The following is a 461373-nucleotide window of genomic DNA, read 5'->3' on the forward strand; positions in this document are numbered from 1 at the left end:
TGTTTTTCAACAATTTCTTTTTCTTCATTATTTCGTTTATGAAGAAGTACATTTCTTTCTTTCCTAGCGCGAGGTGAAATCGAAAAATACTTATTTACAAGCTCCACAGCATCTTCTGAAATGTCACCAATGATATATAAATCCATTTCATCTTCAGCTAACACTTTTTGATAATATTGATACAAACTTTCATTTGTAATAGAAGCAACACTCTCTTTTTTCCCATTTGCACTTAAGCGATATGGTTCTACTTTGCACATTTCTTCAATTAAACGCTCGTTTGCATAACGCATTTTATCATCATAAGTAGCTTCAATTCGTTGCAAGAGTGCTCGTTTCTCACTTTCTACAATAGAAGATAGAAAACCGTCCCCTTCTGTTGCTGGATTTAAAACAATATCAGATAACATAGAAAGCGCCTTTTCAAATAACGGTGGTGCATCGCGTAAATATGTTTCATTTGCAATGTCTACATAAATAGAGATGATATGGTCTTCCCCTTTTTTACTTACATCTACCGCTAAAGAAGATCCATATAATTCTTCTAAATATTGACGAAGACGAATTACAGAAGGCAGTTTTTCTGTCGCACTTTGCAATACGTACGGCAATAGAGCACGCTCTGTCACCGTCTCCTCATTTAAAGGTGCTTTAAAACGAAATACAAAGGTATTTGTTTTAAATTTATCAGTCGGAATAATATGTACTCGCAAGCCACCTAATTCATGCAGTTGCTGTTCCATTAGTTTCATTAATAGCCCTCCTTTACGTATGTAGGAATATTCCTCTTCAATATACAGTTTTTAGAAATAAAAAATCAACTTTTCTTCCTTATTATGCTTACATTTGATTCTTTCTAAAAACTTTAATATGTAAGGAACATAGTAAAATTCCGTATTAAATATATTCTATGTAAAAAAGCCCGCACTAATGTGCGAGCTTTTCTTATACTTTCTAAATACTCATCGTTTTCCTTTTTCATAAGGCGTTCCTAATGCTTTCGGAGCTTCAGATCGTCCTACAAAACCAACAAGTGCTAATATTGTAAATACATATGGTAATATCGTTAAGAATACACTCGGAATCTCTTTTAATACAGGAATGGTACCACCTGTTATCCCAAGTGATTGAGCAAATCCGAAGAACAGCGCCGCTCCAAGAGCACCAAGTGGATTCCATTTACCAAAGATCATAGCTGCTAGCGCCAAGAAACCTTGTCCAGTAATTGTAGCACCTGAGAAGTTACCAGAAATCGACATTGCGAAGACCGCACCGCCCACTCCTGCAAACATTCCAGATATACAAACTGCAATATAACGCATTTTATATACATTAATCCCCATCGTATCTGCTGCCATTGGATGTTCACCAACAGCACGAAGACGAAGACCGAACGGCGTTTTATAAATAATGTACCAAACAACAAAAGCTAAAATAATAGCAATATACGATGTTAACGGTACATTTGAGAAAAAGATTTTCCCGATTACCGGAATATCCGAAAGTCCTGGAACATCGATTTTTTCAATTCGGTATTGAATAAAATCAGTCTGTCCTTTACCAAAGATTTTCTTAATCGCAAATACTGTTAAACCGAGGGCCAAAAAGTTAATCGCTACCCCGCTTACTACTTGATCCGCGCGGAATGTAATGGATGCTACTGCGTGAAGAAGTGCAAATAACCCACTACCAATAGCTGCAAATAATAGTGCAATCCAAGGAGTCATTGCTCCCCACGTATCACCCATTAATAACGTTGTAACGATACCAGTAAATGCACCAAATAACATTAAACCTTCTAATGCTATATTTACAACTCCAGAACGTTCACTGAACACTCCACCTAACGCCGTAAAAATAAGTGGCGCTGCCGTATATAACGTACCAGTCACAAGAATGGCTAAAACATCTAAAAAGCTCATTTATTTTCCCTCCTTGCTCATGCGTGTAAGTGCCCAGCGTAAAACATAACTGCAAGCAACAAAGAAAATAATACATGCGATAATAACATTAATTAACTCAGAAGGTACATCTGCTTCAAAATTCATTTGTGGGGCTGCACTTTTCAAACCACCGAACAGTAAAGCCGATAATAATATACCAAATGGATTATTCCCTCCAAGAAGAGCTACCGCAATCCCATCAAATCCAATACCTGTAAACGAAGACATCGCTGTCATGTTTTGGAATGTACCAAGCCCTTCCATAGCACCACCAATCCCTGCAAACGCACCCGCAATCGTCATAGATAGCACAACATTTCGAGAAACTTTCATCCCCGCATACTGAGAAGCATGTTGATTAAATCCAACAGATTTCAATTCGTATCCCAATGTCGTTCTATCCAATAAGAACCACATAATAATCGCAATTAAAATCGCTACGATAATTCCCCAGTGCAAACGAGAACCATCCGTTAAAGAAGATAACCATTCAGAAGATAATGAAGCACTAGATTTTATGTCATACGATTTCTCATTCGCCTCATGTAAAAAGCGCTTAATTAAATCATACGTCACATAAAGTGCAATATAATTCATCATGATTGTTACGATTACTTCATTTACTTTAAATTTCCCTTTCAAATATCCCGGGATAAATCCCCACAAACCACCAGCTATCGCCGCTACTAAAATTGACAACGGAATATGTAAAATTGCCGGTAATGATACTGCATATCCAAACCAAACAGCAGCAAGCCAACCAACTAATAATTGCCCCTCTACTCCGATGTTAAAAAGACCTGTACGGAATGCAAATGCCACAGAAAGTCCTGCTAACACAAGCGGAATCATCGTACGTAATGTCTCACCAATTGCTTGCGGATTTCCAACCATTCCTTCCCAAAGCGCTGCATACCCAACAATTGGATCATATCCACTAACTAACATTACAATGGCACCAACAAGTAAACCAAAAATAACGGATAATACAGGAACTAAAATGTTAATTGTTCGCTCCGTTAAAAATTTTTTAGCCATTTGTATTCACCTTCTCTTTCTCCGTTCCGCCAGCCATCAACAAACCAAGCTGTTGTTCATTTGTTTCTTTCGCATCGACAATTGCTACAATTTTCCCTTCATATATAACAGCAACTCGATCACTTACATTCAAAATTTCATCCAGTTCTAGCGATAGAAGTAATACTGCTTTCCCATTATCTCTCTGCTCGATTAATTTTTTATGAATAAATTCAATCGCACCTACATCTAAACCACGTGTTGGCTGTGCCGCAATTAATAAATCCGGATTACGATCCACTTCACGTGCGATAATTGCCTTTTGCTGGTTTCCACCAGATAGTGCGCGAGTTAAGGTTTGTTCACTAGGTGTACGTACATCAAACTGTTCAATAAGCTCTTTTGCTTTTTGTGTGATTTTACTAAAGTTTAAAATCCCTTTCTTTGAGAATGGGTTTTTATAGTACGTTTGCAAAACTATATTATCTCTAACAGAAAAATCAAGCACAAGCCCGTGTTTATGACGGTCTTCTGGAATATGACCAATTCCTTCCTCTGTAATTCTTCGAACAGGCCAATTCGTTATTTCTTTTCCTTTAATTGCAATAGAACCTGACTCAACTTTTCGTAAACCAGTAATTGCCTCTATTAATTCACTTTGTCCATTTCCATCAATCCCTGCAATACCAACGATTTCTCCTGCACGAACAGTTAAGTCAAGGCCTTTTACAGCAGGTAATTGGCGTGCATCATGAACGACAAGATTCGCAACAGACAGAACCTCCGCTTTCGGTTTGGCCCCTATTTTTTCTGTTTTAAAATTCACTTGACGTCCGACCATTAATTCTGCAAGTTTATGTTCATCCATTTTCGCAACGTCAACTGTACCAATTCCTTTACCTTTACGAATAATTGTGCAACGATCGCAAACTTCCATAATTTCTTTTAATTTATGTGTAATAAGAATGATAGATTTTCCTTCTTGCACAAGCTTTTTCATAATTTGAATCAACTCATGAATTTCTTGAGGAGTTAACACTGCAGTCGGTTCATCGAATATTAAAATCTCCGCACCACGATAAAGCGTCTTTAATATTTCAACCCTTTGCTGCATCCCAACCGAAATATCTTCAATCTTTGCATTTGGATCAACAGCTAAACCGTACTGTTCAGATAATTGTTTAATTTCTTTTGCAGCCTCTTCAACAGCTATTTTCCCTTTTCTCTTCGGCTCATTTCCAAGAATGATATTCTCTGTAACTGTAAAATTATGAACAAGCATAAAGTGCTGATGGACCATCCCAATTCCAAGGTCATTTGCTATATTCGGATTTGTAATTTTTACAGGGTTTCCTTTAATTTTAATTTCGCCCTGTTCTGGTTGATACAAACCGAACAGTACATTCATCAACGTTGATTTCCCTGCACCATTTTCTCCAAGTAAAGCGTGTATCTCTCCCTGTTTTACTTGCAGCGTAATATCATCATTCGCTACAATGCCTGGGAATACTTTTGTAATATTGTTCATCTCAATTACGTATTCCATTTTGTTCCTCCTTCTAGCAGGGAACACTCCCTAATTACACTCTATTAAAAGTATTTTTATATATACAAAGGTTAGTTCTAAGAACTAACCTTTGCTATTGCTCTATCATTATTTCTTTAGAGCAGCTTCGTATGCTTTATATTCATCATCAGTCGCAGGTACTTTAATTTCACCAGCAGTGATTTTCTTCTCAAACTCTTCTACTTTTGTTAAAATTTCTGGGTTTACTTTTTTCACATTATCAGTTGATTTCGAGATACCAACACCATCATCTTTTAAACCAAACTCTTCTACTTTACCGCCTTTTAACTTACCATCTTTCGCTTCTTGTGCTACTTTTGCAACTGCAATATCAACACGTTTCACCATAGAAGTTAAAGTTACGTTTTCAGGCATACCTTCTTGATTTTGGTCACGGTCAACACCGATTACCCAAACATTTTCACCTTTTTTCTTACGGTTTTTCGCTTCTGTGAATACACCGTTACCAGTTGCACCTGAAGCATGGTAAATTACGTCAACGCCTCCACCGTACATTGCTGAAGCTAATATAGATCCTTTTTCTGGCTTATCAAATGCATCAGCATATTGTGATACGATTTCGATATTTGGGTTTACTGCTTTTGCACCAGCTTTGAAACCTGATTCAAATTTTGTAATTAATGGACTCTTCACGCCACCAACAAATCCAACTTTATTTGATTTTGTTGTCATTGCTGCTACAGCACCAACTAGGAATGAACCTTCATGGTCTTTAAATGTAATACTTGTTACATTCGGTTCTTTCACAACAGTATCCACAATTGCAAATTGCTCTTTCGGATATTGTTTTGCAACCTTTTCAATCGAGTCTTGCATTAAAAATCCAATACCAAACGTTGTATTATAATTATCTTTCGCAAATTTCGTTAAATTCGGAATGTAATCAGCATCTTTACTTGATTGAAGGTAACGATATCCTTCATTTTTCTTTAAATCGTTGTCTTTACCAAATTTCGTTAAACCTTCCCAAGCTGATTGGTTGAATGATTTATCATCAACGCCCCCAACATCTGTAACCATACCAACCTTAAACTCTTTATCCCCTTTTTTGTCACTATCCGCTTTATCCGAGTTACCACATGCACCTAACACCGTACTTGCTGCTAACGTTAACGATAATAAAAGACCTGTTTTTTTCTTCATACTAGAAACCCCTCCTGAAATGTTTTGTCTAATGATTCATACGCTGCTGTCCCTTACTTCTTGCTGTCACCTCCCTAAAAAGGAACTTCCCTACATACGTTTTCTTAATACGTGGAAGCTAAACTTATCAGCTCTAAAGTAATTAATAGAATATAAGATTGGCTCATCATTTTGATCATAGTGCATTTGTTTTAAAACTAGCAGTGCCGTTTCAGGTTCACATTCTAAAATCGGTGAAATTTTCGAGTGATAACCAATCGGTTCAATGTGAGCAACTGCGTATGTGATACGCTTGTGCGTATTATTATGTATTACTGTAAGCAGCGATTCCTCATTGTATCCCGATAAATCTGGTAATATCTCTTTTGCTAGTTTATCAATGCAATATACAACTGGTTCCCCATCCGCTGTACGAACACGTTCAATCATTACTGCGCTAAAACCATCTTCACAATTAAATTTCTCTTTTTCTTCTTCTGTTAAAGTTGTTGTAGATGATGATAAAAAGATTGTTCCTGGTGTTTTCCCCACACTAGAAATCATATCTGTAATACTAGAAAGTTGCTCTATTCCAGAAGAAAATAACGGCTTCGCATTTACAAATGTCCCTACACCATGTCTACGAATAACAACATTTTCTTCTTCTAAAATACGTAGTGCTTCCCTTAAAGTTGCCCTACTTACACCAAGTTCTTTCGCTAGATCAAACTCTGAAGGTAACTTTTGTTTTTCTTTGTAAGCCCCATCTTTAATTTTTCCTTTGATGTGATCAATCACCCGCAAATATAGGTGACGACTATCGGATTTTACTGACATAAGACTCCCCCGCATTTCAATTATTCGACCTCTGATGTAAGACTTCTTTTCTCTTTTTTCAACTTACAACATAGTATAAATTACTAAATACTAAAAATAAGCGTAATTATCGAATAAATATTAATAATTTTTCAAGATGAAATTTTCACACTTTATTCCATAAAAAAAACTTTGCACCATAAACATTCCTCATATCGAGAAAAAGTTCGGCACAAAGATTCCTTACATCCTTTGTTACACACTTTTCCCCTCATAGTCTAGCAATTCATGGTTGCCAGGTAGAAACTTATGGACCTTATCTCCAAGATTATATGAGGTAGTGGTTCTTTTCGAAGTAATCTTACCACTTGCTCCCATATGTGTCAACAGAATTCAACATTTTTCTACATTAAATATCGAACGTTCCGAAAATCAAAACGATAAGCATTCGTATTCTAAAGAGCCCTCCGTTATGTAAGCACTTTCTTTTCTATTGACTATAGTATATAACAAAAACAGCATATAAAAAAGCCTAATTGTAAAAACAATTAGGCTTTTTTTAAGAACTTTTTTCTTGCACATCTTTAATGAGTACTCCCCTTGGTTTACTACCTTCATAAGGACCTACTACACCATTCATTTCCATGGCATCAATTAAACGAGCTGCTCGCGTATATCCTACTCTAAATCTACGTTGTAACATAGAAACAGATGCTGTTTGCATTTCTACTACAAGCTGAACCGCTTCATCGTATAATTCATCTTCTACTTCCTGCTTTGTTTCAGGAACATCTTGTGGAATCATGTCCTCTTGATATTGCGCTTTTTGCTGCGCAATAACAGATTCTACGACTCTCTCAACTTCATCATCTGATAAAAACGCCCCCTGTACACGAACAGGTTTCGATGCACCAATTGGTATGAACAACATATCTCCACGACCTAGCAACTTCTCTGCACCACCACCGTCAAGAATCGTTCGAGAGTCTATTTGGGAAGATACAGCAAATGCAATACGCGATGGAATATTCGCTTTAATAACACCCGTAATAACATCAACTGACGGACGCTGAGTCGCAATAATTAAATGAATACCAGCAGCACGTGCCATTTGTGCTAAACGCATAATCGCATCTTCTACATCCGAAGAAGCAACCATCATTAAATCAGCTAACTCGTCCACAATTACCACAATATATGGTAATTCAGGTTGTTTCGCTTCCGATTGGCTATTATGTTCTTTAATATAATCGTTATACCCTTCAATGTTACGCGTACCGCTATGCGCAAATAATTCATAACGACGCTCCATTTCACTCACAACTTTCTTCAAAGCCTGTGACGCTTTTTTCGGATCAGTTACAACTGGTGTTAATAAGTGCGGAACACCGTTATATACATTTAACTCTACCATTTTCGGATCAATCATCATTAATTTTACTTCATGCGGTTTCGCACGCATTAAAATACTTACAATAATTCCATTAATACATACACTCTTTCCACTACCAGTCGCACCAGCTACTAATAAATGGGGCATTTTATTTAAACGTGCCAATACAGCCTCTCCTGTAACATCACGTCCAAGACCGATTAATAACTTCTCTTCTGGGTGGTTATTCGCCTTTGAATCAAGAACTTCTCTCAGCGTTACCATAGAAACTTCTGAATTCGGAACCTCGATCCCTACAGCTGATTTCCCGGGAATAGGTGCTTCAATACGAATGTCTTTCGCTGCTAAAGCAAGCGCCAAATCATCACTTAAACTAACAATTTTACTTACCTTTACTCCCATATCAGGATACACTTCATACTTCGTAACTGCAGGACCTCTATGTACTTTTGTTACTTTCGCTTTCACACCAAAACTTTGGAATGTACGTTCCAATTTACGAGCATTTTCATAAATTTCCGCATTTTCATTTGTAACTTGCTTATTTTGGGGAAACTTTAATATATCAAGCGAAGGAAGCTTATAATCTTTATTTTCCACATTAGAAAATTGCATAGGAGGTGCTTTCGTTTCACCTTCTAGCGATTCAACGATTTTTTCTCCTCGTTTCTTTTGAAGTTGTTCTTCTGGCGCAGGCGGAACTGCCTCTTCAATAAACGGGGGAGTGATTAACTCATTTTCTTCTATCTGCTTTTCCGTCTCTTCACGTACTGGATAATTCTCAGTAAAATTCGAAATAATTGGTGGACCAATTTCTATTTCTTCTACTGGCTCAATAGCTTCTTCTTGTTCAGCAACACGTTCATGCCTCTTGCTTCTTGTTGTTTTTTTCTTTTCAGTTTGCTCCGCGACCCTTTGAGATTTCCAATCTTTATAATCCCCTTGCATTACTTGAAATTGACTTCTAAGAATTCTCCCTACCGGAGCAAGTACTTCTCCAATATGTTTATTTGTTATACAAAGTATTCCAAGAATAACTAAAATAATTCCAATGATATATGCCCCTACTTCGTCAAATAAGAAGTAGCACGTTGCGAACATCAGTGCACCGAACATACCACCACCTAAATGGACACTATCCGGGCCCTTTTTCATTTCAAGGAAGAAGTAATCTTTTGTACTAACAATTACAGAAGTATTTTGCACAGCTCCATCTTTCGTAAGAAGGTTAAATAATGTAATATGACTAAACATTAATATTGCTAGTACAATTAAATAAACACCTATTAACCGTTTATTTAAAAGGTTTGGCCATCCACGCTTTATTACAAATGCAACAGATAAAGCTATTACACCTAACACACCAATTATGTACCACTCACCAAAGAAGAAGCGAAAAAATAACACAAACGATTTACCTACAACACCTAGCTGTAAAATCGTAATAATTGAAAGTGCAAAAAGAGTCAACCCGACGATTTCATAATACAAAGTTGGCTTTATCGTACGTCTTGCCTTTGCCTTCGTCCCTCTTTGCTTTTGTTTTGCCATTTCTTCACCTCGTGTTCTAAAAATTAAGTACAACTTCCTTATAAAAAAGTTCTACTTATATGTCTTTCTCTCTATTTTTCAGGTCTTTATATCTTCTATTTTTACACTTCTTGTAAAATGTTAAATAAACAGAAGAAAGCAGCCTACTCATGGCTGCTCAACCGTCTTGTTTTGTATATTATACCATAGCTCCTAAACAAAATCCTTCTTTTTGCTAAAAGGTAATTTTCTGTCCAGGCTCAAAATCTAGGTAGTGAGACGGATTCGTACTTAATACACGTACAATAGAGTAACATTGATTATCCTCCTCAGAAACCACTAATTCCACGCCATTTATATTCACAACTTTTTGGCTTTCGCATTGTGAATAATCAGCCGGATACACAAGTTGCTCTGGCATAATTGTATATAAAATCATTGTAGCATTGTCCCCTCTGCACTATTATCCGTGCTTTCATCAATTAATTCGTTTAATTTTCGAAGTGCGCTACCAATACCACCGACATTATCTATAAGACCATACTTCACTGCATCCCCACCTATTACATTCGTCCCAATATCTCGCGTCAAATTTCCTTTTGCAAACATAAGCTCTTTAAAACGATCTTCCGTTACTTTCGAATGCTTTGTCACAAATCGAATGACTCTTTCTTGCATTTTATCCAAATACTCAAATGTTTGCGGCACACCTATAACAAGACCTGTTAAACGAATCGGATGAATTGTCATCGTCGCTGTTTCGGCAATAAATGAATAATTAGTCGAGACCGCAATCGGTACACCGATTGAATGCCCTCCTCCTAAAACAAGAGATACAGTTGGTTTTGAAAGCGAAGCCACCATTTCAGAAATCGCTAACCCAGCTTCAACGTCACCTCCAACTGTATTTAATATTAACAGTAAACCTTCAATTTTTGGATTTTGTTCAATCGCGACAATTTGCGGAATGATGTGTTCATATTTTGTTGTTTTATTTTGTGGTGGCAACTGAATATGACCTTCCACCTGCCCAACAATTGTTAAGCAATGAATACGCGATTCATTCATTTGTGGTACATTCGTCTGTCCAAGTTGCTGAATTTTCTCCACTATAGAAGCCTCTTTTGGAACTTCTTTCGGCTCAGCTTCTTTTTCTTCATTTGTATAACGATCACGTTCTGTCATATCGCATCCCCTTTCACTCGTATATAACTATTATTTCTTAAGTTATAAATTTCATTCGATAGGGTTAAAAAAGAAAAAGATCACCTGTAAAGGTGACCTTCTTTATACTTCCATAATAATCGGTAAAATCATTGGCTTTCTCTTCGTTTCTTCGTACAAGAACTGCCCTAATAATTCACGAATATTTTGTTTCAACATAGACCATTCAATTGTATACTCTTTAATTGATTGTTCAACAATCATACGTACAATATCTGTGGATCGTTCGATTAATGCTTCTGATTCACGAACATATACAAAGCCGCGTGAAATAATTTCTGGACCAGAGATTATTTTCTTTTCATCCTTACCTAGTGTTACAACAACAACTAAAATTCCATCTTGAGATAACATCTTTCTATCTCGAAGAACGATGTTACCGACGTCACCTACACCTAATCCATCAATTAAAACATTGCCAGCTTGCACTTTACCAACTAATTTTGCTTCATCGTCACCAAAAGCAATTACATCACCTTTTTCTACGATAAAGATATTCTCTCTCGTAATACCTACATCTTCCGCTAAATATGCATGTGCTTTTTGCATACGGAACTCACCATGTACGGGTACAAAATACTTTGGCTTCATTAAATTCATCATCAGCTTTAATTCTTCTTGGCTACCGTGACCTGAAACGTGGACTTTTCTTTCACCGTAATAAATAACCTCAGCCCCAGATCTAAATAACAAGTCAATAATTTTTGATACAGATATTTCATTTCCTGGAATTGGAGAAGCTGCAATAATAACAGTATCACCTTTACGAATTGAAATTTGTTTGTGAGCTTGCTTCGCCATTCTAGAAAGGGCTGCCATCGGTTCCCCTTGACTACCAGTCGTTAAAATAGCTACCTTTTTTTCCGGGAAATTGTCTATTTCTTGTAATGAAATAACCATACCTTCTGGAACATCTAAATAACCAAGACGTCTTGCAATATCTACCACTTTTACCATGCTACGTCCTACTACTGCTACCTTCCTTCCAGTTTCAGCAGCTGCATCAAACACTTGTTGAATACGATGTACATTGGAGGCAAATGAAGCAACAATAATACGTCCTTCTGAACTATAGAATACTTTAGAAATCTCTATACCAACTTCTTTTTCCGAACCTGTATAACCAGGACGTTCAGCGTTTGTACTATCAGATAACAAGCAAAGCACGCCTTCATTTCCAATTTGCGCCATTTTCCCAATATCTGCTCCACTATTTCCGATTGGAGTTTGATCAAATTTAAAGTCTCCTGTATATACTACAGCACCTTTTGATGTATGGAAACAAACACCCACAGAATCCGGAATACTATGTGTCGTTCCGAAGAATGACACAGTTGTTGAATTAAACTCTACTGTTGAATTCGAGTCAATTGTTTTTAAGTCTACACGGCCTAACATTCCTGCTTCGCCAAGCTTTTCTTGTATAAGTCCTACCGTTAATTTCGTCGCATATACTGGAATAGATAATTTACGAAGCACATAAACAATTCCACCAATATGATCTTCATGACCATGGGTAATAAATAGTCCTTTTACTCGCTCTTGATTTTCTACTAAATATGTAATGTCAGGAATAACAATATCAATCCCAAACATTTCATCTCCCGGGAACATCAATCCTGCATCTACAATAAAGATTTCAGAATCAATTTCAACACAGTACATGTTTTTTCCGATTTCACCTACTCCGCCAAGCGCAAATACTTTAACAGACTCATTCTCTTTTCTCTTCATGTTGTTGCCTGGTTTAAAAATCTTGCAAACACTGATTTCACTAAAATTGCAGAGACACCAGGGGAAACTCTACAACCACCATATATTCACCGTCCAAGACGAATGTCCTTACCGTTATGCGATATCATGTCCTTGTTAATTTTTTAAACCAGGTTTCACCTCTCTTTCATTATATAAATCAAATATCTTATTCGATATGATATGAAAATTTCATTGAATCGTAATTTTTACCAATTTTGCTAAGCATACCCGTACTAAGCTACTTAGCCATATTATACCTGATACAAGAAATAGAACACAAGTTAAATTATGCGAAAGACAAGAGAAGACGCTAAAGTGAGGCTGTAATTTTCGGGGGGGATTTTCATATCATACTCACTATTTTCCCTACGTAATAGGAGTTTAATGGAAAAATATTCATGTGAGTTCTTTACATAAACATGAAACGATATTCACTAAAAAAGTCTTATCTCTGTAATCCGTTTCTAACTAATCCTACACTCTGCCATCTCCTTCTTATTACAGCCTATTAACTATAGCTATTTTTCACCACTTACATATAGTTAGTCAAAATAAAAATGACCTAGTTTCACACTAGGTCATTTTTATTAACGAGGAATAGATTGCATTACAGATTGTAACGTTACTCTTTCTTCTTCCGTTAATGGAAGAAGTGGTAAACGTACAGAACCTACATCTAATCCAACCATTTGTAATGCTGTTTTTACTGGTGTTGGGCTTGGCGCCATAAATAGTGCATCCGTTACTTTTACTAGTAATTGATGTAATTTCTGCGCTTTTTTGAACTCTCCAGCTTGGAATGCAGCAATCATTTCTTGCATTTCATTCCCGATAACATGAGATGCTACAGAAACAATACCTTTTGCTCCAATTGCCATAGCTGGTAATGTTAAACCATCATCACCGCTGTATACTGCAAAGTCGTCCGCTGTTTTTTCAATGATTTCTGTCATTGTTAATACATCGCCGCCTGCATCTTTAATCGCAACAATGTTTTCTATTTTTGATAAACGAACAACTGTATCAACGGAGATTTGTACAATAGATCGTCCTGGAACATTATATAGCATTACCGGAAGCGGAGTGCTTTCAGCGATTGTTTTAAAGTGCTGGTACATTCCTTCTTGACTCGGTTTGTTATAATACGGTGCCACTAGCATAACTGCATCAACACCAGCTTCAGTTGCCTTTTTTGTTAAATCAACAGAAGCGTGCGTATTATTGCTACCTGTTCCAGCGATTACGGGCACCCTTTTATCGACAACAGATACAACATGGCGATATAACGCTACTTTTTCTTCTGATGTTAATGTAGGAGATTCTCCAGTCGTTCCTCCTACCACGATTGCTGTTGTACCGTTATCAATTAAATAATTTACCAATTTCGTTGTCTTTGCAAAATCGATATTACCGTTTTTATCAAACGGTGTTACCATCGCGGTTGCAATTGTCCCAAAATCTATCATGATCTCACTCCTTATTGTTCCAGTTGCTTTTCTTTTGAAAGCTCAAATGCACTATGTAATGCATTCACAGCCTCCACTAAATCGGCTTCTTTTACAAGAACCCAAATTGTCGTATGACTATCTGCTGATTGCAGAATTTGAATACCTTTTTCCGCTAAAGCTGTGACAATTTTCGCTGTAACCCCTGGAATACCTGCCATTCCAGCACCAACGATAGAAACCTTCGCACAATGCTCTGTCACAACTGGATCATATCCAAGTTGCTTTAAAACCTCAACTGCACGCGCTGATACACTATCCTTTACTGTGTAAGCTACACCGGTAGGAGAAATGTTAATTAAGTCCACACTAATCCCTTCATTAGCCATTTCTTTAAACACGTGTTGTTGTAAATCATATGCAGTTTTTTTTGCAAGCACTTTAATTTGCGTTACATTTGACACATGGGCAATCCCTGTAACAGGACGTTCTTCTACATCCTGCCCTTTTGTAGCACCATCATATGCCGCAATAAGCGTACCTTCACTATCAGAATACGTAGAACGTACACGAAGTGGTACTTTTGCATGCATCGCAATTTCAACCGCACGCGGATGAACAACTTTCGCACCTTGATAAGCCATGTTACAAATCTCGTTATATGTTACAGTTTGAAGATGACGCGCATCTTTTACGATACGAGGATCCGCAGTCATAACACCTTCAACATCTGTGAAGATATCGATATATTCAGCATGAAGCGCAACACCTAATGCTGAAGCTGAAGTATCACTACCTCCGCGACCAAGTGTTGTCGTATCTCCATTTTTCGTTTGACCTTGGAATCCAGTAACGACGATAACATCTACATTTACTAACTCTTCATGTATACGATCGCAATTCATTTCAATAATCTTAGCATTCGTAAAATCACCATTCGTTACAAAACCAGCCTGTGCACCATTTAATGCTGCTGCTTTTATACCATTCTCATTCAACATGTTAGAGAAAACAATTGCTGAGATTAATTCTCCGCATGATAATAATAAATCTTGCTCACGTTTAGAAATATTAGATTCCTCTTGATTTACAAGACTTAATAACGTATCAGTTGCATACGGTTCACCTTTACGGCCCATTGCTGATACGACAGTAACTACTTTATAACCAGCAGCTAACGATTTTTTTATATGGTGAAGCGCATGCTTACGCCCATTGTCATCACGTACTGATGTTCCACCAAATTTTTGAACAATAATTTTCATATTTTGCACCTTCTCTTAGCCGTTTACACTAATTGTAATTTTACTAAGCGCTCTGCAATTTGAACAGAATTCCATGCAGCGCCTTTTAATAAGTTATCAGATACGACCCAAAGATGGAATCCTTTATCATTATTTAAATCTTTACGGATTCTTCCAACGAATACTTCGTTTTTACCTACTGCAGTAGCTGGCATTGGATATAACTGCTCTGCTGGATTATCTTGCAGTACAATACCTTCTGCATTTGCAAGTAAGTTTTTCATTTCTTCTACTGTTACGCCTTCTTTATCTACTTCAATGTACACAGACTCGGAATGACCCGATACAACTGGTAAACGTACACATGTCGCAGCTACTTCTAATTCAGGCATATGCATAATTTTTTTCGTTTCATTAATCATTTTCATTTCTTCAAATGTAAATCCATTATCTTGGAATTTATCAATCTGTGGAATAGCATTAAAAGCGATTTGGAAATGCTTTTCGTCACCTGATACAGGTAAAACATTCGCCTTTACTTCTTCGCCATTTAAGATTGCTTGTGATTGTTCATGAAGTTCTTCAATAGCTGCCGCACCAGCACCTGATACAGCTTGATATGTGGAAACGATTACTCGTTTTAAACCATATTGCTGGCGAACTGGCTCAAGAGCTACTACCATTTGAATTGTAGAACAGTTTGGATTTGCAATAATACCATTATGTTCTTTTAAATCATTTTCATTTACTTCAGGTACAACAAGTGGCACGTTTTCTGTCATACGGAATGCACTTGTATTATCAACAACAATTGCACCGCGCTTTGCTGCTTCTGGCGCTAATTGTTTCGATACAGATCCACCTGCACTAAATAGTGCAATATCTACTCCTTCAAAACTTTCAGGAGTTGCCTCTTGAACTGTAAATTCTTCGCCTTTAAATACAAGTTTCTTACCTGCAGATCGTTTAGATGAAAGTAACGTTAACTTCCCAATTGGAAATTCTCGTTTCTCTAAAGTATTTAACATTTGTTCACCAACTGCGCCGGTTGCTCCAACTACAGCGACATGAAAAGTTTTTTGCTTTTCCATCACTATGCCCCTTTCTAGATACCAATCCTTCTATAACTTAGAATTAGAAGGAGCTTACAATGCCCCTTCTAATCTTAATAACGTTAATTTTATCATATTCTACAGTAAGAATGATGGTTTCATCAAAAATTGTCCGTTTTTTTTCGTTTTTTAATTCATATATCTGAATTTTTCTACAACAACAGGTTGTAATTGTTTTCCTTGTAGCGCTTCTAATACTGTATCTTCAAGTAACTCCATACGAGCTACCATTGAGTTCGGTTTTTTCTCTGGTGCATCTTGGCCGAATGGTACGAAGTAGATGTCTTTTGTAGCCATTAGGCGCATGAGATTTACCCCATTAAGCCCCAACGCATCATTCGTCGAAACAGCTAACACGACAGGCTTTCCATTTCTAAGCGTCGCTTTTGCTGCCATTAATACTGGAGAATCTGTCATCGCATTCGCAAATTTACTCATCGAATTTCCAGTTAAAGGAGCAATTACCATACAATCTAGTGGGATTTTTGGTCCGAGTGGTTCTGCTCCGACAATTGAATTAATTGCTTTAAACCCTGTTATTTCTTCGATCTTTTTAATCCACTCTTCCCCTTCGCCAAATCTAGTATTTGTTGATTGGACAGTATAAGAAACAACGGGACGTACTTCTGCACCTTCTGCAATTAACTTCTCTAAATGTGGCATAACTTCTTCATACGTACAATGTGAGCCTGTAAATCCGAAACCAATTCGTTTCCCCTTCAAACTCATTTCTCATCCTCCTCCTTTGCGATTGCATCTGCTATTAATAACTGAGAAAGAACATTCGCTAATATTTGTCCTGCTGTTTTCGGTGCAACAATCCCAGGAAGACCAGGTGCTAATAGTGCCTTAACTCCACGCTTCTCCGCATAGCGAAAGTCCGTGCCACCTGGCTTAGAAGCTAAATCAATAACTAACGTGTGAGCTGGCATCCGCGAAATTACACTTGCTGTTACAACGAGATGTGGAATTGTGTTAATAACAATATCGATATTACCTACTTCTTTCTCTATGTCTTGCATATGAAAAGGAGAAAACATCATTTCTGTAATACGAGCAATATGTTCCGAACGTCTCGCTCCAACTTTGACATGTGCTCCTAATGATTGAAAGGCTCTTGCAACACTCATACCAGTTCTACCAAATCCTAAAACCATTACATTCGATCCATGAATTGTGTAATCAGTATGTTGAATAACCATCATTAGTGTACCTTCTACGGTCGGAATGGAGTTATAGATTGCAACATCATCACGATCAAATAATTTTACAAGTTTGCGATTTGTAGTAGATACGAGATTTTCCAAGTAAGGTGTACCAATACCTGAATATATAGTAAAGTTTTCTGGCGTCTTTTCAATTTGTTCTTTCGTTATGGAAACTTTTTCATTTGAAAAAATAGTATCTACTTCTCCTTTGGCATTCGTCCCTGCAACCGGCAAAATAATCGCATCTAAAGAAGTGAAATTTAAATCTTGTATACTTTCTTTTGCTGCCCCTGTGAAGCCATGATCTAACTGTTCAAACCCTATTAATGAAAGTTTCGCGTCCAGTTCGACTAGCTTGCGAATTACTTCTAGCTGCCGTGCATCTCCTCCTATGACAGCAATATGCATCTCAGTCAACATTCTCTAATTCACCTTCTTTTTCTTTCATTTATAAGAAAAATGCCTACTTTTTCTTTTTCCTCCACATCATATGTAATGTACGAGTTTGAGGTGATTGAAAAACAAAAAGCACACATGATTTATCTTCTTTATATAAAGATAAAAAAAGACAACCAAAATGGTCATCTTTCACTCCGATCTTGAATGGTTCGTAAGATCACAAAGTATCATATCATTTCCCATCTTCTTAATTTTGCTCCATTCTACTCTCACTTCTTGCTGTTCTCTTTTAAAACCTCCCCATTTCCCAGTAGGTATAATAAGCGCTTGTATTTGTCCATCTCTCTCATCAATTTCTAAATCTGCATGACCTAAAACTCCCATTTTTTCTGCTCTTTCTAAATCCACAATCTCTTTGCCACTTAATTCACTTAAACGCATTAAATCTCCCCCTATCCTACTTTTCATGAAGGTTATCCTATAATAAGTACCTATTCTGCATGTATAAAAAAAATAACCGTATCTCATATAAAAGAGATACGGTTATTTCCGAAAGCGAATGAATTACACAATCGATTAAAGTTTCATTCCTTTTGGCAGTTTTCCATCTGGACTAATAAGTGCCGCAGAGAATTCATCGGTAAACATATTGCGAATTAACTCGTCTACATTTTGCTTTGTTACAGTGTTTACACTTTCAATAATCTCATCAAGAGAACGATGTTTACGAAGAAGCAATTCGTTTTTACCATTACGGCTCATACGACTATTCGTACTTTCTAAACTTAACATCAAGTTTCCTTTTAATTGTTCTTTACTGTTAACAAGCTCTTTTTCTGTAATACCTGTATTTTTCAACGTATTTAACGTTTCTTGCATTGTTTCATACAGTGTATCTAACTGTTTGCTACCTGTTCCACCGTAAAGTGTTAACATTCCTGTATCTTCATAAGAAGAGTGATAAGAAAATACTGAGTACGCCAATCCACGTTGCTCACGTACTTCTTGGAATAAACGGCTACTCATACTACCGCCTAAAACATTATTTAATACAATTAAGTTATAAATATCTTCGTGTCCCATTTGCAAGCCTTTATATCCTAAACATAAATGAGCTTGTTCTGTTTCTTTCTTACGTGCTACTTTATTGAAATGGAAGATTGGGCTATGTACTTGTTCACGATTTGTTGTTCCTTCGTAATTACCAAAATATTGCTCTACAGTTTGTAAAAATGCTTCATCAATATTTCCTGCAATTGATACAACAACATTTTCAGGTGTGTAATGATCTTTCATATATTGACGTAACGTATCACCTGTAAATGTTTCAAGCGTTTCTTCTGTTCCTAAAATAGGATATCCAAGCGGATGCGTTTCATATGTTGCTTTCGTTAACATATCATGCACAATATCATCTGGCGCATCTTCGTACATTTTTATTTCTTCACATACAACATTCTTCTCTTTTTTCAGTTCTTCCTCATCAAATGTTGAATTAAAGAACATATCTGCTAAAACATCTAACGCGTATTTAGCATGCTCATCTAGCACTTTCGCGTAGTAACATGTATATTCTTTTGAAGTAAAAGCATTTACTTGTCCACCAATGCTATCAAATGATTCTGCAATCTCTCTTGCACTTCGCGTTTCTGTCCCTTTAAAGAACATATGTTCCAAAAAGTGTGAAACCCCATTATTTTTTTCATTTTCATTTCTTGAACCTGCGTGGATCCATATACCAATCGCAACCGAGCGTACAGTTGGTATATTCTCCATAACAATTCTTACACCATTTTTACACGTATATTTTTTAATCAAAAACTTTCCTCCTAATGCCAGTTTCTCTAAATAATTGCTATTATTTAATGATAACAAGTTTAGAGATGAATGTCATGCAAATGTATTTAATCCACACGTTTTTCATCTAGTAATTCTGTAATATTCCCCACTTTATATCCTTGTTCCTTTAAATTTTTAATCATAGTATCTAGCGCTTCTGTTGTAGATGAAGTAGGATGCATTAGCACAATAGCACCTGGATGTATTTTTCGCATTACTCTCTGCAATAACACACCCGGTTCTGGCCGCTTCCAATCAATTGTATCTACAGTCCACATAATCGTCCCCATTTGGAAATCATCCGCTATTTTTACTACCTCATCCCGAAAGCTTCCGCTTGGCGGAGCAAACCATCTCACTTTCTGATTTGTAGCTGCTTCTATCATTCGATTCGTTTTTTGTAATTGATCTCGTATTTCATCTGTAGACAGCGTTTTCATATCAGGGTGTGTGTAAGAATGATTTCCTACTTCTTGATTTGCATCGACAATCATTTTGGCAAATCGTAAGTTTTCTTTCACCCAGCGTCCTTCTAAAAAGAAAGTCGCCTTCACATCATGTTTTTTCAATACCTCTAATATACGTGGCAAATACTCATTACCCCAGGCCACATTAATTGTTAATCCCACCATTTTTTTATTTGGATGTCCTCGATAAATGGGAGCTGGTGGTAAATCTTCTAAGTGAACACTCGGTGATACTTCCTTAAATTCAAGTTGTTTTTGATCAAACTTCTTGATTTTCTTCATATTATTATAGGACGCTTCTATATCCACTTGTTTTCCATTATACCCAGGCGTCGCCTTCCAAATCTTATCAATCATCGCATTTTGCGGCATAATCTCGTACTGTTTTACATGCTTTTGAATTTCTTCATGCAAGTTATCCTGCGCAAAAACGGAATAAGAGCCAAAACCCACATATAAAGAAAATATAAATATGTACGCTAATATACGAGCTTTCATATAAACCCTCCCATTAACTATAAAAAAGAAACCATTTTCTTCTTATCTTTGTTAATTTGAGCGTTATGATGAAAACTATACCTATACTCACATAAAAATCTAAATGAATCACATTTTTTACATAACAAAAAAAGCCAGCTAAACTGGCTTTCACTTATTGTTGCTCTTGTGCGTTTTCTTCTTTAGCCGCTTCTTCTTTAGCAGCTTCTTTTTCTTGCTCTTCTTTTAGCAATACTTTTCTAGATAAGTTTACACGACCTTGTTTGTCAATCTCGATAACTTTAACTGAAATCTCATCACCGATTTTCACAACGTCTTCTACCTTACCTACACGCTCAAGTGCAAGTTCAGAGATGTGAACAAGTCCATCTTTACCGCTAAATAATTCAACGAACGCACCGAATTTTTCAACACGTTTAACTTTTCCTAAGTAGATTTCGCCTACTTGTACTTCGCGAACGATATCTTCGATAATTTTCTGCGCTTTTTCATTCATCTCTTGATTAATTGATGAAATGAATACTGTACCATCTTGCTCGATGTCAATTTTAACGCCAGTTTCTTCAATGATTTTATTAATCTGTTTACCACTTGGTCCAATAACATCACGAATTTTATCTGGGTTAATTGCCATTGTAATAATCTTCGGAGCATACGCAGATAACTCAATGCGAGGTTCAGCGATAACAGATAACATGTGATTTAGAATGTGCATACGACCAACTTTCGCTTGTTGTAATGCTTCTTCTAAAATCTCACGAGATAAACCATCGATTTTAATGTCCATTTGTAGTGCAGTTACACCTTTTGCAGTACCTGCTACTTTAAAGTCCATATCACCTAAATGATCTTCCATTCCTTGAATATCTGTTAAAATTGTGTAATGCTCACCAGATTTCACTAGACCCATTGCAATACCAGCAACTGGCGCTTTAAGTGGTACACCCGCATCCATCATCGCTAATGTACTACCGCAAATACTCGCTTGTGAAGTTGAACCATTTGATTCTAATACTTCAGATACAAGACGAACTGTATATGGGAAATCCTTTTCAGATGGAAGTACAGGTTCAAGAGCACGTTCTCCTAGTGCACCGTGACCAATTTCACGACGACCTGGTCCACGCATTGGTCTTGTTTCACCAACACTAAATGAAGGGAAATTATAATGGTGCATAAAGCGTTTTGACTCTTCTACACCTAGACCATCTAAAATTTGCACATCGCCTAATGCACCTAATGTACAAATACTTAATGCTTGCGTTTGTCCACGTGTGAATAGACCAGAACCATGTGTACGAGATAAAATGCCAACCTCTGATGCTAAAGGACGAATTTCGTCACCTTTACGACCATCTGGGCGGATTTTTTCAACTGTAATAAGACGACGTACTTCTTCTTTTACAATTTTATATAAAATCTCACTTACTTGTCCTAATGTATCAGCATCAGCTTCCTCAGCTTCGTAATGCTCAATTACACGCTTTTTCACTACGCTAATTGCATCTTCACGTGCATGTTTTTCGTGCACTTGAATTGCAGAATGCATATCTGTCTCAGCCATTTCACGTACAGCTTGGTTCAAATCAGCATCCACTTCATAAAGTTTCACTGCTGTTTTCTCTTTACCGACAGCTTGTACAATCTCTTCTTGGAATGCAATTAGACGTTTAATTTCATCGTGTCCAAACATAATTGCTTCTAACATTGTTTCTTCAGGTACTTGATCCGCTCCTGCTTCAACCATGTTAATTGCATCTTTCGTACCAGCTACAACAAGGTGCATATCACTTTGTTCTTGCTGTTCTACTGTTGGATTAATAACGAACTCGCCATTAATACGACCAACTGTCGCGCCTGCGATTGGACCTTCAAATGGAATATCTGAAATAGATAATGCTAATGAAGAACCAAGCATAGCTGCCATCTCAGAAGAACAGTCTTGATCAACACTCATTACGATGCTGACAACTTGTACTTCATTACGGAAACCATCTGCGAAAAGTGGACGGATTGGACGGTCAATTAAACGACTTGCTAAAATTGCTTTTTCACTTGGACGGCCTTCGCGCTTAATAAAACCGCCTGGGATTTTTCCGACTGCATATAAACGCTCTTCATAGTTTACTGTAAGCGGGAAGAAATCTACATTTTTTGGCTCTTTTGATGCAGTTGCTGTAGATAGAACTGCTGTGTCGCCATATCTTACTAATACTGCTCCGTTTGCTTGTTTTGCAAGCTGACTTGTTTCAATTGTTAGCTGACGACCAGCTAAATCTATCGAGAAGACTTGCTTTTCCTGACTCATTTAAGTACCCCTCTCAATTTAAAATATTCAATTCTTCTATGTAAATGGATAGTATATCACAATATTCTTTCCTCTAGTATTGCCGAAAATTAAGTAAGCTATAAAGAGTAGAAGATATATTTTTACCTAACAAAAAAGCGGGAATATTCCCGCTTCTTTGACTATCGACGTAAGCCAAGCTTTGTGATTAATTCACGGTAACGTGTGATATCGCTATTACGAAGGTAAGTAAGTAAGTTACGACGTTTACCAACCATCTTTAATAGACCACGACGTGAATGATGATCCTTCTTGTGAGTACGTAAGTGCTCGTTTAGAGTGTTAATTTGCTCCGTTAGGACAGCAATTTGAACCTCTGGAGAACCAGTATCAGTCTCATGAGTTCTAAATTGTGCAATGATTTCATTTTTACGCTCTTGTGTTAAAGCCATCCTATTTCACCTCCTAATAATTAAACCCCCAGTTACCTAGCAAGCATCGGTGAGTCGCAATGCCAAGTAATGGTTGTCATAAAGTACATAACATAGAATACTACTTTTCATTTGAAAAAGCAAGTATATTCTTTACGCTCGCAAAATATTCTTGGGCGACCTTTTTATCTTGAGCGATTTGCGTAACTAACTCATCAATTCCATTAAACTTTTTTTCTTCTCTTATACGCATGTGCCACTCCACTGTAACACTTTGATCGTATATGTCTTTATTAAATTCAAATAGATGCACTTCAATAGATAATTGACGCTCATTCTCTTTGAAAGTTGGTTTATATCCGATATTACATACACCATCATGCCATTCATCATGAACCTTCAACCTTACCGCATATACACCTACAGATGGCAACAGGTATTCATCACTTAAACCTACATTTGCAGTTGGAAAACCAATTTGACGTCCACGCTTATCACCGTGTACAACTGTTCCTTCTACCGTGTAAGCTCTCCCTAAAATAGATGGAATTTGTTCCATTTCACCGTTTCGAATTAACTTTCGTAATGAAGTAGAACTTACTTTTTCTTCTTGATATTCAACTTTTTCGATCACGGTTTGTGTAAACTCCCCTCTTGCATGAAATGGTAAAGTCTCCATCTTCCCTTTTCCTAAACGTCCATATGAATAATCAAAGCCTGCTACTACATGCTTTACATTTAAACCGATAATATACTCATCGACAAACTGTTGTGGCAATAATCCAGCAAATGGCTCATCGAATTTCACCACATATAAGATATCAATTCCTAAACTTGCGATGATTTCTTCTTTAAGACGCATCGGTGTAATATACTCCACATGCGCTTCTTTTTTCCCTAATACAACAGATGGGTGTGGATGGAACGTCATGACAGCACTTTTACATCCTCTTTCATCCGCTATTTTTTTCGCTGTTCGAATCACACGTTGATGTCCTAAATGAATGCCATCAAAATATCCTAATGCCATTACAGTAGGTGGTAATTCTATTTTATTTTGTTCATGTGGATGAGTTAAATGAATAAGTTTCACGCTTGAATTCACCTTTTTCTGTAATAATCCTTCCAATAATTCATTATAGCTTTAGTTCTTGATTATTCACAAGTACTTTCATTGGCTTTAGCATGCCAGGGTGTTTTGGGTGATGCTCATAAATTGCTAAGCAACGATCATTTTTATCAAATACTGTAATAAATGGTGCTGTTGTTTCTAATTCATTCTTTAAGAACATACCGTTCTTTATTTTTTCAGCTTGCTTTTCATCTACAACCATTTTTGGAAACTTACTTAGTGCCTCATCAATTGAGATGAAAATAGACTCTACTGTTCCATTTTGCACGTTTTCTTCAATTTCTTCAAATGATATGCAATCTTCTAGTAAAAATTCACCAGATGCTGTTCTTACAAGGTGAGACATATGTGATGGAAATCCAAGTTTTTCACCAATCATTACTGCTAGTGTTCTTACATATGTTCCTTTACTACACGTTACACGGAAACGAAATGAAATGTTTTCTCCTTCAAAAACTTCACGTTCATCAAGTAATACAAATTCATGAATTGTAATTGTACGAACTGGACGTTCAACTTCTTGTCCTGCCCTTGCATATTCGTATAGTTTTTTTCCGTTAACTTTTACAGCTGAGAACATCGGTGGCATTTGTTCAATTGTCCCTGTTAGTTCCGCTAGTACCTCTTCTACTTCTTTACGTGTAATGACACGATTTACATCTTGTTTCTCCACAACTTCACCAGAAGCATCTTCTGTTGTTGTTGAAAACCCTAATGTCACTTCACCTTCGTATGTTTTTGTTTCACTTGTTAAAAATTGCGCAATTTTTGTTGCACGCCCAACGCAAATAGGTAATACTCCTGTTACATCTGGATCCAGTGTCCCTGTATGACCAATTCGTTTCTCACGTAATATCTTTCTTAATTTGAACACACAATCATGTGATGTCATTCCTTTTGGCTTATGTAATAATACTACACCTTCCATATATTCACCTCATCGTTATTCTTTTATAGTAATTGCAATTATGCAAAACTTATTTTACATTGAAAAAATGGATAGACAAATGTCTATCCATTATTCTTCACGTTTACCGTCTTTATTAATTTCATGTAAAAGTGTATCAATTCGATGACCATATCCGATAGACTCATCAAACTCAAAGGTAATTTCTGGTGTTTTACGAAGACGAATACGTTGGCCAATTTCTGAACGAATAAAGCCTTTTGCCTTCGCTAAACCTTTTAATGTATTTTCTTTCTGTTCTTCGTCACCTAAAACAGAAATGTATACTTTAGCAATTTGCAAATCTCCACTTACTTGTACATCTGTTACTGTAACAAATCCAATACGTGGGTCTTTAATTTTACGACTGATAATGTCGCCTAATTCTTTTTTCATTTGCTCGCCCACACGGTTCGCACGTAATTTCATAACTCTTCACCTCATTCAATACCATTCCAAATGTGTTATCGTACGTTCAATTTCAGGAAATGAATCGATATACTCAAGTACACGATTCATTTCTTTTTCACAGACAACACGATTTGAGGATACGGAAACAATTGCAATTTCTGTACGTTGCCATACATCTTGATGCCCAACTTCAGAAACAGCTACATTATAGCGCTGTTTCACACGAGTTAACACACGTTGCAAAATTGCTCGTTTCTCTTTTAAAGAATGCACATCGTAAATCATACACTCGAATGATAGTGAAGCGATAATCATCGCTTCACTTCTTCCATAACGTATGCTTCAATGATGTCCCCTTCTTTAAGATCATTATATCTCTCAATTGTAATACCACACTCATAGTTTTGTGCAACTTCTTTTACGTCGTCTTTGAAACGTTTTAACGTATCAAGTTTTCCTTCGAAGACTACTACGCCATCACGGATAATACGAACGCCACTATCACGTGTAATTTTACCGTCTATTACGTAACAACCTGCGATTGTTCCAACTTTTGTTACTTTGAATGTTTGACGAACTTCCGCTTGACCGATTACTTTTTCTTCGAATTCTGGATCCAGCATACCTTGCATTGCTGATTCAATTTCTTCGATTACTTTATAGATAATACGGTGTAAACGAACATCAACTTTCTCTAATTCAGCTGTACGCTTCGCATTCACATCAGGGCGTACGTTAAATCCAATTACAATTGCATTAGATGCAGAAGCTAAAATAACATCAGATTCTGTAATCGCACCTACGCCTGTATGAATAATTTTCACTTTTACGCCTTCAACATCAATTTTACGAAGTGATGCTGCCATTGCTTCTACAGAACCTTGTACGTCTGCTTTCACAATTAAGTTAATTTCTTTTACATCGCCCTCTTGGATTTGTTGGAATAAATCTTCTAGGCTGAATTTAGATTTCTCACCACGTTGTGCAACTAACGCTTCTTGTGCACGTGATTCACCGATTTGACGAGCTTTCTTCTCATCAGCGAATGCCATGAAACGATCTCCCGCTTGTGGCACTTCATTTAAACCTGTAATTTCAACAGGAGTTGATGGACCAGCAACTTTTACACGACGACCAATATCACTTACCATTGCACGAACACGACCGAATGATGTTCCAACAACAATTGGATCTCCAACTCGAAGTGTACCGTTTTGAACAAGTAATGTCGCGATAGTTCCTTTACCTTTATCAAGCTGTGCTTCAATTACAGTACCAGCTGCATAGCGATTTGGATTTGCTTTATATTCTTCTACTTCACTCACAAGAAGGATCATTTCTAGTAAGTTGTCAATTCCCTCGCCTTGAATCGCAGAAATTGGTACGAAAATCGTGTCTCCGCCCCAAGCTTCTGGAACTAATTCATATTCTGTTAATTCTTGCATTACACGATCAGGATTTGCCGCTGGTTTATCCATTTTATTCACAGCAACAATAATTGGTACTCCAGCTGCTTTCGCATGGCTAATCGCTTCAACTGTTTGTGGCATGACACCGTCATCAGCTGCAACAACAAGAATTGTAATATCTGTTACTTGTGCACCACGAGCACGCATTGTTGTAAATGCCGCGTGACCTGGTGTATCTAAGAACGTAATTTTCTTATCATTTACATCAACTTGGTATGCACCGATATGCTGAGTAATTCCACCAGCTTCGCCAGCAGTTACTTTTGAATTACGGATAGAGTCAAGCAATGTTGTTTTACCATGGTCAACGTGTCCCATAATTGTAACAACAGCTGGACGTTCTTTTAAGTTTTCTTCATCATCTTGCTCATCGATGAATGTTTCAAATTCAGTTTCACTTACAACTACTTCTTCTTCTACTTCAATACCGTAATCAGTTGCAATTAACTCAATTGTATCTTTATCTAAGTCTTGGTTAATTGTTGCCATAATTCCTAGCATGAAGAGCTTTTTAATAATTTCAGATGGCTCTTTGCTTAACTTTTTAGCAAGGTCACCTACTGTAAGGCTTCCAGAGAAAGTGATTTTATCTGGCGTTTCCACTATTTGTGTTTGTTGTCTTCCAGCAAAGTTATCTTGACGTTTGTCTTCATTTGCTTTGCCTTTTTTCTTATTCTTATTGCTGTTCTTTTTACTGCGAACAACTTTCTCTTCTACTTCAAACTCATCTGCAACAGAAGGTTTTTCCGCTCCAGTGTTATATTGATTATCTAATTTGTTTACTACTTCATCTTCTAACATTGTCATATGATTCGAAACCTCGATATTCATCTCTTTTAGTTTTGTCATAAGATCTTTACTTGAGATATTATTTTTTTTTGCATATTCATGTACTCGAATTTTACTCATACCTTCACCCCCGGTAATTTGTATCGAGCATGCTACGTAGCTTTTTCGCAAAGCCTTCATCTAAAATAGCTACAACGACTCGCTCGTCTCTCCCAATCGCATGCCCTAATTGTTGTCGATTTTCGACTTTTCTCATTGGTATGTTGTAGTACGTGGTTTTATCAATGATGCGTTTTGTAGTGTTCGCTGACGCATCTTCAGAAAGCAATACTAGCTTTGCTTTGCCACTTCGTACTTCTTTTAAAACGAGTTCTTCACCCGAAATAATTTTTCGAGCGCGGTTTGCTAGTCCTAAAAATGATTTCCAATCAGACACTTATTTCGACTCCTTCTCAACAAGCTCAAGAAGCTCTTCGTACAGAGAACTGTCGATTTTCGCTTTTAGATGATGTTCCAAAATGTTTTTCTTTTGGGCTTGAATAATGCTTTCTTTATCTTTTGATAAATATGCACCTCGTCCTGATTTTTTTCCTGATAAATCAATAGACACTTCGCCCTCTTTGGAACGAACAATGCGAACTAGCTCTCGTTTTGATTTCATCTCTTGCGTCGCAATACATTTTCGTAACGGAACTTTTCGATTGCTCATACTCATCACCTCTATTCGATTTCGTCTTCAGCTGAATCGAATCCGAATGCGATTACGTTATCTTCTTCTGTCACAATACCAAGTTGTTTCGCATCAGACTCACTTTTAATATCAATTTTCCAGCCTGTTAATTTAGCTGCAAGACGCGCATTTTGTCCACGCTTACCAATCGCTAATGAAAGCTGGTGATCTGGAACAACAACAGTTGTTGCTTTCTCTGCTTCATCTACAAGTACTTTAACAACCTGTGATGGACTTAAAGCATTTGCAACATATTCAACTGGGTCATTCGACCAGCGAACGATGTCAATCTTTTCACCTTTTAGTTCATCTACAACGCGTTGTACACGTTGTCCTTTCGGTCCTACACAAGAACCTACTGGATCAACATCGATATTCTCTGCATATACAGAAATTTTAGAACGGTCGCCTGCTTCACGTGCTACAGAGCGAATTTCTACAGTTCCATCATAAATTTCTGGAACTTCCATTTCGAATAAACGTTTTAAAAGACCAGGATGTGTACGTGATACGTAAATTTGTGGTCCTTTTGTTGTCTTTTCTACTTTTGTAATAAATACGCGAATACGATCATGTGGTTTATATTGCTCATTTGGCATTTGCTCACTTACAGGTAATAAAGCTTCTACTTTACCTAAGCTTACATAGATGAAACGAGCATCTTGGCGCTGTACAATACCAACCATAATGTCTTCTTCACGATCACTAAATTCTGAATAAATAACACCACGTTCCGCCTCACGAACTCGCTGTGTTACAACTTGTTTTGCAGTTTGCGCTGCAATACGACCAAAATCTTTTGGCGTTACTTCAATTTCTAGTACATCGCCATCTTGGTAGTTTGGATTAATTTGTCTTGCCTCTTCTACAGAGATTTCAAGACGTGGATCAAATACATTATCCACAACGTCCTTACGTGCTAAAACTTGAATTGTTCCCACTTCTGGGTTAAAGCTCACACGAACGTTTTGTGCTTGGTTGAAATTGCGTTTATAAGCAGAGATTAATGCTGCTTCAATCGCATCAATAATAATATCTTTACTAATACCTTTTTCTGACTCTAATACGAGCAAAGCATCTAACAACTCAGTGCTCATGAAGATCCCCCTTCTTACTAAAACGTAACAGCAAGTCGCGCATTCGCAACTTTATCCATTGGAATTTGGATTTCTTTTTTACGTGTTTTAATTGTTAATAGTAGTGTAATTGTAGTACCGTCGTAGGAAAGTAGCTTTCCTTCAAACATCTTCTCACCATCAATCGGCTCATATGTTTTAATTGCCACTTGTTTTCCTATCGCTTGCTGGAAGTCTTTCTCTTTCTTTAATGGGCGTTCCGCTCCAGGAGATGATACATCCAAAAAGTAAAGATGAGGAATTGGATCCTCTTTATCTAAAGCTTCGCTTAAACGTTCACTTACCGCACCGCATTCTTCAATGTCGACTCCCTTTTCAGAATCGATGAATACGCGTAAGAACCAGTCTTGTCCTTCTTGCACATACTCTACATCTACAAGTTCAAGATTTAACTCTTCAACGATTGGCTGCGCAAATGCTTCTACAACTTCTGTGACTTTCTTATCCATAAACAGCCTCCTTCCTGCCGCCATGTACCATTTACAAGAAAAGATCCCGTTCATAAAGACGGTCTATCTTATTCTTTCTCGTTAGCTAACAAAAGCCCCTGCCGTTAAGCAGGGAATATCTGTCTTAGTATTACCAAATTTAAGAAGTAAAACTTGTAACAAAATATGTATATACGACAGAAATATCTTTACTATCTACATGAACAAAATGTAGATAGTAACACGAAAGAGTGGGTTTCCCCACTCTCTTTTTCACAAAATATACATGACATGGTTATCTCGATTTACAGTATACCATAGCAAATGTTGATTTGCAAAGACTTTTCCTACCTATTAGAACAGTGACAATTGGTTTTGATCCGGTAAATCTCCTAGACAACCTTGACCATCTAAATACTCAATAATTGTTTTAGAAACCTTACTGCGCTGCTGTAAGTCTTCTTTTGATAAGAAATCACCATTTTTACGAGCTTCAACAATACTGAAAGCTGCGTTTGTACCAAGACCAGGCACTGCATTAAATGGAGGAATTAAAGTATCCCCATCAATTATAAATTCAGTTGCATGCGAGCGGTATAAATCAACCTTTTGGAATGAATAACCACGCTCACACATTTCAAGTGTCATTTCTAGTACCGTTAATAAACTCTTCTCTTTCGGTGCTGCATCCAATCCTTTTTGTGCAATTTCATCAATTTTTACACGTATGGATGCTGAACCTTTCGCCATCGCCTCTACATCAAAGTCATCTGCACGAACTGTAAAATATGCCGCATAGAATAAAAGCGCGAAATGTACTTTAAAGTATGCGATACGTACAGCCATAAGTACGTAAGCAGCCGCATGGGCTTTAGGGAACATGTACTTAATCTTCTTACATGAATCAATATACCAACCTGGTACATTGTTATTTCTCATTTCCTCTTCCCATTCTTCTGGTACCCCTTTACCTTTACGCACCGACTCCATGATTTTGAAGGCTAATGATGGATCCAAGCCTTGATAAATTAAATATACCATGATGTCATCACGACAACCGATAACTTCACTCAGTGTACACGTACCGTTATAAATTAATTCATTCGCATTACCTAACCATACATCTGTACCATGGGACAGTCCAGAAATTTGGACAAGCTCTGAAAACGTCGTTGGTTTCGTTTCTTCTAACATTTGTCTTACGAATTTCGTACCAAACTCTGGTATACCAAGTGTACCTGTTTTACAGTTAATTTGTTCTTCCGTTACCCCTAAAGATTCTGGACCAGAGAAAATCTTCATTACTTCTGGATCATCCGTTGGGATTGTTTTCGGGTCAATACCACTTAAATCTTGAAGCATACGAATAACAGTCGGATCATCGTGTCCTAATATATCAAGTTTCAATAAATTATCATGAATTGAGTGGAAGTCAAAGTGCGTTGTTCTCCACTCAGCACCTATTGAATCAGCAGGAAACTGAATTGGTGAAAAGTCAAAAATATCCATGTAATCTGGTACAACGATAATACCACCTGGATGCTGTCCGGTTGTACGCTTTACACCTGTACATCCCGCAACTAAGCGATCAATCTCTGCATTTCGAATTGTTAAGTTATGATCATTAGCATAACCTTTCACATACCCATAAGCGGTTTTTTCCGCAACCGTACCAATTGTTCCTGCGCGGTATACATAATCTTCACCGAACAATACTTTCGTATAGTTATGGGCGCGTGGTTGGTATTCTCCGGAGAAATTCAAATCGATATCGGGTACCTTATCCCCTTTAAATCCAAGGAACGTTTCGAAAGGAATGTCATGTCCATCTTTCACATATGGCACATTACATTTTGGGCATTCTTTATCTGGCAAATCAAAACCAGAACCTACAGAACCGTCATTAAAGAACTCTGATTGTTTACACTCTGGACATACATAGTGCGGTGGTAATGGGTTTACTTCTGTAATTTCCATCATCGTTGCAACAAATGATGAACCTACCGATCCACGCGAACCTACTAAATAACCGTCTACTAACGATTTTTTCACAAGCTTATGTGAAATTAAATAAATAACGGCGAATCCATGTCCAATAATACTTTTCAATTCTTTTTCCAAACGAGCTTCTACAATTTCCGGTAGTTCATCTCCATAGATACTTCGTGCCATTACATAGCTCATATCACGTGTTTCATCATCGGCACCTTCAATTTTCGGTGTATATAAATCATCTTTTACTGGATGAACATCACCAATTAATGATGCAATCTTGTGTGTATTTGTCACAACAATTTCTTTTGCTTTGTCTTCACCTAAAAATGAAAAACAATCTAGCATTTCATTTGTTGTACGGAAATGTACAGGCGGTAATGAATGGCGATTTAACGGATTAGCTCCGCCCTGCGAACTGACTAAAATTTTCCGATATATCGCGTCCTCTGGATCTAAATAATGCACATTCCCAGTAGCAACAACTGGCTTATCTAACGTCTCACCTAGTTTTACTAGGTTAGAAATTATTGTTTTTAACTGTCCTTCATCTCGAACAAGTTCACGTTCTACTAAATGACGTAACACTTCTGGAGGCATGACCTCAATATAATCGTAGAACTGCGCAATTTCTTCTACTTCTTCAGGCGCTTTTTGCATCATAGCTTCAAACACTTCACCTTTGTCACAAGCTGTTCCTACTATAATGCCTTCACGATATTTTTTTAATAGTGATCGTGGTACACGTGGTACACGATAAAAGTAATTCAAGTGAGAATATGAAACAAGTTTATATAAATTTTTCAACCCAACATCTGATGTGGCAAGTAATGTCATATGACTTGGACGCCCACGTTTATATGCATCCCCTTGTCCCATACTATCGTTTAGTTGATCGTGATATTCAAATCCCTTTTCAATCACATCTTTTAACATCTTCACAAGTAAATATCCCGTTGCTTCTGTATCATAAATCGCACGGTGATGTTGCGTTAATTCAATATCAAGCTTTTTACACATCGTATTTAATCGATGATTTTTCATTTCTGGGAATAAGAACCGTGCAAGTTCTAACGTATCAATAACTGGATTTTTCGTTTTTTCTATCCCAGCCTTTTTAAAGCCTACGTTAATAAAGCCCATATCGAAGCTTGCGTTATGAGCAACAAGCGTATGGTCACCCATCCATTCCTCAAACTTTTTAAGCACTTCGTCCACTTCTGGTGCATCAGTTAACATATCATCTGTAATACCTGTTAGTTCAATAATCGTTGCCGATAATGGTTGATGAGGATTTGCGAAAGATTCAAAGCGATCAATAATTTCGCCACCTTTTATCTTTACAGCAGCTAACTCAATGACTGTATCATATACAGCAGATAGCCCTGTTGTCTCAACGTCAAAGACAACATATGTTTCTTCTGCAAGTAGACGATGTGCTTCGTTATACGCTATTGGCACACCATCATTAACTAAATTCGCTTCTACACCATATAGAACTTTAACTCCAGCCTTTTTACCAGCAGAATATGCTTCTGGGAATGACTGTGCAACAGCATGGTCTGTAACTGCAATAGCCTCATGCCCCCATTTTCCTGCTTGGGCAACGAGCTTAGAAACAGAAGTAACAGCATCCATTTGACTCATTGGAGTATGAAGATGAAGTTCTACTCTTTTTTCCCCTTCTTTTGCTTTATCTTTACGAGAAGGCCCCGTTATTTCATTTATATCATTTGCGATCATAACTAAATCACGTACGAATGTATCATTTTGAACTGAACCACGCGCTTTTACCCACGTTCCTTTTTTCAAGGATTGTAACATCGGGATGTCTTCTTTATCACGTGAGAACATCTTAATCATAATAGAGTTCGTATAGTCCGTTATCTTTAAAGTTAATAACGTACGTCCACTACGAAGTTCTTTCGTCTCTACATGGAAAACATACCCTTGAACGGTTTTTCTTCTTTCTTCATCTTGAATTTCACGCAGCGGCGTAATCTCTTCATCTGGCTTAATAAGATAACCAAGCACAACTGGTCCTTCATGAACAACATCACTTTCTTCAGCTTGCTTTTTAGCCATCTCTTCCATAGCCTGTATAACTCGTTGACGATCTTCTTCCTGTGTTTGCTCACGAAACTTTTGCATTTCTTCTGCATTTTGCTTTATATGTGTGTCTAACTGAAAACGTGGGAATCCAAAAGCTTCGTATTGATCACCTACTGGTTTCGCAACGTTTTTCTTTAAAGCAGTAGATTCCAGCTCATTATTCACATTTACTAGCAACTTCACGCCATTGACCTGCGGAAGTTGCTTCTTTAAGTACGCGAACATAGGTGAAAATGTAATTCGTTCTGTACAAAGCGGCCAATATGCCTTCACTTCTTCTTCTGTAAATTGTTTATTCTCTGTTTCTAATGCAAATGTTGTTCTTGCAATATGAGAAAATGATTGCTTAAGCTTTGTTTCTAGCAACTCATATAATTCTGTCGGCAAAATACGTGGCACTTGTAAGTCAAAATGCCAACTTTTATTCGCTTTATCAATAACTAGCTTTTCAATACCACCGCCATGTAAATATTGATTTATAAGGTCTTCTGGTATTTGCAACTGTTGGAGCAAAATTTGAAATCGCTCTTGTTGTTCATTTGTTAATGACATAAGCACTCTCCTTCCATTTGCTATTATAAATTGAAACGTACTACAAAGAAAGATTTCTCCCTTCTTCTTTTACAAAATACGTTTACAAAGAAAGAGAAGGTACCTCATTACGAGGTACCTCTTCTTATTTTAAAATATTAGCAATATATGTTTGAAGTTCTTCTACTTTCACTTCTTCAGACTCGCCTGTAGCACGTACTTTCACTTCTACAATACCTTCATCTGCTTTTTTACCAACTGTAACACGAACTGGAAGACCGAATAAATCTGCATCTGCAAATTTAACACCTGCACGTTCTGCACGATCATCTAGTAATACTTCGTATCCTTGCTCTTGTAATGAGTTGTAGATATTTTCACCCATTTCACGTTGTGCATCAGATTTCATATTTACTGGAATTACATGCACATGGAACGGTGCAACAGCTTTTGGCCAAACTAAACCGTTCTCATCATTAAACTGCTCTGCAATTGCTGCCACTGTACGAGATACACCGATACCGTAACAACCCATAATAAGTGGTTTTGTTTTTCCGTTTTCATCTAGGAACGTTGCGTTCATTGCTTCACTATAACGAGTTCCTAATTTGAATACATGACCAACTTCAATTCCACGTGCGAAAAGAATTGTTCCATTTCCATCTGGAGATTGGTCTCCTTCTTGGATGAAGCGTAAATCTGTATATTGACTTACTTTAAAGTCACGTTCTGGATTTACATTTACATAATGGAATCCTTCTTCGTTCGCTCCTGAACATCCATTGACAATTGATGCTACAGCATGGTCAGCGATAATTTCGATATCTCCTGTAACACCAATCGGTCCTAAAGAACCCACTTCACAGTTTAATAACTCTTTTATTTCTTCATGTGAAGCAAGCTCAACGACTGAAGCTCCGTATACATTCTTCACTTTTACATCATTGACTTCATGATCGCCACGAACAAGTACTACTACTAATTTCTCATCTACTTTAAACACCATAGATTTAATGCATTTTTCCGCTGCAACATTTAAGAATGCAGATACTTCTTCAATAGCTTTTTGATCTGGAGTTGCTACTTTTTCAAGTGCTTTTTCGGCTTCATCACTCTTCGTATACGTAGCAACAACAGGAGCCATTTCAATATTTGCCGCATAATCAGATGTATCAGAATACGCAATTGTATCTTCACCTACATCAGATAACACCATAAATTCGTGTGTATCTTTTCCACCCATTGCTCCAGAATCAGCGATAACTGCACGGAAATTCAAACCACAACGAGCAAAGATATTAGAATACGCTTTGTATAAACCGCTATATACTTCATCCAAACTTTCTTGTGTTGCATGGAAAGAATACGCATCTTTCATTAAAAATTCTCTTCCGCGTAATAAACCGAAACGTGGTCTTTGCTCATCACGGAATTTTGTTTGAATTTGATATAATGTTAATGGTAGTTTTTTGTATGATTTAATTTCATCACGTACAAGATCTGTAATTACTTCCTCATGAGTTGCCCCTAGCGCAAACTCGCGTGCATTACGATCTTTCATACGCATTAATTCTGATCCGTAAGAATACCAACGGCCTGATTCTTGCCATAATTCAGAAGCTTGCATAGCTGGCATTAATAGTTCTACTGCCCCTGCGCGCTCCATTTCTTCACGAACAATACGTTCTACTTTGTGTAACACTTTTAAACCAAATGGTAGAAAACTATAAATACCAGAAGCATTTTGACGCATAAACCCTGCGCGAAGTAATAATTGATGACTCTTAATTTCAGCATCTGCTGGAACTTCACGTAATGTAGGACTGAATACCATACTTTGTTTCATTTATTCGCACCTCTTCATTTTACTCTTACACGCAATAAAATCCCTCACCTCGAGTTAGGTGAGGGATTTTATTCTACGAGCTCTATTTCATTATAAACTTCTTCTTATTTTACAAGAAAAACTTACGGATGTCATTCCATGTTACAACTAACATAAGCAACATTAATAATGCAAACCCAATAAAGTGAACCATTCCTTCTTTTTGACGATCAATTGGTTTTCCTCGTAACGCTTCAATTAAGAAGAAGAACAAACGTCCACCGTCTAAAGCTGGGACTGGTAATAAATTAAATAAACCAAGGTTAATACTTAAAACTGCCGCTAAACTTAGTACACGCGTAAATCCATAATCTACAACTTGATCTGTTAGATTATAAATTCCTACTGGACCTGACAACTCATTAATAGAAAATTGACCCGTTACTAATTTCACAAGAGAATCAAAAATTAGTTTCGTCCATTCGTATGTTTGTTCAAATCCTGATTTAATAGAACCCATCACTGTTTTCTCTACAGGAGAATAAACACCAATTCTACCAACTTCGTCTTTTCCTTCTTTATCAAGCGTTGGTGTTACTTTCACATTAAATTGCTCACTATCACGCTTTACATGTAACGTAATCTCTTTATTTGGATTTTCACGTACAATCGTTACAACATCTTTCCATGTACTAGTGTTCTTACCATTGATTGCTTGAATTGTATCGTTTTCTTTTAATCCAGCTTGTTCTGCAGCACTATTCCCCATTACTTTTCCAACCATCGGTTTGTCAACAGGAACTCCTTGTACAAATCCAAGAATCACAAAAATAACAAATGCTAGAATAAAGTTCATTGCAGGACCTGCAAAGATTGTTAGAGCGCGTTGGCCCAATTTTTTAGAGCCAAATTGTCTATTGTACGGAGCGATTTGAATTTCTTCTCCCGCAGAAATGATACGAGCTTTTTCATTCACTCGGAATGTTTGCAGCTCTTCCTCGTACTCTTCATAACCCGAAATTGTAAGATTATGCTCTAAATCAGCTTGTTCGACTTCAATGACACGAACATTTGGATATTTTTCATGTCCGTCAAAAACTAATTTAACAACTTCGTCTTTTTCATTTAATACAAGCCCAACCTTTTTTCCAGGTTTTAACTCAACTGTGTCCGCATCCTCGCCAGCCATTCTTACATAGCCACCAAGGGGCAGTAATCGAATCGTATACACCGTTTCATTCTTTTCAAATGAGAATATTTTCGGACCAAAACCAATCGCAAACTCGCGGCACAAAATACCTGCTCTTTTTGCGAAATATAGATGCCCTAGCTCATGGAAAAATACGAGTGCACCGAAAATTAATATAAAGGCAATCGCTGTATTCAATTCCATAACCACCTTTGCTAAATTTGTTCCATCACAAACCGTCTTGTGGCTGCGTCAATTTCCTGAATTTCCTCTAAGCTCGGACGTGCAATGACAGTGTGATGGTGCATTGCTTTTTCAATGAGGTCTTCCACTGTTAAGAAACCAATTCTCTTTTGTAAAAAAGCTTCAACAGCTACTTCATTTGCCGCATTCATTACAGCCGGCATACTTCCACCTGTCTTTCCAGCTTCATACGCAAAACGTAGACAACGGAAACGCTCTTGATTCATTTTCTCAAAATGCAATGTTCCCATTTCCCATAAATTTAACTGTTTCGTGTCTGAAAGAGGTAATCTATCAGGATATGTAAGCGCGTATTGAATCGGTACTCGCATATCAGGGGAGCCAAGCTGTGCCATTACACTACGATCTTCAAATTCAACCATAGAATGAATAATACTTTCTTTATGTAGAACAACATCGATTTGCTCATAAGGGATACCAAAAAGCCAGTGTGCTTCAATTACTTCTAGCCCCTTATTCATCATTGTAGCAGAATCAATTGTAATTTTCGAACCCATTGACCAGTTTGGATGACGAAGTGCATCTTCTACGGTCACTTGATGCAATTCATCTCTCGTTTTATCACGAAAACTTCCGCCTGAAGCAGTTATAATTAAGCGAGAGATTCTTTTTTCATTTTCACCATTCAAGCATTGAAAAATAGCTGAATGTTCACTGTCTACTGGAAGTAACGATACATTATGTTTTCGTGCTGCTTCCATTACAAGATGCCCTGCAGTTACTAACGTTTCTTTGTTTGCAATTCCAATTGTTTTTTTCGCCTCAATTGCACGGAGTGTCGGTAATAACCCTACGCTACCTACAACAGCATTCACTACAATTTCTGTATCGGGATGTAGCGCTACTTCTAATAAGCCTTCGCTACCATATACGACTTTTGTATTCCCAGAAACAGCTTGTAATTTTAAAACATCTTCCTCTCTTTGCACAGAGACAATTTGCGGAGAAAATTCTTGAATTACCTTTACTGCATAATCAACATTTTTCCCTACAGAAAAAGCAACGAGACGGAATTGGTCTGGGTGCGAGCGTAACACATCTAATGTTTGTGTACCGATTGATCCGCTTGCACCTAGTAAACTAATGTTTTTCATGACTCCAACCCCTCGTTCATTTATTAATTGTATTGTAATAAGAAGTATAGAATTGGTAATACAAATAACCAACTATCTGTTCGATCTAAAATACCACCATGTCCAGGTAAGATTGTACCGGAATCCTTTACACCATAATGGCGTTTAAAGGCAGATTGCACTAAATCACCAATTTGTCCAAAAATAGAAATGATAATCGTCAGAACGATTAAAATTCCTACATTCGCTTCTACTGGGAAGAACATGTTATAAACAAGTGCAACAACAATTCCACAAACAATACCGCCTAATGAACCTTCAATCGTTTTATTCGGACTAATTTCTGGCCACAATTTTCTTTTTCCAAATGCTTTTCCTATGAAATAGGCACCTGAATCAGTTGCCCATATGACAAATAGTGCACAGAACACATATTTGATTCCTAATATTCTCGTTTCATTTAAATATAAGAATCCCATTCCAACATATGTCGTTGCCATAAGTAAAAATGAAGCATTGTCAAAAGTAAATGTATTCTTAGAAAGGACTGTATATGATAAAAGTAATAAAACAATCACAAATGTGATTTCTAATTTACCTAATCCAATCCACGTAAACAGTTCTGATGCACTACTCGGAACTAAAATAATCCACAATAATACTGCAGCTAAAACTGTTGGTACCGAAATAAGCGTAAGCTTGTTCATACGAATTAATTCATATAAACCTATAGAAGCAAGTGCATACACTAAAACTGTAAAAGGCACGCCACCGTAAATTACGATGGGAATGAATAGCGCGGCAGCAATCACTCCAGTAATAATTCTCTGTTTCACTACCAAACCCTCTCTTTCTACACGCCTCCGAATCTGCGCCCTCTATGTTGAAAGTCTGTAATCGCATTTAGCAAATGTTCCTCGGTAAAATCTGGCCAATACACATCTGTAAACCAAAATTCCGAATAAGCAATTTGCCATAACATGAAATTACTAATACGTAGCTCTCCGCTTGTACGGATTAACAACTCTGGATCAGGTAAAGAACTCGTCATTAAGTAAGAAGAAATCATTTCTTCACTTATTTCTTCCGAACGAATTTTTCCTTCCTCACTATCTTTCATCATATGTTGCACAGCAGAAACGATTTCATCTCGACTTCCATAGTTTAACGCGAAATTAAGAATTAATCCCGTATTCTCTTTCGTATCTTCCATGGCTTTTTCCATCGCTCTGCGCGTATGCGTAGGAAGACGATCTTTTTGCCCTATTACTCGGACTTGTACGTTTTCTTCAATCAACTCTGGTAAAAATGCACCTAAAAATTCTTCTGGAAGCTTCATCAAATAATCAACTTCTTTTTTCGGTCTTTTCCAGTTCTCAGTCGAAAAAGCATAAAGAGTTAATACTTTCACATCAAGCTTACTTGCAAATTTTGTGATTTTCTTCACAACTTGCATACCTTCATGATGACCAGCAATGCGAGGCATGGCTCTTCTCTTTGCCCATCTTCCATTACCATCCATAATAATAGCAATATGTTCTGGGATATATCCTTTTTTCACTTTTTCAATGAGATGATCAAACGATGTGACCTTTTTACTTTTAAAAAAAGGAAACTTTTTAAACATCATTCATACCCTCCAACAAGCAGACGTATGCCTAAAAGTGTAAAAAGACCCCCTTAAGAAGAGGGTCATATTTGCGAAATTATCGCTATTACACTTCCATAATTTCTTTTTCTTTGTTTTTTGCGATTTCGTCAACTTTTGCAATATATTTATCTGTTTCTTTTTGGATATCTTCAGTATATCCTCTTAAATCATCTTCTGTAATGTCGCCAGCTTTTTCAAGCTTCTTAAGGTCATCATTACTGTCACGACGTACGTTACGAACAGCAACTTTTGCTTCCTCAGCATATTTTTTCACAACTTTTACAAGATCACGACGACGCTCTTCTGTTAATGCAGGGAATGCAATACGAATTACAGTTCCATCATTAGAAGGGTTTAAGCCTAAATCTGCTTTTAAAATTGCTTTTTCAATATCACCGATAGAAGTTTTATCATAAGGTTGAATTACAAGCAAACGTGCTTCTGGAACTGTAATGTTCGCTAATTGCACAACTGGTGTTGGTGCACCATAGTAATCAACTTGTACCTTATCTAATACAGACGAGCTTGCACGACCAGCGCGAACTGTTGCTAATTCACGAGAATAAGCAGCAACTGCTTTTTCCATTTTTTCATTTGAAGACTTCAATACTTGTTGTCCCATAATTTATTTCCCCCTTACAACTGTTCCAATATTTTCGCCTAAAACGGCACGTTTAATGTTACCTTTTTCCATAACCGAGAATACAATTAATGGAATATCATTATCCATACATAAAGAAGAAGCTGTAGAATCCATTACACCTAAACCTGCTTTTAATACATCTAAGTAAGTAAGTGTTTCGTATTTCGTAGCTGTTGGGTCAATAGATGGATCTGCACTATATACGCCATCCACATTATTTTTCGCCATTAAAATAACGTCCGCTTCGATTTCAGCTGCACGTAATGCTGCTGTTGTATCTGTAGAGAAGTATGGGTTACCAGTACCTGCAGCAAAGATAACAACACGTTTTTTCTCTAAGTGACGAATTGCTTTACGACGAATGTAAGGCTCTGCCACTTGACGCATCTCAATTGAAGTTTGTACGCGAGTTTGAATTCCAATATTCTCTAAGCTATCTTGAAGAGCTAATGAATTCATAACTGTTGCCAACATGCCCATGTAATCTGCTCCTGCACGATCCATACCCATTTCGCTTCCAATTTTCCCACGCCAAATGTTACCGCCACCAACAACAACAGCAACCTCTACATCAAGTTCTGCAATTTCTTTCACTTGTTCCGCAACTGACTTAATAACAGCTGGGTTAATTCCAAATCCTTGCTCGCCAGCTAAAGCTTCTCCGCTCAGCTTTAAAACGACACGATTATATTTCGGTTTACTCATAATGAACCTCCAATTGCTTACATCTTTATTTTAAAAAAGGGAACACAATGTGTTCCCTAATCTGTATTAGTTGTTACCTTTTACTTGGTTCATTACTTCTTCAGCAAAGTTGTCTTCGCGTTTTTCGATACCTTCACCAACAGCGTAGCGAACGAATCCTTTTAATGTTCCGCCTTTAGACTCAACGAATTGACGAACTTTCATGTCAGGATTCTTAACGAATGTTTGGTCAAGTAAGCAAATCTCTTCAAAGAATTTGCCAAGACGGCCTTCTACCATTTTCGCAACGATTTTTTCAGGCTTGCCTTCGTTTAAAGCTTGTTGTGTTAATACTTGACGCTCATGCTCAACTTCTTCAGCTGTTACAGCATCGCGGTCGATGTATTTAGGGTTAACTGCTGCAATGTGCATTGCTACATCTTTAGCAGCTGCTTCATCAGTAGAACCTTCAAGAACTGTTAATACACCAATACGTCCACCCATGTGTAGGTAAGCGCCGAATGCATCTGCATCAGTTTTTGATACGATTTCGAAACGACGAAGTGTAAGTTTTTCACCAATTTTAGCGATTGCTTCATTGATGTGCTCTTCTACTGTTTTGCCGCCTTCAATTGTTTGAGCCATAGCTTCTTCAACGTTAGCAGGTTTGTTAGCTAATAAGTGAGCAGCTAGTTCTTTAATTAATGCTTGGAAACCTTCGTTTTTCGCAACGAAATCAGTTTCAGAGTTTAATTCTAAGATTAAACCTTCGTTACCGTTTGTTTCGATGAAAGTTAAACCTTCAGCAGCGATGCGGTCTGCTTTTTTAGCAGCTTTCGCAATACCTTTTTCACGTAAGAAGTCAATTGCTTTCTCCATGTCGCCGTTAGTTTCTGTTAAAGCTTTTTTGCAGTCCATCATACCTGCGCCAGTTTTTTCACGAAGTTCTTTTACCATTTGTGCAGTGATTGCCATGTTTTTCATCCTCCTAAAATATGTATTTATACCTTAAAAAAGGTGATAAAAGGCCGAACCCCTTATCACCTTTCCAAATTTGTTACGCAGTAACAGTTTCTTCACCTTGTTTTGCTTCAAGGATCGCGTCTGCCATTTTAGATGTAAGAAGTTTTACAGCACGAATTGCATCATCGTTTGCTGGGATAACGTGATCGATTTCGTCTGGATCACAGTTTGTATCAACGATACCGATGATTGGAATGTGTAATTTGCGTGCTTCAGCAACTGCAATACGCTCTTTACGAGGGTCTACTACGAATAATGCACTTGGAAGACCTTTCATATCTTTAATACCGCCTAAGAATTTCTCAAGACGCTCTAACTCTTTTTTAAGTTGAACAACTTCTTTCTTAGGAAGTACTTCGAAAGTACCATCTTCTTGCATTCTTTCGATATCTTTAAGACGCTTGATACGCTTTTGGATTGTTTGGAAGTTTGTTAAAGTTCCACCTAACCAACGTTGGTTAACGAAGTACATACCAGCACGAGTTGCTTCTTCTTTAATAGCTTCTTGTGCTTGCTTTTTAGTACCTACGAATAAGATGTCTCCGCCTTCAGCAGCGATGTCACGCATCGTTCTGTAAGCTTCCTCAACTTTTTTCACAGTTTTTTGTAAGTCGATGATGTAGATACCGTTACGCTCTGTGAAAATGTAACGCTTCATTTTTGGGTTCCAACGACGAGTTTGATGTCCGAAATGAACACCAGCTTCAAGCAATTGCTTCATAGAAATTACTGACATAATTTAGTTCCTCCTAAATGGTTTTTTGATATCCTCCGTTTACTTCATCTCTAAGCGAAACTACGAACGTAGCACCAACACTTAAATCAGTAAACGTGTGTACTTTGTACTGACACCACTGCTTACTATATCATACTGAAATATTACAATCAAGTCGAAAATGCGAACAATGTAAAACTTTCTTTTTTTCACGCTCAAATTCTAGTATTACCAACCTTCAATTCCTTTAAGCAAGGAATTGAAGGTTAATTAATAGTTTTCTAATGAACGTTGTCATGACGCCTTACGTAAGCAAAATCATTCTCTTAAAAAAAACAAAAAACTCTCCTCAACCGAGGAGAGTTTTTTTATAAATTAGTTTGTTTTTAATTTAGCAAGTTCCTGTAGAAACTTGTCGTTTAGCACTTTAATGTATGTTCCTTTCATACCTAAAGAGCGAGACTCAATAACACCAGCACTTTCTAATTTACGTAGTGCATTTACGATTACAGAACGAGTAATTCCTACGCGATCAGCAATTTTACTTGCAACAAGTAAACCTTCTGTTCCGTTTAATTCTTCGAAGATATGCTCGATTGCTTCTAACTCACTGTAAGATAATGAGCTAATCGCCATTTGAACAACAGCTTTACTACGTGCTTCCTCTTCGATTTCTTCTGCTTTTTCACGTAAGATTTCCATACCTACAACAGTTGAGCTGTATTCAGCAAGAATTAAATCATCGTCTAAGAACTCTTGACCAAGACGAGCTAATACTAGTGTACCTAGACGCTCACCGCCACCAACGATTGGTACGATTGTAGTTAAACCTTGACCGAATAATTCTCTATTTTCTACTGGGAATGCTGTGTAGTCACTATCCACACCTAAATTTGAAGATGTTTCTGTAACATTGAATAAGCTTTGCGTATACTCTTCTGGGAATTGACGCTCTGCAAGCATGTGTTTCATACGTTCGTTCTCGATTTGTTGGTGAATCGCATATCCTAATAATTTACCGCGACGACTTACAACGAACACGTTTGCTTCAATTACTTCACACATTGTGTCAGACATCTCTCTAAAGTTTACAGGCTTTCCTGCTGCGCTCTGTAATAACGCATTTAATTTTCTCGTTTTTGCTAATAATTCCATTTCAAAATTTCCTCCTACATGTTACTTACATATTTTTTCATCACTTGGAAACTAGGGCGAGTCACCTGATGACACTATTACAAAATAAACTGGCTCACATCTTTATTTTTAGCTATTGTCGCTAATTTTTCCTCAACATATTGAGGTGTTATCGTTATTTTCTCTAACGTAATTTCAGATGCCTCAAACGATAAATCTTCAAGGAGCTTCTCCATAACAGTATGAAGTCTTCTCGCTCCAATATTATCTGTATCCTGATTAACTTGATAAGCAATCTCAGCAATCTTACGAATAGCTTCGTCTGAAAATTCAATTTCTATACCTTCAGTCGCTAATAACGCCATGTACTGTTTAATTAGCGCATTGTCAGGTTCGATTAGTATTTTAACAAAATCATCCGCCGATAATTTTGTTAATTCTACTCGAATCGGAAATCTCCCTTGCAATTCCGGAATTAAATCCGACGGTTTAGACATATGGAACGCTCCAGCTGCAACAAATAAAATATAATCCGTTTTTACTGATCCGTATTTTGTCGCTACATTCGATCCTTCTACAATCGGTAAAATGTCACGTTGCACACCTTCACGCGATACATCTACGCTATTCGACTGCTTACCAGCAATTTTGTCAATTTCATCGATAAAAATAATCCCGAGCTGTTCAGCACGATAAACAGCCTCTTGTGTAACTTCATCCATATCAATTAAGCGCTGTGCCTCTTCATTTGTCAAGAGTTTTCTTGCTTCTTTTACAGAAAGTTTACGTTTTTTCGTTTTTTTCGGCATGATACTTCCTAGTGCATCTTGGAAATTCATTCCCATTTGCTCCATGCCAGTTCCTTGCAACATATCAAACATAGAAGACTGTTGTTCCGTCACTTCGATCGATATCACTTCATCTTCAAGAAGGCCTGCCGCAAGCTTTCTTTCCACATCTTGACGTTTCTTTTCGATTTCATCATCTTCCTCTACATCAGATGTTTGGTTTGAATTTTGATTACCACCAAAAAGCATTTCTAATGGATTTTTAAATCCAGATTGTTTCTCCGGACTCGGCACTAAAATTTCAACAAGACGTTGATTCGCTTGCTCTTCTGCTTTATCTTGAACTTTAACTACCATTTCCTCTTTCACAATGCGAACGGACGTTTCAACAAGATCGCGGACCATCGACTCTACATCTCGACCCACATATCCAACTTCTGTGAATTTCGTCGCTTCAACCTTAATAAAAGGTGCTCCAACGAGTTTCGCCATTCGCCGTGCTACCTCTGTTTTACCAACACCTGTCGGTCCAATCATTAAAATATTTTTAGGTGCAATTTCATCACGTAAATTTTCAACTAATTTACTGCGACGGTATCGATTTCGTAGAGCTACAGCAACCGCTTTCTTTGCATCTTTTTGACCGATGATGTATTGATCTAATTTTTCCACAATTTGACGCGGAGTAAAATGTAAATGCATATAAAATGCCTCCCTTACGATTCTACAATTCTTCAACAATTATATTATGGTTCGTATAAACACAAATATCGCCTGCAATTTCTAAACTGGCCTTCGCAATTTGTTTCGCTGTTAAATGTTCACTTGCATGTTGCTTTAAAGCACGACCAGCAGCAAGTGCATAATGTCCGCCTGAACCAATTGCTAAAATACCATCATCTGGTTCAATCACTTCTCCTGTACCTGAAACAAGGAGCATCGTTGTTTTATCCATGACAATGAGCATTGCTTCTAGCTGACGTAGCATTTTATCACCACGCCATTGTTTCGCCATCTCAACTGCAGCGCGCTGCAAGTTGCCATTATACTCTTCTAATTTCCCTTCAAACATTTCAAAAAGAGTAAATGCATCAGCAACTGATCCTGCAAAACCAGCTAAAACTTTCCCTTGGAAAAGTTTGCGAACTTTGCGAGCTGTATGTTTCATTACAACAGCATTCCCCATCGTTACCTGACCATCTCCAGCCATTGCACATTCTCCATTATGATGAACTGCAAATATCGTTGTAGCGTGGAAATTTCCCATAGAAAAAACTCCTTTATATGTTTTTATGGCTTTAAAAGCAATTTATGCCCGCGGGTGATGCTTCATGTACACAGAACGCAATCTTTCTTTAGAGACATGCGTATAAATTTGTGTCGTTGACAAATTCTCATGACCTAATAGCTCCTGCACAGTACGTAAATCCGCTCCTTCATCCAACATATGTGTAGCAAATGTATGCCTTAACATATGGGGACTTATCCGCATTGTAAGTGAAGCTTTCTTAATGAGTTCGTTCAAAACATAACGTACACCCTGATCAGTTAACGGCTTACCTTTCGCATTTAAAAATACCATATGAGATTGTTCTTCAGTCTTTTGAGCTAACTGTTTTCTCCCGTTCTCTATATAAGTAATTAAAGCATCTTGTGCATAGCTTCCGAACGGAATATATCTTTGTTTTTTCCCTTTTCCCATCACTAAAATTGTTCCCACTGCAAAGTCAATGTCGGTAAGTTGCAAATTAACGCATTCGCTTACACGAATCCCAGTTGCATACATCAACTCTAATAAAGCTTGATTTCTTTGACCTAATGGCGCCCCTGTATCAGAAACTTCAAACAATTCCTCTAACTCTTCAGCATATAAAAACTTTGGGATTGACAATTCTTTCTTGGGAAGTGACGCAAGTGCAAACGGATTATCTTTTTGATAACCTTCACGCATCAAAAAACGATATAAACTTCGTAAGCTTGATACTTTCCTTGCGACAGATTTACGGGCTAACTTCTGATCGTGCAACGTCGTCAAGTATAAACGAACATCCGCGTATGTAACATCTAAAAAAGAGGATATGCCTTCTCGCTCCATAAATTGCACAAAATGTTCTAAATCATTTTGATAACTTGCAATTGTATATTTTGAATAATTTCTTTCAATTTGTAAATATCCAACGAATAATTGTAACAATTTCTTCACATTCACATCCATATAACTCACCTCAATAAAGGCTACTAAATCGTATCACAACTTAGTAGCCTTTGCAAGAAATTTAATTAAATATTTACAAAATTTTGAATTGTTTCCAAAGCGCGTGTAGCATATGCTTCATTTCGCTCTTGTTTCTTTTTAATTTTCTTCTCTAACGGTGTAAATAAACCGAAGTTTGCATTCATTGGCTGGAAGTTTTTCGCATTTGTCGCAGTAATATAATTTGCCATACTTCCCATTGCAGTTACAGGTGGTAATACAACTGGCTCTTCACCTTGTACAAGTCTAGCAGCGTTAATACCCGCTAATAATCCTGATGCTGCTGATTCAACATAACCCTCTACCCCAGTCATTTGACCAGCGAAGAATAAATCATCACGTTGTTTATATTGATATGTTGGACGAAGCAGATTAGGCGAATTAATAAACGTATTACGATGCATTACACCATAACGTACAATCTCTGCGTTTTCTAGTCCTGGAATTAGCTGTAACACTTCTTTTTGTGGTCCCCACTTTAAATGTGTTTGGAAGCCTACAATATTGTATAATGTTCCTGCTGCATCATCTTGACGTAACTGAACAACCGCATACGGTGTTTTCCCTGTTTTCGGATCTTCTAACCCAACAGGCTTCATCGGTCCAAATACTAACGTCTGTCTTCCTCTACTTGCCATAACTTCTACTGGCATACAACCTTCAAAGAAAATTTCTTTTTCAAATTCTTTTAAAGGCACTGTCTCAGCAGCAATTAAAGCCTCATAAAAGCGATCAAACTCTTCTTCTGTCATTGGACAGTTTAAATATGCCGCTTCACCTTTATCATAACGAGATTTTAAATATACTTTATTCATGTCAATGCTGTCTTTCTCAACGATTGGTGCTGCAGCATCATAGAAATAAAAATAATCTTCACCTGTTAGTTTTTTTAATTGTGCAGAAAGATCCGGAGACGTAAGTGGACCTGTCGCAATAACAGTTGGCCCCTCTGGAATTTCAGTGATTTCCTCATTCATTACAGTTACGTTCGGATGATTTTTCACATATTCAGTCACTTTCGCCGCGAATTCATGACGATCTACAGCTAAAGCACCTCCTGCTGGTACAGAGCACTCATCAGCTGCACGAATAATGACAGAATCCATTAGGCGCATTTCTTCTTTAATAACACCGACAGCATTTGTTAATGTGTTTGCGCGAAGTGAGTTACTACATACTAATTCAGCAAATTTATCTGTATGATGAGCTGGTGTTTGCCTTACTGGTCTCATTTCATATAATTTTACTTGGACACCACGTTTTGCAATTTGGTAAGCTGCTTCGCTTCCTGCAAGACCTGCGCCAATGACGTTTACTACTTGTGTTGTCATATATATATCACCTTTCCTTTTCTTCCCGAAAAAAATGTGAGCAGTTACGCTCACATTTGTTGTTCTTCTTCATAATCACACGAAACACATTGTACTTGCACGCCTTTTTTCAACTTTTTCTCTACGAGCATACCTTCACACTTCGGACATTTACGACCAATCGGCTTATCCCAAGATACAAAGTCACATTCTGGATACGTACCGCATCCATAGAAAAGGCGTTTCTTTTTATTACTACGGCGTTCAATAATTTGCCCTTTATCACACTTCGGACAAGTAACACCGATTTCTTTTACAATCGGTTTTGTATTACGACATTCCGGGAAATTCGAACAAGCCATAAACTTCCCATATTTACCCATCTTAAAGACCATAGGGTGACTACATAATTCACAGTCTTCCCCAGCTGGTTCATCTTTAATTTCCACTTCACGCATTTCTTTTTCCGCTTTTTCTAAGCGCGGTTCAAATCCTACGTAGAAATCATCAACAATTTTCACCCAATTTGCATTTCCTTCTTCTACTTCATCAAGGCTTTGCTCCATATTGGCAGTAAATTCAATGTTAATAATTTCTGGGAAAAACTCTAAAATAAGTTCGATTACTATTCCACCAAGCTCAGTCGGAACGAAGCGTTTATTATCTAAAGCAACGTATCCTCGTTTTTGGATTGTTTCAAGTGTCGGTACATAAGTAGACGGTCTCCCAATTCCAAGCTCTTCAAGTGTTCTTACTAGACGAGCCTCTGTATAACGCGGCGGAGGCTGTGTGTAATGTTGCTTCGGTTCTATATCTTTTGAAAATACAGTTTCACCTACTTCTAAAGGTGGCAACATCTTATCCTTTTCTTCCGCACCATCATCTTTCGACTCTACGTACACTTTCATAAATCCTGGGAACTTTACAACTGATCCACTTGCACGGAACTGAACATTGTTATTAATGAGTTTCGCTGTAACAGTATCCATTATAGCAGATGCCATTTGACTTGCAACAAATCGCTCCCAAATCAGTTTATACAAACGGAGTTGATCACGACTTAAGAAACTTTTTAGTTCCTCTGGCTTTCTCATTACCGAAGTAGGACGAATCGCCTCATGCGCATCTTGTGCTTTCGACTTTTTCGTTTCTTTCTTCTTCTCTGTTCCTATGTATTCCGCACCAAACGCCTCAGTAATGTAATCACGAGCCTCTGTTTGAGCTGTTTCTGAGATACGTGTTGAATCAGTTCTCATATACGTAATAAGACCTACAGTCCCTTGTTTTCCAAGATCCATCCCTTCATACAGCTGCTGTGCAAGCATCATTGTTTTCTTTGCTCGCATATTTAACTTACGCGCTGCCTCTTGTTGCAAGGAAGATGTTGTAAACGGTAATGCAGGGTTACGCTTTCGCTCTTTTCGCGTTACATTTTCAACCGAAAACGCATTGTCTTTCATCTTTTCGATTATTTCGTTCACTTGTGCTTCGTTCGTTAATTGAACTTTTTCACCATCTACGCCGTAAAAGCTTGCTTCAAATGTGTCTTTCCCTTTCACAAATTCTGTTTTAATTGTCCAGAATTCTTCAGGTTCAAAACTTTGAATTTCTCTTTCACGTTCGATGATTAAACGAACTGCTACAGATTGTACGCGTCCTGCACTTAATCCTTTTTTTACTTTCTTCCATAATAAAGGACTAATATTGTAGCCAACAAGACGATCGAGTATACGCCTTGCCTGTTGTGCATCTACTAAATCCATATTAATTGCACGAGGATATTTAAATGATTCTTTTATTGCATCTTTTGTAATCTCATTAAATACAACTCGGCAATCTGATTCAACGTCCACATTTAACGTATTTGCTAAATGCCAAGCAATTGCTTCTCCTTCACGATCCGGATCGGCCGCGAGATAGACTTTCTTTGCTTTTTTTGCCGCTGATTTTAAATCTTTTAAAACGGGACCCTTACCACGAATGGTAATATACTTCGGGGTGAAGTTATTCTTTACTTCTATCCCCATTTGGCTTTTAGGTAAATCGCGGACATGTCCCATGGACGCGACGACTTTGTATTTTTTCCCTAAATATTTTTCAATGGTCTTCGCCTTAGAAGGCGACTCCACGATTACGAGGTAATCTGACATGCTAGTGCCTCCTTAAGAGGTGGATTCAAGTCTTCATCAATCTTATTGATTTCTCTTGTTTTTGTCAATCAAGAATGAATATACCATACAGCGACAATCTACCATTTGTCAATAATTGTTTAATAAAAACATAAAAATATATGGTTAATTTAAAATTTCTTCAAGGATATCCCCCGCATTTCGTACTAGCTTTGCGCCTTGTTGAATTAGATGATTCGTTCCCGTTGCACTCTCTATAAATATAGGTCCAGGAAGCGCAAACACCTCTCTATTTTGTTCTAACGCAAGGTCTGCAGTAATAAGGGATCCACTTCTCGTTTTTGCTTCTACAACTAAAACACCTTTACTTATACCGCTAATAATTCGATTTCTTTTTGGGAAATACCATTTTTTCGGCACATAATGCGGTGGATACTCTGTCAATAACAATATATAATCTTTCCACTTGTCATATAAACCGCTATTCTCCTTTGGATACATATAAGATAATCCATGTCCTAATATTGCAATAGTCGGGCAATGCTGCCTTACTGTAACTTCATGAGCAATTGTATCTATCCCTCTTGCAAACCCACTAACAATAAGCCATTCTTTTTCAAGTAAAGGTTGTAAAATAAACTTCACACTCTCCTTTCCATATAAAGACGGTTCTCTCGTTCCAACAATTGCTAATTTATTTATCTTGCCAAGAAAATCTCTCTCTCCTTTTCCGTATAAAACAAAAGGGGGATCTTGTATTTCCTGCAATAGTTGCGGATAATCCTCATCCCATATGGTTATATAAAATATTCGATTTTTTTCTAAATAGGATACATATTGCTTTAGATTTGAAGTCTGAAGGAAATTTACTAGTTCTGAAGATTTTTTCGGGGATATTCCAGCGTAATATTCAAATTGTTTCGGACTAAAAGTGTATACTCCCTTCAGTTCTGGATCAACATATAGTAGTCTCTCCATCGCCTTCCAATGATCCGCCAACATGTAATGAAGGTGCAATAAACGTTCTCTTTTCATCTCAATTCTCCTTACCCATAATTTTTATTATGTAAACAAAAAATGTGTAAAAAGACACCCTCTAATAAGAAGGTGTCTTTCAAAAAGATTAGTAGTTTTTGCAAGTCTCAAATAATCCCTTTTCTTTTAAAACAGAGATTAATGTTTCACCCATAACAGCTGGTGTTTCCGCTACTTTAATACCACAAGCTTCCATTGTTTTAATCTTTTCAGCAGCAGTTCCTTTGCCGCCAGAAATGATCGCCCCAGCATGACCCATACGTTTGCCTTCAGGCGCAGTTTGACCACCAATGAAACCTACAACTGGTTTTGTCATATTAGCTTTTACCCATTCAGCTGCTTCTTCTTCTGCCGTACCGCCGATTTCACCAATCATAATTACAGCATGTGTTTCTTCATCTTCATTAAATGCTTTTAACGCATCAATAAAGTCTGTACCGTTAACAGGGTCCCCGCCGATACCTACAGCAGTAGATTGGCCAATACCTTCTTGTGTTAACTGATGTACAGCTTCATACGTTAATGTACCAGAGCGAGACACGATACCAACATGACCTTTTTTGTGAATATATCCTGGCATAATACCAATTTTACATTCGTCAGGTGTAATCACACCAGGGCAGTTTGGTCCAAGTAAACGTGTATGTTTACCCGCCATATATCTCTTTACTTTTACCATATCTAATACAGGGATTCCTTCAGTAATACATACTACTAAATCAATCTTTGCATCAACTGCTTCCATAATTGCATCAGCCGCAAAAGCGGGTGGAACGTATACAACTGAAGCGTTTGCGCCTGTTGCTTTCACAGCATCTTCTACTGTATCAAATACTGGTACACCTTCAATATCAGTGCCACCTTTACCTGGTGTTACACCACCTACAATTTTCGTACCGTATTCAATCATTTGCTTTGTATGGAATAATCCTTGAGAACCTGTAATACCTTGAACAATAACTTTTGTATCTTTATTAACTAATACGCTCATTTTTCTCCCCCGCTTTCTATTAGCCCACTAGTGAAACAATTTTTTGTGCACCGTCTGCCATAGATTCTGCTGCAACAATATTTAAACCAGACTCATTTAAAATTTTCTTTCCTAACTCTACGTTTGTACCTTCAAGACGTACAACTAAAGGCAACTCAAGACCTACCTGCTTAGTTGCTTCAATAACACCTTCTGCGATAACATCACACTTCATAATGCCACCAAAAATGTTAACGAAGATACCTTTTACATTTTTGTCAGAAAGGATAATTTTGAATGCTTCTGTAACTTTTTCAGCTGTTGCGCCGCCACCAACATCTAAGAAGTTAGCCGGGTCACCATGGTAATGTTTAATGATATCCATTGTAGCCATTGCTAAACCTGCACCATTAACCATACAACCGATATTTCCATCTAAAGGAATGTAGTTTAAGTCATATTTAGAAGCTTCAATTTCTTTTGAATCTTCTTCTTCAAGATCACGAAGTTCTAAAATGTCTTTATTGCGATATAACGCATTAGAATCAAAGTTTAATTTTGCATCTAACGCCATAACTTTACCGTCACCTGTTGTAACAAGTGGATTAATCTCAGCGATAGAGCAATCTTTTTCGATAAACGCACTGTATAAGCCCATCATAAACTTCACAGCTTGTCCTACAAGTTCTTTTGGAATATTGATGTTAAACGCGATTCTACGCGCTTGGAAACCTTGTAAACCTACTGCTGGATCAATATATTCTTTAAAGATTTTTTCAGGCGTTTTTTCTGCTACTTCTTCAATTTCTGTTCCACCTTCTTCAGATGCCATTAAAACAACTTGAGAAGTTGCACGATCTAATACAAGACCTACATAATATTCTTTTTTAATATCGCAACCTTCTTCGATAAGTAAGCGTTTTACTTCCTTACCTTCAGGACCTGTTTGATGCGTCACAAGTGTAGTTCCTAAAATGCTTTCTGCATATGTACGAACTTCTTCTAAATTTTTCGCAACTTTTACACCGCCAGCTTTGCCGCGTCCACCAGCGTGAATTTGCGCTTTAACTACACATACTTCCGTTCCTAGTTCTTTCGCTGCTTCTACAGCTTCTTCTACTGTAAATGCAACCTTCCCGTTTGGAACGCTAACCCCATAGCTTCTAAGGACTGCCTTACCTTGGTACTCATGGATATTCATAGTCCCATCCTCCCCTGTTTTCCTGTTTTACTCAAAAAGTTTTTTAATGTTTAAAAAACATTACATTGCCATTGTATAAGATGATTGGCACGCTGTCTACAATAAAGTGTCAGAAAACTGAAATCGCTTTATTCTTTTTCAAAAATAATAATGTTTATATACCAAAATAAAAAATAAGCTGTGAATATACAGCTTATTTTTGAATCATATCTTTAATTGGCGCGAATGATTTTCGATGTTCCTCTAATACTCCATGTACTTCAATCGCTTCTAAATGCTGTTTCGTCCCATATCCCATGTGTTGTTCAAATCCATATGCAGGATACTTTCCTCCTAACTCTTTCATCATGCGATCTCTCGTGACTTTCGCAATAATAGATGCAGCTGAAATAGAGACACTTTTCGCATCACCTTTAATGATTGATGTTTGCGGAATTGATGTAGGAAGCTTCATCGCATCGATTAATAGATATTCTGGTGTACATGATAAATTAGCAACGGCATCTAACATCGCTTGCTTCGTCGCTTGATAAATATTTATTTCATCAATAACTTGTGGTGATACAATTCCCACTCCAATCGCAATTGCATGCTCTTTAATTTCATCATAAAAACGCTCACGTTTCGCTTCACTTAATTTTTTCGAGTCATTTAATCCTGGAATATAAAAATCTTCTGGAAGGACGACAGCCGCCGTCACAACAGGTCCTGCTAACGGCCCACGGCCCACTTCATCAATGCCAGCAATGTACGTGAGCCCTTTTTCACGTAACTCATTTTCGTACTTTGACATTTCTAGAAATTTTTCTCTTTCTTTTTGTGCTAACTCTTTTTGTTTATACCACTTCAAAATTAGTTTTTGAACACCTTTTCGCTCATCTTTCACTAACATTTGAAAATGCTCGTCTTCTTCACTCATAATTTCTTGCAGCAAACATTCCGCTTCTTGAATAGTCATTTTTTGCATTCATTTACACTCCTTTAAACGTAACCAAAAAGAAAAGACGTACAAACGCACGTCTTATACTTCTTCTACTTTTTCCACATCTTCTACCTGCTCTGCAAACTCTTCTGGTGTTTCAAATGTCATTTTCCCAAATCTTCCACCACGAAGCTCACGAAGTATAAGCTCAGATGTTTTATCATAATCAATCATTCCGCCGCCCATTAAGCAACCTCTGTTTTTTCCAATTGCATCAAATAACTCCACAATCTCTTCTGGAATGTCATTTAAATTATATCGCTCTTTTAAACGTTCTGGATAATGTTTTTCCATAAAGCGTAACGCATAAATAGCTACATCCTGTAAATTTAATATAGAATCTTTAATTGCACCCGTCGTCGCTAAACGAAGACCAACTAATTCATCTTCAAATTTAGGCCACAAAATACCTGGTGTATCTAATAATTCCATTTCTTTCCCAACTTTAATCCACTGCTGGGCCGTTGTCACACCAGGACGATCTCCTGTTTTTGCTATATTCTTCTTCGCTAATTTATTAATCAGTGTAGATTTACCAACGTTTGGAATACCTACAATTAAAGCACGAATTGCTCTTGGTCTAATGCCTTTAGCAACCATTTTATCGAATTTTTCTTTGACAAGTACTTTACAAGCTGCTGCAATTTCTTTCATACCTTGTCCAGCTTGTGCATTAATTGAAATTGCCTTTTGACCTCTTTCATCAAAATATGCAATCCACTGCTTTGTAAGACGATCATCCGCCATATCGGCTTTATTTAAAACAACAAGCCTTGGTTTATGCGTAATAATTTCATCAATCATTGGATTACGAGAAGATAAAGGTAATCGAGCATCTACAAGCTCAATTACAACATCAATTAACTTTAATTTTTCTGTTACTTGGCGTCTAGCCTTTGCCATATGTCCCGGGAACCATTGGATTACCATGTTGCCACCTTCTTTTTCTTTTATTTCACAATACGTGCATCTTTTAACGGCCAATATAGCATATTTGCTTTACCAATCACTTGGTCCATTGAAATTGTACCAATCGAACGGCTATCTTTACTAAAACGACGATTATCGCCTAAAACAAATAATTGACCTTCTGGAACAGTTTTCTTTCCTGTCATTTCTTCAAGAGTAAAATCATATGTAAGCGGTCCGTCAGCAAGTTGTTTTTTCTGCTTATCTAAATACGGCTCCTCATAAGGTTTCCCGTTAACATATAGTTTATCATTACGGTATTCGATTTCGTCGCCTGGCAGGCCAATAATACGCTTAATATAATCTTTTTCTTCCGTCGCTCGGAATACAATAATATCAAAGCGTTTCGGATCACCTATGTGATAGCCAATTTTATTAACAATCATTCGATCACGGTCATGTAAAGTCGGCGACATCGATACACCATCTACGAGAATTGGGGCAAAGAAAAACTGTCTAATTACGCCCGCTAATACAACAGCAATCAAAATTGCTTTGATCCATTCCCAAAGTGAGCTCTTCTCTTTCTTCATGCTTTCCCCTCCACAGTTATGTAAGCTGCTCGTATTATACCAAAATTTCATATAGATTGGAAAAAGGGAGCTTGTGTATTTACAAGCTCCCATACATGTCTTATCGAATTTCTTTAATACGTGCTTTTTTACCGCGAAGGTTACGTAAGTAGTATAACTTAGCACGACGTACTTTACCACGGCGAAGTACTTCGATGTTCGCGATTCTTGGCGTGTGAACTGGGAATGTACGCTCAACACCTACACCGTAAGAAATCTTACGAACTGTGAATGTTTCACTGATTCCGCCACCACGACGTTTAATTACAACACCTTCGAAAAGCTGAATTCTTTCACGAGTTCCCTCAACTACTTTTACGTGTACACGTAAAGTGTCTCCAGGACGGAATGAAGGAAGGTCAGTTTTTAATTGGCCTTTTGTGATTTCTGTGATTAATTGTTGCATATTAAATTCTCTCCTTTAAACAGATGCTCTTATAAAGTCTTATTAAATTACAGCGGAACATCGTTAATACGGCTACTGATTTCAGTAGCACAAATGTTATAATAGCATATTGCTAGGACTGTTGCAATAGAAAATATATCAAGCCCTTATCGGTCTTCTTTAATCTGTTCCAGCCATTTCTCTTCTTGCTTGGATAATTCTCGTTCTTCCAGTAAATCCGGTCTACGTGTGTACGTACGACGTAGTGACTCTTTATGGCGCCATTCATCAATGTTTTTATGATTTCCTGACATTAGTACATCCGGTACCTTCATACCACGAAAATCAGCAGGACGTGTATAATGTGGGTGCTCTAACAAACCTGTGCTAAAAGAGTCTTCCACTTGCGACGTTTGATTCCCAAGCACTCCTGGCAAAAGACGTACAACACTGTCAGTGACTACCATAGAAGCCAATTCTCCACCCGTTAATACGTAATCCCCAATAGAAATCTCATCTGTTACAAGATGCTCACGAATTCGTTCATCGTATCCTTCATAATGGCCACATACAAAAATAACATGCTCTTCTCCAGCAAGCTCTTCTGCCTTCTTCTGCGTGAAACGCTCTCCTTGTGGACACATTAAGACGATTCTCGGCTTACGGTCTGTTTCCTTCGTTAACTCTTCTACTGCGTCAAAGATAGGCTGCGGGGTTAATACCATACCAGCGCCCCCACCATACGGATAATCATCTACACTATTATGCTTACTAGTTGTATACTCACGGAAATTGACAACACGAAGCTCTACCGCTTCTTTTTCTTGTGCTTTCTTTAAAATTGAAGACCCAAATACTCCCGTAAACATATCTGGAAACAATGTTAAAATGTCAATTTTCATTATAGTAGCCCTTCCATTACATGAATGGTTACTAATTTATTTTCAATGTTAACTTGAAGTACAACGTCATCAATATAAGGAATTAACAGATCTTGACCCTTTGGACGTTTAATCACCCAAACGTCATTCGCACCAGGAGATAGAATCTCTTTGATTGTCCCTAACGCTTCTCCTTCTTCCGTTACAACGTTGCAACCAATAATTTCATGGTAGTAGTATTCACCTTCAGCTAGTTCGCCTAACTGCTCTTCTGGTACTTTTATTAAAGAACCTTTAAACTTCTCTGCTTCATCTACATTGTTGTATCCTTCAAATGTTAATAAATCAAATGTCTTATGTTGACGATGAGCAGTTACCTTCACTGTAAGATAGTCTGTACCTTTCTCATCCCATATGTATAACGTGTTCCCTACTTTATATCGCTCTTCTGGAAAATCAGTACGAGAAATAACACGAATTTCTCCTTTTACGCCATGAGTATTTACAATTTTCCCTACGTTAAACCATTTTGTCATAAATAGTATGTCACCCCTGGTTTCTATATAAATTAAGCATTTCCATTTCATATATGGAACATGCAATTTCTCTTTAAATGTTAAAAAAGGGAGAGGAAATAACTCCTCGCCCTTTTTACGTTTATTGAATTTCCAGTGTGACGTTCTCATCATTATGATGTCCCACTGAATACAAGAGCATTCGAATCGCTTTCGCAACTTTCCCTTGCTTTCCAATGACTTTTCCAACATCCTCAGGATGTACAGTTAATCGATACTTTATTTCTCCGTTGCAAAGTTCCTGTGTAACTTTTACATCTCCAGGATGATCCACAAGAGGTTTAACAATTGTCTCGACTAACATTTTCATTGTCATTGCCTCAATTACTTACCTTGTTTAGATAAGTGGAATTTCTCCATGATACCTTGGTTAGAGAAAAGGTTACGAACTGTATCAGATGGTTTAGCACCATTTCCTAACCATTTTAATGCTGCTTCTTCGTTGATCTTAACTTCCGCTGGTTGAGCAACCGGATTGTAAGTACCGATTTCCTCAATGAAACGTCCGTCACGAGGAGAACGAGAATCTGCAACAACTACACGATAGAAAGGAGTTTTTTTAGCTCCCATACGTTTTAAACGAATTTTAACTGCCATTTATAAAGCACCTCCGAATTTATTTCACACAGATAATTATATTAGCAAAAAGACTATTGCTTTGTAAAGTATTTTTTCTTAACAGAGCCATCTTTTTTCCTTACATGAATGGAAACTTCAATCCACCTAGTCCTTTTTTCTTACCTTTTTGCATTCCCGTCATCGTCTTCATCATTTTTTTCATATCATCAAATTGCTTGATTAGACGATTGATTTCTTGTACCGTTGTACCGCTACCTTTGGCAATGCGCTTTTTACGACTAGCATTGATTATCTCCGGTTGTTCTCGTTCTACTTTAGTCATAGAACGAATAATTGCCTCAATATGCCCAATTTGTTTTTCATCAACTTGTGCATTTTTCAGCCCTTTAATTTTATTTGCACCAGGAAGCATTCCTAACAATTCGTCAAGCGGTCCAAGTTGACGCACTTGTCCAAGTTGTTCTAGGAAATCGTCAAGCGTAAACGAAAGCGTACGCATTTTTTGCTCAAGTTCTTTTGCTTTCTCTTCATCAACTGTAGCTTGCGCTTTTTCAATTAATGTTAAGACGTCACCCATCCCTAAAATACGGGATGCCATACGTTCTGGATGGAACGCTTCAATTGCATCTAGTTTTTCACCCATACCAGCAAATTTAATTGGTGTATTTGTTACAGCCTTAATAGATAATGCCGCACCACCGCGCGTATCACCATCTAATTTCGTTAATACAACACCTGTTAAACCTAACTGTTCATGGAAACTTTGTGCTACATTTACCGCGTCTTGTCCTGTCATCGCATCGACAACAAGGAAAATTTCATCCGGTTTCGCAACTTCTTTGACTTTCGCTAATTCATCCATTAGTTCTTCATCAATATGCAGGCGACCCGCTGTATCGATTAAAACATAATCGTGATGATCTTCTTTTGCTTTCGCAATCGCTTGTTTCGCAATTTCAACCGGACTTACTTGATCTCCTAAAGAGAAAACAGGCATGTCCAATTGCTTCCCTAATGTTTCAAGCTGTTTAATCGCTGCTGGACGGTAAATATCCGCTGCAACAAGCATCGGTTTACGATTATGCTTTTTACGAAGCAAATTCGCAAGCTTACCTGTCGTCGTTGTTTTACCCGCACCTTGCAGACCAACCATCATTATAACAGTAGGTGGCTTATTAGCAACAGCAATTTTGCTTTGCTCTCCGCCCATAAGTTCTGTAAGTTCTTCCTGTACGATTTTAATTACTTGTTGTCCAGGTGTCAAACTTTTCATTACATCTTGTCCGACAGCACGCTCAGACACACGCTTTATAAAATCTTTTACTACTTTAAAGTTAACATCCGCTTCTAAAAGAGCTAGACGAACTTCTCTCATCATTTCTTTCACATCGGCTTCAGAAACTTTTCCTTTGCCGCGGATTTTTTGCATTGTCTGTTGAAGTCGGTCGGCTAATCCTTCAAATGCCATATTGCCGCCCTCCTAATCTAATTTTTCGATAGCTTCAACAACTTGTTTCATTTCTTCATTCACATGCTCTTCTTCGCTGATTAGCTGTTTTAGCTTTGCAACAAGTCGCTGTCGCTCTTGAAACTTTTGAAGTAATACTAATTTATCTTCATATTCTTCAAGCATCGCTTCAGTCCGTTTAATGTTATCATACACGGCTTGGCGACTTACATCAAATTCTTCCGCAATTTCACCAAGAGATAAATCATCTAAATAATAAAGCGACATATAACTTCTTTGTTTTTGCGTTAACAACGATTGATAAAAATCAAATAAATAGTTCATTCTCGTTGTTTTCTCGAGCATGTTGGATCATCCTTTGTTAAGTGATTTCCCTTTACATGATTTAGTTTACATGGAGTACAAAAGAGTGTCAAGTTTTTTTCTTAACATCACATATTTTTATAGAAAAAGAAGCGGAAATACCGCTTCTTTCACTTACACTTCTTCTGTTTCTACTAAGTTCGCAAACAAACCATAAACATATTGTTCTGGATCAAACTGCTGCAGATCATCCATTTGCTCTCCTAGCCCAACAAATTTCACCGGAACATCCATTTCGTTACGAATCGCTAAGACGATACCACCTTTAGCAGTTCCATCTAACTTCGTTAAAACAATACCAGTAACATTTGTTGCTTCACGGAATGTTTTCGCTTGGCTTAAACCATTTTGTCCTGTCGTTGCATCAATAACTAGTAATACTTCATGAGGAGCTCCTGGTACTTCACGCTCAATTACGCGCTTCACTTTCTCTAACTCTTTCATTAAGTTTACTTTATTTTGTAAGCGTCCTGCTGTATCACATAGCAATACATCCACTTTACGGGCCTTTGCCGCTTGTACAGCATCATACATAACCGCCGCTGGGTCAGATCCTGATTCTTGTTTAATTACTTCTACACCAACACGATCGCCCCATACTTCTAATTGTTCAATCGCCCCAGCACGGAATGTATCTCCTGCCGCCAATAGGACAGACTTACCTTCTAATTTAAATTTATGTGCAAGCTTACCAATCGTCGTTGTTTTCCCCACACCATTAACACCAACAAATAAAACTACTGTTAATTGATCCTCTTGTATATTAACTTCATTACTAAAGTCGCTGTCACCTTTGTAAATTCCCACTAGCTTTTCAGAAATAACAGCCTGTACTTCTTTCGGATCTTGAATGTTACGACGTTGCACTTCTTCTTTCAACTGATCAATTAGTTCCATCACTGTCGAAACTCCGACATCCGCACTAATTAAAATTTCTTCTAATTCCTCAAAGAAATCTTCGTCTATTTTACGGTAACGGTACACTAAGTCATTTACTTTATCAGCAAATGAATTTCTCGTTTTTTCTAATCCTTGTTTAAACTTCTCTGTTACCGTATCCGTTTGTTTTGAAATTTTTTCTTTTAATTTTTTAAAAAAACTCATACTTCCCATCCTTCCTATCTACTTGCAACAAGTTCTTCGCCATCATCTAAACGAACAGAAACAAGCTTCGATACCCCTGATTCTTGCATTGTGACACCGTACAATACATCAGACTCTTCCATTGTACCTTTTCGGTGTGTAATTACAATAAACTGTGTTTCATCACTAAATTTCTTTAAATACTGCGCAAAACGAGCAACGTTTGCCTCATCAAGAGCTGCTTCTACTTCATCTAACACACAGAATGGAACTGGGCGTACTTTTAAAATACCAAATAAGAGCGCAATTGCTGTTAAAGCACGCTCTCCCCCTGAAAGTAAACCTAAGTTTTGTAGTTTCTTTCCTGGTGGTTGCGCTACAATGTCAATACCAGTATTTAGTAAATTTTCTGGATTTGTCATTACTAAATCCGCTCTACCGCCCCCGAATAATTCAGAGAATACAGATTGAAACTCTGTTCGAATCCCTTCGAACGTAGTAGAAAAGCGTTTTTTCATCTCTTCATCCATTTCCGTAATAAGTTGATGCAATGTCGATTTCGCTTCTTCTAGGTCATCTCTTTGCTCTAATAAGAATGTATGGCGCTCTGCTACACGTTCATATTCATCAATTGCCCCTAAATTTACTGCACCTAACTCTTCGATCGATAGCTTAATTAGTTTCACCCTTTTACGTGCATCTTCTGCAGGCATCATCATTGTATACTTAAGTTTTGCTGCTTCAAATGAAATAGTATATGTTTCACGTAAATGTTGCAATCTATTTTCCAGCTCTACATCAAGTCGGTTAATTTTCACTTCTTGCTCTTTCAGCATCTCAAGAATATATTTATGTTTACCTATTGTTTCTTTCGCACCGCGCTCTAAATGCTCGACTCTTTCTTGCAATGATACGCGTTGTTCACGACGAGAACGAATTAACTCCGAAGTTTGATTACGATCATACGCTTTCTTCTCAATCATATTCGTAATTTGTTCTTCGCCACTTGAATTAGATGTCATCTCTTGCTTTAAGAACGCTAAATCTTCCTTCGTTTTTACAAGCGTCGCATCAGTCTCTTCTTTTTCCTTCGTCAATCGTTCGACTTTTTCTTTTTGATTAGACAAACGTTGTTGTTGTTCAGCAGCTTGTACTTTTAACTCCGTCATTTCCTTCTGAACTTTTTCTTTTGAAGAATGTTGTTCACTTTTTTGTTCCGTTAAAACGACGATTTTGCTATCTAATTCCCCAATCTCCGCTTGAAGAGTCGCTAAAATCTTTTCTAACTCTTCTTTACGCCCTTGCATTTTTACTTGATCTTGTAAAAATCCTTCAATCTCTAAATCGTAAATCGATAAACGATCATTAATACGATGTTCATCTAATTCTAAACGATTAATTTCTTCTCTTAGCTTCTGTTCATCTACACGTTCGGTCTCTACACCTTGGCGTAGCTCTCGTATTTGCACTTCTTTTTCTTGAATCTCTTGCTTTACTGCTTTAACAAAGTTTTCTAGCTTCGTTGTTTTTTCTTCCATGTCAGTTAGTTTTTTAGTCCACTCTTCAAGTTCACGTTGACGTCCCAATAAAGAGGATTTCGCCTGTTTTACAGCTCCACCCGTCATAGAACCACCCGGATTCACTACGTCACCTTCGAGTGTTACAATGCGATAGCGGTATTGCAGTTGTTTCGCTAACTCATTTGCTCCGCGTAAATCTTTCGCAACCACAACAGTACCTAATAAACTGGAAACTACATTCTCATATTTATTATTGTACTGCACAAGTTCTGCCGCTACACCGACAAACGATGGATGCTGATTCACAATGCGTAATTGATCAAATGATAGCGATCGGCTTTTAATAACAGCTTGAGGTAAAAACGTTGCACGACCATGTTTATTTTGCTTTAAAAATGCAATTGCATTACGAGCATGTTCTTCTGTTTGTACTACGATATGTTGCATCGCTGCCCCAAGGGCGATTTCCATTGCGATTTCATATTCTTTCGGCACAGTCAGAAGTTCTGCAACAGCTCCCTCAATACCTTGTAGACTATTTTCTCTAGCCTTTAATACTTCACGTACCCCTTGATAGAAGCCAGAATAGTCCTCTTGCATCTCTTCTAACATTTCTTTCCGAGAGCGCGCCTGTTGCACAAATTGATACGCTTGATACAGTTTCGTTTCATTTTCACTATACTGTGACTTACATTTCCCAAGTGCCGTTTCTGTCTTCTGTATGTTAGAAATAATGCCAGCTATTTTCTCTCTCGCTTGCTCATAACTGTCTACAAGTTTCGCCTTTTTCGCTGTAATTCCCACACGCATCTGTACATACTTTTCATTTTCTTCATCAAGTCGTTCGTTTTTAGAGTTTTGCTGTTTTGATTGTTCTTCAATCATAGATAATTCATTACGAAGACTTGCTTGTTGATTTAAAAGTTCAATATAGTCACCTTTTAAATTCTCAATTTGTTCCTCTAAATTCTCAGCAAAAGTCGCAAGTAATTGCTCGTTATCATGCAATTTCTTCTCCAATTCTTTTACTTGATTCACAAATTGCATTAAAGCTTCTGTACTTGTTTCAATTTCGTCATCATAACTTGTAGCTTTCTCTGTTAACTCAACAATTAGCTTTTCAAGCTGCGCACAATGCGTCGTTGCATTTTGCTTTCTTTCCTTTAACAGCTCGCGTTGCCCTTCTAGTTTTTCTAGTTCTTTACTAGACAGAAGGAGAACTTCTTGTAAGGAATTCACAGATTCATCAACGGCTTGTAATTGCCCGCGTAATTCCTCAAGCTCTTCTTCACTTTTTTGTAAGTTCGCCGATATTTTAGCTTCTTCATCTTTATTATGCCCAAATTGATTTCGAAGCGCTTCCCACTTTTCATGTAATTCTTCAATTTCATGTACAATAAGCGCAGCTTCTACTTTCTCTAATTCTTCTTTTTTCTCAAGATAATCTTTCGCAATAGAAGCTTGTCTTTCTAGTGGTTCTACTTGACTACTTAATTCGTGAATAATATCTTGTACACGATTTAAGTTTTCTTGTGTTTCCGCCAATTTCCCTTCAGCTTTCTTTTTACGAAGTTTGTATTTCAGCACACCCGCAGCTTCTTCAAATACACCACGACGTTCTTCTGATTTACTACTCAAAATCTCTTCTACTTTCCCCTGGCTAATAATTGAAAAAGCTTCTCTTCCCATACCAGAGTCCATAAATAAATCAATAATATCTTTCAATCTACAAGATTGTTTATTAATATAAAAATCACTATCACCCGAACGAGATACACGACGCGTTACACACACCTCGTTATACTCAATCGGTAAGCGTTGGTCTTCATTATTTAAAGTTAATGTAACTTCAGCAACATTAACCGCTCTTCTCGTATCACTGCCGGCAAAAATAATATCCTCCATCTTTGCACCGCGTAATGACTTTGCAGATTGTTCACCAAGTACCCAGCGAATTGCATCAGTAATATTACTTTTCCCGCTCCCGTTAGGTCCTACTACAGAAGTTACACCTGGAACAAAATCGACAGATACACGCTCAGCAAAAGATTTAAATCCTGCTATTTCTAATCTTTTTAAAAACACGAAAGGCCTTCCTCCTATTCTCCGTTGTTGTAAACGTTGTCTGTACGAAAACAAGCTACTATACGGATTTCCCACTCCTTTTATTTATAAATAAAAGGAAAGTTTCATTCTATGCATAAGGAATCCCCCTCATTCAAAGGGGGATTCCTTATGATTGTTCTTTTAATTTTTTCAATGCTTCTGCAGCAGCTTGTTGCTCTGCCTCTTTTTTTGACTTACCACTGCCAAGACCTAATGACTCATTATTTAAAGTTACACGGGACACAAATTCTCGGTTGTGGGCCGGTCCTTTTTCTTGCAAAATTTGATACTCAATATTGCCACTACCATCACGCTGAATCAATTCTTGCAATTGACTCTTATAATCCATCACATGAGAAAAAGCACCTTCATTAATTTTTGGATATACAACTTCTTTTAAGTATCCCCAAACTGTTTCTAGCCCTTGATCAAGATAAAGGGCACCAATAAACGCTTCAAAGACATCCGCTAATAAAGCTGGTCGTTCACGTCCACCCGTCATTTCCTCACCTTTTCCTAATAAAACAAGGCTACCAAATGACATTTCGTTTGCAAAACGAACAAGAGATGGCTCACATACAATAGCTGCACGTAGTTTTGTTAACTCTCCTTCGCTCATTGTCGGATATTTTTGAAACAGATACTGTGATACAGTGAGTTCCAATACAGCATCGCCAAGAAATTCAAGACGCTCATTGTCCTCATGCGGTTTTTTTCGATGCTCATTCACATACGATGAATGCGTAAATGCTTGAATCAATAATTTTTCATCTGTAAACGTAATACCTATCTTTTCTTGAAATACTTTAAAAGCTTCACGATATTTTGTTTCGTATTTTTTTTCTCTATGTTTTCGGTACGGCATAGGTCCCTCCAGATATAAGCCGAGAAGCCCCGTTAAAAAACGGGACTTCACTTAAGCATTATAGATGACTCTCTATGTAAGTCACAGCATCGCCAACAGTAGCAATCTTTTCAGCATCTTCATCAGAAATTTCCATTTCGAATTCATCTTCTAATTGCATTACAAGTTCTACTACATCTAGGGAGTCTGCGCCTAAATCTTCTTTGAAGCTTGCAGCTGGTACTACTTCAGTTTCTTCTACTCCTAAACGATCAACGACAATTTTTGTTACACGCTCTAAAACATCTGCCATTTTATTCACCTCCCCTCAAATATTATATAAAATATTGTCCAAAAAAACTAGGTGAAATCGATTCTTTTATTACATTACCATACCGCCGTCAACATTTAACGTTTGACCTGTAACATATTTACTTTGATCAGAAGCGAAAAACGTTACAGTATTTGCGATATCTTGTGCTTCTCCAAACTGAGCCGCAGGAATTAATTTTAACATTTCTGCTTTAATATTTTCATCTAATACATCCGTCATATCAGTCGCAATAAACCCCGGAGCAATTGCATTTACAGTAATATTTCGGCTCGCCAATTCTTTTGCTGATGTTTTTGTTAATCCAATTACACCAGCTTTAGCAGCAACATAATTTGCTTGTCCTGGGTTTCCTGTTACACCAACAACAGAAGCGATATTAATAATACGTCCATGACGTTGACGCATCATATAGCGCGATACTGCTTTCGTACATAAGAAAACACCTTTTAAGTTTGTATTAATAACTGTATCCCATTCTTCTTCTTTCATACGCATTAATAAATTATCTTTTGTTACACCAGCGTTATTTACAAGAATATCAACTTGTCCAAACGTATCTACAGTTTGTTTCACCATTGCAGTAACATCATCAGCATTTGCAACATCTGCTCTTACTGCAATGGCATCTGAACCTAATTTCTTTATTTCATCAACTACTTCATTCGCCTTTTGCTCATTACCAGCATAATTTACTACAACATTTGCCCCTTGTTTCGCTAAATCAATGGCAATCGCACGACCAATCCCACGTGAAGCACCAGTTACTAATGCTACTTTCCCTTTTAACATCAGCTTTCTCCTCTCAAATTTGAAATGGTATCTTTTAATGTCTCTTCATCATATATCGCATATGCTTTCACTGAAGAATCAATGGACTTCATAAGACCAGCAAGTACTTTTCCAGGTCCGATTTCAATAAATGTATCTACCCCTTGATTCACCATATACTCAATAGATGGGTACCATAATACAGGCGAATAGAGCTGTTCAATTAGCTTTTCTTGAATATCTGTACCACGTGTAATAACATCTGCCGTAACATTTGCAATAATAGGAATATTCGTGTCTTGAATTGTAATTTCATTTAAAACACTTTGGAATTTCTCAGCAGCTGGTTTCATAAGAGAGGAATGAAACGGTCCACTTACTTTGAGCGGAATTGCTCTTTTAGCACCATTTTCTTTCGCTCTTTGAGAAGCAAGTTCTACTCCTTGCTTTGTTCCAGAAATAACAATTTGCTTCGTACTATTCATATTAGCAATTTGTACTGCGTATCCTTCACTTGTTACTTCTTCTGTAACTCGTTTCAGCATATCTGGATCTGCACCTAGAATAGCTGCCATTGCACCTTCCCCGCCTGGAACAGCTTCTTCCATATATTCCCCACGTTTCCTTACAGCATATACAGCGTCTTCGAATGTTAATGCACCAGCAGCTACAAGAGCGCTATATTCACCTAAACTATGTCCTGCGACAAAATCAGGTGTAATATCATACTCCTTCAAAGCTGTTAAAATTGCAAAGCTCGTTGTTAATAGTGCCGGCTGCGCATTTGTCGTTAATGTCAACTTTTCCTGCGGTCCTTCAAAAATCACTTCTGAAAGAGAATCATGCAAAACCTCATCCGCTTTTGCAAACACTTTCGCAACCTCTTTATTATTCTCCGCTAACTGTCTACCCATTCCAACTGCCTGTGAACCTTGGCCCGGAAAAAGAAATGCTATTTTTCCCATTTCAAATCCTCCTCTTATTGAAGCGGCTCCTTCTCCATTACACTTGAAATTGTAGGAATTACTTCTTTCGCTACCATTTCTCTCGTTTGACGAATCGCACTAAATATCGATTGGTCATTAGAAGAACCGTGAGCCTTAATGACAGGAGCTTTCAATCCAAACAACGCCGCTCCTCCATACTCCGAATAATCCATTTTATCTTTCAATACCATAAGTTTTGGTTTTAATACCGCTGCTGCTAATTTGCTCGTAAACGAACTCATTAATTGTTCTTTTAACATAGAGAATAACGCAAGTGCTGTTCCTTCTAATGATTTTAGCGCTACATTACCCGTAAAACCATCACATACAACAACGTCTGCTACACCTTGCAATAAATCTCTTGATTCAACGTTTCCAACGAAATTAATTGGTGCATCCTTGAGCATAGCAAAGACCTGTTTTGAAAGCTCGTTTCCTTTACCATCCTCTGTTCCAACGTTTAAAAGTCCAACGCGTGGATTTTTAATTCCTCTTACCTTCTCTGCGTAAACAGAGCCCATTACTGCATATTGATATAAATGAATTGGTTTTGCATCAACGTTGGCTCCAACATCTAACATAACAAAACCTGCTCCATCAACAGTTGGCATTGTAGGTGATAAAGCTGGTCGTTCAATTCCTTCCATACGACCAACAACAAACAATCCAGCTGCCATCAAAGCTCCTGTACTACCTGCTGATATACAAGCATCCGCTACGCCGTCTTTTACTTGCTGCGCCGCTAGTACCATTGAAGCTTGTTTTTTTCGACGAACCGCTCTTACTGGTTCGTCTGTCGATTCAATTTTTTCGTCCGTATGAAGTATAGTAATTCGCTCTTCACTCGTTAAATATTGACGAATTCCCTCTTCTTTCCCTACTAACGTAATATGTAAATCTGAGTATTCCTTAATAGCTTTCATTGCTCCTAATACTACAGCCTTTGGTGCATGATCGCCGCCCATTGCATCTATTGCGATTTTCATAAGTTGTTACCTTCCTCACTATAATTACTAGATCGATACATTTCAAAAGTGCCTGTAAAAACAAGTTCTTCTCCAACAAAGCTACGCACTTTGACAACCGTCCGTCCTTTATCATTCTCTACATCTTCAACACGTGCTTTTGCAACAACACGCTCTCCTAATTTTACAGGACGAATATATCGAATGGTGGACTTTGCAGTTAAAGCTAATTCTTCATCAATAACCGCAACAGCTAGTGAGTTTGCTTGCGCAAACAAATGATGCCCACGAGCAATTTGATTTCTTTTAAATACATGTTCTACCTTTACTTCAAAGATAGAAATCGCATGTCTATCTAATTCTATATCGATAATTTCTCCGACAACCTCTTCTAACGGTAAAGATTTCACGTCTTCTTCATGTTGTTTTGTAGCCACATGCTTAATTCGTTCTCTTAATTCAGGAATAGATAATTCCATACGATCAAGACGAACAGTTTGTATGCTCACTTGAAATTTTTCTGCTAAATCTTCATCCGTTATAAAAGGATTCGTTTCTATTGTTTGTTGTAATAATTCTTGTCTTTCTTTTTTACTTCTTCTTTTTTTCATACCGCACCATCCATTTTTATGACTAGGTACTAAAAGTAGTATATAATCATTAAAAGTAGAATGCAACAAAAACTTTTGCAGACTACTTTTAATCGAGCTTCTCTCCCTGGAACACACCTGTCCCATCAAGATAAGTACGCAGCGAAGCATACTGATCATTATGCCAAAATGCTTCTGAATCAACTAGTATCGCCGCATCTTGTCTCGCTGTTTCTAACGCCCGATAATCATGCACCATATCAGCAACCTTAAATTCTGGTAGACCACTTTGCTTACTTCCAAAGAAATCCCCAGGACCTCGTAACTCTAAATCTTTTTCTGACAATACAAATCCATCATTTGTTTCAGTCATAATACGCATTCTTTCTTTTCCCGTTTCTGATTTTGGATCCGCAATTAATAAACAATATGATTGTTCACTACCACGCCCAACACGCCCCCTCAGCTGATGGAGCTGTGATAAACCGAAACGTTCCGCATCATAAATAACCATAACAGTCGCATTTGGTACGTTCACACCTACTTCAACAACCGTTGTCGACACAAGAATTTGCACTTTATTTTCACTAAACTGTCCCATTATCTCTTCTTTTTCTTGGGATGATAGTCTCCCATGCATTAATCCAACTTGGCATTTCCCTTGATAATGATGAGTCAGCATACTATGTAAGTCGATAGCATTTTGTACATCAAGCTTCTCAGACTCTTCAATAAGAGGGCAAATAACATATGCCTGTCTTCCTTTTTTTATCTCTTTCTCCACAAAGCCGAGAACACGATCTAACATATCATGTTTTGCCCAGTACGTTTCGATTACCTTTCTACCAGCTGGCATTTCATCGATAATAGAAACGTCCATCTCTCCAAATGCAGTGATAGCTAACGTACGCGGGATTGGGGTCGCCGTCATAAACAACACATCTGGACTTTCACCTTTCTCACGTAAAACCCGGCGCTGCGCCACACCAAATCGATGCTGCTCATCGGTAATAACGAGACCTAACCTATGAAATATAACTTCGTCTTGAATTAAAGCGTGCGTCCCAACAAGGATGTCTACTTCTCCTTGTTCTAATCTCGACAAAATTTCTCGACGTCTCGCCCCTTTAACAGAACTTGTTAGCAATTCTACCTTCATACCGAAATGTGAAAACGTCTCCGCGAGCGACTGATAATGTTGTTCGGCTAAAATTTCTGTAGGAACCATCAAAGCACCTTGATAATGAGCCAATTTCGCCGCATAAAGAGCAATCGCAGCAACAACTGTTTTCCCAGAACCTACATCCCCTTGCAATAATCGATTCATTCGGTACGGAGATATCATATCTTTCATTATTTCATCTACAACCCGGCGTTGTGCACCAGTTAACGGAAACGGAAGTGCATCAGTAAACTCTTGCAATTCTACTAATGAAATTTCTTTTTTCGTCCCTTTCGAGTTTTCCCTTTCCATTTTCCGTAATGTTTGCATTTTCAACTGAAACAAGAAAAACTCCTCATATACAAAACGGCGACGCGCTTGCTTTAAGTCTTCCTGTCCCACTGGAAAATGTAACCCTCTGAGCGCTTCATAGCGTGATAATAATTTATATCGACTTAACAAACCATCTGGTAACACTTCGACTATAGAATCTCCATACTCCTTAAATGCTTGTGCAACAAAACGGCGCATCTGTTTTACTGTCAGTTTTCCTTTCACTGAATATACAGGTTCTACTTCTTGTTGTCGTACAACCGGTCCAAAATTCAGTTCTGATACAGCAATTGTTTGGCGATGCTGATCCCATTTACCAGTAATCGTTACCGTTTCATCTAAATTTAACTTTTGTTTATAGTATGGTCTATTAAAACATACAGCTGTAATTAAATAACGACCGACGAGAACACGAACTGTAAGACGTGACTTCTTCTTCCCATAATATTGCAGTAAAGGAGCACTATGAACTTTCCCCTCAACTGTTACACGCTCGTCATGCTTTACTTCAGCAAGATCTTTCATCGCATAGTCTTCATAGCGGTACGGAAAATGTTCTAATAGATGAGAAACTGTATAAATTCCCATCTCGTGTAACAACTCAGATGTTTCTCCTCCGATTCCCTTTACATCCGTAACAGGAACTTGTACAACTTCATTCAAGATTCTCACGCTCCGTCACATTATTTTCTTTGATTCATTCTATTGATTATCCATTAATATCATTGACATCTGTAATCGCTCTCTTTCACCTTATATATTCTATCATAGGCATTCTAAGAGAAACTACTCTAATCCCTCTATATAAAGTGAAACTATAATCAGTGGGGGTTTTGTTCATCCCCCACTGATTATTAGCCTTCACCAATCGGGCGTTTACGGGCAGTTAATCTCCCCCCTAACTTCTTTGCTCCAGCCGAATTTAGGGGTGGGAGTTTTACTGCCCACAAATAGCTTGATAAAACAAAGTTGTACAATACGTAAGAAAAGAGCCTCACTATTAGCAGCAAGGCTCTTTTCCATCATCAATATGCTAGCCTTTTGAATAAAAACTAGTAATAAATTTCATATCACTATTTCTTATCCATTAGCAAGTAAGTAACCCATTTATTTTCAAATCGAATCTTTTCTTATTCTACAGAGAAGATGAAAGAATACACCGGTTGGTTCCCTGCATGTACTTCTACTTCAGCATCTTCAAAGTTCTCTTCTACAAACGCAACTAATTCAGCCACTTCTTCATCTGTTGCATCTTCACCTTGCAGGATCGTTACGATTTCAGAATCCTCATCAATTAGCGCTTCTAGTAATTGCTTTGCAGCTCCTACTTTCTCAGCATTTGTAGATACAATTTTCCCATCTGCAAGACACATGAAATCATCTTTTTGAATCGCTACACCGTCAATTTCCGTATCACGAACAGCATACGTAATCTGACCTGTTTTCACATGAGCTAAAGCTTCTTTCATGTTTTCTTCATTCTCTTCTAGCGTTCCAACTGGATTAAATGCTAACATTGCAGCCATACCTTGAGGAACTGTTTTTGAACGAATAACAATAACTTCTTGTTCTACAACTGACGCTGCTTGTTCTGCTGCCATCACGATATTCCCGTTATTTGGTAAGATGATGATTTTTTCAGCATTCGCCTCTTCAATCGCCTTCACAATATCCTCCGTACTCGGATTCATCGTTTGGCCACCTTCGATAACTTTCGTTGCGCCAATGCTCTCAAATAAAGTTTTAATACCCGATCCCATAGCTACAGTTACAATACCATACGGTTGTTTCTCTATTGGCTGATTCGTTTGTTCAGGCACCATGGTAGGTTCATCTAATAAAGCAGTATGCTGTTCACGCATATTTTCTACTTTGATCTTAATTAGACTACCGTAACGTTGTCCATAGTTCATAGGTTCTCCAGGATATTCCGCATGAATATGAACCTTTACAACCTCATCATCCGATACAACAAGTAGTGAATCTCCGTACACACTAATATCTTCACGGAATTTTTGTTCAGAGAAATTATGTTCCTTCATTTTTTCAGGCTCTAATTTCACCATGAATTCCGTACAATATCCATACTTAATATCTTCTGTACTCAATTGGCTTTGTACACTACGGTGATGTTCTGCGCGTACCATGTCATTCATAGATGGTTGGGCAGGCACATTAGAAGAAATCGTTTCTCCTTTTAAGTCAGCTAAAAATCCTTCATATACAACAACAAGACCTTTACCACCGCTATCTACAACGCCAACTTGTTTTAATACAGGTAATAAATCTGGCGTACGATTTAACGATGCGTTTGCTTCTTTTACAACGTCTTCCATAAACAAAACAAAGTCGCGCTGTTTTTTCGCAACTGTCACTGCATATTTACCCGTTTCTCTTGCAACCGTTAAAATCGTTCCTTCAATTGGTTTCATAACCGCTTTGTAAGCTGCCTCTACTCCAGCTTCTAAAGCTGCAGCAAAATCAACTGTCGTTAACTCTTCTTTTTGTTCAATGGATTTAGAGAAACCACGGAATAACTGAGATAAAATAACCCCAGAGTTACCACGAGCTCCCATTAATAATCCTTTGGCTAAACTTACGCCGACTTTACCAGCATGCTGTGAAGGATTTGCTTTCACTTCACTTGCGCCTGAAGTCATTGATAAGTTCATGTTTGTACCGGTATCGCCATCTGGAACTGGAAATACGTTTAATGCATCAACAAGCTGAACATTATTTGTTAAATTATTGGCTCCTTGAATGATCATTTGTGATAAACGTTTTCCATCAATTTTTTGAATTGACACAGATTTTCCTCCTTAATGCACATTACAAGTTTATTACTTTAACTCCTTGTACGTAGATGTTTACAGAATCTACTGCTAGTCCTACAGTTTGATCTAATGTATATTTCACTTTAGTCTGCACGTTATGTGCTACTTCTGAAATTTTCGTACCATAGCTCACAATAATATACATATCAATATGTACTTCATCTTCATCTTTACGAACAATAACGCCTCTAGTGAAGTTTTCTTTTCGTAAAATGTCTGTTAATCCATCTTTTAACTGATTTTTTGATGCCATACCTACGATACCGTAGCAATCTACTGCGGCACCTCCAGCAATTGTTGCAATTACATCTGTACTAATATCAATTTGACCGTACTTCGTTTTAATTTCAATTGACATCTCGTTTCCCCCTTCATAAATGGTGAAAGTGAGCTAGACTACTTTAGTTACTATCATATAATCTTTTTAAAGAAAATTCCATCGTTCTTTCTTTTTCACTCTCATATTTTATGTTTTAAATTACATTTTTTTATGATGAGCAAAATAGTCCATTGTTATTATACAACATGTACCACTATAATATGTCAAGCAATTTTTCTTGATTTCACCTTTTCTTCATTGACATATAGTGTCAAGTATTTTTTCTTGATTTCTTTTTCCTACGGTGTTGCATTCTCTTTTTAGTTGTGTTAAATTATAGTAGTGTTTTTAGCATCGCATAAAAGGCTAACATTGAAAAATTACGTATGTTACGGTAGTTAAGGGAGGGAAATATAAATGGCTCGTGTTTGTGCTATCACTGGAAGAAAAGCTCGTTCTGGTAACTCTCGTTCTCACGCAATGAACGCTACAAAACGTAAATGGGGCGCTAACCTTCAAAAAGTTCGCGTACGCATCGACGGAAAAGTTCAACGTGTTTACGTTTCTGCTAGAGCATTAAAATCTGGCAAAATCGAACGTGTTTAATAATAAAAAAAAGAGCCGCTAGGCTCTTTTTTTATTATACCAATGGAAAAAGCACCGGTAATAGGTGCTTTTTTTAGTCTTTTTTGAAGGTATTTAACATCGCACGAACAATTCCACCAAGAAATTTAGGTAACTTAATTGTATAAAATCTCATGGTTTCCCTCCTAATCCCCATTACTCCACTTGTTCACTATATGATGCAAGGAGCAAAATTGTTTCTTCAATCAGTGCTTCTTATCATCATTAATATGCCAGAAGTAAATGAAAAATTACCTTTTTCCTCAATGAGTTCATTACTAATACAAAGTGTCGATCCCCACTCTATTGTTTTATTAGTAAGAGGGTACTTAAAACCGTGAAGTGTAATACCTTCTACCCTTTCAGTAACTGGTACAAATGATACGTATGGAAAATGTTCGTTTCCTTCAATTATATACATACCAAACTTTTTCACCATTATTTCATTTTTATTGTCCACAATACACATTTCTATGTTTACTTCTAATCCCTTTAAAAGCATCTGAATATTTGCTAAACCATGATCAAGTCTTCCACCAGTAGCACCAAAAATACGAATTAACTTTGGTTTCTGTTCTAAAGCCCAGCTAATTGCAATTTCTAAATCTGTTTGATCTTTTTCTCGCGGGACAATATGTAATTCATTTGTCTGCTGTCCCATCCATGCTAATTCCTCATCAGTAACTGAATCATAATCCCCAAAAGCAACAGCCGGAGTGATTCCTCTTTTCAACAAACGGTACACTCCTCTATCAACGGCCGCCCAAACTACTTCTTCATTTTCATACCGAGAAAAATCTGCGCAGTATTCTGCAGGTCCTCCCGCTAAAATATGAATAATCATTTTTCCTTCCCCTTCTATTGTAAAAAGGCAATCTGCCATTCGGTAGATTGCCTTTCTCCTTATTTGCCACTCTAACATGTATAAATAGTGAAGTCTTAATGAACTAGAAGCTTCACTATGATAACGGTTCATTCTTTATCCGCGAATTACACGAATTGCTTCACCGCGGTCTTTTTGATTGTATACTGCTGATCCCGCTACAAGAACATTCGCTCCTGCTTCAATACAAAGTCTTGCCGTTTCAGCGTTGACACCACCATCAACTTCAATTTCCACTTGTAGATTTCGCTCTTTAACCATTTCTGCAACTTGTTTGATTTTCGGTAATACAGAATGAATAAATTTCTGTCCGCCAAATCCAGGATTTACTGTCATAAGTAATACCATGTCTATATCTTCTAATACATGCTCAATCGTTGAAACTGGAGTATGTGGATTTAATACAACTCCCGCTTTAATGTCATGAGATTTAATTAACTGAATTGTACGATGTAGATGTGGACAAGCTTCTACATGGACAGTAATAATATCAGCTCCCGCTTTTGCGAAAGTTGGGATATAGTTATCAGGATTTTCAATCATTAAATGTACATCTAACGGTAATGATGTAATCGGACGGATTGCTTCTACAATTAATGGTCCAATCGTAATATTTGGTACGAAATGTCCATCCATTACATCGACGTGAATGTAGTCAGCTCCACCTTTTTCTACATCTTTAATCTCTTCCCCTAATCTTGAAAAATCTGCTGATAAAATCGATGGTGCAATTTTAATCATGACTAATACCTCGGCTTTCTCTCTCTAATTTCTTCTACGAATTGTTTGTAATTCTTATAACGATATTCGGTAATCTTGCCTTCTTCAACCGCAGCTTTCACCGCGCATTTCGGTTCAGCAAGGTGTGTACACCCTCTAAATTTACAGTATTGGCTCGCTTCTTTCAACTCTGGAAAACAATATGTAAGATCTTCTACCTCTATATCTATGAAATCAAGCGAACTAAAACCAGGTGTATCCGCAACAAGCCCGCTTCCAACTGTAATTAATTCCACGTGTCTTGTCGTATGCTTTCCACGTCCTAAATGTGAAGAAATATCATTAGTTTTCAATTCTAAATCTGGACGTAATACGTTTAGCATTGAAGATTTCCCAACACCAGATTGGCCTGCAACGACGGAAATACAACCTTCTAAGAATGGTTTCAGAATATCAATACTTTCCGATGTATTTATAGAAGTAAACAACACATCATAACCCATTTCACGATAATCATTTGCATAAGATTCAACAGTTTCTCTCATTTTTTCATCTACTAAATCCATCTTACTAATACAAATAATCGGTTTAATGTTATGATATTCAATCAATACTAAAAATCGATCTAACAGTCCTGGATTAAAATCTGGTTCTACTGCAGAGAAAACAAGAATAGCTTGATCAACATTAGCAATAGGAGGTCTAACAAGTTCATTTTTTCGATCAAATACTTCTAACACATAACCTTCATTCGGATTATCCGCTTGAAAAACAACTTGGTCTCCTACAAGTGGTGTAATTTTATTCTTTCTAAATACACCACGCCCGCGACATTGTGTAATCCCTTCCTCATTCTGCACATAATAAAACCCACTTAGAGCTTTTACAATTTTTCCTTCTGGCATATAATTCTCCTTTATTTTGTATAAAATGAAACTGCAATTAAATATGAATAGACTAGAGTTCTTTAAACAATTATTTCAAAGCCCACCAAATATATATCCAGGTTCATATATTTAATCTACCATCAAATTTGAAATATTATTTACAACAGTATCACTTTTACAGCTTTTTGAATCATATATTTTTGCCTGTTATACAGTCCACGATGTAGACAGCATAACAGGCAAGAGTAATGAATTCCATCTTCTATATAAGGACGATGGAATTCACTATTATTGAGCTGGATATGGTACTTCCTTGTCCATAATTGTTACTCCATCTCGGACAATCTTATAGTGTCCCTTTGCACCTTCTTGAATTACAAATTCTAAAGAAATAATCGCTGACTCAGTAATTGTTCTCGTTTCAACTGGTTTATCCATTTTTTGCTGCATATCTTCTTTATAAATTTCTATTGTTTGCGGCTTTTTATCACCTGTTGCAGAAGCTTCATATGGGATAGAAATGTTATCCACTTTTACCGTTTTCGTCACTTTAGGCTTCGGACCATCAGAGATAACAATCGATACTTTATCTCCTTCTTTTAAAGGTGTCCCAGGCTTTGGTAACTGTGAAATAACAAGGCCTTTATCAACCGTATCTGAATACTCTCTTTTTATATCAGAAACGAGCTTTCTTTCATTTAAATAACCTTTTACACTATTTTCAGTCCACCCTGAAAAATCACCTGGTCTTATTTGATAAGGTCCTTTACTTACCCAAACTTTCAGTTCTTGTTCAGCTTCTATAACCATTTGATCAGGCGTTGGTATTTGCTCTACAATTTCACCTTTCGGCTTATCATTTTCAATATAATTTATTGTAACTTGTTTATATTTTTCTTCTAACTCAGCTCTTATACTATCGAAATCTTTTCCTGTCAAATCACGCATCTTACTTTTCTTTTTCCCACCTGATTGATAGATAGTAATTTTAGAGTTTTCTTTCACTACTCTTCCTGCTATAGGATCTGTTTTTATCACTTTTCCGGCTTCAACATCATCTGTATATACAAGATTAGGTTCAGTAACTTCAAACCCTTTCTCAACTAATGTATTTACAGCTGTCGTATATTTCATTCCAGCCACATCAGGAACCTTCACATCTTTCGGAATAAAGAAGCCTGGAATAACAGTAAGTGCTAAGGTTATCCCTATTGCTAAAAGTAAAAATGTTGTAATTAAAACTTTCAGCCATTTATTACTTCGTTTTTTCTTCTTACCTGATTCAGTCTCTTCTTTTCTTACTTGTTCATCCACTTTACTTCCTTTTAATACAATCGTTTCATCACTTACATTTTGAAATAGTTGTTCTTGTTGAATAATTGGAATCGCTTTCGTCGCTTCCATATCTTCTGGTATGTAAAATGGTTGTTCATTTATTCGTTCTGGGTATAGTGCTGTTTCAATATCTCGTTTCATCGCGTTAGCAGATTGATATCGATGAAATGGATCTTTCGCAGTCGCCTTTAATATAATATTTTCAACACTTTGTGGAATATTTTCATTCCATCTTTTTGGAGATGGCATTTCATTTTGTAAATGTTTTAACGCAATTGCAACAGCAGATTCACCAGAAAACGGTTGTCTTCCTGTTAACAATTCAAACATAACAATCCCAAGTGAATAAATATCTGATTGTTTATTCGCTATACCGCCGCGCGCTTGTTCTGGTGATAAATAATGCACCGAACCGAGCACCGAATTTGTATGTGTAATCGTTGCTGCACTTGTAGCTGTCGCAATTCCAAAGTCTGTTACTTTTATCACTCCGTCATCTCGAATCAAAATATTATGTGGTTTAATATCGCGATGTACAATCTCAAAATGATGGGCGTGTGCCATAGCGGACGTTAACTGCTCCATTATATCAAGAGCTTCTCCTGTCGGTAACATCCCTCGATCAATTATGTATTGCTTCAATGTTCGTCCAGGTACATATTCCATTACAAGATAATATATACCATCCTCTTCCCCAACATCATACATATTCACAATATTTGGATGCGACAACGTTGTAACAGATTGCGCTTCTCGATGGAAACGTTTAATAAACTCTTCATTATTTGAATAGTCGAGTCTTAATATTTTTACCGCTACATCTCGGCCAAGTATATCATCATGAGCTAAATATACATTGGCCATTCCTCCACCGCCAATCATTTTCAGCAGCTTATAACGGTCATTTAAGCGTTTTCCAATCAGCACGTTGCACTTCACCTACTTTCGTTTGTCGAATCCGCATAATCAATAATAACGAGGGTGATATTATCTTCTCCACCACGATCATTTGCTAATTGAATGAGATGCTCTCCCTTCGCCTCGAGCTGTTCATTCAATTGTAAAATTTGTTGCATATCAGCCATAGGGACTTTGTTAGACAATCCATCAGAGCAAAGAAGCAATTGATCGTCTTCTTCGAGCACCAATGTTTTAACATCTAGTCCGACTTTTTCTTCTGTTCCTAACGCTCTTAACAGAACATTCTTTTTCGGGTGATATTCTGCATCTTCTTTTGAAATTTCACCGTGCCTAACAAGTTCATTTACAAGTGAGTGATCTTCCGTTACAAGCGATATTTCTCCCTCTGATACCATATAACAACGACTATCTCCTATATGACCTATTGTTACAAAACTAGGTGTACAAATCGCCACGATAACCGTTGTTCCCATGCCATTACATTCTACATGCTGCTGAGAGTAAGCATATATGCGCTCATTAATAATTCCAACGTTAGTATGTAACCACTTTTCTACCTTTTTAGGCTCATTCATATTATGCGTTTGCTTCCAATAATCATGGAATAATTGAATAGCCATCGAGCTAGCTACATCGCCAGCTCGATGACCTCCCATTCCATCTGCTACTACCGCTAAAATATTTCCATCTAAATTGCGAAAAACTCCTGCACTATCTTCATTATGTTGACGAACTTTCCCTTTATCCGATAGAAACACGGCTTTCATCTCGTCACCTCGTCTCTTCTTTGCGCTCCTTTGCACGCAACTGACCGCAGGCTGCATCAATATCATGACCTTGTTCACGGCGAATTGTTACATTCACTCCACGATCTTTTAGCGTCTTTTCAAATAAGAAAATTTGCTCTCGTGGCGTACGTACATAATCACGTTCTGGCACGTAGTTTACCGGAATTAAGTTTACATGACATTTTACACCTTTTAAGAGTGCAGCAAGTTCTTCAGCGTGCTCAACTTGGTCATTTTCTCCTCCAAATAAGCCATATTCAAATGTAATACGACGCCCTGTTCTATTTACATAGTATTTAACAGCTTCCATTAAATCAGGTAGCTTATAAGCACGGTTAATCGGCATTAATTTTGAACGTATCTCTGTATTTGCAGCATGCAATGAAATCGCAAAATTGATTTGCATATCTTCTTCAGCGAACTTATAAATTTTTGGAACAATTCCACTTGTTGAAACTGTCATATGTCTTGCACCAATATGAATTCCTTTTTCATGATTTACAATGCGTAAGAATGACATTAAGTTATCATAATTATCAAACGGTTCTCCAATTCCCATAACAACAAGAGAACTTACACGTTCTTCTGTTTCATCAAGCGCACGCTGAACTTCTACTACTTGCGCTACAATTTCTCCAGCCTCTAAGTTTCGTTTTAACCCACCAAGTGTAGATGCACAGAACGTACAGCCAATGCGGCAACCCACCTGTGTTGTTACACAAATGGAATTTCCATACTCATGTCGCATTAGTACAGTTTCAATAGAGTACCCATCGTATAACTGGAATAGGAATTTAATCGTTCCATCCGAAGACGTTTGTTTTACTAAAGTGTTTAAAGTAGTAATATCAAAGGAATTCGACAATTTATCGCGCAATCCTTTAGCAAGGTTTGACATATCCTCATAATTTTTTACACGTTTTTTATATAGCCAATCAAAAATTTGTCCTGCACGGAACTTAGGTTCTCCTTGTTCCTTTAACCAATCTTGCATTTCATGAAGTTGTAAAGAATAAATTGATGGTTTCTTTGTCTCTAGATTTTTCTTTTGTTTTTTTACAGTCGTTTCCATGATGCTACACCTTCTTTCTTAAACAAGCAATATAAAAGCCATCTGTTGCAAAATAATGCGGTAAAATTCGTACTTGACCTTCATCAATATACGGATTTAACTTTTCTGGCATACGATCTTTTATCGTAGTATCCCATTCAAATTCAGGATGCTCTTGTAAAAATTGCTTTATTACTTGTTCATTTTCTATTTTTTCAATTGTGCACGTACTATAAACAAGGCGACCACCTTGTTTTAACAATGGTGCTATTTTTTCTAGTATCGCAAGTTGAATCGTTGATAACCTTTCACTATCGCCCTTATCTTTACCTAACTTAATATCAGGTTTACGTCTAATAACACCAAAACCAGAACATGGTGCATCTACTAATATTTTGTCAAAAGATTCATTTGTAAAATGCTCTTGAACTTTTCTAGCATCTAAAGCCATCGTTTCTACATTTTCTAAACCAAGTCTCTTCGCCTGTTGTTCAATTAAACGTACTTTATGTGCGTGTAAATCAAGCGACATTACCTTACCAGTTCCGTCCAAACGCTCTGCAATATGAGTTGTTTTTCCGCCAGGAGCAGCACAACTATCTAGAACTGCATCTCCTTTATTCGGTTCTAAAGCACGTGCTACAAGCATTGAGCTTTCATCTTGAATAGAAAGGAAACCTTTTTTGAACGCTTCTGTATGTGCGACATTTCCTCTTTCAATTTGAATTGCATCCTCTGACAATTCGCCACGTTTTGCTTCTATACCCTCATCAGCTAATAACGCAACCGCTTCTTCTACCGTTACTTTATCAACATTTACACGTGCTGTTGGTACAGGTGGCAACATATTTACTTCACACATTTTCTCTGCTGTCTCTAAACCATATTCGGATGCCCATTCTTGTACAAGCCACATTGGATGACTCGTTGCAATTGCAAGACGTTCTACTGGATTTTCGATTTCTTCTAACGAAGGTACACCTTCTCGCTGAATTGAACGCAATACTCCGTTCACCATACCTGAAATCCCTTTATGCCCACGACGCTTTGCAATCTCAACAGCTTCATGAATAGCCGCTCTTTCGGGAACTCGGTCTAAATATAACATTTGATATAAAGATAGGCGAAGCAACACTCTTACCCACGCTTCAACCTTTTTTCTTAAAAATGGTTGTAAATAATAATCTAGTGTGTCACGACGTTGAATTGTTCCATATACCATTTCAGTTAATAAACCAATATCTTTTCTGTCAATTGTATTTTTTTCAATCAGATTATTTAAAAGTAAGTTGCTATATGCACCACTTTTTTCTACTTGAATTAAGCCATCCAGAGCTAACTCACGAACATTTTGTCTCATGCATTTTCTCCTAACTTCGTACCAATTTCAGGTTTTGTTCCACGTAAAAATTGTGAACAACTCATACGCTTTTTACCAGACGGTTGCAATTCAGTGATTTTAACACCTGTCTCATTCCCTGTTGCAACAACAAATCCATCTTCTTCAAGAGCTACTATTGTACCTGGTTCAGCTTTCTCTGTAATAGAGATCTTCTCTCCCCACCATACTTTAATAACCTGTCCTGCCAAAGTCGTATAAGCAACTGGCCATGGATTCAATCCGCGAATGTGATTGTATACTTCTTCACCTGTTTTTGTCCAATCAATTATCTCTTGCTCACGTTTAATATTATATGCAAACGTCACTTCAGCTTCACTTTGTTTAATTGGTTCTAGTTTACCCTGAATTAGTAAAGGAACCGTTTTAGATAAAAGGTGTGCTCCTGCTTCGCTTAACTTATCAAATAATGAACCTGTTGTTTCACGCTCTTCAATTTCTACTTCTACTTGTGTTAATATATCGCCAGCATCTAATTTTTCTACCATATACATAATTGTAATACCTGTTTTCTCTTTACCTTCCATGATCGCATAATGAATTGGTGCACCACCGCGAAGTTCTGGAAGTAATGACGCGTGGACATTAATACATCTATACTTTGGCGCTTCTAAAATTTCATTCGGTACGATTTGTCCAAATGCCGCTGTTACAATTAAGTCTGGCTCTAGTGCTAATACTTTTTCATATTCGTCTTTTTCACGAATTTTTAACGGTTGTAATACTGGAATACCATGTTTCTCCGCTTCTACTTTAACAGGAGTAGGTGTTAAAACCTTTTTTCTCCCAACTGGACGATCAGGTTGCGTTACAACACCAACTACGTCATATCCGTCCTCGATAAGACGACGAAGCACCGGCACAGAAAAGTCCGGTGTCCCCATAAATACTACTTTCATCATTCAAAAACCGCTCCTTTTAAACCTATTCTAATTCGCCTGCTTCATAATATCTTTTCACTTTAGATGTAAATAAAACACCGTGTAAATGATCGATTTCATGCTGAATTGCACGCGCTAAGAAGTCATCCGCTTCTAATAAAAATATTTTACCGCGACGATTTTGCGCACGTACTTTAATGTAATCTGCACGCTCCACTTCACCATAAAGTCCCGGAAAGCTTAAGCAGCCTTCGGGACCTACTTGTTCACCACGTTTTTCTAAAATAACAGGATTAATTAATTCAATTTTACCCGTATCATCACCTATATCAACAACAGCAACTTGTAAGCTTACACCTACTTGTGGCGCAGCTAGACCAACTCCGTCTGCAATTAACATTGTTTCATGCATATCTTTTAACAATTTCACTAACTTTTTATCAAAGTTAATTACTCTTTCGCATGATGTTTCTAACACTTCATTTGGATGCTTTACAATTTCTAAAACTGCCATATTTCCCTCCGCTACATTAACATTGTTGGATTAAAATCAATTGAGATTTGTAGCTCTTTTTGCATTTCTGCTTGATAATGTTCATTTACCATTTTGAGCACGTTCTTTAAGTTTGGTTCCCGTTTGTATTTTATCATGCATTGGTAACGATATCTATCTTTTATCCTTGGAATTGCTGAAGCAACCGGCCCTAACACCATTGTTTGCCTTGAACAATGCGTTCGTAAATGACCGACAATTTTTTCCGTCACTTGGACTGCCTTTAATAATTCCGGATGAGATACAGTTACAAGTACAACGTAGTAATATGGCGGATATTGTCTCATTCGCCTCATTTGCATTTCGTGCTCATAAAATACATCATATTGTTGATTCTTTGCTAATTCTACACTGTAATGTTCCGGCGTATACGTTTGAATTACAACTTCCCCTGGCAATTCATGTCTTCCTGCACGTCCACTCACTTGTGTCAATAGCTGATACGTCTTTTCACTCGCCCGAAAATCAGGTAGATGAAGCATCGTATCCGCCGTTAAAACGCCAACAAGCGTCACCTTCGGAAAATCAAGCCCTTTTGCAATCATTTGTGTTCCAAGTAATATATCTGCTTTCTCTTCACCAAACGCCTTTAATAATTTTTCATGCATTCCTTTACGGCTTGTTGTATCCACATCCATTCGAATGACCCGCGCCTCAGGGAATAGTTTTGTGATTTCTTCTTCAACCTTTTGCGTCCCTGTACCAAAGAAACGAATATACGTACTATTACAAGCAGGACACTCAGTTGGCATATTTTCCTCATGACTACAATAATGACATTTTAAACGATGGTTCATTTTGTGATATGTCAACGAAATATCACAATGCGGACATTGTACGACATACCCACAATCACGGCACATCACAAACGTAGAATGACCCCTTCTATTTAAAAAGAGAACCATTTGTTCTTTCTTGTCTAATCGATCTGCTATTTTTTCATGCAGTGCCTTTGAAAACATTGAGCGATTTCCATCACGAAGCTCTTCACGCATATCAACAATTTCTACAGTCGGCAAAGCTTGTTGGTTCATACGTTTTCCCATTGTAAGCAACCCATAGACACCTTTTTTCGCTCTAGCAAACGATTCAAGTGTCGGCGTTGCACTTCCGAGAACGATTGGACACTTATGATATTGTCCTCTCCACACTGCTACATCTCTCGCATGATACTTCGGGTTATCTTCTTGCTTATAACTCGATTCATGTTCCTCATCAATAATAATGATTCCTAAATTTTCAAAGGGAGCAAAAATAGCTGAACGCGCACCAACTACCACTTTCACTTCTTTTCTTAAAATTTTGCGCCATTCATCATACTTTTCTCCAACAGAAAGCGCACTGTGAAGAACTGCAACTTGCGAACCGAACCTACCTTTAAAGCGATCTACCATCTGGGGCGTTAGCGCAATTTCAGGAACAAGCACAATTGCTTCTTTTCCTTTCTCGAGCACCGCTGCTATAGATTGTAAATACACTTCAGTCTTACCACTTCCTGTAACACCATATAGTAAAAATGGATTGTAAGTTTCATTTGTAATTGATGACAAAATCGGTGTAATTACTTGTTTTTGTTCCTCAGTAAGCGGAAATGGTTTCGTTTGTTCAAAATCATCATCGTCATACGGATTCCGGTATACTTCTACATACTTTTCTGAGATTAGACCCTTTTTAACAAGTGATTTTATTGGAGCATCTGTTATTTGTAATTCTTCTGTTAAATTTTTTAACGGTACACTTTTGTAGTTTTCTACAAAATAATAGAGTACGTCTTGTTGTTTTTTACTTTTCAGTTCAAATGCTGCTAATTCCAATTTATCTGCCGGTAACTCCGGTTGAACTACTCTTTGTTTCTTCTTCTGCACTTTATCCTTTACTTGATAAACCACTTCAGTCGTACCATTTTTAATTTCTTGTTGAATAGTGCGATATAGGTGCGGCTGCGTTTCGATAGCTTCCCAATCTATCGTTTCTTTCCCTTGAAATAAAGAAAGAATTTCTGGCGCAACTTCTTCTTGGTTACGAAGTTGCAGACGCTTTTTATATGTTGCTTTTATCGCCGTCGGAAGCATCACCTGAAAAGCTGAAATCATATAACATAACGTTTCACTTGTAAGCCAATACCCAAGCTTTAATAATTCATCATTTAAAACCGGAGTGACATCTAATATTTCATACAACGCTTTTAACTTTTTACTTTCTAGATCAACCGAATCCTTTATGCCAATAATAAAACCTTGCAATTTCCTCGGACCGAATGGGACTACTACACGCATTCCTGTTTGCACAATATCTTCCCATTTTTTAGGGATAATATAATCAAACGGTCGATCTGTTTGACGTGCAGGTACATCAACAATTACACTTGCAAACTTCATACACGATCATCTTCTAACATCATTTCTATTTGCTTTAATATTTCACGAGCTACTTCTTTCTTCGTTAAAAGTGGCAGCTCAATAATTTCTCCATCTTTTCTATACATTGTCACAATATTTGTATCTGTACCAAACCCAGCTCCTTGCGCTTTCACGTCATTCGCAACAATCATATTTGCATTTTTCTCACGTAATTTTCTCGTTGCGTATTCTTCTATGTTTGTCGTTTCAGCTGCAAAACCGATAAGTAACTGTTGGTCCTTCTTCTCACCTAACGTTTTTAAAATATCCACTGTTCTTTCTAATTCAATTACAGCATCGCCATTTTTCTTTTTCATTTTATTATCATGCACATATTTTGGGCGGTAATCTGCAACTGCTGCTGTTTTGATGACAACATCCACATTCTGATAATGTTGAAGGACTGCCTCTAACATATCTTGTGCAGATTCTACTTGTATTGTTGTTACATGTAATGGTGACTCTAATGCTGTCGGTCCTGACACAAGTATGACATCAGCACCTAAGCCTGCTGCAACTTCTGCGATCGCATACCCCATCTTTCCAGAAGAAAAATTCGTCATAAAACGAACCGGATCAATCTTTTCACGTGTCGGTCCAGCTGTTATTAATATTCGCTTTCCTTGTAATGGTTTTTGTTCTGAGAAAGCCTCTTCTAGCCGTCCAATAATCGCTTCAGGTTCTTCCAGTCTTCCTTTTGCTACATAACCACATGCTAAAAAACCTTCCCCAGGCTCAATAAATGTATATCCTAATGTTTTTAACGTCATCATGTTTTTTTGAACAATTTTATTTTCATACATATGCACATTCATAGCCGGTGCAATCCACACTGGAGCTGTAGTAGCTAACAAAGTAGTTGTAATCATATCATCAGCAATACCGCCTGCTAACTTTCCAATGCAATTAGCTGTAGCCGGTGCAACAAGTACAACATCTGCCCAATCCGCTAAATCAATATGAGCGATAACAGCCGAGTCTCTCTCATCAAACGTATCCGTATATACATCATGGCGAGAAAGTGCTTGAAATGTAAGAGGCGTAACAAACTTCATTGCCGACTCACTCATCATTACTTTTACAAGAGCGCCAGCTTGTGTTAATTTACTTGTTAACGCAGCCGCTTTAAAAACTGCAATGCCTCCTGTTACACATAGAAGTATCTTTTTCCCTTTTAGCATATGACTCGTCCTCTTTCTTTTTCAAACTTATTCTACTGAAATAGAATTTTCAGCTCGTCAGTACCAGTATTTCGTTCCGTCTTTTTCGATTCCTTTTCATCCCTATCGTAAAAAAATAACAACCTACTTGTAAATAGGTTGTTACCGTTACATAGAAAATTATAAAGTCTATGTTTTAATTTGTCGAAAAGAATGTCTTAATCGATTATTTTATCATCGCATGGTACATATTTTAATACTTCTGCATCGATTTCTTCTAATGATTTGCCTACACATTTATGAGAAACAGGCTTTTCAATAACACAATTGTCAGCAATTTGCATTTCACGTGCACGCTTTGCAGCTACTGTTACAAGTGTATATTTAGAATCGATTTTTGTTAATAATGAGTCAATTGATGGATTTAACATAATTATAGACCCTCCGTCATTTCTTTATAGTATTTTGCCACTCTTTCGCGGCGGCAATGTTCACCAACCACAATTGCTTTAATTCGGTCGCAAGCTAATTCAACTTGATCGTTTTCTACAACATAGTCATAAGCGTCCATCATTTCGATTTCTTCCTTCGCTACAGTTAAACGATTTTCAATAACATCTTCAGTTTCTGTACCACGGCCAACAATTCGGTTCTTTAGTTCAGATAAACTTGGAGGTGCTAAGAAAATAAATACACCTTCAGGGAAGGCTTTCTTAACTTGAATTGCTCCTTGCACTTCAATTTCTAAGAACACATCTTTTCCTTCTTGTAACGTTTTTTCAACATAATCAATCGGTGTTCCGTAATAATTACCAACGAACTCAGCCCATTCAAGTAACTTTTCATTACGAATCATTTCTTCAAATTCTTCTCTCTCTTTAAAGAAATAATCCACACCATCTACTTCACCTTCACGCGGTTTACGTGTCGTTACTGAAATAGAGTACTGAAAACGTGTGTCTTCATGGCTAAACAGCTCTTTTCGAACCGTTCCTTTCCCGACACCAGAAGGTCCCGAAAGAACGATGAGCAATCCTCTTCTACTTCTCATAAATATGTAAAACCTACCCTTCCTCACTTAAATCTTCTTTATTATTCAAACGATGTGCAATCGTCTCTGGCTGAATTGGACTTAATACTACATGCCCATCATCCATAACAATAACCGCCCTTGTTTTTCTCCCATACGTAGCATCAAGCAAAGCATTATGTTCACGCGCTTCCTGTACTGTTCGTTTAATAGGAGCTGACTCCGGACTTACAATAGCAATAATTCGATGAGCAGATACAATATTTCCGTATCCAATATTTAAAAACCGCATGGCCATAGTTTGCGCCTCCTAGTAAGTCTATCCGATTTCTCCACCACGTATAACTTTATATATTTTTTGAAAGCTACTCAATATTTTGTACTTGTTCACGAATTTTTTCAAGGTTATTTTTCATTTCTACGACATATTTTGAAATTGTTAAGTCATTTGCCTTAGAACCTATCGTATTTACTTCCCTATGCATCTCTTGCACAATGAAGTCCATTTTCCTTCCAACAGGCTCTGTAATTTGCAGCGCTTCACGAAATTGATCTAAATGACTTTGTAATCGAACTAATTCTTCGTGAATATCTGAACGCTCTGCAAATATTGCTACTTCTGTCAACAATCGTTGTTCATCTAAATCTTGGTTATGTAATTCTTTTAAGCGATTTTCTAATCTTTCACGATATTTTTGTGTAACAATTGGTGCATGTGGAATAATTGCATTTACACAATTATGAATCTCTTGCAAACGATATGCTATATCTTTATGTAATCGTTCTCCTTCACCATCTCTCATCGTTTTCAACATATGAGCAGCTTGGCGAACAGCCTCATATAAACCGGTTTCAAATTGTTCATTTACATTTTCTATTTCTTCAACTGCCGTTACTTCTGGCATTCCCATTAGTTGCCCGAGTGTAATAGAATCTTGTAATTGAAATTTCCCTTTTATATCTTCCATAATGGATTGGTACTGTTCAAGAAGTTCCCAATTCACAGTTAATTTTCTTTCAACAAGCCCTTCACCTGTTATACTAATAGACACTTCAATACGTCCACGGCGAACTTGCTTTGCAATTATTTTACGAATCTTGTCTTCAAACACCATCATTTGCTTCGGAAGCCGAATACTCATTTCTAAAAAACGATGGTTCACCGACTTCATTTCTACTGTTATTTGAAAAGTATCGTTTTCTACCTTCGACCTTCCAAATCCTGTCATACTACAAATCATCTTTATCACATCCAAGCCATGAAATAACTCAATGAAAAAGGTAATAGAGATGCAACTCTACTACCTTCTGTAAATTATATCATATTTTCATATCATTGACTATTTCAAGTTTAATCCCTTCTTATATAACAGTGGCTTTTTCTTTTTCTCCTTTTTTCTTGTTAATAAGGATCCTACTAATAAGAAGGTCGGAATAGATGATAATCCCCCAATTAACAACCAATCTCGTGCTTGTATCGGCATTGTGCTAAAAATCGGCTGTAATGGTGGATAATATATAACTACAAGCATTAACAGTAAAGAAATAATAACCGCCCCTACTAAATATATATTTCCAAACGGGTTGCGGTGAAATATAGAATGTTCACTACGACAATCAAATACATGAATAAGCTGAGCAAGTACTAATGTTGCAAAGGCTACCGTTTGTGCATACTTCAATTCATTTGGATGCTGGTTAAATGCAATAATAAACGCTACTAATGTCACTGCTCCGATTAGAAAACCACGACTTATAATTTTCCACGCAAGCCCTCTAGCGAACACCCCTTCTTTCGGATGGCGTGGCGTTCTCTTCATCACATCTCCTTCAGCCTTATCCAAACCTAATGCCATCGCTGGTAAACCGTCAGTAACTAAGTTCACCCATAAAATTTGAATTGGAACCATCGGCAATGGCAGTGCCAGTAACATCGCAAATAACATAACTAAAATTTCACCAACGTTAGATGCTAACAAATACCGAATAAACTTCCGAATATTTTCATATATGTTTCTACCTTCTTTAATCGCCGATTTAATCGTAGCAAAGTTATCATCTAACAACACAAGTGAAGAAGCTTCTTTTGCAACATCTGTCCCTGTAATTCCCATCGCAATCCCTATATCAGCTGTTTTAATAGCTGGAGCATCGTTCACTCCATCACCTGTCATAGCTACTATATGCCCCTTATTTTGCAGCGCCTTAACGATTTTCAATTTATGCTCAGGGGACACACGAGCGAATACATACGTATCTTCTACAATATCTTCTAATGCCTCTACATCCATATTCGCAAGTTCTACACCTTCAACAACGCGTCCACCCGCTGGTAAAACCCCTAACTGTTCCGCAATTGCCATTGCTGTCACTTTATGATCTCCCGTAATCATTACCGTTCTAATACCAGCTTCTTTACACTCTTTCACCGCTTGCGCCACTTCTTGTCTTGGCGGATCTATCATTCCTTGTATTCCAACAAGCATAAAATCCTGCTCGACTTCTCTTTCATGTTCAATTGAATCTGTAGCTTTTAACGGTTTAAATGCCACCGCAATCGTTCGTAAAGCTTGACTTCCTAAACTATGAATCGCTGCCTGCACTTCTTTTCGATACATTTCACTTAAAGGCTGCTGCTTATTTCCCCACAAAATTGTTTGACTCATTTGCAAAAGAACATCTGGTGCTCCTTTTGTAATAACAAATTTTTTGCCTTCACGATCACGAACGATAACACTCATCATTTTTCTAGTTGAATCAAAAGGAAATTCACGAATGATTTCAAACTTTCCTTTAAGAGCTTCACGTGATATTCCCGCCTTCATTGCAGCAGCAACGAGAGCTCCCTCTGTTGGATCCCCATCTAACACATACGTCTTTTTCTTTTGAATAACATTCGCATTATTACATAAACAGCCAAATGTAAGTAGTTGATACAGTGATTTCGTCTTAGTAGGGTCAATTACTTCTTCACCTTTCATAAACGAACCTGCCGGCTCATAGCCTTGACCTGTTACTTTCCACAATTCTCCGCCTGACCACATATGTGTTACCATCATTTTATTTTGTGTCATTGTTCCTGTTTTATCTGAGCAAATAACAGAAGCACAGCCTAACGTTTCTACAGCTGGCAACTTTCGCACAATTGCCCTCTTTTTAATCATACGCTGTACGCCAAGTGATAGCGCAACCGTAACGATAGCTGGCAATCCTTCTGGAATAGCCGCAACAGCAAGCGAAACCCCAGCCAAAAACATGTGATACACTTCATTCCCTTGATATACACCAGCTAGTACAACAAGAGCCGTCAAAATAAGAGCAACAATAATTAAAATTTTTCCAAGCTGTTCTAATCTTCTTTGTAATGGCGTTTCCATTTGCTCAGCATTTTGCAACATATTTGCAATTTGCCCCATAGCTGTATTCATTCCAGTCGCTACGACTACCCCTGTTCCAGCACCTCTCGTTATCATCGTCCCCATAAATGCCATGTTTTTTTGATCACCAATTGAAACATCTTGGCCTTGTAACGCCTCTACCTTCTTTTGTACAGGCAATGATTCTCCTGTAAGAGCCGATTCTTCAATATATAAACTTGAAGATTCCACAAGGCGAACATCCGCGCCAATACGGTCACCACTAGAAAACTTAATAATATCACCTAGTACAAGCGCTTTTGACGGCGCTTTTATCCACTTCCCATTTCTTAGTACAGTAACTTGAGGGGCTGCCAATTCTTTTAAAGCTTCCAACGATTTTTCAGCTTTCCTCTCTTGAAAGAAACCGAGGACACCATTGATAATAACAATTGCAACAATTGCAATCGAATCAATATACTCTCCTAAAAAAGCTGAAATAATTGTAGCACCAAATAAAACAAGTACCATAAAATCTTTAAATTGCGCTAAAAACACCATAAGCGCAGAAGGCCGCTTTGCTTCTTGCAATTCATTTGTACCAAATTTCTTTAATCGGCCCTCTGCTTCTTGCTCTGTAAGACCTACCTCCACATTCGTATTCGTTCTTTCCTCCACTTCATGTGCTCGCATTTCATACCAGTTCATCCTGCCATCGACCTCCTGATTCCAGACATACTCTAATGAAAGCTTATTCAGCCTCGTCCAAAAAAATGCTATAATTAACTTTTAGTTAGAAAGGAGTGTTCATTCATGGCATTCGATGGATTATTTACAAGAGCAATTACACATGAAATTGCAAATTCTCTTCAAACAGGAAGAATTTCAAAAATATATCAACCCTCAAAATATGAAGTTTTATTACATATTCGAGCAAACGGAAAAAACCAAAAGCTGATTCTTTCATCTCACCCTACATATGCGCGTATGCACTTAACAAATCAAAACTACGATTCACCAGCGCAACCGCCGATGTTTTGTATGCTTCTTCGCAAACATTTAGAAGGTGGATTTATTGAAAAAATTGAACAAATTGACTTAGAACGTATTATTCAAATTACAGTCCGCAGTCGCAATGAAATCGGTGACGAATCAGTAAAAACATTAGTAATCGAAATAATGGGACGACACAGTAATATTATCTTAGTAGATACGAAAACAAATATTATTTTAGATAGCTTAAAACACGTTTCTTTAGCGGTAAACCGACATCGTACTGTATATGCTGGAGCTGAATATGTTGCCCCACCAGCACAACATAAAGTTAATCCGCTTCTTATCGAAACAGAAGATGATTTTATTAAACCGCTAGACTTTTTATCTGGCAACATGGACAAACAACTTGTCGGAGCATTCATGGGAATTTCCCCATTATTTGCAAAAGAAGTTGTAAAAAAAGCAGGTATGGCAAATGAAAAAGCATTATCTGAAGCTTTCTTCAGCTTACAAAAACCATTGCTAACACATCAGTACGTGCCAGCAATGATAACAGCAAATGGAAAAGAGTTCTTTTATCTATTCCCTCTTTCTCACTTACAAGGAAACGAAAAAACATTTTCATCTGTTAGTGAATTGTTAGACCGTTTCTTTTTCGGAAAAGCAGAGCGAGACCGTGTAAAACAACAAGCTCACGATTTAGAACGCTTTATGCAAAACGAAAAAAACAAAAATGAGAAAAAACTTATTAAACTTGAAAAAACATTACAAGATGCTGGAAAAGCAGATAAATATCAACTATTTGGAGAGCTGCTTACAGCCAATATGTACACTTTGAAAAAAGGTGATAAAGATATTGAGGTCATTAATTATTACGATGAAAATGGCGGAACTGTAAAAATCACATTAGATCCTTTAAAAACACCATCTGACAATGCACAACGCTATTTCCAAAAGTACCAAAAAGCAAAAAATTCAGTTGTTATTGTAGAAGAACAAATCGAAAAAACCAATGAAGAAATTCTTTATTTCGATAGCTTACTTCAACAAATGGAAGCTGCTTCTTCAAAAGATATTGAAGAAATTCGTGAGGAGCTAGCTGAAGAAGGATATGTGCGCAATCGTAAGAAGAAAAACGCAAAGAAAAAACCTACAAAACCAGTATTGGATAAATATTTAGCTAGTGACGGTACAGAGATTTTCGTTGGTAAAAACAATAAGCAAAATGATTATTTAACAACGAAATTTGCCCGTCGTGATGAAATTTGGTTACATACGAAAGACATACCTGGCTCTCATGTTGTCATTCGTTCTTTAGAACCTGCTGAAGAAACTTTACTGGAAGCTGCAAAAATCGCCGCTTATTACAGTAAAGCAAAAGAGTCTAGCTCTGTACCTGTTGATTTCACTAAAATACGTCACGTTAAAAAACCGAGTGGTGCAAAACTTGGATTCGTTACGTATGATAACCAACAAACAGTATATGTAACACCAGATGCTGACATCGTAATGAAATTAAAAGCGTAAATAAAAAATGCGTTGCTAGCAAGCAACGCATTTTTTATTTTTCCAGCTTAGTTCATATATCCATTAACTAATTCATAACATCTTTCTTTTGTCATCTTATATTTCTCTTCTGAAGCTTCTATACGTCTCATCGTTCCATTGTTTGGATCAGTACCAATTGCTGTAACTTTACTTTCTTTTTCTTTAACCCACGCAATTTGTTTCGTTTTTAACGACTGAAATGCATCAGGTGACATCGTATTTTTTAATGCGCTGTAAATTTCATTTAATTTACTATCCCACAATTGATAATTTCCTTCTATTTCATTAACTATATCGTTTGTTGTCATAACATTTGTATGTTTTTCTTGATTTTCTAGCGCGGCTAACTCATTTAGAACCTTAGTTTTACCTAATACTGAAGAAGATTCTTTTTTAGGCTGCTTCTCTTCTTTCGAACTAGTATACGTACTGGAATCATTTCCCTTAGCTGTTTCTTGCTCTTGAATAAAATCTTCTTTCGTTACCTTTTCTTGTTCTTTGTCATCTACATTGTGAGTAATAACAGATGTTTGGGCGTCCACAGCAACTACTCCGTTACTTTCTTTAAAAATATATTTCTTATTTCCACTATTCTCTTCTCTAACAAAAGAGACATTCTTGAAACCTTGAACTCTAAGAAGCTCGTTAGCTTCTTCTTTCGTTAACTTTAAATTTGCTAGCGTATTTGATGACCATCTATCCATTAACCATTTTCCATCTTTATAAACTAAAATAAATTCCCATGTCTCCGCTTCATTCCCCATGTCATTTGCAAGGGTAAGTGTCTCAATCTTTAAAACATCATTTTTCTGTGAATAAGTTATCCTCACGTCGGGCTCAATATGAATTGGGAATGGCAACATATCAGTTTCCCTTGACCTATTAAATGTATCAAGCAAACCTGGAAGCTGTTTCTCCACAAACTTATCTGAAACTAATCCCTTAACTCCTTTTTTAGCTGTACCCAAATCTCCAGGATTATTTCGACTCCATCCATTCTCTTTTTCCATTTCACTAAAAGAGTTTGCTATTCCATCTACGCTCTTTCTTACAATCTTTTTCGCTTCTTTTCCTGTCACTTCTGGTGCTTCATCAAGCTGTTCAATTGTTTTATTTACTTGAACTTTGTTTTCACTTTTTTCACAACCTGCTAGAACAACCATACTAGCTACCAAGCAAAATGACATTACTTTACTTAATTTTTTCATATACTCACAATCCTTATCCCTTCATATTTGTTACGTATCCCTATCTTCGAGAGAAATCCAACAATTCCCTATTATATCAATAATAATCGTTAATTTATATATTAAAATTTGTATTAAAATAAAACGTAAGCATAATGTTTTTCCAAATATATACTCTAAAAATCACTTATCCTTTCCTCACTTCGATATTTTCAAAAAATTTGACAGTGCTATTTCTTATTTGTATAAATTTTTTTACAGTGTGTAAAGAAAGTGAATCTTGAGTTGATGTTTTTTTCATTCTCCCACTGTTAATTGAAGTAATCTGTATTTCACGAGCAGCCCACCGCCCACAAATAATGGGCTAAATTTCTTATCTTCTCTAAAACATATGTAATTCCCACTATCTTTTTCTCTAAAGATATTTTTTGGCACGCTATTTGCTTTATTCAATACTGTGAAAAGGGGGAATTAACATGACTTTAAGAATTAATAAAATCCAAAATCAACTAAAAAACTATGAAATTGACGGATTACTTATTACAAAAAAAGAAAATCGCCAATATGCAACAGGCTTTACAGGTAGCGCTGGCGTCGTCTTAATCTCTGCGGATAACGCTGTTTTTATAACTGATTTTCGCTATGTAGATCAAGCGAAATCACAAATAAAAGACGCAGAAATCATTATGCATAAAGGAAATTTAGAAAAAGAAGTTGCAAATCAAGTATCCAAATTAAACATTCAAAAACTTGGAATTGAAGAAAATAACATGACATTGCAACAATATAAGAGCTTACAAAAATATATGAAGGCAGAAATGGTTCAGGTGTGTGAAATCATCGAAGATATTCGTATTATTAAAGACACACCCGAAATAGAAACAATGAAAATTGCCGCTACTATTGCTGACGAAGCTTTCCAACACATTCTCAGCTTTCTAAAACCGGGAATAAGCGAAACTGAAGTCCGAGATGAATTAGAATTTTTCATGCGAAAAAAAGGAGCTACGTCCTCATCGTTTCAAATCATTGTAGCTTCTGGTGTTCGTTCTTCTCTTCCTCATGGCGTTGCATCAAATAAAATCATTGAACGAGGCGATATGATTACATTAGATTTCGGTGCACTTTACAACGGCTATTGTTCCGATATAACACGTACTGTAGCAATCGGCGAACCATCAGAAGAATTCAAAAAAATATATAATGTTGTATTAGAAGCATTGAAGCGTGGAACTGAAGCGATTAAACCTGGGGAAACTGCGAAAAGTATCGATGATGTAACGAGAAATCACATTACAGAACATGGATATGGTCAATATTTTGGTCACTCTACAGGGCACGGTCTTGGCTTAGAAATACATGAACCTCTTCGCCTATCCCAAGAAAGTAAAGCTACTTTAGAAGAAGGTATGGTTGTTACAGTTGAACCAGGTATTTACATACCAAACTGGGGCGGTTGTAGAATTGAAGACGATATCGTAATTACAAAAGACGGATATGAAGTTATTACAAAATCAAATAGAGAGCTAATTGTTATTCCTTGTTAATATTATAAAATTTTTAACAGGATTTTTTCCCTGCACATAGAATTCTTTCTCTGGAGTATTCGTTTAAAGAGGGGGAATTTTAATTGAATTTTGTAATTGATAAAATAGATGGTTTACAAGTTGAATTTTCAAAACTTGTTTCCATGATGAATTACGCTCGTTACACAACGATGCAAGCGGTGGAAGGTTTAACAATTGAAGAACTTGATTATTTATATGATGATGAAGCAAATTCAATTGGCATGCTATTATATCACATGGCTGCTATTGAATTTTACTACCAAATTCATACCTTTGAAGATCGTGAACCGACAGATGCTGAATTAGAGCGGTGGTTACCTGCTGTTGAACTAGGGAATCTTGGACGTGAGAAAATAAAAGGAAACTCTATAGAATTTTACATCAATACATTACAAGAAGTACGCTCTAAAACAATTGAAACTTTTCAATCGTTACCCGATGAATGGTTATTTAAAACGACAGATTTTTGGTATGACAAACCAGCTAACAATTATTTCAAATGGTTTCACGTATTTGAAGATGAGATCAACCACCGCGGACAAATTCGTTTGATTAAGAAGATGCAAAAAGCTCATGCAGTGAAATAAGAAAGTGCCACCTTATCCGGTGGCACTTTCTTCTACCCATTCGCAAATATTTTTCCGTTTACTTTTTTAGCGACCACTGTTACCGCTATTAAAATGAATATTAAATATAACCATTTTGTCAAAAGTAACCACCCTTGAAAAATCGCTATTTCATTTATTTGTTCATAACCTTTTATTAGCAAAAACGGGATCATACTAATTATAATGACAAACTCGATACTAAAAATAATTTTCTTTTTTCGACTATACGTTTTCCACTCTTTCCAACGATACAAGGGAGCGAAAATGAATACGCCTATACATAATATAACTGGTGTCCATTCACTGTTAAGGAGTTGTCCTGAAATGATAGATAATAGTAAACAAGCGAGTACACCGTAATACCCTATTTTTTCTCTCATTCGTACTACCTCCATTCTACCCTCTCTTTAATATGTAATTCCCTATTCTTATCATGACTCTTAAAAAAATAACGACTACAATTACAAGATAAAGACCTTTCGCAGACGACATCCATTCTTGAAAAATAGGCATTTCCTCCATTTGCTTTTGCCCCTCTATTAAAATAAACCCTACGACAAATGAACAAACAACAATGATACCTATCATAATCCCAATACTTTTCTTACTATATTGTTTCATGTCATCCCAGCGATATAAAAACAAAAAGACAAACCCGAGAACAGGTATAATACTTATCCATTCATTCTTTGTAAATAGATTTAAAATGATTAATAGACTACAAGAGACGACGAATCCCCAAAAACCAATTTTTTTGTACATAGGTCCTCCTAGAATTCCATTTTTAGGATTAATTGTATTATAACATCCATTTTCCATTCTTACCATTACAGTACATGAAATTTCACTTTTTTTCTTTTTCCTATACTCACATACTTTCACTGCTTTCATACAATAAACTACACGAACGCCTAAAGGATGTGAATGTTATGGGAGTTGAATTAACGCTGTTGCACGCTCTCTATGTTCTTTGTTTACTGACTATCATTACCTTTTTTATTCTGCGAAAAGATACGACGATCATTTGTATCGTTTTTATCTTTTTGTTAGCACTTACCGCAACAAGTTCTATTCCTCTTGCCATTAGTGGTATTTTCCAAAGCTTCATTTACGCCATTACCGAACTATTACCAACTATATTAATCATCTCTATTATCGTATCGATGAGCAATCTACTCGTTCATACTGGCATAAATGATACGATGGTTTCACCATTTACAAAGATGATTCGTACACCTACACTCGCCTACTGGATTATCGGTCTATTAATGATGACAATTTCCTTCTTCTTTTGGCCCTCTCCTGCTGTCGCCTTAATGGGAGCTATTTTATTACCAGTCGCTGTACGTGTCGGCCTTCCTCCAATTGGAGTCGCAATTGCTATGAACTTATTTGGACACGGCATCGCCTTATCTGGCGACTTCGTTATTCAAGGTGCACCGAAATTAACAGCGGACGCTGCTGGTCTCCCTGTTTCCAGCGTCGTATCTGCAAGTGTTCCCCTCGTTATCGTCATGGGCGTTGTTACAACTTCTGTTGCTTTTTTCTTCTTACGAAAAGAATTTCATACAGGATTATCGTTGCAAGACTCTTCTTCATCAACTGAACCATCTAAAACTACTATTTTATTATCTCCTCGCATAAAGAAATGGCTCGCTATATGTATCCCTATCGTATATCTCATTGATATACTTTGTATGATGCAGTTTAAACTGCAAGGAAGCGGTGCTACAGCGCTAATCGGCGGCACGACAGTTATTATGATTATTATCATTTCTCTCATCGCCTACAAAGGAAATGGACTGAATAAAACGACCGATTATTTTATAGAGGGGCTCCAATTTGGATTTAAAATTTTTGGTCCAGTTATTCCAATTGCTGCACTTTTTTATTTAGGGGATAGTGGCTTTGTAAAAATTATTGGAGACTATTTACCGAAAGGTTCACATGGAATCATTAACGACTTAGGAATCGCCTTATCTCAAACTGTTCCTTTAAATCAATACGTATCCGCTGGTACATTAACTATCGTCGGTGTTATAACAGGATTAGATGGATCTGGTTTTTCAGGTATTTCACTCGCTGGTTCAATTGCCAATCTTTTCGGAACAGCACTTGGTCATGGAACAGCTACCCTAACAGCACTCGGGCAAATCGCTGCAATTTGGACCGGGGGCGGAACCTTAATTCCTTGGGCGCTTATTCCTGCCGCTGCGATTTGTAAAGTAGATCCTTTTGAACTCGCACGCCGCAATTTTTTACCAGTTGTGATTGGTTTAATTGTCACCACGATCGTTGCGATGTTTATCCTATAACGTAAGCAAATATTCTCTTGCTTACGTTTTTTCATTGTAAAATTCATCATGAATTATTGGTTTTCAAAAGGGATTCGTTATCACTTAGCGAAATTATATTAGGAGAGTATTTCTTTCAAAACGTTTACGAAAAACAGATTACTGCAATTAGAAAAGGGGACATAACTATGAATGAATTGATTTTCGTCTTATTAATTTGTCCATTACTTATCTTTATCGTTTCTGTTATTGGGACACGTAGAACGAAAACGTATTACGTAATGCCGATTGTAACGTTTGCTAGTTTTTTAATAGTAGGTGTTATCGCCTTCCATCCAAAATTTTTCTTTTGGGTTGGCATGTACAGTATCTTCTCATTTATTGTTTCTTATATGACTCTCTTGTTTGTGAGAGGGTATGAAGCTTTAGAAAGTACTAGGTAGTTATTAGTAAGGAGATTTTAATATGGTTTTCTTTGATATTGATGGGACTTTACTTGATTATGATACCGCTGAGAGTAAGGGTGTTATAGATTTCTTTCAAATATATAACACCATTTTTTCAGGTAATGAATTAAAAGCCACAAAAGTCTGGAATGCATTATCAGAAAAATATTTCAACAAATTTTTATCCAAGGAATTATCTTTTCAAGAACAACAAGGGATGCGAATGTATCATTTATTTAAAACATACGGAGTAAACTTATCACTCGAGGAATCTCAGCACAGATTCAATCAATATATAGAACTATATAAGAACAACTGGATCGCGTTTGAAGATGTACTCTGTACATTAAAAACCTTGCAGCAAAGAGGACACTCATTAGGTATCATTAGTAATGGTGACTATGAACAACAAATCGAAAAATTAACAGCTCTAAACATTCTACAATATTTCAAATATATTTTTACTTCTAGTGAAATTGGTCAAAACCAGACCCTGAAATTTTTCACAGAGCCGTATTACAATCGAATCTTGAAATGAAAGATTGCTATTATATTGGTGATCGATTAGAAACAGATGCAATTAGTAGTACAACGGCTGGAATGCATGGGATATGGTTAAACCGGAACAACTCACTGCAAAAATACGATGTGCCCATAATACGGTCTTTACGTGAATTTTTGACAATTATATAAAAAAGACGACCGCGTTCCCCCGCAGTCGTCTTTTTTCGTGTTACGCTGTGATCCAAGCTTCATTAGCTGGATTTTTACGCCACTCTTGTAATTTTTTCGTTTCAGCTTGTCCGATCATACCTTTTTCTGCTGCAACTTCAGTTAATGCACTGTAATCACTTAAAGAATATGATGCTACGTTTGCTGCTTCTAGTTTCTCTTTTCCTGACTCAAGCTCGTACGTGAAGATTGATACGATTCCTAATACTTCACAGCCAGCTTCGCGAAGTGCTTCTACACATGTAATTGCACTACCGCCAGTTGAAATTAAGTCTTCTACTACTACTACTTTTTGACCTTTTTCAGCTTTTCCTTCGATTTGGTTCCCTTTACCGTGACCTTTTGCCTTACTACGTACGTAGCACATTGGTAAATCCATACGATCGCTTACCCATGCAGCGTGCGCAATACCAGCAGTTGCTGTTCCTGCAATAACTTCTACAGTTGGGAAGTGCTCTTTAATTAACTCTTCTAATCCAGCTGCAATCGCTTGGCGTACTTTTGGATAAGATAAAGTTAAACGATTATCACAATAAATTGGTGATTTCATACCAGAAGACCAAGTGAATGGATCATTCGGTTGTAAAAATACTGCTCCAATTTCTAATAAATGCGATGCGATTTCTTTTTTCATACTGTTACACCTTCCCACTGTTGTTTTACTATTTTATACGCTTCAAGCGGATTTTCTGCTTTTGTAATACTACGTCCAACTACGATGTAGCTTGAACCAAGTTCCCTCGCACGTTTCGGTGTTGCTACGCGCACCTGGTCATTTACATCATCGCTTGCAAGACGAATCCCTGGTGTTACTGTTACCAATTCATTTCCGCATACTTCACGTAATTTTGGTACTTCAAGTGTTGAACAAACAACGCCATCAAGTCCACTTTCTTTCGTTAATTTTGCATAATGAGCAACCGCTTCTTCTAACGTTTTCTCAATACCAATCTCTTTTTTCATCATAGCTTCCGAAGTGCTTGTTAGTTGTGTAACTGCAATACAAATCGGTCTCTCTTTTCCTTCTTGCTTACCTTCCTCTAATCCCTCAATCGCAGCTTTCATCATACTACTTCCCCCAGCAGCATGAACATTTACCATATCTACATCTAGACTAGCTAGGCTACGCATAGCGCTTTTTACCGTATTCGGAATATCATGAAGTTTTAAATCTAGAAAAATCTTATGTCCTTTTTCTTTTAAGTACGTAATAATTGCAGGACCCTCTTTGTAAAATAACTCCATACCCACTTTGACAAATAACTCTTCCCCTTCAAAGTGATGTAAGAATTGTTCTACCTCTTGTTTCCCTGGAAAATCTAGTGCAACAATTAGCGACTGTGACATACTTACTTCCAGCTCCTTCCTTGACATTCCGAAATGTGATCAAATCCTAATTCATCTAGTAATGCTGGTAATTCTTCAATAATTGTCGGACATACGAACGGATCAATAAAGTTTGCCGTTCCAACTGCAACCGCGCTTGCACCAGCATAGAAGAATTCAATTACATCTTCCGCTGTTTCAATACCACCCATTCCGATAATCGGAATGTTAACCGCTTGACTTACTTCATGTACCATACGAATTGCTACTGGCTTAATCGCAGGCCCTGATAGTCCGCCCGTACGGTTTGCTAAAATTGGTTTTGCAGTTTTTAAATCTAGACGCATACCAAGCAATGTATTAATCATCGTTAAACCGTCCGCACCCGCATTTTCAATTGCTTTTGCAATTTCCACAATGTTTGCCACGTTCGGTGACAATTTCACATATACCGGTACTTCAGAAACCTCTTTTACTCGCTTCGTTAAATCAGCAGCAATTTCAGGATTTGTACCAAAAGCGATACCACCCGTTTTTACGTTTGGACAAGAAATATTTAATTCTAGCGCATGAACATTAGGTGCCTTTGAAATTGCCTTCGCAACCGCTACGTAATCCTCAGCTTGTGAACCCGCAACGTTTGCAATAATCGGAAGATCAAATTGCTCGAGAAAAGGTAATTCAGAATTCATTACTTTTTCTAATCCAGGATTTTGAAGCCCGATTGCATTTAGCATTCCGCCTGGTGTTTCAGCAACACGAGGCGTTGGGTTTCCATAACGAGGTTGTTCTGTTGTCGCTTTAATCATAATTGATCCAAGTACACTTAAATCATAGAACTGTGCATACTCACGACCAAATCCGAAGCAACCAGATGCTGGGATGATTGGATTTTTTAATGATAACCCTGGTAATTCAACTTGCAATCTGTTCATAGTACAACCTCCCCGATTGGAAATACTGGTCCGTCGCTACACACCTTCTTGTAAGAATGTCCACTCGGATCTGCTTGTAAATGGCATACACACGCGAAACATGCTCCGATGCCACAGCCCATACGTTCTTCTAATGAAATGTAGGCTTTTCTCTCCTTATAGCGTCCTTCTAATGCACGAAGCATCGCTAAAGGTCCACATGAGTAGAGAATGTCAAAGTCAATTCCATAGCTATCAATTACATCTGTTACAAACCCTTTTGTACCCTGTGTACCATCAACTGTTGCAACATACGTATCACCAAGCTCTGCGAATTTCGCTTCATAGAAGACAACATCTTTCGTTTGGAAACCTAAGATGTGAATAACACGTACCCCTTTTGCTACAAGACGCTGTGACAATTCATAGAGTGGTGGTACACCAATTCCCCCACCAACTAATAGAGCCGTTTGTCCAGATTCCGCTTCTTCTACAGGAAATCCATGCCCAAGTGGTCCTAACACATCTACAAGTTCACCTTGTTTTCTTTTCGCTAATGTTTTTGTTCCTTGTCCTTCCGCACGATATAGCATTGTAAATTCGTTCTTGTCTTGATCGACATTACAAATACTAATTGGGCGGCGCAGAAGGGGCGTAATGCCCTCTGCCACCTTAATGTGTACAAACTGCCCTGGATTGTTCATTTGCTGCACTAAATCCCCTTGAAGCACTAATTCGTAAATGTTTTTTGCAATTTCTTTTTGGTTAACGACGATCATATTTTGCTTTTGCATCATGCATGTACCACCTCGTGACGCTTCGTTTGCGTAATTTCTTTCATTGAATGAGCTGAGAATGTCATAGATTCTAATACTCTCAAGATTGCTCTCGTTGTATCAAGTGATGTTAAGCAAGCCACACCATTTTCTACTGATTCACGGCGAATGCGGAAACCATCACGCGCTGGTTGTTTTCCTTTTGTTAATGTATTGATTACAAACTGTGCTTTCCCTTGACGGATAATATCAAGTAAGTTGTAGTCTTCAGAATCAATTTTGTTTACAACTTGCACCGGAATGTTTTGTTCTGTTAGCGATTGTGCTGTTCCTGCTGTTGCTAATAAGTTATAGCCGATTTCATGGAAGCGTTTTGCAATTTCCAGCGCTTCTTCTTTATCTTTGTCCGCTACAGTGATGATTACTGATCCGTGCGTTGGAATGTTAATTCCTGAAGCAACAAGTCCTTTATATAATGCTTTTTCAAGCGTTAAATCTTTCCCCATTACTTCCCCTGTTGACTTCATTTCAGGTCCTAATGTTGTATCAACTGAGCGTAGTTTCGCAAATGAGAATACCGGTGCTTTTACATACACTTCTTTCTCTTCTGGGTGATAGCCTGTTCCATATCCTTGTTCTACAAGGTTTTGCCCTAAAATAACTTTCGTTGCGACATTCGCCATTGGTACGCCTGTAATTTTACTTAAGAATGGTACTGTACGGCTCGCACGTGGGTTTACTTCAATTACATACACTTCATCTTTGAATACTACAAACTGAATGTTTAGTAATCCAACAATGTTTAAACCTTTTCCAAGCGCAATTGTATGTTCAATAATTTGTTCTTTTAGTTTTTCAGATAAGCTCTGTGGTGGATATACTCCAATTGAATCCCCAGAGTGAACTCCAGCGCGTTCGATATGTTCCATAATACCTGGAATGAATACATTCTCACCGTCTGAAATTGCATCTACTTCAATTTCTTTACCAACCATATAACGGTCGATTAATACTGGGTGATCTGCGTGAACTTTAACCGCATTTTTCATGTAGTGCAGTAATTCTTCTTGACGATATACGATTTCCATCGCACGTCCACCTAGTACGTAAGATGGTCTTACTAATACTGGGTAACCAATTTTGTCAGCGATCGCTACTGCTTGCTCTACAGTCGTTGCTGTTTTACCAACTGGCTGCGGGATACCAAGCTTTGTTAAAGCTGCTTCAAACTTATCACGATCTTCTGCACGGTCTAAATCTTCAAGTGATGTTCCTAAGATTTTCACACCGTGTGCTTCTAATTTAGCTGCTAAGTTAATTGCCGTTTGTCCACCGAATTGGACGATAACACCTTCTGGCTTTTCTAAATCGATAATGTGCATTACATCTTCGATTGTTAATGGTTCAAAGTATAATTTGTCAGAAATACTGAAGTCTGTTGAAACTGTTTCTGGGTTGTTATTAACAATGATTGCCTCATATCCAGCTTCTTTTATTGCCCATACAGAGTGAACTGTTGCATAATCAAACTCAACACCTTGACCAATACGGATTGGACCAGATCCTAGTACAACTACACTCTTACGATCTGTTACAATCGATTCATTCTCGTCACCATATGTGCTGTAGTAGTATGGTGTTGCTGATTCAAACTCTGCCGCACAAGTATCTACCATCTTATAAACAGGCGTCATATTGCTTTCTTTACGCATATCGTAAATTTCACGCTCTGTTTTGTTCCAAGCATTGGCGATGTAATGGTCACTGAAGCCCATTTCTTTCGCAGATTGTAACACTTCCATATTTCCTACATTCGCTTTTACTTCGCGTTCCATGTTTACGATATTTTCAACTTTTTGTAAGAAGAAGAAGTCCATTTCACACCATTCGTTGATTTCTTCTTTCGTTACACCTTGACGGATCGCTTCTGCTACAACGAACAGACGCTCGTCATCAGCTTTTATAATACGCTTTTTCATCGTTTCTTTATCAAGCTCTTTTAAGTGGTCTAACTCTAGGTGATAAACGCCAAGCTCTAAAGAACGGATCGCTTTTAATAATGATTGTTCTAAGTTACGTCCGATTGACATAACTTCACCAGTTGCCTTCATTTGTGTACCAAGTGTTCTGTTTGCTGATTCAAACTTATCAAATGGCCAACGTGGAATTTTTGAAACAACATAGTCTAATGCTGGCTCGAAGCAAGCGTATGTTTTTTGTGTTACTGGGTTTACAATTTCATCTAATGTTAAACCAACTGCAATTTTCGCCGCTAGCTTCGCAATTGGATATCCAGTTGCTTTAGATGCTAGTGCAGACGAACGACTCACACGCGGGTTTACTTCGATTACATAGTATTGGAAGCTATGTGGATCAAGTGCAAGCTGAACGTTACATCCACCTTCAATTCCTAATGCACGAATAATTCTTAATGAAGTGTTTCGTAACATTTGATACTCACGGTCACTTAATGTTTGGCTCGGTGCTACAACGATAGAATCACCTGTGTGAACCCCAACCGGATCGATATTTTCCATGTTACATACTACAATCGCGTTATCATTCGAATCACGCATTACTTCATATTCAATTTCCTTACAACCAGCAATACTCTTTTCTAATAGACATTGTGTTACTGGACTATGTTTTAATCCACCTGATACGATTTCAATTAGTTCCTCTTCATTATTACAGATTCCGCCACCTGTTCCCCCCATTGTAAATGCTGGGCGAACAATAACTGGATAACCAATTTCTTTTACAAATTCATGTGCTTCTTCCAGCGTATGAATAATCGTACTAGATGGAATTGGTTCATTTAATTCCTGCATTAATGTACGGAATAAGTCACGATCCTCGGCTTGCTCGATTGCTGATAATTTTGTTCCTAAAATTTCAACTCCGCACTCTTCAAGTATGCCTGATTTCGCAAGTTCAACAGCCATATTCAGACCTGTTTGACCACCTAATGTTGGCAAGATGGCATCTGGACGTTCTTTACGAATAATACGGCTTACGAATTCTAGTGTTAATGGTTCTATATATACTTTATCTGCTGTTGCAGTATCTGTCATAATTGTTGCTGGGTTAGAGTTAACAAGGATTACTTTGTAACCTTCTTCTCTAAGAGATTGACAAGCTTGTGTACCAGAGTAATCAAACTCTGCTGCTTGCCCAATTACAATTGGTCCTGATCCGATTACTAAAATTGTGTTAATATCTAGGCGTTTTGGCATAACTCTTCCCCTTCTTTCTTGAAGTTTTCAATCATTGCTAAGAAATCTTCGAATAAATCATTTGCATCTTCTGGTCCTGCAGAAGCTTCTGGATGGTATTGCACTGTAAATGCTGGGAACTTCGTATGACGAAGACCTTCTACTGTTCCATCATTTAAAGCAACATGTGTAATTTCAAGTTCTGTATTTCCAACTGATTCTTCTTCTACTGCGTAACCATGGTTTTGAGAAGTAATTGCTACTTTTCCAGTTGCAAGATTTTTTACTGGATGATTTAAACCACGGTGACCGAATTTTAACTTACTTGTATTCGCACCAGATGCTAGCGCGAATAATTGATGTCCTAGGCAAATCCCGAATAAAGGAACTTTACCAATAATGTCTTTTAACATTTCAATTGCTTCTGGTACATCTTTTGGGTCCCCTGGTCCATTACTTAACATAATTCCATCTGGGCTAAGACGTAAAATTTCTTCTGCTGTTGTATTGTAAGGTACAACAATTACATCACAGTCACGCTTATTTAATTCTCGTAAAATACCATGTTTCATTCCGAAGTCTACAAGTACAACGCGATGACCACGGCCTGGACTTGGATATGGATCTTTTGTTGATACGCGTTTCACATGATCTGTAAAGACAGTTGCTTTCAATTGGCTAACAATGTCCTCTACATCCACATCCATATTGCAAAGACGTCCGCGTAAAGTTCCATATTGACGAATTTTTCTTGTTAATTTTCTCGTATCAATTCCTGCTAATCCTGGGATATTTCTTTCTTTCAAGTAATCATTTAACGAAATTTCATTACGGAAGTTTGATGGGTGATCACAAATTTCGTTTACGATTAAACCATTTACAGATGGGTGAATTGATTCAAAATCATCACGGTTAATGCCGTAGTTTCCGATTAATGGATACGTAAATGTTACGATTTGACCGCAGTATGATGGATCAGATAAAGTTTCTTGATATCCAGTCATCCCAGTTGTAAATACAACCTCACCTGACTTTTCGATATCTCCTCCGAAACCTTTTCCAATTAATACTGTTCCATCTTCTAAGATAAGTTGTCTTTTCATACTAATGCACTCTCCTTTTGCCATGCGATCTTACCACCAACGATTGTCATAACCGGCCAACCTTGGCATTTCCAACCTGCGAATGGTGTATTTTTTCCTTTTGATAAGAATGTTGTTGGATCAATTTCTTCTTCTTGTTCTAAATCGATAATTGTAATATCAGCTGTTCTACCTTCTGTTAGGCGCCCTGCTTCTAAACCGAATGTGTCAGCTGGTTTTTCTGTTAAGAATTGAATTAGTTGCTCTAATGTAATGATTCCTTTTTTCACAAGGTTCGTATATAAAAGCGGGAATGCTGTTTCAAAACCAGTAATTCCGAACGGTGCTCTTTCAATCCCTTGCGCTTTCTCTTCTGCAGTATGCGGTGCATGGTCAGTTGCGATCATATCAATTGTTCCATCTAATAGTCCTTCAATTAACGCTGCATGATCTTCTTTTCCTCGAAGCGGTGGATTCATTTTAAAATTAGGATCAGCCGATGGGATATCATCTTCACATAATACTAAGTGATGCGGTGTTACTTCTGCTGTCACCTTAATTCCAGCACGTTTTGCATCACGGATTACACGTACAGATCCTTTTGTGCTTACGTGACATACGTGGTAGTGACAATTTGCAGCCTCCGCAAGTAAGATGTCCCGGGCAATATGTACGGATTCACATACTGATGGGATACCGTTTAATCCGTGTTTCTCAGAAAACTTCCCTTCATGTACACATCCTTTATTAATAAGTGTGTTCTCTTCACAGTGTGCAACAACTGCCATATTTAATTTCGATGCACGCTTCATAGCAGCTAACATCATGCTTGCATCTTGCACGCCTACGCCATCATCAGTGAAAGCAAACGCTCCAAGTTCTTTTAACGTTTCAAAATCAGTCATTTCAGAACCTGCTTGACGTACTGTAATTGCTCCATATGGTAATACATTTACATGTGCTTTTTCTTTAATACGCTTTTGCAGGTCTTCCATATGTTCTTTACAATCTGGTACTGGGCGTGTGTTTGGCATTGCGCAAATTGTAGTAAATCCACCTTTTGCTGCTGCAAGTGTTCCTGTTTCAATTGTTTCTTTATGTTCACCACCTGGTTCACGAAGATGAACGTGTACATCTACTAATCCAGGTGCGATTAACTTTCCATTTACATCGATTACTTCAGCATTATCTGCCGTAATATTTTCTGCTACCTTCGCAATTTTACCGTCTTGTACGAGAAGATCTGTTGCCACGATTTTTCCTTCTTCATTCATATAACGACCATTTTTAAACAAATAATTCATGTTTCATTCCTCCTAATACATTTGGTAAGGCGCGTTTTAGTACAGCCATTCTTACGTAAACTCCATTTTCCATTTGTTTAAATATGCGTGAACGCTCACACTCAACAAGTTCACTTGCAATTTCCACATCACGGTTGAAAGGAGCTGGATGCATAATAATGCTTCCTTCTTTCATACGTTTTTCTCTTTCAACTGTTAACCCATGTTGCTCGTGATACTCTTTCATAATGTCTGTTTCATAATGGTCATGACGCTCATGTTGTACACGAAGTAACATCATCACATCCACTTCTGGAACAAGTTCATCTAAACTCTTGTACGTTCCAAATGTGTTCTCTTCATCTTTCCACTCTTCTGGGCTTGCAAAGTAAATTGTCGCGCCCAGTTTCGTTAATGCTTCTGCATTAGAACGTGCTACTCGGCTATGACGAACATCCCCAACTATTGCAATCTTCAAACCTTCAAATCTTCCAAACTCTTGTTTAATTGTTAGAAGATCGAGTAGACATTGCGTTGGATGATTTCCACATCCATCTCCAGCGTTCAAGATTGGGATATTCACCTGATCCTTTAATTCATCGAAGTAACGATCTTGCTCATGGCGGATGACTACCGCTTTTGTTCCGATTGATTCTAGTGTTCTTATCGTGTCGTATAAAGTTTCTCCTTTTTGTACGCTAGATGAATCTGCCGAAAAGTTTAACACGTCAAGTCCTAATCTCTTCTCAGCAACTTCGAAGCTAAATCTCGTTCTCGTACTATTCTCAAAGAACAAGTTCGCAACAAAAGTTTGCTCTGTTGTTTTTCTCTCTTTTCCATTCGCGAAATCTTCTGCGTCTTTTAGGATTTCTGAAATTTCTTGATCCGATAATTCACTCATCGTTAACAAATGGCTCATCGTCATCCCTCATCTTTCTGTTTTTTATGATAACATCACTGCATTTATATAACAATAACTGCATAAAAATACCCTAGCCTTTGAGACTAGGGTGCGTTAAAGTAGCCACCCTTTTCTATCTCACAGGACTGAATTAAAAGGTTATTTTTATGAAGCAATCTGCTTAGATTGTTTTGTTTTATTTGTTTGTTTTGTCTCTGGTAGTAGTAGATTTAATAGTACACCTACAATTGCTGCTAGTGCCATTCCTTCTACTTGGAACGATTCACCTACGTGTAGTACCGCCCCGCCAATACCGATGACTAGTATAACTGATGCAATCATTAAGTTTCTTTTGTCGCCTAAGTCTGTTTTATCGTCTACCATCATGCGTAAACCACTTGATGCGATTACACCGAAGAGTAAGATTGATACACCACCCATCACCGGTGTTGGAATCGAATGAATCAGTGCTGAAATCTTCCCGATAAATCCAAACATGATTGCGAACACTGCTGAACCGATGAATAAGTATACACTGTATGCTCTCGTAATTGCTAGCACACCGATGTTTTCACCGTACGTTGTATTCGGTGGTCCTCCTATTAGTGATGCGATCAATGTCGCTACCCCATCACCGAAGATTGAACGATGTAAACCTGGTTTTTCAATTAAATCTCTTTTAATAACATTTCCAAGTACAATTTGATGTCCGATATGTTCTGAAATTGTTACAAGTGCAACTGGTACCATTAAGAGTACGATTTTCCATGAAAACTCCGGAGTATATGTTACAAACGGTACTGTGAAGTCTGGTATGACAAACCATTTCGCCTCAGCTACTGGCTTTAAATCTACTAGCCCTTGGAAGTAAGCGAATATATACCCGCCGATGATTCCAAGTAGCACTGGTATGATACTGAAAAAGCCTCTCCCGAATATGGAGCAAATGATTGTAATTGCTAATGTTACTAATGCTACTGAAAAGTGTGTAATGCTATACTTACCATCCGCACCGTTCATCGCCATGTTCACCGCTGTATGTGCTAAAGCTAAACCGATTACCATTACGACTGGCCCAACTACGATTGGCGGAAGTAATTTCATAATCCATTCTGACCCAGATTTCTTAATTCCGAGTGAGATTAAGATGTACACAAGTCCCGCAAGCATTCCTCCAAGCATCGCTGCTCCAGGTCCACCTGCTGTTTTCGCTGTAATAATTGGTGCAATAAAGGCGAATGATGATCCTAAATATGCTGGTACTTGACCTTTCGTTATTAGAAGAAACGCTAGCGTTCCTAATCCACTTGATATTAAAGCTACTGATGGATTCAGTCCTGTTAAAAACGGAACAAGCACTGTTGATCCAAACATCGCGAACAAATGTTGTATACTTAATAATAACCATTTTCCCGGTTTCGGTACTTCATGAATGTCTAACACTGGCTTTTGCTCCATTGTTACATCCTCCTTCAGTTTTGATTTTTGCAATAAAAAAACTCTTTGTGCCTGTGCACAAAGAGTCCTACACTTTCGTATGCCAAATTTGACATATGAAAGCCAAGACCCTTTGGCAGCCTCACAGGACTACATTTAAAAGGGCTTTACTTATCGTATATGCTTACTCGATCTTGTTGATCTGTCTCTTGCAAATCAACTTCGATACGCTCTTCACTAGATGTTGGAATGTTCTTTCCTACATAATCAGCGCGAATTGGTAATTCACGATGACCTCTATCAACAAGAACAGCCAATTGGATTTGTGATGGTCTACCTAAATCCATAAGAGCATCCATTGCTGCTCGAACTGTTCTTCCTGTATATAACACATCATCCACAAGGATAACTTTTTTCTTCGTAATATCTACAGGAATATCAGAACCTTTTACAAGTGGTTCTTTATGTTTCGATTGTAGTGTTAAATCATCACGATATAACGTAATATCTAACTCTCCTACTTCCATCTCTTTTCCTTCAATTTGACCAATTCGTTCTGCCAAACGTTGTGCAATAAAAATTCCACGTGTTTTTATTCCGACAAGAACACAATTATCGACACCTTTATTTCGTTCCACGATTTCATGACTAATTCGTGTTAAAGCGCGGCGAATCATTTGGTCATCTAAAACTACAGCTTTCTCTTGCATGCTCTACACCTCCAAGCTTTTTTTCTTGCGTGAGAGTAATGGTATAAAAAAAGTCCTCTCAGCGTGTGCGAGAGGACTTTTGAAAAAAGGGTACAACATACCCTAAGTATTTCAAACCGTTACCTTCTCAACCTCACGGGGCTGTGTTAAAGGATCATTATTTAACTGTTGTCAGTATCTCAGTTTTCTTATGATTTGTCAATACTATTTCCGTAAAATATTTAGCGCTTCTTCAAACACTTCTGGAATCGGTGCCTCAAACTCAATATATTCACCAGTACGAGGGTGATCGAAACCTAAAATCCCTGCATGAAGTGCTTGTCCATTCATATCTAATGTTTTCTTCGGACCATACTTTGGATCCCCTGCAAGTGGATAACCAATATATTTCATATGAACACGAATTTGGTGTGTACGTCCCGTTTCTAAGCGACATTCTACAAGTGTGAAATCCTTAAATCGCTCTAACACTTGGAAATGTGTAACAGCATTCTTACCATTTTCATCAACGGTCATACTTTGACGTTCTTTTTTATCACGACCAATTGGAGCATCAATTGTTCCTTTATCATGTGGAATTACACCATGTACAATCGCTTTGTAGCGTCTTGTTACCGTTTTTGCTACAAGTTGATTTACAAGTGATTCGTGCGCCACATCATTTTTAGCAACCATTAATAATCCAGATGTATCCTTATCAATACGGTGTACTATACCAGGACGCATTACACCGTTAATACCTGATAGGTCTGTACAATGATGCATAAGTCCGTTTACAAGCGTACCTTTCGTATGCCCTGGTGCTGGATGTACTACCATGCCACGCGGCTTATTTACAACTAGTACATCGGCATCTTCATAATAAACTTCTAAATTCATATCTTCCGGTTGAATATCTAACTCTTCTGGCTCGGGAATTGTTACTGTAATTTCATCATTTCCTTTTACTTTATAATTCCCTTTAACTGATTTCCCATTTACTGTCACAACAGCATCTTTAATCCATTGCTGCACTTGTGAACGTGACCATTCACTGTTTATTTCTGCAACGAATTTATCAATTCGCTCGCTTTTTTGTTCTTCTGCAACTGTTACTTGTACTACTTCACTCATTCAATTACTCCTTCGTTTTCTTTCCTTCTAATACTGTTTGAATAATAATTAATACAACTCCAATACATAATGCTGAGTCAGCTATATTGAATACTGGATAGTTGTACGAGAAAATATACACGTGAATGAAATCCACTACTTCTTGTCTAAATACACGATCAATAAAATTGCCAATTGCTCCGCCTAAAATTAGACCTAATGAAATACCTAGAAGCTTGTCCGTTTTCGCATATTTTTTCATATAAAATACGATAAATACTACGAAAATGACTGTAATAATGTAGAAAAACCACATTTTATTTTCTAAAATACCCCAGGCAGCTCCTCTATTTCGATGTGATGTTATGTATAATACATTATCGATAATCGGAATGCTCGTACCCAATTCCATGTTCTTTACAATTAGCCACTTCGATATTTGATCGATGGCAATGACAAATAACGCTATTACATAATATATCATTTTCATTTCCCCCACAAAGACAGTGTACCTCAAAATTTTAGCATAGCTGCTATCTTTTCACAATGAACCTTTACGGAAGAATAAAATAAATTGAAAAAAGGTAACATAATATCGTTGTGCGCACTCATACATTTACCTTTTCATAGAAAAATTCATGAATAGTACGAGCAGTCGGCATTGTTTTCATTTGTTTTGTAGGAATCGCTCTCCCAGTTTCTTCACAAATACCGTACATGTCTATTTCCATTTTAAACAATGCACGTTCTACATCTTTTAAATCCTCTTTTATATCATGTAATAGCAATTTTTTCTTTGTCTCTTCCTTTATTTCGTATCCAAGTTCTTGCCCAAATTCCATATAGTATGTGTGCATTACTTCTTTCGCCAGTCTATCTTGCAACTCTTTTCTCATCAATTGCAATTCTTCTTTTATTTCCATATAAATTTCATTCACGTGTACATTCCTCCCAGCTGCAATGTACAATTAGTGTGTCCGAAATTTCCACGCTTACCTCACACACATTTTTCCTTCATAGGAAAGAGAGTGAAAGTTATTTCGATATATCATCAACAAAAAACTGACTGCTATTATGAGCAGTCAGTTTTTCTATTATTTTACATAATTTTCTTTAACAACCGTTGCACAACGCTCACATAATGTTTCATGTTCCGCATCTTTACCAATTGTTTCTGAAACAACCCAACAACGTTCACATGTGTCACCCGTTGCCTGAGCTACAACAACCGCTGTATGCTCATACTTAGGCGCATCTGCTGGCGCTTCTTCTATCATACCACCAAGTTTATACTCAGAAACGATAAATAGTTGCTTTAAGTCTTCACTAATAGACTCTAACATAGCTTTCATTTCTGCAGTCGGATATAGTGTAATACTTGCATTTAATGACTTACCAATTACTTTTTCATTACGAGCGACTTCTAACGCTTTTAATACGTCATCACGTAACGTCATAAATGCATCCCATTTTGTTTTTAACGCTTCAGCACCATCTACTTCTACAACTTCTGGCATATTAGTTAACTGTACGCTCTCTTCTTCTGCACCAGGAACATAAGGCCATACTTCATCAGCTGTATGAGGTAAGATTGGTGTTACAAGTTTTGTTAATGCAACAAGAACATCATATAATACTGTTTGAATTGCGCGGCGATCTTGGTGATTTGCACCTTCAATATATAAAATGTCTTTCGCAAAGTCTAAATAGAATGAACTTAAATCAATTGTACAGAAGTTATGGATTGCATGATATACTGCTGCAAAGTCATATGCTTCATATGCTTCTTTCACTTTTGTAATTAAGTCATTTAATTTTACTAACATGTAACGGTCCACTTCACGAAGCTCAGCTGCCGCCACTTTATTTTCACCTGGATTAAAGTCATCTAAGTTTCCTAATAAGAAACGGAATGTATTACGGATTTTACGATATACTTCTGCTACTTGTTTTAAAATATCATCTGAAATACGTACATCAGATTGATAGTCAACAGAAGAAACCCATAAGCGTAAAATATCTCCGCCTAATTGATCCATAATTTTCTTCGGTACGACGATGTTTCCAATCGACTTACTCATTTTACGTCCGTCACCATCTAGTACGAAACCGTGGCTTAGAACACCTTTATACGGTGCTTTACCTGTTACAGCAACTGCTGTTGATAATGAAGAGTTAAACCAACCACGATATTGGTCAGATCCTTCTAAATATAAATCTGCTGGACGTTGTAAATCATCACGCTCTTCTAATACCGCTTGGTGAGAAGAACCTGAATCAAACCATACATCCATAATGTCTGTTTCTTTACGGAATTCACCATTTGGGCTACCTGGATGTGTAAATCCTTCTGGTAATAGATCTTTCGCTTCACGCTCGAACCATACGTTAGAACCGTGTTCACGGAATAAATCTGCTACATTGCTAATTGTTTCATCTGTAATAATTGGGTCTCCATTTTCCGCATAAAATACTGGAATTGGTACACCCCATGCACGTTGACGAGAAATACACCAATCACCACGGTCACGAACCATATTATGAAGACGAGTCTCACCCCATGCTGGCACCCATTTCGTTTCTTCAACAGCTTGTAATAATTCTTTACGGAACGCTTCAATAGATGCAAACCACTGTGCTGTTGCACGGAAAATAATTGGTTTTTTCGTTCTCCAATCATGTGGGTATGAATGCGTAATAAATGTTAATTTTAGTAACGCGCCTACCTCTTCTAATTTTTCCGTAATTGGTTTATTAGCTTTATCATAGAATAGACCTTCAAATCCAGGTGCTTCATTTGTTAACACACCTTTGTCATCAACTGGACAAAGAACTTCTAAACCATATTTCTTACCAACAAGGAAATCGTCTTCCCCGTGTCCTGGTGCTGTATGAACACAACCTGTACCAGCATCTGTTGTAACGTGGTCACCTAGCATAACTAAAGAATCACGATCGTAGAATGGGTGTTTTGCAACTGTATACTCAAGTTCGCTACCTTTTACCGTTTTCACAACTTCAGCATTTTCCCACTCTAACGTTTTTTCAACTGTCTCAAATAGTTCAGAAGCAATAATATATTTCTCATCATTTACGTTCACAATAGCATATTCAAGTTCTGGATGAACAGAAATACCTAAGTTTGCAGGTAACGTCCAAGGTGTTGTTGTCCAAATAATGAACTTCTCATCACCTTCTAATACGTTCTTTCCGTCTTTTACAGGGAATGCTACGTAAATAGACGCTGATTTTTTATCTTGGTATTCAATTTCAGCTTCTGCTAAAGCAGATTCACTTGTTGGAGACCAATAAACAGGTTTCTGACCTTTATAGATATAACCTTTTTTCGCCATGTCACCAAACACTTTAATTTGCTGTGCTTCATAAGCAGGCTCTAAAGTAATGTATGGATTATCCCAATCTGCACGTACACCTAAACGCTTAAATTGTTCACGTTGACGTTCTACTTGTTCATATGCATACTCTGCGCATAACTTACGGAACTCAGCAACTGTCATTTCTTTACGTTTTACACCTTTATTAGTTAAAGCTTGTTCAATCGGTAAACCGTGTGTATCCCAACCTGGTACATATGGTGCACAGTATCCAGTCATTGATTTATAGCGAACAATAAAGTCCTTTAATACTTTATTTAATGCATGTCCCATATGAATGTCACCATTTGCATATGGAGGTCCATCATGTAGTACAAATAAAGGACGACCTTTCGTATGTTCTTGTACCTTTTCATAAATATTCACTTCAGCCCATTTTTCTTGCATTGCAGGCTCACGTTTCGGTAAATTCCCACGCATCGGGAATTCTGTTTTTGGCATTAGTAATGTATTTTTGTACTCCATGCTCAATTCCTCCTTAAATATATAAACGACAGACCTTAAAAAAGGGAATAAAAAAGAGACCTCTCATCCCCAAAAAGGGACGAGAAAGTCTCCCGCGGTACCACCCTAGTAGACCATATACAAATGCATAAGGTCCTCTTTATATTCTTAACGCGAATATACGCCTACGCTTACTAAATTTGTTCAGCGCGGAACTCCAGGGTGATATTCCCATTATCTCCTTATCCTGAGCTTACACTATCCTCAGTTCGCTATATAAGGTATGAAAAAGGTACTTATCCCTATCTTCGTTTTTCTTAATAAATATGCTGTTTAAAATTATATGTAATAATGAGAAAAACGTCAAGCTTACACTGTTTCTTCTTTTTTCAACAGTTCGTCCACTTCGTCTTCTAACTCAATTAATTTGTCCCAATCATCGTTGCTTAACATTTCAAGCTGTGTTTCTAACAACATACGGAAACGAGTGCGGAATACTTTCGCTTGTTTCTTTAACTCTTCAATATCAAATGCAACTTTTCTTGATTTTACTAATGCTTCGTTAATGATACGATCTGCATTTTTTTCTGCTTCACGTACAATTAATTTTGCTTCTTTTTGTGCATTACGCTTCACTTCTTCAGCAGCTTCTTGTGCGACAATGATAGATTTGTTCAGTGTATCTTCAATATTAGAAAAATGATCTAACTTTCCTTCTAATTGTGCAACCTTTTCTTCTAAAGCTTTTTTCTCACGAATGACTAATTCATAATCTTTGATGATTTGATCAAGAAACTCATTTACTTGATCTTCATCGTAGCCACGAAATCCGCGACCAAATTCTTTGTTATGAATATCTAATGGTGTTAACGGCACAACGCCACCTCCAAGTAATTATCTAAATTTCCTCTTTCAATTATATCTTTTCTTCGACAAAATAAGAGAATTTCCTTCTAAAAAACCAATCATTTTAGTATACCATACAAAACTCTCCATTTGTCGCGCTTCGTTTTACCTTCTACAGAAAATAATTTACTTCGTCCATACCCTCTAACCGAGAAAACATCCCCCGGAAAACATTCATACGAAGTTTGCTCTACTGTTTTCCAATTGACTTTTACTAGGCCACCTTTTATAAGAGGCTGTACTTTCTGCCTAGATATATGCAGCATTTCAGCTAATAAAACATCTAGACGAAGTGACGAAACTGTTCCAGATTTTTCTCCCCACTTTTCACCTACACGCAAAACTTTCTCTACTTGTATAGGAGAGAGTGTGACTTTCATTTTCCCTATTGATTGTAAGTTCATTTCAATATAGGATACAACTTCTTTCGCAACTGCAATTTGGGCACGATCTTCTTGAAGCAAAATATCACCACATTTGTCCCTTGTTAAACCAAGTGACATGAATGCACCTAATATTTGCCTATGTTCTAGCGTGAAAAACTTGGAAGGATAGTCAATTTCTAATACTTCTACTTGAAATTCCTCTTCATTTAATTCTAGATAATCTGGATAAATTAGTGCTCTTTTTCGTTCGGCTTCAGGCATCGCACCATCAAACCGTACAGCTACATCTCCTTGCCCTATTACCATAGAAACAATTTGTTGCTGTCTTGGATCAAGAAAATCTGTTAACTTGACTTGATGGTACTCAGCAGCCTGTTTCCACTCTATTACTTTATCCACAAAGACCTCTTCATCAGGTCTAAAATGCTCGTAGATGCTCATGTATGTAGCCTTTCGCTAAACAAAATAAAAAAACAAACTTGTCAATCCTCTACTAGCGAGATTCAATGTGAAAATCGCAACAAGTGGAGAAATATCAATCATACCAAGCGGTGGAATAAATTTCCTAAAAGGCTCTAAATAAGGTTCGCAAATGCGTGCAAGAAAATCACCAAATTTTGATTCTCTTGCACCTGGGAACCAAGACAAAAGAATATAAATGATAAGCGCATAGGAATAAATTTGAATAGCAGACTGCAATACTTGTACAACTGTTGTCATGGCGTATTACCACCTCTTTATATTTGTCTCTTCTTCTTCACCGAATAACTCTGAAATCGCACCAACGATATCAACATTTTCAGGTGTACACATAAATGTTTTCGGGCCTATTTTTTGAATATCCCCGCCTATAGCGTATACAGTACCACTTAAAAAGTCAACGATACGTACAGCTTGATCTGTAGACATTCTTTGCAAATTAATTACAACAGCTCGTCTACCTTTTAAGTGATCCGAAATGCCTTGCGCTTCCGAATATGTGCGTGGTTCTAGTAAAACAACTTTTGAAGATTGCTTCGCTGTTTCAATACTCACTACATTTTGCTTCGGTTGCACTTTCGCAAACGGAACATCTTGTTGTTCTGGGGGATCTTGTTGTTTTTTCATGTCTGTTTGCTCCTTTTCATAACTATATTGAGCTGCTTCTTTTTCTTCTGGTGTGTCAAAAAAGAAGTATTTTACTTTTGACCAACTCATAATAACTTTCTCCTTCCTCTTACGCTTTTCCTACTAAAACCGTTCCCAAACGAATATATGTAGCGCCTTCCTCAATTGCAATCGTGTAATCATTTGACATTCCCATTGATAATTCTTTACATGGTGCATGTAATAATTCTAGCTCCTGCACCTCTGTTTGTAGCATGCGTAATTCCTTAAAGCAGCGACGAATCTCTTCCTCTTCTCCTGTAAACGGGGCCATTGTCATTAATCCTACCACTTCAATCTTATCCAATTCTTGCAAACTTTGAATAAAAGAAATTGTTTCTTCTATCGCCAATCCTTGCTTTGATTCTTCAGATGATGTTTTCACTTGAATAAAGCATTTAACTTTCTTATCAGCACGTTTTTGAATTTCTTTTGCAAGCGAAAGACGATCTAATGAATGTAAATAATCAATCTCATTAATGATTTCTTTTACTTTTCTCGTTTGCAATGAGCCAATAAAATGCCAATTCACTTTTGAACCGAAATGCTCGTATTTTTGTAAGAAACCTTCATTTCTATTTTCACCTAAGTCAATAATTCCTGCTTCAATTACTTCGCTTGTTTTTTCAATTCCTACAGTTTTTGTAACTGCAACGAGCTTAATATCTTTCGTCGAACGTCCAGCTCGTGCACAAGATTCTTTAATTGCTTCGTTTACATCTGCTAAATTCCCTTGCACTGTCACTTGCTTCACTCCTCCTTAAAACCTATGAAACTCAACATTCTCCCCGTCTTACCTTGATCACGACGATGAGAGAAAAATAATTGTTCTTCACAGCTTGTACAAAGAGATGACATTACAATATGTTCTTCTTTTATACCTGCTTGTACACATAATATACGATTAACTTCTTTTAAATTAATTGCATACTGACCATCAGAAATTACTTTATAGGGAACAGATCCGTTTACTACTTGCTGTGCTGCTGTTAATACACGATCATCAACAACATAACAACATGATCCGATTGCAGGACCAATTGCGACATGAATTTCATCACTTGAAACACCTTCTGCATTCCACTTTTGAATCATTTCTTTCGCAATCTCTGTTACAGTCCCTTTCCACCCAGCATGCGCAAGTCCTATCATATCATGTGATGGTGCATAAAAATAGAGCGGAACACAATCAGCGTAACAAGATGTTAAGAGAACATCTTTGTTAGTCGTATAAATGCCATCCGTTTTTGGAATACCGTCTTCATATGAATAAACGCCTTTCCCTTTTTCTTGCAGTCCTACTTTCTCAACATGATGGTCATGAACTTGTTCAGAGCAAATCCATTTTTCTAATGGTTTTTGTAACTTATTCGCTAAAATGCGTCTGTTTTCATGAACATTCTCCACGATATCATTCACATGTAATCCTAAATTCATCGCATGAAAGGAGCCTGTACTTACTCCACCATCTTTTGTCGTAAATCCAACAGTAATGTTTCCAAGTTCTTTCCACGCTTGTAAATACAGTATACCGTCCACATATTTAAATGGTTCTCTCATAAAGCGGCTCCTTTTAATTAAAATAACAGAAAAAAGCATGGTACTTCCTGTCTATTTTACCATACTTTTATTTTTTCATAATGACAACTGAAAAAAAAGGGGAATTTGTAATATTCTTTATGAAATTGTCGGTGTTTGTATTGATTCTGTTACAGAATTAATATTATCTACTCTGACAAGTATGACATCTTCCCCAATTTTCATAATTTGCTCCCAAGGAATCACAAATTCTACTTCCTTTCCAAAGAGTCCTAGCATACGTGTCTGCTTGGAAATAATAACTGCCCTAATCTTCCCTGTGTCTATATCAAAATCAATATCTCCAATATTTCCAAGCCTTTTTCCATCTAAAATATTTACAACATCCTTCATTTGAAACTCCGAAATTCGTATCATATTCATCCTCTCCCTTATATCATGAATCATAAGTACGATCTCAAATAAAGTGAAACCTTAATCAGTGGGATTTTTCCCATCCCTACTGATTATTAGCCCATGCTAATCGGACTTTTTCGGTTAGCTCCGCTTCCATCTAACTTCTTACTTCAGCCGAATTTTGAAGCGGGTAAACAGTATATAACCGCTACTAATAGAACATCTATTTTATTTTCATTATATGAACCTACCCACTCTACTATGAGAGCAAAATATTATATATAAAAAAGGCCTCACCATAACTGGTGAGGACCTTATCCTTGAATCGTCTTATTCATTTGCTTAATAGCAGACTTCTCCAAACGTGATACTTGTGCTTGAGAAATCCCGATTTCTTCGGCAACTTCCATCTGTGTCTTTCCTTGGAAGAACCGTTTTCGAATAATCATTTTCTCACGATCATTCAAACGCTTCATCCCTTCTTTCAACGCTAGTTCTTCAACCCACTGCTCGTCCTTTTGTTTTTCATCACTTAACTGATCCATAACAAAGATAGGATCTCCTCCATCATTATAAATCGGTTCAAATAATGAAACTGGATCTTGAATAGCATCTAACGCAAAGACAATTTCTTCATGTGTCACTTCAAGAACTTTGGCAATATCCATTGCTGTTGGTTCTTTGGAATTTTCAGCAATCAATTTTTCTCTTACTTGCAACGCTTTATACGCAATATCTCGTAATGAGCGAGATACGCGAATTGGATTGTTATCACGCAAATATCTGCGTATTTCCCCAATAATCATCGGCACAGCATACGTTGAAAATTTTACATTTTGGCCTAAATCAAAGTTATCAATGGATTTCATAAGTCCAATGCAACCAACTTGAAATAAATCATCAACATATTCTCCTCTGTTATTAAATCTTTGGATGACGCTCAGTACAAGACGTAAGTTTCCATTCACTAATTTCTCTCTGGCGCTTATCTCTCCACTTTGCATTTCACGAAATAATTTACGCATCTCTTCATTTTTTAGTACTGGAAGTTTAGCTGTATCAACACCGCAAATTTCTACTTTGTTTCTCGTCAAAGTGTTCCCTCCTATCGGGAGTTGCTGTACAGTGTAAAGTATTTCCTTTGAAGGGGATTTTATGCATACGGTTTTCCCATCGTTTTTCACAAACATCATATTTCCTAATGCACAAAAAGAGAATAAGACCAGTCTAGATACCGACTGGTCTTATTCTTCACACCATTTTATTAAATTCTTTTCGTAATCTTTTTATAATTCTTTTTTCCAAACGAGAAATATATGACTGTGAAATTCCAAGCATATCAGCCACATCTTTTTGTGTCTTCTCTTCGCCACCAGCGAGTCCAAACCGAAGCTCCATAATTTGTTTTTCACGATCATTTAATTGATGCAATGCTTTCATTAAAAGATGACGATCTACAGTAGCTTCTAAATCTTTTGTAATAATGTCATCATCTGTACCTAACACATCTGATAATAACAGTTCATTTCCGTCCCAATCAATGTTAAGCGGTTCATCAAAAGAAACTTCCGAACGATTTTTATTATTTCGACGCAAATGCATTAAAATTTCATTTTCTATACAACGAGATGCATATGTTGCTAATTTAATTTTCTTTTCTGGATTAAATGTATTCACTGCCTTAATAAGACCAATTGTTCCTATACTAATCAAATCCTCAATATTTATCCCTGTATTTTCAAATTTTCTTGCTATATATACAACAAGCCGTAGATTACGTTCAATAAGCATCGACCTGGCAGCTTGATCTCCATTTGGTAATTTATTCAAAAGAACTGCCTCTTCGTCTTTCGTTAACGGCGGTGGCAACGCTTCACTTCCGCCAATATAATAAATTTCATCGGTCTTAATTCCTAATTTCAGCAATACTTTATACCAAAGGTATACCAAATAAAATTTAAATTTCACCATATTATCCCGCCTCTCATAATTAAGCAATTACCATCTTTTGCGAAATCAACATTTTCGGATGTACAATGCATTGATACTCTCCATTGGTAGATAATTGTTGTGTATTTAATCCAATCAGTACTTTGTTTACAACAACCAAACCTTCATGATAAACTTGCACACAATCTGGCTTAATTGCCCATAAAAATTGATTCTCTACTCCTACTGCTCGGAAAGGAATTAAACGTAGTTTCGTCGCCCACCCAGAATCATTTTCTGGTATTTGAGGAATTTCTGTTTTGGAATAAATTTGTTCTGTTAACCAAGCTGGCAAACAATGTTCTAATGATGAAATATGCATAATCATAACGGGTGTTTTTGTTAACGGGTCATAAAGTTGGTTCCCACTATCAATTAGACCTGCTAGTTCTAGTTCCTCTCCAGCTAATTGAATTTTCACTTTCACGATTTGATCATAGTGTATCTTTGTGACCTCTACGCTTTCTATACGCTTTTTAGAAAAATAATAAATTACTGGAAAACCAAAAATAACAAACAACCAACTAATTGGATCACCGTAAGAAACTGATTTAGATTGAACTAACCCATTTACCATTTCGTTCGTTTGCAAAAAGTAATGCGTTCCAATTAATCCTCCACCAACCATAAAGGTTACAAAATAGAAAGTAAAAACAGTTTGTGCATAATTTCTAAATGTTGAAAACCCAAATGCTGTATACACAATAAGTAACGAATACAATAGTTTCATAATTGGATGTGTCATCATAGAAGCAAAAGGCGTAAAGGCGAAAATAACAATAGTTGAACCTATAAATGCCCCTAACACAAGCCTCCATCTTTTGATTCTCTTTTTTAACACGGTGGCTGTTAATAAAAGTAAAAGAAAATCAATGCAGGCGTTTAACAACCAAACAATGTCGGCGTAAACAACCAAACAATTCACCTCTTTTTTTAAGTTGAGACTAGTATAATGCATATCCAATAGGAAAGTGTGTCAATTGGTGGAGGGGTTTTTTTTGTTATTTTGTGATTTCTAGACATAATCTGTCGGTAAAAAATAAAAGTGTATTTTTCATAGAATAATATAAATTTCTTACCTGTATACATAATAATTGAATTATATATATACAAAGTTTATCTTGCTATTTGCGTGCAGTAACACCCCTGCCTCAAAATTCAGCTACAAAAAAGTACAGAAGTTAAGCGGGAGTCGGGCTAACAATCATTTTGGATGAACAATCCCTACTAATTAAAGTTTCACTTTATTTATCACAGCTTATAGCTTAAAAATAGGACTGGGCTCTCCATATGCAAAATAATAAAAAAAGATCTGCTAAGCAGATCTTTTCCATTTAGACAACAAAAAAAGGAGCATGAAAGCTCCTTTTTTTTTATCGTCTACGACGGTTACGTAAGAATGCTGGAATATCGATGTCATCTGAATCTGTATGACGATCATGCACAACCGGCTCTTCACGTTTCATTTCACGCTTAACTTCACGTTGTTTTGAAGGTTGAGCTACTTGTTGTTGTTGCTGTTGCGTGTGATTCGCAGTCGGACGGATAATTGGTTTTGGTGGCTGCGTCGAAGCACTATCATCAAAACCAGTTGCAATTACAGTGACAACGATATCATCTTTTAATCCTTCATTAATAACAGAACCGAAGATCATATTTACTTCTGGATCCGAAGCTGAAGCTACAATGTCTGCTGCTTCTTGTACTTCATATAAACTTAAGTTTGCGCCGCCCGTAATGTTCATAATAACACCTTGAGCTCCATCAATAGATGTTTCTAGTAATGGACTAGAAATCGCTTTTTTCGCAGCTTCAGCTGCACGATTTTCACCATTACCAGAACCGATACCCATTAAAGCAGAACCTCTATTAGACATAATTGTTTTTACGTCTGCAAAGTCTAAGTTGATTAGACCTGGTGTAGCAATTAAATCAGAAATACCTTGAACACCTTGACGTAATACGTTATCTGCTTCACGGAACGCTTCTAACATTGGCGTATTTTTATCAACAATCTCTAATAAGCGATCATTTGGAATTACAATAAGTGTATCTACATTTTCTTTAAATGACGCAATACCGGATGCAGCTTGAGTTGCACGTTTACGTCCTTCAAATGTAAATGGGCGTGTTACAACACCAACTGTTAACGCACCTAGTTCTTTTGCAACTTGAGCAACAACTGGAGCTGCACCAGTTCCAGTTCCGCCGCCCATACCAGCAGTTACGAAGACCATATCCGCGCCACGAAGCGCTTCTTGAATCTGTTCTTTACTTTCTTCTGCAGCTTTTTTCCCTACTTCAGGGTTTGCGCCTGCACCAAGTCCACGCGTTAATTTTCCACCAATTTGCATTTTCGTTTCAGCTTTTGATAGATTTAATGCTTGTGCATCAGTATTCACAGCGATAAAGTCTACACCTTGTACACCGTGTTCAATCATACGGTTTACAGCATTGTTTCCGCCACCGCCGACACCGATAACTTTTATATTCGCTAATTGATCTTGAGTAGTATCAAACTCTAACATGTCGAAATCCCCCTAGAACCTCATTTTTCGTGTCCAATTTTAATCCCATAAATAACGGAATACACGTTTTACTTTTGACATCATGCGGTCATCATTTTGATTAGTATTGTTTTGATTACGATTTTTCTGTTTCGCAGGTTGCTGTTGTACCGGCATTGGTGCTGGTACTGGTTCAAAATGTTCTTGCTTTTCCTGCACATTTTTCCCACGTAATTTAGCTTTTTGATAAGAATGTTTAATTAATCCAACTCCACTTGTATATTGGGGCTCACGAACACCAATATAATCAGGCGTTGCTATACGAACATTTTCATGTAAAATATCGTATGCAAGATCAAGAACACCTGGCATAGAAGCTATCCCACCAGTTAGTACATATCCAGAAGCTACTTGCTTTACTCCTAACTTACGCACTTCATCTTGAACAAACATTAAAATTTCCTCTACACGAGCCTCTATTATATCCGATAATTCCAACTGAGAATATTGTTCTGTTTGATCGCTTCCCATAATAGGAACCGTAAACATCTCTTCTTCAGATGCTGTATCATAAAAAGCATGTCCATATTTCAGCTTAATTTGATCTGCATTTTCTGTTGAAGTTTTCAGCCCAATCGCTATATCCTTCGTTATATGATCTCCACCTAATGGCAATACGCTCGTTGCTTGCAACTCTCCATCTTTAAAAATAGATAAGGTTGTAGATCCTCCACCCATATCAACAAGGGCTACCCCTCTATGTCTTTCATCCGAAGATAACGCAACTGTCGCTGCCGCTAAAGGTTGCAGACAAATATCAACAATTTCAAGACCTGATTTTTCTACACAACGAAGTAGGTTATGTAGTAAAGTTCTCGAGCCTGTAATAAGTGTACCTTCCATTTCTAATCTTACACCGATCATCCCGCGTGGATCGTTAATCTCGTCAAGACCGTCTACAATGAACTGTCGAGGTACCACATCAATAAATTCACGTTCAGGAGCAATTGACACAACTTGCGCTGCATCTAGAACGCGTAAGACATCTTCATTCCCGATTTCACGATCTTCATTTGAAACAGCGACTACTCCGTGACACGGAAGCAACTGTACCTGGTTTGCATTGACACCGACTACAACTTGCTCAATGTGGATACCCACCATGCGCTCAGCCTGTTCAATTGCTTTTTTAATTGATCGAACAGTTTCATCTATATCAACTATCGATCCCTTCTTCAAACCATTTGATTTTACGTTTCCAACACCAATAATGTTTAAGCTATCATTAACCATTTCACCAATGATGACTTTAACATTGGATGTACCGATGTCAAGACTAACATATATTTCATTGCTGTTCATTCTTTGGCACCTCCTTCTTTATTTATACCATACAACTCAATATATGGAACAACAATCGCAACTTTACTATTTATAAGAAAAATATTCAACGTCTTTATACGTTTCCCTTTTTTAACCCTATATTTTTCTTATTTTTATTTAACATTCATTTAAGAATATCTCAGTAACCTGTGAATAACTGCTTTATCTTGAAATAATTATATTTCAAGTGTAAAGATTACCGCCAAGTATAAGTCTACACTAAGATGTACTTGTAGAAAAGTGAAACTTGTACCAATCCTAGTATGAATCTAAGAAAATTTACATTTTCTTCATCAAATTAAGCATTCTTGCAAATTACCATCCATATAAAAGAACGTTTGTTTCATTTCACACGTAATAACGTAGTACAAACTATCATTCTATTCTTTCTTTTCTTCAGCACCTAGTTCCTTCGTATATGCACCCACTTCTAAGTCAATTAAAACCTTCTTACCAGGTTCAATTGTTTTTAAAATAAGGGGATAAGCTTCCATTCGCTTTGCGAAATTTTGAATAGTGGTGCTCACTTCATATCCTTCATTCATATATAAAGTAAGATGATCTTCATTTGCGTTCGTTGGTGTATAACGAATTTCAGAAATAGACCTTAAAATAGTCGGCGTTAATTTTTCTAGTTCTGCAATTAATTCCTTCATTTTTTCCTCTTTAAACGGTTCAAAAATTGGTGCTGCAACTGGAAGTTTTCCGTTCGGAAGTACATCGAGTGTTTTCCCATTTTCTAATAACGGTTGTAATTTCCCATCTTTGTTTATATACCCAATTGTTAAATATTCTTCGATATGAACATCAATTTTGTTTGGGAAACGTTTTTTTACATTTACCGCTTTAATTTCTTTTCGTTTCGTTAAGTTTTCTTCTGCTTTATGTGCTGTTACTCGGAAATAACTCGTATCATATGTCACACCTGATTCCTTCATAACTTGTTCATCTGTCATATAATGATTTCCAAACACACTTATCTTTTTTATATTACTAAGCGGAGACCGAAAATAAATTAAAAAGAGTACTAATAAAAATAAAATCGATATGTATAAAATTAACCGATGATTAACAGGTTTCTTATTCTTTTTCTTTTGATTCTTTAATTTTGGTACACGATCTTGTAGTTTAATCACTTTACTATTTTTCATGTACGATCCCCCTATGTAACATAAAGAACGGCATGTTCCTCATGCCGTTCTTATCTTCTTATTATAACATAAATGATAATGAGCGGAACGAACAACCGTTATCTTCCAATTATTTCTACTTCTGTATGCATATCGACACCAAATTTATCCTTAATTGTATGCTTTATCAATGCGATCAAGTCTAATACATCTTGTGCTGAAGCCACACCAGTATTAACAATAAAATTTCCATGCATTTCAGAAATTTGAGCTCCACCTATCTTATAGCCACGAAGCCCTGCTTTTTCTATTAAATCTCCTGCAAAATATGGGACTGGATTTCGAAATATACTTCCTGCACAAGGGTGATTCCAAGGTTGCGTTTCACGGCGATACTCTTTATTCTTTTGCATGCTTCTTACAATTTCCTCGCGTTCGCCTACCTCCAATTGGAATTCAGCTTCTAAAACAATACCAGGGCGTTTCATTTGCAATACAGATGTGCGATAAGAAAATCCCATTTCGGTATTCGTCAACCAATTAATTGTTCCATTTTCAAACAAAATACGAGCTTTCGTTAATACACTCGATATGTCGGACTTATGAGCACCTGCATTCATATACACTGCACCGCCAACACTTCCTGGAATACCACTTGCAAATTCCAAGCCAGCTAATCCCTGTCGACTAAGTAAAGTTGACAATTTAATAAGGGGGTATCCAGCACCAACTCTTACTCTATGTTTTTCGACTTCTAAGTGATCTAATCCTTCTCCTAAACGAATAACCACACCTTCTATACCTTGATCAGATACGAGAAGGTTTGAACCACGACCAATTGCAGTCCACCCTGTCTTGTACTTCTTTACTAACTCTAACGTCTTCTCAATACCAGCAACATGCTTTGGCACAATTAAAATATCAGCTGGTCCGCCTATTTTCATAGTCGTGTAACGCGCTAACGGTTCATTAACTAACACATGGCCAACATTTGCTTCTAAAAGCTCTTTTACTAATTGTTCCATAGACAATCTCCCCCATATTAAGTCTCCTTATGACAGTAATATGCAGGGCGTTCACCTAATGTTATTTTTTAATAAGCTTGTTCATTACTTCATATAGCTTATTTGCTGCATCTGGAATACCAAGTTGCTTAGTAGCCAGTTTCATATTTTGTAATGTTTGTGTATCCAATAAAATCTCATCAATGTCACGAATAAGCGTTTCAGATGTTAAATCTTTTTCAAGTAGCATTTTAGCTGCTCCTTTATCAACAACTGATCGTGCATTTTTTTCTTGATGGTTATTTGTTACATACGGACTTGGAATTAATACACTTGGCTTTCCTAACGCTGTTAATTCTGCAAGCGTTGTAGCCCCTGCTCTTGAAACAACAAGATCTACACCAGTCAGTACCTCTGGCATATTATGAATAAAAGGTTTAATAATAACATTATTCGGATTCCCTTTTTGTTTCACGGCTTCCATAACTTTATCATAATGTACTTCGCCTGTTACATATAATACTTCGTAACTTTTATTCCCAAATTGTTCAATCGCTTCTACAAAAGCATCGTTAATCGGTCTAGCACCGCGACTCCCACCAAAAATAAGCACGGATTTTTTAGAAAGGGATAGTCCTACCGAACGTTTTCCTTTCATTCCATTTTGGTCCATTACTTCTGATGCACGTGGATTACCTGTCATAACCACTTTTGACTGTGGGAAATGTTCTGCAGCTGCTTCAAAGCAAACTGCAACTTTATCGACATAACGACTTAAAAATTTATTCGTTACACCAGGTACACTATTTTGTTCATGTACAATAGTCGGAATACCTAATTTAGCCGCAGCATATACAACTGGCCCACATACGTATCCACCCGTACCAATCACAATATCAGGGTTAAAACGACGAATATATCGTTTACTATCTTGAACACCTTTTAGGAAACGCATCACTGTTTTTACATTATCAAGAGATATTTTTCGTTTAAATCCACTTATAACAATAGATTGGAACGGAATACCCGCTTTCGGTACGATGGTACTCTCTAATCCATTCTCTGTACCAATGTATAAAAATCTTGCTTCCGGATTTAGTTTTTTTATTTCTCTAATTAAAGCAAGAGCTGGATAAATATGTCCTCCAGTACCCCCACCACTTACTAATACTCGCACTACTGATTCCTCCACTTCCCTGTTCTTATTCAATCGTATTTATTTCTATATACATATTGTATTTTCACACACACACGAAAAACCCTGTCTTTTAAACAGGGTTTAATAGCGAGAATGGCGACTTATATTCAATAATACACCTACTGCCATTAACATTAAGGTCAAACTTGATCCACCATAACTTAAAAACGGCAAAGTAATACCCGTAACAGGCATCAGTCCTGTTACAACACCTACATTAATCATTACTTGAATCGCAATCATCGCCACAATACCTACTGCTAAAAACGTACCATATAAATCTGGCGCTCCTAATGCTATACGAATCCCGCGCCATAATAATAGACTAAATAATAATAACACAAATGAACCACCAATAAAACCTAATTCCTCGGATAAGATTGCAAATATAAAGTCTGTTTGTGGTTCAGGTAAATAAAGAAATTTTTGTCTACTTTGTCCAAGTCCAAGCCCAAATAAACCACCAGGTCCAATTGCGAGTAACGATTGGATAATTTGAAATCCACTTCCGAGCGGATCCGACCACGGATCTAAATATGATGTAATGCGTTTCATTCGATATGGTGCTGATGCAATTAACCCTACAAATCCCGCTGCACCAAGCAAACCAAACATTGCAAAGTGAAAAACCCTTGCTCCCGAAATGAATATCATAATAATACATGTCCCAACCATTACCGTTCCCGTACCAAGATCTGGTTGTAACATAATCATCCCAAAAGCAAGAAATACAAAACTAAGAGCCGGTAGCAAACCTCGTTTAAACGATGTAATTAATTTTTGTCGTTCCGCTAAAAATTTTGCTAAGAAAATAATCATCGCGAATTTCATAAACTCTGACGGTTGGATAGAAAATGCTCCGATTCCAATCCAACTTCGCGCTCCCCCACGAACGAGGCCTACTCCAGGAATAAGAACGAGAATAAGAAGAACGAAACAAACTAGTAAAATTACTTTTGAATACGTACGCCACACCCAATAATCAATTTTCATGAGAGAAAACATAGCTACTACCCCAAGACTTGCAAATAACAATTGTCTTTTTGCAAAAAAGAATGAATCCCCCATTTTATAAGAGGCCCAAACCGCACTCGCACTATAAACCATAATCATTCCGATTGTTAACAACGCAAGTGTAACGATGATGAGAATAAAATCAGGCGTTTTCTTCATTACCCATGTACACCACCTCTTTGGGCAGAACCTTTGCCCTATGTAACAAAACATCAGTAGGTGTTAGCCTACTGATGTTTTGATTTACTTTATATAAGTTTATGCACAGCTTGTATAAAAATGTCTCCTCTTTCTTCAAATGTTTTAAATTGATCCCAGCTTGCACATGCTGGTGAAAGAAGTATAACATCACCATCAGTAGAATGAGCATAAGCCTTCACTACTGCATCATCTAAAGTATCGACACTTTCAATTACATCTAATCCTGCTTTTTCTGCCGCTCTTACTAATTTTGGGGCAGTTTGTCCAAATGTTACAATCGCTTTGACATGTTTAAAGTATGGAATTAAATCATCAAATTCATTACCACGATCAAGTCCACCAGCCAATAATACAATCGGTTGTGTAAATGCAGATAATGCTTTTTCTGTCGCTAGCATATTCGTCGCTTTTGAATCATTATAAAATTTACGATTATTAATCGTTGTTACATATTCTAAGCGATGTTTTACACCTGTAAAACTTTTTAACACAGCAGTAATTGCTTCATTAGAAACACCTAGTAATTTAGCAATACTCATTGCTGCTAAAATATTTTCTAAATTGTGCTTACCAGGTAAAACAATATCGCTTACTTTAACTACTTTTTCGCCTTTAAAATAAAGAGCGTTATCTTTTATATATGCACCATCTTCGATTTCTTTCGTAGTCGAGAATAGTACTTTTTGCCCTTTACTATAAGCAGATAAAGCCATCACATCTGCATCATCTGCATTTATTACACTATAATCGTTTTCTTTTTGGTTTTTGAAAATATTCGCTTTCGCCAAACCATACTCTTTCTTCGTCCCGTGATAATCTAAATGCGCTTCAAATAAATTTAAAAAGGCTGCAATTTTAGGCTGGAAGGATTCTACTCCCATCAATTGAAACGATGAAAGTTCCGTAACGACAACTTCATTTTCTTTCGCCAATTGTGCAACTTCACAAGCTACAGTACCTATATTCCCCGCAATAACTGGGTACTTTTGTCCTTCTTTTAACATTTCAAACGTTAACATTGTCGTTGTTGTTTTGCCGTTAGATCCCGTAATCCCAACAAACGGTGCTGCTGAAATGCGATATGCTAATTCAACCTCAGTTACAATTGGAATTTGCTTTTCCTTCGCCGCCACTAAGAGTGGATTAGAATATGGAATTCCTGGGTTTTTTACGACAAGTGAAATGTTTCTCTCCAGCAATTCTAACGGATGCCCACCACATATAACATCCATTCCTTCCGCTTGTAACTCAGCAGCAAGCACATTACCCACTAATGGTTTCCCATCATTTACAATGACGTTTGCCCCTAATTTTTTTAATAAAGTAGCTGCTGCATAACCACTTTTAGCAATACCTAATACAAGAACATTTTTATTTTGATATTCAGTTACAGTTTTCAATTACATCCACACCCCGATATAAATTCCTAGCACAGCTAATAAAAATCCTACAGACCAAAACGTTACAACAACGCGCCACTCTGACCAACCACATAATTCATAATGATGATGTAATGGACTCATTTTAAAGACACGCTTTCCTGTTGTTTTGAACGAAATAACTTGGATAATAACAGATAAAGTTTCCGCTACGAATACACCGCCAATAATAACGAGTAACAATTCTTGTTTTAACAAAATCGCTACAGCTGCGATAGCACCACCTAAAGCTAGAGAACCTGTATCCCCCATAAATACTTTCGCTGGATTCGCATTGAATACTAAAAAGCCAAGTACAGCTCCTACAACTGCCATACAGAAAATAGCTACCCCAAATTGTTCTTGAGCTACAGCAATAATACTAAATGCTCCGAATGCAATAGCAGCTGTTCCTGATAATAAACCATCTAAACCATCTGTTAAATTAACCGCATTTGATCCACCAATAAGCATAAATAATACAAGAACAAAATATGCCCAGCCTAATTCAAATTTAACATCAGTTCCCGGAATCATGATATAAGTGTGAAACGCTTGCCCTTTTCCAATTAAAAAGAACGCAATAGCAATTACAAGCTGACCAATCAATTTTTGTTTTGATGTTAAACCAAGATTTCTTTTCTTTACTACTTTTATGTAGTCATCTAAAAATCCGATTAATCCGTACCCAAATGTAACTAATAATAACAATGATACTTCTGCACCTAAATTGTTAAATTTAATCGCCATAATAAGCGTAGTCACCATCATAGATACATATATGACAATACCACCCATCGTTGGTGTCCCTGATTTCTTTTGGTGTGACTTCGGTCCTTCGTCACGAATACTCTGTCCGAACTTTAACTTTCTTAAAAATGGAATAAATAATGGCGAAAGGGCAACAGAAATTAAGAATGCTACCCCAGCCGTTACTAATAAACCTTGTTCAAGCACATGTAGTCCTCCTCTCATGCTGTTACACTTCGTTGTTTAAACGCTCTGTGATTGCTTCTTTAGCGACTTCACGATCGTCAAAATGATGAACTTCTTTACCAATAATTTGATACGTTTCATGCCCTTTACCAGCAATAATAATAATATCTTCAGCTTTCACTTTCGAGATAGCTGAACGTATCGCTTCTTTTCGATCGACAATTACTTCATAATTATTCCCATTTGCATCATTTACCATATCATCTAAAATAGCCTTCGGATCTTCACTTCTTGGATTATCTGATGTATAAATCGCATGAGTTGCATATTCGGTTGCAACACTTGCCATTATTGGTCTTTTCGTTCTATCTCTATCACCACCGCAACCAACGATACAATATACATCACCTTTTGCAAACTGTTTTGCTGTTTTTAGTACGTTCTCTAAGCTATCAGGTGTATGTGCATAGTCAACAATAACTGTGTAATTTTGTCCACCATCAACAACTTCAAAACGTCCAGGAACGCCAGCAAGCTCTTTAATTACATCAATAATTGTTTGTAAGCTCACTCCTGAAACAAGACCTGCTGCTGTAGCAGCTAACACGTTGTATACATTAAACTTACCAATTAATTTCATCGTAACATTTACAGTTTCATACGGTGTTACAAGTGTAAATGTTGTACCTCCACTCGTCATCACGATATCTCGTGCCATAATGTCGCTTGCAAAATCTATACCGTATGTTACAACAGTAGCTGCTGTACTTCTCATATACTCTTCTGCTACTGGATCATCGCTGTTTAATATAGCGTATTTTTCACGATTATGATGATAACTATTGCCAAGCTGTGCAAAAAGCAACCCTTTCGCATGTTTATATTCTTCCATCGTTTTATGATAGTCTAAATGATCTTGTGTTAAATTCGTAAATACTGCAACATCGTAATCGCACCCGTGTACACGGCCAAGATCTAAAGCATGAGACGAAACTTCCATTACTGTACTATCCACACCTTGTTCAACCATTTTTGAAAATGTCTGTTGAAGTGTTAGTGCATCTGGTGTTGTATTTTTCACCTCAAATGTTTCATCACCGATTTTCATATTAATCGTTCCAATTAGCCCTGTTTTATGACCATGTGCGCGCATAATTTCATCCATAATATGCGATGTTGTTGTCTTTCCATTTGTACCTGTAATACCGATTAAATGTAACTTGTGTGTTGGTTGGCCATAAAAATAATCAGCTAAAACCGCTAGCGAACGAAAAGTATTTTTCACAAGTACAACTGGAACGTCAACATCAATTGGTCTTTCCGCAACAATAGCAGCCGCTCCTTGTGCGGCTGCTTGCTTAGCAAAGTCATGGCTATCAACCGTATATCCTTTCATACATATAAATAAGCTTCCCTCTTTCACTTTACGTGAATCCGCTTCAATAGATGTTATTTCTGGATTTTCTGTTGGAACAACTGGAAAATCATGCAAACATGATACAAGTGTATGCAACTTCATTTCACTAAACCCTCTCTACATTGTTTATTTATCTCTTATTTTAGCAAGTAACACGTTACCTCCTAGTTATATAAAAATAGGAGGTAAGTGCTACTATAGTCTAATCAATAGATTTATTTATTAATGAGACACTTATCGTCTCAAATAAAGCAATTTTTCTATAAAGAACTCACTTCCACCAATTGTACCATAAAACACAATCAGTTACCTTTAATTCCCGAAGTAAATTCTAACTTTTGAACCCTCTTTTACTTTAGCTCCTGCTTCTGGTGATTGTTTAATTACTTTCCCACCATCACCACTTATATCAAGCTTCAAGTCTACAAGTTGCGTTTGTAAATCTTTCTTTTTCATACCAATTAAATTCGGAACTTCCACAGTTGGTGTATCGCCCCATTTATATTCTTTCTCAACTTGCTCTTTTCTCGGTTCCACTCCCATTACAGGAAGTGCGTCACGAAGAATATTCCCAACAATAGGTGCTGCTACCACTCCACCAAATTGAGTGACTCCTTTTGGGTTATCCACTGCTACATAAACAACAATTTGCGGATCGTCAGCTGGAGCAAAACCGATAAATGATACAATATAATTATTATCTAAATATTTTCCATCTTTCACCTTTTGAGCAGTTCCAGTTTTTCCACCTACACGATATCCATCAATATAAGCCCCTTTACCAGAACCTTTCGCTACAACATTCTCTAATGCGTAACGAACTTTCTCTGAAGTTTCCTTGGAAATAACTTCCCTTTTCGCAACAGGTGTCTTTTTGCTAACAACTTGATTATTCTTCGGATCAATAAATTCCTTCGCTATATATGGCTGATACAAAGTTCCACCATTTACAGCGGCCGCTACAGCTGCTACTTGTTGAATCGGTGTAACAGAAACACCTTGCCCAAATGAAGTCGTCGCTTGCTCGACTGGACCAACTTTATCTAAATTAAATAAAATCCCGCTACCTTCACCTTGTAAGTCAATTCCAGTCTTCTGTCCAAAACCGAAATTGCGAATGTATTTAAACAATCGATCTTTACCAAGACGATCACCGAGTTCAATAAATCCTGGGTTACAAGAGTTTTGAACTACCTCTAAAAACGTTTGGCTACCATGGCCTCCAGCTTTCCAACACCGCAATCTAGCTCCACCAACTTCAGCTGCCCCATCATCATAAAATGTATCTTTCTCTAAGTCTACCAAATTTTCATTCAAGGCTGCAGCTAATGTAATAATCTTAAATGTTGACCCCGGCTCATACGTACTCCATACAGGTAAGTTTCTGTTATATACTTCCGGAGAAACACTTTGGAAATCTGCTGGATCAAAACTTGGTCGACTTGACATACCTAAAATTTCACCATTTTTCGGATTCATTGCAATTGCTATCATACCGTCAGGATTATACGTTGATTCCGCAATATTCATTTCTCTTTCCATAATCCTCGTAATGCGTGAATCAATTGTTAATCCTAAATTCAAGCCGGCTTCTGGTTTTTTGAAATCATCTCCTACGTTAGGCATTCTCTGTCCTTTCGCGTCTGCAAAAAATCGCACATGACCTTTATCACCATTTAGCTCTTTATCATAATATTTCTCTAGTCCCATAAGCCCTTGATTATCACTGCCCGCAAATCCTAATACGTGTGATAAAAAATTTCCGAATGGATAGTACCGGATAGAATCCTCTGCGATGTACACACCCTTTAAACTTAATCCGCGTACTTCTTTCGCTTTGTCATGCGATATTTTCCTTCCGCCTTTATCAAGCCTTACAATCGATTCTTTTTTTGTAATCCGCTTATAAACATCATCTTTTTCCACACCTAATACTGCAGCTAACTTCTCTGCAGTCTCTGCTGGTTTTTCAATTTGTCTCGGCACAACAAAGACGGTCGGTGCACTTTTATTCGTAGCAAGCTCCACACCATTTCGATCTAAAATTTTCCCTCGCTCTGGTTCAAAAGTAATATTACGACTCCATGAATCCTTCGCACGATCCGTTAACATATTTCCAAGAAAAAATTGCACATATCCAAGACGAATATCGATGATGGTGAAAATGAGTATACCCGATATAAGTATAAAAATAAGTCGTTTCCTAACCGTTACATTTGATACACGCATATTGGAACAAGCCTCCCTTACGCCTAGCTTGTTCCAATATATGCTTGTACTTATTTAATTAGAACTTCTTCCCTATTACCATTATGGCTTTTCTGCTTCTTGCTGCGGCTCAAGTGGTGGTACGAGTGTTACACCTAATTCTGTACCGGGTTGCAACAATGTTCCTTCCGCCACACTTTGTTCCGTTACATATCCTGTACCAGAAGGTTTTAAGTTAAGCTTTAATGTTTTTGCTAAATTCATAACATCACGCAGTGCCCATCCCTGTATATTTGGCATTGTAGGCTTATCTCCTACTAAGAAGACTCGATCACCTTTTAATGTTTGTTCAGTTGCTTTTGGAACTTGCTGCTGCACTTTCCCTTCACCTAATACGATTGGACGCAGTTTTGCTTTATCAATTGCTTTTTTCGCTTCATCCATCGTTTTTCCGGTTACATCTGGAACGACAGTTTGTTGCTCTTTCACATATTTTTTCGGGTCTTTTACTTCATTTGGCTTAATCTTTAAATACTCTAAACTATTTTTCGTTACATATTTAAAGATATCAGCTAAAGGTTTAGCCCCGTTTTCATCATCTTTTAATTTCGGCTGTTTAACGGCCACATACACAACAAGTTGTGGATCGTCCATCGGTGCCATACCTAAGAATGAGAATATATAATTCTCTCTTCCCGTCATATAGCCACCTTTCCCGTCAGGAATTTGTGCTGTACCTGTTTTACCCCCGACTGAGTACCCATCAATTTTATATGCAGTTCCTGTTCCTTTCGGTGATGTAACAACACGTTCTAGTAATTGTCTTACTTGCGCGGCTGTCTCTTTGGTAACAGGTTTTCCTACTTCTTCTGGTTTATGCTCTAGCTGTACTTTACCTGTTATTGGATCCACAATTTTATCAATTGTATAAGGTTTCATCATTTTACCATCATTTGCAATCGCTGTTGCAGCTTGTACAAGTTGAATTGGTGTAACTGTAGAACCTTGTCCAAATGCCGTTGTTACTTGTTGGATTTGTTGATCAAATAAAATTGTATTTGACCCTTCACCAGGTAAATCAATGTTTGTTTTTTCATCTAATCCAAAACTGTGAATATATTTTCGAAAACGCTCTGGACCAAGTTTTTGATCCCCTAAAATCGCAAACGCTACGTTTGAAGATCGCTCTACCCCTTCATCAAAAGTAATAGAACCCCATCCAGCGCCGCCGTTATGATCTTTTATTTTGCGATTACCAACTTGATATGTACCAGACTGATAGAAGTCTTGTCCATTGTATACACCTTCATTAATGGCCGCCGCTAATGTAAAAATCTTCATTGTTGATCCCGGTTCAAACGCATTTGCAATGGCGTCGTTGAAGAAATATTCAATTTGACGATCATTAGGGTCATAACTAGGTTTACTAGACATCGCTAATATTTTTCCTGTCTTCGGATCCGCAACAATCCCTATTAAATTTTCTGGTTCATAATGTTTAGTCGCTTCTTTCATTGCGTCTTCTAAATAACTTTGAATACGTTGGTCAAGTGTTAAATACACATTATCTCCATTTTTAGGTGCCTTTACATTCACTTTCCCACCGTCAAGAGATACTCCTTTACGGTCACCTGTATATGCTACCTCTCCATTAGAAGCACCTAAATATTTATCCAAACTCTTCTCTAAGCCAAATTGACCTACTGAGATTCCCTGTTCATCCGGTTTTGCATGTCCTATGACGTAAGATGCGAAATCACCGTTTGGATAAACTCTCGCATTTTCAGTAATAAAAGATATTCCCGGCAATTTCAATGCTTCTATTTGTTCTTTCTTTTCTTTCGTCAAGTCCTTACCCAATGTTCCAAATTCCACTTGACTTTTGCCTTCTTTATTTAAAGTAGCTAAAATTTTATCTTCATCTTTTCCGAGTACTCCTGCGATTTTCTTTGCAGTATCCTCTTTATCCTTAACGGCGTTGGCTCCTTTTAACTCGGCCACAAGTTTATAAGAATTTGCATCTTGCGCTAGGACATGACCATTTTGATCATAAATTGTTCCTCGATTCGCTTCGAGAACTCCTGTTTTACTATGTTTCTGTTCAGCAAGTTTCTTTAAATCATGATTGTCCACTGTTCCTGTTACTTGTATGTAAAAAAATCGGGCTAATAACAGCAAAAAGAGCAGGAGGAAAAATATCATAAAATAACCTGCTCCCTTATTGGTATGAAATTTGGTCATATTTCTCTTCATCTTTTCTTCACACCTATTTGCCTTATTTTAGGCCTTTCACATTATTCGCATTAATTTCTAGCCCATGTTTTTTTGCAACTTCAGCGATACGCTCATAACGACTTAACTTCTCTACTTCAGCCTGCAATTCTTGATTTTCCTTTTGTTTTTTCACAATTTCTTCTTCTATCGTCGCTGCTTCTACATTAACTTGATATAGACCCGCTTTATTCCCAATAAAAGCTACACAGGCATATAATAAAAACCCAATAAACGTTACGTACAATAGCTTTTCAATTCTTGTAATTTTCGTTTTAACTTTTGGCTTAACCATCTGCTGTGGCGGCGCTTGAATTTGTACCTCTTCTTGCGCCTGTTGTTTATACTTTACAGCTAAATTAGTCATACCTCTCTCTCCTTTTTATCGTTTTTCAGCGATTCTCAACTTCGCAGAACGCGCTCGATTATTTTCTTCTAATTCAATGTCAGAAGGTAAAATCGGCTTCCTTGTAATAAGCTTTAATTTCGGCTTAAATTCATCCGGAATAATCGGTAGTCCCTGTGGTAATTGCGGCGTTGTGCTATTTCGCTTAAACGTCGTTTTACAAATACGATCTTCTAAAGAATGGAATGTTATAACGCTAACTCTTCCACCAGGCTTGACCATATCAATTGCAGATTCCAACGCTTCTTCAAATACTTTTAATTCATCATTTACAGCAATACGAATCGCTTGGAATACTCGCTTCGCAGGATGTCCACCTGTTCTACGTGCCGGAGCTGGAATACCTTCTTTAATTAATTCCACTAATTCTCCTGTCGTTTCAATAGCCTTATTCTCGCGATAAGCTTCAATTTTCCTTGTTATTTGCTTTGAAAATTTTTCTTCTCCGTATTGGAAGAAAATTCTTACGAGTTGTTCATATGACCAGCTGTTCACAACATCATATGCTGTTAATGGGGCATCTTGATCCATCCGCATATCTAACGGTGCATCATGATGATAACTAAAGCCACGCTCTGGTGTATCTAATTGTGGGGATGAAACACCTAAATCGAATAAAATCCCGTCTACTTCTGTGATACCTAATTCATGTAGTTTTTCAGATAAATAACGGAAGTTGCTCTTCACTGTTATAAATTGTTCACCATAAGAAGAAAATTTTTCCTTCGCATTTTGAATCGCTATTTCATCTTGATCAAATGCTATTAATTTTCCACCATCTGTTAGCTGAGATAATAAATAAGAACTATGTCCTCCTCCACCCAGTGTACAATCTACATATGTACCACTCGGTTTTATATCTAAGCCATCTACTGTTTCTTTCAAAAGTACTGTTACGTGTTTGAACATTGCTGCACCTACTCTTTTTCCAATTAATTATGTTAAATACATTTCTCACTCTACAAACACAATTTACTACTAGAGGATGAAATGCTACTAAAGAACGACTCATTTAACTTCCAACAAGGTAGTACGCTATACAAATCGCTATTTTATTTTATTATATACTAAATTTTATCATTTTTTGCGGGAATTTAAACAAAAACCTGTCGAAAAAGATAATAATCCGTTTACATTTTGTGCTATTTTGTCATATATATATACCTGATACATAGCGATTCATTACAATAACATAAGATGAATAATTCAGAAATATTTCACTTCACAGTTAATTCAACAGAATAAAAATAAAATCCTGCTCAAAAGAGCAAGATTCTATAGTTTTATTACATGATGTTTTCCGTCCCACGAAAAAGATTGTTCCATTACCCGGTCAACAAAATCAAGGCCGAACTGATTTAAATAATAACACACATTCCACACACGTTCTTGCGGTGCTCCTAATGGACGAAGCGCAAATTGTAAACGGCGGAATTTATTCAGTTGAACCTCATGTTTCTTCTCAACATTTCTTTTCAACATTCTTTCTAACAGTTCAATTTGCTCATTAATTTTCAGTTCATTTTTCCCAGCAAACTCATGTAACCCTGGATCTATTTTTTTCACGAATTGTTGTAATGATGTATGAATATCCATTATTTCTTTTTTCGCTTCTATAAATCGCTCGTCTATCGGTTCCTCTATTTGATTAGAAAGCCAATTGTCACGCAGATTATCTATATTATTTAGAAATGGATCAATTTCTTGCAAATCTAAATCATATAAATCTGTCGCTATATCTCGCTCCATATAAGTAATTGTAAGGCGCGGAACAACAGGTGGCATTTGGAAACCGGCCGTATGAAACACTTGTTGCAATTCACTCCAATAAGCTAATTCCCCTGGACCGCCAATAAACGCTAACGTAGGAAACACATATTCTTGCATAAGAGGGCGCGTTACAACATTATTACTAAAACGTTCTGGACTTCTTTCCATCTCTTCCATCAATTCTTCATACGAAAATGAATGCACTCCATCTTTTCCAATAAACTTCCCTTGATTCTCTTCAAGCAATACTCGCTCATTATCAATTTCCATAAATATATGCACCGCATTTGTCTTCGTTTCAATAATCGGTTTAAATCCTAATTCCTTAATTACTTCCTGTTGATTATGAAGTGCTACTTGAATTTCTTTATATTTACTTATAATTTGTTGTAAAAACGGCACTTCTAATTTTCTCAATGCAGGATGATGTGAATCTACAAGAATTAAACCAGAATTTGCGAACATTTTCGTAATAAGGCGCGCAAAGAAATCTACATATGTATGCGATTGACCTAAAGCATCATCAACAAATTGTAATACATCCTTTGTAAAATTCGTTTCCGGATATGTTTTAAAAATCTCTTCGACCCATTTTCTACAGTCTTCAATAGAAAGTTCAGACTCAGAAGCACTCGCCTTTTTTGGATAACGATCATGAAAAATGGTCTTTTTTATTTTTTTATTTTTCGTTACAAATGTATGATTAATTTCATCCATATCATGGTCTTCACCAGCAATCCAAAAGACAGGAACAATCCGAACCCCTAAGCTCTCTTCTTTTTCTTTTGCAAGCTGTAAAATTGAAATGATCTTATGCACTGTATAAAGCGGACCTGTTAATAATCCCGCTTGTTGTCCAGCTATAACTACATATGTATTTTCATCTTCAAGCGCTTTTATATTTTGAATTGTAAATTCTCCCGCTTGCAATTGTATATTATATTCTAATAAATGCGTTACTAAATCTTGTCGGAAGAACTCTCTCTCACGCAAATCATGTAAACGCTGTTTAAAAGCATCCTCTGTTAACAGATAATCAAAACATGACTGTATCTCTTTTTTAACGTTCATATAGTCCGCTACAACACCTTGTAGTGGAACAGAGATCTCTTTTATCTCCATATAATTCTTCCTTTCGTATCCTGTTCTCTCACCAACCCACATTGTAGTCAATGTTTCACGTAAAAGCAAAGAAAAACACTTATAATTCCATTCCTTTTATTGCATTGAACAAAAATCGAAGTGTCGGAACAGATTGTTGTTGTTCCTTAGCTTCTTCTAATACATATCCCACAATCGCATTAACTTCTGTTTGTCTATTCGCTCTTACGTCCGCTAACATAGATGAAGTATTATGAGATGTTTTTTCACATACTTGGCATACCATTTGCCATAGCATTTCCCTATCTTCTTCTTTAACAAGAAATGCAACTTCCTGAAATACTTGCTCCATCATTTGATAAAAAAACGGGTTTGAAATTAACTCCCCGTTCTCAACCCGCAATAATGCCGTCAATGGATTAATACATACATTGACTACTAATTTATTACGCATAATCCCCTTCCAATCATCTTCTATCTGAATCGGAAAATAATCAAAAGGAAAACAATTAAATACCTTTTTAAAACAACTAGATTGACCACGCACTACACCAAACTTTGTAACACCTATTCCAGTATGACGAACTGTATGTCCATCCTCTTTTTTTGCACCATGCTCCACAATCCCGACTGCTATACGTTCATTTCCTATTTTTTGCATAACGTGAAGATGCGACATTCCATTTTGCAAAAAGATTAATGACGATTCTCCCTGCACAAAAGGTAATATATCAGTTACATGATATTGCTTTACAGCAATAAACGTATAATCTAACTGTTTATCCAGCATACTTTCTATCGGTAAAATAGATGGAAATACTGTTTCACGTTCTCCATTCCTAATACAACTTACACCCGTTAAGTTTAATTCTTCTGCTTGCTTAGCGTTTCTTGTAAACAACGTAACATCTTGATTGCTTTTTTGTAAATAAAATGTATATAGGAGACCAATAGCTCCCGGTCCAACAATTCCAATTTTCATCTTCACACAAAGAACTCATATTAACAAGTGATATAAGTTCCCTTGCCCTTCCCCCTTTACATCTTATTAAATTACAATTACATAGTTGAGGATTCAATTATCTTTTAACAAATGCAACCTCTTCTTTCACTATGTATATACTACCTATATACATAGTTCTATTCTTAGTTTAGCAAATCCTCAAAAAAATAATGAAAGAAATATTCTATCTTCTTCATAAAAATTAAAAAATGAGTTATAATATTATTATAAATATTTTAACTTTTCTGCATTCAACAAGATAAGAAAAGGACGTGATGTAATGGGATTCCCAAAAGTTGAACGCTTGCTCATCAATTATAAAACATTAGATGAATTTAAAAAATTTAAAGGGTGCGGAGCTCAAGAACTATCCATGTTGGAAGAATTACAAGCAAACATTATTGAAAATGATAGTGAGTCTCCATTTTACGGTATTTATTATGGAGGATCGCTAATCGCACGTATGAGTCTATATATGAAAAGGAACGGTGGAGAACCATTTGAAATTACAGGTACTTACCTAGAACTTTATAAACTTGAAGTATTGCCGACTTTTCAAAAACAAGGATTCGGACAAATGCTTGTTAATTATGCGCAACAACTACAATTCCCAATTAAAACGATAGCACGTATCCAATCAGCTGGTTTTTGGGATAAATTAAGTTTCCAGCCAGTATCAGTAACTGATGGTGATTTTTATATTTGGCATCCAGAAACAAATTTGAATGCGATTACAAACGAAGAATCTGCATAAGAAACAAAAAAAACAGCTGTTACGCAGCTGTTTTTATTTCTTTAATTTTTCTAATTCTCCATTCGAGCGAGCGCCATTTCTTTCAGCTACCATTACACTTCTTTTTTGATCGATATAATCAAGTAATGTTCTATATTCTTCCTCATATACTGATAATCGCTCCAGAAGACGTTCTTTCTCTGTTTGTAACGATTCAATTTGTTGTTGCAACACCATTAAAGAGCTTTCATCTTTATAATTTCGCAAGAATTCAATAACATCATTCAACGTAATAGATTTTGGCTCTAATACCATTGTCTCTTTCACTTCATAATTTTCTACCTTACGAAGTTGCTTCGCTTCTTCAATACGTTCTTTATACTGCTTTCTAACGTAAGAATTCCACCTAAATCCACAAGCTGCAGGTGTACGAGACAAATGCCTCCCCACTTCTTTAAAAGCGGAAAGTTGCGTTCCACCTTCACGAATATGCCGGAGTACTACTTCTGCCAGAAGCAAATCTTCATCATCAGTCCAAGCATCTTGTCTTGTTGTCGCCATCTCTCTAGTCCTCCCTATGCATTTTTTATTAAGCATATGCAGTTACTAGAAAAGATAGAATACAACAAATAAAGAATAAGACAAAAAAAATAAACGTAGAAGATATCTTCTACGTTTATTTTTCGCAATTACTTGCTGATTACTTCTTTACCTTTGTAAGTACCGCATGCTTTACATACACGGTGAGCTAATTTCGCTTCACCACAGCTTGGGCACTCTACCATACCAGGTACTGATAATTTGAAATGCGTACGACGCTTTCTTTTTACTGTTTTAGAAGTTCTTCTAAAAGGTACAGCCATTCTTCCCACCTCCTTAAAAGAAATAGTTATTTTCATATGAAGGCCTAAACCAGTCTTCCGATTATTTGTCAAAAAACTTTGCAAGTCCTGCTAATCTTGGATCAACAGTCTTTTCTTTGTTTTCTTCCGAAATCACTTGCCAGTCTTGACCTTGCATCGGTGCTCCACCAGAAACATCATCACTGAAAATTTGCATTGGAATCTCCAAAAGTATATTTTCCTTGATTACGGGCAGTAAGTCAAGTACTTCTCCTTCTAAACAATGAATTTCAGCTTCTGTTTCAAATTCTTCTTCTGAAGTTTGGAACACCTCAGTTGTTTTAATGTCAAATGGTAATGTCACATCTACTAAAGAGCGAGAACATGGTAAAACCATGCTTCCAGTTATATGTAGATGAAACGTAAACTTACCGGAGCCAAAATCAACTCTTCCTGTTACTTGAACAGGATTAATTTCACGAATATCTTTCTCGACCTCTTTTAGCTCACTTACATCTACCATTTCATTTAATGTCAATCCTTTATTTCTCAATTTATTCAATTGATGGATGGACCATTTCATATCATATCACCTCAAGGCAACAAACAAAATTATAGCTAGCCATTTTATATTTGTCAATGTTTTTTCTTTACACTATAATGAAGTCATCATAGGAAATAATATATAGATTATCACGTTTTCCAAAAAGATGCTACATCGAAAGGAGAGATTACCATAAAATCCAGTGGTATTGTTGTTGAATATAACCCTTTTCATAACGGTCATGCTTATCATGTGCAACAAACAAAAAAGTTAACACAGTCTGATATTATTATCGCCGTTATGAGTGGTCCTTTTTTGCAGCGTGGTGAGCCCGCACTCATCTCCAAATGGTATCGTACTAAAATGGCCTTAACAAACGGCGTAGACCTTGTTGTAGAGCTTCCTTATGCATTCGCAACCCAAAAGGCCGAAACTTTCGCAAATGGCGCAATTTCGATTTTAAACGCCCTTGGTGTTTCTGACATTTGTTTTGGCAGTGAAGATGGACAAACTGAAAATTTCTACACTACCATCGCTATACAAAAAAATGAAGAAGAGACTTTTAATCGTCTTGTGAAGCAATTTATGAATGCAGGTAATAGTTATGCAAAAGCTACATCTGAAGCTTTTTCACACATCTTACCACCCGAAAAAAACGTAGATATGTCACAACCAAATAACATTTTAGGCTTACAGTACATTAAAGCGATTCTCTTACAAAATAGTTCCATGCAAGCGCAAACTATAAAAAGATTCGCCTCTCATTATCATGATGAAACATTTCATGATCAACATATTGCAAGTGCAACAAGTATTCGCAAACAGCTATTTAATGAAAACAGTTCCTCTACAACTATTGAGCCTTTTATCCCAAAAATAACTGCTTCTCTTTTAGAAAACTACAAGCAAAACTACGGGACGTTACATAACTGGGAAAAATACTTTTCATTTTTTAAATACAAACTTATGACGATGTCTTCAGAGGACTTACAACATATATATGAAATGGAAGAAGGTTTAGAGCATCGTATTTTATCAAAAATACAAAACAGTTCATCTTTCTATTCATTCATGGAAGCATTAAAAACAAAACGTTATACATGGACTAGATTACAAAGAGCTTGTACACATATTTTAACAAATACAACGAAGGAAGAAATACATAAAGCAAATATAGAGCAACATGCGCCGTATATCCGTCTTCTCGGAATGTCACAAAAAGGACAAACTTATCTTTCTAAAAATAAGAAAAAAATAGAACTCCCAATCCTTACTCATACAAAAACATTCGAACATCCAACTTTAGACATAGAACGAAAATCAAATGCTGTATATTTCTCCATAATGCAAGAACCTTTACGGACACAACTGCTAAAACAAGACGCAACGCATCATCCAATTCGTTATGATGAAATAATGAAAAAATTTCTATAAGAAAAACCTCTCTTCTTCAGAGAGGTTTACTTTGTTTTACCCATTTTTTCTAAATACGTTAATGCATCATCCAGTGTGTCCACCGGTACAATTTTCATCTTTGTTTTAATATCTTTCGCAGCTTCAAGAGCATCTTTATAATTCGATTTCTCTACACCTTTTTCATTTGGCGCAAAAAACACTTCAGCTCCTGCATCACTAGCAGCTACTACTTTTTGCTGAATACCACCAATTGGACCAATTTCTCCTTTATCATTGATTGTACCTGTTCCAGCTATTTCATGTCCGTTTGTTAAATCTTCTTCAACGAGCTGATTATAAATTTCTAGTGTAAACATTAACCCTGCTGACGGGCCTCCTATTTCATGGGAATCAATTTTCACTTTCGGATCTACTACTAGCTCTCTTTCCGTAACGATAGAGACCCCTATACCGACGCGTCCATTCCCATTAGGGATTGTCTTTACATTTAAATGTTCTTTAAACTGTTTTCCGCCCCGCTTGTATTCAATATTTACTGTATCCCCTTCTTTTTTCCCTGTCATATACTCAATAAATTGTTCCGTCTTGTCGAATGTATTTCCATCGACAGCTACTATAACATCTCCAAGCTTAAGCTTTCCTTCTGACGGCATACCCTTTGCTACACCAGCCACTAGTACACCTTTATTTTCAAAAGAAACAGAGCGATTCGCACGTTTATATGCATTATAAATTGCAGCATTTTGTGAATCTTTCATCGCATACTCTTGACGAAATTGATATTCTTCATCACTCTCACCTTTTTGCAATATTTCTTCCGCCTTCGAAACGTGTGTATATTTATTAAATTGCGCGGCTATTAAGTTCACAACATTTGCAGGCCCCATTGAGACAGTGACAAGCATAAAATCACCAGACTCTTTAGTACCACCGTCAACTTGCACGTACGGCGCTAATTTCGCGGCCATACCTGGTTTTGTCACAAAGTATGGCAAACGCACATAAACAAGTAGCATCGCCAATATAACCCCTATTAAAATTGCATATATAAACCGAAAACGCTTAAACATTATGTTTCTCCTTCCACTGCTCAATTAGTAAATAAATGTTTGAAATATGTTTTTCTGCTTCCACTTCTCCGACCCGAATGATATCTTCAATATGTGTAAAAGCACGCGAACTAAATTGTTCTACTGCTGGCCGCATCATTAAATCTGATGCTATTTGCCGATTCATCACAAGTTCATGTTGCATAATTTCAATACTTTGCATAATCACATCATAAATCGATGTAACCTCTCCATTCACCTTAATTGGAGATACATCAACAGCAATAACAATATCAGCCCCTAAATCTTTTACAACCGATACGGGAATACGGTCAATTACCCCTCCATCCACTAATAAGCGGCCATCTATTTTCTCTGGAACAAACACCCCTGGCACAGATATACTAGCTCGAACCGCCTCCGCAATCGGACCGCTTGTAAAAACAACTTTTTCCCCCTTCAAAATGTCAGTAGCCACAACAGCCGTCGGGATATCTAACTCTTCTAAATTTTTATTATATGTAAACATTTTAATCATATCTTTGATACGTTTTCCAGCAATAAATCCCATTTTAGGAACTGTAAAATCCAAATAATATTTCCTTTTAAAAACAGCTGCCAATTTATACAGTCTTTCAACGTTACAACTCGCTGCATAGAATGTACCAATTAACGCTCCTATACTACTACCTGCTATCATATGAATAGGGATACCAGCTTCCCTTAATACTTTTATTACCCCTATGTGAGCAAAACCTTTTGCACCTCCGGATCCAAGCGCTAAACCGATTTTTGGTTCCTTCATTTTTCTCACCCTTTAATTTTTTTCATTCCTTTTTCATACTTATGGTCTAAATTCACCACATATCCACGTATACTGAAATGAACGTTTTTGGGACAAAGGGGGATTTTCTTACATGTACGAAAAATGGAAAACTGCTTTTCTTACCATATCGATGTTATTTTTAACCTTTTCTCTTGTACTTCACCCCCAAGCTGCTTTGCAAGCTTCAATTCGCGGGTTAAATATATGGTGGGAAGTTGTATTCCCTTCACTACTACCGTTTTTCATCATTGCGGAACTTCTAATCAGTATTGGTATTGTAAAATTTATCGGTGTTATATTAGAACCACTAATGCGTCCACTGTTTCGTGTTCCAGGGGTAGGTGGGTTTGTTTGGGCAATGGGAATGGCTTCAGGATTCCCCGCTGGCGCCAAATTAAGCGCTAGACTACGCAAGAGCAATCAACTAACACAAATCGAAGCGGAACGACTCGTATCTTTCACAAATTCTTCTAATCCACTTTTTATTTTCGGAGCGGTTTCTATTGGTTTTTTCAATAATCCGAAATTAGGGCTCGTATTAGCAGCAGCACATTATATAAGTAACTTTATCGTCGGATTACTTATGCGCTTTTATGGTACAAACGATACTTACATAAAAGACAAACATACGAATCAAAAGCATGCCTTTCAAAACCCTTTTTCCATCCTCCACCAAACACGTATGCAAGAAAAAAGACCGATTGGAAAACTACTCGGTGACGCTATCGTTTCTTCTATTCAAACATTGCTCATGATTGGTGGGTTTATTATTTTATTCTCTGTTTTAAATAAAATGATTACTGTTTTCGAAATTACAGAAGCGCTTTCTTTTATTATGCAACATATTTTATCATTCTTCCAACTTACATCCCAATTTAATATCCCGATATTATCTGGTATTTTTGAAATGACGCTTGGAAGCCAAATGATTAGTCAAATTAATGAATCAACACTTCTTCAACAAGCGATGGTAACAAGCTTCATTTTAGCATTTAGCGGCCTTTCTATTCAGGCACAAGTAGCAAGCATATTAGCGGAGACAGATATCCGCTTTAAACCATATTTTTTAGCTCGAATTATCCAAAGTATTCTCGCTCCTATTCTCACTTTTATATTTTGGGGGCCATTTTATGAAAAAGTTCATTCTTTCTCGCCTACGCAAGAAGATCTTCCCGTATTTTTATTGAATCATTCTTACACACTAACTGATATTTGGACATCATTTATACACTACGGACCAATCTTCACCTTATTTTGTTTATATTTATATGTTATCTTATTGTTTTTACGCATTCATAAAGAAAAACCCCGTTCACTTTAACGGGGTTTGAAACTTTTCTTTTAAAGCACGCTCTACAATCGGAGGAACAAGGTCTACTACACTTCCCCCATATCTCGCAACTTCTTTCACAATACTTGAACTTAAAAATGAATATTGATTATTTGTCATAATGAAGAAGGTTTCGATATTTTCGTCTAATTTTCGATTCATTGAAGTAATTTGCATCTCATATTCAAAATCAGAAACCGCTCGCAAACCACGTAATATTGCATTTGCATTACGCATTTTTGCATATTCCACCAATAATCCACTATGTGAATCAACTTTTACATTCGGTATATCCTTTGTCGCCTCTCGAATTAACTCTAGGCGTTCTTCTACCGAAAAGAATGGTTTTTTTGATGAATTGTTTAAAACAACTACATATACTTCATCAAATACTTTTGCTCCCCTTTTAATAATATCCAAATGTCCAAGGGTAATTGGATCAAAACTCCCTGAAGAAATAGCTATACTTGTCATTCTGTCCCCTCACCTTCATACTTATAAATCGAAATTGCTGTAATCCCGTAGTTTTCTGCCCGTACTTTTACAAGTTCTCCTATTGAATCAGGTAAAACCACGTCATCCCCATGCTCTGCCATAATGATGCCATCTTTATCTAACAATCCATGTTGATCGATCACACTAATTAAAGACACAATTTTTTGACCTTTATATGGAGGGTCTATTAGTATAAGATTGAATGATATTTCACGCTTTATAAGCGCCTTTACCGCACGTTCCGCATCATTTCGATACACTTCAGCTTGTTCTTGTATTCTACAGCTTTCTAAATTTTGATGAATGACTTTTATCGCTTTACTATCTCGGTCAACAAAAATCGCTTTATCAATCCCTCTACTTATGGCCTCAATTCCAAGACCACCACTACCACCAAATAAGTCAAGAGCGATACCACCATCATAATAAGGACCTATCATATTAAAAATAGATTCTTTCACTTTATCTGTCGTTGGACGTGTTGTATTACCAGGTACCGCTTTAAGTGGGTGCCCTTTACATTTTCCTGAAACTACTCTCATCTGTTGTCACTACCTTTAATTCAATCTATCGAGCGATTACAGTAAATCCATCTCAAGTCAGTAACCGCTACCAAACCATACAATTCTTCACTAATTCGTTACTTAACCTATAGAGAACTTTAGTTAAAATAACCGTTCGCTATTTCTTGCATATTCATCTCACTATTTGTGAACAAAAACCCTTTATGTACATCAGTTCCACTTTACCTTTTTTATCCTATCATAAAATAAAAAAAAGAAAAATAAAAAGCCTAACATAAATTTTAATTTCATTATGTATATCTTCATTTAGATTGGACATAAATAAATATAACAACATCATCTTCGATGTTGTTGCCAACCGCGGAGAAGACTTACGTTTCCCCATAAGTTCTTCCTCCGGTTTCTCCTCTCCCTTTGCCTTCTTACTAGTACATACTAGTATTAGAAGGGCCCTGCTTTGCAGGGTTTTTTTATTTGTCTACTTTTCATTTAAAAAGTGAGGTGGTACAGTAAAAGAAAGAGGAGGAAAAAATATGATTCAACGCTTTATAGAACTCGGAGAAGGCTACTCTGACTTATATGAATTACTTGAAATTGCCAAAACAAACCCAGAACGTGTAACACATATGTTACAATTCGAAACTGTAAAAAACGAAAAAAAAATGTGTTCACTTGTTGTAATACTAAAACCGACAACTACTGGTGATTTCCAACCATTATACATATGTCGTGAAGGCATTCCTTTACTTGAAAATAAAAAAAGTAAACGTGTCGTTTTATTTGAAGAAATGGCGGAACAAATAGGGAAAAAAGTTACTCCCTTTACTGTAAAACCATCAACAACTTTCCCTGAAAAAGAACTATTTTTTAATCATCTAATTGGTATTTTACGAATGAACAATTTCATTCCTCCAATGAAATAACACGTTATTTCAAATAAAAAAATCCCCTGCTAAATTTAGCAGGGGATTTTTTTACTTAGCTATAATCGTATTCTTTTGCCCGATCAGGACGCGAATTTTCGAATTCTGTTTTTAAAAATGGGCGATACGACTGTTCTACTTTTTTCACAAAAGGAAGTTTATTCAATTTTTGCATCATATGCTCAATTTGTTCCATATCACAATATACAACGGCATATTTCAAACGTTTTGATATGTAATGAATGTTACCATATTTCCTTAAAATCTTGGCATGTTTCAATGAATGTAAATAAACAATCATACTTTGTCGTTGCCCGAACATAATCTTCTCCATCTTCTCCTTTTAAAAACTTATATTCTTATATTTTATGAAAACCAATCAAAAATTTATGACATTAAAGGACAAACTCTGTATACGTTTTCTTCTATATTCTAAAAAACAGGGTAAATTACCCCGTTTTTTTACAACCACAACCGCCTCCGGTACCACAACCACCGCCACAGCCACCCGCATCAAAAAACGGATTTCCTGTTGGGACTTTAACGGAAGATGACACCTCAGAGCCTATTGCTACACTAACTTCATCTAATAACTTTTGTAAAGCAGTTTCTGCTCTTTTAAAGGCTGCAACCTTATCATGCATATCTACAGAACGCTTTAATTCCCTCATTTTCGTTGAAACGAAAGTATAATCAGGATGATATTTACCAAAACGTTGCACTTCTTCGTATCGCTCTTTCATCACTGTAAATTGCTGAATTAGCGTCTGGACCTCTATATCTTCTTGTAAATCCTTATAATACTTACGATAATCTTCTGCTATATCTGAACAGATAATCGCTTTTGCAAGCTGCTCTGCCTTATCTAAAATCAATACGCTTTCCAGCGTCGCTACAATCATGAGAGACACCTCCGAGTATTCATCATAACACATTTGGAACAGAACTACTAATTGAAGTGTCTCACCTAAAAAAAAGATATGATACTAACTACTTTTCATACCATCCCCTTGCACTCTTATACACTAATATGCTCCGCAATATTATATTTAAGAACATCCCATTTCCCGCTATTCTCTTTCACGTAGCTAATACATGCGTTTTTTAACGGCGTTTTAAATGTAATTTCATCTGGTGCAATTGCGTGTAAAATAGCTTTTATTGCATGTGAATGCGCAACAATGATAATACGTTTATCTCCATGTGCTACTGCAACCTCTTGTAAAGCCGTAAAACAGCGCTCTACAATTTCTTTATCCTGCTCCATTCCTTCTACATTACCTTCTGCAATTAACTCTCTAACGGCCGCAACTGGTTTCCCAGAAGCTTCCCCAAAATTACGTTCCATAAATCGCTCATCTAATAAAATAGATGGTAATCCAATAGCCCCAGCAATTTCCTTAGCTGTTTCTTGCGCTCTAATTAACGGACTACTTATAATTATATCCCACGATTCCGCTTGCAAGGCAGCTGCACTTTGACTCGCTTGCTTCTTCCCAACCTCGTTAAGTGGAATATCTTCGCGCCCTTGAATAATCTCTTGAAAGTTCCAATCAGTTTGTCCATGTCGTACTAAACAAATTTCCGTCATGCTGCAACTCCTTTTTTAAATAATGCGATTCTATTGTAACAAAAGTTTTGCATAACGGACATAGTTTTCCCTTCCAATTACGTCGTATTTTGCTGCTTCATATACTGGAACATATCAATCATAATTGAAGCAACCGCCAATTGATTTTGAAATTTTTCCACTTTATCTGGTATCGTTTTTTTGAAATGCTGCATGGCAGCTAACTCAAAAGCTTCTTTTTCTTCTGGGTTACGCGTCAATTTCCGATACCAGTATGGCTGTTCCCGAATATAGCGAGCTAAATCCTCATCAGCTTTTATAAACTCCATAAGCTCTGCTCTCATCCTCTTTCCCCCTAATCCTTTTGAAAGAAAAAAGGATTATTTTCAGAAGTACTTTGTTCTGGCTGCGCACGGTTCCCTTGAAATTGTTGGATAACTTGTTGCACGCTACCAATCGCACTCGTTACATTTGCTAAATGATGTTGCATTTGCTCTACGTCTAACTTTTTAAAGAAAGAAAGCATTTGCCCCATCACATCAGCAGTTTTTTCCTCTTCTGTTCGACTTTCTTTTTCTTCTTTATTTTCTTTTATCGAAGAAAAAGCAGGTGCTCCATCAGGTCTATACGCTGTCCATATTTGATCTTCTTCACCAAGTAAGTACCATTCTTCATAAAATTGCTGCCAAGTTTTTTGACCACTTCTAACCTCATGAACCATTTTAGGGTGATGGTTTACAAACTCTTTAAACTGTTGAACCGATGGATGTAACGGCCCTTTTGTTGTTGGCATAATCCTCACCTCTTCATGTATATCTACTATATTGTAAGAAAAAAAAGGCACATGGTTCGCCTATTTTTAGACGATTCATGCACCTTTTTATCTCCCCATTTGCGGACAGTAAGACTCCCACTGATTAAAGTTTCATTTTATTTTCGGATAAAGTTTTGAGTATAAAATTTATCATATACCCCAACACCTAATCCAGTAAATTGTTCATTTAATACATTCTTTCTGTGACCCTCACTATTTAACCAACCTTGTACCGCCGCAATTCCATCACTATGTTGCGCCGCTATATTCTCACCAGCAAGTTGAAAAGCCACTTGCCCACGTTGCAAACGATCTCCTAACGTACCAAAAGTAGGTGAATCGTGTGAAAAATAATTATTATCCTTCATATCTTTACTATGGCCAAATGCAACATCTGCAGTTTGTTGGTCCCATGTTAACAACGGTAATTGATGACGACTTCGAATAACATTTGTTAAATCGAGAATTTGTTGCATATTTCCATTTTCTACTTGTTTCATTTTTTCTGGCGTCAGCGGCTGTTCCGCTATTAATTCACCTGAATAAACGAGTTGATATGGTCTTTGTCGTAATAACGTTTCATCATCCATATAACGAAGACCAACAAGCTCATGTGTAAAGTGATCAAAATATAATTGTGCCCATCCATCTTCTACAGGTACTAGCGGTTGTTCCATTACTTCCGTATCAGATAACTCAAATTGATAACTATTCTTTCCTCTTTTTAATGAAATCTCATGTGAAAGTGGATTCTTTTTATATACCTCTTCATACTTTTCATTTATATAATAGGGAGCCACCTTAACTTGCTCACCAGCAACATACGCCGTTACAACTTTACGTTCAGCAACTCCAAATTGAACATACTGAGCTAAATCTTGGTTATAAACCCACCATTCATATCCATAAGCAGACGGCTCTATTCGAGACGGTTCGCCCCACTTCGCTAATAAATTCTCAGAGTCCCCACCAATCATACTTAAAACAGTATCTGTGGATTCTTCATTTACTTGCTTCTTCTTTTTCACAATTTTATTTTCTTGCTTAGAGTGAGATGGGGTTAATATATATTGTGATACGAGTAACTTCCCGTATAAATCAACAGCTAAAATTAAAAATGTAATCATTACGATACGCAATAATTTCTTCAAACGATATACCTCCTGAACAAAGCATAAAATCGAGATATACACAAATCCTTTTCTTTCCTTTTTTGTGTGTACCGTACTCTTTTCACTATATCATATTTTCACGAAAAAAGTCTGGAATATCCCTTTTCTCGCAATATGAATTGCACTTTCTTATTATTCATACTATTATAAAAATAATGCACTAACATTAAAAGAAGGAGGTATTCTATGCAATTTACAAATACAAACTTTAATGATGCAGTCGTTGATTTAACTCTTTTAACTGAGATTATGGAAAACAATCATTTTGTACTTGCTGGACAATGGGATTACGAACGCGTTACATATGATTATAAATTTGAAATATTAAAGGATATTTATTATTTACGTGTACAAGGATTTGCTGTTGAAGGTGACATCGGCGGCAGACACGCTCAAGTAAAACTATTGCCACCCTTATTAGGAAAACATTATTATCCTCATGGCATTGAATATGGAGATGATGAGATTTTTCCAACAAATGTACTTCAAAAAAGCGAACAACTCCTACAAAATATTGAAAAAGAGTTAAAAGAATTTCAAATTATTGAATAACAAAAAAACTAGCGCATTAATACGATGCGCTAGTTTTTATTTCGTCTGCAAATAAGGAGGTAACTCTTGCAGCTGCTCTTTATCCTTTTCACGTTCTCTACGTGCCCAATTAAAGAACACATAACCGATAATCGTACCGTACACTATTTCCTGGACAATTTTCATAATGATACCACCTGTTTGCTGGTCTTGTACTACCGGCATCCAATGTAAAAATTCTGGTCCAGTTATATTTAAATCTGATAAAGTACCCGCCGGTACACAGAGTTCCATTGCCTTCATCCAAGCGGCCGGATCTGTATATGTTGCAAATAATGGTGCAGTCGCAAAAATTATTAACGCACAAGCTGGCGTTAATAACATACCATTAGCAAACATGTAACCAAGCTTCTTAATATCACTTAAAGTTTGATATTCTGGCAGCGGATTTAACATCGGCCACCACATCATCATTGCTGCAAAAAACAATATAGCAAGGCAAATAGGATGCGCTATTTGACTTTGTTTTACTGCATCAAAAACAATTGGCAAATGATAAAAGGAAAACAGGCCATTAAATACAAACAACGCAATAAGCGGCTTAGCAAAAAACTTTATCACAATTTGAACGAACTTAAAAGAAGTAATATAACGATATAACCAAACAGGTATACCAAGCAGTAATAACGGAGGCACCGCAATATACATTACTGCCATCTCAAACATATGTGCACTAAATATAATATGACCAATTAAATCAATAGGTCCTCCCTTTACAAAATACAAAAGAACAATTCCGGTCGTAAAATAAAAAATTTGCTTCTTACTTACCTTCGTCGCATTTTCAAATCGCGTTCTATATGGTCCAATAATTAAAAAATAACTAATAAGAATCGAGATCATAAATAATAAAAAAATCGGACTCCATAAAGCTTGAAAACCAAATACCCATAAGTTTTCCATTTCCACACCTACCTTTTCAAAATTCTTATATTTCATATAAAAAGAGGGCTATGATAAATCAGAGCCCCCTACTATCACTGTTTAAATCCACACAATTGTCATAAAGGCTAATATTGTTAATAAACCAATTAACAATCCAGAGTACAAGAAGAAACTCGCCGCTTCATGCCCTTTATGACTCATATGCATGAAATAATATAGCTGAAATATAACTTGAACGACTGCTAACAATAATATAAATGGAACCGAAAAAATCGGACTAAATGTTTTCGGATATGCCACCGCTGCAAATGCAACTAATGTTAAAAAAATCATTAGTGAAAATGTAATAACTTGGTGCTTCATTTCCTCTGCACTTTTTCTCTTCCGATAAACAAGATCCACCTTAGGATTATTCGTTTGCTTAACCGCCATTGTTTATCCCACCATTCCCATCAAATATACTACAGTGAAAATAAACACCCAAACTACGTCAATAAAGTGCCAATAAATTGATGCAACATAAAACTTCGGTGCATTGTATAAATTTAAGCCCCGCTTTGCATTTCTAAAGATTAATGTTAAAATCCAACAAAGTCCAAACAATACGTGAAGTCCATGTGTACCAACAAGAGCATAAAATGCAGAGCCAAATGCACTACTTCTCATAGTATGCTTAAATTCATGTGTATAATGATAAAACTCATATATTTCAAATCCCAAAAATCCTAAGCCAAGCAACACTGTTATAAGTAACCAAAGTTGCATTTTCTTAAAATTAAAGTTTTTCATATGGTACATCGCATACACACTCGTTAAACTACTCGTTAATAAAAGCATCGTCATAATGAACACGAGCGGCATTTGAAACATCTCTTGAGATGTTGGTCCACCATTTGTAGAATTCTTTAGCGCTAAATATGTGCCAAACAAGGAAGCGAACAACACTGTTTCGCCTCCAAGAAATAACCAAAAACCGACAAATTTATTTTTCCCCTCAAGGGTTGCTTTTTCAGGCTCTGCTGGAAATGTTTCATTCGTTAATTTTTCATCTACATGCATTATGCCTTGCCCCCCTTATCCTCTAAATCTTCCTTATGAATATGATATCCATGATCATCAATTACTGAACGTAGGAACATTGTGCCAAATGTAATGATTAAACCGATAATTGCTACTAATAACCAAAATTTATCTTTGCCGCCCTGCATATACATCGCACCGAAAGCGGCTATAAATAGACCTAGAGAAATGATAAATGGTGAAAATGAAGCATTCGGCATATGAATATCACCGACTGGTTCCGCCGCTGTCATCTCTTTATTACCCTCACGTTTTTCAATCCAAAATGGATCTAATCCACGAACAAATGGTAATTGTTTGAAATTGTATTCCGGTGTAGGCGCTGGCATTGTCCACTCTAATGTACGCGCATCCCATGGATCACGACCAGCTTTTTCTTTTGATACTGTTGTTTTTATAACATTGAACAAAAGAACGATCGTTCCAAGAGCCATGAAAACTGCTCCAATTGAACTAACCATATTTCCAACCTCTAATCCTTGCCCCTCTAAATATGTGTAATAACGACGAGGCATACCGATTAAACCAAGGAAATGTTGGATAAAGAACGTTAAATGGAAACCGATAAAGAATAACCAAAACGTTATTTTCCCTAACGTTTCATTTAATACTTTATTGAACATAAGTGGCCAATAATAATGCGCACCTGCAAGTAAACCAAATACAACACCACCGACAATTACATAATGGAAGTGTGCTACTACGAAATAATTATCATGAAATTGATAATCGGCTGGTGCCGACGCAAGCATAACTCCAGTAACTCCACCCATAACGAATGATGGAATAAAAGCTACTGCCCACATCATAGGTGTTGTAAACCGAATACTTCCGCCCCACATTGTAAAGAGCCAGTTAAATATTTTAATACCTGTCGGAACTGCAATCGCCATTGTTGCAACTGAGAAGATGGCATTTGCAACAGGACCAAGACCGACGGTGAACATATGATGCGCCCATACCATAAAGCCTAAAAATCCAATTAATACAGTCGCGAACACCATCGAGGAATAACCGAATAATCGTTTCTTCGAAAATGTAGCAAAGATTTCTGAGAATATTCCGAAAGCTGGGAGTATAAGAATGTATACTTCTGGATGACCGAAGATCCAGAATAAATGCTCCCATATAATCGTGTTCCCACCTAGTGCCGGATTAAAGAAACTTGTGCCAAATAAACGATCTAACATTAAAAGCCCTAACCCTACAGTTAACGGTGGAAATGCAAATAATATAAGTGAAGATGTTACAAATGTTGTCCATGTAAACATCGGCATGCGCATGTACGTCATCCCTGGCGCGCGCATATTAATAATTGTAACAAGGAAGTTAATACCTCCAATTAATGTACCAATACCTGATATTTGCAAGCCGAGTACATAAAAATCAACACCATGTCCTTTAGAGGCTAAAGCTAAAGATGCATACGATGTCCACCCTGCATCAGGCGCGCCTCCTAAAAACCAACTTAAATTTAAAAATAATCCACCAAAGAAGAATAACCAAAATCCGAGCGAATTCAAAAACGGGAACGCCACATCACGTGCTCCAATTTGAAGTGGCACAGCGGCGTTCATAAATGCAAACACGAGTGGCATAGCTGCGAGGAAAATCATTGTTGTACCGTGCATCGTTAATACTTGATTATAAGCATCCCCAACAAGAAAAGCATTGTTAGGAATCGCTAACTGCAGGCGAATAAATAGTGCTTCTATTCCACCTATTACAAAAAACAATCCACCTGCAATTAAATAGAGAATGGCAATCTTTTTATGGTCTACTGTCGTTAAATAATCCCATATGACAGCACCCATCCCCTGTTTTTTTGCTACAGAACTCACGTTTTCAACCTCCCCTTCGCAAATGATCCCTCTTTACTTTTCAATCTTTAACGTTTGTAAATATGCATTTAATGCATTAATTTGATCATCCGTTAAGTTGCCATATTTACCAGTCATTTTATTACCTGGTTTCATATTTTCAGGATCTTTGAGCCATTTTTTTAAGTTCTCTTCATTATTTTCGGCAATACCAGCAACCATATCGCGATCTGCAAAGTTTGCTAAGTTCGGTGCGATACGAGCAGAAGGTGGTCTACTATCATTTGATCCAACTGCATGACAACCAATACAGCTTTTATTAAATATTTCTTGACCCTCTTGCGCCTTTGTAGAAGCTACTTCTTTTTTCCCATCAATTTTCTTCATGTCAGCAAGCCACTTTTTGTACTCGCTTTCATCCAGAGCTTTCACTTTGAACTGCATTAAAGAATGTGATGGGCCACAAAATTCTGTACAAAAACCATTATAAGTGCCCGATTTATCTGCCTTTAACCACATTTTGTTTACATTATCTGTATTTGTATCCATTTTCCCAGCTAAAGATGGAACCCAAAACGAGTGTTTAATATCGGCACCCTTCAAATTCAAATACACTTTCTTACCTGTGGGGATAACTAAATCTTGAGAAGTTACTATTTTTTCTGATTTGTAAGAAAATTCCCACCAATAAAGATTCGCTGTTACATCAACAACGATAGTATCTTTATCAATATTCTTTTTCTCCATCGCACTTACATCAGCAAGCTTGAATGTATATGTAACAGTCGGAACAGCCAAGATTAACAAAAGAATAATCGGAATAACTGTCCATATAATTTCTAGTTTGTGATTTCCTTCAACTTGCTCTGGAATATAATCTTCCTCACCTTTTTTTTGTCGGAAACGCACAATTACATATAAGAAAATAATAGTAACTACAAGTACTACTCCTACCATGATTGCACTCGCTAGTAAGAGCAAATCATATTGCATTTTTGCTACTTCCCCTTGCGGAATTAAAGTAGACTGAAAAGCTTTACCGCATCCCCCTAACAGTAAAGCCAGCAGTGAAACGAACGAAAGCAGTCGCCACTGTTTCTTCATACAAACAACCCCCACTTTCTTTGTGAATTAGATTGCACTTTATAGTTAAGTAAAGTAAATCTCAACGTAAAGAAATCCAATCATGTCGTTGTCTTAGAAGAATGTAACTACAATCATTGACACAAATAAGATTGTTAAGTAATTCAGGGAATAAACAAACATTTTTACGGACCATTTGATGTCATCTTGCTTACGGAAGCCATAAAGCCCTAATGCGATCCATCCGATGTTAAGCAATGTTGCAATTACCATGAATGTTATTCCAAGCCCACTCATATAAAATGGTAGTGGTAATAAACATACTGTCCAAATCATAATCTGACGTTTCGTAATATCAAATCCCTGTACAACAGGAAGCATTGGGATTCCTGCATTTCGATATTCATCAACACGCTTCATCGCTAATGCGAGGAAATGTGGGATTTGCCAAATAAACATAATTAAAAATAACATCCAAGCAATTGGATGACTTAAAGACGGATCAATTGCCGCCCATCCAATTAAAGGTGGAACTGCTCCTGATATACTACCCACAACAGTATTTAACGTATATTTTCTCTTCGTCCATAATGTATATAAAACTACATATGTGAAGGCACCAATAAATGCGATTAATACTGCCATCGGTGTCGTAAGTAATAAAAATACAAAGCCAAGAAGTAAAATTACAAGTCCAAATGCAAGTGCAAAGCCAGGTTTATATTTACCTGTTACCGTTGGACGGTTTTTTGTTCTTTCCATTAATGGATCGATATCTCGGTCAATGTAGTTATTTAAACAACATACCCCAGCCATAATTAATGCAGAACCAACGATTGTGAAAAACAACTTATCCAGATTGTCCATAACACTCAATCCATTAAAATATAAAGCCAACCAAAATCCTGTAAATACAGTAAGTGTATTTGAGTTTACAATACCCATTTTAACGAGCGCTGATAAATCTTGTAACCGAGTTGTTTCCGGTACACTTGAAACAGCTGACTCATCATGCAGCTCACTTGTTGCATGGTTCATCACTTTAACCCCCTCTTAAACCTATCATCTTTCTAAGCATATATTTCATGTGAAATATTTCGCTTCTATATAGCAATATTATTACAGTAGAAATATTGTTAACCCATTCTACTACTAATCTACGCCCATACTCCAATATATTAAATCACATTTCCCGAACATTTTGTGAAGAAAACATGAACTTTTTGTGTCGAACATTAAAAAACTTTATTCTAATTTATCCTTATCATACCATGATGTTATCTTCTATAATAAACTATTTTGTCATATTTAGCATGTATTCTCCCCATTTCTTTTCAAAACAGCCTGATTTTCACCTAAAATATGTATTTAAAATCCCATTTTTTTCTTTATACTACGTACGTTGTCCTCGCCCTCCATTTCTTTGCTATTTTATTATTTTTTATATATCATAGGACTGTAGCACGTTTTATTCTATATATAATGGAATGAAAATATTTCTCAATAACTTCATAGCAGAAAGATGGTGAAAGAGATTGCAACGCTTTATTAAATGGTTAGCAGTCATTACAAGTCTCGATTTATTAGTAGTTTTACTAGGAGGCGCTTTAGTTACAAAAACAGGTTCAGGCCAAGGATGCGGTAAATCATGGCCACTTTGTAACGGTGAATGGTTTCCATCTAATTTATCAATGGAAACTATTATTGAGCTAAGTCACCGCTTAACATCGGGATCAGCAGGAATCCTTGTTACTCTTCTTTGTATCTTGTCCTGGAAATATTATAAACATGTGCGCGAAACAAAAACGTTAGCAATTTTATCCTTCGTATTTTTAGTTGCACAAGCATTAATGGGGGCGGCAGCAGTTGTTTGGGGACAAATGCCTGCAGTATTAGCTATTCACTTCGGTATTTCCTTAATTTCATTTGCTTCTGTCATCTTGTTAACGTGTCTTATTTTTGAAATTGATCAGAAATTTGATGCACGTTCACTTATTATGGACAAAAAAATGAAATTTCATATTTATGGTGTAACAATTTACAGTTATATTGTTGTCTACACAGGAGCTTTAGTACGTCACGAACGAGCTACCTTAGCCTGTCCAGACTTCCCTTTATGTAGTAAAAACAGACCTATGCCAACTCAACTACATGAGTGGGTCCAAATGGGGCATAGAGTTGCAGCGATGTTAATATTCGTTTGGATACTTTACGCGATGTTTATAGCTATTCGTCATTACAAGCAGCAGCGTGTAGTATACTGGGGATGGATTATTTCATTTATCCTTGTTACACTTCAAGCTATAGTAGGGATTTTAGTCGTATTTACAAATGCTAGTTTAGCAATGGCATTATTACATTCACTCTTCATTTCTTGCCTGTTTGCTGTACTATGCTATTTAGTTATGTTGGGTACAAGAAGTACATTCAATGCAAAAGAAGCTGAATCAACTTCTAAGCAAACAAAATAACGTAAAACTTTAATACCTTGCCAATTCGGCAAGGTATTATTTACACACAAAAAAGAGCTGCTTTCGCACAGCTCTTTTTCTTTATTTTAATGATCTAATTCAATGAGTAAATCTCCCGTTTGAATTGCATCCCCATCATTTACATATACTTTTTTCACTTTACCACTAAATGGCGCTTGAACCGTCGTTTCCATTTTCATCGCTTCTGTAATTGCCATGGAATCACCTTTTTTCACTTCATCGCCTTCTTTTACAACTACTTTAATAACAGTTCCCGGCATCGTTGCGCTAATATGATTTGGATTTTCACGATTCCCCTTCACACGCTGTGCAACAGTTGCTTTCACGCTTTCATCTTTCACTACGATTTCACGCGGTTGTCCATTAAATTCCAAGTAAAGTACACGATTTCCATCTGGCTGCGGTTCTCCAATGGAAACTAGTTTAACCATCAATGTTTTACCTTGTTCGATTTCTACATCAATTTCTTCACCAAGTCTCATTCCATAGAAGAAAGTAGGTGTATCAAGCACAGATACATTTCCATAAAGCCCAACAACTTTTTCGTAGTCCATAAACACTTTTGGATACAATGCATATGCGACTACATCAAAAATTGTCACTTCGCGTCCAAGTTTGTGGAATAACTCTTCTTTTAAAGCGTCAAAATCTACTGGCTCTAATAATTCACCTGGTCTTACTGTCAACGGCTCTTTCCCTTTTAAAATAATATTTTGTAATTCTTTCGGAAAACCACCATATGGTTGACCTAAATCTCCAGAGAACATTTCAACAACAGATCCTGGGAAGTCCATAGAATCTCCACGCTCTAAAATATCTTGTTCTGTCAGATGATTTTGAACCATAAATAATGCCATATCACCCACAACTTTAGATGATGGTGTTACTTTTACAATATCTCCAAACATATCATTAACACGACGATACATCACTTTAACTTCATCAAAGCGATCTCCTAAACCAACCGCCTTCGCTTGTTGTTGAAGATTACTATATTGTCCACCTGGCATTTCGTGCATATATACCTCTGTGTGAGGAGCGTTCATACCACTTTCAAATGGAGCATAATATTTACGTACATCTTCCCAATAATGAGATAGTTTTTCTAATGAGTCTATATTAACATCTGGTTGTCTTTCGTTTCCGCCTAACGCATAGTATAGTGTATTCGCACTCGGTTGTGACGTTTGACCAGCCATAGAACTCACCGCTACATCGACAATATCAACGCCTGCTTCAATCGCCTTCGTATACGTTAAAATACCATTTCCGCTCGTATCATGTGTATGCAGGTGAATTGGAATCGACACCGTCTCTTTTAGTGCTGAAACTAAATCATATGCTGCGTTTGGCTTTAATAAGCCCGCCATATCTTTAATTCCTAAAATATGAGCTCCTGATGCTTCCAACTCTTTTGCTAAATTTTTATAATAATTTAAATCATATTTACTGCGTAACGGATCATGAATGTCTCCTGTGTAACACATTGTTGCTTCTGCAATTTTACCAGTATCTCGTACAGCATCAATTGCAACTCTCATACCTTCTACCCAGTTTAAGCTATCAAAAATACGGAACACATCAATTCCAGCTTGCGCGGAACATTCTACAAATTTTTGAATTAAATTATCTGGATAGTTTTTGTATCCAACTGCGTTTGAAGAACGAAGTAACATTTGGAATAAAACATTCGGCATTTTTTCACGAAGATCTAGTAATCGTTCCCACGGATCTTCTTTTAAGAAGCGATACGCAACATCAAACGTTGCACCGCCCCACATTTCCGCTGAGAATAGGTTTGGTAACATTCTCGCTGTTGGCTCTGCAATTTGATGTAAATCTTTTGTACGAATACGAGTTGCAAGTAATGACTGATGTCCATCACGGAATGTTGTATCCGTTAAAAGTACACGTTTTTGATCTTGTACCCACTTTACTAATCCATCCGCTCCACGCTCATCCAAAATTTGTTTCGTTCCATTTTGGATTGGCTCTGAGTGTTTTACACTTGGTATACGAGCATCAGGGAAAATTGGCTTCTCTTTTTTCCCTACTCCTGGGAAACCATTTACTGTTACTGAACCAATATAATTTAACATTTTCGTTCCACGGTCTTTACGTTTCGGGAACAAGAATAGTTCAGGTGACACATCAATAAACGAAGTATCATATTCTCCTGATAAAAAGTTTTTATGTTTTACTACATTCTCTAGGAATGGAATATTTGTTTTAATACCACGAATACGGAATTCTTTTAAGTTACGTTCCATTTTTGCAGCAGCTTGTTCAAAAGTAAGCGCCCAAGTTGTAACTTTTACAAGTAAAGAATCATAGTAAGGTGTAATAACTGCACCTTGGAAACTATTACCTGTATCAAGACGCACACCAAAACCACCGCCCGATCGGTACGCCATTATTTTTCCTGTATCCGGCATGAAATTATTTAGTGGATCCTCAGTCGTTACACGAGATTGGATTGCAAATCCATGTACAACCACTTCCTCTTGCTTAGGAACACCTACCATTTTACTATGTAATGCATGTCCATCAGCTATTAAAATTTGCGATTGAACGATATCGACTCCTGTAATCATCTCTGTAATCGTATGTTCAACTTGAACACGTGGGTTTACTTCAATGAAGTAAAACTCATCACCTTTTACAAGGAATTCTACCGTTCCTGCATTTAAATAGTTTACATTTTTCGTTAACTTAACAGCAGCATCACAAATACGTTGACGCAAATCGTCTGAAAGCGACACGCTTGGTGCGATTTCGACTACTTTTTGATGGCGTCGTTGTACAGAGCAATCACGCTCATACAAATGAACAACATTACCTTCTTCATCTGCTAAAATTTGTACTTCTATATGTTTAGGTTTTTCAACGAATTTTTCAACATACACTTCATCATTACCAAAGGCTGCTTTTGCTTCTGATTTCGCGCGATTATACGATTCTCTTAATTCTTCACTAGCACGTACAATACGCATACCGCGACCGCCACCGCCAAGAGACGCTTTAATAATAATCGGGTAATCATACTTTTCAGCAAATTCCGCGACTTCTTCTAGTGAATTTACTGGACCATCACTACCAGGAATAACTGGAATTTGTGCTAGCTGCGCTTGTGTTCTTGCTTTAACTTTATCTCCAAACATGTCTAAATGCTTACTTTTTGGACCGATAAAGATAATCCCTTCTTCTTCACAACGTTTTGCAAATTGAATATTTTCTGACAAGAAACCATATCCAGGGTGGATTGCATCTACATGATTACTTTTCGCAATCTCAATAATGCCTTCAATATCTAGATAAGCATCAATTGGCTTTTTCCCTTCCCCAACTAAATAGGACTCATCGGCTTTATAGCGATGATAAGAACCGCTATCCTCTTTAGAATAGATCGCAACTGTGTTTAATCCAAGTTCTGAACATGCTCGGAACACACGAATTGCTATCTCTCCACGGTTAGCTACCAATACTTTTTGAATACGTTGCAGCTTTGTCATGATTTTCCCCCTCTATTTTCTTACCACTCTAGAGATAAAATACATACACACTCTAAAGAGCGTGAAGTTCTTCACTTTCTACATTATATTATACTTAGAAAGCTTCACTTTATTTTTATCCATCATACCTTATTTTTCAACAAATGATAAGTTTTCTGATCAATTTGTTTCACAAAAATAGTATAGCATACCTCTTCCTTTTCTAACAACAATATTGTATATCACATTCATTTAAATGTAATATACTTTTTATTTTAAAAGAATCAATATTGTATCACATTTGAAACCTAACAAAATAAAAAACACATTGAACTCTAGAGCTCAATGTGTTTTTTATTTTACAACAACAAGATGCGGTCCACCTTGTTCTATTTCGTTAGTCAATTCGTTTTGTTGTTTCTCTTGTCGTTTTACATAACTAGCAATATTTAACAGTATACCCATTGCAAGTAAATTAGCCAATAAAGAACTACCACCATAACTTACAAATGGTAATGGTACCCCTGTAAGCGGTATTAACCCAGACATACCACCGACATTAATAAAAGTTTGAACTCCAAACAAACTTGCAATTCCGATGGCTATTAAACTTCCAAATGGATCTTTACACTTTTGTGCAACTCTAAATGCCCGAATAATAATAAGTAGTAAACAGATTAAAATGACAGCTACGCCTATAAATCCGAGCTCTTCAGATATAATTGCCATAATAAAATCTGTTTGCGGTTCTGGTAAGTATCCATATTTTTGCACACTATTCCCTAACCCTCGACCATTTAGACCTCCTGAAGCAATTCCAATAAAAGAATTTATTAATTGGAACCCATCATTTTGAGGATCGTTAAATGGATCAAGAAAAACTGAAAACCGAGCTTTTTGGTACGGACTTAACTTATAGTTCCCAATAAAATATAACGCTGGAATCCATATTATAGACGTTAAGAGGAATCGTTTTATACTTAAATTAACATTAACTCCTGAACAAAAGAACATAATCAGTACAGTTCCACCTATTAGTATATCGGTCCCTAAGTCATTTTGAAGTAAAATTAATCCCATCGCTCCACCAACAACGGCTAGAGGAGGAATTATCCCTTGTACAAAAGCTGTTTGCGTCTCTTGTTTCTTAGCAAAAAAGTTTGCTAGCGTAATAATGACCGTTATTTTCACAAACTCAGCTGGTTGTATACCTAATATCCATCCTTTTGCACCATTTATGACCTGACCGAAAAGAAAGGCTGCTGCTAATAGACCAATACTCCCTATTCCCATTGCGATCAAAATTATTCGCTTTCTCCAAAATGTATAAGGAATGGCAACGATAATCGCTAACATTATCGTTCCAACGGCTAGAGCAAATAATTGTTTTTTAAAAAAGTAATCTGCTGGCCAGTTATGTTTCGACGAAATCGCAACAATGGAACTAGAACTATATACCATTATAACTCCCAACACACATAAGATAACAAGAGGAAGTAATAATGAATAATCCATCGATTTCCATACTTTTTTCATTTCATTTCCTCTTTCTGTTTCAATTTAATTATTGTTGTATTCCATATGTATATAGGTTCTTCCTTCTTTATTATACAAATAAAAAGCCCAAACTTTTTCAGTTTGAGCCCCCCTATTTGAACCCGTTATTGTTGTTTGTTTGTAAATGCTTCATGAAGTGCAGATAACTCACGTTCGAGCTCTCCTAACATTGCTTTCCCTTGTTCTTCTGCAATAAGACCAAGGCGAACCGCAAAATCGACCTCGCGGGATAGTCCAAACATTTGTGTGTCTAACACTTCTTCATATAATGGACATTGCGGCATTGTAAGATTGTCCATTTGCACCTTAATAAGTCTTAAGATTTTCTCCGCATCCGCTTGTAGAAGGGCTAGTGCCTTTTCCTGATGATTTGATACTGTCTCAGACGCCAAATTGATTCCCTCCGTTTCCGTCCTACTCTCACCTATCTATTAATATTAGCGATAGTTTTAATAAATTGCAATAGAAACATTTTTTGTGACAACAGTGTCTAATACTATTATACTGAAAAGTGGGAGTATAACACAAATGGGGGAACAACAATGAGCGAAATTTTATTTATTAATGGAAAAGTACGTTTTCCAATCACTATTGATCCAACTGTTTGGATTTTTGATGATCGAAAAGTAGATTTGACAACTTACTTTGATGAAACTAGAGAAGAATCAACCGAATTAGAAACATACTTAAAACATACTTCAGAGCATTGGGATCGCGAAATCCGTGATGGTGCTGCCTTCCCGCCAATACAACAAAGTGTAAAGAAATATAAAAAAGAACAGCTTATTAACGGGACATTTGGCATACCACTTCATCCATTTCTTAAAAATGCTGAAATTTTAGAAGATGCTACTCAAGTCGAAATTGAAACCACAGACAATTCAATTACACTTCCGTTAGAAACAGCGCATAAAGCTATTCTCGGTTTTTCAAAAGAAGGTAAACCATTACGAGAAGACGGGCCTGTTCATCTATATTTCCATGATGGATCTAATAGACAAAATCCGATTCGTAACATCCGTAAATTTACAATCATTTAAATTGTATAATTAAAAGGAAAAAAAGGAGTGAGCTTAGGCTCACTCCTTTTTATAATAAATCCGCTGCTAGTTGTGCTAAATTAGAACGCTCTCCTTTAACAAACTTTACATGACCACTAATACGTTGTTCTTTAAACTTCTCTACAACGTATGTTAAACCATTATTATATTCATCTAAATACGGGTGATCAATTTGCTGAGGATCCCCCATTAATACAATCTTACTTTTTTCGCCTACCCTTGTTAATATCGTCTTCACTTCATGCTTCGTTAAATTTTGTGCCTCGTCAATAATAATAAACTGATCTGGAATACTTCTCCCGCGTATATAGGTAAGCGCTTCTACTTCAATCGAACCCATTCCAGCTAAAATAGCATCTAGCTCCCCAGGCTTTTTCGTATTGAATAAATACTCTAGATTATCAAAAATCGGCTGCATCCACGGTCTTAATTTTTCCTCTTTCTCTCCTGGTAAATAGCCTATATCTTTTCCTACCGGTACAATTGGTCTCGCGACAAGTAGTTTTTTATATAACCCTAAATCTTCCGTTTGCATTAGTCCCGAAGCTAATGCAAGTAACGTTTTTCCTGTACCGGCTTTCCCTGTTAACGTTACAAGTGGAATATCTTCCCGAAGTAGCAATTCTAATCCCATAATTTGCTGCACGTTTCGTGGGCGTATCCCCCACACTTGCTCATTGTGAAAAATAAGTTTTTTTACCTTCTTACCTAAATGATCCACAATCCCAAGTGCAGAACTAGAACCCCCTAGTGCATCTTTCATTACAACAAACTGATTTGGATAAAAAGGATGATTTGCGATTTCAGATAAAGGTAGTTCACCTTTTTCATAAAAATAATCTAACTGTTCCTTTGATATATACCCTTCTAAAAATCCTGAATATATATTTTCCACTTCGATTACTCGGTCACTTAAATAATCTTCGGCCTGCAATCCGATCGCATCAGCTTTTACCCTTACGAGTACATCTTTACTTACTAAAATAACTGATTTCCCGTCCTCTTTTTCTTGTTCTTCTAAAGAGAGGTTTTTCGCTACCGCCAAAATTCGATTATCATTTGTTTTTTCTACAAAAATATCTTGCAGTTGAACAAATGAGCGATGATTTAATTCAATACGAAATGTACCGCCGTTTTCTAACGGAATACTTTCATGCAGCTTTCCTATTTCACGAAATTTGTCGATTAACTTAGATACATAGCGAGCATTTCGTCCTACTTCATCCATATAACGTTTTTTCGAATCAACCTCTTCTAATACAACTGCTGGAATCACTACTTCATTTGTTGCAAATGAAAAAATAGATAAAGGATCCTGCAAAAGTACATTCGTATCTAACACATAAATTTTATCCAATCTGTTACCCCCTGACTCCACTTTTAAATTTGTAGAACAAGGGTTTCATCCATAAAATATGGACGAACCATTGTTATAATTATATGTACCGTAAAAACGAGGTAGAATCGAAATTCATAGAAATTAAACCTTTTCTTTATTTTTTATTCATTTCTATTCAATATATTACTTTTTATTATAATTTTTCACATTAAATCACAATACTCACTTATAAAAGTTTATGAACGATGTTCCTATTCATCTTCTTTATAATTCTTTCATTCCTACTAATACTTGATTATCAAGCTTTTTAGCAGCTCGAAGATCATATGTTTTTTCATATGTTGGTTCAGTAGCAAGTTTCGCACCATAAAACATAACATCACGAACTTCTTGTACATTCACTTCTACTACCGTTAATTTTAGAGGAATCCCTTCCATTCTATCTGTTAAAATTTCACTTTCACCACTTATGGAAAATACGGATTCATTCGCCATTATAGTCAATACAACCCCTGCACTATGCCGTATATTCCCCACAATACGTGAGCGTTGATCTACCGCAAATCGAATACTAGTTTCACTCACTGCATATACCCAAGAAATAGCACTTACGTTAGGAATTTGTTTTTCGAAATCTGTTGTTGCTATCATAACAATACACTCTTTACGCAAAGATTGTACTAAATCACCTGTCAATGTAGGCTCAACTACATTCGCCATATTTCCACCTCCAAATATTATTTATATATCCTTATCATAACCTATTTTTAGAATTGCGAAAATATTATTTTTTCCCGCTATTATTCAAAAACATTATACTTCCATGATATACTTATACTGATAGAATTCGTATTGAGGTGACGAAATGAGAGTCAAATGTATGATTTGTGATAAAAAAGATATGTTAGATGACGAAAATCCTATGGCAAAAAAACTGCGTAATCGCCCTATTCATACATATATGTGCATGGAATGTACGGAACGAATTGCAGAGCGTACTATGGAACGCCATGCGAGTGGTAATTTCCGATTATATCGTGATAAAAAAGTAGAAGACGATTGGTAAACCGGAAATAAGTCCTTAATCATATAGATAAGGACTTATTTGTATTTTTCTGGTTCACGATTCATCTGATCCAAAAAACAATCAATGGCTTCTACCGGAAATCTTGCACACCTTATTTCTCCATCAATTTCATATGTAATCAAATACATTTCCTCGTTCTTTTCAACTTCTACATTTCGTAATTTATGCTCTTCATATATCATATTTTGAAATAATACATACGTTTCTTGTGCAGCGCTATCATCTGGACGTGCTTCCGCAACCGTTTTAATTGTTAACCAATTATATAATGCATCTTGTACTGAGCGCATGAAAGCCCCTCCTTTTTTCACCCTGTTTTTTGTTGTTTAGCTTGACGTAAACGCAGTCTATAAATTCCAAGTACAATTGCCGCTACAACGAGCCCCTCTCCAACGGGTAAAAAAACTGCAAAAAAAGTTAATACCGTGCATCCAATTGCTAAAGATGTATATATCACTATATTTTTTAGTACCGATAGCTTCCTTGCAAATCCTAAATTATATACAAGTGCACTTAATAAAATTATTGTTCCATAAAGCAACCACATCCCTAACTCTGGATTTTCATCAACTTTGCAAAGTTTCGCGAAAAATGACATTCTTTCTAACACTATCTTTCACCTCTTCTCATGAAACAAATTCTCTTTATGTACTTAATACAAGAGTAACTCGCAAAAAAAATACTGTCTACAAAAAAGAGTAAATATTCTAAAAAAATAAACGTAAAACAAAAAAACAGCTACCTTTATAAAAGGTAGCTGTTCTATTATTTTATGCTTCAACAGATTTCTTTTTCTTAGCAGCTCTTTCGCGCTCACTCTTATCAAGAATCTTTTTACGTAGACGAATTGATTCTGGAGTTACTTCACAGAACTCGTCATCGTTTAAGTACTCTAATGACTCTTCTAAAGTCATTAAGCGTGGTTTTTTCATTGTTGAAGTTTGATCTTTCGTCGCAGAACGAATGTTAGTTTGTTGTTTCATTTTTACAACGTTAACTGTTAAATCATTCTCACGTGTATGTTCTCCAACGATCATACCAGCATATACTTCTGTACCTGGTTCAACGAAGATTACACCGCGATCTTCAACTTGCATAATACCGTATTGTGATGCTTTTCCTGCTTCAAGTGAAACTAGAACACCTTGACGACGTCCACCCACTTGTCCAGCATGTACTGGTTGGTAGCAATCAAATGTGTGGTTTAAAATACCGTAACCACGAGTTAATGTTAGGAATTCTGTTGTGTAACCAATTAAACCACGTGCTGGAACCATGAAAGTAAGGCGAACTTGACCGTTTCCGTTATTCACCATATCTAACATTTCACCTTTACGTGCACCCATTGATTCCATAATAGAACCAGTGTATTCTTCAGGCACATCGATTTGTACGCGCTCTACAGGCTCACTTCTTACGCCATCGACATCTTTAATAATTACTTCAGGCTTAGATACTTGTAGTTCATAACCTTCACGACGCATGTTTTCAATTAAGATAGATAAATGTAATTCCCCGCGTCCAGATACGATCCATGCATCAGGAGAATCTGTATTATCTACACGTAAACTTACATCTGTTTCTAATTGTGAACGAAGACGCTCTTCAATTTTACGAGATGTAATGAATTTACCTTCACGACCTGCAAATGGGCTGTTATTTACAAGGAATGTCATTTGTAGTGTTGGCTCATCAATACGTAATAATGGTAAAGCCTCTTCATGCTCAACCGGACATACCGTTTCACCTACGTTAATGTCTTCCATACCTGAAACAGCTACTAAATCTCCAGCTTTTGCTTCTTCAATTTCTTGACGTTTTAATCCAATGTAACCAAATAATTTAGTTACACGGAATTGTTTTACACTTCCGTCAACTTTCATTAATGCTACTTGTTGTCCTACTTTCATTGTACCACGGAATACGCGTCCAACCCCGATACGACCAACATAGTCATTGTAATCAAGAAGTGCTACTTGGAATTGAAGTGGCTCTTCGCTGTTATCAACTGGTGCTGGAATATGTTCAATAATTGTGTCAAACAATGATTTCATATTCTCTTCTTGATTTGCTGGATTTGAATCTAAGCTTGCTGTTCCGTTCATTGCTGATGCAAATACAACTGGGAACTCTAATTGATCTTCGTTTGCACCAAGTTCGATGAATAAGTCAACTACTTCATCAACTACTTCATCAGGGCGAGCGAAGTCACGGTCAATTTTGTTTACAACAACGATTGGAGTTAAGTTTTGCTCAAGAGCTTTCTTTAAAACAAATCGTGTTTGTGGCATACAACCTTCATATGCATCAACAACAAGTAGAACACCATCAACCATTTTCATGATACGTTCTACTTCTCCACCGAAGTCAGCGTGACCAGGTGTATCTAAAATGTTAATTCTTTTATCTTCATAGTGAATCGCAGTATTCTTCGCTAAAATTGTAATACCACGTTCTCTTTCTAGATCATTTGAGTCCATTGCGCGTTCTTCAATATGTTCATTCGCACGGAACGTCCCCGCTTGACGTAATAACTGGTCAACAAGTGTTGTTTTACCATGGTCAACGTGGGCAATAATTGCTATATTTCGTAAATCTTGTCGTTTTTTCAACATGTCCAACTCCTAATGTCTTTTTAATCCTTCTCTATTATAAGAGCGAAGGGGATACAATGGCAATCAAAATAAAATCAAGAATGAAAATATAGTTGTATTCTTACTTTTGTGACAGTAAAATGAGATTGGAGGGTGAAGAAATGGAACACATTCAATATCGCTTTTTATTAACAGCAATTATCGGCGTTATCTTCTTAATTGGTATCGGAATTATGATTGCTGAAAATAGTCCCATCGGCATTATTATTTGCATTATCGGCACATTTGTTACAGTCGGATACGGTTTTGTAACAAAAAGAAAAATGCGTAAATCGCAATAACATTAAAAAGTAAGAAGCTTCTTTATGCCTCTTACTTTTTTTATTATTGCGATACAAATGGTAATAATTCTTCGTATACTCCTGGTTTTGCAACTAACACACTGCTTTTCTCTACAATAGAAAGAGGTGTTCCCAAGAACGTTGTCACTTTACCGCCAACTTCTTCTACAATAATCTGTCCCCCGCCAAAGTCCCATGGCGATAAGCGCGGTGTTACATATGCATCTAATCTTCCCGTTGCAACATATACCATTTCTAACGCTGCACAACCATATGACCTCGTACCTCTCGCCTTCTTAACGAGCATCATCATTTTTTCCATATTAAGCAATGGATTATCAGTAAGCCATATCGCATTCACAGCTATAATTCCATGCTCTACCGTTCCTTTTTCCAACATGGGAATAGCTAAATCATTGCAAAAAGCCCCTTCTTCCTTTACCGCATGATATAGTTCGTCATGAACTGGATCATAAATAAGACCAATCTTTCCGATACCGTTCTCATAAATCCCGATTGAGATTGCGAAATTCCTTTTTTGATGAACAAAGTTCATCGTGCCGTCAATTGGATCAATTAACCAAACAACCCCATTAGAAGAAGTAATCTCATCTCCGTAGCCTTCTTCTCCTAAAATATTATGAGCCGGGAATGTTTCTTTAATTTTCCCAATTAAAAACTGCTCCGTTTCTCGGTCCATGTTTGTTACTAGATCAGCTGCATTTGACTTTGTTTCTATAATAAGTGTTTTTTTCAGTGACGCCATTAAATGTTCTCCCGCTTCTCGAATCCACTGTTTCGCGTGTGTATCGATGTCTTTCCATACTTCTTGCATGTTTAAACACTCCGATCTATACTGTTCACAGAAAAAACGAACCCTTTATAAGGTTCGCACCAACTAATTATTTATACATATACTATTATTACGCTTCTAAACGGATCATTTCAAGTCTTAACACTTCTAATTTTTGTACGCACTCTTCTTTTTTCTGGTTGTCGTTATCCATCATCGCATCATATAAAGTTGCTAATTCATAATCTAGCTCCAAACGTAGCACCGGAATTCTCTTTTCAGCATCTGTTCTCTTTAACGCATTAATCACCTGTCTCATTTTTTTGCCTCCTCCCAATATTCGTCTGCCCTCGGACTAGAATTGATTCAATTTTCTGATTTTTTGTTTTATACTATACTATGTTGGATAAATCATCTATGCAACAAAATTATATTTTTTTATTTAAATTTTTTTGTGCTGTTTTTTTTATGAATAGTACAAGCTATGCTAAAATTAAAACAAAATAGGAGTTGGAGGAACAATCATGACACTACAAACATTCACATCAACTGATTTTGAAGTCTTTACTGTTGATGGTCTTGAAGAACGAATGAGCGCAATTAAAACGAATATTCATCCTAAGCTAGAAGCTTTAGGGGAACAGTTTGCAGAATATTTATCACAACAAACTGATGAAAACTTTTTCTACCATGTAGCAAAACATGCACGCCGCAAAGTCAATCCACCAAACGATACTTGGGTTGCTTTTTCAACAAATAAACGTGGATATAAAATGTTACCACACTTCCAAATTGGTTTATGGGGTACTCATGCCTTCATATACTTTGGTTTAATCTATGAGTGTCCACAAAAAGTGGAGACGGCTCACGCCTTCTTAGAACATTTAAATGATTTAAAAACAAATATTCCAAATGACTTCGTTTGGTCCATTGACCATACTAAACCAGGTGTAAAATTACATAAAACGCTTGAATCGGAAGACTTACAAAAGATGATTGAACGTTTAGCTACTGTGAAAAAAGCAGAATTATTAGTCGGTATTCATATATCGCCAGAGGAGTTTTCAGCAATGACCAACGAACAATTCCTTGCTAAGATTGAATCTACGATGCAATCACTCCTTCCTTTATATGCGATTTCTAATCGATAAATCGATAGTAGAAAACGGACAATTTATATTGTCCGTTTTTAGTTGTTATCACATTATAGCACTTTGTATTTTATTTTTCAAAATATTTTTACATTTTAACAATCTTTTTTTCCGCCACTTCCTTTGCTTTTTGAATCGTACGATATATAGAATATCCACTTACTTCTTGAAATTCTTTATCAATTTTTTTCTCCGCTGCCTTCGATGGCACAATCTCTTTAAAACGACGATATAATTCCATCAAATCTTCTCTCAAAACTCCTTTTTCATATACCTTTTCAATCGCTTCATAAAATTTTACAACTGCTACCATTTCTTCATTTGACCAATCGTAATCAAGTGGATATTGATATTCCATTTTTGCACCTCATTCAGTATTCTTTCTTTTTCCATTATGCTACCTTTAAGAAAATCTTTTATTCTTCACTATAGCCACTCTGCATTATACACCATTTATCCATTTCAATGGAATTGTCTTCCTCTTTACGGTATTTAAAATATAACTATTAAACATACTCACCTTGAAAATGAGATTTTTCTATACATCTATAATTATTGGTGATATAATGCTTTTGTTTTATAGAGAATAAAGTGAGACTACCATCCCCAAAAAGGCTTTTGCGAATGGCAGAAAAACAAGTCAAGTTCTAAAAGTTTGTCATCTTAATTTCCTTTTAGAATGAGATGAAATCATATAAAACAAACTCTAATAAATATTACAAAGAAGAAGGGGTGTATAGATTGTCCCAATACGAAACACCATTGTTTACCGCTTTAGTTGAGCACAGTAAGCGAAATCCAGTTCAATTCCATATTCCTGGTCATAAAAAAGGACAGGGCATGGATCCTACATTTCGCGAATTTATTGGGCATAATGCATTAGCAATTGATTTAATTAATATTGCGCCGCTCGATGATTTACATCATCCAAAAGGTATGATTAAAGAAGCACAGGATTTAGCAGCCGCTGCTTTCGGTGCAGATCATACGTTCTTTTCTATTCAAGGTACAAGTGGTGCAATTATGACAATGGTGATGAGCGTGTGCGGTCCTGGGGATAAAATCCTCGTACCACGGAATGTGCATAAATCAGTAATGTCAGCTATTATTTTCTCAGGTGCAAAACCAATTTTCATGCATCCTGAGATTGATCCGAAGCTCGGTATTTCACATGGGATCACAATTCAATCTGTCAAAAAGGCTCTTGAAGAGCACTCAGATGCGAAAGGCTTACTTGTTATAAATCCAACATATTTTGGGTTTGCTGCAGATTTAGAGCAGATTGTAGAATTAGTTCATTCTTACGATATTCCTGTACTTGTTGATGAGGCTCACGGTGTTCATATCCATTTTCATGATGAACTGCCGATGTCAGCTATGCAAGCTGGTGCAGATATGGCAGCAACAAGTGTTCACAAATTAGGAGGGTCTTTAACCCAAAGCTCTATTCTTAATGTAAAAGAGGGGCTTGTTAACGTAAAACATGTTCAATCCATTATTAGCATGCTTACGACTACATCAACTTCTTACATTTTGTTAGCATCCCTTGATGTTGCTAGAAAACGTCTTGCTACAGAAGGAACGGCTCTCATAGAACAAACAATACAATTAGCTGAACATGTTCGTGATGCTATTAATGCTATTGAGCATCTTTATTGTCCTGGAAAAGAAATGCTAGGAACAGATGCTACTTTTAACTATGATCCTACAAAGATAATTGTATCTGTAAAAGATTTAGGTATTACAGGCCATCAGGCTGAAGTATGGCTTAGAGAACATTACAACATTGAAGTAGAACTCTCTGATTTATATAACATACTTTGTCTTATCACATTTGGAGATACAGAAAGTGAAACAGATACACTTATTACAGCATTACAAGATTTAGCAGCAACATACAGAAATAGAGCAGATAAAGGTGTTCAGGTACAAGTAGAAATACCAGAAATACCTGTGCTAGCACTTTCTCCTAGAGATGCTTTTTATTCAGAAACAGAAGTCATTCCATTTGAAAACGCAGCAGGTCGTATTATAGCTGATTTTGTTATGGTTTATCCGCCAGGGATTCCAATCTTTACTCCGGGGGAAATTATTACACAAGATAACTTAGAGTATATTCGTAAAAATTTAGAAGCTGGGTTACCTGTACAAGGTCCGGAAGATATGACATTACAAACATTACGTGTTATTAAAGAGTACAAGCCTATCAGTTGATAGGCTTTTCTTTCACCTTTTTTCTCTTTTTTTCATACGATACTAAAGAATTTGACATTCCCACCCCTAATGGGGCCAGCTGACTAACGTCAGTGGGATTCTTGCTATGAAAGGCGAAGTCCATTTCTGGTATCGCTGACGCGCTAGATTGCGGTGTGCCATCACCACTCTCACAACAGGCCGTATAGGTTCGTGAGCTACGGTACTAACCGTACAGATTCGTGTTCAAGTGTTTTAGCGCTTTGTTCTTGACGACACATATCATGCTTGAATTCGGCTATCGAACTCCATATGATATCTTTTATTCAAGGAACACATTGGCGTTTTAAAGACTTGTACTTGTCTATAGTTAACGTATACCAAAATATACATGTTTTTCTATGAAAAAGCGATACTTTCATCCTATGCTTAAAGGCGGATTAAAGTCCAATATGGGATTTCCCGTATCGCGAAATCTGTAACGTATAGGTGGGGATACCATTATGATTGTGATAGGCCGTTCTATTGTACACCCTTATATCACAAATGAATATGAGCCATTTGCAGCTGAAAAACAACAGATTTTATCCATAATGGCTGGAAATCAAGAAGTTCATTCCTTCCGAACAGCCGATGAACTCAGCTTTGATCTTAATTTACGAGTTAATATTATTACTTCCGCACTAGAACTTTTTCAAAGTGGCTTTCAGTTTCGTACATTTCAACAATCTTTTTGCAACCCTCAGTTTTGGGAAAGAACATCACTTGGCGGATTTCAACTACTCCCAAACGTACCATCCTCTATTGCCATCCAAGATATTTTTAAAAACGGAAAACTATATGGAACTGAATGTGCCACCGCAATGATTATCATTTTTTACAAAGCATTACTATCATTATATGAGGAAAAAACTTTCAACCGTCTATTCGCAAACCTCTTACTTTATACATGGGACTACGATCGCGACTTAAAGCTCATAACAAAAACGAGTGGCGATATCGTTCCAGGTGACCTCGTTTACTTTAAAAACCCACAAGTTAATCCAGCTACGATTGAGTGGCAAGGAGAAAATACAATCTATCTAGGAAACTTCTTTTTTTACGGACATGGCGTAGGCGTAAAAACGAAAGAGGAAATTATTTATTCATTGAATGAACGAAGGATTCCTTATGCTTTTATTTCAGCTTATTTAACCGATTTTATTACTCGTATTGATAGCCGTATGATGAGTCAATATGCCGCTCCTAACACGCCACAAACATCAATAGGATTTATTCCTATTAGAGATGATGCAATCGTTGCAACAGTCGGACATACAACTACAATCTATTAAAAAAACGCCTACATGTGTAGGCGTTTTTTCTTAATTATTAAGCTTTTGTATGTTCTGTATGGTCACATTCGCAATGAGATCCACATTTCCCATAAAGTACTGTTGATTTTTCATCTTCAAAATGTCCGATTGTTCCTTCACAAACTTGGCATACGATTGTTCCCATTTTCATTTCCCCCTGAGTTTTAAGAATAATCTACTTATATATGATTAAGCTTTCGCATTGTCTCTACTAGCACAGTCACAATTTGAACCACATTTTCCATAAAGTACTGTCGTTTTCTCATCCTCAAAATGTCCGATTGTTCCTTCACAAACTTGGCATACGATTGTTCCCATTTTTCATTTCCCCCTGGGTTTTAAGAATAATCTACTTATATATGATTAAGCTTTCGCATTGTCTCTACTAGCACAGTCACAATTTGAACCACATTTTCCATAAAGTACTGTCGTTTTCTCATCCTCAAAATGTCCGATTGTTCCTTCACAAACTTGGCATACGATTGTTCCCATTTTTCATTTCCCCCTAAGTTTATGGTCCTAAAAACTTTTAGTTGTCCATTTCCTATCAATTATTGGGCTTTTGTATGTTCTGTGTGCTCACATCCGCAAGATCCACATTTCCCGTAAAGTACCGTTACTTTCTCATCCTCGAAGTGTGCAATTGTACCTTCACAATCTTGACATACGATTGTTCCCATTTTTCATTTCCCCCTAAGTTTATAATCCCAAAAACTTTTTGTAACCGCTTAACTTTCTGTCTTCATTTTAATATGTTATACTTTTTACGTCAATAGGTTTTTAGTATAACACATTAAATATTTTAAAATTAAATTAGTATGCGATATTAACACAAAAAAACAGCCATATTTCATACCTACGACTGTTTCTTGTTAATTATTCTTCATACTCCGCATGCAAAGAAGTAGACGGAACAAGAAATTTAAAAAACTGAGCTAATTCCTCCGCCTCCTCTTCCGATCCTAACTTAAAAGTTTCTTGTATATACGGAACATTTTCTACATCATCTTGCCCAAGCAAAGTAGATCTCCCTGTTTGCATACAAACAATAAGTGGCTTTCCAAAAAACATATTTGTATAAATAACTCCAAAATCATAACGTGTATCATGCGTCATAAATCCTAAAAATCGTACCTTCACACTTTCATGCTCATCATACAATTTTTCAAACATGAGTTTCCACCTTTCTAAACAACACTTCCTATTCATAACATATTAAACAAAAAAAGTAATACTCCTTTTAATTGTCAAAAAATTCAGTAGGATGTAGAATGATATTATTCTACTAAACTAGGGGGAAATTTGTATGCAACACGCCTTTATCACACTTGTACCTAAATCTAATCAACAATCTGTTTCAATAGAAGATTTAAAACACCTTTTTCATAACTATAAAACCGTTACTTCCAAGACTGGTGATCAAATTAATTATGCTTATACAAATACAGCTTTTCCTTATGAAATATTAGATACATCAGCAACAACATTAAAACTCCAATCAAGTCACGATCGATATGATTCTATTTATGTGGGGATTGGAATAGAAAAGGAACAATCTTTCATTCAGGTTTCTTTACCTACTACAGCAACATTTGGTGATAAAGGAAAAGCAAATGAATTTAGCCGTTTTCTAGCGAAGAAATTAGAAGGAGAGTTACAACTATTTAATGGAAGAACAATGTATTTCTATAAACGTTAATTTAAAAAATAGAGAATAGAATTAAAAAGAGTATACAATTCGAACACGTAAGTAATAAAGCCTGCTTCCTTACGTGTAATAGAAAACATGCAATTACATATGCTAAATAAAGAAATACGAAAAAGAGAATTACTTTATAATGAAACTTATCACCATTCGATAATGTTAATACAATGGAAAAACCACTCCATAATAAAAAATGATAAAATATAACATGTAATATTTTCATGGAACCTTCTCCTTTGACATGCTCTATTTTATTAATATATGGGATTAAGTTTGAATCAATTACATATTATACAACGGCATATATTCTAACGATTCATTTAAAGTATTATATATTCATTCGACAAGTACATATAAAGACCTTGCAAGTCATTTTATGAAAATAAAAATAACCCATCTCTTTAAATAAGAGATGGGTTATTTACATTACTTAAATTATTTTACAATGTGAATTGGCATTCCAAGAGCAACTTCAGCTGCTTCCATTGTGATTTCACCTAATGTTGGGTGAGCATGGATTGTTTGAGCAATATCTTCAGCTGTCATTCCTGCTTCGATAGCTAAACCAATCTCAGAGATAATATCAGAAGCACCTGCACCTGCAACTTGTGCACCTACAAGAAGACCATCTTCTTTACGTGTTACAAGTTGTAAGAAACCGTCAGTGCTGTTTAATGATAACGCACGACCGTTTGCAGCGAATGGGAACTTAGATACAGCTACTGTCATTCCTGCTTCTTCCGCTTGTTTCTTAGTATAACCAACAGATGCTAATTCTGGATCAGTGAAGCATACTGCAGGAATTCCGATGTAATCGATTGCTGATGCATGGCCACTAATTACTTCAACAGCTACTTTACCTTCGTAAGAAGCTTTGTGAGCTAATGGTGGTCCAGGAACGATATCACCGATTGCATAGATGTTTGGTACGTTTGTACGGCATTGCTCATCGATTTCGATGATACCGCGGTCAGTCATTTTAACTCCAACTTGCTCAAGACCGATTTCTTGAGTGTTTGGACGACGACCTACAGTTACTAATACGTAATCTGCTTCTACAGTTTGGATTTCACCTTTAACTTCAAAGCTAACTTTTACGCCAGTTTCTGTTTCTTCAACGCCTTTAGCCATAGCTTTTGTATGGATATTTACGTTACCTTTTTTCTGTAGAGCACGTTTAACAACAGAGCTCATAGCTTTTTCGAAACCAGCTAAGATTTCGTCGCCAGCTTCTACTACAGTAACTTCTGTACCGAAGTTAGCATATGCAGTACCTAATTCCATACCGATGTAACCGCCGCCGATTACAACAAGTTTTTTAGGAATTTCAGGTAAGCTTAAAGCGCCTGTAGAGTTGATAACACGTTTAGAGTATTTGAATCCAGGAATTTCGATTGGTGTAGAACCAGTTGCAAGAACAGCATTTTTAAACGTATAAGTTTGTGCTGCATCTTCAGTCATTACGCGTAATGTGTTAGCATCTACGAAGTAAGCTTCACCGCGAATGATTTCAACTTTGTTACCTTTAAGAAGGCCTTCAACACCGCCAGTTAATTTCTTAACTACGCCGTTTTTCCATTCTTGAACTTTTGTAAAGTCAACTTTTACGTTCTCTGCAGTGATACCCATGTCATCAGAATGCATTGCATTCTCATAACGATGACCTGCATTGATTAACGCTTTTGAAGGAATACATCCAACGTTTAAGCATACGCCACCAAGGTTAGCTTTTTCAATGATTGCTACCTTTTGACCTAATTGTGCTGCACGAATTGCCGCAACGTATCCACCAGGACCTGCACCAACAACGACTGTATCTAATTCAATTGGGAAATCTCCTACTACCATTGTTATTACGCCTCCATTACTAATAATTGTGGGTCATTCAATAGACGTTTAATTTGGTTTAATGCTTTTTGAGCAGTTGCGCCGTCAATTAAACGATGGTCAAAGCTTAGAGATAATGCTAATACTGGAGCTGCAACGATTTCACCGTTTTTCACAACTGGTTTCTCAGCGATACGGCCGATACCAAGGATTGCTACTTCTGGGTGATTGATAACTGGAGTGAACCATTGTCCACCTGCAGAACCAATGTTTGTAATTGTGCAAGAAGCACCTTTCATTTCAGTTGGAGCTAAACGACCGTCACGTGCTTTACCAGCAAGTTCATTGATCTCGTTGGAAATAGTAAAGATAGATTTACGATCTGTATCTTTAACAACTGGTACTAATAGACCTTTGTCTGTATCAGCTGCGATACCGATGTTGAAGTAATGTTTATGAACGATTTCTTGAGAAGCATCGTCTAAAGCAGTATTCAACATTGGGAATTCACGTAATGCAGATGTTAAAGCTTTTACAACGTATGGAAGGTAAGTTAATTTAATACCTTTGTCAGCTGCAACAGCTTTGAACTTCTTACGGTGAGCAACAAGTTCTGTTACATCTACTTCGTCCATTAATGTTACGTGAGGAGCTGTATGCTTAGAGTTAACCATTGCTTTCGCAATCGCTTTACGGATACCACTCATTTTCTCACGAGTTTCTGGATATTCACCAGCTGGGATTGGTTGTGCTTTTGGTGCTTCTTCTTTAGCTGCTGCTGGAGTAGCTTCTACTGCTGCTGGAGCCTCAGTTGCTGCTACAGTTTGTCCACCATTTGCAAATGCATCGATGTCAGTTTTCACAACACGGCCGTTCTTACCAGAACCAGCTACTTTATGAATATCTACACCTTTTTCACGAGCATATTTACGAACAGATGGCATAGCGATTACACGCTCATTTACTACTTCTGCAGTTGCTGCTGGAGTAGCTTCCGCTGCTGGAGCTTCTACTGCTGCTTCTTCAGCTTTTGGAGCTTCATCATGATCGTCACCTTTAAATTTAAGGTTTTCGTATCCAGGAGCATCAAATTTAATTAATGTATCTCCTACAATTGCAACTGTTCCTTCTTCTACAAGTACTTCAAGTACTTTACCTTTAACAGGAGAAGGGATTTCTACTACTGCTTTATCATTTTGTACTTCAAGAAGTACATCGTCTTCATTTACTTCATCGCCTGGTTTAATAAACCATTTTACGATTTCACCTTCGTGGATACCTTCACCGATATCTGGTAGTTTAAATTCAAATGCCACGGAATTCAGCCCCCTGATTCATTTCATTATTATGGAATATGTACAAAAGAAACCAGCATGTGCTGATTTCTTCTGCACATGAAAAACTAAAAATTAGAAGTTCATTACTTTGTTAACAGCTTCAACAATATCTTTATGGTTTGGTAACCATACGCTCTCAGCTTGAGAGAATGGGAATACTGTATCAGCAGCTGCAACACGTACAACTGGAGCTTCTAAGTTTAAGATTGCACGGTCGTTAATTTCCGCTACAACGTTAGCTGCAATACCAGCTTGTTTTTGAGCTTCTTGAACTACAACTACGCGACCTGTTTTTTCAACAGAAGCGATGATTGTTTCGATATCTAATGGTTGAACTGTACGTAAGTCAACAACCTCTAAAGAGATACCTTCTTTTTCGAGTTCTTCAGCAGCTTTTAATGCAGCGTGAACCATAGCACCGTAAGCGATAACAGATACATCTGTACCTTCACGTTTGATATCAGCTTTACCTAAATCAATTGTGTAATCGCCTTCTGGTACATCTTGACGGAATGAACGGTACAATTTCATATGCTCTAAGTAGATAACTGGATCGTTGTCACGAATCGCAGAGATTAAAAGACCTTTTGCATCGTATGGAGTAGATGGAATAACAACTTTTAGACCAGGTTGTTGAGCCACTAATCCTTCTAAGCTATCAGCATGTAGTTCTGGAGTATGAACGCCACCACCGAATGGAGAACGAATTGTTACTGGAGCAGTCCAACGTCCACCAGAACGGTAACGCATACGAGCTAATTGACCAGAAACTGAATCCATTACTTCATAAATGAAACCGAAGAATTGGATTTCTGGAACTGGACGGAAGCCTTCAAGTGCAAGTCCAACTGCAAGTCCACCAATACCAGACTCTGCAAGTGGAGTATCCATTACACGATCTTCACCGAATTCAGCTTGTAAACCTTCAGTAGCACGGAATACTCCGCCGTTTACACCAACGTCTTCACCAAACACAAGTACGTTAGGATCATTTTTCATTTCAACGCGTAAAGCATCAGTGATTGCTTGAATCATTGTCATTTGAGCCATGGCTTACTTCGACTCCTTTTCTTTGTAAATTTCATATTGTTCAGCTAAGTTGTAAGGCATTTTTTCGTACATGATTTCCATTAAATCAGTAACTTTTTGTTTTGGAGCTTGGTCAGCCTTAGCAATTGCTTGTTTGATATCTTCTTTTGCTTCTTCGATTACTTTCTCTTCAACTTCTTGAGACCATAGGCCTTTGTTTTCTAAGAATGCACGGAAGCGTACGATTGGATCTTTTTGTTCCCATTCGTTTTCGATATCTTTTGTACGGTAACGAGTTGGGTCATCACCAGCCATTGTATGTGGACCATAACGGAATGTTAAAGTCTCGATTAAAGTAGGGCCTTCGCCGTTTACTGCGCGCTCACGAGCGAATGCAGTTGCTGCGTATACAGCTAATGGATCCATACCGTCTACTTGAATTCCGTAAATACCTGCTGCTACTGCTTTTTGTGCTACAGTTTTAGCTGCAGATTGCTTTTCTACTGGAGTAGAGATTGCATAACGGTTGTTTTGTACAACGAAGATTGCTGGAGCTTTGAATGCACCCGCAAAGTTCATACCTTCGTAGAAGTCACCTTGTGAAGCACCACCGTCACCAGTGTAAGTAATTGCAACAGATTTTTTACCACGTAGTTTCATACCTAACGCAACACCAGCAGTTTGGATGATTTGCGCACCGATAATGATTTGTGGAGCAAGTGCATTTACATTCTCAGGCATTTGGTTACCCATGAAATGTCCACGAGAGAATAAGAATGCTTGATATAATGGTAGACCGTGCCACACTAATTGTGGAACATCACGATATCCTGGTAAGATGAAATCTTCTGCTTCAAGTGCGAAATGACTTGCTAATTGAGAAGCCTCTTGTCCAGCAGTTGGTGCGTAGAAACCTAAACGTCCTTGACGGTTTAAAGAAATAGAACGTTGATCTAGTACGCGAGTATACACCATACGGCGCATTAATTCTTTTAATTGATCATCAGATAATTCAGGCATAGCTGCTTCATTCACAACTTCGCCTTTTTCATTTAAAATTTGTAATGTTTCAAACTGAGCTGCGATAGCTTTCATTTGCTCATCAACATTAAATAGGGTCTTTTTTGTTTTAGTACCCATTCCGTTCACCTCTTCCTCTCTTGAACCATATTCTGAAACGCTTTCACTATCTATTAACTAGACTGAAAGCGCAACAATGTAAACCAACAAATTTGTCTGTCGGTTGAGAATAATTTTGTGTACCTAACAATCTGTACTAATGTTTTTTCAAAAACATATTAATACAATCTTGATCACGTTTTTTAGTTTACAACTATTCTAATTACGATGTCAATTACTTTGAATACGTTTTTTTATAAATAATATGCAGGTTTCCTCTACACAAACGTGTTTTTATTTTTCACATCTGTATTAGTAAGCAATAACCTACTGTTATATTATTCCCTTTTTAACTTGTTTTTTCTCTTAGAATAATATGTAAACGATTTAATTCTCTTTAGTTTTTCTCTCTTCTCAATAAAATTATACAAACACTTCTTCCTTTTATAGGTAAATACCTATACATTTCTGATCATTCCTCCATACATTATAGTAACCGCAGTATTAGCGGGAAATGATAAAGGAGGTCATCTCATGTACGGATACTCATATTGCTATCCAACAACTTGTTCATATCCTTCCTACGGTTATGGCGGTTCTTGTGGCGGATCTGGACGCGGCTTCGCCTTAATCGTTGTGTTGTTTATCCTTTTAATTATCGTTGGTGCTGCTTGCATTCGCTAATTAATGTAAAATGAAACAACTATGGAAAGAAACAGACGGCTTTGCCGTCTTTTCTTTTTATTACATAACTTATCTATAGAAAATTTGTTTCCAAGTAGCTCTTCCTTACTTGCCGATGACTTTTTTTATCTCCTTTGGTAGACTAAAGAAGAAAGGAGAGATTACATATGCTTACAATGAATGAGGTAATTCGTGAAGGAAATCCTATTTTGCGCGACGTCGCAGAAGAGGTCTCCTTACCTGCTAGCGAGGAAGATACAAATACTCTTAAAGAAATGATTGAATTTGTAATAAATAGCCAGGCCCCTGAAATGGCTGAAAAATATAATTTACGCCCCGGAATCGGATTAGCGGCTCCGCAAATCGGTATTTCAAAGAAAATGATTGCGGTTCATGTAACTGATACGAACGATACGTTATATAGCTACGCATTATTTAACCCAAAAATCATTAGTCATTCTGTTGAACGTACATATTTACAAAATGGTGAAGGCTGTCTATCTGTAGACCGTGAAGTACCTGGTTATGTCCCTCGTTACACAAGAATTACAGTAAAGGCAACAACGATTAACGGTGAAGACGTAAAACTGCGATTAAAAGGTTTACCAGCAATTGTATTCCAACATGAAATCGACCATTTAAACGGTGTTATGTTCTATGACCATATTAATAAAGACAATCCATTTGTGGCTCCCGATGATTCAAAACCTCTCGAGCGATAATAGTAAAAAGGCGGAAGTTAACCTTCCGCCTTTTTATTATATGAAATGGGTTCCACACTTACTTATAACAAGCCAGCCCACTTTAATCCGTGATAAATACCGTCTTCATTAACATCTTTTGTCACATAATTAGCAAGTTTTTTCAAATCCTCATGACCATTCCCCATCACAATACCCGTTCCTACTGCTTCAATCATTTCTAAATCATTTAATCCGTCCCCAAATGCATATACTTGTTCACGATTAAATCCTATTTTCTCAATAAACTTCTCAATCCCTTTTGCCTTAGAACCACCATTAGGAATAATATCCATTGAATATGCATGCCAGCGTATAAAATGAAAATCTGGATAATGATGAATAAACTTTTCTTCTTCGTTTACTTCACAAAAAAGAAGCGTTTGATAAATATCGCGTTTCTCATAAAAATCAGGTTCATATGCCGGATGCTCAAATTGTAAGCTTCCAAAACCTTCTTTTACATAATCATGATATTCCACTGACGCTCTCATTTCTCGATGGTCAAGATATACAAGTGGATATCCTTCTTGTTTTGCAAACTGAGTAAACTTATGTAGAGCATCAGGATGTAATGGATTATTAAATAATACCTCATCCTCAAATACAACATACTGTCCGTTAAAACTAACATAATTATGTATATTGAGTTCCTCACGAATATCTTCAAACATAAATGGCGCACGCCCTGTCGCAATCGCTACATGCACACCTTTTTCTTGTAAATCTCTTACTGCATCTCTTGTAGATTGTGGAATTTTTTTATCATGATCTAATAATGTTCCATCAATATCAAAAAAGACAATTTTATCATTCATTTGTCAAAATCCTTTCTGGCACTCTATATTCCTATTTTGATTATCACTTTTCAAATTTCAAAAAAAAGTATAACATATTAAACATCTGTGAAGAAAGCGTTCACTTTCTGACCTTATTTATGAAATGTGCATATATATATTAGTGAAAAATGTGGATACTTGTTCGGATGAATTTTCTTTTCTATTCTTTCTCATACTATACCTATAACTAACGGCTACTAATCGTTACTACAGGATAACTAGTACTGTACTGGAAAGGACAAGATTCACAATCAACTTCTAAACCTTCTTTCTTATACGGGGACGGAGTTATCATTAGTAATATGCATGTTTAAAATAAGGAAAGGAAGGAGTAATCATGCTGAAGAAGCTGAAGAAAAAGCTCAAGCGTTATTTAAACGATTTAGTCCGTAAGAAGACAATCGCTTAAATTGTGCCCATTTCGGGCTTTTTCTTCATTCTCATTCGAAAAAACATGAAAATCGTGACTGTTTGCTTTATAATAAGTAACAGATAATGCAAAACATAGACAAGGAGAGGTTTTCCCAATGATTTTTAAAGTATTTTATCAAGAAAAATTAACTGAGGTCCCAGTACGTGAAAATACAAAAGTTTTATATTTAGAGGCTACGTCTCAAAAGGATGTTCGTAAAAAATTACAAAAGTTCGCATATAATATCGAGTTCGTTCAGTCTGTTACTGGTGCTCATCTTGAATATGAAAAACAAAACGCTGATTTAATATTAGCGGAGATCGTATAGTCATATGAAATTCCTAAAAAATGATCAAGCTGCCGTTTTTGCCCTCGGTGGTCTTGGTGAAATCGGTAAAAATACATATGCTGTTCAATTTCAAGATGAAATTATTATAATTGACGCTGGAATTAAATTTCCGGAAGACGAACTCCTCGGGATCGATTATGTAATACCAGATTACACTTATTTTGTGCGAAACGAAGATAAAATTAAAGGGTTATTCATTACACATGGTCACGAAGATCATATCGGTGGAATTCCTTATCTATTACGTCAAGTAAACATTCCAATTTACGGCGGAAAATTAGCAATTGCCCTAATAAAAAACAAATTAGAAGAGCACGGATTACTTCGTAAAGCAAAACTTTATGAAATTCAAGAAGATGATGTTATTAAATTTAAAAAGACATCTGTTTCCTTCTTCCGTACAACTCACAGTATTCCGGATTCATACGGAGTTGTTGTGAAAACACCTCAAGGACAAGTCGTTCATACAGGTGATTTTAAATTTGATTTCACACCAGTCGGCGAGCCAGCAGATTTAACAAAAATGGCCGAAATCGGAAAAGACGGTGTACTTTGTCTCTTATCTGATAGTACAAACAGTGAGGTGCCAAACTTTACGATGTCTGAGCGCCGCGTTGGTGATAGTATTCAAGATATATTCCGCAAAGTAGACGGTCGTATTATATTCGCAACCTTTGCATCGAATATCCATCGCTTACAACAAGTTGTTGAGGCTGCTGTTGAAAACAATCGTAAAGTAGCTGTATTCGGTCGAAGTATGGAAGCAGCTATTGAAATCGGACAAAACCTTGGTTATATCCGATGTCCAAAGGATACATTCATAGACACATCTCAGCTAAACCGCCTACCAGCTAATAAAGTTGTTATGCTATGTACAGGTAGTCAAGGGGAGCCGATGGCAGCACTTTCACGTATTGCCAATGGTACACATCGTCAAATTCAAATTATCCCTGGCGATACAGTTGTTTTCTCTTCTTCACCAATCCCAGGCAATACAATTAGTGTAAGTCGTACAATTAATATGTTGTACCGCGCTGGCGCTGATGTAATCCATGGTAAACTCTCAAATATTCATACGAGTGGACACGGTGGACAAGAAGAACAAAAGTTAATGCTACGTCTTATTAAGCCGAAATATTTCATGCCAATTCATGGTGAATATCGTATGCAACGTATGCATATGAAATTAGCGAATGATTGTGGTATTCCAGAAGAAAATTGTTTCATTATGGATAATGGGGATGTTCTCGCTTTACGTTCTGATGAAGCAAGCGTAGCTGGGAAAATCCCATCTGGCTCTGTCTATATCGATGGAAATGGTATTGGAGATATCGGTAATATCGTATTACGTGATCGTCGTATTCTTTCTGAAGAAGGACTCGTTATTGTAGTTGTAAGCATTGATATGAAAGAATTTAAAGTTGCAGCAGGACCTGATATCATCTCGCGTGGTTTCGTTTATATGCGTGAAAGCAGCGATTTAATCAACGATGCTCAAACATTAATTACAACACATTTAGAAAAAGTAATGGAACGAAAAACAACACAATGGTCTGAAATTAAAAATGAGATTACAGACACATTAGCACCATTCCTATACGAAAAAACGAAACGTCGTCCAATGATTTTACCAATCATTATGGAAATATAAGAAAAAGGACAATGCCTCCTCGGCATTGTCCTTTTCTTTTATCTTAAAAAATGCTTAAAACGATCTACTTCATCGTCATGACCAATTACAATTAATATATCTCCCGCCTGAATGTTTTCTGTAGCTCGAGGAGATACGATAACTTCTTTTCCACGTTTAATTGCTACAATGTTCAAACCAAACTTCGCACGAATATCTAATTCAATTAAAGAGTGCCCATCAATTTTTTTATTTGCGATAATCTCTACAATACTATGCTCATCTGAAAGCTCTAGGTAATCTAACACATTACTTGATGCGATATTATTAGCAATCCTTTTTCCCATATCTCGTTCTGGATGCACAATATGATCTGCCCCTATTTTACTTAACACTTTTTCATGATAGTCATTTTGAGCTTTTACAGTAATATTTTTCACACCTAATTCTTTCAAAATTAACGTTGTTAAAATACTTGAATTCAAATTATCTCCAATAGCAACGACTACATGATCAAAATTACGAATACCAAGACTTTTTAATACCATCTCATCTGTTGAATCTGCAATTACAGCATGCGAAGCTATATTTGCAAACTCATTAATTTTATCCTCATCTGAGTCAATTGCCATTACTTCCATACCTAATTGAGCTAATTCACGGCAAATACTTCCACCAAAACGGCCAAGCCCAATAACAGCAAATTCTTTCTCTTTTTCACCCACAGGAATTCCTCCAATAACATCAAGTACTATGTACTTTTATTGTAACATACTTTAAATTTGCTACAAAAACCTGTATATACTTCTTATTTTTGTTTTTGCATATAAAAATACTGTTGTAAATAAAACGCGATACCGAAAATTAACATACCAAATACAAATATATTTCCAAATGAACTAAATGTTTCAAAAACGAACAATAGCGTTTCTTGTCCGAAAAAAGCAAATAAAAGTTGTGTAAATGCGAATAACAGTGCCAATATGTAATGATGTTGATGGAATAAATAATGTGTTGCGCCTAAAAAAGCTACAAGCGAAACAATGAAGATCCACCAAGTTTCTAAAAACAATTGCCAATTAGTAAATTGATATCCATTTACTAATATCGCAATAATTCCTATAACTGCCATCGTCGGCACACTCCATAATAATGCACGCCCTCTAAAGAAGCGCGCACCTTTTGCATCTCCTTTTTCATTTGCGATGTATGTTAGCACGACAGTACTTATGTACAAAACAGAGAGGATTGTTAAAACAATGATAAGCCAAAAATGTAATTGATAATATTCATGTTCTATATTCGTCACAATTGCAGCTAACATACATGGAATAAACATCCCTGTCCAACCATCTATTTTTCTTTCGTTCCAAAACACCGTATTACCAATCCGAATTCCTAATAACATAAAAATAATGATACCTAGTACAAATAACGTAGTCTTATTCCCCACTAAACTCGTTGAGAAAGCAATTAATCCAATAAATAAAAAAAGAACAAATCCATTCATAATTTCTAGTACAGGTGACAAATATCTTTTCACCCATTTGTATGTTTCTTCATATTCACTATTATTTGCTAAACGATAGGCGTAAAAACTTATCCCAAAATAAACCGCCGCAATAATAACATATGCATATAAGACGAAACATAAAATCGCACTGCTAATTTGCACGTAATTCCCCACCCTTTTTTCTATGTATCACATTGATTTTACACACTTTTCATACTAAAAGTAAACCTGTATAAGTTAGTTAAATAATTATCTTACCTATTAGTACTAATTAATAATGAGCAGTGGCTAAAAACCCCTGCTCATTATTAAGACGTCAAATTTAACTCTACTCATTTGTATGAAGATGTCTAACACTAACAAATACAAAAGATGTTTTCGTCTCGGAACTAAAAAATCCCCACTCTAAACTGTTGCACAATTAGCGAGTAAGTTCACTTTCTATTTCCCTTCCACTTCACATATTGATTTAAAAATACAATCGCTTTCTCAATAACCTCTTCGTCTGGTTTTAATTTCGCATGATGTAAACCATATTCTGAATTTACTCCAAGCCAAAACATAAATCCAGGTATCTCTCGAAGCATATAACCGAAGTCTTCACCTGTCATTGCCTCCGTACATGTAATTACGTCCATATTCGTTTGTTCACGTGTAAATTGCATAAATTCTCTCGTTAACTCTTCATTGTTATACACTTGATGATACATCGCTCCGTAGTCAATAACAGCTTCACATTGAAAGGAAGCTTCTATTCCCGCAACAATTGCCTCAATTCGGCTTTTAACACGTTTCATTGATTCCACTGATAGCGTTCGAATTGTTCCTTCTAAACGAGACTTTTCTGCGATAATGTTTTGAACTGTACCACCTGTAATTTTCCCAATTGTAATTACCGCACTGTCTAGGGGATCCACATTACGACTAATAACTGATTGAAGTTGTGTAACGAGATGACTCACTGCAACAATCATATCATTTGCTGTATGCGGATATGCAGCATGTCCACCTTTTCCTTTTAAATCAACGTATAACTCTGATGTATTCGCAAATAATAAACCTTCTTTTGTCGCAATTGTTCCCACAGAGTATTCAGGCGCAATATGAAGTCCAAGAATCATATTGGGCTTCCATTCTTTTAACTCATCACTTTCTAACATAGGAAGTGCACCACCTGGACCTTCTTCAGCTGGTTGGAATATAAATACAAGATCATCATCTATTCTTTCGCTTACAGCCGCTGTTAGAAGGCCTAAACCGATTGTTGCATGCAAATCATGTCCACATGCATGCATCATTCCTTCATGGACAGAAGAGAATTCATATCCAGTTTCCTCTGTAATAGGTAGACCGTCTATATCTGCACGATAACCTATTATTTTTTCAGGATTTTTCCCATTTACTTTAACAATTACACCTGTTTTCCATGTTCTCACTTCCAAACATTCGTTAGGAAGCGTTCCTATATAATCTAAAATATACTGTTGTGTTTTCCACTCTTTAAATCCGATTTCCGGAATTTTATGTAAATCTCTACGAACTTGGACAAATTTGCTTACTGTCATTTTTGCACCTCTATCTATAAAAAGCGTAAGAGCACATTCATGCTCTTACGCTTTTTGTTTTTTATTTCTCTGGGTTTAATTGACGAAGCTCTTGTTTGATTTCAGTTTTTGCTTTTGTCTTCTCATCAATTTCTTTAATTACACGTGCCGGAGTTCCCGCAACAACTGTATATGGAGGCACATCTTCTGTTACAACAGCTCCTGCTGCTACAACTGCACCTTTACCTACTGTAACACCTTCTAGAACCACTACATTTGCACCAATTACAACATCATCTTCAACGATAACTGGTTTTGCAGAAGGTGGCTCAATAACACCGGCAAGTACAGCACCTGCACCTACGTGACAATTTTTACCAACTGTTGCACGTCCACCAAGCACTGCGTTCATGTCGATCATAGTACCTTCACCAATTACAGCACCGATGTTAATTGTTGCATTCATCATGATAACAGCGTTGTCACCAATTTCTACATGGTCACGAATAATCGCGCCTGGCTCAATACGAGCTTTGATACCTTTTAAATCAAGCATTGGAATTGCAGAATTACGACGGTCGTTCTCAACTACATAGTCAACAATGTGCTTGTTATTTTCATCAAGAATTGTCTTAATTTCAGACCATTCTCCGAATAATACACCAGATTTTTTATTTACAAATGCTTGTACCGTTTCAGGGAATGTTACTTCTTTTAAATCCCCTTTTATGTATACCTTTACAGGAGTTTTCTTTTCACTGTTTTGAATAAACGAAATAATTTCGTTAGCGTCCATCATTTTCATTCTTGTTGCCTCCTAAATCCATTTATAATGTTACTCTACCAAACGATAGGGCGAGTAGCAAGACAATAATCTTATTTTTCCATTTGAATTTCTTCTATAATTTCTAAAAATGCTTGTACTTGCTTCAACTGCCTTGCCGAGTCACTCGTCAATAACCATGTTTCTCTCGTTAATTGAACAGGTGTTTTATACATATTTTCCTGCACTTCTTTTAAAACAGTCGAAGGTAAAAGAGCATAACCTATTCCATTTAAAACAAGCTGTTTGCACGTTTCAATTTGGTCAACTACAATCGTTCGCTTAGGTGGATTTGAAAATAATCCATACCACCAATTTTGTATTTGTCCATAGTAGGTCGAATCACTTTTAAATTGAATAAATGGTCTATTTGTCTCTTTTAACATCGAAATATCTTTTATTTCTTTATCAACTAAATATAATTCATCTTCAAATAATTGTTGTTTCTGCCCTTTGTATTCTTGTGATCCTCTCAGTATAGCAACATGAACGTCTCCTTCATAAAATTGCTTTTGCACTTCACTACTCCAGCCAGTAAACAGAGCTATCTTCACAGAAGGATACTTATGCACAAATTTTTTCAAAACAGGTGGAAGCCAATATTGCCCAATGACTGATGCAACAGCTATTTTTAACGTTCCGTATGTTTCCGTTCTAAAAAGAGCCAGTTCACTTTTAATATCCTCTTCCCGTTGTAACATTTCTTTTGCATAATTTGCAACTTTTTCCCCTTCAGGTGTAATTGTTAATCCTTTTTGTGAACGAATAAAAAATTTCATTCCCCATTGTTTCTCCATAGATTGTAATCGTTGACTAAGCGCAGGTTGGGAAACAAATAAACGTTCCGCCGCTTTTCTCATATTTGATTCCTGAGCTAACACAACCATCATTTGAAAATCATCAATTTGCAACTTTCTCCCTCTTTCCTTAGCTTCCATACACCTAATTTTAATAAGCATTTCATCCTTAATTTAATTGCATACTTTTATACATTAGAACGATTTGTTAGTTCAAACTTTTCTTATGCTTTATGTCTTTTTAAATATAATACATACACAACTGATATGCACGAAAAAAAGTGACTTCGCCTTTTCAGTGAAGTCACTTTCCCTACGTTATCGATTATGCTGTCTCACTTTTTTATTCAATAATTTTAAAATAGCCCGACGTGTTAAAATACCCTCGAAGTAACCTTCTGCATTGACAGCGCAAATAAAAGGATGATCAATTGTCATTTCTAAAGCTTTTGCAAAAGAATCTTCTAACATAAGAACTGGAATCTCTTCCTTCATCACTTGTTCCACTTTCATATTCTCAAGTCTTTCAAACTCAATGTGATCTAATCCTAAAATACCATCTAAAATCATAGCAGTACTAATTAACCCATGTAATTTATACATAGGGTCTAAAACAGGAATCGCCGAATATCCAGATTTCACAAGAACGAGTAAAGCATGTTCTAAACCATTCCCTATTTGAACATGTGCTACTTTTTCTGATGAAATCATTAAATCCTTCACAAGAATTTGTTGAAACTCATCTTTCGGAATACTAATCATGTTACATCCCCCATTTCCCTTGCTTATATTCTCCAATCCTACTCACATTTTATGATAGCGTTTTCATATTATTATTTTGTCCTAACATTCTTCTAATAAAAATAAAGATACACAGCTATTTTAGCATACAACATAAAAAAAAGACTACCATTCCGGTAGCGCTTAATACCCTTTATTTTTTAATCGGTAAAACAATCTTGTAATTTTTTTATATTGCGTCACATCGGTCTGTTTTAAACCATTCTCAATGTCTGTAAGCTCTACCGCTAAAATTTCGCTCGCGTAATTTTGCTGAAACAGAATATCCAACAATAAATTTTCTTCTTCTCTTGTTAAAACAAATTCCTTTTCCATATGCTCCTCTCCTTGCACTCTCATTATATAAATTTTTCAACTTGTTCAATAGATGTAATATTCGGTTTTTTCCAGAAACACTTAAAAACTGCGAATATATAGACATCATTTCACTTTATTTCGTATATCTGTTCGCATAACTAAATGCCGCATAAGCATCTGGTTTAATTTTCGCTGTTAATCCCATTGCTTGAATTTTCATCGTCATATCTAAAATAAATTCTTTTGTTAAACCATCATTCCCGATATCTAAATGAATTTCCATTATGAATCCTGCTCCATCTTGAGCGTATGGGTGCAATAAATCCCATATTGTTTGTATATGATTGGGAGTAAATAAATAGGCGATTTCTTGACTAAACTGTGTTTCTAAATATATTTTCTCTCGCAACGTTGCTGGCTTATTTTTCACTGATTTATGATGCAAACATCCCCATGCTCCTTTTCCAACCCGATGAATATGTATCGCTGTAATAAACCTCGTATCCTTTTGATGCGCTTGTGAGTCTGTCCCAATAGATAATCGATATAAATTTCGTGGATCCTTTTCAATGAAACTACAAATACGGTTAAATACCATATCAAAATTCAAATGTCTCTCTGAAACATTATAAAATGTATGCTCACCGTCCACATAGTCACGTCCTTTCAATTAGACAGACTTTTCGTATTCTCATTGTATGGGACAAAAATAAAAATTATAACTTACTACCCTTTATTCGTTTCAATATTTCGAATTACATAATTACAAAACCTACATGTATAAATTACATTTTGATTAGACTGGGCGGTTAATACATGATTAATTTCAGCATGACTGTGACAATTAGGACAAATAACAATCGGTAAGCGTTCCATCCTTTGCACCTCCTATTAATATTTACTATCATTGTAGGAAAAATAAAAAATTCCTATACATATACATTTGTAAAAAACCTTTTATTTAATCGCGACTTAAATTGCAACCTCTACTACCTGTATAGCCCATTAATTAATATAACTAAAAAAGGTACCGCCATTTGGCAGTACCTTTTTTATATGTATCAATTAATGATATCATAAATCTCAATTGCAACCATATCGATGTTATCGAATTGATACACTTGAGGTTTTTCACCTTGTTGATACACTTCTAATTCATACATTTCACTTTTATCGAAAAATTTCACGCTACATTTGCGCTCACCGTTCACTTCAAAATAGCGTTGTGCTACTTCACCGCTTTCAGCTTGTTCTTGTAGACTAACAAGTCGAGTTAAAATTCCTTGGAGTAGAGACATGAAATCTCTCCTTTCTCTGATCTTCCTACCAATAGGTTTTACAGCTATACTCATTCTATCCGTCATAACAGAAAAAACGTTCCACAATCTAGGATAAAGGTTCTTGACCAGAAACTCAACTAAAATTTGTCGAAATAAGAAGTAAAAAGATGAAAGAGCATCTTTTTACTTCTTTATTGCGCTTTTTATACTGGCAGAATATAATAAAAAACAGAAAAAGGGAGGAATTACAATGAAAAAAATTGAGGTTTATACACAACCAGATTGTCCGCCTTGTACCATTGTGAAAGAATTTTTAAAACATAATAACGTTGTATATGAAGAATTTGACGTAAAAAAAGACGCTGCTGCACGCAATCGTCTTTTATATGACTATGAATCCTATTCAACTCCAACAGTTGTAATTGACGGAGAAGTTGTCGCAGGTTTTCAAATTGAAAAATTACAACAGCTACTCGGTATAGAATAGGAATAGGGGACACCTATCCCTATTCTCATAATTGTTGTAACCTTTTTATTTCAGTCAACAGTTCCTGACTTTCATGATACCCTGCTAGTTTCCATTTTCCATTATCTTTTTGCAATGTCACAATTTGATATTGTCCACTCTTTGCCCGCTCGTAGACATATAAATTTTTATGCTCTTCATCATAAGACATTTTTGTTTCTGAATTAAAGGAAAACGGAGCTTCTTTTGCTGGAAGTAAATATTCACCACTTTGTTTTTCATTTCTACTGTTTTCATCTGTAAAAACTTGAAGGAAATTATTTGTAAAATATGGTGATAACGTCTCTATCATCTTATTCATAGATATTTGCTTCCCGCGAATTGAAAATTGCGTCTCATAACCTTTTTGTATCGTTGTAAACACTTCTTTCCGATCCACTTTCACTTCTTCTTTTCCTAAAACAGTTGTGACACTATAGCCAACTAGAAAGGCAACACATATAAATAGAACAAACCATATTCCATATTTCTTCATTTTTTCACCTTCCTTTTAAAAGAGCTTGTCTTTGTAGTATTCATTGTAACAATGATTATGCAAAGAAAGGGATGATTTCGTTCGTAAAATCTTTACAACGATAGACAGCATTTTCATCATCATTTTCACTATTACCAATTTATGATAAAAACAAACAAAAAAAATGCACGAATCTCTTCGTGCATTAAAATAAAACATCTTCCTCATATAAATATTCATACGATAAATCTATAAATAAAAAGTTTTCATCATCAATCGGGAATGAAAATGTTCGTACCATTTCACCAGTTTCGATATCAGCATATAAATCTGAAAGTCTTGCCTTATTCTCAAAACGCATTTTCATTATATTTTCTAAAAAATACGGGCGCCAGCTCCAGTTCTTCATATAATACTCTGGCATAATGATCCATTCACCATCTTTTTTCATAATATTACCAGATTGTTGGAAACCATCTTCATTACAAATAAATATCCGAAAACTATATTGTGATATGCTTTGGCTAAATTGTAATAACCAATCATTTATATCTTCATTCTTTTTTTGTTTTGACAGAACATCACCAATTCGATCACGTAACATCTCTGTTAAATTATAAATTTTTTGTAACTTCTTCTTCTCATGCAGAATAAATTGATGACATTCATTACCAAGTCGCTCTTTTAAAACATTCGTTTCAATAAAATCAGGTAAACATTCTTTCAAATAATTACCTTGATAATATCTACCGCCGTTTTTCCAAGCATATTGTAGTTGATAAAAAGCATCAATTTCTTCATATAACAATGTCGCACCAATTCTTCTAGCAAGTAAAGATAAGGAATATAAAATATCTTGATAAGATTGTAAAAGTGCAGTTTGCCTTAAATTTGTTAAATCTACTTTTAAAATATCCGGTGCTAACACGCTAATACGCTCTAAATTACTTGTACCCGTTCCGACTTTATTAATCGAAATTTGAATACCATATGTACGATAATACATCAGTAAATGATTAAATTGTTCTATATCTTCTTTACATTCATGTTCTGTTATTTCTAGAACAATGCGTTGTAAGTTCAAACCTTGTTCTTCATACATCAGCAAAAGTTGAAGTAAACTTTCATCTTCATCATTCATTAATACATTAGCATTCCGATGTATAAATAATAATAATTTTTGATCCGTTTCTAAATACCTATTTAACGCTTTTTCTACAATGATGTTATCCGCTTCAAGTTGGAACTCACTCGGAATAGAATCATCATGGAAGAAAGATGCTAAACTTTGTATGCCCTCTTCTGTTTGAATACGTCCTACAACTTCATATCCAATTACTGTATGCTCATCAGCACTAAAAATAGCTTGATAATAAGGAAGGACTTTATCCAAGTTACTCATTACATCTAACGCATCTATCAACGTGCTTCCCTCCCTTTACTTTTCAAAAATTATAACACGATATTTACGGAAAAATAATAAAAAATCCCTTCAGTTTTCCTGAAGGGATTAGAGGGGTAAAATGCTAAGGGGAATTAGCAATTCTACTATGAAGAAAAAAGAGGTCTTAAATATAACGTATATATTCCCCTTTGTAAACACATTTCTCTCACATGTCACAACTTCGTCACATTTTACCAAAGAAAAAATAATAAATCATTCATTTTCCATCTCTTTTAAAATGGATATTGGTGCAAATGCTGGCCACCATCCATTGTCATACAAGTTCCATTTATGTATGCAGCTTCATCTGAACATAAATAATAAGCTAGACCCGCAATTTCTTCTGGTGTCCCTAGCCTACCAAGTGGGACACTTTGTATTGTACGCTTAGCCATTTCTTCTGAAATCCATAATTTATCGGCACCACCTGTACGTTCAATTGGTCCTGGTGCGATAGCGTTAACTCGTATCCCATATTTACGTCCCCACTCAACAGCAAGCGTTTTTGTCATTGCTAATACACCAGCTTTAGCTGCTGCCGAATGGATAACCCCTGGGCCTGCATCCCATGCATATGTTGCCACCATGTTAATAATATTTCCTTTTATGCCTTTATCAATCCAATATTTACCAACAGCCTGACTGCAATAAAATGTACCATTTAATACAATATTAATTACCGAATTCCAGCCATTCACAGATAAGTCCTCTGCTGGACAAATAAAGTTTCCGGCTGCATTATTTATTAAAATATCAATTCGTCCAAACTTCTCATCAATATGTTCAATCATTTTTTGAATATCATCAGTATTTCGTACATCCATTTGTACAGATAATACTTGCCCTGGAAACTGTTCAATTTCTAACTTTGCTTCTTCTAGCTTTTCTTTTGTACGTCCTGTAATAACAACTCGTGCCCCTTCTTTCGCAAAACGAGTCGCCATCCCTTTTCCCATTCCACTTGATCCACCTGTTATAATAACTACCTTCTCTTTCACATACATCCCCTCCAAAAAATGAATACACATTCATTTTATCACTTTATTTGATAGAAATCTTTATATTTTTAAACTTTTCTGATATTTTAACGTAAAGAGGTTTCTTTTCGTTCATTTTTTTCGTAACCTATACTACTTTTTTAGTGTTTAAAATATATTTTAAAAAAACTGAAGGGAGATTCGAGTAACCTATATATGAAGAAAATTACAAGAAGAAATTTTTTAAAATCTGGAATACGCACTTGTCTATATTCATTTATAACCGCTAGTATCGGCTATTATTATGCTAAATATATAGAGCCCTATTTGCTTTCTTTTACGCAACACACACTTAAATCACAGCTCATACCAAAAGGTTTTCATGGTATGAAGATCCTTCAATTTAGCGATTTACATCTCGGATACTATTTCTCTCTCCAACATTTATCTCAAATCGTTTCCAAGATTAATGCTGAAAAGCCAGATATTGTCCTTTTTACTGGTGATCTCATTGATGATTACCAAACATATACCGAGGCTCCTTTTGTTGCATCCATTTTAAAGAATATACAGGCACCCTTCGGTAAATTTTCTATTTATGGTAACCACGACCATGGTGGATATGGAACTGAATACTATGATCACATCATGCGCGAATCTGGATTTGAACTTTTGCAAAATAGTGAAAAACGAATTCGGTTACTGGATAATAGTGAAATTTCTATTTTCGGGCTCGATGATATGCTACTAGGTAAACCAAAAATAGCGGAAACTTTACAACATGCAAAACAAAATATTTATACAATTGTTCTCGTTCACGAACCAGATATCGCGCCACAAATCGCTACATATCCAATCAATCTTCAACTTTCTGGTCATAGCCATGGCGGACAAGTACAAATTCCTTTTTTAGGTGCTATTATTACCCCGTCGCTTGCAAAAGAATATATTGAAGGTTTCTATAACATTCAAGGTTTGACTCTCTATGTCAATCGAGGTATTGGAAGAACACGTGTCCCATTCCGCTTTATGTCAAAACCTGAAATTACACTCTTCATCCTACAACATCCGTAACAATTCGCCTATTTTTTCACATATCCTTTCTTGTACGCGCTCATCCACACTTGGACCACCATATGATAAAAATGAGTCCAGTAAAGGAGGTTTGTTCATGTATCCATATTATCAACCGATCCCAGTTCGTTCAGCACCTATTGGCCCAGCAGGCGACTCACGCTTCTTACCATTTTTCGGTGTTCCATTTCTAGCTGGAATTGCTGGAGGGTTACTCGGTGGAGCATTAGCTTTCGGCCCTAGACCGTTTTATCCGCCATATCCACCGCCTTTCCCACCACCAGCACCCTTTCCTTGTTACGGAGGGCCTTGTCAACAACCATACTATTATTAATTTAAAACAACGATTCTTCTACTGTTTTTCTATCAACGAACCGATTTATCACACGCCTATAATAAAAAACTATTCTCTCTACGCATTCTTCCATTTATGGACGAATGCGTAGAGAAAAAAATAAAAACCTCTTAATTTCGATTAAGAGGTTTTTACTTTTTCTCTATTATTCAGCATCTGTATTTTGGTACGCCATCTTAAATAAATTCACTTGGCTATCAATTTCTTCTATACTACTATTAATTATATAATAATAGTCACCATCTTTATTTTGTTCACGTGTTTTCACATTATCAGCTAAAATCAGCTGTAAAATTGCCTTTATTCTCGCTTTCATTTCAATATCTAAAATCGGGAAGGATATTTCTACTCGTTTTTCCATATTTCGCGTCATCAAATCAGCTGAAGATAAATATATTTTTTCATCTCCATTATGATGGAAATAATAAATACGGCTATGTTCTAAATATCTTCCCACAACACTAACTACACGAATATTTTCACTTACATTTGGAATACCAGGTCTTAAACAACATGTCCCTCTAACGATGAGCTCTATCCTTACCCCAGCTTGCGATGCTTCATACATTTTTTTTATTAACGGTTTATCTGTTAACGAATTCATCTTAGCGATAATATATCCATTTCCATATTGTCTATGGTAACGAATTTCCTCATCTATTAACTCCATAAACTGCTCTCTTATATCAAACGGGGCAACAGATAAATGATGAAAATGCGGTTTTTTTGTATAACCACTCAAATAATTAAAGAAATTTGTTGCATCTACACCAAAGTCTTTTCGCGATGTAATATATCCAAAATCGGTATACAACTTCGCTGTTGCATCATTATAATTTCCGGTTCCAAGATGTACAAACCTTTCAATTTTTCCGTTTCTTCTTCTTACAACTAACGTAATTTTACTATGCGTTTTCAAGTGACTTACTCCGTAAATAACGTGACATCCGGCCTGTTCCAATTCTTTAGCCCAATTAACATTATTCTCTTCATCAAACCTCGCCTTTAACTCAACCAATACCGTCACTTGTTTTCCTTTTTCAGCTGCTACCTTCAACGCCTGAATTATTGGAGAATCTCCACTTACACGATATAATGTTTGTTTGATTGCAAGTACATTCGAGTCATCTGCCGCATCACGGACAAAATCAACGACTGGCTGAAACGACTCAAAGGGATGGTGTAATAAAATATCATGTTCTATCGCTTTTTCAAATACATCTTCCTCATCACCTAAATCTTGAGGAGGTTGAGGAATAAGAGCCGGATATACTAGATGTTCATATAAAGGCGCTAATTTTTTATATAAGGAGAATAAACATGTTAAATCTAACGGTCCATCCATCATGTACACATCTTCATCTTTTACTTCCAACACCTCATACAATAACGCTAACACTCTTTCATCAATGTGTTCTTTACCAACTTCTAAACGAACGGCAGCTCCCCACTTACGCTTTTTCAATTCTTTTTCAATTACTTTTAATAAATCGCGTGCACCTTCTTCATGGATTGTTAAATCCGCATTACGTGTAATACGGAAACGAGTAACAGGTGATACGTTATATCCTGTGAATAATTTATGAGTAAAACCACTAATTACATCTTCTAATAAAATAAATTTATGCTTTTGCCCTTCACTCGGTAAAAATATGAAACGCTCCAGTAAAGAAGGCACTTGGACAATTCCTAACTTCGTGCGATTTTCTTCCTCTGCCTGCTTCTCATCGTATAAAATAGTAGCTAAATTCAAGCTTTTATTTAATAACATAGGAAATGGACGATACGCATCAATAGCTACAGGAGTTAACACTGGAAAGATTTGTTCATCAAAATACTCTTCGATAAATTCCCTCTGCTCTTTCGTCAAATCATGGAATGTTAGACGCTCAATCCCCTCTAGTTCAAGCGCTGGCAATACGTAACCTTTAAACGTATCATACTGTACAGTCATTAAGTCATGAGCTTTTATCGCAATCTTATTTAATTGTTTCTTCGGTGTTAAACCTGCTTTATTTTCTGGCTGATTAAATCCAGCACTTACTTGATCTTTCAAACCTGCTACGCGCACCATAAAAAATTCATCTAAATTTGAACTGAAAATACTAATAAACTTTAATCTTTCTAAAAGTGGATTATTTTCATCTTGCGCTTCTTGTAGTACACGTTCATTAAAAGCTAACCAGCTCAACTCGCGGTTATTATAATACGCTGTATCATTTAAATTTACTAAATTCCCCTTTAGCAATTCCATTCTCTTCACACTTCCCTTTGAAACTTTTTCACTATAATTTAGTTACTTTTATTTTATCAAATTATAATATTCCAAAGTGTTAATTTTTCGTAAAGACATCCGTACAACTTAACATCCTGATTCGAATAATAAGTTAATATTCGTTTTCAATACTCTTTCTAATTGCTTTTTTTGTTTTTCAGCTTGCACTTTTTCCGCTAATGCCGATTGCTCACATACAATTCTAAATGTTAATCCTTCTTTACTTTCTGTTATAGATATCGTTTCAACAAGCGCTCTTTGTCTCACATTTAAAGCGGCTGAAAATTGCAAAACAGCTCCTAATAACCGGATTTTTTTTTGTTCACTTTTATCAAACCACCCTTCAAATGGGGCTAAATGTTGTTTAAATAACATTTTTGATTTGTATGAAGCAATAAGTGCTAATCTAACTCGATCTTTATGCATCATACCATCAATTGTTTTATTCGCTAGTAAATAAAACGTATGTAAACGGCTCGCTTCTTCATCAATGTACTTCCCTATATTAAATACTTTCGCCGCTTGATGGAATATTTCCCAGTCTTTTTCCGACATAGAAATAAGTCCTGCTCCTTCAAGTTGTTTACAAATCAATGTTCCTTGTTTAATAAGTTGAATTACAAATTCCATATCCATTTCGTATTCATATGATAATAAATATAAACTTTCTTCTACTACGTTCGGATAGTAAAAAATCCCCAAATCTTTCGCTAATTCTTCGTAAAAAACACCTTCTCTTAATCCTTTTTTACTCAATACAAATGCCGGTGCCTCTATAAGGTTAACAAGCATATGAAAGACTTCGATCGCTGGAATAATTGTATCTGCTCGATCTTTCGCTAACCCCTCCATCTTTTGAAGCTCTATGAACGACAATTCTTTTAATTCCTCTTTTACATGTTTAATATCTTCTTCTTTCATTTTGTATAAATGTAATCCAGCTATAGGATAACAAATTAAATTTTGATGGATTTTCACCATATTCCTCGCACTCCCCCCAATTGCGATAAGGGGTAATTCTTTATCGATTAACCATGGTAGCGTTCGAAATTGATACCATAAATAGTTTTTTATTTCCTCTAACTCTTCTGTAGTAGGAATATCACCTTGAATAAATTGTTGCTTTAAAGAAAGTGCTCCAAAAGGAAAGCTATGATATTCTAAAATTTCTCTATTTCGAAAGTATGTAACTTCTGTACTCCCCCCACCAATATCAACTGTAATTCCTTCTGAAAATGAAGTGGAATTCATAACTGCTAAGTAACCGTAGCGTGCTTCTTCATATTCTGATAAAACTCTAAGAGTAAAATCTGTTTGCCCTTCAACAAGTTTTTTAATTTCATCTTGATTCTCAGCCTGTCTAATTGTTGCCGTTGCAACGCAAAGTACATGATGTAACTTATGGAATCGTGTACTTTCTTGAAATTGAAATAATGTTTGTAATAATACTTCTATTCCTTCTTCACTTAATACACCATTTACTAAATAATTTCTTAACCTAGCGACCACTTTCGTATTTTCAATCTCTTTATAAAAACCCCCGCTTTGTTTTTCATAAATAACTAAACGCATTGTATTAGAACCAATGTCTATAATGGCATATTGTAGTTTTAATATTTCTTTCAAACTTCTCACTCTTTCATTATCAAATTTCTGAAACATATTCTATCACTATTATACAAAATAGTTGTTTTTTGTAACAATATTGCTTTAATATTGAAAATATATACAATTACTTTTTGCATATAATAAAAACCCATTTTATTTATGCTATAATAAGGAAAACTTGAAAGGAGATTAAATATGAAACCTTCACAACCCCAATCTCAATTACATAATCAACATTCTATTAATAGACTAGCTCAATCTATTTTCGTTGTGAATCGTCATGCTAAAGCTGCAACTAACCCTAAGTACTTATATTGGTTAAAAAAGACTGCTTTAGAACGCTTAATTACTGAAAAAAAGGCTATCAAAGAAGGATTACATTTTTCTAGAAACCCACGTTTTAGTCAACAACAATCCGATGTTCTTATACGTTTAGGTGATTATTTTTTCCATATCCCTCCTACGAAAGATGATTTTCGCACCCTACCGCATCTTGGTCACCTTGAATCCTCCTATCGAAATCCGAAAACAACCCTATCTTTAACAATAGCAAAAAAAACACTTCAAGATTATATTGGTCCTGAAGCATTAAAACAAGAAAAAAAATTAAGCGAAGCAGTTCCATGGTATAGCCGTACCTATACAAAAAAATAAAACAGTTTGGCCCATATTAGGCCAAACTGTTTTATTTTTTATCTTCCTTAATTTTAATATTCGCTTGTTTATAGAATGCAACTTTTTCTGTATTATATGATTTCGTATATTCATTAAACTTATCTTTTTCTGTCTCAATATCTTTATATGCTTGGTTTACTAACTTTACTTTCTCGCTAATATCTTTTAATTTTGTACCTTTATCTTGTAGCATTGTATATAATTCTTTTTCTTGCTTTAAAGATTTATTATAGCTATCGTACATCTTTTGGAATGAATCATGTCGTTTCTCATAAGTACTCTTTACTTTATCCGCCTGGTCTTTTAATTTATTATCTTCAATTTTCTTCACATGCTTATCAGCTGACTTCACTTCTTCTTGCGCTTTATTTAACGCCTCTTTTTCTTTAATAAGAACCTTTTCTCGTTCAGCTGTATTTTTCACCGCTTGATCAAGCTTATCCTTAACAGCCTGATTATTATCTTTTCCTTCTTGGACAATTTGATTATATAATACTTGCCCCTCTTTCTCTAATGACTCTAATTTTTTCGCATCTTCAAACATTGTTTTTTCTTGCTTGGCAGCATTTTCAAATGCAACATATAGCTCCTCTTCTGGTTTTGGGCCGAAACAACCAGCTAGTAAAGTCATTGATAATGCAGTTACAATTGCTAATTTATTATATTTCAACATCTTTTCCTCCTATTAATAAACGACCATCGTGCCAAAAATCTCATGAAAAACATGTAACTTCTTTATCTATTTCACGCTCGCATCTTTTTTACGAAGATCATCAATAATTATTTATACTGCTTGTACAATTTCCGTACTTGAAATTATGTAATGTCTTAAAACATAAAGGTATTTACCTTAATCTTACCTACTGCAAGAAACACGATAATGTTTCACCTGATAAAAGATGACCGTTTGTCTCACACGTCTATCATTCTATCATTCCCTTTCCCGCTTTCTATCAAATAATCCCTTTGTTCATTTTACACAGTACAAATGCTACCTTGCAACAATTTACAAATATTCTTTTTATCCCCTAAAAAGGAAAAGTGTAGAGCATGCTTTCCTCTACACTTTTAAAATGAAACGCATTGTGCAAAATGCATTGACACATCCACAGACAATTATATGCTGATTTCATATATTTTTAAAGACTTTTGTTACAAAAAAAAGTTTTCTTGTAACAAAAGACAAAAAAATGTTACAAAAAATTCTTTATATCATACTTCTTCAAATCAAAGTTTCATTCATGACTTTGCAAGTTTCTATAATTATACAATTGATTTTGTGCCTTTCTAAACAAATCTTCAAAAGTTTTCCCTTCTATCGGATAACTTGCCGCTCCAAATAACAGTGTGACACTTAATAAATCATTCGCTATTTCATTTTGAATATTTTTGATTAATCGATTTGTTATTGTTGACTTTTCATAGCCATTATCAATCACTACAATAACATACTTATTTTCATCCCATTTAGTAACGACATCACCTTTTCGAATTGTCTTTACAATGGTATGTTCCAATTTTTGCACTAACACTTCCAACCTTTTTTCTTGCACTGTGTCTTTTAATCCTTCCCATTCTTTTACAGAAAGAATGTACACTGTAATATTACGAGAATCTCGTTCCGATAAAGCAGCTAATTTCCCAAAAAAATCAACAACAAAATCGTTGCTTGCCATTCCTCCTACTTCCGTATTCATACGCCCACTCTCTCTTTTATCATACCAATGTCCAAAATAGCAGCTTAGTATCATTTGCAATATATAAATAATAAAGACGGTATAAAATGATCGCGAATCCAGTTTTGTAATTACGTCCTGCAGCGCAATCCATTCTGTAACTGCCACTGTATTCCCAAGTAGTAATCCACTTATTTTCCCTTTATATTTCATACTTTCCCTCCCTTCTATACTAATATATGCTTCTATAACAATAATGTTTTTCTACAAAATAAAAAATGTACATATTCCATGTACATTTCTACTTAAGCTCGTATACCTTTTCTATTTTATTTCATATATATACTATATATCGTTTTTAGAAAGGAGTGACCTATATGCTTCAAAAAGAAAATCTATTAGATATTATGCGCTTACTAGCTGGCTTTTTATTATCATTAAAATTACTATTTAACTCTTTCGGAATAAACTTCATTACAAACGATCAAATTGACGCTCTAGTAAATGTTATTTCATTTCTATTCATTCTATATTTTGGATACAAAAATAACTATGTTGGAAAAAAAGGAGTGGAACAAAAGAAATTACTCAAGAAGCACAATCTTCATTAAAGAAGGAACCTTTCGCACAGGTTCCTTCTTATCATTTTCTGACAACCACTTCATTTGTTTGTAGCGGTCCATATGATACTCCTTTATATTGAAATGTATATGTAGCCTGAAATAATGAATTGGGAGGAGCTTTATCTTTATTTGCTTTTATTTGACAAATTAATTCTACCCTTTCACTCGGCGATAGATTATCGATTCGCCACCTTACAAGCTGAAATAAAAACTCACTTATTCCCTTATCTGCTTTTAAAGAGTTTGGGATATACGCGAAATAATCACGAATCATATGACTTACAACTACTCGCGAAATCATTTCAACGCCTTTGTTTTCAACTTCAAGTCGAATAATTAGTATGTCATTAACATCATAGATCATCTCATATGAAAATTTTTCTTTATACATACTACGGATTTGCAATGTGACTGCTACATTAGATGCTTCCGTGTCCTTTTTAGAACCATCAATCCACAAAACCGGCTGTAACGGTATAGAATATCTTCCTTGATCCGAAATTCGTTTCCATATTTTCATAATATATTCACCTCATTCCAGATGTATCATCTATACAACTTTATTCTTCCTCTCGATACAATAAACTACACTTAGAAAAAATATTGAACTTGTTACAAACCATCTAAATTTTTTCTTTTCCTTTTATCCTATTCGACAATATAAAGAAAAAACCATTTTTAATAGGTAGACACAGGTTATTCTTTATTAAATATTTTTTTACAATTCCCTTCCTTGACTACATAAAAAAAAATTATTACTCTCTCTTTTCGTCAATATAATAAAGTGAAACTTTAATCAATCGGGATAAAATACTTTGGCTTAAGAAAACATTTACCTTTTAGTCAAATTTGACTATAATATAATTTATGATTTCCATCCTTTATATCATGTCAATGCAATTTTTTATAAATGAAGAGGGAACGATACAAACTGTACATAGAGTTTGTATACATTGCACTAAAAAACTTAAGTTAGTTTAATTTTTATTAAAGGAGGACTACTCTTGGAAGCACAACTTTCAAAAAACGACTCAAGTAAAACAAAATTTGTTGTTGCTGGTTTATTACTTGGTATTCTAATGGCAGCAATGGATAATACAATCGTCGCAACTGCGATGGCAACAATTGTCGGAGACTTAGGAGGGTTCGACAAATTCGTTTGGGTCACATCTGCCTACATGGTAGCAACAATGGCCGGAATGCCTATATTCGGTAAGCTTTCTGATATGTACGGACGAAAACGTTTTTATATTGGTGGACTAATTCTTTTCTTATTCGGTTCTGCACTCTGCGGGACAGCATCAAGTATTGAACAACTAAGCATTTATAGAGCCATTCAAGGAATTGGTGGCGGCGCTCTTATGCCGATCGCATTTACAATTATGTATGATATATTCCCGCCTGAAAAACGCGGAAAAATGACCGGACTATTTGGTGCTGTTTTCGGAACATCTAGTGTTTTCGGACCTTTATTAGGTGCTTACATTACAGATTATATAAGTTGGCACTGGGTCTTCTATATTAATATTCCATTAGGACTTATTTCCTTCTTCTTCATTACTAAATACTATAACGAGTCTCTAGAATATCGAAAACAAAAAATTGACTGGGCTGGTGCTATTACACTTGTCATTAGTATTATTTGCTTGATGTTTGCCCTAGAACTTGGTGGTAAGGAATATGCATGGAACTCTAATGTGATTATTGGTTTATTTTCAACTGTTGTTATTATGCTTATTATTTTCTTCTTCGTAGAAAGAAACGCAACCGAGCCTATTATTTCTTTCCATTTATTTAAAAAACCTTTATTTGCAGCTAGCCAAGGTGTTGCCTTTTTCTATGGCGCAGCTTTTATCATCTGTACAGTTTATATTCCAATCTTCGTTCAAGGTGTTCTCGGTGGTTCAGCCTCAAATGCTGGATTAATTTTGACACCTATGATGGTAGGATCTGTAATTGGAAGTCAAACTGGTGGACAGTTAGCTTCACGAACAAGTTATCGTAACATCATGATAGTATCTGGGGTTTTCTTCGTTCTTGGTATTTATTTACTAAGTACTTTAACTATGGAAACACCTCGTACACTCGTAACAATGTTTATGGTGCTTGCTGGACTTGGAGTTGGATTCTCCTTCTCAGTTTTAAGTATGGCATCTATTCACAAACTAGAAATGAGAGATCGCGGTTCTGCTACATCAACAAATTCATTCTTCCGTTCACTCGGTATGACTCTTGGTGTAACGATTTTCGGTACAATTCAAAATCATATTTTCACTGATAAATTAAAAGCAGTCTTCCCTCCTGAACTAGCAAAAATGGCTCCTAAAGGTGGAGACACAAGCTTTTTATTATCACCAAATGCTACTGAAAAGCTACCTCCTGAAGTACTGAGCGGAATTAAGGAGGCTCTTGCAACATCTATTGCTAATACGTTCTTCTGGGCACTTATTCCGGCCATACTAAGTATTATTTGTATTTTGCTTATGGGAAATGAGCGCCTCTTCACAGGACCAGAAACGAAACAAAAACAAAAGAAAGTAAGTTAGTATAGAAAAAAGAAACGGCATATCCCTTTATGAAAAAGGATATGCCGTTTATAATATATATAAAGTTTCTATATACAGGAGTTGAGACAGCATGAGTATGAAATTAGTCATTCTCGGCTTGCTACTCGAAGGAGATAAACATCCATATGAAGTGCAGCACATTATGAAAGAACGACACATGGATTGTTATATTAAATACGCAAAAGGATCACTGTACTACGCCTTCGAGCAATTAGAAAAGCAAGGCGCAATTCGCATTACAACTATTGTTCGAGATACGAATAGACCAGATAAAACAATCTTTCATATAACAGAAGAAGGTAAACGGCTATTTCACACGTTACTATTAAAACAGTTCGAAGCAAAAAACCAAATATATAAACCGATCTATTCCGCACTCTCTTTTGCTCATTTTGGTGATGCTCGAGAGTTAGTTCCTATTTTAGAAAAAAAGAAAAATGATACCGTTCAATATTTACATAAAATGCAAACTATATACGATTGTAGCAAAGGGAACATTCCACGTGCACAACTATACATTTTACAAAGCGTTATTGAGCATATTACCGTTGAATTACAATGGTTAAACACCCTCCTTACAGATGCAGTGGCAGGACGGCTTTCAGAAATTGATATTGATGAAGGTTAAGTTTCCGAAGAAGATAGCCCTCTTCTTCGGAAACTTAACCACAATTTATTTCAATTCTCACACCTTTTCTCCACTTATTAAAATCAGAATATTTAAAATAATAATTAATAAAAAACTTTAGAATTTTCTCTTTTTAAAACAGTGGACAAAATTCAAAAAATTGTGTTAGAATTTGTTTCAATATCATATCGCTTGTTAAATTCCTTTCAAAAGGAAAATAGGTACACGGAAATTTCGTTTCGTGTTTAAAAGGGAAGCTTGGTGAAACTCCAACACGGTCCCGCCACTGTAAATGCTGAGATTTCTTTTCTATGCCACTGTGAAAACGGGAAGGTGAAAGAAATTATATAAAGCATAAGTCAGGAGACCTGCCTGTTTTAACAACACTGATAGACTCACGGATGATGATGAGGTGTTAAAAACAAAAAGGAGGGCTTATTTTTCTATGCCTTTATGCTTTTTGTTATAGGTATTTCCGAGTAAACGGAAATGCTTACTTTCAATTAGGGAGGAATTTAAAATGGCAATTCAAACAAGTAACTTAGGTTATCCACGTATCGGACTACAACGAGAGTGGAAAAAAACATTGGAAGCTTTTTGGTCCAATAAAATTGATGAAGAACAATTTTTAACGACAATGAAAGAAATTCGCCTTCAACACGTCAAAGTACAGCAAAAAAAAGGAATTGAATTAATTCCAGTTGGCGATTTTACATATTATGACCACGTTCTGGATACGGCCTACATGTTAGGATTCATCCCGTCACGTTTTTCAGAGTTTACCTCTTACCTTGATGTATATTTTGCAATGGCACGCGGCTCTAAAGATCATGTTGCTTCTGAAATGACAAAATGGTTTAACACAAACTATCATTACATTGTTCCTGAATATGAAGAAGGATTACAAATCTCTTTAAAAGACAATCGTCCTCTTCGTTTATATGAAGAAGCGAAAAAAGAGTTAGGCGTTGATGGAAAACCAGTTATTTTAGGACCTTATACATTCCTAAAACTAGCAAAAGGTTATAACGAAGAGCAATTTGCCACTATTTTAAAAGAGCTAGTTGCACCTTATGTACAATTATTCTCTGAATTACACGCAGCTGGAGCACAAATTATTCAAGTTGACGAACCAATCTTCGCATCTTTAACAAAAGATGAAATTAATCAAGCGAAAGAACTTTACGAAGCTATTCATAAAGAAGTTTCGAATGCTAATCTTCTTTTACAAACATATTTTGATAATGTAGAAGAGAACTATGAAGAAATCATTACATTCCCTGTTTCTGGTATTGGATTAGACTTTGTTCATGGCAAAGAAGGTAATGTAAATGCTATTTCAAAATATGGATTCCCAGCTGATAAAATTTTAGCTATTGGTTGTATAGATGGCCGTAACATTTGGAGAGCTGATCTTGATGATGTACTTTCTTTATTTACAACATTACAAAATCAAATCACAGCAAAAGGTTTCATTGTTCAACCTTCTTGTAGCTTATTGCATACTCCAATTGATAAAACGGGAGAAACGCACTTAGCAACTGAATTATTTGATGCACTTGCATTTGCTAATCAAAAATTAGAAGAACTAGTCCTTATCCATTCTGCTCTTACTAAAGGTGTAGAAAGCATAAGTAGCGATTTGACAACATATCGTAATGCACATCATGCAATCCGCTCATCAGCTGCACGTAATCGTGAAGATGTAAAAGTGGCACGCATATCACTTAAAGAAGATGATTTCTCACGTCCTCTTCCATTTGAAAAACGATATGAACTACAGCAAGTAGCTTTACAATTACCGTTGTTACCAACAACAACTATCGGTAGCTTCCCTCAAACATCTGAAGTTCGTCAAACACGTAAACAGTGGCGTAACGGCGATATTACAAATGAACAATATAATCAATTCATTGAACAAGAAACTGCAAAGTGGATTCGTTACCAAGAAGATATTGGTCTTGATGTACTAGTACATGGTGAATTCGAAAGAACTGACATGGTGGAATATTTTGGCGAAAGACTTGCTGGTTTCTCCTTTACTAAAAACGGATGGGTACAATCATACGGTTCCCGTTGCGTAAAACCACCTGTTATTTATGGTGATGTTGCCTTTATAAGTGGAATGACTATTAAAGAAACTGTATATGCACAAAGCTTAACAGAGAAAGTAGTAAAAGGTATGCTCACTGGACCTGTCACTATTTTAAATTGGTCATTCGTTCGAAATGATATTTCAAGAAAAGAAGTTTCATATCAAATTGCATTAGCACTTCGTCATGAAATTGAATTACTTGAATCTTCCGGAATTAGAGTAATCCAAGTCGATGAGCCTGCACTTCGTGAAGGTATGCCGTTAAAAGAAAAAGATTGGGATGCATACATTACATGGGCAGTTCAATCATTCCTTTTAGCAACATCTTCTGTAGAAAATGAAACACAAATTCATACTCATATGTGTTACAGTAACTTCGAAGATATTGTAGATGCAATTCGTGCATTAGATGCAGATGTTATTTCTATCGAAACATCAAGAAGTCATGGAGAATTTATTAATACATTAAAACATACAACATATGAAAAAGGAATTGGTCTAGGTGTATATGATATTCATAGCCCACGTGTCCCAAGTAAAGATGAAATGTTCGCAATTTTAGAACAATCTTTACAAGTATGTGATCCTAAATATTTCTGGATTAATCCAGACTGTGGTTTAAAAACACGAAGAACTGAGGAAGTTATACCTGCTTTAGAGCACATGGTTCAGGCAGCAAAAGACGCTCGTTCTCTCCTAAAAACAAACGCATAATAAAAAACGTGTTATCCTTCAAAAAGGATAACACGTTTTTTATTCTACACTCTCAAAATAGAAGTCGTATTGTACTTTATACAATTCATCGTCTGTTGGCTCTTCAAGAGGAGTTGCCTGCAAGACTATCATATATTCCCCGTTAGGAATAGGAATATGCAATTTATTAGAAAGAATACTTGTTATATATACTTCTTCATTCTTCACTGTGAAAGGAACTGATATCGTTCTAACCACTTCTTCTTTCTCAATATGATTTCCGCAAGTAACTTCTACTTCACAAGTATAGTCAGAGATTGCTTCAAAAATAATAGCTCCATCCACCTCAGCATAGCCTCTTTCAAAATCTTCAGGAGTCCAATCTACATAAGGCTGCTGACCATCATAATTCATTATCATTAATTGCGAATATGAAATTGTTAATTCCATAACTACCCCTCTCCTCCACTATGAAATGTATGCCAATTACTATTTCACTTCAAATTTCACACGCGTACCATCTGGATATTTGTCTAGCTTATTCCCTACCCAAGAACCTGCACCGCGGTTATCTGCTGGACTTATATATTCAATATGGGCTCCTTTTCCACCCTCCTTACACATCGCCATCGGCCATTCATCACGATCATAACCTTTCTTCGTCGGATATGGAGCTAACGATAATTTCCTTCTATCCGCTGCACCATTACGATCAATTGTGCACATTTCTGAATGCCCTTCTTTTATAGCATCCGTTATATGTTTCCCGGTCTCTGGGTATCGTTCTTTCGGGAACTCTAGAATTTGATCATACGTAGTTGTTTTTTTAGTACTTGTCTCCTCTGGCACAAGTACTTCATATACCGCTACCAAAAGAGAAAGAATTGCAATAATTGAAATGATAATACCTTTAAATTGCTTCATGTGTGCCTCCGTGTTCCTACCAATTTCTTTTCCTCAGTTATTATAACAAACTTCTTCTATGTATGTTTTCAGACATTATTTTAGCTCTTCCTCTCCATTTCGCCAAAAACATTCATTTTTCCTCATCTTTTCACTAATGCTGTAGAAAACTAATAACCTTCCGACATTCTTTTTCAAAGGAAGTCCTCATAAAAGATTGAAATGATATATACGATACTTTTTGGGGAGGAACTATCATGGACGCTATTTATAAAACGAAAGATGTTACAAATAAAACAGGTATCCCAAAACATATAGTCCGAAAATATAGCCAACTCTTAGAGGAACACGGTTATATTATTTCCAAAACAGCTGATGCTCGTATTTATAAATTGGATGATTTAAAACTATTGAAATCTATACATGAAAGAGCTGCTACATTACAAGAAGACATTTCAGAAACAATACCTATTATTTTAAAAGAAAAAGAGGCCCCACCTGTCCCTGTTATTCAAAATAAACAAGAGATACAACCGAAAGAAGATGGACGTAACTTTGAGGAGTTCATGTTAAAACTTGAAATGCTTGCTCAATTAAATGAAGCAATTATTCATCAAAACTCTACTCTCATTACACAAAATCGTTTAAAAGACGAGAAATTAGATGAACTAATGCAACAAGTTTATGTAAAAGAAGGCTCTCAAGAAAAAATGTTACAAGAGCTAGTTGTTCACGCCGCTCAAACAGATGCACTCCAAAAAGAAAAGATGGACTTATTAATGAATCATATGTATAAGCGAGAATCCAAACAAGAAGAAAAAATGAATAAACTGGTCAATCAAATTTACAATAAAGATAGCAACCGCGATGCACAACTTATGCAAGTTATTCGCGAAATTCAAGAAACAAAAAAATTAGTCGCCGCCTCAAAAGAGCAAAGCTTCTTTCAATCATTTAAAAGTTTATTCGTTCGAACAAAACAAGATAAAATAAATGAATGAAATTTCGTATATTTTTCTAATGCAAGATAAAATAAAAAGTTACCTTCTACCGGTAACTTTTATTCCTTATATCGTACAGCTGGCAATATAATAATAGCTTCAGTTCCTTTTCCGCTTTCACTTTTATATTCCAATGTACCATTATGCGCTTGTAAAATACTAAATGTTACCATAAGACCTAATCCTGTTCCTTTTTCTTTTAAAGAATAATACGGTTGTCCAAGCCTTGCTAACTGTTCTTTTGTCATTCCAACACCACTATCTTTAACTCTTATTATTATCATTTCATCTTTTTGAATAGCCGTTACTTTTAAATACCCTTTGTTTCCTTGAATTGCTTCAATACCATTTTTAACAACATTCATAATAGCTTGCTTCAATTTCGCCTTATCGCCGATAGTATAAAGGCTCTCAGAAATCTCAACTTGCAAATAAACGCCCTGCATCGCTGCAAATGATGACATAAGAGTTGTCATTTCAATTAATTGTGCTGATAAACAAATATGTTCTTTTTTTTCAATTTGAGGCCTTGCTAAATTTAAATAATCTGAAATAATCTGTTCAGCACGATCCAGTTCAGCTAATACGAGACGCATATAATCTTTGTTTTTTACATCTTCCGTACTCTCTAGCAATTGAATAAACCCTCGTACAACAGTGAGAGGGTTTCGAACTTCATGTGCAACACTTGCAGCTAACTCACTTATAATATTAAGTTTTTCTGATTTTTGCATTTCTGTACGCAATAATGCATTTTCGTTTAAATACTCAGTCAAATACACTTGAAATACCATTGTCATAACCATAATAAGTGATGCAAATATATACCCACTATATAGATTAGATATGTACGGTGTAAAACCTGTTTCTAAAAGGACATTCAACATCCCGACTACTAATGAAACAAGAACATAAAATGATGCAATCATAAAAGCTAATATTAGCTTCTTATCTCTTGAAAACAGAGACCATTTCTTTGACAAAAACAATGGAATTATCGAAAGAAATATAACTTCTACGATAGGCAACCAACTGAGCCCCTTAGAAATCCATTCATATGCAACAAAAATAATGGCAGGGATGAGCCCAACAATCCCACCATATAAAAAACCACTAACAATTGGGATTGGATGGAAATTGTATCCGCAAACGGTACCAAAACAAATAGAGTATGTCATGGAGAGAACGAGTGTAACGCTAGATAAAAACATAATAAAGTAGCGATTAGGCTTCGGAAGCATTTCTTGATAACGATTTAAACGAATCGCTTCATATAAAAATAGTGGTAAAATAATGATGGCAATTTGGATCATTAAATCACGAATCAGCTCCATAGCCTGTCATCCCCTATATGTATTTTGATATGATTATATCATTTTATAAGTCTATTTGTTTTAAAATTTTGATTTTTCTTAACATTTTTGTTAATTATTTGTTAACAACTAATAATAAATGTTACAAATTTCCGAAATGATTGTAAACCCTGTACCAAATTTCCTTCGTGCAGTATACAATGAATACGGATTACAAAGAAAATAAAAAACACTTCACTAGACGGACAACTATTGCAAAATACAGCATATAATCCATACTATCTATGTTTACAAATAAGTGATCATTACTTTAGTAGGAGGAAGATAAATATGGCGGGTACTACGCTTGTTTTAAAAGAAGAAAATTTGGTTGTGCTAGAAAACGTTGAAAAATCAGTATACGAAGAATTGCAACATAAAGCAGGGGAAGAAGATTGTACATGTGCTGTAAATGAATCCGTTGTCCATCTTGGCAGAGTATCTTCCGTACTTTGGAACGAAGATGAAATAGATTGGGAATACGGTTATTAAAAGTCGCTTGCAGCGGCTTTTTTTTGTTTATGCTTAAACAAATGGAGTGAAACTTTAATTAACTCACACAACTTATACTCTTATGGACATTTGGATCCTCACATAATTTCTTACTTCCACTGAATTTTAAAAATAGCGGGGGAATTTTATAAACAAAGCGTAATAGTTAAAAATATGATAAAATGAACTTAATTTTCAAACGGAAGAAAGGGAGATACAATGGAACAATTCATTAATCCTAGAGTGAAGGACATCCAAATTTCTGGAATCCGTCAGTTCTCTAACATGATTCAAAACTATGATAATCTCATCTCTTTAACAATTGGGCAACCCGACTTCCCTACACCTTCTTTAGTAAAAGAAGCTGCTAAACGGGCCATTACAGAAAATTATACAAGCTATACACATAACGCTGGTTTACTAGAATTACGCGAAGCAGCTTGTAACTTTGTAAAGGGTCGCTACGATTTACATTATTCACCTGAAAACGAAACCATTGTTACAATCGGCGCTAGTGAAGCGATTGATGTTGCATTCCGAACTATTTTAGAACCAGGAACGGAAGTAATTTTACCTGCTCCTATTTATCCTGGTTACGAGCCGATTATTCGACTATGCGGTGCAACTCCCATTTTTATAGATGTTCGTGAAACTGGATTTCGTTTAACAGCTGAAGCTCTGCAAAATGCAATTACAGAACGAACAAGATGTGTCGTTTTACCGTATCCTTCTAATCCAACTGGTGTTACCTTATCAAAAGAAGAATTAGAAGATATTGTATCTATCTTAAAAGATAAGAATATTTTCGTTCTTTCCGATGAAATTTATAGCGAACTTGTATATGAAGGGCAACACACATCTATTGCTCAATTCCCAGAAATGCGTGAGAAGACTATTGTCATTAATGGCTTAGCCAAATCACATTCTATGACAGGATGGCGTATTGGATTTTTATTTGCTCCTAATTATTTAGCAAAGCATATTTTAAAAGTTCATCAATACAATGTGACATGCGCTAATTCAATCGCCCAACATGCTGCAATTGAAGCGTTAACAGCTGCTAAAGATGCACCTAAGATGATGCGTCATCAATATAAAAAGCGCCGTGATTACGTATATAATAGACTCATTCAAATGGACTTAACAGTCGAGAAGCCAACGGGTGCATTTTATTTATTCCCATATGTCGGAAACTTAACATCTTCATCATTTGATTTTGCACTTGATCTTGTAAAAGAAGCTGGGCTGGCCGTCGTTCCTGGAACGGCATTTTCTGAATATGGTGAAGGCTACCTTCGCCTTTCCTATGCTTATAGTATGGAAACTTTAAAAGAAGGCTGCGACCGTTTAGAAGCCTTTCTAAAGCAAAAAGCTAAGAGTTAAACTCTTAGCTTTTTTTTACATACTGATCACAAGTTTGACGCTTCAATAATTTATGCGGAATAATAATGCATTTTGAAGTAGACTCAGAATGCTCTACCTTATCAACTAAAGCTTTTGCCGCTTCATACCCTAATTGATAAATATTCACATCAACTGTTGAAAGCGGTGGACTAGCAATTTCTGATAATAAAGCATTATTAAAACTTACAATAGAAACATCTTTCGGTACAACAAACCCTTTTTTAGAAAGTGCACTTAACACGCCAAGTCCAATTAAATCATCCGTTGCCATAATTGCCGTCGGTGGTTGCTTTAGTCCCATTAATTCCTCAACAGCCTGTTGACCACTCTCTCTTGAAAAATCAAAGTGTAAAATATACTCTTTCGGTAGTAGAATATCTCCTAATTTCAAAGCATCACTCATACCTGCCAAACGATCTCTCGTTACAAGTAAATCTGATCCACCACCAATGAATGCGATTTGTTTATGCCCTAATGAAATTAAATACTCGGCTACTTCTCTTGCGGCTGTATAATTATCATTATCTACATATGTAATTTCATCTTTTCGATCATATGGTTTTCCGATTAAGACAAACGGGAAATTTTGATTATGCAGATATTGAATGATCCGATCGTTTTCTCTTGAATACAAAAGAATAATTCCACCAATTTGGCGCCCTTGTACCATCTTTACAACACCATTAAAAATTTCGTCCTCCGTTTCACCTGTCGACATATAGAGCGCATACCCTTCCATATGTGCAAATGAACTAATTCCTCTTATAACTTCTGGGAAAAATGGATTTTGAAAAGCTTTACTTGCAGAACTCGGCATAACGAGTCCAAGCGTTTTCGTTGTTTGATTCGCAAGGTTTCTTGCATTTAAATTTGGGTGATAGCCTAGTTCACTCATTACTTTTCGAACACGGCGCTTTGTTTTTTCACTTATACTTGGATTATCAGCAATTACACGTGAAACCGTCGACGGTGCAACATTTGCCTTCTTCGCCACATCTTTAATTGTAACTGTCATAAAAAATCCCCTCCTCTCACTTCTCTGCCCTATTTCATATATTGTTATCTTGCATCTGTGCAAGTAGTAGGAGAAGTCGCAAACTTCCATCACTTCGTTCTATCTCACAAAAATTATCTTATTCTCCCTCTCCATGTATTGTAAGGGAAATAGCTCTATTTTCCTATACTATAATATACTATTTATTTCACATCTTTTCTCATGCTATGTCAAATCTCTTTTCATCTCCCTATAAAACTTTTTATAGGGAGATGAAAAGAGAAATGGGACGTAATGTCCCATTTTTCATCCTTTCGTACCTCCAGCTGTTAAACCGGAAACAAAATATTTTTGCAGCGATAAGAATAAAATAGAAATCGGAATTGCAATTAATACTGATCCAGCTGCAAATGTTGTAAATTCATTACCAAATTTCTTCGCTACCATTTCATATAACCCAACTGCTAAAGTATAATTTTCCGGTGTGCGTAAAATAATACTTGCTAAAATAAAGTCTGTAAATGGACCGATGAAAGTAAATAACGCTACAACCGCTACGATTGGTTTTGCAAGTGGCATAATAATTTGCCAAAAAATACGGAAATGCCCCGCTCCATCCATTCGAGCTGATTCATCCAACTCTTTCGGAATCGTATCAAAATACCCTTTCATAAGCCAAGTATTCATCGGAATTGCTCCGCCCACATAAATTAAAATTAATGCAAGATGTGTATCAATTAATCCTGTTAACTGCGCTAATATATATAGCGCGATTAACGCTGCAAAATTCGGGATCATTTGGAGAATTAAAAATGTTAATAAACCATTCTTTCTTCCAACAAAACGATATCTCGAAAATGCATAAGCAGTAAAGCTAATGGCTAACACAGAAAAAATCATCGTCATAACACTAACTTTTAAAGTATTTTTATACCAAAGTAAGTAATTACTTGAATCAAGATCAAGTAGCTTGCGATAATGATCTAACGTGGCATTTTTCGGAATAATGTTAGAACCAGACAAACTATCTCCTGGATTAAACGATGAACCAATTATCCATAGTAATGGATAGAAAATAATCGCACACATTATGAAGATAACTAAATAACTTAATGAAAGACGTAACATCTTTTGTCGTTTAATATTCATTTACATCATATCCTCTTCTTGGAATGATTTTGTTCTCTTAAATTGCCATAACGCAACTGTAATAACGATTAACGATAAAATCATTGTAAGAGCTGCTGCTTTTCCGTACTGAGCCGAAGTCATCGTTAACTTATAGATCCATGAAATTAAAATATCTGTTCCACCTGCATTTTGTCCAGACACAGCAGGTCCCCCGCTATTAAATAGATAAATAATACTAAAATTATTAAAGTTAAACGTATATTGTGTAATTAAAATTGGAGCTGTTGCATATAGAACGAGCGGCAATGTAATTTTGCGGAACTGTTGCCAAGCTGTTGCACCATCTACTGTAGCTGCTTCATACAGTTCTCCTGGAATCGATTGCAATATACCTGTTGTCATTGCAAAAACAAACGGGAAGCCAAGCCACGTTTGAATCATAATTAAAGCGATTTTCGACCAAAATGGATCAGTCATCCAAGCAACCTTTTCAATCCCGAATAAAGCTAATACTTGATTGTTAATCGCTCCGAATGTTTCATTAAACATACCAGCAAATACAAGAATAGATACGAATGCTGGAACAGCCCACGGTAAAATGAAGATTGTTCTAATAACAGCCTTCCCTTTAATCCCAGGCTGGTTTACGATAATCGCTAAAAAAATACCCAGTGCAACTTGTAATGTCGTTGCAACGAATGTCCAAATGACAGTCCAAGAGAATACACTTAAAAATGTATCTCTCCACATTGGTAATGTGAAAATATCAATAAAGTTTTTAAAGCCCACCCAATCTACTAATTTAGCTGGAGGGGAGTGATATAAATCATAGTTTGTAAATCCAATTAAGATAACAAAAATGATTGGAAACACGACAACAAAGATAAGTAATAGAAACCCTGGTGAAACCATTAAATACGGAAAACCTTGATCTAATAAATTGCGATATTGCTCTTTAACTGAGTTTAATGGTGTCCCTATATCGCGTTTTTTCCCATTTTGGTATGCATCATATAAGTTAAATGCATATACCCCTAGTCCAAACACGACAACAATAAGTGCCAAAATCCCTTCTACTAATAGAAAGACAGAATGGTCACGTGGAACTTCTGTACCGAGCGTTACAATTCCCCATAATCCTATATTTAATAAATCAGCAAATGCTACAATAAATGAGCCTGTTAATACTAGAAAAATAAGACCTTTTACGTATTGTTTATTATATATTTGGCCCATGCCTGGAATAATAGATAACATGGTCGCCATTTTCCTATGCTTTGAACCGTTCACATCTTTCGTTGGTTCTATAGATGTTTGCATGTTCCTTCCCCCTTTTTTCTTCCTACTTGGAAGGGAGAGAATTCGTGCCTCTCATATTTAGAGGCACGAATTTCACCTTATTTTTTATTGCTGTGGTTTGCCTCAATATTACCTTTAATTTGTTTCACTGCATTATCAAGTGCTGCTTTTGGCTCTTGTTTATTTGATACAACTAATTGAAGCGCATCTCCAGCTGGTTTCCAAACTTCTTGCATTTCTGGAATATTCGGCATTGGGATTCCATTTTCTGATTGAGTCGCAACTGCTTTTGCAGCCTCATTATCTTTAATAATTGGATCTTCCATCACTGATTTTACTGGAGGAATTTCTTTTGTTTTCTCAAATCGAATTTTCGCGTTTTCTTCATTTGTTACCCACTCAGTGAATTTTGTAGCTAAATCATTTTGTTTAGAGAAACTTGTTACATGCCATCCTTTTACCCCAACAAATGTTTTCATCGGTTGACCATTTGGTAATTTCGGCATTGGAGCAACACCATAATCAATTCCAGCCTTTTCCATTGCTTGGAATGCCCATGGACCATTCATAATAGATGCTGCTTTTCCTTCATTAAATAATCCATCTGCAGCTGAACCGCCAGATTCACCAATAATTCCTTTTGGTAATAATTTTTCTTTATACCATTTTTGAATATATTCAGCACCTTGTACTGCACCACTATTATTTAATCCAATATCTGTCGGAGTCAGTTTTCCATCTTTTTCACCAAATACATAACCGCCCATACCCGCCATAAATGCGTTAGCAAAATAGAAGTTATCTCCTAATGTTAAAAATCCGTACTTGTCATCTTTCGTAAAGTCTTTTGAGAAGTTATACAGCTCATCCATCGTTTCTGGTGCTTTTGGCATTAATTTTTTATTATAAATAAAGATTGGTGTTTCAATTGCTTTTGGTAAACCGTATAGTTTTCCGTCGTATGTTTGTGCCTTTATTGATAAATCTGTAAATTTATTTTTTACCGTATCATCCACTTTCACCTCTGAAAGTAGCCCTTCTGTTACCGCATTACCAATATGATCATGCGGTAATGTTACAACATCTGGTCCTGTACCAGCTGGACCGTCGAGACGAAGTTTTTCTATTTGTTTCGTCATCTGAACCTCTACAACTTTTACTTTCACATTATATTTCTTTTCAAAACTTTTCACTGCCGGCTCTAGACCAACACCTTTTTTCTCATCTTCCCAAACGAGAAGATCATAATCTTTCTTCTCGTTACTTGCTTCTTTTTTCCCTGAATCTTTCGGTCCACATGCAGATAACATACCGATTGACAATGCTGAAATCGTTAATAGTGATAATGCTTTCTTCATCCCAAAAACCTCCCTAAATTGTCTATGTACCTCTTTAATTGAAAACGTTTGCATTCCATAGTTTAATAAAAGCACAAACAATATCATAATCTATGAAAACGTTTGCGCTATTTGTCTATCATTATACATCCTTTTATTCATTTTGCAAATATTAATTTTTTTAATATTGCCGTTATACTCTTTATCCATTGACTTTATATAAAATGAATACTACTCTTATAAGCAACATTAAAGTTATGGGAAAGCAATCGTTTGCAACATAATCTTTATTATTACGTTTAAGGGAACGATATGTATAGAGATATTAAAGGGGGATTTTCTATATGTTTAAAGAAGCGATCTATCATAGGCCGAAAGATAATTATGCATACGCTTACGACGAAAAAACGATTCACATCCGGATGCGTACAAAAAGAGAGGATATTCACACCGCCGCTCTCATCTACGGTGATCCTTATGAATGGCAAGATGGGAAATGGATTACAGCGAGTACACCGATGAAAAAAACTGGTTCTACTGAGTTATTTGATTATTGGTCAATTTCCATCGAACCACAATTTAAACGCTTACGTTATGGATTTGAATTAATAAATGATGCAGAAACTCTTATTTATACAGAACGAGGATTTTTTTCTAACATTCCAAATGATGATGTTGGTAACTTTTTCTGTTTTCCATTTATTCATGCAAACGATGTATTCAAAGCACCTTCCTGGGTTAAAGACACAGTTTGGTATCAAATTTTCCCAGAACGATTCGCTAATGGGGATCGCACACTGAATCCAGAAAACACCCTTCCTTGGGGAAGTACTGAACCAACTCCAACTAATTTTTTCGGCGGAGATTTTGCTGGTATTATTCAAAACCTTGATTACCTTGTTAAACTTGGAATTTCCGGAATATATTTCACTCCTATTTTCAAAGCTCATTCGAATCATAAATATGACACAATTGATTACATGGAAATCGACCCACAATTCGGGACGAAAGAAACTTTCAAAAAACTCGTTCAGGCGTGTCATAAACATGGTATAAAAGTAATGCTCGACGCTGTTTTTAATCATAGCGGATACTTCTTTGATAAATTTCAAGATGTGCTATACCATGGTGAGAATTCCGCCTATAAAGATTGGTTCCATATTCATGAATTTCCAATTATAACCGAGCCACTTCCTAACTATGATACTTTCGCATTTACACCATATATGCCTAAATTAAATACGGCACATCCAGATGTAAAAGAATATTTACTTGAAGTAGGTCGTTATTGGGTAAGGGAATTCCATATAGATGGTTGGCGCCTTGATGTGGCAAATGAAGTTGATCACAGTTTTTGGAGAGAATTCCGAAGTGAAATAAAAGCATTAAATCCTGAAGTATATATTTTAGGCGAAATTTGGCACGATGCACTCCCATGGCTACAAGGAGATCAATTTGATGCTGTCATGAGCTATCCTGTTACAAACGCTCTACTCTCTTACTTTGCTAACGATTCCATTAAAGCGAGTGAATTCACGAAACAAATTACAGATTCTTTACATTCCTACTCTATGAATGTAAATGAAGCGGCATTTCATTTATTAGACAGTCATGACACACCAAGAATTTTAGCGACATGTAACGGGGATAAAAATAAGTTAAAGTTACTCTATGTATTCCACCTTTCTTTCATTGGTTCTCCTTGTATTTATTACGGTGATGAAATCGGCATGGATGGTGACATGGACCCTGGTTGTCGTAAATGTATGGTATGGGACGAAAAAGAACAAGACACTCTTTTATTTACACATATACAAACATTAATTTCATTACGGAAACAATATAAATCATTTGGAGGACACGGTACTTTTCAATTCATTGAGGCAAATGATGAACATAATTATATTTCTTATACAAAAACATATGAAGATGAAACTATCTTTTTCGTTTTAAATCCTACTAACAGTGAAGTTACAACTTCACTCCCTCTTCGTATTACTGGGAAGAAAATAATTAACATTTATACAAATGAAGAATTTTCAGCGGAAGCAAGTGTATTACAAGTTACACTTCCACCGTACGGATTCTCTATTTTAAAATGGTAATAGAAAAAGCCTTATGCCAGGGTGAAGTGACCCCCGAAAGTTAGACAGGTCGTTTCATTAGGCAGCTTCTAGGGTATGAGCCCGGTATTGTACCGGGCTCATACCCTTTAATTTTGCCTTAATTCTTTTATGATTATAGTATTCTATATACTTTGCTAATTCTTGTTTGAAATGTGTTATACTTTCAAATTCTTTTCGATACAGAAATTCTGATTTCATGATACCAAAGAAATTTTCAATAACGGCATTGTCATAACAGTTTCCTTTGCGAGACATACTTTGAGTAATGCCACAGTTCTTAAGAGAATGACGGTATTGTTTCATTTGATAGTGCCAACCTTGATCAGAATGAATGAGGAGTTTATCCTGATCTGTTATACGTTCAAAAGCTTGATCTAACATCGTTGAAACAAGGGAATAGGTCGGTCTTGAACCAATTGTATAGGTAATAATTTCACTATTAAACAAATCCAACATTGGTGATAAGTATAACTTCTCCCCAAATAACTTAAACTCCGTAATATCTGTAACCCACTTTTCATTTGGTTTTACAGCTTGGAAGTTGCGATTTAAAATATTTGGCGCAATTTTCCCAACTGTCCCTTTGTAAGAGCGATATTTTTTCATACGAACAAGACATTTTAACCCTAATTCTTTCATAAGGCGATACACTTTTTTATGATTTACTTTGTGTCCACGATTCATAAGTTCATCACGAATACGACGATACCCATAACACCCATCGTGTTCATTATAAATAGCTTGAATCAGTTCTTTTACTTCTGCATTTGGATCAGGACGATTGAACTGTTTCATCCAGTAATAGTACGTACTACGTGGAATGTTTGCGAGTTGAAGTAACTCCTTGACAGGAAATTCATGCCTTAACTCATAGATTACTTGCGCTTTGTCTTGTTTGGTGATTTTTCCTTGTTTTGAACTAAGGCATTCAACTTTTTTAAATATGCATTTTCCATCCGTAAACGCTCATTTTCGGCTTGTAGTGCTTCTATTGAACCTTCTACTACTGGTTTTATTTTTTTATCTTTCATGGTTGGACGCCCCTTTTTCTTTGATTGTAGGGCATCCAATCCTCCTGTTTCATAGGCTATTTTCCATTTCCGAAGTGTTTCATAAGACGGAATATTGAAAAGCGCCGCTGTTTCTCTGATAGATGTCCCGTGTTCATTCATATAATAAAGTACATCTAGTTTATACTGAGCTGAGTATAATGTATAGCACTTGTCAAAGGCCCTTTCACCTGAAGATTCATATCGTCTAATCCACTCACGAATTAAAACAGGAGTAACTCCTATAGATTTAGCAATTGTTTTTCCACTCTCTGAACCATCTAAATATCGTTTCACCGCTTGGATTTTTTCTTTTGAAGAAAATTTAGCCATAAAAAATGCACCTCCAATTGTTAGACCGTGTCTAACAATTGGGGTGCACTTCAGGGTGGCATAAGGCTTTTTCTTATTTCAATTTAAATACCATTGCTTCATATGGTCGTAACGTAATGTTTTCTATCGATACATTTTCTACGTCATAATTGTATATTAATAACTCGGATTCACTATAAATAATATCCTCAGGCAATTCAAATACACATTCATCTGCAGTGAAGTTTGCAATCACCAGAAGCTTTTCTTCTTCATATGTTCTTACATAAGCAAAAATAGAAGGGTTATTTTCTAGTATTAAATCATATGTTCCATACACAACTATTTCATTGTTTTTGCGTAACTCAATCAATTTTTTATAGTAATAAAAAATCGATTCTTCGTCTTGGATTGCATGTTTCACATTAATCTCTTTGTAGTTAGGGTTTACCGCAATCCAAGGCTCACCCGTTGTGAATCCAGCATGTTCTCTATCATCCCACTGCATCGGGGTTCTAGCATTATCTCGGCCCTTTATATATATAGACTGCATCACTTTATCTATATCTTCGCCGCGCTCTATAACTTTTTCTTTATACATATTTAATGTTTCAATATCTCGATATTCATCAATCGATTCAAATCGAACATTGGTCATTCCGATTTCTTCTCCTTGATAAATATATGGTGTCCCTTTCATCATATGAAGCACTGTCGCTAACATTTTTGCTGATTCAGTACGATAAGCTCCATCATTACCAAAACGAGATACAACGCGAGGCTGGTCATGGTTATTCCAATAAAGGCTATTCCAGCCTGTTTGTTCTAATGCTTTTTGCCACTTTGTTAAATTTTGTTTCAAAGTAATAAGTGAGCATGGTTTTACATCCCATTTCCCACCTTCTCCAGAATCTAAATCCATATGTTCAAATTGGAATACCATTTGCAGTTCTTTTCTAGCTTCTCCTGTATACAATTTAGCTTCTTCTGTCGTTACACCAGGCATTTCCCCAACCGTCATAATGTCATACTGAGACAATACGTCTTCATTCATTTCATGCAAATACTTATGAATGTTCGGACCGTTCATAAAATGTTTATGCCCTGAAACATATCCTTCTTCATCCGTTTCAACAGCTGGTAAGCCATCTTCTTTAGAAATAAAATTAATAACATCCATACGGAACCCATCAATTCCTTTTTCTAACCAAAACTTCATCATGTCATAAACATCTTGTCTTACCTTTTCATTATCCCAGTTTAAATCTGGCTGTTTTTTAGAAAACAGATGCAAATAATATTCATCTGTCATTTCATCATATTGCCATGCAGAGCCACTAAATGCTGCTCCCCAGTTATTCGGCTCGTTCCCTTCATTTCCAGGACGCCATATATAATAGTCTCTATATTTATTTTCTTTTGATTTACGTGATTCAATAAACCAATTATGTTCATCTGAAGTATGATTAACAACTAAGTCCATCATAAGTCTCATATTACGTTTATGCATTTCATGTAATAGTTCATCCCAGTCTTCCATTGTTCCGAACTCATTCATAATTTTACAATAATCACTTATATCGTAACCATTATCATCGTTTGGAGATTCATAGACTGGTGATAACCAAATTACATCAATACCTAGTTCTTTTAAGTAATCTAGCTTTGAAAGAATACCACGAAGATCCCCTATGCCATCACCGTTACTATCCATAAAACTACGAGGATAAATTTGATATACTACACTTTCTTTCCACCATTGTTTTTCCATTATGCTACCCCATTTCATCTATACTATTGATTCTTTTTTCTTTTTTTAAGGCGCAAACGTTTTCATTACTGAATGATAACAGATTCTATCCAAATTTAAAATAGCGCTTACAATATTTATTTTCTTGTTCTGATAAAACATGTGGAACTTATTATATATTCATAGGAATAATGAAAACGTTTTATTTTTTTATAGTGTTTTTATTTCTTTTTTGAATCTATTCGTTTATAATAAATTCAAAGAAAACGTTTGCATAAACTTTCTAGGGGGAAATATCATGGCAGAACTTAAATTAGAAAATATTTATAAAATATATGATAATAACGTAACAGCCGTAACAGATTTTAATTTACACATTCAAGATAAAGAATTTATCGTATTCGTTGGTCCTTCTGGCTGTGGAAAATCTACAACACTACGAATGGTAGCTGGACTTGAAGATATTTCAAAAGGAGAATTTTCAATTGATGGTAAGCTAATGAACGATGTTCCTCCAAAAGATCGAGATATCGCAATGGTCTTCCAAAACTACGCTCTTTATCCACATATGAGTGTGTATGATAATATGGCATTTGGATTAAAACTTCGAAAAATACCGAAAGATGAAATCGACCGTCGAGTGAAACATGCAGCTCAAATTTTAGGGCTTGAACAATATTTAGATAGAAAACCGAAAGCTTTATCAGGTGGACAACGCCAACGTGTCGCATTAGGTAGAGCGATTGTTCGAGACGCAAAAGTCTTCTTAATGGATGAACCATTATCAAACTTAGACGCTAAACTACGTGTTGCAATGCGATCAGAAATTTCTAAATTACACCACCGCCTTGGTACAACGACAATTTATGTAACACATGATCAAACGGAGGCAATGACAATGGCTTCCCGTCTTGTTGTTATGAAAGACGGAAAAATCCAACAAATTGGAACTCCAAAAGAAGTATATGAAACACCTGAAAATATTTTCGTTGGTGGTTTTATCGGTTCACCCGCAATGAATTTCTTCCGTGGAAAATTAACTGAAACCGATTTCGTTATAGACAGTTCACTAAAGATTAAAGTATCTGAAGGAAAAATGAAGTTATTACGCGAACAAGGCTATGTAAATAAAGAAATTGTTTTAGGTATTCGTCCAGAAGATATTCATGATGAACTATTATTTTTAGAAGCTTCACAATCTACTACCTTCACAACAAAAATTGAAGTTGCAGAGTTGTTAGGGGCTGAATCCATTTTATATATGAAACTTGGAAATCAAGATTTTGCAGCACGTGTTGATGCAAGACATATCTTTTCACCTGGTGACCAAATTAACCTTGCTTTTGATATGAATAAAGCACATTTCTTTGATAGTCAAACCGAACAACGTATTCGCTAAGTATACATGCAAATACAACACCTTCTTTTTTAGGTAGAAAAGAGAACCTAGCCATGCATAGAAACGGTCAAATTCTCTTCCTGCCCCGTGCCAAATTAAAACAAAGAAAATAGTGGGTACGAAATCACTTGTATTCTGTATATTTTCTACTTATACGATAAGAAATTAGAATGGCTGAAAATACACACAAAAAAACCGTCCACATATATACTGAGGGCGGTTTTCCATTATTATACTAGGGCTTCTATTGTATGAAATGATTGTCCTCTCGTGCTAATAATACCGAAAACTGGTAAATCACTGAGCACCACTTCTTCTTGCTGTTTCATAAAAGATGACGTTAATTGTTTTATCTCTATCCAAACGTCATTAATACAAAGTACATTGGAATCGTTCTCTTGTTGGCGAGAAAAAATAGAATCTATTTTATACAGACCAGCATTTTGAAAAAGCATATCAACACGACTATATGCCTCCATAGCAAAACTGATAACACGTTGCCAATCTCCTTGTTTTCCCATATCATAGGATACAAAAAGTGCCTCTCCGCCTAGATTCGTAATTTCCTCAGCTGTTGCTTGTCCACTTTCTTGATCAATGTCCGTCACAATTACTTTTGCGCCTTGCTTAGCCAACAAAAGAGCTGTACTACGTCCAATACCGATGCCACCACCAGTTACAATGGCAACCTTTCCTGCAAGCTTCATTTTCATTACCCCTTCTATAAGTCTTACCGTCATTCAGTATACTCTTTTATTAGATTAATCCGCAAGCAGGAAAAGTTAACTCGACAAATTGTAAGCGATTACTTGTTTGTTTCTTTTTTTTTCTTACTATTATACTGATCGAAGGTTAAACCAATAAAAATAAGAATTCCCCAAAATATTAAGCTACCTCCAGTCATTGCAAATCCCCCTTTGTTATATAACGATATTATTTATATTCATTATACCATTATCTTAATTTTCAATCTATTCAAAACAAAAATAGGGTGTTTGAATTAGCTACCGCTTCTTTAAACATCCTTCAGTAATATGGAAGGTACTATATAGGAGATATCCTCCCTATATAATCAAATTTTTTACGAAATTAAAAATAAGACTTTTTATATACAAACAATAAAAAGTCTTATTTCATTAGTAGCACCTATAATTTAAATATTAATTATACAAGACTCATCACTTTCGTCTTTGCAATTAAATCATGGAAGCCACAATTATCTTTGCGGAATAACATCATATATACATTGCATATTAATGGAACTCCAAGTAATAATATGCTTGGTAATAATAATACCAAAAATCGTATTATTAATGTTTGTAACGTTAGTTTTTCACTTGTTAACGAGATTATTTTTGTTCTTGTTACCTTTTTACCAAGTGTAGAACCGTTCCAAAGAAAAGGTAACACAATAAAATTTATAGCCATTAATACGAAAACAAGTGTAAGGTCATATCTATAGTCACCTAAACTTATATTAAAACGATTGAAAATAGCACTATAGTTCCCGGTAATAATAGCTACTACTGCACCGTACGTAACTGAGATTAAAAACATGTCAATAAGGGAAGCACCTATGCGATTCATTACAAGCGCTGGACGATGCATCTTTAACTTCATTTTGTGTCGACTCCTTCATATCCTTCTTTACCCGTTTCATCGTACCACTTCTAAAAAACATTGTAAACTGGCGTTTCGCTTACTTTTCTTGTACAATGTGTTACAACAGCATTGTAAAGGAGGTTCCCATATTGAAAAGATGGATAATCCTATTTGCCGCACTCTTATTAACAGGTTGTACAGGCAATACAAACCATTTAACTTATACAATTAACGATGAATATGAACTCATACATACTTCTGGAGATGCATTTGAACTTTTCCCCTCTCAGGATGCTGTATATGCTACACAATACATCCCTGCAAAAATTACAGAAATTGCTTGGGACGATAAATACATTATCACAAAACAAATTGAGGAAAAATCAGATCCAAATAATCCTGACGCAGCAATTACAAATAAAAAAAGTGAACATTATTGGATTATCGATGTAAAGCATAATAAACGATTCGGTCCTTATAATGAAAAACAATTTAACGAGCAAAAAGATGCTTTTAAAATTACAGTACCTTTTCAAAGTGTAGATTCATATGTGAAAGAGCTAAAAAAACAGTCAGCATAACTTTTTATGCTGACTGTTTTCGTTTAAGTACACACCTTACTTAGAAAATGAGATATTGAAAGTTTGTGGCTCTTTAACAGCTTCATGAGTATCTCCCACTGCTAAATCATCTGTTGTAAACTTAATATCCTTTACCTTCTCTTTTCCATCATCGAGTATTAAACCGATAATTCCTTCTCGTGTCTCACCAGGCTTATAATCTTCCCTTGATACACTCTTTGTGCCTACAAGTGTGTCTTCTTCATATAAAAAGTTTTGAGTCGCTACATTAAAATGCTGTTTGTCATTAATAATAACATCATTCATAGAGAAGAATTGCATGTTCTTATTTCCACTATTCTCTACCTTATATGTAATTTCAACATACCGAATCGTATCGCTAATCTCTGTTCCACTTAACGATGCATATAATTCAGCGTCTTCTTGACTCACTTTATCTCCTAATCTACGCTTTACTTCTTCAGGAGTTAATGCAGTATACACTTTCAATGTATTTTTTGCATCTTTGCTCATTTGTGATAATGAGATAACTTTAACGTCTTGTACGTGAATTTTCATTGGGGCTACTTCAAATGTCTGATTCACAGAATGAATCTGTTCTAATTCAAATGTCCCCCACCCTTTTTCTTTCACTTTTTGTCCTACTTTTTTAAGCTCACGCCCACCATACTCTTTTGTTTCTGGAATAGATTCTTTCTTCTTAGGTTCTGCCTTCTTTTCTTCTTGATGGAAGCAACCACTTAACATAAGAAGAAAACTACATAAAACAAAAATACTTTTCCATGCTTTCATCATTTAATTTCTCCTAACACTATCATTCATTAAAATATATTAGTCCCTTGATTTGTAAACTATAGAAACAATAAGAAGTCCACAAAACGAACTTGTCAGTCCAGATACTATTATACCTCCTATTTGGAAAATATGAAAATAGGGGTCTAATAACGCGTGCACGATAAATATAATGGCCGCCACAATGATAGATGAAGCCCAATATTTCTTTTTTTCCGAAGTTAAACTAGTATCTTGATCAGTTTCCCTCCTATATTTCCATAGTACATATATTAGTAATAGTAGACCAAAACATGTACTCCCATGCTGTAAAAATTTATACATCGGAATACTATATACTTCTTGCTGTAACAGCGGCATTTTCATAACAAAATAGCCTGTCTTATGGGTAAAAGCATCCCAAACGACATGCGTCACCATACCGAATAAAGCAGAATAGCAAAATACAAAAAAATCTTTCCAAGTATAAAGCCCCCACTTCTCATCTACTACATATTTATAGTAACTAGCAAAAGGCTTAGGTAATTGGGTTATAAATGGTCCTTTTAAAATACGATGATATGCATATGCTAATAAAAAAACGAGTGGTAAATTCAAATATAAGAAACCAGCCCATGTATGGCCAATAATACCGTATGGCCTAAAATGTAAAAAATATTCAAAATCAGGTGCCATACTACCTAATATAAGAGCCGTCACTGAAATATAACTAGAATGTTTCTTAGCAAAAGGGAGAACAGCTGCTGGATGCGCGAATGTAAATGGCATATTTTAACTCCTTTTCATATTTCCAATAGAATACATATTATCATAACGATATGAACAATCTCTATGCAATATTTATTTTCACATTGGAATATGATAGTTTAAATGTTATAATCTACATGAAATATTCAGAAAATAAGGGAGGATCAAGTGTCGTTAACACTTGTCTTTTTTCTTGTTCTGTTTACCTTGTTTTTAAGTACATACATTGTCTTCTTTCTATGGAAGCACTTAAAAATTATAAAATATATGCCTGCTCTCTTTAGCTTTATGAGCGTTCTTTTCATTTTTATATGGAAGAGAATGACTTTCAGCTGGGAAGGTCTCAGTTTTGGCATGCTTCAATATACATTATTATTCGCAAGTTGTCTTACACTTGTATTCGCTGCTTTTTTAGAAACAAAATCCCTTATGAATTGAGGTTTATATATTGATTGACGTACCCTTTTTAAAAAGTGTCACATTAAAAAAAGAAGATATCCCTAGCTTTTCCGCATATCCTTACTGTTTACCCGCCATTCGAACATTACAATCGCTCCTTTTCCATCCAAATGTAACATTCATTATTGGAGAAAATGGAACGGGTAAATCAACATTACTCGAAGCGATTGCAGTTGCTTTAGGTTTTAATGCAGAAGGTGGAACGAAGAACTTCCGTTTTAACACGTACAATTCACATTCATCTTTACATGAATACATTCGAATTTCAAAAAGTTTTAATACCCCAAAAGACGGATTCTTTCTACGTGCTGAATCATTTTATAACGTCGCTTCTTATATTGATGAAATGGATGCTGATTCAGAAGCACGCGGAAATCCAGTTATTGACTCATATGGTGGTATCTCACTACACAAACAATCCCACGGCGAATCATTCTTCTCATTATTTATGAACCGCTTTTCAGGACAAGGTTTATACATTTTAGATGAGCCTGAGGCAGCATTATCCCCGATGAGACAACTTTCAATGCTCATTCGCATGCATGAGCTAGCTGAAAAAGGTTCACAATTTGTTATCGCAACGCATTCCCCCATTTTAATGGCTTATCCTGAATCTACTATATACTCTTTAACTCAAGAAGGGATTCACGAATCGACATTAGAAGAAACAGAGCATTATCAAACGACGAAACTTTTCTTTGAAAATCGCGATCGATTATTTCATCACTTATTTGAGTCATAAAAAAAGAGGCAGCAATCGCTGCCTCTTTTTTATAATGCTTCTATAAATAAAGCTACTCCAATACCGCCTCCAACGCATAGAGAGGCAATACCTTTCTCTAATCCACGTCTTTTTAATTCGTGAATTAAACTTACCGTAATACGAGCTCCTGTACAACCGATTGGATGTCCAAGTCCTACACCACTACCGTTTACATTCACTTTCTCACGGTCTAACCCTAACTCTTTCTCTACAGCTAGGTATTGTGCAGCGAAAGCTTCATTAATTTCAAGTAAATCTGCATCTTCTAATGACCAATCTACTTTTTCTAACCCTTTGCGAATTGCTGGTGCTGGTCCAATACCCATAATTTTCGGATCTACACCTGCTACTGAATATCCAACAATTCGAGCTAACGGTTGTAAACCTTTTTCTTTCGCCTTTTCTTCACTCATTAATACTAAAACGGCACTTCCGTCATTAAGACCAGATGAATTCCCTGCAGTTACTGATCCATCTTTACGGAAAGCTGGTTTTAATCCCGCTAACTTTTCAGCTGTAATATCTGCACGTGGATGTTCATCCTTCGAAAATACAACTTCTTTTCTACGTTCTTTTATCGAAATAGGAACAATTTGATCGTCAAAGTATCCAGACTCAATCGCTTGCAACGCTAATGTGTGGCTACGAAGCGCAACTTCATCTTGTTCCTCTCTTGTAATTTCATATTGTTCAACTAAATTTTCCGCTGTTTCACCCATCATAATATGGTGAATCGGATCTTCTAAAACTTCCCACACCGTATCACGAATTTCTCCGTGCTGTAGACGTTGTCCCCAGCGGTGTTGTTTTAATGCATAAGGGCTTGAGCTCATTGCCTCTACTCCACCTGCAACAACAATATCACTTACACCTAATTGAATTTGCATTGCAGCAGACATAATTGCTTGCATACCTGAAGAACATTGACGTTGAATTGTATAACCAGTAACTGTGTCAGGAAATCCTGCCGCTAATGCAGCTGTTCTTGCCGTATTTGCTTCATCAGTTCTTTGAATACAATGACCTAAAATTACTTCATCAACTTCATGTGGCTCTACTCCGCCTCTTTTTACAGCTTCCTGAAGTACAGGAACAGCTAATTCTACCGGTGTTATATTTTTTAGTGCTCCTCCGAAAGTTCCAATTGGTGAACGAACTGCAGCTGTAATGACAACATTATGCATTTTGTACTTGCCCCTCTCTTATGTAACCTAGTAAGTTTTTAGGTGAAATTCCATAAGTTGTATGTCTACAATTATCATACTATAAACATACCAAAAAATCAAAATATTTAATATAATAAAAATAGAAGGAATTAACCTTCTATTCTGTCAATGCATATAAGAATTTTTGTAATATCTTCTCTGTCGTTTCATTCAATTTCGGTAACTTGTCTACTGGAAAATATTGAAGTTGTAACCCTTCATGATCGAGCTTTAATTCTCCGCTTACATGATGTGCCTGATACAGATGAATCACATTAAAAATTTCATCTCCATTTGGATAACGGAAATAAACTTCCTTTCCTGAAAGAACACCAAGAAATTGCATTATTTTTGCACTTAGCCCCGTCTCCTCGAATAATTCTCTACGAGCAGTTTCTTCTGTCGTTTCTCCCAGTTCCATTGCCCCGCCAGGCACACCCCAATCATATGTATCTGAACGATATTGAAGCAATACTTCTTGATTATCATTTAATATAATAATTGCTGATCCTACTAAAATAAGTGGTCTCGTACCAACTACTTTGCGTAACTCTTCAATATACCCCAATATGTAAACTCCCCTTTCCTCACCCTTCCTTATCATAACAAAATTCTCTTCCTTTTGTTGCTGTAATTTTCAATAAAAAAAGGAAGCTTCCGCTTCCTTTTTTTACCGTTATCCCGCTATTTGCGGGCAGTAAGACCCCTACCTCAAAATTCAGCGAAAGTAAAGAAGTTAGGTGGGGGTCGGGCTGCCCGTAAAAGCCCGATTGGTGAGGGCTAATAATCAGCGGGGGATGAACAAAAACCCCACTGATTAAAGTTTCACTTTATTTCTTAAAGCTTTCGTATTTTACAGCTTCAAAAGCTTCTTCAATTTCCTCATTGCTATAATGGACATATGTAAAACGCCCTAATTCTACTAATCTAGCTATTTCTTGTAACGCTTTATGCTGATCATATGTTTCTTCAATTGTAATATGTACATAAAACTTCATTAATGGATGTTCATATAAAGGTTCTCCCACCTCTACATATACACCTTCAACCCCTTGCACAACTCTTACATAGCTCGCAAATTGATACAGAGCTTCTCTGTCTGAAACGATTTTTAATGTATACATATATTCTCCCCCTTTTCTTTACTATATCAAAAAGATGACCATACTACGTTATAGAACTATGAAATTTTTTCGACTTGTAGTCTATATATTCGTGTAATAAACAAGGCGTTTATCCATACATAGGACCTTTTCCCCACATATATTATAGAAAGAATTTTTTCCTTTGAGGTGTTCCTTATGGATTCATACATTAATATATGTGTTTGCATTACTCCAGGCGCCGATATTTCTGACGACCGTATTGCAAAAGATTTAGCAGTTGCAGAATCAATTTGGCATCCCATTACATTTCAAATTAAAGAAGTAATTGTACTAAACGAGCTTTTCCGTTTTTCAAATCGGGAAATTAGTTATAAAAACTCCATTCAAAGTCAGGAAAAATTATCATCCTTTTTTCAAACTTGTGTTAACGAAGCTCCTGAATGTGACCTTTATATTTGTTATATTGGCAGTGATTATTTCAAAGAAACCGCAGTAATCGCTTGCGCTTACTCTCTAGCGAAACAACAACAACTTACTGGTTACATCGTTCTAACAAACTCAGCTGCTCCAATGAAAAATATATACACCCTCGCTCACGAAATTGGTCATATTTTATTCACAAGACGAATTCATGGAAAACTTACGCACGCAGATCCCCACTCTCCAACCGGTTCTGAACATCACCATTCACCATCGAACCTTATGTACCCTATAGTCCCTAGCCCTAATAAAGTTCACATCAATTCATTATTAACAAATGAACAAAAAGCGCTCTCTTTACAAAGTCCCTTATTACAAAGAAAAAAACAGTAACAATCTTGTTACCGTTTAAAACAACATATTCCAATCACCAAACCAAATACCGGCTGCCAGAAATAAAGTGAAACTATAATCAGTGGGGTTTTTGTTCATCCCCCACTGATTATTAGCCCTCACCAATCGGGCTTTTACGGGCAGTTGATCTCCCACCTAACTTCTTTGCTCCATCCGAATTTTGAGATGGGAGTTTTACTGCCCGTTAATGCGGGATAAAAATAGACAACTAAAAGTAAATGTAATTCCTCTAAAAATCCCAATATAATATTTCTTTGGAAATACTTTTTTGCATATCCAGAGCAGCCCTTTTCCTATTAAACCGAAAAACAAAATATATCCTGATGTGTCATCTAATAAAGTATCAAAATAATCATTATGTATCCTTTTTGCGAAAGCGGTATAGATCCCTAAAATTGCTAATCCTAGAAACATAATAGTTAATATACATATAAATATATTTTGCATATTTGTACCCCACTTAATAGAAAATTCCGTTTGCTAATTATTTGCTCGTTACTTTCGTATCGTACAGCTAGTTTATACTTTTTCGCTCTTCAATTTTTAAATACCATCTCATTAATACATATAAACTACCGCACAGAAGTAAAGGCTCTACCATTCCCCAGTATGGGTTTTGCTTTCCTAACTCTTTAAATACAAACATAATTAATAACGGCACGATGACAGCTAATATTCCAATCCAGCCAAGTATATATACTTCAGCAACTAACAGTACAATTAAGATAATTCCAGCTAATATATAACTTTGCATAGTAGAAAGGTGCAACATAGGTGTCCCATACCATTTATTCATAAAGATTAATAATACTAGTAATAAAATTGGTATCATCGAAGCTAAGTAAAGAATACTAAATTCTTTTAGTTTACTTTTAAATGATGACATTTTAAATGCAAAAATAGTTCCCGCAACAGTAATCATTAATACAATCGGATATCCAATCAACTGCACATTCGTTAATATAAATTCATGATCGGGACTTTCAAATAAAATATTTGTCAGTAACCAATATCCACCAATACCAAGAATCATTCCTAAAATACTTTTTATACTCCCGCTTTTATCCTTCTCCATTTCTTTCGCCAATTCTTCCGCATACGCTTTTGGCGAATCACCAAATATGTCACTTACCGTCTTTCCCTCTTGCTCACCTTCTATTAAATGCAGTTCTGCATCCTCTAGAAAAGTATCCACATCTTCTTCTTTAATTCCCTTCGTTATTAAATACACTTTCGTATCGATTAAAAACTTTTCCCCTTCTTTAGAAACCTTCATTATTATCCCTCCCTTATTTAACCGTTTCTCTTCTATTCGCCTTCATCATAATTTCAAGGAAAATTAAAATAAATAAACTTCCATACAAGCATACAATTTGAAATAACATTGGCATAAGATCTTCCGATGTAAATGTTTTAAACACTAACATAATAGAAAGCGGAATAATTAAATATAAGTTTTTAAACCATCCTTCAAAATACATATTTATCGCTACTGTAATAATAAAAATCCCACCACCTAATATATAACTTTGCACTTGAGTGAATGTAAGCATTTTTGTAGGATATATCACATCTAATATCGTAACGGCTCCTAATAAAAACATTGGCGCGATCATGACTAAAGACCACATGGAAAACCACGTTTTTGTAAAGCTTGTTACAAAGGTCATTTTACGAAGTAGAAAATTAGGACCCATTACAGCTAAAATCAATGTAAAACTATAGCCAATGCACTGAATAAGCGAAATCTGTAAGATCCCATTATTAACTATTAAAATAGAAGCAATGATCCAAAACGAAACGATATTCATTACCGTAAATCCAATTTGCTTCCAAGTTTCCTGTCTATCTCTCTCCATCACTTTTACAAGTTCATTTGCATATTCTTTCGGCGAGCTTCCGAAAATTTCTTCTACACTTTTGCCATCACTCTCACCTTCTATTAAATGCAACTCTGCATCTTCTAAAAAGCTTTCAATATCGCTTTCTTTCACACTCTTTGCAGTTAAAAATAATCTCATATCCAATAAAAAATTTCGCGCTTCACTTGATAGCATTATTTTTTTCTCCCCTTCCCTTCAAGTAGACGCTCTACACTACTTTGCATCGCTTCCCAGCGATCCATAAATTCATCCAGTGCTTCCTCGCCTTTTTCTGTTAATGTATAATATTTTCGCTTTGGACCAGATGGAGATTCCTTCATCACACTTGTTATTAATCCCTCCTTTTGCATTCGTATTAATAACGGATAAATACTTCCCTCACTCGCCATTGTGAAACCATATTTCGCTAGTTTTTCACTCATTTCATAACCATATATTTCACCTTCAGAAATAATAGCAAGTAAGCAACCTTCTAAAATCCCTTTTAGCATTTGACTTGTCGACATATTTCAAATCCTCCCACTATCTTGTTTTACAAGATAGATAAGCGTAAGTATCTTGCTTTACAAAATAGTATAGCAGAGACTATTTTGCAAAACAAGATAGCTAAATATATTTTTCCAAATGTTTGCAGGAATTTCATTATCACCTCTCTAAATAGAGCAATAAGAGAACTTTTATTATGAAGGAGTGTTTTTCATCATGGTTACAAATCGAGTTGTCTTTTTAACAGGTGCTGCGAGCGGTATTGGTTATGAAATGGGAAGTGCTTTCGCAAAAGAAGGTGCTAAAGTTGTCATTAGTGATCGTCTTGAAGATCGTGCAAAAGAAGCTGCTGAACAATTGCAAAAAGAAGGCTATCAAGCTATCGGTTTAAAATGTGATGTTACAGCTGAAGAAGAAATTGCAGCAGCAATTTCTCAAACAGTTGCTCACTTCGGTTCATTAGACGTATTAATTAACAACGCAGGCATGCAACACGTCTCACCAATTGAAGATTTTCCAACGGATAAGTTCGAACTTCTTATTAAAATTATGCAAATTGCTCCATTTATTGCAACCAAGCTTGCCTTTCCTATTATGAAGAAACAACAGTATGGACGAATTATTAATATCGCTTCTATTAACGGCCTTGTCGGATTTGCTGGAAAAGCTGCTTATAATAGTGCGAAACATGGCGTAATCGGATTAACAAAAGTGGCTGCTTTAGAGGGAGCAACTCATGGAATTACTGTAAACGCTCTTTGTCCCGGATATGTTGATACTCCCCTTGTACGAAATCAACTACAAGATTTAGCAACTACACGAAATGTACCACTTGAAAATGTTTTAGAAGATGTTATTTATCCTCTTGTACCGCAGAAGCGCTTGTTGCAAGTACAAGAAATTGCAGATTATGCTATGTTTTTAGCAAGTGAAAAGGCAAAAGGCATAACTGGTCAAGCTGTTGTTATCGATGGTGGATATACTGCTCAATAAAGTGAAACTTTAATCAGTGGGGGTTTTGTTCATCCCCCACTGATTATTAGCCTTCATCACCAATCGGACTTTTACGGGCAGTTAATGCGGGATAAAAATAAAGTTTGCTCCCGAAGAGCAAACTTTATTTTACTTTCTATCGCGAGGATCTTCCTACTTTAGTAATTGTTTAGGGAGTTTCTCAATTGCAACAATCACTCCGTCTAATTTACTTTCAATGCGATGTAGTAAATATAGCGTTACAACAATTGGAAACCCCACATTACCTATCATCCTGATCCACTCTTCCATCTTTCTCTCCTCCCTTCAGTACATAAATAAGAAGAAAAGAGAATCTTAGGCATAAAAAAACAAGCTATTTGTGATTAGCTTGTTTTTTCAAATAATGACGTAATTTCTTGCTTATAATCTCCACGTAAAATACCTTTCTCAGTTATAATTCCTGTAATTAATCCATGCGGTGTTACGTCAAATGCAGGGTTAAATACAGGCGTTCCAAGTGGCGCCACTTGTTTCCCAAAAATTTTCGTAACTTCTGTTTCATCTCTTTCTTCAATGACAATTTCAGCACCTGTTTGTTTCGTAGTATCAAATGTAGATAACGGTGCTGCAACGTAAAATGGGATACCGAAATACTTTGCTAATATAGCTAAATTTAATGTTCCTATTTTATTAGCAGTATCACCGTTTTCAACGATTCGATCTGCCCCTACGATAATCGCATTGATTTCTTTCGTTCGAATTGCATGTGCTGCAGTATTATCCGTAATAAGCGTTACATCAATGTCTGCTTGCTTCAATTCCCATGTCGTTAAACGACCACCTTGTAAAACTGGTCTCGTTTCACACGCATACGCATGTAAACGCACACCTTTCTCTTTCCCAATATAAAATGGTGCTAATGCAGTTCCATATCTAGCAGTTGCAATACTTCCAGCGTTACAAATTGTTAAAATCTTATCACCGTCTTTAAAACATGTTAAAGCATGTTCTCCAATACTTCGGCATACCTTTTCATCCTCTTGCTGAATAAGAAGTGCTTCCTCTTCTAATATTTTTTGTGCTTCTTTTATTGTAGAAATCCCTCGTATAGCTTCTCTCATGCGATCAATTGCCCAAAATAAATTGACTGCCGTCGGACGTGATGTCCCTAAATAGTTACAATCTCTATTAAACTTCTTTTGAAATTCATCGATATTTGTAGCATCGTATTTCTTTGCCGCAAGCGCCAAACCAAACGCAGCTACAATTCCAATTGCAGGTGCTCCGCGTACTTCTAACATAATGATACTTTTCCATACCTCTTCAATAGTCGTTAACGTTTTGTATTCTGTACTATGAGGCAGCTTTGTTTGATTTAATACCGCAATTGCATCACCTTTCCAACTTACAGACCTCGGAACAGTTACAATTGTACTCATGCTTTTATGCCCCCTGAAACTGTCTGTTGAAATAATGTTCGAAACAGTTGAATATCAGCACACTTAGATTCATATTTTATTAGTTCTTTTCCTAAGTACAGCGCTTGCTTCTTAGCTTGAATTCTTTTTTCTTTATTTGCTATTCCATCTAAATCCGCTACATGAGCTAAGCCAATTGTTCTACGAATCAGTTCACATCCGGCAAACCCGACGGCATCAGTAAAGATATTTTGCAAAATAATTGGTAACCATTGTTTTTCTTTCGTATATGCTTCTACACCTTCTCCAATCCATAACTTCGTAAAAGTTTCTACAAAATAACTCCATGTCTTTTCTATATGGAAAAATAGTACACTTCTCTTTTCTTCTTCTCTAGATAAAGCATTTAATAATAGATTTGCAATAAATTGACCGATATCAAATCCAAATGGACCGTACGTTGCAAATTCTGGATCAATCACTTTCGTTTCAGAAGGTGATGAAAAAATACTACCAGTATGTAAATCACCATGAATAAGCGCTTCTTTTCTCGTTAAAAACTTATATTTATATTGTGCTACTTTTAGTTTTAAAGTTTTATCACTCCAAAGTTCATCAATCACTGACTGTAAATCTGACTCATAATCATTCGTATCGTAATGTCCAAACGGATCTGTAAACACTAAATCTTCTGTGATTTTACTAAGATCTGGATTAACAAATTCACTATCTAACACTCTTTTCTCTTCTGAACGTACGCCGAAATCTGAAGTGTAAAATAAAACATGTGCTAGAAAGCGACCAATATGCTGGGATAAAAGAGGATACTCTTCTCCGTCTATTAATCCTTTTCTTGTAATCGTTAGCCTTGATAAATCTTCTATTACTGTCAATGCCAACTCCTCATCATGACTGTATACTTCTGGAACGTATTCCGGTACATACTTCGCGAAAATTTGTAGTGCTTTACTTTCAATCGTTGCTCTTTTTATTGACAATGGCCAGCTCTCACCAACTACTTTTGCATATGGAAGTGCTTGTTTTAATATAATTGTCTTCTCTCCATCATCTAATTTGAATACGTAATTTAAATTGCCATCTCCAATTTCATGGCAGATTACATTCGCTTTCTTATCAAAGTATCCATGTTCTTTTGCGTAGTGTACAGCTGTTACTTCTGTTAATGAATAATATCCCATCGTCTTCTCCCCCTTTTAATTCAGAGGTTTTTCTAGCACAGAAAAACCTCTTCCCACAAAGAAAGAGGTTTGAAGTTTATCTTCTCCCCTCTTATCTGCCAGAAAGTTTACTTTCTGCTGGAATTAGCACCGTGCCTTTTGACGTCATAAACGCCCCATTTCACAATGGTATTGCGGTCGGTTGCTGGGCTTCATCGGGCCAAATCCCTCCACCTGCTCTTGATAAGAGTTGTATAATTTTTTGAATTTTTAACTTTATGATGAAGACTATACCAAGAATAAAAATCACTTGTCAACATTTTATTTGTATAATTCTGGACGACGATCTGCAAAAACTGGGATTCCTTTGCGAACCTCTTTAATTTTCTCGAATTTAAGCTCTCCAAATAAAATAAATTCCTCTTCATTTGCCTCTACTACAACTTCACCCCAAGGATCGACAATTAAAGAATGACCTGCAAACTCATTGTTCGGATCCTTTCCTGCTCTATTACATGCTACAACATAACACTGGTTTTCAACTGCTCTCGCCTGTAAAAGCAAACGCCAATGCGCTAAACGTACTAATGGCCATTCTGCTACAACAAATAAAACTTTTGCACCTTTAGCAGTATGAACACGCATCCACTCCGGAAAACGAATATCATAGCAAATTGTGCCAGCGCACTCTACATCATCTAGCTTAAATTCACCTGTCTCATTACCAGCTACTAAATATTTATGTTCATCCATAAGCTGAAATAAATGTACTTTACTATATTCATTGACTAGATTCCCTTCATTGTTTACAACATACATTGTATTTGTAACACCTTGCTCTGTTTGCTTCGCTATGGAACCACCAACAATATGTACACCATATTGTTTCGACCACTCTTTCAACTTTTCTTTCGTTTCCAATCCATCCCTATCTGCAATTTCAGAAAGTCTTGTTAAATCATATCCTGTTGTCCATAATTCTGGTAAGACGATAACATCTGGTCTTTCCTTCATAGCTTCGCTTATTTTATTTTTAGCGTTCTCAATATTTTTTTCTACATCACCAAAGACAATATCCATTTGAATACATGCGACTTTCATTTTGTCCGCCCCATTCCTAATTTTTTATTTACAAAATACTGGAAAGATTATATCATTTGTCACTAGAATTGTAACAACTTTCAAAAGAGGTGAAAAGTATGAAAAATTTTCAACCTTCCGAAGTAGTAACATCATTGCCGACACAATTTTTCGCTTCACTTGTTGCAAAAGTTAACAAAGTCGTTGCAGCTGGTCACGATGTTATTAATCTAGGTCAAGGTAATCCAGATCAACCAACACCACAGCATATCGTAAAAGCTTTACAAGATGCTGCTGAAAAGGCCATTCATCATAAATATCCGCCATTTCGCGGACATGAAAGCTTAAAAGAAGCCGTGGCAACATTCTATCAACGTGAATATGATGTAGTAGTAAATCCAAAAACTGAAGTTGCTATTTTGTTTGGTGGAAAGGCTGGATTAGTAGAATTACCAATTTGTTTTACAAACCCTGGTGATACCATTCTCGTTCCAGATCCAGGCTATCCAGATTATTTATCCGGAGTTGCTTTAGCAAAAGCGCACTTTGAAACAATGCCGCTTATTGCAGAAAATAATTTTTTACCAGACTATACGAAAATTGATGACTCTGTTACGGAGCAAGCAAAGTTAATGTTTTTAAACTATCCTAATAACCCTACCGGCGCTACTGCATCAAAAGAATTCTTTGATGAAACCATTCATTTTGCTAGTAAACATAATATATTAGTTGTTCATGATTTTGCTTACGGTGCTATCGGATTTGATGGTCAAAAGCCTGTTAGTTTCTTGCAAGCAGACGGCGCCAAAGATACAGGAATTGAAATTTACACTTTATCAAAAACTTTCAATATGGCTGGCTGGCGTATTGCTTTTGCAGTGGGGAATGAAAGTGTCATCGAAACAATTAACCTATTGCAAGATCATATGTATGTTAGTATTTTTGGTGCAGTTCAAGATGCTGCCCGCGAAGCACTATTAAGCTCGCAGTCTTGTGTGGTAGAACTTGTTAATAGTTATGAATCTCGGAGAAACGCTCTTATTTCAGCTTGTCACTCAATTGGTTGGAATGTAGATATTCCAACAGGATCATTCTTTGCATGGCTTCCTGTACCAGAAGGATATACATCTGAGCAATTTTCTGATATTTTGCTAGAAAAAGCACACGTTGCAGTTGCTCCTGGTGTTGGATTTGGTGAGCACGGCGAAGGGTATGTCCGTGTTGGTCTCTTGCATACAGAAGATAGATTACGAGAAGCTATTAATCGAATTGATAAATTAAATTTTTTCAAAAAGTAATTGACAACATGAAAAATATCTGACAAAATTCAGTTATCTTAAAAATTTAAACATTTCTAAATACTTCTTATCAAGAGCAGGTGGAGGGACGAGCCCGACGAAACCCGGCAACCGATCTACAATTGTAGACACGGTGCTAATTCTCGCAGCGTTACGCTGACAGATAAGGAGCTGGTTGTAAAAAAACCTCTCCTTAGCTGAGAGGTTTTTTTATTTAACTAGGAGGTTTTAACAATGAGCGGAATTATAGCGACATATTTAATCCACGATGATTCTCACAACTTAGAAAAGAAAGCGGAACAAATTGCAATTGGTTTAACAATTGGCTCGTGGACTCATTTACCACACTTATTACAAGAACAATTAAAACAACATAAAGGCAATGTCATTCATATTGAAGCGTTAGACGAACAAGAACATATTAACTCTTACCTTGGCAAAAAAGTATCACGTGGACTCATTAAAATTCATTATCCATCTCTGAACTTTAGCCCCGACTTACCAGCCATTTTGACAACAACATTTGGAAAACTTTCGTTAGATGGAGAAATTAAACTAATTGATTTAACATTCTCAGACGAATTAAAGAAACAGTTTCCTGGACCAAAATTTGGAATCGAAGGCATTCGAAACCTGTTACAAGTTCAAGATCGCCCTCTTCTAATGAGTATTTTCAAAGGGATGATAGGACGGAATATTGGATATTTAAAAACTCAACTACGCGATCAGGCAATTGGAGGCGTAGATATTGTAAAAGATGATGAAATTTTATTCGAAAACTCATTAACACCACTTACAAAAAGAATTGAATCTGGGAAAGAAGTTTTACAATCTGTATACGAAACTTACGGACATAAAACTTTATACGCAGTAAATTTAACAGGGCGAACTTATGATTTAAAAGAGAACGCGAAACGTGCGGTGGTGGCTGGAGCAGACATTCTTTTATTTAATGTATTTTCTTATGGATTAGATGTACTGCAATCACTTGTAGAAGACGATGAAATTCCAATTCCTATTATGGCACACCCTGCTGTAAGTGGCGCATATTCGTCATCGAAACTATACGGGTTCTCTTCTCCATTACTACTTGGAAAATTACTACGTTATGCTGGTGCTGATTTCTCTTTATTCCCATCACCATACGGCAACGTTGCATTAGAAAAAGAGGAAGCTCTTCTCATTACAGAAGCATTAACTGAGGAAGACCACTATTTCAAGAAAAGTTTTTCTGTTCCATCTGCTGGAATTCATCCTGGTTTCGTTCCCTTTATTCTACGAGATTTTGGTAAGGATGTTGTTATTAATGCCGGCGGCGGGATTCATGGGCATCCAAATGGAGCTCAAGGTGGTGGCAAAGCTTTCCGTGCTGCAATTGAAGCTACTTTACAAGGTAAACCACTCCATGAAGTGGATGAAATAAATTTGCATAGCGCACTACAAATATGGGGAAATCCTTCTCATGAGGTGAAATTATGAGTATTCAAGTATTTTGTGATTTCGATGGTACGATTACAAATAACGATAATATCATGTCCATTATGGAAAAATTCGCACCACCAGAAGCAGAGGAAATAAAGCAAAAAATTTTATCGCAAGAACTTTCTATTCAAGAAGGTGTTTCTCAATTATTTCGATTAATACCTATTAATCTACACGATGATATTATTCAGTTTTTACAAGAAACTGCTGAAATCCGTACAGGTTTTTATGAATTCATACAATTTATTAATGAAAATAATATTTCCTTTTACATTATATCAGGTGGAATGGATTTCTTCGTCTATCCACTCTTACAAGAAATAATCCCTAAAGAACAAATTTATTGTAATGCAACTGACTTTTCAGGAGAATTTGTTGAAGTTAAATGGCCGCACCCTTGTGACGAGCAATGTCAGCATAGTTGCGGTCTCTGTAAATCATCATTAATTCGGAAACTAAGCTCTAAAGATGATTTTCATATTGTGATAGGAGATTCCATTACTGATTTACAAGCAGCAAAACAAGCAGATAAAGTATTTGCCCGTGACTTCCTTATTACAAAATGTGAAGAAAATCATATTGCTTATACATCCTTTAACACATTTCACGATATTCAAGTCGAATTACAACATTTGTTGGAGGTGAAATCATGAAACAACTTTTTCGTCAATGGTATGACTTAAGTGAAATAAAAAAAGAATTAACAACTCGGAATTGGTTTCCAGCAACAAGTGGAAATATTTCTATAAAAGTCAGTCATGATCCCCTTACTTTTCTTATTACAGCAAGTGGCAAAGATAAAACAAAAACCACTCCAGATGATTTTTTATTAGTAAATCATCAAGGAGTTCCCGTTTTAGAAACTGAGTTACGCCCTTCAGCAGAAACAATATTGCATACACATATTTATAACAGTACGAATGCTGGGTGCGTACTTCATGTTCATACAACTGATAATAATGTCATCACAAATTTGTATAGTGATAAAGTCACCCTTCAAAATCAAGAGATTATTAAAGCTCTTGATATTTGGGAAGAAGGTGCAACGATTAGCATTCCTATTATCGAAAATAATGCTCATATCCCAACGCTTGGAGAGAAATTTAGAAAACATATACAAGGAGATTCAGGAGCAGTATTAATTCGAAACCACGGCATTACCGTATGGGGCCGTGATAGCTTTGATGCAAAAAAAAGATTAGAAGCTTATGAGTTTTTATTCCAATTTCATATAAAATTATTATCAATTCAAGGAGGCGTTTCTAATGGCGCAAATTCGTATTCATGAGGAAAATACTCGTATTGAGAATGAAGTAGCAGTATCAAACTTTCTACAAGGAGAAGATGTTTTATATGAGAAATGGAATATTTCTAAACTTCCTACTCATTTAAAAGAAAATTACTCCTTAACAGATGAAAACAAAACTGAAATATTAACGTTGTTTTCAAAAGAAATTGCTGATGTTTCAGAGCGCAGAGGTTATAAAGCATATGATGTGATTTCACTTTCAAATAGCACACCTAACCTTGACGAGTTATTAATTAATTTTCAAAAAGAACACCATCATACTGACGATGAAGTTCGCTTTATTGTCAGCGGTCATGGCATCTTCGCTATTGAAGGAAAAGATGGTCGATTCTTTGACGTTGAACTTGAGCCTGGTGATCTTATATCTGTACCTGAAAATGCAAGACACTATTTTACCTTACAAGATGATCGCCAAGTTGTAGCTATTCGTATTTTTGTTACAACAGAAGGTTGGGTTCCAATTTATTAAGGTAGCTAGTTGAATAAAAGAACTTGGAACCCCTTTTCCAATCTTTTATTCACTCTACATATATACATCCTCCTATGGAACAGGCTTATTTCATAACATTGAAGTAAGCCTGATTTTTTATTTACTAAAGTGATTTGTCCCTTTCGTTTGTTTAAATCAAATATCTCGAATCGTAATTCCACTTTATCAAGTACATTTCGGAATACTTTTTGAACATTTATTGAACTTTTTTTGAATTTTTTCTGAAAATTCTGTTTTGTGTATGATATACTACAACTAATAAGAAGGAAAATAATATTGCAAACAGAGGGGGATAATCATGAGTTTACTTATCGCACTTATACTAGGAGTTATATGCGGAGCTATTCCTGTCATTTTAGGAGCTATTATGGAAGAATTAGAAGTTGGTGTTTTAGGTTTTGCTGCATCGTGTGTAAGCGCTTTATTTTTCGGTTTATATGGTGCTATTCCTGTTGCTATTCTGTGCGCATTTTATATACTACGCCATGCTCGCGCGAAACAGTTGGGGCCTAATCACATTGCACAAGTTATTCCATTCCCAATTGAAAGATGCCGTCGCGCTTCCAGCCTATAGATTATCCAACTTAAATATTATGCCTGCCTAAATAAATAAAAAGTCCTCAAATGAGGACTTTTTATTTATTTTCTTCTAGAAATTGAAACAATTCTTGCAAATGAAGTGCATCTTCGCTATAGCTAACGGATACATGACATGTCCCTTCAATCTCAGCATGCATATAAAGGGCAATTCCATCCCGATCATATTTCAATGCCAAATAAAACTCCATTTCCTCTAACATCTTTTTCGAGGTTCGGATAACATAATGCCCTTTCTCATCTCTTCCATATTCAAAATTTGGTTCAAAATCGTATTTTTGTTTAAAAGCTTCTTTTTGCTTATCATTAATCTGTACACAAGTTGCTCGTTGCACAGCATCAATCATTTCGTCAAACTTTTGGAGATCCATTTCATTTACCCCCTTATATACTTTTTGTATAATACTTGTGTTCCGCTATTCTCTTTTCCATCTGCGATTAGCTCTTCATACAATTCCTTCGCTAGGGTTAAACCCGGTACTGGTAATTGTAATTTTTCAGCTTCATCTAAAGCAATCTTCATATCTTTCATAAAATGCTTTACATAAAAGCCAGGTTCAAAATCTCCTTTTAACATTCGAGGAGCTAAATTACTTAATGACCAGCTACCTGCAGCTCCTGTCGAAATACTCTCTAATACTTTATCTGCATTAAGTCCCGCCTTTTTCGCATACGCTACCGCTTCACATACTCCTATCATGTTAGAAGCAATTGCAATTTGATTGCACATTTTTGTATGTTGTCCACTCCCAGCAGGGCCTTGCAACTGAATATTTGTTCCTAGTTTTTCAAATAGAGGTAAGCAAATATCATATATTCTGTTCTCTCCACCGACCATAATTGCTAGTCTAGCTTCTTTAGCTCCAACATCCCCTCCAGATACTGGTGCATCTAATGTATATATATTCTTGCTTTTCGCAACTTCATTAATACGTTTTGCCAATGTTGGTGTCGATGTTGTAAAGTCAATTGCTATCGTACCTTCATTTGCATGTTCTAAAATTCCATCTATCCCAAAGTACACTTCTTCTACATCATGAGGATAACCAACCATCGTCATAACAACATCAACTTGCTCTACTAACGCTTTCGGTGTATCACACCAAGTCGCACCCTCTTGCACTAAAGAATCCGCTTTTTCCTTCGTTCTATTATATACATATACTTTATAACCACTTTGCATTAAATGGTTAACCATACTTTTTCCCATCACACCAATACCAATAAAACCTATTGATAAATTTTTATTTTCCATCTTCTCATCCCCTTTGTTCTAATAAATCATTTACCATCTTCCGAAATTCCTTATTAAAATCATCATCCAAACTATTCTTCACATTTGAGAATAAAATAACAAACGTTCCTTTTTCTTTATTGAAATTATTAAACGTATTCCAACCAGAAAGTACACCATGGTTATGGAAAAAATCAGGATATATGTAAAAGCTAAATGCATATTTTCTTTCTTGTGAAGGTGTAAACATCGCTTGTATACTTTGTTCAGAAAGAAGCTTACCATTTATAATCGCTTCATCTAATTTCTTCATATCTCCTACTGTCGTATACATCTCACCAGAGCCATATAACCAGTCCATCCCTAATTTTTGCGCTGGTACAAGTTCTTGATCTTTCTTCACATAACCCTTCGTGAAGTTTTTATCTCCAGGCACCATATTTCCCATACCTGATTCATGCATCTCTGCCTTTGTAAATATATTTTCTTTTATATAATCTCCTAAAGGCTTTTTCGTTATATTTTCTATAATATAAGCGAGCACCATGTAATTATAATCCGTATACTTCCAACCTGTTCCTGGTGGAAAATCTAACTTTTGACTTCCAATCCAATTTATTAAATTTATACGTGAAGCTACATTAACCTTTCCTTTCCCACTTTCCGGTAAACCAGATGTATGTGTTAATAAGTGATATAACGTGATGTTTTTATCTGCTGGAAATGAAGGAATGTATTTATTTACATTATCTTGGATATTTAACTTCCCTTGTTCTTGTAACTGTAGAATGGATGTAGCAACAACTGTTTTCGTAATAGAACCGATACGATATTTTGTTTGAGGTGTATTTTCTATTTTATTTTGAACATCAGCATATCCATATCCTTTATTCAATATAACATGCTCTTTATCTGTCACCAAAACTGTCCCATTAAATTGCTTTCCTACTAAATACTGATCTAACTTTTGAGATATACTAGCATAATCAATTTTTTGTAATTCTTCTATATTATCTTGTACCTCTGACTCAATAGCAGGCGTTACCTTTGTTGTTAATACTGCTTGTTCCTTTGGATCTGGACTATAGAGAAAATAGTATACTCCGCCGCAAACTACAGCAGACAGTGAAACCATAGCCATTATTTTTTTTATCATATTGTTCCTCCGTCGTTACTTCATTTAAAATGGTCCCCCATATTCTATTATCAGGTAATAAAAAAAAATCGCAACAATTTGTTGCGAAAAATCACATTTTTTCTTTCCTATATATACATACTTGATTTTTCCCATTTTTTTTTGCTTCATATAATGCAATATCCGCTCTTTGCATTAATTCTTCTTTAGTAATCCCATTCTCATGTAACGCAACTCCAAAACTCGCTGTTAACTTTGAAATTCCAGAGAATTGCTTTGTTTCAATAAAAAATCGTAATGACTCCGCAACTTGAAACGCTTCTTTTTCTACCGTATTTGTCACTAATATTATAAATTCCTCTCCTCCCCACCTTGCAAATATATGTTGATTTTCAACTTTAGATTTCATAAGATCTGCTAGTTGTACTAATGCTAAATCGCCAAAATCATGACCATATGTGTCATTTACTGATTTGAAATTATCTATATCAAACAAAATAAGTGCTATTTTTTCATCGTTACGTACTACATTCTCCCACTCTTTCTCCAATATTTGTTGGAATTTCAAACGATTATATATTTCTGTCAATGAATCTATCATAGCAAGTCTTTCTTGCTCTTGATAGATTTCGTCTAATTCTGTAATCTCTGTGCACTTTACAATAAATCTCGATAAATCTTCTGGCAACGGTGTCGCACGTAATAAAAATGTTGATACGACCCCTTCATAATTGGACATCTTAATTCTTCTATCATATGATAATGTATCATCTAACCATGTTATATCATGAGCTGTTGAATAATATCCATTTTCTCTAATAAAATGTTCAGCAAATACTAAATGCTGCTCACGATAAGCAAACAAATTTTCATATCCGAAAAACTCTAAAAAATTCGTATTACAATCAACAATCTCATCATCTTCTACTATAAATAATAGATCATTTTGAAAATCAAACATCGTCTGAAGTAGTTCTTGTTGCAAACTTACTTGCCGTACTAAAGAAAGTTGATACAAACTCTTATTCACTTCCTCTAACACTACTTGTGGAGTTACTGGGGCTATCACAATATTACGTATTCCTAACGTAAGCACCTCTGTAAATTCGTTTGTTATCTGTTGATCCCAAATGACAATGAATGTACTATGGAGATTATACATATTCTTTATATATTTTATTTGAGAAAAATCTGTTACATACATAATTACAATATGTGGTTTAGTCTTATGAAACAATAGTTCTCCTTCTTCAAAACTATTTGCTATAAACATACATTTTGGATGGACATTTTCTATCGTTTGTTGATGTGTACATCCATCTTCTATATAAAGGACATTCAACTGAAGATCTTGTAATACATTTTGGAAAACAGTATTCTCTAATAAAAAATGTAGTATGTTCATCACTAGTCTTCACTCACTTCATATATCTTGTTTTACTGAATTCCTCACAATCATTTTATAAAAGATTGTTCTCAAAAAAATCCAATTAGTGAGGGATACATATTAACAAGCTAATTGAGAATGTTATCTTCGCTTATCTACTCTAGAAATTCCTTTTTTAGTGTATGATTATATGAATTGTATCGTTTGTATGAATGCCCTCCTTATTACTTAAAACTTGACAATTAAAATAAAGTTATTATATTCTTAAATTCGATAACTTACAAAATGTAAGTAGAATATATTACATGTATTTTAAATTAAGCTGATATGTAATTTGGAGGATATATAATGACAAACAGTGACTTTTTTAACGTTTTATATGAACGCACATCTACACGTGCATTCAACCCTGAAAAAGAAATTTCATCTACAGAATTACACGAAATTTTAAAAGCAGCTGCTCAAGCACCTTCTGCTTGGAACTTGCAACACTGGAAATTCTTTGTTTTCCAAGGCGAAGACGTACAAAAACGATTACACCCAATTGCTTATAACCAACAACAAATTCTTGATGCTTCCGCCGTAGTCGCTATTTTAGGTGATTTAGAAGCATATAAAAATGTTGAACCTGTTTACGGTCCAATTGTAGAACAAGGATTTATGAAAGAAGAAGCAAAAGAGCGCTTAGCTAAAAACATCGAATCTGCATATACTCGTGAGCAATACCCACGAGATGCTGCCTTTTCAAATGCTGCTTTAGCAGCAATGCAACTTATGCTTGCTGCTAAAGCAACTGGCTGGGATACTTGCGCAATTGGTGGTTTCAACCCACAAGCACTAATGGAAGAATTTAATGTTTCATCTCGTTACGTACCAATTATGCTTATTACAATTGGTGAATCAACTTTAAAAGGTCACCCTGCACCGCGCATGAGCGTAGAACAAGTGAGTGAATGGGCGAAATAATAAAAAAACGAAGGTAATTTCATTACCTTCGTTTTTTTATATTCTGTCACACATCCGTAATATTACAATGTATTATTCGACATCTACACATAGAGAAATCGTAATTTTCATGCTATCCCTATAAACAGATATGGCGTTTCGTGTCGAAATTTGTTAAAGCATCGAAATATAACCGTGTATTTTTGTTACAATTGTGATACAATGATAACAAATAGATAACAAGAGAGGGATTTTCATTGAGTTCATACGGAAGCTTTATCGCACTTTTAAGTTACATAGTAACTGTACTACTGCTATATTTTATTGGCGATGCTGCAAACATATCAGTGTTACAATTCCCTAAAGAAGAAGCGTTACAATTAGAAGTAGAAAAACATACTGCACGATCCATTGCACCACTACTCTTAGCTCTTCCTGTATATATCATCGTTTTATATAAAAGTAAAAAAGTGTAAAGGCTACCTATTTCATTCATTTCGGTGGTCTTTACATTTTTTTGTGATATTTCCCCTATTTTAAACATCATTCCATACTAAATACCCATCTAGTCATTTAAAATGAGAAAATCCCCTAGAAAAATTTCCATTATCTGTCCAGTCACCGACTGCCGAACTTACATAGATTATAAGTGTGAAGGGGGTGATGAGGATTATGTTTGGATCATTTGGATGCTGTGATAACTTTAGAGAATGCCATCATCGTGAAAGAGAGTGTGACCATCGCGAGAAAGAGAGAGAAAGAGAAGAAGTTAGACCACACCGACCTGCTGTATGTAACGTACTTGCTACCATTTCAGTTGGAACAGAAATTTCCCTTTTAAGCATTAGAGGCGATGGATCATTCCGTAATTTAATTTTTGAAGGTTTCGCTAACGGTGTTGCTCTTTTCTCTGCTTTAGCTCGTAATAACAAAGACAACAACAACAACAATAATAATAAAGACGATAAGAACAATCAGAATAGTTTTACTGGAATTTTACGTGTATGCCCAACTGATATCGTTGCAATCGCTATCTAATTCTGTTCTTTATCCTCAATAGTCGCAAAATAAGATTTACTTTTCTCATAGAAAAAACCTGAGATCGATTTCGAATCGTCTCAGGTTTTTTTACTATTATATGCTTTTAACTAATTCAACAACTTCTTCAGCAGTTGACATTGTTAATGCTTTTTCTGCTAATGTTTCCATTTCTGCTTTTGACAACTTGCTTAGTTGTGTTCTTGCAGGAAGAATAGATGTTGCACTCATACTGAACTCATCTAAACCTAAGCCTAATAATAATGGGATAGCAAGTGAATCTCCTGCCATCTCACCACACATACCAGCCCATTTGCCTTCTTTATGAGCAGCATCGATAACCATTTTTACAAGACGTAAAATAGATGGGTTATACGGTTGGTATAAGTAAGCTACTTGTTCGTTCATACGGTCTGCAGCCATTGTGTATTGGATTAAGTCATTTGTTCCGATAGAGAAGAAATCAACTTCTTTTGCGAATTGATCTGCTAATACTGCTGAAGCTGGAATTTCAACCATCATACCAACTTCAATAGAATCAGAAATAGTTGTACCCGCTTGAACAAGTCTTTCTTTCTCTTCTAATAAGATTGCTTTCGCTTGACGGAACTCATCAAGAGTTGCAATCATTGGGAACATAATTTTTAAGTTACCGTATACGCTAGCACGAAGTAATGCACGAAGTTGTGTACGGAACACATCTTGCTCATCAAGACATAAGCGAATTGCACGGTATCCTAAGAATGGGTTCATTTCTTTTGGTAAATGTAAGTATGGAAGCTCTTTATCTCCACCGATGTCAAGTGTACGAACAACGACAGGTTGACCTTCTTTTACACCTTCAAGAACTGCTTTATACGCTCCGAACTGCTCTTCTTCTGTTGGAAGATTGTCACGGCCCATGTATAAGAATTCTGTACGGTATAAACCAACGCCTTCTCCACCATTATCGATAATACCTTGTACATCATTTGGTGTTCCGATATTAGCAACAAGCTCAACATGATGTCCATCACTTGTTACAGTAGCCTGATCTTTTAATTTTGCCCATACAGCTTTTTGCTCTTCAAATTTCGCTTTCTTTTCCTCAAAAGCACGAAGAGTTTCTTCACATGGGTTTACAATTACTTCTCCATCTAAACCGTCAATGATTACGATATCGCCGTTTTGGATTTTCTCCATAACAACCTTCGTACCAACAACAGCTGGAATTTCCATAGAACGAGCCATAATTGCAGAGTGAGATGTACGTCCACCGATATCAGTTGTGAAACCTTTTGCATACTTACGGTTTAACTGAGCTGTATCAGATGGTGTTAAATCTTCAGCAATGATGATTACTTCTTCAGAAATTGTACCAGGGTTTGAGAAGTTAATTCCTAGTAAATGTGCAAGAACACGTTTTGTTACGTCGCGAATATCCGCAGCACGTTCTTTCATGTATTCGTTATCCATGTTTTCAAACATAGAAATAAACATTGATGCAACTTCATCCATTGCAAATTCAGCATTTACTTTTTCGCTATTTACTTTATCTTTTACTGGATTTACTAATTCCGGATCATTTAATACTAATAAATGTGCTTCAAAGATAGCAGCTTTATCAGCACCTAGCTCAGCAAAAGCGTGGTCCTTAATAGCTTCTAGTTCAGATTTTGCTTTCTCAAGCGCAGCGTCTAAGCGTGCAATTTCAGCAGCTTCGTTTGTAATTGATTTCTTTTCAATGTTAAATTCAGGATTCTCAAGTCTGAAAGCCTTTGCAATAGCAATCCCACTTGATGCAGCGATCCCTTGGATATTAAGAGTCATTATTCTCCTAATCCTTCGTTTTTCATAGTTTCTTCGATAGCTGCTAGTGCTTGAGCTGCATCATCACCATTTGCAGTGACCTTAATTTCCGCGCCTTGTTGAATTCCTAAAGACATAACACCCATGATTGATTTTAAGTTAACGTTTTTTCCGTTATACTCTAAGTTAATGTCAGAACCGAATTTGCTTGCAGTGTTTACAAGTAGAGTTGCTGGACGAGCATGAATTCCTGAGTCGCTAGTTACTTTAAAGATTTTTTCCATGATAATTTATCTCCTTTAAATACAGTATTTTTTTAGTTGTATAGACGTGAGTACTACATCATCTATTGTATATAATAGGCGATGTTCGGTCAACCACATCGCCTATTATAATTATAAACATTTTGCTTCAAATTCCTACTGAATGTCAATAATAGCGTTTTCGCCCTTCTTAACATTTCCATCTTTTTTCAATTCGACTTGTTGCCCTTGTTGTAAATTCGTAAAGACGATTGGTGTAATAATAGATGGTGCATTTTCTTTTACAAATGCAAGATCTACTTTTAATAATGGTTGTCCTTGCTTCACTTTATCACCTTGTGCTACAAGTGCTTCAAAGCCTTCACCATTTAATTTTACAGTATCAATACCGAAGTGGATTAAAATTTCTTTTCCGCCTTCAGACTGAATACCAATCGCATGTTTTGTAGGGAATACATTTACAATCTCACCATTAACCGGAGAAACTACTGTTCCTTCTGTTGGCTCAATCGCAAATCCATCTCCCATCATTTTTCCTGAGAATACTTGGTCAGGTACTTCTGTAATCGGTAAGATTTTTCCTTCAATTGGTGAAACGATTGTTTCATTTTCATCAACCTGTTGAGGAGCTTCTTCCGCTTTTACAGGCGCTTCTTTTTCAACATGAGGTGTACGACCTGACATAATATCATGAATTTGTGATTTTAATGTGTCAGATTTCGGTCCGAAAATAGCTTGAATGTTATTTCCAACTTCAAGTACACCGGCTGCTCCAAGCTCTTTTAAGCGGTCTTTATTTACATTTTTTTGTTCGTTAACTTGAACGCGTAAACGAGTAATACAAGCATCTAACGAAGCAATGTTTTCTTTACCACCAAGTGCTACTAATACTTCACGTGGAAGTTCTCCTGCTTCTGTTTTCCCTGCGCCTTCATTAGCATTCGCTACTTCACGACCAGGTGTTTTTAAGTTCCATTTACGGATTGCGAAACGGAATCCGAAGTAGTAAATAACTGCTAGTACAAGACCAACAATAATTACCCACCACCATGCCGTACGACCTGGTAGTACACCGAATAATATGAAGTCAATTAAACCACCAGAGAATGTCATACCAATTTTAACACCTAAAATTTGCATTGTCATAAATGATAGACCAGCGAATACTGCATGAATTCCGAATAATACTGGTGCTACGAATAAGAATGAAAATTCAAGCGGTTCTGTAATACCTGTTAAGAAAGATGTTAATGCAGCAGATCCTAAAATACCAGCTGCTAATTTTTTATTTTCTGGACGTGCTTCATGGTACATTGCTAAAGCTGCTGCTGGAAGACCGAACATCATGAACGGATACTTACCAGTTGTAAATGTACCAGCTGTTAATTCTACGCCATCTTTTAACTGTGCCATAAAGATTTTTTGGTCACCACGGATTAATTCGCCAGCTGCATTTGTATACTGACCGAATTCGAACCAGAACGGTGAATAGAAAATATGATGTAATCCAAATGGAATTAATGAACGTTCAATTAAACCAAATATAAATGCTGCTAACGTTCTATTTGCATCAATCATTTGATGTGAGAACGTATTTAAGCCACCTTGAATGTATGGCCAAACGAAACACATGATAATACCTACTACTAATGAGAATGTTGCAGTTGCGATCGGTACGAAACGCTTACCTGCAAAGAAACCTAAGTATGATGGTAATTCAATATTGAAGTATTTATTATAACAATATGCCGCTACTATCCCGACGATAATACCACCAAACACTCCTGTTTGCAGCGTTGGAATTCCTAATACGTTTGCATATGCTGGATCTGAAAATCCAATTTTCACTGGATCTGTTCCAGTGCTTGTTACTTTCACTAGTTTATCTACTTCTAAGAACACACTCATCGTTTTGTTCATAATTAAGTAGCCGACGAACGCTGCTAAACCAGCTACTCCGTCTCCACCAGCTAAACCGATTGCTACCCCAACTGCGAATAATAGCGCAAGGTTAGCGAAAATAATATCACCCGATTGTTCCATAATTTTTGCAACCATTACGAACCAATCTGCTTTTAAAGCAGGGATAACATTTGTTAGTTGTGGATTTTGAAATGCATTACCAAATCCAAGTAAAATACCTGCTGCCGGTAAAATCGCTACTGGAAGCATAAGCGCTTTTCCGACTTTTTGAAGAACACCAAAGATCTTCTTAAACATGGAAACCCTTCCTCTCTTATCTATATTGATACTTTTCGACAAACGCCAAAAAGGCATGAGGAAAAAAAAGATAGAACGATAGCTATACAAAGGGTAGTATGTCCCTTTCTTTAGCTTACATTCCCAACTTTTCTCCACTCATGCCTGATCGAATCAGTAACACGTGTCAAAAATAGGATTACGTATAAGTTCACTATAATTAAAGCAAACGTTTTCGTTATTTACCTTAATGTGTTTGTCGAATTTTGTATAACTTTGCAATAGTTATTATACATAACTATTGTAAGCGATTCAATCATTTTTTTTAACGTTTTCATTTTAGACAAAAATATATGTCTTTTTACACATGTTCTGCTTTCACTAATCGTTGTAAATGCATCGTTAAATAAATACTCTCCGCTTCATAAACAGGAAGTTGTAATTCGTTCTGCATTACTTTGACTAGCTTCCATGCCAAATTGTAACAAACTGGATATTCTAATTTTAATAAATCAGCAAAACTTTGTGCTTCTTCTACTTTTTCTCCTTTTTTCACCCGTTCAATAGCATATTGCAAATGACGAATAAGGCGTAAATAATGAATGCTTTCTTGGTCTAATGTAATTTGTAGGTTTATCTCAATTAAAGACACAAGTTGTGCAATAAGACGGGAATTTTGATTAACAGAAGATAAATCAGAGTTTGTAAGCGAGCTGTAAATATGGAGTGCGATAAAGCCAACTTCTCCTTCTGGCAATATAATTTGCAAACGAGAATTTAAAAGTTGCACAACTCCTTCAGCAATTTCATATTCCTCTGGATATAGCATTTTCGTTTCAACTAAAAAAGGATTATCTATTGTAAGTCCTTGTTTTAGCCTTTTAATTGCAAAAGAAATATGATCTGTTAAAGCGATATGAATATGTTCATTTAATGGAGACTCCGCTTTTTCTTGAATGTATAACATAATATCATTCATCAATTCAATTAGCTTTTCACTCACATGTGGCACTAAAAGTTTGTATTGTTCTCGATCACGTTCATTTTTTAAAACAAACATTTTCTCAATTTGTTCTTGCTCCAACACATCTTGAGCCTTTTTTCCAAATCCAATTCCTTTACCGATCACTACTACTTCCTCGTGTTCAGGATGGCTAGCAATGATGACATTATTATTTAAAACTTTTTTAATTTCTAGATAATTACTCATATAACACCACCCTCGTACTTAAATAGCCTACTTTTATGTTACAGAATATTCTTCTTTGTCGTCAATGTAAAACATCTACCATTTGATAAAAATTCATTTTTTAGACATGTTTGTATATGATGCGTATAATGTAAAAGCAACTGTACATAGAAAGGAGATAGCAACATGATTAAAATGTTTGTAAGTGATATCGACGGTACAATGATGCAACATGGAGGTCTAATTGATGAACAAGATATTGTAGCACTTCGCAGTCTTGCTGAGCAAAATGTTATTCTTTGTTTCGCTTCCGGGCGACTTGATAATGAAATCGCAGACTTAATGAAGGCTGTAAATACAAATTTCCATCGCATTAGTGTGAACGGTGTTTTCGTATATACACAAGAAAATAAACAACTATTATCTGCAACATTCGATTCCAGTATTCTACCTGATTTGTTAGCAATGACAAATGAAGACCCTTATTTCCGTTATGTAAGTGATGAGCATAATTACTATATTGAAGAAAAGACACCTTTTATTCATGAACTCGAAAAACAAATAACAATGACTTCTGTTGAAGAACCAAATTTATTACAGAAAATCGATGATACAATTTTTCCAAATAAAATTTCTATCGGTGGAACAAAGGAAAACTTACAACTCCTTCAAAAAAAGATTAATGAAAAATTCTGTGGAAAAGTTAGTACTTTCATTTCAGCTGAACAATGTTTAGATGTAATGCCACCAAATATTAGTAAAGGTTCTGCTATTTCCGTTTTATTACAAGAGTTTCAAATACAACCAGAGGAGGTTGCGTGCATAGGGGATTCTTACAATGATATTCCAATGTTTTCTTTAACTCCTCATAGTTTTGCTATGTCTCAAGCTGATGACGCGGTAAAAGAGCACGCTCACTATGTAGTAGATACTGTCAAAGATGCCGTTAACCAAGTGCTTGTTTATAATGAAGAAGCAAATAAAAATACGACTCGATCCTTATAAGGATGAGTCGTATTTTTATTTCTTTACATGTTGAAAACATCAAAGTTCACTGTACTTCACAAACTGAAATATATTACTTGTTACGTGCGATGTTCGTAATAAATTTGTAACGATCCCCACGATAAATACATTTCACATACTCTAACGGTAACTCACCTTCTGAATATGACCATTGACGCATTACAAGTACAGGCGCCTTTTTAGGAATATGCAGATGTTCAGCTTCATTATCCGTTGCAATTGAAGCTTCAATTGATTGAGTAGCGCGAACAAGCTTAAAGCCCAGTTTTTTCTCTAAATGTTCATATAAAGATTGTTGCAATATTTCTTCGTTAATATCTTTCACAAGAGTTGGCGACAAATATGTCGTCTCAAATGCAATTGGTTCGTCATCAGCTAAGCGCGTACGCCTCACTTCATAAACCGATTCTCCCTCTTGTATTCTCAGCCGGTCTGCTATTTTAGCAGTAGCTGGAACTAGGCGGAAACTTAATAACTGGCTGCTCGGTTTCATACCACGAGAAATCATATCTTCTGTGAATCCCGTCATTCCTTGCAACTTTTGCTCCACTTTCGGAAGTTGGACGAACGTTCCAATCCCACGTTTCCGGTATAAATAACCTTGTTCCACTAAGTTATTAATCGCCTGTCTGATTGTCATACGACTCACTTCGAACTTATCACAAAGTTCGTTCTCAGATGGAATTTTATCTCCCGGCTTCCATTCGCCTTCCTCAATTAGCTGTTTCACCCACTCTTGAATCTGATAATAGATCGGAAATGGTGAATACTTGTCGATGTTCATCAGCAATCGCCTCACTGCATAAAGATAGAGCTTCTGGATCTGCGATTACGGTTACATTCGGATGACGTTGTAGAACTGTAGCAGGACACGCCTCACTATATTCACCTTGCAATAACTCTTTAATAGCTTCTGCCTTTTTAGATCCCATAGCAACAAGTAGAATTTGTTTCGCTTTCATAATACTTCCAATTCCCATTGTAATCGCATGAGTCGGCACATCTTCTTCATTTTCAAAGAAGCGAAGGTTTGCTTGGCGCGTAGATTCTGTTAATTCTACAATGTTAGTTGGAGAATTAAATGGTGTTCCTGGCTCATTAAATCCGATGTGACCGTTTTCACCGATTCCAAGAATCTGTAAGTCAACTGGGTTAGCTACTAGAATGCCTTCATAACGCTTGCACTCTTCCTCTAAATCACTTGCCATCCCATTCGGTACATAAGTTTGTTTAAATCGAAGATGATCAAACAACTGTTCTTGCATGAAATAGTGATAGCTGTTTTTATCTTCGTGTGGTAAATTTACGTACTCATCTAAGTTTACAGTGGTTGCATGACTTGTATCAAGTTTATTTTTTCGCATTTCTGCATAAATACCTAATGGAGAGCTTCCTGTAGCCATTCCTAAAGTTGGATTTTCTTTTGATTTTACAACCTCTTTAATTAACTTATAACCTGCTTCTGCTAATTCTTCTGGAGTTTTTACAACAAGAATATTCATCTAATTACTTCCCTTCCTTCATATGAATTCCTAAACGAACCGTATCATATACATGTAATTCTTCAGTCATAACAACAAAGTCTGCATCTTTACCTGCCGCTAACGCGCCTTTATTATTTAATCCAAACTCTTCTGCTTGGTTAACTGATGTCATCAACACTGCATCCTCGATTGAACATCCTGTAAATTCAATTACATTTCGGAAAGCTTGATCCATTTTTAAAATACTACCAGCTAACGTTCCATCTTCTAATCGGGCACTGCCATCTTTTACATGTACTGGCTGTCCGCCAAGCTCATATAATCCTTCTTCAAGACCTTTTGCACGCATTGCATCTGTAATGACACTTACTTTTTTCGGTCCTTTTAATTTATATGCTAATTTCACCATATCAGGGTGAATGTGAATACCATCTGTAATTACTTCAACCATTACATCTGGATTTAATAACACATGACCAACAACTCCTGGTTCACGATGATGTAATCCACGCATTTGATTGTATAAATGTGTTGCATGTGTAATTTTTCTATTTTTCAGTTGTGCATCAATCGCATCTGTATGCCCCATTGTGCCAACAACACCTGTTTCAGCAAGATACTGTTCAAACTCTAACGCACCTTCTTCTTCCGGTGCATATGTTACTAATTTAATTAGATTACCGCTTGCTTCCTGCCATTGTTTAAATTGCTCGATACTCGCAGGAACAATATGTTCAAGTGGTTGTGCACCCGCACGTTTTTTTGAAACATATGGTCCTTCTAAGTGAATATATTCGAAATGTGCTCCTTTATCTTTCGCTTCCTTCGCAGCACTTAGCGCCGCTTCAATCGCTTCTGGAGCTTGTGTCATTGTTGTTGGGAAGTAAGTTGTAACTCCTTCTTTTAACATTTCTTTACCAAGAGTTACTAATCCATCGCTATTTGCATCCATCGCATCAATATCGTATCCACCATGAATATGAACATCAATCATACCTGGAATCACAATCTTTCCTGCCGCATCTAACACAGTTTCATTTTCTTGTGATACATATTGAGCCATCAAACCAATTTCTTTAACTGTTTCTGCGTAACGAATAAATCCGTTTTCCACTACTTCTTTACCTGTATAAATTTTGGCATTGATGACAACTTGCGTTTTCATTTTCATCGATCCTTTCCCATGAAATACCTACTTATTATTATTACCTTATTCGCCTAATCCCATCTTAATATACACACAAGTAGTTGTCTATACATTCTAATGAAATTTCCTCTTCGTTCAGCGAAAAAAGGAAATTGATTTCTTTTTCATTATAATATATATTATCCATTTTTTCCAAAATGGATAATAACCTCTTATATAATTAGTTACTTAAGTAATGGCATAAGACCGCTTGCCCCCATAGTAATATGTTCACCATCTGTTTCTATTTCTACAGTTCGCTTGTTTGTTCCGTATATCATTATACCACGCTGTTTTAATCGTCTTACTACACTTTGATGAGGATGCCCATACGGATTTCTACTCCCGTACGAAAGAATAGCGAATTGTGGATCTACTTTTTTTAAGAATGTTTCACTCGTTGAAGTATACGAGCCATGATGCCCAACTTTTAATACATCTGCATGTACATCAAATTGCTTTAATATTTCATTTTCCGTCCGTATATCAGCATCACCCATTAATAAAAAGTCCGCTTTACCATATCGAATCTTTAACACAATTGAGGACTCGTTATTCTCGTCTTTTGATTTACCATTGTTCAATACTTGTATAGAAACATGTGGATCTAGCGGTATGTATTGTCCTTCCTTCACTGAAATGAAAGGAATGCCTCTTTTTTTAATGTTATTCCGATACGTATGATAAGTAAATGAACTATATGTTTTCCCACTATCTAATACGAGTGAAACTGGCATTTGTTCTACAATTGGAATAAGCCCCCCTATATGGTCCATATCAGGATGAGTACTTACAATCACATCTAAATGATTAATTCCTTTTTCAATTAGTTTTTGAATAATAACCTCTCCCGCTTCATAAGGGCCCCCATCTATTAACATCGTTTGACCATTTGGCAATGTAATAAGTGTCGCATCACCTTGTCCAACTTTTAAAAAACTCACTTTCATTTTACCGAAATGTTGCCGCTGCATATGTATAGAAGACGTAGTATGAATAGACATCATATATCTTTTAGCCGATGCGCTGTTTAACGAAAAACATAATAAAACAGAAACCAACAATAGAATACTCCGTACACCCTTCATAGCTCGTCTCCTTTTTTCATTTAGTATGGCACGCTCTGTAATTGATATACAAAAAAAGCTTAGCAAAATGCTAAGCTTTTATTTTGATAATTCCTGTAAAGAGCCAAAGAATAAATCTGCTTCATTCATTTGTTCATTTTCTTCCGAAAGAGGTGGTAAATCATCTAACGTTTTCAATCCAAACGTATCTAAAAACTCTTTCGTCGTTCCGTATAAAATAGGGCGCCCTGGTCCTTCCGCTCTTCCCGTTTCTTTTATAAGTAAGTGTGAAACTAACGTTTGTAATGCCTTGTCTGTTTTCACGCCTCGAATCTCTTCCATTTCTGTCCTTGTAATCGGTTGACGGTACGCAACGATTGCCAACGTTTCAAGAGCTGCTTGAGACAGTGACGCCGTTGTTGGGGTATCTATTAATTTTTGATAGTATGCAGCATGTTCTTTCTTTGTTGCAAAACGATACACTTTTGCATATTGCACAATTTGCAGACCGCGATTCGATCCTTCACATTCTTTTTGCATTTCCTCTATACTGTTTATTACTTCTTCCACTTCAACTTCCAGAACTTTAGCTATCTGTTCCGGATAAATCCCTTCGTCACCTGCAACAAATAAAAGCCCTTCAATAATCGCCTTTTGTTCTTTTCTATCCATTTTACGAACTCCTTCCTCCTATTTCCCATAAAAAATACACATAAAAAAACCGAATCACAGTAAATGCGTTCGGTTCAATATTTCTTCTCTCGTTCCAAACGATACATTAAAACCTAACATGAGATAAAATATTTCTATCCCATCTTCACTTGCTGGCTCTATAAGGATTTATTAGAGCTTGATACGAAAATTTCATCAAAATTATGTTCTTGCTCAATTATGATTTGTTGATTTTTCATTAGCTCAAGAACCGCTAAAAATGTTACAACCATTATTTCACGTTCTTCATCAGCAAACAAATCATAAAAACTTTGACGACCGCCTCTTACTTCTAACTGCTGTAGAATATCCGTCATTCGCTGTGCAATTGGTATTTCTTGGCGAGTAATTCGCGTTGTTACGGGGGTCTTTGCTTTTTTACGACGCATTAGCTTTTGAAATGCCGCTAACATATCATATAACGTAACATCAAGAGGTAAGCTTGTCTCCTCTTCTTGTTGAAATGATGTAAAATCAATTGGCGGACGTGTATATAGCTGTGCTCTTTCTTGTTCTCTTTCTTTTAACTCAGTAGCAACTTGCTTATATTTCTTATATTCAATTAACCTCTCCATCAATTCTTGACGAGGGTCATCTATAAAGTCTTCACCGTTATCAGGTACATCTTCTTCTTGTTTCGGTAACAACATTTTACTTTTAATTTGTAATAACGTTGCAGCCATTACTAAATACTCACTGGCAACATCTAATTGTAATTCTTTCATCGTATGGACATAAGATAGATATTGCTCTGTAATTTCCGCTACAGGAATATTATATATATCGATTTCGTAACGATGTATTAAGTGTAACAATAGATCTAAAGGCCCTTCAAAAGCCTCTACTTTAAAATTATACTGCACAAAGCATCCCACCACATTTTTTCTATAACACCATAAGTATAGAGCATACTCATGTTCTATCCAACCTTTTTAAGAAATTTAATTAAAAATAGACCTATGCCCATGTCATAATGCCCACCGCTTCATATGATAACAGTGTAGTAAGAACAATGTAGGAGGTCAAAAAACTATGGGTCACGTTGATTGTGGTTTTAGCGGTGGGTTCGCATTACTTGTTGTACTGTTCATTTTACTAATCATTGTAGGAGCAGCTTGCTTCTGCTAATAGGAAGCAAGAAAGCGACTAGGGATACTTCCCTAGTCGCTTATTGTTAATATTTCTATGATAAACTGTACATATAACCGTTAGACAGGAGCGAAAAAAAATGTATCCTACCGAGTACATACAATTTTTAATTCATTTTCACGGAGACTGTGATTATTTTGAATGTCATGAAATATTAGAAGAGTATTGGAAATTAAAACCTAGAGGAGAACGCGACACTTACTTAGTCGGTCTCATTCAAATTGCTGTTTCCTTATACCATCACAGACGATCCAACTGGAATGGCGCAGAGAAGATGATAAAAAGCGCAATAGCACTTTTAGAAAAGAACAGTGTGCCGTTACATCAATTAGGAATAGATCATAAACATCTTATATTCTTATTAAATGAAAGGTTACAATCTATCCACAAAAAGGAATTTTTCGCGCCGTTATTTTTACCATTATTAGACGCATCGTTAGAAAAACAATGCATACAGTTATGTAAGAAACAAAACCTCTCTTGGAAAGATGTGAATTTCATTCCTGGTGAATACATCATAAATAAGCACACATTGCGTGATCGAACAGAAGTCATTTCTGAACGACACGAACAACTACAAAAAAGAAAGCAGAGATAATAAACTACTTATCCCTGCTTTCATGAATGTATATTTTGTTCAAGTTCTTTACACTTTTTGCAAAAACTTGCTGTTTGCTCATTTCCGCAAATTGTAAACTCAAGAAATTTACTCTTAAGCTCTTGAACCATCTTCGTCCCAATCCCCATATGACGGTGAGACGGATTCACGCTCAAATGCTGAATTTCCAATACCTGATCTTCTTTTTTTATAATCCCCATTATCCCAACAAAATCTTCATTTTGTTTCCACAAATACAATTGCCAATCCTCTTTCGCTTCATACTCTTTCATTGTCAATTGTAATGTTTTTACATCTTTTTCAGTTGGCATAAATGAAAGAAGCCCCATTGCAATTTTTTCATAACTTTTTTTAAAACGAATTAACATAACCCTTATCCCTTCTTACAAAAGTTACAAACTATTTATCCCATCAATCACTCTTTTCATATCACATTCATTCTACAATATTTTTACCAGAGTGAGAAGAGGCTGAAACAACTTGATAATCATACAAAGCGTTAAGAAGAAAGTCAAATATATGTTTCCACGCTATTTCTCTCTATTACACCGCTCAAAAAAAGAGACAATACTGTATAGGAACTAAAAGGAGAATCCCTTTCTCATCACATTTCAATTATTAACCACTTTTGAACAAATTAGTTCTACCAAAAGCAATATGTTAAGAGAAATCCATTTATTGAAGCATATAATTCGTACTCCATTCTATGTATTTTGTTAAAAGTGTGTTCTGATGAACAATATATTTTAACGCTAGTAGTCGTCCTATTTGTGTCATATACTTTAAAATATATACCGATTCCTGTTTATAGAAAATAAAAAAAGAGAGCAAAATCGCTCTCTTTTTCTCATAACTTATTCTTCCCAAACTTTAACTTCTTTCATTACATCACCTTGACGCATGTTTAATACTGTTTCAATACCGCTTGTTGCTTTACCGAATACAGTATGTACGCCATCTAAATGCGGTTGTGGCTCATGAACAACAAAAAATTGGCTACCACCTGTATTACGGCCAGCATGCGCCATAGAAAGTGATCCAACAAGGTGTCTATGAGGATTTCCATCAGTCTCACATGGAATAGAGTAACCTGGGCCACCTGCACCTGTGCCTGTTGGGTCTCCACCTTGGCTTACGAAGCCAGGAATAACGCGGTGGAATGTCACGCCATCATAAAATCCTTGCTCTGCTAATTTTTTAAAGTTTTCTACTGTTTTTGGTGCCTCTTCTGGGAAAAATTCTAAATCGATTTTTTCGCCATTTTCCATTAATATGTATCCTAAAGTTTTCATATGTATATGTCTCCTTTCAACTATCTCAGCACTATATTACCATATTCATGACGAGAAACAAAAAGAATCCGACAATCTGCATACTTCTTTTTCGAAATGTGGAAAAAGCTAGGTGACAAATTTTAAAAATATACTATAATAACTGTGTTGCCCGAAAATTTCAGAAAGAGAAAGGGAGCGATTTTTCGTGAAAGCGAAATTACTAGCTCTGCTATTAGCTGTAGCCGTATTTATTATGCCAACAGCTTCATTTGCAGACATCATTGAGGGAGAATCAATTGTTACACTAGGAGAAAACTTATCTGAACAACAAAAACAAGAGCTGTTAAAAGAAATGAAAGCACCAAAAGATGCTACAATCATCACTGTGTCTAATGCGGAAGAACATAAATTTCTAGAAGGAATTGTTCCAAAAGCACAAATTGGTACAAGAGCAATTTCCTCTTCTATGATTACATACACAAAACCAGGGTCTGGTCTCATTGTACGCTCAAAAAACATTAATTCGATAACAGATGCAATGTACACAAATGCACTTATTACAGCAGGTGTGAAAGATGCAGAGATTCAAATTACTGCACCATTTAAAGTTTCCGGAACTGCTGCTTTAACAGGTTTAATGAAGGCCTATGAAACAACATCGAACAAAGAAATTCCAGAAGATGTTAAAAAAGTAGCCAATGAAGAAATGGTACAAACAGCAAAACTTGGTGATAAAATCGGTGAAGAAAAAGCAGTTCAACTTGTCGCAAAAATTAAAGAAGAAATTGCAAAAGAACAGCCAAAAACAACTGAAGATTTACGTTCATTAATTAAAAAAATTGCTGATCAACTTGGCATTACATTAACAGATGAACAGTTGGATAACTTAGTATCGTTATTTGATAAAATGAAAAATCTTAATATCGATTGGAACCAAGTTGGTAGCCAATTAGATAAAGCAAAAGACCATGTGTCTGCCTTCTTAGGATCTGAAGAAGGACAAAGTTTCCTAGATAAAGTAAAAGATTTCTTCTCTAGTATCATTGATTTCGTTAAATCTTTATTCAAGTAAAAAAGAAGCTCGCCAGTGACGAGCTTCTTTTTTATACAAGTAACGGTAATTTCATAATAGCTTCTTCAACCGAACGAACAACATGATTTGCTTTCTCCTTCACATACGGATGAGCATGATGGAGGGTGAAGGAGTGCGGGGTTACTTCAAACATAGAAATATCATTGAAAGAATCTCCAATACATGCAACTTCATTTGCTTCAATTTGTAAATGCTCCATTAATCGCTTCAGAGCGCTTCCTTTACTTACACCTCTTGGCATAATGTCAACATAGCGCTTACCCGATATAAAAACTTCTGCTTCACTCTGAAATGTATCTCGCAACTCTTGATCTAATGCTAAAATTTTTTCTTCTTCGCCAAAAACAAATAATTTCGCAGGATGTACAGTCTTCCCAAATTCCTCTTCTAGTTCTTCGATTTCAGCAATATGCACTCCCATATACTCTTCAAAAGTATGATGATGTTCATTCTTCCTTTTTGTATATCGCTGCTCATTTGCACAAACAATATCTGCTAGTCCCTTTTTATGTATATATCGATATATTTCCTGGGCAACCCCGTCTTCAAAACTCGATTCATGAAATACTTTTCCATCCGGTAGTATCATTGTCGCTCCATTTAAACTAGTTGTGTAATACGGGAACGAAAACCTTTTTACCGCCTCATCAATTCGGTGAGTAAAACGGCCAGAGGCAAAACAAATATTTGTCCCTTTTTCAGCTAGCCAACAAAGCGCTCGTTCATCTTCTTTTTGCATATGATTCACATTGTAAACGAGCGTATCATCTAAATCACTTACAAATAATTTAATCATGTCCTCTTCCCCTTTCATACACAATATCTACTCTAATTGTACAAAAAAAATGTTTGATTTTTGTTAAAAAAATAATAAATTTTCAATAAAAAATAAGCGGGAGCATAACCCCGCTTATTTTTGTCTTCGCACATTTTGAGGTCTTACAATACTTGGACGAACCTTTAAACTAGACATAGTTGGACGAAGTAAAATTTTCGTTAACGCGCCCCAATCAAACGGTAAAAACGGCCATAAATACGGTGTTTGCAAGCTTTTTATAGATGTTAAAAATAGAATCAATATCGTCATTCCAATGACAAATCCCATTTCATGAAATATGCCTGTTAAAATAATTACAAACAATTTCCCTATCTTATTCCCAAGCCCTAGTTCATAACTTGGCGTAGCGTATGCTCCAATCATAGAAACTGCTACGTATAAAATAACTTCTGGTACAAATAAACCTACATCAATTGCAATTTGACCAATTAATATGGCAGAAATTAATCCTGCTGCAGACGACAATGATGTCGGTGTATGAATGGCAGCCATCCTTAAAAACTCGAGCCCGATTTCCGCCATCAAAATTTGTAATAAAATTGGTAAGTGCGTCATCTTGTTTGGTCCAATGAAAGCAAGACTTTCCGGTAAAAGAGTTGGATTAAAAACAAAAACTAACCAAAATGGCAGTAAGAACAGCGAAAATATAACACCTAAAAAACGTACCCAACGTAAAAATGTACCTACAGCTGGATTTTGTCTAAACTCTTCTGCATGCTGTAAATGGTGGAAATATGTTGTTGGAGTGATCATAACACTTGGTGATGTGTCAACGAGTACTAACACATGTCCTTCTAATAGATGATTTGCTGCTACATCTGGTCTTTCTGTGTATCGAATAAGCGGGAATGGATTATAACCTTGTTTAACTACAAATTCTTCTACTGTTTTATCCGCCATCGTAATCCCGTCTACATCAATGTTATTTAATTCTTGTTTTATAATCTTTACTAAATCTGGATTTGCAACATCTTGAACGTATGTAATACAAATATCCGTTTGCGATCTATCTCCGACTCGAATCATTTCATTTCGAAGACGTGGATCGCGTATTCTTCTACGAATTAACGCTGTATTTACAACGATATTTTCAACAAAGCCATCCCTTGCACCGCGCACTACCTTTTCTGTATCTGGTTCTGTCGGTGTCCGGCCCGGATAACTACGAACATCTATTGCGAACGCTTCCGTTTCACCTTCCACAAATATAACAATGAGTCCCGATAATACTTGGAGCATTACCTCATCCATCGTTTTTACTTTACTTACTTGTTGATGAATTAAACGATTCTCTAAAAGCTTTACTGTATCTTCTTCTACATCCCTTATTTCATTTGTATCCACCGCTTCTTCTAAAATAGGGATAATATAATTCGTATCACAAAGTCCATTTACAAATAACACACCAATTTCTTTATTTAAAATTTGAAATTTACGAATACCAACATCGTATGTAACACCCAGTCCAACTGTTTGCTTTAAGTAATTTTCATTATCACTTAAAAAAGATGAAATCGGGATATTCACTTTTTTAGGCTTCGTCATAAAACCCACTCCTTTCCAAAATTAATTGAATCGCTTTTCTAGTAATAGGTGATCCTCTCTCCCATTCATCATTTCCGCACATCTTGCCAATATCACCGACCCCCACTATGACAGGAACATTCAGACCATCTAAACAATAAATCGTATCCCCACTAATCCTGCCAACTTCACCATCTGGGAGTCCAAATTTATCAACGCCATATTCTGTCAAATTCCCATTTCGATCTACACTTACATCTACACGCGCCCATTCCCAATGATGTGTATTAGATGCTACTGCTAAAATACCCAGTACATCAACTTGTTTATGTGTTGCGACATACTTTAACGCCTTTTCACCAGATCCTTCTCCTATAAATCCGCTGTCATCAAACATGACAAATACAGGGTCATATGGCGTTTGCATAATAAGCTCAACAACTTTCTTCCCTGTCAATTTGGTCGGATTACTTTGCGATGCCGAAATACACCTTCCCCCAAATTCCTTTGTTAACAGCTCAATTGTCCGCTTTGCATATTCATCTCCATCTGTGACCAAAACAACCCTTCGTCTCATTTGATTTATCCTTTCGGTTTACATATAAGTGCAACAAAAAATGAAAATAATATCGCTGCTGAAATCCCCGCAGACGTTAAGCTAAACATACCGATTCCAATTCCTAAATATCCATGTTTTTCTGCCGCATGCATTGCCCCATGCAATAGTGAGTGTCCAAAACTTGTAATAGGGACCGTTGCCCCAGCACCTGCAAATTTTATAAGCTTATCGTACAATCCGAATCCGTCTAAAATAGCTCCGGCGACTACAAAAGTTGCCATTAAATGTGCCGGTGTTAACTTTGCGAAATCCAGTAACACTTGTCCAATTACACAAATAGCTCCTCCTACAAGAAATGCGTATATAAAATCCACAATTCACTCTCCTTTAACGCTTTCAAACACAACACCATGCGCAATCGTTGGAATCGTTTCCTTCTGTTGCATCATCATGGGGCTTAATAAAGCTCCAGTTGCAACGACAAAAATTCTTTGTAAATTCCCTTTTTGCATTTCACGCAATAAATGGCCGTATGTTACAACAGCTGAACAAGCACAACCACTGCCCCCTGCAAACACTTCTTCTTGATTTGAATTGTAAATCATTAATCCACAATCATTGTATACATTCCCCAAATCATACCCTTCCTCAAGTAAAAGTTGTTTCGCAATTGGTGTCCCAACAGCTGATAAATCACCAGTAACAATAAGATCATAATCAGCTGCACTTCTTCTCAAATCTTCAAAATGCTGTTGAATTGTATGAGCAGCAGCTGGTGCCATCGCTGATCCCATATCTAAAGGATTAGCAATTCCTAAATCCTGTACTTTGCCGATTGTTGCTGCTGTTATTTTAATTGCACTCTCCTCATTGCTAATTAATATTGACCCTGCTCCGGTAACAGTTGAGTTTGCTGTCCCTGGCTTTTGTCCTCCGTATTCTGTTGGGTAACGAAATTGTCTTTCAGCCGTCGCATTATGACTACTTACTGTAGCTAAAATACGATTCGCAAATCCACCATCTATAAAAGCTGATCCAACAGCCAAAGTTTCCATTGACGTCGCACAAGCGCTGAACATCCCTAAAAAAGGAATACCATACTCACGAGCAACGTAATTTGCTGTCACTGTTTGGTTTAATAAATCTCCCGCTAAAAAGAAATCAATTTGTGATTTTTTTATATTCCCTTTTTGCATCGCTTGTTGAATTGAGTCTGACATTAACCTTCGTTCAGCAAGTTCCCAGTTTTCCTCTCCGCAATGTAAGTCAGAATATGAAATATCAAAATCCTTTCCAAGAGGGCCTTCCGCTTCTTTCGGACCGACAGCAGTACCAGTTGCATTCACGAAGATATCATTTTGAAATACCCACGTTTGTTTTCCTGTCAATCTCATATCTGTCCCTCCTTTAAGACATTAAAATTTGAAATGTATATCTTATTAACCCGATAATGTATGCACCGACGACTCCAAATACAATGACACTTCCTGCAAGCTTAAACATGTTAGTAGCGATTCCTAGAACAATCCCTTCACTCCTATGTTCTAGTGCGGCACTCGCCATAGAATTCGCAAATCCAGTAACTGGTACTGCTGATCCCGCTCCAGAAAACTGCCCGATTTTATCATATACACCACACCCTGTTAAAATCGCCGACAATAAAACAAGCGTTGCAACTGTCGGATTTCCTGCCTCTTGTTCACTAAAGTGAAAATAATGTATATAAAATTTCATCAATATTTCTCCGACTGTACAAATGAGCCCACCTACAAGAAATGCCTTCACACAATTTATGAAATAGTTCGGTTTTGGATGGTACTCCTTCACTTTATTTATGTAATCGTCCTTCAATTTTCGCCCTGCCATATATATTGCCTCCTACTTTACGAAATAAATCCAGTGAAACAATGAGCCTATTACTTTTCCAAGTACAAGAGCAACGAGCAAAATAACAATTTTCCCCTCTACCCCTACCCGTTTCGCTAAAATAGGTAAAACGTTTAACACTTCCGTTAACGCCGCAGCTAGCATCCCAATGAATGTGCCACAAAATAATCCTATTATTACGAGCCAATATTGCGACGTTTGAAATGTAATATTTTTCAAACTACACCAAGCCCCTGTTAAAGTACCTGCAATGACCGCCCACTCAAAATATTGAATATGCTTTCCACTTCTCGTTAATTGAGCTAAGCGCGGGATAATACCGAGAACAGCTAAAAATGCAACATATCCACTCCCTACAGCAATCCCTCCAGCTAAACCAATTAATACAACAAATGCACACTCAATCATCAGCAATCTGTTTCGTATTATCCCTATTTTCATGAACGATTACGTATTGATCGAGTGACTGCTGATATTGAAACATCTCAACTTCTAATGGGCTTGGCTCTTCATTAATGCGCTTTTGAAATACATGATTAAAAAATAAAATCATGCCTAACCCAAGACCTAGTGAATATGGAATTTGAAATAAAAGCGGTTGCTCCTTAAATTCTCCAGTAATCATGTAATATAACCGTTGGTGTACTTGTTGCATACTTACATCTTCATGGAAATAAATGATCGCAAGGGCCGCTCCAATGAAAAGTAACAACCATACAAGTCCGAAGAAAACCGGATGCACTTTCTTTTTTTCGTATATAATTTCAACAAGAGTTTGTCCAGATCCAAGTAAATTAATTTGTATATGTGCTATCTTTTGTTGAATAATTTCAATCACTTTCATAACATCAATTACAACATGTGTTTTATCATGCGCTGTTATTTTGTAGACTATCTCATTCTGTAACGACTCAACTACAAAAGAATCTCCGGCAAGTTGAGCAACATCGCTCAGCTTTACTTCATACGTAGGAGACACTTTTAAGCGATTGCGCATTTTAATATAAATCGTTTGTTCCAATTTTCATTCACCCCTTCACTCTTCCTCGTAGTTGTAGTATGGTTATTGGAATTTTTTCTAATACAATTTTTTCATAAAAAAAACATCTGTACCGTTTCGGTACAGATGTTTTTCAGCTACGCCTTTTTCTTAAATAAATTTGCAATACTTAATGCAAGTCCTCCCCAAATGACTACCATACCTATAACCATCATCATAATCGCTGATCCGCTCATCATGAAACACCTCGGTCCTTCCATTCTTTTTCAAGCTGGGCAGAGTCTGAATGTATTTATGCATTCCATTTTTTCAAGCTAATGACTAGTGCAACTATAAGAAACGCTGCCGCTATCGACCAACCGTACGCTAAAATAAAAAAATCGAATAGATAGCTATTCATCTATTCGATCTTTCATCTGTTTTAATATTTTCTTTTCAAGTCTTGAAACTTGTACTTGCGAAATGCCTATGCGCTCCGCTACTTCTGATTGAGTTTGGTCTTTATAATAGCGCAAATACACAATTAGCCTTTCTCGTTCATCAAGTTCTCTAATTGCTTCTTTTAAAGCAATTTTATCAAACCATTTCGTTTCCGATTGATCTGCAATTTGATCTAAAATAGTAATTGGGTCTCCATCGTTTTCATACACAGTTTCATGTATCGACGAAGGAGCACGACTCGCTTCTTGCGCCAGAACAACTTCTTCCGGCGTTAGTTCAAGAGCCTCTGCTACCTCATTAATCGTTGGAGCCCTTCCAAATTCTTTCGAAAGCTCGTCTCTCATCTTTCGAACTTTGTTTCCTGTTTCTTTTAAAGATCTACTTACTTTCACTGATCCATCGTCACGTAAAAATCGTTGTATTTCACCGATAATCATTGGAACTGCATATGTTGAAAATTTCACGTCGAAAGATAAATCAAATTTATCTACCGATTTTAAGAGTCCAATACATCCAATTTGAAATAAATCGTCTGGTTCGTATCCTCGATTAAGAAATCGCTGCACAACCGACCATACGAGACGCATATTACTTTGAACGATTGTATCTCTCGCTTGTTGATCTCCATCTTGACTCTTTTGAATTAACGCTTTTAGCTCGTGGTCCTTTAACTGAGGTTTCTTCTTCTCATTTCTGACCTCTATGTCCATTGGCTATTCTCCTTAATTGCATAGAGCGTTACTATTTGATAAGTATTTTGTCAAATGGATTGTTGTCCCGAAAGATTCGTTTGAAATAACTTCTACTTCATCCATAAAATTTTCCATGATAGTAAATCCCATTCCGGAACGCTCTAATTCAGGTTTAGTTGTAAAAAGGGGTTGTCTTGCTTCATCTAAGTTAAAGATACCAATCCCTTCATCTCGAATCGTGAGTTTCACCATCGCTTCTTCCAAAATCACTGAAATATAAACAACACCTTCTGCATTTCCTTCATACCCATGAATAATTGCATTTGTAACTGCTTCTGATACAACTGTTTTAATCTCTGTTAGTTCTTCCATCGTCGGGTCTAATTGCGCAATAAAAGCAGCTACCGTAACACGAGCAAATGATTCATTCTGACTTAACGCTGAAAATTGAAGGTTCATTTCATTTCTCATCTATGCCACCCCCAACGTCGCGAGCGCATGCGCTTCACTTTCTTCTAAACGAACAATTTTGAATAGACCTGACATTTCAAATAAACGTTTAACAGGCGGTGAAATTGCACAGACAACCATCTCTCCACCTAATCCCTTTACATGTTTATATCGGCCTAATATAACGCCTAAACCTGAACTATCCATAAATGTTAAGTTCTCTAGGCTCAAAACAATATGATGAACACCATGTGTCTCAATCATATCTGTTACTTTCGTTCGCAACTCTTCAGCAGTATGATGATCTAATTCACCCTCTAGCCTCACACATAAGACGTCACGTTTTACTTCTAAATGCATGGAAAGACTCACACGATTTCCTCCTTATGCTCAAACTTTACTCTTTAACATAAGATTTTCGTGATATAAAACAAGAATCCTTCCTACTGACAAAAGAAGAACTATTTCGTCATAAAGTGAAACCTTTCAGCAATTATCCCCGTAAATACGAACAGAAAAGCGGCAAAATTTTCACCGCTATTTTGATGTTGAAAACATCCCAAAGCTTCGTTTAAATAACTCCCACCAGCTCGCTGCCTCAACATCTTCTTTCGCTACAATTGTTTGTTTTAATAAAACATCTTTATCTCTTTTAATAACAAGTGTGCCAAGTGCATCACCTTTTTTAATCGGTGCCTTCACTTTCTTTTCAGCAATCACTTCTTGTTTAACTTTGTCCATATTTTCGCCCTTCTTCATAAGAAGAGACACATTGTCTGACGCAACTAAATCTACTTTTTCTTCCTTACCTTTTCCTACTTGTACAGTCTTAATTTTTTCGCCACGTGTATACAATTTCTTTGTCATATATTGACCAAATGCATAATCAAGCAGCTTCGTTACTTGATTGTTCCGTTCTTTTGAAGTAGGTGCTCCCATAACAACTGAAATGACACGCATTCCATTTTTTTCAGCTGATGCTGTTAAACAATATTTCGCTTCCGTCGTAAATCCCGTTTTCACTCCATCTACTCCAGGATAAAAACGTACTAGCTTATTCGTATTAACGAGCCAAAATTTCTTATCCGTATTTTCACGTAAATAGTCTTCATATTTACCTGTATATTTTCGAATAAGTGGATACTTCATCAATTCTTTCGCCATAATAGCCATATCATTCGCTGTGGAATAATGATCTTTCGCCGGGAGACCTGTCGGATTTTGAAAATGTGTATTTTTCAGTCCTAAATCTTTCGCTTTTTTGTTCATCATATTTACGAATCCTTCTTCTGAACCAGCGATATGCTCGGCCACTGCAACAGATGCATCATTTCCAGATGCAATTGCAATACCCTTTAACATTTCATTTACAGTCATCTCTTCCCCAGGCTCTAGAAAGATTTGTGATCCACCCATTGAAGCTGCGTGTTCACTCGCTCTCACTTTATCTGTCAGTTTTAATTTTCCTTTTTCAACTTGTTCCATAATTAAAAGCATTGTCATAATCTTTGTCATACTAGCAGGTGGTAACTTTTCATTCGGATTTTTATCAAACAAAACTTTACCTGTATCTTGCTCAATTACGATCGCTGACGACGCTTGTTCCGCTAACTTCGGCGCGGTCTCTTCTGTTTTCTCCTGCTTCGTTTTCTCAGATTGCGCAAAACTAACTGAAGTACCAGAAAGCAATAACATGAAACAAACAAGTATTCCAAAAACTCGCTTCATGACTAACCCTCCATTCTATATCAAACCTATTTTTTCCAATTTATTCATTTTTAATACCATATTTTTCTATTATTTTCAGTTGACAAATAAATTCATTACTTATATTGTATTAAGTGTATTACACACAGTAGTACACTTAATACTCATCAGGAAGGAGACATTGCTCTTGCATATTCAACTTGATCCAAGAAGCAACACTCCGATATGGGAACAAATTGTTCAAAATATAAAAGAGCTCGTACTAAAAAACATGTTAGCTCCAAGCGATAAGCTTCCTTCTGTACGCGAGCTTGCTTCTTTGCTCGTTATAAATCCAAATACAGTAAGTAAAGCTTATCAAGAATTAGAGCGACAAGGGATTATTGAAACATTACGAGGAAAAGGAACATTTGTAGCCCAATCGATTACCCCAACATTAGACGAAAGGAAAATCGCTATGGTTGAAAAACAATTTCATCAATTATTACTAGAAGCCTCTTATCTTGGGATTACGAAAGATAAAATTCACGATTGGATAGATTCATACTATAAAGAGATTGGAGGAAATACAGATGCTGAAAGTGACAAACTTGAAGAAAACAATTGATAACCAAACGATTTTAGACGATGTTTCTTTCACATTACAAAAAGGTAGTATCGTCGGATTGCTCGGAAGAAACGGCGCAGGGAAAACAACTTTATTACGAACGATGGTCGGCATTTTAGACCCCGATGAAGGAACTGTTACATATGAGGATACAGATGTTCATAAGCATCCTGAAATTAAACAAAAAATTGTATACGTTCCAGATTCTACTAACATATTAACCGGATATACAGTGAAGGAAATCGTGAAGTTTTATAAAGCAGTTTATACAGCATTTGATGAACAATATTTTTATGAAATATTAGAACGTTTTAATTTACCAAACAAACGTATTCGTAGTTACTCAAAAGGAATGAAAGCACTGCTTGCGATCATTTTAGCTTTCGCTGCAAAAGCAGAATATATCATTTTAGATGAACCGACAAACGGACTTGATCCTATCGTTAAAAGACAGATTCTACAATTTCTCGTTGAAGAAGTAGCAGAAAAAGAAATTACAATTTTCATCTCCACTCACCATTTAGATGAAGTTGAAAAAATTGCCGATACAATCATTATTTTAAAAGGACATACAGTAGATTCTATTACATCACTAGATGATGCAAAATCACAATTTGCTAAAGTCCAAGTTGCTTACGAACGATCACTACCTCAAAAACTAGAAAACTTAAGCAATATTAAAATATTAAATCAAACAGGAAAAGTATATACAATCTTAATTGAGGGAAATGTGGCTACAACACTGGAGAAGTTCTATAAAGAGCAACCAATACTCATTGAAGAATTAACAATGTCACTGGAAGATGTCTTTGTTACAACACTTGAGGAGGATGGGTATGTTTCATAAGGCATTGTGGATGTGGAATTGGAAACGCGGGAAATATGCTGTATCACTCTTTTTCTTGAGTACACTTTATCTTTTATCTTTCGGATACTATAAAGCAGCTCAGCAACAACTTGCTAATTATTATAAATTGCAAGAAAAGGGAACGTTCTATTACTATTATGCTTTTTTGTCAAATACAGGTAATAGTTTTTGGCTAACTATTCTTATTATTTGTTTAGCTTGTCTATTAATAGGATGGGAACGTAGCAACCAGTCTAATACCCTACTTATGGAAATGCCATTTACAAGAAAAAATATTTTCTTCTCTAAATGGGCTTTCGGTTCATTCTGGATTATAGGGTCTCTCCTTATGAACTGGATCCTTATGTACATTATCTATAGAACAACAATTCATTTTGAGTATCAAACATTCAGTCCATTTCATCGATACTTTCTTTATGCGATTGTTTCTTATGTTGCAGTCTATACAGCTGCATTATGTATCGGTACTTTTACTGGGAGCATTGTTTCACAAATCTTTTTTTGTATTCCATGGCTGCTAATGGGACTTACATTTACTTCATTATTGTACAATTTTACAATAAACCATTTACAGGCTACAGATACTAGAAATACCAACTTGTATCAACAGCTTGATGAAATCAATCGAAAGACAAATATAGTTGCACCGATATATAACTTTACGATATATTACCAATATAATCCAGAATCACGCAAAAAAGAAAATGACCCAACTACTTTAAGAGATCCAGCATCTTATACGTATTATTCGGCTAAATCAGTGTTAGTCCCTATTTTGTATACAATATTTTACTTACTACTTGGCGCATATTTATATACACGATCGCCTAATGAAAACACTCAAAAGATATTTATTTTCCAAAAACATTTACGAATATGGATATGGGGAACAACCATTTACTTTGCATTACTAGGTGGCTATAAAATAAATCAATTTAGTTTCTTATTTAACTACTATATTGGTTTGTTTCTCGCTGGAATCATTACTTATGTTGTATTATCACGCCTAACAAATTATAAAGTTTTTTAAAGGAGAGATCCTATGTTTCAAAAAGCACTATGGCTACGGACGTACCAACAAAGTAAATATATAGTCTGGTTATTTTGGTTCGTTAGCTTCTACAATTTGTCATACAAATACTATATGGCAGCTATTGAACAACAACACTTTCTAACGATGCCAAAAGAAGACAACTATACATATCACTACCAGTTTGGTTTATCACTAATGGATCCTGTTATATTCCAAGGTGTTGCACTTATCATTTTAGCTTGTACGTTAATCGGATGGGAAAGACAAAATAACTCCATTGATTTTCTTTGGTCTCTGCCTTTTAAACGCTCACACTTTTTTATGACGAAATGGTTGTTTGGTATTTGTAACATTGTAGCAGCTGTTAGTATAAACTGGGGACTATTTGCTATTATGAAAAAGTTGACTTTTCATAATAAATATCAAGTATTTTCCCCATTTCATTCTTATTTTATATACATGTTAATTGTATTAATTGCTATTTATACACTTGCCTTGTGTATAGGAACAATAACTGGGAATGTTATTTCGCAAGGATTTCTCACTGCAGCTATATTCATGTTCCCATTATTACTTCCACCACTTATCTCAGGAGTCATCGCTGTTCACTCAAATGTTGACTTTCATGAGAACAATGGCAATATGCATCGTGTTATGGAAAACATACGGATTTCTGGTCCAGTAGAAGAGTTTACTATTCGCTTTAATTACGATCCTCAAAGCGCTTTTACTGATGAGGATGGAGTGCGTCATAATGAACCAAACTTTACAAAAATCCCTTCAGCAAAATTATTGATTGCACCTATCACATATATCATTATTTTATTACCACTCGGTATATATTTATATGTTCGTTCAGTCAATGAGCTAAATGGAAACTTCCTCCTATATCCGAAGTTACAAAAAATAATTATGAGCATTGGTATTTTCGTTATAGGAATAGTTGGTGGTTTAGTCTTAAGGGGAGACAAATCATTACTTAATTTTTACATTGGATTTTTTGGGGCAAGCATAATTAGCTATTTTCTTCTATCCAAACTATTGAAATGGAAGTTCTCTTGGAACGCTAAATAAACTCATCATTATCACAATTTTGTACCGGAGGGATTACATGTTTCATAAAGCTTTATGGCTCCATCATTACAAGCAAAGTAAGTACATTCTTTTACTCTTTGCTTGTAGTAGTTTTTGGTTTTTACCTATTAGCTACTTTAATGATTTACAGGTTCAACCAAACGAAGATGGCTATTTCTACTATAGTTTAAATGGGGATACTCTTATCATCCCCTTCATTCCAATTTTCATATTACTCGCCTGTTCATTAATCAGTTGGAAAAGACAAAATCAAACAGACTATCTGTTATTTGCAATGCCATTCACGAGAAAAGAGCTTTTTCTTTCTAAGTGGCTGTTCGGGACAATCGCAATTCTATTCATAATGAGTCTTAATGGCATCTTAATTTATTTCATCCTAAAGATTAATCTTTTTAGCCAATACCAATCTTTCGGGCCAATGGGTACATTATTATGTTATGTTACCATTACATGGATTGCGATTTTTACAATAGCTATTTTTATCGGAACAATTGCTGGCAATGTCATTTCGCATAGTATATTAAGCTTAATTTTCATTATATTACCATCTGGAATAGGCATGTTACTGTTTCATTTTGCTTGGATTCACACAAATGTATCTACAACTGAATTTTTCCTTAAGAAAGCGAATTATGCATCATATATAGAAAATATTGAAGTTTTTGCACCTACTAATAATACTTATATATCTTATACATTTAATCCAGAAGTAAAGGAAGTAGACATTAATAATTTAAAAGAATCCGTTAAGGAGCAGCATCAATTCCAGCCCATCTGGAAGCTTATCACTCCGATTCTATATATTCTCATTCTTTTACCATTAGGAGTATTTTTGTATAATCGGACTCCTAATGAAAATAACGGTAAAATATTATTATTCACTAAACTACATCGACTATTTATACCTTGTGTTACAATATGTTTTGCTCTATTAGGAGGCCGGATAACAGGTGGAAAAAACGATCCGCTATTAAGTTATTACGCTGGGTTCATAATAATAGGACTATTTGGCTATGTAATACTTCACTATTTGATAAATAAAAAATTTTTACTTCATACGAAATAACCTCCTTCAAAAGGAGGTTATTTCACATTCTCTCTCCTATCCCCATACACCATCTCTTCTTTCATTCCAAACCCATCACCATTTTTCACAATTTGCTCTGTCGGTGCGACTACACTTTCAGCAATTTTCCATTCCCCGCGCTCTTTCATAAATACTTGCAGAAAATAGTTCATGCCATTTAGCTGATATGCATTTTCTTTTTTCACGTTATAGTGCACCGCAATGTAGTACACTTGAAGATTTTCTTTCCCTGCTTTTGATACGTATTGCGATAATCTTGGAATGTACATTGATGCTTTCTTAAATGGTAATTGCTTCGCTTTAACGAGCGATGAACTTGTTACATTACGCAGAGTGTCCTGATTACGAACATTATCGCTATGATGAAATAATACTGGGTTTTGCATAGAACGAACCCATAATTTCGAATACAAGACGGTATTATCGTTTTCAATGTACTTCACTTCTTTTTGCACCACTTGGATAGGGGTATCGGCGTACATGAATGTATGAAAGCAGAAGAAACTTCCAAGTAAAATGGTAAGTGCAGCAATATATTTCATAATCTTTCCTCCGATCTGTTTAATTAAAGTATCGGAGTTTCAAAATATTTTTATTCAAAAGAAAAAGGATAGGAAAGCTCTCGCTTCCTATCCTCATTTATTATAATACGCGGCCAAATAGTTCTAAAACCATTTCTATCTCTTGGTCGCTCCAACCTTTAAATTTCTCTTTATAATATTCTTTACGCACAGCTTCAAGCTTTTCAGTTACTTCTCGTCCGTTTTCAGTAATTTCTAAATATACGATACGACGGTCCGAATTTGAACGTTTTCTTTCAACAAACCCTTTTCGCACGAGACGATCTGTTACAGCTGTAATATGACTGGAGGTTACGTTTACTTCACTCGCAATTTGCGAAGCCATCTGTGGACTTTTTAAAAATAACGCACGTAATACAGAGAATTCATTATATGGCATATGCTCTGAAAAACGTGTATTAATATCATTTTGTAATAAACGTATCATCTTTCGAAATGATGCAGATAAATCTAAAATCAGTGTTTCTCTATTTTCGTTCACTAGCCTCGTCCCTTTTTTATCATATTTACACATATTATAATCTATAAATACCTATGTTGTATATGCTTTCTTCTCACAACATTCTCACTTATGTAACTTTTTTCATACGATTTTCTTTTTTGTTCACACATATACATGTAAAAAAGGATGGTGAGCATAAATGCAAGGTGGAATGAATCCGTATTTACATAATATCCGTACGACAAATACTGGTAAAGAAGCTACTATTACTGTACAAGGAGAAGGTATTATAAAGGCAAAACCAAATGTTGTCATATTAACACTGGGCATTCGAACAGATAGTAAAAATGTAAAACAAGCGCAAGAAGAAAATGCAGTGCAATCGAAACAATTGCTTGATGCACTCAAACAGCTAGGTATTGCCGATAAAGATATAGAAACCATTTCTTATACAATTACTCCTCAATACGAATATGTAAATGATAAAGCATTACTACAAGGCTACCGTGTGGAGCATTTGTATGAAATTACCGTTTTAAATGTGCAAAAAGCAGGGGAAGTATATGATATAGCCGTTACGAATGGTGCAAACGTAGCAAAAGGATTACGTTTTCGAATATCTCATCCAAATAAATATTATGAGCAAGCTCTCATTCAAGCTCTGCAACAAGCAGTAGACAAAGCTCGTACAATTGCGAGTACCTACAATTTAAATATTAATCCTGTTCCCCTCTCACTCGTTGAAGAATCTGTCCAATTACCGCGAGAGATCGCATCATATGCTACTTTGCATGCGCAAGCAGCTCCGCCCATTCAATCGGGAGAATTAGAAATTATATCTTCTATCCGGGCTATTTTTACGTATTTATAAGTAATTTCACTTGTAAGTAACCGTTATCATTTTTATTGTTGTAAAAACATGATGTTCTGATATAATAAAGGTCGGTGAGCTCTTACAGAAGAGATATCACGGGTGGGAGAGGGATATGAAAAAGAAGGTTTAACATGAAAGGAATACTTGAAAGAACATTTAAATTAGGTTTACATGAAACATCACCAAAACAAGAAGTTTTAGCTGGCGTTACGTCATTTTTCACGATCGTATATATTATGATTGTAAATGCATCAATCTTATCAGATGCTGGCATTCCTCTTGAAGCTGGAATTTTAGCAACTGTTTTCAGTTCATTCGTCGGATGTCTGCTCATGGCATTTTGGGCAAATGCACCTGTTATTCTTGTTCCTGGTATGGGTGTAAATGCATTCTTCACGTACACTGCTGTCCATACGCTCGGGTTAACTTGGCAAGAAGCATTAGCGGCTGTCTTTATCTCTGGTATTATTTTTGCAATTGCCGCTTTTACACCAATCGCTCGCGTGCTCTCGGTATCGATTCCAAAGTCATTAAAGGAAGCTATTACTGTCGGCATCGGATTGTTTCTAGCATTTATCGGATTGCAAAAAGGTGGTTTAGTCGTTTCGAATCCAAATACTGCTGTTGCAATGGGGAAATTAAGTAGTCCTATCGTTCTTGCCACACTACTTACTCTTATTGTCGCACTTGTGCTATTTGTGCGTAACGTACGTGGAAGCTTTTTATGGACGATTGCAATTGGCACTGGTATTGCATGGCTGTTTGGTCTTGTTGATACGAGTCAACTGGGAAATAGTTCGTTTTCATTCGCTAATTATGGCGATGTGTTTGGAGCTATGTCATTTGGGAAACTTTCTTCCTTGCCATTTTGGATTGCAACATTCTCCTTAAGCATGGTGCTTATTTTTGAGAACATGGGACTACTGCACGGTTTATTAGAAGATGACCGTAAATTCCCACGTGCTTACCAAGCAAATGCAATTTCAGCAATGACATGTGGTCTATTTGGCACAAGCCCTACCGTTTCAACAGTAGAGAGTGCCGCAGGTATTACTGCAGGCGGAAAAACAGGTCTGACGTCTATCGTTACAGGGTTGTTATTCTTTGCATCACTGTTTGCGCTTCCGTTTGTCAAAATAATTCCTGATAGTGCCATTGCACCAATCTTAATTATTATTGGCGGGCTGATGATTACAAGCATTCAACAAATTCCTCTGAACGACTTTTCAGAAGGATTTCCAGCGTTTTTAATTATCGTTATGATCCCGCTCACATATAGTATCGCTGATGGCATTGCGTTCGGATTTATTGCTTATCCTATCTTGAAAGTTGCTCTTGGAAAGCGTAAAGAAGTCGCACCGTCCATGTATATTATTACATGCTTATTCTTAGCCATGTTCGTATTACACGCTATTGGCTAAGAAAAAACACCGAGGAAATCCTCGGTGTTTTTTTACTTAAACCAACCTTTTTTATAAAACCAAGCCATCATTCCGCCGCCAATTAACGCCATTAAAATTAAGCAAATAAAATAACTATACTTCCCGCCAAGCTCCGGCATATGTGCGAAGTTCATGCCGTATACCCCTGCAATAAATGTTAACGGCATGAAAATAGTTGAGAAAACAGTTAATGTTTTCATAATGTTGTTCATATGGTGGGAATTCAATGAAAAGTAACTATCTCGAATATCTGCTGTTAATTCACGGCTTGCTTCAATCATCTCTGTCAGTTTAAGCAAATGATCATGTATATCTTTAAAATAAATTTCATGATCGCTTATACCGTAAAAACGTGTTGAATTTAATATACGATACAATAAATCACGCATCGGAATAATCGTACGCCTTAGCTTAGATAAATCCGCACGAATATCAAATACTTCTTCTAGCACGCTTCCCGCTGTCTCACCCGTTAAATTATCATCAATTGCATTTAAATGGTCTTCAATGTAATATACAGGTGCGAAATAATCATCTACAATTTGGTCAACAATTGTATGTGCTACATGTAAAGGACTCTTCTTAATACGTTTCTTTTCACCGAGCGTTTTCCATACTCTTTCAATCGCATTGTTATGAGAGAAGTGGAAAGAGACTATATATCGATCACTAACAAATAAATCGATTTCATGCGGTTCTAATCCGTCTTCTCCGAATGCATGGAGAACTAAAAAGTTATATCCATCATAAAAATCTACCTTTGGCCTCTGTACATATTCTACACAATCTTCAATTGCAAGGGGATGGAACTTAAAGTGATCTTGTAAAATATATGTATACTCCTCTTTCGTCGGCTTATATAAATCAAGCCAATACCATACGATGTTCTCTTTTTTCGTTTCTTCTAGCGAAACATCATATAAAACTTCATTTTTTTTCGTTATTGCACAGATTCTAATCATAATTTCACCCATTACTATTATAAACAAAAAATAGTAAAAAAAGCCAAGGAGAAATCTCCTCAGCTTTTTTTATCCCGCTATTTGCGGGCAGTAAGACCCATACCTCAAAATTCAGCGAAAGCAACGAAGTTAGGTGTGGGATCAACTGCCCGTTAAAGCCCGATTGGTGAAGGCTAATAATCAGTGGGTAATGAAGCCCCCCACTGATTAAAGTTTCACTTTATTACTTCGTTACAATACCGTGTACTAAAGTTGGTGCATCTACGTGGTCTTTAGCGATTTTCATGTTCTCATAAATTTTCGCTTTTACATCTTCAACATTTTCGCGGTTTGCGTAAATTGTAACAAGAGAGTCACCTTTTTTCACGCTATCGCCTACTTTTTTGCGAAGCATTAGACCCACTGCTAAATCAATTTCAGACTCTTTCGTTGCACGCCCTGCTCCTAAAAGCATTGCTGCTGTTCCGATTTCATCTGCAACGATTTCCGATACGTAACCGTCTTCTTTCGCTTCCACTTCAATTTTAAATTGTGCTTGTGGCAATTTAGAAGGATCATCAACAACAGAAGCATCGCCGCCCTGCGCCGATAAGAACGTTTTAAATGCTTCTAACGCTTTTCCATTGTTCATTACTTCAATTAATTTTTCACGTGCATCTTCTAAAGATGAAGCTTGCCCAGCAAGGTACACCATCTGACTTCCAAGCGTTAAACATAGCTCTTCTAAATCTTTCGGTCCTTTACCTTGTAATGTATCAATTGCTTCTTGTACTTCTAATGCATTACCAATTGCTTCACCAAGCGGCTGACTCATATCAGAAATAACTGCCATCGTATTACGACCAACGTTATTACCGATGCGTACCATTGCTTCTGCTAAACGCTTTGCATCTTCATCCGTTTTCATAAATGCTCCTGCTCCAGTTTTTACATCAAGAACAATTGCATCTGCACCAGCAGCAATTTTCTTACTCATAATCGAGCTTGCAATTAGCGGAATAGAATTTACTGTTGCCGTTACATCACGAAGCGCATATAACTTTTTATCAGCAGGTGTTAAGTTTCCACTTTGCCCGATAACAGCAATTTTATTTTCATTTACAAGACGCATGAATTCATCATTTTCAATTTCCACATGGAATCCTGGAACTGCTTCTAACTTATCAATTGTACCACCCGTATGTCCTAGACCACGTCCAGACATTTTTGCAACTGGTACACCTAAAGCAGCTACTAATGGACCTAATACAAGTGTCGTTGTATCACCAACACCACCTGTTGAATGCTTATCTACCTTTACCCCTTCAATGGCTGATAAGTCAATTGTATCACCACTATTTACCATTGCCATCGTTAAATCTGCACGTTCTTGATCATTCATATCTTGGAAGAAAATTGCCATTGCAAGTGAACTTACTTGATAATCAGGAATATCACCATTTGTATATCCTTCAACAATAAAGTTAATTTCTTCTGTCGTTAATGCTTGTCCATCACGTTTTTTTGCAATTAGGTCCACCATTCTCATTGTGAGGTCACCCCTTCATTTGTTTTACGATTGCTTTTACTAATGCTAAGAAGTTAGCTTTAACACGTTCTGTCGTTTCAATTACTTCATCGTGGTGAAGTGGTTGATCTAAAATACCAGCTGCCATATTTGAAATACAAGAAATACCAAGTACTTTCATACCCGCATGACGCGCTACAATTACTTCAGGTACAGTTGACATACCAACTGCATCTCCACCAAGTGTACGAAGCATACGAATTTCAGCAGGTGTTTCATATACAGGACCTGTCATTCCAACATATACACCTTCTTGTACTTTAATATTTAAATCTGCTGCAACTTGTTTCGCCATTTCGCGAAGTTCTGGCGTATATGATGTAGACATATCAGGGAAACGTACACCCATTTCAGAATCATTTGGTCCGATTAATGGGTTCGTACCCATGAAGTTAATGTGGTCTGAAATTAACATAAGATCGCCTGGTTCAAATGATGTATTTACACCACCAGCTGCGTTCGTTACAACAACTGTTTCTACACCTAGTTCTTTCATAACACGAACTGGGAATGTTACTTTTTGCATATCGTATCCTTCGTAGAAATGGAAACGTCCTTGCATTGCTACTACTGTTACACCTTGAAGTGTACCGAATACAAGTTGACCTGCATGTCCTTCTACAGTTGAAACTGGGAATTCAGGGATTTCACTGTATGGTACTGTTACTGCATTCTCGATTTCATCTGCTAATACACCTAGTCCAGATCCAAGGATTAGTCCTACTTGTGGTGTCTCTTGAAATTTCTCTTTTAAGTATGAAGCTGATTTTGTAATTAGTTCACGATTCATCTGTTTATCCCCCTATTTCTTTAGCTCGTTTAAGAAGCTTGTTCCATGTTCTGGCATTTTAACATTAAAGTTTTCTGCTACAGTTGCACCAATATCAGCAAATGTTTGACGAAGTGATAACTCTTGTCCGCCTTCTTTCATGCTTGGGCTATATGCTAATAACGGTACATATTCACGTGTATGATCAGTACCGTAGTGAACTGGATCATTACCGTGGTCTGCTGTAATTAATAATAGATCATCTTCTTTTAGTTTTTCGAATACTTCTGGAAGACGTGCGTCGTATTCTTGTAGAGCTTCTCCGTACCCTTGTGGGTCACGACGATGACCAAATAAGGCATCAAAGTCAACTAAGTTTAAGAAGCTAATACCTGTAAAGTCCATATTTAATGTATCTACAAGCTTGTCCATTCCATCCATATTTGATTTCGTACGAAGTGATTCAGTTACCCCTTCGCCATCATAAATATCAGAAATTTTACCGATAGCAATAACATCGTAGTCACTATCTTTTAATTCATTCATTACTGTGCGACCAAATGGTTTTAATGCATAGTCATGACGATTTGGTGTACGTGTGAATTTCCCTGGTTCTCCAACGAACGGACGAGCGATAACACGTCCTACCATGTACTTCTCATCTAATGTTAGTTCACGGGCAATTTTACAAATTTTATATAACTCATCAAGTGGCACTACTTCTTCGTGTGCTGCAATTTGTAATACACTATCAGCAGAAGTGTAAACGATTAAAGAGCCTGTTTCCATTTGCTCTTGACCAAGCTCATCAAGAATTTCTGTTCCAGAAGCTGGCTTATTACCGATAATTTTACGGCCTGTTTTTTCTTCTAATTCATCAAGTAATTCTTTCGGGAATCCTTCAGGGAATACTTGGAATGGTGTATCAATGTAAAGGCCCATGATTTCCCAGTGACCTGTCATTGTATCTTTACCTGTAGATTTCTCTTGCATTTTTGTATAATATCCAAGCGGTTTCTCTACTTTAGAGATTCCTTTCATTTCACGAATATTACCAAGGCCTAATTTCACCATGTTTGGCATGTGTAATCCATTCATATGTTCAGCGATATGACCAATTGTATCAGAACCTAAATCACCAAACTGCTCAGCATCTGGTGCTTCACCGATTCCCACAGAGTCCATTACGACTAGGAAAATACGTTTATATTTATTCATAACTGCAACCTCCTATATGTTCAGTTCTACTTCTTGTAGTATGTTCAAAACGCTATAAAGTGAAACTGTTATCAATGGGAATTATCTTTCGTCCTCATTATTAAACAGTACTGCTTTAAATCATTCTCTAACTTTTTCGTTTTACTTTCAAACGAATCAAAAACATTTCTAGGTTTTTCCAAGTCAGATGTCAGACATCTGATATTGATATCATAACATGTTTACGCTTTCTTTTTAATACATTTTCGTAGAATTCTTCATTTTCTTTACCCTTCTATTGTAATCCATTCTGCAAAGAAGTGCTAATCATTTCATGACTTTTTTCCTAAAATAAAAAGCAGCTCTAAAGAGCTACTTTTTATTTTACTTCTACTGTTTCTTCTTTATGTTCATGTAGTTCACCTTTTCTTACATGAACTTTCACTTTATAAGCACCATTCTCTTTGAAAGTATGTTTACTTTCATACTCCCCTTTATTCCCCTCTTTCGCCGGAATAAATTCGTGTTTTTCAACGCCGTCTTTCCAAATCTCAAGTTGTACTTCAGCACCAGATAACGCTTCTTCTTTTTGTTTTAAATGAACTTTCATTGTTGACTCAGCATTTGCTTTAATATCTCCAGCCATAAGGTGTATCATCGTATCACTTTTATGATCCCCATGACCTTCTTCTTTTTTCGCATCTTCAACTTTTGCATTTCCCACAGCCACTTTTACTTCTGGCATAACATGCATTTCACGTGCATTTGTATGAGCAATAACATGATATACTCCATCCGTTTCGAATGTTTTTTCTACAGCATAAACACCTTTTCCTTTATGCTTAGCATTTAACATCTCGTGCTTTTCGTCGCCTGCTTTCCAAATTTCAAACTTTACATCATCAGCATCTGTTACTTTTTCTTTTCCTTGTGTAACAAGTGCTTGTACTTCTGTTTTTTCACCTGGTTTAATTTCTTTCGGATTCGTTTGAACTGCTACTTTTACAGCTTCAAGTTTCTGTTCTTTTTTCGGTTCTTCTTTGTTTGTATTACAGCCAGCCAATGCTAGCATCGCGATAAATAACGTAATAATAAGTTTTTTCATCATCATTTCCTCCTTCATACTTTATTTAGTATAGAGGAAAGACATTGTAATATTCCAGTGTTCTGCTGAAAACAATGTACGAAATGTTTGTGAAGTTTCTGTGAAATGGTTTGTTCTTCTTAATCTATGAAAAAAGAGTATAGTGACTATGCTCTCGGGTGAAACTGTTTATATACATCTTTTAATCTAGTTTTTGAAACGTGCGTATAAATTTGCGTCGTTGAAATATCTGCATGTCCAAGCATTTCTTGTACAGCACGCAAGTCTGCCCCATTTTCTAATAAGTGTGTAGCAAAAGAATGGCGTAACGTATGCGGTGTAAGCTCTTTTTCAATATTTGCTTCTTTCGCTAATCGTTTTAAAATTTTCCAAAATCCTTGTCTCGATAATCGATTACCATGATGGTTTAAAAAGAGTGCATCTACTGCTTTTTTACCCATCAATTCTCTTCTTCCTTTTTCAATATACTTTTGAATCGCTTCTGTCGCTAAGCTTCCTAATGGAATAATTCTTTCTTTATTCCCTTTCCCTATGCAGCGAACAAACCCCATCGTTAAGTGTACATCTTCTAAATTTAATGAAATTAATTCTGAAACACGAAGTCCTGTTGCATACAACAACTCTAACATTGCCTTATCACGAATCCCAAAAGCACTTGCCGTTTTCGGTGTTTGAAGCAATGCTTCCACTTCGTCGATCGATAATACTTTTGGTAATTTCCGTTCCCCTTGTGGCGTTTCAATATGTACCGATGGGTCATGCTCCACTGCTCGTTCACGAAGTAAAAATTGATGAAATGAACGAATCGATGCAATATGACGCGCCAATGTTTTTGAAGATTTTCCGTTTTCTTTTAAATACTGCAAAAAGTTAACAATATGCAAGCGTGTCACTTCATGAAACGTCTTCGTTTGTTCTACATTTTGCAAATACTTCACATAGCTTTTCAAATCGCGTTCATAAGATACAACTGTATTTTTCGCTAAACCTTTTTCAACAATCATATAATGAATAAAATCTTTTAATTGATCTTCCAATCTACACTACTCCCCATTTTCATAGAAAAACATCATTCTATTTACGAAAGCATCCTTTTCCGGCTCCTCATTCCCTGATACTTTTTCTACAGTCTCTTCTTTTGGCTTTTCATAACGATGGTAACTTTCATATTCTTCATTTATCCATAGTATAGCGAAATAAAACAAAATCGTACAACTTGTAAATAATAAAAATACTTTCATCCCATCAAAAGTTAATTTTAAAGCTCGGCGCATTGTAAATTCCTCCAAAATATAAGTTATTACAACATATGCCAAGCTTTCACCAATTTATACCTTATTCAAATAAAAAACCTTTTCCTAGTTAAATAGGAAAAGGTTATTTTTCATCCGTTTCATTTTCTTGACAATTTTTACAAATCCCATGGAATGTTAAACGATGATCTTTCACCTTAAAGCTCCAGTCTCGTTCCACTTTATTCTCCACTTCACCAAGTAAATCTTCTTGTATTTCTTGTACAGCACCGCATTGTGTACAGATTAAATGATGATGGAAACGCTGTGCACCTTCTTGGCGTAAGTCATAACGCGAAACACCGTCTCCAAAGTTAATCTTATCGACAACTTTCAACTCAGACAATAACTCTAAAGTTCGATAAACGGTTGCTAATCCGATCTCTGGCGACTTTTCTTTTACAAGGAGGTATACATCTTCTGCGCTTAAATGATCTTCTTCATTTTCTAGCAGCACACGAACTGTTGCTTCACGTTGTGGTGTCAATTTATAGCTCGCTGCATGTAATTGCTTCTTAATTCGTTCAATTCTTTCTTCCATTCGGTACTACTCCCTCCTCGCCACTCTTACACCATTATATCAGAAGAAGGGCTCCTGTCAAAAGAAAAATAATAAAAACAAATTGATAATTATTCTCAAAAAGTATTTATTGTTTATTAATAGCCTCCACAACTTCTTTCATTAAAACTGGTGATGCATACGCTTCGACACTGGAAGCAATAGCTAATACCGCTCCAATCACGAGAAAAAAGCATGTATAGCGAATTAATAACGGCAATAGTGGCTCAGTTATTTTCCGGATAAATTGATGCCTAATCATTCTCAAGGAAAAGCTTGCAGCAATTGTTGTCATAACGAGAAATACAGGAATTATAATTAAATTTTGTGGCAATACAGATACAAATGCTAATAATAGTCCATTCCATCCGTGCTGACTTACTAAAAAACCTACTGTAAATCCAACAACTACCCCTTTTAAAAATAGTAAGATAAAAATGAGTGGCAACCCAATAATTGAAATCCCCAAAATCCAAATAAAGCCGATATATTTTAATTGCGAAAAGTAACTTTCTCGAAACATTTCGCCCGCGACAGCAAATTCTCCTTTAGAAACTTGTCCAAAAAAACGCTGTAAATAAAATGATAAATCTTGCTTTTGGTTTATTTGTAAACTATTCACAAGAATCGCTCCAAATATTACTCCCATCAGTAATAAAACCGCATTAAATATATATAGTGAAGAATTTTCCTGTATGTGAGACATTACACGGTCTTGCCACGTTTTTCGCCACATTTTCCTTCCCTCCGTTCACACTCTTACTAAAAATGTATGAAAGAAAGAAAAAAAGTATGACGAATTAACATTGAAATTCCGCTCTACTTTGCTAAACTAAAAAGTAGAGAATAGGAGGGATTTCTCTTGAAACCATTATTATTAGATTTTCCAACATTATTTCAAACTGAGCGCTTGCAAGTACGTAAGCCGTTTCCAGGTGATGGCACAGAAGTATATGAAGCAATCCAAGCTTCTCTAGAAGACTTATTACCATGGATGCCAATTACAGCTGAAACAGAAGAACGTGCTGAAGAAATTGTTCGCGAAGCTCACGGACAGTTTTTACTTCGTGAAACACTTGATTTCCACTTATACGATAAAGTATCTGGTACATTCATCGGAGCTATTACTCTCAAACCTGAAAACTGGGATATTCCAAAGTTTTCACTTCACTTCTGGCTACATAGCGCTTATACAAAGCATGGCTATATGACAGAAGCCATTAAAGGTGCGATTCAATTTGCATTTGATAAACTAGGTGCTAGAAGAATTGAAATTCGTACTGATGCAACAAATATAAACGCATGTAACTTAGCAGAACGTCTAGAATTTATTTTAGAAGGTACAATGGAAAATGATTTCCTAGCACCCGATGGCAGCTTACGCGATGCACGTGTATATGCAAAAATCAACTAAAAACACTCGCCTTAGGCGAGTGTTTATTTTTGTAATTGTAAATATTGTACTGCAAACATCGTCTTAGCATCATGTATGCGAAGGTCTTTCATAAGATCAATCGCTTCTTCTAATGACACTTCCATTAATTCCACAAATTCATCTTCATCTAAAGCTGCTTTATTTTCTTTTTGTTTTAATCCTGTCGCTTTATATACATATAAAATCTCATCTGCAAAACCAGGTGATGTATAGAAAGATGTAATAAGCTCCATATTTTCACATACATATCCTGTTTCTTCTTCTAATTCACGAACTGCTGTTACCTCTGGCTTTTCCCCAGGTTCTAACTTCCCAGCAGGAATTTCCACAATTGCCTTTTCGAGTGCTTTACGATACTGCTCAACGAGTACAATTTTCCCCTCATCAGTAATAGCAATAATAGCAACTGCCCCAGGGTGATTTACGATTTCACGTTTACTCATTTCTCCATTTGGTAATACTACATCATCAACACGAACTTTTATAACTCTACCATCAAAAATCGGTTCAGTTTTTACTGTTCTTTCTGCAAGATTACTCATACTACTTCATCTCCCTGTTCTATTTCCTAATCGTTCTTCATACATTTTACCACATTGAAAGGAGCGTGATAGAAATGAAAGTTTACATTTTACCAAATCGCGTCACTTTAGTCGGCAAAGCATGGCAAATTCGTCATAAGCTAAAACAATATGGAAAAGAGTATACAACTGTACAAGAGTGGATTACAGCAAATAAAAAGTAAACGTTTGTCAACCTCCTTCCCCTTTCGTACAATAAAGATAAGGAGGTTGACCTATGAAAAAACGTCAATTAGGAAACTCAGATTTATATGTTACGGAAATCGGATTTGGCTGTATGTCTCTCGGTACATCTGAGACTGAAGCTATGCGTATTATCGATGAAGCAATCGATTTAGGAATTAACTTTTTTGATACAGCGGACTTATACGATTATGGATTAAATGAAGAATTTGTTGGAAAAGCTCTGAAAGGAAAACGTGACCAAATTGTTCTTACAACAAAGGTTGGGAATCGATGGACAGAAGAAAAAAACGGCTGGTCTTGGGATCCTTCTAAAGCTTATATAAAGGCCGAAGTAAAAGAGAGTTTACGTAGACTTCAAACAGATTATATTGATTTATATCAACTGCATGGCGGGACGACTGCAGATGCTATAGATGAAACAATTGAAGCCTTTGAAGAATTGAAAAAAGAAGGTATTATTCGTCATTATGGTATCTCTTCTATACGTCCAAATGTCATTCGTGAGTATGCAAAACGTTCAAATATCGTTAGTGTATTAATGGAATACAGCCTTTTAAATCGTCGTCCTGAAGAATGGTTCCCACTGCTTAATGAACATCAAATTAGTGTCATCGCACGCGGACCACTTGCGAAAGGCATTTTAACTAACAACAATGCAAGCAAGATAGAAAGAGTAAAGGAAAAAGATTACCTCTCCTATTCTTATGATGAATTACATACAACACTCGCGGGTGTAAAAGAAATTATAGGAGAAAAATCTTTAACTGGATCGGCCATTCAATACTGCTTACATAATAAAGCTGTTGCATCTGTTATACCTGGTGCAAGCTCTATTCAACAGTTGCAAGCAAATGTACATGCTGGGGAACAAACGTCGTTAACAAAAGAAGAATATACACAACTTCAGCAAATTGTTAAATTTGATACATATACATTACATCGTTAAAAAAACGTTACCGTACAGGTCATAGCCATCAAGTTAAAAAAGAAGGTGTCCCAAAAGCTTATTAAAAATGACCTTTTGGAGACACCTTCTTTGTATTGATCTTTATATGGATCAGAAGTTGTTTCATGAACTAATTTAACGTTATGTTTATCTACCGAGAATAAACGACTATTATTTTGAACTAAAATTAATTGATTTGTAGCGTTCGGGCAACTTTCCCACCACTTTCTATAACCGTACAAATAGCATTTTTATAACGTATCATATTTATCAGGATTCGTTCCTACATGTAAATTACGATTTAACGTATTAATTTGATCCATCTCTTCTTCAGTTAATGAGAAATCAAAAATAGTAAAGTTCTCTTTAATACGAGATGGCGTAACAGATTTAGGAATAGTCACAATCCCACTTTGAATATCCCACCTTAATATAACTTGTGCAGGTGACTTTTCATATTTTTTAGAAATAGCCTGAATAATTGGATGCTGGAATACTTCGCCGCCTCTCATTAAAGGACTCCATGCTTCCATTTGAATTTGCTCACCTTGACAGAAATCACGCAATTCAAATTGCGCTAGCATTGGATGAAGTTCAACTTGGTTTACCATCGGCTTCACTTTACAATTTGGCAATAACAGTTCTAAATGATGTTTATGAAAATTAGAAACACCAATGGCACGCACTTTACCTTCTTCATATAGCTTTTCTAGAGCACGGTACGTATCAACATACTTCCCTCTTATCGGCCAATGGATTAAATATAAATCTACATAGTCCATTTGTAATTTCTTTAAACTTTTTTCAAACGCCTCGAGCGTCTCCTCGTACCCTTGATCGTCGTTCCAAACTTTTGTTGTAATAAATAAGTCTTCTCGCGAGATTCCAGATTCACGAACCGCTTCTCCGACACCGCTTTCATTTTCATATACAGTTGCTGTATCAATCGAACGGTATCCAAATTCTAATGCTGTTTTTACTGCTTGTTTAACTTCGTTGCCTTCTTTCGCTTTATAAACGCCTAGACCAATCATCGGCATTTTCACACCATTATGAAGTGTAGTTGTTGGAATATGCACACTCGTTCTCCCTTTCAATGTTACATTTTTTATAAACCACCACTTTATTTCAACAAGATTCATCCAAAAAGTCAAAACATACGTACAGTTTACATAATACTTTTATACACATTTAAAAAAACAACGTGAACTCAGCCATTCACGTTATTTTCTATCCATTCTTTCGCCTTTTCATCTACATTACGTACAAACTCATTTTTTCCTTCCGTATACATCGTGCCATCATATGTATATTTTTCCGCTAGTTCTTTCTTTAAAGTTGCATACGCCTCTGCTTCTTCACAATGAGCCATCATGTAATCACGAAACGATAAATGCCTTGTAATCTCAGGATTCCCTTTTTCAAATACGTGCAAATGATACGAGCGTTTCTCCTCAGTTCCATGAATAAAAAAACGACGACCTGAAATACCATTTTCCCCTTTCACGATGTAACCAAGCTCTTTAAATCGTTCATTCCAATGATCTACTCTGTCAATACTTTCTACTTCCATGATCATATCAATAATAGGTTTAGCTGCTAATCCTGGCACTGACGTACTTCCAATATGATGGATTTTTACCGTTTCTGGCATCGCCGATTTTAATCTTTCGGCCTCCATTTGAAATTTCTCGCTCCAATGATTTTCGTACGAAACGACTACAATTTTCCTCATTCTAACTCCCCTTTTCTTACAAACTCGTCAAAAAAATGATCAGCGGCATTTCACTGATCATCTTTTTATTATTTAAAGTCTTTCCAAGTAAGGCTACTTTCACTTAACAGTTCTTCAAATGATTTATTCTTTTCACGTTCTTTTTGTTCCTTACGCTTTCTTTCTTGTTCTGCTACCTCTTTTTTCTCTTCTCTCACTTGCAACTCTTTTTTCTTATTCTTTAATTGTTGCATTAACGAATCGTTCAATTGATCTCCTAGTGTAAGTGATTCTTTCTCTGGTTGATTCATTTGAGAGTGTCTTTGTGGTTGTCTTTGCTTCTTTTTCTTCATACTATTCACCTTTTACTTTTTTCTCCATTATAGAGGATACACGGCGAAATCGACAATAAAAAAGATACATGCCCTCCGATTCTCTATTATTCTTTTTTTGTAAATATGTTAATTTTTCGAAAAAACTAAATTTTACGGTAGATATAATCCTAGTAATCTATTAAAATTATGTCGTATGATGTCAGATTATAAAAAAAGGAGAAATTAATTATGTGGAAAAAAATTATTCCTGCTGTTGCTGTTTTAAGCACTATTACTTTTTCAAGCGTATTCGCCGCTCCTCCATCTCAGGCTCCTGCCGAACAAAACCGATACATAGACGTACAAATGCTTGGTATTAATGATTTCCATGGACAACTAGATACTGTAAAAAAAATTAACAATAAAGAAGCTGGTGGTGCTGATTACTTAGCTACTTATTTAAAAGAACGCAAAAAACAAAACCCTAATACACTTCTTGTACATGCTGGAGATATTGCCGGAGCTAGCCCACCAGTTTCTGCTTTATTACAGGACGAACCAACTATTGAATTTTTAAATGACTTAAAATTTGATGTTGGTACAATTGGAAATCATGAATTTGATGAAGGCATTGATGAAATGCGACGCCTTATTTATGGTGGATATCATGAAAAAACAGGGAATTTCAAAGGAGCAAACTTCCCTTATGTCGCTGCAAACTTCTATAATAAATCAACTGGCCGCTTATTTTTACCACCATTTACTGTAAAAATGGTAGATGGAGTTCCTGTAGGATTCATCGGAGTTGTTACAACGGATACACCGAATGTCGTTATGCCAACTATGCTAAAGAATGTACAAATTACTGATGAAGTAGAAGCTATTAATAAATCTACTCAGCAATTAAAGCGTCTCGGTGTTAAATCTATCGTAGTCCTTGCACACGTTGGAGGTACAACTGATGACACTGGTGTAACAAACGGTGACCTTACGCGCATTGCAAATGAAACAGATCCCGAAGTTGATGTTATTTTCGGCGGCCATAGTCATACGTACGTAAATGGTACTGTAAATAATAAACTCATCGTACAGGCGAACTCTTACGGAATGGCTTTCTCGGACGTAGATGTAACAATTGATAGAAAAACAAAAGATATTGTGAAGAAAAAAGCTGAAGTTATCACAACATATCATGAAGGTGTAGAACCTGATAAACAAGTAAAACAAAAGTTAGATCAATATAAAGAAAAAATTGCACCGCTTGTAAATGAAGTTGTCGGAAAATCTACAGCACCTATCGACCGTAAACAAAACGATGCTGGTGAATCTACCCTTGGAAATTTAATTGCCGATGCACAGCGCCAAACAATGCAAACACAAATCGCTCTTATGAATCCTGGTGGAATTCGCAATGATCTAGACGCTGGAGATATTACATGGGGCGAGTTATATGGTATTCAGCCTTTCGGAAATCAATTAATTAAAATGGATTTAACAGGTCAAGATATTCGTGAAATTTTAAATCAACAATGGCAAAAAGGAACAACGAGAATGCTCCAAATTTCAGGTATCCAATACACTTGGGATGCAATTAAACCAAATGGTGAAAAGGTTACGAATATCCGTTTAGCCAATGGTGAAGAATTAGTTTCCACGAAAACGTATAGCGTAGTTGCAAATGCCTTCCTAGCTTCTGGCGGCGATGGATTTGTATCCTTTAAAAATGGAAAAAATACTGAAACTGGTCCAAACGATTTTGAAGCATTAGTCGATTATGTAAAACAAGTGAAAGAACCAATTCAGCCAATTATTGATGGACGTATTCAAAAAATCAACTAAATACTATTCAAACTAGTGCGTGACACTCGAAAGAAGAAGCTCCTTTTTATATGCAAGGAGCTTCTTCTTTTAGAGTCATACGTATTGTCATTCTTCTAGTGCAGTAAAGGATAAGCACATAGCCCCTTGTTTCCTCGTAGTATATAGAAAACTATAATAGGAGGGTTTGTATGTATTTCTATCCAAACAATGACGATACATTATATCGACAAAATGACAAACTCATTCGTAGTATTGAGAAAGCAATTAATGGAGAATATAGCGCCATTCATTGTTATGCTAAATTAGCTAATTTAGCTCCAGACATAAATGAACGAAATCAAATCCTTGAAATTCGGCAAGATGAAATAAAACATTTTCACCAATTTGTACAAATCTACACCCTTTTAACCGGTAAAAACCCTCAGCCCCAAATCACTGAAGAATGTCCAACTCTTTATTTGAACGGATTAGAATTCGCTATACAAGATGAGCAACGAACAGTTGATTTTTACTTAGAAATTGCAGACGAAACGACAAATCAACAAGTGAAAGAAACATTTCGGCGCGCAGCAGCTGATGAACAAAATCATGCCGTTTGGTTCCTATATTACTTTTCGAAACAAAAAATGAAATGAAATAAGACAAAAAGGATACACGCTCTTATATGGAACATAGTATCCTTTCTTTTATTTCTCTGGATACGTTTCATGATTAACATCATACCGTTGCAAAAATTCATGTAGTGCTTCTTCTACAATTTTAGACTTTTGAATCCCTTTCGATTCCGATATAACATCTAGTCTTGCTAATACTTCTATATTAATCGAAAAGGTTCGTTTCTTTTTCTCTGTGCTCTTACTTATAATTTGAACACTTATTTCTTCTCTTTTTCTTAGCAATTCATAAATGCTTTGTAATTGTTCATAAATTAGTAATTGATAGTCTGTTTTTGCATATTGAAGGGCAGTAGCTTCTTGGATTTGCAAATGACGTGGCTCTTCACCATCACCTATAAAGATACGTTTTTTCTGCTCTCCATCATATTCATATCCAATCACCCTTAACTTCTTTGATAATGTATATGGGCTCATTTCAAGCCGTTTCGCTATAATAGCGATTGATTCGCGTCTATTTAAAGAATCAATAATTTCTCCAATCGTCACATTCTCCCTCCTCTCTTAATCGCCTAAACTTGAAATCAAACCAGTATGTTATGATACAATGATTTTCTAGTAGTATATGCAAAAGAAAGAGCCTGTGCGATTCATACCATTTAAGAAAAGGAGGTTTACATATGCTTTTTCGTAGCTATACACCACAGTTTTATAACGAAAAGAAGCAATTAATCCCTAACAGTATCGCTACGATAGAAAGCGTTATGATTAATGACCGGAAACAATCTCTCCTTATACGCGGACAAAACGTGGAACAGCCTATTTTATTATGCTGTCACGGTGGACCTGGTATGGCACAAATCGGCTTTATTCGTCATTTTCAAAAAGAGTTAGAAAAGCACTTTATCGTTATTAATTGGGATCAACGTGGGGCAGGTAAATCCTTTTTATGGCGAGATATCCAAACAAATTTTACGATTGATCAATTTATTTCAGATGCAAAAGAAGTCATTCACTATCTTCTTAGACGCTTTAAAAAACAGAAATTGTTTCTCGCGGGGCATTCTTGGGGGAGTATTATCGGACTGCAAATCGCTAGTCAATATCCCAAATATATAGAAGCATACATCGGCATCGGTCAAATCGTACATATGAAGCAAAACGAAGAATTACTATACCGACATTTAATTAGCTCTGCAAAAAAACATGACCATAAAAAGGCATTAGCTTCTCTTTTAAAGTTAGGGAAACCACCCTTTTTAGATACGAGACGTCTCATTATTCAAAGAAAGTGGCTTGGTACATTTGGCGGAGCAATACAAAACGGATCTTCCTTTTCTTTCATACGAAAAGGTTTCTTTTCTCCTGAATATACGCTATTAGACTGGTTCAAATTTCTCGCAGGAAATTTAAAATCCGGAGTTTTATGGGAAGAGATGCTAACAATCGATTTCTTTTCGTCTATTTCAAGTTTATCTGTTCCTGTTTATTTTTGTTCTGGTCGCTATGATTATCAAACTCCTTATGCACTCGTTCAACAATATTGCGATATCATTCAAGCTCCTATTAAAAAGATGGTTTGGTTTCCAAACTCGGCACATTCTCCAGATTTAGAAGAACCTGAACTATTCGCCAAATCTTTACAATCAATTAAACAAGAACTATCTTTTCAACATACATAACGAAAGGCTCTTTTACATTTCATAGAAAACATTTTATAATGATATGTCGCAAGTATATGTCACTGCAAACATTTTCTTGCCTTAACAGAATAAAAATTAGGGAGATTACATTTATTATGAACGCTGTACTCATCGCAGTAGCAGTCATGCTACTGCTTAGTTTGTTACGTGTCCAAGTCATTGTCGCCATTATCGTTGGAGCTTTAACAGGCGGACTTATCGGCGGACTCGGTATTTCAGAAACAATTAGTACTTTTACAGCCGGTCTTGGGAACAGTGCTCCTATCGCATTAAGCTACGCAATGCTCGGTGGATTTGCTATTTCCCTTTCAAAAACAGGACTTCCTGATGCAATGATCCAATCAGCTTTAAAATGGATCGGCAACGAACAAGACACGAAAAAACAAGTCTATTCTAAAATACTTATATTATTTATCATTTTAACAATGGCTTGTTTCTCACAAAATATTATCCCTGTTCATATCGCCTTCATCCCAATCTTAATTCCAGCACTTTTGAAAGTATTAAATGAGCTGAGGGTGGATCGTAGGCTTGTAACATGTCTTATTACATTTGGATTAATTACCCCTTACATGTGGGTCCCAGCAGGATTCGGAAAAATTTATCATGACGTATTACAAACAAATGCTGCGCAAAGCGGTCTTACATTTGATGTCGCACTTATTCCAAAAGCGATGACTATTCCAGCAATCGGTATGATTATCGGATTATGTGTAGCAGTTTTCATTACATACCGAAAACCACGTACATATGAAACAGAACAAATTCATGCTGCACAGAATGAAATCGTTCCCTATACGAAAAGAAGCATTACTTTTGGTTTATTATCAATACTCGCTACATTAACTGTGCAATTAGCAACAGAATCAATGATTTTTGGTGCTTTAGCAGGTATTATCGTCTTATCAGTTAGCGGTAGTCTCCCTCTTAAAGAAGCCGATGCTATTTTAACGAGCGGAATGCGTATGATGTCCTTTATTGGATTTGTTATGATTTCTGCCGCTGGATTTGGCGCTGTTCTTCGAAAAACTGGACATGTTGAATCTCTTGTGCAAACGAGTGCACATATAATCGGAAATAATAAACCGCTTGCTGCATTTCTTATGCTCGTTATTGGACTTCTCGTTACGATGGGAATTGGTTCTTCCTTTTCAACCATCCCAATCTTAACAACAATTTTCGTACCGTTATGCGTCCAGCTCGGATTTAGTCCCATGGCTACAATCGCAATTATCGGTACAGCTGGTGCACTTGGTGATGCAGGTTCTCCAGCATCTGATAGTACACTTGGACCAACGTCCGGTTTAAATGCTGATGGTCAGCACCATCATATATGGGATACATGTGTTCCAACATTTCTACACTATAATATACCGTTACTTATATTCGGCTTTATTGCCGCAATTACACTATAAAAGGTGCGTTTTAAAAACGCACCTTTTACTTTGTTGTTTCTCTCTCAATACATCTAAATTCTGTTTCCACTTCTTCTTGTTCCACTTGTTTCTTCTTTATTTTTCCTATTAACTGCTGAAAAGCTATTTCCCCATTTTCTTCGATATAACTTCCAATCGTCGTTAATGATGGACTTATCCATTCACCCTCTACACTCCCGTTAAATCCAATGATTTGCAACTTACCTGGTATATGAATATTAAGAGTTTTCGCCGCCCTGATTAGCTCAATAGCGACCTTATCACTTGAAGCTACAACCCCATCTATGTATGGATGCTTTTGTAACAATTCAAGAAACTGTTGATTCGTATACCCTTGGACAATTTCCTCTCGATAAGAAAGTCCTTCTTTCCAAGCAGTATCTAGAAATCCTGCCACATGCTCTTCCATTTCTTCACTCTCTACTCCCTCACCGATATAAGCAAGAAACTGGCAGCCTTTCTCTTTTAATAAAGAAACAGCTTTCTGTCCGCTTTCATAATAGCTCATAAGAGATTGCCGTCCTTCAAGCACAGCGAAAGGAAGTGAGATCTCTCCTATACTTCGAAAAACAGATTTCGTCATTATAACGCCTGCAATGTTATTTTGCTCCAACATATCTATGTATCTATTCTTATTTTCTATATTACAAACTATTACTTGATACCCTTCTTTATATGCTATTTCCTCAACGAAACGGAGCAAAGTGATGTATGATGGATTATGCAAATTATCTACAAGTAATGCAATCATCGTTGAAGGCTGTTTAAATAAAGGCTTTGCTGTAGCATTCGGTCTATAATGTAATTCTTCAATTGCTTTTTTTACTTGTTTCACCGTATCTTCATGGACATATCCTTTTTCGTTAATGACTCTTGAAACGGTTGCGACTGAAACACCGGCCAATTTTGCAACATCACGTATAGTTGCCACATCGTCACCCCTTAATATGGTAATAGATTACAATTTTAAACTAAACCAAAATATAACATTCGTCAAGGTTATTGTTTTATATTTCTGAAAATTGTTACACAACTTCCACTCTACTCATAAAGTGAAACTTTAATCAGTGGGAGTTTTACTGCCCTCAAATGCGGGATAAAATATACTCCAGCTGAATTTCATGTGAAATCGCGATATTATCATAACCAATAAACGGGATTTCTTTCTTTATTTTTCGTGCTTCCTTTACCGCATCAATATACAAGTTCGTCATCATGAAGTTACGTTTCTGATAAAAACGAAGTGCGTTCATATTATCATTCGTCGTGATGAGCCACACTTTTTTACATTCGTTCTCTTTTGCCACTTGCAACACACAATCCACCAGTTTTGTACCAATCCCCTTTCCTTCCTCAAAACTATTTAACGATACAATTTCACACATGTTTTCTATCACTTCACACGTTATAATTCCCACTATTCTGTTATTTCTAAGTGCAACAAAACCAGGTAATTCTTCTAATTGATGTACTCTGCCTCGCGAGACCATCATTGAGCTTCTCCAGTTTTCACACATAAAATCCTGAATTGCTTCTTTCATTTCTAGTGTGATTTTTTGTATATGAACCATATACGATTTCTCCCCTTTTCACATCATTGTGATACAATGTTAGTGTATCATATGTAGAGGTATTTGGAGGATGAGGTAAAGTATGAAACGTTTTTTTACAGCATTGTTTACTATACTAGGTGCACTAACTGCGATTGGGATTTTCTTTACAAATAAAGTTATGTACTTGAAGAAAAAAACAGAGGAAGAAGTTTTAGAACGCGAAACGAAAAAGCATTTTCATTTAGACGATTTTAAGGCTATTCAAAAAGAAGAGGTTCACATCCCTTCTCAATTCGGATACGAACTTCACGGATATTACATGCCAGCTGGTCATTCCAATAAATTTATGATTTTTTGCCACGGTGTGACCGTAAATAAAATCAATTCCGTTAAATATGCAAACTTATTTTTAAATAGAGGATATAACGTATTTATTTATGATCATCGCCGTCATGGTAAAACCGGTGGTAAAACAACAAGTTATGGCTATTATGAAAAACATGATTTAAAGTCAGTAGTTGACTGGCTAAAAGATCGTTTCGGAACGAATATTACACTCGGAATTCATGGTGAATCTATGGGTGCTGCAACTCTTCTTCAATATGCAGGACTTGTTGAAGATGGTGCTGATTTTTATATTGCTGATTGTCCTTTCTCTGATTTTTATGGACAGTTACAGCATCGTTTGAAAGTTGAGTTTCATTTGCCAAAATGGCCTTTATTACCTTTAGCAAATGCCTTTTTAAAAGTTCGTGATGGCTATACAATTCGTGAAGTTTCACCAATTGATTGTATAAAAAACATTAACAATCCTGTTCTCTTTATTCATAGTAAAGACGATGACTATATTTTATCTGATATGACGAAATCACTTTATGAAGCGAAAGAAAATAATAAACAGCTTTATATTGCAGAACATGGTGCACACGCTTGCTCTTATAATGAAAATAAAGAAGAGTACGAAGATGCCATCGATCAATTTTTAAACACATATGTAAAAGAAACAAAAAACAGGCTTGCATAAGCCTGTTTTTTTACTGCGCTAAAACGTCTGTAACTTGTTCCATATTTTCAGAAATCCACTTTACTGCCTCGTCTAGCGTTGGGAATTCCGTCGTTTGAAAAGTCACCTCATCTTGAAGTAACCAAACATCTTTCGGTTCTTGTCCTACACCTGCGATTGACCAATGAAGTAAACTATATGGATGATTATCATTCAAAAATGATGCCCATGTGCGCTCATTTGCAATATTTTGTAGTGTTTGTAATTTTTTATCCATCTTTCGTCACCTTACTCTAGTCAGTTATAAAAACTATTATAACACTCTCTTCTCTCTCAAACAAAGTGCTCTTTTTATATTGTCAAGTACTCTCCCTAATTATATGATGAGAGTAAGCGTTTGGAAAGGAGGGATAACGTTGGCAAAAGTACAAATTAAAGTAAATGATAATGGCTCTTTTCGCGTTACAGGGGACGTGGAATTAGTTGACTCACAAGGGAATGTATTCCCAGCAAAACCGGCATTTTCTTTATGTCGTTGTGGTTTATCACAAAACATGCCTTATTGCGATGCTTCGCATAAAGGAAAATTCGAGTCTGTTGTTAGAGCACCAGAGGCAGAATAAATATTTAAAGAGCATGCACATTTATTTGTGCATGTTTTTTCTTTTGATCAAAGCCTATACAGCCCTTCCCCTTTCAACATTTCTATTACTTTCGTCCCCATTCAAATCGGCATATATTTTCACACAATTCTTCACATTCGAACATTTTTTACTATGCTTTTTTCTTTTTTGTGCTATAATGTGAGCAAACAACATCCTTCGGGGTCGGGTGAAATTCCCAACCGGCGGTGATGAAGCGAAAGCTTCTAAGTCCGTGACCCGTTTTCAACGCGAAAACGGTGGATCTAGTGAAACTCTAGGGCCGACAGTATAGTCTGGATGGGAGAAGGATATGTTTTCTAGTAATTATATATAGCGAATACACTTTTATTTCAGTATGCATATTTTTAAAGGTTCATTTTGACTCTTTATATATGTTTTATTTTGTATACTTATGTTTCTATACTGAAATAAAAAGATACGACTAGCGTTTGAAAAACTCGATATTTTGCTAGGTTTTTTTCTTATACCAAAATATCAATCATCGTTAGGTTTCTTTCCTATACTTTCGTATTCGAACTATATTTCTAGAAATCACGTCTCCCAAACCCCAAGGATTCTATATCCTTGGGGTTTTTTGATTTTTTCAGGAGAGGTGACGAGAATGACAGATCAAGAATATATGAGGATTGCCTTGCAATTAGCACAAGGAACATCGGGACAGACAAGTCCAAATCCTATGGTTGGTGCTGTCGTTGTAAAAGATGGCAACATTGTCGGAATGGGTGCCCATATGCGTGCCGGTGAAGAACATGCTGAAGTTCATGCTCTTCACATGGCTGGAGAAAGAGCAAAAGGCGCTACCGTTTATGTAACACTTGAACCGTGTAGCCATTTTGGAAAAACACCGCCTTGCTGTGAATTACTCATTGAAAAGGGAGTCCAGCGTGTTGTAATCGCCACCCTTGATTGCAATCCACTCGTTTCTGGTAATGGAAAAAGGAGATTAGAAGAAGCTGGAATCAAGGTGACTACTGGTGTTCTTGAAGCGGAAGCAACTTTATTAAATCGATACTTTTTTCACTATATGAAAACGAAACGTCCATTTGTAACAATAAAAACAGCAATGAGCTTAGATGGAAAAACAGCGACTGTAACGGGGGAAAGTAAGTGGATTACAAGTGAAGAAGCGCGAGCTGATGTTCATCAATATCGTCATATGCATGACGCTATCCTTGTCGGTGTGAATACAGTTATAACTGATAATCCACACTTAACAACACGAATTCTAAACGGAGGTAAACATCCTATACGCGTTATTTTAGATACCCACTTACGAACGCCGCCATCTTCTCATGTCATAACAGATGGCTTAGCTCCGACATGGATTATTGTCGGTAAGGATGTAAATAAAGAGAAAATAGCGTCTTATGAATGTAACAATATAGCTGTATTCCAAATGAAAACGAAGCAAAGTGAAATACAAGATGTCCTATCCCTACTCGGAGAGAAACAAATTCTTTCTCTGTTCGTTGAAGGTGGTCAAACAGTACATGCAAACTTCTTAAAAACAAATAGTTTTAATGAAATTGTGACCTATATAAGCCCGAAATTAATTGGCGGAAAAGATGCACCCACTTTATTTGGCGGAGCTGGTTTTTCGAAGTTACAAGATGCACTTTCCTTAACAATTCAAGAGATGAAACAAATTGGTAATGATATAAAAATTGTTGCAACCTTAAAAAGCGAGGTGACGGAATGTTTACAGGAATTGTAGAAGAGTTAGGAACGATATCAAGCATGACTCAAAGTGGTGAAGCAATGAAGCTAACTATTAGCGCAAATCAAATTTTATCGGATGTTAAGCTAGGTGATAGTATCGCGGTTAACGGCATCTGCTTAACAGTAACTACTTTTACGACTACTTCATTCACTGTTGATGCAATGCCTGAAACAATGAATGCAACATCACTTCGTATGCTAAAGCCAAGTACCAAAGTGAATTTAGAACGGGCAATGGCTGCGAACGGACGATTCGGAGGACATTTCGTCACCGGACATATCGATGGCATCGGTACGATTTTAACTAAAAAACAACATTACAATGCCATCTATTACAAAATAGCAATTTCTGATGAATTACTACGCTATTGTTTGCATAAAGGATCCGTTGCTATTGATGGCACTAGTTTAACAATATTTGATATAGACGAATCTTCAATTACAATTTCACTCATCCCCCACACAGTAAGCGAGTCTATAATCGGAGAAAAAAAAGCCGGGGACATCGTAAACATTGAGTGTGACATGATTGGAAAATATATTGAACGCTTTATTTCAAAGCCCGCAAAAGGAACAGATTCAATGACCGAAAGCTTTTTACAAGAAAACGGATTTCTATAAGGGGGAAGCACAATGTTTCATCGTATTGAAGAAGCTCTAGAAGATTTAAAACAAGGAAAAGTCGTTATCGTATGTGATGATGAAAACCGAGAAAATGAAGGCGATTTTATTGCTTTAGCAGAGTACATTACACCAGAAACGATTAATTTTATGATTACACATGGTCGTGGTCTCGTTTGCGTACCGATTACGGAGCAATACGCAGAACGTCTACAGTTAGAACCAATGGTTTCTCATAATACCGATTCGCATCATACTGCTTTTACAGTAAGCATCGATCACGTTTCTACAACAACAGGCATTAGTGCTCATGAGCGTGCTACAACAATACAGGAATTATTAAATCCCGCATCTAAAGGAACTGATTTTAACCGCCCTGGACATATCTTTCCATTAATTGCGAAAGAAGGTGGCGTCCTTCGCCGCGCAGGTCATACAGAAGCTGCTGTTGATTTAGCAAAACTTTGCGGAGCTGAGCCAGCCGGCGTCATTTGCGAGATTATAAATGAAGATGGGACGATGGCACGTGTACCTGATTTAATACAGTGTGCAAAACAATTTGATATAAAAATGATTACAATTGAAGATTTAATTGCTTATCGCCGCCATCACGAAACACTTGTGACGAGAGAAGTGGAAATTACATTACCTACAGATTTCGGTACTTTTCATGCAATTGGCTATTCTAACTCATTAGATATGAAAGAACATATCGCGCTCGTAAAAGGTGATGTTTCAACAGGCGAACCTGTACTTGTACGCGTTCATTCAGAATGCTTGACAGGAGATGTATTTGGTTCGTGCCGCTGTGATTGCGGACCACAACTACATGCTGCACTTGCTCAAATTGAGCGTGAAGGAAAAGGTGTTCTTCTCTATATGAGACAAGAGGGACGCGGCATTGGCCTTCTTAATAAGCTTCGCGCTTATAAGTTACAAGAAGAAGGGTTCGATACTGTAGAAGCAAATGAAAAACTTGGGTTCCCAGCTGATCTTCGTGATTACGGTATTGGTGCTCAAATTTTAAAGGATTTAGGTTTACAAAGTTTACGATTATTAACGAATAATCCACGAAAAATTGCTGGCTTACAAGGTTACGATTTAGAAGTAACCGAGCGTGTACCGTTGCAAATGCCAGCAAAAGAAGAAAATAAAACGTATTTACAAACGAAAGTAAACAAATTAGGACATTTACTAAACTTATAATTAAGGGAGAGATACATTATGGTATTCGAAGGTCATTTAGTTGGTACAGGATTAAAAGTTGGGGTTGTTGTTGGACGTTTTAATGAGTTTATTACAAGTAAGTTACTTGGCGGAGCTTTAGATGGATTAAAGCGTCACGGTGTAGAAGAGAATGATATTGATGTTGCATGGGTTCCTGGTGCATTTGAAATTCCTTTAATCGCTAAAAAAATGGCAAATAATGGAAAATATGATGCTGTTATTACATTAGGTACAGTAATTCGCGGTGCTACAACGCATTACGATTACGTTTGTAATGAAGTAGCAAAAGGTGTTGCATCTTTATCACTACAAACGGATATTCCAGTTATTTTCGGTGTATTAACGACAGAAACAATTGAACAAGCGATTGAACGTGCAGGTACAAAAGCTGGCAATAAAGGCTATGAATCAGCAGTTGCTGCGATTGAAATGGCTCATTTATCAAAACAATGGGCTTAAAAAAAGAGGCTGCGGCCTCTTTTTTTTATTTTCTCACCTTTTTTCGTACATCTTCTATTAATTCATCCATCGTTTTTCCTTCTGTTTTTATACGAAGAGTTTGTGCTGTTCTCCACACATTTTCTCTCTTTTTCGCTTCTTCTATAATAGAAATTTCCTTCCTCACTTCTTTTAAATCCTTTCCTTCTGTTTCAAGTCCAAAATGTTCAGCTTTCGTTCGAAAATGCTGTTCAATTCTTTGTTGCATTTCTTTTTGTTCAGGATTTTCAGCCGCCTTAACTGGATCAGCACTTATCGCTTTTATTAAAATCAGACAAGTCATAATGGCTAATATGTATTTGTACATGTAAAATCCTCCAACCCGATATAAATTACATTTTTACTATGTACAATTAGAGCTTGGAAAATTCGTCCACAAAATTATTTTTCTCGTCCAAAAGTGACTACTATCAAGCGTTAATGGACTTTTATTACATTTTATTTACAAAAAAAAGCAAACCCTTTAAAGAGTTTGCTTTTCATCTATCTTATAGCGCACATTCTTCAATCTCAAATCCTAAATCTTCAATCATACCCCAGTCCGCAGTCGGCTCTTGTCCAGCTGTTGTTAAATAGTCCCCGACAAAGATAGAGTTTGCTGCAAATAAACCAAGTGGCTGTACAGAACGTAAATTAAGTTCTCGACCGCCTGAAATACGAATTTCTTTTGTTGGATTTACAAAACGCATCATCGCCAGCACTTTTAAACATTCTACAGGTGTTAATTCTTTTTGTCCTTCAAGCGGAGTACCCTTTACAGCAACAAGGAAATTACACGGAATAGAATCCGCATCTAAACGTTGTAATTCAAAGGCAATTTCAGCGCGCTGTTCAATCGTTTCTCCCATTCCGAAAATTGCTCCAGAGCATGGAGAAATACCGGCTTGCTTCGCTTTTTGGACTGTATCAACACGATCGTCATACGTATGCGTTGAACAAATGCTATCATAATTGTTGGCATGTGTATTTAAATTGTGGTTATAACGATGCACACCAGCTTCTGCTAACTGACCTGCTTGATCTTCATTTAAAAATCCTAAACAACAGCAAATTTTCAAATCTGTCGTTTCACGAATTTCCTTCACTGCTCCAATAACGTGATTTACTTCTTTATCCGTCGGACGACGACCAGATGCAACAATACAATATGTACCTGCTTTACGACGAATTGCTTCGTGCGCTCCTTCAACAATTTTCTCTTGTGTTAACCATGCATACTTATCAATCGGTGCCTCTGAAATAATAGACTGTGAACAATACCCGCAATCTTCAGGACATAATCCAGATTTCGTATTTATAATCATGTTCAACTTTACTTTCTTACCAAAATGATGATGGCGAATGATGTAAGCTGCATTCATAATTTCTAAAACCTCTGCATCATCAGCTTCTAATATTGCAATTGCATCTTCTTTCGTAATCATTTTCTCTTCTACTACGTCGTATGCAAGTTTTTTCCAATCCCTTTTTGTTTGTACTTGTTTCATTTCATCTCTTCCCCTCTTTTGTTATATACGTAAATAAAGCATGATATGTTGCTACTATCCCTTCTTTTTCCGTGAAGTCTCTTTCGTATATACGAAGCATCGTACGAAAGAGTGAAGGGCTTTGACAATAAGACTCTTCATTACTATTGGTCGCTCCTACTTTTCGAATAGAATGTAGGAATTCCCTAACTTCTGCAAATCTTTCTATGTAGCATGTTTCAGAAACATGCACATCCCCTGTTTCTATCTTGCATATATGAAGCAACTGATCTTTCGAATAAAAACGTTGACCAATCAAAGTTTCATTTTGAATGTTTTTTTCCTCTTTCGCTCGCTGAAACGAAGCATGGAGCTCTTGAAAAGTTTCTTGTCCAAAGGTGGAAAAGAGTACTATCCCATCTGTAGACAAATGATGAAATAAATTTCTTATCACTTGTTTTACATTGTTAAGCCATTGAAATGTGGCATTCGAAATAATAACATCATATGATTCTTCTAATCGTAATCGTTCAATATCCTCACAATGAAACGTCACATTTTCGGTATTTTGTCTAGTTTTTGCAATCGTAATCATACTTTCAGCAAAATCAACGGCTGTAATTTGTGCTTTTGGAAATAACTTTGATAATTGCTCTGTGACATAACCTGTCCCGCATCCAAGTTCTAAAATACGTATTGATGATGTTTCACTATATCGCCGCTTCAATATAGAAAGTAACGAATGTGCCATCTTTTTTTGTACATTTGCATATTGATCGTAAGATACGGCTGCCCCATTAAACCGTTTTTGTAGTAACGTTTTGTTGATCATGTCGTATCCCCTCTACAAATTGGATTATCTCATTCGCGCAATATTCGAAATTCGTTACACATAATGCATGACCAGCCCCGCTTACTACTTTTAGCGTAGCATTCGTATTCTCCGTCATATTATGAACTGCGGATAATGGACATATCACATCCTGTTCTCCATGAAGAAGTAACAACGGGACTTTGATATCTGTTAATTCGTTTCTCATATCTGTTTCTATTAAATAATCTAAGCCTAATTGTAAAGACTGAATCGAGTCCCCTTTAAAATTCAGCGCAATCTCTTTAAAACTCGTATTCTCCTTCAGCTCATTTTTTGTAAATATATTTTCATAGAAACGATTCAAAGTATCTTCTTTCTTTCTCGTTAAATTCTTTTTCATACGTTCTACATGCAAAGAATTCCATCCGCTTGTATAGTCGCTCGTATTTGTAAATTTAGCAGTACCACCAATTAGTACAATACCTTTCGCCTTAATCTTTTTATAAGCTTGAATTGCCGCTAATGCTCCTAATGACCATCCAACTAAAATTACATTTTCATCACGTGCTACCTCTATTATTCGTCCCGCAAATTCACTTTGTTCTTTCACATTACGCCAATCTAAACATTGAACAGGATAGTCTTTAAAATACGGAAGTACAAAAGTCCAAACATCTTCTTCCATTCCCCACCCAGGAATAAAAATAACCTTTAGCTCTTTCATACTAAAAACCCCTCTTCTTTACCGATGCGTATAATATGCTGAATGGCCCATTTTAAATCCGCCATTGTATGTTGTGACGTAACAGCAAAGCGAATTCGGGAACTACCAATCGGAACAGTTGGCGGACGAATTGCAATAGCTGCGATACCTATCTCTTGTAATTTTTCACTAAACCGTAAAGCATTTTCATTTGAACCGACTACAATTGGTACAATATGAGTTGAGCTATTCCCAATGTCAAAACCAGCTTCTTGTAAATGCGTCCTGAAATATGCACCATTCGCTATAAGGTTCTCTCTTCTTTCGTTATCTTCTTTTACAATCTCAATTGCTTTTTGCACTGCTCCTAATGCTCCTGGTGGTAAAGCTGTAGTAAAAACAAAGCTTCTCATCATATTTTGTAAGTACTCTATATAAATTGCATCACCTGTTAAATACGCACCATAACACCCTAAAGCCTTGCTAAACGTCCCCATATGTATATCGATTTTTTGAGCAAGATCTTTTTCTATATGAGATAATCCAGCTCCACCGATTCCATATATTCCACTCGCATGTGCTTCATCAACTATAATGATTGCCCCGTATTTCTCTTTCAGCTTCACTAAATCTCTCAAATATGCAGTATCACCATCCATACTAAAAACAGTATCAGTTACGATTAATTTCCTCTTTTCAGGTGACGCTACTTTCAACATCTTCTCTAAATGATCCAAATCATTATGACGATACCTTTTATGTTCTGCACCGCTTAATATAATTCCATCAACAATACTTGCGTGATTTAATTTATCACTAAAAACAATATCGTGACGACCAGCTAAAGAAGAGAGTACACCTACATTTGCTGTATACCCACTATTTACGATTAACGCTCTTTCAGTACCTTTCCAGTTGCATATACTTCTCTCAACCTCTTCATACAGTCGATAATTTCCTACAACGAGACGAGATGCTGTCGCTCCAGTTCCATATTTTCTTGTGCCAGCAATAGCAGCTTCTTTCAACCTTTCATCTCCAGCTAACCCTAAATAATTATTTGACGCTAAATTTAGCATCCTTTTCTCATTTCGAATAAGCCATGTCTCTTCCGCTTTCTCTGTCACATGCAAATTACGATACTGTCCTTGCTCTCTTAATTGTTCTATTTTAGATTGAAGATGCGCGCGCCACTTTTGATTCATTTTGGATGGACTCCTCTAATTTTGAAATCATAATATGTTCTTTTGCCGATTCCAATAATTCTTCCCTAGTAAATTCACCTTCAAGGAATGGTAATAAACCTAAAACCGGTACCCCGATCAACTCTTCAATCATTTCTTTGTTTTCTTGTACTCTTTCTTTTTCACATTCTTTACAACCAGACAAAATGACACCTGCTACTGTTAAGCCATGTGCCCTTGCATAAGAAATCGTTAAGACAGTATGATTCACTGTTCCTAGTGTAGGACGCGCTACTACAATAAGAGGAAGCTGTAATTCTTTTGCAAAATCGATTACTAAAGCATCTTCTGTATATGGGACTGCAAGCCCACCAGCCCCTTCTACAAATAGGCTATTAAACTCTTTTAGTAGTTCATTATAGTGATCAGTAATTTCTTTTAACGTTACTGTCCTTCCAGCTCTTTTCATAGCAAGTCTCGGAGCAAGTGCTTCTTCAATGGAATACGGACAAATTTTATTTTCTTTTGTCGGCACACCCGATATTGCTTTTAATCTTGCTGCATCTCCCTCAGGATTTGATGCAACATGTCCACTTTGCAACGGTTTATATACACCAACATTATATCCACGCTCTCGAAATATACCTGCCAATGCTCCTGTCACTACCGTTTTTCCAACTTCTGTATCCGTTGCTGTTATAAAGAAACCACTCATTACTCTTCCTCCGTAATATCCGAGATTGCTTTATATAAAATGCGTAACATCTCATCGATTTCAGCCATTGTAGACGCAAGAGGAGGCATAAATACAATGGTGTTACCAAGCGGGCGTAAAATCATGCCTAACTCTCTTGAGCGTTTACACACTTGAACACCGACTCTTTCTGTCCATTCAAACGATTCTTTCGTTTCCTTATTTTTCACAAGTTCAATACCAACCATTAGCCCGCATTGACGAATATCTCCTACGTGCTTATATTCATTAAGGGCTTCTAATTGTGTTGCTACATATTCTGTTTTATGCGCAACCTCTTCTATTAAATTAGTTTTTTCATATAGTTCTAAATTTGCAATTGCTACGGCACAACCTAACGGATTCCCTGTATAACTATGACCATGGAAAAATGTTTTTTGTTCTTCATAGTCTCCTAAAAAGGCATTGTAAATTTCATCTGTCGTTACCGTAATTGCCACCGGTAAATAACCACCTGTTAAGCCTTTTCCCGCAGTTAAAATGTCTGGCGTCACATCCTCGTGTTCACATGCAAACATTTTCCCAGTACGCCCAAATCCAGTCGCTACCTCATCTGTAATAAATAATACATTGTATTTTGTACATAAATCGCGAAGCCCTTTTAAGTATCCTTTTGGCATTGTAATCATCCCACCAGCACCTTGCATTAATGGCTCCACAATGATAGCTGCTACTTCTTCATGTTTTTCTTGCAGCAATTCTTCCATTTCTTCTAAATGTTTCTTTACAATTTGTTCCTTATTATCTCCATAAGGAGAACGATATGTATATGGATACGGCATTTTAATTGCCTCAAATAATAGTGAACTATACACTTGGTGAAACAAGTCTATTGCTCCTACTGAAACAGCACCTATTGTATCACCGTGATATGCTTCTTTTAATGTAACAAATCTTTGTTTTCTCGGTTTTCCTTTATGCTGCCAATATTGAAAAGCCATCTTAATTGCAATTTCAACAGCGGTAGAACCAGAGTCTGAATAAAATACTTTCTTCAAGCCTTCTGGTGCAACATCAATTATTTTTTCTGCTAATAAAATAGATGGAACGTTAGCAAGTCCTAACATAGTAGAATGAGCAATTTTATTTAATTGCTCACGAATTGCCTCATCTAGTTCCGGTACTTGATGCCCATGAACATTTAACCAAATAGACGAAACACCGTCCCAATATTCATTTCCATTTACGTCGTATAGCTTTCTTCCCTCTCCACGTTCAATAATGACAGGATCTTCTTCTAAATAATCTTTCATTTGTGTAAATGGGTGCCATACGTAATCTTTATTCTTCTTCGATAATTCTTCATATGTATAAGACGATTTTTCACTCGTGTTACTATTAACAGCCACAATTGTCACCCCTAATGTTAACTTGTTCATAAATATAGTTAACATTAAAACCAAATGACTGTCAATTATTTTTAAATCAAATAGTTCTTAAAAAAGAACAACTTATCCTACGATAAGTTGTTCTACTTTCCATGTTGTATCTTTCCAATTTCTAAAATAATCTCTTCATCTTTTTTTCCTTCTGTATCAATTCCAAGTTGCTTAGCATGCTCAATTAATAAATCATGGCGCTGCTCAAGCCTAGCGGTATCTACTTCTTTCGTAATCTCTTCTTTTGTTTTCCCTTCAGTAGAAACTCCTAGTTTTGCAGCTGATTTTTCCATCGATTTCTTCTCTTCAGTTTCTTTCACTTTCTTCACTTCTGACTGCTGTATTTGCTTTTGTTTCGACTGCTCTGATTCAGCTGCAAAAGCTGTGTAAATTCCAGCACTTCCGCCAACGACTAGTAAGGTGGTAAAAAGAATTATTTTTTTCTTCACTCTTTCCTCCCCTTTCAAATTCATTATAACGCACATTTTTACAGTATAAAAAACATTTCTCCTTTATTCCCCTAAAAAAATATCGAATATTTTTATTGACATGTATGATGAATATATGATAAAAATTTAACTAACATCATATGAATCGGCGTTGATAGGATTTAGTAGTATTTCGTTTTCTGATTTCAGAGAGCTGGTGGTCGGTGCGAACCAGTACAGAGCGATTTATGAATTACCCCCTGGAGCTTCTTTTACGAAACGTGAGGAGTAGTGAAAGACGGTTTAGACCGTTATGTCTAAAGAGTGGTGAAACGACACTGTTTCACAATTTAGGGTGGTACCGCGAATTTTTCGTCCCTGCATATATTGCAGGGGCGTTTTTATTTTATTAGCGCATATCATATGGCCCTTTATTTTGTGATACATTCCTTTCACAAGCTAGGGTGGTACCGCGATTTCTTCGTCCCTGCATAATTATATGCAGGGGCGTTTTTTTATCCAATTATTTCCGTATCATATAGAAGTGTCAACATTTACCGGTAATTTGTCACAAAATTCTAAATTTTACAAGGGAATATACAGTATTGGCGAATTTTATATAAAAAAGAGCTATTTTAGATTAATTAGGAGGGAAAAACAATGGTTTCAAAAATTGAATCTATTCTTTTAACATTTTTTATCTTTTTCTGTATTGGCTTTAGTGTTATTCAATTAGAAGTTTCACCACATATCCCAATTTTATTCGGCATCGTTATTTTATTAGCGTTTGGATTTATGAAAAAAATCTCTTGGTCTACTATGGAAAAAGGGATGATAAGTAGTATTTCAGCTGGTATTCCATCTATTTTTATTTTCTTACTTGTAGGAGTATTAATTAGTGTTTGGATCGCAGCTGGAACAATTCCAACTTTAATGGTATACGGATTCCAACTTGTATCTCCAAAAATTTTCGTTCCTACTGTTTTTGTTGTTTGTGCAATTGTTGGAACAAGTATCGGTAGTGCATTTACAACTGCAGCAACAGTAGGGCTTGCCTTTATGGGAATGGGTAGTGCTCTCGGATACGATCCAGCTCTTATTGCTGGTGCAATTATTTCGGGTGCATTCTTTGGGGATAAAATGTCTCCTTTATCTGATACAACAAACTTAGCTCCAGCTGTAACTGGTGTAGATTTATTTGAACATATTCGCAACATGCTTTGGACAACAGTCCCTGCTTTCATTATTGCTTTTATCGCATTTTTCATTTTAGGAAGCGGCACTAGAGGAGACGTTGATTTCACAAACTTTATTAGTACGTTAGAAAAAAATGCAACGATTTCTATCGTTACACTTATTCCGATTTTATTACTGTTCCTATTCGCATTTAAGAAAGTACCCGCAGTTCCAACATTACTTGCAGGAATCGTAGTAGGGATCATCATTCTCTTTATTTTTAACCCTAGTACTTCTTTAGCTGATTTAATGAAAATTATGCAAGATGGTTACGTTTCTAAAACTGGTATAAAAGATATTGATAGCTTATTATCTCGCGGTGGTTTACAAAGTATGATGATGTCAATTGCTCTTATTTTCCTAGCTCTTTGTATGGGTGGTTTACTACAAGGAATGGGCATTATCACGCAACTGATGAATATCATCTCTAGCTTTGTAAAAACAAGTACACGCTTAATCATCTCTACCGCTTTCACTGCAATTGGTGTAAACTTCTTACTTGGCGAACAATACTTATCAATCGTTTTAACAGGACAAGCATTCGCTAACAAATACGATGAAGTCGGTTTAGAACGTCGTAATTTATCACGAGTATTAGAAGATGCTGGTACAGTAATTAATCCGCTCGTACCATGGGGGGTAAGCGGCGTATTCTTAACAAACGTCCTTAGCGTTCCAACATTCGATTATGTTCCATACGCAATCTTCTGTTTAGCTTGTCCAGTCTTAACAATTATTGTTGGTTTCACTGGATTTGGTCTTTCATGGAAGAAGGAAAAAACAGTACCAGTTTCATAATATATACGTAAAAAAAGGATTACCGATTACGGTAATCCTTTTTTTACAATGCTTTACTATCTATTTGCTTTCTTTTTTCTAAATAACATAAGTAATCCCGCTCCAACAAACGCCAGACCAGCTCCAATTGTAGAAGCAACACTCGCACCTGTTTTCGGTAAATCACGTTCCTCTTTATTTTCACTTACAGTTGTTGTTTCTTTTGTATTTTGATTATCCGTTGTAGTTTGTCCAGATCCTGCGTTGTTTCCATCTTGTTTTGGTTCATTTCCATTATTACCTTCATCTGTTGGCGGTGTCGTTGGATTCTCTCCATTATTGCCATCACCTGTTGGTGGTGTCGTTGGATTCTCTCCATTATTGCCATCACCTGTTGGCGGTGTCGTTGGATTCTCTCCATTATTGCCATCACCTGTTGGCGGCGTCGTTGGATTTTCTCCATTACCACCATTATCTGTTGGTGGTGTCGTTGGATTTTCTCCACCAGTTTCCTTATCGCCGTCGCTCTTCTTCGTTATATCAATTGCATATTTAGCAAATTCATTTTCAGATGGTCCAACATATGATATTTTTCCATCTTTCTTTATATGCTTTTGTGCATTTGGTGAAGAGTCAAATGTTGTATTTAATTTATCTGCAACAATTGGTTTAAATGTCCAATTTTGATCAGCTGCTGGATCAATAACTGGTGTTTCTTGCATATACTTCACAATAATTTGACGTGTTTCATCTTGCGATTGGTATACAACTTCGCCTTTACTTACACCAGGGAACGTTTGGCTACTTCCACGATAGTTATTTGTAGCTACAATGAACTCTTGATTGTCCGCTACAGGCTTACCTTCATACGTCATATTTACAATACGATTCGTATTTTCATTTACAACTTTGCCATCTTTATCGTATTTCGCTGGTTGCGTTACGTCAATTTCATATTTTAAGCCATCTAAAACATCAAAATTATATGTAGGATAACCTATATTTACTAGTGGCTGTTCTTCTGTTTTCTTTGAATCAATTTGATTAAATTGACCTGCAGACATTTCAAGCCATTCTTTCACTTGTGCCCCACTTACTTTTACAGCATATAACGTATTTGGATATACATATAAATCCGCTACGTTTTTAATTGCTAACGTCCCTGCTGGAATATCCGTATAATATGTAGCACCGTTTCGGCCACCTGCTTTAAATGGTGCTCCTGCAGATAAAACCGGAATACCTTTAAACTTTTCGTACTCTGGTTTTTTAAGTTCTTCTTCTACGTACCATTTTTGCGCATTCGTCACAAGTTGTACAGAAGGATCATCTTGTACTAGTGAAAAATAACTATTAATTGGTGCTGTCGTTTTACCTACAGGTGTATTTACATATTCGATTGTCTTTTCATGCTCATCTTTAATCTCATTAACTAATGTTTGATCAGGTCCTACATTACCTTCATTATTAACAATCGGACGAAGTTGTGGCTTCGATTGCTCTTTTTGCACTTCCCATTTTCCGTTTACCTTTTTCAATTGCATATCAATAATACCTAAATTACTTCCAAACACACCAGGCATTACAACTGGAACTCCATTAAATATATCCTTCATTTCAGTATGTGAATGTCCCATTAATACTGCATCTACATTTTCAACTTCTGTTAAATAAAACGATGCGTTTTCCATTCCAGCGATACGCCCACTCTTATCAACACCTGAATGAGCTAGTGCAACGATAACATCCGCACCTTTTGCTTTCATTTCTGGAACTAACTTTTCCGCTGTTTGAACAATATCTTTCACTTTTACTTCTCCTGCTAAATTCGCTTTATCCCAGTTCATAACTTGAGGCGGAACAAATCCCATTACACCAATTTTCACTGTTTGTTTTTGGCCTGCTTCATCCACTACTTCTTTCTCTAAAATATGATATGGTTCATCAAAGTAATGCTCATCATTCTCTTCAATACCATCATGATCATCTTTATAAACATTTGAGTTAATAACAGGGAACTTAGTTTTTTTAATCACTGACTTTAAATAATCTAAACCGTAGTTAAATTCATGATTCCCAAGAGAGATGACGTCATACTTCATTAAATTCATTACACGATATAATGGATGGGTATAACTAGGATCCACAGGCTTCTCCAGATCCTTTATTTTATTCGCCACATAATCCCCAAGCGGCGTTCCTTGTAATGCATCCCCATCATCAAATAGAACCGAGTTCTTTACCTCTCCACGCGCTTTATTAACAAGCGTTGCAGTTTGCACGAGACCTACTTTATTATCTGTTTTCGTTTGATAATAATCGTAATTCATTAAGTTAACGTGAATATCTGATGTTTCTAGAATTCGTAACTTAACTGTACTCTCCCCAGCTTTTTCCTCTGCATGAGCTGTTGTCGGCAATACTTGCGGCGCTATAACACCTATAGCAAGTGTTGCTCCAGCTAGCATTTTTTTTGACTTTTTCACAAAAAATCCCCCTTATACAATTACCAGAAATAATGAAATGAATCCCTATCTGCCTCTAACCACATACCTTTTTTCTTCTATTAGAGACACGATTTTCATTTCATCCTGCGCTAACGAGTAGTCCCCTTAAACGCCCGATTGATGAAAACTAACAATTAACGGGAAATAAAGCTCCCACTAAGCAGAATTTCACCTTATCTGACATTATCATATATAAAGTTCTTTCATATCGTCAATATTTTTTGACAAACTTCTACAAATTTTCTGTAAAGTTATTGTAAACTTTTCATAAATATATAATATGCCCTTACATTGCTTATACTGCTGAATATGATACAATTACCAATTACAAGGAGGATGAATTTATGAAAAAAGTCATCTTAACAATTGTTTGTCTCCTCCTTCTAATCATTTCTTGTTCTAATTTTGAAAAGAACGATGAGATAGAACAAAAAGAAACTGAAGGAAAAGCAGAAAAAACATCTGCTCCGAGTTGGATTGATAAGCAAACGAACGACTCCTTTTATCACCTCGTATTAGGTGATTCACTTGCAAAAGGATATGGATCTACACAAGGGGGATTTGCCGAATTAGCTTCTAGACAATTAGAAGGACAAATTCATAAACCAATTACGGTAGAAAACCTCGGTGCAAATGGTCTCACTACAGATCGTCTCGTTAAGAAAGTCCAGTCAGAAGAAGTTCAACAAAAAATTAGGGAAGCAAATATCATTACTATTAGTATTGGAGGAAATAATTTATTCCGCTTAAATCGTGATGTAGGTGTTATAGATGGTATTAAAATGTTAAATAAAGAAAAAGCCCGTTTTGAAACGGATGTAAAAAATATTGTAAAGACCGTTCGAGATCAAAATCCGAATGCTTTACTCATTCTCTCTGAACTCTATAACCCTTTACAACTAGATGACTCCATCGCAAGTTATGCAGATATGTTTTTAGACGGTTGGAATGATTCTATTTATTCTATTTCAAAAGCACATCAACCGTCGATCGTTTTACCAATTCGCAAATTAATTTCGAATGATAAAAAAGAGTTACTATTTGACCAAGTACACCCAAATGATAACGGTTATGCGATTATTGCCAATACATTTACAAAGCAAGTGTTATCCTACAAATATTAAGGCTTCCATGAAACAATTCTATTTTTATACCTTGTCTTTTTTGTTACAATGATAGTGGAAGGGGGCCGTTATATGGAATCACGCGAGTGGGAACGTATTGTTGATCATCTTCTTTCGCTAGTGCCTCTTTTTTATCGCAAATTTATGCTTCCTGGAGAGTTTTCTTCTCAAAGACATATGCCGCCATCACATACGCAAGTATTACTGCTTTTGCATGAAAATGGTACATTAGCAGTTTCAGAAATTGGCAAGCGGCTAGCGATTTCACGGCCTAACATGACCCCTCTATTAAACAAACTTATTCAAGAAGAACTAATAGAGCGTCATTATAGCGAAAAAGATCGACGGGTCATTTTAATTTCCCTAACAACTGAAGGGAAATTGCTAGTAAATCAGTATCAGCAATTCATTTTAGACAAACTAAAAGAAAATTTTCAAACATTATCTGAGGAAGAGCGTGAAAAGCTCATTCATTCTCTTAAAACCATTCAAAATTTAATTTTGAAAACAAACGCATAAAGCTGCTTCTAAATAGAAGCAGCTTTATGATTCATAATAATTACCATAGTATACATTTGAATATGGCCATGTCATTAAATACGGCTTTTGTTCTTGAACCGGTTGCTGCTGAGGCTGTTGTATTTGCTGTATTTGTTGCTGTGGATACACTCCGAATTGCTGCCTCATATCATTTACAGCATAATAATTTGTATACGGATATACTTGAGGTACGTAATAATAATACATTCATTCTCTCCCCCTTTTTCTTAAACATATTCAAAGGAGAAAATGAATGTTACATTCTTTATATTTGTACAAGTGGTTCTCTCACTTGTTTCTTTCTTTTCTTCAAACGTAACTTACGATTCTTTTCATATAAATAATGCACTACGAAATATGAAATTACCCCAAACACAATTCCTATTATCGTCATACCAATTAATACATATACTTCACTCTGTAATAAGCTCTTTAACATCGTAAAAATATGGCTCGAAAACAAATCTGATATCGTAAATGGTTCATGATGTATTTTCTGTACATGAAATGGATAAATCATTTTCCCTAATGCATAAGCAAACGGAAATAAAAATACTGGGAGAAACGATATTTTCCCAATAATATTACCAATGACTGCGGCTGGAAAAGATCCCTTTGCTAACCTGACAATTGGATAAAATATTAAATATACGAGCGATGCCGTATAAATCACCAACATTTCTAAACCAAATCCAATAGCAAAACCTAACGACACTTTCTTTGCTCCTTCTGGTGATCGAAGCAACTTAAAATATTGAAACTTTAATATTCTCCACATTCGCTGAAAAAACGAATATGTTTTCTTAGTTGTTTTCAAATTCATCATCTCTTTAACTATATTTTTTTATCTAGTATGTCCTTACATGATATGAAAAATAAAATTAGTTTTCTCTTTTTATTATAAATGATATAGAGATAATTAACTAAATATACATCAGACATTTCAACATAAAAAAACCTCCCTTTTAGGAAGGCTCCTCTATATTTTTAAACAAACTCACCAATAAAGCTTTTTGCGCATGCAACCTGTTACCAGCTTGCTCAAAAACGATAGACTGTGGCCCATCTATAATCTCTCCAGTTACTTCTTCTTCACGATGAGCAGGCAAACAGTGCAGGAAACGATATGTTTGCTTTGCATGTATAACAAGCTCTTTATTTACTTGGAAAGGCTGGAATAAAGTATATTTCTCTGCTTCTCCTTCTTGGCCCATACTCATCCAAACGTCAGTATAAATAAAATCCGCTCCACTTACCGCTAATTCAGGATTATGCAAAATCTCAATTTCAGCCCCTGTTTCATCTGCAATCGCTAACGCTTTTTTAACAATTTCTTCATTCGGTTCATACCCTATGGGAGTCGCAACAGTCATATTCATTCCGACTTTTGCACTTGCTAGCAATAGTGAATGACATACATTATTTCCATCACCTACGTAAGCTAATTTAATTCCTTTAAACGTATGAACTTCTTCATATATCGTCATTAAATCTGCCAATGCTTGGCAAGGGTGATGATCATCAGTTAAACCGTTAATAACTGGGATACTGGACTCTTTTGCAAGCTCTTCTACATCTGCATGCGAGAATGTACGTATCATAATTCCATCAATATAATGAGATAGTACTTTCGCAGTATCTGAAACCGTTTCTCCTCTGCCAATTTGCATCTCTTTTCCACTTAAAAACATTCCATGTCCTCCGAGCTGTACCATCCCTGCTTCAAAAGAAACGCGAGTACGAGTTGAATGTTTATCAAAAATGAGACCTAATATTTTCCCTTGTAATAAAGGCTCCTGCTTGTTCTTTTTTAAATATATAGCGAACTCAATTAAAGAAATGATTTCTTCTTGCGTCAATTCTTCTAACGTTAAAAGATCTTTCGTATTTAATTTCGGTACTTGTACAGTTGACATGAAATTTCCCCCTTATATTATTGATGCATTTTTTGTACAAACCACTTCTTTTATCATATATACTGCCTGTTCTAGCTCTTCATTCGTTACAATAAGTGGTGGTAATAGTCTTATAACATTAGGTCCTGCTTGTAATACGAGAAGTCCTGCTTTTTCTAGTTGTTCTATGAAATTTGCAACCTCATGCTTACATTCGATTCCAATCATAAGTCCCTTACCACGAATATTTTGAACACATTCAACGTGTCGTAATTCTTCTTGCAATTTCTTTAATACGTACTCGCCCTTTTCCTGTACCTCTTTAAAAAACGATTGTTCCTTAATGCATTGCAATACTTCTTTCGCGGCAGTCATAGCGATATAATTCCCACCGAAAGTTGAACCGTGTGACCCTGCAGTAAAAGAAGAACCTAGTTCTTTCCGGCCAATCATCGCTCCAACTGGAATACCATTCCCAAGCGCCTTTGCGATGGTAACGATATCAGGCCCTATTCCCATTTGCTCATAAGCGAATAGTGTTCCTGTTCTGCCTATTCCAGTTTGTATTTCATCTATAATAAAAAGAGCATTGTACTCATTACATAGTTTTTCAATTTTCTTCAAAAAGGATGGATCAGCTAATATTACTCCTCCTTCTCCTTGAACAACTTCTACCATTACCGCCGCAACTTCTTCATTCATTACTTCCTCTAATGCTTGTATATCGTTAAATGGTGTATGTAAAAAAGACGGAAGTAATGGACCGAACCCTTCTTTCACTTTATCTTGCCCTGTTGCACTCATCGTTCCAAATGTTCTCCCGTGAAAAGATTGCTCACATGTTACTACGAGAGATTTTCCAGTATGCTTACGTGCTAGCTTTAAAGCCGCTTCATTTGCCTCCGCCCCGCTATTACAAAAAAACACATAATCTAATGCTGTATCTTCTGTTAATAACGATGCGACCTCTTCTTGTAAGGAGTTCGTAAACAAGTTAGATATATGCCATATGCTTCCAAGTTGCTTTTCTACTGCCTTTACAACAGTAGGATGACAATGTCCTAAGTTACATACGCCAATCCCCGACGTAAAATCTAAGTATTGTGTACCATTTTTATCAATGACTGTTGTTCCATTCCCCTTTACAAACTCAATAGTTCTCCTGCCATACGTTTGAAAAAGATGGCTTGTCATAGAATACTCACTCCTTTCGTTACCGTGGTTCCAATACACTTTCCTGTGACCCCGGCAAAATCCTTTGTACCATTTACGATACTAACCTTTTTCACTCCCATTTTTAACGATGTAAGTGCCGCCTGTACTTTCGGAATCATCCCACCTGTAATGACACCTTGTTCTATAAAAGTAAGAATTTCATATTCATCCATTTTCTTTACCAATCTTCCTTCGTGTAATACTCCATCTACGTCCGTTATAAAAAGGAGTTCTTTTGCGGATAGTGTGGCTGCAATTCCAGCTGCAGCAGTATCTGCATTAATGTTATAAACTTCATTACCATTTATCCCGATTGGAGCAATCACAGGAATATAATTCATATCTATCAATCCTTTTAATAAGGCTGTTTCTACATAACTTACTTCTCCTACATATCCTATCTCTTCACCAACAGGTTGAACTTGAAGTAAATTACCGTCACATCCTGAAAGCCCCACCGCAAGTAAATTATGTTTTTGTAAATTCATTACGATTTTTTTATTCGTACTTCCGCATAGCACCATTTGAACAACATCCATAACCTCTTTCGGCGTTACTCGTAATCCATCTTTCTTTTCTATCTTGATATTAGCGTCTTCTAACTTGGCATCAATTTCTGGGCCACCGCCATGGACAATAACAACCTTATACTTATTTTGCAATTTCTTTATGCAATCAAAAAACACACTATTTAATCGATTCAACATGCTACCGCCACATTTAACTACAATATAATCGCTCATCTTCTCTCTCCTTATGTACGATAACAAGCATTTATTTTCACATATTCATAACTTAAGTCGCAGCCCCAAGCTGATCCCGTTTCATCTCCTAAATGTAAACACGCATCAATTTTTATTTCATGTTCTTGTAATTTCTTTTTCATTTCCTCTTCGGAAAACATTTGAGGCTCACTATTTTTTAATACGGCGATAGATTGAAGAGTGATATCAATTGTATTTGGGTTAATAGTTACTTCACTCTGTCCAATACTACTAATAATTCGTCCCCAATTTGGATCCTCACCATATATCGCTGTTTTCACAAGACTTGAACCGACTATTTGTTTTGCAATTTTCTTTGCTTCTTCATTTGTTCTAGCCCCTAACACGTTTACTTCTATTAACTTCGTAGCACCTTCACCATCTTGTGCAATTTTTTTCGCTAAATCTTCACATACCTTTTGTAAAGCAAATACAAAAGTTTCCCAATCCTTATGTTCCATATCCATCGTTTTCGTTTCTGATAATCCACTTGCCATAACGATAACCATATCATTTGTAGACGTATCTCCGTCCACCGTAATTTGATTAAACGTATGATTCGTAATTTTTGATAATGCTGTTTGCAGTATTTCATGCTCTATATTTGCGTCTGTTGTAATAAAACTAAGCATCGTTGCCATATTCGGGTGGATCATCCCTGAACCTTTTGCGACCCCAGCAATGGTCACTTCTTTCCCATCAATTATCATCTCATAGCAAGTTTCTTTCGTTATGAGGTCTGTCGTTAAAATTGCTTCACAAAAAGAATGAGCTTCACTTACTTCCTTTGTTGGCACAAGAGATTCAATTCCCTTTCGAATGATATCCATCGGTAAAGGGACTCCAATTACACCTGTTGAAGCGACTGCGACGTACTTTTCTTTTACTCCAAAGTGTTCCGCTACTAATGTTCGCATCTCATAAGCATCTTGCAATCCTTTCATGCCCGTACAAGCATTTGCATTTCCGCTATTTACAACAATTGCTTGTAATTTCCCTTCTGCTGCTATGCTATCCTTCGTTACTTGCAACGGTGCTGCTTGTATTTGATTTGTTGTATACACAGCGGCACATGATGCTGGCACCTCACAAACGATTGCACCCACATCCTTTTTCACCTTTTTCAGACCATTTGCAGTACCGATTGCCGAAAAGCCTTTCGGCGTAACAATTGAACCATTTGCTAATTTTGTAATAGACGATGTTTTAATCATAATTTCCCCCTTATGGATAAAGCGGCATATGCTGTAAACCCGTTGTCTCTTCTAGTCCCGCTAATAAATTTGCATTTTGAACTGCTTGCCCTGCTGCGCCTTTCATCATATTGTCTATCACAGAAACTACTGTAATTCTTTCTGTTCTTTCATCGTAAGCCATCCCAATATCACAATAATTTGAGCCTCTTACTTCTTTCGGACTCGGAAATTCTCCTTGAGAACGAATTCGAACGAAAGCTGAGTTGTGATACGTTTCTTCATACAACGTTTGAAGTTGCTGCATTTTGATTTCTTGTTTTACTTTCGCATAGAGTGTAACCATAATCCCTCTTGATATCGGTATTAAATGTGTACTAAATGTGATTGGCTTCGCTTTATCATTCCACTCTACAAGCATTTGCTCAATCTCAGGAACGTGCTGATGCTGATTTACTTTATAAATGTGAAGGTTATCATATAGCTCTGGAAAATGAGTCATTGTTGTTGGAGTTTTGCCTGCTCCAGATACACCTGACTTTGCATCAATGATAATCGAATCTTCATCAATCATTCCGCTACGTACTAACGGCGCTATCGCTAATAATGCAGCTGTCGCAAAACATCCTGGGTTTGCAATTAAATCTGCATTTTGAATCTCGGACCTTTTCCATTCGCTTAACCCATAAACTGCTTTCTTAAGAATTTCTTCTTGTGCAGCTGGCCTTTTATACCATAGTTCATATGACGAAGGGTCGATCATACGATAGTCTCCAGATAGGTCAATTACCTTTAAACCTACTGCTAATAATTTTGGAGTTAACTCTGCCGATACTCCTGCTGGGGTCGCTAAAAATACGATTTTCGCTTCCTTCTCCATTGCCTTTACATCAATTTCTTGTAATGTATGTACGAGAACATTTCGAAAATGCGGGTATACATTTGTTATACACTCGCCAACTTGCGAAAAAGAATGGAGAGATGCTATCGAAAAATACGGATGTTGCTCTAATAACCGAATTAACTCAATTCCTCCATATCCAGTTGCTCCAATAATTGCGACTTTCATAAGCTCCTCCTCATATCGATTCTTTAAGTTAAGTATGATTATAGTATTGTATATTTATAGAGTCAATTAAATATTTATAAAATTTTCAAAACTTAAAAATCTTAATTTTACTGGAAAAATAATATACACAATCGAATTTTTATGCAAAAACAATGTATAGTAGTATTTCCATTTCACTTCAAGTACAATAAAACAATACATTTATACATACAGGCGGGGAAAAACATGAATGAAAAATTAATTGAGAAAATGATTATAAAAAGTTTTCGGCAATATCAATGTAATCCTGTTTCAAAAGAGGATCAGGAAATGCTAATTAAACATATTCAAATGATAATTCATTCAAATACTGAAATTGATGTATACGAGGCTGTTGAGGATATCGTTTACGATTATGTGACTGGAAAATAAAAAAATAGGAGATTTCCATATGGAAATCTCCTATTTTTTACTTAATGATTTGCCTGCAACACGTTCAAATAAACCTGGGAATAATGCGTAGAGCTTTGGCCCCATTCCCATCCACTTCGGCAAGTTTACTTCACGTTTTTTCGTTTGCATCGCCTTTACGATTTGTTCTGCTACATATGTTGGTTTTAACATGTAACGTCCCATATTTTTCACATATGTACCTGATTGATCGGCTATTTCAAAAAAGTTCGTATCTATCGGTCCCGGGTTAATTGCTGTTACATACACATTTGTGTTAGATAACTCCATACGCAAACTATTCGTAAATCCTAATACAGCGTGTTTTGTTGCTGCATAAGCACTCGACTTCGGAGTGGCAATTTTTCCAGCCATTGAAGCAATATTAATAATTTGTCCTTCGTTCCTTTTTACCATATAAGGTAATACCGCTTTCGTACAAGCTACTAATCCAAATACATTTACTTGAAACATATCCTTTACTTCATCCATTGACGCATCTTCAAACGTTTTAAAAATACCAAACCCAGCATTATTTACCAATATATCAATACGTCCTACTTCTTGTAATACCTTTGAAAAAACAGATTGTACTTTCGTTTCTTCACTTACATCTAATACATAGTAATAGCAGGGCGTATTATAAGTTTCTTTAATTTTGTCTGCTAATGCTTGTAGCTTCTCTTCTGTTCGAGCCATTAATACCGGCGTCGCCCCTTGCTCTGCAACCTGCATTGCAACTTGCTCTCCAATTCCACTAGAAGCACCTGTAATGACGATTACTTTTTCTTGTAAACGTCCCGTCATTGCTGTCACCTACTTTGCATAATAAATCAATTGTTGTGAAGATTCATCAATCATCACTTGTTGATTATATGCTAAAAAGTCTAATTGTCCAACAGTTTCTGAGATAGTAAGTGGCAATTGCTCTTTATATAATACCGGAAATAGTTTTACACATACTTCAAATGCTGTCATTGGCTTTTCCTTTAATAGTTCAAGCACTTTAAACGCACGTGTCTCTTGCTTCTGTAATCTTGTTTCAATAAGTTGTTTCATATTCAGAACATCTTCCCCATGCCCTGATAAAATACGCGAAATATTCATTTCACTTAAACGTTTTAACGTTTGATTGTACTGCAATAAAGGACGCGCTCTTTCTGTTTGCCCTTCATATGGTGGTTCTAATATTGGATTTGAAGAAATATGACTAATGAGAGCATCCCCACCAATTAATATTCCATCAGATTCTCTATATAATGAAATATGAGTGGAAGCATGCCCCGGGGTTTCAATCACTGTAAATCCAGGTAACGAATCTATACGATCTCCCTCTCTCACGGTATGTGTTAACGATCTATTACAAGAATATTTAAGTGTCTTCGTCGTCAATAACGCCTCTCCATTCAGAAATGCTGCTGGAACGCCGAACTGCAAGGCTGTCTCTTTAAAAAATTCATGATACTTCTTTAAAAATTCAGCATTCTGTGTAATCCACGGTTCATTCCAAGGATGTCCGATAATCTTTACTTTTTCAGAAAATGTATTTAAAAGTCCGCAATGATCCGCATGGTGATGCGTAATCACTACCGTTTCAATATCTTCTATCTTATACCCTAATGCACCTAATTGACTTTCTAGTGCCTTCTTTGCTTCTTCTGTATTTGTCCCTGTATCAATTAACGTTAATGTTTCTCCCTCAACTAAAAATACATTCACTGTCTCAACTGCAAATGGAACAGGAATCTCCATTCGATGAATCGCCGTCATGCTTAGCCCCCCCCTGTCTTTTTCCGGTTCAAAATGAATACCTCTTCAGTTTACAACTTCCCTATAAATTTGTCATTATTTTCAGATAAAAAGAGGTGTTTTCCATAAAAAAACGAATGTATGTACATTTATAAGCATTTCTAACCAAATTCAAAGGAGGCACATCATGTCTATGCAAAATATTTCCTTTCTCGGTGCAGGCTCTATTGCCGAAGCAATTATTGGTGGTTTATTAAACGCAAATGTTGTTAAGGGAGAAAATGTCACTGTAAGTAATCGTTCTAACGAGACAAGATTACAGGAGTTACATAAAAAATACGGTGTCAAAGGCACACATAATAAAAAGGACTTACTTGCTGATGCAAATATTCTTTTTCTAGCGATGAAGCCAAAAGATGTCGCAGAAGCGATTATTCCTCTTAAAGAATACATAAATAATGACTTGCTTATTATTTCGTTATTAGCAGGTGTTTCTACTCATTCAATTAGAAACCTACTTCAAAAAGACGTTCCGATTATTCGTGCAATGCCAAATACATCTGCGGCCATTTTAAAATCCGCTACCGCTATCTCACCTTCAGAACACACAACGGAGGAACATATTCGTATTGCAACATCGTTATTTGAAACGATTGGTCTCGTCTCTGTTGTAGAAGAAGAAGATATGCATGCTGTCACTGCATTATCCGGAAGTGGACCAGCTTATATTTATTATGTGGTAGAGGCAATGGAAGAGGCAGCAAAAAAAATTGGTTTAAAAGAAGATGTTGCAAAATCACTTATTCTTCAGACGATGATTGGTGCTGCAGAAATGCTAAAAGTAAGCGAAAAACACCCTTCTATTTTGCGAAAAGAAATTACTTCTCCTGGGGGAACAACTGAAGCAGGTATTGAAGTATTACAGGAGCATAATTTTCAACAAGCATTAATCTCCTGTATTACACAAGCAACGAAACGATCACACGATCTTGGAAAAACATTAGAAAAAATAGCAAAAGAAAAATAAAAAACGGAACTCAACTTTATTTGAGCTCCGTTTTTTATTTTAATCATATGATATGCTTTTAGTTATTACTCTTACCAAAAATCTCTTCTTGCAGACGACGACCTGTTGGTGTTGCTGCAAGTCCACCCTCTGCTGTTTCACGAAGTGCTACTGGCATCGTTTGTCCAATTCTAAACATCGCCTCAATGACTTCATCACATGGAATTGTACTAGTTACACCAGCTAATGATAAATCAGCTGAAATCATGGCATTCGCAGCTCCTGCTGCATTACGTTTTACACAAGGTACTTCTACAAGCCCTGCAACAGGATCACATACTAAACCAAGCATATTCTTTAATGAAATCGCCATAGCTGTAGCTGCTTGATCTTGTGTTCCACCAGCCATCTCAACTGCTGCTGCTGCTGCCATTCCACTTGCTGAACCTACTTCAGCTTGGCAACCTCCTGCCGCGCCGGAAATACAAGCATTATTCGCAACAACCATACCGAAAGCTCCTGCTGTAAATAAAAATTCAATCATTTCTTCGCGTGTCGGCTGTAATTTTTCTTGCAGTGCAAAAAGTACACCTGGCACTGTTCCAGCAGATCCTGCTGTTGGTGTTGCACAAATGATTCCCATCGCCGCGTTTACTTCATTTGTTGCGACAGCTTTACTCACTGCGTCCAAAATCGTATCTCCAGATAAGCCTTTTCCACTCTGCATATACGCTTGGACTTTCACAGCATCCCCGCCAGTTAAACCAGTTGGTGATTTTACACCACGAATACCGCGTTCTACTGCTTGTTCCATCACGACTAAGTTCTTTTCCATTCCAGCAATTACTTCTTCACGTGAGATACTTCTTGTTTCCATTTCACATTGAATCATAATTTCTGCGATTTTTACATTTTGCTCTTTAGCTTGCGCCACTAGTTCCGCTGCGTTCCGAAACATGGTGTGTCCCCCCTGCAATTAATCCATAATAGTTACTTGACAAATATTTTGTTGCCCATTTATTTCCGCGATTACTTCATCTGCTAATAATTCATCTGTTTCAATGACCATAAGCGCTCTTCTTCCTTTTTCTTTACGAGAAACACTCATTGTACTAATGTTAATCTCATGCTTAGCCAGGATTGAAGCTACAGCTGCGATAGCACCAAAGCGATCGTTATTTACAATAAGTAGTGCTGGACTCGTGCCTGTTAATTGAAGATCGAATCCGTTTAATTCTACAACTTCAATTTTACCGCCACCAATTGAGCAAGCAACAACTTCAATTTCCTCTTCACCTTTATACAGACGAATTTTCGCTGTATTTGGATGCGGAGCATTTGCATCTTCTTCAATGAACTCCACTTCAATCCCGCGTTCTTTTGCAATATCTAACGCACTTGGAATACGTAAATCATCTGTTTCAAATCCTAGTATTCCACCGATTAGCGCTACATCCGTACCGTGACCACGGTATGTTTTTGCAAATGAACCATATAATGAAATGCTAACTCTCTCTGGCTCATGACGAAACAGCTGACGAGCAACTTGCCCCATTCTTGCCGCGCCTGCTGTATGTGAACTTGATGGACCAATCATAACCGGACCAATAATATCAAACACTGAGCGATACTTCATCATAACTCCCCCTAAACCTCTATGAAAAAATTATTTTCTACTATTCTATTAAGCTGCCGAAACAGTTGCTTTTCCAGTCGTACCACGAATTTGTTCCGCTGTACAAATTGGATAGTTTTTGAATAACAATGAACCAATGTATCTTGAAATAATACCAGTTATAATAATAAATACGAAACTTAGCATTACCTTCATTTAAAAATGATATAAGATAATCCACAATAAAGTCTGGTAGCAATCCAAAGTTTAACACAGAACCCCTTACAAGCATAGCATAAACAAGTGAAACTCCCATTGCTGCCATACCTTTTGGTGCTTCAAAGCTAAAGAGCGAAAAAAGACTTAGTACAAATAATAGTAATATCCTTTTATAATCTCCCTGTTGCTCTCTCTCGGTTTAGTCAACTTCACTTGTTACGACAAATGGCTAAAACGCATGTAGCCTACAATAAATTATAATCTGCCCTCATTATAGCTTGTATTTTATAAAACGCTTACTTTTTTTGAATTTTAAAAGTTCTGAATAAAAATCCTTTTTCGCTATTTGTATCACTTGTATGTCGTCTGACTTATATAACAGTTTTTCTAAATAATCGGTATTGTGTATTTCCATCCTATATCTTCACATCATTAAAACTTTCTGTATCATCCAATATAAAAATAAAATGATAACAGTTTTAGTAAAAAAAAATTTTATTATAAATAAAAAAAAATGGCAAACGTATGTTACCATTTTTTGAATATTATTTTTATACTGGAAATAATTTCAAATCCATCGCGATTTCTGTATTAGAAAATAACTTTCTTGCTTCTTTCAGCAATTCCTTATATGTATCTCCTTGATAACGAGAACTAATATGAGTCAATATTAATCGCTTTACATTTGCATTTAATGCAATACGCGCAGCTTGTTCTGTTGTTGAATGGAAATAGTCATGTGCTTGCTGTTCATCTTCTGCCGCAAAAGTCGCTTCATGAACAAGTACGTCAGCATCTTGCGCAAGCTCTCTACTCGCTTCGCAATATCGTGTATCACCTAAAATTGTAATAACCCTTCCTTTTTGAGGCGGGCCGATAAAATCTTTTCCATTTAACACTGTGCCATTCTCTAATTCAACTACTTCACCATCTTTTAAACGTTTAAAAACCGGACCAGGTTTCACACCCATTCCCAGCAACTTATCCACTAAAAGAGCTCCCTGTATATCTTTCTCTACAATTCGATATCCGAAACATTCGATTCCGTGTGATAACCTTTTTGTTTCTACACAGAATTCATTATCCTCAAACACAATACCTTCTTCCGTAATCTCAACGATTTCAAGTGGATATTTAACATGTGTCGTACTTACTAATAATGCTACTTCAATAAATTGTTTAATTCCTTTTGGGCCGTACACTGTTAACGGCGTCGTTCCTCCTTGAAAAGAACGGCTCCCTAATAAACCAGGCAAACCAAAAATATGATCTCCATGTAAATGAGTAATAAATATTTTTTCAATGCGTCTTGGGCGTACAGATGTATGTAAAATTTGATGCTGAGTCGCTTCACCACAGTCAAATAGCCACGTTTGCCCTCGTTCTTCTAACAATTGTAAGGCGATTGCTGAAACGTTCCTTCCTTTTGAAGGAACACCTGCACCAGTTCCTAAAAATACAAATTCCACTTTCTTTCCTCCAGCTCTTTATATAATCTATCTTTCATCTTACGGAATGTTATTTCAAATGGCAAATTGAATTTACATAGACAATCATCTAGACAACTATATAACACGAACATTTAAATAAAAAACTTAACAATCGTTCGTGTTTTGTAGTAATATAACTATATCACATATAAAGGGAGCGTTTTATTATGAAAGAAGTATTTCGTTTACAAACTGATTTTTCATCTTCATTTGATCGCTGGGTAAGTTCTTTCGTTTCTGATCACCCAGCACAACTAGAGTGGACGACTTTAAAAGAATTAATTCATGAATATACAACATCACATACAAATGAGACGTTACCAACATATATTTCTTCAGCTTTAACATATTACGCACAACGCGTTTCAACAACAAATAGCTCAGAGATTGTTATTTTTGAAAATCCTACAATCTCATAATCTATAATAAAAAGCACTGTAAACAGTGCTTTTTATTTATATTTATTTAAGTATTTATTTTCCCACCATATTTACAATTAAACACATCTTACTTCATACTATATATCCATCATAAATCTATTTAATTTTTTGAAAAAATAGACAAAAAAGATATTGACACTACAAATTTACAGTGCTAATATTCAACGTGTAATTGAATATGGTCTCTGTTAGGTGAGGCTCCTGTATAGAGAAACGCTGCTGCCCAAAAATGTCGAGAGACGCCAATGGGTCAACAGGAAAGGTCGGAATGAAGGCCTTTCTTAACGTAGCTGGTTTCAGTACCTATGCTATACAGTGCTAAAACTCAACGAGGGAGAGGTGCGTATGTTTTGTCATACACAAAAACTGTTTTTATCTATGTTTACTAACAGTCTTTGTTGTTGACTCTTTTTGACTACGAATTCAGACCTTTACTCGTTTTGAGTAAAGGTCTTTTTTACGTCTTTATGCACCTTACTATGAAACAAACATAGCATATTCAGAAACTACTAATTGTACGGAGGTGAGGAGCAGTGGCGAGTGATGATTCGGCCCAGATACCCATATGTTTTACGTTTATATTTCATCATGTAGGTAGGAAAGAAGCTGTTCCTCCCAATTTTAAATAGTCGAGTAACAGATTGTTTCCTCCTTCATGAAAAAGGAGGAACTACCAATGTTAAATTTACAAAGACAAGAAACAAAGCATGCTTACGATCAAGATAACATGAATACAAATAACGAATTGCTAGTAGAAGTTGCAACACAAGATGTAAACGATGTATTAAAACTTCTAGAAACAACACAAGATGGACTCTCTAAACAAGAAGCATCTCGTAGACTTTCTTTATATGGTCCGAATGAAATTGCTCATAATAAAACATTGCCATGGTATATTCAATTTCTGCTGGCATTTAAAAACCCATTTATTTTTGTTTTGTTAGCTCTTGGAGCACTCTCTTTTTTCACAGATGACATACAAGGAACAATTGTCGTATCTGTGATGGTACTACTAAGTGCAACGATTCGTTTTTTTCAAGAGTTTCGTTCTCAAAAAGCTGCAGATAAGTTAAAAGCTATGGTTCGAACAACTACAAGCGTCTCTAGAATAAATGGATTTATACACGAAACAGAAAACGTAACGAATTTAAATAGAAATCCTATAACAGAAATTCCAATTGAAGAACTTGTACCCGGTGATATCATTTCACTTTCAGCTGGTGATATCGTTCCAGCTGATGTGCGTATCTTATCGGCTAAAGATTTATTTGTAAATCAGTCTTCATTAACCGGGGAAGCACTTCCTGTAGAAAAATACGAAAACTGCTACCATACAGAAAATAAGCATATCTTACCGAAAAATATGAAAAAAAATTTCAATCCACTCGATATGGAAAACCTTTGCTTTATGGGTACGAATATTGTAAGTGGTAGCGCAAAAGCTGTTGTCGTTTCAACAAGTACTGATACGTATTTCGGCTCTTTAGCGAATAAAGTAATCGGAAAGCGCGCAGAAACAAGCTTTGATAAAGGAGTAAACAAAGTCAGCTGGCTCTTAATCACATTTATGCTTATTATGGCACCGATCGTCCTTCTCATTAATGGATTTACAAAAGGTGACTGGCAAGAAGCTTTCTTCTTTGCTATTGCTGTTGCAGTTGGTCTTACACCTGAAATGCTACCAATGATTGTAACTGCTAATTTAGCTAAAGGTGCCGTTAACATGTCTAAACAACAAGTAATTGTAAAACAGCTAAACTCTATTCAAAACTTAGGTGCTATGAACATTCTTTGCACAGATAAAACTGGAACTTTAACAGAAGATAAAGTTGTCCTAGTTCGTCATTTAGATCCTAACGGAAATGAATGCGATCGTGTATTACACTTTGCCTATTTAAATAGCTTCTATCAAACGGGATTGAAAAATTTAATAGATAAAGCTGTTATTGAACATACAGAGGAGAACCATAAATTTGATCCATCAGCTTTTCAAAAGCTAGATGAAATTCCATTCGATTTCGCTCGGCGTCGTATGTCTGTCATCGTGAAAGATATTTCAGGTGAACATACAATGGTTTGTAAAGGTGCCGTAGAAGAAATTTTATCAATTTGTAATTACACTGAAGTTGATGGGCAAATTGTCCCTCTCACTGAAGAAATGAGAGCAAATGTAAACCATCTTAGCGAAACTTTAAATAGTGAAGGAATGCGTGTCATCGCTGTAGCATACAAGAAAGATAACAAACCCTATCATAAAGCATATACAGTACAAGATGAATCAGCTATGATCCTTACTGGATATATCGGCTTTTTAGATCCGCCTAAACCATCTGCTGCTTCTGCAATTCAAGCATTGCAAAAACATGGCGTACAAGTGAAAATCTTAACTGGTGATAACGAAATTGTTACAAGAAAGGTTTGTAAAGACGTTGGATTAAATATAGGAGAGCCTGTCCTCGGTTACGAAATCGATTCTTTACCAGATAAAGCATTAGCAAAACTTGCAGAAGAAACAACAGTGTTCGCAAAACTAAATCCAATGCAAAAATCTCGTATTATTCACGTATTACAAGGTAATGGTCATACTGTAGGTTACATGGGCGATGGCATTAACGATGCCGTGGCATTACGTGACGCTGACGTTGGAATATCTGTTGATACCGCTACCGATATCGCAAAAGAATCTTCCGATATTATTTTACTCGAAAAAAGTTTAACTATATTAGAAGCAGGTATTTTAGAGGGCCGTACTACGTTCGGCAATATTTTAAAATATATCAAAATGACGGCGAGCTCTAACTTCGGAAATGTATTTAGTGTATTGGTAGCAAGTGCTTTCATTCCATTTTTACCGATGCTTGCAATTCATCTATTAATTCAAAACTTACTTTACGATATTTCACAACTTTCAATTCCATGGGATAAAATGGATAAAGGATTTTTAGAGAAGCCTAGAAAATGGGATACTGCAAACTTACGTAACTTCATTATTTGCATCGGTCCAATTAGCTCTATATTCGACATTATCACATACGTTGTCATGTGGAATGTATTCGGTGCAAATACACCCGGAGAACAATCGCTATTCCAATCTGGTTGGTTTGTCGTTGGGTTACTAACTCAAACATTAATTGTCCATATGATTAGAACACAGAAAATTCCGTTCATTCAAAGTACTGCATCAATACCAGTTCTCTTATTAACCGCTTGTATTATGGCAATTGGAATTTATATTCCGTTCTCACCACTTGGTGCAGCAGTTGGTTTACAAGCGTTACCACTAAGCTACTTCCCGTGGCTCATAGGAATATTATTAGGTTATGCTTTCTTAACACAATTCCTGAAAAAAATTTATATTAAAAAGTTTCATAGCTGGTTGTAAAAATGAGAATGAGTGGGGATTCCCCTCTCATTCTTTAAAAAATATAACATGCACTTATATGTATGGATGTGACCATGATGCTATGCGATTATTGATCGCAATCATTGTAGGAGCTTGCATCGGAATGGAAAGACAATGGAGACATCGAATGGCTGGGCTACGGACAAATGCAGCTGTCTTAATTGAAAAATAGTAAGTAGAATGCTTTCAGAATCTGGTGTTACTGCCGCGGGGTGGAAGACAACACTAGACTTAGAAGCAAGTTAAATTATAAAGGTGTCATGAATAAAAAAGAAGGTTTAATATTCATAACACCTTCTTTTTTATTTTCAAGTTATTAGCAACTGCTAGGAATAACTAAAAGTAATCCATACTCTTTCAATCTTTTTGTTTCAACTTAGCCTGGAGCTAAAAAAGATTTGACCGCTTCTACGCATGGCTAGATCCTCTCTTCCATCTAAAAAAGAAGGGTTTAAATCTCTAAAACTTTCTACATAAACTTATTTTCTAATTTTTGCTGAAACGACTTTTCTTGCTTACGTAATAGTTGACTACCTCGCTGTAAAAGAGCTGTTCCGTATTTATCATTAATTTGATTAATAACAGCAAGTAACGGCTCTTCTTTCGCATCTTCTTCAAATGAAAACAAATCTAACTGTTTCACCGATTCTGTCTTCCACTCTAATTCAGTAGCTGTAACACCTAACAGACGAACAGAATCACCATCCCAGTGTTGCTTCCATAAACGGGATGCCGCTTGAAAAATAACCCGTTCTTCCCATATTGCATTTTTCAATTGTTTACTCCGTGTTACTGTGCGGCGATCATGGTATTTAATCATAATTTGAATATTATAACTAACGAGAGTTCGTTTTTGTAGCCTTTTGCTTACTGATTTCGATAATCTTTCTAACATATCAAGTAATTCTTTTTCTTCGTCCATATCCTTTGAGAAAGTCATCGAATTTCCAACGCTTTTATGTTGTCCCATTTGATTCGGGTCAACTTCCCTGTCATCCATACCTTTTGCACGTTTTTGTAAATCAACACCATGCTTTCCAATTTTAGCGCGAATGATATGCTCGTCTCCTTTTGCTAACTGTTCAATTGTATGTATATGAATGTCTTTTAATTTTTCAGCTGTTTTCTCTCCGATTCCATGCATCTCTGCAACTGATCGTGGCCAAATGATTTCTGGGATATCACGTTTTCGAAGTACTGTAATACCAAGAGGTTTTTTCATATCTGAAGCAGTCTTTGCTAGGAAAAGGTTTGGAGCGATTCCAATGCTACATGGAAGCTGTAACTCTGTTAGTAACGCTTGTTGAATCATCTTCGATATTTCAGGAGGCGAACCGAGCGCATAGCAATCTGTAATATCTAAATACCCTTCATCTATAGAAACTGGTTGTATTTTTTCTGTAAAACGGGAAAGAATTTGAAACATTTGAAATGAAGCTTCTCGATATAATGTAAAATTAGGGTGCCTCACAACTAATTGCGGACATAATCGCTTCGCTTCCCATAGAGGCATCGTCGTACGTATTCCATATTCTCTCGCCTCATAACTACATGTTATGATAATCCCTTTTCTCTCTTTTTCATTCCCCGCAATTGCTAATGGCTTTCCTTGTAATGATGGGTCATGAGCAATTTCAACAGATGCGAAAAAACAATTCATATCTACATGTAAAATAACACGACCATTTTTCGGATACATTTCTCGCATACTACTCACCCCTCAAAGAACATTTGTTCCTTCATTATATCAAATTTCTTTAAAAGTTATAATAATTATTGGCTTTTCTCTATCTATTTTTTGCTATACTGTACGTAACAAATGGATATTATTGTAAAGGAGATGAATCGTTATGCAACAACATAATAAACTCAATTATGTATTTATTATTATTATAGTAATCCTTGCGATTAATTATTTGTTACTTCCCCTTTTTAACATTAACATTTACGCTTTAGGAATCTTCTCTCATTTCATACGTTTTACAACAACTTATGTACTTCCATGGGTCTTCTTATATTGGCTTATCCGCCTTGTGAAAGCACTTGAATCAAAATAAAAAAAGACGTGTAAACCATAATTGGTTCACACGTCTTTTTTACTTTATTACTTACTTCGCTACTTCTTCGATAATAGCTACAACTAATTCTGCTGTTTTCGCTAATTCTTCAACAGGGATTTTTTCATTTGTTGTATGAATTTCTTCATAACCAACTGCTAAGTTAACTGTTGGGATACCATGTCCTGCGATTACGTTCGCATCACTTCCGCCACCACTTTGGTGAAGAGAAGGCGTACGACCGATGTTTTCAGCTGCACGTTTCGCAACTTCTACAACGTGATCGCCAGCAGCAAACTTAAATCCTGGATACATAACGTTTACTTCAACGTCTGCATGACCACCCATTTCTTTTGCAGTTGTTTCAAATGCTTCTTTCATTTTTGCAACTTGTGCTTCCATTTTCTCATTTATTAAAGAACGAGCTTCTGCAAAGATTTGAACATGATCGCAAACGATATTTGTTTGTGTACCACCTTCAAAACGTCCAATATTTGCAGTTGTTTCAGAATCGATACGACCAAGTGGCATCTTTGCGATTGCTTTTGCTGCGATAGTAATTGCAGATACACCTTTTTCTGGTGCTACGCCAGCGTGAGCTGTTTTCCCACGAATAATCGCATTCACTTTCGCTTGTGTTGGCGCTGCAACTACAATTTCACCAACTTTTCCATCACTATCTAATGCATAACCATATTTTGCTGTAATACGCTCACGGTCTAACGCTTTTGCACCAATAAGACCAGATTCTTCTCCAACTGTAATAATAAATTCAATTTTACCATGAGGAATGTTTTTCTCTTTTAAGACACGAATCGCTTCAAACATAGATGCTAATCCAGCTTTGTCATCGGCTCCTAAAATTGTAGTACCATCTGATACGATATATCCATCTTTAATAGAAGGCTTAATTCCATTACCAGGAACTACTGTATCCATATGAGAAGTGAAATAAATTGTATCAACACCGTCTTTTGTTGCTGGTAAAGTACAAATTAAGTTACCTGCACCATGACCAGTCACACCCATCGTGTCATCCTCAAATACTTCTACACCTAAAGCAGTAAATTTCTCTGTTAACACTTTGCAAATTTCTGCTTCAAATTTTGTTTCAGAATCTACTTGTACTAACTCCATAAATTCATTTACTAAACGTTCTTGATTAATCATAAGACTGCGCCTCCTGCACTACCATTATGTATGTAACAACATTAATTATAACAGAATTTCGCAAAAGTTTCGAAATACAAGACAAAAAACAGATGGTTAACACATCTAGATACCCATCTGCCTTCTATTACTCGTTTAACAATACCCAGCGCATATGATCTTCCCATATGCCATTTACCATTAGCATTTTTCGAGATACACCTTCATATTGAAATCCTATCTTCGTCACTACTTGTATAGATGCTAAATTTCGTGGCATAACTGGTGCTTCTATACGATGTAAATGAAATTCTTCAAATGTAACTTGAATTGCTTTTCTAAGCGCTTCTGTTGTGTAACCTTTATTCAATTCTTCCTTATCTAATTTATAGCCAAGTACACAAGATTGATAAATTCCGCGAACAATTAGATTAAATGAAATACATCCAATAATTTTTGTATCATCACCCTTTTTAAAAATCCAAAGCCTGATTATCTTACCTTCCGCGAACTCTTTTCTATCCTTTTGTAACTTTTTCTTTTGATAATCTAACGTGAAAAAACCCTCCGGTCTATACTCTTCCCACGCTTTTAAAAATTCACGATTTTTGTCGTAATATTGAAGAACTTTTTCCGCATACGACTCATCAATTTCTCTTAAATGTAAACGATCTGTTTCGTATATTTTCATCATCGTATCTCCATTCTTCATGCTTGCATAACAAAAAACTAGTACTCTATCTTTTAATATATTCTCTACACACACATACATTTCCTGTTCTACTTTACACACACTTCTCGAAATTTGTCATTTCTCTCCCCTTGTCCACAATTTCATTTCTCGTTACAATGAAATTGTACTGATTTGCAAGGAGGTTTAACGATGCATAAAAAAGCTCAAAAAATTATGGTTTATATAATGCTAATTTCTATGCTTGTAACAACATTACTTACTGGCGCAAGTATGTTTTGGTAAAAAGGACGATTCACTCGTCCTTTTTTTACTGCTTACACATACAAAATAGACCATCTCGAAATCGAGATAGTCTATCTTGTATTGAACATTTTATTATTTTATATATATTACAATTGCTACAATGCTAAAGGAAAAGGCCATTACAAGTGCTATTACAAAACTTGTATATTGTTTCTGCTGAAATGCCCCAATAACAAAAGTAAGATTGAGTAATGCCATAAATACAATCGCTACAACGTAAGAGCATATATTAAAAGTTGCCAATATGAATGTAATAACAAATAGAAAACCAACACAAAACTGCATGTAAGAAATTTTTGGATTTAAATACATATGAGCAACCCCTTTACTCAATTATCTTTATATATTCTCATTAACGCATGGTTATGTACACATGTCAAGACAACTTATAGAAAAGAAAAAAGCCAACCGTTTCGTTGACTTTTCCAAATGCTATGGCCCCTTTTTCCTTTGCCAATTGCTGAAATGATTTTTTCGATTTCACAATCGATACTTTCGTTCCAAGTGGAATACGATCAAACAAATATTCCACATCATGTTTCTTCATTCTTATACATCCTTGCGAAATATATTTTCCAATTGAACCAGGCTGGTTTGTCCCATGTATCCCATACTTACTTCCATCCGTTCCTCTTGCATTAAATCCCATCCACCTCGATCCAAGTGGATTTTTTGGAGAGCCCCCAGGAATATCCTTCGCAATATAATATGGATCCTTCGCCTTCAATACAATGTCAAAGGTTCCTTCTGGGGTTAATTCATTTGTTTTCCCTGTCGCTACTGGAAAAACCTTTTGGATCTTTCCATCATCAATGTAAGCTAGTTTATTCGTTGCTTTATTTACAATTATAAAAGGATCTCCAGCACGTGGGTTATCACCAAGAGGCCAGATTGGTGATAAAGAAAGACATAATAATAAAGAAAGAAGATACGGCATACATAATTCCTACCTTCTAAATAAGTTCTTTTATATTATCCTTTCCCTTAAAACGACTTTTAATGAGTAAATATTGCTCCATTTCATACACAAGTTGAACAAGTTTCGCACGTATCTCAAATTCTTCTCGCGAGACTGGTAAAGGCATTTCTCTAAATACTTCTCGCATTTCTTGAAGTTGTCTTAACGAAATGACCCCTGTACTTTCAGGACGAATAGAATTCCCTATATTTTCAATTACGTCTGCAATCATATCCGCTTGTTCATACGTCCAAGATAGTGATGCAGCTAATGGTATCATTCGCTCCAAAATTTCAAATTGTTGCATACGCATATCAAAATACCGATAATAATAGTCATCTTCACGCATAAATTCATTCTCAAGTTTTTTAAATGATAAATCTTTTGCTTCTTTCAGCATCATTTCTGTTTCAATTAATTCGGCCCCACTCCAATTACTATCTCGATTTCGTAAATAAACGACCATTTCAAACAAAATCGTTCTGAAATGGTCTTCTATTTTCCCTTGATACTCTTTCAGTTTATTCTCACTGCTTGGCATGTACATGTTTACTAATAAAGCGACACTAATTCCAATCGTTAATATAGCAATTTCATTACCAACTATAGACCATGTAATTTGCTTTAATGAATACAGATGCATAACGATAACCGAACTCGTGACAATGCCTTCTTGAATTTTGCACATAACTGCAGTCGGAATAAAGGTAAGCAGTAATACGCTAATCGCAAGTGGTGTATAACCAATCGTTTCAAAAATACAAAACGCAAATACCATCGATAATACACAAGCTAAAAAACGGTGCAACGATACTTGAACGGATTTTCGTTTCGTATTTTGCACGCATAAAATGACTAAAATACCAGCTGAACTATAAAATTCTAATCCTAATAACTGAGCAATAAAAACTGCCGCTCCCGTTCCAAGCGCTGTTTTCACCGTTCTATATCCAATTTTAAACATATCATTACTCCTATATGTATAAATGTATTTAAAAATAGTATAAAAAAAGGATGACGCAATGTCATCCTTTTCTACCTATTATTCACGTACCCTTCACATATTACAATATCTTTTGCAAAAATTCTTTTGCACGGTCACTTTTTGGTGCTGTAAAAAACTCTTCCGGATTACTATCTTCTACGAGCTTTCCACCATCTAAAAAGAGAACACGGTCTGCTACTTCTTTTGCAAATCCCATTTCATGTGTAACGATTGCCATCGTCATTCCTGTCGTAACTAATGATTTCATAACTTCTAACACTTCTTTCACCATTTCTGGATCTAACGCAGAGGTCGGTTCATCAAACAACATAACTTCCGGTTCCATCGCTAACGCTCTTGCAATTGCTACACGCTGCTTTTGTCCACCTGAAAGGCGATTTGGATATGCATCTTTCTTATCTAATAACCCCACCTTTTCTAGAAGTTTCTCAGCTTTTTTTTCAGCCTCTTGCTTCGTTACTCCTTTTACATTGATAGGAGCATACGTAATATTTTCTAATACAGTCATATGAGGGAATAAGTGAAAATGTTGAAATACCATTCCGACATTTTCACGAACGTGCATAATATTTGTCTTCGGATTCGTTACTTCTTCCGTTCCAATCCAAATGTGACCAGCTGTCGCTGCTTCTAGTACATTCATACAGCGTAAAAATGTTGACTTTCCAGATCCAGACGGTCCGATAATTGCAACAACTTCTCCTTTTTCAATCGTTGTTGTAATTCCTTTTAATACTTCATTTTTTCCAAATGATTTATGAAGGTTGTCAATTTTAATCACTTTTCTTCATTCTCCCTTCAATTGCCTTCCCGATTAATGTAAGAATAATTACTAATATATAATAAATAAGTCCAACAAACAGTAATGGCTCAAGATATTTAAATGTTTCACCGCCTACAATATAAGCACGGCGCATTAAATCGGTCGCTCCTATTACAGTTACTACAGCCGACTCTTTCGTAAGTGTCGCAAACTCATTCACAAGCGCTGGTAATATATTTTTTAAAGCTTGAGGAAAAATAATATTTTTCATCATTTTACTGTACGGAATACCTAAAGCCATTGCTGCTTCTGTTTGCCCTTTATCGACTGCTTGAATGCCGGCACGAATCACTTCTGACATATATGCACCTGAGTTTAAGCTAAATGCAAGTACAGCTGCTAAAAAGGCTGGTATCTCATATCCAATCATTTGCGGAACACCGAAATAAATAATCATTAATTGCAATACAAGCGGTGTGCCACGAAATATTGACGTATAAATATCTGCTGCAATATTTAATACTCGTATTCTAGCAATTTTGCAAAGCGCTAATAGCGTTCCTAAAATAAATCCTACCACAGCTGATGCAGCTACAATTTTCAATGTAACTTCTAATCCCTTTAATATATATGGTATTGAAGGCGTAATTGCCGAAAAATCTAGATTCATCCTTTTCATTCCCCTCACAGAAAAGTGAAAGGCAGCTTATTTTCCGCTGCCAAACCATTTCTTCACTAATTTATCCATTTCTCCATTTTCTTGCATTTTCTTAATTACTTTATTAAATTCTTCTGTTTTATCACTGTTTTTCGGAAGAGCAATTGCTGCACCTACTTCTTCTGGTGCTTCTTGAATTTCAACCCCTTGTAGTTCTTTCATTTTTTCTAAATAATTTTTTGCAACTGTGTCTTCTATAATTGCAGCGTCAAAACGACCAGCTTTGATTTCTTGTACGATTTCTGGTATACGGTCACGTCCCTCTGCTTTGAAATCGACTTGTTTTTTAAATTCTTCTGCTTTTTCTTCTTGAATTGATCCTGTTTGTACTCCTACTGTTTTACCTTTTAAATCTTCTAAGGATTTAATATTAGAACCCTTTTTTGAAACAATCATATTTTTAGCAACAAAATAAATATCTGTGAAATCAGCATTATTTTTACGCTCTGCAGTTGGCGTCATACCTGCCATAACGAAATCAACTTTTCCTGAGCTAAGAGATGCTAATAATCCTCCAAAATCCATATCTTTCACTTTCACTTCATATCCAAGTTCTTTTCCGATATATTTTGCAATATCAACATCAAAGCCGATAATTTCATCACTTTTTGAAGCTTCCACGTATTCATACGGTTTATAGTCTGCTGAAGTCCCCATAACGAGTACTTTTTTATTCTCACTCTTCGTCTTTTCTTCCCCATTACTACAAGCACTGAACATACTTACAATTAAAATAAGTGCAAATGATATTGATAATAACTTCTTCATCTTTCTTCCCCCTAATGATGTATATTTAAAAGTTAAATAGAATATTTATTCGATGTTTGTATTGTATCAACACTTTCATTTTTATGCAACATTTAAAATAAAAATAAACACAAAAACATTATTAAGTTCGTTTTCGTTGCATAAAATCATGTATAAAATAACATGTCTATGCATGTCCAATCATTATAAAAAATAAATAAAAAAGCGGTACGTCCACTTGTTCCTGAACGTACCGCTTTTTCTCTTCCTTATAGTTCTTCGCAATTATCTTCGAAGTAAGATTGTAGTTTTGCAATTACTTGCATTGGTTCATGACCTTCAATTTCATGACGTTCTACCATCGTTACAATTTTTCCATCTTTCAATAAAGCAAATGATGGAGATGAAGGTGGATATCCTTCAAAATATTCACGAGCTCTTGCTGTTGCTTCTTTATCTTGACCCGCAAATACCGTTACAAGGTGGTTAGGGCGTTTATCATAATGTACGGAATGTGCAGCAGCAGGGCGAGCAATACCGCCTGCACAGCCACATACAGAGTTTACCATTACAAGTGTTGTACCATTTCTTTTAAATGCTTCTTCGACTGCTTCTGGTGTCGTCAATTCTGTATATCCCGCAGAAACGATCTCTTCACGCGCTTGACGGACAACATCATTCATAAAAAAGTTAAAGTTAATCAATCTTTTCCCTCCTCTAATTCTACCTATTTGTATCTTACCAGTTAATGTTTAGAGAATACAAGTAAGTTTACTTGTATTTGAGCGTAGAAAAGGTGTTAGAGCTCTTGCTCTAACACCTTTTCTTAATGACCTCGATGTTTTTGCTTTGCCTTTTGTACTTTTATTAAACGTCTTCTTTGCTTTTCAGCTTCTCGTTTCTCTTTAGATTGCACTCGCTTTTCTTGTTTATGCAACTCGTAAGATAAACTAATTGCCTCTTGCGCTTTTGTATAACGTTTTTCATTTACTTCTTTGGCCGATTGCCGTATGATACGCTTAATATTTTTCGGGCGCTGTTTTTCTTTAATCTCCACACCAAATCTTGCAAAGTGCTGGAAATATGCTAACATTGGACCATTTACAAATATAAGTACTTCTTCATCTGATGGTTCCGTCCCAAAAATATACTTTGCTCCAAACAACTTCCCTTTTTCTTTGCGAGTAATAATTCCCACAAAAAATTGACCATCATGATATACTGTCAACTCCATTGACAGCCCCTCCTTAAAAAAATTAGAAATACTGGACATCCCGGAGGGGAAGGTTACTGACATAAAATCATGCGTCTGGACTACCAACCAGATCTGTGTTTTTGTATTTCTTCCACTACTATTATATCTTTTTTTCCATAATTTTCATATATTCCACAATCATTTTTTTATGCGATCCTACAATATAATCAGGTAGCTCTGTTACCGGGAAGAATTTAAGCTGAACCGCTTCTTCTTTATTCATAACAAAATTCCCTTCGTATTCATCGGTATAATAGGCTGTCGTTACGGATTGAAACTCATCACCGTTTGTTAATTTTGTAAAGTAGTTCGCTCCAGAAAATACATTGATTAATCGGAGGTTCTTTACTTCTATTCCTGTCTCTTCATATACTTCACGGTAAGCTGTTTCTTCTGGTGATTCACCAAGCTCCATTAGCCCGCCAGGCAACCCCCATTTTCCGTACGGCTCTGTTCGCTGTTGTAATAAAACATAACCATTTTCATTTATAACGAGTACAACAGCACCAACTAAAATTAAAGGGCGATGACCAACTACTTTTCGTAACTCCTCTACATATCCCATGGAAACACCTCCCATTTTTCCGTTGTTCACACTATTGTATCATATGTATGAAACGACAAAATGCGTATATTTTTCATTTTTTTAACAAAACATTTATTTTATGCGCTTCATCTACTGTAGCTAACATAATGGATTCGATTTCTGCACTCTTCTCTAAACACTCTTTCGCCCACTCTTCTGTTTTTCCTAATAAAGCGAGAACATCTTGCTGAATCCTTCCATCTTTCACTAATATAAAAGCAACTGGAGCTTTTTTCCCCGCCACTTTAAGGTCAAGCCGAGAAACTGCTTCATATTCTGGATACTGAAATATAGAAACAACACCACTCGCTTCCCACAATGCTAATTTAATCGTTTGAATATCGCTCACATTTTGTACGCGAAGTTCCGAAAATAAATATTCCACCGTAATTCTCGCTTTTTTTAAGTTACTAAAATCAATGGAACCATTATGTATAAGAATAATAGGTGCAGGCTCTAAAAAACGTCTCCACCTATCCCATTTCAGCATTAAAACAGAGCTTATTATATGAAGTACAACGAGTATGAACGTTGTAATCATCGAACCGAGTAATCCAACCTTTTCATCTGATAATGCGTTAGAAATATTCCCCCCTAATAATAACACTAGTACAACGTCTAAAAATCTTAGTTGCGCAATAGACCTTTGCCCCATCGCTTTCGCAACAAGAATTAAAAATATATAAGCTATAATCGCTCGGATAACCCATTCGCCATTAGAAAGATGCCGTGCTCCTTCAAAAATATGCATAACTTTGCACTCCTTAAACGTCGCAAACTACACTTCTTTCTTAGTTTGCGACGTTTAAGGGCATATATGTAAAAAAGCTGATTCGTTTAAAAACGAGTCAGCTTTTTTTTACTTAACTGAAAACATATATTTTTTATACGTTTTCCGTACCGATAATATGAGCCCCATCATAATCATATTCGAGAATAAGGAACTTCCCCCATATGATAAGAAAGGTAACGCGATACCTTTTACAGGCATTAATCCAACGATCATACCAATATTTTGAAATATTTGAACCGTTAGTATTCCTATTGATCCAGCACATAATAATGTACCAAATAAATTATCAGCAGAATAACCGATAATAATTGTTCGATAAAGTAGTAACAGGAACAAGAACACAACTAGTGCTGCTACTATAAATCCGCCTTCTTCAGCAATTGTAGCGAAAATAAAGTCCGTGTGCTTCTCCGGAATATAGACGCTCCCTTCACCATACCCTTTACCTTCCATACCTCCACTACCTACAGCTAAAATCGATTGCTGCGTTTGATAGCCTTCATTTGCATTTTCAAATGGATCTAGCCAACCTATAATACGTGATTGTTGGTGAGGTTTTAACAGAGTAACTAATTTATTAAAGAAGAAATCTGGATATTTTACAAATATAAATATTAATGTAGACAATATGGTCACCGGAATGACTGTACATATCGCAATTAATTTCTTTTGAATTCCTGACATAAATAAAATACATGCGATAGCTGCTGCATATAAGAACACCATTCCTGTGTCTGGCTGGCTATATACAACGGCCATAGGTGGAAGAGATACTAACATAATTTTCCCGACTAATTTCAAATCAGTTTGGAATGTCCGGGCCATATACTGAGCATTATGTTTCACCGCTAAACTGGCTATTATGAGAAGCAATGAAATTTTGAAAAACTCCGATGGCTGAATTTGTCCAGCTACTGGAAAAACAAACCATCTTTTTGCACCTAATTTTTCAGGTGTAAAACTGGAAACCGGTAATATTTTCAAAAGAATAAGTGAACCAAACCCAGCGATATAAAGTGGCCAAGACAATTTTTGCCATTGATCTAAGTCGATGCTTGCAACAAGAAGTAACAATACAACCCCAATTATGTAGTTAACTCCCTGCTTCATAGCAAAGTTTGCATCTCCATACTGTCCGGTTTGCTGACTGCTATATATAGCAGCTATACTCGTAACACATAGTGCACACAAAATTAAAATTAATTTTACATCTAAACTTTTTAGAAACTCGGTACTTCTTTTCATGACATCCTCCTGAAACATTGTTACAGCAAAATAAAAAACCAGGAGTCAACATTCTTCATGTTTTGACGACTGATTACACATTATCTATAAAACACTTATATAGAATAACTCTCTTTTTCATACAATACAATATATTATACTACAGTTTCATCAGTAAGATTTGCCAAAAAATTATTCTTTTTTTATTTTATATCTATATACCATATATCAGCAATGTATTTTCGCAAATTCCTAATACATGATCATTCATTGTAAGATTACTGGGAAAGGTTTGTACATATAGTAGGATACAAATGAAGAAATGAAATGATAAAAAGCTCGCAAACGCGAGCTTTTTATTAATATACAGATGTATTGTTCTCTGACGTATTTTCTAAAATTTCTTTTACACGTCCTAAGAATTTACCACAAATTAAACCATCAAGTACACGGTGATCAAGTGATAAACATAAGTTAACCATGTCACGAGCACCGAACATACCATTATCCATAATTACTGGGCGTTTTACAATTGATTCAACTTGTAAAATAGCCGCTTGTGGGTAATTAATAATACCCATAGATTGAACAGAACCGAATGATCCTGTGTTATTAATTGTAAATGTTCCGCCTTGCATTTCATCAGCTTTTAATGATTTCGTGCGTACTTTTCCTGCAAGTTCTGTAATTTCGCGAGCGATACCTTTAATTGTTTTCTCGTCCGCGTGCTTAATTACTGGTACAAATAGTTCTTCCTCTGTTGCAACAGCGATAGAAAGGTTAATATCTTTCTTCTGAACGATTTTATCGCCAGCCCACATTGAGTTAATTTGAGGATATTCTTTTAGCGCTTGTGCTACTGCTTTTACAAAGAAAGCAAAGAACGTTAAGTTAAAGCCTTCACGCTTTTTGAAATCGCCTTTAATTGAGTTACGGTATGATACAAGGTTTGTCACATCTACTTCAATCATCATCCAAGCATGAGGTGCCTCGTGTTTACTGCGTAACATATTTGCTGCAATTGCTTTACGCACACCTGTTACCGGAATCTCGATATCTCCAGGCATTGTCGGCACAGAAACTGGTTTTGCAGCTTCAACTTTTTGCGCTACCGGTGCTACTGCCACTGATTTTGGTGCTTCTGGGCGCTCTGCTACTGCAACAACTGCCTCTTTCTTCGCACCTGCTTGCGGAATATTTCCAGATTCCACTAGCTTTAAAATATCTTTACGAGTAATACGGCCATTTGCCCCCGTACCTTCTACTAAATCTAAATCAACGTTATGCTCACCCGCAAGTTTTAACACAGCTGGTGAAAAACGTGGTTTTCCATCAGTTGGTTGTTTTGCTTTCGGTGCTTTTTCAGGCGTAGTTACTTCTGCCTTTGGTTCTTCTTTCGTTTTTTCCTCTACAGTTGTTGCTGCTACTTCATCTGCGCCTTCTACTTGAATGACACAAACAACTTCACCTACAGCTAACGTTTCACCTTCGCCAGCTATTAACTCTTTCACAATACCAGTGAAAGAAGATGGTACTTCGGCATTTACTTTATCAGTCATTACTTCTGCAAGTGGATCATACTTGTTTACGTGATCGCCAACATTAACGAGCCATTTACTAATTGTACCCTCTGTAACGCTCTCCCCGAGCTGAGGCATTGTGATATTTTCTACAGCCATGTATAGTCCCCCCGATTAAAATTCCGCAAGTTCACGCATTGCTTTTTCAACTTTATCTGGATTTACCATAAAGAATTTTTCCATTGTTGGTGCATATGGCATTGCCGGAACGTCTGGGCCTGCAAGACGTGCGATTGGCGCATCTAGATCAAACAGACAATTTTCAGCAATAATTGCTGCCACTTCACTTATGATACTTCCTTCTTTATTGTCTTCTGTTACAAGAAGAACTTTACCTGTTTTAGAAGCTGCTTCAATAATCGCTTCTTTATCTAACGGATACACAGTACGTAAATCAAGAATGTGTGCAGAAATGCCATCTTGTGCTAATTTCTCAGCTGCTTGAAGAGCAAAGTGAACACATAATCCGTAAGTAATAACAGTAATATCATCACCTTCACGTTTTACATCTGCTTTTCCGATTGGTAATACGTAATCATCTTCTGGCACTTCACCTTTAATTAAGCGATATGCACGTTTATGTTCGAAGAATAATACTGGATCTTCATCACGAATTGCTGCTTTTAATAAGCCTTTTGCATCATATGGTGTAGAAGGGATAACAATTTTTAAACCTGGTTGGTTTGCAAACATCGCTTCTACAGATTGTGAATGATACAATGCACCGTGAACACCCCCGCCAAATGGCGCACGAATTGTAACTGGACAAGTCCAATCGTTGTTAGAACGATAACGAATTTTTGCTGCCTCAGAAACAATTTGGTTTACTGCTGGCATGATGAAATCAGCAAACTGCATTTCAGCGATTGGGCGCATACCATACATTGCCGCACCAATTGCTACCCCAGCAATTGCAGATTCTGCAAGCGGTGCATCAAGTGCACGATCTTCACCAAATTGATCATATAAACCGTGTGTCGCTTTAAACACGCCACCTTTTTTACCAACATCTTCTCCTAAAACGAATACTTTCTCATCGCGTTCCATTTCTTCGCGCATTGCTAATGTAATAGCATCAATATAAGACATTACAGCCATGAAACGTTCCCCCCTATTCTGCGTATACGTGCTTCAATGCATCTTCAGGTGCTGCATACGGAGCATTTTCTGCATATTCTGTTGCTTCATTTACGATATGCATAATTTCATCTAACATTTGTTTTTCAAATTCCTCAGTTAACACGCCAACTTCTTTTAAATAAGCTGCAAATGTTATAATTGAATCTTTTTTCTTCGCTTCTTCTACTTCTTCTTTATCACGGTAAACACGATCATCGTCGTCACTAGAATGTGCTGTTAAACGATATGATACTGTTTCAATTAAAGTTGGGCCTTCACCACGACGACCGCGGTCTGCTGCTTCTTTAACAGCTTTATATACTGCAAGCGGATCGTTTCCGTCTATTGTATATCCAGGCATACCGTAACCAATTGCACGATCTGATACGTTTTTACATGCTAATTGTTTTTCAACCGGAATAGAGATTGCATATTTATTATTTTCACACATGAAAATAACAGGTAGTTTGTGTACACCAGCAAAGTTTGCACCTTCATGGAAATCACCTTGGTTTGAAGAGCCTTCTCCGAATGTAACGAACGTTACTAAATCTTTCTTCTCCATTTTTCCAGCTAGTGCAATACCAACTGCATGTGGTACTTGTGTTGTTACTGGAGATGAACCTGTCACAATACGATTTTTCTTTTGACCGAAGTGACCAGGCATTTGACGACCACCAGAGTTTGGATCTCCAGCTTTCGCAAAAGCAGATAACATAAGTTCTTTTGCTGTCATACCAAACGCTAATACAACACCCATATCACGGTAGTATGGTAATGCATAATCTTTCTCTCTATCAAGAGCGAACGCTGCTCCAACTTGCGCAGCCTCTTGTCCTTGACAAGAAATTACGAATGGAATTTTACCTGCACGGTTTAATAACCACATACGTTCGTCGATTTTACGTGCAAGTAACATCGTACGGAACATTTCTAATACTTGCTCATCACTTAAACCAAACTCTTCATGGCGCTTTTCTTTTACTTCTGCCATTTTTCATAACCTCCTAAATCCACATTTTTATGCGTGTAACGCTCTTCCATCTACAGCTAATGCAGCTTCACCAATCGCCTCAGATAATGATGGATGCGGATGAATTGTATGTGCTACTTCCCAAGGTGTTGCATCAAGTACTCTTGCAAGACCCGCTTCAGAAATCATATCTGTTACGTGTGGTCCGATCATATGAACACCAAGAATGTCATTTGTTTCTTCATCAACTACAAGTTTTACAAAACCGTCTGATTCTCCGTATACAAGTGCCTTTCCGATTGCACGGAATGAGAATTTACCTACTTTTAACTTATAGCCTTTTTCTTTCGCTTCTTGTTCTGTTAAACCAACAGAAGCAACTTCTGGACTGCTATATACGCATTTCGATACCATAGAATAATCAATTGGTGTAACTTCTTTACCAGCAATATGTTCTACAGCAACAATTCCTTCATGCGAAGCAACGTGAGCAAGTTGTAGGCCACCGATTACATCTCCAATTGCGTAAATATGAGATTCCTTCGTTTGATAAAACTCATTTGTTTGAATGTATCCTTTTTCCACAACAATATCTGTATTCTCTAAGCCCATATTTTGCGTATTCGCTTGTCTTCCTACAGATACAAGCATTTTTTCTGCTTTAAATGCTTTATTCTCACCGTTATGTTCAGCTTGAATTGTTACTCCATTATCTTTTACCAATGTTTCTGGTAATACTTTTGCACCAGTTACCACTTTAATACCTTTTTTCTTGAATAGACGCTGCATTTCTTTTGAAACGTCATTATCCTCTAGTGGTAATATGTTTTTCGCATACTCTAATACTGTAACTTCTACACCGAAGTCAGCAAGCATAGATGCCCACTCAATACCAATTACACCGCCACCAACAATAATGATCGAACTAGGAAGCGTTTCCATTTTTAGGGCATGATCCGAAGACATTACATACTCTCCGTCTAACTCTAATCCTGGCAATGAATTTGGACGAGAACCTGTTGCAACAAGTACATTTTTTGGAATTAACATTTCATTCTCTTCTCCACTTGCAAGTTCAACTGAAATTGTACCTGGCATTGGAGAGAAAATAGATGGGCCAAGAATACGGCCAATACCTTCAAACACATCAATTTTACCTTGTTTCATTAAATGCTGAACGCCTTTATGAAGCTGCGTTACAATCTTCTCTTTACGCTCTTGTACTTTAGCAAAGTTTAGTTCTACATTACTTGCAATAACTCCGAACTCTTCTCCTTTTTTAGCAGTTGCGTATACTTCCGCACTACGTAAAAGAGCTTTACTAGGAATACATCCTTTGTGTAAACAAGTACCACCAAGATTTTCTTTTTCAACAAGTGCAGTTTTTAACCCTAGTTGTGATGCACGAATAGCAGCAACATATCCACCAGTACCGCCGCCAACGATGACTAAATCATATTCTCTTGCCATTATCTCAACCCCTAGCTACTGTTTGTTTTTCTCGTACAACATATTCTTTTGGAGCTTCTTCTTCACGTAATACACGAAGTGCTCCTTCTGCTAACGCTTGTAATTCATCTTCTCCTGGATGTACGATAACATCTGCAATCCAGTGAACACGTTCTTTTATTTCATCGACAAGAATTTTACTGTACGCAAGTCCACCAGTTAATACGATTGCATCGATTTTCCCGTGAAGTACAGCACTAGCTCCGCCAATCTCTTTTGCAACTTGATATGCCATTGCTTTATAAATAAGAGTTGCTTCAGGATCACCTTTTTCAACCATTTGTTCTACTTTAATTGCATCGTTTGTACCGATAAGACTTACAAGTCCACCTTGTCCGACAAGTTTTTTGACCATTTCGTCTCGGTAATACTCACCAGAGAAACACATTTCAACTAATTGCCCTACTGGTACTGTACCAGCACGCTCTGGACTAAATGGTCCTTCTCCGTTTAAGCCATTATTAACATCGATAACTTTTCCTTTTTTATGAGCACCAACTGTAATACCGCCGCCCATATGTGTAACTAATAAATTTAAATCCTCATATTTGTGATTTAATTCATCTGCTACTTTACGAGCAACCGCTTTTTGGTTTAATGCATGGAAAATACTTTTACGTTCCATACCAGCAATACCGCTAATACGAGCAATCGGTTCCATTTCATCTACAACGACAGGATCCACAATGAATGCAGGAATATTTAATCCAGAAGCGATTTCATAAGCTAGAATGCCTCCGAGATTTGAAGCGTGATGACCGCTAAACCCATTTTTTAAATCTTCTAACATCGCATTGTTTACTGTATACGTACCGCCTTCGATTGGACGAAGTAATCCACCACGTCCACAAACAGCGTTTAATTTTGAAATGTTAATACCATGAGAATGTAGAACTTCTAAAATCGTTTCTTTTCGAAACTCATATTGGTCGATAATTCGCTTATATTTCCCAATCTGTTCTACGTCATGACGAATAGTTTCTTCTAGAACGGGTCTTTCATTATCAAAAACACCAATTTTTGTGGATGTACTACCTGGGTTAATAACAAGAATTCGATTTACAGACAATGTTGCTACCTCCACTAATAAATTCAAAAGGAAGTGGGAACCTCATAAGAGGTAACCACACCTTTTGTAAAAGTTATATATGAATGATTAGCGACGGCTAATAATATCGTGACCGTTGCGTAAGTATGTGCTACGAGTGTTTTTCAAGCTTGCAATGCGCTCTTCAGCTAGACGATCCGCTGCTACATAAGTTGCTATGCCATCGCGTTTTGAAATTTCGATTACTTTTGCAATTGTGTCATAAATTGACTCAACACGTTTTAGTGCACGTTCTCTATTGTATCCATATAATTCGTCTGCTACGTTAATTACGCCACCTGCATTAATTACATAGTCTGGTGCGTATACAATACCCATTTCATGAATGATGTCGCCGTGACGATCTTCTTTTAATTGGTTATTTGCAGAACCCGCAATTACTTTTGCTTTAAGTTGTGGAATAGTTTCATCATTAACTGTTGCGCCTAATGCACATGGTGCGTAAATATCACATTCAACACCGTAAATTTCATTTGGCTCAACTGCTGTTGCACCGAATTCTTCTACTGCACGTTGTACAGCTTCTTTATTAATATCTGTAACGATTAATTTCGCTCCTTCAGCGTGTAAATGTTTGCATAGGTGATATGCTACGTTACCAACGCCTTGAATAGAAATTACTTTTCCTTCTAGATTATCTGTACCAAATGCTTCTTTTGCAGCTGCTTTCATACCACGGTAAACACCGTATGCAGTTACTGGAGATGGGTTACCAGAAGAACCGAATGATGGTGAAATCCCTGTTACAAAATCAGTTTCTTCATGGATAATATCCATATCATCTACTGTTGTACCAACATCTTCAGCTGTAATGTAACGTCCGTTTAGTCCTTGAATGTAGCGTCCTAATGCACGGAACATCGCTTCGCTTTTATCTTTACGTGGATCACCGATAATTACTGTTTTTGCACCACCTAAGTTTAAACCAGCTGCTGCATTTTTGTATGTCATCCCTTTTGCAAGACGCAATGCATCTTCAATCGCCGCTTCTTCAGAATCATATGTCCACATTCTTGTTCCACCAAGAGCTGGTCCAAGTGTTGTATCATGGATTGCGATGATTGCTTTTAAACCAGATTCTTTATCTTGACAAAATACCACTTGCTCATAATCATATTTTTCTAAGTATTCGAAGATTTCTAATGTCATTGTCGTTTCCCCCTAATTGTTTTACCCTATTTGGTTTATTTTGAAGCAGTCGCAACTGCCAATGCTAATGAATATACTTTTGTTTCTGCTGAATCAGCACGTGATGTTAAAACAATCGGTGCTTTAGCGCCAGCAATCATCGCTCCTACCTTTGCATTTGCAAAATAGACGAGTGATTTATATAGCACATTTCCAGCTTCAATCGTTGGGACGAGTAAAATGTCTGCCTTACCTGCTACATCACTTACTATGCCTTTATGTTCTGCTGCAATTTGTGATACTGCATTATCTAAAGCAAGTGGTCCATCAACGACACAATTTTTAATTTGTCCGCGGCGATTCATTTGAGTTAACATCGCTGCATCAATTGTTGCTTGCATCGCAGGATTAACAACCTCTACCGCTGCAATTGGCGCTACCTTCGGCAAATCAATTCCTATTGCCTGGGCAACTTCTACAGTATTTTGTATAATAGCAGCTTTTTGTGTTACATCAGGTGCAATGTTCATCGCTGCGTCTGTAACAAAAATAAGACGATCGTAATTTGGAACTTCAAACGCTGCAACGTGTGAAAGTACGCTGCCCTTACGAAGCCCCCACTCTTTATTTAATACAGCCTTCAAAATATTTGCTGTTGGGATGTTCCCCTTCATTAGTACATCTGCTTCGCCATTGCTTACAGATTTAACAGAAAGTTCTGCAGCCTCAGCACTTGACGCTGCTGCAATCACTTCAATATGTTCTGAAGTTTGTAACCCATGCTCTTGTAGCATCCCTATTATTTTCTCTTGATTTCCATATAGACGAAATTGAGCTAACTGTAACTTGATTGCTTTCGCTACAGCTTCAATTACTTCATGATCTTCAGCTACTGCTACAGCCACAGTTTTTTTAGGTTGTCCTGCTGCTTGATCAATTAAGTGTTCTAACTTCATATTTTGTAATCAACCCTTTCCGTCGTCCCTCGTCTATTCATTAAGCAAATACCGTGCCAACTTTCAAAAGTGGTCTTACCAATAATGAAAACGCATTCAAAATGCAGCGAAATCAATACTTTGGGAAACAACGAAATATTCTGTCTCGTTTTGTCGCTTTTTGTATACCATGCAATAAATTGCACGGTACGCAATTTATTGCATGCTATTTTTTGCACAGTCGTACTTTTCTAGCTTGTAATATAAGTTTCGAACTGAAATTCCTAACGCTTTTGCAGTCTTCGTTTTGTTCCCCTCAAATTTCTCTAAATATTCACGGATAATATTCCCCTCAAATTCTGTCACTAGGTGTTCAAGGGCCTTCTCTTCTAATTCAGGTAATAAATTATTTTGTTTCGGCTCTACTTGTTCTTCTTTATGTAAAGGCGGTAAATGATGTACATCAATATATATCTCGTTATAATTCATAAAGATAATAGCTCGTCCTAAAATATTTTCAAGTTCCCTAACATTTCCTGGCCATTCATATGATTGTAAATACGAAACGGCTGAATCGGTGAGTCCTTCTACATTACGACCATAATCTTGATTAATTTTTTGAATTAACCTTTCTGCAATCGCTGGTATGTCTCCTTTACGCTGACGAAGGGAAGGAATTTGAATCGGAATTTTATTTAAACGATAATATAAGTCCTCTCTGAACTTCCCTTCTAAAATAGCTTTTTCTAAATTCACATGCGTCGCAGCGATCACTCGAACATTAATAGGTATCGCTTTTGTTCCCCCTACTTTCACAATTTCTTTTTCTTGTAGTACACGAAGGAGCTTCGCTTGCGTATTTGCAGATAACTCTCCGATTTCATCTAAAAAAACACTTCCATTATTCGCTTCTTCAAAGAATCCTCGTTTCCCGCCTCTTTTCGCTCCAGAAAACGCGCCTTCCTCATAACCGAATAATTCACTTTCTAATAAGGTCTCAGAAATAGCAGCACAGTTTACTCGTACAAACTTATTGTATTTTCGATTACTACCGTTATGAATAGCGTGTGCAAATAGCTCTTTCCCCGTACCAGATTCCCCTCTAAGCAATACTGTTGCTGGTGTATTCGCTCCAAGTTTTGCTTGCTCAATAGCTGCCGTCGTTTCATCTGAATCGCCAACAATATCATCAAATGAATATTTGGCTTCTAACGTTCGAATGATTTGTCTTGCCCTATTCAATTCATTTGTTAACTTTTGAATTTCTGATACATCGCGAATTACCCCGACGCTTCCTTTCAATATCCCATCAACAATAACCGGTGCTACATTTACAATTACATCCCGCTTCTTTTGCCCAATCTTCATATGTATTCCTCGTACCGCTCGGCGCGTCCGAAGTACTTTCATATGCATACTTTCACCTTCTACAATATCAGTTGTAGCCGGCTTCCCTATAATATCCTCTTCGGTTAAACCCGTTAACTTCGTATAAGCAGGGTTTATAACTAACCCTCTTCCTTTTTCATCAACAACCGAAATCGCTTCCTCAGATGAGTTAATAATCGCCTCAAGTAGCGTTTGAATTTCTTTTAAATCTGTAACTTCTTCCGCTAAATCTACAACTTCTGTAATGTCTTTAAAAATCGCAAATGCGCCTTGAACCTCTCCATCTTCTTTTAATATCGGGATACGCGTTGTAATGATCTTATTTTCATTCTCTAACGTCAGTTCATGATTCACTTCTATTTTTTTCGTGCGTATAATACGAAGCAACTTACTCGTTGGAATAACTTCTAAAATATATTTTCCTATCGCCTCTTCTTTCTTATATCCGATAATACGCTCTGCACTTTTATTAAACAGACGAACTTGTCCCTCTTGATCTATAACAATCATACCGTCATGCGTTGAATTTAAAATTAAATTCCCTTGTTGCGTCTTTTCTTCTAGCTTCCCAATTAAGCTTTCCTTCTCATGCGCTAGTCTCGTAACAATTTTTGCAATATCCCCTGGTATAAGAAGGGTGTCTTTATGCTTGCTGCCCAATAAAACTTTATGTAAATCATAATCACCTGTCATATCAAACATTACATCAATATGCATAGAAAGAAACGGAGTTACACTATCACCAATCGGAGTCCCATATTCCTTTGCGATTTGTAATCCTTTCGCAATTGGATTAATATCAATAACTCCTATAATTTGAAATATATTCGAATTTTGTAACAGACTCAGCAGTGTACTCCCACCTTCACCCGCTCCAACAATTAGCACCTTTTGTTTCATACATTACACTTCCTCTCGAAGTATCTCTGCAAAATTTTTCACATCCTTATCTTACTCGTTCAGCAATCTCTTGACAAACCCCCTTTTCATATAACATCATTAAAATAAACAAAATAATCTGAAAAGAGGCGTTATGTATGCAGCGTTACCTCGCTCTATCATTAGCACTCATCCCGATTTCATTAGCCGTGCTTGGTATTAAACTAATGCGAGATACTGTATTTGGGATTTTATTCTCCCCAATCCCTATATTATGGTTACAATTTTTAATCGGCGCTCTTTGCTTCGCACTCGGGTTTTATATTTTCGGCGGCTTCGTCTTACACAGAGATCGTAAGAGAAATAAAGTACAAGCCCGCTTCAGAAGATAGAACAGCGTTTTCACATACCGATAAAAAAATGAGACCATCATATTAGGTCTCATTTTTTATCGGTAATAAAGTTCGTGCTGTTTCAGGATAATCAGTAATAATCGCCGATATGTTCATATCAAAATATTTACGCATAAGCGTTTCTTCATTTATCGTGTAAGGACGAACCTCTACACCACTTTCCATCGTTAATTCAGCGATGGCATCTTGAAGATAACGATAATTCGGATGCACTGCAGTAGCACCCATCTTTTTTGCATATGCCCACGGGCTATGCAAACCTTCACGATACAAAATAGCTGTTTGAATATCAGGAGCCATCATATGGCACCGTTTCATACTATAGTGGTTAAACGAAGAAAATATAACCCGATCCTCCAGACTAAACTTACGTACAAGTGTTATAACCTCTTCTTCTAAACCTCTGTATGGAATTTTATCATTTTTAAGTTCAATATTAAGTAGCAATTGCGTTTTCCCAAGCCACTCCAGTACCTCTTCTAAAAGAGGAATTTTACAAAAACCTACTTTTTCACTAAATTTATAACTTGCATCTAACTTACATAAATCCTCGTATAAATAATTTCGAACAGCACCTTTTCCATTCGTCGTTCGATTCACAGTTTCATCATGAATAACGACAACTTTTCCATCTTTCGTTAATTGAACATCGAGTTCAATTCCGTCTGCCCCGAAAGCCTCTGCTGCTTCAAATGAAATCATTGTATTTTCCGGATACGTTCCCGCCGCACCACGATGCGCAAATATAAGAGTCATCCTCACTCCCCCAATCTTATGCTATACTATACGAAAAAGGAGGTACTTCTATGAGACCATTACAAATTTCTCCAGACACTGCAGTCCGCCTATCAAAAGCGTTAGGTGTTCCACTTGAACAACTTATGCATATGCCACAGCATATTTTAATCCAAAAGTTAGTTGAATTAGAAAAACAAAATAAAGACGAAGAATAATATAGTCCTGTTTTGCAGGGCTTTTTATTATCATCTATTATATCACGGATAACTTACCCACTAAAATTATGAATGCATGGAACAACAAAATAAAAAGCCTCTATAAAGAAGCTTTTTCTACAAATTGCAAATTTTAATTTCCTCCAACCTATTGAAGGTCTCCAGATTTGTGTAATTCACCTGTTACTCCATCTCCAAAATTATTTAAAGAAAAAGTTTGCTCTTCTAGCGGATCCATAACTCCTGTAGCTTTTCCGATATTACCACCTTGCAGTTTCCAAAAGTAGTTATGATCGTCCACAACTTTACTAAAGTCTTTGTTTATCCATCTTTCAGCAATCGCTAAAAGTTCTTCTTTCGTTTCAAAATTACTCTCATTTAAGATACTTCTTACTTTTTCAGCATTCTCTTTAGACATCGGGATTGCTCCCCATTTTTGCTCAGCTATTACTTTTTGGTGAGTCATACTATGCATCGCTTTAACTAAGTCTTCTTCAGTAGAATCTTTTGTAATTTGAAGTTTCGCACTTGCGCCACCAATCTCACCAAACTGCGCTTCTTTTTCTTTTGGAACTGTTTTATATTCGCTTGTATCTATTTCAGCACTAGCTTGTTTGTCCGCCGGATTATCTGCAAGTTCTAACATTCCATAAGTTATACCAGCAGTAAGCCCAACTAAGCCTATTGCACATCCAATCCAAATTAAAATTTTCTTTTTCATATAAACCTCCCAATATTCCCTAGTAAATTCCCTAACAAATATCATATCAAGAAATATCCCTTTATAGATAATTTTACTAAATATATGTTTTATTTTCCATATAAATAAATGAATCACCTTTAAATGTGTCATAATCATATTTCTTATGAAATACTACTTCAATATTATCCTTATAACAAAATAAAAGATCAACGAGTGTTTTAAACTCATTGATCTTTTATAAAAAAATTTATTTTGAATATACTAATCTCAGCTAGCCTTATGTTCAAGTCTTAGCTTATCCGCAACCATTGCGATGAACTCGGAATTCGTAGGTTTTGCTTTTGACATCGATACAGTATAACCAAATAAGGACGAAATAGAATCAATATTCCCACGGCTCCAAGCTACTTCAATTGCGTGACGGATTGCGCGCTCGACACGACTTGCTGTTGTATTATATTTCTTTGCGATATCTGGATATAATACTTTCGTAATAGATCCTAGTAATTCGATATCATTGTACACCATAGAGATTGCTTCTCGTAAGTACATATATCCTTTAATATGAGCGGGTACACCAATTTCATGAATGATACTTGTAATACTCGCATCTAAGTTTTTCGGTTTGCCATCAATCGTTGTTGCTGATCGGAAAGATGGTAATGGACGTTTAATGGTAGCATTTTCCTTACCACTAACTTGACGAATATGACTTGTTAAATTCTCCATATCAAATGGTTTTAATATGAAATATGATGCCCCTAAATCAACCGCTTTTTTCGTCACATCTTCTTGTCCGAATGCTGTCAACATAATAACGTTAGGTTGTCTTAACCTTTCAATATGTCGCATTTTCTCTAGCACAGCTAGACCATCTAAATGTGGCATAATAATGTCTAAAACGAGTATATCAGGCTGCTTTTCTTTCAATAAGTTTAAACATTCTTGACCATTGTAAGCAATCCCAATAACTTCCATATCATCCTGAGCAGCAACATAGCTCTCTAGCATCGATACCAATTCTTTATTATCATCCACAAGACATACTTTAATTTTCTCCACAGTTTTTCCTCCCTTACCGAATCGATTCTTCCGACATGTGTAAGCTTCTAGGCTACATGAATTGTTCGACAATTGTGTGAAAATTCCCTTTAAAGTTTCTTACTTTCCGATAAAATCACAAAAAAATATGTTTATCGTTCATTTTTTTCCTTTCGCAACACATTCCATCATAGAATTACAGCGAAACGTTCAACCCTTTGCTTATATTTTACAACAAAAAACAGCTCTTGCGGAGCTTTTACAAAATTTCAACGAATTTTTCAAAAGAAAAGCGAGCTAATATGTATTAGCTCGCTTTTTTCTCTTGATCATAAATATTAATTCCAGCCTCATGTAACATCCATTCAATATGAACACCGTATCCTGACGTTGGATCATTTACAAATACATGTGTAACCGCACCAATTACTTTCCCATTTTGTACAATCGGACTTCCACTCATTCCTTGTACAATGCCACCCGTTTTTGCTAGTAAACGTTTATCTGTCACTTTTATAACCATACCTTTTGTAGCCGGGAACTTTTGTGGTACTGTACTAACAACTTCAATATCAAACGCTTCCACCTTATCTTGATCAATAACTGTTAATATTTTCGCTGGTCCTTCTTTTACTTGATTGGATAATGCGATAGGCATTGCTTTATCCATTATGCCGTTTGTCATATTTGTATTTAATTTCCCAAAAATACCATACGGGCTATTTATTGTAATATTACCAATCACTTCACGATCCGGTGAAAATCTTGCTAATTTTTCTCCCGGGTTCCCGTGACTTCCTCTTTCAATAGACGTTACTGTCGAACGCATAATTTGTCCATCTTCTACTTGAATTGGCTTTTTTGTATCATTATCGGAAATTACATGACCAAGCGCTCCGTATTTCATAGAATCCGGATGTACAAACGTCATTGTTCCGATACCAGCTGCTGAATCACGAATATACAATCCAATTCGGTAAGAAGATTCACCGTTGTCTTTTTGTGGTGTTAGCTTAGCACGAATATATTTTCCATCTCTTAATAAAACAAGATTAAGCGGTTCACCTGTTTCTCCACTATTATGAATAAATGGTGCTACATCACTCATTCTTTCAATTATTTTACCATTGATTTCAGTAATCATATCTCCAATCTGTACACCAGCTGTTTCACCAGGAGATACTTTACCCTTTTCAGTTTGAATTAAATGATGGCCTACAACAAGTACACCTTTTGTGTTCAATTTTACACCAATCGATTGTCCACCTGGAATAACTTTAAAATTTTTTAATACTTTCACATTTACTTTTTTCACTGGAAAACCAGCAATTTGAAACACCATATCAGCTTCACCATTTTGGTGAGAATTTACCATAAGTTCTTGTTCATTTGAACTTACAGTAAATACATTACGATTTGTAGATGAAGCCTTAAAAACTGGTAATGATGCTATTTCTGATTGTTGTCCTTCAAAAACAACAAGTTGCTTCGGCGATGAAATAAACGTTCGAAGCGGTTTAAAACATCCAATAAAAACTAGAGAAACAAGGAGACAAAGACCTATTATTTTTCGAAATCTTTCTAATTTCAATTTGTTCACTCTCCTCGCTCCTACCCACATTCAGCCTCTTGGCTTCACTTTTTAATCTCTCCTTGCAGTGCTTTATTTATAACCGGAAGAATTAAGAAATCGTCATTTGAGAAAAAAAAGCTATCCATTACTGGATAGCCTCTGCTGTCTGTTTGAAATGATGCGCTTGCGTAAGTAACTCTTTCGCATGCTCTGTCGTTAAATCTGTAATTTCAACACCAGAAATCATTCGAGCAATTTCTGTTACTTTTTCATCCGTACTTAACACAGTAACCGATGTAATCGTCCGATCATTCGCCACTTGTTTTCTAATAAATAAATGCGAGTCCGCCATTGAAGCTACTTGAGGTAAGTGCGTAATACAAAGTACTTGCGAGTTTACTGATACACGATAAATTTTTTCCGCAATAGCCTGCGCAACCCGACCACTCACACCCGTATCCACTTCATCAAAAATAACAGATGCAACACCTTGATGCTTAGAAAAAATGCTTTTTAAAGCTAAAATAATACGAGATAACTCTCCGCCAGAAGCAACCTTTGAAAGTGGCTTTAACGGTTCACCCGGATTCGTTGAAATATAAAATTCCACATGATCGTAGCCATCGGCCGTAAGTTTTACCGGTGTTCCTTCCACGAGAGGTTCTTCTACATTTCCTACCCTCTTCATAATTCTTACTTCAAATTTCGTTTTTTCCATATATAGTTCTTTTAATTCTTGATGAATAGCGCTTGTAAGATGATCTGCAAGCTCATGACGCATAGTACTTAACAACGTTGCTTCTTTTACAATAACGCCTTCTAATTTCGTTAACTGCTTTCTCGTCGTTTCAATATGTACGTCTTTATTTTCAATCGTAAAAATTTCTTGTTCAATTTTATCAGCATACGCTAAAATCTCTTCTACAGTATTTCCATACTTTCTCTTTAACATACGGATTTCATTCAAACGTGTTTCAATTTCATCTAGACGTTTCGGATCATATTCCATCATATCTAACTTTTCTCTAAGCTGATATGCAACTTCTTCTAATAAGTAATAACTATTTGCAATGGAATCATGATTTTCTTGATACGCTTCATCTAAGTGCGTAATACTCTCCATTTGTCCCATTGCATTTCTTACATGATCTAATCCCTGTCCGTCTCCACTTAACGAACGATATGCATCTCCTAATGCTTTATAAATCTTTTCAAAATTGGAGATTTTTAATCGTTCCTCAGTCAATTCATATTCTTCATCCATTTTTAAATCCGCATTGCGAATTTCTTCATGTTGGAATTGAATTAAATCTAGACGATGGGCCATTTGTTGTTCATTTTCACTTAAAGATTTCAGCTGTTTTTTTAACTTCTCATAGTCTGTATATACATTTTGATATATGTCCAATTGTTTAACAATGCGATTTCCATCAAAATGATCAAGCATAAACATATGACGCTCTTCATTCATTAAATCTTGTGTTTCATGCTGTCCATGAATATCAACTAGCGTTTTTCCAATCTCTTTTAATATGCTGAGTGTAACAAGTTTCCCATTTACACGACAGACACTTTTTCCGTTCGCAGCGATGTCACGCTTCAAAATAATCATGCCATCTTCTATTTCTATATCTAACTCTTCTGCTTTTGCGATACATGGATGCTTGTCATCTTCTACATAGAATAATCCTTCTATCTCAGCCTTTTCTGTTCCATATCGAACAAATTCTGCTGAACCACGGCCACCAACAAGCAAACTAATTGCATCAATAATAATGGATTTTCCAGCTCCTGTTTCACCACTTAAAACGGTTAAACCTTTTTGAAAAGAAATATTTAATGCCTCAATAATAGCAAAGTTTCTGATCGATAATTCCGATAACAATGCCCCATTCACCTCGTTATAAACTAATCCCCAATTAAGGGCTTTTCTCAGTATTCTTCATTCAAATAGTTATACTATATGTTTGTATGTATAAATTACTCTTCTAACCCGCTCCATTGTACCAAACATTCGTTTTACGGGTCAATCCACCTATTTTCTAACTTCATTCAAAAAAAATAATGTATTGTATTTGAAAATCCGTATTTTACGCCAATAAAAATATCTTGTTTACTTTCCACTTTACAGAGGAAAGTAAACAAGATTTTTCTGTTACAGCATATTTAAGAAACGATCAGAGACAACACCTGTATCTTCAGGTGTACGGCAAATAATTAAGCAAGTATCATCACCACAAATGGTTCCGACTATCTCATCCCACTCTAAATGATCAATAAGTGCCCCAAGTGAATGAGCGTTACCAGGCAATGTTTTTAACACAAGCATATGTCCTGCCGTGTCTAATTTTACAAATGAATCCACTAGATTTCGTTTTAATTTTTGCAACGGATTAAATCGTTGATCTGCTGGCAAGCTATATTTATAGCGACCATCATGTAATGGCACCTTCACTAAGTGCAGTTCTTTAATATCGCGCGATACTGTTGCTTGCGTTACATTAAACCCCACATTACGTAAAATATCAACTAGTTCATCTTGTGTTTCAATTTCTTTGTTCGCAATAATTTCCCTGATTTTAATATGGCGCTGACCTTTATTCATACATTTGCACCTCACACTATCTCTTACCATAGTTTAAACATTGGTATACTTCATTTATTTATGTTAACGTATAATCCGTTACTTGTACACAATTGTTTTTACAATAATTATACGATTACAACAAAAAGAGGAACAACATATGTTATTCCCCTTTCCCTTTTTGTTTTAGAACATTATGCGCTTCTGTAACAACTTGTTCAATAGAAACCGGAGAATGATTTTCGCCATTCTCACGCTCACCGTGCCACTTTAGATGAATTAAAAATTCAATATTTCCATCCCCACCTGTAATTGGTGAGAATGTTAAACCTTCGACATTATAGCCTTCCTTAAGAGCAAAATCGACAATCATTTCCACGACAGCTTCATGTACTTTTCTATCACGAACAATGCCTTTTTTCCCGACTTGTTCTCGTCCAGCTTCAAACTGAGGTTTAATCAATGCAGCTACATCACCATTTGGCGTAAGCATTGTTTTTAAAACCGGCAATATAAGCCTTAATGATATAAATGACACGTCAATACTTGCAAACTGCGGTAAACCACGTTCTAAATCTGCCGGTGTCACGTAACGGAAGTTCGTTCGTTCCATCACAACAACACGCTCATCTTGACGCAATTTCCACGCAAGTTGATTATATCCTACATCTAATGCATAAGATAACTTCGCCCCATTTTGAAGCGCACAGTCTGTAAAACCACCAGTTGATGAACCAATATCTATCATAACTTTATCTTGTAAATCAAGTTGAAATGCTTCTAATGCCTTTTCAAGCTTATAACCACCACGGCTTACATACGGCATAACTTGCCCTTTCACCGTAATCTCCGTATCTTGCGAGATTTTCTCCCCTGGCTTATCGAGTCTCATTTCATTCGCGTATACAAGACCTGCCATAACAGCACGTTTAGCCTTCTCACGCGTTTCTATAAGTCCTCGCTCTACTAATAGTACATCTACTCTTTCTTTTTTTACGCTCATTTGTTACGCCCTTTTTTGTTTTGATGGAATCATTGTATGAATACGGTCTACAACAGCATCTGTCGTTAAACCAATTTCTTCTAACAGTTTTGTTACACTACCATGCTCTATGAAGCGATCAGGAATACCCATTCGTTCAATTAAAGCACTATGGTATCCGTTCTCAGAAGCAAATTCAACTACTCCCGTTCCAAAGCCACCGATTAAACAAGCCTCTTCAATCGTTAAAATCGGTATATTTTTCCCTAAAAGCTCATGTAAATATGCCTCATCCATCGGCTTAATAAAGCGAGCATTCACTACTTTCACTGATATTCCAGCTTTTTCAAGACGCTCTGCTGCTTCCATTGCCATCGGGATTGTCGTACCAAACGTTAAAATTGCTGCTTGTGTGCCTTCTTTTAACGTTTCCCATGTACCGATTGGAATCGCCTTTAATTCTTCATCCATTTGAACGCCAAGTCCATTGCCGCGTGCATAACGTAAAGCAATCGGTCCATCTTCGTATTGCATCGCTGTATATACTAAATGTTGTCCTTCATTTTCATCTTTCGGCATCATAAGTACCATATTCGGCAAATGACGTAAAAACGAGATGTCAAATACACCTTGATGCGTTTCACCGTCTGCTCCAACTAATCCAGAACGATCTATTCCAATGAAAACATTTAAATTTTGGCGACAAATATCATGAACAACTTGGTCATATGCTCTTTGTAAAAACGTTGAATAAATTGCTAAGAACGGCTTCATTCCTTGCGTTGCCATACCAGCCGCCATTGTTGTAGCATGCTGCTCTGCAATACCTACATCAATCATGCGATTTGGAAATTCTTTTTGGAATTTCTCAAGTTTCGATCCAACAGGCATTGCAGGCGTAATTGCAACGATACGTTCATCCGTTCTCGCTAGCTTAAGCACTGTTTCACTAACAACAGCACTCCATGCTGGTGCAACTTCCTTCGGTTTAACGAAGTCACCTGACTCAATTTTATACGGTCCTGTTCCATGCCAAGTTCCAATAACGTCACTCTCAGCTGGTTTATAACCTTTTCCTTTTTTCGTAATAACATGAACAAGTACTGGGCCTTTTGTTTTCTTTGCATATTGCAACGTTTCGAATAACTTTTCATAATCATGCCCATCGACCGGACCTAAATATGTAAAGCCTAATTCTTCAAAAAAGACGCCTGATACTAGTAAATATTTTAGACTATCTTTTATTTTCTCTGCTGTCGCAGCAACTTTCCCGCCAACTGCTGGGATTTTCTTCAATATATACTCTAATTCATCTTTTACCCAATGGTACTTCCCTGCGGTACGTAAACGACCAAGTACATTATGAAGCGCACCGACGTTTGGTGCAATTGACATTTCATTGTCATTCAAAATAACAATCATGTCCGTTTTTTCATGACCAATATGGTTTAATGCCTCTAAAGCCATTCCACCTGTTAATGCACCATCGCCAATGATTGGTATAACGTATTCTTCCGTTTTCTTCAAATCACGCGCTAGAGCCATTCCCATTGCAGCAGATAGTGACGTCGAACTATGACCAGTTTCCCAAACATCATGCTCACTCTCGCAGCGTTTTGGGAAACCACATAGACCTTGGTATTGCCTTAATGTGCCGAATTCTTTCGCACGCCCTGTTAAAATTTTATGTACATAGGATTGATGTCCTACATCCCATAAAAACTTATCTTTCGGACTATCAAATAATTTATGCAGAGCAATTGTGAGTTCTACTACACCTAAATTAGGTGCAATATGTCCACCTGTTTGAGAGAGCTCTTCAATTAAAAACTTACGAATATCCTCACTCAATCCCTCTAGTTCACTAATAGACATATCTTTCAAAAAACTAGGGTTTTGAATTTGCGTTAGATCCACACGGATCACTCACTTTCATTTCATAATCTGTCAACATGTCAAATATTATAAGAAACATTTACACAACACAAGAAATTCTCTTTCTATTCTTCTTATCTTGTCCTGCTTTCAAAAAACACTTCCATTTTTTTCACTTATCATATTATACATCATATTTCTTTACGCGATGAAAAAAATAGCCGCTAACACGAAGTGATAACGGCAATGTAATCTACATATATTTTTGCCAATAACAAGAAAAGAAAAACCTTTTCCTACAGTTATATCATAAAATGATGAATGACTCAACAAATGAAAACGCTGTTATATTAGTTATTACGTTTTGCGATTAAATCACAAATAGATAGTAAATATTCATCTTGTAATTGCAAGGAGCTAATAGAATCTTTTGCTTTTGCAATTGTCTCCTCTAAAATAGATTTTGCTCTATCTACAGTAAATAACGTCGTATATGTGCTCTTTTCGTTGGAAGCATCACTACCAATCGGTTTTCCAATCTCTTCTTCTGTTCCTTCTACATCCAAAATATCATCTCTAATTTGGAAAGCTAGACCGATATATTTCGCAAATGCAAGTAACTTCTCTTCTTGCTCTTCTGTAGCATCAGAAAGTATCGCTCCTGCAAGTACAGCAAACTCAAGCAGTTTACCTGTCTTATGCTTATGGATGTACTCTAATTCATTAATTGTAAGTCGTTTTCCTTCAGCTTCCATATCTGCCACTTGTCCAGCAACCATTCCTTCAGGTCCTGCTGCTTTCGCAAGCTCAAGTACAAGTCTTACTTTTTTTTCAGCAGAGATTTCTTTTTGCCCATATGCCATAATAACTTGAAAAGCATATGTCAACAAACCATCTCCTGCTAAAACTGCCATTGCTTCACCAAATACTTTATGATTGGTAGGCTTTCCTCGTCTTAGATCATCATCATCCATACAAGGTAAATCATCATGAATTAACGAATATGTATGAATCATTTCAAGGGCACAAGCTGCACCCACTCCAAGATTTTTTTCTTTCCCAAACGCTTGTAACGTTGCAAATAAAAGTAATGGGCGGAGACGTTTCCCACCCGCTTCCAAAGAATATGCCATCGCTTCACGAAGCACATTTGGACATTGTAATTCATTTGCATAGCTTACAAGCTTTTCTTCTACGAAAGTTTTACTCTCTTTCAAAAAAGCATCAAAAGCTATATGTGTCACTATGCTTCATCTCCTAAAGCAGTAAACGGTTTAAGCTCTCCATCTTCTCCAAGGATAACTGCCATTTGTTCTTGTACATCTTTCAATTTCTCATCACAAAGCTTAGATAATTCCATGCCTTCTTTAAAATAAGAAATCGCTTCCTCTAAAGGTACATCACCTTGTTCAAGCTTAGAAACGAGATGCTCAAGCTGCGAAATTGCTTCTTCAAAGCTTAACTTATTTTCCATTATTCAATTCACGCTCCTCTATGCTTGATACGCTACAATCTAGTATTCCATCTTGTAATTGAACCGAAACAGCATCCCCAAGGCTAACATCTTTCACGCTTTTTAATACTTGTTTCTCTTCATTGTATACAAGCCCATACCCTCTCATCATTACTTTAAGCGGGCTTAATACTTCAAGCTTTTGAGCCGCTCTTACAAATACGAACTCCTTCGTTTGAAGTAACGTTTGCATTTCACGTTGCAACTGCTTTTGCAACGTTTCAATTGCCGTTTTCGTTTGTATAATTTTTTGAGATGGGTGGTGCTTTTCTAAATAAAATGAAAGTTGCTTTAATTGATTTACTTTTTTATCTATATAACGCTCTTTCGCTAAAACAAGTTGTTCAAGAGCTCTGTCTAACTGCTCTTCTTTTTGCTCGTACACTTGCCTCGGATAACGGAACGCATAAGATTTTTGTAACACTTGCAGTTTTTCTTCTTTTTTATGTACTCTCTCTCTCATTGCTCGTTGCAATCTCAGAGTTCTTTGTAATACCTTTTCTTGTAACTCTATAATGTTAGGTACCGCCAGCTCAGCTGCTGCAGTCGGTGTTGGTGCACGTAAATCCGCAACAAAATCTGCGATTGTAAAATCCGTTTCATGACCTACAGCTGAAATAATCGGAATCTCACTTGTAAAAATTGCTCTTGCAACTACTTCCTCATTAAAGGCCCATAATTCTTCAATAGAGCCTCCACCACGTCCAACAATTAAAACATCAATATCTCCCATTTCATTCGCTGTACGAATTGCTTGTACAATTGAGGGAGCCGCTGACTCCCCTTGTACAAGTACAGGAAACACAATAACATTTCCAATTGGATAACGACGTTTAATTGTTGTTATAATATCGCGAATTGCTGCTCCTGTTGGCGACGTTATAACACCGATTGTTTTTGCATACGCAGGGATTGGACGCTTATAAACTTGAGAAAACAGCCCTTCTTCTTCTAATCGGACTTTTAATTGTTCATAAGCTAAATGAAGATTTCCAACTCCATCAGGCTGCATGTCTTGAATATAAATTTGATAAGAACCACTCGCCTCGTAAACAGAAATCTTTCCTTTTACAAGTACTTTCATTCCATTTTCCGGTCTGAATTTAATGTTACGATTATGACCCGCAAACATAACCGCTGCAATTCTTGCATTTTCATCTTTCAATGTAAAATACATATGACCACGACTATGATATTTAAAGTTGGAAATTTCTCCTTTTAACCAAACAGACTGTAAATGCGGATCATACTCTATTTTTGTTTTAATATAGCGTGTTAATGCTGTAACGGTTAAATATTGTTTCTCCATTGCTCTCTCCTCATAGCCGATTCAAATTATTGACAAACAACACCTGTACGCCTTGCAGACTCCACAGTGTTGTGAAGAAGCATTGTAATAGTCATTGGGCCGACTCCTTTTGGCACAGGCGTAATGTAACCTGCAACGTCTAATACATTGTCAAAATCAACATCACCACAAAGTTTGCCTGTTTCTAAACGGTTAACACCAACATCAATTACAACCGCACCTTCTTTAATATAGTCAGCTGTTACCATTTTCGGTCGTCCAACGGCTACGATTAAAATATCAGCTAACTTCGATAATTCTTCTATATTTCGCGTCTTAGAATGACAATATGTGACAGTTGCATTTTCATTTAAAAACAGTTGCCCCACTGGTTTACCAACAATATTACTTCTTCCAATTACAACAACATGCTTTCCAGAAATATCAAGATTCGTTTCTTTTACTAATTCTAAAATACCATGCGGTGTACATGGAAGGAATGTGTCTTGTCCCGTCATCATACGTCCTACGCTGATTGGGTGAAATCCATCTACATCCTTTTCCGGTGAAATTCTTTCAATGATAGCTTTTTCTTCAATATGTTTTGGTAAAGGCAATTGTACCAATATGCCATTAATGCGGTCGTCTCCATTTAAGCGATCGATTTCAGCAAGCAAACGCTCCTCAGTAATCGTTTCAGGAAGTTCAATTAGCTCTGAATAGATTCCTACTTGCTCACAGCCTTTTTCTTTTCCTTTTACATAAGAACGAGATGCTGGATCTTCTCCAACTAAAATAACTGCTAATCCTGGTACAATCCCTTGCTCTTTTAACTTCACAACTTCTTCTTTTAATTGTGCTCGTTTTTTCTCCGCAACTTCATTTCCTTTGATGATTACTGCTACCATTTTAAGTTTCCCCCTTAAAGAAATTACAGTGTATCTTTTATATTAGATAAAACGCCGTTAATAAAACGACGAGATTCCTCATCCCCAAATGTTTTTGCGATTTCAATTGCTTCGTTAATTGTTACATTGTGTGGAATTTCTTCCATGTATTTCATCTCACACACAGCTACACGTAAAATACTGCGATCAACAATACTAATACGCTCAAGCTTCCACTTTTTTAAATTTTGACGAATTGCTGCGTCAATCTCTTCTTTGTTGTCTACAAATCCTACAACAAGTGATTCTAGAAACTCATTTGTTTCTTCACCTTCATCTAGCGTATTTTCTACCGCTACTTTCGGTTCTAATTCACCTGTAATATCCATTTGGTATAATGCTTGCATTGCTCTTTCTCTAGCCGTCCTACGTTTCATTGTAACTCTCCTTTATACTTCAAGTCTTTCCTTATGTTTTGTTATATTATTATAATTTATAAGCCGTCAATTCACTTACTCTTGCAGTTTTCATTGATTTTCCAACCTTATAATACAATGATAATAACACAATTTATCGTTTCACACACGGGGTACAAGGCTGAAAAATAATAAAAAGATTAACTTCAAGTTCCATATCTTATCACAATGTACGTTTTTTGGAAAAATGAAACATCCCATTTTATATTTCTTATTTTTTGAAATAGTATAATAATTAGAGGGTTTTAATTTGTGAAGAAATGCAACGATAAAAAAGATGCCTATTTTACTAGGCACCTTTTTCCACTCTTACACTGGTTCGATTTCTGTTTTTTGTGTTTCGAATGTTACGCCAACGATGTGAACGTTCACTTCTTTTGGCTCAAGTCCTGTCATTGTAAAGAGTGCTTGGCGAATATTGTCTTGAATTTTTTGTGCAACAACCGGAATTGCTACACCAAAATACATCACAACATAAAGGTCAACAATAATATCTTCGTTTGCTAATTCAACCTTTACACCTTTACCATGATTTTTCTTACCTAACTTCTCAACAACATCTGTAGCAAAATTACCACGCATTGCCGCTACACCTTCTACTTCAGCAGCTGCAATACCTGCAATTACTTCGATTACTTCTGGTGCAATTTCTACTTTTCCAAGAGTTGTATCTTGACCCATATCTAACATATGTTCAGCCATGAAAAAAACCTCCTTTAATGTATCACTGCGTCACAAGTTCATGCTCTTCCAAAAATTTCGTGTTAAACTCACCTTTTACAAAATCAGGATGATCTAACAATTGCAAATGGAACGGGATTGTTGTATGTACGCCTTCAATGACAAACTCACTGAGCGCTCGCTTCATTTTTGCAATTGCCTCTTCACGTGTTTTTCCGTGAACAATTAATTTAGCAACCATCGAATCATAGAAAGGTGGTATTGAATATCCCGGATATACAGCTGAATCGACGCGAATACCAAATCCGCCTGGTGGTAAGTACATTTCTACTTTACCTGGAGATGGCATAAATTTTTTGGCAGGGTTTTCCGCATTAATTCGACATTCCATTGCCCAACCATTAAATTGTACTTCTTCTTGCTGTAACGATAACTTTTCTCCAGAAGCAACAAGAATTTGTTCTTTAATTAAATCCATCCCTGTTACCATTTCAGTAACTGGATGTTCAACTTGGATTCTCGTATTCATCTCCATGAAATAAAAGCTTTTCGTTTTATATTCATAAATAAACTCAACCGTACCAGCACCTGTATAATCAACCGCTACCGCCGCTTTAACTGCCGCGTCACCCATTTGCTTGCGAATATCCTCATCAAGTGCAGGTGATGGACTTTCTTCTAATAGTTTTTGCAGACGGCGCTGAATTGTACAATCACGCTCTCCTAAATGAATGGCATTTCCATGTGTATCTGCCATTATTTGAATCTCAACATGGCGGAAATCTTCAACGTACTTCTCTAAGTATACACCAGGGTTCCCAAAAGCGGTACTAGCTTCTTGCTGTGTAATTTGAATTCCCTTTACAAGCTCTTCTTCATGGCGCGCAACACGAATACCTTTTCCGCCGCCACCTGCAGTCGCTTTAATAATAACTGGATATCCAATTTGATTAGCAAGCTCGATCGCTTCTTCGGTATTTTTAATAATCCCTTGTGAACCTGGTACAATCGGAACCCCTGCTTCTTTCATTGTATCACGTGCAACGTCTTTTGTGCCCATCTTTGAAATGGCTTCTGGGCTTGGGCCGATAAAAATCAAGTTACACTCACGGCATAATTCTGCAAAATCTGCATTCTCTGCTAAAAATCCATATCCCGGATGAATTGCATCACAACCTGTTAATTTCGCAACACTAATAATGTTCGTCAAATTTAAATAGCTTTCTTTTGAAATCGTTGGTCCAACACAATACGCTTCATCTGCAATTTGCACATGAAGTGACTCTTTGTCTGCTTCTGAATAAATTGCAACTGTTTCAATATCCATTTCTTTACAAGCACGAATAATTCGTACAGCAATTTCCCCACGATTGGCTATTAATACTTTTTTTATCATCACAAAGACTCCCTTATTACGCTTTTACAAGAAATAGCGGTTGTCCATACTCAACAAGCTGTCCGTTATTAACAAGAATTTCAACAATTTCGCCCTCTACATCTGCGTCAATTTCGTTAAATAATTTCATAGCTTCAACAATACATACGATAGAATCTTTCGATACTCTGTCCCCAACACTTACATATTGAGGTGTATCAGGCGAAGAAGAGGAATAAAATGTCCCTACCATCGGTGATGTGATTTTATGTAGGTTTTCATTTTGAACAGCTTTCTTCTCTTCTTGTTTTTGCACTTCTACTTGCGCTGCCGCTACTGTCGTTTCTACTTCAACAGATGCTGCTGGTTGTACTACCTGTTTCGTTACCGGTGCTTGCACAGCAACAACTTCATTACCACGTTTTTTCATTTTGATTGTTGTACCGTCTTTTTTGTATTCAAATTCATCAATATTAGAGCTATCAATTAATTTAATTAATTCACGAACTTCTTGAATTTTAAACATGTAAAATCCACTCCCATACTCTTGTTTGTCCCGTTTTTACAGATTGGCATCAAATTGATTTACTGTAAAAATACGATGTATTCTATTAGAAAATTTATTCCTATGACATTTACTAATAGAAATATTTACTATTTCCATCTTACGCTAAATTTTTTAAACATTCCAATTTATATTTCTTTATTATAAATCGAAATTCCTGTAAAAATATTATTCCACCAAAAAATTATTACCTAGTAATAATACCAAGTTTCACACGAAATTGGCAAGACCACTTCCTAAAAAACATTCTTTACTTTTTCAAAACTGTACAGTATAAAAACGTAATTCCCTCAGCATTCTTCATTTTATCTACGGTAAAAAAACATATTTTTACCAAATATTATTTTTTTGTTTACGTGCCGTTCATTCTTCCTTCATAAAAGAATAGTATGTTCAAAGTGTAGAAAATTTATTGTAGTGAGGTGCGGACATATGATATGGCTCATCCTGTTCTTGCCTGCCGTAGTGATTTGGGCATTGGTCCTCTTCATCCACGTCAAATCTGGAAAAAGTAATCACCATCATCATGAACCATTAATCTTTTACTCACAGCGTATTTCCCCGTTTCCAATTGAAAATACTAAACACAACTGCAAAGATGAAATAGAAAAAGGCTATCGAAAACGATAGCTTTTTTCTATTATTCTTTTATCTAATTTGAAGAAAAAACACCCATTATAATGAATATGCCACTTTATTTTACTGATGGATCAAATTTCACACCTACATCTTTTGAACCACCCTCACTTCTTACGAGCTGAATAATTTTATTCGCTTCTTTTTGTGAATGCTTTGCCGATTTAACTGTTACTTTAATGTCCGTTCCATCAGCTCTTACAAGAGCATCCTTATATCCACCTTGAGATTTAATCACTGTCTCAAGTAATTGTTGCTTCGTTTCCATTGTAGTGATTGCATCAAGATTATCTTTCGCTTTACTCTTTTCTTCTGCTGAAGATTTTGATGACTTCATTACATTTTGTAACTTTTCTTTCTCTACACTACGCTGATCTTCCATTTGCATACGTAACGCTGTGAAATTCTCATCGCTTGATTGAACTGTTACGCTAGCCTCTTTTTTACTTGTTTCTTTTTTATCATTCTCTTTTTTGTCTGTTTCTTTATTTGTAGTTTCCTTGCTTGTACTTTCTTTTGTTGTCTCTTTATTTGTAGTTTCTTTCGTTGTTTCTTTTGTAACTGCTTTATCAGCACCTTGCTTTTCTTGTCCCATCTTTTCACCCGTTGCCGGTGCTGCAGTATTCATTTTATCAGGAGTTGTTACGTAATAAACAGATAGTACAACCACTAAACTTAACATCGTTAATAACCAAACCGTTTGTTTTTTTAACACTTTATTTCCTCCCTATCAATTTTTCGGTGATACTGAAACGCGATGAGCTGGTACATCTAATAATCGCGTCACAGCTTCTTTTACCATTGCTTTTATTTGTATATTATCCACTCCCTTTGCTACGACCAGAACACCTCGTACTTTCGGTTTCTCTGTTCGCAAAACAATTGGAGTTTCTTTATCACCTTCACGTATAATGACGGTCTTTTCATCAAGAGACTCGTCTTCTACTTCCCTTTTACCGCCTGCTTTATCAGTTTCACCTGTCGTTTGTGAACGTTTTACTGTATTTTTCTCGAGTATTTTTTCTTCAGATGAATCTAAGTTCACTTTAATAGTTACGTCTTTTACTCCGGCTATCTCTTCTAAAGAAGCTTTCAATTCTTGTTCATACGCTTTTTCGTATTTTTCTACATTTGACATATTATCATTGTTTTTTTGTCCGAAAGTTGGTACATCTTTATCTTGGCTTTGACTTGTCTTTTCTTTAAACACAGGCACTTCTTCTTTTTTAGGTGATAAGAAATTACTAGAAAACATAAGCGCAATCCCAAGTATGAGTAGGACAAGCAAAAACTTAGGTGTTACCTTTTTCCCCTTCTCATTACTTTCTTTTCCATCCCCATTTAATAGGTTTCGAAAAAATGAGAACCTCGAATTTTTATCTTTATTGTCCATTTACGCTACCTGTCCTCCCTTCCATCTGAACTTGGATTTGTTTATCCTCTAGTTGCCACCTGCTTGAAAAGAAATCTTTCATTTCTACATTCGTTTCTTCTATTTTTTTTGGAGGTTCTTTCATATTAATTTCAATTGGCTTTACTGTTTCGATTGCATCATTTTTACTACGTTCTTTTTCTTTCAACGTCACAACAACAGATTGAATATCTTTCGCTGACTTTACTTCTTCTGCATGTTCCACTGCGACTATTTGTATTTCAGAGACTGTCATACCATACTTTTTCTCAAACTCTTTTCCTACGTCTTTTTTCATTTTGGTAGCCATCTCTTCTAAACTATATGCACGTGTTAGAGCTTGTATTTCTTTTTTCTTCGAATCTATCGAATTTTTTACAGATCCATCTGCTACGTACTTTTCTTCATTGAAATTTGCGATAACTTCATTTACATCTGTTTGTAACAACTTAAATAGAGGTGTTAAAATTAGTACGACTAACAATAGACTTACAACGAATTTAACGTACTTTTGCAAATTTGAATTTGGAAGAATAAGATGAAGCATTGTCGCTAAGAGTAAAAAAACGATAATATTTCTAATCCACTCTGTAACAAATTGCACACTCTTCACCTCCTACCGCATCATGAGAGTAATGTTCCCGGCAGCAATAATAATTGTGATACTTAAAAAGAACATAAATGATACGATAGCTAAGCAAGCAAATACGTAAATGATACTTCGTCCAATGATATCTAAACATTGAATAATTGCTCCTCCGCCTACTGGTTGCAATACTGCTGCTGCGAATTTATAAATAAACGCGATACAAAAAATTTGAATCGCTGGAAAAGCGACAATTAAGCATAAAATAACGAGCCCGATAATTCCGACTGTGTTTTTTAATAATCCAGATGCACTAATAACAGTATCCGCCGCCTCAGTAAACATCCTTCCTACTACAGGAATGAAGTTTCCTGTTACAAATTTAGCCGTTTTCACAGCTATACCATCAGCAACGGCTGACGCTGTTCCCTGTACAGATAATACACCTAAAAAAATCGTCAAAAAGATACCAATAATCCCAACACTAACGTTTTGCAAAAGCTTGGACAATTTCGTAACTTTATATTGATCACTCATCGTACTTACAATACTTAATATAGTTGCAAGTAATAAAAGTGGTAGAACGATATAATTCATAAGAAGCCCACTCGTATTCATTAAGAAAATGATGATTGGATGAAAAAACGATACAGAAACAACACCACCGCCCGTTGCTATGAGTGCGAGTAAAATTGGTAATAACGCTAGTATGAAATCTACCATTGTTTGTATCGTCTCTCTTGCATATGTCATGACGACATAAAAACTATTTAAAGCGAAAATAATAAGTACCATGTATACGACTGCATCCGCGATTTTACTCACGCTACTCTTTGAAAAAGCAGATTGTAACGATTGCAGCAATGCACTGAAAATCGTGAGCATAATGAGCGTTCCAAGTAACTTTCCATTTGCAACAAGCTCGTGAAATAAATATTTTAGTAGACCTATCATCCACTCTTTTATGGAGAACTCTTTTTCTCCCTTTACAAACTCCATAAAGCTTCCTTTTTGACTCTCTGGTAAATAGCCTCCATACTTTGTAACAAGCCCGTCCCAAAATTGCTTCACATCTTCAATTCCAAGCTTATCCAATTGTTGATCAACGACGTTTGTTTCTATAGGAGAAGCTTGTACAACAATCGGTAAAGAAAAGAAAAGGAAGCAAGCAAATAGTAGCTTAGCTCCAAACTTCCTCAACATTCACTCCCCCTTATCCTGTAGGTAAAAAACCGAGAATTGTTTCAATTACAACCGTTAAAATAGGAATTGCCATAACGAGAATTAAGATTTTCCCAGCTAATTCAATTTTCGAAGCGATTGCACCTTGACCAGCATCCTTTGTAATTTGCGCACCAAACTCAGCGATATAAGCAATCCCTATAATTTTCAATAACGTTTCTACATATACGTTGCTAACTTTCGCTTCACTCGCCACTCTCTCAATCATTTGTAAAATAGAATGAATTTGATCGATTAAGAGAAGAAACATCATGCTACCAATGAACACAATAAATAACGACGTAATACTAGACTTATGCTGATTTAAAACAGCAGCTAAAAATGTAGCAACGAGGCCTAATCCGACAATTTGTATAATTTCGATTCGAACCGCCTCCTTTACTGGAAGAGAAAGACACTTTTAATCTTGTCGAATAGAGTATTAATTAAAAACGCAACATGAAATAAAATAACGACAAAACCGACAAGGATAACCCAATTTGCAATATCCTCTCGCTTTAATTCTTTTAATACAGTATGAATGAAAGCTAAAACAATGCCGATTCCGGCGATTTGAAATATTAATCCAACATCAATGGACATCGCCTTTCTCCCCCCTATAGCAGTAAAATTACGATAAGTAGCCCTGCTAGCACCCCTAAACTCTTTATCATTTTTTCGTATTGTAGTTGTAATGCTTTCGCTTCTCCTTCTTCTCTCTCCAAATGTGTAATACATAAGCGAATATGTTTTTGCTGGGATTCACGATCATGTTGTCCAAGTGTTTCACCAAATTGTTGCAGTATTTCATACTCGGTTTGTTTAAACGCCGTTAACGTCCAGTTCTCCTTCAAACTATCAATCCAAGCTTCTCTAACTGTTTGCTCCCCGCCCTCTAGCCGTTTCGAAAAGCTTTGAAATATCCAATTTAATGGCTTCGGCATTTGTTTGACTAAACGCTCTGCAGCCTCAGATAACGGCGTGTGTCCATACATAATTTCAGCTTCTAATGATTGCAATGCTGCCTTCAATAACCTAAGTTGCCGCGGTCTCTCACTATACCTTTTAGCGTATGAAAATCCGAAAAAAGTGCTAACAGCAACTATTAATACCGCACCAAATATTTTCACCATACGCCTTGAGCCTTTCTATGAGGTAATACTGGTTTTCCATCTCTATCTTTCACTTGCATAACTGTTCCTGGCCCTCTAGCTTTTGACAATTCCACAAATCTATCAAATACACCAAGTTCCAGCACCGCCTGTAACGATGGACGTTTCACAACATCATCATAAGAAAATCCGTGTGCACTTATAAAAAGCTGAACGCCTGCATGCACCGCCTCCATAATCGCTTCACTATCTTCTTTACGTCCAATTTCATCTACGATTAATACGTCTGGGCTCATAGAACGAATCATCATCATCATTCCTTCAGCTTTTGGACAAGCGTCTAATACATCTACTCGCGCGCCAAAGTCATATTGCGGAATTCCTTTCACACAGCCCGCAATTTCTGATCGTTCATCAACAATCCCCACTTTACATGAAGGTATTTTCGAAGCACTTACACCTTGACTCATACAGCGTGCTACATCTCTTAAAAGTGTTGTTTTTCCCGTTTGCGGTGGGCCAATTACCATCGTGTTTAACCATCGTGTTTCATACAAATATGGCAAAAGCGGCTCAGCAATCCCTATTTTTTGACGGGCAATACGAATATTAAAAGAAGAGACATCCCGAATCATTTTCACTGCACTTTTTTCTGTAATGACTTTTCCAGCTAGGCCAATTCTATGTCCTCCTCGTAGTGTCACATATCCACGTTTCAATTCCTCTTCCATCGTATAAATTGAGAATTGGCTTAATTTATTCAATAAATGGATTGCATCTTCCGCTGTAGCGATATAGTCATAGAAAAACACTTCTCCATGTGCGATACACTCTAGGGGCCTTCCAATTCGAACACGAATTTCCTCTAAAGTATCGTATTGCTTACAACCTTCAACTAACTGTTTCATCGTTTTCGGTAAAACTTCTAATACTTCTTTCATAAGCTTCTCCCCACTATACTCGACTTACTATTTCAACAACGCGATAAAAATGCAGCCAATTCCAAGTGCTAGAAAAAAGAGTTTCAAGAAAGAAATCTCACTTGCTACACTCGCTATGCCAATTGTCATTGTTAAAATTAATACGGTCGGTCCAACAAACGCCAACATACCATTTATAAACAATGCTTTCTTCGCATCATTCACGTAAAGCATAAGCAAAGCGGCGAATATTTCCGCGCTACCTGAAAACAACCGAAGTAACCCCATAACAAGCACGGATGTTTCCATTGCCGCTAGCCACTGTTTCATTCTCCCACCTTCTCCCATAACAGTTACTACTTCCTTATTCTGAAAAGAATATATTTGTACAACCATATGCAGAGGTTGTCTATTTCAGAAGTAAAAACATAATTTTTCTCTATTGACTTTATTGTAATCTGAATATTCATATTATTTTATGGTATATTTAATAGAAAAGGAGCATAGAAGATGAAGCAAGTTACTTTATTACCACTCGATTTACGATATGCAAATGTGATTTTTGAACTATCAAGCAATCCACATGTAAAAAATGCATTAGGGCTAAAAGTAGATTCAGTGGAAGATACAAAAACATTCATTCTTTTTGCAATTGGAGAGGAACGAAAAAAACACTCTTTATCAAGAGTGATTGTAAATGAAGAAAATGAAATAATTGGCCTCACTACACTTAAACACATTAATTACGAACAAAAGCACTCACATATTGGAAGTTGGCTCGGCTATCAATATTGGGGAAGAGGCTATAACGAAGCTGCTAAAAAAGAGATCTTTAAAATCGCTTTTTTAGACTTGCAACTTACATACGTATTTGCCGGTGCTAAAACGACTAACATTCGCTCTTTAAAAGCACAAGAGAAACTACCTTACATTTCATTACATGTGGAAAAACAATTTCCAGACGAACATGTTGCTTTGGAGAAAGAAGTAAAATCACCTTGCGTACTGCATGTTGTATCATGCGAAAAATTTTCAAATTGGTTGAAAGTACAAAATGAGGGGGAAAATATGAAGGGATTGAAAATTAGTTTAACAATTGTAGTAGAATTAGCTATTATTTATCTTTTTTCAAAAATGGTTGGCTGGTCATTTATGGAGAGCTTTTTCCTTGGTAGTCTAGCAATATTTGCAATTACGTGGTTAATTATTATGAGTAACTTTAGAAATAACAATATGGATCATGTAACGAATAAAACTTTTACCGGTGTTGAAACTGGTGAAATACGCCCGTTTCAAATTGTTTTGACTCCATATATTATGGGTACCCTTTCACTCGTCACAGTTAGTTTTGTTATAACCGCAATTTACTATCTTCCCTATTTCCTATAAAAAAGCACTCGTGATAATCACGAGTGCTTTTCTACTATGCACGAGAAACGTATTTACCTTCACCAGTGTTGATGATAAGCATTTCGCCTTCGTTAATAAAGATTGGTACTTGTACAACAAGACCAGTTTCTAATTTAGCTGGTTTTGTTACGTTAGAAGCTGTGTCACCTTTAATACCAGGCTCTGTTTCTGCAACTGTTAATTCAACTGTGTTCGGAAGTTCAACACCAAGTACTTCATCTTGGTATGTCATAATAGATACTTCCATGTTTTCTTTTAGGAATTTAAGTTCGCGCTCGATTTGGTTTTCGCCAAGTTCGATTTGCTCATAAGTTCCGTTATCCATAAATACGTGAGACTCACCACTCGCGTATAAGTATTGCATACGACGGTTTTCGATGTGTGCTTTTTCTACTTTTTCACCTGCACGGAATGTTTTCTCTTGAACAGATCCTGTGCGAAGGTTACGTAGTTTAGAGCGAACGAATGCAGCACCTTTACCTGGCTTTACGTGTTGGAAATCCATTACTTGCCAAAGGGCATTGTCCACTGAAATTGTTAAACCTGTACGAAAATCGTTTACTGAAATCATGTAAAAAAATCCTCCTGTGTATTACAAAATAATAAGTTCTTTTGGTGATTTCGTTATTACTTCATTACCTTCACTTGTTACAATAATATCATCTTCAATACGTACCCCGCCAACACCTGGAATATAAATACCTGGTTCTACTGTTACAGCCATACCTGGTTCAAGTACTGTATCAGAACGGAACGCTAAACCTGGTGCTTCATGGATTTCAAGACCGATTCCATGACCAGTAGAGTGTCCGAAGTATTCACCATATCCTTTTTCCGTTATGTAATCACGCGTTAATGCATCAGCCTCACGACCCGTTAAACCAGCTTTAATACCGTTCACACCACGTAGTTGTGCTTCTAAAACGATATTATAAATTTCTTTTAATTTATCAGATGGTTCACCGACTGCAATCGTACGAGTAATATCAGAGCAATATCCTTTGTAATAAGCGCCGAAGTCTAATGTTACGAAATCTCCTTTTTCTATCACTTTTTCAGATGCCACGCCGTGCGGTAATGCCGAACGAAGACCTGAAGCAACGATAATATCAAACGAAGAAGATGTTGCTCCTTGTTTTCTCATGAAAAATTCAAGTTCATTTGACACTTCAATTTCAGATACTCCCGGGCGAATGAATGATAGAATATGCTCAAAGGCAGCATCTGCAATCTGTGCAGCTTCCTTTAATATCTTAATCTCTGAATCAGTCTTTATCAAGCGTAACTTTTCTACAAGCCCAGAAGTTGGGATGAATTCAGCTTCGATCGCTTCATTATGCGTTACGTAAGAGCTATATGTAAGAGTATCTTGCTCAAATCCTAGCTTTTGAATTCCAAGTTCTTTAACTTGTTTCGCAACTTCATCAAGAATTAATCCTGCATGCTGCACTATTTCGTATCCAGCCGCTTGCTTACTAGCTTGCTCTACATAACGGAAATCTGTAATAAATAGAGCACGCTCTTTTGAAATTAGTACAACACCAGCTGTTCCTGTGAAATTCGCCATATATCTACGGCTATGTTCATTCGTTAATATGATACCGTCAATACCAGCCTCATCAAACGCACTTCTTAATCTCTCGATCTTTTCCATTACTTTATGCCTCCCTCAATTTCTCCATTAATGCAAATAACGCTAGCTTATAACCATAAAAACCAAATCCAACAATTTGTCCCGCACAAACAGCCGCTGTCACAGATTCATGACGAAACGACTCACGCTGATGAATGTTAGAAATATGTACTTCAATAACTGGAATCGAAACACTTGCTATAGCATCCCGAATCGCGTAGCTATAATGCGTAAATGCACCCGGATTTAGAATGATTCCTTCATATATGTCATCAGCCTCATGAATAATATCAATAATAGCTCCTTCATGATTCGATTGAAAACATTCTAACTCCACTCCCATTTTCTCTGCTTCTTGTTTCATATCTGTTTCAAGCGTCGCTAACGTTCCTTTTCCGTATACATTTACTTCCCTAACGCCAAGGCGATTTAGGTTCGGACCGTTTACGAGGAGTAACTTTTTCATTTTCTTAAAACCCCTTAATATTAAAGAATGTCTATACGACATTTTAACATAGGAATCACTTATTTGAATAGTTTGTCTTCTCGACCCCTTCTCCTCTATTTGTATTATTCGATTCGAATGCTACAGAATACGAAATAAAAACACCATATAATATAAAGATACATACTGTCGTTACAATTGTTTCTTTCGGTAAATGGAGTGCACTTTTAATAACAGGTGCCATTAGCCCCATCCCCAAAAATAATAATGCCCACCAAAATAAACCGTATAGTACGCCAGGTAATACTCCTTCAAACTTTTTAAAAAGAGCTTTATAGAGAAATGCCACTAAAATTGAAAGAAGTCCCATACAAACGATACCTAGTACATTTCCCCAAACCCCTTCTTTCCAATCTCCAAATGCAAACGGTAAAAGTAAATAGTTAGGGCCAGCTTCTGTAAATGAGAATATATGAAGGAAATACCATATACCTCCCCAAAATAAGCCACCAAATAAACCAATTTGTACAAAGTTTCTTATTGTTGATTGTTCTTGATTCACATTGACACCTCCGCTCAATAGTATGCCCGAAACTATTTTGAAGCATGTTTAAATCCTGCAAAATTTGTCTATAAAAAGAATAAGAAATGTCCGACTCTCGCAACATTTTCCCTTGTCATCTGCCTGTATTTGTCGATAAAATAAAGGAAACTCGGTGATTGTCTTATTTCAAGATGATAAAACCAAGTATGACAATTGCCTCTTTTTCTACATAAGAGAGAAACAAATACAGGTTGGTGTTAACATGGCAGAAGAGTCAAAACAAATATATGGCGGGCAAGCAGTCATAGAAGGAGTTATGTTTGGCGGTAGAGAATATACTGTTACAGCGGTTCGTCGTAAAGATAAATCGATTGAATTTTATCGTTTACCACGCGTTCGTAATAAAGCATTGTCTCTACTAAAAAAAATTCCATTTTTACGAGGTATTGCCGCTATTGTGGATGCAAGTGCGAATGGAGCGAAACATTTAAACTTTGCTTCAGAACGATTTGATGTCCACCCAGAAGAAGATGAACAACTTGCAAATAAAAAAGAAGAACAATCAAAATTAACGATGGTATTAGGAGTTGCAGCAGTTGGCGTTTTATCGTTCATATTCGGTAAAGTAATTTTCACAGCAGTTCCTGCACTTTTAGCTGAATTAACGAGACCGATTTTCCCATCTCATACAGGGCAAATCATTGTCGAAAGTGTCATTAAGCTCATGCTATTATTGAGCTATATATACTTCATTTCTTTAACCCCACTTATTAAGCGGGTATTTCAGTACCACGGTGCGGAACATAAAGTAATCAATGCTTACGAGAATAATCTTCCACTGACTGTAGAAAATGTTCAAAAGCAAACTCGCCTCCATTATCGCTGTGGCAGTAGCTTTATTATATTTACGGTCATTATTGGAATGTTTGTCTATTTCCTCGTCCCTACAGATCCGCTTTGGGCAAGGGTAGTAAACCGAATTTTATTAATTCCAGTTGTTCTCGGTATTTCTTTTGAAGTATTACAATTTACCAATCGATTACGAGATGTCCCTGTTTTACGAGTACTTGGATATCCAGGGTTATGGCTGCAACTATTAACAACGAAAGAACCAACAGATGATCAAGCGGAAGTTGCAATCGCATCGTTTGAAGAATTATTACGTTTAGAAAACAAACAATAATTATTTAAAAATGGTGTTCAACTCCTTTCCTCATCGTTAATATACTAATTTTAATATATGTTTTTAGGAGGTGTCCCTTATGAACGGTCGTTCGTTTACATTCGCTATATTTGTGCTTATTATCGGATTAGCAATATTCGGCCTTGTTTCATCTGTCATTACAAATCCAATGGAAGTATTGAAAAACATTGGTATCATGTTAGCTGTCGTCGGTATCTTTTACTTACTCTACAAAATGTTTACAAACTCTAGTGGTTCTGCAAATTCGCAAAGCTCATATAAGCGTGCAGCGAAACAATCGAACCGCAAACACGGGAAACAAAATGTTGCACCCCTAAGCAATTCTTTCTTGAAACGAAATGCTTCTGATGACAAGGGGAAAAAGGGTAATTCTCCATCGTTGAAAAGAAAAAGAAAACAATCTCATTTAACTGTCATTGAAGGTAAAAAAAACAAAAAGAAAGACCGTGCTTCCTTTTAGGAAATACGGTCTTTTTTTACCCCGGTTGGTGCGGGGCTAATAATCAGTGGAAGATGCGAAAAACCCTACTGATTAAAGTTTCACTTTATATGTTGAAGCACTTCTTTCAAACTTTTCTCTTTCATACTTTCGATACGAAGGTGATGGTTTTCAAATTGCAAATTTCTTGTCACATCATTAGGCACGACGACACACTTTAATCCTGCTGCCACCGCTGCTTTCAATCCATTTAATGAATCTTCAAATACAACAGCTTCTGATGGTTCAATTCCTAATTCTTCTATCGTAACTTTATAAAGAGCTGGATCTGGTTTTACCTTCTCTACATCTTCTCGCGTTTTAATCACTTCAAAATAATCTCTAATTTGTAGCTCTTCTAAAAAACGAACGACCCACTCCCTAGATGAACTAGAGGCTAATGCGATTTTCAATCCAAGTTCTTTCGCTTCTTCTAAATATTCTTTTACCCCGTCACGCGCTTTTGGTATTTTCATTTTCTCTTTATGTAAAGTTGTTACTTTTCCCTTTAATGCATGCTCGTTAAATTTTGCTTTTAATTGCTCTTTTAAATATGCATAAAGCACTTCATCTGTCGTTCCAATACATTTTGCAAATTCCTCTAAAGGTAACTCGCCGCCGTATTCACGAACAGCATCTCTGAAAGAGTGAAACCATATTGTTTCTGTGTCCACAATTAATCCATCAAAATCAAAAATAATTGCTTTCATTATTCTCCCGTCCTTTTCGATTGAAATAAAAAAGGAAACGCCACACGTTCCCCTTAATTACTTTTCTCTTCATTTGCTTTTTGAACACCACGAAGTGTTTCTACTCGAACTTCATCTTGTTCAAAGTATTGTACTAAATCACCGATACGGTCAATTGATTCCCAACTTAAATGATGTTCAATTCCTTCTACATCATTATAAATTTTGCTTTCATCCACACCGATAATGCGCATAAACTGTTCTAACAATTCATGACGATATACGAGACGTTCTCCGATTTTTTTACCTTTTGATGTTAATACAAGCCCTCTATATTTTTCATAAATTAGATATTCGTCTTTGTCTAATTTTTGCACCATTTTTGTTACAGAGGATGGATGTACACTAAGCGCTTCAGCAATATCAGATACACGGGCATAACCCTTTTCATCAATCAACAAATAAATTTGTTCAATATAATCTTCCATACTAGGGGTAGGCATCGGTTTCCTCCATCCAATTTCATTTTGCTTATTCCGTACGAAGCAATCAATAAAATGATACACCAGAAAGAATAACGTGACAAGGTGGAAACGAGCCTAAATATATAAAACAAAAAAAGAATCCATATTCGCATACAGATTACCCTTATGTAAAATATTGAATTTCTGCATCGGGAAAATACTCATATATATAACCTCGTATTGTTTCTTCTAATACTTCCGCATCATCCTTTTGATATACATATTTCCCAATACCGTATCGTCCCCATTTATATTTCCGCTTCTCTTCATCCATTTCAAGTTTCGTATTCGGATAACGTTCTTGAATGACTTTTTTGGCTGGTTTCGTAAAACGATGTTGAATTAATTCGAACGTTAAATTTGGTATCGTCATGTCTTTTAACGCATTGTACAATCGTTCAAACAATTCACGGTACCCTTCTTCCCAGCCTTCATACATATAAATTGGCGCAACAATAAAACCAAGAGGATAACCAGCCCCCGCTACTTTACGAGCAGCCTCAATTCGCTCTTCAAATGGCGATGTCCCTGGTTCAAAATTTTTAATCACATAACGTGAATTAATACTAAATCGAAAACGCGTTTTCCCATTATGCTTTGCATCTAATAAATGATCGACGTGTGAATATTTCGTAACGAAACGTAAACGTCCATATTCACTTTCTCCGATGAACTCTATCGCCCGCTTTAATGCATGTGTTAAATGATCAATTCCAACGATGTCTGATGTACACGCCGCTTCAAATCTTGTTATTTCAGGGGCCCTTTCATCCATATATTGCTTTGCCTTCTCAAATATTTCATCTAAATTCACATACACCCTTACGTAAGGTTTACTCCCAAGTGTCGTTTGCAAATAACAATAATGACAATGCCCCATACATCCTGTTGCAAGCGGGATTGCATATTCAGCTGACGGTTTTGATGTATCGAACTTTAACGTCTTCCTCACCCCAACGACAAGTGTCGCTTTTGCATTACGATACTTTTGCAATTCATTTTCGCCTGGTAAATTTCTAATTTGATTATGTGATGTCGTTTCACGAATTTCTAATCCCATCTTCGTAAATTTCTCATACAGCTCTTTTCCAAGCGGATATTCGAGTGCCCTCGGTTCAAAGAAAACGAGTTTTGGCATAAACGGTTTCATACACTTCCCTCCTCTCGTTAGTATGGGAAACAAAGAAAAAATAACCCACATTAAAGTTTTCCACTTCAGTAACTTGCTTTGCAAGTTACTGAATGTTATAATTTGGATAACAGCTACCTTGCAAGGCAAGTTACCTGGATAAAAGGTGGTGAAATCATGCACAGTCAAATGTTAAAAGGTGTACTAGAAGGTTGCATTCTATATATCATTTCACAAGAAGAAGTGTACGGATATGAACTAAGTACAAAATTAAATAAATACGGCTTTACATTCGTAAGTGAAGGAAGCATCTATCCTTTATTGTTACGCATGCAAAAAGAGAAACTTATTGAAGGTACATTAAAGGCTTCCTCTCTTGGACCGAAGCGAAAATATTATCACGTAACTGATAAAGGATTAGAACAGCTTGAAGAATTTAAAAAAAGCTGGGGAATGGTTTCAACGACGGTAAACAACTTATTACAATGGGAGTGATAGGGATGAAAGCGAAAGATATGATAGAACTAAACAACAGAAAACGCAAACTTCTAACACCTGAAAACGAAGTTGCTTATGGTGATATGTTAGTATATCTTCGGTTATCTAACGTACCCGAACATCAAGTAGAAGAACTATTATTAGAAATATTAGATCATCTCATCGAAGCACAAGCAGAAAATAAAAATGCTTATGATATCTTTGGTGATGACTTACAACCTTATTGCGATGAACTTATAGCGGCTTTGCCAGCTCCAACTAAGTTAGAAAAATTTTCTTTAATCGGCTTTGTTATTAGCTTACTTCTTGCTATACAGTTTGGAATGGATACCGTTGCTTCTTTTTTCATTTTTCTTTTTGAAAAGAATACAGAAAGATTAAGCCCACCTTTTAGTATTCCTGGGACTACTTTGTCTATTTCACTTATCGTACTAGGTATACTTTTCATCTTATATTTATTAAAACGCTACTCTTTTGATCAAACGATGAATTGGAAAAGAAGGATTCTATTTGGATTCGCATTTGCTACTCCATTTTGTTCAGCTGTATTTTTAAATATCTATTTTAAAAAACAACCTTATCTCATTTATCATCTAACCTTTTGGCAAAACGCCTTAATCGCTATCCTATTTTTTATTTTATATAAATTACTATACAAAAAATCAAATTTTTAACAGCCTTTCAAACGGCTGTTTTTCTTCTGTCTAATTTTACAAATTGAAAAATTTCATAAAGAAAATAAGAAAAATGCAAAATAATTAAAGTTAATTGTTGACGTGATGCTTTTATTATCGGTATCATAAATCTTCGTGAGCAATTATTTTTCGTTATACGATTTTTTTATTATTACTGAATTTTTGAGAGGAGAAATTAGATGTCAGTTAAGAAGAAAACGCAAGTACGCACCGGCAAAATGGTACGTGAACTAATGTTAGCAGACGAAGATGTAAATGCTTCGCTAATTATGGTATACAGTGAAAACGGTGTAAACGCAGAAATTAAAATCGAGGGCTTAACGCCGAAATGTAACGAAGAATTATTTTTGAGCGGAAACGTGGATTGGAACAAGAGTGTTATTTATAAAATTGTTGATTTCACTGGGAACGCGGAAGTTGGTAAAGTTACATTAACAGCGATGAATAAGAACAATGTTTCTCTAGAAATTGAACGCGTTATGTGGAGCAAAGAAAATAAAGAAGCTGCTGAGCAAGAAGAAACAGTTGTAGAAGCTACTCCGAACAAAGAAGTAGTTGTAGAGGCTCCTAAAGCAGTTACACCCGCTCCTAAACCTGTTATGCGTGTAGAAACACCCGCTATAACACCTAAGCCTACTCCGGTACCAACGCCGAAGTCAGTAAGTGTTGAAGCAGCTGTAGAACTATCTACTCCAGCACCTGTGAAAAAAGCAGTACCTACTCCAGTTACAAAGCAAGAGACAGCACCGGTTACTCCTGTAAAACCGAAGCAACCTGCTTTGACTGAAACAAATACAAAACTACAAGAAAATTATGTTAAACTTGTGAAAAAGACAATTGAAGTTTGTCAAGATTACGAGCTTGGCATCGACATAGATGATTCTATTGAAGGATTAAAAAAAGAGCTACAAAGCCAAGGTATTAGCGTTACATTCGACAAAGAAATTATGGACGTTGTAAATCGCCTTCGTTCTTTACAAGATAAAGGAATCAAAGTAGAAAAAGTACTTAATTTACTATAAAAATAAGGAGATGGCGGTCGCCATCTCCTTATTTTTTATAATTCCATTCATTACTTTCATACTTCTCTTTTGCTAATGTTTGAACTTCATGAAGCTGTTCTTCTGTTAGTTCATACGGCACAAGCTCTATATCTAACCCTTTTTCAAATCCAGTTTCAAACGCTTGAATTAACTGTTCAATCGTAAATATACGGTCTGTTAATTCATTAATCGCTACCGCTTTAGAAGAAAACATGTTTTTCATACGCTCTTTTACACGTTCATTCGGGAATAAAAATAGATCGTATAACTCATCTAAATCTATTTCTAACGGAATAGAACCGTGCTGTAAGATAACACCTTTTTGACGTGTTTGAGCACTACCTGCAATTTTTCTTCCTTCAACTACAATTTCATACCAAGATGGTGCATCAAAACATACTCCTGAACGCGGATTTTTTAAATTCTCACGATCCGCTTCTGTTTTCGGAACCGCATAATACGCTTCTAATCCTAATGCCTTAAAACCGTCCAATAAGCCTTGCGAAATAACGCGGTATGCTTCTGTAACTGTTTTTGGCATATCCGGATGATCTTCAGACACAATAACACTGTACGTTAATTCTTTGTCATGTAGTACACCCCTGCCGCCTGTTTGACGACGAACGAATCCATATTTCTTTTCGTTAACTACATCCATATTTATATCTTTTTCAACACGCTGAAAATACCCGACTGTTAATGTTGGTACTTCCCATTCGTAAAAACGAATTGTTGGTGGCATTTTTTTTTCACTTTGCCAATTTAATAAACATTCATCTAACGCCATATTAAATGCTGGTGAACATTGACCAGAGTTAATATAACACCATTTTTCTTTTCCCATCCTGCACCTCATATAACCAATTATTTTTCACATTCTCTAGTCTACCAAATTCGACAAAATTTGTGAAAGAATACGAAATTTCTTCTTATATACAAATGAATCTGTTGCATAAATACATATGGGCATTATAATATTGAAAGTAGGATAAGAAAAAAGGGAGCGATAGAATCGTGTCAACAAACTTGATTATTATACTAGCGGCAATTGCAGCATTCATCGGCTACACTGTATGGATGTATTTCTATCAAAAAAAATTAATTAAAACACTTTCAGAAGAAGAATTTCGCGCTGGCTACCGTAAAGCACAGCTTATCGATATTCGCGAAGCAGATGAATTTAACGCGGGACATATTTTAGGTGCGCGTAACATTCCATTATCACAAATTCGCCTTCGCCACAAAGAACTTCGCCAAGATCAACCGGTTTATTTATATTGCCAAAGCGGATTCCGTACAGGTCGTGCAGCTCAATACTTAAAAAAACAAGGCTACACAGATTTCTACCAATTAAAAGGTGGATTTAAATCTTGGTCAGGCAAAATTAAAAAGAAATAACATACAAAAAACTAGCTGCACGATACAGCTAGTTTTTTTATTCCATATTGTTCGCAATGTACAGTAGATTTTGTTTAATCACATCTTCATCTTTCTCATCTACATTACGATATAATAGCTGGTATTCAATCCCCTTCTCTTTCCATATAAGCGTAGCAAATTCGTCCCCTCGCTCGTAATCATCCTTATTTTTAAAATAAGCAGGTGCTCCATTATTCAATTTCATTTGTTCTTGAAATCGATTCTCTTCTACGAGGTATGGAAAACTGTAAGAAAAGTTGGCCACTGTTAACTCTATATAATCGTGCCTTCCTTTCTCTTGTTGCTTATATTTAATCGTTAAGACAGCATTCTTCTTTCCCATCGTTCTTACCTCTCCCTTCACATCACTCGTAATGTCATAAGGTAAAAACGTTGGAACTTTAAACTTCGCCGGAAAATATTTTGGAATTTCCTTTAGCGGAATCGGATCAGTAACACGGTCCTTAGCCCCTCCTGTTGTTCCTACAAATGTTTTTTCTTCTTGTATCGTTTGTTGAAATGAACATGAGCTAAGTATTACACTAGAAAACACGAAACAAATGATTCCTTTTTTCAATTTGTTTCCGCCCTTTCATACCGCCCTCTTAACGAGCGAAGCGTTTATACTCTCTTCTATTCGCTTCGTTAGCAAACGCTTCCTCCGAAAACTTTCCACGTTATTCTCACACATTTTGACAAAAATTCTTTGCAGGCATAAAAAAGACCCCGCTACTCTTACGCCCAAATAAAAAGGTTACGCGAGCAACAGAAGTCATGCTTATAACATAGATTGTGAAAAGCTTTTCAGGTCAAGATTTTTTCATTCTTATTATTTTCCCCTTATAATTGAGTAAAGAGGTGATACATATGGCCAATATAAAACAAATTGCAAAAACTGCTGGTGTATCCATATCAACGGTTTCCCGTGTCCTTAATAATCATCCTTACGTAAAAGAAGAAAAACGTAAGCGTGTTCTAGATGCAGTTGAAGAATTGAACTATGCAAAAAATATAAATGCTATCCATTTAATAAAAGGTAAAACATATACGATTGGCGTTATGCTACCTTTCATTAATGTTCCATACTTTAGCACGATCATTGAAGGAATCGGAAACGAAGCGTTAGCAGCTGGATATCATATTAATTTATGCCAAACGAATTACGATAGTATTGAAGAAATTCGCGTTCTTGAAATGATGAAAATGAAGCAATTTGATGGGATGATTATTTGCTCTCGCACGAGTTCATGGGAACAAATTGAACCGTTTGCAAAATTTGCCCCTATTATTTCATGCGAAAAAATGAACCATCCTCTCATTTCATCTGTCTATGTAGATCATTATGAGGGCTTCCGTCTTGGTACTTCCTATTTACTCAGTAAAGGTCATGAAAAAATCGGCATTTGTTTAGCAAGAAAAACAAGTGTTAATTCAATCGAGCGTGAAAAAGCTTTCGCCGATACCCTTCGTCACGAAGGAAAAACAGTGCACCCTGATTGGATTTTCCATCAATGTTATACGATGCAGGACGGGGCAAAAATACTTCACCGTATTTTAAACATGAAAAATCGCCCAACCGCTATTTTCACAGCGAACGATCAAGTTGCTGCTGGTTTATTAACAGAGGCAAAAAAACATGGCATTCGCATACCTGAAGACCTCGCTATCCTGGGATTTGATAACCATGAAATTTCAAAAGCATTAGAAATTACAACTATTGAACATCCCGGGCTCACAATGGGATCACATGCCTTTTCTTTATTCCATAAACAAATTCAAAGCGAGCAAATTATCGGCAGCACAGAAGAACTTTCGTTCCATTTAATTGAGCGAGAAACAGTCTAAAAAAGGAGCGTTAACTATAGCGCTCTTTTTTTAGTTCTCCGCCTATTGACTTTATATTTTTCATCTCATATAATTAACCTAACGAACGGTAGGTAGGGGATGAAAATGACAGCAAACCGCATTAAAGCTGTAGCACTTTCTCATTTCGCGCGCTACGGCTACGAAGGAACTTCATTAGCAAATATTGCTCAAGAAGTTGGGATTAAAAAGCCATCGATTTACGCACACTTTAAAGGAAAAGAAGAGCTATATTTTACATGCTTAGAATCCGCTCTTCAAAAAGATTTGCAGAGCTTCACAGACGATATCGAAAATTTTTCCAAATCGTCTACTGAAGAATTGCTCTTAAATTTGTTAAAAGGCTATGCAAAACGATTTGGTGAAAGTGAAGAATCAATGTTTTGGTTACGAACTTCTTATTTTCCGCCGGATGCATTTCGCGAACAAATTATTGATAAAGCGAATGTACACATTGAAAATGTCGGAAAACTTTTATTACCTGCGTTTAAAAGAGCAAGCGAACAAGATGAACTGCATAACATTGAAGTAAAAGACGCTTTGGAGGCTTTTTTATGCTTACTTGACGGCCTTATGGTTGAACTACTATACGCAGGTTTAAATCGTTTTGAGACACGTTTAGAAGCTTCTTGGAAAGTATTTTGGCGCGGACTTTCAAACTGACGGATTGCTCCTTTGCAATGCGTCGTTTTTAAGCCCTTTACCTAACGACTGGTAGGAAGGAGAAATGACATATGGCATGGATTTATGTAATCATAGCTGGTATTATTGAAATCTTTTGGGTTATTGGACTAAAACACGCGGAGGCACCACTTGAGTGGGCTGGTGTTGCTCTATTAATTACAATTAGTTTCGTCTTATTATTTAGAGCTTATAAAGATTTACCTGTCGGTACTGTATATGCAGTCTTTACAGGAATTGGAGCTGGTGGAATCGTTCTTACCGAGATTTTCATCTTCGGAGAACCTTTCTCTATTGTAAAAGTATTATTAATCGGTTTAATCTTCTTCGGCGTAATTGGTTTAAAACGAGTAACAGAAGAAAAAGAATCGAAGGAGGCTGCATAAAATGGCTTGGGTATTTTTAATTCTAGCTGGTATTTGTGAAATTATTGGTGTACTCTTTATGAAAGTAGCCACTGAAAAGAAAGGCTGGGCACCAAAAGTTATTTTAATCGCTAACTTCGGCGTAAGCTTCTTCTTCTTATCCCTTGCAATGAATACATTACCGATGGGAACTGCTTATGCAATTTGGACTGGAATCGGAACTGCCGGAAGTGCACTTCTCGGTATTCTTATTTTCCGTGAATCAGCGGATTGGCGCCGCCTTGCCTTCTTAAGCTGCATTCTGTGCGGTGCTGTTGGCTTAAAACTATTAGGCTAACGTGAGGTGAATGTCATGTGGAAAGAAAAAGGAAAACAAATGTTAGCATGGATTACACTCGGGATCGTCATTCTATTACAAATAAGTTTTCATATAATAGACTGGTTGTTTCATAAAGTAATATCCATTCTTACATTCCTTCCCAACATGGCACTTGAAATTGCATCTATCGCTTGGTCAATTATTGCCTCCATTACTATCGTGATTATATGGAGCATCGCCAAACTTTGGAACAAGTTATTTAAAGAGGACAGTTCTTCTGAAAAGAAGTAACTGTCCTTTTTTATGTCTATTTAGATTTTCTATAGAAATTTGATGCGATAAGACAAAGCAAACCAACTATGACAACACTCATACCAATCCCTTTATGCAAAATAGGAAATAGCGGTGGTATATCCGAATAAAAATTTGCTAATGTGAGACCTATTGAAAATAAAAGTACTCCTATTCTATATAACCATTTTCTTTTGTTCATCATTCTCCCTCCTAAAATTTTTCATACCCTCCTTTCTTTTGGACATACTACCTAAAAAAGGAGTGCATAATATGCAAAATTCTATACATAAGCAGATCCTATTTTTATTTTTCCTCTTTCTCATTCTCGTTATCATTTTCAGCTTTATATTACATACTCCAAAAGATGTGCCTAATAGCGTTTCTTTTTATAAACTTTTGCTCTCGTATTGCCGTTATTGAAGAAGGTGCCTTTTATGAGGCACCTTTTAAAATTCTCTCTTCTCATACAATTTCACTGAAACGAAGATAGATACTATGAACATGCATATTGAACTAACGAATAACACGCTGTTATATAGTTGAATTTGTTCTAGGTTGATTTGAAAGAACATAGAACAAATTGCTATCGGTGCTATTAGTATGAAAAGCGTAATAAAAATAGTTTTTTTATACGCTAACCAAAACGATATTGGTAAAACAAAGCTTAAATACACTAAAATAAAGCTAATACTAGCAACCATTGTCGTTTCAATAAATTCAAATAGGTTAACCCCATTCTTCATTCCCATCGTGAAACAACCGACCGTTACGCTTATAAAAAGAATAATAATTGCTACTATATATTTCGCATACACAATTTGTTTTCTCAATATTGGTAAACTATTTACTATAACTTCACTCTCATTTTTACTATCTGCTTCAAATGTTTTTACTGTTGCCCCAATTGTAATAATTACTGACATAATTATGAACAGATTTTCCGTATCTGTTAAAGCCATATAAAAGAAAACAGGATACAATATGTACCAAATTAAAAATTTCCATTGAATGATGAAATCTTTTAAAATTAGTTGTTTCAACACTATTCTCCTCTCTCTTACAAATCACGCTCACTATACAAATTAATTGAGAATAACATAGACATGATATATAAAAGAAGCAGCCCAGCTATAAAACAAACATTTACGACTAGACTCGTGCTCCAAACATTCTCTACATCTAACCACACGTTACTTACAATCACTCCACTTAAATACCCCAATGCAAGTCCGGCAAACGGAGCAATTTGTTTTGCACTGCTATACCCTACTGAAAATTCAATTGGAAGTACAATTATGCTATAAACAAAACCACCTGTTATTCCACCAAGAATCGCTCCCCACAGCATAAATCCAGTTATATGTTCATTTTGTAACTGAATTAAACCAACCACAAGTGAGAAAATCCCACCTAAAACAAATAAAATGCTTACAAATATGTATTTTGCTATGACAATTTCTTTTCGTTGAAATGGAAGACTATTTACTAGCATTTCACTTTTATTTTTATTCTCATAACTCATTGACAGCATCATTCCAAGAACAGGTATAAACATGCTAAATGTCGTCAGAAAACTATCACTACTAAAATCAACAATAGCAAGGAAAAACAAACATATAAGATAAGCAAACCCTAACTTTCTTTGCAACATCATATCTTTTAAGACTAGTTGCCTGATCATTTATTGCACCTCCTAATATGAAAATGCCCCTTCTATAACTCTGTCTCCTGAAACATTTTCATTGAGAGCAACATGGATATGACTATACTTACTAACAATCCGATACCAAAAACACTCATTGATAATATAGCATCTTCAGAGTGAAGTACTTTTAGCATGATTGTTTTATCACCAAAAACATTGCACATAAGGCCAATCATACCCATTAAAGGAAAAATCATAATCACATTCAAGACAGTAGTAGCTTTATATCCTCCAATGTAATTAGTAGGTATCGTTACTACACAATAAATCAAGGTTGCTACTATTGCTGAAAATATTGCATATCCTGGAATAACTATATCTCTGTTCAATAAAATATTTCCTAATATTACGACTATAAAAGTTGTACTCAGACCGGCTATAATAAATAATGTGGTTGCAATATATTTAGCTATAACTATCTCTTTTCTTGTTATAGGCAAACTCACTAATACTTTTTCTGTTTTACTTTTCTCTTCATAATAAAAAGAAATATATATAATCGTACTACATGTTATAAATAATCCTATTGCAATCCCCATTGGTTCTACGGAATTTCTAAAAATAGATAAAATAGGTATTAAAAAATAGAAAGGAAACATCTTCTTCTGTAAGAAAAACTCCTTCAAAATCAACTGTTGCATATGAACTCTCCTCTCTATAAATCACGTGCTCCGTAAATTTTAATTGTAAGAAACATAGAGGCGATATATATACTAGCTAGTGTAATTAATCCAACTATAAATATGCCAAGATGTAATGGATTCATAATCCACTCAATGAATGAAGGTGCTGTTTCATTCAGCCCATCACTAATAAATATCCAAAGTATTCCCCCCACTCCTATTGATGCTGCTGATACTATACTTCTTACTACCTTCGATTTTGTACCATAATAACTAGGGAAAAAGGTGACAACCAAAAATACGGCGTAAACAACCCCATTTACTACTCCATACCATGGAACTTCAATGTATAGATTAGGATGATATGCACCGATATCACCAATAACAGCGATACCTCTTATAAGAAAAGCAGCCAACATAGTGGAGAACATACCACCTACAATAAATATTGCACTGGAAATATATCTAGCAATTATGATATCCTTTTTACTTAACGGTAAACTATTAATAATAATATCACTTGTATTTCGTTCATCTATTACGACTAATATCGTAACTGAGGAAAGAGTTATAAATAAACAACTCATAGGAAACAGCATTCCATCACCCTGTTCAAATAAAAAGAATATAAAAGGTATAGTAAGATACACTAACCATATCCCCCGAAAAAAGAACAAATCTTTATATACGAGCTGACGCATAGGCACCTCTCCCTTTCGCAGTGTAAACGATGATATCATCTAATGTAGGTTTTTCTAGTACAACCTCATTTCCAAACCAATCGATAATTGCTTGTCTATCCTCTGCTAAACCTTCAAAGCCAAATTTATTTTTTCGTAGTCCAACAAATAGTTCTTTTCCTTCTCGATCTAATAAATCATTGCTTCCCTTTACGATTACGTAGTTCTCCATTAATTCATCTTTCTCACCAGTAAATATAATTTCTCCATCATTGATGAACGTAATGTAATCCGCGATGCGTTCTAAGTCTGTAGTAATGTGTGTGGAAAATAAGACAGATACTTCATCCTCCATCACAATCTCTTGCAGCATATCAAGTAATTCACTTCGAACAACTGGATCTAACCCTGCTGTTGGTTCATCCATAATAATGAATTCCGCATGGTGTGAAAGTGCGATTGCAATCGCAAATTTCATTTTCATCCCCTTGGATAACTCTTTAATCTTTTTATACGTTGGAACTTGTAATCTCTGCATATACGATTGATACTGCTTTTCGTCCCATTTTTTATATAACGGTGCAATAATCCGTTTCATTTGCTCACACGTTAAATCTTCGTAATAATGATTTTCATCATATACAAAACCGATATTTTGTTTTATTTCTTTTTCAGCTTTCTTATTGTCCTTACCAAAAATTTTTATATCACCGCTCTCTTTTCTAATTAAATTCATAATCAGTTTGATCGTCGTACTTTTTCCAGCTCCATTCGGTCCGATAAATCCCATAATATATCCACGTGGCAATGTAAAACTTACATTTTTCAATGAGAAATCTTGATAAGTTTTACAAACGTTTTTTAGCTCTAACATCTCTTATTCCCCCTTGTATAAACACGCAATCATCTGTTGCAACTCTTCAAGTGAAAGCTGCAACACTTTACTTTCATTCACAATCTCTTCCGCTTTACTTTCCAATAGACGTAGCCGCTGTTCTTTTAATAGTTCATTATTTTTACGTGAAACATAAGTCCCCTTCCCAGCAACAGTTTCTATATATCCTTCTTTTTCAAGCTCCTCGTACGCGCGCTTCGTTGTAATTACACTAATTTGTAATTCCTTCGCTAAGCTACGAATAGACGGTAATTGGTCTCCACCCTTTAAACCACCATTTAAAATAAGCTGGCTTAATTGTTTCCTTATTTGCACATAAATAGGGTCTTGGGAAGAATTCGAAATAATAATATTCATGTTTTCCTCCAGTGTGTATATACTGTATATACACAACATCCTATTTTTGGCAAGAAAAAAAGACCAACATTTTCCTGTTGGTCTTTCGTATATGTATCACTTTTCAAAGCGATCTAACATTTCGTCTCTCATTCCGAAACTAACAACCGCAATTCCTACATACATAAAAAGAAGGAATGCTGGATGAACTGTATTGTACCAGCTGCTATCAACAATTAAATAAATCGTTAACGCCACAACAAGAACAAATGCTAAAATAAACATATAAAAGTGTCTTGTATTACCCATGATAAACTCCTCTCTTCTCTCTTCACCATTCAACAGTATATTGTATCGAATAATTCGATATGACTCAAGGTTAACTTTCTGTTATGTAATCAAGTTCTACCTTTACAATGTCCTCACACGCTATTGAAATGATTGTTCCTTGTTTATCAATCGCTGTCACTTCTCTATTATCCATTACACGGTGCGCTACTCTTTCTAACACTTTTCCTTGGTCTCTGTAACAAAATTCTTTTACATCTTTAATTGTTTCTCCATTTTCTAAATGGTATACCATTCTATAACATCGATATCCCACGCTTCCACCCCCCGCCTTGCTCGTTTTTTCACATATACATAAAAATGAGTAATTTCTACCTCATCACGTCTTCTTAATTTCAATAAAATTCTAACAAAAATAAATACTTTTATCAAACCGACTTTTTCAACAAAAACACCTATAAAACCGCATCTTTACAGCAATATGAAACAAAAAATATAAATTTTTAACATTTTTTTCATTCTAGCTGCACCAATGTTGAAAAAAAAAAGAACCCGCATGTAGCGAGTTCTTTTATTCCAATCACACTTGTACAGGTGCTAGCTTTTCATAACGTAAAACTGGTTTACGAGCAGCCAATGTTTCATCCAAACGTTTAATTACCGTTGTATGTGGCGCTTCTTGTACAACTTCTGGATTTTCTTCTACCTCTTTAGCAATTTGAATCATCTTATCAATGAAACCATCTAATGTTTCTTTTGATTCTGTTTCTGTTGGTTCAATCATAATACATTCTTCCACATTTAATGGGAAGTAAATTGTTGGTGGATGGTAACCGAAATCAAGCAGACGTTTTGCAATATCTAATGTACGCACACCAAGTTTCTTTTGACGACGACCTGATAATACAAATTCATGCTTGCAATGTCTGTCGAATGGAAGATCATAGAATGGTGCTAATCTTCTCATCATATAGTTCGCATTTAATACAGCATACTCAGTTACTGCACGTAGTCCATCTGGACCCATAGAACGAATATATGTGTATGCACGAACGTTAATTCCGAAGTTACCATAGAATGGTTTCACACGCCCAATTGCTTCTGGACGATCATAGTTGAAGTGATAGCCATTTTCCGTTTTCTCCAAAATCGGTTTTGGTAAGTACGGAATTAAATCAGCTTTCACACCTACTGGACCAGAACCTGGGCCACCGCCGCCATGCGGACCTGTAAATGTTTTATGAAGGTTTAAATGCACAACGTCAAATCCCATATCTCCTGGGCGTGCTTGGCTTAATACCGCATTTAAGTTTGCACCATCATAGTATAATTTACCGCCTGCGTTATGGACAATTTCTGCCATTTCTAAAATATTTTCTTCGAATAGGCCTAATGTATTTGGATTTGTTAACATAAGTGCTGCTGTTTCTTCGTTTACAACACGTTTTAAATCAGCTAAGTCAACAAGACCATGTTCATTTGATTTCACCGTAATTGTTTCAAAACCAGCTACTGTTGCAGACGCCGGGTTTGTTCCGTGAGCAGAGTCAGGAACAATTACTTTCGTACGGTTAAAGTCACCATTTGCTTCATGATATGCACGGATTAACATTAAACCTGTCCATTCACCATGTGCACCAGCTGCTGGCTGTAACGTAACAGTATCCATACCTGTAATTTCAATTAAATGTTCTTGTAAGTCGTACATTAATTCCATTGCACCTTGCACTGTTTTTTCATCTTGAAGTGGATGAATATTGGCAAAGCCTGCGAAACGAGCTACGTTTTCATTAATTTTCGGATTATATTTCATCGTACAAGATCCAAGTGGATAGAATCCAGAATCAACGCCGTGGTTACGGTTTGAAAGAGCTGTGTAATGGCGCATAATATCAAGTTCAGATACTTCTGGAAGCTCTGCATCTTCAACTCGAATATAATCGCTCTCAAATACATCTTCTAATTTTACTTCTTCTACATCTAATTTGGGTAAGCTATATCCTACGCGTCCTTCTTTAGTCACTTCAAAAATAAGTGCTTGGTCTTGGTTCTTCATTGGATAGCCCCCATTTCGTTTACAAGTGTGTCAATTTCCTCTTTTGTACGAAGCTCTGTTACTGCTACAAGCATATGATTTTCATGCTCTTTATAATCACGGCCTAGGTCGTAACCACCGATAATATTCTTTTGTATTAATACATCATTTATTTCTTTAACTGGACGTTTGCAATCTACAACAAATTCATTAAAGAATGGTCCAGCGAACGTTACAGTGAAGCCTTTCGCTTCGAATTGACGCTTTGCATATTGTGCTTTAGAAATATTTTGACGTGCCATTTCTTTCACACCTTGTTTTCCAAGTGCAGTCATTGCAACTGATGCTGCTAATGCATTTAACGCTTGGTTTGAACAAATGTTAGACGTCGCTTTATCACGGCGAATATGCTGTTCACGTGCTTGTAACGTTAATACAAATCCACGTTTACCATCTGAATCTACAGTTTGTCCGACAAGACGTCCTGGAATTTTACGCATAAATGCTTTCGTTGTTGCAAAGTAACCACAATGAGGTCCACCAAACTGCGTTGGGATACCAAATGGCTGTGCATCACCGATTACAATATCAGCACCAAATTTCCCTGGTGGTGTTAATGCACCTAATGATAATGGATTTGAAGAAACGATAAATAATGATTTTTGTTGATGAACGATTTTTTCAATATCAGCTAACTTTTCAACTTGTCCGAAGAAGTTTGGATATTGAACGATTACACAAGCAACTGTATCATCTACTTCACTTTGTAATACGTCTAAATCTGTTACACCGTTTTTATGATCAATTTCAACAACTTCAAGATTTTGACCTTTTGCATATGTTTCAAGTACCGCTCTTGATTCTGGATGAACTGCATTAGACACAAGAATTTTCTTTTTGCGAGTATGACCAGCTGCTAACATTGCCGCTTCAGCTAATGCTGTACCTCCGTCATACATAGAAGAGTTCGCTACATCCATTCCTGTTAATTCACAAATCATTGTTTGGAACTCAAAAATTGCTTGTAATTCCCCTTGTGAAATTTCTGGTTGGTATGGTGTGTAAGCTGTATAAAATTCTGAACGAGAAATTACATGATCAACAATTACTGGAGCGTAATGATCGTATACACCTGCTCCTAAGAAAGAAGCGTATTCTTTTAAGTTCGCATTTTTGCTAGCCATTTGAGATAGCTCTTTTAAAAGCTCTGGCTCTGATTTTGCTTCTTTAATTTTTAAATCCCCTTTAAAACGAACACTCTCTGGAATATCAGAGAATAACTCATCAATCGTCTGAACGCCGATTGTTTGTAACATTTCTTTTTTGTCTTCTTCTGTCATTGGAAGATAACGATGCAACATGAAATCTACCCCTCTCCCCGTTACTTTGAACGTTTATAAAATGGTGTTGGAACAACTACTGCTTTGACGCGTTTATTACGAATTTCAATTTCTACTTCTGTATCAACTGTTGCGTATTTCACATCAATTAGTGCTAAACCAATGCTTTTCTTTAACGTTGGAGATTGTGTACCACTCGTTACTTCCCCGATTTTTTCTTCTCCTATAAATACAGGGTAATGCGTACGAGGAATACCGCGTTCGATTACTTCGATGCCGACTAATTTACGAGATGCACCGTTTTCCTTTTGCTCTTTTAACGTTTCTTTCCCAAAGAAATCTGCTTCTTTATTTGGTTTTACCGCAAAGCCAATTCCCGCTTCAATCGGTGTAATATCTTTTGATAACTCTTGTCCGTATAACGGAAGTGTTGCTTCGAAGCGAAGTGTATCACGAGCACCTAAGCCACATGGTTTTAACCCATCTTCTTCTCCAACTTCAAGAAGTTTCACCCAAAGTTTTGCAGCATCTTCACTCTTACAGTAAATTTCGAATCCATCTTCACCTGTATAACCTGTACGAGATACAAGTGCAGGAATTCCATCTACAAGAATATCGTTTTTAAATTTAAAGAACTTAATTTCTTTCAAATCTTCTGACACAACTTTTTGTAAAATGTCTTGTGCTTTTGGTCCTTGAATTGCAAGTTGCGCAACTTCACTAGAAACATTGACTACTTTTGCATCGCCAATTACATGACTTGCTAACCATTCGTAATCTTTCTCGATATTTGATGCATTGATTACTAATAAATAGTCTTCTTCACCACGTTTGTAGATTAATAAATCATCTACTGTGCCGCCATTTTCATAGCACATAGCTGTATATTGTGCGCCTCCTACCTTTAAGGTAGATACGTCATTTGTAACAACACGTTGTAAAAATGCTAAACTATCTACACCCTTTACCTCTACTTCTCCCATATGAGATACATCGAACAAACCTGCTTCTGTACGTACAGCTTCATGCTCTTCTTTAATGCTTGAAAATTGAACTGGTAATTCCCAACCACCGAAGTCGATTGTTTTCCCACCATACTTCGCGTATACATCAAATAACGGTGTACGTTGTAATGTAATCATGCTCTTTCCCCCTTATGCTCTGACAAATCAATAAAAGTTGCTTCCCATATCTAAACATTTTCATTCTGAAAAGATAAGGTTATACGGAATCTCAGTATATTTTTTTATGAAAGCGTAAATAAAAAGTTACTTTCTTGGATAAAATACGAAAGATTCCACACATTTCACACCATTATCCTAACATTATTCGCTATATTTCATCAATATTCTAGCATAAAAAAAAATTTAGAATTTTTTATTCTTAATCATATTAAATACAACTTTCGAGATTTAGTCCTAAATCATTGCCTATTCTTTAACTTTTAGTAATTGTGATAGTGCCTTATTACGAGGCTTATAATAAAGATTTTTAAAATAATCACTTTAGTTTATAAAAGGTGGGAGAGTCTTAATGAATGTCGATATTTCCGTAGATCGAACGTGGCAAAATAATTTTTTAAAAAGAATTGATGAAGATGGTCCTTGGACAAATTGGGATTTATATCATTTAGCTTATAAAACAGAGAAATCATTACTCGTTCCTACTTTTGATGGATTGCAAGCACCGAAACATTTATCACATTTCACGCCGCTTCCGCATCAATTGGAGGTCGCTCGAAATGTCATCGAACAAATGAATGGTAAAGCGATTCTAGCAGATGAAGTTGGACTTGGAAAAACGATTGAAGCTGGACTTATTTTAAAAGAATACATGGTTCGAGGACTTGTAAAAAAGGTACTCATTCTCGTTCCAGCTTCTCTCGTGTCTCAGTGGGCGTATGAACTCAACACAAAATTTTTTATTCCTGCGGTCGCTCAAAAGAAAAGTTATTCTTGGGAACAAGCTGATGTCATCGTTTCATCAATCGATACTGCGAAACGTTCACCGCATCGCGATATCGTTTTAAACCTAGAATATGACCTTATTATTATCGATGAAGCACATAAACTAAAAAACAATAAAACAAAAAACTATGAATTTGCACAGCGATTAAAAAAGAAGTTTTGTTTATTACTAACTGCAACTCCTGTTCAAAATAAAATTGATGAAATCTTCAACCTCGTTTCTTTATTAAAACCAGGTCATTTAGGCAATCAATCTAATTTTGAAGAATATTATGCTTCAAAAAATCGTTCCACTGAATCCGATGAAGATTTAAAAGCTCTTATCAATAAAGTAATGGTTCGAAATAGACGCCATAACACTGGCATTGATTGGCCGAAGAGGCATGTACGAACAATCTTCGTTGAATTTAATGAAGAAGAACAAGCTTTGTATAATGAAATTGAAAATTGGCGTGAACAAAATGCCTTCACATCTGCTTTCTCATCCTTAACTTTAAAACGGGAAGCATGTAGTAGTCGTGAAGCTGTTTACTATTCATTAAAAAAACATGTAGAAAAACGGCAGAAAGAAAATGAGCATTACATAAAGGACCCACATATTGATGTGCTTATGGATAAAATTAATCATATTCCGTTTAACTCCAAAGCAAATAAAGCACTAGAGCTTATAAAAGAAATTGACGATAAAGTCATTATTTTCACTGAATATAGAGCTTCACAAATGTATTTACAATGGTTCTTACAACAACATGGCATTTCCTCTGTACCATTTCGCGGTGGATTTAAGCGCGGGAAAAAAGATTGGATGAAGGAGCTTTTCCAAAACCGTGCCCAAGTATTAATTGCGACCGAAGCTGGTGGTGAAGGAATTAACTTACAATTTTGTAGCCATATGATTAATTACGACTTACCGTGGAATCCAATGCGACTTGAGCAAAGGATTGGACGTATTCACCGCCTTGGACAAAAAAATGATGTTCATATTTATAACTTAGCAACAAAGCATACTGTTGAAGAGCACATTTTAAAACTACTATATGAAAAAATTAATTTATTTGAACGTGTAATCGGTGAACTCGATGAAATTTTAACGAGAATCAACATGAAAAATATTGATGCACATATTCAAGAAATTTTCGCGCAGTCAAAAAGCGAGGGTGAAATTCGAATCAAGATGGAAAATTTAACATCTATTATCGATTTTGCGAAGCGCAATGAAGCAGAGGTGCAGGACTATGCAGCAAAATGAAATTCATAATTACTTATACAACTTTTTTGAGGCGAATAACTGTGAAATTTTGGAGCGTTCCCCTCACCTATTAGACGTGCAGTTAACAATTGAAATGGATAAATTATTAATGAACCGCCCTTTCTATTGGCACTATCTTGAAAAAACAGGAGGCATTCCGAACCCGATGCGCCTTACTCTTATTACAAATCCGGAAAACGAAGAAAACGACGGTGAACTTATTCATTACGGTTCACCACGTTTGCATCAAATATTTGAAACGACAAAAGAACTAGGCTCATACATACGTTTATATGAGGAAGTAAAACATAGCGGGGCAACTCATACCCCTCTTCACCCTTGGCTTGGTGTAAATATAAAAGTATCTTATCAATGCGACCGAAAAAAAGACATACTTCATTCCATCGGTATTCATCTTATTTCCGGGACAATGATTGCAAACTTTCATGACACTTTAGCAGAGATCAAACTCACACCGAAAATACCTGATTTTTGTTTTACGCTCTCACCTATCATTAAGCCACAAAGTGGCTTACAACGTATAGAGGATGCTTTAAAAAGTATAATTGCTGAAGATGACCACACGTGGGCAAAAGAAGCGAGAGTGCGTTGGAATCACGATTTAGACCTTTTAAATCGATTTTACGAAGATAGCGATGAACTTCCAGAAAGCTATGAAATTGAAAAGCAAGCATTACAAGAACAATACGAACCACGTATTACAATACAAATTATAAACGGCGGTCTCTTTTATGTTACCGCAAATCATTTTCTATCTTAAAGAAAGCTCCTTCAACTGTTGAAGGAGCTTTCTTTAAGATGTTTTTCCATCCTATTCTCTATCGTCATTACGCTCTTGTTGTTTTTTCTCTGTCATACGTTTTTGATTTGCACGGTCCTTCGCGCTTACATGATTTGCATCAGTTGGAAGATTTTCTTTTGAACGACCAATTCCATTGCTCATCTTTTCCCCTCCTTTTTACACACTTCAAAATGCACCTTTATTTTCAGCTAAAAGCACAATCCTTATACAAAAAAATAAGAGCAGCCAGTAGCTGCTCTTACTCATTCACGTATTTTTGAAACATATCATGGATGCCTTGATTTACGAGGTTCGAGATCTGTTCGTCAGATTTATTCGGATAACGATCACGCAATCTGATAGATGCCTTCACCATTAAATTTTCTAATACAGAACGGCCACCTTCTCCATAAATAATTTCAGCATACTTAACAAGTCTTCCATCCTCTAATGTTGCTGGATTATGATTGAAGAAAAATTTACTCATTGTCTCCACCTCTCTCTTTGATAACGTTTACATTTATATAGATTATTTATGTTATTTATTTCACAATATTGTATGCATGTATATTTAATTAGTTTCATTATAAAGCAACATATCAATAGTAAATATGTGATTTTCCGTCCATTTTGTGAACAAAGTAAAAAAATGAAAGCGTTTCCTTTATTATATACTAAAAAAACTTACTACGCTAGGGGCAATTTCTTAATCTATTAAACATCTACTTTTCTTTTTTTTCATTAACCTTATACAATTTTCAGAAATTATATTATAAAATATATGTATGACTTAAGGAGGCCATGTATGAATCAAAATAAAAAAGCTATATTAGATCTTGTCTTTTATCTCGTATTCCCATTCCTCATTTGGAAATTTGCAAAACCTTATATCGATCCTTATTACGCAATGTTAATTTCCTCTGTTCCGGGGATTATTTATACACTGTATACCTTTAAAAAAGAAAAACAGTTTAACGTTACAGGGTTCTTTATTTTAATTACACTTATTTCTAATACAGCGGTAGACTTAATATCTGGATCAGCGGAACGAATGCTATGGAATGATGCATATTATCATATCGTACTTGGCTGCATCGTTATATGTACAATCTTTATGAAAAAACCACTTATGTTATATTTCGCAGCGGATATCGCAGCGCTGCAAGGCCATGACCGCGATAAAAGTCGTGAGCTTTATCGGGATAGTCGCATATATCCAGCACTGCAATATTTAACACTATTTTTCGGTCTTCAATTTATATTAAAAAGTTTCTTGAAAATCTATTTCATCTCTGTTTTCGGTGTAGATGGGTATGGTGAAATGAGAGCTATTATGACCGCTGTTGGCTGGGGGATTTCTATTTGTATCGGAATTGGATTTGTATGGGTAAACAATAAAATACATGCAGTTACTGAGGAAAAAGAATCCGTGCAGTAAATAACAATCCCCTAGTATATGATGCTACTAGGGGATTGTTATTTTGCTAAACATATTACGAAAAAGTTAGCTTGATTTTTTTCTTTTATTTTTTACATTTCGATAAAACAAAGCAGCGCTCAGTGGCATAACACCAAACCATTTATTTAAGAATGGCTCTTTCTCCGCACGACGTTGTTGTTTCTGTTGTTTTCGATCCTCTTTTGGAGCATCCATATATGACACAAATTGCTGTGTCACAAAGCGTACATAATCATTAGTAGACATATTATCATCACCTCTACTTGATTAGTATGTCCACTTTTTTATTCATTAATCTTTTGCTTTAATTCATTCATAATTTGCTTTACCGACTTATTTGTCGTATCGATATGAATATCAGCCTCTTCATAATAAGCTCGGCGCGATTCAAATTTCGTTACAAATGCATCTATATCTTTCTTCTGAAATAGTGGACGTGTCGTATCTTCACGAAGCCTTTCTGCAATTACATGTGGATCGCAATATAAATACACAACAGTTCCATTTTCCTTCATCCACTTTCGATTTTCCTCTCGTTCAATAATTCCTCCACCAGTTGTAATAATTACATTCTGAACCGGTAGTGAACGTAACATTTCACTTTCATATTCCCGAAAAACCATTTCGCCTTCTTCTGCAAAAATATGCCGAATCGCTTTCTCTTTCTGCTCTTCGATTTTTTGATCTGTATCTACAACTTCCATATGGAGTTCTTTACTTAACGCTTTTCCAATTGTTGTTTTCCCAGCTCCCATATAGCCGGTTATGTATATAGATTTCATTTTCGTTCCTCTCAATCATCCGTTATTATTTGTTATTATAACGAAAGATGCTACTTTATTTAATAAAAAAACGTTTTGTTCTTCTTATGAAATGAAGAACAAAACGTAACATACTCGCTATTTTCTCGCAATAAAACAAGCTGGCTCACTTTTACTTATAAGTACCTCTTCTCACCCACTGCGTTGCAACCCATTTCTCACCTTTCGTTACAGGTGCTCCTCCATGTAACGTAAGCTCATTTAGTGATTGATCTTGATAAAAATACTCAAAGTATACTGCCATTCCCTTTCTAGGATGTACAGAAAGATTTAATTTCGGAAAGAATGTTTCCCCGCCTTCTTCTACATCATTTAAGTACATCACAAGAGTACTTATACGATTATTAGCAGCTGATCTACTATGTTCCGCAAAATAATCATAGTGCGCTTTATATTCTTGATCCACTTCATAATTTAAAATGTGCAATCCTTCTCCATGCGCTACAGGAACATTCATGATAGATGAAATTCGTTTTTCAATCTTGGAAGTTAGTTCATTCTCTTCCAAAAATGCACCGCTACTCGTTCGAATATCATTTACATCACGTGATGAACCAATTTTAGACCGCTCTATTTTATTTTTAGACAATTCGATTAATCCGTCACATTCTTCATCACTTAATACATTTGCTAATACGACAATAAGGGGTTCTTCGAATTTTGAAATAATTTGTATTTCCCTATCTTCTGTCATAATCGTATTTCCTTTATGATCAAAAATAGTTTGTTCCTTATTTTCACCTATTTGATTGTTAGTTGTCATTTCCTTATCTCCCTAGAAAAAATGATTGGATAGCATGAATATATCATATTCTTTCTACCTTTCTCTTTTTTGAGAAAATTTAAACTTTTAACTATCCTTTTTATCCCTTTCACAAAGAAATTGACTCTCAACACAATGGAAATTAATGCTTCTCCCAAGCGTATTTTACACATTATCCTTCTACCCAATCCAATATTTTATTATCCCTTTTCCTATAGCGAAAGCTCACTGTATAGAAACCCCTCTGTTTTGTAACACATTGCAATGAAATGTTAATAACATCATTTTCAAAGATGTACTTTCCACTCACTTCTCCTCTTTCATACTGAAATAAAAAAACATCCTCTTTCTCTTTTTGCTGTAAGTCTCTTTTTATATCTGAAATAGCTCGATCAACAAGTTCCTCCATGAAAAAACTTTGTTCTATTTCAGAATAAAATTTTTTATCCGAAAGTAACATATTCGTTTCGTACATCAAAAAAGAAATGAATAAAATAAGAAAAATAATTGTTCCTGGCATTGTAAATCCATCTTGTTTTCTCATGTTTCTATCTCAATTTCACTATAGCGCACAGCCACGCCTTCATATATTTCACCACTTATATCTTTCACATATATATATAACAAATGAGGTGTTAATTTGTACGAAATCGCTTCAATCCTTTGTAATATAAATTCCCTTCCGCGTATATTTACTTTTCTTATTAAATTACTATTCACCTTTTCATACGTCACCTGATCACCATTACGAAGTTGGAAGCGCAAAATATTCCCACCATTTTCTAGTGCTATCTTCCTCCCACTTGATACTTCACGAAACTCTAATTGCATTTGTCCTAAAAACACATCCCACTCCCATTCATTTAATCCTTTTGAATGTGTATTTTCTATCCCCATAATCTGAAGACGTGGTAAAAGTAAAAAGAACATTGATAAAAGCAACAAACATACAATCATTTCTATTAATGTAAATCCCACTTCCTTTTTACCTTTTCTCTGCATAAAGGCATTGCTCCATCGCTTTTCCTCTCATATCTTTCCACATCGTACAAACTTCATCTCCTCTCCAATATGTGTAATATACAATTCCTTTTATGACTTGCTCTTTTACTCGCTTTTCCTCATTCTCATACTTAAATAAGGCCGCTTCTTTTTTTAATAACATTAATGCTTTATAGCTCATTTTTATATTTTTTCTTTCTTGCATAATTAATAATGTTTGCGGGAGCAATAACGATACCGCCATCATTATTAAACTTAACGCTACAACCATTTCAACCATTACTGATCCTTTTTGACACTTCACGATACGTAAATCTCCCTCTTCCAAGCTGAAATACAATCTCATATTTATACCCCCGATAGGAAAGTAAAATCGTACCACCTCTATTAATATTTCCGCTCGGATTATATGTCATTGGATTTGGAAAGGTATGCAAATCAATTTGGACATCTTTATCATATTCTCTCTTAGCAATTAAAAATCCGGTCTCCGATTCCGAAATATAATACATATGTTTCTCTTTAAACCAGCGTAACGTATAATGTTTTTGACGCTTAATCGCTAACTGCTGCATATACAAAATATCATTTGAAAACTGTTTCAAAAACTGCTCGGCTCTTTGCTTTTCATGTAATGAAGTAACGTTAAAATGCGTAACAACACTCAGTACAGAAATAGCGAATAAGACAAGTAGCATTTCTAAAAGAGTAAAACCTTTTTGTTTCACGATTTCCCGGCTGATACTGTGCCATCATCGAAAATATGGATTGGTTCACCTTTCGGACAAGTTTTAGAAGTAATATACTTTCCTGTTTCAAGTTCCTCTATTGATGGAATCTTATTATGTTGCAATTGATATGCTTGTATTTGTGCTTCTATAGATTTCACATAGGCTGCACATCCTTTTCCTTGCACGGATGAGCGCTGTGTAACTACATTTGGAATAATTAATAGTAATAATACAGTTATGACAACCATAACTAATAACATTTCTAAAAGAGTAAAACCTTCCTCATTCTGCATGTAAATGCCCCCTAAATTGAATTCATCATTTGAAACATCGGCATAATCATCGCTAAGTACATCAAAATGACTATAACCCCAATACATGTAAATAAAATGGGTTGAATCACAAATAACATACGTTTAATTTTTTGTTCTACCTTTTCAATAATGAGCTCACTGTAATCACAAAGCTCATTTGCTAAATTACCGTTTGCTTGTCCATGCGTAATGATATAAGCAAGTTCTTTCTCATAATAACCACTTTTATCAATAATAGATTGTAACGGTTCTCCTGCGATTAATTGCCGCTCAATTCGGGCTGCTTCATACTGAAAGAACGGATGATACTTTTGCTTCATCATTATTGTTAATGCTTCGTGCACTGACAATCCACCGTGTAATAAACCACTTAATTGAGCGGAAAAATAGTGCGAATGATTTAAAATAAGAAATGTTTTCATAAGGGGGATACGGATCATAATCTTTACCTGTTGAGTAGGCGGAAGTTTTCGGAAATAAAATATATATAAACTAAATCCCGTTATAACGATAAGAAAAATGATATAAATGGAATAAGGTAATAATTTAATTGTAACTAAAATTTGCTCCGTAAGTGGTGGTGCTGTAGAACGTAAAGAACTATACATCATTTCAAACTGAGGCAATAAAATGAGGTTAAAAACAGAAAGCATAATCATTAAAAAAAATGATAAAAACATAGGATATTGCATTACTTTCATCATATCTTTCCTATATTTATCCTTCTTGTAAAGAAGTACACTCCCTTGTTGCAAAGCAAAAGAAATATCACCATGTCGCTCTGCATAAAACAAATAACTTAACACCTCCGGATGAAACATTAATTGATGAAAAGAAGCGTGCAAACTTTGTCCATTTTTCAATCCCTCGATCATATGCTGTAACTGTAATTTCTTCCCTAACGGTAGTTGAAACTGCAAAAATTCTAACGCCTGTAAAAGTGAGTAACCTTTCTCTAATAAATCACTTAATCTTTTCCATAATAATACTTGATCACTTAAACTCCATTTTCTCTTAAACATATACATCTTCTTCTAAAAAGCCTAAAGCATACCCTTTTCGCACCGACGATTCCAACGTTTCATAGTGATACGTAACATGTTCTCCACTTGCTTCTTTAATCGCTTGTTTTAATTCATATCCATATAACAGTTCATAAATACTTGCCTGCCTCACTTGCCTCATTGATTTACATAAAGTTGAACACTTCCCTCTGCAAAACGGACATTTTAATTCAACGAGTCGCTGAGCAGCTACAGCCAATAATGATTGTTCAATTTCTTGCCTTGTAATACCATAATCCATAAATCGTAGTATCGCTCCTGTCGCATCATTTGTATGCAAGGTTGTCATCACTAAATGTCCCGTCAAACTGGCCCTTACAGCTACTTTTGCTGTTTCTTCATCACGAATTTCGCCAACTAAAATAATATCTGGATCGTGACGCAAAATAGCCTTTAATCCCGTTTCATATGTGATACCAGCTTTTTCATTTATTTGAATTTGTAATAAACCGTCTTTTCTTCTCTCAACTGGATCTTCCAGAGTAACAATACGACGTGTTTCTCCTTTTCTAGCTACTTCTAATAACGCATACATTGTCGTTGTTTTTCCAGAACCAGTCGGCCCAGTAAATACGAGTAACCCATGAGAATGCTTTAAAAAAGAGAGTAATTTTTCCGCTGTACTTGGAAATAACGAAAGATGAGACAACGGCTGAACAGATGATTGTAAATGGAGGCGAATAACTAGACTTTCTTGATATACTGTTGGAAGTGTTGAAAGGCGTAAATACACTTCTGATCCATCAATTTGCAAATATAATGAACCATTTTGAGGCTTTCTCCTCTCTCCTATATCCATTGATGCTAAAAACTTAAAGTGCGAAACAAGCTTTTCTCCAAATTCCTTTTCAATACACCTTTTCGTAATTAAATCTTTCCCTATACGTAATTGAATCGCCACATCCTTTTGCCTGGGCACAATATGTAAGTCTGATGCTTGCACCCTACAAGCTTCTTTCATAATCATATTTGCAAAAAGCTCGACACTATTCATCAACTTTCCCTCCTCACTATGTATATATCATGAAAAAATGCACAAGAAAAATTAGAAATTTTGTATTTTCACTAAGAGAAAAAGGAAAAATATGTTTGTGAAATTATGAACAATTTCCGAATTATTGTCTGAAATTACCTATATGGAAGTTTATCTGTATTATAATGTTAATATCTTGGATAAAGTGATAAAGGTGGAGATCCTAATGGAACAAGCTTTAAAAATTACAGGTGTATTATCTGACCCTACTCGTTATTATATTTATAAATATATTTCGCAAAAACATAATTACGTAACTGTACAAGAAATTGCAGATGAGTTTGACATTCATCCAAACGTAGCGCGTTTACATTTATCTAAATTAGAAGATGTTAATATGCTCAAATCAGAAACAAAAAAAACTGGGAAAGGCGGCAGACCAAGCAGACTATACGTCTTGTCTCAAGATGTCATCCAGTTACAATTCCCATTTCGCGATTATCAATTACTAGCACAGATAGCATTTAATTCACTGCTAAGCTTAGGTAGCGCGGGTGAAAAAGCGCTATATGAAACAGGGAAACAATTCGGAAAAGAATTAATGCAACAACATATGCATCGCTTAAATGTAAGTGCAGAAGCATTGACGATAGAACAAAAAATGCTAATCGCAAAAGAAGCATTCTCAACAGCTGGTTTATCCCCTGTTTTTGAATTAAGTACAGATGGCACAAAAATTTTCTATGATGTACACAATTGCCCATTTAAAGAAGTTGCTGCGCATCATCCGACTGAAATTTGTAATATGCACGGAGATATGATGAAGGGGATTTTTGAAATCCTATTCCCGGACGTGGAATTAACACGAAACGATAGTCTACTAGATGGATGCAAATCTTGTAACTATAAAGTTCAAATTTAGTTTTTCAACTAAGAAGAAGTCAATACTATAATTGGCTTCTTTCTTTTATATGAATGAATATTTACAATAGTTAGAAAAATAAACTATAATGAAGAGAGGTTTTACTTTTTTTAGAAAAGGAGGGAGATGGCATGGAGCGCATGTTTCGCGTTCTCGGCTTTTGGACTGGAATTTTCTCGGTTATGTTTTACGTAGGGGATATGCATTCGACCGCACTATTATTTTTAGGACAAACAGGATTCTTCGTACTTTTAAGTTATTTAAAATTAACAGAGCGTATGTATATATACGTATTCGGGGCATATTTAACCGTTTTCTTCATCGGATTTACATGGTACACAACATTTTTACTTGTCCCTGGAGCTGGACATTAAAAGATGGCAATTTGCCATCTTTTTTTAATTCCGCAATTCCCTAGTTGACTTATAGGTTTTATTACCTTATATTCTATATAACACATTGGAATTAGGGGGAATTAACATGAATACACTGCTTGTCGGGATTAACATCACAGTCATGCTCATTTTAGTTGGCGTATTGTATTATATGCAACATAAGCATGTATCTTTTAATAAACGTGTATTTACTGCTTTAGGAGTCGGAATTATCTTTGGTCTTATATTACAATTTATTTATGAACCTACTTCTAAAGTAATTATCGAATCAAATACCTGGTTCGGTTTAATTGGTAACGGTTATGTGAAATTACTTCAAATGATTGTTATGCCACTTATTTTAGTATCTATTATTTCAGCCTTTACAAAATTACAATTAACGAAAAACCTTGGTAAAATCAGTGGTCTTATTATCGGAATTTTAATTCTTACTACAGGAATTGCCGCAGCTGTCGGTATAGCTGCAAGCGCAGGATTTGATGTATCAGCAACAGGATTACAACAAGGTGATGCAGAATCTGCTCGTCTGAAATTAGTAGAAGAAAGATTTACTTCTATTGAAAAGACAACAATTCCAGACAAATTATTAGAACTGTTGCCTACAAATCCGTTTCTTGATTTAACAGGTGCTCGTCCAACATCAACAATTTCTGTTGTAATATTTGCAGCCTTTATCGGTATTGCCTTTATAGGTGTAAAACGAAAATACCCAGAACAAGCGGAGCTATTTAAGAAGATGCTTGATGCTGTGTATGCAATCGTAATGCGTATGGTAACATTAATTTTACGTCTTACTCCATACGGCGTATTAGCTCTTATGGCAAAGACAGTTGCTGGTAGCGATATTAACGCTATTTTAAAACTTGGTAACTTCGTGTTAGCATCTTACGTAGCACTTATCGTAATGTTCGTTATTCACTTATTATTAATCGCACTATCTGGTTTAAATCCAATTCAATATTTGAAAAAAGTGTTCCCTGTATTAACATTTGCATTCACATCTCGCTCTAGTGCTGGTGCGATGCCATTAAATATTGAAGCACAAAAAGAAAAACTTGGTATTTCTGAAGGAATCGCTAACTTCGCTGCATCCTTTGGGGTATCTATTGGTCAAAACGGTTGCGCAGGTATTTATCCAGCAATGCTTGCTATGATGGTCGCTCCAACTGTAGGAATTGATCCATTACAACCACAATTTATTTTAACTTTAATCGCTGTCGTTGCTATTAGCTCATTCGGTGTTGCCGGCGTTGGTGGCGGTGCAACATTCGCAGCTTTAATCGTACTATCTACAATGAACTTACCAATCGGCATTGTCGCTCTTGTTATCTCGGTTGAACCATTAATCGATATGGGTCGTACGGCTCTTAACGTAAGTGGTTCTATGACAGCAGGTCTTATTTCTAGTAAATGGCTTGGTGAATTAGATCAGGATACGTACAATCAAGATGATGTAAAAACTGGTGAGATTGCTTCATAATGAAAAAGGACGCTAACAGTATATACTGTTAGCGTCTTTTTTATTATGTTCCATCTCTATACATCTTATCTTGAAAGTTATCACTCCAAGTATTCTTCTAGTTGCTCTTTTAACTCCTCTTCAATCTCATAGTAAGATTCATCAACAAGTTCCCCTATTTTCTTACTCCCCAAAATTCTCGATTGAATTGACATTCCTAAAAAAACATTTTCGCATTTCCAAATTGGAATGATGTAAAATTCAATCATCCCCTCTTCTTCATCTAATACCGCTATAGAAACTGATGAATAATAGCCTGTTTCAAAGGGATTCTGCTTATCTCTTGCAAATTCCATACATAATTTCATGTTTTTTTCTATGTATAAATGTGAATACTCTTTAAAAAGTTTAAATGATATTCGCTCTAATTCCTTTTCCATACATTGAATTTTCGCTTTCAGCTCCAATGTAAATTCTTGTTCTTTATACTTGATTTCCGCCTCCTTAAACATAGAAAAAGAGAATACAATAACATATTCTCTTTTCTCAAATATATTTCATTATCTCACAGCCCGTCCCTTTTACAAATAACCATTCTGCTCGCACCATTTATGAAATTGTCCTACATCTACTCCAACTAACACGATATCCTTTAGCTCTACAGCAATACTTTGTTCCCCAATTACAATAGCAAAGTGGGTTTCTAATTGTTTTTCATTTTTCTTTACAGTTCCAATTCGGTTCCGATGCGGCCCATCTTTTATATATGCTTTTTGTCCTACAATATCAAATTTCAAGATTATCACCTCTTTTACTGCGCTCAAATTGGAAATACAATCTCCACCTCGGAAAATTTCCTTTCATTGCACTATTTCTCTATATATATGACGAAACAATAAAAGAGTCCTTCCTTCTTTACAATTATTTTTTCTTTGTTTCATTTTTATGATTAAAACGTAAAGTTTATAATAAAATACACTTGGAAGCGCTTTCTACGTAATTTTTTATGTTATAATGTATAAGTAGAACTTCGTAAAGAGGGTTAAAAAATGAATACAAAAATGATTAAAAAAGTAATTGAAGCATTAAAAGTATATGGCTTTCAGGATGTATCATTCTGTGAAGGAACGAAGCAATTTTTATTTCATAACGAAACCGATATTATGAGCGGCTATGCAGAAATAACATATAGTAGTCAATTCGAAAAATTCAACGTACAAATTCATCCAATTGAAACGCATCACCAAGCAGAGTTACAAGAGGTTGAAAGACATATACAAGCTTGCATACGAAAAGTAGAGTATTTAAATGCACTTCTTACTGGACAAACAAAGCTAGATGATAAAATTATTATTATGTAAAAAAAAGAACGTGAAGCTATCACGTTCTTTTTTTTAAACACCCATCTTTTCTTTTAAATGCAAACCTGTTACAGACTCTAATACATCCATTGTTTCTTCAAGCTTCATATCAAAAATTGTCTTCTCTTCTATATACGGAAACTGTCTAAAACGCTTTTCTAACATTTTCACCGCATCTGATGTGAAATTTGCGCTATCAATGCCAAATTCTGTTTCAAGAAGCACGATCCAATCTAACACGTGAAAACCTAATCCATTTACGAATGAAATCAGTTTTTCTTCTGGCTGTGAAGCTAAGAATACGTTTCGCTCCATCTCACTAAAAAGTTCTTCTCCTAAAATTCCTGCTAACTCATCATCATGTTCGCGTTCAACAATCTCTTCATAACCGTAATCATCAACAAGCTCTTCTACTTCTTCACTATCTGCAAAAAGTAATTGACTACGAATTGCATCTTTCTTAAATTCACTGTTTTGTACAACTTCTAAAAAACTTGTTTCCCATCCATTTTCTAATTTCATATTTATAACTCCTTTATATGCTTTACTTATAATAACTGTGCCCAAAATAGCCTAATGGTAACCTTCACTCTTTTTTTTGCAAGAAATATTTCTCGCTACATTCCCACGTCTAACATTCCACTTTATTCAATATATATGAGACAAGCCCCTCAATTTCTCCTTCGAAAATATCAACTTCTCGTAAATGGTAGAATGTAGTTTGCAACTCATTGCCCTTGTGATATATATAAATTTTCTTTTCTAAAGCAATTGCCATCCCTAATTCTGTATGACTTCCATTTCCACCATTTAGTATGAGTAAGAAGACATCAGCTTCTCGAATCGCTTCTTGTTCTTCTTCACCAATCTTTTGCAATTGTTCTCTATTGGTTGCTCTTTCATTTTTCGTCCAATCATATGTATGCTGCCATCCCACTTCTTTCAACTGGCTTGATACGAAACGAACAAGATGTTTATTTTGAAATCCTGAAGCAATATAAAATTTCATTTATATCGACTCCTTCAATATGTATGGGGAAACTCCTTTTTTAGCGTTAATGGGATTTTCCCAAAAAAAATCCCCATCTTTAGAACTTATTTGCGTTTCAATGATGGGGTGCCTCATGATCTTCTTTTATTTTTTGTTTTTTATAACTTTCATCAGCTAACATTTCTAGTTCAGCTGTTATTTCTGATTTTTCAAGCTCTCGTTCTTGTGAAAATTTCCGTGAAATATAAACAATAACACTACCAACGTACAACACAAAGCATATAATAAGTGCAGTATTTTCATAGAGACTTAGCTCCAACACAGTCACTCCTAATCCATTCGTATTTTCACGCTTAATCAATTGGAATTTCCCTATTAACCATTTGTTATCCCGCATTAACGGGCAGTAAGACCCCCACCTCAAAATTCAGCAAAAGCAAAGAAGTTAGATGTGGGATTAACTGCCCGTAAAAGCCCGATTGGTTCAACTAATAATCAGTGGGGGATGACCCCCCCACTGATTAAAGTTTCACTTTATTGTAACATAAAAACATCAATTCTTGGAATCTTTCATCCTACTAAAAAAGACATGATTGTTTAATCATGCCTCTGAAATATGTTGAATGATAGTTTTAATCGCTTCTTTTCCATTATATTTTTTTAATGCTGTTTTATACGTCTCATTATTATGAGATAGCTCTTCTATATGCTTTATAAGCGAGTTCACCGTTACATCCTCTTCGTATAATACCGATGCATACCCTTGTCTTTCAAATGATTCAGCATTTAAAATTTGATCTCCACGGCTTGCAAATTTCGATAACGGAATTAAAACCATCGGCTTTTGCATTGTTAAAAATTCAAAAATCGCATTGGATCCCGCACGTGAAATAACAAAATCTGTTGCTGCTAATATATCCGGCAACTCTCCATGTACATATTCAAATTGTCTATATCCTTCCGTATTTTGTAAGGATTCATCAAGATTTCCTTTTCCGCAAAGGTGCACAATTTGATAATTTTTCAGAAGATCTGGAAGTGCTGATCGAACCGTTTCATTAATTTTCTTTGCTCCTAAACTTCCTCCCATAACAGTAATAACTGATTTCTTACGGGAAAACCCTAGAAACTTTAAACCTTTTTCAAGATTTCCTCTTAGTACGTCTTCACGTACAGGCGATCCTGTATATATTACTTTTTCTTTCGGTAAATGTTTCGCTGCTTCTTCAAATGTAACAAATATTTTCGAGGCAAAACGGAGCGCAATTTTATTTGCTAGTCCAGGTGTCATATCAGATTCATGTAATAAAACTGGCACCCTATTTAGCCATCCTCCAATTACGACTGGTACGGATACGAAACCACCTTTTGAAAAAATAACATCCGGTTTTAGTTTACGAATTGTTACATACGCATCCATAACACCTTTCATCACGAGAAAAGGATCTTTTATATTTTTCAAATCAAAATAACGACGTAGCTTCCCGCTTGCAATACTATAGTATGGAATCCCTTCATTTTCTATAATCGTTTTCTCGATCCCTTGATGAGAACCGATGTAAGAAATGTCCCAGTTTTCTTTCTGTAGATGTGGAATAATTGCTAAATTAGGCGTTACATGCCCTGCCGAACCGCCACCTGTAAAAACTATTTTTTTCATACGTCTCCCCCTTCTACACTATAGTACACTAAAATACCTTGCCTCAGGGTGAGAAAATACCATAGCCGTTACAGACGCTTCTGGCTCCATCATAAATCCTTCTGTTAATGAAATACCAATTTCTTCCGGATGAATTAAGCGAAATAATTTTTCTTGATCAGCAAGTTCTGGGCATGCTGGATAACCAAATGATACGCGTATTCCTCTATATTTTGTACGGAATCTCTCTTCCATCGTCAGTTCAGGTGAATCTGGAATTCCCCAACGATCACGAATGAGCATATGTGTTTTTTCAGCAAGTCCTTCTGCTAATTCAAGTGCTAACGATTGAATTGCATGACTGCGTAAATAATCTCCCTTCGCCTTCCATTCCTCTGCAATATCTCGAACCCCTTCTCCAACGGTAACAGATAAGAAAGCGACATAATCCATCTCATCTCCAATCGGGCGTATATAATCTCCTAAAGTACGGTATGGTGCTTTCCCTTGTCTCGGAAATTCAAATCGCTCTATAATACGTGTGTGATCTTCCGGATCGTATATAATTATATTTTGTCCATCACTTTGCGCCGGAAAAAATTGATACACCGCTTTTGGGCGTAACCAAGATTGTCCTTCTTGTAATAATTCATCAATTAAATCATTTAGCTCATGTGCTCTTTTATCCCCTTCTTGCAGGAGTTTTTTTACGTTTCCTTTTAACCCAAGATGGTGTCCAATTAACATTTGTCTATTTAAAAATGGTGCAAGATGAAGGGCAGGAATATCCCTTAATACAACTCGTTTCGTCGAATCTGGCACTATAACAGTTGCTTTTGGCAACGGCTCAATAACTGCGGGAATTTCTATTTTTTTCTCCTCTTGTTTCACAATATGAAGATGGCGTTCCTTTTTATCTTGCTTCATCTTTTCACGTTCTTCTTCTTTTTGTAATTTGTTAATAATATCAAGACCTGTCATCGCATCACTTGCATAACATACGAGCCCTTTATATGATGGCGAAATACGATTATCTGTAAACTTTCTCGTTAACGCTGCACCACCGACAACAATTGGAATATCAATATTGGCTGCTTTTAAATCTTCAGCAGTCGTTACCATTTGTTGTGCGGATTTTACTAACAAACCAGAAAGACCAATAATATCAGGTTTCTTTTCTTGTACTTCTTGAACAATTCGATCCGAACGAACATTAATTCCTAAATTAATAATTTCATATCCGTTATTTGATAAAATAATTTCAACGAGGTTTTTCCCAATATCATGTACGTCACCTTTTACAGTCGCTAATAATACTTTCCCTTTTTTTGCACTATCACTAGATTCCATATGTGGCTCTAAATAACTTACGGCAGCTTTCATACTTTCAGCACTTTGCAATACTTCAGCAACGATAAGCTCATTACCATTAAACAATCGCCCCACCTCATCCATTCCTGTCATAAGCGGTCCGTTAATAATATCCAAAGGTTTTCGTCCTTCTGTAAGCGCGAGACTTAGATCTTCTTGTAGTCCTTGCTTCGTACCTTCTACAATATAGTTTGCCAGTCGTTCATCAAGTGTTAGCGTTTCTTGTATAACGACATCCTTCTTTTTGGCAACACGATAAAAGTTTGTAAATTTTTCTAACGTCTCTTTCGTCGTTTCAAATAATAATGCATCCGCAAGACGTTTTTCTTCCTCTGGAATTGACGCATAGCGCTCTAATTTTTCCGTATTAACAATCGCATAATCTAATCCTGCTTTCGTTGCATGGTATAGAAAGACAGAGTTCAATACTTCACGTCCTGCTGGTGGTAAACCAAAAGATATGTTACTCACACCTAGAATCGTTAAACATTCTGGTAACGCTTCTTTAATAAGACGAATTCCTTCTATAGTCGCTGCCGCTGAACCTATATATTCTTCATCACCTGTTCCTACAGGAAACACAAGCGCATCAAAAATAATATCAGATGGGCGTATACCATACTTCTTCGTTAGTAATTCATAGCTTCTTTTAGCAATCTCTATCTTTCTTTCTGCACTAACTGCCATACCATCTTCATCAATTGTCCCTACAACTATCGCAGCACCGTATTTCCGAAGAAGGGGTGTCACTTTTTCAAAACGTTCTTCTCCATCCTCTAAATTAATAGAATTGATAACACCTTTTCCTTGAATATAAGTAAGAGCTTTCGCCATAACATTTTCATCTGTTGAATCAATCATAATCGGTACTTTTAACACTTTCGTAACTTCTGCCAAGAATCTTTCCATATCTTCTATTTCATCACGATCAGGGTCTGCCATACAAATATCAATAATATGAGCATTTTTCTTCACTTGCGCTCTTGCCACTTCAGCAGCCTCTTCAAATTTCCCTTCTGCTACTAATCTTTTAAACTTACGCGATCCAATTACGTTCGTCCTTTCTCCAACAAATAGGGGCCTCATAGAATCATCGTATTGCAACGCTTCTAGTCCACTAATTCCATGTCCAACCCTTTCATGATGCTCGCGAGGATTAATCGAGGCAAGCGCCAATTTCATTGCACTTATATGTTCTGGTGTTGTGCCACAACAACCACCAATAATATTAATCCATCCTTCTTCAGCAAAACGTTTTACTTTTTCAGCAAGTGACGCCGGAGATTCGTGATAATGCCCATCTTCATCAGGAAGACCAGCGTTTGGATAACAAGAAATATAACACTCCGATAAATCGGATAGAGAACGCATATGTTCCCTCATAAATTCCGGACCAGTAGCACAGTTTAACCCAACCGATAATGGCTTCATATGCTCTACCGATAAATAAAAGGCTTCGATCGTTTGACCCGCTAAAGTCGTTCCCATCGGTTCAATTGTTCCAGAAATCATAATAGGTACTATTTTGTTTAGTTCTTCAAACGCCGATTGAATTCCAAGGTACGCAGCTTTCACATTACGCATATCTTGACTCGTCTCAACGAGCAATACATCAACTTCTCCTCTTAATAGTCCTCTTGCTTGCCTTGTATAGGCTTCGATTAACTCTTCAAAAGTTACACCACCTGTAACACTAATCGCTTTCGTCGTTGGTCCCATCGCTCCCGCAACATATACTTCTTTCCCACTTTCTTTGACTGCTTGCTTCGCCAAAAGCGCTGCCCTTTCATTTAACTCTTCATCTAAATGAGACAATGCATAATCACTTAATACAATATTTGTTGCACCAAACGTATTCGTTTCAATAATATCTGCTCCAGCTTCAATGTAGACTTTATGAATATTTAAAATCACATCCGGTCTTGTTTTTACTAAATATTCATTACAACCTTCGTATTCTTCTCCTCCAAAATCTTCCGCTGTTAAGTCTTCTTGCTGGATCATCGTTCCCATTGCACCATCTAATATTAAAATTTCATGTTGTAATCTCTCTTCTATTCGTTTCATCAATTAATACCCTCTTTCACTTCTTGCTTTTCTCTCACATATTTCACGAGATGTTCTGTAATTTCATATTTTAAAAACGGCGTAATAAGATAAATACCGTTAAAATATTTCATTGCCGCATCAATCAACTCTTGTGAAATACGAATTCCTTCCTCGATAGCAGCCTCTTTCGTTTCATGTCCATCCATTCTTTGTCTTATCTCTTCAGGGAGCGTAATACCCGGTACTTCAAAATGAAGAAAATCTGCATTCCGCTTACTTACTAACGGCATAATTCCAATAAAGATAGGTTGTTCCAAATGCTTTGTCACTTCATATACTTCTTCTATTAAAGCAACATCATAAATTGGCTGAGTTAAGAAATATTCTGCACCAGCATCAATTTTTCGTTCCATTCGCTTTACCGCTGCTGTTAAATGCCTTACATGGGGATTGAATGCCCCTCCGACAGAAAATCTTGTTGCCGGGCCAATTGATTTCCCTAAAATAGAGCGACCGTCGTTCATCTCTTTAATCATTTTAATTAGCTCTATAGATGACAAATCATATACAGAAGTTGCACCTGGAAAATCACCAACGCGCGCTGGATCACCAGTTAAAGCTAGCACTTCCTCCATACCTAACACTGATAACCCTAGCAAATGAGATTGTAATCCAATGACGTTATGGTCTCTACACGTTAAATGCGTCAATACTGGAATATCGTGCTTCGTTAATAATGCACCCATAGCCATATTAGAAACGCGAGGCGATGCCAATGAATTATCTGCTAGAGTAATAGCATCCGCTCCAGCCCTTTTCAGTGCTCTTGCCCCTTCAAAAAAACGCTGCGTGTCTAACGTTTTCGGTGGATCTAATTCCACTACAACTGTTATTTGTTTCTTTGCCTTTTCTGCGAGAGTAACATGAGCTCTCAAACGCTTCTCATGTGTATGGACCACTTTAGGCCTTTGAATCGTCTCCTTTGCTATTACAGGTGCAACATTTGCAATAGCACGTTTCATTCCTTCAATATGTTCCGGGGTAGTACCACAGCAACCGCCTAATAAACGAATACCTTGTTCAATAAATTTTGGTGTCATCTCTTCAAAATATGCTGGACTTCCCTCGTACACATAACGCCCCTCCACATAATTTGGGAGACCTGCATTCGGATATGCTGATAAATAGCCATTTTGAGGAATCGATATCATTTTGAAAGCTTCCGTCATATGAAGTGGCCCTAGTTGACAGTTCAATCCAACAACATTGGCACCGTAGTCTAAAAGCTGTTTTAATATTTCATTGACATCATTCCCATTTTGAGTCGTACCTGCCTCATGTAACGCTAACTGAGCAACAATCGGAATATTCGTTTGTTTACGCAATACTTTAACGGCATGCAATAATTCAAATTCATCATAAAAAGTTTCTAATAGTAATCCATCAACCTGTTCTTCTAGTAAAGTACCTGCCTGCTCAAGTAAAATAAATTCTCGCTCTATATCAGTCGTTGTAACAGCACCAATATGTTTCATACCTCCAATTGTCCCTAAAATTGCATTCCGCTCTGTTACTGATGCTTTTGCAATATTCACTGCCGCTCTATTAATTTGGACAACTTGATTTTCTAATCCATACATACGTAATTTCGCTTCATTTGCCCCATACGTATTCGTTTGAATAACATCCGCTCCAGCAGCTACATATTGTTTATGGATTGATATAATTAAGTCCGGATCAGACAAATTCAATTCTTCAAAACTACTTTGTAAACCATGCGAATGTAATAAAGTTCCAACCGCACCATCGCCTATTACAATTCCTTTTGATAATAAATCTAGTAATTTCACGAATCTCCCTCATTTCTATCAATATAAAAACCCCCTCTTCAAAGTGAAGAGGGGGACATAATCGTTCCTCCTCTTATTATGCAAAACACACGTTTTGCAGGTCTTAGCACCGTTTCAAACATTTAGTTTGAAGGTTGCTGGGTTTCACAGGGCCTTTCCCTCCACCGCTCTCAATAAGAGTTTGTCTTTATTATTTTATTTATGTAGCTAAAAGGAAATGCGTTCCCCTTTTAACAATGTTTGTTAATTTTTTATAAATTTAGCATGCACAAAAATAAAAGTCAATGACACTTGCAGAAAAATAAAAAATATTTAAAATAAAGTTGCAATTCAATTATCTTTTGTTGTAAAGTTAAAAACATAATAAAATTTCATACGAACATTCTTATCTAGAGAGGTAGAGGGACTGGCCCTGTGACGCCTCAGCAACCATTAACGTTCATTCGTTAATAAGGTGCTAATTCCAGCAAATTGTGAAAGATTTGACAGATGAGAAGAAGACTCTATTCAAACTGAAAGCCTTCTTCTTAGAAGGCTTTTTTTATTTTACATTCACTTAATCGTTCACTTTACAAAGGGGGAATTTTCACATGTCAACAATCGAAACAAAACTAGCACAAATCGGGAATCGTAGCGAAACTACAACAGGAACTGTTAATCCACCAGTTTATTTCTCAACTGCTTATCGGCATGAAGGGCTTGGTAAATCTACTGGCTTTGACTATTCAAGAACTGGAAATCCAACTCGCGGTCTATTAGAACAGGCAATCGCAGACTTAGAATATGGCGAACAAGGTTATGCCTGTAGTTCAGGAATGGCAGCTGTGCTCCTCGTCCTTTCGTTATTCCGTTCTGGAGATGAACTTATTGTATCCGAGGATTTATATGGGGGAACGTATCGATTATTTTCTGAGCATGAAAAAAAGTGGAATATTCGATGTAGATACGTAAATACACAATCTATTAAACAAATTGAGAAAGCTATCACAACTGAAACAAAGGCTATTTTCATAGAAACTCCGACTAATCCACTAATGCAAGTTACTGATATCGCAAGTGTCGCAAGTGTAGCGAAAAGGCATGGACTACTTCTTATTGTAGACAACACATTCTACACGCCTTATATACAACAACCATTAACAGAAGGTGCCGATATCGTTCTTCACAGTGCAACGAAATATTTAGGTGGGCATAACGATGTACTAAGCGGACTTGTCGTTGCAAAAGGAAAAGAACTTTGTGAGGAAATTGCTCATTATCATAATGCCTCAGGGGCTGTCTTAAGTCCATTTGACTCATGGCTATTAATTCGCGGTATGAAAACTTTAGCGCTTCGCATGAGACAACATGAAGAAAATGCGAAAGCAATTGTTGCTTATTTAAATGATGAAGACGGTGTGACAGATGTATTTTATCCAGGAAGAGGCGGTATGATTTCATTTCGTCTTAAAGATGAAACATGGATTAATCCATTCTTACAATCTTTATCTTTAATCACATTTGCTGAAAGTCTTGGTGGTGTAGAAAGTTTGATGACTTATCCAGCAACACAAACGCATGCTGATATTCCTGAAGAAATCAGAACGGCAAACGGGGTATGTAATCGTCTTCTACGATTCTCCGTCGGTATTGAAAATAGTAACGATTTAATCCAAGACTTAAAGCAAGCCATTAAACTTGTAAAAGAAGGTGTAAGAATATGAGTTATTCTATAGATACACTATTACTACACAACCAATATAAACACGATACGCAAACAGGAGCTGTTAACGTTCCCATCTATAACACATCAACATTTCACCAGTTTGATGTAGATACTTTCGGGAAATACGACTATAGCCGCTCTGGAAATCCAACACGTGAAGCTCTTGAAGATATCATTGCTTTATTAGAAGGCGGGACAAAAGGATTCGCCTTTGCATCAGGTATTGCAGCGATTTCCACTGCATTTCTCCTTCTTTCACAAGGCGATCACGTACTCATTTCAGAAGACGTATATGGAGGCACTTACCGAATTATTACTGAAGTACTCTCCCGTTACGGTGTTTCACATACATTTGTTGATATGACCAATTTAGAAAAAATAAAGCAAAACATTAAACCAAATACAAAACTCTTTTATGTAGAAACACCTTCTAATCCACTTTTAAAAGTAACAGATATTCGTGCCGTTTCTAAACTTGCAAAATCTATTGGCGCTATTACTTTTGTTGATAATACATTTTTGACACCACTATTCCAGAAGCCACTTGATCTTGGCGCCGATGTCGTTCTTCATAGTGCCACAAAATTTATTGCCGGTCATAGTGATGTTACTGCCGGATTAGCGGTCGTAAAAGATGCCGAACTCGCTCAAAAAATTGGATTTTTACAAAATGCATTTGGTGCTATTTTAGGTCCTCAAGATTGTTCTCTCGTGCTTCGCGGTCTAAAAACATTGCATGTACGTCTCGAGCATTCAGCTGCAAATGCCAATAAAATTGCACATTATTTACAAGAGCACGCTAAAGTTCAAAATGTCTATTATCCTGGATTACAAACACACCTTGGATTTGATATTCAACAATCTCAAGCCACATCAGCTGGAGCTGTCCTATCTTTTACTTTGCAGTCAGAAGATGCACTCCGCCAATTTTTATCAAAAGTAAAATTACCTGTTTTTGCAGTTAGTTTAGGGGCTGTCGAATCGATTCTTTCCTACCCAGCTAAAATGTCACATGCAGCACTGTCGCAAGAAGCACGTGATGAAAGAGGTATTTCCAATTCATTACTCCGTTTATCGGTTGGTCTTGAAAATGTTAACGATTTAATATCCGATTTCGAAAATGCTCTTTCTTACGTAGAAGAACCTGTAAATGCATAGAGAGAAAAGAAGATATGAAATTAAATTTTCATATCTTCTTTTTATGCTGTCTAGCATAGTTATTTTAATGTTTTTTCTTTTTGTATAGTTCATTAAAAAATAAAAGTACATCATCTATTTCCAAGTAATGGATTAATTGATATATTAAGAAATAAAAAGGGGTAAAATAATGGATACTTGTGCAGATATTTTAATCGTTATCGATTTACAAAATGGGGTATGTTATAGCGGAGAGCATTTATTTGATTTACAAAACTTGCTTACAAAAGTAAATAAAAGAATTTCTTCATACAGAAAATTAAATAAACCAATCATTTTTGTTCAACATTGTGATGATGATTTAGTACCCGAAAAAGAACTTTGGGCTATTCATACCGATCTAGATGTTCAAGAACAAGATTTTTTTGTAAGAAAAACACATGCAAATTCATTTTATAAAACAAACTTAAAAGAAATTTTAGACAAATCATCTGTAAATCGTATTGAATTTTGCGGTGCCCAAACAGAGTACTGTATGGATGCTACGATTAAATTTGCTCACGGACTAGGATACGAAAACTTCATGGTTCAAAAAACAACCTCTACGTTAAATAATCCATTTATGTCCGCAAAAGAGACAATTGATTTTTATGAGAATATATGGAACCACAGATTTTTAAAGTTGCTAAAAGATGAGCTCTAGAATAAATGACTAATGGCTTGATCATTCTAAGATTTATCAGCTACACTCAATTGTTTCATTATCATCATAAAAAAGCTGATTACATCGGGCTTCTTTTAACCTGTTTTATATTCTATATATAACATTATGATTCCTTTGTCATATTATTTTAAAAATTTCGTATATTCATTTGAAAGAATAAGAAAATCATGATAAAATTGTGTTACGAATATATCTATATCTTCCAATTTTTAAAATGCATCAAAATTTTCACCCAAAAATGTCATTTTACAAAACTGTGCTAATTTATCTATTTTATTTACATCAGGGTCTCTTTTCTTACAATTTCTTTACTTTAGGACTCTTTTTCTGCAACAACTGTTTTCTTTTCTTTAATTTTTTGGTATGTATAGTATGGTATAACAGCTCACACGGAGGTGGAAAAGAACATGTTAGAAACCTTTCAAAAAGAAATAGAACTTTATGAAAGCAATGCAGAATTATTGAAAGTGCTTGCTCATCCTGTTCGCTTATGTATTGTAAAGGGATTAATTGAACGTGGCCCAAGCAACGTTTCTACAATGTACACAGGATTAAACATGCCACAATCTACAATTTCACAGCATTTAGCAAAGTTAAAAAGTGCTAAAATCGTTTCTAGTGAAAGAAAAGGATTGGAAATTTACTACAAAGTAGAAAACGAAACAATTATTCAACTCGTTCGCGTATTATTAGGTTAGGGACCTATAGGCAGAGAAAAAGAACGTATTTTATATTTTTCATCTCATATCTTTAATATAAATATATATCATGAGAGAAAATATATAATGCTACATAATTAAAAGTCGTATTAAAAAACAAGACACAGAAATATACTGTGTCTTGTTTTTTTCATATTGTTAAATATTGATTCAAAAGTAAATTCTTCATATCTTTCGTGTGCATAACAACATCAAAGGCACTTCCTAAGCTTCCGTTCAAAATCATAGAACGCACTGCTCGATTTCGTTTTTGAGTTTCAGAAAAAGGGTTAGTATCTTGATGGCTAGCAAGCTGATCTAATATTCCTGCTGCTAACAAAAACTCTGATTGCTTCCTATGCCATATCGTATTAATTCCTTGTAGCTCAAAATGCATCTTCAACTCATCCCAATGAACGTGCGTAGTAAGGTCCATTTCTCCTGGATATGCAAGCGGATTACGAATTAGCTTATGCTTATAATATCCTCTTAAACTTCCTTCATGATGTGCAGGATGCATCCATTCTTCTTTTGTATATCCATAATCAACTGTAATACATATACCTTTCTGAAACCATTTCGCAATCTCTTCTATATACTCTTCCATTGCAATAGGCACTTCAAAGCGCTGTCCCTCAGCAATATGAATGTTATATTTCAATAAGTAACGACCGACTCTTTTCTCTATCGGTCTAAATACTTCTGTAAGGTTTCCCTCATCTGTATACGTGATACGTACTTCATACAAAATTCCATTTCTTTTCTCAACTATATCAACAGGAAACGCATCAAATAATTCATTCGAAAAAATAATTCCTTCGAAAGACTCTCCCATTTCAATATAAGATGTATAATACGACACATTATCAAATAAACAAAGCCTCTCCTGTTGTAGCCTTCTATGAAAAGGGCTCACTTCAATAATTGAATAGTTTAAATTGATAAAGGTTTCCGGAGATAATTGTTTCCATTCTTGTAAAATATCATAGGCAAACTTTCCTGTTCCCCCACCAATCTCACAAATATTTGGAGAAACTTCTCCCTTTTCAACAAGCCGAATAAAAAACTTAGCAAAAGTCTTCGCAAATACAGAAGATACATTGCTACTCGTAAAAAAATCTCCCTGTCTGCCAATTTTTTCACGTTCTCTCATATAATACCCATGTTCCTCTACATATAATACGAGGTTCATATACGTACTATATGAAATCGAATGATCCTTTTCTTTTCCCATCCATTCTCTTAAAATGAGCTCCATCCCCATAATGACTCCTTATTGTAAAAATGGATTATTTTCTTTTTCAAAACCAATACTTGTTTCTGGACCGTGTCCACATAGCACCGCTGTTTCATCTGGTAATACAAATAATTTCTCTTCAATACTTCCAATTAATTCAGCAAAACTTCCACCAGGTAAATCCGTTCTTCCAATACTCATTTGGAACAATACATCTCCAGAAAATACAGCATTCGCTTCTTTACTATAATAAGAAATACTTCCTGGAGAATGTCCTGGTGTCTCAAAAATTTCAAAACTAAAAGAACCGATCGTTAATGTACCCTCTTCGTCAATAATATGATCTGCTGGTTTTGCTGTAATACTGCGGTTCATCATAAAAATTTGCGAGCCATTCACAGTTGCATCACCTAACCAATCCGCTTCTTCTTTATGTACGTATACGGGAATATGAAAAGCGTCTCTCACCGCATCAACAGCACCGATATGATCGAAATGAGCATGTGTTAATAAAACCGCAAGTGGTTTTAACTGTGCTTCTTGTAAATATGTAACAAGTTTCTCTCCTTCATGGCCAGGATCAAAGATAATACACTCATTTTGATCATTCGTTAAAATATAAGCATTTGTTTGTAATGGGCCTAACGGCATTTGTATCCATTTCATATGAAAATCTCCTCCAGTTATTTAATTTACTTTCAATGATACAACATTTCTTTCTCTTAGGAAAAGAAGGGGTGTTATCTCGACAATCATTTTTAAAACATGTACAATATAAAAGAGTAAATATTCTAAAAACTCATCCTAAGGAATGAGTAGACAGAGGAGGATATTGTATGGGCCTTGTTATTATTTTTACGCTAGTCACTCTGTTAGCTGTATTTGCTACGCTTAGAACACTGCGCGAAAAAAACTTATTCGCGGGCGGCTTCGCTATTGCAACCGTACTTGTTTTCGGATGGTTTACAATCATGACTGTTCTATATAATGGGTACCCACCAGCAGCTTAATCCATTTACATTTTTATTCTCCAACAAGATCTTGCATAAAAAGAGGAAGGGGACCCCTTCCTCTTCTCATTATTCACAACTTATATCATCTTCGCCTCGTATTTGTGCTTTTTTACAAGCCACGCTCCTCCAATTACACCTGCATCATTACCAAGTATTGCAATTGCTAACTTTGTGCTCTTTACAGCACGAGAGAAAGCATATTGCTCGAAATAACGTTGAATTGGCTCTAATAGTGCATCTCCAGCCTTAGATACGCCACCACCAATTACGATTTTCTCTGGGTTCAACGTACTAGCAAGGTTCGCTACAGCTAATCCTAAATAAGAAGCTACTTTTTCCACTACTTCACCTGCTAGTTCGTCACCTTGTCCAAGCGCTTCAAACACATCTTTTGATGTAATAAGCCCTTCTTCTGCTAACATAGAACGTAAAACACTTTCTTTATCTGTCTCTTGTATTTTTTGCATAGCAACACGCACAATACCTGTTGCAGAGGCTACTGTTTCTAAGCAACCCGACTTCCCGCAATTACATGGAAAAGCGTTCTCTGTAACAACTGTAATATGTCCAATCTCACCAGCAGCACCGCTTATACCATGTACAATCTCACCATTGGCGATAACACCACCACCAACACCAGTGCCAAGTGTCATACAAATTAAATCTTTTGCTCCTTCGCCAGCACCTTTCCACATTTCACCAAGCGCCGCTAAGTTTGCATCATTATCAATCACAACAGGTAATCCTGTTTCTACTTCTAGCAAGTCTTTTAACGGATAGTTTTTCCATCCTAAATTAACCGCTTCATAAATCATTCCAGATGCCACATGTACAGGGCCAGGAGCTCCCATACCAATACCAATTAGCTTGCTTTTTAATTCACCTAATTCTTCTAACTTTTTATCAATAGCTTTCGCTACATCAAGTGTAATATGTTTTCCTTGTTCATTTGTATTCGTAGGGATTTCCCACTTATGTAAAATTTCACCGTACACATTAATAAATGCTAATTTAATCGTTGTACCACCAAGGTCAACACCAACTAACCATTTCTCTTCCATGTTACGTACCTACCTTTATCTAATTCTTATTTATCTCTTTTTGAATTTCTTGCTTCAATAAAAATAAAGCTGTTTGATAGTCTTGTGGATCGATTAGCTGTGATTGATTTAATTCACGCAATTCATCTTGCATTAATTGTAAATCAGCAATTCGATCACCCGTATAAATAATCGTGCCAAATTTCTTTAACAATTGCTGAATATCATAAATGGATATCATTTTATCACCCTCTATGCTCACTTACTATAAAAAAATTATAATAAGAAAACGTTCACATATTTTATTATAATCAAGAAGAAAAAGTCTCGTCAATTTTTATTTGTCTATACAAGCCCATTTATAACCATTGTTCCTTTTTCTGTAATAATTTTCTCTACATTTTTATCAAATGGCTCTACCGGAATATGTTTCACAATTTGAAAATCATAAGCTAATGATAGCGTTTTCCCTTTATAGTGCACGAGATAACGATCATAGTAGCCACCGCCATATCCAATCCGTTCTCCTCGCTGTGTATAAGCTACTCCTGGCACGATAAGAAGATCAATTTCACACGCATTTACTTCTTCCGTAAGCGCTGGAATCGGTTCACGTAAATTCATATATACTGTTTCTAATTGGTTAAAATCACTAATTCGTCGGAAAGACATCGTTCTTGCTCCTTTATTACACTTTGGAACAACAATTTTCTTTCCTTCTTCCCAAGCTTTTTCGATAATAGGATATGTATTCACTTCTTGCTCCATCGAGAGAGTGATTCCAATTGTTTTAGCTTCAACCCACTCTTTTTGTCCATACGCCGAAACGGCAATTTGTTCCGATAAAGTTGTATACTGTTCTTCAGATAAAGAATTCATGTGTTCTATTATTTGTTTGCGTAAACGTATTTTCTCTTCTTTCACACACTTTTCCCCCTTGCAGTGACACTTTACTCTACGAGGATAGTGTATCACTTTTACGTAGAAATCGCATAAAAAAAAAGAAACAGTAGGAAAATATTCCTACTGCTTACTTTGTTTCACGGTGTAACGTAGACTTCTTGTCACGCTTGCAATACTTTTTAAGCTCGATACGCTCAGCGTTGTTACGTTTATTTTTCTTTGAGATATAGTTACGATCTCCGCATTCTGTACATGCTAGAGTAATATTCACACGCATTCTTATTTCCCTCCAGTCACTAATAACTTAAATCAGACTATACTATAATACCACTTTTAAAATAAAAATTCTACACCTTTTGATATTGTCTAATTTTTTCTATAAGGTTTTTCATGTTTTCCCTTGCTATCACTGGGTTTCTAGCATGTGAATACACCAAAAATTTTGGTTGTTTTGTATCAGAAACGATATAAGACCACTCTTTTTCTGTATATTTGAACTGTATCCCTTCAAATATACCTTCTTCTTTTCTTTCCATATCGGCCAATAATTTCCTCATTACTTTCCCTTTTTCCTTCCATGAACATACAACTTCATCATAAAGTAGATACAGTGGAGGTGATTGCTCGGCTATGCTAAGTAATGTTTTTCCTTGCAACGCTATTAATTCGAATAATTTTCCAATTCGATATAAAATATCTCGCTTCCATCTTATTTGAAAAGAGTTTTTTTCATTATGCATATAAAAGAGGAGATAACATTCCCCTAATTTCAAAGACATTGGGTAAATATTGCCTGCTGATTCGAGTAATAAATCCGGAATATCTACTTCTTCAAAATCAGTTCCTTGGTAAATATTACCGTGAGTGTCATATAATTCGAAGCGATTTCCGTGTTCAGAAAACATAAGCGCCATATTCGCCTTACTCGATTTCATCAAAGCTTTCACATGATCTTTTTGTTCACTCGCATAAACCCATGTAACTGTGCATCCAAGCCTTTGTAGAAAGAGCATAAGTAAATGTTGTAACATATCATTTCTCTTATTAATAAGAAGATGAAACTTCTGTTTTTGTATCGTTTCAATATCAATACGCTCTAACACAGCTTCTACATAATTATTTACAGAAACGTGAACTAGCTTATTTCGTCCCATTTCTTTCTCACAAGCGTAATAAAACGACTCAGACATATATACTTGTTCTATCGCTTTTTGCTGCTTATACGTTAAAAATGAGCCCTCCTTACCATACAATTGTATAACAATCCCTCTTTCGCTTTCCACTTGAACGAAAACTCCACCTGCACATTGCAAATTATGAATGGCATACTGAAAAAGCGACTCATTCATTTCTTTACATTCCATCGTATGAATCCCGCTGCCATGAATGGCATGGAGGAATAAATTTTTAAAGGAAGTTGTTTCTATATTTTCCTGACTTCCAATCAATATACTCTCTCCTTGGGCAAAAAGAGATCCATAAGCCATTGCAACTTTCACAATAAATTGAGGAGTAATTTCAACATTACCCCTTCCTACAATCCGGCTTTTTTGTAACCACCCTGCACTCTTTTCACTCTCTTTAACACCGGCAGAACCTACTATCGAATGACTATCTATCTCCTTATATGGCCATATTTTCCCTTTTTGCTTAATTACTGTACTTTTCCCTATATGACAATGGTCCGCTACAATACTTTTTTGAAAAAGTGTAACATCATCTTCGACCATTGTATGATCTCCTATTGTTGTTTCTAGCAACTCACAATTTTTTCCTATATGAGCGTTTGCTAAAATGATGCTTTTTTGCAGATGAGAATAACTTGAAACGATACTATTTTTCCCTATAATAGAGTACGGTTCAATTACAGCCCCCGCACCAATCATTGCTCCTTCTCCAATAAAAGAAGGACCATGAATTTTCGTTCCTTTTCCTATCGTTACACCTTCTCCCATCCACACCATTGGTAATACTTCTGTATATGGAATAGGCACCTTCAATTTTTTCGTCAACAAATCGAATTGAGCTTGCCGATATTGATCAAATGTACCAATATCTAGCCAATAGTCTTCTGATAAATATGCAAATAAAGCATTTTTATTCGCCAATAACGGAAACACATCATGACTGAAATCCGAAAATTCCATGGATGGTATGTAAGAAAAGATTTCTGGCTCCATTATATAAATACCTGTATTCACAATATTAGAAACTACCTCATTCCAGCTCGGTTTTTCTATATATCGTATAATTTCTTGTTCTTTATTCATTACAACTAACCCAAATGAGAGTGGGTTTTCTACTTCTTTCGCAAACATCGTTACCATTCTCTTCTTCTGTTCATGAAATGCAATTCCTTCTGATAATTGAAAGTCAGTTAATGCATCCCCACTAATAACAACAAATGTTTCATCTAAAAAACTTTCCGCTTGCTTAATGCTCCCTGCTGTTCCAAGCGGAGGAGAATCTTCAAAATAATACAAATTAACTCCCCACTTACTACCATCACCAAAGTATTGCTTAATGGCAGTACTCATATATTGAACTGTAATTGCAATTTCACGAATACCATGCTGACGTAATAATTCAATATTATATTCAAGAACTGGTTTTTCTAACAATGGTAACATCGGTTTTGGAGTATTACATGTTAATGGTCTAAGACGTCTCCCTTTTCCTCCAGCTAAAATAACCCCCTTCATATACTTCAGCCTCCACTTATATAATGTTCAAGAACTCCGTATATCATTTATCCCACATTAACTGCAGGAAAAGTCTGGTTTGGTATGATCTAACAATCAGTGAGAGACAGCCCCACTAATTAAAGCCTCACTTTATGAATAAATGTACCTTTTAACTCCCGATAAAAAAGAAAGCGCTTACCATTAACTTAGTAAAATAATTAATAAGACGTAACTAACACATATGTATTTATTTTTCCATTAATTATGATACATCTTATCATCATAGACTAAAGGAAACAACGAGCTTTTTTTGTCATGTTTTGACTAAAAAAAGCAGGTGATTTCTCATCACCTACTTTTTCCTCTACTCATTCAATAAATAATGCTTTCCTTTTACTAAATAAAATACATTCTCAGCAATATTTGTAACATGGTCTGCTACACGCTCAATATATCTTGCAACAAAGGATAGTTGTGTAATTTGTGTAATCGCTTCTGGTTGTCCAGGGACAGAGGAAATAAATTCACGAATCGCCTTCCCATAAATTTCATCAACTGAATCATCCATTTCAGCAATTTGTTTAGCAAAAGTTAAATTTTCTTGCTCATATGCTTCTAATGCTAAATTTAACATCTTATGAGCAATCTCAAACATTTCCTCAAGATTCCGCAAGCTAACGACCACTTCTTTTTCACCAAGACGAATTGTTGATTTCGCAATATTAACAGCATGGTCTGCAATACGTTCTAAATCTGTCGCTGTTTTAATTGAAATGAAAATCCTTCTTAAATCACTTGCTACAGGCTGCTGCTTTGTAATAAGCATAAGCGCAAGGTCATTTATTTCCTCTTCTAAATTATCCATGTGATAATCCCCATCAATGACTTCTAACGCTTTCTCTACATCCCTGCTGTGAAGACCTTCCATAGCAATCAATAAAGCTTCCCTTGCTAACTCACCAAGCTCAATCACCTTTTGCTGTAACGTTTTTAAATCACATTGAAACTGTTCTCTTACCATCGTTTCTTCCCCCTCAATATTATGTGCCATTTTATATAAATCCCCTATCCAGCCTCTTGTACGTTTATTAAGCCTTGAGAAAAGAGAAATATTACTCCCCTATTAGAATGAGGTGAAAGTGAGAAATGCCCTCGGTTAAGGGGGCATTTACTCTTAGCCTTGCTAGCGATATCAACCAAATCGTCCTGTAATGTAGTCTTCTGTACGCTTATCTGTAGGTGTTGTAAATAATTTGTTCGTATCTGTATATTCCACAACTTCTCCACTTAAGAAGAAAGCAGTTTTATCTGAAATACGTGCTGCTTGTTGCATATTGTGCGTTACGATAACAATACTAAAGTCTTTCTTTAACTCCTGAATTAGTTCTTCTACTTTTGATGTTGAAATTGGGTCTAGCGCCGATGTTGGCTCATCCATTAAAATTACGTCTGGCTCAATCGCTAAGCAGCGTGCAATACATAGACGTTGTTGCTGCCCACCAGATAAACCATATGCATTATCGTGCAAACGATCTTTTAACTCATCCCAAATGGCTGCTCCGCGTAAGCTTTTTTCAACGATTTCATCAAGTGTTTTTTTGTCACGAACACCATGGATTTTCGGACCATATGCTACATTTTCATAAATAGATTTTGGGAATGGATTTGGCTTTTGGAATACCATACCCACATGCGTACGTAATTCTTCAACCGGATATGACTTTTCGAGTATGTTTCGTTCTCTATATTCGATAACGCCCGTAGTCCGAACGATAGGCACTAACTCTACCATACGATTTAGTGTTTTTAAGTACGTTGATTTACCACAACCACTTGGACCGATAATCGCTGTTACTTCATTCTCATGAATACTTAAGTTGATATCTTTTAAAGCGTGGTCTTCTCCGTACCATAAATTTAAATTTTTCGTATCAAATACCACTTTTTTTGGTGCTGTCTCAATCTTTTTCTCGTTTTTCACCTGTACATTTACTACTGTTGCTACCATTTGAATTCCCCTTTCATCCACTTCCAACTTATTTTCGATTTCGTAACCATAAGACAAATATATTTATAAAGAGCAGCAACCCTAGCAAAACAATCATCCCAGCTGCTGCTACATGCTGAAATTCTTCTTGTGGTCTACTCATCCAATTAAAAATTTGAATTGGTAAAACCGTAAATCTATCCAACATACTGAACGGAACATAATTTGCAAAGGCAAGAGCCCCAATGACTAATAATGGTGCTGCCTCACCAATTGCTCTCGATACCGCTAACGTACATCCCGTTACAATCCCTGGTAAAGCTACTGGCAATACAATGTGATACATCGTTTGCCACTTCGTAGCACCTAATCCGTAAGAAGCCTCTAGTAATGAGCTCGGCACAGTTCGAATCGCTTCTTGACTAGCTACAACAACAGTTGGTAAGACGAGTAAACTCATCGTCAGTGCCGCTGCAATTATACTCTCTCCTAAATGGAGAGCGTATACGAAAATAGTTAACCCGAGTAAACCAAACACAACGGAAGGTACCCCTGCTAATGTTTGATTATTTAATTCAATTAACTTTTTAAAAATGGACTCCTTCGCATAATGCTCTAAATAAAGAGCTGTTCCGACTCCAAATATAAAAGAGACCGGTATAACAATGCTCATAAATAGTATTGTTCCTGACAAAGCAGCAACAATCCCAGCTTCTCTCGGATTACGTGAGGCGAAGTTTGTAAAGAAATCTATTGAAAGATAACTTATACCTTTTTCAAAAATTTGAAAAAGCAATATAAAAAGTATTACTACCGAAAACAAAATTGCTATATAAAACAAACACTTGTAAATCCGATCCTTTAAAAAACGCGATGCCATATTTTCTTGTATTTTTTTATGGTTTAACATTCGCATATTATGTCACCCTCCTAAAACGGCGCATAATATATTGCGAAATGATATTCATAATAAAAGTAAACATAAATAACGTTGCACCTACAGCATACATGCTGTAATAAGTAATCGTTCCGTGCGGAGCATCACCTAAACTCACTTGTACAATATAGGCTGTTAATGTTTGAATAGAATGAGTCGGATCTATCGATACATTAGGTGTTGATCCAGCTGCAATAACAACAATCATCGTTTCACCAATCGCCCTGGAAGCTGCTAATATAATCGCTGCCATTATGCCCGTAAAAGCCGATGGAAACACCACTTGTTTTACCATCTCAAAACGAGTCGCTCCTAGCGCTAATGAGGCTTCTTTAATTCCTTTTTCTACAGCTCTCATCGCATCTTCAGAGAGAGAAGCAATCGTCGGGATCATCATGAACCCTATAACAATACCCGGACTAATAGCATTAAAAAACTGCAAATCTGGTATAACGCGTTGTAAAAGTGGCGTGACAACTGTTAACGCGAAAAAACCATATACAATTGTCGGGATGCCTGCTAGTAGCTCTAACAACGGTTTTAATATTTTCCGAGCGCCATTCGAAGCGTATTCGCTTAAAAACACGGCACAACCTAAACCAATAGGAATTGCTACGAACATGGCAATTGCTGTTACAAGGATTGTTCCACATATAAGTGGTAATATACCGAATTTCGGATCTTCAAAAAAAGGTAACCATTCTTTCTCTGTCAAAAAAGAATACAATGATATCTTTTGAAAAAACATGATTGTTTCATTTGCCAACGTAATAATAATTCCAAGTGTCGTTACAATGGACACGCTAGCAATGACTTTTAGTATTAACGGAACAATTCGATTGATTCGCTGCGTTTTTTTTCTTCTATTTGTATTTCTCTCAATCAAATGTTGTACAGAAAATGTAATTTGACTTTTGTCATTATGAGCCAAAGATGAAAACCCCTTTCCACCCTGACATTACCTTTTTATTTCTGTTAACATTCGCAGCTGTTCATTATATTTTTCTTTTGGTAATTTTACATATCCGACCTCTTCAGCAAGGCTTCCAACATGCTTAATCATAAACTCAACATAATTTGCTACATTAATTTTATTTCTGATAGATGCATGATTCACATACGTAAATAGCGGCCTAGATAATGGCTTATACGTACCCGATTGAATGGTCTCTTTCGTTGGAAATACACCATCCACCTGTATTGCTTTTACCTTATCTCGATTGGCCATATAATAAGCATATCCTACAAAAGCAATGGCATTTTTATCATTCATTACCCCTTGCATAATAACTTGATCGTCTTCAGACAAAGAAACCGTTTTTACAAGGCGATTATTTTGTAAGACAACATTTTGGAAATAATCATAAGTACCAGAGTCTACACCTGGCGCATAAAATTTAACTTGTTCACGTGGCCATGATGAATGAATTTGTGACCATCGTTTCAATCTTCCATTTTCACTCCATAATAGACGTAACTCATCTATCGTCATATTGTTTATCCACGTATTTTGACGATTCACAACAATCGTTAGACCATCATAAGCAACCTCAAATGGTGTAAATTGAATGGAGTTTTTCTGCATTGCATTTTCTTCTACCGGTTTCATCAATCTCGAAGCATTGTTTATATCTACTTCTCCTTTACTGAAACGATTAAATCCTCCTCCTGTCCCAGAAATACTAATAGAAATTTTCACGTTTGGATGGGCCTTTGTATATTCCTCTGCCACTGCCTCTATAATAGGAAAAACCGTTGAGGATCCATCAACTCTCACTTCTCCCATTTCATTTGTAGCGAATGCAGTAGACATATTAAAACAAAGGAAACATGTCGATAATGTCCAAACTTTAATCGATGCGCTCATCCATTTCACGTGTTCTTCCTCCTAGAAGTAACCGGAAATAACAGGATTACAGATATAAGAATACTGCTAAACTATTAATTCGGTTTTAATTGTTTGTAAAAGTTTTGTAAAGTTCCACAAAAACAACTGTATACACAAACTTAATTGTCAATTTTGTACTTTAGATGCAGGAAATTTTCTAATCATCCATAAAGTGAAACTATAATCAGTGGGGGTTGTGTTCATCCCCCACTGATTATTAGCCCTCACCAATCGGGCGTTTACGGGCAGCATGGCTCCCCCCTAACTTCTTTGCTCCAGCTGAATTTTTGGATGGGAGTTTTACTGCCCTCAAATAGCGGGATAAAACTGCTATCACCTATCACACAAGACAAACTTAGAGCGTATGCACTCATCTTGTTATGTTCATCGTTTTTGAAACTACATGTTTTTTTCAACATTTTACGGTTGTCCACATTTACTAAACCATATGCATAAAGCATAAAAAAAAGCACACTATCTTTTCAGATAGTGTGCTTTTTTTACAACTTTTTTATTCATCATCTTGTGCATTACTTTTTTTCTCTTTTTCATCTTTTGGAGCTTCACCAGTTAATGCTTGTTTTTTCAAATCAAAGTAAGCGTCCATTATTTCACGACCAATATATCCATTAATCCCTGTTTTATCATCATGTACCCATGGCACAACAACAGAAAATGCTACTTCTGGATCTTCAAGTGGCGCATAACCTACTAATGTTAAGTTATATGTTTCTTTGCGCTCACCTTTTGCATTTCTACCAATCTCTTTATCTCCGCCATATACAGTTTGAGCTGTACCTGTTTTCCCAGCTGCTTTATATGGTGCACCTGCAAAGTATTTTGTAGCTGTACCACCTGTATCGTTAAACACTTGTCTAAATCCTTCTTGAACACGTTTAATTTGTGATTCAGGCATATCAACACGATTTAATACTTTCGGTTCCATGGATTGAACAACTTTTCCAACTTCCTCGGGCTTCGCCGATGGCTGACGAATTTCCTTTACAACTTGAGGTTGCATACGATATCCACCATTTGCAATCGTCGAAATATATTGCGCTAATTGAAGCGGTGTATACGTATCATACTGTCCGATTGATAAATCTAATAAGAAACCTGGTTGATTCCCTTTACCTATTTGACCAGCAGTTTCATTTGGCAAATCAATTCCTGTTTTTACACCAAGCCCAAACTGACCAAAATAGTAACGCATAGTATCAAATGCTTTTTGCGGGATATCTAACGTACCGCCTCGTACGTATGGAACACCAGCGATATTCATCGCTGTTTTAAACATATAAACGTTAGAAGACATTTTTAACGCTGTAAGGTCATTAATATACCCCATCGTTTTCCAAGATGACTTCGTAGGTGTCCCTTTTAATTTAATCGGTTCATCTAACTGTACAGATCCTGGCTGAATTGCACCAGTTTGATATCCTGTAAGTACTGTCGCACCTTTTACAGTTGAACCCATCGGATAAGAACTCGTCATCGTTCCTAATGCAAAATCCTCTACTTTCGTTTCGCCGTCTTTATTCACTAATTGTTTCCCCGCCATAGATAAAACTTCACCATTTTTCGGGTTCATCATTACAACGAATGCACGGTCTAAAAGAGGTTCGCTCCCTTTAAATCTCATTAAGTTTTTTGTAAGAATTTCTTCTACACGCTTTTGTAATTCCATATCGATTGTTAAATTCAGATCGTTACCTCGTTGTCCTTGTGACACATTAATAGTTTCTAAAATATTACCATCTTTATCTGTAACATTTCTAACTTCAGCTTTTGTGCCGTGTAAACTATCTTCGTACTGTTGCTCAAGGTAACTTTTTCCTACGCGATCATTACGATTATAATCACGAACAAGATAGTAATCTAATCTTTCTCTCGGTAGCCCTTCATCAGAAGAAGTTACACCACCAAGTACACTTCGGAACATATCGTCATACTTATATTTTCGCTCCCAGTCAACATTTGTATCTACCCCTGGTAATTTCGCTAAATTTTCACTAATAATCGCGTATTCTTCCGGTGTTGCATTTTTTTTAACGATTTGCGGCGTCATTGCATATCCGCTTTCCATCTTACTTTTGATCGCCAATATTTCTAAATCTTTTGCTGACAGTTGATTAATCTCTTCTTCTGTTACACGATTTCGTTGACGTTCATCCAGTTCTTTATCGTCAATTTTATTTGTTTTAAGCTCTTCACGATCTTTTTTTGTGATTTTTGTTTCTGCTTCTTCTTTATGTAAAGCAAGCCAATAATCTTTTTTATCGCGATCTGTTAACTTATCTGTTGGGACTTCAATTAAATCTGCTAACTTTTTCGCCGTTTCTAAGCGATCTGCTGCAGTTGATCCCTTCATTTTTGTAAATGTAATTGTACGAATAGGCTCATTATCTACGACTGCTTCTCCATTACGATCAAATATTTTCCCGCGTGGTACAGGATTACTTATCGTTGAATTTTCTTTTTTCTCAACTTCATTTTTATATTCCTCGCCACGAACAATTTGTACATATCCAAGCCTTACAATAACCGCGGAGAACATTAAAAACACGCAAAAAAACAACACGTTTAACCGAAAGGGAACGTGGGTTTTTGTCTTTGTCTGGTTCTTTTTCTGCTTCTTGCTCATACAAACCCCCTCTACCAACAGCTATGTAATGTGAAAGGGACACCTTCATACAGGTGCCCTCACTGCTGTCTTACATCTTTTTCTATTCTAGCATAAAACAAACGATAAGTTAACCTTCTGGTTCAGTTTGATTCTGCGTGGTTCCTTGCGCTACAACGCTGGTTTTGTTCACATTTCCCTCATCATATTTGACATTTTTAACTGCAAAATAAATAAGAAAATGTCCAGCTCCTAAAATACATAGTAAGAAAGGTAAACTTTTTTCAGGAGGAAAGAATATGACAGCACATAAAAAACTTAAAATGGAACAAATTCTTCCGGCATTTAACCATAATTCCCTGACAACTACATATTCTACACGCCATTCTCTCGCCTGTTTTGCTCTACCAATTACATCGTATGTCATGGATCCGTACGGAACGAGTAAAATGGGATATGCAACCGCGATACATGCTGCATAAATAAGTAATTTCGTATATGTAACATTGAAAATAACTAAGAATACGACCGCATATAAAATAATGCCACCAAGTAAAATTGCTTTTTTTCGCCATTCTTTCTTTAACAGACGAGCAACTAAATAATAGCATACAAATGATACTGCAGAATTCACTAAACTATACTTCCCTAGTGCTAACTCGCTACCAGATGCTAAATAGACGTATACCGAAATAACGAAAATAAACGTTCCCTCTCTCAAACCTTGGAAGAAATGAGCACGCGTAATTCTTCCCCAGTTTTCATCAACTTGCCGCTCTTTCAATACTTGCACAATTTCATAGCGTCCTTCACATTCCCTCTTCGATAAAAAAAAGCTTAGAACGACTGCAACCGCAAATA

Annotated in this window: 494 protein-coding genes, 4 pseudogenes, 8 riboswitches and 2 other annotated features (2 of these 508 running past the window's edge); of the genes and pseudogenes, 114 read left to right on the forward strand and 384 right to left on the reverse strand. The window is 36.2% G+C overall.

Going from position 1 to position 461373, the window contains the following annotated elements; translation table 11 throughout:
* From yfmF to EXW56_RS18315, 69 genes are all read right to left on the reverse strand, one after another.
* Positions 1-752: the 5' portion of an EF-P 5-aminopentanol modification-associated protein YfmF gene (gene yfmF / locus EXW56_RS17970; protein WP_098988368.1), read on the reverse strand. Its footprint begins 523 nt before the window's first position; the window shows 752 of its 1275 coding nt (coding positions 1-752); it begins with the start codon at positions 750-752; its stop codon lies off the left edge, out of view.
* Between the two features lie 210 nt (positions 753-962).
* Positions 963-1922, reverse strand: coding sequence for an ABC transporter permease (locus EXW56_RS17975; protein ID WP_002111342.1), 960 nt, complete (start codon positions 1920-1922; stop codon positions 963-965).
* Positions 1923-2981 (reverse strand): ABC transporter permease, encoded by a 1059-nt coding sequence (locus EXW56_RS17980; RefSeq protein ID WP_002111343.1) that lies wholly within the window; start codon positions 2979-2981, stop codon positions 1923-1925.
* Positions 2974-4506 carry an ABC transporter ATP-binding protein gene (locus tag EXW56_RS17985; protein ID WP_215596830.1) on the reverse strand — a complete coding sequence of 511 codons (1533 nt, stop codon included), beginning with the start codon at positions 4504-4506 and terminating at the stop codon, positions 2974-2976. The genes EXW56_RS17980 and EXW56_RS17985 overlap by 8 nt, the downstream gene beginning before the upstream one ends.
* A 108-nt stretch (positions 4507-4614) precedes the next feature.
* Positions 4615-5691 carry a BMP family lipoprotein gene (locus EXW56_RS17990; protein WP_002199551.1) on the reverse strand — a complete coding sequence of 359 codons (1077 nt, stop codon included), beginning with the start codon at positions 5689-5691 and terminating at the stop codon, positions 4615-4617.
* A gap of 90 nt (positions 5692-5781) precedes the next feature.
* Positions 5782-6507 (reverse strand): GntR family transcriptional regulator, encoded by a 726-nt coding sequence (locus tag EXW56_RS17995; protein WP_002111346.1) that lies wholly within the window; start codon positions 6505-6507, stop codon positions 5782-5784.
* 233 nt (positions 6508-6740) lie between these two features.
* Positions 6741-6842, reverse strand: a riboswitch (purine riboswitch).
* A 203-nt stretch (positions 6843-7045) separates the two neighbouring features.
* The gene (locus EXW56_RS18005) at positions 7046-9430 is read right to left on the reverse strand and encodes a DNA translocase FtsK (protein WP_002199550.1); all 2385 of its coding nucleotides are present in this window, start codon (positions 9428-9430) and stop codon (positions 7046-7048) included.
* A gap of 214 nt (positions 9431-9644) precedes the next feature.
* Complete coding sequence (locus tag EXW56_RS18010) at positions 9645-9848, reverse strand: YlzJ-like family protein (protein ID WP_002111349.1); 204 nt, start codon at positions 9846-9848, stop codon at positions 9645-9647.
* The gene (gene tepA / locus EXW56_RS18015) at positions 9845-10594 is read right to left on the reverse strand and encodes a translocation-enhancing protein TepA (RefSeq protein WP_002199549.1); all 750 of its coding nucleotides are present in this window, start codon (positions 10592-10594) and stop codon (positions 9845-9847) included. The genes EXW56_RS18010 and tepA overlap by 4 nt, the downstream gene beginning before the upstream one ends.
* Positions 10595-10696: 102 nt before the next feature.
* Positions 10697-12367, reverse strand: coding sequence for a ribonuclease J (locus EXW56_RS18020; protein WP_098988370.1), 1671 nt, complete (start codon positions 12365-12367; stop codon positions 10697-10699).
* A gap of 608 nt (positions 12368-12975) precedes the next feature.
* Positions 12976-13854 (reverse strand): 4-hydroxy-tetrahydrodipicolinate synthase, encoded by an 879-nt coding sequence (gene dapA / locus EXW56_RS18025; protein WP_098988371.1) that lies wholly within the window; start codon positions 13852-13854, stop codon positions 12976-12978.
* 11 nt (positions 13855-13865) lie between these two features.
* Positions 13866-15098 (reverse strand): aspartate kinase, encoded by a 1233-nt coding sequence (gene dapG / locus EXW56_RS18030; protein WP_098988372.1) that lies wholly within the window; start codon positions 15096-15098, stop codon positions 13866-13868.
* Between the two features lie 23 nt (positions 15099-15121).
* A complete protein-coding gene (gene asd, locus EXW56_RS18035; protein WP_002014577.1) occupies positions 15122-16168 on the reverse strand; it encodes an aspartate-semialdehyde dehydrogenase in 1047 nt (348 codons plus the stop codon).
* A gap of 150 nt (positions 16169-16318) precedes the next feature.
* A complete protein-coding gene (dpaB, locus tag EXW56_RS18040) occupies positions 16319-16918 on the reverse strand; it encodes a dipicolinate synthase subunit B (RefSeq protein ID WP_002111357.1) in 600 nt (199 codons plus the stop codon).
* The gene (gene dpaA / locus EXW56_RS18045) at positions 16915-17817 is read right to left on the reverse strand and encodes a dipicolinic acid synthetase subunit A (RefSeq protein WP_002111358.1); all 903 of its coding nucleotides are present in this window, start codon (positions 17815-17817) and stop codon (positions 16915-16917) included. Before dpaA ends, dpaB begins: the two co-directional genes overlap by 4 nt.
* A gap of 168 nt (positions 17818-17985) precedes the next feature.
* Positions 17986-18237 (reverse strand): YlmC/YmxH family sporulation protein, encoded by a 252-nt coding sequence (locus tag EXW56_RS18050; protein ID WP_002111359.1) that lies wholly within the window; start codon positions 18235-18237, stop codon positions 17986-17988.
* A 135-nt stretch (positions 18238-18372) separates the two neighbouring features.
* Positions 18373-19614 carry a M16 family metallopeptidase gene (locus EXW56_RS18055; protein WP_002111360.1) on the reverse strand — a complete coding sequence of 414 codons (1242 nt, stop codon included), beginning with the start codon at positions 19612-19614 and terminating at the stop codon, positions 18373-18375.
* Between the two features lie 86 nt (positions 19615-19700).
* Positions 19701-20600, reverse strand: a complete 900-nt coding sequence (locus tag EXW56_RS18060; RefSeq protein WP_002111361.1) for a polysaccharide deacetylase family protein — start codon at positions 20598-20600, stop codon at positions 19701-19703.
* Positions 20601-20754: 154 nt separating this feature from the next.
* A complete protein-coding gene (gene pnp / locus EXW56_RS18065; RefSeq protein WP_215596831.1) occupies positions 20755-22908 on the reverse strand; it encodes a polyribonucleotide nucleotidyltransferase in 2154 nt (717 codons plus the stop codon).
* Between the two features lie 161 nt (positions 22909-23069).
* Entirely contained in the window at positions 23070-23339 is a 270-nt protein-coding gene (gene rpsO, locus EXW56_RS18070; protein WP_001229392.1) for a 30S ribosomal protein S15, read from the reverse strand.
* A gap of 100 nt (positions 23340-23439) precedes the next feature.
* Positions 23440-24411, reverse strand: a complete 972-nt coding sequence (ribF, locus tag EXW56_RS18075; protein ID WP_002111363.1) for a bifunctional riboflavin kinase/FAD synthetase — start codon at positions 24409-24411, stop codon at positions 23440-23442.
* 43 nt (positions 24412-24454) lie between these two features.
* Positions 24455-25378, reverse strand: a complete 924-nt coding sequence (truB, locus tag EXW56_RS18080; protein WP_002033681.1) for a tRNA pseudouridine(55) synthase TruB — start codon at positions 25376-25378, stop codon at positions 24455-24457.
* A gap of 90 nt (positions 25379-25468) precedes the next feature.
* Positions 25469-25825 (reverse strand): 30S ribosome-binding factor RbfA, encoded by a 357-nt coding sequence (gene rbfA / locus EXW56_RS18085; RefSeq protein WP_000776437.1) that lies wholly within the window; start codon positions 25823-25825, stop codon positions 25469-25471.
* A gap of 15 nt (positions 25826-25840) precedes the next feature.
* Positions 25841-26122, reverse strand: coding sequence for a DUF503 domain-containing protein (locus EXW56_RS18090; protein ID WP_002088157.1), 282 nt, complete (start codon positions 26120-26122; stop codon positions 25841-25843).
* Entirely contained in the window at positions 26119-28185 is a 2067-nt protein-coding gene (infB, locus tag EXW56_RS18095; RefSeq protein ID WP_002111364.1) for a translation initiation factor IF-2, read from the reverse strand. Before infB ends, EXW56_RS18090 begins: the two co-directional genes overlap by 4 nt.
* 4 nt (positions 28186-28189) lie before the next feature.
* Positions 28190-28501: a YlxQ family RNA-binding protein gene (locus tag EXW56_RS18100; RefSeq protein WP_002111365.1), complete on the reverse strand. Its 312-nt coding sequence runs from the start codon at positions 28499-28501 to the stop codon at positions 28190-28192.
* Entirely contained in the window at positions 28502-28774 is a 273-nt protein-coding gene (rnpM, locus tag EXW56_RS18105; protein ID WP_002088161.1) for an RNase P modulator RnpM, read from the reverse strand.
* Positions 28775-28785: 11 nt separating this feature from the next.
* Entirely contained in the window at positions 28786-29892 is a 1107-nt protein-coding gene (gene nusA / locus EXW56_RS18110) for a transcription termination factor NusA (RefSeq protein WP_002111366.1), read from the reverse strand.
* A 17-nt stretch (positions 29893-29909) separates the two neighbouring features.
* Positions 29910-30380 (reverse strand): ribosome maturation factor RimP, encoded by a 471-nt coding sequence (gene rimP / locus EXW56_RS18115; RefSeq protein ID WP_002111367.1) that lies wholly within the window; start codon positions 30378-30380, stop codon positions 29910-29912.
* Between the two features lie 333 nt (positions 30381-30713).
* Positions 30714-35015, reverse strand: a complete 4302-nt coding sequence (locus EXW56_RS18120; protein WP_215596832.1) for a PolC-type DNA polymerase III — start codon at positions 35013-35015, stop codon at positions 30714-30716.
* Positions 35016-35139: 124 nt separating this feature from the next.
* Entirely contained in the window at positions 35140-36840 is a 1701-nt protein-coding gene (locus tag EXW56_RS18125; RefSeq protein WP_215557377.1) for a proline--tRNA ligase, read from the reverse strand.
* A gap of 109 nt (positions 36841-36949) precedes the next feature.
* The gene (gene rseP, locus EXW56_RS18130) at positions 36950-38206 is read right to left on the reverse strand and encodes an RIP metalloprotease RseP (RefSeq protein WP_002160740.1); all 1257 of its coding nucleotides are present in this window, start codon (positions 38204-38206) and stop codon (positions 36950-36952) included.
* Between the two features lie 17 nt (positions 38207-38223).
* Positions 38224-39366, reverse strand: a complete 1143-nt coding sequence (gene dxr / locus EXW56_RS18135) for a 1-deoxy-D-xylulose-5-phosphate reductoisomerase (RefSeq protein WP_002014547.1) — start codon at positions 39364-39366, stop codon at positions 38224-38226.
* A gap of 23 nt (positions 39367-39389) precedes the next feature.
* Positions 39390-40181 (reverse strand): phosphatidate cytidylyltransferase, encoded by a 792-nt coding sequence (gene cdsA / locus EXW56_RS18140; RefSeq protein ID WP_000813576.1) that lies wholly within the window; start codon positions 40179-40181, stop codon positions 39390-39392.
* A gap of 17 nt (positions 40182-40198) precedes the next feature.
* Positions 40199-40975 (reverse strand): undecaprenyl pyrophosphate synthase, encoded by a 777-nt coding sequence (uppS, locus tag EXW56_RS18145; RefSeq protein WP_002111371.1) that lies wholly within the window; start codon positions 40973-40975, stop codon positions 40199-40201.
* 85 nt (positions 40976-41060) lie between these two features.
* Positions 41061-41618 carry a ribosome recycling factor gene (gene frr / locus EXW56_RS18150; protein WP_000531506.1) on the reverse strand — a complete coding sequence of 186 codons (558 nt, stop codon included), beginning with the start codon at positions 41616-41618 and terminating at the stop codon, positions 41061-41063.
* Between the two features lie 3 nt (positions 41619-41621).
* The gene (gene pyrH / locus EXW56_RS18155) at positions 41622-42344 is read right to left on the reverse strand and encodes a UMP kinase (RefSeq protein WP_002111372.1); all 723 of its coding nucleotides are present in this window, start codon (positions 42342-42344) and stop codon (positions 41622-41624) included.
* A 66-nt stretch (positions 42345-42410) separates the two neighbouring features.
* On the reverse strand, positions 42411-43298 hold the full coding sequence (gene tsf / locus EXW56_RS18160) for a translation elongation factor Ts (protein WP_002088177.1): 888 nt from the start codon (positions 43296-43298) through the stop codon (positions 42411-42413).
* A gap of 82 nt (positions 43299-43380) precedes the next feature.
* A complete protein-coding gene (gene rpsB / locus EXW56_RS18165) occupies positions 43381-44082 on the reverse strand; it encodes a 30S ribosomal protein S2 (protein ID WP_000111485.1) in 702 nt (233 codons plus the stop codon).
* Positions 44083-44436: 354 nt separating this feature from the next.
* Positions 44437-45216, reverse strand: coding sequence for a GTP-sensing pleiotropic transcriptional regulator CodY (codY, locus tag EXW56_RS18170; RefSeq protein WP_002014541.1), 780 nt, complete (start codon positions 45214-45216; stop codon positions 44437-44439).
* A gap of 77 nt (positions 45217-45293) precedes the next feature.
* Entirely contained in the window at positions 45294-46685 is a 1392-nt protein-coding gene (gene hslU / locus EXW56_RS18175) for an ATP-dependent protease ATPase subunit HslU (RefSeq protein WP_002111373.1), read from the reverse strand.
* A 22-nt stretch (positions 46686-46707) separates the two neighbouring features.
* Entirely contained in the window at positions 46708-47250 is a 543-nt protein-coding gene (hslV, locus tag EXW56_RS18180; protein WP_002014538.1) for an ATP-dependent protease proteolytic subunit HslV, read from the reverse strand.
* A 42-nt stretch (positions 47251-47292) separates the two neighbouring features.
* Positions 47293-48192: a tyrosine recombinase XerC gene (gene xerC, locus EXW56_RS18185; protein ID WP_078175468.1), complete on the reverse strand. Its 900-nt coding sequence runs from the start codon at positions 48190-48192 to the stop codon at positions 47293-47295.
* A 71-nt stretch (positions 48193-48263) separates the two neighbouring features.
* A complete protein-coding gene (gene trmFO, locus EXW56_RS18190) occupies positions 48264-49568 on the reverse strand; it encodes an FADH(2)-oxidizing methylenetetrahydrofolate--tRNA-(uracil(54)-C(5))-methyltransferase TrmFO (RefSeq protein WP_002066796.1) in 1305 nt (434 codons plus the stop codon).
* Between the two features lie 50 nt (positions 49569-49618).
* Positions 49619-51697 (reverse strand): type I DNA topoisomerase, encoded by a 2079-nt coding sequence (topA, locus tag EXW56_RS18195; protein WP_002111378.1) that lies wholly within the window; start codon positions 51695-51697, stop codon positions 49619-49621.
* Positions 51698-51841: 144 nt separating this feature from the next.
* Positions 51842-52711, reverse strand: coding sequence for a DNA-processing protein DprA (dprA, locus tag EXW56_RS18200; RefSeq protein WP_215557378.1), 870 nt, complete (start codon positions 52709-52711; stop codon positions 51842-51844).
* Between the two features lie 88 nt (positions 52712-52799).
* Positions 52800-53702 carry a succinate--CoA ligase subunit alpha gene (sucD, locus tag EXW56_RS18205; RefSeq protein ID WP_070144589.1) on the reverse strand — a complete coding sequence of 301 codons (903 nt, stop codon included), beginning with the start codon at positions 53700-53702 and terminating at the stop codon, positions 52800-52802.
* Between the two features lie 19 nt (positions 53703-53721).
* Positions 53722-54882 carry an ADP-forming succinate--CoA ligase subunit beta gene (gene sucC, locus EXW56_RS18210; protein ID WP_002014529.1) on the reverse strand — a complete coding sequence of 387 codons (1161 nt, stop codon included), beginning with the start codon at positions 54880-54882 and terminating at the stop codon, positions 53722-53724.
* A 193-nt stretch (positions 54883-55075) separates the two neighbouring features.
* A complete protein-coding gene (locus tag EXW56_RS18215) occupies positions 55076-55849 on the reverse strand; it encodes a ribonuclease HII (protein ID WP_002146092.1) in 774 nt (257 codons plus the stop codon).
* A gap of 54 nt (positions 55850-55903) precedes the next feature.
* Entirely contained in the window at positions 55904-56794 is an 891-nt protein-coding gene (gene ylqF, locus EXW56_RS18220; protein ID WP_002088188.1) for a ribosome biogenesis GTPase YlqF, read from the reverse strand.
* Positions 56795-56814: 20 nt separating this feature from the next.
* On the reverse strand, positions 56815-57366 hold the full coding sequence (gene lepB, locus EXW56_RS18225; protein ID WP_002066791.1) for a signal peptidase I: 552 nt from the start codon (positions 57364-57366) through the stop codon (positions 56815-56817).
* Positions 57367-57466: 100 nt separating this feature from the next.
* Positions 57467-57811: a 50S ribosomal protein L19 gene (rplS, locus tag EXW56_RS18230; protein WP_002014524.1), complete on the reverse strand. Its 345-nt coding sequence runs from the start codon at positions 57809-57811 to the stop codon at positions 57467-57469.
* A 146-nt stretch (positions 57812-57957) separates the two neighbouring features.
* Positions 57958-58692: a tRNA (guanosine(37)-N1)-methyltransferase TrmD gene (gene trmD / locus EXW56_RS18235; protein WP_002014522.1), complete on the reverse strand. Its 735-nt coding sequence runs from the start codon at positions 58690-58692 to the stop codon at positions 57958-57960.
* Positions 58692-59207, reverse strand: coding sequence for a ribosome maturation factor RimM (rimM, locus tag EXW56_RS18240; RefSeq protein WP_033710827.1), 516 nt, complete (start codon positions 59205-59207; stop codon positions 58692-58694). The genes trmD and rimM overlap by 1 nt, the downstream gene beginning before the upstream one ends.
* Positions 59208-59328: 121 nt before the next feature.
* Positions 59329-59556, reverse strand: coding sequence for a KH domain-containing protein (locus EXW56_RS18245; RefSeq protein ID WP_002088196.1), 228 nt, complete (start codon positions 59554-59556; stop codon positions 59329-59331).
* Positions 59557-59570: 14 nt separating this feature from the next.
* Positions 59571-59843 carry a 30S ribosomal protein S16 gene (gene rpsP, locus EXW56_RS18250; protein WP_000268750.1) on the reverse strand — a complete coding sequence of 91 codons (273 nt, stop codon included), beginning with the start codon at positions 59841-59843 and terminating at the stop codon, positions 59571-59573.
* 100 nt (positions 59844-59943) lie between these two features.
* A complete protein-coding gene (gene ffh / locus EXW56_RS18255) occupies positions 59944-61293 on the reverse strand; it encodes a signal recognition particle protein (protein WP_002111383.1) in 1350 nt (449 codons plus the stop codon).
* 12 nt (positions 61294-61305) lie between these two features.
* Positions 61306-61638 carry a putative DNA-binding protein gene (locus tag EXW56_RS18260; RefSeq protein ID WP_000891061.1) on the reverse strand — a complete coding sequence of 111 codons (333 nt, stop codon included), beginning with the start codon at positions 61636-61638 and terminating at the stop codon, positions 61306-61308.
* A gap of 132 nt (positions 61639-61770) precedes the next feature.
* A complete protein-coding gene (gene ftsY / locus EXW56_RS18265; RefSeq protein WP_002111384.1) occupies positions 61771-62760 on the reverse strand; it encodes a signal recognition particle-docking protein FtsY in 990 nt (329 codons plus the stop codon).
* Between the two features lie 14 nt (positions 62761-62774).
* Positions 62775-66344, reverse strand: coding sequence for a chromosome segregation protein SMC (smc, locus tag EXW56_RS18270; protein WP_215596833.1), 3570 nt, complete (start codon positions 66342-66344; stop codon positions 62775-62777).
* Positions 66345-66492: 148 nt separating this feature from the next.
* On the reverse strand, positions 66493-67230 hold the full coding sequence (rncS, locus tag EXW56_RS18275) for a ribonuclease III (RefSeq protein WP_002199538.1): 738 nt from the start codon (positions 67228-67230) through the stop codon (positions 66493-66495).
* Positions 67231-67288: 58 nt separating this feature from the next.
* A complete protein-coding gene (acpP, locus tag EXW56_RS18280; protein ID WP_002014515.1) occupies positions 67289-67522 on the reverse strand; it encodes an acyl carrier protein in 234 nt (77 codons plus the stop codon).
* 69 nt (positions 67523-67591) lie between these two features.
* Entirely contained in the window at positions 67592-68332 is a 741-nt protein-coding gene (fabG, locus tag EXW56_RS18285) for a 3-oxoacyl-[acyl-carrier-protein] reductase (RefSeq protein WP_002014514.1), read from the reverse strand.
* A complete protein-coding gene (gene fabD / locus EXW56_RS18290; RefSeq protein ID WP_002160730.1) occupies positions 68332-69276 on the reverse strand; it encodes an ACP S-malonyltransferase in 945 nt (314 codons plus the stop codon). The genes fabG and fabD overlap by 1 nt, the downstream gene beginning before the upstream one ends.
* Positions 69277-69290: 14 nt before the next feature.
* On the reverse strand, positions 69291-70283 hold the full coding sequence (plsX, locus tag EXW56_RS18295; RefSeq protein WP_002199537.1) for a phosphate acyltransferase PlsX: 993 nt from the start codon (positions 70281-70283) through the stop codon (positions 69291-69293).
* Positions 70280-70873 carry a transcription factor FapR gene (fapR, locus tag EXW56_RS18300; RefSeq protein ID WP_000747352.1) on the reverse strand — a complete coding sequence of 198 codons (594 nt, stop codon included), beginning with the start codon at positions 70871-70873 and terminating at the stop codon, positions 70280-70282. The genes plsX and fapR overlap by 4 nt, the downstream gene beginning before the upstream one ends.
* Before the next feature lie 88 nt (positions 70874-70961).
* Positions 70962-73010, reverse strand: a complete 2049-nt coding sequence (gene recG, locus EXW56_RS18305; protein WP_002014510.1) for an ATP-dependent DNA helicase RecG — start codon at positions 73008-73010, stop codon at positions 70962-70964.
* 467 nt (positions 73011-73477) lie between these two features.
* Positions 73478-75154, reverse strand: coding sequence for a DAK2 domain-containing protein (locus EXW56_RS18310; RefSeq protein WP_215596834.1), 1677 nt, complete (start codon positions 75152-75154; stop codon positions 73478-73480).
* A gap of 22 nt (positions 75155-75176) precedes the next feature.
* On the reverse strand, positions 75177-75539 hold the full coding sequence (locus tag EXW56_RS18315) for an Asp23/Gls24 family envelope stress response protein (RefSeq protein ID WP_000021109.1): 363 nt from the start codon (positions 75537-75539) through the stop codon (positions 75177-75179).
* A gap of 378 nt (positions 75540-75917) precedes the next feature.
* Here EXW56_RS18315 and rpmB point away from each other — a divergent pair, with 378 nt between their 5' ends.
* The gene (rpmB, locus tag EXW56_RS18320; protein ID WP_000124776.1) at positions 75918-76106 is read left to right on the forward strand and encodes a 50S ribosomal protein L28; all 189 of its coding nucleotides are present in this window, start codon (positions 75918-75920) and stop codon (positions 76104-76106) included.
* A gap of 73 nt (positions 76107-76179) precedes the next feature.
* On the opposite strand, the gene spoVM is transcribed toward rpmB, so the two are convergent.
* The 17 genes from spoVM to EXW56_RS18405 form a co-directional block, all read right to left on the reverse strand.
* On the reverse strand, positions 76180-76260 hold the full coding sequence (gene spoVM / locus EXW56_RS18325; RefSeq protein WP_001213599.1) for a stage V sporulation protein SpoVM: 81 nt from the start codon (positions 76258-76260) through the stop codon (positions 76180-76182).
* Between the two features lie 66 nt (positions 76261-76326).
* Positions 76327-77007 carry a thiamine diphosphokinase gene (locus EXW56_RS18330; RefSeq protein WP_033714868.1) on the reverse strand — a complete coding sequence of 227 codons (681 nt, stop codon included), beginning with the start codon at positions 77005-77007 and terminating at the stop codon, positions 76327-76329.
* Between the two features lie 96 nt (positions 77008-77103).
* Positions 77104-77748, reverse strand: a complete 645-nt coding sequence (gene rpe / locus EXW56_RS18335) for a ribulose-phosphate 3-epimerase (RefSeq protein ID WP_002111395.1) — start codon at positions 77746-77748, stop codon at positions 77104-77106.
* A gap of 2 nt (positions 77749-77750) precedes the next feature.
* Positions 77751-78632 carry a ribosome small subunit-dependent GTPase A gene (gene rsgA, locus EXW56_RS18340; RefSeq protein WP_002014503.1) on the reverse strand — a complete coding sequence of 294 codons (882 nt, stop codon included), beginning with the start codon at positions 78630-78632 and terminating at the stop codon, positions 77751-77753.
* A 270-nt stretch (positions 78633-78902) separates the two neighbouring features.
* Complete coding sequence (gene pknB / locus EXW56_RS18345) at positions 78903-80876, reverse strand: Stk1 family PASTA domain-containing Ser/Thr kinase (RefSeq protein ID WP_215596835.1); 1974 nt, start codon at positions 80874-80876, stop codon at positions 78903-78905.
* Between the two features lie 8 nt (positions 80877-80884).
* Positions 80885-81637 (reverse strand): Stp1/IreP family PP2C-type Ser/Thr phosphatase, encoded by a 753-nt coding sequence (locus tag EXW56_RS18350; protein ID WP_002146076.1) that lies wholly within the window; start codon positions 81635-81637, stop codon positions 80885-80887.
* Positions 81638-81641: 4 nt separating this feature from the next.
* Positions 81642-82730, reverse strand: coding sequence for a dual-specificity RNA methyltransferase RlmN (rlmN, locus tag EXW56_RS18355; protein WP_002014500.1), 1089 nt, complete (start codon positions 82728-82730; stop codon positions 81642-81644).
* 4 nt (positions 82731-82734) lie between these two features.
* A complete protein-coding gene (gene rsmB, locus EXW56_RS18360; protein ID WP_215596836.1) occupies positions 82735-84069 on the reverse strand; it encodes a 16S rRNA (cytosine(967)-C(5))-methyltransferase RsmB in 1335 nt (444 codons plus the stop codon).
* Positions 84066-85010, reverse strand: a complete 945-nt coding sequence (fmt, locus tag EXW56_RS18365) for a methionyl-tRNA formyltransferase (protein ID WP_002160723.1) — start codon at positions 85008-85010, stop codon at positions 84066-84068. Before fmt ends, rsmB begins: the two co-directional genes overlap by 4 nt.
* A gap of 22 nt (positions 85011-85032) precedes the next feature.
* On the reverse strand, positions 85033-85503 hold the full coding sequence (def, locus tag EXW56_RS18370; protein WP_002111400.1) for a peptide deformylase: 471 nt from the start codon (positions 85501-85503) through the stop codon (positions 85033-85035).
* A gap of 11 nt (positions 85504-85514) precedes the next feature.
* Entirely contained in the window at positions 85515-87920 is a 2406-nt protein-coding gene (gene priA / locus EXW56_RS18375; RefSeq protein WP_215596837.1) for a primosomal protein N', read from the reverse strand.
* Positions 87917-89122, reverse strand: coding sequence for a bifunctional phosphopantothenoylcysteine decarboxylase/phosphopantothenate--cysteine ligase CoaBC (coaBC, locus tag EXW56_RS18380; protein WP_002199530.1), 1206 nt, complete (start codon positions 89120-89122; stop codon positions 87917-87919). Before coaBC ends, priA begins: the two co-directional genes overlap by 4 nt.
* Before the next feature lie 197 nt (positions 89123-89319).
* Positions 89320-89532: a DNA-directed RNA polymerase subunit omega gene (rpoZ, locus tag EXW56_RS18385; RefSeq protein ID WP_002111403.1), complete on the reverse strand. Its 213-nt coding sequence runs from the start codon at positions 89530-89532 to the stop codon at positions 89320-89322.
* 2 nt (positions 89533-89534) lie between these two features.
* The gene (gmk, locus tag EXW56_RS18390; protein ID WP_001257739.1) at positions 89535-90152 is read right to left on the reverse strand and encodes a guanylate kinase; all 618 of its coding nucleotides are present in this window, start codon (positions 90150-90152) and stop codon (positions 89535-89537) included.
* Positions 90153-90165: 13 nt separating this feature from the next.
* A complete protein-coding gene (gene remA, locus EXW56_RS18395) occupies positions 90166-90429 on the reverse strand; it encodes an extracellular matrix/biofilm regulator RemA (protein WP_001251456.1) in 264 nt (87 codons plus the stop codon).
* Between the two features lie 67 nt (positions 90430-90496).
* The gene (locus tag EXW56_RS18400; protein ID WP_002111404.1) at positions 90497-91372 is read right to left on the reverse strand and encodes a YicC/YloC family endoribonuclease; all 876 of its coding nucleotides are present in this window, start codon (positions 91370-91372) and stop codon (positions 90497-90499) included.
* A 99-nt stretch (positions 91373-91471) separates the two neighbouring features.
* Positions 91472-94195, reverse strand: a complete 2724-nt coding sequence (locus tag EXW56_RS18405) for a calcium-translocating P-type ATPase, SERCA-type (RefSeq protein ID WP_215596838.1) — start codon at positions 94193-94195, stop codon at positions 91472-91474.
* Positions 94196-94300: 105 nt separating this feature from the next.
* Between EXW56_RS18405 and EXW56_RS18410 the strand changes: the two genes are divergently transcribed.
* Positions 94301-96010, forward strand: coding sequence for an Rqc2 family fibronectin-binding protein (locus tag EXW56_RS18410; protein ID WP_215596839.1), 1710 nt, complete (start codon positions 94301-94303; stop codon positions 96008-96010).
* A gap of 47 nt (positions 96011-96057) precedes the next feature.
* Here EXW56_RS18410 and EXW56_RS18415 read toward each other — a convergent pair whose 3' ends face one another.
* A complete protein-coding gene (locus tag EXW56_RS18415; protein ID WP_098988373.1) occupies positions 96058-97239 on the reverse strand; it encodes a lysozyme inhibitor LprI family protein in 1182 nt (393 codons plus the stop codon).
* Between the two features lie 455 nt (positions 97240-97694).
* On the opposite strand from EXW56_RS18415, the gene EXW56_RS18420 reads away from it, so the two are divergent.
* Together EXW56_RS18420 and EXW56_RS18425 are read left to right on the forward strand one after the other, a co-directional pair.
* Positions 97695-98765, forward strand: coding sequence for a M24 family metallopeptidase (locus EXW56_RS18420; protein WP_002199528.1), 1071 nt, complete (start codon positions 97695-97697; stop codon positions 98763-98765).
* An 83-nt stretch (positions 98766-98848) separates the two neighbouring features.
* Positions 98849-99373, forward strand: coding sequence for a DinB family protein (locus EXW56_RS18425; protein WP_002199527.1), 525 nt, complete (start codon positions 98849-98851; stop codon positions 99371-99373).
* A gap of 32 nt (positions 99374-99405) precedes the next feature.
* On the opposite strand, the gene EXW56_RS18430 is transcribed toward EXW56_RS18425, so the two are convergent.
* Both EXW56_RS18430 and EXW56_RS18435 read right to left on the reverse strand, forming a co-directional pair.
* Complete coding sequence (locus tag EXW56_RS18430; RefSeq protein WP_002199526.1) at positions 99406-99774, reverse strand: YoqO family protein; 369 nt, start codon at positions 99772-99774, stop codon at positions 99406-99408.
* 16 nt (positions 99775-99790) lie between these two features.
* Complete coding sequence (locus EXW56_RS18435; RefSeq protein WP_176555914.1) at positions 99791-100222, reverse strand: YoqO family protein; 432 nt, start codon at positions 100220-100222, stop codon at positions 99791-99793.
* A gap of 101 nt (positions 100223-100323) precedes the next feature.
* Between EXW56_RS18435 and EXW56_RS18440 the strand changes: the two genes are divergently transcribed.
* From EXW56_RS18440 to EXW56_RS18450, 3 genes and pseudogenes are all read left to right on the forward strand, one after another.
* Positions 100324-101709 (forward strand): hypothetical protein, encoded by a 1386-nt coding sequence (locus tag EXW56_RS18440; RefSeq protein WP_002199524.1) that lies wholly within the window; start codon positions 100324-100326, stop codon positions 101707-101709.
* A gap of 167 nt (positions 101710-101876) precedes the next feature.
* Positions 101877-102131, forward strand: a complete 255-nt coding sequence (locus tag EXW56_RS18445; protein ID WP_002199523.1) for a YbeF family protein — start codon at positions 101877-101879, stop codon at positions 102129-102131.
* A 22-nt stretch (positions 102132-102153) separates the two neighbouring features.
* Positions 102154-102827 (forward strand): annotated as a pseudogene (locus EXW56_RS18450) (HAD family hydrolase).
* A gap of 40 nt (positions 102828-102867) precedes the next feature.
* Here EXW56_RS18450 and pyrE read toward each other — a convergent pair.
* From pyrE to panE, 39 genes are all read right to left on the reverse strand, one after another.
* Positions 102868-103500, reverse strand: a complete 633-nt coding sequence (gene pyrE / locus EXW56_RS18455) for an orotate phosphoribosyltransferase (RefSeq protein ID WP_000711457.1) — start codon at positions 103498-103500, stop codon at positions 102868-102870.
* Positions 103497-104213, reverse strand: coding sequence for an orotidine-5'-phosphate decarboxylase (gene pyrF, locus EXW56_RS18460; protein WP_002199520.1), 717 nt, complete (start codon positions 104211-104213; stop codon positions 103497-103499). Before pyrF ends, pyrE begins: the two co-directional genes overlap by 4 nt.
* A gap of 2 nt (positions 104214-104215) precedes the next feature.
* Positions 104216-105127 carry a dihydroorotate oxidase B catalytic subunit gene (gene pyrD, locus EXW56_RS18465; RefSeq protein ID WP_002111413.1) on the reverse strand — a complete coding sequence of 304 codons (912 nt, stop codon included), beginning with the start codon at positions 105125-105127 and terminating at the stop codon, positions 104216-104218.
* Positions 105124-105903 (reverse strand): dihydroorotate oxidase B electron transfer subunit, encoded by a 780-nt coding sequence (pyrK, locus tag EXW56_RS18470; protein ID WP_002199519.1) that lies wholly within the window; start codon positions 105901-105903, stop codon positions 105124-105126. Before pyrK ends, pyrD begins: the two co-directional genes overlap by 4 nt.
* The gene (carB, locus tag EXW56_RS18475) at positions 105900-109118 is read right to left on the reverse strand and encodes a carbamoyl-phosphate synthase large subunit (RefSeq protein WP_002111415.1); all 3219 of its coding nucleotides are present in this window, start codon (positions 109116-109118) and stop codon (positions 105900-105902) included. The genes pyrK and carB overlap by 4 nt, the downstream gene beginning before the upstream one ends.
* On the reverse strand, positions 109103-110200 hold the full coding sequence (locus EXW56_RS18480; protein WP_215596840.1) for a carbamoyl phosphate synthase small subunit: 1098 nt from the start codon (positions 110198-110200) through the stop codon (positions 109103-109105). Before EXW56_RS18480 ends, carB begins: the two co-directional genes overlap by 16 nt.
* Positions 110197-111483 (reverse strand): dihydroorotase, encoded by a 1287-nt coding sequence (gene pyrC, locus EXW56_RS18485; protein WP_002121864.1) that lies wholly within the window; start codon positions 111481-111483, stop codon positions 110197-110199. Before pyrC ends, EXW56_RS18480 begins: the two co-directional genes overlap by 4 nt.
* Entirely contained in the window at positions 111467-112381 is a 915-nt protein-coding gene (gene pyrB, locus EXW56_RS18490) for an aspartate carbamoyltransferase (protein WP_002199517.1), read from the reverse strand. Before pyrB ends, pyrC begins: the two co-directional genes overlap by 17 nt.
* Positions 112382-112528: 147 nt before the next feature.
* Entirely contained in the window at positions 112529-113821 is a 1293-nt protein-coding gene (gene uraA, locus EXW56_RS18495; protein ID WP_002199516.1) for a uracil permease, read from the reverse strand.
* Between the two features lie 146 nt (positions 113822-113967).
* Entirely contained in the window at positions 113968-114510 is a 543-nt protein-coding gene (gene pyrR / locus EXW56_RS18500) for a bifunctional pyrimidine operon transcriptional regulator/uracil phosphoribosyltransferase (RefSeq protein ID WP_001156489.1), read from the reverse strand.
* Positions 114511-114714: 204 nt separating this feature from the next.
* The gene (locus EXW56_RS18505; protein WP_002111420.1) at positions 114715-115623 is read right to left on the reverse strand and encodes an RluA family pseudouridine synthase; all 909 of its coding nucleotides are present in this window, start codon (positions 115621-115623) and stop codon (positions 114715-114717) included.
* A 4-nt stretch (positions 115624-115627) separates the two neighbouring features.
* Positions 115628-116086 (reverse strand): lipoprotein signal peptidase LspA, encoded by a 459-nt coding sequence (gene lspA, locus EXW56_RS18510; protein WP_002111421.1) that lies wholly within the window; start codon positions 116084-116086, stop codon positions 115628-115630.
* Between the two features lie 124 nt (positions 116087-116210).
* Positions 116211-116540 (reverse strand): TraR/DksA C4-type zinc finger protein, encoded by a 330-nt coding sequence (locus tag EXW56_RS18515; RefSeq protein ID WP_002111422.1) that lies wholly within the window; start codon positions 116538-116540, stop codon positions 116211-116213.
* Between the two features lie 156 nt (positions 116541-116696).
* A complete protein-coding gene (gene ileS2 / locus EXW56_RS18520; protein WP_199659884.1) occupies positions 116697-119462 on the reverse strand; it encodes an isoleucine--tRNA ligase in 2766 nt (921 codons plus the stop codon).
* A gap of 72 nt (positions 119463-119534) precedes the next feature.
* Positions 119535-119759 (reverse strand) — a binding site (T-box leader).
* Positions 119760-119810: 51 nt separating this feature from the next.
* Positions 119811-120317, reverse strand: coding sequence for a septum site-determining protein DivIVA (gene divIVA, locus EXW56_RS18525; protein ID WP_002088249.1), 507 nt, complete (start codon positions 120315-120317; stop codon positions 119811-119813).
* An 89-nt stretch (positions 120318-120406) separates the two neighbouring features.
* Positions 120407-121174: a YlmH family RNA-binding protein gene (locus EXW56_RS18530; RefSeq protein ID WP_215557390.1), complete on the reverse strand. Its 768-nt coding sequence runs from the start codon at positions 121172-121174 to the stop codon at positions 120407-120409.
* Between the two features lie 15 nt (positions 121175-121189).
* Positions 121190-121453 carry a YggT family protein gene (locus EXW56_RS18535; RefSeq protein WP_002111425.1) on the reverse strand — a complete coding sequence of 88 codons (264 nt, stop codon included), beginning with the start codon at positions 121451-121453 and terminating at the stop codon, positions 121190-121192.
* A gap of 6 nt (positions 121454-121459) precedes the next feature.
* On the reverse strand, positions 121460-121930 hold the full coding sequence (locus EXW56_RS18540; protein WP_002014721.1) for a cell division protein SepF: 471 nt from the start codon (positions 121928-121930) through the stop codon (positions 121460-121462).
* A gap of 19 nt (positions 121931-121949) precedes the next feature.
* Positions 121950-122624 carry a YggS family pyridoxal phosphate-dependent enzyme gene (locus tag EXW56_RS18545; RefSeq protein ID WP_002111427.1) on the reverse strand — a complete coding sequence of 225 codons (675 nt, stop codon included), beginning with the start codon at positions 122622-122624 and terminating at the stop codon, positions 121950-121952.
* A gap of 5 nt (positions 122625-122629) precedes the next feature.
* Positions 122630-123439: a peptidoglycan editing factor PgeF gene (gene pgeF, locus EXW56_RS18550; protein WP_002111428.1), complete on the reverse strand. Its 810-nt coding sequence runs from the start codon at positions 123437-123439 to the stop codon at positions 122630-122632.
* A gap of 117 nt (positions 123440-123556) precedes the next feature.
* A complete protein-coding gene (locus EXW56_RS18555) occupies positions 123557-123835 on the reverse strand; it encodes a YlmC/YmxH family sporulation protein (protein WP_033708393.1) in 279 nt (92 codons plus the stop codon).
* Between the two features lie 293 nt (positions 123836-124128).
* On the reverse strand, positions 124129-124908 hold the full coding sequence (gene sigG / locus EXW56_RS18560) for an RNA polymerase sporulation sigma factor SigG (protein WP_000197755.1): 780 nt from the start codon (positions 124906-124908) through the stop codon (positions 124129-124131).
* 157 nt (positions 124909-125065) lie between these two features.
* The gene (gene sigE, locus EXW56_RS18565) at positions 125066-125785 is read right to left on the reverse strand and encodes an RNA polymerase sporulation sigma factor SigE (protein ID WP_002111431.1); all 720 of its coding nucleotides are present in this window, start codon (positions 125783-125785) and stop codon (positions 125066-125068) included.
* Between the two features lie 19 nt (positions 125786-125804).
* Positions 125805-126719, reverse strand: a complete 915-nt coding sequence (spoIIGA, locus tag EXW56_RS18570; RefSeq protein ID WP_002111432.1) for a sigma-E processing peptidase SpoIIGA — start codon at positions 126717-126719, stop codon at positions 125805-125807.
* A 457-nt stretch (positions 126720-127176) separates the two neighbouring features.
* The gene (gene ftsZ, locus EXW56_RS18575) at positions 127177-128331 is read right to left on the reverse strand and encodes a cell division protein FtsZ (protein ID WP_215557391.1); all 1155 of its coding nucleotides are present in this window, start codon (positions 128329-128331) and stop codon (positions 127177-127179) included.
* Between the two features lie 39 nt (positions 128332-128370).
* Entirely contained in the window at positions 128371-129672 is a 1302-nt protein-coding gene (ftsA, locus tag EXW56_RS18580) for a cell division protein FtsA (RefSeq protein ID WP_002111434.1), read from the reverse strand.
* Positions 129673-130073: 401 nt separating this feature from the next.
* Positions 130074-130844, reverse strand: a complete 771-nt coding sequence (gene divIB, locus EXW56_RS18585) for a cell division protein DivIB (protein WP_002111435.1) — start codon at positions 130842-130844, stop codon at positions 130074-130076.
* Between the two features lie 98 nt (positions 130845-130942).
* Positions 130943-131848 (reverse strand): UDP-N-acetylmuramate dehydrogenase, encoded by a 906-nt coding sequence (gene murB / locus EXW56_RS18590; RefSeq protein ID WP_215557392.1) that lies wholly within the window; start codon positions 131846-131848, stop codon positions 130943-130945.
* Positions 131849-131909: 61 nt separating this feature from the next.
* Positions 131910-133004 carry an undecaprenyldiphospho-muramoylpentapeptide beta-N-acetylglucosaminyltransferase gene (gene murG, locus EXW56_RS18595; RefSeq protein ID WP_002088269.1) on the reverse strand — a complete coding sequence of 365 codons (1095 nt, stop codon included), beginning with the start codon at positions 133002-133004 and terminating at the stop codon, positions 131910-131912.
* A gap of 102 nt (positions 133005-133106) precedes the next feature.
* Complete coding sequence (gene spoVE / locus EXW56_RS18600) at positions 133107-134198, reverse strand: stage V sporulation protein E (protein ID WP_002111438.1); 1092 nt, start codon at positions 134196-134198, stop codon at positions 133107-133109.
* 89 nt (positions 134199-134287) lie between these two features.
* Positions 134288-135640, reverse strand: coding sequence for a UDP-N-acetylmuramoyl-L-alanine--D-glutamate ligase (gene murD, locus EXW56_RS18605; RefSeq protein WP_002111440.1), 1353 nt, complete (start codon positions 135638-135640; stop codon positions 134288-134290).
* Positions 135641-136615, reverse strand: a complete 975-nt coding sequence (gene mraY / locus EXW56_RS18610; protein ID WP_002014738.1) for a phospho-N-acetylmuramoyl-pentapeptide-transferase — start codon at positions 136613-136615, stop codon at positions 135641-135643.
* Between the two features lie 22 nt (positions 136616-136637).
* Positions 136638-138113, reverse strand: coding sequence for a UDP-N-acetylmuramoyl-L-alanyl-D-glutamate--2,6-diaminopimelate ligase (murE, locus tag EXW56_RS18615; protein WP_215596841.1), 1476 nt, complete (start codon positions 138111-138113; stop codon positions 136638-136640).
* Positions 138114-138323: 210 nt separating this feature from the next.
* A complete protein-coding gene (locus EXW56_RS18620; RefSeq protein WP_002014741.1) occupies positions 138324-140240 on the reverse strand; it encodes a stage V sporulation protein D in 1917 nt (638 codons plus the stop codon).
* Positions 140241-140321: 81 nt separating this feature from the next.
* Entirely contained in the window at positions 140322-142472 is a 2151-nt protein-coding gene (locus tag EXW56_RS18625; RefSeq protein ID WP_087952589.1) for a penicillin-binding protein, read from the reverse strand.
* Positions 142473-142494: 22 nt separating this feature from the next.
* Positions 142495-142857 carry a cell division protein FtsL gene (gene ftsL, locus EXW56_RS18630; protein ID WP_002111445.1) on the reverse strand — a complete coding sequence of 121 codons (363 nt, stop codon included), beginning with the start codon at positions 142855-142857 and terminating at the stop codon, positions 142495-142497.
* 15 nt (positions 142858-142872) lie between these two features.
* Positions 142873-143805: a 16S rRNA (cytosine(1402)-N(4))-methyltransferase RsmH gene (gene rsmH, locus EXW56_RS18635; RefSeq protein WP_215557395.1), complete on the reverse strand. Its 933-nt coding sequence runs from the start codon at positions 143803-143805 to the stop codon at positions 142873-142875.
* Positions 143806-144171: 366 nt separating this feature from the next.
* A complete protein-coding gene (gene bshC, locus EXW56_RS18640) occupies positions 144172-145788 on the reverse strand; it encodes a bacillithiol biosynthesis cysteine-adding enzyme BshC (RefSeq protein WP_215596842.1) in 1617 nt (538 codons plus the stop codon).
* A gap of 79 nt (positions 145789-145867) precedes the next feature.
* A complete protein-coding gene (panE, locus tag EXW56_RS18645) occupies positions 145868-146755 on the reverse strand; it encodes a 2-dehydropantoate 2-reductase (RefSeq protein WP_002111450.1) in 888 nt (295 codons plus the stop codon).
* A gap of 295 nt (positions 146756-147050) precedes the next feature.
* Here panE and EXW56_RS18650 point away from each other — a divergent pair, with 295 nt between their 5' ends.
* A complete protein-coding gene (locus EXW56_RS18650) occupies positions 147051-147524 on the forward strand; it encodes an N-acetyltransferase (protein WP_002111452.1) in 474 nt (157 codons plus the stop codon).
* A gap of 33 nt (positions 147525-147557) precedes the next feature.
* On the opposite strand, the gene EXW56_RS18655 is transcribed toward EXW56_RS18650, so the two are convergent.
* The 3 genes from EXW56_RS18655 to EXW56_RS18665 all read right to left on the reverse strand — a co-directional run bounded on the left by EXW56_RS18655 (position 147558) and on the right by EXW56_RS18665 (position 148928).
* On the reverse strand, positions 147558-148064 hold the full coding sequence (locus tag EXW56_RS18655; RefSeq protein ID WP_002111454.1) for an RsfA family transcriptional regulator: 507 nt from the start codon (positions 148062-148064) through the stop codon (positions 147558-147560).
* A 128-nt stretch (positions 148065-148192) separates the two neighbouring features.
* On the reverse strand, positions 148193-148366 hold the full coding sequence (gene rpmF / locus EXW56_RS18660) for a 50S ribosomal protein L32 (protein ID WP_001984764.1): 174 nt from the start codon (positions 148364-148366) through the stop codon (positions 148193-148195).
* Between the two features lie 61 nt (positions 148367-148427).
* The gene (locus tag EXW56_RS18665; protein ID WP_002111456.1) at positions 148428-148928 is read right to left on the reverse strand and encodes a YceD family protein; all 501 of its coding nucleotides are present in this window, start codon (positions 148926-148928) and stop codon (positions 148428-148430) included.
* Between the two features lie 153 nt (positions 148929-149081).
* On the opposite strand from EXW56_RS18665, the gene EXW56_RS18670 reads away from it, so the two are divergent.
* Positions 149082-150323 (forward strand): nucleotidyltransferase, encoded by a 1242-nt coding sequence (locus tag EXW56_RS18670; protein ID WP_199659991.1) that lies wholly within the window; start codon positions 149082-149084, stop codon positions 150321-150323.
* 26 nt (positions 150324-150349) lie between these two features.
* On the opposite strand, the gene EXW56_RS18675 is transcribed toward EXW56_RS18670, so the two are convergent.
* Positions 150350-151375 carry a SepM family pheromone-processing serine protease gene (locus tag EXW56_RS18675; protein WP_215557397.1) on the reverse strand — a complete coding sequence of 342 codons (1026 nt, stop codon included), beginning with the start codon at positions 151373-151375 and terminating at the stop codon, positions 150350-150352.
* Positions 151368-152159: a patatin-like phospholipase family protein gene (locus tag EXW56_RS18680; RefSeq protein WP_002088284.1), complete on the reverse strand. Its 792-nt coding sequence runs from the start codon at positions 152157-152159 to the stop codon at positions 151368-151370. The genes EXW56_RS18675 and EXW56_RS18680 overlap by 8 nt, the downstream gene beginning before the upstream one ends.
* Before the next feature lie 112 nt (positions 152160-152271).
* Between EXW56_RS18680 and ylbJ the strand changes: the two genes are divergently transcribed.
* On the forward strand, positions 152272-153501 hold the full coding sequence (gene ylbJ / locus EXW56_RS18685; protein ID WP_002111463.1) for a sporulation integral membrane protein YlbJ: 1230 nt from the start codon (positions 152272-152274) through the stop codon (positions 153499-153501).
* Here ylbJ and coaD read toward each other — a convergent pair.
* Together coaD and rsmD are read right to left on the reverse strand one after the other, a co-directional pair.
* On the reverse strand, positions 153493-153984 hold the full coding sequence (gene coaD, locus EXW56_RS18690) for a pantetheine-phosphate adenylyltransferase (RefSeq protein ID WP_000200601.1): 492 nt from the start codon (positions 153982-153984) through the stop codon (positions 153493-153495). The two genes, ylbJ and coaD, sit on opposite strands and share 9 nt — an antisense overlap.
* On the reverse strand, positions 153981-154547 hold the full coding sequence (rsmD, locus tag EXW56_RS18695) for a 16S rRNA (guanine(966)-N(2))-methyltransferase RsmD (RefSeq protein WP_215596843.1): 567 nt from the start codon (positions 154545-154547) through the stop codon (positions 153981-153983). Before rsmD ends, coaD begins: the two co-directional genes overlap by 4 nt.
* A gap of 515 nt (positions 154548-155062) precedes the next feature.
* Here rsmD and EXW56_RS18700 point away from each other — a divergent pair.
* On the forward strand, positions 155063-155452 hold the full coding sequence (locus EXW56_RS18700; protein ID WP_002199503.1) for a DUF7147 family protein: 390 nt from the start codon (positions 155063-155065) through the stop codon (positions 155450-155452).
* A gap of 55 nt (positions 155453-155507) precedes the next feature.
* On the opposite strand, the gene EXW56_RS18705 is transcribed toward EXW56_RS18700, so the two are convergent.
* The 6 genes from EXW56_RS18705 to EXW56_RS18730 form a co-directional block, all read right to left on the reverse strand.
* The gene (locus EXW56_RS18705) at positions 155508-155774 is read right to left on the reverse strand and encodes a YlbG family protein (protein WP_002088292.1); all 267 of its coding nucleotides are present in this window, start codon (positions 155772-155774) and stop codon (positions 155508-155510) included.
* Between the two features lie 127 nt (positions 155775-155901).
* On the reverse strand, positions 155902-156354 hold the full coding sequence (locus tag EXW56_RS18710; protein WP_002111468.1) for a YlbF/YmcA family competence regulator: 453 nt from the start codon (positions 156352-156354) through the stop codon (positions 155902-155904).
* A 116-nt stretch (positions 156355-156470) separates the two neighbouring features.
* A complete protein-coding gene (locus tag EXW56_RS18715) occupies positions 156471-157043 on the reverse strand; it encodes a histidine phosphatase family protein (RefSeq protein ID WP_002160690.1) in 573 nt (190 codons plus the stop codon).
* Positions 157044-157120: 77 nt separating this feature from the next.
* Positions 157121-157366: a YlbE-like family protein gene (locus EXW56_RS18720; protein ID WP_002014770.1), complete on the reverse strand. Its 246-nt coding sequence runs from the start codon at positions 157364-157366 to the stop codon at positions 157121-157123.
* A gap of 11 nt (positions 157367-157377) precedes the next feature.
* Entirely contained in the window at positions 157378-157815 is a 438-nt protein-coding gene (locus tag EXW56_RS18725; protein ID WP_215596844.1) for a YlbD family protein, read from the reverse strand.
* Between the two features lie 137 nt (positions 157816-157952).
* Positions 157953-158987 (reverse strand): CAP domain-containing protein, encoded by a 1035-nt coding sequence (locus EXW56_RS18730; protein WP_002111471.1) that lies wholly within the window; start codon positions 158985-158987, stop codon positions 157953-157955.
* A gap of 207 nt (positions 158988-159194) precedes the next feature.
* Here EXW56_RS18730 and EXW56_RS18735 point away from each other — a divergent pair, with 207 nt between their 5' ends.
* Positions 159195-159560: a YugN family protein gene (locus EXW56_RS18735; RefSeq protein WP_002111472.1), complete on the forward strand. Its 366-nt coding sequence runs from the start codon at positions 159195-159197 to the stop codon at positions 159558-159560.
* Positions 159561-159596: 36 nt separating this feature from the next.
* Here the strand turns inward: EXW56_RS18735 and ctaG are convergent, their stop codons facing one another.
* From ctaG to ctaB, 6 genes are all read right to left on the reverse strand, one after another.
* Complete coding sequence (gene ctaG, locus EXW56_RS18740) at positions 159597-160502, reverse strand: cytochrome c oxidase assembly factor CtaG (protein ID WP_002111473.1); 906 nt, start codon at positions 160500-160502, stop codon at positions 159597-159599.
* Between the two features lie 81 nt (positions 160503-160583).
* Positions 160584-160916 carry a cytochrome c oxidase subunit IVB gene (gene ctaF, locus EXW56_RS18745; protein WP_002121961.1) on the reverse strand — a complete coding sequence of 111 codons (333 nt, stop codon included), beginning with the start codon at positions 160914-160916 and terminating at the stop codon, positions 160584-160586.
* 3 nt (positions 160917-160919) lie between these two features.
* A complete protein-coding gene (gene ctaE, locus EXW56_RS18750; protein ID WP_002121963.1) occupies positions 160920-161543 on the reverse strand; it encodes a cytochrome c oxidase subunit III in 624 nt (207 codons plus the stop codon).
* Positions 161543-163378 (reverse strand): cytochrome c oxidase subunit I, encoded by a 1836-nt coding sequence (ctaD, locus tag EXW56_RS18755; RefSeq protein ID WP_215597585.1) that lies wholly within the window; start codon positions 163376-163378, stop codon positions 161543-161545. The genes ctaE and ctaD overlap by 1 nt, the downstream gene beginning before the upstream one ends.
* A 60-nt stretch (positions 163379-163438) precedes the next feature.
* Entirely contained in the window at positions 163439-164488 is a 1050-nt protein-coding gene (gene coxB, locus EXW56_RS18760) for a cytochrome c oxidase subunit II (protein WP_002088304.1), read from the reverse strand.
* A 93-nt stretch (positions 164489-164581) separates the two neighbouring features.
* A complete protein-coding gene (ctaB, locus tag EXW56_RS18765) occupies positions 164582-165505 on the reverse strand; it encodes a protoheme IX farnesyltransferase (RefSeq protein WP_002199498.1) in 924 nt (307 codons plus the stop codon).
* A gap of 497 nt (positions 165506-166002) precedes the next feature.
* Between ctaB and ctaA the strand changes: the two genes are divergently transcribed.
* Positions 166003-166938, forward strand: coding sequence for a heme A synthase (gene ctaA / locus EXW56_RS18770; protein ID WP_002111480.1), 936 nt, complete (start codon positions 166003-166005; stop codon positions 166936-166938).
* Positions 166939-167024: 86 nt separating this feature from the next.
* Here the strand turns inward: ctaA and pyc are convergent, their stop codons facing one another.
* From pyc to EXW56_RS18785, 3 genes are all read right to left on the reverse strand, one after another.
* Positions 167025-170471 (reverse strand): pyruvate carboxylase, encoded by a 3447-nt coding sequence (gene pyc, locus EXW56_RS18775; protein WP_215596845.1) that lies wholly within the window; start codon positions 170469-170471, stop codon positions 167025-167027.
* 333 nt (positions 170472-170804) lie between these two features.
* Positions 170805-171986: a putative lipid II flippase FtsW gene (ftsW, locus tag EXW56_RS18780; RefSeq protein WP_215596846.1), complete on the reverse strand. Its 1182-nt coding sequence runs from the start codon at positions 171984-171986 to the stop codon at positions 170805-170807.
* Positions 171987-172111: 125 nt separating this feature from the next.
* Positions 172112-172399: an Fpa/YlaN family protein gene (locus tag EXW56_RS18785; protein ID WP_000135698.1), complete on the reverse strand. Its 288-nt coding sequence runs from the start codon at positions 172397-172399 to the stop codon at positions 172112-172114.
* A gap of 150 nt (positions 172400-172549) precedes the next feature.
* Between EXW56_RS18785 and EXW56_RS18790 the strand changes: the two genes are divergently transcribed.
* On the forward strand, positions 172550-173047 hold the full coding sequence (locus EXW56_RS18790) for a hypothetical protein (protein WP_002160685.1): 498 nt from the start codon (positions 172550-172552) through the stop codon (positions 173045-173047).
* 49 nt (positions 173048-173096) lie between these two features.
* Here the strand turns inward: EXW56_RS18790 and EXW56_RS18795 are convergent, their stop codons facing one another.
* Both EXW56_RS18795 and EXW56_RS18800 read right to left on the reverse strand, forming a co-directional pair.
* Positions 173097-174425: a PhoH family protein gene (locus EXW56_RS18795; RefSeq protein WP_002088317.1), complete on the reverse strand. Its 1329-nt coding sequence runs from the start codon at positions 174423-174425 to the stop codon at positions 173097-173099.
* Positions 174426-174671: 246 nt separating this feature from the next.
* A complete protein-coding gene (locus EXW56_RS18800) occupies positions 174672-175127 on the reverse strand; it encodes a PNPOx family protein (protein WP_002014791.1) in 456 nt (151 codons plus the stop codon).
* Positions 175128-175272: 145 nt separating this feature from the next.
* Here EXW56_RS18800 and EXW56_RS18805 point away from each other — a divergent pair, with 145 nt between their 5' ends.
* Positions 175273-175473 carry a YlaI family protein gene (locus EXW56_RS18805; protein WP_002111485.1) on the forward strand — a complete coding sequence of 67 codons (201 nt, stop codon included), beginning with the start codon at positions 175273-175275 and terminating at the stop codon, positions 175471-175473.
* 35 nt (positions 175474-175508) lie between these two features.
* Here the strand turns inward: EXW56_RS18805 and EXW56_RS18810 are convergent, their stop codons facing one another.
* The 3 genes from EXW56_RS18810 to typA form a co-directional block, all read right to left on the reverse strand.
* Positions 175509-175784: a hypothetical protein gene (locus EXW56_RS18810; protein ID WP_002146008.1), complete on the reverse strand. Its 276-nt coding sequence runs from the start codon at positions 175782-175784 to the stop codon at positions 175509-175511.
* Between the two features lie 17 nt (positions 175785-175801).
* On the reverse strand, positions 175802-176104 hold the full coding sequence (locus tag EXW56_RS18815; RefSeq protein ID WP_002066917.1) for a YlaH-like family protein: 303 nt from the start codon (positions 176102-176104) through the stop codon (positions 175802-175804).
* Positions 176105-176264: 160 nt separating this feature from the next.
* Positions 176265-178109, reverse strand: a complete 1845-nt coding sequence (gene typA, locus EXW56_RS18820) for a translational GTPase TypA (RefSeq protein ID WP_002111487.1) — start codon at positions 178107-178109, stop codon at positions 176265-176267.
* 140 nt (positions 178110-178249) lie between these two features.
* Here typA and EXW56_RS18825 point away from each other — a divergent pair, with 140 nt between their 5' ends.
* Positions 178250-178429 (forward strand): DUF5325 family protein, encoded by a 180-nt coding sequence (locus tag EXW56_RS18825; RefSeq protein WP_000400127.1) that lies wholly within the window; start codon positions 178250-178252, stop codon positions 178427-178429.
* Positions 178430-178472: 43 nt separating this feature from the next.
* Here the strand turns inward: EXW56_RS18825 and EXW56_RS18830 are convergent, their stop codons facing one another.
* Positions 178473-179264 carry an inositol monophosphatase family protein gene (locus tag EXW56_RS18830; protein ID WP_215596847.1) on the reverse strand — a complete coding sequence of 264 codons (792 nt, stop codon included), beginning with the start codon at positions 179262-179264 and terminating at the stop codon, positions 178473-178475.
* An 88-nt stretch (positions 179265-179352) separates the two neighbouring features.
* A complete protein-coding gene (locus EXW56_RS18835; protein ID WP_002088326.1) occupies positions 179353-179541 on the reverse strand; it encodes a hypothetical protein in 189 nt (62 codons plus the stop codon).
* Positions 179542-179746: 205 nt separating this feature from the next.
* Between EXW56_RS18835 and EXW56_RS18840 the strand changes: the two genes are divergently transcribed.
* Positions 179747-180373, forward strand: coding sequence for a YktB family protein (locus EXW56_RS18840; protein WP_215557403.1), 627 nt, complete (start codon positions 179747-179749; stop codon positions 180371-180373).
* Positions 180374-180461: 88 nt separating this feature from the next.
* Here EXW56_RS18840 and EXW56_RS18845 read toward each other — a convergent pair whose 3' ends face one another.
* Positions 180462-180731: a UPF0223 family protein gene (locus tag EXW56_RS18845; protein ID WP_002111491.1), complete on the reverse strand. Its 270-nt coding sequence runs from the start codon at positions 180729-180731 to the stop codon at positions 180462-180464.
* A 383-nt stretch (positions 180732-181114) separates the two neighbouring features.
* On the opposite strand from EXW56_RS18845, the gene speA reads away from it, so the two are divergent.
* Together speA and EXW56_RS18855 are read left to right on the forward strand one after the other, a co-directional pair.
* Entirely contained in the window at positions 181115-182587 is a 1473-nt protein-coding gene (speA, locus tag EXW56_RS18850) for an aminotransferase class I/II-fold pyridoxal phosphate-dependent enzyme (RefSeq protein ID WP_215557404.1), read from the forward strand.
* 482 nt (positions 182588-183069) lie between these two features.
* A complete protein-coding gene (locus tag EXW56_RS18855; RefSeq protein ID WP_002111495.1) occupies positions 183070-183900 on the forward strand; it encodes a protein-glutamine gamma-glutamyltransferase in 831 nt (276 codons plus the stop codon).
* Between the two features lie 37 nt (positions 183901-183937).
* On the opposite strand, the gene EXW56_RS18860 is transcribed toward EXW56_RS18855, so the two are convergent.
* From EXW56_RS18860 to EXW56_RS18880, 5 genes are all read right to left on the reverse strand, one after another.
* The gene (locus tag EXW56_RS18860) at positions 183938-184066 is read right to left on the reverse strand and encodes a GapA-binding peptide SR1P (protein ID WP_002111497.1); all 129 of its coding nucleotides are present in this window, start codon (positions 184064-184066) and stop codon (positions 183938-183940) included.
* 44 nt (positions 184067-184110) lie between these two features.
* On the reverse strand, positions 184111-184239 hold the full coding sequence (locus EXW56_RS18865; protein WP_002033839.1) for a GapA-binding peptide SR1P: 129 nt from the start codon (positions 184237-184239) through the stop codon (positions 184111-184113).
* Positions 184240-184284: 45 nt separating this feature from the next.
* Entirely contained in the window at positions 184285-184413 is a 129-nt protein-coding gene (locus tag EXW56_RS18870) for a GapA-binding peptide SR1P (protein WP_002033839.1), read from the reverse strand.
* Positions 184414-184472: 59 nt separating this feature from the next.
* Complete coding sequence (locus EXW56_RS18875; RefSeq protein ID WP_002111499.1) at positions 184473-184601, reverse strand: GapA-binding peptide SR1P; 129 nt, start codon at positions 184599-184601, stop codon at positions 184473-184475.
* Between the two features lie 196 nt (positions 184602-184797).
* Positions 184798-185094 carry a DUF3055 domain-containing protein gene (locus tag EXW56_RS18880; protein WP_215596848.1) on the reverse strand — a complete coding sequence of 99 codons (297 nt, stop codon included), beginning with the start codon at positions 185092-185094 and terminating at the stop codon, positions 184798-184800.
* Positions 185095-185227: 133 nt separating this feature from the next.
* On the opposite strand from EXW56_RS18880, the gene EXW56_RS18885 reads away from it, so the two are divergent.
* Complete coding sequence (locus EXW56_RS18885; RefSeq protein WP_215557405.1) at positions 185228-185620, forward strand: DUF1885 family protein; 393 nt, start codon at positions 185228-185230, stop codon at positions 185618-185620.
* A 1-nt stretch (position 185621) separates the two neighbouring features.
* Here EXW56_RS18885 and EXW56_RS18890 read toward each other — a convergent pair whose 3' ends face one another.
* The 5 genes from EXW56_RS18890 to pdhA all read right to left on the reverse strand — a co-directional run bounded on the left by EXW56_RS18890 (position 185622) and on the right by pdhA (position 190959).
* Entirely contained in the window at positions 185622-185849 is a 228-nt protein-coding gene (locus EXW56_RS18890) for a hypothetical protein (protein ID WP_002111500.1), read from the reverse strand.
* 212 nt (positions 185850-186061) lie between these two features.
* On the reverse strand, positions 186062-187474 hold the full coding sequence (gene lpdA, locus EXW56_RS18895) for a dihydrolipoyl dehydrogenase (RefSeq protein WP_000260105.1): 1413 nt from the start codon (positions 187472-187474) through the stop codon (positions 186062-186064).
* A 5-nt stretch (positions 187475-187479) separates the two neighbouring features.
* Complete coding sequence (pdhC, locus tag EXW56_RS18900) at positions 187480-188769, reverse strand: pyruvate dehydrogenase complex dihydrolipoyllysine-residue acetyltransferase (RefSeq protein WP_016106047.1); 1290 nt, start codon at positions 188767-188769, stop codon at positions 187480-187482.
* A 93-nt stretch (positions 188770-188862) separates the two neighbouring features.
* Positions 188863-189840: a pyruvate dehydrogenase complex E1 component subunit beta gene (gene pdhB / locus EXW56_RS18905; protein WP_000068162.1), complete on the reverse strand. Its 978-nt coding sequence runs from the start codon at positions 189838-189840 to the stop codon at positions 188863-188865.
* A gap of 3 nt (positions 189841-189843) precedes the next feature.
* Entirely contained in the window at positions 189844-190959 is a 1116-nt protein-coding gene (gene pdhA / locus EXW56_RS18910) for a pyruvate dehydrogenase E1 component subunit alpha (protein WP_000536893.1), read from the reverse strand.
* Between the two features lie 513 nt (positions 190960-191472).
* Here pdhA and EXW56_RS18915 point away from each other — a divergent pair.
* A complete protein-coding gene (locus EXW56_RS18915; RefSeq protein ID WP_000274565.1) occupies positions 191473-191622 on the forward strand; it encodes a YjcZ family sporulation protein in 150 nt (49 codons plus the stop codon).
* A 167-nt stretch (positions 191623-191789) separates the two neighbouring features.
* A complete protein-coding gene (gene def, locus EXW56_RS18920; RefSeq protein ID WP_215596849.1) occupies positions 191790-192344 on the forward strand; it encodes a peptide deformylase in 555 nt (184 codons plus the stop codon).
* 62 nt (positions 192345-192406) lie between these two features.
* Here def (EXW56_RS18920) and EXW56_RS18925 read toward each other — a convergent pair whose 3' ends face one another.
* Positions 192407-193180, reverse strand: a complete 774-nt coding sequence (locus tag EXW56_RS18925; protein WP_002111504.1) for a Cof-type HAD-IIB family hydrolase — start codon at positions 193178-193180, stop codon at positions 192407-192409.
* A gap of 548 nt (positions 193181-193728) precedes the next feature.
* Between EXW56_RS18925 and EXW56_RS18930 the strand changes: the two genes are divergently transcribed.
* Complete coding sequence (locus tag EXW56_RS18930) at positions 193729-193941, forward strand: DNA-dependent RNA polymerase subunit epsilon (protein ID WP_000576437.1); 213 nt, start codon at positions 193729-193731, stop codon at positions 193939-193941.
* Positions 193942-193945: 4 nt separating this feature from the next.
* A complete protein-coding gene (rnjA, locus tag EXW56_RS18935) occupies positions 193946-195613 on the forward strand; it encodes a ribonuclease J1 (protein WP_002014844.1) in 1668 nt (555 codons plus the stop codon).
* Between the two features lie 38 nt (positions 195614-195651).
* On the opposite strand, the gene EXW56_RS18940 is transcribed toward rnjA, so the two are convergent.
* From EXW56_RS18940 to EXW56_RS18985, 10 genes are all read right to left on the reverse strand, one after another.
* Complete coding sequence (locus EXW56_RS18940) at positions 195652-196317, reverse strand: potassium channel family protein (protein WP_000504032.1); 666 nt, start codon at positions 196315-196317, stop codon at positions 195652-195654.
* A gap of 83 nt (positions 196318-196400) precedes the next feature.
* Entirely contained in the window at positions 196401-197267 is an 867-nt protein-coding gene (locus EXW56_RS18945) for a hypothetical protein (RefSeq protein WP_002111505.1), read from the reverse strand.
* Between the two features lie 272 nt (positions 197268-197539).
* On the reverse strand, positions 197540-198670 hold the full coding sequence (locus EXW56_RS18950) for an N-acetyldiaminopimelate deacetylase (RefSeq protein WP_215596850.1): 1131 nt from the start codon (positions 198668-198670) through the stop codon (positions 197540-197542).
* 61 nt (positions 198671-198731) lie between these two features.
* Entirely contained in the window at positions 198732-199454 is a 723-nt protein-coding gene (dapD, locus tag EXW56_RS18955; protein WP_002014841.1) for a 2,3,4,5-tetrahydropyridine-2,6-dicarboxylate N-acetyltransferase, read from the reverse strand.
* A 71-nt stretch (positions 199455-199525) separates the two neighbouring features.
* Complete coding sequence (locus EXW56_RS18960) at positions 199526-200410, reverse strand: transcriptional regulator CcpC (RefSeq protein ID WP_033710806.1); 885 nt, start codon at positions 200408-200410, stop codon at positions 199526-199528.
* Between the two features lie 177 nt (positions 200411-200587).
* On the reverse strand, positions 200588-201031 hold the full coding sequence (gene cbpB, locus EXW56_RS18965) for a cyclic-di-AMP-binding protein CbpB (protein ID WP_215596851.1): 444 nt from the start codon (positions 201029-201031) through the stop codon (positions 200588-200590).
* Positions 201032-201193: 162 nt separating this feature from the next.
* Entirely contained in the window at positions 201194-201385 is a 192-nt protein-coding gene (gene abbA, locus EXW56_RS18970; protein WP_002145987.1) for an antirepressor AbbA, read from the reverse strand.
* 115 nt (positions 201386-201500) lie between these two features.
* Positions 201501-202019 carry a ribonuclease H-like YkuK family protein gene (locus EXW56_RS18975; RefSeq protein ID WP_002111508.1) on the reverse strand — a complete coding sequence of 173 codons (519 nt, stop codon included), beginning with the start codon at positions 202017-202019 and terminating at the stop codon, positions 201501-201503.
* 74 nt (positions 202020-202093) lie between these two features.
* Positions 202094-202243, reverse strand: a complete 150-nt coding sequence (locus EXW56_RS18980) for a hypothetical protein (protein ID WP_002033828.1) — start codon at positions 202241-202243, stop codon at positions 202094-202096.
* 185 nt (positions 202244-202428) lie between these two features.
* Positions 202429-202665, reverse strand: coding sequence for a YkuJ family protein (locus EXW56_RS18985; protein ID WP_002111509.1), 237 nt, complete (start codon positions 202663-202665; stop codon positions 202429-202431).
* Positions 202666-202897: 232 nt separating this feature from the next.
* Between EXW56_RS18985 and EXW56_RS18990 the strand changes: the two genes are divergently transcribed.
* Positions 202898-203134 (forward strand): glutaredoxin family protein, encoded by a 237-nt coding sequence (locus EXW56_RS18990; protein ID WP_002111510.1) that lies wholly within the window; start codon positions 202898-202900, stop codon positions 203132-203134.
* 25 nt (positions 203135-203159) lie between these two features.
* Here the strand turns inward: EXW56_RS18990 and EXW56_RS18995 are convergent, their stop codons facing one another.
* The 3 genes from EXW56_RS18995 to fadH form a co-directional block, all read right to left on the reverse strand.
* Positions 203160-203648, reverse strand: coding sequence for a DUF3993 domain-containing protein (locus tag EXW56_RS18995; protein ID WP_002111512.1), 489 nt, complete (start codon positions 203646-203648; stop codon positions 203160-203162).
* A 184-nt stretch (positions 203649-203832) separates the two neighbouring features.
* Positions 203833-205050, reverse strand: a complete 1218-nt coding sequence (locus EXW56_RS19000; protein WP_002111513.1) for an EAL domain-containing protein — start codon at positions 205048-205050, stop codon at positions 203833-203835.
* Positions 205051-205304: 254 nt separating this feature from the next.
* Positions 205305-206069: a 2,4-dienoyl-CoA reductase gene (gene fadH, locus EXW56_RS19005; protein WP_002111515.1), complete on the reverse strand. Its 765-nt coding sequence runs from the start codon at positions 206067-206069 to the stop codon at positions 205305-205307.
* Between the two features lie 195 nt (positions 206070-206264).
* Here fadH and EXW56_RS19010 point away from each other — a divergent pair, with 195 nt between their 5' ends.
* Together EXW56_RS19010 and EXW56_RS19015 are read left to right on the forward strand one after the other, a co-directional pair.
* A complete protein-coding gene (locus EXW56_RS19010; RefSeq protein WP_002199487.1) occupies positions 206265-207122 on the forward strand; it encodes a metallophosphoesterase in 858 nt (285 codons plus the stop codon).
* A gap of 97 nt (positions 207123-207219) precedes the next feature.
* A complete protein-coding gene (locus tag EXW56_RS19015) occupies positions 207220-207456 on the forward strand; it encodes a hypothetical protein (RefSeq protein WP_002199486.1) in 237 nt (78 codons plus the stop codon).
* 166 nt (positions 207457-207622) lie between these two features.
* Here EXW56_RS19015 and EXW56_RS19020 read toward each other — a convergent pair whose 3' ends face one another.
* Both EXW56_RS19020 and EXW56_RS19025 read right to left on the reverse strand, forming a co-directional pair.
* Entirely contained in the window at positions 207623-209731 is a 2109-nt protein-coding gene (locus tag EXW56_RS19020) for a polyphosphate kinase (protein ID WP_002160668.1), read from the reverse strand.
* Between the two features lie 108 nt (positions 209732-209839).
* On the reverse strand, positions 209840-211414 hold the full coding sequence (locus EXW56_RS19025; protein WP_080013692.1) for a Ppx/GppA family phosphatase: 1575 nt from the start codon (positions 211412-211414) through the stop codon (positions 209840-209842).
* 141 nt (positions 211415-211555) lie between these two features.
* Between EXW56_RS19025 and EXW56_RS19030 the strand changes: the two genes are divergently transcribed.
* Positions 211556-212014 (forward strand): YkyB family protein, encoded by a 459-nt coding sequence (locus EXW56_RS19030; protein ID WP_002066920.1) that lies wholly within the window; start codon positions 211556-211558, stop codon positions 212012-212014.
* A gap of 31 nt (positions 212015-212045) precedes the next feature.
* Here EXW56_RS19030 and EXW56_RS19035 read toward each other — a convergent pair whose 3' ends face one another.
* Positions 212046-212708 carry a YkyA family protein gene (locus EXW56_RS19035; protein WP_002066948.1) on the reverse strand — a complete coding sequence of 221 codons (663 nt, stop codon included), beginning with the start codon at positions 212706-212708 and terminating at the stop codon, positions 212046-212048.
* Positions 212709-213270: 562 nt separating this feature from the next.
* Positions 213271-213924, reverse strand: coding sequence for a diguanylate cyclase domain-containing protein (locus tag EXW56_RS19040; RefSeq protein ID WP_215596852.1), 654 nt, complete (start codon positions 213922-213924; stop codon positions 213271-213273).
* 164 nt (positions 213925-214088) lie between these two features.
* Here EXW56_RS19040 and EXW56_RS19045 point away from each other — a divergent pair, with 164 nt between their 5' ends.
* Positions 214089-214322 carry a phage holin gene (locus EXW56_RS19045; RefSeq protein ID WP_002199483.1) on the forward strand — a complete coding sequence of 78 codons (234 nt, stop codon included), beginning with the start codon at positions 214089-214091 and terminating at the stop codon, positions 214320-214322.
* Positions 214323-214353: 31 nt separating this feature from the next.
* On the opposite strand, the gene EXW56_RS19050 is transcribed toward EXW56_RS19045, so the two are convergent.
* The gene (locus EXW56_RS19050; protein ID WP_002111526.1) at positions 214354-214854 is read right to left on the reverse strand and encodes a hypothetical protein; all 501 of its coding nucleotides are present in this window, start codon (positions 214852-214854) and stop codon (positions 214354-214356) included.
* Positions 214855-215338: 484 nt separating this feature from the next.
* Between EXW56_RS19050 and EXW56_RS19055 the strand changes: the two genes are divergently transcribed.
* The 3 genes from EXW56_RS19055 (at position 215339) to metE (ending at position 220338) form a co-directional block, all read left to right on the forward strand.
* Positions 215339-216880: an MDR family MFS transporter gene (locus EXW56_RS19055; protein ID WP_215596853.1), complete on the forward strand. Its 1542-nt coding sequence runs from the start codon at positions 215339-215341 to the stop codon at positions 216878-216880.
* A 91-nt stretch (positions 216881-216971) separates the two neighbouring features.
* Positions 216972-217529 carry a PadR family transcriptional regulator gene (locus EXW56_RS19060; RefSeq protein WP_215596854.1) on the forward strand — a complete coding sequence of 186 codons (558 nt, stop codon included), beginning with the start codon at positions 216972-216974 and terminating at the stop codon, positions 217527-217529.
* Positions 217530-217731: 202 nt separating this feature from the next.
* Positions 217732-217919: riboswitch (cobalamin riboswitch) on the forward strand.
* A 130-nt stretch (positions 217920-218049) separates the two neighbouring features.
* Positions 218050-220338 carry a 5-methyltetrahydropteroyltriglutamate--homocysteine S-methyltransferase gene (metE, locus tag EXW56_RS19065; RefSeq protein ID WP_215596855.1) on the forward strand — a complete coding sequence of 763 codons (2289 nt, stop codon included), beginning with the start codon at positions 218050-218052 and terminating at the stop codon, positions 220336-220338.
* Between the two features lie 39 nt (positions 220339-220377).
* Here the strand turns inward: metE and comJ are convergent, their stop codons facing one another.
* Complete coding sequence (gene comJ / locus EXW56_RS19070) at positions 220378-220767, reverse strand: competence protein ComJ (protein ID WP_002111536.1); 390 nt, start codon at positions 220765-220767, stop codon at positions 220378-220380.
* Positions 220768-220806: 39 nt separating this feature from the next.
* Positions 220807-221241, reverse strand: coding sequence for a DNA-entry nuclease (gene nucA, locus EXW56_RS19075; RefSeq protein ID WP_002014817.1), 435 nt, complete (start codon positions 221239-221241; stop codon positions 220807-220809).
* 236 nt (positions 221242-221477) lie between these two features.
* Here nucA and EXW56_RS19080 point away from each other — a divergent pair, with 236 nt between their 5' ends.
* Positions 221478-222221: a DUF3967 domain-containing protein gene (locus EXW56_RS19080; RefSeq protein ID WP_215596856.1), complete on the forward strand. Its 744-nt coding sequence runs from the start codon at positions 221478-221480 to the stop codon at positions 222219-222221.
* 59 nt (positions 222222-222280) lie between these two features.
* Here EXW56_RS19080 and EXW56_RS19085 read toward each other — a convergent pair whose 3' ends face one another.
* On the reverse strand, positions 222281-223555 hold the full coding sequence (locus EXW56_RS19085) for a sensor histidine kinase (RefSeq protein ID WP_002111540.1): 1275 nt from the start codon (positions 223553-223555) through the stop codon (positions 222281-222283).
* 309 nt (positions 223556-223864) lie between these two features.
* Between EXW56_RS19085 and EXW56_RS19090 the strand changes: the two genes are divergently transcribed.
* Positions 223865-224065: a hypothetical protein gene (locus EXW56_RS19090; protein WP_002111542.1), complete on the forward strand. Its 201-nt coding sequence runs from the start codon at positions 223865-223867 to the stop codon at positions 224063-224065.
* A gap of 219 nt (positions 224066-224284) precedes the next feature.
* Positions 224285-225448, forward strand: a complete 1164-nt coding sequence (locus EXW56_RS19095; RefSeq protein ID WP_215596857.1) for an aminotransferase A — start codon at positions 224285-224287, stop codon at positions 225446-225448.
* A gap of 4 nt (positions 225449-225452) precedes the next feature.
* Here the strand turns inward: EXW56_RS19095 and malR are convergent, their stop codons facing one another.
* The 4 genes from malR to EXW56_RS19115 form a co-directional block, all read right to left on the reverse strand.
* A complete protein-coding gene (gene malR, locus EXW56_RS19100; RefSeq protein WP_002111545.1) occupies positions 225453-226484 on the reverse strand; it encodes a maltose operon transcriptional repressor MalR in 1032 nt (343 codons plus the stop codon).
* 285 nt (positions 226485-226769) lie between these two features.
* Entirely contained in the window at positions 226770-227612 is an 843-nt protein-coding gene (gene malD / locus EXW56_RS19105; protein ID WP_002111546.1) for a maltosaccharide ABC transporter permease MalD, read from the reverse strand.
* Positions 227613-228914, reverse strand: a complete 1302-nt coding sequence (gene malC / locus EXW56_RS19110; protein ID WP_002111547.1) for a maltosaccharide ABC transporter permease MalC — start codon at positions 228912-228914, stop codon at positions 227613-227615.
* Between the two features lie 77 nt (positions 228915-228991).
* Entirely contained in the window at positions 228992-230251 is a 1260-nt protein-coding gene (locus EXW56_RS19115; protein ID WP_002111548.1) for an extracellular solute-binding protein, read from the reverse strand.
* A gap of 323 nt (positions 230252-230574) precedes the next feature.
* On the opposite strand from EXW56_RS19115, the gene EXW56_RS19120 reads away from it, so the two are divergent.
* A complete protein-coding gene (locus tag EXW56_RS19120; RefSeq protein ID WP_215557414.1) occupies positions 230575-232335 on the forward strand; it encodes an alpha-glycosidase in 1761 nt (586 codons plus the stop codon).
* A gap of 57 nt (positions 232336-232392) precedes the next feature.
* Here the strand turns inward: EXW56_RS19120 and EXW56_RS19125 are convergent.
* Positions 232393-233738, reverse strand: a protein-coding gene (locus EXW56_RS19125) for an IS3 family transposase (RefSeq protein WP_215596794.1) whose coding sequence is annotated in 2 segments (ribosomal slippage) — positions 232393-233297 and positions 233297-233738 — 1347 coding nt in all. Because the reading frame shifts where the segments join, the coding sequence is not laid out codon by codon here.
* A gap of 73 nt (positions 233739-233811) precedes the next feature.
* The gene (locus EXW56_RS19130) at positions 233812-235488 is read right to left on the reverse strand and encodes a glycoside hydrolase family 13 protein (RefSeq protein WP_033714020.1); all 1677 of its coding nucleotides are present in this window, start codon (positions 235486-235488) and stop codon (positions 233812-233814) included.
* Between the two features lie 277 nt (positions 235489-235765).
* Here EXW56_RS19130 and EXW56_RS19135 point away from each other — a divergent pair, with 277 nt between their 5' ends.
* Positions 235766-236866, forward strand: a complete 1101-nt coding sequence (locus tag EXW56_RS19135; RefSeq protein WP_002111551.1) for an ABC transporter ATP-binding protein — start codon at positions 235766-235768, stop codon at positions 236864-236866.
* A 230-nt stretch (positions 236867-237096) separates the two neighbouring features.
* Here the strand turns inward: EXW56_RS19135 and EXW56_RS19140 are convergent, their stop codons facing one another.
* The 3 genes from EXW56_RS19140 to EXW56_RS19150 all read right to left on the reverse strand — a co-directional run bounded on the left by EXW56_RS19140 (position 237097) and on the right by EXW56_RS19150 (position 238486).
* Positions 237097-237606 carry an SDR family NAD(P)-dependent oxidoreductase gene (locus EXW56_RS19140; RefSeq protein WP_033710801.1) on the reverse strand — a complete coding sequence of 170 codons (510 nt, stop codon included), beginning with the start codon at positions 237604-237606 and terminating at the stop codon, positions 237097-237099.
* 65 nt (positions 237607-237671) lie between these two features.
* On the reverse strand, positions 237672-237770 hold the full coding sequence (locus EXW56_RS19145; RefSeq protein WP_002145961.1) for a hypothetical protein: 99 nt from the start codon (positions 237768-237770) through the stop codon (positions 237672-237674).
* Positions 237771-238030: 260 nt separating this feature from the next.
* Entirely contained in the window at positions 238031-238486 is a 456-nt protein-coding gene (locus EXW56_RS19150) for an RDD family protein (protein WP_002014800.1), read from the reverse strand.
* A gap of 131 nt (positions 238487-238617) precedes the next feature.
* Here EXW56_RS19150 and EXW56_RS19155 point away from each other — a divergent pair, with 131 nt between their 5' ends.
* Positions 238618-239049 carry a DUF3997 domain-containing protein gene (locus EXW56_RS19155; protein WP_002033805.1) on the forward strand — a complete coding sequence of 144 codons (432 nt, stop codon included), beginning with the start codon at positions 238618-238620 and terminating at the stop codon, positions 239047-239049.
* Positions 239050-239085: 36 nt separating this feature from the next.
* Here the strand turns inward: EXW56_RS19155 and EXW56_RS19160 are convergent, their stop codons facing one another.
* Positions 239086-239844, reverse strand: coding sequence for a hypothetical protein (locus EXW56_RS19160; protein WP_016106063.1), 759 nt, complete (start codon positions 239842-239844; stop codon positions 239086-239088).
* Between the two features lie 36 nt (positions 239845-239880).
* Positions 239881-240609 carry a DUF4184 family protein gene (locus EXW56_RS19165; RefSeq protein WP_002199474.1) on the reverse strand — a complete coding sequence of 243 codons (729 nt, stop codon included), beginning with the start codon at positions 240607-240609 and terminating at the stop codon, positions 239881-239883.
* Between the two features lie 147 nt (positions 240610-240756).
* Here EXW56_RS19165 and EXW56_RS19170 point away from each other — a divergent pair, with 147 nt between their 5' ends.
* Positions 240757-241026 (forward strand): hypothetical protein, encoded by a 270-nt coding sequence (locus tag EXW56_RS19170; protein WP_215557416.1) that lies wholly within the window; start codon positions 240757-240759, stop codon positions 241024-241026.
* A 10-nt stretch (positions 241027-241036) separates the two neighbouring features.
* Positions 241037-241789 (forward strand): AAA family ATPase, encoded by a 753-nt coding sequence (locus tag EXW56_RS19175; protein ID WP_002199470.1) that lies wholly within the window; start codon positions 241037-241039, stop codon positions 241787-241789.
* Positions 241790-241818: 29 nt separating this feature from the next.
* Here the strand turns inward: EXW56_RS19175 and EXW56_RS19180 are convergent, their stop codons facing one another.
* The 3 genes from EXW56_RS19180 to EXW56_RS19190 all read right to left on the reverse strand — a co-directional run bounded on the left by EXW56_RS19180 (position 241819) and on the right by EXW56_RS19190 (position 244139).
* Positions 241819-242994: an acetyl-CoA C-acetyltransferase gene (locus EXW56_RS19180; protein WP_002199469.1), complete on the reverse strand. Its 1176-nt coding sequence runs from the start codon at positions 242992-242994 to the stop codon at positions 241819-241821.
* Between the two features lie 139 nt (positions 242995-243133).
* Complete coding sequence (locus tag EXW56_RS19185; protein ID WP_002145954.1) at positions 243134-243583, reverse strand: NUDIX hydrolase; 450 nt, start codon at positions 243581-243583, stop codon at positions 243134-243136.
* Positions 243584-243845: 262 nt separating this feature from the next.
* Positions 243846-244139, reverse strand: a complete 294-nt coding sequence (locus EXW56_RS19190; protein WP_002160644.1) for a DUF3928 family protein — start codon at positions 244137-244139, stop codon at positions 243846-243848.
* Positions 244140-244316: 177 nt separating this feature from the next.
* Here EXW56_RS19190 and EXW56_RS19195 point away from each other — a divergent pair, with 177 nt between their 5' ends.
* Entirely contained in the window at positions 244317-244934 is a 618-nt protein-coding gene (locus tag EXW56_RS19195) for an ImmA/IrrE family metallo-endopeptidase (RefSeq protein WP_002199468.1), read from the forward strand.
* Positions 244935-245129: 195 nt separating this feature from the next.
* On the opposite strand, the gene EXW56_RS19200 is transcribed toward EXW56_RS19195, so the two are convergent.
* The 4 genes from EXW56_RS19200 to EXW56_RS19215 form a co-directional block, all read right to left on the reverse strand.
* On the reverse strand, positions 245130-245402 hold the full coding sequence (locus EXW56_RS19200) for a hypothetical protein (protein WP_033716685.1): 273 nt from the start codon (positions 245400-245402) through the stop codon (positions 245130-245132).
* 67 nt (positions 245403-245469) lie between these two features.
* Positions 245470-246231, reverse strand: a complete 762-nt coding sequence (locus tag EXW56_RS19205; RefSeq protein WP_002199467.1) for a DUF1129 domain-containing protein — start codon at positions 246229-246231, stop codon at positions 245470-245472.
* A gap of 13 nt (positions 246232-246244) precedes the next feature.
* Positions 246245-247012, reverse strand: coding sequence for a DUF1129 domain-containing protein (locus tag EXW56_RS19210; RefSeq protein ID WP_002199466.1), 768 nt, complete (start codon positions 247010-247012; stop codon positions 246245-246247).
* Positions 247012-247344 (reverse strand): PadR family transcriptional regulator, encoded by a 333-nt coding sequence (locus tag EXW56_RS19215; RefSeq protein ID WP_002111568.1) that lies wholly within the window; start codon positions 247342-247344, stop codon positions 247012-247014. Before EXW56_RS19215 ends, EXW56_RS19210 begins: the two co-directional genes overlap by 1 nt.
* 196 nt (positions 247345-247540) lie before the next feature.
* Here EXW56_RS19215 and EXW56_RS19220 point away from each other — a divergent pair, with 196 nt between their 5' ends.
* Complete coding sequence (locus EXW56_RS19220; RefSeq protein ID WP_002199465.1) at positions 247541-248317, forward strand: 3-hydroxybutyrate dehydrogenase; 777 nt, start codon at positions 247541-247543, stop codon at positions 248315-248317.
* A gap of 153 nt (positions 248318-248470) precedes the next feature.
* On the opposite strand, the gene EXW56_RS19225 is transcribed toward EXW56_RS19220, so the two are convergent.
* From EXW56_RS19225 to EXW56_RS19240, 4 genes are all read right to left on the reverse strand, one after another.
* Positions 248471-248608 (reverse strand): YvrJ family protein, encoded by a 138-nt coding sequence (locus EXW56_RS19225; protein WP_000393342.1) that lies wholly within the window; start codon positions 248606-248608, stop codon positions 248471-248473.
* A 74-nt stretch (positions 248609-248682) separates the two neighbouring features.
* A complete protein-coding gene (gene mtnA / locus EXW56_RS19230; protein WP_215557419.1) occupies positions 248683-249738 on the reverse strand; it encodes an S-methyl-5-thioribose-1-phosphate isomerase in 1056 nt (351 codons plus the stop codon).
* The gene (gene mtnK / locus EXW56_RS19235; protein WP_002199462.1) at positions 249735-250916 is read right to left on the reverse strand and encodes an S-methyl-5-thioribose kinase; all 1182 of its coding nucleotides are present in this window, start codon (positions 250914-250916) and stop codon (positions 249735-249737) included. Before mtnK ends, mtnA begins: the two co-directional genes overlap by 4 nt.
* A gap of 88 nt (positions 250917-251004) precedes the next feature.
* Positions 251005-251145: riboswitch (SAM riboswitch) on the reverse strand.
* A gap of 71 nt (positions 251146-251216) precedes the next feature.
* Positions 251217-252017 (reverse strand): carbon-nitrogen family hydrolase, encoded by an 801-nt coding sequence (locus EXW56_RS19240; protein ID WP_252197293.1) that lies wholly within the window; start codon positions 252015-252017, stop codon positions 251217-251219.
* Positions 252018-252094: 77 nt separating this feature from the next.
* On the opposite strand from EXW56_RS19240, the gene EXW56_RS19245 reads away from it, so the two are divergent.
* The 6 genes from EXW56_RS19245 (at position 252095) to EXW56_RS19270 (ending at position 257128) form a co-directional block, all read left to right on the forward strand.
* Positions 252095-253273 (forward strand): pyridoxal phosphate-dependent aminotransferase, encoded by a 1179-nt coding sequence (locus tag EXW56_RS19245; protein WP_002199461.1) that lies wholly within the window; start codon positions 252095-252097, stop codon positions 253271-253273.
* Positions 253274-253337: 64 nt separating this feature from the next.
* A riboswitch (SAM riboswitch) is annotated at positions 253338-253443 on the forward strand.
* 64 nt (positions 253444-253507) lie between these two features.
* Positions 253508-254752, forward strand: a complete 1245-nt coding sequence (gene mtnW, locus EXW56_RS19250; RefSeq protein WP_078172878.1) for a 2,3-diketo-5-methylthiopentyl-1-phosphate enolase — start codon at positions 253508-253510, stop codon at positions 254750-254752.
* Positions 254749-255408 carry a 2-hydroxy-3-keto-5-methylthiopentenyl-1-phosphate phosphatase gene (locus EXW56_RS19255; protein WP_215596858.1) on the forward strand — a complete coding sequence of 220 codons (660 nt, stop codon included), beginning with the start codon at positions 254749-254751 and terminating at the stop codon, positions 255406-255408. Before mtnW ends, EXW56_RS19255 begins: the two co-directional genes overlap by 4 nt.
* Positions 255405-256043 carry a methylthioribulose 1-phosphate dehydratase gene (locus EXW56_RS19260; protein WP_002199458.1) on the forward strand — a complete coding sequence of 213 codons (639 nt, stop codon included), beginning with the start codon at positions 255405-255407 and terminating at the stop codon, positions 256041-256043. Before EXW56_RS19255 ends, EXW56_RS19260 begins: the two co-directional genes overlap by 4 nt.
* Entirely contained in the window at positions 256021-256533 is a 513-nt protein-coding gene (locus EXW56_RS19265) for a 1,2-dihydroxy-3-keto-5-methylthiopentene dioxygenase (RefSeq protein WP_002199457.1), read from the forward strand. Before EXW56_RS19260 ends, EXW56_RS19265 begins: the two co-directional genes overlap by 23 nt.
* A 319-nt stretch (positions 256534-256852) precedes the next feature.
* Complete coding sequence (locus tag EXW56_RS19270) at positions 256853-257128, forward strand: hypothetical protein (RefSeq protein ID WP_002111585.1); 276 nt, start codon at positions 256853-256855, stop codon at positions 257126-257128.
* Positions 257129-257189: 61 nt separating this feature from the next.
* Here the strand turns inward: EXW56_RS19270 and EXW56_RS19275 are convergent, their stop codons facing one another.
* From EXW56_RS19275 to EXW56_RS19290, 4 genes are all read right to left on the reverse strand, one after another.
* Positions 257190-257522 (reverse strand): DUF3909 family protein, encoded by a 333-nt coding sequence (locus EXW56_RS19275; protein WP_002199456.1) that lies wholly within the window; start codon positions 257520-257522, stop codon positions 257190-257192.
* Positions 257523-257527: 5 nt separating this feature from the next.
* Positions 257528-258406 carry an NAD(P)-dependent oxidoreductase gene (locus EXW56_RS19280; protein WP_002199455.1) on the reverse strand — a complete coding sequence of 293 codons (879 nt, stop codon included), beginning with the start codon at positions 258404-258406 and terminating at the stop codon, positions 257528-257530.
* Positions 258407-258410: 4 nt separating this feature from the next.
* A complete protein-coding gene (locus tag EXW56_RS19285) occupies positions 258411-259541 on the reverse strand; it encodes a serine hydrolase domain-containing protein (protein WP_002199454.1) in 1131 nt (376 codons plus the stop codon).
* 91 nt (positions 259542-259632) lie between these two features.
* Complete coding sequence (locus EXW56_RS19290) at positions 259633-260925, reverse strand: GGDEF domain-containing protein (RefSeq protein ID WP_215558626.1); 1293 nt, start codon at positions 260923-260925, stop codon at positions 259633-259635.
* A gap of 330 nt (positions 260926-261255) precedes the next feature.
* On the opposite strand from EXW56_RS19290, the gene EXW56_RS19295 reads away from it, so the two are divergent.
* The 3 genes from EXW56_RS19295 to EXW56_RS19305 all read left to right on the forward strand — a co-directional run bounded on the left by EXW56_RS19295 (position 261256) and on the right by EXW56_RS19305 (position 262890).
* Entirely contained in the window at positions 261256-261873 is a 618-nt protein-coding gene (locus tag EXW56_RS19295; RefSeq protein ID WP_002199452.1) for a nitroreductase family protein, read from the forward strand.
* A 236-nt stretch (positions 261874-262109) separates the two neighbouring features.
* Positions 262110-262328 carry a hypothetical protein gene (locus EXW56_RS19300; RefSeq protein ID WP_002199451.1) on the forward strand — a complete coding sequence of 73 codons (219 nt, stop codon included), beginning with the start codon at positions 262110-262112 and terminating at the stop codon, positions 262326-262328.
* A 196-nt stretch (positions 262329-262524) separates the two neighbouring features.
* Entirely contained in the window at positions 262525-262890 is a 366-nt protein-coding gene (locus tag EXW56_RS19305) for a DUF3915 family protein (protein ID WP_215596859.1), read from the forward strand.
* Positions 262891-262986: 96 nt separating this feature from the next.
* Here the strand turns inward: EXW56_RS19305 and ptsP are convergent, their stop codons facing one another.
* The 4 genes from ptsP to glcT form a co-directional block, all read right to left on the reverse strand.
* Positions 262987-264699 (reverse strand): phosphoenolpyruvate--protein phosphotransferase, encoded by a 1713-nt coding sequence (gene ptsP, locus EXW56_RS19310; protein ID WP_002199449.1) that lies wholly within the window; start codon positions 264697-264699, stop codon positions 262987-262989.
* Entirely contained in the window at positions 264699-264962 is a 264-nt protein-coding gene (gene ptsH / locus EXW56_RS19315; protein ID WP_002033915.1) for a phosphocarrier protein HPr, read from the reverse strand. Before ptsH ends, ptsP begins: the two co-directional genes overlap by 1 nt.
* Positions 264963-265097: 135 nt before the next feature.
* A complete protein-coding gene (gene ptsG, locus EXW56_RS19320; protein WP_002199448.1) occupies positions 265098-267161 on the reverse strand; it encodes a PTS glucose transporter subunit IIABC in 2064 nt (687 codons plus the stop codon).
* 340 nt (positions 267162-267501) lie between these two features.
* Positions 267502-268350 carry a glucose PTS transporter transcription antiterminator GlcT gene (glcT, locus tag EXW56_RS19325; RefSeq protein ID WP_215596860.1) on the reverse strand — a complete coding sequence of 283 codons (849 nt, stop codon included), beginning with the start codon at positions 268348-268350 and terminating at the stop codon, positions 267502-267504.
* Between the two features lie 165 nt (positions 268351-268515).
* On the opposite strand from glcT, the gene EXW56_RS19330 reads away from it, so the two are divergent.
* Positions 268516-269334 carry an HAD family hydrolase gene (locus EXW56_RS19330; RefSeq protein ID WP_215596861.1) on the forward strand — a complete coding sequence of 273 codons (819 nt, stop codon included), beginning with the start codon at positions 268516-268518 and terminating at the stop codon, positions 269332-269334.
* A 73-nt stretch (positions 269335-269407) separates the two neighbouring features.
* On the opposite strand, the gene phnF is transcribed toward EXW56_RS19330, so the two are convergent.
* The 6 genes from phnF to EXW56_RS19360 form a co-directional block, all read right to left on the reverse strand.
* A complete protein-coding gene (gene phnF / locus EXW56_RS19335) occupies positions 269408-270139 on the reverse strand; it encodes a phosphonate metabolism transcriptional regulator PhnF (protein ID WP_078172874.1) in 732 nt (243 codons plus the stop codon).
* Positions 270069-270857, reverse strand: coding sequence for a glucosamine-6-phosphate deaminase (nagB, locus tag EXW56_RS19340; protein ID WP_002199445.1), 789 nt, complete (start codon positions 270855-270857; stop codon positions 270069-270071). Before nagB ends, phnF begins: the two co-directional genes overlap by 71 nt.
* 4 nt (positions 270858-270861) lie before the next feature.
* Entirely contained in the window at positions 270862-272004 is a 1143-nt protein-coding gene (gene nagA / locus EXW56_RS19345; protein WP_002111602.1) for an N-acetylglucosamine-6-phosphate deacetylase, read from the reverse strand.
* 206 nt (positions 272005-272210) lie between these two features.
* Positions 272211-273113 carry a ComEC/Rec2 family competence protein gene (locus EXW56_RS19350; RefSeq protein WP_002145925.1) on the reverse strand — a complete coding sequence of 301 codons (903 nt, stop codon included), beginning with the start codon at positions 273111-273113 and terminating at the stop codon, positions 272211-272213.
* Positions 273114-273191: 78 nt separating this feature from the next.
* Positions 273192-273764 carry an SMC-Scp complex subunit ScpB gene (scpB, locus tag EXW56_RS19355; protein ID WP_002111604.1) on the reverse strand — a complete coding sequence of 191 codons (573 nt, stop codon included), beginning with the start codon at positions 273762-273764 and terminating at the stop codon, positions 273192-273194.
* A gap of 158 nt (positions 273765-273922) precedes the next feature.
* Positions 273923-274666, reverse strand: coding sequence for a segregation/condensation protein A (locus tag EXW56_RS19360; RefSeq protein ID WP_002111606.1), 744 nt, complete (start codon positions 274664-274666; stop codon positions 273923-273925).
* A gap of 169 nt (positions 274667-274835) precedes the next feature.
* Between EXW56_RS19360 and EXW56_RS19365 the strand changes: the two genes are divergently transcribed.
* Positions 274836-274931, forward strand: coding sequence for a YjcZ family sporulation protein (locus EXW56_RS19365; RefSeq protein WP_000510194.1), 96 nt, complete (start codon positions 274836-274838; stop codon positions 274929-274931).
* 100 nt (positions 274932-275031) lie between these two features.
* A complete protein-coding gene (locus EXW56_RS19370; RefSeq protein ID WP_002199444.1) occupies positions 275032-275550 on the forward strand; it encodes a DUF309 domain-containing protein in 519 nt (172 codons plus the stop codon).
* 20 nt (positions 275551-275570) lie between these two features.
* On the opposite strand, the gene ribT is transcribed toward EXW56_RS19370, so the two are convergent.
* Together ribT and EXW56_RS19380 are read right to left on the reverse strand one after the other, a co-directional pair.
* Positions 275571-275939, reverse strand: coding sequence for a GNAT family N-acetyltransferase RibT (gene ribT / locus EXW56_RS19375; protein WP_000908403.1), 369 nt, complete (start codon positions 275937-275939; stop codon positions 275571-275573).
* A gap of 486 nt (positions 275940-276425) precedes the next feature.
* A complete protein-coding gene (locus EXW56_RS19380) occupies positions 276426-276863 on the reverse strand; it encodes a peptidylprolyl isomerase (RefSeq protein WP_000853785.1) in 438 nt (145 codons plus the stop codon).
* Positions 276864-277050: 187 nt separating this feature from the next.
* Between EXW56_RS19380 and EXW56_RS19385 the strand changes: the two genes are divergently transcribed.
* On the forward strand, positions 277051-277917 hold the full coding sequence (locus EXW56_RS19385; protein WP_002111608.1) for a DUF1002 domain-containing protein: 867 nt from the start codon (positions 277051-277053) through the stop codon (positions 277915-277917).
* Positions 277918-277948: 31 nt separating this feature from the next.
* Here the strand turns inward: EXW56_RS19385 and EXW56_RS19390 are convergent, their stop codons facing one another.
* The 13 genes from EXW56_RS19390 to dacF all read right to left on the reverse strand — a co-directional run bounded on the left by EXW56_RS19390 (position 277949) and on the right by dacF (position 287057).
* Positions 277949-278752 carry a Cof-type HAD-IIB family hydrolase gene (locus EXW56_RS19390; protein ID WP_215596862.1) on the reverse strand — a complete coding sequence of 268 codons (804 nt, stop codon included), beginning with the start codon at positions 278750-278752 and terminating at the stop codon, positions 277949-277951.
* A gap of 96 nt (positions 278753-278848) precedes the next feature.
* Positions 278849-280321 carry a spore germination protein SpoVAF gene (spoVAF, locus tag EXW56_RS19395; RefSeq protein WP_016106085.1) on the reverse strand — a complete coding sequence of 491 codons (1473 nt, stop codon included), beginning with the start codon at positions 280319-280321 and terminating at the stop codon, positions 278849-278851.
* A complete protein-coding gene (locus tag EXW56_RS19400; RefSeq protein ID WP_002111611.1) occupies positions 280308-280877 on the reverse strand; it encodes a stage V sporulation protein SpoVABEA in 570 nt (189 codons plus the stop codon). The genes spoVAF and EXW56_RS19400 overlap by 14 nt, the downstream gene beginning before the upstream one ends.
* A gap of 5 nt (positions 280878-280882) precedes the next feature.
* The gene (gene spoVAE, locus EXW56_RS19405; RefSeq protein ID WP_002014916.1) at positions 280883-281233 is read right to left on the reverse strand and encodes a stage V sporulation protein AE; all 351 of its coding nucleotides are present in this window, start codon (positions 281231-281233) and stop codon (positions 280883-280885) included.
* Positions 281234-281236: 3 nt separating this feature from the next.
* Entirely contained in the window at positions 281237-282253 is a 1017-nt protein-coding gene (gene spoVAD / locus EXW56_RS19410) for a stage V sporulation protein AD (RefSeq protein WP_002111613.1), read from the reverse strand.
* Between the two features lie 13 nt (positions 282254-282266).
* Complete coding sequence (spoVAC, locus tag EXW56_RS19415) at positions 282267-282725, reverse strand: stage V sporulation protein AC (RefSeq protein ID WP_002088449.1); 459 nt, start codon at positions 282723-282725, stop codon at positions 282267-282269.
* 12 nt (positions 282726-282737) lie between these two features.
* The gene (gene spoVAB / locus EXW56_RS19420; protein WP_002199441.1) at positions 282738-283154 is read right to left on the reverse strand and encodes a stage V sporulation protein SpoVAB; all 417 of its coding nucleotides are present in this window, start codon (positions 283152-283154) and stop codon (positions 282738-282740) included.
* Positions 283147-283767 carry a stage V sporulation protein AA gene (locus EXW56_RS19425; protein ID WP_002199440.1) on the reverse strand — a complete coding sequence of 207 codons (621 nt, stop codon included), beginning with the start codon at positions 283765-283767 and terminating at the stop codon, positions 283147-283149. The genes spoVAB and EXW56_RS19425 overlap by 8 nt, the downstream gene beginning before the upstream one ends.
* Positions 283768-283883: 116 nt before the next feature.
* Positions 283884-283982 (reverse strand): methionine/alanine import family NSS transporter small subunit, encoded by a 99-nt coding sequence (locus EXW56_RS19430; protein ID WP_000016829.1) that lies wholly within the window; start codon positions 283980-283982, stop codon positions 283884-283886.
* A gap of 156 nt (positions 283983-284138) precedes the next feature.
* Positions 284139-284897 carry an RNA polymerase sporulation sigma factor SigF gene (gene sigF, locus EXW56_RS19435; RefSeq protein WP_002111619.1) on the reverse strand — a complete coding sequence of 253 codons (759 nt, stop codon included), beginning with the start codon at positions 284895-284897 and terminating at the stop codon, positions 284139-284141.
* Between the two features lie 12 nt (positions 284898-284909).
* Entirely contained in the window at positions 284910-285350 is a 441-nt protein-coding gene (gene spoIIAB, locus EXW56_RS19440) for an anti-sigma F factor (RefSeq protein WP_001243400.1), read from the reverse strand.
* Positions 285351-285701 (reverse strand): anti-sigma F factor antagonist, encoded by a 351-nt coding sequence (gene spoIIAA, locus EXW56_RS19445; protein ID WP_002088460.1) that lies wholly within the window; start codon positions 285699-285701, stop codon positions 285351-285353.
* Between the two features lie 165 nt (positions 285702-285866).
* Positions 285867-287057: a serine-type D-Ala-D-Ala carboxypeptidase DacF gene (dacF, locus tag EXW56_RS19450; protein WP_002111620.1), complete on the reverse strand. Its 1191-nt coding sequence runs from the start codon at positions 287055-287057 to the stop codon at positions 285867-285869.
* Positions 287058-287223: 166 nt separating this feature from the next.
* On the opposite strand from dacF, the gene EXW56_RS19455 reads away from it, so the two are divergent.
* Genes EXW56_RS19455 through EXW56_RS19475 form a run of 5 tightly spaced genes read left to right on the forward strand, consistent with a single transcriptional unit; the run spans position 287224 to position 291705 of the window.
* Entirely contained in the window at positions 287224-287643 is a 420-nt protein-coding gene (locus EXW56_RS19455) for a GntR family transcriptional regulator (protein ID WP_002145907.1), read from the forward strand.
* On the forward strand, positions 287609-288490 hold the full coding sequence (locus EXW56_RS19460; RefSeq protein WP_215596863.1) for an ABC transporter ATP-binding protein: 882 nt from the start codon (positions 287609-287611) through the stop codon (positions 288488-288490). The genes EXW56_RS19455 and EXW56_RS19460 overlap by 35 nt, the downstream gene beginning before the upstream one ends.
* Positions 288480-289541 carry an ABC-2 transporter permease gene (locus tag EXW56_RS19465; RefSeq protein WP_088079322.1) on the forward strand — a complete coding sequence of 354 codons (1062 nt, stop codon included), beginning with the start codon at positions 288480-288482 and terminating at the stop codon, positions 289539-289541. The genes EXW56_RS19460 and EXW56_RS19465 overlap by 11 nt, the downstream gene beginning before the upstream one ends.
* 12 nt (positions 289542-289553) lie before the next feature.
* Positions 289554-290618, forward strand: coding sequence for an ABC transporter permease subunit (locus tag EXW56_RS19470; RefSeq protein ID WP_215596864.1), 1065 nt, complete (start codon positions 289554-289556; stop codon positions 290616-290618).
* 37 nt (positions 290619-290655) lie between these two features.
* Positions 290656-291705, forward strand: a complete 1050-nt coding sequence (locus EXW56_RS19475) for an ABC-2 transporter permease (RefSeq protein ID WP_002185016.1) — start codon at positions 290656-290658, stop codon at positions 291703-291705.
* A gap of 17 nt (positions 291706-291722) precedes the next feature.
* Here the strand turns inward: EXW56_RS19475 and EXW56_RS19480 are convergent, their stop codons facing one another.
* Together EXW56_RS19480 and EXW56_RS19485 are read right to left on the reverse strand one after the other, a co-directional pair.
* Positions 291723-292268 carry a hypothetical protein gene (locus EXW56_RS19480; protein ID WP_215596865.1) on the reverse strand — a complete coding sequence of 182 codons (546 nt, stop codon included), beginning with the start codon at positions 292266-292268 and terminating at the stop codon, positions 291723-291725.
* 100 nt (positions 292269-292368) lie between these two features.
* On the reverse strand, positions 292369-292788 hold the full coding sequence (locus EXW56_RS19485) for a MarR family winged helix-turn-helix transcriptional regulator (RefSeq protein WP_002088468.1): 420 nt from the start codon (positions 292786-292788) through the stop codon (positions 292369-292371).
* A gap of 160 nt (positions 292789-292948) precedes the next feature.
* On the opposite strand from EXW56_RS19485, the gene EXW56_RS19490 reads away from it, so the two are divergent.
* Together EXW56_RS19490 and EXW56_RS19495 are read left to right on the forward strand one after the other, a co-directional pair.
* The gene (locus tag EXW56_RS19490; protein ID WP_002111627.1) at positions 292949-293620 is read left to right on the forward strand and encodes an SIMPL domain-containing protein; all 672 of its coding nucleotides are present in this window, start codon (positions 292949-292951) and stop codon (positions 293618-293620) included.
* 134 nt (positions 293621-293754) lie between these two features.
* Positions 293755-295044: an NCS2 family permease gene (locus tag EXW56_RS19495; RefSeq protein WP_215596866.1), complete on the forward strand. Its 1290-nt coding sequence runs from the start codon at positions 293755-293757 to the stop codon at positions 295042-295044.
* A 32-nt stretch (positions 295045-295076) separates the two neighbouring features.
* On the opposite strand, the gene corA is transcribed toward EXW56_RS19495, so the two are convergent.
* The 9 genes from corA to spoIIM all read right to left on the reverse strand — a co-directional run bounded on the left by corA (position 295077) and on the right by spoIIM (position 303252).
* Positions 295077-296039 carry a magnesium/cobalt transporter CorA gene (corA, locus tag EXW56_RS19500; RefSeq protein WP_002160605.1) on the reverse strand — a complete coding sequence of 321 codons (963 nt, stop codon included), beginning with the start codon at positions 296037-296039 and terminating at the stop codon, positions 295077-295079.
* A 211-nt stretch (positions 296040-296250) separates the two neighbouring features.
* Positions 296251-297555 carry a pyrimidine-nucleoside phosphorylase gene (locus EXW56_RS19505; RefSeq protein ID WP_002160604.1) on the reverse strand — a complete coding sequence of 435 codons (1305 nt, stop codon included), beginning with the start codon at positions 297553-297555 and terminating at the stop codon, positions 296251-296253.
* Positions 297556-297562: 7 nt separating this feature from the next.
* Positions 297563-298384: a purine-nucleoside phosphorylase gene (locus EXW56_RS19510; RefSeq protein WP_001078443.1), complete on the reverse strand. Its 822-nt coding sequence runs from the start codon at positions 298382-298384 to the stop codon at positions 297563-297565.
* Positions 298385-298396: 12 nt separating this feature from the next.
* Positions 298397-299581: a phosphopentomutase gene (gene deoB, locus EXW56_RS19515; protein ID WP_215596867.1), complete on the reverse strand. Its 1185-nt coding sequence runs from the start codon at positions 299579-299581 to the stop codon at positions 298397-298399.
* A gap of 358 nt (positions 299582-299939) precedes the next feature.
* Complete coding sequence (locus tag EXW56_RS19520) at positions 299940-300668, reverse strand: FixH family protein (protein ID WP_215596868.1); 729 nt, start codon at positions 300666-300668, stop codon at positions 299940-299942.
* A gap of 143 nt (positions 300669-300811) precedes the next feature.
* Positions 300812-301702 carry a site-specific tyrosine recombinase XerD gene (gene xerD, locus EXW56_RS19525; protein ID WP_002199432.1) on the reverse strand — a complete coding sequence of 297 codons (891 nt, stop codon included), beginning with the start codon at positions 301700-301702 and terminating at the stop codon, positions 300812-300814.
* Positions 301703-301708: 6 nt separating this feature from the next.
* Complete coding sequence (locus EXW56_RS19530; RefSeq protein ID WP_002088473.1) at positions 301709-301939, reverse strand: YqzK family protein; 231 nt, start codon at positions 301937-301939, stop codon at positions 301709-301711.
* Between the two features lie 103 nt (positions 301940-302042).
* Positions 302043-302498, reverse strand: coding sequence for a ferric iron uptake transcriptional regulator (locus tag EXW56_RS19535; RefSeq protein WP_000392654.1), 456 nt, complete (start codon positions 302496-302498; stop codon positions 302043-302045).
* A 106-nt stretch (positions 302499-302604) separates the two neighbouring features.
* On the reverse strand, positions 302605-303252 hold the full coding sequence (gene spoIIM, locus EXW56_RS19540) for a stage II sporulation protein M (RefSeq protein ID WP_002111637.1): 648 nt from the start codon (positions 303250-303252) through the stop codon (positions 302605-302607).
* A gap of 126 nt (positions 303253-303378) precedes the next feature.
* On the opposite strand from spoIIM, the gene EXW56_RS19545 reads away from it, so the two are divergent.
* On the forward strand, positions 303379-303930 hold the full coding sequence (locus tag EXW56_RS19545) for a GNAT family N-acetyltransferase (protein WP_002033881.1): 552 nt from the start codon (positions 303379-303381) through the stop codon (positions 303928-303930).
* Between the two features lie 23 nt (positions 303931-303953).
* Here the strand turns inward: EXW56_RS19545 and EXW56_RS19550 are convergent, their stop codons facing one another.
* On the reverse strand, positions 303954-304493 hold the full coding sequence (locus tag EXW56_RS19550) for an NUDIX domain-containing protein (protein ID WP_002014941.1): 540 nt from the start codon (positions 304491-304493) through the stop codon (positions 303954-303956).
* Between the two features lie 74 nt (positions 304494-304567).
* Here EXW56_RS19550 and mciZ point away from each other — a divergent pair, with 74 nt between their 5' ends.
* Together mciZ and EXW56_RS19560 are read left to right on the forward strand one after the other, a co-directional pair.
* Positions 304568-304696 carry a Z-ring formation inhibitor MciZ gene (gene mciZ, locus EXW56_RS19555; protein ID WP_000870295.1) on the forward strand — a complete coding sequence of 43 codons (129 nt, stop codon included), beginning with the start codon at positions 304568-304570 and terminating at the stop codon, positions 304694-304696.
* A 53-nt stretch (positions 304697-304749) separates the two neighbouring features.
* Positions 304750-305664 (forward strand): aldo/keto reductase, encoded by a 915-nt coding sequence (locus EXW56_RS19560; protein WP_215596869.1) that lies wholly within the window; start codon positions 304750-304752, stop codon positions 305662-305664.
* 251 nt (positions 305665-305915) lie between these two features.
* Here EXW56_RS19560 and EXW56_RS19565 read toward each other — a convergent pair whose 3' ends face one another.
* The 3 genes from EXW56_RS19565 to EXW56_RS19575 form a co-directional block, all read right to left on the reverse strand.
* Entirely contained in the window at positions 305916-306743 is an 828-nt protein-coding gene (locus EXW56_RS19565) for an aldo/keto reductase (RefSeq protein WP_002160598.1), read from the reverse strand.
* Between the two features lie 131 nt (positions 306744-306874).
* Positions 306875-307399, reverse strand: coding sequence for a GrpB family protein (locus EXW56_RS19570; protein ID WP_002199428.1), 525 nt, complete (start codon positions 307397-307399; stop codon positions 306875-306877).
* A 68-nt stretch (positions 307400-307467) separates the two neighbouring features.
* Positions 307468-307731, reverse strand: a complete 264-nt coding sequence (locus EXW56_RS19575) for a YqkE family protein (RefSeq protein WP_215557436.1) — start codon at positions 307729-307731, stop codon at positions 307468-307470.
* Positions 307732-307941: 210 nt separating this feature from the next.
* Here EXW56_RS19575 and EXW56_RS19580 point away from each other — a divergent pair, with 210 nt between their 5' ends.
* Positions 307942-309531 (forward strand): bifunctional metallophosphatase/5'-nucleotidase, encoded by a 1590-nt coding sequence (locus EXW56_RS19580; RefSeq protein ID WP_215557437.1) that lies wholly within the window; start codon positions 307942-307944, stop codon positions 309529-309531.
* A gap of 170 nt (positions 309532-309701) precedes the next feature.
* Entirely contained in the window at positions 309702-310148 is a 447-nt protein-coding gene (locus EXW56_RS19585; protein WP_002199426.1) for a ferritin-like domain-containing protein, read from the forward strand.
* A gap of 51 nt (positions 310149-310199) precedes the next feature.
* Here the strand turns inward: EXW56_RS19585 and EXW56_RS19590 are convergent, their stop codons facing one another.
* A complete protein-coding gene (locus EXW56_RS19590) occupies positions 310200-310676 on the reverse strand; it encodes a ribbon-helix-helix domain-containing protein (RefSeq protein ID WP_002067020.1) in 477 nt (158 codons plus the stop codon).
* Positions 310677-310807: 131 nt separating this feature from the next.
* Between EXW56_RS19590 and EXW56_RS19595 the strand changes: the two genes are divergently transcribed.
* On the forward strand, positions 310808-311809 hold the full coding sequence (locus EXW56_RS19595) for an alpha/beta fold hydrolase (RefSeq protein WP_002111650.1): 1002 nt from the start codon (positions 310808-310810) through the stop codon (positions 311807-311809).
* A gap of 116 nt (positions 311810-311925) precedes the next feature.
* Positions 311926-313245, forward strand: coding sequence for a Na+/H+ antiporter family protein (locus EXW56_RS19600; protein WP_002111651.1), 1320 nt, complete (start codon positions 311926-311928; stop codon positions 313243-313245).
* A 25-nt stretch (positions 313246-313270) separates the two neighbouring features.
* On the opposite strand, the gene EXW56_RS19605 is transcribed toward EXW56_RS19600, so the two are convergent.
* Both EXW56_RS19605 and EXW56_RS19610 read right to left on the reverse strand, forming a co-directional pair.
* A complete protein-coding gene (locus tag EXW56_RS19605) occupies positions 313271-314197 on the reverse strand; it encodes a LacI family DNA-binding transcriptional regulator (RefSeq protein ID WP_002111655.1) in 927 nt (308 codons plus the stop codon).
* 154 nt (positions 314198-314351) lie between these two features.
* The gene (locus EXW56_RS19610) at positions 314352-314837 is read right to left on the reverse strand and encodes a GNAT family N-acetyltransferase (RefSeq protein ID WP_002199424.1); all 486 of its coding nucleotides are present in this window, start codon (positions 314835-314837) and stop codon (positions 314352-314354) included.
* A gap of 82 nt (positions 314838-314919) precedes the next feature.
* Here EXW56_RS19610 and EXW56_RS19615 point away from each other — a divergent pair, with 82 nt between their 5' ends.
* Positions 314920-315843: an alpha/beta hydrolase gene (locus EXW56_RS19615; RefSeq protein WP_002111658.1), complete on the forward strand. Its 924-nt coding sequence runs from the start codon at positions 314920-314922 to the stop codon at positions 315841-315843.
* A gap of 10 nt (positions 315844-315853) precedes the next feature.
* On the opposite strand, the gene EXW56_RS19620 is transcribed toward EXW56_RS19615, so the two are convergent.
* On the reverse strand, positions 315854-316099 hold the full coding sequence (locus EXW56_RS19620) for a DUF2552 family protein (RefSeq protein ID WP_002111659.1): 246 nt from the start codon (positions 316097-316099) through the stop codon (positions 315854-315856).
* Between the two features lie 139 nt (positions 316100-316238).
* On the opposite strand from EXW56_RS19620, the gene EXW56_RS19625 reads away from it, so the two are divergent.
* The 5 genes from EXW56_RS19625 to ribH all read left to right on the forward strand — a co-directional run bounded on the left by EXW56_RS19625 (position 316239) and on the right by ribH (position 320513).
* Positions 316239-316445: a CDGSH iron-sulfur domain-containing protein gene (locus tag EXW56_RS19625; protein WP_002111661.1), complete on the forward strand. Its 207-nt coding sequence runs from the start codon at positions 316239-316241 to the stop codon at positions 316443-316445.
* Between the two features lie 190 nt (positions 316446-316635).
* Positions 316636-316779: riboswitch (FMN riboswitch) on the forward strand.
* Between the two features lie 309 nt (positions 316780-317088).
* Complete coding sequence (gene ribD, locus EXW56_RS19630) at positions 317089-318201, forward strand: bifunctional diaminohydroxyphosphoribosylaminopyrimidine deaminase/5-amino-6-(5-phosphoribosylamino)uracil reductase RibD (RefSeq protein WP_199659727.1); 1113 nt, start codon at positions 317089-317091, stop codon at positions 318199-318201.
* Positions 318183-318827, forward strand: coding sequence for a riboflavin synthase (gene ribE, locus EXW56_RS19635; RefSeq protein ID WP_215596870.1), 645 nt, complete (start codon positions 318183-318185; stop codon positions 318825-318827). The genes ribD and ribE overlap by 19 nt, the downstream gene beginning before the upstream one ends.
* A gap of 12 nt (positions 318828-318839) precedes the next feature.
* Positions 318840-320033, forward strand: coding sequence for a bifunctional 3,4-dihydroxy-2-butanone-4-phosphate synthase/GTP cyclohydrolase II (gene ribBA, locus EXW56_RS19640; protein WP_215557440.1), 1194 nt, complete (start codon positions 318840-318842; stop codon positions 320031-320033).
* Between the two features lie 18 nt (positions 320034-320051).
* Entirely contained in the window at positions 320052-320513 is a 462-nt protein-coding gene (gene ribH, locus EXW56_RS19645) for a 6,7-dimethyl-8-ribityllumazine synthase (RefSeq protein ID WP_215596871.1), read from the forward strand.
* Between the two features lie 25 nt (positions 320514-320538).
* On the opposite strand, the gene EXW56_RS19650 is transcribed toward ribH, so the two are convergent.
* The 8 genes from EXW56_RS19650 to EXW56_RS19685 all read right to left on the reverse strand — a co-directional run bounded on the left by EXW56_RS19650 (position 320539) and on the right by EXW56_RS19685 (position 327301).
* A complete protein-coding gene (locus EXW56_RS19650; protein WP_002111666.1) occupies positions 320539-320859 on the reverse strand; it encodes a hypothetical protein in 321 nt (106 codons plus the stop codon).
* A 181-nt stretch (positions 320860-321040) separates the two neighbouring features.
* On the reverse strand, positions 321041-322039 hold the full coding sequence (bioB, locus tag EXW56_RS19655) for a biotin synthase (protein ID WP_002111668.1): 999 nt from the start codon (positions 322037-322039) through the stop codon (positions 321041-321043).
* A 1-nt stretch (position 322040) separates the two neighbouring features.
* Entirely contained in the window at positions 322041-322850 is an 810-nt protein-coding gene (gene bioC / locus EXW56_RS19660) for a malonyl-ACP O-methyltransferase BioC (RefSeq protein WP_078172857.1), read from the reverse strand.
* Positions 322816-323556, reverse strand: coding sequence for an alpha/beta fold hydrolase (locus EXW56_RS19665; RefSeq protein ID WP_002199419.1), 741 nt, complete (start codon positions 323554-323556; stop codon positions 322816-322818). The genes bioC and EXW56_RS19665 overlap by 35 nt, the downstream gene beginning before the upstream one ends.
* Positions 323553-324740 carry an 8-amino-7-oxononanoate synthase gene (gene bioF, locus EXW56_RS19670; RefSeq protein WP_215596872.1) on the reverse strand — a complete coding sequence of 396 codons (1188 nt, stop codon included), beginning with the start codon at positions 324738-324740 and terminating at the stop codon, positions 323553-323555. Before bioF ends, EXW56_RS19665 begins: the two co-directional genes overlap by 4 nt.
* Positions 324706-325434 carry a dethiobiotin synthase gene (gene bioD, locus EXW56_RS19675; RefSeq protein WP_215596873.1) on the reverse strand — a complete coding sequence of 243 codons (729 nt, stop codon included), beginning with the start codon at positions 325432-325434 and terminating at the stop codon, positions 324706-324708. Before bioD ends, bioF begins: the two co-directional genes overlap by 35 nt.
* Positions 325434-326867: an adenosylmethionine--8-amino-7-oxononanoate transaminase gene (gene bioA, locus EXW56_RS19680; protein WP_215596874.1), complete on the reverse strand. Its 1434-nt coding sequence runs from the start codon at positions 326865-326867 to the stop codon at positions 325434-325436. The genes bioD and bioA overlap by 1 nt, the downstream gene beginning before the upstream one ends.
* A gap of 77 nt (positions 326868-326944) precedes the next feature.
* On the reverse strand, positions 326945-327301 hold the full coding sequence (locus EXW56_RS19685; RefSeq protein WP_215596875.1) for a hypothetical protein: 357 nt from the start codon (positions 327299-327301) through the stop codon (positions 326945-326947).
* A gap of 142 nt (positions 327302-327443) precedes the next feature.
* Positions 327444-327663 (forward strand) — a binding site (T-box leader).
* Positions 327664-327940: 277 nt separating this feature from the next.
* Between EXW56_RS19685 and nhaC the strand changes: the two genes are divergently transcribed.
* On the forward strand, positions 327941-329314 hold the full coding sequence (nhaC, locus tag EXW56_RS19690) for a Na+/H+ antiporter NhaC (protein WP_215557445.1): 1374 nt from the start codon (positions 327941-327943) through the stop codon (positions 329312-329314).
* Positions 329315-329370: 56 nt separating this feature from the next.
* On the opposite strand, the gene cpdB is transcribed toward nhaC, so the two are convergent.
* On the reverse strand, positions 329371-331779 hold the full coding sequence (gene cpdB, locus EXW56_RS19695) for a bifunctional 2',3'-cyclic-nucleotide 2'-phosphodiesterase/3'-nucleotidase (protein WP_215596876.1): 2409 nt from the start codon (positions 331777-331779) through the stop codon (positions 329371-329373).
* A gap of 365 nt (positions 331780-332144) precedes the next feature.
* Here cpdB and EXW56_RS19700 point away from each other — a divergent pair, with 365 nt between their 5' ends.
* Both EXW56_RS19700 and EXW56_RS19705 read left to right on the forward strand, forming a co-directional pair.
* Entirely contained in the window at positions 332145-332924 is a 780-nt protein-coding gene (locus EXW56_RS19700) for a GDSL-type esterase/lipase family protein (protein ID WP_215596877.1), read from the forward strand.
* 72 nt (positions 332925-332996) lie between these two features.
* Positions 332997-333443 carry a MarR family winged helix-turn-helix transcriptional regulator gene (locus EXW56_RS19705; RefSeq protein WP_002111682.1) on the forward strand — a complete coding sequence of 149 codons (447 nt, stop codon included), beginning with the start codon at positions 332997-332999 and terminating at the stop codon, positions 333441-333443.
* A 24-nt stretch (positions 333444-333467) separates the two neighbouring features.
* Here the strand turns inward: EXW56_RS19705 and EXW56_RS19710 are convergent, their stop codons facing one another.
* From EXW56_RS19710 to argC, 7 genes are all read right to left on the reverse strand, one after another.
* Positions 333468-333671: a hypothetical protein gene (locus EXW56_RS19710; RefSeq protein ID WP_002111683.1), complete on the reverse strand. Its 204-nt coding sequence runs from the start codon at positions 333669-333671 to the stop codon at positions 333468-333470.
* Positions 333672-333729: 58 nt separating this feature from the next.
* Positions 333730-334281, reverse strand: a complete 552-nt coding sequence (locus EXW56_RS19715) for a DUF2062 domain-containing protein (RefSeq protein WP_002088510.1) — start codon at positions 334279-334281, stop codon at positions 333730-333732.
* 148 nt (positions 334282-334429) lie between these two features.
* Complete coding sequence (gene argF / locus EXW56_RS19720) at positions 334430-335380, reverse strand: ornithine carbamoyltransferase (protein ID WP_002111686.1); 951 nt, start codon at positions 335378-335380, stop codon at positions 334430-334432.
* Between the two features lie 12 nt (positions 335381-335392).
* On the reverse strand, positions 335393-336553 hold the full coding sequence (locus EXW56_RS19725; RefSeq protein ID WP_215596878.1) for an acetylornithine transaminase: 1161 nt from the start codon (positions 336551-336553) through the stop codon (positions 335393-335395).
* Positions 336550-337317, reverse strand: a complete 768-nt coding sequence (gene argB / locus EXW56_RS19730; protein WP_215596879.1) for an acetylglutamate kinase — start codon at positions 337315-337317, stop codon at positions 336550-336552. The genes EXW56_RS19725 and argB overlap by 4 nt, the downstream gene beginning before the upstream one ends.
* An 11-nt stretch (positions 337318-337328) precedes the next feature.
* A complete protein-coding gene (gene argJ / locus EXW56_RS19735; RefSeq protein WP_002199409.1) occupies positions 337329-338552 on the reverse strand; it encodes a bifunctional glutamate N-acetyltransferase/amino-acid acetyltransferase ArgJ in 1224 nt (407 codons plus the stop codon).
* A gap of 10 nt (positions 338553-338562) precedes the next feature.
* Entirely contained in the window at positions 338563-339600 is a 1038-nt protein-coding gene (gene argC, locus EXW56_RS19740; protein WP_215596880.1) for an N-acetyl-gamma-glutamyl-phosphate reductase, read from the reverse strand.
* Between the two features lie 225 nt (positions 339601-339825).
* Here argC and EXW56_RS19745 point away from each other — a divergent pair, with 225 nt between their 5' ends.
* Complete coding sequence (locus EXW56_RS19745) at positions 339826-340011, forward strand: YqzH family protein (RefSeq protein WP_002160569.1); 186 nt, start codon at positions 339826-339828, stop codon at positions 340009-340011.
* Positions 340012-340041: 30 nt separating this feature from the next.
* On the opposite strand, the gene EXW56_RS19750 is transcribed toward EXW56_RS19745, so the two are convergent.
* Together EXW56_RS19750 and EXW56_RS19755 are read right to left on the reverse strand one after the other, a co-directional pair.
* On the reverse strand, positions 340042-340836 hold the full coding sequence (locus EXW56_RS19750; RefSeq protein ID WP_215596881.1) for an SDR family oxidoreductase: 795 nt from the start codon (positions 340834-340836) through the stop codon (positions 340042-340044).
* Positions 340837-340845: 9 nt separating this feature from the next.
* Positions 340846-341799, reverse strand: coding sequence for an MBL fold metallo-hydrolase (locus EXW56_RS19755; protein ID WP_002199406.1), 954 nt, complete (start codon positions 341797-341799; stop codon positions 340846-340848).
* A gap of 166 nt (positions 341800-341965) precedes the next feature.
* Here EXW56_RS19755 and proI point away from each other — a divergent pair, with 166 nt between their 5' ends.
* Positions 341966-342805: a pyrroline-5-carboxylate reductase ProI gene (gene proI, locus EXW56_RS19760; RefSeq protein ID WP_215557451.1), complete on the forward strand. Its 840-nt coding sequence runs from the start codon at positions 341966-341968 to the stop codon at positions 342803-342805.
* A 58-nt stretch (positions 342806-342863) separates the two neighbouring features.
* Here the strand turns inward: proI and sdaAA are convergent, their stop codons facing one another.
* The 4 genes from sdaAA to rnz form a co-directional block, all read right to left on the reverse strand.
* Positions 342864-343742: an L-serine ammonia-lyase, iron-sulfur-dependent, subunit alpha gene (gene sdaAA / locus EXW56_RS19765; RefSeq protein WP_002111700.1), complete on the reverse strand. Its 879-nt coding sequence runs from the start codon at positions 343740-343742 to the stop codon at positions 342864-342866.
* A gap of 18 nt (positions 343743-343760) precedes the next feature.
* The gene (gene sdaAB, locus EXW56_RS19770; protein ID WP_002088527.1) at positions 343761-344420 is read right to left on the reverse strand and encodes an L-serine ammonia-lyase, iron-sulfur-dependent subunit beta; all 660 of its coding nucleotides are present in this window, start codon (positions 344418-344420) and stop codon (positions 343761-343763) included.
* Between the two features lie 48 nt (positions 344421-344468).
* Entirely contained in the window at positions 344469-344606 is a 138-nt protein-coding gene (locus EXW56_RS27740) for a hypothetical protein (protein WP_252197297.1), read from the reverse strand.
* A 563-nt stretch (positions 344607-345169) separates the two neighbouring features.
* Positions 345170-346087 carry a ribonuclease Z gene (rnz, locus tag EXW56_RS19780; RefSeq protein ID WP_215596882.1) on the reverse strand — a complete coding sequence of 306 codons (918 nt, stop codon included), beginning with the start codon at positions 346085-346087 and terminating at the stop codon, positions 345170-345172.
* A 188-nt stretch (positions 346088-346275) separates the two neighbouring features.
* Here rnz and EXW56_RS19785 point away from each other — a divergent pair, with 188 nt between their 5' ends.
* The 3 genes and pseudogenes from EXW56_RS19785 to EXW56_RS27745 all read left to right on the forward strand — a co-directional run.
* Positions 346276-346527, forward strand: coding sequence for a DUF3932 family protein (locus EXW56_RS19785; RefSeq protein ID WP_002111702.1), 252 nt, complete (start codon positions 346276-346278; stop codon positions 346525-346527).
* Between the two features lie 198 nt (positions 346528-346725).
* Positions 346726-346893, forward strand: a riboswitch (M-box (ykoK) riboswitch).
* A gap of 331 nt (positions 346894-347224) precedes the next feature.
* Positions 347225-349930: a magnesium-translocating P-type ATPase gene (gene mgtA, locus EXW56_RS19790; RefSeq protein ID WP_002199403.1), complete on the forward strand. Its 2706-nt coding sequence runs from the start codon at positions 347225-347227 to the stop codon at positions 349928-349930.
* A gap of 160 nt (positions 349931-350090) precedes the next feature.
* Positions 350091-350197 (forward strand): annotated as a pseudogene (locus EXW56_RS27745) (MgtC/SapB family protein); the annotation flags it as partial.
* Positions 350198-350420: 223 nt separating this feature from the next.
* Here the strand turns inward: EXW56_RS27745 and EXW56_RS19800 are convergent.
* Positions 350421-351659 (reverse strand): DNA polymerase IV, encoded by a 1239-nt coding sequence (locus EXW56_RS19800; RefSeq protein ID WP_002199402.1) that lies wholly within the window; start codon positions 351657-351659, stop codon positions 350421-350423.
* 142 nt (positions 351660-351801) lie between these two features.
* Between EXW56_RS19800 and EXW56_RS19805 the strand changes: the two genes are divergently transcribed.
* Positions 351802-352008: a hypothetical protein gene (locus EXW56_RS19805; RefSeq protein ID WP_002199401.1), complete on the forward strand. Its 207-nt coding sequence runs from the start codon at positions 351802-351804 to the stop codon at positions 352006-352008.
* 51 nt (positions 352009-352059) lie between these two features.
* Here EXW56_RS19805 and EXW56_RS19810 read toward each other — a convergent pair whose 3' ends face one another.
* Together EXW56_RS19810 and EXW56_RS19815 are read right to left on the reverse strand one after the other, a co-directional pair.
* On the reverse strand, positions 352060-353178 hold the full coding sequence (locus tag EXW56_RS19810; RefSeq protein WP_002015107.1) for a tripeptidase T: 1119 nt from the start codon (positions 353176-353178) through the stop codon (positions 352060-352062).
* Between the two features lie 127 nt (positions 353179-353305).
* Positions 353306-353851 carry a GNAT family N-acetyltransferase gene (locus EXW56_RS19815; protein ID WP_033711020.1) on the reverse strand — a complete coding sequence of 182 codons (546 nt, stop codon included), beginning with the start codon at positions 353849-353851 and terminating at the stop codon, positions 353306-353308.
* A 189-nt stretch (positions 353852-354040) separates the two neighbouring features.
* Here EXW56_RS19815 and prli42 point away from each other — a divergent pair, with 189 nt between their 5' ends.
* The gene (gene prli42, locus EXW56_RS19820; protein ID WP_000549036.1) at positions 354041-354133 is read left to right on the forward strand and encodes a stressosome-associated protein Prli42; all 93 of its coding nucleotides are present in this window, start codon (positions 354041-354043) and stop codon (positions 354131-354133) included.
* A gap of 93 nt (positions 354134-354226) precedes the next feature.
* Here the strand turns inward: prli42 and EXW56_RS19825 are convergent, their stop codons facing one another.
* The 19 genes from EXW56_RS19825 to EXW56_RS19915 form a co-directional block, all read right to left on the reverse strand.
* Complete coding sequence (locus EXW56_RS19825; RefSeq protein WP_002088543.1) at positions 354227-354466, reverse strand: DUF3894 domain-containing protein; 240 nt, start codon at positions 354464-354466, stop codon at positions 354227-354229.
* Between the two features lie 64 nt (positions 354467-354530).
* Positions 354531-355091: a L,D-transpeptidase gene (locus EXW56_RS19830; RefSeq protein ID WP_002199400.1), complete on the reverse strand. Its 561-nt coding sequence runs from the start codon at positions 355089-355091 to the stop codon at positions 354531-354533.
* 16 nt (positions 355092-355107) lie between these two features.
* Entirely contained in the window at positions 355108-356076 is a 969-nt protein-coding gene (locus EXW56_RS19835; RefSeq protein WP_002111713.1) for an aromatic acid exporter family protein, read from the reverse strand.
* 100 nt (positions 356077-356176) lie between these two features.
* On the reverse strand, positions 356177-356899 hold the full coding sequence (locus EXW56_RS19840; protein ID WP_002111715.1) for an amino acid ABC transporter ATP-binding protein: 723 nt from the start codon (positions 356897-356899) through the stop codon (positions 356177-356179).
* The gene (locus EXW56_RS19845) at positions 356892-357551 is read right to left on the reverse strand and encodes an amino acid ABC transporter permease (RefSeq protein ID WP_199659711.1); all 660 of its coding nucleotides are present in this window, start codon (positions 357549-357551) and stop codon (positions 356892-356894) included. Before EXW56_RS19845 ends, EXW56_RS19840 begins: the two co-directional genes overlap by 8 nt.
* Positions 357552-357587: 36 nt before the next feature.
* A complete protein-coding gene (locus EXW56_RS19850; RefSeq protein WP_002160559.1) occupies positions 357588-358367 on the reverse strand; it encodes a transporter substrate-binding domain-containing protein in 780 nt (259 codons plus the stop codon).
* A gap of 248 nt (positions 358368-358615) precedes the next feature.
* Positions 358616-359029, reverse strand: coding sequence for a BrxA/BrxB family bacilliredoxin (locus tag EXW56_RS19855; RefSeq protein WP_002015097.1), 414 nt, complete (start codon positions 359027-359029; stop codon positions 358616-358618).
* 143 nt (positions 359030-359172) lie between these two features.
* Positions 359173-359580 (reverse strand): YjdF family protein, encoded by a 408-nt coding sequence (locus EXW56_RS19860; RefSeq protein WP_002111719.1) that lies wholly within the window; start codon positions 359578-359580, stop codon positions 359173-359175.
* A gap of 121 nt (positions 359581-359701) precedes the next feature.
* Positions 359702-360166 carry an NUDIX hydrolase gene (locus EXW56_RS19865; protein ID WP_016106121.1) on the reverse strand — a complete coding sequence of 155 codons (465 nt, stop codon included), beginning with the start codon at positions 360164-360166 and terminating at the stop codon, positions 359702-359704.
* Between the two features lie 73 nt (positions 360167-360239).
* Positions 360240-360938 (reverse strand): DUF421 domain-containing protein, encoded by a 699-nt coding sequence (locus tag EXW56_RS19870; RefSeq protein ID WP_002199397.1) that lies wholly within the window; start codon positions 360936-360938, stop codon positions 360240-360242.
* Between the two features lie 108 nt (positions 360939-361046).
* Positions 361047-362225, reverse strand: a complete 1179-nt coding sequence (locus EXW56_RS19875; RefSeq protein ID WP_002111722.1) for an FtsW/RodA/SpoVE family cell cycle protein — start codon at positions 362223-362225, stop codon at positions 361047-361049.
* Positions 362226-362563: 338 nt separating this feature from the next.
* Positions 362564-363883 carry a dihydrolipoamide acetyltransferase family protein gene (locus tag EXW56_RS19880; protein ID WP_002111724.1) on the reverse strand — a complete coding sequence of 440 codons (1320 nt, stop codon included), beginning with the start codon at positions 363881-363883 and terminating at the stop codon, positions 362564-362566.
* 15 nt (positions 363884-363898) lie between these two features.
* A complete protein-coding gene (gene bfmBAB / locus EXW56_RS19885) occupies positions 363899-364882 on the reverse strand; it encodes a 3-methyl-2-oxobutanoate dehydrogenase subunit beta (protein WP_000290070.1) in 984 nt (327 codons plus the stop codon).
* Positions 364883-364895: 13 nt separating this feature from the next.
* Positions 364896-365897 (reverse strand): 3-methyl-2-oxobutanoate dehydrogenase subunit alpha, encoded by a 1002-nt coding sequence (gene bfmBAA / locus EXW56_RS19890; protein ID WP_002111726.1) that lies wholly within the window; start codon positions 365895-365897, stop codon positions 364896-364898.
* 27 nt (positions 365898-365924) lie between these two features.
* Positions 365925-367346, reverse strand: a complete 1422-nt coding sequence (gene lpdA / locus EXW56_RS19895; protein ID WP_002033960.1) for a dihydrolipoyl dehydrogenase — start codon at positions 367344-367346, stop codon at positions 365925-365927.
* Positions 367347-367350: 4 nt separating this feature from the next.
* Entirely contained in the window at positions 367351-368454 is a 1104-nt protein-coding gene (gene buk / locus EXW56_RS19900) for a butyrate kinase (RefSeq protein WP_002111730.1), read from the reverse strand.
* Positions 368455-368541: 87 nt separating this feature from the next.
* Complete coding sequence (locus EXW56_RS19905) at positions 368542-369642, reverse strand: leucine dehydrogenase (protein WP_002111731.1); 1101 nt, start codon at positions 369640-369642, stop codon at positions 368542-368544.
* Positions 369643-369677: 35 nt separating this feature from the next.
* Positions 369678-370577, reverse strand: coding sequence for a phosphate butyryltransferase (yqiS, locus tag EXW56_RS19910; protein ID WP_002033959.1), 900 nt, complete (start codon positions 370575-370577; stop codon positions 369678-369680).
* Between the two features lie 195 nt (positions 370578-370772).
* Positions 370773-372845 carry a sigma-54 interaction domain-containing protein gene (locus tag EXW56_RS19915; protein WP_215596883.1) on the reverse strand — a complete coding sequence of 691 codons (2073 nt, stop codon included), beginning with the start codon at positions 372843-372845 and terminating at the stop codon, positions 370773-370775.
* A gap of 137 nt (positions 372846-372982) precedes the next feature.
* Here EXW56_RS19915 and EXW56_RS19920 point away from each other — a divergent pair, with 137 nt between their 5' ends.
* Positions 372983-373216 carry a DUF2627 domain-containing protein gene (locus EXW56_RS19920; protein WP_002111735.1) on the forward strand — a complete coding sequence of 78 codons (234 nt, stop codon included), beginning with the start codon at positions 372983-372985 and terminating at the stop codon, positions 373214-373216.
* A gap of 42 nt (positions 373217-373258) precedes the next feature.
* On the opposite strand, the gene EXW56_RS19925 is transcribed toward EXW56_RS19920, so the two are convergent.
* A complete protein-coding gene (locus EXW56_RS19925; RefSeq protein WP_002111737.1) occupies positions 373259-373993 on the reverse strand; it encodes a glycerophosphodiester phosphodiesterase in 735 nt (244 codons plus the stop codon).
* Between the two features lie 50 nt (positions 373994-374043).
* Between EXW56_RS19925 and EXW56_RS19930 the strand changes: the two genes are divergently transcribed.
* Positions 374044-374190, forward strand: a complete 147-nt coding sequence (locus tag EXW56_RS19930) for a YycC family protein (protein WP_001247671.1) — start codon at positions 374044-374046, stop codon at positions 374188-374190.
* A 148-nt stretch (positions 374191-374338) separates the two neighbouring features.
* Here the strand turns inward: EXW56_RS19930 and EXW56_RS19935 are convergent, their stop codons facing one another.
* From EXW56_RS19935 to accB, 15 genes are all read right to left on the reverse strand, one after another.
* Positions 374339-374911 (reverse strand): PRK06770 family protein, encoded by a 573-nt coding sequence (locus EXW56_RS19935; protein WP_016106126.1) that lies wholly within the window; start codon positions 374909-374911, stop codon positions 374339-374341.
* Positions 374912-375160: 249 nt separating this feature from the next.
* Complete coding sequence (spo0A, locus tag EXW56_RS19940) at positions 375161-375955, reverse strand: sporulation transcription factor Spo0A (protein WP_002111741.1); 795 nt, start codon at positions 375953-375955, stop codon at positions 375161-375163.
* A 286-nt stretch (positions 375956-376241) separates the two neighbouring features.
* Complete coding sequence (gene spoIVB / locus EXW56_RS19945) at positions 376242-377534, reverse strand: SpoIVB peptidase (protein ID WP_033716821.1); 1293 nt, start codon at positions 377532-377534, stop codon at positions 376242-376244.
* A gap of 118 nt (positions 377535-377652) precedes the next feature.
* Positions 377653-379392, reverse strand: coding sequence for a DNA repair protein RecN (gene recN / locus EXW56_RS19950; protein WP_002145805.1), 1740 nt, complete (start codon positions 379390-379392; stop codon positions 377653-377655).
* A 270-nt stretch (positions 379393-379662) separates the two neighbouring features.
* A complete protein-coding gene (gene argR, locus EXW56_RS19955) occupies positions 379663-380112 on the reverse strand; it encodes an arginine repressor ArgR (protein ID WP_002015076.1) in 450 nt (149 codons plus the stop codon).
* Positions 380113-380254: 142 nt separating this feature from the next.
* Complete coding sequence (locus EXW56_RS19960; protein ID WP_002067084.1) at positions 380255-381094, reverse strand: TlyA family RNA methyltransferase; 840 nt, start codon at positions 381092-381094, stop codon at positions 380255-380257.
* 3 nt (positions 381095-381097) lie between these two features.
* Complete coding sequence (gene dxs / locus EXW56_RS19965) at positions 381098-382990, reverse strand: 1-deoxy-D-xylulose-5-phosphate synthase (RefSeq protein WP_002111749.1); 1893 nt, start codon at positions 382988-382990, stop codon at positions 381098-381100.
* A 308-nt stretch (positions 382991-383298) separates the two neighbouring features.
* Positions 383299-384192 (reverse strand): (2E,6E)-farnesyl diphosphate synthase, encoded by an 894-nt coding sequence (gene ispA / locus EXW56_RS19970; RefSeq protein WP_002111751.1) that lies wholly within the window; start codon positions 384190-384192, stop codon positions 383299-383301.
* On the reverse strand, positions 384192-384422 hold the full coding sequence (gene xseB, locus EXW56_RS19975) for an exodeoxyribonuclease VII small subunit (protein WP_000428422.1): 231 nt from the start codon (positions 384420-384422) through the stop codon (positions 384192-384194). The genes ispA and xseB overlap by 1 nt, the downstream gene beginning before the upstream one ends.
* Positions 384412-385770 (reverse strand): exodeoxyribonuclease VII large subunit, encoded by a 1359-nt coding sequence (xseA, locus tag EXW56_RS19980; RefSeq protein WP_002199389.1) that lies wholly within the window; start codon positions 385768-385770, stop codon positions 384412-384414. Before xseA ends, xseB begins: the two co-directional genes overlap by 11 nt.
* 26 nt (positions 385771-385796) lie before the next feature.
* Complete coding sequence (gene folD / locus EXW56_RS19985; RefSeq protein ID WP_002199388.1) at positions 385797-386657, reverse strand: bifunctional methylenetetrahydrofolate dehydrogenase/methenyltetrahydrofolate cyclohydrolase FolD; 861 nt, start codon at positions 386655-386657, stop codon at positions 385797-385799.
* 23 nt (positions 386658-386680) lie between these two features.
* On the reverse strand, positions 386681-387073 hold the full coding sequence (gene nusB / locus EXW56_RS19990) for a N utilization substance protein NusB (protein ID WP_002067080.1): 393 nt from the start codon (positions 387071-387073) through the stop codon (positions 386681-386683).
* Between the two features lie 348 nt (positions 387074-387421).
* Positions 387422-387814 (reverse strand): Asp23/Gls24 family envelope stress response protein, encoded by a 393-nt coding sequence (locus EXW56_RS19995; protein WP_000807630.1) that lies wholly within the window; start codon positions 387812-387814, stop codon positions 387422-387424.
* Positions 387815-387836: 22 nt separating this feature from the next.
* Complete coding sequence (gene accC, locus EXW56_RS20000) at positions 387837-389189, reverse strand: acetyl-CoA carboxylase biotin carboxylase subunit (protein WP_002111754.1); 1353 nt, start codon at positions 389187-389189, stop codon at positions 387837-387839.
* Positions 389190-389205: 16 nt separating this feature from the next.
* Positions 389206-389694, reverse strand: coding sequence for an acetyl-CoA carboxylase biotin carboxyl carrier protein (gene accB / locus EXW56_RS20005; RefSeq protein ID WP_002199386.1), 489 nt, complete (start codon positions 389692-389694; stop codon positions 389206-389208).
* A 471-nt stretch (positions 389695-390165) separates the two neighbouring features.
* On the opposite strand from accB, the gene EXW56_RS20010 reads away from it, so the two are divergent.
* Entirely contained in the window at positions 390166-390363 is a 198-nt protein-coding gene (locus EXW56_RS20010; protein ID WP_080013688.1) for a DNA recombination protein RecO, read from the forward strand.
* A gap of 64 nt (positions 390364-390427) precedes the next feature.
* Here EXW56_RS20010 and EXW56_RS20015 read toward each other — a convergent pair whose 3' ends face one another.
* Genes EXW56_RS20015 through EXW56_RS20055 form a run of 9 tightly spaced genes read right to left on the reverse strand, consistent with a single transcriptional unit; the run spans position 390428 to position 395949 of the window.
* The gene (locus tag EXW56_RS20015; RefSeq protein WP_002111756.1) at positions 390428-391084 is read right to left on the reverse strand and encodes a SpoIIIAH-like family protein; all 657 of its coding nucleotides are present in this window, start codon (positions 391082-391084) and stop codon (positions 390428-390430) included.
* A gap of 15 nt (positions 391085-391099) precedes the next feature.
* On the reverse strand, positions 391100-391762 hold the full coding sequence (gene spoIIIAG, locus EXW56_RS20020) for a stage III sporulation protein AG (protein WP_002088572.1): 663 nt from the start codon (positions 391760-391762) through the stop codon (positions 391100-391102).
* Positions 391752-392384 carry a stage III sporulation protein AF gene (gene spoIIIAF / locus EXW56_RS20025; protein ID WP_002015059.1) on the reverse strand — a complete coding sequence of 211 codons (633 nt, stop codon included), beginning with the start codon at positions 392382-392384 and terminating at the stop codon, positions 391752-391754. Before spoIIIAF ends, spoIIIAG begins: the two co-directional genes overlap by 11 nt.
* Positions 392385-392396: 12 nt before the next feature.
* Positions 392397-393569 (reverse strand): stage III sporulation protein AE, encoded by a 1173-nt coding sequence (spoIIIAE, locus tag EXW56_RS20030; protein WP_002199385.1) that lies wholly within the window; start codon positions 393567-393569, stop codon positions 392397-392399.
* Positions 393570-393579: 10 nt separating this feature from the next.
* Positions 393580-393963: a stage III sporulation protein AD gene (spoIIIAD, locus tag EXW56_RS20035; protein ID WP_078172833.1), complete on the reverse strand. Its 384-nt coding sequence runs from the start codon at positions 393961-393963 to the stop codon at positions 393580-393582.
* 23 nt (positions 393964-393986) lie between these two features.
* A complete protein-coding gene (gene spoIIIAC / locus EXW56_RS20040; RefSeq protein WP_000020914.1) occupies positions 393987-394190 on the reverse strand; it encodes a stage III sporulation protein AC in 204 nt (67 codons plus the stop codon).
* 14 nt (positions 394191-394204) lie between these two features.
* Positions 394205-394720 carry a stage III sporulation protein SpoIIIAB gene (spoIIIAB, locus tag EXW56_RS20045; RefSeq protein WP_002111763.1) on the reverse strand — a complete coding sequence of 172 codons (516 nt, stop codon included), beginning with the start codon at positions 394718-394720 and terminating at the stop codon, positions 394205-394207.
* The gene (gene spoIIIAA / locus EXW56_RS20050) at positions 394714-395640 is read right to left on the reverse strand and encodes a stage III sporulation protein AA (RefSeq protein ID WP_002199384.1); all 927 of its coding nucleotides are present in this window, start codon (positions 395638-395640) and stop codon (positions 394714-394716) included. Before spoIIIAA ends, spoIIIAB begins: the two co-directional genes overlap by 7 nt.
* 27 nt (positions 395641-395667) lie before the next feature.
* Positions 395668-395949, reverse strand: coding sequence for a YqhV family protein (locus EXW56_RS20055; RefSeq protein WP_000816054.1), 282 nt, complete (start codon positions 395947-395949; stop codon positions 395668-395670).
* 180 nt (positions 395950-396129) lie between these two features.
* Between EXW56_RS20055 and EXW56_RS20060 the strand changes: the two are divergent.
* Together EXW56_RS20060 and EXW56_RS20065 are read left to right on the forward strand one after the other, a co-directional pair.
* A pseudogene (locus tag EXW56_RS20060) lies at positions 396130-396707 on the forward strand (GNAT family N-acetyltransferase).
* Positions 396688-397008, forward strand: coding sequence for a hypothetical protein (locus EXW56_RS20065; RefSeq protein WP_002111766.1), 321 nt, complete (start codon positions 396688-396690; stop codon positions 397006-397008). Before EXW56_RS20060 ends, EXW56_RS20065 begins: the two are co-directional and overlap by 20 nt.
* A gap of 34 nt (positions 397009-397042) precedes the next feature.
* Here the strand turns inward: EXW56_RS20065 and efp are convergent, their stop codons facing one another.
* The 4 genes from efp to EXW56_RS20085 are packed head-to-tail and all read right to left on the reverse strand — an operon-like array spanning position 397043 to position 399669.
* Positions 397043-397600 carry an elongation factor P gene (efp, locus tag EXW56_RS20070; protein WP_002199382.1) on the reverse strand — a complete coding sequence of 186 codons (558 nt, stop codon included), beginning with the start codon at positions 397598-397600 and terminating at the stop codon, positions 397043-397045.
* A gap of 21 nt (positions 397601-397621) precedes the next feature.
* On the reverse strand, positions 397622-398683 hold the full coding sequence (gene pepQ / locus EXW56_RS20075) for a Xaa-Pro dipeptidase (RefSeq protein ID WP_002111768.1): 1062 nt from the start codon (positions 398681-398683) through the stop codon (positions 397622-397624).
* 4 nt (positions 398684-398687) lie between these two features.
* Complete coding sequence (aroQ, locus tag EXW56_RS20080; protein WP_002111769.1) at positions 398688-399128, reverse strand: type II 3-dehydroquinate dehydratase; 441 nt, start codon at positions 399126-399128, stop codon at positions 398688-398690.
* A 55-nt stretch (positions 399129-399183) separates the two neighbouring features.
* Positions 399184-399669: a YqhR family membrane protein gene (locus EXW56_RS20085; RefSeq protein WP_002199381.1), complete on the reverse strand. Its 486-nt coding sequence runs from the start codon at positions 399667-399669 to the stop codon at positions 399184-399186.
* 244 nt (positions 399670-399913) lie between these two features.
* Between EXW56_RS20085 and EXW56_RS20090 the strand changes: the two genes are divergently transcribed.
* Together EXW56_RS20090 and EXW56_RS20095 are read left to right on the forward strand one after the other, a co-directional pair.
* Positions 399914-400834, forward strand: a complete 921-nt coding sequence (locus tag EXW56_RS20090; RefSeq protein ID WP_002015047.1) for a DUF1385 domain-containing protein — start codon at positions 399914-399916, stop codon at positions 400832-400834.
* Positions 400835-400913: 79 nt separating this feature from the next.
* Positions 400914-401315: an SA1362 family protein gene (locus EXW56_RS20095; protein ID WP_002015046.1), complete on the forward strand. Its 402-nt coding sequence runs from the start codon at positions 400914-400916 to the stop codon at positions 401313-401315.
* Positions 401316-401395: 80 nt separating this feature from the next.
* Here EXW56_RS20095 and EXW56_RS20100 read toward each other — a convergent pair whose 3' ends face one another.
* From EXW56_RS20100 to splB, 3 genes are all read right to left on the reverse strand, one after another.
* Entirely contained in the window at positions 401396-402043 is a 648-nt protein-coding gene (locus tag EXW56_RS20100) for an HAD family hydrolase (RefSeq protein WP_199692611.1), read from the reverse strand.
* Positions 402044-402096: 53 nt separating this feature from the next.
* Complete coding sequence (gene mntR / locus EXW56_RS20105; protein ID WP_001143080.1) at positions 402097-402525, reverse strand: transcriptional regulator MntR; 429 nt, start codon at positions 402523-402525, stop codon at positions 402097-402099.
* Between the two features lie 145 nt (positions 402526-402670).
* Positions 402671-403696: a spore photoproduct lyase gene (gene splB / locus EXW56_RS20110; RefSeq protein ID WP_215557457.1), complete on the reverse strand. Its 1026-nt coding sequence runs from the start codon at positions 403694-403696 to the stop codon at positions 402671-402673.
* A gap of 156 nt (positions 403697-403852) precedes the next feature.
* Here splB and EXW56_RS20115 point away from each other — a divergent pair, with 156 nt between their 5' ends.
* The 3 genes from EXW56_RS20115 to EXW56_RS20125 all read left to right on the forward strand — a co-directional run bounded on the left by EXW56_RS20115 (position 403853) and on the right by EXW56_RS20125 (position 405890).
* Entirely contained in the window at positions 403853-404170 is a 318-nt protein-coding gene (locus EXW56_RS20115) for a PadR family transcriptional regulator (protein WP_215596884.1), read from the forward strand.
* A gap of 5 nt (positions 404171-404175) precedes the next feature.
* A complete protein-coding gene (locus EXW56_RS20120) occupies positions 404176-404847 on the forward strand; it encodes a DUF1129 domain-containing protein (protein WP_002111776.1) in 672 nt (223 codons plus the stop codon).
* Between the two features lie 200 nt (positions 404848-405047).
* Positions 405048-405890, forward strand: coding sequence for a hypothetical protein (locus EXW56_RS20125; protein ID WP_002199377.1), 843 nt, complete (start codon positions 405048-405050; stop codon positions 405888-405890).
* A 28-nt stretch (positions 405891-405918) separates the two neighbouring features.
* On the opposite strand, the gene EXW56_RS20130 is transcribed toward EXW56_RS20125, so the two are convergent.
* Positions 405919-406755 carry a lipoate--protein ligase family protein gene (locus EXW56_RS20130; RefSeq protein ID WP_215596885.1) on the reverse strand — a complete coding sequence of 279 codons (837 nt, stop codon included), beginning with the start codon at positions 406753-406755 and terminating at the stop codon, positions 405919-405921.
* A gap of 170 nt (positions 406756-406925) precedes the next feature.
* Between EXW56_RS20130 and EXW56_RS20135 the strand changes: the two genes are divergently transcribed.
* Positions 406926-407309: a rhodanese-like domain-containing protein gene (locus tag EXW56_RS20135; protein ID WP_002034000.1), complete on the forward strand. Its 384-nt coding sequence runs from the start codon at positions 406926-406928 to the stop codon at positions 407307-407309.
* A 37-nt stretch (positions 407310-407346) separates the two neighbouring features.
* Here the strand turns inward: EXW56_RS20135 and EXW56_RS20140 are convergent, their stop codons facing one another.
* Positions 407347-407883 (reverse strand): hypothetical protein, encoded by a 537-nt coding sequence (locus EXW56_RS20140; RefSeq protein WP_002160511.1) that lies wholly within the window; start codon positions 407881-407883, stop codon positions 407347-407349.
* 314 nt (positions 407884-408197) lie between these two features.
* Here EXW56_RS20140 and EXW56_RS20145 point away from each other — a divergent pair, with 314 nt between their 5' ends.
* From EXW56_RS20145 to EXW56_RS20165, 5 genes are all read left to right on the forward strand, one after another.
* Positions 408198-409175, forward strand: a complete 978-nt coding sequence (locus EXW56_RS20145) for a LacI family DNA-binding transcriptional regulator (RefSeq protein WP_002111780.1) — start codon at positions 408198-408200, stop codon at positions 409173-409175.
* A 99-nt stretch (positions 409176-409274) separates the two neighbouring features.
* Positions 409275-409856 (forward strand): TetR/AcrR family transcriptional regulator, encoded by a 582-nt coding sequence (locus tag EXW56_RS20150; protein ID WP_215596886.1) that lies wholly within the window; start codon positions 409275-409277, stop codon positions 409854-409856.
* 71 nt (positions 409857-409927) lie between these two features.
* Positions 409928-410260: a DMT family transporter gene (locus tag EXW56_RS20155; RefSeq protein WP_215596887.1), complete on the forward strand. Its 333-nt coding sequence runs from the start codon at positions 409928-409930 to the stop codon at positions 410258-410260.
* A gap of 1 nt (position 410261) precedes the next feature.
* Positions 410262-410576 (forward strand): DMT family transporter, encoded by a 315-nt coding sequence (locus tag EXW56_RS20160; RefSeq protein WP_002111784.1) that lies wholly within the window; start codon positions 410262-410264, stop codon positions 410574-410576.
* Between the two features lie 15 nt (positions 410577-410591).
* Positions 410592-410849, forward strand: a complete 258-nt coding sequence (locus tag EXW56_RS20165) for a DUF3975 family protein (protein WP_215596888.1) — start codon at positions 410592-410594, stop codon at positions 410847-410849.
* Between the two features lie 16 nt (positions 410850-410865).
* Here EXW56_RS20165 and EXW56_RS20170 read toward each other — a convergent pair whose 3' ends face one another.
* From EXW56_RS20170 to gcvT, 12 genes are all read right to left on the reverse strand, one after another.
* Positions 410866-411051: a hypothetical protein gene (locus EXW56_RS20170; protein WP_050000311.1), complete on the reverse strand. Its 186-nt coding sequence runs from the start codon at positions 411049-411051 to the stop codon at positions 410866-410868.
* Positions 411052-411298: 247 nt separating this feature from the next.
* Positions 411299-411895 (reverse strand): ABC-2 transporter permease, encoded by a 597-nt coding sequence (locus EXW56_RS20175; RefSeq protein ID WP_215596889.1) that lies wholly within the window; start codon positions 411893-411895, stop codon positions 411299-411301.
* Between the two features lie 14 nt (positions 411896-411909).
* Positions 411910-412533, reverse strand: coding sequence for an ABC-2 transporter permease (locus tag EXW56_RS20180; RefSeq protein WP_215596890.1), 624 nt, complete (start codon positions 412531-412533; stop codon positions 411910-411912).
* Between the two features lie 32 nt (positions 412534-412565).
* The gene (locus tag EXW56_RS20185; protein ID WP_215596891.1) at positions 412566-413198 is read right to left on the reverse strand and encodes an ABC-2 transporter permease; all 633 of its coding nucleotides are present in this window, start codon (positions 413196-413198) and stop codon (positions 412566-412568) included.
* 14 nt (positions 413199-413212) lie between these two features.
* Complete coding sequence (locus EXW56_RS20190; RefSeq protein WP_215596892.1) at positions 413213-413881, reverse strand: ABC-2 transporter permease; 669 nt, start codon at positions 413879-413881, stop codon at positions 413213-413215.
* Positions 413862-414734 (reverse strand): ABC transporter ATP-binding protein, encoded by an 873-nt coding sequence (locus tag EXW56_RS20195; RefSeq protein ID WP_215596893.1) that lies wholly within the window; start codon positions 414732-414734, stop codon positions 413862-413864. Before EXW56_RS20195 ends, EXW56_RS20190 begins: the two co-directional genes overlap by 20 nt.
* Before the next feature lie 3 nt (positions 414735-414737).
* Positions 414738-415112 (reverse strand): GntR family transcriptional regulator, encoded by a 375-nt coding sequence (locus EXW56_RS20200; RefSeq protein ID WP_002111795.1) that lies wholly within the window; start codon positions 415110-415112, stop codon positions 414738-414740.
* A 96-nt stretch (positions 415113-415208) separates the two neighbouring features.
* Entirely contained in the window at positions 415209-415400 is a 192-nt protein-coding gene (locus EXW56_RS20205) for a hypothetical protein (protein WP_002088608.1), read from the reverse strand.
* A gap of 70 nt (positions 415401-415470) precedes the next feature.
* Positions 415471-415674, reverse strand: a complete 204-nt coding sequence (locus EXW56_RS20210; RefSeq protein ID WP_000262495.1) for a DUF3929 family protein — start codon at positions 415672-415674, stop codon at positions 415471-415473.
* A gap of 285 nt (positions 415675-415959) precedes the next feature.
* Positions 415960-417435 carry an aminomethyl-transferring glycine dehydrogenase subunit 2 gene (gene gcvPB / locus EXW56_RS20215; protein ID WP_002111798.1) on the reverse strand — a complete coding sequence of 492 codons (1476 nt, stop codon included), beginning with the start codon at positions 417433-417435 and terminating at the stop codon, positions 415960-415962.
* Positions 417432-418775 carry an aminomethyl-transferring glycine dehydrogenase subunit 1 gene (gene gcvPA, locus EXW56_RS20220; RefSeq protein WP_002111800.1) on the reverse strand — a complete coding sequence of 448 codons (1344 nt, stop codon included), beginning with the start codon at positions 418773-418775 and terminating at the stop codon, positions 417432-417434. Before gcvPA ends, gcvPB begins: the two co-directional genes overlap by 4 nt.
* 20 nt (positions 418776-418795) lie before the next feature.
* The gene (gcvT, locus tag EXW56_RS20225) at positions 418796-419896 is read right to left on the reverse strand and encodes a glycine cleavage system aminomethyltransferase GcvT (protein WP_002111803.1); all 1101 of its coding nucleotides are present in this window, start codon (positions 419894-419896) and stop codon (positions 418796-418798) included.
* Between the two features lie 391 nt (positions 419897-420287).
* On the opposite strand from gcvT, the gene EXW56_RS20230 reads away from it, so the two are divergent.
* Together EXW56_RS20230 and EXW56_RS20235 are read left to right on the forward strand one after the other, a co-directional pair.
* Positions 420288-421970 carry a DEAD/DEAH box helicase gene (locus tag EXW56_RS20230; protein ID WP_002199369.1) on the forward strand — a complete coding sequence of 561 codons (1683 nt, stop codon included), beginning with the start codon at positions 420288-420290 and terminating at the stop codon, positions 421968-421970.
* Positions 421957-422751, forward strand: a complete 795-nt coding sequence (locus EXW56_RS20235) for a YqhG family protein (RefSeq protein ID WP_002199368.1) — start codon at positions 421957-421959, stop codon at positions 422749-422751. The genes EXW56_RS20230 and EXW56_RS20235 overlap by 14 nt, the downstream gene beginning before the upstream one ends.
* Positions 422752-422802: 51 nt before the next feature.
* On the opposite strand, the gene EXW56_RS27865 is transcribed toward EXW56_RS20235, so the two are convergent.
* Together EXW56_RS27865 and EXW56_RS20240 are read right to left on the reverse strand one after the other, a co-directional pair.
* Positions 422803-422934 (reverse strand): hypothetical protein, encoded by a 132-nt coding sequence (locus EXW56_RS27865; RefSeq protein WP_002111807.1) that lies wholly within the window; start codon positions 422932-422934, stop codon positions 422803-422805.
* A 97-nt stretch (positions 422935-423031) separates the two neighbouring features.
* Positions 423032-423259: a hypothetical protein gene (locus EXW56_RS20240; RefSeq protein ID WP_000032698.1), complete on the reverse strand. Its 228-nt coding sequence runs from the start codon at positions 423257-423259 to the stop codon at positions 423032-423034.
* A 72-nt stretch (positions 423260-423331) separates the two neighbouring features.
* Here EXW56_RS20240 and EXW56_RS20245 point away from each other — a divergent pair.
* A pseudogene (locus EXW56_RS20245) lies at positions 423332-423450 on the forward strand (GTP pyrophosphokinase).
* 127 nt (positions 423451-423577) lie between these two features.
* Positions 423578-424210: a VC0807 family protein gene (locus EXW56_RS20250; RefSeq protein WP_002111808.1), complete on the forward strand. Its 633-nt coding sequence runs from the start codon at positions 423578-423580 to the stop codon at positions 424208-424210.
* Positions 424211-424276: 66 nt separating this feature from the next.
* Here the strand turns inward: EXW56_RS20250 and EXW56_RS20255 are convergent, their stop codons facing one another.
* The 10 genes from EXW56_RS20255 to comGA all read right to left on the reverse strand — a co-directional run bounded on the left by EXW56_RS20255 (position 424277) and on the right by comGA (position 429920).
* Positions 424277-424477, reverse strand: a complete 201-nt coding sequence (locus tag EXW56_RS20255) for a YqzE family protein (protein WP_002015009.1) — start codon at positions 424475-424477, stop codon at positions 424277-424279.
* Positions 424478-424515: 38 nt separating this feature from the next.
* Positions 424516-425013, reverse strand: coding sequence for a shikimate kinase (locus EXW56_RS20260; RefSeq protein WP_002111816.1), 498 nt, complete (start codon positions 425011-425013; stop codon positions 424516-424518).
* 151 nt (positions 425014-425164) lie between these two features.
* Positions 425165-425815, reverse strand: a complete 651-nt coding sequence (locus tag EXW56_RS20265; protein ID WP_002199367.1) for a 2OG-Fe(II) oxygenase — start codon at positions 425813-425815, stop codon at positions 425165-425167.
* A 172-nt stretch (positions 425816-425987) separates the two neighbouring features.
* A complete protein-coding gene (gene comGG / locus EXW56_RS20270; RefSeq protein WP_002199366.1) occupies positions 425988-426359 on the reverse strand; it encodes a competence type IV pilus minor pilin ComGG in 372 nt (123 codons plus the stop codon).
* Positions 426356-426817, reverse strand: a complete 462-nt coding sequence (comGF, locus tag EXW56_RS20275) for a competence type IV pilus minor pilin ComGF (RefSeq protein WP_215557464.1) — start codon at positions 426815-426817, stop codon at positions 426356-426358. The genes comGG and comGF overlap by 4 nt, the downstream gene beginning before the upstream one ends.
* Entirely contained in the window at positions 426801-427097 is a 297-nt protein-coding gene (locus EXW56_RS20280; protein WP_002111824.1) for a hypothetical protein, read from the reverse strand. The genes comGF and EXW56_RS20280 overlap by 17 nt, the downstream gene beginning before the upstream one ends.
* The gene (comGD, locus tag EXW56_RS20285) at positions 427090-427545 is read right to left on the reverse strand and encodes a competence type IV pilus minor pilin ComGD (protein ID WP_002199363.1); all 456 of its coding nucleotides are present in this window, start codon (positions 427543-427545) and stop codon (positions 427090-427092) included. Before comGD ends, EXW56_RS20280 begins: the two co-directional genes overlap by 8 nt.
* Positions 427542-427841, reverse strand: coding sequence for a competence type IV pilus major pilin ComGC (comGC, locus tag EXW56_RS20290; RefSeq protein ID WP_002111826.1), 300 nt, complete (start codon positions 427839-427841; stop codon positions 427542-427544). The genes comGD and comGC overlap by 4 nt, the downstream gene beginning before the upstream one ends.
* A gap of 11 nt (positions 427842-427852) precedes the next feature.
* On the reverse strand, positions 427853-428890 hold the full coding sequence (comGB, locus tag EXW56_RS20295; protein WP_002199362.1) for a competence type IV pilus assembly protein ComGB: 1038 nt from the start codon (positions 428888-428890) through the stop codon (positions 427853-427855).
* A complete protein-coding gene (comGA, locus tag EXW56_RS20300) occupies positions 428877-429920 on the reverse strand; it encodes a competence type IV pilus ATPase ComGA (RefSeq protein WP_215596894.1) in 1044 nt (347 codons plus the stop codon). The genes comGB and comGA overlap by 14 nt, the downstream gene beginning before the upstream one ends.
* A gap of 205 nt (positions 429921-430125) precedes the next feature.
* Between comGA and EXW56_RS20305 the strand changes: the two genes are divergently transcribed.
* The 3 genes from EXW56_RS20305 to EXW56_RS20315 all read left to right on the forward strand — a co-directional run bounded on the left by EXW56_RS20305 (position 430126) and on the right by EXW56_RS20315 (position 432696).
* Entirely contained in the window at positions 430126-430821 is a 696-nt protein-coding gene (locus EXW56_RS20305; RefSeq protein WP_002199360.1) for a helix-turn-helix transcriptional regulator, read from the forward strand.
* A gap of 131 nt (positions 430822-430952) precedes the next feature.
* Positions 430953-431195 carry a DUF2626 domain-containing protein gene (locus EXW56_RS20310; RefSeq protein WP_002015110.1) on the forward strand — a complete coding sequence of 81 codons (243 nt, stop codon included), beginning with the start codon at positions 430953-430955 and terminating at the stop codon, positions 431193-431195.
* Positions 431196-431301: 106 nt separating this feature from the next.
* A complete protein-coding gene (locus tag EXW56_RS20315) occupies positions 431302-432696 on the forward strand; it encodes an L-cystine transporter (protein ID WP_002199359.1) in 1395 nt (464 codons plus the stop codon).
* Positions 432697-432776: 80 nt separating this feature from the next.
* On the opposite strand, the gene EXW56_RS20320 is transcribed toward EXW56_RS20315, so the two are convergent.
* Complete coding sequence (locus tag EXW56_RS20320) at positions 432777-433187, reverse strand: hypothetical protein (RefSeq protein ID WP_002199358.1); 411 nt, start codon at positions 433185-433187, stop codon at positions 432777-432779.
* A gap of 69 nt (positions 433188-433256) precedes the next feature.
* A complete protein-coding gene (locus EXW56_RS20325; RefSeq protein ID WP_002199357.1) occupies positions 433257-433472 on the reverse strand; it encodes a DUF3912 family protein in 216 nt (71 codons plus the stop codon).
* 252 nt (positions 433473-433724) lie between these two features.
* Here EXW56_RS20325 and EXW56_RS20330 point away from each other — a divergent pair, with 252 nt between their 5' ends.
* Positions 433725-434036, forward strand: coding sequence for a hypothetical protein (locus tag EXW56_RS20330; RefSeq protein WP_002199356.1), 312 nt, complete (start codon positions 433725-433727; stop codon positions 434034-434036).
* 33 nt (positions 434037-434069) lie between these two features.
* Here the strand turns inward: EXW56_RS20330 and EXW56_RS20335 are convergent, their stop codons facing one another.
* From EXW56_RS20335 to EXW56_RS20360, 6 genes are all read right to left on the reverse strand, one after another.
* Positions 434070-434558, reverse strand: a complete 489-nt coding sequence (locus EXW56_RS20335; RefSeq protein ID WP_002111841.1) for a hypothetical protein — start codon at positions 434556-434558, stop codon at positions 434070-434072.
* A gap of 109 nt (positions 434559-434667) precedes the next feature.
* Positions 434668-435045 (reverse strand): nucleoside 2-deoxyribosyltransferase, encoded by a 378-nt coding sequence (locus EXW56_RS20340; RefSeq protein WP_002111842.1) that lies wholly within the window; start codon positions 435043-435045, stop codon positions 434668-434670.
* A 97-nt stretch (positions 435046-435142) separates the two neighbouring features.
* The gene (locus tag EXW56_RS20345; RefSeq protein WP_085960924.1) at positions 435143-435385 is read right to left on the reverse strand and encodes a DUF3966 domain-containing protein; all 243 of its coding nucleotides are present in this window, start codon (positions 435383-435385) and stop codon (positions 435143-435145) included.
* A gap of 243 nt (positions 435386-435628) precedes the next feature.
* Entirely contained in the window at positions 435629-436687 is a 1059-nt protein-coding gene (locus tag EXW56_RS20350) for an undecaprenyldiphospho-muramoylpentapeptide beta-N-acetylglucosaminyltransferase (protein WP_002111843.1), read from the reverse strand.
* An 18-nt stretch (positions 436688-436705) separates the two neighbouring features.
* Positions 436706-440104, reverse strand: a complete 3399-nt coding sequence (gene metH, locus EXW56_RS20355) for a methionine synthase (RefSeq protein ID WP_002111844.1) — start codon at positions 440102-440104, stop codon at positions 436706-436708.
* Positions 440104-441936 (reverse strand): bifunctional homocysteine S-methyltransferase/methylenetetrahydrofolate reductase, encoded by a 1833-nt coding sequence (locus tag EXW56_RS20360; protein ID WP_002199353.1) that lies wholly within the window; start codon positions 441934-441936, stop codon positions 440104-440106. Before EXW56_RS20360 ends, metH begins: the two co-directional genes overlap by 1 nt.
* A 70-nt stretch (positions 441937-442006) precedes the next feature.
* A riboswitch (SAM riboswitch) is annotated at positions 442007-442116 on the reverse strand.
* A 202-nt stretch (positions 442117-442318) separates the two neighbouring features.
* A riboswitch (SAM riboswitch) is annotated at positions 442319-442432 on the forward strand.
* A gap of 94 nt (positions 442433-442526) precedes the next feature.
* Between EXW56_RS20360 and metI the strand changes: the two genes are divergently transcribed.
* From metI to EXW56_RS20380, 4 genes are all read left to right on the forward strand, one after another.
* Positions 442527-443639, forward strand: coding sequence for a cystathionine gamma-synthase/O-acetylhomoserine thiolyase (metI, locus tag EXW56_RS20365; protein WP_215596895.1), 1113 nt, complete (start codon positions 442527-442529; stop codon positions 443637-443639).
* A complete protein-coding gene (gene metC, locus EXW56_RS20370) occupies positions 443636-444799 on the forward strand; it encodes a cystathionine beta-lyase (protein ID WP_002199351.1) in 1164 nt (387 codons plus the stop codon). Before metI ends, metC begins: the two co-directional genes overlap by 4 nt.
* A 169-nt stretch (positions 444800-444968) precedes the next feature.
* A complete protein-coding gene (locus EXW56_RS20375; protein ID WP_002199350.1) occupies positions 444969-445481 on the forward strand; it encodes a cysteine hydrolase family protein in 513 nt (170 codons plus the stop codon).
* A gap of 428 nt (positions 445482-445909) precedes the next feature.
* On the forward strand, positions 445910-446200 hold the full coding sequence (locus tag EXW56_RS20380; RefSeq protein ID WP_000894375.1) for an ArsR/SmtB family transcription factor: 291 nt from the start codon (positions 445910-445912) through the stop codon (positions 446198-446200).
* 151 nt (positions 446201-446351) lie between these two features.
* Here EXW56_RS20380 and EXW56_RS20385 read toward each other — a convergent pair whose 3' ends face one another.
* Positions 446352-447464: a class I SAM-dependent methyltransferase gene (locus EXW56_RS20385; RefSeq protein ID WP_199659684.1), complete on the reverse strand. Its 1113-nt coding sequence runs from the start codon at positions 447462-447464 to the stop codon at positions 446352-446354.
* A 9-nt stretch (positions 447465-447473) separates the two neighbouring features.
* The gene (locus EXW56_RS20390; RefSeq protein ID WP_002015137.1) at positions 447474-448103 is read right to left on the reverse strand and encodes an MBL fold metallo-hydrolase; all 630 of its coding nucleotides are present in this window, start codon (positions 448101-448103) and stop codon (positions 447474-447476) included.
* Between the two features lie 170 nt (positions 448104-448273).
* Here EXW56_RS20390 and EXW56_RS20395 point away from each other — a divergent pair, with 170 nt between their 5' ends.
* On the forward strand, positions 448274-448447 hold the full coding sequence (locus tag EXW56_RS20395) for a DUF2759 domain-containing protein (RefSeq protein ID WP_002111850.1): 174 nt from the start codon (positions 448274-448276) through the stop codon (positions 448445-448447).
* Positions 448448-448527: 80 nt separating this feature from the next.
* Here the strand turns inward: EXW56_RS20395 and glcK are convergent, their stop codons facing one another.
* The 12 genes from glcK to EXW56_RS20455 form a co-directional block, all read right to left on the reverse strand.
* Positions 448528-449511, reverse strand: coding sequence for a glucokinase (gene glcK, locus EXW56_RS20400; RefSeq protein WP_002145726.1), 984 nt, complete (start codon positions 449509-449511; stop codon positions 448528-448530).
* Between the two features lie 19 nt (positions 449512-449530).
* Positions 449531-449731, reverse strand: coding sequence for a YqgQ family protein (locus EXW56_RS20405; RefSeq protein ID WP_002173470.1), 201 nt, complete (start codon positions 449729-449731; stop codon positions 449531-449533).
* Between the two features lie 104 nt (positions 449732-449835).
* Positions 449836-450414, reverse strand: a complete 579-nt coding sequence (locus EXW56_RS20410; protein ID WP_002160469.1) for a 5-formyltetrahydrofolate cyclo-ligase — start codon at positions 450412-450414, stop codon at positions 449836-449838.
* Between the two features lie 106 nt (positions 450415-450520).
* Entirely contained in the window at positions 450521-450670 is a 150-nt protein-coding gene (rpmG, locus tag EXW56_RS20415) for a 50S ribosomal protein L33 (protein WP_001265616.1), read from the reverse strand.
* 70 nt (positions 450671-450740) lie between these two features.
* Positions 450741-453095, reverse strand: a complete 2355-nt coding sequence (locus tag EXW56_RS20420) for a sugar phosphate nucleotidyltransferase (protein WP_215596896.1) — start codon at positions 453093-453095, stop codon at positions 450741-450743.
* A 346-nt stretch (positions 453096-453441) separates the two neighbouring features.
* Positions 453442-454098, reverse strand: a complete 657-nt coding sequence (phoU, locus tag EXW56_RS20425; RefSeq protein ID WP_033716820.1) for a phosphate signaling complex protein PhoU — start codon at positions 454096-454098, stop codon at positions 453442-453444.
* A 171-nt stretch (positions 454099-454269) separates the two neighbouring features.
* Positions 454270-455085 carry a phosphate ABC transporter ATP-binding protein gene (gene pstB, locus EXW56_RS20430; RefSeq protein ID WP_002199341.1) on the reverse strand — a complete coding sequence of 272 codons (816 nt, stop codon included), beginning with the start codon at positions 455083-455085 and terminating at the stop codon, positions 454270-454272.
* Positions 455086-455113: 28 nt separating this feature from the next.
* Positions 455114-455980, reverse strand: a complete 867-nt coding sequence (gene pstA / locus EXW56_RS20435; protein WP_215557472.1) for a phosphate ABC transporter permease PstA — start codon at positions 455978-455980, stop codon at positions 455114-455116.
* Between the two features lies 1 nt (position 455981).
* Complete coding sequence (gene pstC, locus EXW56_RS20440; RefSeq protein ID WP_002199339.1) at positions 455982-456932, reverse strand: phosphate ABC transporter permease subunit PstC; 951 nt, start codon at positions 456930-456932, stop codon at positions 455982-455984.
* A gap of 27 nt (positions 456933-456959) precedes the next feature.
* A complete protein-coding gene (locus tag EXW56_RS20445; RefSeq protein WP_002111862.1) occupies positions 456960-457877 on the reverse strand; it encodes a PstS family phosphate ABC transporter substrate-binding protein in 918 nt (305 codons plus the stop codon).
* A gap of 523 nt (positions 457878-458400) precedes the next feature.
* Complete coding sequence (locus EXW56_RS20450; RefSeq protein WP_002199338.1) at positions 458401-460533, reverse strand: peptidoglycan D,D-transpeptidase FtsI family protein; 2133 nt, start codon at positions 460531-460533, stop codon at positions 458401-458403.
* A 109-nt stretch (positions 460534-460642) separates the two neighbouring features.
* Positions 460643-461373 carry the 3' portion of an MFS transporter gene (locus EXW56_RS20455; RefSeq protein WP_002111864.1) on the reverse strand. It continues 547 nt past the right edge of the window, so the window shows 731 of its 1278 coding nt (coding positions 548-1278); its start codon lies beyond the right edge, outside the window; it ends in the stop codon at positions 460643-460645.

Origin of the sequence: Bacillus mycoides (genome assembly GCF_018742245.1) — a bacterium.
Taxonomy (GTDB): domain Bacteria; phylum Bacillota; class Bacilli; order Bacillales; family Bacillaceae_G; genus Bacillus_A; species Bacillus_A cereus_U.

Coding starts and splice junctions, on each gene's coding strand:
- EXW56_RS18710 (WP_002111468.1), bottom strand. CDS start 156,354: ATGATTGTAGCGACGCTGGAAAGCGTATTGATTTTAGATAAGGCAGAG.
- dapG (WP_098988372.1), bottom strand. CDS start 15,098: ATGAAAATTATTGTTCAAAAATTTGGTGGAACATCAGTACGTGATGAC.
- EXW56_RS18330 (WP_033714868.1), bottom strand. CDS start 77,007: ATGGCAGATTGCCTTTTTACAATAGAAGGGGAAGGAAAAATGATTATT.
- sdaAA (WP_002111700.1), bottom strand. CDS start 343,742: ATGTTTCGGAACGCAGCGGAACTAGTGGCGCAAGCTAAAGAGCAAAAT.
- EXW56_RS19465 (WP_088079322.1), top strand. CDS start 288,480: ATGTTTCATAAGGCATTGTGGATGTGGAATTGGAAACGCGGGAAATAT.
- EXW56_RS19870 (WP_002199397.1), bottom strand. CDS start 360,938: ATGCATATTTTTGAAGGAGCACGGCATCTTTCTAATGGCGAATGGGTT.
- EXW56_RS20125 (WP_002199377.1), top strand. CDS start 405,048: ATGTCAGTTAAGAAGAAAACGCAAGTACGCACCGGCAAAATGGTACGT.
- EXW56_RS18800 (WP_002014791.1), bottom strand. CDS start 175,127: ATGGCGAATGTAGTTGAGCCTACATTGACAGGTGATTTAGTACAATCT.
- EXW56_RS19925 (WP_002111737.1), bottom strand. CDS start 373,993: ATGACTCTTATATTTGCGCATCGTGGTGCGGCGGGAACGTATCCGGAA.
- deoB (WP_215596867.1), bottom strand. CDS start 299,581: ATGAATAAATATAAACGTATTTTCCTAGTCGTAATGGACTCTGTGGGA.
- EXW56_RS19305 (WP_215596859.1), top strand. CDS start 262,525: ATGTTTGGATCATTTGGATGCTGTGATAACTTTAGAGAATGCCATCAT.
- rpoZ (WP_002111403.1), bottom strand. CDS start 89,532: ATGTTAAATCCATCAATTGACTCATTATTAACAAAAATCGATTCTAAA.
- EXW56_RS20420 (WP_215596896.1), bottom strand. CDS start 453,095: ATGAAGGGGGTTATTTTAGCTGGAGGAAAAGGGAGACGTCTTAGACCA.
- ftsL (WP_002111445.1), bottom strand. CDS start 142,857: ATGACTAATTTAGCTGTAAAGTATAAACAACAGGCGCAAGAAGAGGTA.
- EXW56_RS20330 (WP_002199356.1), top strand. CDS start 433,725: ATGAATACAAAAATGATTAAAAAAGTAATTGAAGCATTAAAAGTATAT.
- EXW56_RS18885 (WP_215557405.1), top strand. CDS start 185,228: ATGCAACACGCCTTTATCACACTTGTACCTAAATCTAATCAACAATCT.
- dprA (WP_215557378.1), bottom strand. CDS start 52,711: ATGAAAAGAGAACGTTTATTGCACCTTCATTACATGTTGGCGGATCAT.
- EXW56_RS19280 (WP_002199455.1), bottom strand. CDS start 258,406: ATGGAAAATAAAAATTTATCAATAGGTTTTATTGGTATTGGTGTGATG.
- EXW56_RS18845 (WP_002111491.1), bottom strand. CDS start 180,731: ATGGAATATCAATATCCACTTGATTACGATTGGTCAAATGAAGAAATG.
- EXW56_RS19615 (WP_002111658.1), top strand. CDS start 314,920: ATGAAACGTTTTTTTACAGCATTGTTTACTATACTAGGTGCACTAACT.
- EXW56_RS17990 (WP_002199551.1), bottom strand. CDS start 5,691: ATGAAGAAAAAAACAGGTCTTTTATTATCGTTAACGTTAGCAGCAAGT.
- EXW56_RS19260 (WP_002199458.1), top strand. CDS start 255,405: ATGAAACAACTTTTTCGTCAATGGTATGACTTAAGTGAAATAAAAAAA.
- EXW56_RS17995 (WP_002111346.1), bottom strand. CDS start 6,507: ATGTCAGTAAAATCCGATAGTCGTCACCTATATTTGCGGGTGATTGAT.
- EXW56_RS19215 (WP_002111568.1), bottom strand. CDS start 247,344: ATGTCGACAAGTCAAATGCTAAAAGGGATTTTAGAAGGTTGCTTACTT.
- remA (WP_001251456.1), bottom strand. CDS start 90,429: ATGGCCATGCGGTTTTTAAATATTGGATACGGAAATATTGTATCTGCT.
- bshC (WP_215596842.1), bottom strand. CDS start 145,788: ATGGAGATAAAAGAGATCTCTGTTCCACTACAAGGTGTTGTAGCGGAC.
- trmFO (WP_002066796.1), bottom strand. CDS start 49,568: ATGACAACACAAGTAGTAAACGTCATTGGCGCAGGTCTTGCAGGAAGC.
- hslV (WP_002014538.1), bottom strand. CDS start 47,250: ATGGGAAATTTCCACGCTACAACGATATTTGCAGTTCATCATAATGGA.
- ftsA (WP_002111434.1), bottom strand. CDS start 129,672: ATGAACAGCAATGAAATATATGTTAGTCTTGACATCGGTACATCCAAT.
- rpsP (WP_000268750.1), bottom strand. CDS start 59,843: ATGGCAGTTAAAATTCGTTTAAAACGTATGGGAGCTAAAAAAACTCCT.
- EXW56_RS19370 (WP_002199444.1), top strand. CDS start 275,032: ATGTATCCTACCGAGTACATACAATTTTTAATTCATTTTCACGGAGAC.
- EXW56_RS18505 (WP_002111420.1), bottom strand. CDS start 115,623: ATGAGTGAAGTAGTACAAGTAACAGTTGCAGAAGAACAAAAAAGCGAG.
- EXW56_RS19580 (WP_215557437.1), top strand. CDS start 307,942: ATGTGGAAAAAAATTATTCCTGCTGTTGCTGTTTTAAGCACTATTACT.
- comGF (WP_215557464.1), bottom strand. CDS start 426,817: ATGCAGAGAAAAGGTAAAAAGGAAGTGGGATTTACATTAATAGAAATG.
- EXW56_RS18810 (WP_002146008.1), bottom strand. CDS start 175,784: ATGCGCTCAGTACAAGATGCATTATATAATTGGTTAACAATTAAAACG.
- xseB (WP_000428422.1), bottom strand. CDS start 384,422: ATGGAAAATAAGTTAAGCTTTGAAGAAGCAATTTCGCAGCTTGAGCAT.
- EXW56_RS19800 (WP_002199402.1), bottom strand. CDS start 351,659: ATGCGAGAAATGTATCCGAAAAATGGTCGTGTTATTTTACATGTAGAT.
- EXW56_RS19510 (WP_001078443.1), bottom strand. CDS start 298,384: ATGAATCGTGAACTAATTACAAAATCAGCTTCATACTTAAAAGAGAAA.
- rpmF (WP_001984764.1), bottom strand. CDS start 148,366: ATGGCTGTACCTTTTAGAAGAACTTCTAAAACAGTAAAAAGAAAGCGT.
- pnp (WP_215596831.1), bottom strand. CDS start 22,908: ATGAGTCAGGAAAAGCAAGTCTTCTCGATAGATTTAGCTGGTCGTCAG.
- ffh (WP_002111383.1), bottom strand. CDS start 61,293: ATGGCATTTGAAGGATTAGCCGACCGACTTCAACAGACAATGCAAAAA.
- rimP (WP_002111367.1), bottom strand. CDS start 30,380: ATGGATAAGAAAGTCACAGAAGTTGTAGAAGCATTTGCGCAGCCAATC.
- EXW56_RS19530 (WP_002088473.1), bottom strand. CDS start 301,939: ATGCGCCGAGCTTTAAAATTAACTTTTGATGGGATGAAAGTATTTTTA.
- phnF (WP_078172874.1), bottom strand. CDS start 270,139: ATGAACATCGACAAGTATTCACCATTTCCGATCTATTATCAGATTCAA.
- EXW56_RS19880 (WP_002111724.1), bottom strand. CDS start 363,883: ATGGCTGTAGAAAATATCACAATGCCTCAGCTCGGGGAGAGCGTTACA.
- malC (WP_002111547.1), bottom strand. CDS start 228,914: ATGCAAACATCTATAGAACCAACGAAAGATGTGAACGGTTCAAAGCAT.
- EXW56_RS19665 (WP_002199419.1), bottom strand. CDS start 323,556: ATGAAAGAGCTAAAGGTTATTTTTATTCCTGGGTGGGGAATGGAAGAA.
- bioA (WP_215596874.1), bottom strand. CDS start 326,867: ATGTTAACTATATTTATGAACAAGTTAACATTAGGGGTGACAATTGTG.
- EXW56_RS20240 (WP_000032698.1), bottom strand. CDS start 423,259: ATGAGTAAATTTTTCTTCAATCATAATCCAGCAACATTAGAGGATGGA.
- EXW56_RS18435 (WP_176555914.1), bottom strand. CDS start 100,222: ATGGTAAGAATGGAAAATGGATGTTATAATACAATTAATCCTAAAAAT.
- argR (WP_002015076.1), bottom strand. CDS start 380,112: ATGAATAAAGGTCAGCGCCATATTAAAATCAGGGAAATTATTGCGAAC.
- EXW56_RS19920 (WP_002111735.1), top strand. CDS start 372,983: ATGCAGCGTTACCTCGCTCTATCATTAGCACTCATCCCGATTTCATTA.
- EXW56_RS18930 (WP_000576437.1), top strand. CDS start 193,729: ATGATTTTTAAAGTATTTTATCAAGAAAAATTAACTGAGGTCCCAGTA.
- pyrD (WP_002111413.1), bottom strand. CDS start 105,127: ATGAACAGATTGCAAGTTGAATTACCAGGGTTATCATTAAAAAATCCA.
- rnjA (WP_002014844.1), top strand. CDS start 193,946: ATGAAATTCCTAAAAAATGATCAAGCTGCCGTTTTTGCCCTCGGTGGT.
- EXW56_RS27865 (WP_002111807.1), bottom strand. CDS start 422,934: ATGAGCAATGGAATTGGTCGTTCAAAAGAAAATCTTCCAACTGATGCA.
- EXW56_RS19700 (WP_215596877.1), top strand. CDS start 332,145: ATGAAAAAAGTCATCTTAACAATTGTTTGTCTCCTCCTTCTAATCATT.
- bioD (WP_215596873.1), bottom strand. CDS start 325,434: ATGAGTGGTTTCTTTATAACAGCAACGGATACAGAAGTTGGAAAAACG.
- rsmB (WP_215596836.1), bottom strand. CDS start 84,069: ATGAGACAAAATGTTCGTGAGTTAGCTCTGGATGGCTTAATTCAAGTA.
- comGA (WP_215596894.1), bottom strand. CDS start 429,920: ATGAATAGTGTCGAGCTTTTTGCAAATATGATTATGAAAGAAGCTTGT.
- spoIIIAA (WP_002199384.1), bottom strand. CDS start 395,640: ATGAAAGAAGTATTAGAAGTTTTACCGAAAACGATGAAACAGTTAGTT.
- argJ (WP_002199409.1), bottom strand. CDS start 338,552: ATGATTAAAACATCGTCTATTACAAAATTAGCAAATGGTTCAATTGTT.
- EXW56_RS18215 (WP_002146092.1), bottom strand. CDS start 55,849: ATGCAAAAAATGACTATTCAAGAAGCGGAATGTTTGCTGCAAGAAATT.
- EXW56_RS18890 (WP_002111500.1), bottom strand. CDS start 185,849: ATGAAAATATTACATGTTATATTTTATCATTTTTTATTATGGAGTGGT.
- lpdA (WP_002033960.1), bottom strand. CDS start 367,346: ATGGCAAGAGAATATGATTTAGTCATCGTTGGCGGCGGTACTGGTGGA.
- ftsW (WP_215596846.1), bottom strand. CDS start 171,986: ATGAAAAAAGTATGGAAATCGATGGATTATTCATTATTACTTCCTCTT.
- prli42 (WP_000549036.1), top strand. CDS start 354,041: ATGCATAAAAAAGCTCAAAAAATTATGGTTTATATAATGCTAATTTCT.
- EXW56_RS19085 (WP_002111540.1), bottom strand. CDS start 223,555: ATGGAGCTGATTCGTGATTTAATGATCCAAATTGCCATCATTATTTTA.
- EXW56_RS20260 (WP_002111816.1), bottom strand. CDS start 425,013: ATGAAATCTATATACATAACCGGCTATATGGGAGCTGGGAAAACAACA.
- EXW56_RS19270 (WP_002111585.1), top strand. CDS start 256,853: ATGAGTTTACTTATCGCACTTATACTAGGAGTTATATGCGGAGCTATT.
- ctaB (WP_002199498.1), bottom strand. CDS start 165,505: ATGAACCATGCAACAAGTGAGCTGCATGATGAGTCAGCTGTTTCAAGT.
- EXW56_RS19460 (WP_215596863.1), top strand. CDS start 287,609: ATGCTGAAAGTGACAAACTTGAAGAAAACAATTGATAACCAAACGATT.
- EXW56_RS19380 (WP_000853785.1), bottom strand. CDS start 276,863: ATGAAAACTTTAGGATACATATTAATGGAAAATGGCGAAAAAATCGAT.
- EXW56_RS20095 (WP_002015046.1), top strand. CDS start 400,914: ATGAACGGTCGTTCGTTTACATTCGCTATATTTGTGCTTATTATCGGA.
- EXW56_RS18010 (WP_002111349.1), bottom strand. CDS start 9,848: ATGATTTTATATACAATTATGCCAGAGCAACTTGTGTATCCGGCTGAT.
- sucC (WP_002014529.1), bottom strand. CDS start 54,882: ATGAATATCCATGAGTACCAAGGTAAGGCAGTCCTTAGAAGCTATGGG.
- dpaA (WP_002111358.1), bottom strand. CDS start 17,817: ATGTTGACTGAGATGCATATTGCTGTCATAGGAGGAGATGCACGGCAG.
- EXW56_RS18535 (WP_002111425.1), bottom strand. CDS start 121,453: ATGACAACAGTTGTACAAGTATTGCAGTCTGCTATTCAAATTTATTCC.
- EXW56_RS18405 (WP_215596838.1), bottom strand. CDS start 94,195: ATGAACTGGTATGAAATGCGAGCACATGAAGTGGAGGAAAGAACGAAT.
- EXW56_RS19195 (WP_002199468.1), top strand. CDS start 244,317: ATGGATTCATACATTAATATATGTGTTTGCATTACTCCAGGCGCCGAT.
- EXW56_RS20335 (WP_002111841.1), bottom strand. CDS start 434,558: ATGAAATTAGAAAATGGATGGGAAACAAGTTTTTTAGAAGTTGTACAA.
- EXW56_RS18870 (WP_002033839.1), bottom strand. CDS start 184,413: ATGGGAACAATCGTATGCCAAGTTTGTGAAGGAACAATCGGACATTTT.
- def (WP_002111400.1), bottom strand. CDS start 85,503: ATGGCAGTTTTAGAAATTGTAAAGCATCCAAATGAAGTGTTAGAAACA.
- ptsP (WP_002199449.1), bottom strand. CDS start 264,699: ATGACTCTTAATATCCAAGGGATCGCTGCATCAAGTGGGATTGCTATT.
- ctaG (WP_002111473.1), bottom strand. CDS start 160,502: ATGGAAAACTTATGGGTATTTGGTTTTCAAGCTTTATGGAGTCCGATT.
- EXW56_RS20170 (WP_050000311.1), bottom strand. CDS start 411,051: ATGAACAAAAGAAAATGGTTATATAGAATAGGAGTACTTTTATTTTCA.
- spoIIIAB (WP_002111763.1), bottom strand. CDS start 394,720: ATGGTGAAAATATTTGGTGCGGTATTAATAGTTGCTGTTAGCACTTTT.
- EXW56_RS20200 (WP_002111795.1), bottom strand. CDS start 415,112: ATGAATATTATTATTTCGAATTCTTCCCAAGACCCTATTTATGTGCAA.
- EXW56_RS18400 (WP_002111404.1), bottom strand. CDS start 91,372: ATGATTTGTAGTATGACAGGATTTGGAAGGTCGAAGGTAGAAAACGAT.
- EXW56_RS19165 (WP_002199474.1), bottom strand. CDS start 240,609: ATGCCATTTACATTCGCGCATCCAGCAGCTGTTCTCCCTTTTGCTAAG.
- EXW56_RS19330 (WP_215596861.1), top strand. CDS start 268,516: ATGATTAAAATGTTTGTAAGTGATATCGACGGTACAATGATGCAACAT.
- EXW56_RS18720 (WP_002014770.1), bottom strand. CDS start 157,366: ATGAGAGCAGAGCTTATGGAGTTTATAAAAGCTGATGAGGATTTAGCT.
- pstA (WP_215557472.1), bottom strand. CDS start 455,980: ATGCGAATGTTAAACCATAAAAAAATACAAGAAAATATGGCATCGCGT.
- pepQ (WP_002111768.1), bottom strand. CDS start 398,683: ATGGAAAAGATCGAGAGATTAAGAAGTGCGTTTGATGAGGCTGGTATT.
- EXW56_RS19595 (WP_002111650.1), top strand. CDS start 310,808: ATGCTTTTTCGTAGCTATACACCACAGTTTTATAACGAAAAGAAGCAA.
- EXW56_RS18090 (WP_002088157.1), bottom strand. CDS start 26,122: ATGATTATCGCTTCACTATCATTCGAGTGTATGATTTACGATGTGCAT.
- EXW56_RS18050 (WP_002111359.1), bottom strand. CDS start 18,237: ATGCGTTTAAGTGAATTAAGTGGCAAAGAGATTGTGGATTTAGAAAGA.
- EXW56_RS19805 (WP_002199401.1), top strand. CDS start 351,802: ATGCAACAACATAATAAACTCAATTATGTATTTATTATTATTATAGTA.
- EXW56_RS18680 (WP_002088284.1), bottom strand. CDS start 152,159: ATGAAGGAACCAAAAATCGGTTTAGCGCTTGGATCCGGAGGTGCAAAA.
- fabD (WP_002160730.1), bottom strand. CDS start 69,276: ATGGGAAAAATAGCATTTCTTTTTCCGGGCCAAGGTTCACAGGCAGTT.
- EXW56_RS20375 (WP_002199350.1), top strand. CDS start 444,969: ATGGATACTTGTGCAGATATTTTAATCGTTATCGATTTACAAAATGGG.
- EXW56_RS19905 (WP_002111731.1), bottom strand. CDS start 369,642: ATGACATTAGAAATCTTCGAATACTTAGAAAAATATGATTATGAGCAA.
- pyrK (WP_002199519.1), bottom strand. CDS start 105,903: ATGATGCAAAAGCAAAATATGATCGTCGTTAACCAAAAAGAAATTGCA.
- EXW56_RS20320 (WP_002199358.1), bottom strand. CDS start 433,187: ATGTTTAAGGAGGCGGAAATCAAGTATAAAGAACAAGAATTTACATTG.
- EXW56_RS19120 (WP_215557414.1), top strand. CDS start 230,575: ATGTTTAAAGAAGCGATCTATCATAGGCCGAAAGATAATTATGCATAC.
- EXW56_RS19190 (WP_002160644.1), bottom strand. CDS start 244,139: ATGTATACATTAAAAATCGTTTCAGACAGAGAAGCTCTGTATCAATTT.
- EXW56_RS19295 (WP_002199452.1), top strand. CDS start 261,256: ATGACAAACAGTGACTTTTTTAACGTTTTATATGAACGCACATCTACA.
- fmt (WP_002160723.1), bottom strand. CDS start 85,010: ATGATGAAAGTAGTATTTATGGGGACACCGGACTTTTCTGTGCCGGTG.
- spoVAD (WP_002111613.1), bottom strand. CDS start 282,253: ATGAGATTGACAGGAAAACAAACGTGGGTATTTCAAAATGATATCTTC.
- proI (WP_215557451.1), top strand. CDS start 341,966: ATGTCTATGCAAAATATTTCCTTTCTCGGTGCAGGCTCTATTGCCGAA.
- EXW56_RS19130 (WP_033714020.1), bottom strand. CDS start 235,488: ATGGAAAAACAATGGTGGAAAGAAAGTGTAGTATATCAAATTTATCCT.
- EXW56_RS19040 (WP_215596852.1), bottom strand. CDS start 213,924: ATGAAATATAAAGGGAAAATAAGTGGATTACTACTTGGGAATACAGTG.
- ftsY (WP_002111384.1), bottom strand. CDS start 62,760: ATGAGTTTTTTTAAAAAATTAAAAGAAAAAATTTCAAAACAAACGGAT.
- sucD (WP_070144589.1), bottom strand. CDS start 53,702: ATGAGCGTATTAGTTAATAAAGATACAAAAGTTATTGTTCAAGGTATT.
- EXW56_RS20010 (WP_080013688.1), top strand. CDS start 390,166: ATGATATGGCTCATCCTGTTCTTGCCTGCCGTAGTGATTTGGGCATTG.
- glcK (WP_002145726.1), bottom strand. CDS start 449,511: ATGGAAGAGAAATGGTTAGTTGGTGTTGACCTTGGTGGTACAACGATT.
- EXW56_RS18420 (WP_002199528.1), top strand. CDS start 97,695: ATGACTTTAAGAATTAATAAAATCCAAAATCAACTAAAAAACTATGAA.
- EXW56_RS20160 (WP_002111784.1), top strand. CDS start 410,262: ATGGCTTGGGTATTTTTAATTCTAGCTGGTATTTGTGAAATTATTGGT.
- EXW56_RS19025 (WP_080013692.1), bottom strand. CDS start 211,414: ATGTTTCAGAAATTTGATAATGAAAGAGTGAGAAGTTTGAAAGAAATA.
- carB (WP_002111415.1), bottom strand. CDS start 109,118: ATGCCAAAACGCCTAGATATTAACACAATTTTAGTAATCGGATCAGGA.
- EXW56_RS19550 (WP_002014941.1), bottom strand. CDS start 304,493: ATGAGTAATCTTGCAGAAAGAACAGTAAAAACTGAACCGATTTTTGAT.
- EXW56_RS19810 (WP_002015107.1), bottom strand. CDS start 353,178: ATGATTAATCAAGAACGTTTAGTAAATGAATTTATGGAGTTAGTACAA.
- EXW56_RS20380 (WP_000894375.1), top strand. CDS start 445,910: ATGTTAGAAACCTTTCAAAAAGAAATAGAACTTTATGAAAGCAATGCA.
- EXW56_RS18260 (WP_000891061.1), bottom strand. CDS start 61,638: ATGCTCGAGAAAACAACGAGAATGAACTATTTATTTGATTTTTATCAA.
- EXW56_RS19710 (WP_002111683.1), bottom strand. CDS start 333,671: ATGTATTATTATTACGTACCTCAAGTATATCCGTATACAAATTATTAT.
- ileS2 (WP_199659884.1), bottom strand. CDS start 119,462: ATGGAGTACAAAAATACATTACTAATGCCAAAAACAGAATTCCCGATG.
- EXW56_RS18700 (WP_002199503.1), top strand. CDS start 155,063: ATGATTCAACGCTTTATAGAACTCGGAGAAGGCTACTCTGACTTATAT.
- EXW56_RS19480 (WP_215596865.1), bottom strand. CDS start 292,268: ATGAAATATATTGCTGCACTTACCATTTTACTTGGAAGTTTCTTCTGC.
- rnpM (WP_002088161.1), bottom strand. CDS start 28,774: ATGAGCAATCGAAAAGTTCCGTTACGAAAATGTATTGCGACGCAAGAG.
- EXW56_RS19160 (WP_016106063.1), bottom strand. CDS start 239,844: ATGATGAAAGCATGGAAAAGTATTTTTGTTTTATGTAGTTTTCTTCTT.
- EXW56_RS18480 (WP_215596840.1), bottom strand. CDS start 110,200: ATGAAAAGACAACTTATCTTAGAAGATGGAACAGTATTAATTGGAAAA.
- EXW56_RS19245 (WP_002199461.1), top strand. CDS start 252,095: ATGAAAAATTTTCAACCTTCCGAAGTAGTAACATCATTGCCGACACAA.
- EXW56_RS19705 (WP_002111682.1), top strand. CDS start 332,997: ATGGAATCACGCGAGTGGGAACGTATTGTTGATCATCTTCTTTCGCTA.
- EXW56_RS20130 (WP_215596885.1), bottom strand. CDS start 406,755: ATGGGAAAAGAAAAATGGTGTTATATTAACTCTGGTCAATGTTCACCA.
- spoVAC (WP_002088449.1), bottom strand. CDS start 282,725: ATGGCAGGGCGAAAATTGAAGGACGATTACATAAATAAAGTGAAGGAG.
- pyrR (WP_001156489.1), bottom strand. CDS start 114,510: ATGCAAGAGAAAGCTGTAGTTTTAGATGACCAAATGATTCGCCGCGCT.
- nusB (WP_002067080.1), bottom strand. CDS start 387,073: ATGAAACGTAGGACGGCTAGAGAAAGAGCAATGCAAGCATTATACCAA.
- sdaAB (WP_002088527.1), bottom strand. CDS start 344,420: ATGAAGTATCGCTCAGTGTTTGATATTATTGGTCCGGTTATGATTGGT.
- EXW56_RS20250 (WP_002111808.1), top strand. CDS start 423,578: ATGAATCAAAATAAAAAAGCTATATTAGATCTTGTCTTTTATCTCGTA.
- corA (WP_002160605.1), bottom strand. CDS start 296,039: ATGGGTGAAATTATGATTAGAATCTGTGCAATAACGAAAAAAAATGAA.
- EXW56_RS19140 (WP_033710801.1), bottom strand. CDS start 237,606: ATGACGGTAAGACTTATAGAAGGGGTAATGAAAATGAAGCTTGCAGGA.
- EXW56_RS20230 (WP_002199369.1), top strand. CDS start 420,288: ATGAATGTCGATATTTCCGTAGATCGAACGTGGCAAAATAATTTTTTA.
- EXW56_RS19475 (WP_002185016.1), top strand. CDS start 290,656: ATGTTTCATAAAGCTTTATGGCTCCATCATTACAAGCAAAGTAAGTAC.
- EXW56_RS18990 (WP_002111510.1), top strand. CDS start 202,898: ATGAAAAAAATTGAGGTTTATACACAACCAGATTGTCCGCCTTGTACC.
- priA (WP_215596837.1), bottom strand. CDS start 87,920: ATGAAGTTTGCAAGTGTAATTGTTGATGTACCTGCACGTCAAACAGAT.
- EXW56_RS18830 (WP_215596847.1), bottom strand. CDS start 179,264: ATGCAAGAAGTATGGAAAGACATCGATACACACGCGAAACAGTGGATT.
- EXW56_RS20190 (WP_215596892.1), bottom strand. CDS start 413,881: ATGCGTCAGCTCGTATATAAAGATTTGTTCTTTTTTCGGGGGATATGG.
- EXW56_RS18915 (WP_000274565.1), top strand. CDS start 191,473: ATGTACGGATACTCATATTGCTATCCAACAACTTGTTCATATCCTTCC.
- accB (WP_002199386.1), bottom strand. CDS start 389,694: ATGTTTAAAATTCAAGAAGTTCGTGAATTAATTAAATTAATTGATAGC.
- EXW56_RS20205 (WP_002088608.1), bottom strand. CDS start 415,400: ATGGGTAATACAAGACACTTTTATATGTTTATTTTAGCATTTGTTCTT.
- bfmBAB (WP_000290070.1), bottom strand. CDS start 364,882: ATGGCTGTAATGTCTTATATTGATGCTATTACATTAGCAATGCGCGAA.
- EXW56_RS20310 (WP_002015110.1), top strand. CDS start 430,953: ATGGAGCGCATGTTTCGCGTTCTCGGCTTTTGGACTGGAATTTTCTCG.
- EXW56_RS18725 (WP_215596844.1), bottom strand. CDS start 157,815: ATGCCAACAACAAAAGGGCCGTTACATCCATCGGTTCAACAGTTTAAA.
- EXW56_RS18020 (WP_098988370.1), bottom strand. CDS start 12,367: ATGAAGAGAAAAGAGAATGAGTCTGTTAAAGTATTTGCGCTTGGCGGA.
- spoVAB (WP_002199441.1), bottom strand. CDS start 283,154: ATGATTGAGTGTGCATTTGTTGTATTAATTGGTTTAGCTGGAGGGATT.
- fapR (WP_000747352.1), bottom strand. CDS start 70,873: ATGAAAAAAAGAAGAAGTAAAAAAGAAAGACAAGAATTATTACAACAA.
- EXW56_RS19785 (WP_002111702.1), top strand. CDS start 346,276: ATGAAAGAAGTATTTCGTTTACAAACTGATTTTTCATCTTCATTTGAT.
- rncS (WP_002199538.1), bottom strand. CDS start 67,230: ATGCCGTACCGAAAACATAGAGAAAAAAAATACGAAACAAAATATCGT.
- EXW56_RS19995 (WP_000807630.1), bottom strand. CDS start 387,814: ATGGCTGAACATATGTTAGATATGGGTCAAGATACAACTCTTGGAAAA.
- EXW56_RS19020 (WP_002160668.1), bottom strand. CDS start 209,731: ATGGAATTGCTAAAGGGGAATTTAGTAAATTTAAATGATACAGCGTAT.
- topA (WP_002111378.1), bottom strand. CDS start 51,697: ATGTCAGATTACCTCGTAATCGTGGAGTCGCCTTCTAAGGCGAAGACC.
- ribT (WP_000908403.1), bottom strand. CDS start 275,939: ATGTTAATTCGTTTTAAAAAAAGTTATGAAAAAATTGCAATGGGGCTT.
- metE (WP_215596855.1), top strand. CDS start 218,050: ATGGCAATTCAAACAAGTAACTTAGGTTATCCACGTATCGGACTACAA.
- codY (WP_002014541.1), bottom strand. CDS start 45,216: ATGGAATTATTAGCAAAAACGAGAAAATTAAATGCGTTATTACAGAGC.
- rsgA (WP_002014503.1), bottom strand. CDS start 78,632: ATGCCAGAAGGAAAAATTGTAAAAGCTCTAAGTGGGTTTTATTATGTG.
- EXW56_RS18790 (WP_002160685.1), top strand. CDS start 172,550: ATGAGCGAAATTTTATTTATTAATGGAAAAGTACGTTTTCCAATCACT.
- EXW56_RS20280 (WP_002111824.1), bottom strand. CDS start 427,097: ATGGTTGAAATGGTTGTAGCGTTAAGTTTAATAATGATGGCGGTATCG.
- EXW56_RS19285 (WP_002199454.1), bottom strand. CDS start 259,541: ATGATAAAAAAAATAATGGCTATGGTTTCACTGTCTGCTGTAGTTTGC.
- EXW56_RS19850 (WP_002160559.1), bottom strand. CDS start 358,367: ATGAAGAAGTTATTATCAATATCATTTGCACTTATTTTAATTGTAAGT.
- EXW56_RS18350 (WP_002146076.1), bottom strand. CDS start 81,637: ATGAAAGCCGTGTTTCTATCGGATAAAGGGAAAGTTCGTCAACATAAT.
- EXW56_RS19030 (WP_002066920.1), top strand. CDS start 211,556: ATGAAACCTTCACAACCCCAATCTCAATTACATAATCAACATTCTATT.
- EXW56_RS19205 (WP_002199467.1), bottom strand. CDS start 246,231: ATGAAGGTTTCTAAAGAAGGGGAAAAGTTTTTAATCGATACGAAAGTG.
- acpP (WP_002014515.1), bottom strand. CDS start 67,522: ATGGCAGATGTTTTAGAGCGTGTAACAAAAATTGTCGTTGATCGTTTA.
- EXW56_RS19350 (WP_002145925.1), bottom strand. CDS start 273,113: ATGAAGGGTGTACGGAGTATTCTATTGTTGGTTTCTGTTTTATTATGT.
- EXW56_RS19520 (WP_215596868.1), bottom strand. CDS start 300,668: ATGATGAAAAAACTTATTATTACGTTATTTATCGCGATGCTAGCATTG.
- frr (WP_000531506.1), bottom strand. CDS start 41,618: ATGGGACAACAAGTATTGAAGTCTTCAAATGAAAAAATGGAAAAAGCA.
- EXW56_RS19265 (WP_002199457.1), top strand. CDS start 256,021: ATGGCGCAAATTCGTATTCATGAGGAAAATACTCGTATTGAGAATGAA.
- rpsO (WP_001229392.1), bottom strand. CDS start 23,339: ATGGCTTTAACACAAGAGCGTAAAAATGAAATCATTGCACAATTTAGA.
- pyrH (WP_002111372.1), bottom strand. CDS start 42,344: ATGAGTAAACCGAAATATAATCGTGTCGTTTTAAAGCTGAGCGGAGAA.
- EXW56_RS20305 (WP_002199360.1), top strand. CDS start 430,126: ATGGAACAAGCTTTAAAAATTACAGGTGTATTATCTGACCCTACTCGT.
- nucA (WP_002014817.1), bottom strand. CDS start 221,241: ATGAAGCAATTTAAAGGTATTATCATTTCAATTATTGCAATTCTTTCT.
- gcvPB (WP_002111798.1), bottom strand. CDS start 417,435: ATGAAGAACCAAGACCAAGCACTTATTTTTGAAGTGACTAAAGAAGGA.
- EXW56_RS20145 (WP_002111780.1), top strand. CDS start 408,198: ATGGCCAATATAAAACAAATTGCAAAAACTGCTGGTGTATCCATATCA.
- asd (WP_002014577.1), bottom strand. CDS start 16,168: ATGGAAAAGCAAAAAACTTTTCATGTCGCTGTAGTTGGAGCAACCGGC.
- EXW56_RS17985 (WP_215596830.1), bottom strand. CDS start 4,506: ATGGAATACGTAATTGAGATGAACAATATTACAAAAGTATTCCCAGGC.
- EXW56_RS19875 (WP_002111722.1), bottom strand. CDS start 362,225: ATGAAAAGAAGTACCGAGTTTCTAAAAAGTTTAGATGTAAAATTAATT.
- EXW56_RS18835 (WP_002088326.1), bottom strand. CDS start 179,541: ATGAGACAGGTGATTAATGCGTTAAAGAGAACAGATGCTGAAAAGAGA.
- pyrF (WP_002199520.1), bottom strand. CDS start 104,213: ATGTCACAGTCGCTAATTGTTGCACTAGATTTTCCAGGGAAACAAGAG.
- EXW56_RS18705 (WP_002088292.1), bottom strand. CDS start 155,774: ATGTTCGGGCAACGACAAAGTATGATTGTTTATTTACATTCATTGAAA.
- EXW56_RS19860 (WP_002111719.1), bottom strand. CDS start 359,580: ATGGAGTTGACAGTATATCATGATGGTCAATTTTTTGTGGGAATTATT.
- EXW56_RS20100 (WP_199692611.1), bottom strand. CDS start 402,043: ATGAAAGCAATTATTTTTGATTTTGATGGATTAATTGTGGACACAGAA.
- coaD (WP_000200601.1), bottom strand. CDS start 153,984: ATGACAAGTATAGCTATTTCTTCAGGGAGTTTTGATCCAATTACCCTT.
- EXW56_RS19570 (WP_002199428.1), bottom strand. CDS start 307,399: ATGAGGAAAATTGTAGTCGTTTCGTACGAAAATCATTGGAGCGAGAAA.
- EXW56_RS19825 (WP_002088543.1), bottom strand. CDS start 354,466: ATGTATTTAAATCCAAAAATTTCTTACATGCAGTTTTGTGTTGGTTTT.
- EXW56_RS20065 (WP_002111766.1), top strand. CDS start 396,688: ATGAAGGGATTGAAAATTAGTTTAACAATTGTAGTAGAATTAGCTATT.
- gmk (WP_001257739.1), bottom strand. CDS start 90,152: ATGAGAAGTAGAAGAGGATTGCTCATCGTTCTTTCGGGACCTTCTGGT.
- xseA (WP_002199389.1), bottom strand. CDS start 385,770: ATGGAGAAACAATATTTAACCGTTACAGCATTAACACGCTATATTAAA.
- EXW56_RS19015 (WP_002199486.1), top strand. CDS start 207,220: ATGTATCCATATTATCAACCGATCCCAGTTCGTTCAGCACCTATTGGC.
- EXW56_RS18555 (WP_033708393.1), bottom strand. CDS start 123,835: ATGATACGAATTTCGGAGTTTCAAATGAAGGATGTTGTAAATATTTTA.
- fabG (WP_002014514.1), bottom strand. CDS start 68,332: ATGTTAAAAGGGAAAGTAGCATTAGTAACTGGTGCTTCACGTGGGATT.
- EXW56_RS19045 (WP_002199483.1), top strand. CDS start 214,089: ATGCTTCAAAAAGAAAATCTATTAGATATTATGCGCTTACTAGCTGGC.
- bfmBAA (WP_002111726.1), bottom strand. CDS start 365,897: ATGGCAGAAGTAAAAGAAAAGCGCCATGAAGAGTTTGGTTTAAGTGAT.
- EXW56_RS19845 (WP_199659711.1), bottom strand. CDS start 357,551: ATGAATCTAGATTTTTCGGCAATTACGCCTTCAATACCATATATATTA.
- EXW56_RS18540 (WP_002014721.1), bottom strand. CDS start 121,930: ATGAGTTGGTCAAAAGTAAAATACTTCTTTTTTGACACACCAGAAGAA.
- EXW56_RS18950 (WP_215596850.1), bottom strand. CDS start 198,670: ATGACAGTAAGCAAATTTGTCCAAGTTCGTAGAGATTTACATAAAATT.
- mntR (WP_001143080.1), bottom strand. CDS start 402,525: ATGCCTACCCCTAGTATGGAAGATTATATTGAACAAATTTATTTGTTG.
- EXW56_RS19535 (WP_000392654.1), bottom strand. CDS start 302,498: ATGGAAGAAAGAATTGAACGAATTAAGAAGCAATTACATGCAGCGAGC.
- pyrC (WP_002121864.1), bottom strand. CDS start 111,483: ATGAATTATTTGTTTAAAAATGGTCGTTATATGAATGAAGAAGGAAAA.
- EXW56_RS20055 (WP_000816054.1), bottom strand. CDS start 395,949: ATGAAACAGTGGCTAGCGGCAATGGAAACATCCGTGCTTGTTATGGGG.
- EXW56_RS19470 (WP_215596864.1), top strand. CDS start 289,554: ATGTTTCAAAAAGCACTATGGCTACGGACGTACCAACAAAGTAAATAT.
- EXW56_RS20255 (WP_002015009.1), bottom strand. CDS start 424,477: ATGTCTACTAATGATTATGTACGCTTTGTGACACAGCAATTTGTGTCA.
- mgtA (WP_002199403.1), top strand. CDS start 347,225: ATGTTAAATTTACAAAGACAAGAAACAAAGCATGCTTACGATCAAGAT.
- truB (WP_002033681.1), bottom strand. CDS start 25,378: ATGGAAGGTGTAGTATTATTACATAAGCCAAAAGGAATGACATCACAT.
- uppS (WP_002111371.1), bottom strand. CDS start 40,975: ATGATGTTTAAAAAGTTTCCTTTTTTTAAAAGTAAAAAGGTCACATCG.
- pstB (WP_002199341.1), bottom strand. CDS start 455,085: ATGGTAGCAACAGTAGTAAATGTACAGGTGAAAAACGAGAAAAAGATT.
- EXW56_RS19585 (WP_002199426.1), top strand. CDS start 309,702: ATGTATTTCTATCCAAACAATGACGATACATTATATCGACAAAATGAC.
- divIB (WP_002111435.1), bottom strand. CDS start 130,844: ATGAAAAATAGTAAAGTGATTAAACTACAAGATCGTGTACCAAAATTA.
- dapD (WP_002014841.1), bottom strand. CDS start 199,454: ATGAAAATGATGGACGCTAACGAAATTATTTCGTTTATTCAAAACAGT.
- pyc (WP_215596845.1), bottom strand. CDS start 170,471: ATGACAAAGCTGCAACGTATTCAAAAAGTATTGGTAGCTAACCGTGGA.
- typA (WP_002111487.1), bottom strand. CDS start 178,109: ATGTTGAAAAAACGACAAGATTTACGAAATATAGCAATTATTGCCCAC.
- def (WP_215596849.1), top strand. CDS start 191,790: ATGCTTACAATGAATGAGGTAATTCGTGAAGGAAATCCTATTTTGCGC.
- aroQ (WP_002111769.1), bottom strand. CDS start 399,128: ATGAAAAAGTTACTCCTCGTAAACGGTCCGAACCTAAATCGCCTTGGC.
- EXW56_RS18060 (WP_002111361.1), bottom strand. CDS start 20,600: ATGAAAGCTCGTATATTAGCGTACATATTTATATTTTCTTTATATGTG.
- EXW56_RS19620 (WP_002111659.1), bottom strand. CDS start 316,099: ATGGATAAAAAATTACAAACACTACAAAATATTGCAAATGAGCGCACA.
- ylqF (WP_002088188.1), bottom strand. CDS start 56,794: ATGGTAATCCAATGGTTCCCGGGACATATGGCAAAGGCTAGACGCCAA.
- rbfA (WP_000776437.1), bottom strand. CDS start 25,825: ATGAAATTACGTGCGAACCGTGTGGGCGAGCAAATGAAAAAAGAATTA.
- accC (WP_002111754.1), bottom strand. CDS start 389,189: ATGATAAAAAAAGTATTAATAGCCAATCGTGGGGAAATTGCTGTACGA.
- bioB (WP_002111668.1), bottom strand. CDS start 322,039: ATGAAACAAGTACAAACAAAAAGGGATTGGAAAAAACTTGCATACGAC.
- lspA (WP_002111421.1), bottom strand. CDS start 116,086: ATGATATATTATGTAATAGCGTTATTTGTCATTGCCATCGATCAAATA.
- spoIIIAE (WP_002199385.1), bottom strand. CDS start 393,569: ATGTTGAGGAAGTTTGGAGCTAAGCTACTATTTGCTTGCTTCCTTTTC.
- EXW56_RS18120 (WP_215596832.1), bottom strand. CDS start 35,015: ATGTCATTAACAAATGAACAACAAGAGCGATTTCAAATTTTGCTCCAA.
- spoVE (WP_002111438.1), bottom strand. CDS start 134,198: ATGAAGAAAACGCCTGATTTTATTCTCATCATCGTTACACTTGCGTTG.
- pgeF (WP_002111428.1), bottom strand. CDS start 123,439: ATGAGAGAACCATTTAAATATGTGGACGGTATACTGTATTTACAAGCG.
- EXW56_RS19865 (WP_016106121.1), bottom strand. CDS start 360,166: ATGGGATATGTAGAGGAGTTACGAAAAGTAGTTGGTCATCGCCCTTTA.
- EXW56_RS18005 (WP_002199550.1), bottom strand. CDS start 9,430: ATGGCAAAACAAAAGCAAAGAGGGACGAAGGCAAAGGCAAGACGTACG.
- ribH (WP_215596871.1), top strand. CDS start 320,052: ATGGTATTCGAAGGTCATTTAGTTGGTACAGGATTAAAAGTTGGGGTT.
- murE (WP_215596841.1), bottom strand. CDS start 138,113: ATGAAGTTGCATACACTTGTATCATGTTTGCATGATTTTCCAGTTGTT.
- EXW56_RS20315 (WP_002199359.1), top strand. CDS start 431,302: ATGAATACACTGCTTGTCGGGATTAACATCACAGTCATGCTCATTTTA.
- dapA (WP_098988371.1), bottom strand. CDS start 13,854: ATGATAGATTTTGGGACAATTGCAACCGCGATGGTAACACCGTTTGAT.
- EXW56_RS19035 (WP_002066948.1), bottom strand. CDS start 212,708: ATGTTGAAATATAATAAATTAGCAATTGTAACTGCATTATCAATGACT.
- uraA (WP_002199516.1), bottom strand. CDS start 113,821: ATGGAGCAAAAGCCAGTGTTAGACATTCATGAAGTACCGAAACCGGGA.
- spoVM (WP_001213599.1), bottom strand. CDS start 76,260: ATGAGATTTTATACAATTAAGTTACCTAAATTTCTTGGTGGAATTGTT.
- ptsG (WP_002199448.1), bottom strand. CDS start 267,161: ATGTTTAAGAAGATCTTTGGTGTTCTTCAAAAAGTCGGAAAAGCGCTT.
- pyrB (WP_002199517.1), bottom strand. CDS start 112,381: ATGAGCCATTTGTTAACGATGAGTGAATTATCGGATCAAGAAATTTCA.
- EXW56_RS18985 (WP_002111509.1), bottom strand. CDS start 202,665: ATGTCTCTACTCCAAGGAATTTTAACTCGACTTGTTAGTCTACAAGAA.
- tepA (WP_002199549.1), bottom strand. CDS start 10,594: ATGACAGAACGTGATCGTTATACAAATGAAGAAAAAGAAGCTGAGCCG.
- gcvT (WP_002111803.1), bottom strand. CDS start 419,896: ATGATTACATTACAACGTACACCGTTATTTGATGTATACGCGAAGTAT.
- bioC (WP_078172857.1), bottom strand. CDS start 322,850: ATGATCAACAAAACGTTACTACAAAAACGGTTTAATGGGGCAGCCGTA.
- rpmB (WP_000124776.1), top strand. CDS start 75,918: ATGGCTCGTGTTTGTGCTATCACTGGAAGAAAAGCTCGTTCTGGTAAC.
- EXW56_RS19745 (WP_002160569.1), top strand. CDS start 339,826: ATGAATGAAAAATTAATTGAGAAAATGATTATAAAAAGTTTTCGGCAA.
- ribD (WP_199659727.1), top strand. CDS start 317,089: ATGACAGATCAAGAATATATGAGGATTGCCTTGCAATTAGCACAAGGA.
- pdhB (WP_000068162.1), bottom strand. CDS start 189,840: ATGGCTCAAATGACAATGATTCAAGCAATCACTGATGCTTTACGCGTT.
- argC (WP_215596880.1), bottom strand. CDS start 339,600: ATGAAAGTCGCAATTATTGGAGCAACTGGATATGGAGGAATTGAGTTA.
- lepB (WP_002066791.1), bottom strand. CDS start 57,366: ATGAAGAAAGAGAAGAGCTCACTTTGGGAATGGATCAAAGCAATTTTG.
- murB (WP_215557392.1), bottom strand. CDS start 131,848: ATGGAACAATTAGTAAAAGAGCTTTTAGAAGCAAATGTTGGCCATGTG.
- EXW56_RS18925 (WP_002111504.1), bottom strand. CDS start 193,180: ATGAATGATAAAATTGTCTTTTTTGATATTGATGGAACATTATTAGAT.
- ctaE (WP_002121963.1), bottom strand. CDS start 161,543: ATGCATGTAGATGAAAAATTAACGAATGAAACATTTCCAGCAGAGCCT.
- EXW56_RS19575 (WP_215557436.1), bottom strand. CDS start 307,731: ATGAAGAAAAAGAAGCAAAGACAACCACAAAGACACTCTCAAATGAAT.
- EXW56_RS19365 (WP_000510194.1), top strand. CDS start 274,836: ATGGGTCACGTTGATTGTGGTTTTAGCGGTGGGTTCGCATTACTTGTT.
- EXW56_RS19095 (WP_215596857.1), top strand. CDS start 224,285: ATGGAACAATTCATTAATCCTAGAGTGAAGGACATCCAAATTTCTGGA.
- malR (WP_002111545.1), bottom strand. CDS start 226,484: ATGACAGTTACAATTAAAGATGTGGCGAAGAAGGCAAATGTTGCACCG.
- EXW56_RS19935 (WP_016106126.1), bottom strand. CDS start 374,911: ATGAAAAAGAAAATTTTAATTTGGATTGGATGTGCAATAGGCTTAGTT.
- gcvPA (WP_002111800.1), bottom strand. CDS start 418,775: ATGTTGCATCGTTATCTTCCAATGACAGAAGAAGACAAAAAAGAAATG.
- rsmH (WP_215557395.1), bottom strand. CDS start 143,805: ATGTTCAAACACGTAACAGTACTTTTGAAAGAAACAGTAGATGGCTTA.
- scpB (WP_002111604.1), bottom strand. CDS start 273,764: ATGGATAGAAAAGAACAAAAGGCGATTATTGAAGGGCTTTTATTTGTT.
- rsmD (WP_215596843.1), bottom strand. CDS start 154,547: ATGAGAGTAGTTTCAGGAAAATGTAAAGGGCACCCACTTAAAGCGGTA.
- EXW56_RS20120 (WP_002111776.1), top strand. CDS start 404,176: ATGAAAGCGAAAGATATGATAGAACTAAACAACAGAAAACGCAAACTT.
- EXW56_RS19505 (WP_002160604.1), bottom strand. CDS start 297,555: ATGAGAATGGTGGACCTAATTGCAAAAAAACGTGATGGACAAGCATTA.
- EXW56_RS19490 (WP_002111627.1), top strand. CDS start 292,949: ATGCAAGGTGGAATGAATCCGTATTTACATAATATCCGTACGACAAAT.
- EXW56_RS19390 (WP_215596862.1), bottom strand. CDS start 278,752: ATGAAAGGGGAAGAGGACATGATTAAATTATTTGTAAGTGATTTAGAT.
- malD (WP_002111546.1), bottom strand. CDS start 227,612: ATGAATATTAAACGACAAAAGATGTTACGTCTTTCATTAAGTTATTTA.
- ribBA (WP_215557440.1), top strand. CDS start 318,840: ATGTTTCATCGTATTGAAGAAGCTCTAGAAGATTTAAAACAAGGAAAA.
- EXW56_RS19115 (WP_002111548.1), bottom strand. CDS start 230,251: ATGAAGAAAGCATTATCACTATTAACGATTTCAGCATTGTCAATCGGT.
- EXW56_RS18825 (WP_000400127.1), top strand. CDS start 178,250: ATGGAACACATTCAATATCGCTTTTTATTAACAGCAATTATCGGCGTT.
- metI (WP_215596895.1), top strand. CDS start 442,527: ATGTCAACAATCGAAACAAAACTAGCACAAATCGGGAATCGTAGCGAA.
- ftsZ (WP_215557391.1), bottom strand. CDS start 128,331: ATGTTAGAGTTTGATACTACTCAAGATCAATTAGCGAATATAAAAGTT.
- EXW56_RS18995 (WP_002111512.1), bottom strand. CDS start 203,648: ATGAAGAAATATGGAATATGGTTTGTTCTATTTATATGTGTTGCCTTT.
- EXW56_RS18440 (WP_002199524.1), top strand. CDS start 100,324: ATGGGAGTTGAATTAACGCTGTTGCACGCTCTCTATGTTCTTTGTTTA.
- EXW56_RS18875 (WP_002111499.1), bottom strand. CDS start 184,601: ATGGGAACAATCGTATGTCAAGATTGTGAAGGTACAATTGCACACTTC.
- bioF (WP_215596872.1), bottom strand. CDS start 324,740: ATGAATCAAAAGTGGCGCGCGCATCTTCAATCTAAAATAGAACAATTA.
- EXW56_RS20210 (WP_000262495.1), bottom strand. CDS start 415,674: ATGGTATACCATTTAGAAAATGGAGAAACAATTAAAGATGTAAAAGAA.
- EXW56_RS18650 (WP_002111452.1), top strand. CDS start 147,051: ATGGGATTCCCAAAAGTTGAACGCTTGCTCATCAATTATAAAACATTA.
- pdhA (WP_000536893.1), bottom strand. CDS start 190,959: ATGGGTACTAAAACAAAAAAGACCCTATTTAATGTTGATGAGCAAATG.
- EXW56_RS19090 (WP_002111542.1), top strand. CDS start 223,865: ATGGCGGGTACTACGCTTGTTTTAAAAGAAGAAAATTTGGTTGTGCTA.
- EXW56_RS19960 (WP_002067084.1), bottom strand. CDS start 381,094: ATGAGCGTAAAAAAAGAAAGAGTAGATGTACTATTAGTAGAGCGAGGA.
- EXW56_RS19275 (WP_002199456.1), bottom strand. CDS start 257,522: ATGGATCTCCAAAAGTTTGACGAAATGATTGATGCTGTGCAACGAGCA.
- nagA (WP_002111602.1), bottom strand. CDS start 272,004: ATGAAAACGCAAGTTGTCATCAATGCCAAAATTTATACAGGTAAAGAA.
- lpdA (WP_000260105.1), bottom strand. CDS start 187,474: ATGGTAGTAGGAGATTTCCCAATTGAATTAGATACAGTCGTTGTTGGT.
- rpmG (WP_001265616.1), bottom strand. CDS start 450,670: ATGCGTGTGAATATTACTCTAGCATGTACAGAATGCGGAGATCGTAAC.
- ptsH (WP_002033915.1), bottom strand. CDS start 264,962: ATGGAAAAAATCTTTAAAGTAACTAGCGACTCAGGAATTCATGCTCGT.
- EXW56_RS19145 (WP_002145961.1), bottom strand. CDS start 237,770: ATGACTGGAGGTAGCTTAATATTTTGGGGAATTCTTATTTTTATTGGT.
- EXW56_RS18865 (WP_002033839.1), bottom strand. CDS start 184,239: ATGGGAACAATCGTATGCCAAGTTTGTGAAGGAACAATCGGACATTTT.
- EXW56_RS20350 (WP_002111843.1), bottom strand. CDS start 436,687: ATGAAAAAAATAGTTTTTACAGGTGGCGGTTCGGCAGGGCATGTAACG.
- infB (WP_002111364.1), bottom strand. CDS start 28,185: ATGAGTAAAATTCGAGTACATGAATATGCAAAAAAAAATAATATCTCA.
- EXW56_RS19135 (WP_002111551.1), top strand. CDS start 235,766: ATGGCAGAACTTAAATTAGAAAATATTTATAAAATATATGATAATAAC.
- EXW56_RS20385 (WP_199659684.1), bottom strand. CDS start 447,464: ATGGGGATGGAGCTCATTTTAAGAGAATGGATGGGAAAAGAAAAGGAT.
- EXW56_RS18655 (WP_002111454.1), bottom strand. CDS start 148,064: ATGGCGACAACAAGACAAGATGCTTGGACTGATGATGAAGATTTGCTT.
- EXW56_RS19930 (WP_001247671.1), top strand. CDS start 374,044: ATGAGACCATTACAAATTTCTCCAGACACTGCAGTCCGCCTATCAAAA.
- EXW56_RS19225 (WP_000393342.1), bottom strand. CDS start 248,608: ATGGAAGAGTGGATCAGGATGATAGGTAATGTGGGGTTTCCAATTGTT.
- EXW56_RS19755 (WP_002199406.1), bottom strand. CDS start 341,799: ATGACGGCGATTCATCGAATGGAGATTCCTGTTCCATTTGCAGTTGAG.
- EXW56_RS18445 (WP_002199523.1), top strand. CDS start 101,877: ATGAATGAATTGATTTTCGTCTTATTAATTTGTCCATTACTTATCTTT.
- argF (WP_002111686.1), bottom strand. CDS start 335,380: ATGTCAACTGTACAAGTACCGAAATTAAATACGAAAGATCTTTTAACG.
- EXW56_RS18620 (WP_002014741.1), bottom strand. CDS start 140,240: ATGCGTGTATCAAATGTAACGGTTAGGAAACGACTTATTTTTATACTT.
- EXW56_RS20090 (WP_002015047.1), top strand. CDS start 399,914: ATGGCAGAAGAGTCAAAACAAATATATGGCGGGCAAGCAGTCATAGAA.
- EXW56_RS27740 (WP_252197297.1), bottom strand. CDS start 344,606: ATGCTAAGTTTCGTATTTATTATTATAACTGGTATTATTTCAAGATAC.
- EXW56_RS18675 (WP_215557397.1), bottom strand. CDS start 151,375: ATGTTTAAGCGTTTTCGGTTTATATATGCAATTTTAATAGGGGTTATA.
- EXW56_RS19180 (WP_002199469.1), bottom strand. CDS start 242,994: ATGCATAATGTTGTCATTACAGCTGCAGTTCGTTCACCAATTGGAACT.
- argB (WP_215596879.1), bottom strand. CDS start 337,317: ATGAGCGATTATATTGTAGTTAAATGTGGCGGTAGCATGTTGAATCGA.
- pyrE (WP_000711457.1), bottom strand. CDS start 103,500: ATGAAAAAAGAAATCGCATCGCATTTATTAGAAATTGGAGCAGTATTT.
- metH (WP_002111844.1), bottom strand. CDS start 440,104: ATGAAACGAATAGAAGAGAGATTACAACATGAAATTTTAATATTAGAT.
- EXW56_RS18665 (WP_002111456.1), bottom strand. CDS start 148,928: ATGAAATGGTCCATCCATCAATTGAATAAATTGAGAAATAAAGGATTG.
- comGG (WP_002199366.1), bottom strand. CDS start 426,359: ATGAGAAAACAAGATGGATTTACAATGCCAGGAACAATTATTTTTCTT.
- nhaC (WP_215557445.1), top strand. CDS start 327,941: ATGGTTTCAAAAATTGAATCTATTCTTTTAACATTTTTTATCTTTTTC.
- EXW56_RS19915 (WP_215596883.1), bottom strand. CDS start 372,845: ATGAAACAAAAGGTGCTAATTGTTGGAGCGGGTGAAGGTGGGAGTACA.
- EXW56_RS20155 (WP_215596887.1), top strand. CDS start 409,928: ATGGCATGGATTTATGTAATCATAGCTGGTATTATTGAAATCTTTTGG.
- sigE (WP_002111431.1), bottom strand. CDS start 125,785: ATGGTGAAATTTAAATTTTATTTGGTATACCTTTGGTATAAAGTATTG.
- spoIIM (WP_002111637.1), bottom strand. CDS start 303,252: ATGTGGCGAAAAACGTGGCAAGACCGTGTAATGTCTCACATACAGGAA.
- EXW56_RS19855 (WP_002015097.1), bottom strand. CDS start 359,029: ATGAATGATGTTGTCCGTCAAGCGCGTGAAGAGATCGTTTCTGCGGGA.
- EXW56_RS19060 (WP_215596854.1), top strand. CDS start 216,972: ATGAGTATGAAATTAGTCATTCTCGGCTTGCTACTCGAAGGAGATAAA.
- EXW56_RS18960 (WP_033710806.1), bottom strand. CDS start 200,410: ATGGAAGCTAAGGAAAGAGGGAGAAAGTTGCAAATTGATGATTTTCAA.
- EXW56_RS19150 (WP_002014800.1), bottom strand. CDS start 238,486: ATGAAGTTAAAGATGCATCGTCCAGCGCTTGTAATGAATCGCATAGGT.
- EXW56_RS20395 (WP_002111850.1), top strand. CDS start 448,274: ATGGGCCTTGTTATTATTTTTACGCTAGTCACTCTGTTAGCTGTATTT.
- EXW56_RS18625 (WP_087952589.1), bottom strand. CDS start 142,472: ATGAAGAGAAATATGACCAAATTTCATACCAATAAGGGAGCAGGTTAT.
- EXW56_RS20185 (WP_215596891.1), bottom strand. CDS start 413,198: ATGCAACAGTTGATTTTGAAGGAGTTTTTCTTACAGAAGAAGATGTTT.
- EXW56_RS19010 (WP_002199487.1), top strand. CDS start 206,265: ATGAAGAAAATTACAAGAAGAAATTTTTTAAAATCTGGAATACGCACT.
- EXW56_RS19255 (WP_215596858.1), top strand. CDS start 254,749: ATGAGTATTCAAGTATTTTGTGATTTCGATGGTACGATTACAAATAAC.
- hslU (WP_002111373.1), bottom strand. CDS start 46,685: ATGCATTTACATTTTACTCCGCGTCAAATTGTGGAAAAATTAGATCAA.
- EXW56_RS19430 (WP_000016829.1), bottom strand. CDS start 283,982: ATGAGCGGATCAGCGATTATGATGATGGTTATAGGTATGGTAGTCATT.
- EXW56_RS19220 (WP_002199465.1), top strand. CDS start 247,541: ATGGTTACAAATCGAGTTGTCTTTTTAACAGGTGCTGCGAGCGGTATT.
- EXW56_RS18715 (WP_002160690.1), bottom strand. CDS start 157,043: ATGACGGAAATTTGTTTAGTACGACATGGACAAACTGATTGGAACTTT.
- EXW56_RS20405 (WP_002173470.1), bottom strand. CDS start 449,731: ATGATATCCATTTATGATATTCAGCAATTGTTAAAGAAATTTGGCACG.
- EXW56_RS18415 (WP_098988373.1), bottom strand. CDS start 97,239: ATGAAAAAATTAAGTAAAGTAATGTCATTTTGCTTGGTAGCTAGTATG.
- EXW56_RS18410 (WP_215596839.1), top strand. CDS start 94,301: ATGGCATTCGATGGATTATTTACAAGAGCAATTACACATGAAATTGCA.
- metC (WP_002199351.1), top strand. CDS start 443,636: ATGAGTTATTCTATAGATACACTATTACTACACAACCAATATAAACAC.
- sigF (WP_002111619.1), bottom strand. CDS start 284,897: ATGGACATAGAGGTCAGAAATGAGAAGAAGAAACCTCAGTTAAAGGAC.
- mtnK (WP_002199462.1), bottom strand. CDS start 250,916: ATGGGATATTATTCATTAACAGAAGTAACAGCTGTACACTACGCAAAA.
- EXW56_RS19290 (WP_215558626.1), bottom strand. CDS start 260,925: ATGAACATACTACATTTTTTATTAGAGAATACTGTTTTCCAAAATGTA.
- EXW56_RS19725 (WP_215596878.1), bottom strand. CDS start 336,553: ATGACAAGCCATCTTTTTCAAACGTATGGCAGGAGAACTATTGAGTTT.
- EXW56_RS18805 (WP_002111485.1), top strand. CDS start 175,273: ATGAGAGTCAAATGTATGATTTGTGATAAAAAAGATATGTTAGATGAC.
- EXW56_RS20195 (WP_215596893.1), bottom strand. CDS start 414,734: ATGTTAGAGCTAAAAAACGTTTGTAAAACTTATCAAGATTTCTCATTG.
- EXW56_RS19200 (WP_033716685.1), bottom strand. CDS start 245,402: ATGCAAAATATATTTATATGTATATTAACTATTATGTTTCTAGGATTA.
- rpe (WP_002111395.1), bottom strand. CDS start 77,748: ATGATTAAAATTGCACCATCGATTTTATCAGCAGATTTTTCAAGATTA.
- tsf (WP_002088177.1), bottom strand. CDS start 43,298: ATGGCAATCACTGCACAAATGGTAAAAGAACTTCGTGAAAAAACTGGC.
- rimM (WP_033710827.1), bottom strand. CDS start 59,207: ATGACAAAATGGTTTAACGTAGGGAAAATTGTAAATACTCATGGCGTA.
- EXW56_RS18530 (WP_215557390.1), bottom strand. CDS start 121,174: ATGAGCATCTACGAGCATTTTAGACCTGATGAAGAGGTCTTTGTGGAT.
- nusA (WP_002111366.1), bottom strand. CDS start 29,892: ATGAGCACTGAGTTGTTAGATGCTTTGCTCGTATTAGAGTCAGAAAAA.
- splB (WP_215557457.1), bottom strand. CDS start 403,696: ATGAAACCGTTTATGCCAAAACTCGTTTTCTTTGAACCGAGGGCACTC.
- EXW56_RS20390 (WP_002015137.1), bottom strand. CDS start 448,103: ATGAAATGGATACAAATGCCGTTAGGCCCATTACAAACAAATGCTTAT.
- mtnA (WP_215557419.1), bottom strand. CDS start 249,738: ATGAGTACAATTGTAACTGTTCCGAGGTCTGTAAGTTGGAAAGGTGAT.
- EXW56_RS20180 (WP_215596890.1), bottom strand. CDS start 412,533: ATGATCAGGCAACTAGTCTTAAAAGATATGATGTTGCAAAGAAAGTTA.
- coxB (WP_002088304.1), bottom strand. CDS start 164,488: ATGAAGAAACAGTGGCGACTGCTTTCGTTCGTTTCACTGCTGGCTTTA.
- EXW56_RS18880 (WP_215596848.1), bottom strand. CDS start 185,094: ATGTTTGAAAAATTGTATGATGAGCATGAAAGTGTGAAGGTACGATTT.
- EXW56_RS18855 (WP_002111495.1), top strand. CDS start 183,070: ATGATTGTGATAGGCCGTTCTATTGTACACCCTTATATCACAAATGAA.
- EXW56_RS18735 (WP_002111472.1), top strand. CDS start 159,195: ATGCAATTTACAAATACAAACTTTAATGATGCAGTCGTTGATTTAACT.
- comJ (WP_002111536.1), bottom strand. CDS start 220,767: ATGGAATTAACAATTTCATATTCGCAATTAATGATAATGAATTATGAT.
- EXW56_RS20265 (WP_002199367.1), bottom strand. CDS start 425,815: ATGACAACTAACAATCAAATAGGTGAAAATAAGGAACAAACTATTTTT.
- efp (WP_002199382.1), bottom strand. CDS start 397,600: ATGATTTCAGTAAACGATTTTCGTACAGGTTTAACAATTTCAGTGGAC.
- EXW56_RS18245 (WP_002088196.1), bottom strand. CDS start 59,556: ATGAAAATGTTAGTCGAGACAATTGTTAAACCTCTTGTGGATCATCCT.
- spoVAF (WP_016106085.1), bottom strand. CDS start 280,321: ATGACGAAGCCTAAAAAAGTGAATATCCCGATTTCATCTTTTTTAAGT.
- mtnW (WP_078172878.1), top strand. CDS start 253,508: ATGAGCGGAATTATAGCGACATATTTAATCCACGATGATTCTCACAAC.
- EXW56_RS18860 (WP_002111497.1), bottom strand. CDS start 184,066: ATGGGAACAATCGTATGCCAAGTTTGTGAAGGAACAATCGGACATTTT.
- spoIIAB (WP_001243400.1), bottom strand. CDS start 285,350: ATGAGAAATGAAATGAACCTTCAATTTTCAGCGTTAAGTCAGAATGAA.
- EXW56_RS20235 (WP_002199368.1), top strand. CDS start 421,957: ATGCAGCAAAATGAAATTCATAATTACTTATACAACTTTTTTGAGGCG.
- ylbJ (WP_002111463.1), top strand. CDS start 152,272: ATGTACGAAAAATGGAAAACTGCTTTTCTTACCATATCGATGTTATTT.
- EXW56_RS20450 (WP_002199338.1), bottom strand. CDS start 460,533: ATGAGCAAGAAGCAGAAAAAGAACCAGACAAAGACAAAAACCCACGTT.
- mciZ (WP_000870295.1), top strand. CDS start 304,568: ATGAAAGTTTACATTTTACCAAATCGCGTCACTTTAGTCGGCAAAGCA.
- EXW56_RS18315 (WP_000021109.1), bottom strand. CDS start 75,539: ATGTCAATTGAAATTAAAACGAAGTACGGTCAAATTGATATTAGTACA.
- comGB (WP_002199362.1), bottom strand. CDS start 428,890: ATGTATATGTTTAAGAGAAAATGGAGTTTAAGTGATCAAGTATTATTA.
- EXW56_RS17975 (WP_002111342.1), bottom strand. CDS start 1,922: ATGAGCTTTTTAGATGTTTTAGCCATTCTTGTGACTGGTACGTTATAT.
- EXW56_RS18980 (WP_002033828.1), bottom strand. CDS start 202,243: ATGGAACGCTTACCGATTGTTATTTGTCCTAATTGTCACAGTCATGCT.
- abbA (WP_002145987.1), bottom strand. CDS start 201,385: ATGGAAAAGGAATTTGTTTTAACAAGAGAAGAAGAAAATTTATTGTTG.
- EXW56_RS19080 (WP_215596856.1), top strand. CDS start 221,478: ATGGACGCTATTTATAAAACGAAAGATGTTACAAATAAAACAGGTATC.
- EXW56_RS19050 (WP_002111526.1), bottom strand. CDS start 214,854: ATGAAAATATGGAAACGAATTTCGGATCAAGGAAGATATTCTATACCG.
- phoU (WP_033716820.1), bottom strand. CDS start 454,098: ATGGTAAGAGAACAGTTTCAATGTGATTTAAAAACGTTACAGCAAAAG.
- rpsB (WP_000111485.1), bottom strand. CDS start 44,082: ATGTCAGTAATTTCTATGAAGCAATTGCTTGAAGCTGGTGTTCATTTC.
- dxr (WP_002014547.1), bottom strand. CDS start 39,366: ATGAAAAACATTAGTTTACTAGGTGCAAGCGGATCAATCGGTACACAA.
- EXW56_RS19210 (WP_002199466.1), bottom strand. CDS start 247,012: ATGCTATCAAGTGAAGCGCGAAATTTTTTATTGGATATGAGATTATTT.
- ctaD (WP_215597585.1), bottom strand. CDS start 163,378: ATGGGTGCTGTCATATGGGATTATTTAACGACAGTAGACCATAAAAAG.
- EXW56_RS18125 (WP_215557377.1), bottom strand. CDS start 36,840: ATGAAACAAAGTATGGTATTCAGTCCTACATTACGTGAAGTTCCAGCA.
- dacF (WP_002111620.1), bottom strand. CDS start 287,057: ATGAAGCGAGTTTTTGGAATACTTGTTTGTTTCATGTTATTGCTTTCT.
- nagB (WP_002199445.1), bottom strand. CDS start 270,857: ATGAATATTCTTGTTGTAAAAACTCCAGAAGAATTAGCAGAAGCAGGT.
- trmD (WP_002014522.1), bottom strand. CDS start 58,692: ATGAAAATTGACATTTTAACATTGTTTCCAGATATGTTTACGGGAGTA.
- spoIIIAC (WP_000020914.1), bottom strand. CDS start 394,190: ATGTCCATTGATGTTGGATTAATATTTCAAATCGCCGGAATCGGCATT.
- EXW56_RS20340 (WP_002111842.1), bottom strand. CDS start 435,045: ATGAAATTTTATATTGCTTCAGGATTTCAAAATAAACATCTTGTTCGT.
- glcT (WP_215596860.1), bottom strand. CDS start 268,350: ATGAGTAATTATCTAGAAATTAAAAAAGTTTTAAATAATAATGTCATC.
- EXW56_RS20150 (WP_215596886.1), top strand. CDS start 409,275: ATGAAAATGACAGCAAACCGCATTAAAGCTGTAGCACTTTCTCATTTC.
- spoIIIAG (WP_002088572.1), bottom strand. CDS start 391,762: ATGGACAATAAAGATAAAAATTCGAGGTTCTCATTTTTTCGAAACCTA.
- plsX (WP_002199537.1), bottom strand. CDS start 70,283: ATGAAAATCGCAATAGATGCAATGGGCGGCGATCATGCACCAAAGGCT.
- cbpB (WP_215596851.1), bottom strand. CDS start 201,031: ATGATTAGTATTCCGAAAGATGAGTTTCAACAAATTCTTGTGAAGGAT.
- EXW56_RS19830 (WP_002199400.1), bottom strand. CDS start 355,091: ATGCCGTATCTTCTTTCTTTATTATTATGTCTTTCTTTATCACCAATC.
- EXW56_RS20115 (WP_215596884.1), top strand. CDS start 403,853: ATGCACAGTCAAATGTTAAAAGGTGTACTAGAAGGTTGCATTCTATAT.
- yqiS (WP_002033959.1), bottom strand. CDS start 370,577: ATGAAGTTAGAACACTTAATTGATCAAGCAGCAGGACAACCTAAAAAA.
- EXW56_RS19560 (WP_215596869.1), top strand. CDS start 304,750: ATGAAAAAACGTCAATTAGGAAACTCAGATTTATATGTTACGGAAATC.
- EXW56_RS19650 (WP_002111666.1), bottom strand. CDS start 320,859: ATGTACAAATACATATTAGCCATTATGACTTGTCTGATTTTAATAAAA.
- EXW56_RS19400 (WP_002111611.1), bottom strand. CDS start 280,877: ATGAGACGAAGGGTTGTTTTGGTCACAGATGGAGATGAATATGCAAAG.
- EXW56_RS18840 (WP_215557403.1), top strand. CDS start 179,747: ATGACACTACAAACATTCACATCAACTGATTTTGAAGTCTTTACTGTT.
- EXW56_RS18430 (WP_002199526.1), bottom strand. CDS start 99,774: ATGAGAGAAAAAATAGGGTATTACGGTGTACTCGCTTGTTTACTATTA.
- EXW56_RS20165 (WP_215596888.1), top strand. CDS start 410,592: ATGTGGAAAGAAAAAGGAAAACAAATGTTAGCATGGATTACACTCGGG.
- rplS (WP_002014524.1), bottom strand. CDS start 57,811: ATGCAACAATTAATCACAGAAATCACAAAAGGCCAATTAAAAACTGAC.
- rlmN (WP_002014500.1), bottom strand. CDS start 82,730: ATGGAAACGACTGTAAAAAAACAAAAGAAAAATCTAGAGACAAAGAAA.
- comGC (WP_002111826.1), bottom strand. CDS start 427,841: ATGCAGAATGAGGAAGGTTTTACTCTTTTAGAAATGTTATTAGTTATG.
- EXW56_RS19835 (WP_002111713.1), bottom strand. CDS start 356,076: ATGTTTAAAATTGGATATAGAACGGTGAAAACAGCGCTTGGAACGGGA.
- EXW56_RS19750 (WP_215596881.1), bottom strand. CDS start 340,836: ATGACGGGACGTTTACAAGAAAAAGTAATCGTCATTACAGGTGCTTCT.
- EXW56_RS19600 (WP_002111651.1), top strand. CDS start 311,926: ATGAACGCTGTACTCATCGCAGTAGCAGTCATGCTACTGCTTAGTTTG.
- EXW56_RS19815 (WP_033711020.1), bottom strand. CDS start 353,851: ATGATGAAAATATACGAAACAGATCGTTTACATTTAAGAGAAATTGAT.
- EXW56_RS19495 (WP_215596866.1), top strand. CDS start 293,755: ATGAAAGGAATACTTGAAAGAACATTTAAATTAGGTTTACATGAAACA.
- dpaB (WP_002111357.1), bottom strand. CDS start 16,918: ATGAGTTTGAAGGGGAAACGAATTGGTTTCGGATTTACAGGCTCACAT.
- coaBC (WP_002199530.1), bottom strand. CDS start 89,122: ATGCTAAAAGGGAAAAAGATACTTCTATGTGTAACAGGAGGCATTGCA.
- ribE (WP_215596870.1), top strand. CDS start 318,183: ATGTTTACAGGAATTGTAGAAGAGTTAGGAACGATATCAAGCATGACT.
- EXW56_RS17980 (WP_002111343.1), bottom strand. CDS start 2,981: ATGGCTAAAAAATTTTTAACGGAGCGAACAATTAACATTTTAGTTCCT.
- folD (WP_002199388.1), bottom strand. CDS start 386,657: ATGGTAGCAGTAATCATCAAAGGAAATGAAGTTGCGGAGAAAAAACGA.
- ctaF (WP_002121961.1), bottom strand. CDS start 160,916: ATGGCGGTTAAGCAAACGAATAATCCTAAGGTGGATCTTGTTTATCGG.
- EXW56_RS19610 (WP_002199424.1), bottom strand. CDS start 314,837: ATGGTTCATATACAAAAAATCACACTAGAAATGAAAGAAGCAATTCAG.